Raw genomic sequence first — 458,721 nt, forward strand, 5'->3', positions numbered from 1 at the left:
CCGCAGGCCTGATTCGAGCTGGAGGAACGCTAGTGACCATCGCGGGGCCGACCGAGGCGCGGCCCATCGATGGCTTGTCGATCGATTTCGTTGTCGAGTCCGATCGTGCGCAATTGAGTGAGATCGTCCAGCGGGTGCGGGACGGCCGGCTCCGGACGAACATTGGAACCGTTTCGACCCTTGACGACGCCATCGCCGCGTTCAATCGGCCCGAGCGACGCAAGGGGAAGTCAATCGTCCGCGTTCGCCCGTGAGGATGCGGGGCAGAGAACGATTCCGCGTGGATCTTGCGAAGTACGGATCGTCGCCTTCGACGCGTTCCCGAGGTTGAATTGATGTTGCGAGAGGTGGTTCGCGAACGGACACGGTGTTTCGGCTTCGGGGGGCCAGGCAATGAACCCCGCGCGCCGCTAAGCCCACGCACCGAGATGACGGTCAGGTCGTGAGCGGCGCGTCCCTGATCTTGACTGATCGCGGCCTGGCGCTCGCCGAGCCCAAGGCCGCCGGCGCGCGAGGGGGCACCAAGGTCCTCGCCGCGTCGAGCCTCGGCGGCTGCCTCGTGTTCGTCAACGGCGCCGTCGTCGCGGTCGCGCTCGCGGCGATTGGCCGGGATATGCGCCTGTCGCCGCTTGGACTGCAGTGGGTATTGAACGCCGAGCTCTTGCCGCTGGCGGCAATGACGTTGGTCGCTGGCGCGCTGGGCGATCGGTTTGGGCAAAAGCGGATGTTCCTTGGGGGGATCGCCTTTTACGGCTTTGGCACGACCACGATTAGTTTCGCGCAGGATCTTGCGCCGCTCATTGGTGGCCGCTTCTTGCAAGGCCTGGGCGAAGCATTGATCGTGCCCAATGGGCTTTCCGTGCTTGGGCGGGCCTTTCCCGCCGACGAGAAAGCCCGTGCAATCGGCATCTGGTCAGCCGCCGCAGCAGTTGCGAGTGGCGTCGTCCCCGCGATCGCGGGCGCGATCATTGATCACGGATCCTGGCGGACGAGCTTTCTGATGCTCCTGCCCATCGTCGCGAGCGCGCTGGCACTCGGCATCGCGTGGATACCCAAGGACTCCCCGAACAGCCAGGTCCGGATCGACGTCAATGGCGCGATTCTTTCGACACTGGGGCTCGGCTCGTTGGGCGCGGGGTTGACCAGCCTGACGAACGGTTCCGGTCCAACCCTTTGTGTGCTCGTCACTCTGATCGCCGGTCTGGGCGGCTTGGTCGGTCTTGTCGTGACGCAACGCCGATTAGGCAACAACGCAATGCTGCCTCCGTCGCTGTTCGCTTCGCGTTCGGTTGCCGGCGCAAACCTGTACACCGCGCTCCTCTACGGTCCGTTCACAGTCCTGCTAACGTTGATTCCGTTCGTGATGATCCAGGGCGCGCACCTGTCAACGCTGATGGCGGGCCTGGCCTTCATTCCCTTGCAAGTGCTGATTACGGTCGTCTCGCCGCTCGCCGGTATGCTCTGCCGCAGGTTCGGCCGACGCATGCCATTGTTCGCCGGCAGCGCCGTCGTCGCCTTGAGCTGCATCATGGCGCTCCGTATCGGTCCGAATGCGACCTATTGGCCGGATATCTTCCCCAGCATCCTGTTGCTGGCGCTAGGCATGAGCCTGGCGATCGCGCCGTTAACGACCCTCGTCCTCACCTCCGTCGAGCCCGATCGAGTCGGAACCGTGTCCGGCGTCAACAGCGCGGTCTCACGCGTGGGGTCGCTCTTCGCCATCGCGCTGCTCGGCGGAGTGCTGCAGCAAGGCGGTCCTCAGCTGTTCTCGGGATTCCACATGGCCATGGTTGCCGCTGCGGTCACCTGCGTTCTCGCCGCGCTCGCGGTGTTCATCATCGAGCCGGGGCCGCACGTCGACTTCGTTCCTCGCGACTGACCCGTTCGGTGCCGGCAATCAGCCGGCCCGCAAGGTCGATGGGAAAGAACGAGTACCAAAGGAGAAAGCCCATGAAGATCCGGACCATTGTCGCTGCCACCTGCGTCGCATTCGCGATCGCCGGCCCCATCCGTGCCCATGATCACGAAGCGGAGACCGTCGCAAAGAAACTCGAGGCGGCCATTCCCAATGTTCCTGGCAAGTCGCTGGTCGCCCTCGAGGTCGATTACGCGCCGGGCGCGGCATCGCCGCCCCATACCCATGCGAAGTCGGCTTTCATCTACGCGTACGTCATCTCGGGCGCAATCGAATCGAAGGTGAATGACGGTGAGAAGCGCATCTATCGGGCGGGCGAGGGGTGGTCTGAACCGCCGGGCGCGATCCATTCAATCAGCCGCAACGCGAGCAGGACAAAGCCGGCAAAGCTGCTCGCGGTCTTCATCCTCGACACCAACGACAGCCCGCTGACGATACCCGTCAAATAACACGTTCACTGAGCCTGGCACGAAACCACGGTCATGATATCGGCGGACAGTTGTCCTCGGCCGGTATCCGCTCTGTCACTGAAAGCGGAGAATATGCTTCACGGAATTGACAACGACGTTGTCGAAAATGCATTTGCCCGAGACGTCGTCGTCGGCTTATCCGCCGATGTGAAGACGCTGCCGAGCCGTTGGCTGTACGACGAGCGTGGCTCTGAACTTTTCGAAGAGATAACAAGGCAGGATGAGTATTATCTGACGCGAGCTGAAACGTCGATCCTGCGAGAGCGGCGGCGTGACATCGCCGACTTTGTGGAGCCTGGCACGATTCTCGTCGAGTACGGGGCGGGAGCCGGCGTTAAAACGGAGCTGTTGCTCGCGGGCCTGCGTGTCCCGCGAGGCTATGTGCCGATCGATGTCGCCGGTGCCTTCCTTGCAGAAACGTCCAGCAGGATCGCTTCGCGCTTCCCATCGCTCTGCGTCCGCCCGATCGAGCGCAATTTCCTGGACACATTTGAGCTTCCGTTTATTGGCTCTGGTGGCGGCCGGACGGGATTCTTTCCTGGCTCGACGATGGGAAATTTGAGCGCGAGCGAGGGGAAAACCTTGCTCATGCAGATGAGCCGGCACCTCGGCGACGACGGGCGTGCCATCATCGGTGTCGATCTCGAGAAAAACCTGGATACGCTTCTGCGCGCATACGACGACGGCGCGGGCGTGACCGCCGCTTTCAACCTCAACCTACTCAAGCGGATCAACGTCGAACTGGGCGGCAACTTCCGCCTGGAGAAGTTCAAGCATGCGGCGCGCTGGAACGAGATTGAGAAAGCGGTGGAGATGCATCTGGTGAGTTTGTGCGATCAGAGCGCAACCCTCTGTGGGCGAACGTTCAATTTCATAACGTCCGAAACCGTCCATACCGAGAGTTCTCGAAAATATACCGCGGAGAGTTTCGAGCAGCTTGCCAGATCCGGCGGATGGAAGGTCGCCGAGCTTTGGCAAGATGAGGACGGGCTCTTCGGCCTATTTGGACTCATTCGGTGCTGAACGGCGGATGATGCGGACCATAAAGTCCGTCGAAACCGGATAGAGTTGCGGCGTAAAGGAAAGCGGTATGGAGCAGTCCCCCAAGATTGGCGACAGGATCACAGACAAATCAAGATCACCCGATGACAGCACTCTCCGTGACTGGATCGGGCCAAAAGCATTCGGGCATTGGGCTGAGTTGCGGAAATGGATCGAGGCACACTACCCCGGTGTCTTCGAGCCGGAGTGGCTGTTTCGTGGCAAGAAGCGCGGCTGGTCACTGCGTTATAAGAAGTCCAGGGCTTTCTGCACGCTCCTGCCGGAATACAGGCTATTCTCAGTCGAGGTGGTCCTGGGGACGGCAGAGCGAGAGAAATTTGAGGCGCGACGCTACGGGTGGCGCACTGAGCTGGTCAAGCTCTACGATGAAGCCCGAGCATATCCCGACGGAAAATGGCTGAAAGTTGCTATCTCATCTGCAGTCGATCGGCATGACGTGACGGAGCTTCTGAGTCTGAAGCGTCCTCCTCCTCGATCGCGAGATTGAGGTGCGCGCCGCGCCTCGGCGGCTGAACAACATCGAATTGGAGACGTTGGTCTCGCCCGCCGCCAGGCGAGGCGCTTTTGCTACCTGTTCACGGACGGTATCGGCGCGTTTTCCGAGACGCAATAATCACCAGTCGCGGCTTGCCGACCGAACGCATTCGGAGGAATCTTTCCCGGTGCGCCCGCGCCTTGGGTCGTCTTCGTATCGTGGAGATTCCTCGGAGATCGCCGATATGGCCGGATAGAGTTCAGACCGAACCAGCCGGCGTAACGGCAGGAAAGTCCTTCGCGGGATCAGCCACATTGTTGAAGAAGTTCGTCAGAGAGTACATGGCCACCAGCGCGACGATCTCGATGACGTTTGCGTCCGTGTAACCGGCATCGCGGACAGCTTTCAGATCGACGTCACTAACCTTGCCCCGGGTCTCGATGACTTTGCGCGCAAACTGGACGGCGGCATCCCGCTTCGGGTCGCTGGCATGGCCTTTGCGAGCGAGAGTGATCTCATTAGCGGGCAGCTTGGCCATATGATGGGCGGTAAAGCTGTGGACCGTCAGGCAGTAGTCGCAACTATTCACCTCGGAGACCGCAAGGCCAATGCTGTCGCGTGTCTTCACATCTAGCGTCTTGCTCAAGGAGCCGAGCAGGGCGGCCCATGAGTTGAAAGCGATCGGGCTTGCCGCAAAGGTCGCCATCATATTTGGAGTGAACCCGATGTTCTTGGCGAACATATCCAGGGTCGGTTTCGAATCGGCCGGCACTTGTTCCGGCATTAGCGCTGCAATTCTTGGCATCATGAGCTTTCGTAAGTCGCTGGGGTCACAAATAGTCAAACGAGGTCCAACACATCTGCCACCGGACGGCGCGGCTTCTGCGGCCAGTTTCCCGGACGCATGGCTCCCACGGACAGCAACATGACCGGGACTTCGTCGCCGGCCAATCCAAACTCGCGGTGCACCGCTTCAGCGTCGAAGCCGATCATTGGGGTCGAGCCGAGGCCGAGCGAGCGAGCCGCATAGATCATCGCCGCCGCGCCGAAGGTGCCGGTGCGAACGGCCTCGTCGCGCTGGCGCTGCGGGTATTCCATATACAGATCGCGTGCCGGGAGTTCCCATTCCGGCACCATCTTTTCCGGCATGATGCCCGCTTCCACGAGCGGTGCCAGGCGCGCTGGTAGGACGCTGGAATCGGCCAATTGGCCGCAGACGATGAAAGTCACTGCCGCTTCAGTGATCGCAGGCTGATTCCAGGCGATCGGACGTAGCCGGGCCTTTGCTTCCGGCGAGCGCACGGCGATGAAGCGCCAGTTCTGCAGGTGGAACGAGGTTGGCGCGGTCGTGCCGATTCTCACCAGCTCGCGGATGAGGTCGTCGCTCATAGTGGCGGCGGGGTCGTAGTACTTCGCAGCGCTACGGCTCAGGATGCATTCGATGACGGCATTAGTCAGGGCAATTTCGCTAATCATGGCGATTCCTACGTGTGAACGGGCGGATTGAGATATGCGAGTGGGCGAAGGCGAACGATCGTCTTCCCGCTAACGCGCAGAGTCGGATTGAAAGCGGCCACTGCGTCGTCGAGGGTCGAGATGGTACCGATGTTCGTCTGCAGTCGTCCGTCCCGCACCCGCTGGACGATCTCACCCAGCTGGGCGCGATCGGACTCAACAACGAAGTCAATCGCCAAGCCGTTGGCGGGTCGCGCCTCGGACGGCCCGACGATGGACACCAGTGCTCCTCGAGGTCTAATCAGACGCGCTGACCGCCGCCCGATGTCGCCGCCGATGACATCGAATACCAGGTCGACGCCCCCGACGTCTTCCAGCGAGTCGTTGTCGAGGTCGACGAACTCATTCGCGCCGAAGTCGAGCGCTTTGCGACGATCAGCGGCCCTTCCGGTGCCGATGACGTGGGCCCCGGCCTCACGTGCGAGCTGGGTCACCATCGACCCGACTGCGCCGGCCGCGCCGTGCGCAAGCACGCTCTGCCCTGCTTGAAGGTGGCCGTGCACGAACAGTCCCTGCCACGCGGTCAGGCCCGAGATCGGCAGACTGGCGCCCACTGTGAAGTCGACGTCTCCCGGTAGCGGCGCAAGGTTGCGCGCCTCGACAGCGACATACTCCGCCAAGGTGCCGTCACGATGCCAGTCCGTGAGGCCAAACACCCGCTGTCCCACCGACAGCCCTGTGGTGCCATAGCCGAGAGCGGTAACGACCCCAGCCAGCTCGTGCCCGGGGATCGACGGCGTTCGGTCGCGATCGAGGCGATCGGTCCAGGTCGAAGGCCACGCCAGCTCTGTCCCGACAAATCCGGACGCATGAACTTGAACGACCACATCGTTTATCGCTGGCTGCGGCTCCGGCCGCTCCACGAGAGTCATACCAGCCGTTCCCGCGGCCTGGTCCACTAGGACGATTGCCTTCATCGTCCACCTCCTTCTGCGAGGCAGGTCGTTAACTTCCCAATTCCTTTGGCGCAAAAATAAAATCGCGCAGCTCGACGGTCCAATCACCTGTGGCTATGGAATCGATGCCATCACGCCGGCGTGCGAAAAATGGAGCGGGGCAAGCGCGGGGCGCCGATAGGCGGCACGGAAGACGCTCAATCCGGTGTGATATTCGGGATCGGGAGTTGAGCCAGATCATCCTCATAGCGGGCCTGGGTGCTCGCGTCGCGCTCGAAACCAGTGGTGTCCGTGCGTGTGTGAATATCCGCGCCAATGCCGAGAATTTCGCCAACGGGGCAGAGGTTCGCTGCCTCAAGCAAGAATGCGCGTTGCTGCACGTCAAGTTCACCCTCCAGTGCGAGAGTGCGTTCAAAAGAATCCCGTTTGCCCTGGGCCCCGTGGCGGAAACTGACGCCCACTTCTACCCGATCCAACGGAAGTTTTCGCTGATTGGCGTGATAGCGGACGGTCATGGCAGTGCATGCAGCGAGAGATGCGCCGAGAAGGTCGTAGGGGTTTGGGCCGGGGGATACGTGGCCGTTTCCATCCGGGCCGCCAATGGGAAATTGAGATGCGTCGACACGACCAACCATTGCACCGTGAGTCGTCGGATCGCTCGCGACGAAAACTTCCCGGCGCTTGGATGCGTTGCCTCGTTGCGTCATAGAGTGTTCCTGTTTCCGTTGTGATGAGCAGGTCATGTGAAGCGACGCCGCCTAGTGCCCGCCCTTCAGCCCTGATCGTGGAGTTTGTCGCCGCCATCGACGGTGGCATGGGAACTCTTGCGAAATGTCGCATCGCGCGTTACGGCTGGCGGAAAATGGACGCCGCGATCATTCGGGTAAAGCTATCGTATCGATTACCGGCGGGAATGCTCTGCAAGCCGCGTATCGAAACGGCCCGGTGAGCACCGGAATCGCCGTCAGCGCCGTGAGCAGCCAATAACGAATGTCTATCGACTCCATGGCGAGACGTGATTTCCGTTGCTCGGCATTCAAAGGTCAATCTGCAAAGGGTCGTCGTTGGTAAGTGCTGCAGTACTGCGATCGTCGAGACGGCGCCGGCGTCACTCGAAGCCCGAGATCGACATCGGGACGACGAGGCGATCGCTGCGACATATCGGGACTGACCAAGAGTTGCTCTGCGAGCCGTTCAGTTTGAGAGCAGCATTTCAAGATCTCCGGAGAGATAGACGTGAGCATTGAAGACAGAGCGGAGTATCCGGCCCAGGCGCTTCGGTTCGATCGCGGCTCGCTTTGTCGCTATCCGCAATGTGGCGGCGCATCGGTCGCCCTGCTGTTCGCGCTGGCGCTCGCTGGCTGCGGCGAGAAGGCGCAGTCGCAAGCGGCCGCGCCTCTGCCGCCGTCGGTGACAGTCGCGCAACCCGTCAAGCGTACGGTTACCGACTGGGACGAGTTCACGGGCCGTTTCGACGCGATCGAGGAGGTTCAAGTCCGCGCCCGTGTCGGCGGGTTCGTCAATAGCGTCGAATTCAAGGACGGTGCGATCGTTCGTGCCGGTGACCTGCTCTACATCATCGATCCGCGTCCGTTCGAGGCGATCGTATCGCAGGCCCAAGGCCAACTCGACGACGCACGGGCCAAGGCAGAGCTCGCCAGACGTGAACTCGACCGTGGGCTGAACCTGGTCCAGACCAGCGCAGTCTCGGTACAGGTCGTCGATCAGCGTCGTCAGGCCTTGCAGGCCGCTCATGCGGCCGAGACGCAGGCCGAGGGTGCGCTGAAGGCGGCGCAGCTTAACGTAGAATTCACTCACGTGCTGGCGCCGATCACTGGCCGCGTCAGCCGTCATCTGGTGACGCCGGGTAACCTCGTGCAGGGGGCCGACAGCGGTGCGACGCTGCTCACGTCGATCGTGTCGCTCGATCCGATCTACATTTACTTCGACGTGGACGAGGCGACCTATCTGCGCAACAGCAAGCTGTGGTTCGAAGGCAGGAGGCCAAGTTCGCGCGACACAGCAAACCCCGTGCAAGTGACGCTGACCGGCGAGATGAAGCCCTCACATGAGGGAAGAATGGACTTCCTCGACAATCGACTGGACGTCTCGACCGCGACATTGCGCAGCCGTGCGATCGTCCCGAACAAGGATCTCTCGGTCTTGCCGGGGCAATTTGGCCGCGTCAGGCTCATTGGCTCGTTGCCCTACGAGGCGCTGCTGATCCCGGATACGGCAATCGCCACCGATCAGTCACGCAAGATCGTCTTCGTGGTCAAGGAAGACAACGTTGTGGAGGCAAGACCGGTCGTGCTCGGGCCGCTCGATGAAGGGCTGCGCGTGATTCGCGAAGGCCTCAAGGCGGAAGATCACGTCATCGTCGATGGGCTGCAGCGTGCTCGCATCGGCGCCAAGGTGACACCGAAAATGACGCAGGCGCCAGCGGGTGCCAAACCATGAATCTCGGAAGGCTTTCCATCAACCAGCCCATTTTGGCGATGGTGCTGTCGATCGTGCTCGTGATTGTCGGCGCGATCGCCTACCAGACGCTGCCCGTCTCGGAATATCCGCAAGCGGTGCCGCCGACCGTTACCGTCACCACGCAATATCCCGGCGCGTCAGCGCAGACCGTGTCCGACACGGTGGCGGCCCCGATCGAGCAGGAGATCAATGGCGTTGAGGACATGCTGTATCTCTACAGCCAGGCGACCTCGAACGGCCAGCTCACCATCACCGTCACATTCAAGCTTGGCACCGATCTCGACAAGGCCCAGGTGCTGGTTCAGAACCGCGTCGCGATTGCGCAGCCGCGGCTACCCGAGGAGGTCCAGCGCAACGGCGTCGTAACCCGCAAGAACTCGCCCGACATCTTGATGGCCGTATTCGTGCTGTCGCCCGACGACTCGTTCGATCAGCTCTATATCTCCAACTATACGCTGTTGCAGGTGCGCGATCAGCTGTTGCGGCTCGACGGCGTTGGTGACATCCAGATGTTCGGCGCACGCGACTACTCGATGCGATTGTGGCTCGATCCCGATCGAATCGCCAATGTCGGTCTGACCTCGAACGAGGTGCTTGCGGCGATCCGCGCCCAGAACCTGCAGATCACCGGTGGACAGCTCGCGGAGCCGCCGATCGCCGATCGCGCGCTCCAGCCGAATCTTACCTTCACCGGGCGTCTCAAGGACATCGGTCAATTTGAGGACATCGTGGTGAAGGCGGGTTCCGACGGCCGTACCATGCGGCTGCGCGACGTCGCCCGCGTCGAGCTCGGCGCACTGTCCTACGCCACCAGCAGCCGCATATTGCGCAAGTCGGCCGTCGCAATGGTGGTGACACAACGGCCCGGGTCCAATGCGCTCGCCACGGCGAGGGCGATCTCCAGCACCATGGCGCAATTGAAGGAAAGTTTTCCGAAGGGGCTCGACTACAATATCGGCTACAATCCCACCGAATTCATCGCACAGTCCGTCCATGAACTGATCAAGACGGTCTACGAGGCGATGCTGCTCGTGGTCATCGTGGTGCTGGTGTTCTTGCAGGGATGGCGGCCCGCGATCATCCCCATTATCGCGATCCCGGTGTCGTTGGTCGGCACCTTCGCTGTGATGGCTGTGCTCGGGTTTTCCATCAACAATCTGACGCTGTTTGGTCTTGTGCTCGCGGTGGGCATCGTGGTCGACGACGCCATCGTGGTTGTCGAGAATGTCGAGAGACATCTCCATCACGGTCTGAGCCGGCGCGATGCCGCGATCAGGACCATGGAGGAAGTGGGCGGCGCTTTGGTCTCGATCGCACTCGTACTCTGTGCAGTGTTCGTTCCGACCGCCTTCTTGGGTGGCATCTCCGGACAGTTTTTCCAGCAGTTCGCCGTCACCATCGCGGTTGCGACCGCGATCTCCTGTTTCTGCTCGCTGACGTTGTCGCCGGCGCTGGCCTCGCAGATCCTGGTACCGCATGAGGGACGACGGCCGCCGGCGCGCTGGAATCTTGTGGGGCGCGGCTGGGAAGTCTTTACGGGCTTGTTCAATCGCGTGTTCGACCGGCTGGCCAACAGCTATGCTGGCGTGGCCGACTTCGTGATACGGCACTCTGTAACGATGATCCTGATCTACGTCGCGCTGATCGGTAGTGCGGGCTGGCTGATCGTGACGACGCCGCAGGGTTTCATTCCCGCACAGGATCGCGGCTATCTCATCGTCTCGGTGCAATTGCCAGGCGCCGCGTCGCTGGTGCGGACCGCTGCCGTGGTGCGCGAAATCGAGCGGATTGCGCTGGATACGCCGGGGATCATCCGTGTCGGTGCGTTCAGCGGCTTCTCCGGCGCGACGCGCACGCAGGCCGGCAACGCCGCGGCACTATTCCCGGTGTTCGACGAGCCGGAGGCGCGGCAGAAGAAGGGATTGTCCGCGGACGCAATCACGGCCGACCTGCGCAAGCGGCTGTCGGCGGTTCAGGGCGCCTTCATCATCGTCATCCCACCACCTGCGGTGCCTGGCATTGGCACCGGCGGCGGCTTTGCTATCCGCATCCAGGATCGACAAGGGCGTGGTCCCGAGCTGCTCGCGGCCGCGACCGATGAGCTCGTCGGCGCTGCGCGAAAGTCGCCGAATCTCACCTCCGTGTTCTCGCCCTTCACGGCGAATACGCCGCAGTTGTTCGTCGATATCGATCGGATCAAGGCGCAGAAGCTCGGCGTTCCCATCGCCAACATCACCGACACGATCGAGACCTACTTCGGCTCGACCTACGTCAACGACTTCAACCTGTTCGGCCGCACCTATCACGTCACGGCGCAGGCCGATCTTCCGTTCCGCAAGGAGACTTCCGACCTCGCGCGTCTGCGCACCCGGAATGCAGCCGGCGACATGGTGATGCTCGGAAGCGTCGTCGACTTTAAGGACATCTCGGGACCCGATCGTGTTGCGCGATACAATCTCTACTCGGCCTCCGAGGTGCAAGGTGAACCGGCGCCCGGCGTGAGCTCGGCGACAGCGCTCAGCACAATCAAGGAGCTCGCAGCCCAGACACTGCCAAGCGGCTTCTCGTTCGAATGGACCGATTTGTCCTATCAGCAGGTCACCGGGGGCAACGCCGGTCTCTACGTGTTTCCGATCTGCGTGCTGTTCGTCTATCTGGTGCTGGCCGCGCAATATGGCAGCTGGACGCTCCCCTTCGCGGTGATCCTGATCGTTCCGATGTGCCTGTTCGCGGCTACCATCGGCGTGCGGATCATGGGCCAGGATGTCAACATCCTGACCCAGATCGGCTTCGTCGTGCTGGTGGGCTTGGCTGCCAAGAACGCGATCCTGATCGTCGAGTTCGCGCGTGACATCGAGCTTGAGGGCAGGTCGCGGCTGGACGCCGTTATCGAGGCCTGTCGATTGCGCCTGCGGCCGATCCTGATGACTTCGTTCGCCTTCATCCTTGGAGTGCTTCCGCTGGTGGTGTCGACCGGCTCGGGCTCGGAGATGCGCCAGGCCGTCGGCGTTGCTGTGTTCTTCGGCATGCTGGGCGTCACTCTGTTCGGCTTGATTTTCACCCCGCTCTTCTATGTGGTCGTGCGCAACCTCGCGGAGGGCAAGAACGAAGGCAAACCGGTTCAATCTGACATGGCTACGGCTGCGGCTGCGGCGAAGTGAATCGAATTCAATTGCGATGCGTGGTGAAGCGAGGATACTCCCGTGCCCGTCCTGTGAAGCAGGGGCAAGAATCATGATGTGCAGGCGGCTCGCGCCGCGGTGGCGGTGAATCGGGGAGTCGATTGCCGGTTACGGGTGTTGGCGGGGATCGCAGCCTCTGCGGCAAAGCCGTACGTCAGCGGCGCGTTGCTGATCGCGATCCGGGACGGAGCGCGCCGCGCCAGATACTCGAATTTGCACGAGAATGATCGCTTGCGCCATCAAGCAAAGCCTTGGCTCGCCGCTCGTGATCGTCGGCGAGTGCTTTGAGTTGGGCCGCAATCACTCGGTCCGTCATGGCTTTAATGGAGCAAAGCAAGGCCCGGGCAGTCCTCAAATGTTCCTTGCCTCGCCGTGAGTTCTGAAGCGTCATGACGCCCTCGTGCGGTTGTCGGATGGTTGATCGAAAGCGATGTGCAACCAGCTCATGTTGTTGTGGGTCACCCCCGCCGATGCGCCGTGAGACGATCGGCGCACCTCGGACGTCTCGGCCGGCGATCGTTCAAACGGAATGCGGACTTCTGCTGGTGTCGAGGGCGGAGGGCGACCGGTTGCAGATTGAGTTCGGATCAGTTGAAAGAAAAGTCACCACTCGCCATGGAGTTGATAGCCGACCGTTATTGGAACCGCTGGGCCGCGGGGGGGGCGTGGTGAGAGAGCGGATCGCGTTCCCAGAGGAGTTCGATCGAGCTGAGCTCCCGGCCCATTGCGGAATGGCTTCAATCCTCAATCGCGCGATCTCCGCGATCATGGTTTCAGAGTGAATTTCACGGCAATTCGGCTCACTGTCGTGGCGGGGAGGATCCGCAGAGCCGTGTCTTGCTTGGCTGGAGAACGGCTGGCATTTCCCAGACAATCGAGTACGATTTCACGGGCTTGGCGAGAGGCCGCTCGCGCGACGCATGACGGGCTTGGCCAGCCGATTTCAAGCCGACGCCCGACGCCTGAGTCTGACAGATGGTGCAGCAGTCGCTGAACGTCACGTACCCGGAGGGTCGCTCCCAGGCGTTATGGGAGGATGGCGATCGCGTGTTCAGCCGCGGCTGGCGGTTGGACGAGAATGGCAACCGGCTCGCGGTATTGCTTGTCACATCTGCGGCGGGCCGCCCGTCCCGGTCAAAACCCGATTCTCTTACGCACGAATACGATCTGAAAGATGAGCTCGACGGGGCTTGGGCGGTGCGTCCGCTCGCTCTCATGCGCGAAGCGGGTCAGATCGTGCTGGTGCTCGAGGATCCGGGCGGCGAGCCGCTTGACCGTTTGCTCGATGGTCCGATGGAGATAGGACGCTTCCTGCGCCTGGCTATCGCTTCTGCCTCGGCCTTAGGCAAGCTTCATGAGCGCGGGCTCATTCACAAAGACATCAAGCCAGCTAATATCATGGTGGACTGCGCAGATGGACACGTGCGGCTCACCGGCTTTGGAATCGCATCGCGCCTCTCGCGCGAGCGGCAGGCGCCGGAGCCGCCCGAGACCATCGGCGGTACACTCGCCTACATGGCGCCAGAACAAACCGGGCGGATGAACCGCTCGATCGACGCCCGCAGCGATCTCTATTCCTTCGGCGTCACGCTGTATCGGATGCTTACGGGCGTGCTGCCTTTCACGGCGACAGATCCGATGGAGTTGGTGCACTGCCATATCGCGAGACGACCGGCATCGCCGAGCGAACGATTGAGAAGCCTCCCGACCTCGGTGTCCGCGATTGTCCTGAAGCTTCTCACCAAGACCGCTGAGGAGCGTTACCAGACGGCAGCAGGCGCCGAGAGCGATCTACGGCGTTGCCTTGCTGAATGGGAGACCCGGGGCGATATCCACGAATTTCCGCCCGGGGAACATGACACTCCCGACCGACTTCTGATCCCCGAGAAACTGTATGGTCGAACAGCCGAGATCGAGACCCTGCGTGCCTCATTCGACCGCATTGCTGCCGGAGGCAGGCCGGAGCTGGTGCTCGTTTCGGGATACTCCGGCATCGGAAAGTCCGCGGTTGTCCATGAATTTCATAAACGACTTGTTCTGCCCCGCGGTCTTTTTGCGTCGGGCAAGTTCGATCAGTACAAACGGGACATTCCGTACGCTACCCTTGCTCAAGCCTTTCAGAGCCTGATCCGCCCTCTCTTGAGCAAGACCGAAGTGGAGCTGCGGCAATGGCGGGAGGCGTTGCTCGCGGCGCTCGAGCCGAACGCTCGGCTCATTGTTGATCTTGTTCCGGAATTGAAGCACATCATCGGCGAACAGCCACCGGTGCCGGAGTTGCCGCCGCTGGATGCGCAGGGCCGCTTTCAACTGGTGCTCTGGCGATTTGTCGGGGTGTTTGCGCGTCCCGAACATCCGCTCGTCCTGTTCCTCGATGATCTCCAATGGATCGATGCGGCAACGCTCGATTTTCTTGAGTATTTGTCGATCCGGTCGGATGAGCGAAACCTGCTGTTAATCGGCGCTTACCGCGACAACGAGGTCGATCCCATTCACCCGCTGATGCGCAAGATTGACACGATGCGCAAGGCTGGAGCGATATTGCATGATATCGTGCTGATCCCTTTGAACTGCGAAGAGCTGGCGCAAATAATTGCGGGCTCAATTAACAGCGAGCCAGAGAGAATTATGCCGCTGGCGCAGCTGATCCACGAGAAGACGGCCGGCAATCCATTTTTCGCTATTCAGTTCGCTTCCGCGCTCGCCGATGAAGCATTGCTTATTTTCGATTACGACGAGGTGCAGTGGACCTGGGACCTGAGTCGCATACGCTCCAAAGGTTATACCGACAACGTCGTGGTCCTTATGGTCGGGAAGCTGAACCGTCTGTCCGCCGAAACGAGAAGCACATTGCGGAGGCTCGCCTGCCTGGGCAACGACGTGGACTTCAGCACGTTACAGGTCCTGTACCGGAACTCCGAGGAGGAGATGCATGGCCAGCTTTGGGAGGCGGTGCGAGCAGGGCTGATCTTTCGGTCGCAAGTTTCTTACAAATTTCTCCACGACCGCGTCCAGGAGGCGGCCTACTCCTTGATCCCCGAGGATCTGCGTGCCGAAGCCCATTTACGAATAGGAATGCTGCTCGCGGCCCAAAGCACGCCAGAAAAGCTGGAAGAGACGATCTTCGAAATTGCCAATCAGCTCAACCGCGGTTCGCATCTCATCAGCTCAGTTGAAGAGCTTGAGCGGGTCGCCGAGTTAAATCTCATTGCAGGTAGACGGGCCAAGACTTCGACAGCGTATGCCTCGGCGCTGAACTATCTGGTCTGCGGCGCGGCCCTGCTGCCGGGGGACCCCTGGGAGCGCCGGCACGACTTAATCTTCGAACTACAGTTGCATCGGGCCGAATGTGAATTCCTCACCGGCGCATTGGCAGAAGCCGAGCAGCGCCTGGCAGAGCTGTCGGCCCGTGCCGCAACGACGATCGAACGAGCCCGCGTCACGTGCCTGCAGGTGGACCTTTACACGACCCTGGATCGGGGCAGCCGCGCGATCGCAGTCGGTCTCGACTATCTCCGCCATCTGGGCATCGACTGGTCGCCGCACCCGACGCAAGACGAGGCTCGACACGAGTATGAACGGATCTGGTCCCAACTCGGCTCCCGCGCGATAGAAAGCCTCATTGATCTGCCTTTGATGAGTAATCCCGCATCGCTCGCGACCCTCGATGTTCTGACGAAGCTCGGGCCGCCCGCGCACTACACGGATGCGAACGTGCGTTCGATGGTCATCTGTCGAGCAGTCAATCTCAGCCTCGAGGGCGGAAATTGTGACGGCTCGTGCTATGCCTTTACGGTGCTTGGCAGGATTGCTGGACCGGAGTTCGGTGACTACGAGGCGGGAATTGAATTCGGCCGTCTCGGCTATGAGCTGGTCGAACGGCGCGGGCTAAAACGCTTCCAGGCCAGGACCTATTTGAACTATGGCTATTTACTCATGTTCTGGACGATACATGTCCAGGAAGGTCGTGATCTGCTGCGGCGCGCGTTTGAGACCGCAAACCAGATCGGTGACCTCACTTTTGCGGCGTACTACTACACCCACTTGAACACATATCTTATCGCGGCCGGCGATCCGCTCGATAACGTGCAAGTCGAGGTCGAGCATGGTCTCGCGTTCGCGCGCAGCATGCGGTTCGGCTTTGCGATTGACTCTATCGCAGGCCAGCTTGGGCTGGTTCGGACACTCCGCGGCTTGACGCCGATTTTCGGTCGCTTTGACGATGGGCAGTTTGACGAAAGCCTGCTGGAATCCCGCTTCCGCGGAAACCCGGATCTGGCATTGGCCGAGGGCTCGTATTGGACCCGCAAGCTTCAGGCGCGATTTTTTGCCGGGGACTATGCGGGTGCCCTCGAGGCCTCATCGAGGGCGCAACAGTTGCAGCCGACATCGGCGTCTTTCTTCGAATGCGCGGAATATCACTTTTATAGTGCGCTCTCCAGAGCGGCATCCTGCGAGTCAGCGACGGCTGGCCAAAGGCAGGAGCACGTCAGGGCATTGGCCGCGCACCACCGACAGCTTGAGGTCTGGGCGGCGGCGTGCCCCGACAGCTTCGAGAACCGCGCCGCCCTTGTCGGCGCGGAAGTCGCCCGCATCGAAGGCCGAACGCTTGATGCCGAGCATCTTTACGAGCGCGCGATCCACGCGGCACACGTGCACGGCCTGGTCCACAACGAGGCGCTGGCCAACGAGATCGCTGCACGCTTTTACGCCACACGTGGGTTCGGGAAGATTGCGCGTGCGTATCTGCAGGACGCGCGGGTCGCATACATCCGCTGGGGGGCCGCTGGCAAGGTGCGCCAACTCGACGAGTTGTATCCGCACCTCAGGGAGGAGAAGCCGACCGTCGGCCCTACAAGCACGATCGGAGCGTCCGTCGAGCAATTAGACCTCGCCACGGTTATCGATGTCTCGCAAGCCGTGTCGGGCGAGATCATCCTCGAGAGATTGATCGACAAGCTGATGCGCACGGCCATTGAGCACGCGGGTGCTGGGCGGGGTCTGTTGATCCTTCCGGTGGGCGATGGGTATCGGATTGAGGCGGAAGCCACGACCGGCAATAATATGGTGACCGTCGGTCAGCGACCAGCAAGTGTAACCGCTGCAGACCTGCCGGAGTCCATCCTCCACTATGTGATCCGGACCAAAGAGAGCGTTCTTATCCACGATGCGTCCGCGGCCGCTGATCCGTTTTCTGCCGAAGAGTACATCAAGCAGCATCACGTCCGTTCCATTCTCTGCCTGCCGTTGCTCAAGCAAGGCAGGCTGGCCGGTGTGCTCTACCTCGAAAACAATCTGACGACCCACGTCTTCACACCTGATCGCCTCACAGTATTGAATGTGCTTGCGTCGCAGGCGGCGATCTCGCTTGAAAATTCACGGCTCTATCGCGAAATCGAAGATCGCGAGGGCAAGATTCGACGTCTGGTCGACGCCAACATCATCGGGATCATCATTGCCGATCGCGAAGGTCGAATTCTAGAGGCGAATGATGCGTTTCTGCGCATCCTGGGATATGACCGTGAGGATATAGTCTCGGGACGCGTACGCTGGACGGAGTTGTCCGCGCCCGAATGGCGCGAGCGCGACGTATTGACTCTGGCTGCACTCAACTCGACCGGAGCAGTTCAGCCTTTCGAGAAAGAGTATATCCGGAAGGACGGCAGCCGCGTTCCTGTGCTTATCGGCGCTGCCTTGTTCAAGGAAGGAGGCGACGAGGGCCTCGCATTCGTGCTCGATTTGACGGAGCGCAAACGCATCGAGGAAGCGCTTAGCCAAGCACAGAGACTCAGTCGCACCGGCAATTGGATCTACGACGCGACCACTATGCGCTACCTCTATTGGTCGGATGAGAGCTACCGGATCTGGGGGTTCGATCCGCAGCAGGGCCTTCCAAGTCGGCAGAGTATGTGGGAGCGCATTCACCCGGATGATCGCGATAAGGTGTGGACAACGGTTCAGGGCGCCGTGGACCAAAAGAGAGATATGATTGCTGAGTTCAGACTCCTCCTGCCTGATGGAACAACCAAATGGGTCGAGGGAACCAGCTACCACGTGTTCTCGCCCGGAGGTGCACTGGCTGAGGTCATCACCACGACCGTTGATGTGACGGAACGAAGACGGGCGCATGACGAACGTGAAAAGCTGCGTCAGCTCGAGCTGGATTTCGCCCATTCAAATCGCGTGAGCATGATGGGGGAATTGGCGGCCTCGCTTTCCCACGAAATTCTGCATCCGATCGCTACCGCTCGTAACAACGCCCGCGCGGGAATACGCTTTCTGGAGATGAAGCCGCCAAATCTGGATGAGATCAGGGAAGCGCTCTCTTGCGTCGTGAGGGACGCCGACCGTGCCAAGGATATCGTCGGACGGATGCGCGATCACATCAAGAAGGCACCGCTGCGAAAGGAGCGCTTCGATCTCAATTCGGCCGTCAATGAGGTGATTGTGCTGGCGCAGAGCGTCATTCACAGGAACAGCATTTCGGTCCACACCCAACTCGCCGATGGACTTCCTCTGGTCATGGGGGACTGCGTTCAGTTGCAGCAGGTTTTGCTGAACTTGATTCTGAACGCGGCGGAAGCGATGGGCTTGGTCGAGGAAGGGCCGAGAGAGCTATCGGTCAGTACCGAGGGCGATCAGACCGGCACCGTTGTAGCCGTGCGGGATTCGGGGCGGGGCATTGATCCCGAGCATCTGGATCTGGTCTTCGACGCCTTCTACACCACGAAGTCTGGTGGGATAGGGATGGGCTTGTCGATATGCCGTTCCATCATTCAAGCGCATGGAGGGAAGTTGTGGGTAGAAGCTAACGAACCTCGCGGCGCTTCATTTCAGTTTACGCTGCCGGCGGACAACGGCTCATGAATTCTCTTCAGTCGGCGTAGCCGGCCGTAGAGCCGAACGCACACATTGCTCGAGAATGCCGTCGTCTACTGGCTTGCTGAGGTAGCAAACGACCCCGTCCTTCAGAGCCCGATCCCTGACGGCCGCATCGGGATAGGCGGTAACGAGGATTGTTGGGATTGCATATCCTGCATCGACCAAATGCCTGTGCAACTCGACTCCGGTCATTCCGGGCATGTTAACGTCAGTGACCAGACAGGCGGTTTCAGGCAGAGCATGCGATGCCAGGAATTCGGCCGCCGACGCAAACGCTTCGACGGTATAGCCCAGCAACATTACCAGTTTTTGCATTGACTCACGATGGGGCTGATCGTCGTCGACGATGGATATCAGTGTACGGTGCAACATTGCGCTACCAGGCATCTCCGCCGGTCGGCGAAGCAGCGCCTCGCGCTGCAAGCAACCTAGTGTCACGGACATTCCTCAATAAGGCAATGTCGGCGTTCCTAAGCGATGGTTTAGGCGCCCGGCGGTCCGCTCAGGTAGAATATTCTGTTCATCTCGATAGACCGCGCGTAGGGTATGCGGGAACAGGCTGAAATGCGCTTCCCCAAACGCAGGATGCCGGGAATGGGCGAGGCAAACCCCAGTGTCTTGGTTATCGATGATGATGCCGAGTTTCGCGACTCGGTCGCGCGGCTGTTGCGGACAGTCGGCTTACATACTCGACAATTCTCGTCCGTTCCCGATTTTCTCACGGCCGACCCGCCGGATGGTCCTACTTGCCTGGTGCTCGACGTAAGAATGCCGGGACGAAGCGGTCTCGACCTCCAGAGCGAACTTGTCGCCGCAAACAGGCAAGTGCCGATTATCTTTATCACAGCGTACGCCGATGTGCCGATGACTGTGCAGGCAATGAAGGGCGGTGCGATAGAATTCCTTACGAAGCCATTCCGTGATCAGGACCTGCTCGACGCCATCGATGCCGGACTCACTCGCGATCGCACTCGACGCGAGCGGGAAAAGCTCGTAGTCGCGCTCAGGCGGCGTCTCGACACACTCAGCCCTCGCGAGAGTGAGGTCATGCTCCATGTCGTGGCAGGCCGCCTGAACAAGCAGATTGCCAACGATATCGGCATTGCCGAGTCCACGGTAAAAGTGCATCGCACCAACCTGATGCGGAAGATGAAAGCGCGTTCGGTTCCGGAACTCACCCGGATGGCGGATCGACTCGACATAAGACTAGAGCAGTCCCGGAATCCCCGGGCTTGAAGACGAGCTATCGGAGTTTCTATCCGAGCGGCGCCACCGCCTGTCATATCCCCCGCATGTTGCTGCGTCGCTAATCTCCTTCTTTGGAGCTCCTAACCGCTCCATGGATTCCAGGGCGCACGGCTTGCACCGTTGCCCCTAAGCGATGGCTTAGCATGGCCAGCGAAAAAGCGAGCCTCATCATACCTCCGCGCAATCGACCGCAGCTTCGCAAACCATCAACATTCGGCCGTCGAACAGACACCGAGGTCGTGTTCTCGCTCTCAACGACCGCGAGCGCCCCGATCCGGTCGGGGTGACGCGAGGCTCATCGGTAAAGACAGCCGCACCTTGACGGAGAACATAACACCCCATGGAGCTTCATCAGGTTCGCTACTTCCTCGCCGTCGCGTCGACGCTCAACTTCACCCGGGCGGCCGAACAATGCAACGTCACGCAGCCCGCTTTGACCAAGGGAGTGCAGAAGCTCGAGCAAGAGCTTGGCGGCCAATTGATCTACCGCGAACGCCAACTTACTCAGCTCACGGATCTCGGAAAGGAAGTCCTTCCGATGCTGGAACGCACATTGGTGTCGGCCGAGGCAGTGCGTCGCAGGGCCCACGAGTTCCAGAGCAAGGAAATCGCGCAGCTGAAGATCGGCCTTGCCCCATCCATCTCGGCCTCGCTCGTCCTCGATCCGATCGCGGAGATCATAAAGGTCGTCCCGGGACTTCACGTCGAGCTGCGAGAAGATGCGACGCAGAAGCTCATCGACCTTTTGCTTGAGGGCGAGATCAACGCCGCAATGGTCGGCGACGTGCAGGACGTGCCCGCCCGCATCGACGACTGGTCGCTGTTCAAGGAGCGTTACGTCGCGGTTCTCTCGCCGGCACACCAGCTCGCAAATCGCACCTCGATCGGCATCGATGACCTCCGCGAGACAACCTTGCTGGAACGCGTCGGATGCGACATCACCCCGAAGATCCAACGGTCGTATTTTCCCGATCAACCATTCCGTCTCGGCCATTGCAGCGGTCATGATTTACACTTGCAACAGATGGCCGCCGCCGGCTTTGGCGTGATACTCGCGCCGGAACACATGCCACGCCTCCCGACGCTCAAGGCCATCCCGCTCGAAGGCGACCTGGTCTTGCGAGAGGTGCGGTTACTGGCCGTGCAGGGACGCTGCTACTCACCTGCGCTGGACGCCTTCGTCAAGTGCGCTCGCCTTCACGACTGGTCGCTCGATCTTCGAGCGTCTGGTCGAGCCCGGGAAGGCGGCGGAGTCCGTGCGGCTATTGGTAACCCACGTCCAAGTAGCCCTGGGGCGCTTCAGAAGAGCCGAAGCGCGACGGCGCGGCAGGTGACAACGGGCGCGGCGGAGTGGCAAGGGCCGGCGTGATGCGTGACCGTTTTCGTTTGGAAAAGCGTGAGAGCAGGTCTTGTGGAGCGCTGAGAGCCGAAGCGTCCGGCCATAACGATCATCTATCGACTCGATGGCAAGAGGTGATTTCCCTCGTCGGCATTGGAACGTCACTCTCCAAAGACATGGTCCGATCAATCTTCGGGTCAGGCGTCGCGTCCGCAGCTGTTGTTGATTGAGCGATCCAAATGGTACGAAAGAAAAGGTTCTGATGTTTGACGAAGCCTACGATTTTGTCATTGTTGGCGCGGGCGCAGCCGGCTGCGTTGTCGCGAGTTATCTCGCCGTGCACACCGATGCATCGATCGCGCTGATCGAAGCGGGTGACAAGGATCGCGATCCGTTCATCCACATTCCAGCAGGCTTCGCCAAAATTCTCGCTCACGACCGGCATGTCTGGAAGTACGAGACGGTCCCCCAGCACGGGACCAGGCGAGCGTATCGCTCAGCCAAGGTGCTCGGCGGCGGCTCCTCGATCAATGCGATGTGCTACGTTCGTGGTCAGACTCGCGATTTCGCTGCGTGGCAGGATGCCGTCGGCGAGACCGGTAAATGGTCGTATGAAGATCTGCTTCCTGTCTTTGTGGCGCAGGAGAGCAACGATACGTTTCACGACGCATATCATGGCATAGATGGCGGCCTGGCGGTCCAGTTGCCCAAAGGCATCAATAAGCTGAACCAGTATTGCCTCAAGGCATTCCAGGAGTACGGGATTCCCTATAATCCCGATTATAACGGCAAGACCCAGATCGGCGTCTCGCCGGTGCAGTCGACGGTCGGCGATCAGCGCCGTTGCAGCGCGGTCGATGCTTATCTGCGCCCGCATCTCGACTCGGGGCGCGTAACACTTCTCACCGGCAGGACCGTCGCTCGCATCCTCGTCGAGAACGGGCGGTCCGTCGGCGTTGAGTTCTTGGACAAGAGCCTGAAGAGCATCAGGGCCAAAGAGGTCATTCTGTCGGCTGGCGCCGTCCATAGCCCGACAATCCTCATGCACTCGGGCATCGGGCCCGCCAAACAACTGAGCCAGTACGGCATCGCCGTGAATGTCGATTCTCCGGAGGTGGGCGAAAATCTCCAGGATCACCCGATGGTACCGGTCCGCGTCTATGTGCAGGGTGATCTCGGATATCAGGCGGCCTCGCAGGGCCTCGGCAGCGTGAAAGCGGGGTTGCGCTATCTGGTCACGAAGGACGGCCCGGCGTCGGGTAATGGAATCGAGACGGTGACGCACTGGAATCCGTCCGATTTCGCCGCAGAACCTACCATCCAATGTTATCACGCCCCGATCGTTTTGAACGAGCAACTCGGTCCGGCGGGCGATCGTTCGGGCATTACCTTCGAACTCGTGGTGCTTCAGCCCAAGAGCCGCGGCTGGGTGCGGTTGGCCGACGGTGATCCGGCATCAATGCCACTGATCCATCCAAACTTCCTTGGTGAGGAGGAGGACCTGAAAGCTGCGGTGGAATCGGTGCGCGCGATTCGCCAGGTCCTGGCCCAGGAGTCGTTGGCCACGGTCGTTGAGGAAGAAATGGATCCCGGCCCGGGTATCGACTCGGACGCCGAAATCGGTGACTGGGTGAAGCGGGTCGTGACGACGATGTGGCACCCGGTTGGGACTTGCCGGATGGGCCGGGATGCGCGAGCGGTTGTTGACGCGAGGCTAAGGGTTCGCGGCGTCGATGGCCTTCGCGTCATCGATGCCTCGATCATGCCGAACATCACCAGCGGCAATACTAACGCTCCGACCCAGGCGCTCGCGCGCCACGCCGCGAGGATGCTGGTGGAGGATCTCCAACGCACCTGAAGGAAAACCTGGCGGTAGAGAGGCTGGTTTCCGCCTTCCTTACGTCGTGAGCGATCAAGCTCCTCGGGATCGACATCATTCTGGTCGATACCCTGTCGTTGCCGCAGGTCGCGCTCGCCTCACGTCGTCGGGCGGATCGTCAGGCCAGCTTCATCGTGTAGCTGGCGGCAAGCGTAGCCATCCATGAGAACATGCATGGCGGCAACGATCGTATCTTATGTCCGGATATCCGCTTTGCTCTCCTTGGCCGTTCGCCGATAGTCGCTTGGGTCCTGATTGTACGCTCTCCGAAAAGCTCGCGCAAAACTCGAGCGGCTTTCGTAACCCGCGTTAAGAGCAACGATGTCGATCGGCATCGAGGTCGTCTTCAAATCGATCGCAGCCTGGCGCATCCTCAAGTCTCGCAAGATGGCCATCGGGGTCTGCCCAAAGATGTCAGAGAAGCGCGTCATGAAGGCCGAACGACTCAGTCCTGCGCAGTGCGCCAGGCTTTGGACGGAATGGGCGGCTCCCGGCCGTGCCACCATATCCGCAAATGCACGAGTGATTTGCCTGTCGGCAAGGATCGAGAACCGTTCGGTCCACCGCTGGGATGACTTGACCGAACGCCGCACCAACGAGACGACGATCTGCTTGAGCAGAGACGCCGTCATGGCTCCGACGCCGACCTCCTGCTGCAGGAGTTCGTCCATGGCCTCGCGAAGCTTGAGATCAATCCTGTCCGCCGGCTCGAATTGCTCGATCACCGGTTCGCGCAGTTCTCCGAACAGCCTCACTGATTGACCAAAGGATGCGTTAAAAAAGCCGCACACCTGGACGATTTCAGGTTGCCCGTCCGGCACTGCGACGCGGAGAATGCCGTCGCGACGCGTCCAGCAGTCTCTCGAAATAAGCCTCTGCGGACCGCTTTCGCCATCAACCTCGATCGTGAGCGGAGTGTTGGGCGGCACAATGATGAGCAGATGAGGACTTAGCGGTATCGCGGGTTTGCCGTTGATTGATATGCGTCCCATGCCGCTTAGGTTGTAGTGGATTCCGGGCACGTCGATCGTTCCGAATTCAACGCGATGGCCGGGCGGCACCAAAATCTCGGTCAGCGCGATGACATCGATGTCGAGCGCTTTCATCAAGCTGTTGAGGTCTGTTGTAGACAATTTGACAGCGGCGCCTGTCCGTCGCGCACCGCTCTGCTCGACGAGATTCTGCTTTGGCGTCGCTTTCGAGTTGGGCATGATCGTAGCGGTTCTTAAGTGCCAGTTACCGGCATCGATAGTGCCATTCTCTTGGGATCACGGGGCGTAATCATGCGACTTGTACGACGGAACCCTGTCCCTTGATACTAGATTACGGTGCGCTCATAGTCCTTACGCTTCGTGTCTTTTGCCCGGCCACGTGCGAGGGCATGTTGGGATTAAGACGACGATTTCAACGAATTCGAATCAATTGGCAGGCTACGCACACGCTTCCCGGTCGCGGCGAAGATCGCATTGGTGACAGCGGCACTGACAATCGCCGTCGGGGCTTCACCAACGCCACCCGGAGGTTCCGCGCTCTTGATCAGGTGTGTCTCCACCACCGGTACCTCGTCGATACGCATCGGTAGATAGGTGTCGAAATTGCTCTGTTCCACCCGTCCATCCCTGAAGGTGATCGATCCGTGGAGCGCCGCGGTCAGGCCGAAAAGCGTTCCACCTTGGACTTGGGCTTCAATCGTATCCGGATTGACGTGCATGCCGCAGTCGATCGCACAGACAATCCGCTTTACCTTGACCGAGCCATCGGCCGCCACTTCGACCTCGGCGACCTGTGACGTGTAACTTCCGTATGCGAATTGTACCGAAATTCCTCGGCCATGCCGCGCGGGAAGCGGCGATCCCCAGCCGGCTTTTTCCGCCGCGAGCGATAGAACAGCGAGCGCTCGCGGATTGTGGCCAAGCAATCCCTTGCGGTAGGCGACGGGATCCTGCTTCGCGGCATGAGCGAGTTCATCCACGAAGCTTTCGACCACGAAAACGTTGTGAGTCGGTCCGACGCCGCGCCACCAGGAAGTCCGGACGCCAGGGGGCTCGACCCGGACAAAATCGACGTGAATATTGGGCAGCGCATAGGGCGGTTCGGCGGCGCCTTCCACGGCGTCGGGATCCAATCCGTTCTTGACGTAAGGGGGATAGTAGCGCGCCATGACTGAGGAGCCGGCGATCCGGTGTGTCCAGGCAACGGGCCTGCCGGCCGCGTCAAGACCGGCCGACAGCCGATCGAGATAGCAGGGCCGGTACATATCGTGCTGGATGTCTTCCTCGCGGCTCCAGATCACCTTCACCGGGCCGTCAACGTGCTTGGCGATCTTGACGGCGAGAATCGTGCCGTCGGCTTCAAGCCTTCGGCCGAAGCCACCGCCGATCAGATGATTGTGAATTTTGACAGCGTCTCTTGGCAGGCCGGTGAGCTCGGCCACCTGCGACTGTGTGATCGTAGGCGCCTGCGTCCCGACCCAGATGTCGCAACGGTCCTTCTGCAGATGGACCGTGCAGTTCATCGGCTCCATCGCCGCATGGGCCAGGAAAGGCACCTGATAGATGGCGTCAACCCGTTGCGCCGCCGCCGCAAGAGCCTTCCCCGCATCGCCAACGTTACGGGCAACCGCGCCCGGCTGTCTGGATGCTTCCTCCAACTGCTTGACGATATCGGCGTTGTTGACCTTGCCGTGTGGCCCGTCGTCCCATGTGATGGCGGCAGCCTCGAGCCCCTTCTTCGCCGCACCCATGTGATCCGCCACGACGGCGACAGCTTCACCGATATTGACCACTTGCCGGACGCCCTTCACCGCCAGCGCGGCTTTCTCGTCCACCGCTTTCGCGTTGCCACCGAGCACCGGCGAAATGGCAATTGCTGCAATCGTCATGCCCGGCAGTCGCGTATCGATGCCGTAGAGCGCGCGCCCATCGACCTTTATCGATGAATCCACACGTTTGACGCGCTTGCCGATCAAGGTGAAATCCTTCGGATCCTTCAATTTGACGTCGGCGGCAGCCGGCACAGGCAACTTCGCCGCAGCGATCGCAAGTTCGCCGTAGCTCAGATGTTTCGAACCTGAGGCGTCGAAGACGGTTCCGTCCTTGGCGCGGCAAGTCGCCGGATCGACATTCCAGCGTCTTGCGGCTGCGGCAATCAGCAGATGGCGACCTACCGCCCCGGCCTGACGCAGCGGCGTCCAGAAGGCCCGGACAGAGGCGGAGCCACCGGTATTTTGAATGCCTATGATCGAGTTGGCGTAAAGCGCATGATTTGGCGGAGCGTGCTGGACCTGAATCTGGTCGAGCCTCACTTCCAGCTCTTCGGCGAGAAGCATCGAGAGCGATGTGTAAACTCCCTGTCCCATCTCGACCATCGGCATAACTAGTGTCACCGATCCGATCGGATCGATGCGAATAAATCCATTCGGTGCGAAAGCCCCGGCTACCTCGTTTTCGACAACCTGCGAAGGAGTTGCTGCGAAGACGGCTTCCGTGCTCGCGCCCGTCAGCGCAAAGCCAAGCAGCAGACCTCCGCCCCGAAGGAAGGTGCGCCGCGACACCGCTGCGTCATCTGTGATCTGCTCAGTCTGAATAATCCCACCCATGATCTCAGACTCCCGCAGCACGCTTGATCGCAGCGCGGATGCGCTGATAGGTGCCGCATCGGCAGACGTTGCCCGACATGGCCACGTCGATATCGTCGTCCGTTGGCTTCGGCATGTCCGTTAAGAGCGCAGCCGCCGACATGATCTGGCCGGATTGGCAGTAGCCGCACTGCACGACCTCCAACTCGAGCCAGGCATTTTGCAAGGCCGCTCCTTGCGGTGTGCTGCCAATCGCCTCGATCGTGGTGATCGCACTATCGCCGACGCTGTCGACCGGCGTCTGGCAGGATCGGACCGGTTGACCGCCGATATGCACGGTGCAGGCACCGCACAGTGCCTGGCCGCAGCCGAACTTGGTTCCGGTCATGCCGAGTACGTCGCGCAGCACCCACAGCAGCGCAACGTCGCCATCGACATCAACCTCATAGGGGGTACCGTTGATCTTCAACGTGAAAGCCATGGGTGCCTCCTAAGCCCGTTGGACGTGAGGGATGAGTTGACGAGCACCCACGCGCTGGGAGTCTTCGAAAGGATCAAGTCACCCGATTCAGCCCACTCCGGCTGATGCAACCGGCGGTGGGCGCTACTCGATGAAATTCGTAGCGACCGCCATTGATCGCAGCGCGAGACGAAATCTTCCAATAGCTGTCATTCATGGTTTCCATAGTGATGGGGAATAAGATCGAGAGCATGCCGCAGCGATCCCGGCAATGACGTCTCAGCGGCTACATCCCGCTTCAGTGAAGCTCATCAGCGGCGCGAGCGTCATGAACGGAATTTCGCAGCCGCCACGAACGGGTGATGAAGCGGAAGTGAGCAGGCGTCGATGATCTTTGATTTGTACTGTCCCGCCGGAGCGACGCAGATTGTTGGGCGAGAGTTGAGTCCAACAACAGAGCGATGATGTCAGACATCTTGAAGAAGATCGAAACCTATAAGCGCGAGGAGATCGCGGTTTCCAAGCGTGTTCACCCCCTCGCGAGCCTCGAGGCGCGCGCCAGGAATGCGGCGCCACCCCGCGGTTTTGTCCGCGCGATCAAGGAAAAGCACGGCGGCGGCGACTATGCGCTGATTGCCGAGATCAAGAAGGCGTCGCCATCGAAGGGCCTCATCCGCGCCGATTTCGATCCACCCGCCTTGGCGAAGGCCTATGAGTCCGGTGGCGCGGCCTGCCTCTCGGTGCTGACCGATACGGCGTCGTTCCAGGGGCATCTCGATTTCATGGCCGCGGCGCGTGCGGTGACCAATCTGCCGGTGTTGCGCAAGGATTTCATGTTCGACACATATCAGGTTGTCGAATCCCGCGCTCACGGCGCCGACTGCATTCTGATCATCATGGCGGCGCTCGATGACGCCGCCGCCAAGGATATCGAGGACGCCGCGATCGCGCTTCAGATGGATGTGCTGATCGAGATCCACGACCGCGCCGAACTCGACCGCGCGCTGAAACTCCGTTCGCTGATGGTCGGCGTCAACAACCGCAATCTCCGTACCTTCGAGACTACGCTTACGACCAGCGAGGAACTTGCGCCGCTGATCCCGAAGGAGCGGCTGATGGTTGGGGAAAGCGGGATTTTCACATCGGATGATCTGGCCAGGCTCGAGCGTGTGGGAATGTCGACCTTCCTTGTCGGCGAAAGCCTGATGCGTCAGCCCGACGTGGCGACGGCAACCCGCACGCTGCTGGCAAGGGACAAGCCAGCGACCGCGGCGGGAATACCTTCCATCCGAGCCGCACCGTCCGCTCGATGAGCGAGATGCCCGCAGTGCCGGAGCTAGAACGATCCAGTGTGGATCTCTTGAGCGATCCCAGGAAGCGCGTTCCTGCGCGGCTGAAGGAGGTCGTCGGCAGGCGCGAGATCAAGTTCTTGCCAAGGACGCGCGGCCCTCGTGGCCCCGCGCATCCCTGATGCGCCGCCGGCATTCGAATCCTGCCAGCTCAAGCCAACAACAGCTTGTCCGGCGTCAGCGGCAGGTCGCGGATGCGCTTGCCGGTGGCGTTGAACGCGGCGTTCGCGATCGCCGCAGCAACGCCGGCGATGCCGATTTCGCCGATGCCGCGCGCGCCCATCGGAGTGCGAGGATCGGGAATATCGGTCCACAACACGTCAATGTCGGGCACGTCGAGATGGGCCGGGATATGGTAGTCCGCGATGGACGCGCTGATGATCCGCCCGCTGCGCTCATCGAGCAGGGTCTCCTCCGTCAGCGCCATGCCGAGTCCCATGATCATGCCGCCGCGAAACTGGCTGGCCGCCGTCTTCGGATTGAGGATGCGACCGCAATCGAACGACCCGACGAGACGGTCGACGCGCACTTCCCCCGTCACCTCGCTGACGCGCAATTCGCAGAAGATCGCGGACCGGCTGTGCATCGAGAATTTCAGCACCTCCAGGGGCGCCGAGCTTTCGCCGACGACGCTGATTTCGTTGCGCGCCGCCCGCTTGAGGATCGATGCGAAGCTTTCATGTCGCAACGGATCGCCGATCTTGCGCAAACCTCCGTCGGCGAACTCGATCTCGTTTGCCCGCAGGCCGGCCAGCGGCGTGTCGTTGCCGGCCAGGCGCAGCAGTTCGCCGGCGAGCTTCATGCTCGCCGCATTGATCGCCGCACCAAGCGATGCGGTTTGCGACGAACCGCCAGCAAAGCTGCCGAACGGCAGGCTGGTGTCGCCGATACGAACGGTGACGCTGTCAAGCGGCAGGCCGAGGCGATCGGCGGCGTGCTGCCGCTGCACGGTTGCCGTGCCCATGCCCATCTCGTGCGCAGCACTCGCCACGGTCGCGCGTCCATCGCCGTCGATCGTGATGCGGGCCGACATGCCCGGCATCCGCGCGTAGGGAAACGAGCCCGACGCGCATCCCATGCCAACCAGCCACTCGCCTGTTCTGCGCGAACGCGGCTTTGGCGGACGCCGCTCCCAGCCGAAGCGTTTTGCGCCGAGATCGTAGGCCAGCATCAGATCACTCTGCGAATGCGGCGCACCGCTGACCGGATCGGAGTCGCCGATATTGCGGCGCCTCAGCTCGATCGGGTCGATCTGCAGTTCATGCGCCAGCTCGTCCATCGCACTTTCGACCGCGAAAGTTCCTGGCGCCTCGCCCGGCGCGCGCATGAACGTGTTGGCGAGCACGTCGAGGTCGATGGCATGCTGCACGATGTCGAAGCTTCCAGCCGCGTAGAGCGACCGGCTGGTGAGCGTGAACGCCTCGTCGGTCACACCGTGCGCGGGCTTGACCGAATAGCCGTGATGAAGAAGCGCCAGCAGCCGGCCGTCGCGGTCGGCCGCGAGCGCCACGCGCTGCTCGGTCTGCGAACGGCCGCCGACAAGACGCTGCATGCTGGCCCGCGACAGCACCAGCCGGACCGGCCGCTGCGCGAGTTTGGCCGCCGCGGCGCCGAGGATTTGATGATCCCACAGTCCCTTGCCGCCAAAGCCGCCGCCGACGAAAGGCGAACTGACGAAGACCTGCGTCTCTTTGATGCCGAACACCTTTGCCAGCGAACCGGCCGTGCCGTTCAACATCTGCGTGGCGTCATGCACGATCAGCCGGTCACCGTCCCAGCGGATGGTTGTAGCATGGGGTTCGATGGGGCTGTGACTGTGCCAGGGCGTGCGATAGACGGCGTCTGTAACAGCGGCTGCCGTCCTGAATGCGGTTTCCGCATCGCCCTTCTTCAGCCGGTTACGCTCGATCATCAGCGAGTCCGGCGTGCGGGCATTCGCCTTGCCGGCCTTGAAGTCCGTCCGCGCGGCGACCGGCGCGTAGCGGACGACGACCAGCGACGCGGCGAAGTTCGCCTGTTCCTGCGTCTCCGCGAGCACGACGGCCACCGTCTGGCCGTTCCAGCGGATCTCCGCGTCCTGCATCACCGGCAGGATGTTGTTGCCGGCGGCTTTCAGATTTGTCAGGCCGATCGGCGGCGGCAGCGCCAATTTCGGGGCGTTGCGGTGGGTCATCACCAGCGCGACGCCGTCCGCCGCCTCGGCGGCAGCGACATCGAGTTCGGCAATGCGCCCGCGCGCAATCGTGGAGTGGACGAAAGCCGCATAGAGCAGCCCTTCCATGGGAACTTCCGCCGCGAAGCGTGCGGCGCCCTTCACCTTGTCGGGGCCGTCGATGCGGGACTGCTGCGTTCCGAGGTTGACTCGCTTGTCGATCAGCGGATCTGGCGTGCCGCCCGGCAACCAGCTGCCGGGAACGTAGCCCATCGCGGCGCGGACGCCGCCGACGATCGCATTCTGCAGCTTGCTCATGCGTCCTCTCCCGTGAGTTGGGCGAGCACGGCCACGATGGTCCGCTTCGCGAGTTCGACCTTGAAGGCATTGCCGTCAAGTGTGGTGGCCGCCGCCAGTTCGGCATCGGCCGATGCACGAAAGCGCTCCGGCGTCGGCGTCTCACCCAGCAGCATCTTCTCGGCCTGCCGCGCGCGCCATGGCTTGGCGGCCACGCCGCCGAGCGCGATCCGGACATCCCGGATCTTTCTGTCGACCACATTTAGACCGGCTGCGACGGATATCAGCGCGAATGCGTAGCTCGAACGATCGCGGACCTTGCGATAGGTCGAGCGCGCGGCCGTCGGGTCTGGCGGGAGCTCGATTGCGGTGATCAGTTCGCCGGGATGCAGGACGGTCTCGATCTGCGGCGTCTCGCCCGGCAAGCGGTGGAAATCAGTCAGAGGCACGCTGCGCTCGCCTCCGTGGCCGGCGAGACGAACCGTCGCATCGAGCGCCGCAAGCGCGACGCACATGTCCGACGGATGGGTCGCGACACAGTGCGGCGATGCGCCGAGGATCGCGTGATAGCGGTTGAAGCCGCCGATGGCGTCGCAGCCGGCATGCTGCTCGCGCTTGTTACAGTGCGAGCCCGCCGCGTCGTAGAAATAGGCGCACCGCGTGCGCTGAAGGATGTTGCCCCCGACCGTCGCCATGTTGCGGATCTGCGCCGAGGCTCCGGCCAGCAGCGCACGCGACAGCATCGGATAGCGCGCACGCACGGCGGGATGCGCCGCCAGCGTGCTGTTGCGCACCGCCGCGCCGATCTTGAGACCTCCGCCCGGCAGATCGATGATCTCGGCCGGCAGGCGCGAGACATCGACCAGCGCCTGCGGCGCCTCGATATTCTGTCGCATCAGATCGACAAGATTGGTGCCGCCACCGAGGTAGCGGACCGGCCCCGCGGCCGCGGCGGACAGGGCCGAAGCCTGATCGGCGACGCGCTGATAGGCGAAGGTTCTCATGCCGCATCTCCTTCCATCAGCTTCTCGATGGCATCGATGATCCCGTTGTGAGCGCCGCAGCGGCACAGATTGCCGCTCATGCGCTCGCGGATCTCGTGGCGCCGTGCGCCTGTTGGGCCTTCGGTGAGGTCGGCCGTGACGTAGCTGGGATCGCCACGACGCAATTCCTCGATCATGGCGATCGCCGAGCAGATTTGGCCCGGCGTGCAATAACCGCACTGGAAGCCGTCGTGCTCGATGAAGGCCTGCTGCAGCGGATGCAACTGGCCGTCTTCAGGGGCGATGCCCTCAATGGTGCGCACCTCGCGGCCATCGGCCTGAACGGCCAGCGTCAGACACGACAGGACCCGATCGCCGTCGATGATGACGGTGCACGCCCCGCAGCCGCCCTGGTTGCAGCCCAGCTTCGTCCCGGTCAGGCCGAGACGCTCCCGCAGCAGATCGAGCAGGGACATCCTGGGGTCGTCGGGCGGAGGATGTGCGATTCCGTTGACGAGGATAGCCATGGACGCCTCCATCTCTGGGCCGAACTCTCCTCAAGCTCTGCCAGCCTCATCAGAATAGTACGAATTTCGTACTATTCAAGTTTCGTTGTCGGCAATCTTTTCGGTCAGACGGATCAGTTCGTCCTGCTCAGACATCTCCAGCGCCCGAAGCATCGTCCGGCAAGCCTCCCGGTACCCTTGGATGTGGTCGTCAACCACCTGGCGCCCCTTTTCGTTCGCGCTCAGGGCGACCGCGCGGCGATTGTCCTCGGGACGGCGACGCTCGATCAGGTCTTTCTTCACCAGCCGATCGACGGCCGAGGACATCGTTGTCATCGCAACATTGAGATAGCGCGCGACATCGCCCATGCCGCAACCAGGATGTTCGGCGATGAACACCAGGGTTTGGGCATCGAGTGCGTTGAGCGCGTTGTCGGCCGCCGCGACCGCCTCGGCGACCTTGAACCGGCGCGTGAAACGTTCGAACGCGCGCGTCAGTTGCTCGACTTGTTCTCGGGTCGGTTCAGGCATGGCTGCAGCAAAACATGTTCGGCAGTTCGGGGCCAGAGATCGATGCAGGAAACGAGCGTTTGTTGCTGCAGGGAAGCAGCCTCAAGGTGTGCTGTCGGCTCGGGTACCACTCCCGCCGCTAGCGCTTTCCGCTCGGCCGATAACGCACGTGATCGATCAACACCCGCAGCTTCGGCGGAAGATTCCGCCGGTCCGGAAAGTAGAGGAAAAAGCCGCGGAAAGACGGACAATATTCCTCCAGCACGGGTACCAATTCTCCTCGCTCGATATAGGGGCGAAACGTTTCTTCCATGCCGAAGGTCAGGCCGCCTCCCGCGCAGGCGGTCCGCACCATGACCCACATGTCATTGGTCGTGATCCTCGGCTCCACCGCGACGTCGAACTCGCGCCCGGCCTCGGCAAATTCCCAACGGTAAGGGGCCATTTGCGGCGCCGGCCGCCAGCCGATGCAGCAATGCTGCGAGAGTTCGCGCGGATGTGAGGGGACGCCAAACCGCTCCAGATAGGCCGGAGCAGCCACGACCAGCTGGCGTTGATCGCCTGAGACCGGCACCGCGATCATGTCCTGCTCGATCACCTCGCCGAGCCGAACCCCTGCGTCGTAGCCCTCGGCCACGATGTCGAATTCCTCATCGGTCACGGTGACGTCGACCTGCACGCCGGGATGAGCCTGCGTGAAATCGGCGAGCAAGGGACCGCAAATGAATCGCTCGGCGATCGACGACACGGCCAGGCGCAGCTGCCCCGTCGGCTGCGCGTCACGGTCGCGGGCGCCATTGATCGCCTGTTCGACTTCGGCGACCGCCGGCGCCACGCGCTCGTGCAAGCGCATGCCGGCTTCGGTGAGACTGACACTGCGCGTCGTTCGATGGACCAGAGCTACGCCCAACTGGTCTTCCATGCGGCGGACGGCCTGGCTCACGGCGGACCGCGTCACCCCTAACCGCTCGGCGGCGCCCCGGAAGCTCCTCGCTTCGGCGACCGCGATGAAAACGGCGACAAGGTTCAGGTCAGTGGTCATTGGTTAGCTATGCTTACCACTTCGGTCATCATTGGCCAACTTGTCTCACCTTTGGCCGCCGGCTACCTCCCAGCCAACGATGGAGGCTCTGATGACAGCACTGGATCAATACCGCCTGCTTGGCCGCTCCGGTTTGCGCATATCTCCCCTTGCGCTGGGCACGATGACCTTCGGGACCGAGTGGGGATGGGGCGCCGATGCCGGCGCCGCACGGCGGATCTTCGATCTGTATGTCGACCGCGGCGGCAATTTCATCGACACGGCGGTGAACTATACCAACGGCGCGTCCGAGCGCCTGGTTGGCCAGTTCGCCCGGGACAAGCGCGATCGTCTCGTGCTCGCAACCAAATTCACCATGGCGCGCGATCCCGGCGATCCCAATTCGGGCGGCAACCACCGGCTCAACATGGTGCGCTCCGTGGAGCAGAGCCTGCGACAGCTCGAGACCGACCGTATCGACCTGCTTTACCTCCACGGCTGGGATGCGACGACGCAGCCGGATGAAGTGATGCGCGGACTGGACGATCTCGTGCGCACCGGGAAAGCGCAGTATGTCGGCATTTGCAACACACCGGCCTGGCGCATTTCACAGCTGCAGACGATGGCAGATCTGCGCGGCTGGTCGCCCTTCGTTGCCCTGCAGATCGAATATAATCTGGTCGAGCGAACGGTCGAGCACGAACTCATGCCGCTGGCAGCCGCCCTCGGCCTCGGCGTGCTGCCCTGGTCGCCCCTCGGCGGCGGCGTGCTCACCGGCAAGTACACGCGGGCCGATCTCAGGGATTCTCAGGAGCGGGCCGTCGGAATGACACGCGCCTCGGTCATCGCTTCGTCCGGCCATCTCAACGAGCGATCGCTGGACGCCGCCGACATGGTGCGCACCATCGCCGCGGAGCTCGGCGCGACGCCTTCGCAGGTGGCCATCGCATGGACGCTGGCGAATCCTGCAGTCACCTCGCCGGTGATCGGAGCCCGCACGCTGGATCAGGCGGAAGACAATTTCGGCGCGGTCGGGATATCGCTTTCTCCTGAGCAGATGGCGCGCCTCGACCATGCGACCGCGCCAGATCCCATCTTTCCGGAGCGTTTCTTGCGCCGCCCGATGGTCGAGCAACTCATCTTTGGCGGCGCCACTGTCGCCCGGCGCGGATAGATCAAGGAACGACATGTCGGTGGTGTTCGGCCGACCGCGATTGCATCACTTCGGGGCAGGACGACATTTTGCACCAGAAAGGGAGACACAATGCCAGCCATGGTCAATCGCGCACTTGCGTGGTGCGTCTACGCGATCATCTTCACGGCCTCCAGCCTGACGACGGCAGCACCCTGCGGACAGGCCAATTCGCTGCAGGACGACAACAAGCGGATCGTCACCGATGCGTTCGATCGGTGGGCGGCCGGAGGAACCACCTTCTTCAATGACCTGCTGCACCAAGACGTGGTCTGGCGCATCAAAGGATCCGGCCCAAGCGCCGGCGATTTCCGAGGCCGCGATGTGTTCCTGGATCGAGCGGTCCGCCCGTTCGCGAACCGATTGTCGACACCGGTCCGCCCTACAGCCGTGAGGATTTTTGCCGATGGCGACCATGTCATCGCACATTGGGAAGGCGGCGGCGTGGCGCGCGATGGCAAGCCTTACGCGAACAGCTATGCGTGGATCATGCTCATGCAGGACGGCAAGGCGGCGGAGGTGACGGCCTATCTCGACCTCGCCCCCTATGACGACATCCTGCGGCGCGTTCCTTTGCCGGCGCAATAGCGCCGGCTGCGCGCAGACTCAGTTGGCGTTGCGGCCGCTACATTCATGCAGAAGTCGCCGCATGACTGGACGCGCCCGGGATCGATGACCTACGCATGCGCGAGCCCCGGCGCGCGCGCCCGACACCCCCGCGTAAGTCATTGATCTTCCACACCCCGCCTACTGTGCATGGGGTTGTTTTCACCATTATTGTTATCCACCCTCCGAACCCCCCAGCCTTCTCCACCTTGAACCCACTTCCCGCACGATCCGACCTAGCATTGCCCCGCCATCCGGCGGGGGCCAGGTGATCCCAGGACGATGTTCGACAAAACCTACCGGCAGCGCCTCGAAGCCGATCTTGCGCAATGGGAGGCCGATGGCGTGATCGCGCCGGCGGCGGCCGCCTCCATCCGCACTGCGCTGCCGCCGCTGCCGGCCGGCATCAACATCGCAATCGTCGTCGCCATCGTCGGCGGCCTCTTGATCGCGGCGGCGTTTCTTGCCTTCGTCGCGGCGCACTGGACCGAGATCGCGCGGCTCTTGCGGTTTGCGATCCTGCTCGCCGGCATGGTCGTCGCCGGCGGCCTCGGGGCATGGTTCGCGGCGAGGGGCCGTCTCGTTCTGGCCGATCTCTGCGCCAGCATCGGCGCCGTCGTCTTTGGCGCGGGCATCGCGCTGGTCGGCCAGATGTATCATCTCGGCGAGGACTTTGCCGGCGGCATGCTGCTGTGGTCGATCGGCGCGTTCGCCGGCGCGCTGCTGACCGGCTCGCGCGGCGCGCTTGCGGTCGGCCTCGTCGCGGCCTCGATCTGGACCTGCATGCGGACGACCGACACGCCGGATGCCCTGCATCTGCCGTTCGTGGCGGTCTGGCTCATCGCCGCCGCGACGGCCTTCGCATGGAATTCGCGCGTTGCGGCGCATCTTGTCGCGATCGCGCTGCTGCCGTGGTGGATCGCGACCTCGCTGCGCTTCGAGTTCGACGGCGCCCAGCAGTCCTTCCTGCTCGCGAATGGCGCGGCCCTGGTGTTCGGTGCGGGGCTCGCGCTCGCCGCCGCGCCCTCGCCGCGGGCGCTCCGCCTCGGCAGCGTGCTGTCGGTCTACGGGGCGCTTGCGCTGGCCGGCGTCGCCTGCCTCGAGGTGACCACGGTCGACGACATCGTCCGCGTCCGCACCAACACGGTGGCGGCACAACCGCTCTGGGCCATCCTGTGCGGGATTGCGGGGGTGATCCTGTCTCTGGCATCCGCGGCGATCACAAGGCGGGCCGGTGAAGTCCTCGCAAGCTGCGCGATCGGGCTCGTGCTGCTCGCCGCGCCGCTCTGGCCGGCTGCCGAGGCCGGCGAGCCCTGGCTCGCCTATGCCGCGCTGCTCTGCGCCATGCTGTGCCTCGTCGTCTCTGGCATGCTCGACGATGTGCGCCCGCGCATCGTCGCCGGCTGGCTCGGCATCGCCGGCGTGGTCGCGGGCATCACCTGGGCCGTGAAGGGCTCGCTGCTGCACCGCTCGGCCTTCCTCGCGGCGGCCGGCCTCGTCGCCGTCGCCTTTGCCACCGCGCTCAACCGCATGCTGCCGAGGGCCGCGCGATGATCGAGCTCGCCGTTTCCGTCACGAAGCTCTGGCAGCGCATTCCGAAAACCGTGCTGTTCGGCATCGCAGTCCTGCTTCAATGCGCGCTGCTGGTCCTGATGGTCGCCGATCGCATGCAGATCCTGCGCGAAGGCCGAGAGGTGACCCTGCAGACTCAGCCGGTCGATCCGCGCGATCTCCTGCGCGGCGACTATGTCGTGCTCCGCTACGACATCTCGCAACTGCCGGCCGGCGCGCTCGCCGGCAAGCCCGCGGACGCGCGCCATCCCGATGTCTTCGTCAAGCTCGCGCCCAGTGCCAATGGCGTTTACGAGGCGGTCTCGGTGCATGCCGGGCCCGTCGCCGTCACGGCGCCCCAGGTGCTGATCCGCGGCCGCGTCGGCAATTACGGTGGGTCCTGCGGCGAGGACCGGCGCAGCTTCTGCGACAAGCTGCCGATCAAATATGGCCTCGAAAGCTATTTCGTGCCCGAAGGCGAGGGCAGGAAGCTCGAGGACGCGCGCAACCAGCAGAGGCTGCGGATCGTCGCCGCGGTGCTGCCCTCGGGCCGCGCCGCCATCAAGCGCCTGTTGCTCGACGGCGAGCCCGTCTATGAGGAGCCGTTGTACTAGGCGGCGCTCTTCCCGGGTGCGGCCTTCAACGCCCGCCGCAGCACCTCCCACACACGTGCATCGTTCATATGCGCCACGTTGAATCGCATGAAGCTTGGCGCCGTCTGGGCCACGCTGAAGACGTTGCCGGGCGCGAGCACCACATCGTCTTCGAGTGCAGCACGCGCGACGGCCGAGGCATCCTGTCCGCCCGTGAGGCGGCACCACAGGAAGAAGCCGCCGCGCGGCATCAGCCAGGGCTCGATGCCCAGCGCCTGAAGTTTTCGCGCGACGTCGCGGCGCGTGCGCGTGAGCTTCTGCCGGAGCTCGTCCATGTGCTTGCGATAGCTGCCGCCGGCCAGCACCTTGGCGATGATCTCGGATGCGACCGGGCTCGGCCCGCCGAAATTGGTTGCGACCTGGAGGTCGACGAGATGCTCGATCCAGTCGGCTCGCCCTGCGATGTAGCCGCAGCGCACCGAGGCCGACAGCGTCTTGGAGAAGCTGCCGGTGCGGATCACTCGATTGAGCCCGTCCAGCGCGGCAAGGCGCGGCGAGCGCTCCGGCTCGAAGTCGCCGAAGATGTCGTCCTCGATGATGGTGAGGTCGTGCGCGGCGGCCGCGGTCAGCAGCCGGTGCGCGGTCTGCAGCGACAGCGTCGCGCCGGTCGGGTTGTGCAGGGCCGAATTGGTGATGTAGAGCCGCGGCCGCTCGCTGCCGAGGACCTGCTCGAAGCGCGCCACGTCCGGCCCCGTGGGCGTGTAGGGCACGCTGACGATCCTGGCCTGATGCGCCCGCAGCAACGCACGGAAATTGAAGTAGCAGGGATCGTCGACCAGCACCGTGTCGCCAGGACGGAGCAGGAAGCGGCAGATCAAATCGGTCGCTTGCGTGCCCGATCCCGTCAGCATGAGCTGGTCGACCGACGCCTCGATCGCATCGTCGGCAAGGCGCGCGAGCAGCAGCCGGCGCGGCGCCATCGCGCCGCGCGTGCTGCCGTAATTGGTGAGCACATCGGCCTCGATGCGAGCCAGCGCGCGGGTGGCGCGTCGGAGCGCGGCTTCCGGCATCCACTCCGGAGGCAGCCAGCCGCAGCCAGGCTTCGGCACGGCAGCATCGGCGTCGAGCGACTGCCGCGAGACCCAGAACGGATCGACTGCCCGGTCGCGGCGCGGCTCGACCTCGGCCAGCGCAAGCGGCGGCATGATCGTCGGCGCAACGTAGAAGCCCGAGCCGCGACGGGCGCGGATCAGCCCTTCCGCAGCCAGGCGGTCATAGGCCTCGACGATGGTGGACGGCGAAACCCCCATCGTCGCCGCAAGGCTTCGGATCGACGGCAGGCGGTCGCCGCTGTTGAGCGCACGTGCGGCAACCTTGGCGCGGATCGCGCTCATCACGTCCACGGTCCGCGTTCCGCCCCGTCCCTTGATTTGCGTCTCGCCGTCCAAGCTGTATTGCCTTCCATACCCATACAGTTTTGTTGGATTGTACGGGATTGTCGCTGGTCTTGCCATCGCCGAACGGCGAGGATCGCCGTTAGAGCATGATCCGGAAAAGTGTGCAGCGGTTTTCCGAAAAGATCATGCTCGAACAACGACCTAAAGCGCGATGACGATTCATCCTGATCTCGTCGCGCTTTAGACAAGCGGAACGGACATGCAATCTGCGGGCAGCGGCTGGGGCAACGGGCTTCTCGGCGTCATCATCTTCAGCGGCTCGCTTCCGGCGACGCGCGTGGCGGTCGGCGGCTTCTCCGCGCTGTTCCTGACGTCCGCGCGCGCGGTGATCGCGGCGCTGATCGGCGTCGCCGTGCTCGGCCTGCTGCGGCAGGCGCGGCCGCAGCGCGGGGATCTCGCCTCGCTCACCATCGTGTCGCTGGGCGTCGTGGTCGGCTTCCCCTTGCTGACCGCGCTCGCGCTTCAGCACATCACCTCGGCCCGCTCGATCGTCTTCATCGGCCTGTTGCCGCTGTCGACCGCGATCTTTGCCGTGCTGCGCGGCGGCGAGCGGCCGAAGCCCTTGTTCTGGTTTTTCGCCGTCCTCGGCAGCGCCACGGTGGCGGGCTTCGCCCTGTCGAATGGCGGCGCGGCCTCGCTTGCCGGCGATCTCCTGATGTTGGCCGCGATCGTTCTGTGCGGGCTCGGCTATGCCGAAGGCGCCGCGCTGTCGCGCCGCCTCGGCGGCTGGCAGGTGATCTCCTGGGCGCTGTTGCTCGCGCTGCCGCTGATGGTGCCGGTCGCGGTCTGGACTTTGCCGTCGACGTGGAGCGGCATCGGAGCTCCAGCCTGGATCGGGCTCGCCTACGTCTCCGTGTTCAGCATGTTCGTCGGTTTCATCTTCTGGTACCGCGGGCTTGCGATCGGCGGCATCGCGCGTGTCGGCCAGTTGCAGCAGCTCCAGCCGTTCTTCGGTCTCGCGCTCGCCGGCTTCCTGCTGCACGAGCCCGTGGCCTGGAGCATGATCGCGGCGACCGCGCTCGTGGTCGTCTGCGTGTTCTTCGCGCGACGGTTTGCGTGAGCTCGATGCAGCGCAATCCCTGACCAGGCATTCGGGACCACCCGTGTTGATCTAGATCAACGTCTGTTCCAGCGCGCGGTGTCTCACTGGATGAGGGGATTTATCTCCTCGATACATCACGTGCGCCCACCTCGCGCTGACTGTTACATGTTTGCATGGTCGGTCTCCTCCTGGGTTTCGCTGGTGGGACAGCGATCGGTATCCTCGCCTCGACTGACAGAAATCCGCCCATCATTGTCCGAGTGTCCATAGTCAATTGAACTCTCGGGATCAGAGCAGCTTTGGGAGTAGCATCATGAACATTAGTCGTCGAAACCTCTTGTCTGCCGGTTTGGGAAGCGCGATCTCGGCGCTTTCACTCTCGGTCGGCCGAGCGGACTACGACGGTCCTTTGTTGAGCGCGATCGAAGGCGGCGAGGACTTCTGGCTTGCCACCGACGCTTACGTCTTTGGCTATCCCCTCGTGACAATGGAGATGACGCGGCGGGTCATGACCAATATGGCTTCCGTCGAGGGCACGCGCGGGCCCATGGGACAGTTCATCAAGCTGCGCTCCTATCCCGACGCAAGCTTCAGGGATGTGACGGCTCCGAATGCGGATACGCTCTACACCTCGGCGTGGGTCGACGTGGGAGACGAGCCTTGGGTCGTCGCCATTCCCGATATGAAGGACCGCTATTTCCTGTTCCCGATGCTTGATGGCTGGACAAATGTATTCCAGGTCCCGGGCAAGCGCACGACAGGCACCAAGGCGCAGACCTACGCGATCACCGGGCCTGGTTGGAAAGGCACACTGCCCGTTGGCGTGAAGGAATATAAATCGCCCACCAGTATCGTGTGGATACTGGGTCGCATTTACTGCACCGGCACACCCGAGGACTATGCAGCGGTGCATGCCGCTCAGGACGAGTGCAAGCTCTTCCCCCTTAGCGCATACGGGAAATCCTACACGCCTCCACCCGGCAAGGTCGATCCGTCGACCGATATGAAGACCGCGGTGCGCGAGCAGGTCAACCGCATGGACGCCGCTGCCTATTTCAGCCTTCTGGCTGAACTGATGAAACGGAATCCGCCCGCGGCCGCCGACGCCGCCGAGGTCGCCAAATTCGCGAAGATCGGCCTCGTTCCGGGCAAGGATTTTGATGCCAGCAAGCTCGACGTTGCGTTTGCGAAGCGCATCCCGCAGGTCGCGTTCGACCGCATCATGATCCAGTTCAAGGTCAACAAGGCCATCAGGAACACCAACGGCTGGGCATTCGACACGCAGACCGGCGTTTACGGCACTGATTATCTCAACCGCGCCCTGGTCACAGCCATCGGACTCGGTGCCAACCGCATTCAGGATGCCTGCTACCCGACGTCGCGGAAGGACGCGGATGGCAGGGATTACGAAGGCAGCAACAAATATGTGATGCGCTTCCCGAAGGGGCAGCTGCCTCCTGTCGGCGGCTTCTGGTCGCTGACGATGTACGACGATAAGTACTTCTTCGTCGACAATCCGATCAACCGATATTCGATCAGTGCCCGTCAGAAGCTCAAGCCCAATCCGGACGGTACGATCGACCTCTATATCCAGAAGGACTCGCCGGGAGCGGACAAGGAGTCGAATTGGCTGCCCGCACCCGCCGGCAAGTTCGTTCTGATGCTGCGCATGTATTGGCCGAACGAGAAGGCGCCTTCGATCATCAACGGCACATGGTCTCCGCCCCCCGTCAGGAGGGTTGCGAGCAGCTGATCCGCAAGGGCACCAGCCACCCGAGGGCCGCAGTGGAAGCAGCTCAGATTTGGCAGGACCAGAGGAGGTCAGGATGAAGGTTGCGCTGTTGTCGGCGGCACTCCTCGGGGGCCCATTGGCAGTGCCCGTTTCTGATCGCGTTCCCCATTTGAACGTGGAGTCCCTGTGCAAGGCGACAGTGGCTGATGACAAGGCGAACGGAATCGTTCTGGGGCAGAGTCTCGAAAAATGCATGAGCGATGAAACGGATGCCCAGCAGCAGCTTGTCGCCCTCTGGACGGCAAATGCCGGTGCTGTCAGGGATCGCTGCGAAGCCGAAGTCACGTCAGTCGCCTACGCTCAAAGCTACGTTGATCTTCTCTCTTGTATTCAGGCTGCCGGCGTGACGAACCCGCCGCCCTCGGCACCTCTCAAGGGCGCGAGCAAGAATCGAAACGCGAAATAGATTGGTCAGAAACTGGAGCGAAGGAGGACGTCATGCGACACGGAACTCATCTTTGGTTGGCCGGCGCCGTTATTCTCTGCGCATCCACGAGCTCGGTGAAGTGGTCGCCGGAGGACGGTCTTTCATTGTCGGTTCAGAGCGCAGAGGCTCGCGTCGGGCGACCGGCGACCCCGGCGAGTGTCGCTGGCGTCGCCCGGCGAACCACGCGCCGTGCCGTCGTCGGTGGAGCGGCCGTCGGTGCAGCAGCCGCAGGAGCCGCCGTAGCGGCGCCGACCTGCGCCCGGGTGCTGGTCAACGGCGCCTGGGTCTGTCGCTAGCGGCACCGGCTTTCCCTGGACGTGACCGCGGCGACCACGCTCGTGGTCGTCGCGTGGCGGTACGCGTGAGGCCGCCCCCTCACGCGCTCCCCATCACGGTCCTCGTCAGCGTGCTCCTTGCAAATTTCTTCAGCGGCATCGGCTTGCCGAACAGAAAGCCCTGCACGAGATCGAAGCCGAGCTCGTTCGCGGCGACGAGATCGGCGCGGCTCTCGACGCCCTGGGCGATCGCGCGCGCGCCGTAGCCTTGCGCCAGCTCGACGATGTGACGGCACACCGTGCGCTTCAGCCGGTCACCGCCGCTGCCGGTGACGAACTGCCGATCGGCCTTCAGCTTGACGAAGGGGATCTTGTCCAGGCCCATCAGCGACGGCCAATTCGCGCCGAGATTGTCGATCGACAGGCCGATATTGTGCAGGCCGACCTCGCGCGCGACCTCGGTCAGAAGATCGAGTTCGCCGATGGCCTCCTCACTGTCGATCTCGACCGTCAGTCCGCCGAAGGCCGGATGCGTCGGCACGCGGCGGCAGAGATCGCGCACCGCGTGCGGCTCCTTCAGATAGGACGCAGGCAGGTTGATCGAGAGATCGACCGGGCTCTGCTGCTCCAGCAGGTAGTGCCAGTCCTGCATGGCGCGATCGATCACGAATTCCGAGAGGTCGCGCAGATGCGGATCGTGCTCCTCGGGAATGAAATAGGCCGGCGGCACCACGCCCCAGGTCGGATGGCGCATGCGCACCAGCGCCTCGGCGCCGCTGCGGACCAGCGTGCGCGCGTCGATCTTGGGCTGGTACCAGAGCTCCAGCCAGCCGGCATGCAGGGCTTCGCCGACATGCACGGCCGGGCTCGGCGCCGGCTCGTCCGGCAGCAGCATCGCGACACGCTCGCGCAGCGTCTCCGCGGCGAAGGGCGTGGTCAGCGGCGGCAGCATCGCAAGGCCATATTCCTCGCCGACCTGCCGCACGGCCCTGACGATGATCGACTCCCGGGCGCCGACCGCCAGAACTTTTCCGGCGAAGCCCTCGCGCACCAATATCTCCAGGAATCGCCCCGGCTCGATGCCGTCGGTGGCAACGCCGAGCAGGATCAGGTCCGGCAATTCCGAGGTGAGCACGCTCTGCAGCTCGTCCGCGCTGGCGCATTCGCTGGTGACGAAGCCAAGATCCTCGAGCACCTCGCTGAGGAAGGCGCGCAAGTGACGCTTGCTGTCGGCCACGCAGGCGCGCGGCGTCACCTTTCGCCGTCCGAAGGTCACAGGCCTTCGTCCGACGAGTTCAACAATCCCATCGTTCATCAACACCACTCCCGTTCCGTGACGTTTTCTTAAACGCTGAGCGTGGGTTCAAATAAGGAGAGCTTCACGTCGTTGTTGAATTATTTGAGTAACGTTAAGCCCTGCAATTCGAGCTAATTTGTCAGTAGTTTCCTCGAAAACTCGTCGCATACTCCGGCACCGCACGCGCAACGACAGCCGGCGCATGCGGAAATTCCGCGCGTGCGATCGACGGCTGCTCGGCTTGTCGGCGGACGGGCTGGAGCGATGCAGCGGAGCGGTTCTGCAGTGTGATGATGGGGCTGTCGGGGAGTTAATTTCCGACGGCTTTTTCGTGTTGCGCGATGCCGACCGCCTTGCGGGGGCGCTCGCTGCGAGAGCGAGCGTGCTCGCGAGCACGTCATCATCGTGACTGTCCGCCGGCTCGATCTCATCCCGGCCTTGTTGCGGTCGCTTCTCGCCGCAGGAGAGGGGCGACGGCTAGGATCGAGAAACCTGTTTCGCGCGATGCGCGCATGGGCCTCTTTCGCTCGCGGCGGTGCTGCGACACTGCGTCCGCGCCCGACGACGCGAATGTGAAGCAGATCACATGTGCATTGCGGCGGCTGCGCTATTGCTCCGCACAGCCGGTGGTGGGCTGTCGAGGATTACAGCGATGACGACGCGGCGAGTGATGCATTGGTGGTTCAGATTCGTGCTGTCGGGGCGATTTCTCGATCGCTTCCTGTGCCTGCCGCGCGCGCATTAGCGCATGATCCGCTCGCGCGCCGGGAAGGGCTTTCATCGACGGGCCTATTTGCCTCGCGCATAACGCGCTCTCAGGTCTGCCCGATCAATTTGCGAAACGCGGCCGCGCCGTCCTGCATCGCGTCGCGTCCCTTCCAGGCGAGCTGGGCCAGCTTGCCGCCGAGCGTGTCGTGGTTGCGCAGCCGGCGCGATCCTAGGATGTGGCCGACATTGGCGGGGAAGCGGCTGACCTCGGCGGACACCAGCGCCTGGATCGCGTCCATCAATTGCTGGAGGCGAATACCCCATTCGCAATGCTCGATGCCGTCGATGCGGACCTTGAGCGCATATTCGGTGTCGTAGATCTCGGCGAGCAGGTCGCGCGCGACCAGGACGCGGTTGAGCCGGAGCGCGATCCGAAGCGCGAGGCGCTTGTCGTCGAGCCGGTCGAGCACCATGGGAACGACGCAGGCATAGGGCGCGGCGGCGACGTCTGCGGTGCTCTTGCTCGCGGCGGGGTTGGTGGCGAGGCGCACCAATTGCCAGGGCGTCTTCAGGCGCCTCGCCACCAGCGCAAGCGCGAAGGGCAGCGCCTCGGGATGGGCCTTCTTGAGCGCATCGAGTTGCGCGGTGATCTGGGCGACCTGGCCGTCGTCGAATTTGGCGATCTTCTCGGGCAGTTTTTCGTTGAACTTCGGCAGCGCATCGCCGGCGCGCAGCACTTGCTGCATCTTCCGCACGTCGTCGAAGGCGCTGCGCGATGCCGTGTACTGCGCAAGCTTGCCGCGCGCGAGCTCGGCGCTCTCGGACGAGGCGAGGGTGTTCTCGAGGACCTTGACGACCTTGATCTGGAAGGCCGACGCGATCTTTTGCACTTCCTTCGGGTTGTTGGCGGCGACCTGGTCGTTGATCGCCTTGATGTAGTCGCGCGCCATGGTCGGCAGCAGGTCGCGGCAGATCCATTCCCAGATCGGGGTGAGGGTGTTGCGCGAGATCCGCCCCATATTGGCATGCTCGGGCGCGCCGTCGATCAGCAGCAGTTCGAGTGGCGCGAAGAAATAGCGTGAGGGGCTGGTTGCGCGGGCGTGAGTCGATCCGTCCTTGCGAAACTCGGCGCGCAGGCGGGCTTGGACGTCGGCCGAGCCTGGCATGTCGATGCCGCACAGTTCGAGCCGCTCCAGCTCACTGAGCAGACAGCTGCGCGACAGCGGCGTCAGCCTCTGCAGGAATTTCGACAGCCGATCGATCTCGTCCATGGCACGCAATCTTCCGCAGCGTTTCCCGCAGGCCCAAGAGACCCATGCGTGGAGGCATTTGCGCGCTCTCAACTCCTTTAGAGAAGCAAGTCGCCGTTAATTAATCCGTAAAATCCGGGGGGGGGGCGGCCGTGGACGCGGGCGGCGGTTAAGCAATTTCGCGCCATCCACGCAGGGATTGAGCGGGAATCTCAACCCTTGCATGGTCGAGGACAGCTTCGCGCAGGCACAAATTGTGCCGATGCCGTGGATTTAGCGCAAAGCTGCCGAAATCACCGTAGTCTTACGGAGCAAAAAGTTAACTACAGACCCCGCCCGGTTCCGGTAAACGAGTGACATGGCGTCACAGAATGATACGGCCACCGATTCGCGGCCGTCGGAATGGTACGAAAGCAGCGTTGCTCCAGTTGAAGAGCTCGATTTCGTCCGCCTGAATGCCGTCCGTGCCAAAGCTGCAGACGAAATGGCCGCCGCCATTGCCCGCGAGCTGAATGGCCCCCTGACTGCGCTCCTGCTCTACATGGGCGAGATCAAGCATCACAGCGATCAGCTCGCGCCCGTCACCGGCGACCGGGCCTATTTGCAGCGCGTGGTGGAGAATGCGCTGGCGCAGACCGAGCGCGTCTGCGGCCTCGTCAAGCAGCTGGCCGGTTCTCACAAGAACGGCCTGCCGAGCCCATCCGGGGCCGAGGACATTGAGGCCCGGACCGTTCGCATGCCGCCGCCGCAGCGCGTGCCGAGCGCCGAACTGCTCGGCCTGTCCGGTCAGAAGCGGCTGACCAAGCGCGAGCGCGAGGTGCTGAGGCTGATCAGTGAAGGTTATTCGAACAAGCAGGGCGCGCTTCGGATGCAGATCAGCCCGCGCACGTTCGAAAGCCACCGCGCCGAGGCGATGCGCAAGCTCGGTGCGCGCAACACCGCGGACCTCGTCCGCGCGGCGCTGCTGCATTCGATCGAGTGAGATTGATGATTGCATTGCGCCCGGCCGGCAGTGTGGCCCCGGGCGACAGCCGATGGACTCAGAAATAGTCTTCGGCGAACGGACGCGCCCGCGATGTGGGCCGCAGCGGCCTGATCTCTTCTTTCGGCGCGTTCGGGATGATCGTGATGATCCAGCGCGTCGGCATGCTCGATTCCTGCTCCAGCACCGAACGCACGAAGCCGGTCACCGTCGATTCGCCAGACTTGACCGTCGCCATCCGGCCGTTGAACTGAGCGATACGGAAGCGACGGACCTCTTTCTGGTCCGCGGTCTCGTAGGTGAACATGGAAACCCTCCTGGTTTCCGGCGACTATCGCCACCTATGATTAGCCATCTGTGAAAATCCCAAACCGTAGAAGTACGGCGGATATACACGCGCGGGTAGATGGAGCGTTTTGCGCGGGAAGGAAGCGCGAAGACGAGATCCCGGCCTTGTGATCCGGTCTTGCAATCCGGTCTTGCAATCTAGCCTTGCGGCTCCTGCGATCGCGCCGCGGCGTAGGCGGCCTCCATCAGGTCCAGGAGTTCGCAGAGTTCGGTTCCGCGAAGCGTCTCGGCCGACGTCTCCAGCCGCAGCGCCAGCGCCGCCAGCCTGGCATAGCCGAAAGTGCCGGCCGCGCTCTTCAGCGAATGTGCCTCGCGCGCCATCCTGGCGGCGTGCGGCTCGCGCGAAAGCGCGCGGAACAGTTGCAGGCGCGCGCAGGTCTCGCTCCAGAACACGGCGCGCACCTCGCCGGCCCCGTCCTCGCCGATCTCCCGCACCAGTGCCGCGTAAGCCCTCGGGTCGCGCGCGGGCGCGCAATCGAGCACGTGCTGCGCCGGTGCGACGGTGACTTCAAACATGGCCTCGCCTGCCTTGATCAGGATGCCGCGCGCGGGATCGATGCGAGGCAGCCCGTGTCTATGGCATCGGGCTTTCAGTTCTGCGAGCAGGACGGTTCGTGTTTGCGCATGGGCATTCGCCGCCGGTTTACCATGGCTGCCGGTCAGCGCGGGCCGAGCAGCCGGTCGTACTGCGCCTTCACGGCCGCGTAGCATTCGCAGGCGGTCTGGCGCAGGCCGTCCAGGTTCACGAGCTGGATGTGTCCGCGGCTGTAGTTGATGAAGTTGGCCTGCTGCAGGGTGTTGGCGACCAGCGACACGCTGTTGCGCCGCGCCCCGATCATCTGCGCCATGGCCTCCTGGGTCAGCAGCAGGCGGGAGTCGCCCGAGAGGTCATGGGTGTGCAGCAGGCAACGCGACAGCCGCGCCTCGACGGGATGGGCAGCGTTGCAGCCCGCGGTCTGCTGGACCTGCGCGTAGACCGCGAGGCCGTGGCGCGTGAGCAAGGTGCGCAGGCTGCCGCTCTGCTCGGCGGCGCCGCGCAGCCGGTCGAGATCCATGACGGAGGCGACCCCGGGGACCAGCACGATGGCGGTGTTCAGCGCGCATGCATCGCCCATGGTCGAGAGCGTCCCGAGCAGGCTGTCGCGACCGATCATCGCGACCTGGACATGCTCGCCCTTGGTGAGCTTCACCACCAGCGAGATGACGCCGCGGTGGGGAAAGTAGGCGCGCTGGAGCGTCTCGCCGGCTTCCACCAGCACCGCGTCATGGGGCAAATCGACCGTGCGCAGGTACGGGCGGATCAGGTCATAGTCGTCTGGCAACAGCGTGGACAGGAAACCGTTGGCTGGGCGTACCATCGTTTCCAAGACTGTCTCCCGTCTTTTTGCACCAGCGGGTCGCGGCAAGTGCAATCGCTCCCTGCGCGAGTAGGTTCCATCATGTTCACGCCGGGATATATTGGCAATTGGGACAATATGTCCGGGTGCGGCGTGTCGTGTGCACGTCGGTGAGCAGTCCGCCTGCCCCGAAGCTTCCTGTCAGCCATGACGCCGTCACGGTCCAGCACCGCAAGCCCGGCTATTTGTCCGTGGACAAGTCGATCGTGGGCGAATTCGATCCGTCCCTCGAAGCAGATCAGTTACGGCAGCCTCCTCCCCCAAGACAGCTGCCCTGACCATTCCGCGAGGCTCCACGCTGGGCGCAGCTGATCGAAATCCTGAGACGTCGAGCACTGGCGGAAATTGGTTGGGCGGACGGCCGCTGACGGGACATACAGATCAATCGCGCCTTTGTTCGTCCTCCCTCGCCATGAAGTTGCGTGTAAACAAATTATATTGTAAAGGTTGTATCATTGCCTGTATAGCGGTTCGTGGAGGGCGTGCAGGAATAAGCGGCAAGAGTGCCCTTTAGGAGCCGGAAGCATTGCATCCGTGCTCCGATCGGACGCGGTCGACCTGCGCATTCTCGTGCATCGGACAAGTGACGACAGCCATCCAACCTTGCTCCCAAGCAAGGCGTCACATGGCCGCGGCGCTTGCGTCCATCGCCTTCGTTTCTCAGGCGCCGCCAACGATGTTGGCGACCATGCATTTCGACCGAAACCAGAGGAGAAGGGCGTGCTTCACGGCTCGATGATTGAATTGTCGAAACGGGACGCTCGAGCGGGAAGGGAGGATCTGCGCCATATCCTCGTTGTCGACGACGACCCGATGGTGTGCATGGCCATCGAGATCTATCTCCAGCGCAACAATTTCCGGGTGACGATCGCCGAGGGAAGTGAAGCCGGATTGCGGGCCCTCGAACATTAACAGTTCGACCTGATGATCATCGATATCTTCATGCCGCATATGCGCAGCTTCGAATTAGTCCGGATCCTCCGCGAGCGCGCGCCCGCCACTCCGCTGATCGCGATGTCGGGCTACGCTTTTGCAGATCTGAATTCGCCCGCGCCCGATTTGCTCCGGATGGCGCTGGAGCTCGGCGCCGTACGCTGCCTGCGCAAGCCGTTCACGCCGCTCGCATTGCTCGCCGCCATCAACGATTGCCTGGCGGCGCATCGTCCCGATGCCGAGATGCTTTCGTCGGCGCGGCTGGGTTAGCGCGGCACGGGCCGCAGCAGCGACGAAGTAACCGTTCATTTACCCAAGACGCGAACTTTGCGGATCTCGCAAAGCGCGACGCGAGGGTCGCCGAATAGCCCGCGATTGCGGGCGGCTCCATCCCACTCCACGCAGGCCGAGGCTATCGCCCTTTGCGCGCAGCACTTTCTCGCGCGCACCGCCGGGCCGTTATCGGCGCATCTGCCTCGTCCTTTCCGGTCGCGGCGCGGCGCCGGTTTTGACGAAAAGCGCATCGTATGCAGCCGAACGGCAAACTTGTCTTCAATATCCGTAGTAGCACGGAGGATGAAATTAACGGGACCGTGAAAGGGGATGTCTAACGATCCAAGAGAGGGCTTCCGTGGATTCCAGGCGAGGCTCTGGCGCGAGTCCATTTCAGTAAGGCGTAGCTCATGGATGATCTGTTGCGGGAGTTTTTGACGGAGACCAGCGAGAGCCTGGACACCGTCGACAATCAGCTGGTGAAGTTCGAGCAGGAGCCGAACAACGCCAAGATCCTGGATAACATCTTCCGCCTCGTCCACACCATCAAGGGTACCTGCGGCTTCCTCGGCCTGCCGCGACTGGAGGCGCTGGCGCATGCCGGCGAGACCTTGATGGGCAAATTCCGTGACGGCATGCCGGTGACCGGGCAGGCGGTGACGGTGATCCTGTCCTCGATCGACCGCATCAAGGAGATCCTCGCAGGCCTCGAGGCCACCGAAGCCGAGCCCGAGGGCAACGACCGCGATCTCATCGACAAGCTGGAAGCGATGGTCGAGCAGGGCATGGCGGCAATGTCAGCGTCGGCTTCGCCGATCGCGTCAGGCTCGGCGCAGCCGATGGCGGCTGGAAGTGCCGCCGCTCCCGTTGCCGAAGCCCCGCCGCTGGTGCCGGAGGCCCCGGCTACCGCGCCCGCCAAGGAGATGACCACGGGCACGCTGATCGAGCAGACGCTGGAGCGTCCCTTGCGTCCGGGCGAGGTCTCGCTCGACGAGCTCGAGCGCGCCTTCCGCGAGACCGCGATCGAAGCGCCGGCCCCGGCCCCCGTTGCCAAAGCCGAGCCCGCGCCTGAAGCTCCGGCCGCCAAGGAGGCTGCCAAGGAGGCTGCAAAACCCGCCAAGGAAAAGGCCGCGCCGAAGAAGTCGATGGCCGACGAGAATGCCGGCGAAGGTGCCAGCATCGCCAACCAGTCGATCCGCGTCAACGTGGACACGCTGGAGCATTTGATGACCATGGTCTCCGAGCTGGTGCTGACCCGCAACCAGCTGCTGGAGATCTCCCGCCGCAACGAGGACACCGAGTTCAAGGTGCCGCTGCAGCGCCTGTCCAACGTCACCGCCGAGCTGCAGGAGGGCGTCATGAAGACGCGCATGCAGCCGATCGGCAATGCCTGGCAGAAGCTGCCCCGCATCGTCCGCGACCTCTCTAGCGAACTCGGCAAGCAGATCGAGCTGGAGATGCACGGCGCCGACACCGAGCTCGACCGCCAGGTGCTCGACCTGATCAAGGACCCGCTCACCCACATGGTGCGCAACTCCGCCGATCATGGCCTCGAGACCCCCGCCGAGCGTCTCGCCTCCGGCAAGGGCGAGCAGGGCACCATTCGCCTGTCCGCCTATCACGAGGGCGGCCACATCATCATCTGCATCGCCGACAACGGAAGGGGCCTCAACACCGAGAAGATCAAGGCCAAGGCGATCTCGTCAGGCCTCGTCACCGAGGCCGAGCTCGAGAAGATGAGCGAGGCCCAGATCCACAAGTTCATCTTCGCGCCCGGCTTCTCGACCGCGGCCGCCATCACCTCGGTCTCGGGCCGCGGCGTCGGCATGGACGTGGTCCGCACCAATATCGACCAGATCGGCGGCACCATCGACATCAAGAGCGTGGCTGGCGAGGGAAGCTCCGTCACCATCAAGATCCCGCTGACCCTGGCCATCGTCTCGGCCCTGATCGTGGAAGCTGCCGGCGACCGCTTCGCCATCCCGCAGCTCTCGGTGGTCGAGCTGGTGCGCGCCCGCGCCAACTCCGAGCACCGCATCGAGCGCATCAAGGACACCGCGGTCCTCCGCCTGCGCAACAAGCTGCTGCCGCTGATCCACCTCAAGAAGCTGCTCAAGATCGACGACGGCGCCGCATCCGATCCCGAGAACGGCTTCATCGTGGTGACCCAGGTCGGCAGCCAGACCTTTGGCATCGTCGTCGACGGCGTGTTCCACACCGAAGAAATCGTGGTCAAGCCGATGTCGACCAAGCTGCGTCACATCGACATGTTCTCCGGCAACACCATCCTGGGCGATGGCGCGGTGATCATGATCATCGACCCCAACGGCATCGCCAAGGCGCTCGGCGCCGCCGGCTCCTCGGCCCATGACATGGGCGACGAGAACGGCGCGCATCACATCGGATCGGGCGAGCAGACCACTTCGCTTCTCGTCTTCCGCGCCGGCTCGTCGCAGCCCAAGGCGGTCCCGCTCGGGCTCGTCACCCGCCTGGAAGAGCTGCCCGCCGACAAGATCGAGTTCTCCAACGGCCGCTACATGGTGCAGTACCGCGAGCAGCTGATGCCGCTCGTCGCCATGGAGGGCGTCACCATTGCCAGCCAGGGCGCCCAGCCGATCCTGGTGTTCGCCGATGACGGCCGCTCCATGGGGCTCGTCGTCGACGAGATCATCGACATCGTCGAGGAACGGCTCAACATCGAGGTCGGCGGCTCCAGCCAGGGCATTCTGGGCTCGGCCGTGATCAAGGGTCAGGCCACCGAGGTGATCGACGTCGGCCACTTCCTGCCGATGGCGTTCGCCGACTGGTTCACCCGCAAGGAGATGAAGCCGTCGCTGCACTCGCAGTCGGTGCTGCTGGTCGACGACTCAGCGTTCTTCCGCAACATGCTGGCGCCGGTGCTGAAGGCGGCCGGCTACCGCGTCCGCACCGCGCCGACCGCGCAGGAGGGCCTGGCTGCGCTGCGCGCGCAGAGCTTCGACGTGGTGCTGACCGACATCGAGATGCCCGACATGAACGGGTTCGAGTTCGCGGAAGTGATCCGCTCGGACAACAATCTGGGCGCGATGCCGATCATCGGCCTGTCCGCCCTGGTGTCGCCGGCGGCGATCGAGCGCGGCCGTCAGGCCGGCTTCCACGACTATGTCGCCAAGTTCGACCGTCCCGGTCTGATCGCGGCGCTGAAGGAGCAGACCGCGGGCGCCGCCGGCGCCTCCGAGCTGAGCCGGGCAGCGGCGTAAGCAGGACAGGGATCAGGAGACACCGAGATGACCAACAAGACCCAATCAGCCGAAGGCGCCATGGTCGAATACGTCACCGCGATGATCGGCGGCCAGCTGTTCGGGCTGCCGATCTCCCGCGTGCAGGACGTGTTCATGCCCGAGCGCGTCACCCGCGTGCCGCTGTCCTCGCGCGAGATCGCGGGCGTGCTGAATCTGCGCGGCCGCATCGTCACCGTGGTCGACATGCGCGCCCGCCTCGGCCTGCCCAGGGCCGAGGACGGCAAGGTGCCGATGGCGGTCGGCGTCGACCTGCGCGGTGAATCCTATGGCCTGCTCATCGACCAGATCGGCGAGGTGCTGCGCCTGCCCGAGGCCGGCATGGAGGAGAACCCCGTCAACCTCGATCCCCGCATGGCCAAGCTCGCCGGCGGCGTCCACCGTCTCGACGGCCAGCTCATGGTCGTCCTCGACGTCGATCGCGTCCTCGAGCTCGAAACCAAAGTGCAGATGGCTGCGTGAGCCAACGAAAAACATCGAAGCCGGAGAACCAAAATGAAAACGTGTTTGGTGGTCGATGATTCCAGCGTCGTGCGCAAGATCGCGCGCCGGATCCTTGAAGGCCTCGAGTTCGAGGTCACCGAGGCCGAGGACGGCTCGAAGGCGCTCGAGATCTGCCAGCGCAAGCTGCCCGATGCGGTGCTGCTCGACTGGAACATGCCCGTGATGGACGGCTTCGAGTTCATGGGCCACATGCGCCGCCTGCCCGGCGGCGACCAGCCCAAGGTCGTGTTCTGCACCACCGAGAACAACGTGGCTCATATCGCCCAGGCGCTCAGCGGCGGCGCCAATGAGTACATCATGAAGCCCTTTGACAAGGACATCATCGCCGACAAATTCGCTGAGGTTGGTTTGATCCCGGTCGGACAAGCCATGGTCTGAGTGTGTCTGGCCGAAGTGTTTTGGCCAGAGTGTTCCAGTAAAGCTTCCAAGAGGCCATCCGTGACCCCGACCGAGTATGAGTATCTGCGCAAGTTCCTGAAGGACAATTCCGGGCTCGACCTGTCCGCCGACAAGCAATATCTGATCGAAAGCCGCCTGCTGCCGCTCGCCCGCAAGGCAGGGCTCGCGGGCATCGCCGAGCTCGTGCAGAAGCTGCAAGGCGGCGCGCGCACGCTGATCACCGACGTGGTCGAAGCCATGACCACCAACGAGACCTTCTTCTTCCGCGACAAGGTTCCGTTCGATCATTTCCGCGACACCATCATGCCCGAGGTCATCAAGGCACGCGCCGCGCGTCGCAGCGTGCGCATCTGGTGCGCCGCCGGCTCGACCGGGCAGGAGCCCTATTCGCTGGCGATGTGCCTGAAGGAGATGGGCGCGGCTCTCACCGGCTGGCGCGTCGAGATCATCGCCACCGACCTGTCGCAGGAGGTGCTGGAGAAGGCCAAGGCCGGCATTTACAGCCAGTTCGAGGTGCAGCGTGGCCTGCCGATCCAGATGCTGGTCAAATATTTCAAGCAGACCGGCGAGACCTGGCAGATCAATCCCGAATTGCGCGCGATGATCCAGCACCGGCAGCTCAATCTGCTGCACGACTTCGCCCAGCTCGGCACCTTCGACGTCATCTTCTGCCGCAACGTGCTGATCTATTTCGACCAGGATACCAAGATCAGCATCTTCAACCGCCTGGCGCGCCAGATCGAGCCCGATGGCTTCCTGGTGCTGGGTGCAGCCGAAACCGTGGTCGGACTGACCGACACGTTCAGGCCAATCCCGGAGCGGCGCGGCCTCTACAAGCCGAACGACCCGCGTGCCGCGGCCGCCAAGCCGGTTCTCGCCGGCGCGTCGCCGCGCGTCGCGATCATGGCAGGACGCTAGACATGGCCGAGGATGGCAAGGGCGCGGAACGCGTGACGTTCAGTCGTGGCTATGACGTCTGCATCATGGCCATCGACGGCACCTGGCGCCGCGACTGCAAGCTCAACGCGATTTCCGACACCGACGCCATCCTCACGGTGGAAGGCTCGATCCAGGGGTTGAACCTGAAGGAGTTCTTCCTGCTGCTGTCGTCCACGGGCCTTGCCTATCGCCGCTGCGAGCTGGTGCGCGTCAACGGCGCCGAGATGGACATCCAGTTCCTGCGCGGCAAGAACAGGAAGAAGCGCGGCGCGGCCGGAGGGCACGACGCCGCGGCCTGACCGGCGGCGTGGTTGCCGCCACGTTGCTTTACATTTGTTGAAACATCCGGACGAATTTGCCCCAGCAGCTTTACGCCGCCTAAGCGCGAACCGTGCAATCATTGCTGGTCTCAATCTCAGGATACGGCAATGCCCAGAAGCTCTCTCTCCCCCATCCCGTCGAACCTGCCAGACGCCGCCGAGCGGCGCGCGCTTCAGCTTCTGGTGGTCGACGACGACGCCACGCAGCGCAGCCTGATCACGGTCGCCGCCAAGCAGGCCGGCCACGAAGTCACGGTGGCGCCGTCCGTGGCCGAAGCGATCGAGAAGCTCCGCGCCGCGCGCTTCGACTGCGTGACGCTCGATCTCGTGCTGGAGGATGGCGACGGCATCGACGTGCTGCGCGAGATGGCGAAAGCGAAGTTTGCCGGCGCGGTGATCGTCATCAGCGGCATGGACGGAAGGCGCCGCAGCGCCGCCCGCAGCTTCGCACGTTCGGTCGGGATCGAGCTCCAGAGCCTGCCGAAGCCGCTGGATCTCGCCGCCCTGCGCATCAGCCTCGCCAATCTCGGCAAGACCGCGATGGGCCTGCCGGCGATCCATACCTGGGGTGGTGTCGCCACCGATGCGATCGTGGAGCGGCACCGCGCCTGAAGGCGCGCAGCTGCCATGCGGTCGGACTTAGCCCGCCGCCCGGGCCGATCGCGACCTACGCCGCGCTGCTGGATTCCGAGAGGTAGTGCAGGGCCTGGCGAAGGTCCGCCCGGCAGGCGTTGAGAGCCGCGTTCGCGCTGGCATAACGGGGCGTGACGTCGTCGAGGATGAAGACGTCCGAGGAACCTTCGGGATCACCGGTGTGTTCTTGATCCATGGCTGCGGCGATCCGGCGCATACTGGTCTCGATCTGTGTGATCAGCAAGCGAAGGTCTGCCGCAATCAACTCGCGGCTCTCGACTGCGGGCATTGCGACCAGAGGCGGCGTATCGGCGAAATTTAACATGGATATTCTCCGTTCCCCGCAATTAGGCGCGTTGCCGCTACTTGTGCGTTAAGTCCATGTCCCGTACAAATACGGGTGGGCCGAATCCGCGCCGGGCGCCATAACGTTTGGTGCGGACGCGAGTCCGTAATGCCAACTGGATGTGGCACATGGCCGAGCAAAGCTCTCGTGGTGAAATCTTCGTAGTCGACGACGACCCCGCCGTTCGCGACACCCTGTCGATGGTGCTGAAGGCGGCGGGCTATGAGGTGATCTGTTTTGCGGACGGCGCAGCGTTGCTCTCCATCGCGCGAAACCGCACACCGGCTGCGATCCTGCTCGACGTGAACATTCCTGGAAAGTCAGGCCTCGACATTCTCAAGGAGTTGCACGGCGAGGACTATCCGGCGCCGATCTTCATGATCTCCGGGCAGGGCGACATCGCGATGGCGGTGGGCGCCATCAAGAGCGGAGCGCTCGACTTCATCGAGAAGCCGTTTCGCGGCAGCGAGATCGTCGGCCGGCTCGACGAGGCGATCGGCGCCTATGCACGCAGGCAGGCGGAGAATGCATCGCCGAAATTCGGCTCGCTGCATTTCCCCGGACGCGAGCCGTTGACGCGCAGGGAGCGCGAGGTGCTCGAGCAGTTCGCCTCCGGTGCATCCAACAAGGAAGCAGGCCGCACGCTCGGCATCAGCCCGCGCACCATCGAGGACCACCGCGCCAACATCATGAAGAAGCTCGGCGCGCGCAACGCCGCCGACCTGATCCGCATCGTGATGACCGCGGCCCAGCGCGCGTCGTAGAAGCTTCTTGGAGCCCGGGTGAGCGAAGCGACACCCGGGAACGCTGGCGCAGAGTTCCGGATGTCGCTGTGCTCATCTGGCCTACGGCGCTTCAGACGCTCAGCGCCTTGCGGATGATCCGCGCCAGATCCGATTTCCGATAGGGCTTGGCCAGCAGCATCACGCCGGAATCCAGCCGGCCGTGATGGATGATCGCGTTTTCGGTATAGCCTGACGTGTAGACCACCTTGAGGTCGGGCCGCGTCTTCATCAACTCGTCGGCGAGCTGACGTCCGTTCATCTTGCCGGGCATGATGACGTCGGTGAACAGGAGGTCAAACGGCTTGCCGGTGGCGACGATCGCGAGCGCCTCCGCGGCGTTCGCAGCCTGCAAGGTGACGTATCCCAGCGCATGCAGCTGTGCCAGCACGTAGTCACGCACCAGCCGGTCGTCCTCGACCACCAGGATGGTCTCGTGTCCGCCCTCGATCGCCGCCGCCGTCACGCCCTCGCCGGCCGCCGTCGGCGTCTTGCCGGGCGGCAGGTACATCTTGATCGTGGTGCCGTGGCCTTCCTCGCTGTAGATCTTGATGTGGCCTGCGGACTGCTTGATGAAGCCGTAGACCATCGAGAGCCCGAGTCCGGTGCCCTTGCCGGGCCCCTTCGAGGTGAAGAAGGGGTCGAACACCCTGGGCAGCATGCTCGCCGGAATTCCGGAGCCGGTGTCGCTCACTGCGATCATCACGTAATGCCCGGGACGGACGTCGTTGACGCTGGCATAGACCTCGTCGAGATAGGCGCCGCCCGTCTCCACGATCAGCTTGCCGCCGCCGGGCATGGCGTCGCGGGCGTTGAGTGCGAGGTTGAGGATCGCGGTGGTGAGCTGGTTGGGATCGACCATCGCGACGCAGTTCTCGTCCTCGAACACGGATTCGATCTGGATCTGCTCGCCCAGCGTCGGTCGCAGCAGTTTCGCGGTGTCGACGATCAGCGAGTTGATGTCGATCTCTCGCGGCTGGAGCGGCTGCTTGCGCGCAAAGGCGAGCAGATGCTGCGTCAGCTCGGCGCCGCGCCCCGCGGCCTCGTCGATCATCTTGGTGATCGCCGCAAGCTGCGGTTCCTTCTCGACCGCCTCGGCGAGGATTTCGATCGTTCCGGTGATGACGGTGAGGATGTTGTTGAAATCGTGCGCCACGCCGCCGGTGAGCTGGCCGACCGCCTCCATCTTCTCGGCATGGCGGATGCGCTCCTCGGCCGCGATCTTGTCGGTGAGGTCGCGGTAGAAGACGTTGAACAGCAGGCCCTCGCGGCGCTTGAGCGCGGTCACGCTCAGCTCGGCCTTGAATTCCTTGCCGTCGCGGCGGCAGCACATCAGCTCGCGGCGGCGGTTCAGCGTCCGGCCGTCGTCGTCTTCGAGGAAACGTTTCAGGCCTGCCCTGACCCTGTCACGTTCACTCTCGGCGACGATCAGGTCGATCGTGCTCTTGCCGAGCACCTCGTCGCGGCGCCAGCCGAAGAGCTGTTCGGCCTGCGAGTTCCAGCCCAGGATGCTGCTGGTCTCGTCGGTCTGCACGAAGGCGTCGAGCGAGGTCTCGACGATGTTGCGGGCGAGCCGTTCGCTCTCGCGAAGCGATTCCTGAGCGCGCCGCGCCTCGGTCATGTCGCGCCCGATGAAGAAGAAGCGCTTCGCCGGCTCGGACCAATTGCCGAGCCAGGACAGCCAGACCTCGTGCCCGTTCTTGTGAAAGCAGCGGGTGTCCGCCAGCTTGACGCGCTCGCCCCGGCGCATCGCACGCATCTCGACGCGGGACTGCTCCAGATGATCGGGGTGAATGAAATCGGCGCCGCTGCGGCCGACCATCTCCTCCGGGCCATAGCCCAGAATGGTCTGGCTGCTCGGGCTGATCTGCGCGATATGGCCTCGCGCATCCATCACCATGATCAGGTCCTGCGAGGCGTCGAAGATCTGTCGCCGCTCCTCGAGCTGCTGCTGCAGCGCCCGCTCGGCCCGCCGCGCCTCGGTGAGGCTGCGCGCGCTTCCGGAGGCACCGACGATCTCCCCCGACGGCCCCTTGATCGGCGACAGGCTCAGGGAGATCTCGACCGCCGCGCCGTCCTTGCGCAGGCGCACCGTCTCGAAACGCTCGATCGGCTCGCCCCGGGCGATCCGTCGCCGATAGTCCTTGCCCTGCTCGCGGCGATCGGGCGGAACGATGATCGCCGTGGATTTCCCGATCGCCTCCTCGGCCGAGTAGCCATAGAGGCGTTCGGCGGCCGGATTCCAGCCCGTGATGACGGCATCGAGCGTCTGCATCACGATCGCATCGTCGGACGATTCGACCGCGGCGCTGAACAAGCCCTCGCGCGCTGCGTGGTGGCTTCGGGCGACCTCGGTCCGGCGATGATCCTCGATTTCGCGTTCGAGCGCGGCCGTTTTCGCCCGAGTCTCCTCGACCATCTGGGCAAACGCCCGCGCCAGCACCCCCGTCTCGCCGCTGGCATCCACGGGAATGTCCACGGAACGTCCGCTGCCGATCGCCTCGACCGCACGGGTCAGGCGCCCGATCGGACGCGTCAACGAGCGCGCCAGAAGCACCGCAAGCGAGGCCGCCGCGAGCACGGCCAGGATGCCGACCAGCAGGGAGGTCTTCTGGATCGCCGCCGGTACGCGGCCGAACACGGGCGGGGGGACCGTCTCGATGATGGCGATCCACTCCTTGCCGACGAGCAGCGCCGGCGCGATTGCCGCGCCGCTCGGCCGGCCCGATCCATCCGTCGTCAGATGCGTGAATCCCTCCAGCGAGCCGATCCGTGCCGCGAAGAACGGAAATTCGTGGCGCCAGTCGGTGGGATGGCCGCGCAATGAACCGAATTCGCGCGCGCGATCGGGATGGACCAAATAGTCGCCGCGCGAACTCACGACATAGATATCTCCTCCCGCGCCCGGGGTCGAACGGACGCGGTCGAGGGCCGGACGCATGTCGATATTGGCGATGATGATGCCGAACGGCCTGCCGTCCGGCGTGAACAGAGGCGTCGCGACGCGCAACGTCGGAACGTGGAGATCCGCAGTCCCACCGTAACGGGTGGCGAGATCGATGCCGGACACATAAATCTCGCCACCCGAAAGCCGGATCGTCTCCTGAAAATAGGCTCGTTCGCTCTTGCGCTCCAGTTCGTCATTGGGAACGATCCGCGCCTTTCCATTCGGGCCGGAGCGATCGACGCGGACCAGCTCGCGGTGGTCGTCGTCGAGACCGATGATGCGGAATTGTCCGTAGCTGGGCTTGGCGTCGATCTCGGCGGCGAGCCGCGCCGCGATGCGCTCGCGCCAGGTTTGCTCGGAAACGCCGTCGGCAGCGTCGATGCCGCCGCCGATACGGGCACGGATCAGGCCGTTGATGGCTGCAGCCGAGCGGTAGCCGAGCAGATCGCCGCGCGCTCCGGCAACGTAGGATTCGAGATGGGTTGCCAGCAGGCGAGACTGGGCCTCGATCCGTTCCAGGACGCGCGGAATGACGGCCTGGGTGATATTGCGATAGCCCAACCATCCGACTGCGGCCACGGTCACCGCCACCAGCAGGATCATTGCGATGGCAAGCCGCGTTGCGAGCGTCATGTGGAAATTCGCACCGCTTCCCGAATGGCCACGTTTGTTCCGGCCCGCAACGGATTGGAGCTCCTTGTCATCGGCGGCCGGTGCTGACATCGGGTGCCTCCGGCCGGGCCGCCTTCAGGCAGCCATCGACCGCGGCGAGCAAGGCACCGGGGCGAAACGGCTTTTGCAGACTTGCCACCGCCCCGAGCTTGGTTGCCATCTTCAGGAAATCCGGTTCCGCATAGGCATCCGGCGTGACCGAGCGGCCGGAAATGACGATGATCGGAATGGCCGGGGCCAACGCCCGGATGTGGCGCATCGTCTCCAGCCCGTCCATGCCGGGCATGAAGATGTCGAGAAACAGCAGGTCGAACCGGCTGGTCTCGAACAGGGCAAGTCCCTTGCGGCCATCGCCGGCGACCGTGACGTGATGACCGGCCCTTTCCAGCAGCAGCCGGATCGTGATCTGCACGGCCGGGTCGTCATCCACGATCAGGATGTTGGCCACGTCTGAAATCCTCCGAGGCCGGATGGGAATGTCCCAGCGACCCCAAATCAAGCCATCAAAAGTGAAATTGTTGCGCGGATTCTGCCCGGCCCGCAAGCACTTCGCGAGCCCCCCGTTCCGTCTTTGCCAAACGGTCGCCGCCGGCCCCCTATGCATGGTCACGTGCAGAAGGCGAGCCAGCCTCGGGGTTCCCGCTCAATCGGTCAGATATTCCGGATAGCGGCCGCGGATCTTGTCGAGCTCGCTGAGCGTGCCTGACAGGTGCTTGCGCAGGTGCTGTTGCGCAGCATCGGGGTCTTTGGCCTCGATCGCGCGCGCGATCAGCTTGTGGTGGCGCACGATGTTCTGGGCCTTGCCGGGCGAGGGCAGGTGGAGGCGGCGCAAACGATCGCTGTGCCCGCTGCGGCTGCGCACCAGCGCCCACAGATCCTGCTTGCCGGCGGCCGTGTAGAGCTGGGCGTGAAAATCGTTGTCGCCGGCCATGAAGGCCTCGAAGTCGCCGGCCTTGGCGAATTGCTGTTGCAAGGCGATGGCGTGATCCAGGCGAACGATCAGGGATGGGTCGGGACTGGTTGCGAGCAGGCGGACGATCTCCAGTTCCAGCGCCTGGCGCAGGAAATGCGCCTGCTGCGCGCGATCGACGTCGATCCGGCTGACCACGGTTGCATGCTGGGGGAACACGTCGACCAGGCCTTCTTCCTCCAGCCGCATCAGCGCATCGCGGACCGGTGTGGAGCTGACGCCGAACTGGCCGGCGAGTTCGGCGCGCGACAGCGGGGCGCCGGGCGGCAATTCCAGGGCGATGATCGCGTTGCGCAGCCGCTCGAACACCTGTGGCGCGGCCTGACGGCCGCGATCGAGCCGGGCAGCTTGCCGTGGCGCCGCACGCGGCGCGGGGTGGGATATTTCCATGACGAGTCCCGCGAGCTTGCCTTTGATGCACTAATATATTAGTGCATCAGCAGCGTCAACGCAGATCGACGATGACCGGAGGAAACCCACAACAATGATCACGCATCTTCGCAGCAGGCTCGCGGCCGCCGTCCTGATCGCCGCAGCCACCCTGTCGGCATCCGCCGCGCACGCCCAGCAGAAATCCGAGATCGCGCTGTCGCGCCAGCCCGGCATCTTCTACATGCCGAGCCATATCATGGAGAAGCTGAAGCTGATCGAGAAGCACGCCGCTTCCCTCGGCGCCTCCGGTGTCACCACCAAATGGATCACCTTTTCCGGCGGCGGGGCGCAGACCGACGCGCTGCTCGCAGGCGGCGTCGACATCCTCAACACCGGCACCGGCAACCTCCTTCTGCTGTGGGACCGCACGCGCGGCGGCGTGAAGGGCATCGTCGCCACCTCGGCGCAGCCGATGACGCTGATCAGCCGCGACGCCAACATCAAGTCGATCAAGGATTTCGGTCCCGGCGACAAGATCGCGGTGCCCACCGTAAAAGTCTCGACCCAGGCGATCGTGCTTCAGATCGCGGCCGCCGAGGCTTTCGGAGCCGACCAATGGTCGAAGCTCGACGCCAACACGGTGCAGCTCGGCCATCCCGACGCCTATGCCGCGCTGTCCAACCCGAAGCACGAGGTGCACAGCCACTTCTCGATCCCGCCCTTCACTTTCCTGGAGCTGAAGAACGTGCCGGGCGCGCATGTCGTGCTGTCGTCGCCGGACGTGATGGGCGGCCCGCTCAGCCAGGCCCAGTTTTTCACCACGACGAAGTTCGCCGACGCCAATCCCAAAATCGTCCAGGCCGTGCGCGACGCGACCAAGGAAGCGCAGGACCTGATCCGCAGCGACACCAGGCAGGCGGTCGAGATCTACAAGGAGATCACTGGCGACAAGACTTCGGTCGAGGAGTTGCTCGATCTTCTCAAGGAGCCCGGCATGATGGAGTGGAACCTCGAACCGCAGGGCACCATGAAGTTCGCCGCCCATCTCCACAAGACCGGCACGCTCAAGAACCTGCCCAAGGCCTGGACGGACTATTATCTCCCCGTCGCGCACGACCTGAAGGGCAACTGATGGCGCTGCTCGACGTCAGCTCCGTGACGCTGCGCTACAAGACCTCGAGCGCAGTCGTCACCGCGACCGAAAAAGTGAGCTTCACCGTCGACCGGTCCGACCGCTTCGTGCTGCTCGGTCCCTCCGGCTGCGGCAAGTCGACCTTGCTCAAGGCCGTCGGCGGCTACATGAGCCCGAGCGACGGCCGCATGACCATCAACGGCCGCGAGATCCACGGTCCCGGCGCCGACCGCATGATGATCTTCCAGGAATTCGACCAGCTCCTGCCCTGGAAGAGCGTGCTCGCCAACGTCATGTTCCCGCTGCTCACGGCGAGAAAGTTGTCGCGCAAGGACGCCGAGGCGAAGGCGCGGGCCTATATCGAGAAGGTCGGCCTCACGCGCGTGGTCGATGCCTATCCGCACACGCTCTCCGGCGGCATGAAGCAGCGCGTCGCGATCGCGCGCGGCATGGCGATGGAGCCGGACATCCTGCTGATGGACGAGCCGTTCGCGGCGCTCGACGCGCTGACGCGCCGGACCTGCCAGGACGAGCTGCTCCAGCTCTGGAGCGAGACCAAGTTCACCGTGTTGTTCGTGACGCATTCGATCGCGGAAGCGATCCGCATCGGCAACCGCATCCTGCTGCTGTCGCCGCACCCCGGCCGGGTCAAGGCCGAGGTGATCGACGTCGACAAGGTTTCGAACGAAGACGGCAGCGCCGGACGGCTCGAGAAGGAGATCCACGATCTCCTGTTCGCCTCCGAAGAAACCGCGCACTGAGGGAGCCTGTCATGGGCGAGGCCAAAATATTGCTGCGTGAGGCGCCGGTTGCCAGCACGGGAGGTGCGGGCGAGGTCGAGCGCAAGCTAGGTGTGCTCGAGCTGCTGTGGAACGACGGCTTCGTCCGCAAGGCCGTCATCATCCTGTTCCTGGCTGCCGTGTGGGAGGCCTACGGCGTCGCCCTCGACAATCCCCTGTTGTTTCCGACCCTGCACGACACCTTCGTGACGCTGTTCGAGCGCGTCAGGGACGGTACGATTCCGATGCGCGCGTGGGCCTCGCTGAAGGTGCTGTTCATGGGCTATTCGGCCGGCATCGTGCTGGCCGCGATCTTCACCGTGCTCGCAATCTCCACCCGCATCGGCACCGACTTCCTGGAGACGGTGACGGCGATGTTCAACCCGTTGCCGGCGATCGCGCTGCTGCCGCTCGCCCTGATCTGGTTCGGCCTCGGCAATGGCAGCCTCGTCTTCGTGCTGATCCATTCGGTGCTGTGGCCGGTCGCCCTCAACACCCATTCCGGCTTCAAGAGCGTGTCCAACACGCTGCGCATGGTCGGCCGCAATTACGGCCTGCGCGGGTTGCCCTACGTCGCAAAGATCCTGATCCCGGCCGCCTTCGGCTCGATCCTCACCGGGCTGAAGATCGGCTGGGCCTTCGCCTGGCGCACGCTGATTGCGGCCGAGCTGGTGTTCGGCGTGTCGTCGGGACAGGGCGGGCTCGGCTGGTTCATCTTCGAGAACCGCAATCTGCTCGACATACCCGCCGTGTTCGCAGGCCTCTTGACCGTGATCATCATCGGGCTCTTTGTCGAGAACCTGATCTTCCGCGCCATCGAGCGGAACACCGTCCAGAAATGGGGCACCCAATCATGATCAACAAGAAGAAAACGCCCGACCAGCTCCGCAGCGCGCGCTGGTTCGCACCCGACGATCTCCGCTCGTTCGGCCACCGCTCCCGCGCCATGCAGATGGGCTATGCCCCGGAAGAGTGGAAGGACCGGCCCTGTATCGCGATCCTCAACACCTGGTCGGAGGCGCAGCCCTGCCACATGCACTTCAAGTCGCGCGTCGACGACGTCAAGCGCGGTATCCTGATGGCCGGCGGCCTGCCGGTTGAATTGCCGGCGCTGTCGCTGTCGGAATCGTTGCTCAAGCCGACCACCATGCTGTACCGCAATCTGCTGGCGATGGACGCCGAGGAGCTCTTGCGCAGCCATCCCGTCGATGGCGTGGTGCTGATGGGAGGCTGCGACAAGACCACGCCCGCGCTGCTGCTCGGCGCGACCTCGATGAACATCCCGGCGATCTATTTGCCGGCGGGTCCCATGCTGCGCGGCAACTGGAAGGGCAAGACGCTCGGCTCGGGCTCGGACGGCTGGAAGTATTGGGATGAACGCCGTGCCGGAAAGATCTCCGACAAGGACTGGCTCGATATCGAGGCCGGCATCGCCCGCAGCTACGGCACCTGCATGACCATGGGCACCGCCTCGACCATGACCGCGATCGCGGAAGCGATCGGCATGACGCTGCCCGGCGCCTCCTCGATTCCGGCGGCCGACGCCAACCACATCCGTATGGCCTCGGAATGCGGCCGCCGCATCGTCGAAATGGTGTGGGAGGATCTGACGCCGAAGACGATCCAGACCCGGAAGGCCTTCGAGAATGCCATTGCGGTGGCAATGGCGATGGGCTGCTCGACCAATGCAATCATCCATCTGATTGCGCAGGCCCGCCGCGCCGGCCAGGACATCGGGCTCGACGATTTCGAGATTGCGAGCCGCAAGGTCCCCGTGATCGCCAACGTCCGTCCCAGCGGCGATGCCTATCTGATGGAGGATTTCTTCTACGCCGGCGGCCTGCCGGCGCTGATGGGCGAGATCAGGCAACATCTGCATCTCGACTGCGTCACCGTCACCGGCAAGACGCTGGGCGAGAACATCGATGGCGCCGAGGTCCACAACGCCGACGTGATCCGCTCGGTCGACAATCCGATCTACAAGGAGGGCGCGCTCGCCGTGCTCAAGGGCAATCTCGCGCCCGACGGCTGCGTCATCAAGCCCTCCGCCTGCGCGCCGCGCTTCCTCAAGCACACCGGCCCGGCACTGGTGTTCGACGATTATCCCTCGATGAAGAAGGCGGTCGACGATCCCAACCTCGACGTCACCGAGGATCATATCCTGATCCTGCGCAATGCGGGGCCGCAGGGTGGGCCGGGCATGCCGGAATGGGGCATGCTGCCGATCCCCACAAAACTCGTGAAGCAGGGCGTGCGCGACATGGTGCGCATCTCGGATGCTCGCATGAGCGGCACCAGCTACGGCGCCTGCATCCTGCACGTCTCGCCCGAATCCTATATCGGCGGCCCGCTGGCGCTGGTGCAGAATGGCGACCGCATCACACTCGACGTCGCCGCGCGCACCATCAATCTCGATGTGCCCGAGGCCGAGCTCGCCAGGCGCCGCGCCGCCTGGAAGCAGCCCGAGCGCCGCTTCGAGCGCGGCTATGGCTGGATGTTCACCAAGCATATCAAGCAGGCCAATGACGGCTGCGACTTCGACTTCCTCGAGACCGATTTCGGCGCGCCGATCGGCGAGCCGTCGATTTACTAGCTGTCGTTCCGGGGCGCGCGCAGCGCGAACCCGGAACCCATTTCACCGCGTTGCGTGCGGCCCAATGGATTCTCTGGTGCGCAATTGCGCACCATAGCTCGCCGCTGCACGGCGCCCCGGAATGACGAAAGAGAGAGCATGCCATGCCCAAACTGTCCGAAGCCACCCGCAACAAGCTCAAATCCGTCTCCACCGCCACGGTCGCGACCGCCTTATTCAAGCGCGGCCTGCGCATCCAGATGATCCAGGATGTGCACCCCGTCGGCGCGGACCAGCCGACCATGGTCGGCGAGGCCTTCACGCTGCGCTACATGCCGGCGCGCGAGGACCTCAACACCATCGAGGTGTTCAAGGACCGCTCGCATCCGCAGCGCAAGGCGGTCGAGGACTGTCCGCCGGGCGCGGTGCTGATGATGGACAGCCGCAAGGATGCGCGCGCGGCCTCCGCCGGTGCGATCCTGATCACGCGGCTGATGAAGCGCGGCGTTGCCGGCGTCGTCACCGACGGCGGCTTTCGCGATTCCGCCGAGATCGCCAGGCTCGGCATTCCCGCCTACCATCATCGCCCCTCGGCGCCGACCAACCTCACGCTGCACCAGGCGATCGAGATCAACGTTCCGATCGGCTGCGGCGATGCGCCAGTGTTCCCCGGCGACGTCATCCTCGGCGATGCCGACGGCGTCATCGTGATTCCCGCGCATCTGGCCGATGAGATTGCCAACGAAACATTCGAGATGACCGCGTTCGAGGACTTCGTCACCGAGGAAGTCGGCAACGGCCGCGGCATTTTTGGTCTCTACCCGGCTACAGATCCGCAGACGCTGACCGATTTCGCGGAATGGCGAAAGAAGAACGGCCGGTAAGGCCGAGACGACATCACATCAAGAAACAGGCCGGCCGTATCACGCGCCGGCCTTTTGGCAAGCAGGGAGGACTCCAATGAATCTTACGCGACGCGACCTCGTGGCCGGCGCTGGCGCTGTTGCGGCCTCGGCGCTTCTCGCCCGTGCCGCCGGCGCCCAGTCGTTCCCGTTTACACCGAACCAGCGTTATCCCGATCCCGCGGTCCAGATCCTCGATCCCAGCTTCACAAAGTATCGGCTCTATTCCTCGACGGTCGAACAGGTTGCAACCGGAATGCGCTGGGCTGAAGGCCCGGCCTATTTCCCGGAAGGCGGCTACCTGCTGTTCTCCGACATTCCCAACAACCGGATCATGAAGTTCGACGAGAAGACCGGACAGACCAGCGTGTTCCGCACCCATGCCAATTATGCCAATGGCAATGCGCGCGACCGACAGGGCCGCCTCGTTACCTGCGAGCACTCCGTTACCCGCCGCATCACCCGCACCGAGAAGGACGGCAAGATCACCGTGCTTGCCGACAAGTTCGAGGGCAAGCGGCTGAACGCGCCGAACGACATCGTGGTGAAGTCGGATGACAGCATCTGGTTCACCGATCCCTTGTTCGGCATCAACGGCGAATGGGAAGGCAAGAAGGAGAAGGCCGAGCAGGCCACCACCAACGTCTACCGCATCGCCAAGGACGGCAAGATCAGCGCCGTCCTCACCGATCTCGTCAACCCGAACGGCCTTGCCTTCTCGCCGGACGAGAAGAAGCTCTACATCGTCGAGTGGAAGGGCACGCCCAATCGCAGCATCTGGAGCTACAATGTCGGCGACGACGGTGCCTTGAGCGGCAAGACCAAGCTGATCGACGCCGCCGATCAGGGGTCGCTCGACGGTTTCCGCGTCGACCGCGACGGCAATCTCTGGTGCGGCTGGGGCTCCAACGGCGCGCTGCAATCCGAGCCCACCGATATCGGCGGCCGCAAGGTGTTTCAGCTCAAGGCCAGGCCGGAAGACCTCGACGGCGTGATGGTGTTCAATGCGGACGGCAAGCCGCTCGCCTTCATCAGGCTGCCGGAGCGCTGCGCCAATCTCTGCTTCGGCGGTCCCAAGAACAACCGCCTCTACATGGCCAGCAGCCACTCGGTGTATGCGCTGTATGTCGAAGCGCACGGGGCGGTGTAAGGTAGCTGCCGTAGGGTGGGCAAAGCGAAGCGTGCCCACGCACTCGTAAAAATCGGAAAAGATGGTGGGCACGGCGCTACGCGCCTTTGCCCACCCTACAAGGGCTGTGGGTGTGGGTTACACCCCGACCTCCGCCATCCCCGCCGCCCACAGCGCGAACGCGTAGACGATCGCGACTTCATCGAGCCGGTCGAACCGCCCCGAGGCGCCGCCATGGCCGGCGCCCATGTTGGTGCGCAGGAGCACCGGGCCGCCGCCGCGCATGGTGGCGCGCAGGCGCGCGATCCATTTGGCGGGCTCCCAGTAGGTGACCCGCGGATCAGTCAGGCCGCCCATCGCGAGGATCGCCGGATAGTCCTTTGCCGCGACATTGTCGTAAGGCGAATAGGACAGGATGGTGCGGAAATCCTTCTCGCTTTCGATCGGGTTTCCCCATTCCGGCCATTCCGGCGGCGTCAGCGGCAGCGTGTCATCGAGCATGGTGTTGAGCACGTCGACGAACGGCACCTCGGCGACGATGCCGGCGAACAATTCGCCGGCGCGGTTGGCCACCGCGCCCATCAGCATGCCGCCGGCCGAGCCGCCATGGCCGACGATGCGCTTTGCGCTGGTGTATTTCGTGTCGATCAACGCACGGGCGCTGGCTGAGAAATCGTCGAACGAATTCGTCTTCTTCTCGCGCTTGCCGTCGAGATACCAGCCCCAACCCTTGTCGGCGCCGCCACGGATATGGGCGATGGCATAGACGAAGCCGCGATCGACCAGCGACAGGCGGTTGGCGCTGAACGAGGCCGGCATCGCCATGCCATAGGAGCCGTAGCCGTAGAGCAGTAGTGGCGCGGTGCCGTCGAGCTTCAGTCCGCGGCGATGAAGGATCGACACCGGCACCTCGGCGCCGTCATCCGCCTTCGCCATGATGCGCGTGGTGACGTAGTCGGCCGCATCGTGGCCGGACGGGATTTCCTGGCGCTTGCGCAGGACGCGCGTGCGCTTGACCATGTCGTAATCGTAGACTTCCGACGGCGTCGTCATCGACGAATAGGCAAAGCGCAGATTCGTCGTCTCGAACTCGTAGGAGCCCATCGTATCCAGCGAATAGGCGGCCTCGTCGAAGGCGATCGCGTGCTCCTCCCTGGAGGTGAGATCGCGGATCACGATCGACGGCAGCGCATTGGCGCGCTCCAGCCGCACCAGATGGCCGGCATAGAGATCGAGATCGATGATGTAGATGCCTGGACGATACGGGATCAGGTCGCGCCAGTTGCTGCGCTCGGGCTGGCTCAGCGGCGCGGTGACGATCTTGAAGTCGATGGCGTCATCGGCATTGGTGAGGATGAACAGCTCGTCGCCGCGGTCGGCCAGCGAATATTGCACGCCTTCCTCGCGCGCAGCGACCAGGCGCGGCGGCGCCTCAGGATTTGCGAGATCGATCAATCGTTGCTCGGACGTCTCATGATCGCCGCCGGCGATCACGCAGAAGCGGCCGCTGGTGCTCTCGTGCAGATGGGTGAACCAGCCGGAATCCTGCTCCTCATAAACCAGCGTGTCGTCGGCCTGCCCAGTGCCGAGCCTGTGCCGCCACACCTGCATGGGCCGGTGATTGTCGTCGAGCTTCACATAGAAGAAGCTCTTGCAGTCGGCACTCCAGACAATGCCGCCGTCGGTCTCCTCGACGAGATCGTCGAGGTCCTTGCCGCTCGCCCAGTCGCGCACGCGGATGGAGAAATACTCGGAGCCCTTGGTGTCGGCGCTCCACGCCTGTAGCTTGTGATCGTACGAATGCCGGCTGCCGCCGAACTTGAAATATTTGTGGTCCTTGGCGAGCGCGTCGCCGTCGAGCACGATCTGGCCCTCGCCGCCGTCGCGCGGCATGCGGCCGAACAACTCGTGCTGCCCGCCTTCGCGAAACCTGCGGAAATAGGCGAAGGGACCGTCCGGCGACGGCACGCTGGAATCGTCCTCCTTGATCCGCCCGCGCATCTCCCGCACCAGCGTCTTCTGCAGGCCGGCGGTGTGGCCGAGCAGGCTGTCGGTGTAGACGTTCTCCTCATCCAGATATTTACGGATATCAGGATCGAGCACCGCGGGATCGCGCAGGACCTCCTGCCATTTCTCGTCCTTCAGCCAGGCATAATCGTCGGTCACGGCGATGCCGTGCCGCGTGAAGGAATGCGGCCGGCGCGGGGCGACGGGGGGCTGGGAAGGCGTTTTGGCTTGTGTCACTCGGTCCTCGTTCAGGTGCGGCGGTGTTCCTTCGCCTCTCCCCGCAAGCGGGGCGAGGGAGAAGATACACCGCCTTATATCGTCGCGATTCCGCGAATTGCCAGCGCCGCTGCGCCACCTCACCGGGTTGTTGCCTCGCCGCTTGTGTGCTTTAGGCTCCTATCCCCGCCGCCGGTCCAGCCTGATGCTGTTCAATTCCTACCCGTTCATCCTGCTGTTCCTGCCGATCGTGCTGGCGGGCTATTTCTGGCTGGGGCGACGCAGCAATCTGACGCCGGTGATCTGGCTGGCGCTGGCCTCGCTCGCCTTCTACGCCATTGGCAATTGGCAATTCCTGCCCCTGCTGCTGATCTCGATCGCGTTCAACTTCGGGATCGGCCATCTCCTCATCGTGGCGGAGCTCAAGCCGCTGCAGCGAAAGGCGGCGCTCGCTTTCGGCGTCATCGGCGATCTCGTCGTGCTCGGCATCTTCAAATATGCCGGCTTCGTCACCGAGAACATCAACGCGCTGGCCGGCACGCATCATGCAGTTCACATCCTGCTGCCGGTCGGCATCTCGTTCTATACCTTCACCCAGATCGCGTTTCTGGTCGACGCGCATCGCGGGCAGGTCGCTGCCTATGCGCTGCCGCATTACGCGCTGTTTGTGACTTACTTTCCCCATCTGATCGCCGGGCCCATCCTGCATCACAAGGACATGATCCCGCAATTCGAGCGGGAGAAGGCCAAGCATCCGGACCCGCATCTGATCCTGTGCGGAACCATCATCTTCGCGATCGGCCTGTTCAAGAAGACCTGCATTGCCGACGGCATCCAGCCGCTGGTCGCGCTCGCCTTCGAAGCGCGCTCGCCGAGCTTCGACCAGGCCTGGCTGGGTGCGCTCGCCTACACGTTCCAGCTCTATTTCGACTTCTCCGGCTATTCCGACATGGCGATCGGCATATCGCTGATGTTCGGCATCTTCCTGCCCGTCAACTTCAACTCGCCCTACAAGGCCACCAGCATCGTCGAGTTCTGGCGCCGCTGGCACATGACGCTGTCGCAGTTCCTGCGCGACTATCTCTACATCCCGCTCGGCGGCAACAGGCGCGGCCGCGTGCTGCGCTACGTCAATCTCTTGGTCACGATGCTGCTCGGCGGACTCTGGCACGGCGCGGCCTGGACGTTCGTGGTTTGGGGCGCGCTGCACGGCGTCTATCTCTGCGTCAATCACGCCTTCAACGCACTGGTGCCGGCCATGCCGCCGATGTTTTCGCGCCCCGCACGCGTGTTGGGCTGTGTGCTGACCTTCCTCGCCGTCGTCATCGCCTGGGTGTTCTTCCGTGCCGACAGCGTTGCGTGGGCGCTGCGGGTGCTCCACGCCATGGCTGATCCCTCGATCATCGTGTTCGGCCGCGAGGAGATTGCGGCGCTGGTGCTGGTCTTGATCTACGCCGCGTTGGTGTGGCTGGCACCGAACACACAAGCCATCATGGGATACGATCACGCCGGCCGCAGGGTCGGCGAGAACTTGCGGGCAGGGCGCATGCGGCCGCTGTTTCTCTATGGCGCATCGCTGGTGCTTGCGTTCGGCATTCTGGGGATCCAGAGCCATAGCGAATTCATCTATTTCCGGTTCTGATGCAGGGCATTCCCACCAGCCTGAGGCGCCTTCTCCTCGCGAGCCTCGCATGCGTGCTGGGCGCCGCTTCGCTCACCTATGTCGTCGATCCCCTGCAACTGTTTCGCGCGTCGCGCCTCGTTGCGGCCTTCTATTCCGACGACACACGCGTGCAGAATGCCGGGCTGATCCGCAGCCAGACGTTCGACACCGCCTTCATGGGCACCTCGCTCGCTATCCATTTCCGCCAGAGCGACATCGACCGCGCGCTCGGGGTGCATTCGCTCAAGCTGGCGATGACCGGCTCCAATTCGCGCCAGCAGTCCTTCGTGCTGGAGCAGGCCATCGCGCGCGGCGCGAAGCGGGTGATCTGGGCGATGGACGATTTCATCTTCATCGATGCCGCGGGCATCGAGGCCGATCCCTATCTGTCCGTCGATCTCTACCGCAGGACCGCCAAGGGCATCGCGTCCTATCTGTTCAGCGCGGCGATGGCGAAGGAATCGCTGTTTGCATTGCTGCGATCGGTCCCGCCGCTGCAAGAGCCGCTGACCCGGGCGGCGCCCTATCTGCCCCTCAAGTTCGCGCTTCCTGATGTCGACGACATCTACGCGCTGCCCAGGGATTTCGACGTCGCGAGCGGCTACAACGCCAGGCGGACGCTGGCCGCGTTCACTTACATCACCGCGCCCACGCGCAGCCGCTTCCTCGGCGAGGACTACGGCTATGACGTCATGGTCAGGCATTTCGAGCGCGATGCCGTCGGGCTGATCGCGCGCTATCCGGACGTGACCTTCGACATCTACTTCCCGCCCTATTCGATCCTGCAGTTCGTCGCGATGCGCGATGCATCGCCCGCGACGCTGAAGACCGTCACCGATCTCACCGCGCGCATTGCGGAGCGGCTATCGCAGCTTCCCAATGTGCGCCTGCACGACTTCCGCGCGATCAAGGCGGTGACGCACGACCTCGACAATTACAGCGACGTCATCCACCATTCGCCGGTGGTGGACGCGAAGGTGTTGGCGTGGCTGGCGAGCGGGGAATACAGGGTCGATCCCAGCAAGCCGACCGCGGCGCTGGATGAACTGAAGATGCAAGTCGAGGCGTATCGCGTCGAGCGCTGATCTTTCCCTCTCCCCCTGTGGGAGAGGGTGGCTCGTGTCCAGACCGGATAGATAGGTAACACAATAGACCGGATGGATAGGTGACAGTTCTCTGTCGGCTGGGAGGAACAGCCGATGCCTTGGCGAGAGAGCTGCGCAATGGACCAACGGATTAAGTTCATCGCGGATCAGCGAAGCGGATTGTGGACGATGACGGAGCTTTGCGACCGCTACGAGATCAGTCGCAAGACCGGTTACAAATGGTTGGAACGCTACCGGCTGGAGGGGCCTGGGGGGCTTGCGGAACGCTCCCACGCCGCGCGGGTGCATGGGCGCGCGACACCACGGCACATCGTGGATGCGATCGTGGGGCTGCGGCTTGAGCGGCCGAGCTGGGGACCGCGCAAGATCGTGAGCAGGCTCGAGGCTCGGCAAGGGGACGTCGATTGGCCGTCGGCCTCGACGGCAGGCGAGATTCTTAAACGGGCGGGATTGGTCAGCAGTCGCCGGGTGCGGCGACGAGCGCCGCCGCGCATGGGGCAGCTGACGGTACCTCGGCATGCCAACCATGTATGGGCTCTCGATCACAAGGGCTGGATTCGACTGGGCGACGGCTCTCGGGTTGAACCCTTCACAGTGACCGACGGCTTCAGCCGCTATTTGATTAGTTTGGCGGCGACGGGCAGCACGCAATATGGCGAATGCCAACCACTGCTGGAGCGGGCGTTTCGCGAGTACGGCTTGCCGCAGATCATCCGCTCCGACAACGGCTCGCCATTCGCCTCGACCGGAACCACCGGCCTGACGGCGCTGTCGGTATGGTGGATCAAGCTTGGTATCCGTCATGAACGGATTGATCCTGGCCACCCGCAGCAGAACGGCCGGCACGAGCGCTTTCACCTCACGCTTCTGGAAGCCATGCGGCCACCGCCGCCAACCCGGGCGGCGCAGGCTCGTCGGTTCTCGGCATTTGCACGCGACTACAATGAAGAGCGGCCGCACGAAGCGCTTGGCCAGCGCCCGCCTGCCAGCTGCTATCAGCCTTCGCCCCGTGAGATGCCAAGGCGGCTTCCCAAGCCTGATTATCCATCCGAAGCCGCGGTTCGCCAGGTTCGCTCCAACGGCGAGATCAAATGGCGTGGCGACCTCATCCACATCTGCAGCGCTCTCGGCGGTGAAGCAGTCGCTGTCGAGGAAACCGAGGACGGAGCCTGGCAAGTGCGCTTCTTCGACGTGCCGATCGGCATCATCGACCAGCAAACACGCAAGCTGCGGCGCTGCGCTAGCGCAGCGCCGCAGCTGATCAAATCATGAACGACTGTCACCTATCCATCCGGTCTATTGTGTTACCCATCCATCCGCTGGACATCGGAGCGAGGCGTTCGCAGGGACGACAGCTCCGCCTTACACCGCCACCTCTTCGCCGAGATAGGCGACGGCCGCTTCCAGGCCGCCCTTGCCGTGCGGGATCTTCAGCGCGTTGAGCCCGATCTCGATCACGCCCAGCGTGCCGAGCAGCATCGGCGCATTCACATGACCCATATGGGCGATGCGGAAGGCTTGGCCCGAGAGGTCGCCGATGCCGGTGCCGAGCACGACGCCGCATTTCTCCTTGCAATAGCGTTGCAGCACGGCCGGGTCGTGGCCGTTGCTCATGGTCACCGTGGTCACGGTGTTGGAGCGCTCGCTGGCTTCGGCGACGTTGAAGCCGAGCACCTGGCCCTCCGACCAGGCGCCGACTGCACGGCGCGCGGCCTCGCCGAGCAGGCTGTGGCGGCGGAAGGCGTTCTCCAGCCCTTCCTCGTGCAGGAGATCGATGGCCTGGCGCAGCGCGAACAACAGATGCACCGGCGCGGTGCCGGCATATTTGCGGTAGTGCTCGGTGCCCTCGCGCTCGCTCCAGCTCCAATAGGGCGTCGCCATGTTGGCGGACTTGTGTACCTCGAGCGCACGCGCGTTGGCGGACACGAAGCTGAGGCCGGGCGGCGTCATCAGGCCCTTCTGCGAGCCGGACATCGCAACGTCGATGCCCCATTTGTCCATCTCGAACGGCATGCAGCCGAGCGAGGCGACGGTGTCGACCATGTACAGCGCAGGATGCCCGCTCGCCTTGATCGCCTTGCCGATCGCCTCGATGTCGTTCTGCACGCCGGAGGCGGTGTCGACCTGGACCACCACGACGGCCTTGATCGCGTGCTCCTTGTCGCGGCGCAGGCGCTCCTCGACCTCCTGCGGTCGCACCGCGCGGCGCCAGTCGCCCTTCAGCACCTCGACCTCGGCGCCCATCAGCGCCGCGGCCTGGCCCCAACCGAGTGCGAAGCGGCCGCTCTCCAGCACCAGCACCTTGTCGCCGCGCGACAGCACGTTGCTCAGCGCGGCTTCCCAGGCGCCATGACCGTTGGCGATGTAGATGTATGACTTGCCCTTGGTCGCAAACAGCTTCGAGATGTCGCTGAGCAGGCCCTCGGTCAGATCGGTCATCTGCTTGGAGTAGATGTCGATCGCCGGACGGTGCATCGCCCGCAGCACCTCGTCGGGCATCGTGGTGGGCCCGGGGATGGCCAGAAATTCCCGGCCCGCGCGAACGGTCATTGCTGTTGGTCCTTGTTGCTGGTGGACAGGCTGGTGGATCGCTGAATCACACTTTTACGCGCCGCCAGGACTGGAGAAAAGCACGCAAAATGCAGGTCTGGCGTGGGTTTTTGGTTTGAGCATGGTCTTGGCGGAAAAAAGGGCCACGCTTTATCGCTTCGTCTCGCGGCAGCCGGCGGCTTCGGCCTCTTCGACCGAACAGAACCAGCGGGTGCCCTTGCTGATCTTCATCTTGATCTGGGTGTACCAGCGACTGGTCGGCTGGTGGTAAATGCATTCGCCTGACGTGTTGACATTGCCCTTGATGGTGCAGTCCGGCGACGGCGCGACCGGTCCCGAGGCCGAGGCGAGCAGCACCGCATGCGCCCCGTCCGGCGGCTTGGTGGCGCCCAGGATGGGGGTTTTCTTGTTGCGCACGCGCCAGTCCCATGGCGCGATGAACGCACCCTGCCACATCCCGGCCTTGGCCTCCCGTGCGGCGGCCTCGTCAGCCGCGTAGTCATGGGACATGCGGGTATAGGCCAGCGCCCAGCCGCTGCGCACCAGCCACTTCTGGATGTCCTCGCCGCCGACCTCGCAGCGCGCCACGGTGCGGCCGCGCCGGTCGATCGACCTCGTATGGCAAACCCAGGTCTTGCCCTCGGTGAATTTGGCGAGTTCGTCGCGTGCCGCGACGCCGCAGGTCCAGCGCTCGGTCTTGGTGTTGAGGCAGAGCTGGTCGACTGCTGGCGCGTCGATTCCGCCGAGCCGGATCCGCGTGTTCCCGATCACCACGGCATCGCCGGCGCGCACCTTTGCCATGCCGGTGATGTCGGCGGCCTCAGCCAGCGAGGGCAGGGCGAGGAGAGACAGTGCAATCAGGACTTTTCGCAACATGCCGGTCCGGGTGTTCAGGACGATTTGGATAGATCGCGCAATTGTGGTCGGCTTTTGGTCGCCCGGCCAGCTTATGCCTAACGATTGGGCTTTCAACTTCCTGTCATCCGGGGCGAGTGGCAAATAGGGGCGATGAGTCTCATTCGCTACTCGCCATTCACCATTCGCCTTCGCGCCACCGCCAGCCCCATCAGCACGAACGCCGACGTCACCTCGGGACCGCCGACCAGGATTCGTGTCGGCGTCTTCATCTTGTTCCACTCATAGGCGCGGAACGGGCCGCGCCGGCCGCCTTCGCCGATGGCGCCGACGATCACGTTCAGCGCCGGCGCGAAGGCGCGGGGGTCGGCGCCGAGATGGCCGAGTGCGATCAGCGCCAGCGCCGCGTCGAACACGTTCATCTCGGCGGCCATCAGCTCGCCCTTGACGTAGGACAGCACGCGGTGGCGGATGAAATCGAAATCGCCGGCGGGATCGATCGCGGCCTGCGCCGCGAGCGGCAGCGACAGGAAGGTCGCATAGCAGCGCCCGAAATAGGCGCTGTAGAGCTCCGGCAGATAGTAGATGTGCGAGCGCGGATTTGCGAAGGCGCCGCTGGCGGCGAGGCGTTTCTGGAAGCCGAGAATGCGATGCACGGTGGCAAGCCGCGCAGGCGTCTCCAAGACTTTCCAGCGCGCCAAATTGCGAAAGCTGACCTCGAGAATGTCGAGATTGAGCGTCGGATCGAGATCGTTGCCGTAGGGTCGCTCGCCCGCGAGATTGTCGATCCAGGTCGCGACCCCGCCCTCGTAGTCGATATTGTCGTTGAGCGGCACGGTCACGCGCGGTTCGTTGACGCCGGCGCGGACCTGGTAGCCGGCGTAGAAATCCAGCAGCGGCTGGTCGATGATCGGATCGGTGCAGCCGGCCTGTATCGCCGCGGAGATCGAGCAGGCCGTGGTGTCGCAATCGGGCACGTAGATGCCAAAGCCGAGATCCTGCTTGATCTGGGCGAAGAAGCGCGAGAAGCGGGGATGCGGCGCCGGCGCGAGCGCGGTGATGACATTGAACCGCGCGCCGTCGATGCCCTCGACCTCCTCGCGGCTGATGTTGACGCAGAAGTCCACCATGCCGGCGATCGCGCGCTCCGCCGCAATCTTGTCGGCGGAAGAGGCGAGCCCGGTCTCGACATAGCTCAGCAGCGCCTCGATGAAGAACGCGTCGTAATAGGCCGAGCGGTGGCGGATCTGCACCGGCTCCCACATCGGCTCGGCGATGCCGTTCCAGGGCGGATTGACCACGGCGGCTGCCTTCGAGCGCGCGATGAAGACGCGGGCGAGGTTGAACAGCAGCGACGAGTTCTTGTAGCCGCGCGCGTTCAGCCCCGTGAGCGCCATGATCAGCTCGCGTCCGCGGAAATCGGGGTCGCCAATCAGATTGAAGGCGGCGTAGGTCGGCAGGAAACCGTTCTTGCGGTAGGAGCCGAGCAGATGCTGCGCGCAATCGCGGATCACGCCGTCGATCTGCGATTGTTGCGGCGCTGCGCCGACGAACATGGCCGGCGGTGGCTTCGGATGGTCGAGCGCGATGCTGTCGACGAGGTCGGCCACGGGCTGGCCGACCGCCGCCCAGTCGGGCTCGGCCTCGTCGCGGGCGCGGGCGAGCGCTTTCCGCAGCGCCGCCAGCCTGGCTTCGTCGCGCAGCTCGGGCAGCCCGGCTCGCCGCAACAGCACCCGCAACGCGGGATTGCCGAGCGCGGTCTTGTAGAACTTGGCCAGATGCGGATCGCCGCCGGCGGGGCCCGACAAGACGGGATCGCAGACGTCGTAGAGCGAGGGACCGTCCTTCCGCGCCGTCAGCGCCCGGCAGGCGGCGCCGGCAAAATAATGAAAGCTCATGAATACCTGGTCGCGGGGACTTTGGCGGGGTCTTTCGCAGGAGGGCTTGGCCGGGGGCCGGCCGGCGCGCTCACATCACGCGCCGCCCCCTGCAAGTCCTTGAAAAAGCTACCCGGATTCGCAGGAAAAACAAATGTGATCGCCGTCACGGAAAAACGCGGCATGAGGGCTGCATGGTGAGGTTCCGGAAGGCCCCGGAGAACCAAAAAACTTAGGAAATCAATCTGGAGGATTAACTAATATCTTCAGTGACTTAGCTCAAATTTTGAGCAATCTATTGCCGGGGCACCTATATCCGGTTAAGGGTTTGTTTGGTGCGGCGCCGCAAATTGCGCGCAATTCGGGGGCACTTCCCCGGCCAATCCCTCAAACCTAAAGACGCTATCGCGCTACTCAAACAGTGTGCGCGCGCTTGGCTGGTCTTTGGCACTGACAGGAATGAAGCGAGATGAATGTAAGGCAGCTCGACATTTCCCGACGCACGATCGCCCTTGCCGCGGCCCTCATCGGCACGGTCTCGCTGGTGATCGGCGCCCATGCTGCTCTCAACATGCGCGCGATCGATGCCGCCAAGGCTGTCACGACCGACCAGGTCACCGGCTCGATCGGCCAGTCCTCGCGCCTGGCGCTCATCATCGGCAATGGACATTACCCCGACGCCAACGCGCCGCTGACGCAGTCGATCAATGACGCGCGCGCGCTGTCCTCGTCCCTGCGCAAGAACGGCTTTGACGTCGACATGGTGGAAGACGCGACCAAGGACGACATGGTTCGCGCCGTCAGCCGTCTGAAGTCCCGGATCAAGCGCGACACCGTCGTCATGCTGTTCTTCGGCGGCTATGGCGTGCAGGCCGGCCGCGAGAGCTACATGCTGCCGGTCGATGCCGTGATCTGGAAGGAAAGCGACGTCCGCCGCCAGGGCGTCTCCATCGACGGCGTGCTCGACATGATGAAGGAGCAGGGCGCCAAGGCCAAGCTCGTCGTGGTCGACGCCTCCCGCCGCAATCCCTTCGAGCGCCGCTTCCGCTCCTACAGCCACGGCCTCGCGCCGATCAGCGCGCCCGACAATGCGCTGATCCTGTCCTCCGCCTCGCCCGGCAAGGTCGTCGACGACGGCAAGGGCGAGCACAGCGTGCTGGTCAGCGAGTTCCTCAACAATCTCAGTGCGCAGGGCAGCGCCGAAAGCGTCTTCAACAAGACCCGTCTCGCCATCTCGCGCGCCAGCGAAGGCGACCAGGTGCCCACCATCTCCTCGTCATTGCTCGAGGACGTCCGTTTCGGCGAAGCCGGCGGCTAGTTTTTCGCGGCGTGCCCGGCGCACGCCCGCACCCACATCGTCATTGCGAGCCAACGGGTCCGCGCGAAGCGCGGCCCGATGACAGGCTCCGCGAAGCAATCCAGAGTCTTTCCGCGGAAAGACTCTGGATTGCTTCGTTGCTTCGCTCCTCGCAATGACGGCAGTGAAAACCTACTTCGCCGCCTCCGCGGCCATCACCGGGCGTACCGGATCGCCCTCGCGCAGCAGCGCCCCGGCACGGGCAACCACGACATCGCCCTCGTTGAGTCCGTCGCGGACCTCGATATTGCCGCCCGACATCAATCCGAGCTCGACGCGCTTGGTCTCGACGCGATTGCGACGGATCACCTGCACGACGGTGCCGGCCGAGGAATATTGCACGGCGGTGAGCGGCACCGCGACGTTGCAGCTCTGCCCGGTCTTGATCAGGGCGCGCCCGCTCGCGTTGAGCAACAGGCGCTTCTGCGAGGAGATGCCGATATAGACCATGCCCTGCTGGATGTTCTGCTCGACGGTCGGCCCGATGCGGCGAATCTTGCCGTCGATGTCGCCGGAGCCGGCGATACGCACGGTCGCCTGCTGGTTGACCGCGAGCTTGCGCATGTCGGTGGTCGCGACCAGACCGACCAGGTCGTATTCGCTGCGGGCCACGATCGTGAACAGGGCCTCGCCCTTGGCCGAGGCGAAATTGCCGATCTGTGCGGTCGAGGTGGCGATCACGCCCGCCACGGGCGCCGTGACCTGAAGCGTGCCGCCTTCCGGCAGCGCCAGCCGCGCCAGCACCTGGCCGGCGGTGGTGGTCTGGCCGGCTTCCGCCAGCACCTCCGTCACCTTCAGGCCGGGCCGCTCGGGCCGCACTGAGCTTTCCTCGCGCGCGATGATCGAGCCAGTCGCCTCGACAATGTCGGAGAAGCAGGATTTCGCGACCTTCAGCACGGTGACCGCCGGGCCCTTGGGGGCATCGTCCTCGGCGGCTGCGGCCGGATATTGGCCGAGAGCGAACACGCCGGCGATGGCTGCGGGAAACAGGCTTCGGGCAACGGCACGGGGCAAATGACGCATCGAAAATTCCACGGGGTTCAAGCCCTTCAATCGATAGCAGATGGCAACGGGCCGGACTACGGCAGCGTTGCGCCATGGCGGGATGCCGCGCCGGCGCGAACCGTTGCGGCAAGTCCTTGATTAGTCGTGGGATTGGAGATCAGGTTCGCTATCAACCGGTCGGCCGCCCCGGCGGCGACAGGCAACGCGCCGGCGGTCAGTTGCGGCGATCGCCGGCCGGCTTGCCGGTGGAACGGTCGAGCAGATGCAGTCCCGTACAGGCCGGACAGGACACGGAAACATGCGTGCGATCGGCCGGCTCGTCGCCCAGCCGATGCTGCACGTTCATGCCGGTTCGGGGGCATTTGAAAACGATCTGACGGTCCATGGCCGATGATATGGCTTCAGGCCGGCCTTTCGAAATTGCGGATCATTACGTAGGCCGGCCGCCGGTCCCTCACGGCAGGCTCAGGAACTCGACCCAGTTCGGCTTCTTGCCGGTCGGATAGGATTTCAGCTTGGCGAGTGCGCCACTGCTCTGGTCGATCGCATAGACCGTCATGCCGTCGGAGAGCTCACCGACCGCGGCGAGGTAGCGCCCCGAGGGATCGATGTTGAGGCCGCGGGGCTGCTTCTCGGTCGGCACGCTGCCGATCGTGGTCAGCTTGCCGCTGACCGCATCGACCTTGTAAGCGATGAGCGTGTTCGAGGTGCGTTCCGAGGCGTAGAGGAAGCGTCCGTCCGGGGTGATGTGGATGTCGGCGGCCCAGGGTTTGCCGGTAAAGCCCTCCGGCAGCGCGGTGGTGCGCTGGATCTCGGTCCAGGCGCCGCTCCTGGTCTCATAGCCGAACGCCGCGACGTCGCCGTTCAACTCATGGACGAGATAGACGAACTTGCCGTTGGGGTTGAACACGAAGTGCCGCGGCCCTGATTTTTCCGGCACCTTGATCGCCGCCGGATCGCCCGGCGTCAGCGCGCCGGCCGCGGCGTCGAACGCGAAGCTTAGCACCTGGTCGGAGCCGAGATTGGTCGCGAATACGAAGCGGTTGTCGGGAGAGGGCAGGAAGGCATGCGCGTTCAAGCCGGTCGGGATCACTTGCTTCGGCTCGCCGGCGACGCCCTTTGCAGGCAGCGGATTGAGCGCGACCTTGTTGCCGCCATAGGAGGCGCTGAACAGGAACTTGCCGCTGCGATCGACGGCGATATTGGCCATGCTGTCGGCGAGCGGTCCGTTGCCGATATGGCTGAGCTGGCCGGTCCGCGGATCGATCGCAAAACTCACCGCGAGATATGGCTGCGAGCGGATGCCGGCGATCAGCACGCGCTTGTCGGGCGTGATCGCGAGTGGCGTCGAGGGGCCGGGCTTTTCGACGCCGGTGAAGGCGGCCGTCTGCACCGGTGTCATCTCGCCGCTCTCGGCCATCTTGAACACGCTGATGTCGTTGCTGTCGGCGTTGCCGACATAAGCGAAAGTTTCGGCCATGCCGGCGCGGACTCCAGGAATGAGGGCGAGAAGGGTGAGGGCGGTGGCGATCGCCGCGCGCGGTGCGATACGTCGGATCGGTCTCGACATGGTCTCCTCCCCGGAGCCGGAGCGATGTTGTTGTTTTGCCGTCGAGGATAGCGGCAGCCGCACCGCTGCACCAAATTCCAGTTGGGATTGATCGATGCCGAAATTGTATCAGTCGCCAGGAGCGCTACCGCGCCGCCGCCGCCGCCGCCGTCACGTTGCGGGAGGGCAGATGCGGGCCGGCCGGATAATTGGGCGGCCCGAGCACGGTCCATACGGAGACCGCAAGCAGCCCGCAGGTCAGGATGGTCCAGGCGATCAGTCGCGTCCGCATCAGGGCCTCGTCCGCCGGTCGAAACTCGATGTCCCGACCGACCGATCGTGCACTGCAAACCACGGCGATCCTATGACCTCGTTCACACGAACCAATCTCGTGCTCGCGCATTGACGCGTCATGCCCCGCGAAAACGACCTCGAAGGCAAGCCCGACATGGGCGGCAAGCACGGCGGTCAGAAAGGCCAGCCCAAGCCGCCGCCGCGCCCGCGCGAGGGCGAGCGCGATGCCGACGTCGTGGCAAAGCGCCACACCGGTCAAACCGATCGCGCCGCGCCGCCGACCAAACAGAAGTAGCACTGCATTCGCATGGGAACGGCAGCCTCGTCTTGCCGTTACCCTGATCCCGCGGGCGGATGGAATCGAAACGGAGGCTGGCACGTGTTTTGGATTTATTGGAACACCGCCTGGTCGCTCATCATCAGCGGCATCATGTTCGCCACCATCGTCAGCCATCCCGACGCCGAGATCGCCGAAGTGCGTGCGGCAAAACGCCTGATGTGAATTCTTGCAGCGCGAGAAAGCGCGACGCGATCGGGATGATCGTCATCGCGCTTTTGGCTGTCGAGCATCGGCTCTGATTGAATCAGAACCGATGCTCATTTTACGCGTTTTCTTTGCGCGAACCGGAATCCACGTCGCTCGAAAACTTTTTCGCAATCAGTAGTCCCAGAAGACCGGCACCCAGCGGAAGTGATCGCCGTCGACCGCCACCCGGCCGACGGACGGGAACGGCATGTGCGTGGCGACGAGAAGCTCTTCGCTCGCGGCCAGCTCGCGCAGGAGACGGACGCGAACGCGCGCGGCCTCTTCGGGGTCATGCTCGAAGCCGTTGTGCCAGTCGGGATGATCGAACCCGACCGTGAACACGGCATCGCCGGCGAATGTCAGCCGCTCGCCGCCCGATGCCAGGCGGACCACGCTGTGCCCGGGGGTGTGGCCACCGGTGCGGGTGACCACCACGCCCGGCGCCACCTCATACTCGTCCTCGAAGGTGCGCAACTGGTTGTGGTACTCTTTGGCGAACCGCTTGGCGGTCGCCCGCAGCGCGTCCGGAAATCCCGGCGGCATCGAGACGTGGGAGAAATCGGGGTCCTCCCAGAACTTGACCTCGGCGGCGGCGACGTGGATCCGCAAGTCCGGGCGCAGCCCTTCCTTCACCTCGTCGACGAGCAGCCCGCCAATGTGATCCATGTGCATGTGGGTCAGCACCACGTCCGTCACCGAGCCGAGATCGATGCCGGCGGCTTCCAGTCGCTTGCTCAACTGCCCGGCCCGCGGCAGATGCAGGTCCGGGTCGGATCCCAGTCCGGCATCGACGAGGATGGTCTGCCCTCCGCTCCGCACCACGACCACGTTCAGCGCCCAATCGAAAGCATCCGGCGGCAGGAACATGTCCTTCAGCCACGCCGCGCGGACGGCCGGGTCGGCATTGTGGGCCAGCATCGCGCCCGGCAGCGTCAGCACGCCGTCGCTGATCACCATCACGTCGATCTCGCCGATCTTCAGCGCATAGCGCGACGGGACCAGCTCTTCGGGGCGCGGTCTGCTCGTATGTGTGGGTTTGTGCAAGTTCATCTTCGTCTTCTCCTGGGTGTTGCGGATCGCCTGATTCATCTTGATGCTCCTCTCTTGGTATTGCCGACGGAATTTTCAGAGACTGGTGGCGTGCGCCGGGTCGGCCGAGGCAAGCGCTCGATCTTCCGGGAGATCGGTCCGGCTGGAGCTGATCTCCAGCTTCGTCGTCCCGGCGGCATTCGTTCCCATCGCTCTCCATGCACTGTTTGGGCATGGTGATGGTCTACCGGATCGGCTTTGCCGCTGCGCCAGAGCGATTGCCGTCGCTGTAGAGCAATTGCTGCCATTGCATGCGCTTGCGCACGCGACGGGGACCGCGACGCCGGCGATCCGTGGCGCGTCGATCCGGCGCGACTGCGTCGCGCGCATCTGAGCGTATCGGTGCAGCCCGATCTTGACCGTGACCAGCACGGGCACGGCAAACACGAAGAGCAAGGCAACGGCGTTGAACGCGGCGTCGAAGGCGATCACCGTCGACTGGCGGATGAGGACCCCGTCGAGCAGGCTCGTGGCAACGCGGCCGGCCAGCGCGTCCATTCCCCTCGCACTGAGCATTGCGGCCGTCGAGGTCAGCCGCTCGCCGACTGCAGGAACGCCGGCGGTGAGGTTGGCGCCGAGCACCGTCAAATTGCCGGCCGTGTGGTGCTCGATCAGGGTTTCGAGGCCGGCGACGCCGATGAGGCCGCCGAGTTGCCTGCTGGTATTGAAGAGGCCGATGCCGAAGGCGCGGTTGCGTTCGCCCAGGTTGCCGAAGGCGATCAGGGTGATCGACAGAAACAGGAAGCCGAGTCCGAGGCCGCGCAGGAGGATGGCGGCCATCATGTCATGTGCACCGCTTTCGCTGGTCGAGCCCGACAACATCCACATCGCAACCGCGATCATCAGGATGCCAAAGGGCACCGTGGCGACGGGAGGAACGCGGCGGACCTGCATGAGGAAGGCCGCCACCAGCAGCGTGACGACGAAGCATGCGCCGCTCGGCAGCAGGAGCAGACCGGCGTCGGTCGGCCTGAACCCCAGGACCGACACGGCGAAAAACGGGATCAGGAACGCGCTGCCGAACAATGCGGCACCCGCGACGAAGCTGACGACGAAGGCGAAGCAGAAATCCTCGCTCTCGAACAAGGAGAAGTCGAGCAGTCCCCCGCCGCTGGCCAGCACCTGCCGGCCGAGAAACGCCAGCAGCGCGGCTGCTCCGATCACCGTGAGCCAGAGGATGCGGGACTCCTCGAACCAATCCCATCGACGGCCCTGGTTCAGGACGTAGGTGAAGCAGAAGAGCGCGATGACGATCAGCACGATGCCGATCCAGTCAATCGGGCGGCGCTGGTGCATGATGGACTTCGGGCCGTCTGCGATCAGCAGCAGGCCGGCAGCCCCCAGCGCCAGCGGAACGACGCTGAAGAAGATCCACACCCAGGACCGGCTGTCGATCAGCCAGCCTTGCAGGGCCGGAGCGATCGTCGCGGGCGCGACGACCGATCCCATCGCAAACAAGGCCTGAAGGATCGGCTGGCGGGATTGCGGATAGGCGTCAAAGATCGTCGCCTGGCCCGCGACGAGCAGGACGCCGCCAGCGAGGCCCTGGATCATGCGGAGCGCGATTAGCAGTTCGAGCCGCACAGTCACGATCGTCAAGCCGCACGCGATGCCCATCACCAGGGTTGAGCCGATGATCAGGCGGCGGGGATCGACGCGGTGCACCAGCAAGGGCGCCGTCATGAACCCGATCAGCTTCAAAGCCATGTAACCGACGTCGAGCCAGGCGAACTCGTCGGGCGTGACATGGACATCGCCGATGATGTAGCCGCGCCCGAGCGACAGAACCGTGCTGGCAATCGCCTCCGTCAGCGTGGCCAGCACGATGCCTGCAACGAACAGGGCTCCCGCCGCGGATCCTTCGCGGGGCGGCGCGGCGACGACGACCGCTGTCATGACCCGCTCCCCTGATCGACGTCGACGCGGGCCGACAGGCCCGGGACCAGGCGGCCCGGCAGCTCATTGTTGATGAAGCGGATCTTCACGGGCACGCGTTGAACGACCCGAACGAAATTGCCTGTCGCATTGTCCGACGGGAGCATGCTGAAGGCGGATCCGCTGCCTGGCGCAAAGCTGTCCACCACGCCGTCGAGCGCCGTGTGCCTGTAACCGTCGACGACGATGCGCACGCGCTGACCCGGCCGGATATGCTCGACCTGGGTCTCCTTGAAATTCGCGACGACCCACACATCCCTGACCGGAACGATGTCCAGCAGGGAGGTGCCCGGCGCGACCAGTCGGCCGATGCGGACCTGACGGTTGCCGATGACACCGTCGACCGGCGCGCGGACGACGGTATTGTCGAGATCGATTTGAGCGAGGTCGCGTGCCGCCTGTGCCTGCGCCACCGCAGCGACGGCGGCTTCGCGCTGGCTGGCGAGGACGGCGATGCGCTGCCGCTGGGCTTCGATCGTCGCCTCCGCTGCGGAGACGGCCGCCTCGGCTTTGGACAGCGCCGCGTCGCTTTCGTCGACCTGGGCCTGGCTGACTGCATTGGTGCGGATCAGCTCGCGGCGACGGTCGGACGCCTTGCGGGCGAGATTCTTCTCGGCCACGCTGGCAAGCCCTTGAGCTTCGGCCTGCCGGATCAGGGCATGCTGAAGCTGGATCTCCGCATCGACATTGGTCAAGCGCGCCTGTGCGGCTTCGACATTGGCGACGGCCTGGGCGAGCCGCGCGCGGTGGTCCCGATCGTCGATCCGGAACAACACGTCACCCGCCCGGACGGCCTGGTTGTCCTGAATCTCCACCGCGGTGACGTAACCGGCGACCTTGGGCGCGAGCGAGGTCACGTCGCCGCGAATATAGGCGTTGTCGGTCGACGTCTCGCCGGACCGGGCATAGGTCCAGCCCGCGGCCACCACCGCGACGGCGGCGAGGCACAGCGACACGCCGATCGCCCGCTTGTTCAGATGCACCACGATACCCTCCCGCGTCGGCTATAATCACTGATGCCTATGTTCGCGCTCCCTACTGTGCGGTCCAGCCGCGGTCCCGGTGATCCAGTTCGCCGCGGCCGGCCCGTTTCGCGTGCTGGGCCTAGAGGAAGCCGGTCACGTCGGTCACGCGCTCCGGATCGGCCGAGGCGAGCGCGACGGCGCGCTCGGCTCTGGGCGGATAGATCCAGACGGTGTTGATCTCCTGCTTGGTCTTCTTGGCGACGTCGCCCACCATCGTCACCTCGCGCTCCCAGCCGCGGGTGAACAGCGCGCCGGCGCCGCCAAGGTCGAGGCAGGTGACGTAGCCCTTCTGGTGGTAAGGCCTGGTGGCAAGGCCGAGCAGCTCGGCCGCGGCATTGTTGCCGGCGAAGGCGCCCATCCGCGTGGCGTGCTGGCACGACATCAGCGCGTAATTGCCCTCGTCGTCGCAGGCCGCACGTGCCGCATCGCCGGCCGCGAAGACGCCCGGAACGCCGGATACCTGCAAGCAGCGGTCGACCAGCAACCGGCCGAAACTGTCGCGCTCGGCGGGAATCTGCGCCGTCAGGGGCGCGGCGCGCATGCCCGCCGCCCAGATCACGGTCTCGGTCTCGATGTGCTCGCCGGTAGACAGGGTAACGCCGGAATTGTCGAGCGAGGCGACACCGGCACCGAGGCGCGTTTCCACACCGAGCTTGTCGAGGGCGACTGTGATGATGGGACGGGGACCTGCGCCCATGTCCGGCGCGATTTCCCTGTTGCGGTCGACGATGATGACGCGCGTCTTCGCGTTCGCGCCGAGGATGTCGCGAAGCCGCGCCGGCATTTCCGTGGCCGCCTCGATGCCAGTGAAGCCGCCGCCGGCGACGACGACCGTGTCGCGCCCGTTGGTGGCCGGCCGGTTGGCGAGGCCATGCAGGTGCTTGTCGAGCTTGATCGCGTCATCGAGTGAATCGACGCTGAAGCCGTGCTCGGCAAGGCCCGGAATGTTCGGGCGGAACAGCCGGCTGCCGGTGGTCACGACGAGGCGATCGTAAGAGAGCATCTTCTTCGTGCCGTTCACTGTCGCGATCTTCACCATGCAGGATTTGGTGTCGACCGTCTCGGCGCTGCCTTGCACATAGGTGACGTCGATGGCCTCGAGCACGTCGCGCAGGGGCGCCGTCAGGGTCTCGGGCTTCGGCTCATAGAGCCGAGGGCGAACCACGAGCGTCGGCTCGGGGGCAACCAGCGTGATCTCGAGCTGATCTGGCGAAACGCCCTGGATCTCGCGCAGGCGGGCTGCGGAAAGGGCGGCGTACATGCCGGCGAAGCCGGCGCCGATGATGACTAGTCGCATGAGTTTTTCTCCTTGATCTGCGTTTCGAAAGTCCGTGCGCGAGCCGCCGCTACCCCGCCCAGGGCAGCGTCCGGAGACGGCACGAAGAGGTGGAAGTGAATCGCCGGTGTTACGGCGCTATGCAGCGCGACGGCTGCGCGTTCGCCGGCCAGCCTTGGCGAAAGACGACCGACTGAGCTCGTGGGCTCCAATCCCGATAGGGAAGGCCGGAGCCCTCCCGGGTCATGGCGGACACCAGCGGGGAGATCGGGTGCATGGCGTGCGCCGGAATCTCCACCTCCTCGCCTGTTGCCGACGTAAAGCGAACGGCCAGCGAGAGTCCGTACAGGGTTGCGGTTGCAAGGCCGCGGCGGCGCGACGCGATCACCCGCCGGCTGATGAAATTTTTCCAGGTCGTTTGTTTCCAGGTCATCTTCGGTCTCCGTCGACTGGACTGAGCATGGTGATGATCTACCGGATCGGATCTGCCGCTGCGCCAGAGCGATTGCCGTGGTTGCAGCGCGATTGCTGCTAACGCCGGCGCCTGCGCCAATCGCTCGGCTCTTGCCGGTCGGCGTCCTGAAAGGCCGCGAACGTCGCTCGTGAGCAGCAGCCGAGCGCGGCTGCGATCGAGATGATTGAATCGCTGGTGTCGTGCAGCATCCGCATCGACCGCTCGTGCCGGTGCCGGTGCAGCCGCGCATGCGGCGAAGTCTGGCTGGGTCTGCGAAAGCTCACGCCGGACCAGCTCATGGACGCGTCCCCGCAACCGGGCGAGCTCGCTGCGCCTCGAGCGGTCGACGTCAGCGTGTGTGACGTCTGCGCCAGTCGCTCGGCGTCTCGCCGGTCAATTTCCTGAAGGCGGCTGCGAACGCCGTCTGCGAGGAATAGCCGAGCGCGGCCGCGATCGTGACGACCGTGTCATCGCTGCCGCGCAGCATCTTCATGGCCTGCTCCAGCCTGTGCTGGCGCAGCCAGGCGTGCGGGGACAGGCCGGTGCTTTCCTTGAAGGCGCGGCAGAAGTGGAAGCGCGACAAACCTGCATCGGACGCCAGCGCATCGAGCGAGACGTCGGCATCGCTGTCCGAGCGCAACCGTTCGATCGCGCGGAGCAGGATTTTTGGCGACAGCCCGCCCATGGTCGGGTGAAACGCAGTTGGCGAACCCGTATGCGCGGCCAGAACGCGCGTGGCCAGAAGATCCGTCAGCTGATGCCGGAACAAATCATCCAGCGTGCTATGGCCCTCCAGCGCGTCTGCCGCGCTCAGGAGCAGCCGCGACGTGACGGGGTCGGGATGCGCCGTTCGCTCCAGCAGTTCGGCCGCGCCCGAGGTCCCGGCTTCGTCGGCCACGCGCTTGAGCGTCGCATCGGGAAGATAGAGCTGAACCACGTCGACGGGTTTCGGAATGTCCCACCTGGAGCTCGATCCCTCCGGGATGATGATCAGGACCCCGGGACGAAACGTGCCGATCGCAACCGATCGTCCCGAGCGCCGCTCCATGCGCTGCATCACGCCGTTATAGGCCATGACCACATGGTGGTTCATGGGCTCGACCACGTCGTGCAGCGGATCATGTCTCCAGTGCGCGATGCCGGCACCGGTCGAGTCCAGCGCCATGCGAAATGGTTCGGTCCTGAGCACCCGCGCCATCTCCGCACCGGCGGTGCGCTTATCGGAATGCGAGCTGTCCTCCGGCGGGGTATCAGGCGGGGGCGGCAGGCTCTGCTGCGAGGGATCGCGCATGCGAGCGGTATTCCCTGTCATTGTGGCTACTCCTGATCGCGTCGAGCTCCAGATCAGTCGTCCGTATTTGTACGGTCGCGCGCGTTCTATGCGCTGCGGCGCGTGGCGTATTGCCTGAAGCAGCCATGGTTTGTCCGATCCTGCTCCAAGCCGGCGCACGATTTCGTAAACGCACGGTGGGCGGGAGGGAGAAGAACGCTCTATGACAAAGGTCGGAATGAAGCGGCAGCAATGCGCCCCGCTAGGCCGCCGCTGCCTGCGCCGACAACAGCTGCTTCAGTTTCGCCGCAGGCACGGCCGGGCTGAACAGCCAGCCCTGCATCTGGCTGCATCCGAGCTGGCGCAGCACCTCGCGCTGGGCCTCCGTCTCGACGCCTTCGGCCGTCGTCGCCATGTGGCGGGCGGCGGCCATGTGCACCACGGCCTGCACGATCGGAGAGGAATCCTCGGACTGACCGATGTCGTTGATGAAGCTGCGGTCGATCTTGATCTTGTCGAACGGGAAGCGGTGCAGATAGCTCAGCGAGGAATAGCCGGTGCCGAAATCGTCGAGCGCGATGCGCACGCCGAGCTCGCGCAGCTGCTGCAGGATCGTCAGCGCCTCCTCGTCGTCGCGGATCAGCACGGTTTCGGTGATCTCGAGCTCGAGCCTTCCCGGCGCAAGGCCGGACTCGGCGAGCGCGGCGGCGACCTTGAGCGCCAGCGTCCGCGAGCGGAACTGCACCGGCGAGACGTTCACCGCGACGTGGATCTGGCCGGGCCAGCTCGCAGCCTCGGTGCAGGCCTGCTTCAGCACCCACTCGCCGATTTCGCCGATCAGGCCGATGTCTTCGGCGACCGGGATGAAATCCGCGGGCGAGACCATGCCGCGCTCCGGGTGGCGCCAGCGCAGCAGCGCCTCGCAGCCGGTGACGACATTGGCCGCGAGGTCGACCAGCGGCTGGTAATGCACCTCGAACTCGCCGCGCGCGAGCGCCTGGCGCAGATCGAGCTCGAGCTGCCGCCGCTGCCGCGCCTTGGCGTCGTATTCGGGTGAGAAGATGCGGAAGGTGCGGCGGCCTTCCGACTTCGCCGCGTACATCGCAAGATCGGCGCGCTTGAGCAGATCGTCGCTCTTGTCGCCATGGTCGGGCGCGATCGCGATGCCGATGCTGGCATCGGTCGGAATTTCCTGACCCTTGCAGTTCACGGGCGTGCGGAGCGCCGCAAGGATGGTTTCCGCCAGTGCCGTCAGCTCGGCCGGATCGTTGGTGCCGGCCTTGATGACGGCAAATTCGTCGCCGCCGAGCCGCGCGACGAGGTCGTTGCCGCTGACGCAGGCGCGCAGGCGGTTTGCGACCTGGCGCAGCAGCTCGTCGCCGACCTCGTGTCCGAGTTGATCGTTGACGCCCTTGAACTCGTCGACGTCGATATAGAGGATCGCGAACGGCTTGCCCTGGCCGAGCTCGGCGACGCGGCGCTCCAGATGGCCGCGCATCAGCACGCGGTTGGGCAGGTCGGTCAGCGCGTCGTAATGTGCCATATGGGCGATGCGCTCGTCGGCGCGGATGCGCTCGGTGACGTCGTCATGGGTGGCGAGCCAGCCGCCTGCGGCGGCGGGCTGGTTCTTGATCTCGATCAGCCGGCCGTCGGCGGTCTCGACGATTGCAGTCTGGGTGTTTCCGGCATTGCGCAGGATGTCGTCGCAATAGGACGAGACGTCACCGTGGAACGAGCCGGTGTCGTGGCGATGCTGGATCACGTCGCGGAAATGGGCGCCGGGCTTCACCACCTCGCTCGACAGGGCGTACATCTCGACGTAGCGCCGGTTGCAGACGATCAGCCGTTCGTCCTGATCGAACATCAGGAGGCCCTGTGTCATGGTGTTCATGGCGGTGTCGAGCCGCTGCTTCTCCTGCGCGAGCCGGTGCGTGACCTGGCGGAAGATCAGGTAGAGGGTGAGCACGAGCAGGCCGATCGACAGCACGGCGACGATGACGAAGAACTTGGTTTGCGTGCGCCAGGTGGCGAGCGTCGCATCCAGCGATTTGGTCGCGACCACCACCAGCGGCTCGCCGGTGAGGAGGCGCGAGGCGACGATGCGGTCCTTGCCGTCGATCGGGCTCGCGAGCTTCGTGGTGACGAAGGTGCGCTCGAACACCGCCATCTGCTCCGGCGAGCCCTTGCGGTAGTTTTGCCCGATCATCGCCGCGACATGCGGAATGCGCGCGAGCAGCTGACCGTTCTGGTGATGCATCGCGATCGAGGAGTCCTCGCCGAGCCCGGTCGAGGCGAAGAAGGATTCGAGTTGGTCAGGGGTAATCGCGCGCGAAACCAGCCCGAGGAATTCGCCGCGTGGGCCGGAGACGCGCCGTGCGAACACGATGGCCGGACCGCCGCCGAACCGGCCCGGCACGACCTCGACCTCTTCCTGCGAAGCCGGATCGTTCTTGAGGCGATTGAAATAGCCGCGGTCGGCGACCGAGATGTCGGCGACCGGCCAGCGCCGCGACGAGTTGATCAGGATGCCGTTCGCATCGAACACGTTGGCGCCGGCGACGTCGGACCAGCCGCTGGCCTTTGCGCGCAGCATCTCGTGCATGGCGAGCGTGCCCATCTCGCTGCGGAAGACGTCGGCGGATTCGATGCCATAGCGTTCGAGCTCGGCGATGATGCTCTTCTGAAGCACCGCAAAGTCCTCGAACTCGCGGTCGAAATGCCGGGCCAGCAGCCGGACGGAGCTTTCCAGGCTGTCGCGGCCGCTCTCGATCGCATTCTGCCGGAAGCGGTCAACGGTGAGCGCGGTGCCGATCGCGGTGGCGGCCATCAGCACGAAGCCGCCGACGATCAGCCATGTCAGCGGCGCCCCGCGCCAGCGGCGCAGCAACGCGCGCATCCGCGCGGTCCATCGTATCGACGTGCCCATCCAGCCCTCCCGTGGGACACAAGATGCCGCAAAACCGACAAGACCCCGTTACCAGCGAAGGTTAGGAAAATATGAATCGAAACGGCATCAGGGGGTTGTTGCCGGATTCAGCGGCGGATTTCCCACTTCAGGGCTTTTGCATTCGCATTTGCGAACATCGCGGGCACATCGAAGGTGCCGGTCTGGAGGTCATAGCGGCAGCGCCAGCCGGCGAGGCCCTTCACGGCGACGGTCCTGGGATGCTTGTCCATCTCGCCCGACAGCGAGATCACGAGGTAACGGTTGTCGGGCCATGTCACGCCGAGGTCGCGATATGCATCTTCCGTGCCTTTCACGAGATTGGCCGAGATGTGGTCGTCGAGCTTCAGCTTCCGCGTCTCGGGACGGCTGCGGAAATAGGCCCAGGCGAGATCGCTGAGCGAATGCTTCGTCGCGCTCACGAAGGCGCCCTTCTCGATATGGTAAAGAAACAGGTCCTGCGAGCCGGAGCCGGTCTTCTGCATCCGCACCAGCCATTGCGAGTCATTGGTCAAACGGAAGCCGGCCGGATATCCCTGCTCGGGCTTCAACTCGGTCATCTCGCCGCCATGCCGCGCCCAGACCTGCCACTTGATGTCGGAGTCCTCGCCTTCCTTTCGGTACTGCTCGAGCCGGGTGGCCTTGTCGGGCGAGATGATGGCGAGATCGGCATCCTCGATGAGGACGAAGCCCGGCGGCGGACCGCCTGCGGCCGGGGACGGGGAAGCGGCGGCCATCAGGGCAAGCGCGAACCATGGTGCAGGGCGGCAAAATGCGTTCACGGGAAGCCTCGACGAATCGCCGCGATGCGGTCTCGTCCCGTTTGACGCCGAGGGCTGCGGGCCGGTTCATCCCCGGACCTGCAAGGCCGCCGCATCATCCCAATGATCGTCTTGCTGCCGCAGCCAAATCGGCGCAATTTGCCGGCCTCGGTTGATTTGCGAGCCGAGGTTCTGACTAAGGTTTTTTTCCTATGATCACTGCGTCCAAGGCCTTCATTGTACTCTGTCTGCTCGCCTTGGTCGGCACCGTGCTGGTGATCGGCCCCGCCGAGCTGCGCCGTCTGCTGCCGTCGGAGACCAAGCCCGAGCTTGCCGCCAGGCCGGAGGTCAAGACCGAACCCAAGGTCGAGCCCAAAGCGGAAGCCAGGGCCGAAACCAAGCCCGAAAGCAAGCTCGAGTCCAAGCTTGAGTCCAAGACGGAAGAGCAAAAGCTTGCTGCCAGCGCGCCGCCGGCTCCAGCGGCATCGCCGGCACCCGAGCCGAAGGCGGGCGCACTGGTCGAGACGCAGAAGCAGGTCGCGGCGCTGGCTGATCTGGCACCGGTCAAGCCGCCGCCGGCAGCGACCGATGCGGGTCCGCGTTTCGACGTCGCGCGCGTCGACGATCATGGTGAGGCGGCGGTGATCGCCGGCCAAGCCACGCCGGGCGCGAAGGTCGAACTGCTGCGGGACGGCAAGCCGCTTGATTCCGTCGTGGCCGATGCGTCGGGCCAGTTCGTGATGACCCCGCCGCGGCTTCCGGCCGGGTCCTATGAGCTGACCTTGCGGTCGCAGTCGACGGACGGAACCGTCACGCAATCCAACCGCTCCATGCCCGTGACCATTGCCGAGGCCGCACCGCCGCCGGCGCGCCCGGCACCGGCCGCGCGTCAGGAAGCAAAGCAAGACACGAAGCAGGCCGAGAAGACCGACGACAAGTCGGATCTCGTGGCCGCCTTGCCCTCGGCATCGCCGCGCCTCGCCTCGGCACCCGACAGGTCTGCGGCGCGGCCCAATTTGACCGGCGCGCCGAAGCCCAGGTCCATGGCGCGGGCGCCTGCGCAAACGACCGTTGCATCGGCTTCGCCGGCGGACGCGCTCAGCGGTGCGCCTGCGGAAGCGAGTGGCAGCCGCGTGATCTCTCGCGGCGACAGCCTGTGGGCGCTCAGCCGGCGCGCCTATGGCGACGGCGCCCGCTACGCCGTGATCTTCAAGGCCAACCGCGACAAGATCCAGAACCCCAATCTGATCTATCCCGGCCAGACCTTCGTGATGCCGCAAAAGGCGGAGTGAGGACCGGAAGCAGCGAGGCAACGTCGCCCGCGACGCTTTGCCCTGTGTCTCCACGGAACATTCGGTTCCGCCGCGCGTCATTGTGATGCGGCGCAGTGCGCGCTTGGCGCCGGGAGGAGGCCGAGGTGACCAGGTCAGCTTTCGTGTCGGGACGCATGGGACTGGCGTTGGCGGGCGCTGCTCTCCTGACTGTGGCAGTGCTGTTGCCGAGCAGGGCCGAGGCGCAATTCGGAATCCGCGGCGGCCCCGTCGGGGTCGCGCGTTTCGCCGTCGGTCACGTGCTCGGCCTGTCGCGCCTCCGTCATTCCCGCATGGCGGTGCGAGGGAGCCGCTACCGTTCGGCCGCGCTGAGATCGCAGGATCCCCGCGGCGCCGAGCGCGACCAGCGGGCCAACCCTTATGTCATACGTGCGGCGTTGACGGCGCAGGCTGCGCTGTCGGGCTGGCATGGCGGCCGGCGCCCGCAAGGCTGGTGGCGCCATCCGGACGGCAGCTATGGCTGGGTCGGCCCGGTGTTCTGGCCGTTCGCGCATGACGATCTCACCAATGCGATCATCCTCGGCGACAGCACCAGCCTCTCTCTCTATGGCTATGGCGACATCTATGCCGCGATCTTCGCGCCCTATGCCGCCACCGAGCTCGCCGCCTACACCGGGCCGCAAGGCCGGCGGGCGCGGAAAGTCCCGTCCGCAGAAACTCTTTGCGACGCCAGCGACACCGGCGGCTTGCCTGTCGAACGCATCGCCAGCACCGTGCAGCCGAACGAATTGCAGCGCACCGCGCTCGACGATCTCGCATCCGCCTGGAATGCTGCGCGCGACACCATCCGCGCCGCTTGTCCGGCGCAGGTCCCGGCCGCAGCCTCCGAGCGTCTCGGCCTGATGCGCGAGCGGCTCGAGGCCATGATCAAGGCAACGGACGAGGTCGCGCAGCCGCTTTCGAAGTTTGTCGGTCTTCTCAGTGACGACCAGAAAGCCAGGCTCAATGCGCTCGCCAATGAGCGCCGCGCCGCCCTTGCCGCGGTCCAGCGCAAGGACGCGCCGAAGGACGCGCAGGCGGCCGCCGCCTGCAAGCCGGACTACGATCCCCGCTACGACGAAAAGGCGCAGCGCCAATATGAGCAGCTGTTGCAGCAGCAATGGCCCGCGGACGACATCGCCACGACGCTCAAGCTCGATGAGGTTGCGCGCGCCCGCTTCGAGGTGCTCCAGGATACAACGCTGCGCACCATGGAGACGCTGAGCGCCTGCCCGACGGAAGCCGCCGCGACACCACAGGCCCGCCTCGCCGCGGCGAAGGCACGGCTAGAAACGATGCTGCAAGCCGTCGGCGGCATCAGCGATGCGTTCGCCGATTTCGAGGCGGATTTGAGCGACGAGCAGAAGGCGGCGTTCGAGGCGATCGGGCCGAAGCGAGGCGCGTGAGACTGCGGCCGAAACGCGCCTTGCCTGAAAACACGCCTCGCATGAACAAGGTTAGCCGATCTCCCGCCTGACCTTTGCCGCCGCGTCGCACATGGCCTTCAGCTTCCCGAACGCGGTCGCGCGCGGCATGTACTTCATGCCGCAATCGGGCGCCGGGATCAGGCGCTCGGGCGACACATGCTTGAGCCCGTTGCGAATGCGGTCGGCGACGGTATCGACGCTTTCGATCGCGGGGTCGGCGAGGTCGAGCACGCCGAGCATGATCTTCTTCGACGACAGATCCTTGAGCACGCCGAGGTCGAGCTTCGGCTGCGCCGCCTCGATCGAGATCTGGTCGGCGGTGGTGTCGTCAAGCTCGGCCAGGAAGGAATAGCCGGCCGGCTTGTTCGAGCCGGGCACGACGGCCGCATAGCCAAAGCACAGATGCACCACGGTCGGCACCGTGATCCCTTGCAGCGCGCGATTGATCGCCTTGACGGCATAGCGCTTGGCGAGCTCCGGATTGTTGCGCACCCAGGGCTCGTCGAGCTGGATCACGTCGGCGCCGGCCTTCTGCAGATCGAGCGCCTCGGCATTGACGGCCTCGGCGAGAGCCATCGCGAGCTCTTCCTCGTCCTTGTAGAACTCGTTCTTGGCCTGCTGGCTCATCGTGAATGGGCCGGGAAGGGTGATCTTCGCCGCGCGCTCCGTGTTCTTGCGCAGGAACTGCATGTCATGCAGCTCGACCGGGCCCTTGCGCCTCACGGGACCGACGACGCGCGGCACCGGCGTCTGCGTGTTGCCGGTGCGCGCCACGATCATCGCCGGACTGTCCCCGTCGATGCCGTCGAGCGCGGTGGCAAAGCGATTGGAGTAGCTCTCGCGGCGGATCTCGCCGTCGGTCACGATGTCGATGCCGGCGCGCTCCATGTCGCGGATCGCGACGATGGTGGCATCGTCCTGGGCTTCCTCCAGATGCTCCGCCGGCAACCGCCACATGTCGTGCAGGCGCGTGCGCGGCACCACCTTCGACAGCATGGCGCGATTCACCAGCCATTCCGGCTGCGGATAGCTGCCGACCACGGTGGTCGGCAGGATGTGCGGTGGCATGGGCATGGGGTGCTCCTTCTTATTGTCGTTGAGCGCGAAGGGTCAGGCCGCGCGCGTTGCCGCGGCCGATCCCTCGTCCTTGACGGGATTGCGCAGGATGCCGATGCCGGAGATCTCGATTTCGACGACATCGCCGCCCTTCATCCACAGCGGCGGCGTGCGATAGGCGCCGACACCGCCGGTCGTGCCTGTCACGATCACGTCGCCGGGCACGAGCTCGGTGAAGGTCGAGCAATAGGCGATCAGGGCCGGCACGTCGAAGACGAGATCGGAGATCGGCGCCTTCTGCACCTCGACGCCGTTGAGTCGGGTGATCAGCGTCTGCCTGCTGACATCGGTCAGCTCGTCGGTCGTGACCATCCACGGGCCGAAGCCGCCGGTGCCGGCAAAATTCTTGCCCGGCGCGAATTGCGAGGTGTGGCGCTGCCAGTCGCGGATGCTGCCGTCATTGTAGCAGGCATAGCCGGCGACATGGCCGAGCGCAACTTCGCGCGAGATGCGGCGGCCGGCCTTGCCGATGATGACGGCCATCTCGCCCTCATAGTCGAAACGCTCGGATTCCAGCGGCCGGATCATCGGCTGGCCATGGCCGACCTGGCTGTTGGCGAAGCGGGTGAAGATCATCGGATGCGCCGGCGTCGGGTGACCGCTTTCGGCGAGATGCGTGGCGTAGTTGACGCCGATGCAGAATATCTTGTCGGGATCGGGGACCGTCGGCAGCAGGGCGACGTCCTGGAGCGCGTAGTCCGGCTTCTCGCCGGCGAGTTTCTTCAACTCGTCGAGCGAGCTTTTCGCAAGCAGCGCCTTCAGCGTCGGATACGCCTTCAGGCGCCTGCCGGCGTCGATGACACCCTTGTCGGTGACGAGGCCATAGCTCGCCTGGGCGGCGATCGTGAAGCTTGCGACTTTCATCGGTCAGACACTCTCTTCGATGGAGGAAACATAGTCGTCGATCGGAAGCGCGATCTCGCCCTGCCGGATCGGAACGCATGGCGGTGGGAAGTCCTGGCGGAAGCGGGCGCCGGCCGCACCGGCGCGGTCGAGAAAGCGGTCCAGATGCGCCATCGCGCCGGTCGGCAGATCGTGCAGCACCATCAGCGTCCAGGGCTGCCGGCTGCACTGGTCGAGCGCGCGCTCGGTCCAGCCGTCGGGGTCGTCCCAGTCGCGCGGAATGGAATTCCAGAGCACGCAGCTGTGTCTGTTGCGGGTGAGATAATCGACGACCGACGGCTTGAGCAGCCGCTTGTCCAGATTGCCGCCGCCACCGAACGGGCGGAACCAGCGCTGCGGATGCGCGAGATCGCCGATCGCATCCTGCGTGCGGCCGATCTCGGTCTCAGCGGTGCCGCGTCCGGATTGCTCGCCGAGCGGAATGCTGTGCGTAAAGGTGTGGTTGCCGATCCAATGTCCCTCCCGGTGCGCACGCGCCGCAAGGTCGCGCCGTTTCGAGTCGGCAAGCTTCTCGCCGATGACGAAGAAGGTGGTCTTGATCCCGCGCTTGCCGAGACTATCGAGCACGCGCGGCGTCACGTCGGGATCGGGACCGTTGTCGAATGTCAGCGTCAGATCGTACACGCCAATACCTCAGGTCGCCGGCTGCATCGCGCCCGTCGCGACGTCGTCATTGGCCTGGCCGCCGCGGGTGCCGGTCTGCCAGATCGCGGCCTTGCGCTCGATCCACCGGATCACGGCGTTGAAGCCGATCGCGAGGAACAGCACGAGCAGCACGCCTGCAAAGACGTGGGCGCTGTCGAGGATCGTGCGGTAGCGCGAGATCAGATAGCCGATGCCGGCCGAGGAGATCAGCATCTCCGAGACGACGACGCCGACGATCACCAGCGCGCCGCCGACACGCAGGCCGGACAGCACCGTGGGGATCGCCGCAGGGATGATGACGCGGACCAGCCGCTGGCTCAGCGTCGCGCCCATGCTGCGGGCCGCGAGCAGGAGTTGCGGGTCGATGGTCTGGATGCCGGCGGCGGTCGCGAGCATCGTCGGCAAGAAGCCGTAGATCGAGGCGAACGCGATCTTGGATTCCGAGCCGATGCCGAGCCACACCGTGAACACGGGATAGAGGATCACCAGTGGCACCGCGTAGAGGCTCGACACCATCGGCATGATCAGCACGCGCGGGCCGGGCAGGCTGCCGACGATGGCGCCGAGCAGGATGCCGCCGCCGCAGGCGAACGCCATGGAGACAACGACCTCGTAGAGCGTGACCGCAAGCGCATGGCCGTATTCACCCGCGTCGGTCCACCCGGCCATCAGCGTGGACGATAGCGAGGGCAGGAACAGCTCGGCAATCAGACCGGTGCGCGGCAGCAGCTCCCACAACGCGATCAAGCCGATCACGATCAGATATCGCAGCGTCTTTGCACTTATTCTGGCACTCATCCTGGCGCTCATCGTTCGTCTCACGCCGATTTGCGGATATGCCGCCAGATGCGGTCGCGCAGGCTGCCGAAGGTATCGCCGCTGAGCATCTCGTAGGTCCGCGGCCGCGGCAGCTGGACCTGAAGATGGTCCACGATGCGCCCGGGCCGCGCAGACATCACGATCACCTCGTCGGCGAGATAGACGGCTTCGGTGAGGCTGTGCGTGACGAAGACGACCGTCTTGCCGGTCGCTGCCCAGATGCGCAGCAGCTCGTCGCCCATGGTCATGCGCGTCTGCTCGTCGAGCGCCGCGAACGGCTCGTCCATCAGCAGCACCGGCGGATCCTGCACCAGCCCGCGCGCGATCGAGACCCGCTGCTTCATGCCACCCGAGAGTTCATGCGGATGGCGCTTGCCGAAACCGTCGAGCCCGACCAGCTTGAGCGCATCCTGCGCCTTGGCGCGGCGCTCGGCCTTGGGTACGCCGCGCAGCGCCAACGGAAACTCGACATTGTCCTCCGCCGTCAACCAGGGAAACAGGCTCGCCTCCTGGAACACCACGCCGACCCGGTCGGGGTCGGGCTGCAGGATCGGCGCCCCGCTGATGGTAATGGTGCCCGCAGTCTGCTGGCGCAGGCCCGCCATCATCATCAGAAGGGTCGACTTGCCGCAGCCGCTGGGGCCGACCAGCACGACGAAGCGGCCGGGCTTGATCTCCAGCGAGACGTCCTCCAGCGCGACGACGTCCTGCGACCGGGTCTTGAACACCTGGCCGACGTTCTTGACCTCGATCGCGCCGGCGCGCGCGGCGGGCTTCAAAGGGGTCACGTTCGCCAATGGCTGCATCGCGTTTCCACCCATCTGACAAGTTCGTTGAAGGTCATGGCGATCGCGGCGACCATCACGACGCCGGCGAGGAGCTGCTTCATCTGGAAATTTTCGCCCCAGGTCGCGATCTGGTGCCCGATGCCGTCGCGCGAGGCGTACATCTCGGCGAGGATCACGCCGGTGAGGTTGAAGATCATGGAGATCCGCAGCGCTTCGAGCAGCACCGGCAGCATGCTTGGCAGGTAGACCCGGAACGCGGTCTGCATCGGCGTGGCGCCATAGGAGCGCGCCACCGTCAGATGCTCGACCTTGACCGACTCCACCGCCGTCGTGGTCGACATGATCACGATGAATATCGTTGAGAAGAAGCCGAAGCCGACCTTCTGGGCGAAGCCGACGCCGAACACCAGGATGAACATCGGCAGGAAGATCGATTTCGGGATGCTGAAGGCGAAGAACAGCAGCGGCTTGGCGACATCGGCAAAGTAACGGTTCTCCGCGACCAGGAAGCCGATCAACGCGCCGAAGGGCACGGCCAGCGCGAACGCCGTCAGCACCTCGGTCGCGGTGACCATCAGGTCCTTCTGCACGGCCGCGCGCTGAAGCAGGTCGCCGAGCGTCACGAAGGTGTCGGACGCCGACGGCAGCAGGCGCGCATTGACGATGCCGGTGCGCGACAGCACCTCCCACAGCGCCAGGACCGCGACGATGATCGCGATCCGCGCAAGGTTGATGGCGAGCGTGCTCTGCATCGCGACTACTTGGTCGGGACGGGCTTGAACTTGGTCGAGATCACGTCCTCCACCGGCACGATGTCCTTGAGCCCGCCGAGCTTGGCGAGGTCGAGCGACAGCTGCACGGCGGCGCTCACATTGGCCGCCCCCATGTCGCCGCTGGTCTCGAGCTTCATGATCGTGTTGTCGTATTCCAGGCCGGCGATCTCCGGCGGCATTTCGTAGAGCTCGGCGATCAGCTTGACGGTGACGTCGCGGTTGGCGCGCATGAACGCGACCGCGCCGTAGAGGGCGTTGACGGCCTTCTGCACCAGCTGAGGCTTGGCCTCGGCGAATTTGTCGAGCACGATCCAGCCTGCGGTGAGGTTGGGCGGAACCGCGGTCGCGTAGTCGAGGATGGTCTTGGCTTCGCCGGATTTCGAGATCTGGAAGCTCAGCGGCGAATAGACCACGGCGGCCTCGACATTGCCGGCCAAAAGGTTCGGCACAAGGCCGCCGCCGCCGACGGGGACACGCGTGAAGTCGATCTTCTTGTCCTGGATGGTCCACAGCGCAAGCAGGTCCGAGCCCGAGCCGGCCGCGGTGATCGCCACCTTCTTGCCGTTGAGGTCCTTGACGTCGAGCGTGGACTTGGTCGGCACCATCAACTGCCAGCCGAAATTGCCCATTGCGGCGTTGGCGACGATGCGCGACATCACGCCCTTCTTGCGTCCGGCGGACACCAGCGACGGCGGGTCGAGGATGATGTCGGCCGCGCCTGCTGCCATGCCCTCGAAGGTCTCCGCGCCGCTGCGATAGATGGTCAGCTCGGCCTTGATGCCTTCCTTCTCGAACAGCTTTTGGCGCACCGCGGTCTCGGCGATCGTCGTCGGCCAGTAGGTCTTCGTGGGCAGGCCGACGCGGATGGTGTCGGCGGCGCTCGCAGGTCCCGTCAGAATCGCGGCGGCAACGAGCGACATGAACGCATGACGGCGATTGATCTTCATTCTGTTTCCTCCCGGTCTCTTTTTGTTTGTGTGCCGGATTTTTCCGGATCGTCAGGTCGTGCGGCTCACCTCCGCAATGCGCGAGGCGGCGAGCTCGACGAATTCCTTGGTCGTGCCGAAATGCTCTGACAAGGCGCGAACTGCCGCATCCGCATCGCGCTTCATCACGGCAGCGACGATCGCCTCGTGCTCGGCCTCGACGTCGCGCGGCTTGACGCCGGGCTCGCGACGGATCGAGAGACGGCGATATCGCTCGCTTTGCTCGTGCAACACGTCGCGGAAGCCGAGCAGCCATGGCGAGCCGCAGGCATTGACCAGCGCACGATGGAAGATGCGGTGACGGATCACCCATTCCTCGTAATGCACGGTCGGATCATCGGGGTAGTGATAGGGGACGGCTTTCAGCGCCGCCCAGGTCGACTTCACCGAGGCGAGCCAGGCATCATCGCCGCGCTCGATCGAACGTCGCAGCGCGAGCCCCTCGATGTCGATCCGGGTCTGGGTCACGTCGGCGAGATCGGCGAGCGACACCGGGCTGACGCGGAAGCCGCGCTGGTCCGACGCCTGCACGAGACCGTCGGCGACGAGCCGCGACAGCGCCTCGCGGACGGCGGCAAGGCTCACCGAAAACTGCTTGGCGAGGCCGGCGATGTGCAGCTTCTGGCCCGGCATCAGCCGCGCCGCCAGGATGTCGGCGCGCAGCCGCTCATGCAGCGCCGAGGTCAGGCTGCGCGGACCATCGCCGGGGTTTCCGGACATATCGAACTGAAGCGGACCCATCGCGGGATGATTGCAAGACGGCACCCCGGGGTCAATAGATAATCGAAAATCGATTTTCCTGGGTCGCTACACGTCACGGTCGTGCTGGAGGCGCCGGTCCTCGCTACAGGGCTTGGCCGCCTGCGTAGCCAAGAGACGGTGCTAGCTGCACGCCCAGTCGAACTTCATATCCCTGAAGTCGAGCTGCGCGTTGCCGCCGCCGAAATTGTAGCCGCCGAAATATTCCTCGAACTCGATATAGAACGGGCTCATCTCCGGCTCGAGCTGCATCGGCCGCATCGTGCCGCCGAGATGGTTGGGGGCGTGGTCCTTGACCCACTCATGCAGGCGGAAATTGTCGCCGTTCGTCACCCCGCCGACGAAATAGTAATAGGGCTGGTAGCCGGTCGGCGGGTTCTTGCGGGTGTCCTTGTCCTGCGGGCCCTTGCCGGCATTGGGATCAATCGCGCGGGGCGTCAGGGCGATCGCGCGCGTCTCGCGGAGATCGGCGCGCGGCGGAGCGGCGAACATCTTCCTGGCGTAGGGCGCGGCAGCCTCGTGGAAGGCGCTGGCGCCGCCGACATCGAGCCAGCGCGGCCGCTCGGCGGTCGCAAGCGCCAGCGGCGCGGGCGGCGTGGCGAACGCGCCCTCATATTCGGCCCTGGACAGCAGCAGCGACGCATATTCGTAGTCGAGAATGTCGGTCATGCGCGACAGGCGCGGATGCGCGGGGCGCGCCAGCACGGCCTCGCGGATTTCAGGGTCGTCGGGCGCGCCGCCGTCATTGTGATCGGGTGCGGTGGCAAAGAACGACACCGCGACGATGTCCGGGCCATGCACGCGATAATCCTCCGGCAGCAGAAGCGTGAACCCGTGCATCAGCGGATAGCCGCTGACCGGATCGAGCGGCCATTGTTCGCTCGCGATGCCCGGCGGCAGCCCATAGACCCAGCCTTGGTCGCGCGCGCGGTCGACGGGACGATCCAGCATCTGCAAATCATAGGCACGCGAAGGCAAGGCAAACGCCACGGGTCGTCTCCATCCGAGTTCGAGCCTCGCCGTTGAGGCGATGGTTGGTCGCGGGGAGACGGGATGTGGTTCGGGTGGGGAGGTAGGGATGCGAGGGTTTTGCCCGACGTGTCAACGACGCAAGCGCTCGCGGGGGTCCTGCGTAACCCATTGATCCCGCACGCACCGTCTACTGTGCATGGGGTTGTTTTCGCACTTTTTGTTTGGGTTAACCTCGCCGCCTTGCCGCGGAGGCGTCGACCACGTTGTCCACCTCCTCGCGCCAGGACAGGATCTCCATCGCAAGCACGGGGTGATTGAAGCCCTTGAGCTGGAGATCGTCGAGGGCGCGGGCCTCGACCCACGGCTCGACCATGCCGTAGACGCGGCGGCTGACCACGACCTGGCCGGCCTTGGCCTCGCCGCAGAGGCGGGAGGCGAGGTTGGTGACGCTGCCGATCGCGGCATATTCCAGCCGCTGCTCGAAGCCGACCTGGCCGAGCGTGGCATAGCCGAGCGCGATGCCGATGCCGAAGCCGAGGCTGTGGCCGCGATTGCGCCAGCGCTCGGTCAGCGGGCCGATGGTGTCGCGCATCTCCATCGCCATCTTCACGGCGCGCTTGGTGTGGTCCTCGAACTGGATCGGCGCGTTGAACAGCACCATCACGCCGTCGCCGGCATATTTGTCGAGTGTGCCCTCGTATTTGAAGATCAGCTTGCCGAGCGCGGCGTGATATTCGCGCAGCACATTCATCGCCTCTTCCGGCTCGGTTGCTTCCGTGAACGCAGTGAAGCCGCGCAAATCGCAGAACACCACGGTCACCTCGCGGCGCTGGCTGGTGAGCAGCCCTTCGGGGCTGTCGGAGGAGGCGATCAGCTGCGCCACCTGCGGTGCCAGGAAACGCTCGAGCTTGCGAATGCGCTCGATCTCGCCGAGCTGGGTCTTGACCCGCGCCTCCAGCGACTTGTTCCAGTCCTTGAGCTGCTCGGTCTGCTGCTTGAGCTTGTCGGCCTGGGCGCGCACGGTCTCGTTCGCGGCCGCCAGCTCGCGGCCCTTGTGATCGACCTCGGTGAACAGCCGCGCATTGCGCATCGCCAGCACCGCCTGGTTGGCGAAGGTGCGCATCAGGCCGATGATGCTGGGGGCGAACGCGCCGCTGGCACGGCGCAACACCACCAGCGAGCCCAGCGTGCCCTGCTGATCGACCAGCGGCACCACCAGCACCGAGTGGAAACCGGCATTGATCGCGACGTCGCGCAGCGGCTGCTCGGCGGCTTCGTCGAGATCGGCCAGCGCGATCGGCGCGCCGCTGACCGCGGCATCGCTGAGGATGTTCGCCCCTTCCTCGATGGTGACATGCGCACCCTCGGCCGATCTGTCGATGCCGCCCGCCTCGACCAGGTTGAAGCGGCGCTCTGTGGCGTCGTAGCCGTAGATCAGCACGGCATCGGCATGGGTGATCTCGATGGCGCGGGCCGCGATCGTCGGCAGCACGGCGTTGAGATCGAGCGAGGAGGCGACCGCACGGCCGACCTCTTCCAGCACCTTGAGCTCGTGGTTCGACTGCGCGAGATCGCGGGTGCGCTCGTCGACCTTGGTCTCCAGGTTCGAATAGGTCTCCTGGATCTGATCGGCCATGCGGTTGAACTGGCCGGCGAGGTCCTCCAGCTCGTCCGAGGTGTGCACGTCGATGCGGTGGCTGAAATCGCCCTCGCCGAGCTTGTGGGCGCCGTCGCGCAGCGCCGTGATCGGGATGATCATGCGGCGGGCGAGCAGGGTGCCGGCGAGGATCGCGACCATCAGGCCCATGCCGATGAGCAGCGCGATGCGCACCAGCTGGTCGCGGATCGGCATCAGGGCCTGGGTGGTCGGCTGCTCGAACAGCACGCTCCAGCCGAGCTTCGGCACCGTGCTCGCGGCGCTCATCACCGAATGGCCGTTGAAGTCGGTGCCCGACGTGGCGGGCTCGCCGCCGGGCGCGATCGCGGCCGCGACCTGCGGCAGCTTCGACAGGTCCTTGCCGACGTCGGGCCCTCTCGAGGACGTCGCCAGCACGCGGCCGCGCGGATCGACCACATAGGCAAAGGCCGCCTTGCCGACCTGGGCATCCGACAGCAGCTCCGAGAGGAAGCTGAGATCGATCTCGGCGACCGTGACGCCGGCGTTGAAGCCGGAATGCGCCACCGAGATCGACATGTACGGCGTCCGGTCCGCGAACCAGGCCGGCGCGTAGCTGACGCCGCGGGCGACTGTCTCGGTGAAGCGCATGTCGCGGGAGAGGTCGGCATTGCTGCCGGTCGTGGTCGACTGCCGCGAGACGCGCAGCACCTCGCGGCCCTCGCCGTTGAGCTGGAACAGCTGGTTGACGACGGAGACCTGGTGCAGCAGCGACGCATAGTCGGCGCGGCGCTTCTCGAGCGTGTCCTGGCTCGCCCGGGTCACCCAGCTGATCTGGCGCTCGAGCTCCGAGATCGACTGCTCGATCCGCCGGGCGGCGCCTTGCGCCCGGTCCTCCAGCCCATCGGTCAGCTGCGTCCGGGTGGCGCGATAGGAGATCCAGGTCTCCATCGCGCCGTTGACAGCGAGCACGAACACGACGAGGCCGACGAGGGAGACGACGTATTTGGCGAACAGGCCCTCGCGCAGAAACCGTGTCTTGTCGTTCGCTCCTGCCATCCCGATCCTCTCGCGCCGCCACTGACGCTGCGCGCTACGGGCCGTACGGCCCTTTCGAGCCTTCTACCACAGTTTGGGCCGGGGGATTGTCAAGGGGCGGGCCGGGCCAGCGTTGTGGTTACCCGCCGTGGGCGCCGGGGCGGCCGAAAAAAGAGCAGGCGGAGAAGCGGCGAATTTGGTTCGCCGATCACCGATTGAAGAGCTGCCGCAGCACGTCGTTCATTGGCTGACTGTCTTGCTGCGTCACCGATGCGTCGTCCTGAGCCGGGGGCGCCGGGGAGGCCTGTGGGGCCGGCGTGGATGGTGTTGCCGGCAGGCTGCGGCTGCGGCCGGTGCCAGCACCGGCGCCTGGCCCCGCGCCGCTTGACAGGCCCTGCTGGAGCAGATTGCCGATGGCCTCGCCCAACGGGCCGCCGAGCAAATTGTTCTGTCCCGGCTGTTGACCTTGCGGATTGGCATTGCCCGCCGCGTTGCCGCCCGGTGCGGTGCCACCGAGACCGAGGTTGCCCAGGATATTGCCGAGCCCGGCGCCGTCAGGACCGAACAGGCCCTTGCCCATCTCGCGCAGCTTGGCATAGGCGGCATCCGGATTGTCCAGCATGCCCGCCATATCGGGATAGATCCGCGGTTGCGACCAAGTGCCCTGGATCATCACGGGAATGCCGAAACCGACCGGATCGGAGGTGCGGCCCTGGCCTTCCGTCGTCATCACGAGCTTCGGCTCGACACGAAAGCCCATCATCTTGGTGTCGAGGGCGATGGTGCCGGCGCCGGTGACCCGCACCAGCGGCCCGATCAGATTGAGATCGGTCGTCACCGCCTGACCCTTGTCGATGCGGAAGGAGGCCGAGAGCTGCGACAGGTCCGTGCTCTGCTCCTGGCTCGCGTTCTGGTTTTCCTGCCAGCCCGACAGCGTGCTCGTGGTCAGCGAGCGGATCATCTGCGCGACATTGATGCCGCGGATCGCGCCGTCCTGGAAATTGACGAAGGCCGTGCCCTGCATGTTCGCCATCAGCGCGCGCTGGCTGGTGCCGGCGCTGCGCAAGGCGAGCTTGGCCTGCAGCTTGCCGTCGATATGGTCGAACTGGGCGAGACCCTGGAGCAGCGGCAGTGCCCGCACGCCGACGAGGTCGGAATGCATGGCAAAGCTCGGCGCGCCGGTGGTCGCGTCCAGGATCACCTCGCCCGAGACCTGGCCGCCATAGGCGCCGAGATTGGCCGTGCCGGCCTTCAGCACGCCTCCGGCGAGCTTGGCATCGAGCGCGAGTGGCGCGATGCGCGCATCGCCGATCACGGCCTCGTTCGCCGAGATCCTCACCTGCGCGTCGACATAATTGAGCCCGGACACGTCGATCGGCGCATTGCTCCAGGGCTGGCCGGCCGTACCCTGCGGCGATTTCGCCAGCGGAATCGCGAGCCGCTGGAAGTCGAGATCGACCTTGACCAGAGGCTTGCTTGCGATGTCGACCGACGCCCAGCCGTTGAACGTTCCGTCGCCGAGCCTGCCGTTCACGCCGTTGATCATCACGACATCGCCGTTCATCCGCATCTCGGCATGCCCTGCGAGCTGGGACTTCAGCACGCTGGGCATGTCGATGGCGAAATCGACCGGAATCGCCTGCCGCTCGCCCGGCGCCGCCGGTGTGGTCGCCTTGACGTCGAACTTGGTCGGGTGCTCGCCGACGCGCGCAGTGCCGGTGATGTCGAGCTTGCGGTCGCGGCCGACGAGGGCATCGGCATTGATGGCGCTGATGCGGCCCTCGACGCGATCGCGCACCCGCGCGAAGGCAACCTCGCCGTCGATGATCCTGATCTGGCCGATGGTCGCGCCGCCCGTGTCGAGCGTGAGCGGCCTGGACGAGCTGCCGGCATTCGGCAGGCGCTCACGCAGCAGCGGCTGGTAGAGCACGGGATGGGTGACGACGAGCTCGCTGATGTTGGGGCGGCCCGACCACACGCTGGAGAGCGACATGTCCGCCTGCACGCTGTCGATCGTCAGGCGCGTGATGCCGTTGCGGTCCTTCGGGTCCTGCAGCGTGAGGTCGTTCAGGGTGACGTTCAGCGTCGGCCACAGGCTGATCTTGGTGGTGCCGTCGATCGACAGGCGATAGCCGGTCGCGCTCTCCACCCGCGCGGCAATCGTCGCGGTCAGAAAGCCGGAGGGGATCCCGACCACCAGCAGGATTGCGATCACGACGATGACGACGGCCAGTGCCGCGCCGACGAACTTCAGTGCTCTCATCTCGACTTCCCAACGACGGACAATGGGCGGCGAACCGGCAGATCACCCGTCTGTTGCACATGAGTTTATCCCGGGACGGGAAGCGGCTCCAAGGGCGCAAAAATAGTTGGGGGGTGCTGCAAAGTTATGTGACTTATGACACACTTCTCCGGCGTGGTTTTACGCGATCCTGACGTTGATGGTTCCAAGCGATTTGCCAAGGACATTTACGCCCAAATTGACGAGGACATTGAAATGAGCAAGCAGGCCGAATTTGCGGTCATCCTGAAGATGAACGCGATGTTCGCGGATCTCGGCGCGGACGAGCTCCAGCGGTTGTCCAATCTCTGCCACACCCAGCATCTGGCCAATGGCGAGCTGCTGTTCCAGAAAGGCGATCCCGGCAACGCGCTGTTCGGCGTGCGCCGTGGCCAGGTCCGGATCGAGACCGGCGCCTCCGACGGCAGCCGGCTGACGCTGAATTTCATGGGTCCGGGCGACCTGTTCGGCGAGGTTGCGGTCCTGGACGGCCAGAGCCGCACCGCGGATGCGACCGCGGGCGAGACCAGCGAGTTGTTCGTGCTGCGGCGCGAGGATTTCCTCGGCTTCCTCGAGCGCGAGCCGAAAGTCGCGATCAAGATCATCGCGCTGCTGTGCCAGCGCATCCGCTGGCAGAGCGAGCGCATGGAAGAGTCCATGCTGCAGCCGCTGCCGGTGCGGCTGGCGCGGCGGCTCTGCGCACTCGCCGCCGATTTCGGCTCCGAGGTGCACATCTCGCAGGAGCAGCTCGGCGTCTTCGTCGGCGCCGCCCGCGAAAGCGTCAACCGCCAGCTTCAGGCCTGGCGCAAGGAGGCGATTCTGGATCTCCAGCGCGGCCGCATTCTCTTGCGGAACATGACCAAGCTGACGGCGATCGCGCGGAACGAGTAGGAAGGCGGTTAGGCCGCTTCCGGCACGTGGTGCAAGGGCAGCAGCTCTGATCGCAAACACGACGCGACGGCGTGGTTTCGTCCGTCGGGCGTTGGCATCCTACTCCGCCGCGGGGCGCGCGACGTTCGTCGGCGCCGGTGCGGCGTCCGCCGGAGTCGCGCCCGCCGCTGCGTGATGACCGCCAAGTTCGGAATCTTCGCTGTGCACGATCAGCCGCTTGGCGAACCGCCAGATCAGGGCGCCAAAATCGTCCATCACCATGAACATCGCGGGCACGAACACCAGCGACAGGATGGTCGAGAAGATCAGGCCGCCGATCACCGCGAGGGCCATCGGCGAGCGGAATTCGCCGCCGGCGCCAACCGCGAGCGCGCTCGGCATCATGCCCGCGGCCATCGCGATCGTGGTCATCACGATCGGGCGGGCGCGTTTCATGCCGGCGTCGATCATCGCTTCCTCGCGCGGCTTGCCGGCCTTGATGGCCTCGATGGCGAACTCCACCAGCATGATCGCGTTCTTGGTGACGATGCCCATCAGCATCAGGATGCCGATCCACACCGGCGTCGTGAGCTGCTTGCCGGTGACGAGCAGGGCGGCGATCGCGCCGCCGATCGAGAGCGGCAGCGAGAACAGGATGGTGATGGGCTGGAGGAAGGTGCCGAACAACAGCACCAGCACGGCGTAGACCATCATCAGGCCCGCCGTGATCGCGGTGGCGAAGCCGTCGGACAGCTCGTTGAGGCTTTCGGCGTCGCCGGAGGGCGAGACCTTCACGCCCTTCGGCCGGCTCTTCATCACCGGCAAGTCGTAGATCTTCTTGGTCGCGTCGCCGAGCGCGGCAGAACCGACGAGGTCTGCCGCGACGGTCGCCTGCCGTTCGCGATCGTAGCGGTTGATGCTGGTCGGACCCTGGTCGAGCTTGACGTCGGCGATGACCGAGAGCGGCACGCCGCCCTTCTCGCCGCGCTCGCCGAGCGGCACGCGCAACTGCTCGAGGGTCTTGAGGTTGCCGCGTGCGGCATCCTCGAGCTGCACGCGGATCGGCACCAGGCGGTCGCCGACGTCGAACTTGGCGAGCGCGGGGCCGACGTCGCCGATGGTGGCGACGCGGATGGTCTGCGACAGGCTTTCGGTCGAGACCCCGAGCCGTGCGGCGAGATCGGCGCGCGGCTGGACGCGCAGCTCGGGCCGCTCCAGCGTGGTTTCCGAGATCACGTTGGAGATGGTTGGAATCCGCTTCATCTGCGTCGCGAGCTCGCTCGCGAAATTGTTGACGATGTTGGCGTCGACGCCGGTCACCACCAGCGAGATCGCGCGCAGGCCGTTCTCGTCGAGGAACCAGAAGCGGATATCGGGAATGTTCTCCAGTTCCTGGCTGATCGAGGATTCTAGCTCGCGCTGGGTGATGTCGCGGTCGTCCTTGGGCGTGTAGTTGATGATCAGAGATGCGCGCCGGACTTCCTGGGTGCCCGGTGGAACGCGCCCGCCGTCGACGAAGATGCTCTTCACCTCGGGCCGTTTGCGCAGGCGCGCGACGATGTCCTCGGTGACCTTTTCGGTGTAGGCGAGCTGAGTGCCAGGCGGCAGCTCGAGGGCGAGCAGCGAGCGGGCGCTGTCCTGTGCCGGCAGGAAGCCCTGCGGCAGCAGCGTGATGCTCCAGATCGAGGCGGCGAAGACGCCGAGGCCGATCAGCACCGTGATGAAATGATGCTTCACCGACCAGGCCACGATGCCATGGTAGGCCCGCAACACGCGGCCGGGCGGCGGCTCCTCATGCGCATGGTGTTTGAGGAAGTAGGCGGCCAGCACCGGCGTGACGAATCGCGCCGCGAGCAGCGAGAAGAACACCTGCACCGAAACGGTGATGCCGAACTGCTTGAAGAACTGTCCGGCGATGCCCGACATGAAGCTCGCGGGCGCGAAGATCGCGATGATCGTTAGCGAGATCGCGATCACCGCGAGGCCGATCTCGTCGGCGGCTTCGAGGGCGGCGCGATAGGGCGACTTGCCCATGTTCATGTGCCGTACGATGTTCTCGATCTCGACGATGGCGTCGTCGACGAGGATGCCCGTCGACAGCGTGATGGCGAGGAAGCTGACGAGATTCAGCGAGAAGCCGAGCAGGTCCATCGCCCAGAATGCCGGGAAGATCGACAGCGGCAGCGAGATCGCGGCGATGATGGTGGCGCGCAGGTCACGCAGGAACAATAGCACGATGACGACGGCGAGGATGGCGCCTTCGAACAGGGTCGAGATCGCGGCGTGGTAATTGCCGTTGGTGTATTCGACCGAGGTGTCGATCACCTTCAGGTCGACGTCGGGATAGGCGGCCTTGAGCGCGTCGATGCGCTTCTGCACGGCCTCGGCCACTTTCACGTCGCTGGCGCCCTTGGAGCGCTTGATGCCGAGCGCGACGATGGGCTCGCCGTTGAAGCGGGCGAAGGTGCGGCGGTCGGCGATGGTGTCGGTGACGGTGCCGAGATCGTCGAGTCGGACCTCGCCGCCGCCGAACAGCGGGATCATCGTGCCTGCGAGGTCGCCCAGCGTCTTGGCGCCCGCGAGCGTGCGGATCGCCTGGTCGTTCTTGCCGATCTCGGCGCGGCCGCCGGCGACGTCGACATTGGTGCCGCGCAGGCTCTGGCTGACATTGACGGCGGTCAGGCCCATGGCCTGCAAACGGTCCGGGTCGAGCGAGACCAGGATCTCGCGCTCGACACCGCCGATGCGCTCGACCTGGGCGACGCCGCGGACGCCTTGCAGCGCGCGCTTGACCACGTCGTCGACGAAATAGGAGAGCTGCTCCGGCGTCTTGCCGGGCGAGATCGCGGCATAGGTGACGATCGGCAGGCCGATCACGTCGACGCGCTGGATCAGCGGCTCGGTGACATTCTGCGGCAGGTTGGAGCGCACGCGCGTCACCGCGTCCTTGACGTCGTTGAGGGCGCGGTCGGTGTTGGTCTCCAGCGCGAACTGGATCGTGGTGACCGAGACGCCGTCGGTGATCGAGGAGGTGATGTGCCGCACGCCCTCGACGCCGGAGACCGCGTCTTCGACCGTCTTGGTGACCTGCGATTCGAGTTCGGCGGGCGCCGCGCCGAATTGCGAGACCACGACCGAGATCACGGGAATGTCGGCCGACGGCAGCCGCGTCACGGCGAGCTTGGTGAAGGAGACCCAGCCGAGAACCAGCAGGATGATCGAGAAGACGACCGACGGCAGTGGATTACGGATCGACCATGCCGAGATATTGAGAGCCATCAGCGTACCCGCGTGCGATCGAGTTCATCGGCGAACATGGTTTTGATCTGGTCGCCGTCATGGAGCGAAGAGCCGGCATCGGCGACGACGATCTCGCCGACCTCGAGCCCTTCCAGGATTTCCGTGGCACTGTCGGACGACAGTCCGACCCGCACCTTGCGCGTCTCGACGATATTGCCTTTGACGACCTGCACGGTGAGATGGTCGATCGCCGTCTTCGGGATCGAGACGCCGCAGCTGCGCTTGGCGTCGATCGAGGCGCGGGCGAACACGCCGACTTTCAGCGAGGGATTGTTGGTGACGCTGATGCGGACCCGTCCGAGCTGGGTCGTGCGGTCGATTTCGGGCGCGACCAGCCGGACCCGGCCGATCAGATCTGGTGCGTCGTCGCGGCTGATGCGCACGGTCGCGCCGGAGCTCAGTTTGGTCATGTGCACCGCAGGAACCTGCGCGTCGAGCTCGATCTCGTTGTTGACGGCGATGCGGAACATCGGACCGGCCTGCGGCGAGGCAGGCGCGCCGACGATGGTGCGAACCTCGGTGATCAGCCCCGGAGCGGGCGCCTTCAACGAAATCGGGCCTTGCGGGCCGGGGCGTTGCGGCTGGCCCGGGATTTGCGGCGGCGCGGTCAGGCGCGCCAGTTCCTGGTTGTCGGTGACGACGGTGCCCTCGGTGACGAAGAGGTCGGTGACCCTGGATCCCTCCTGGTCGGCGATGACCACCGCTTCGCGGCGCGGCACGAAGAAGCCGGTGACCCGCACGAGGTCGGAGAAGCAGGCATTGGTCGACTTCGTCACGATGACGAGCGCCTCGCCCGGCGTTTCCTTCTTCTCGGGGCGATGCCGATGCTCGAACAGGTAATAGCCTACGCCGAGTGCAACGACGAACACCACGGTTCCGGCAGGCTTGAGATATTCGGTGAAATTCATCGCCGGATCATCCTGGCCTGGCTCACGGCCATCCGCGCGAGGCCCCTCGAGAGCGTTTGTCTGAAATAAAGCGGCGTCCCGCAAGGCCGCGGGACGCGCTTTGGAAGCGAGACCTTACACCGCATCACGACTCGTCACTGCAGAGGATTGCGTCGTGCTTACTTCGATGCGGTGGTCTTGTTTTCCATGTTGACGACCTGCACGCGGCGGTTGGCCTCGGCCAGCGGCTGGCTCGGGTTCTTCAGCTTGCTCTTGCCGTAGCCGACGGTGACGAGATCGGTCGCCGAGATGCTGTACTTCTCGACGAGGTAGCGCTTGATCGAATCCGCGCGGCGCTCGGACAGGTCCTGGTTGTAGGCTTCGCCGCCGGCAGCGTCGGTGTGACCGGCGACCACGAAGGTCGAGCCCTTCAGGTCCGGGCTGGTCAGCGCGCGGCCGAGCGCCTGCACGGATGGCATCGACTTGGCGCTGATATTGGCGGAGTTGTAGTCGAACGTGATCTCAAGATCGATGTTCGGCTTGTCCTTGGCCGCCAAGGCGATTTCCTCGCGCTCGGTCGACGAAAGCGAGCGCGTCGAGCGGCCGCGCACCGACTGGATCAGCTTGGTCTCGGTCGCGCTCGGCGCCGGATCGGCCGGCGGGGCGATCGAGAGACCGCGGGTCAGGGGCTTCTTCGCGGGCGGGGCGAGCGCGCGGAGGATCTCGTCCTCGGTGACGTTCTTGCTGTTGCTTTCTTCGCCTGCAAAGGCGGACGGGGCCGGCAGCGACAGAGCGGCGCTGATGGTGATGATGGACAGGATCGCGGTCAGTCCCCTTGCAGCCAATCTCATAGCCAGTCCCTCTCCTGCGCAGCCAGCTCTATGTTCCAAAATTCCTGCAAGCGGCCCTCGAGAAAGCCCGCTTGCAGCATCCGCCCATTAGTCTTCCCTGGGCTGTTCAAGGTTCGAGGCACCGCTGCCTCGACCGAAAAAATATCAACGTACTCCGTAGCTTGCGAATTCCTGAACGATGTTCGGATCCATCGCCTTGGCATTGGCAATGTCCAGCGCCCCCTCCTGGGCGGAACCGTTGCGCTGCTTGGCGAGGCCGCGTCCGTAGAGCGAGGAGGTCAGGCGCGGATTGATCTTCAAGGCCGCGTCGAAATCGGCGATGGCGTTCTTGACCGCGCCCGATTTCAGATTGACGAGCCCGCGGCTGTCCAGCGCATCGACGAAGTTCGGCCGCAGCCGCAGCGCCTCGTTGCAATCCTTGAGCGCGGCCTGGAGATCGCCGACCACGGTGCGGGTCCAGCACCGGTTGTTCAGCGCCTCGACGTCCTTCGAATTGATCCGGAGCGTATCGTCGAAATCCTTGATGGCGAGGTTGTAGGCGCCCTTGCTGGCATAGACCTGGCCGCGCCGGTACAGCGCGTTCACGTCATCAGGATTGGCGGCGATCTTGGCCGTCAGGCCCTTGATCGTGGGGTCGTCAGCCAGCACGGCGGGGTTCGGGCCGCTGTCCGCGCTCGGCGCCGGATCAGCCGGCTTCGCGGGGGGCGGCGGAGGCGGCAGGGCAGCCTCGACCTGCGGCTTCGGCGAGGGGGCCGGTGCGGGTGGCGGCGGCGAAGGAGGAGGTGCAGGCGCCGCAGCCGTGTCGGCCGGCTTCGGCGGCGGAGGCGGTGCCTGCGGGGCGGGTGGTGCCGGCGGCGGGGTGTTGGCAACCACGGCCGGCGCGGCGGGCGGCGGCGGCGGCGGTGTTGACGGACGCGATCCGCCGGCCCCCGGGATGAACGAGAAATCTTCGGCCAATGAAGAGGATATCCAAGGCACCTGCTCGCCGCGCGAGGCGCGGGTGACGCCCATCTTGGTGCGGTTCAGCGTCTCCTCGGCCATCAGGTCGGGAACGCGGATTTCCTTCAACAATTCCTGGACGAACAGGCTGTGCTCGCCGCCGGCGTCCGAGACCACCGAGGCCAGCGCCGCCGAATACATCACCAGGGTGCCGTTCGGCGCGATGACCGGCGTGAGGCCGGCGGAGAAGCTGCGGAACCGGCGCTCGAACGGGTTGCGCCTGGAGGCGTCGATCAACGCGATCTTGACGCCGGCGCCGCGGGTGTTGAGCTCGCCGAGCACGGTCTCCAGGCTGAAACCGTCGCGGCGCACGTCGGATTCGGTCCAGATCTGCGCATCGATCGGCAGCATATAGCTCTGACGGGCGGACTGGATGCCGAAACCGCTGAAGAACACCAGCGCCACCGCACCCGGCTTGATCTTGCCGTAGAGCTTGTCGAAGGCGCGGCGCATGCCGTCGCCGGTCAGGTTCTCGCCGATCTCGACGGAAAAGCCGTCGCGCTTGAGCTCGTCGGCGACGTCGCGTGCATCGTTGATCGGTTCCTTCAGCGGGGCGTCCGCATCCGGATATTTGGCGTTGCCGATGACCAGCGCAAAGCGGTCGCCAGCCGCAAGCGATGGAGCAGTCGGAACAAGCGAGATGAGCAAGGGCAGCAGAAAAAGGAAGCGAATTTTCATAATCAGCGCGGTCCAGCCAAAAAGGCGCCGTTCCCAGCTTGCGCCGCGGCGACCTTAACTTACGCTCCATTCATTATCAAACCGGGGACGGGGGGCGTCAACCGCTTGGAGATTCGACTTTATCGCGACGACCGACCGCGCGGCAGGGGCACGTTGCGATTGGACTGAAGAGGCTATCATGGTTGTGCTCGATGCGACCTGCTCGATCCTGTCGGTGGGATGTTAGGGCCGCCGGGGCGCGGAAAATGTGATTGGTCTCACATTGCAGGACTGCGCTCGTCGCAACCTCCGGTGTTTGACCTTTGCGCCGGACAATGGCTTGGTGCGCCGGCTCGTCCCCGCAGGTCCACTCAGAAAAAAGCAAAGCAAAGAGCAGAGTTATGGGAAACGTCTACGAGATCTACGCGCTGCGCTATGCGACAATGTCGCCGCGCACCCCCCACATGAACTTCCTCCTGCCCGACCCGCATGATAGCGCGGCGCAGGATCTCGATTATTTCGTCTGGCTGATCCGAGGGCACGGCCGCGACATTTTGGTCGACACCGGCTTCAACGCCGAGGAAGCGAGCGCGCGGGCGCGCAAGCTGACGCTCAATCCGGTCGATGCGCTGGAGCGCTTCGGCGTCGCCGCGTCCGCGATTCGCGACGTCATCGTGACGCATCTGCATTACGACCATGCCGGAAATCTGGATCGCTTCCCGCAAGCGCGCTTTCATCTCCAGGAGCGCGAGATGGCCTATGCGACCGGCCGCTGCATGTGCAACGGCCTGTTGCGCCATCCGTTCTCGGTCGAGCACGTCACGCTGATGGTGCGCCACGTCTACGGCGAGCGCGTCACCTTTTATTCCGGCGATGGCGAGGTCGCACCCGGCGTCACCGTGCATCGCGTCGGCGGCCATTCCGACGGCTTGCAGGTTGTCAGGGTCGAGACCGCGCGCGGGCCCGTGGTGCTGGCCTCCGATGCCGCGCATTACTACGCCAATCTCCAGCGCAAGAGCCCGTTCCCGATCGTCTACAATGTCGGCGACATGGCGCAGGGTTGGGACACGATCGAGCGCCTCGCCGGTCACCCGGACCGGTTCATTCCCGGGCATGATCCGATCGTGACGGAGATCTATCCGCGCGCCAGCGACAAGGTCGACGCCTGGGCGCTGCATCTGCCGCCGTCGCGATCGTTTGCAAAGTGACGGGCGGCGAGCGTGATGTCAGCGGGTGCCGGCAGGATCCGCACAAGCAACGATATCGCGGGGAGATTTTCGACCCGCTATCTCCGGCGGAGAGAATACCGCCAGGTATGCTCCGTCCCCGGCGAGCTTGTATGTGGCGACCTCGCGATAGCCGACGGCGGTCAATTCGCAGCGCAAGAGCTTGATTGGCGTGCCATGCTTCGACGTCGGAAGCTCAAGGTCGACAATTCCGACCCGCGCACCTTGCTTCAAGGCGGGCGCGAGATTGTAGAGGAAGGCATAGGGTTGGGCTATCTCATGATACATGTGCACAAGGATTGCGGCATCCAGCGAGGAAGCGGGTAGACGCGGGTCATGTGGTTCGCCGAGCGCGAATTGCACGTTCGTCAACTTCAGACGTTCTGTTCGCTTGGCGAGCGCGATGAGGTAATCCCGCGTGACATCCTGGGCAACGACAGAGCCGGCGGGTCCGACGAGGCGGGAGAGCCTGACCGTGTGGTAGCCACTGCCTGCACCAATGTCGCCGACTGTCATGCCTGGTTTCAGTTCTAGAGCACGTGCGATTTGACCGGCCTCATTGAGGGCGTCGCGGTGCTCTTCGGCGGCGCGGCGTGGGCTGACAATCCGTGCGACAGGGCGCTGCGGTGAGGGAAATTCGCTTGCAGCGACTCCGGGTGGAGCCAGATAATTTATGTCGGTGGCGTATGCGCGAGTTGCGGCAAATGCCACAAGTAGCGTCGCTGCATGAGCCAGTGCCGTCACGGGCCTGCCAAGCTTTCTCAGCCGGTCTAGGCGCAGTCGTCCAGGTTCTGTGAGCTTCAGATGTGGGCTCACCACCACGTCAACGAGGTTCGATGCAGCGGGCAACTCCATCCGTGCGCCTCGCGCTTACGCCTACCACTAATACGCCTGCTTGGCGTCGGCCTCTTCGCTGGTCTGAATCAGGTCGAGGCTCTGCTCGATCTTGCCGAGCAGGGCCGAGAGTTGCTTGCGCTCCTGCGCGGAGAGACAGGCGAGGATCTCGTCCTCCCGCCGCAACAATTGCGGAAACAGCTCCTCATAGAGCGCGCGGCCCTTCTTCGTCAGCTGCAGGCGGAATTCGCGGCGGTCGGCTTCGTTCTCGACCCGCTCGATCAGTTCCTCGTTGAGCAGCGCGGTCACGGCGCGGCTGATGGTCGATTTGTGCGTGCGGGTGCATTGAGAGATGAATTGCGCGCTGCAGGCATCGTTGCGGAAGCCGAGCGTGGCGATCACGCGCCATGCCGGAATGTCGAGGCCATGCCGTTCCTGATATTCGACCGCGAGCGCGGAACTCACCTCCGCCGCGAGCCGGTTGAGGCGGAACGGCACGAATCTGAACAGGTCGAGCCGGGGTTTTGGCCGCGACGAGGCCTCGTCGGCTTGCCGCGTCTTCAGCGCGATGTCGCTGGATGTCCTCGCCAAGGAGAGCGCTCCGAATTCCAGTTGACGGCCGGCCGGCTCCGGTCCAAAATAGTTGCACGTGAGACTATCTAGCAGATCAGTCCGCTCCTGACCAGAGCCGAGGTTAGTATATGGCCCAGGCCAAATCCCAGTTTGGCTATCGACGCCACCCCGATCAGGATCGTCCCGGCCCGGACCCGGCCGCGCATCCGGTCGTGGTCGTCGGTGCGGGCCCGGTCGGGCTGTCGCTGGCGATCGACCTGGCTCAGCGCGGCCAGCGCGTCGTGCTGCTGGACGATGCCGACCGCATTGGCGAGGGCTCGCGCGCGATCTGCTTCTCGAAGCGGTCGCTGGAGTATTGGGACCGGCTCGGTGTCGGCGACCGCATGGTCGAGAAGGGTGTGGTCTGGAGCGTCGGCCGCATTTTCCACGGCGAGTCGCAGCTCTATCAGTTCAACCTGCTGCCGGAGGACGGCCACAAGCGGCCGGCCTTCATCAATCTCCAGCAATACTACGCCGAAGCCTATCTGGTCGACCGCATCCAGGATCTGCCTGCGATCGATCTGCGCTGGCGCAACAAGGTGACGGCGCTCGAGCAGCGCAACGATGCGGTGGCGCTCACGATCGAGACACCCGAAGGCGCCTATCGCCTGCACGCGCAATATGTCATTGCCTGCGACGGCGCGCGGTCCTCGCTGCGGCAGATGGTCGGCGCCGAGTTCGCCGGACAGGTGTTCGAGGACCAGTTCCTGATTGCCGACGTCAAGATGACGGCGGAATTCCCGACCGAGCGCTGGTTCTGGTTCGATCCGCCATTCCATGCGGGCCGCTCGGCGCTTCTGCACCGGCAGCCCGACGATGTCTGGCGCATCGATCTCCAGCTCAATCGCTACGCCGACCCCGTCGTCGAGAAGAAGCCGGAAAACGTGCGGCCGCGAATCGCGCGCATGCTCGGCCACGACAAATTCGAGTTCGAGTGGATCTCGCTCTACAAATTCCAGTGCCGGCGGATGGACCGCTTCATCCATGGCCGCGTGATTTTTGCGGGCGATTCCGCCCACCAGGTCTCGCCGTTCGGCGCGCGCGGCGCGAACTCGGGACTCGAGGACGCCGAAAACCTCTCCTGGAAGCTCGACCGCGTGCTGCGCGGTGCTTCGCTCCCGAGCCTGCTGGAGAGCTACCATGCCGAGCGCAGCCTGGCGGCGGACGAGAACATCCGCGAATCCACCCGCTCGACCGATTTCATGGCCCCGAACTCGCATCAGGAGGCGCGGCTGCGCAAGGCCGTGCTGTCGCTGGCCAAGGAGACCGAGTTCGGCAAGCGCATGGTCAATGGCGGCCGGCTCTCGGTGCCGTGCAGCTATGACTCGCCGTTGTCCTCGCTCGATGCGGATACGTGGCGCGGTGGACCATCGCCGGGCTGTTCCATGCTCGACGCGCCCGCCGCGACGCCGGCCGGCGAGCGGATCTACCTGACCGATGCCTTCCGCAAGGGTGGAACGGACTTCACCCTGCTGTCGTTCGGTGATGATGCGGCCATCGACGCGCCCGATGGTGTCAAGGCAATCCACATCGGCGGCGGGAGAGGGCTTGCCGATCCCTCGGGCCTGGTCGCAAAGCGCTACGGCGCCGAACCGGGCGCCGCCTATCTGCTCCGGCCCGATGGTTATGTCGCGGCGCGCTTCCGCCGTCCGACGCGAGCGACGATCGCGGCAGCGCTGGCGCGCGCCGAAGGCTTGTATTGAGGTTTCGCATGCCGCTTTCGACCAGCTCCAACTTTGCACGGCCCGACGACGCCTTCCGCGCCGTCGTCGAGGCGCATCGCGGCCTTACCGAAGAGCAGAGCGCCGACTTCGACGCGGCGCTGGTGCTGATCCTCGCCAACCATATCGGCAACATCGCGGTGCTGCGCGAGGCCATAGATCTCGCCAAGCGGCGCATGGTCGACGGCCAGCAGCAACAGCAACAACAATAACCCCGTGACTAAAAGGACGAATTGATGGCGAAGAACTTCGCATCCACCGGCGATCTCTCCGAGAAGAAGATCACCTTCTCCGAGATCGGCACCGATCTTTATGCCTTCACCGCGGAAGGCGATCCGAACACCGCGATTATCGTCGGCGATGACGGCTGTCTCGTGTTCGACGCGCAGGCGACGCCCGCGATGGCGAACAAGGTGATCGAGCGCGTGCGCACCGTCACCGACAAGCCGATCAAATATGTCGTGCTGTCGCACTACCACGCGGTGCGCGTGCTCGGCGCTTCCGCCTACAAGGCGCAAGGCATCGTCGCCTCGCAGGAGACCCATCGCCTGATCGCGGAGCGTGGGCAGCAGGATTGGGATTCCGAATACGGCCGCTTCCCGCGCCTGTTCCAGGATGCGCAGAGCATTCCCGGCCTGACCTGGCCGACGCTGACCTTCGAAGGCGAGATGTCCATCTATCTCGGCAAGCGCGAGGTGCGCCTGATGCAGCTTGGCGCCGGCCACACCTCCGGCGACATCGTCGCCTGGGTGCCCGATGCCGAAGTGATGTTCTCCGGCGACCTCATCGAATATCACTCGGCCTGCTATTGCGGCGATGCTCACTTGCGCGAATGGCCGCTGACGCTGAACGAGATCCGCAACTTCAATCCGAAGGCCATCGCGCCGGGCCGGGGCGATGCGCTGAACGGCGTCAGCACGGTGCGCGAGGCCATCGCGATGACGCGCGACTTCGTCACATCACTGTATGGCGCAGCCGAAATATCGGTCGCCAAGGGGCACACGCTGAAGGAATCGATGGCCGCGACCCGCGAGGTCATGGACCCGAAATTCCACAGCTTCGCCATCTACGAGCACTGCCTGCCGTTCAACGTCTCCCGCGCCTACGATGAAGCGTCGGGGATCGACGACCCCGTGATCTGGACCGACAAGCGCGATCAGGAGATGTGGGCCGCGCTACAAGGAGGAGGATAGTCATGAACATCAATACCTCGCCTGATCAGATCGTTCGCAGTTCCGCCCAGGTGACGCCGGGCTACATGTCCGGCTTCGGCAACAGCTTTGAGACCGAGGCGCTGCCGGGCGCGCTGCCGATCGGGCGCAACTCGCCGCAGCGTTGCGCCTATGGCCTCTATGCCGAGCAGCTCTCCGGCTCGCCCTTCACCGCGCCGCGCGGCAGCAATGAGCGCTCCTGGCTCTATCGCATCCGCCCCTCGGTGAGGCATTCCGGGCGATTCGAGAAGGTCGACGCCGGCCTCTGGCGCTCGGCGCCGTGCCATGAATACGACCTGCCGATCGCGCAGCTGCGCTGGGACCCGACGCCGCTTCCGAAAGGGGACGTGACCTTCGTCCAGGGCGTGCAGACCATGACGACTGCCGGTGACGTCAATACGCAGGCCGGCATGGCCGCACATGTCTACCTCATCACCAAGTCGATGGTGGACCAGCATTTTTACAATGCCGACGGCGAGCTGATGTTCGTGCTCCAGCAGGGAAGCTTGCGCCTCGTCACCGAGTTCGGCCGCATCGACGCCGAGCCCGGCGAGATCGTGGTGATCCCGCGCGGCGTCAAGTTCCGCGTCGAGATTCCGAACGGGCCGGCGCGCGGCTATCTCTGCGAGAATTACGGCGGTGCCTTCACGCTGCCGGAGCGCGGGCCGATCGGCGCCAACTGCCTCGCCAACGCACGCGACTTCCTGACGCCGGTGGCAAGCTACGAGGACAAGGACACGCCGACCGAGCTGTTCGTGAAATGGGGCGGATCGCTGTTCAAGACGACACTGCCGCATTCGCCGATCGACGTGGTCGCCTGGCACGGCAATTACGCGCCCTACAAATACGATCTGCGCACATTCTCTCCCGTCGGGGCGATCGGCTTCGACCATCCCGATCCCTCGATCTTCACGGTGCTGACCTCGCCCTCGGAGACCGCAGGCACCGCGAATATCGACTTCGTGATCTTCCCCGAGCGCTGGATGGTTGCCGACAACACCTTCCGTCCGCCCTGGTATCACATGAACATCATGAGCGAGTTCATGGGGTTGATCTACGGCGTCTACGACGCCAAGCCGCAAGGTTTCGTTCCCGGCGGCATCTCCTTGCACAATTGCATGCTGCCGCACGGCCCGGATCGCGATGCCTTCGAGCACGCCAGCAACGGCGAGCTAAAGCCGGTGAAGCTGACGGGCACCATGGCCTTCATGTTCGAGACCCGCTACCCGCAACGCGTCACCGCGCATGCCGCAAACGCATCGACATTGCAGGGCGATTACGCTGATTGCTGGAATGGCCTGGAGAAGCGGTTCGATCCGAATAAGCCTTAGCCTTCTCTGTCGTCATTCCGGGGCGCCGCGGAGCGGCGAGCCCGGAATCCATACTCAAGATCGTGGTTATGGATTCCGGGCCTGCGCCTCACGGCGCATCCCGGAATGACGGAGGAGAGAGTTTGCCCGACTGCAAACAGGATTTACAAAGTGCCCCACCCCAACGACCCCAGCCTCCGCTCCTTCATTGAGGTCGATGCCGCATCCGACTTCCCGATCCAGAACCTGCCCTATGGCGTGTTCTCGACCGCGGCCAACCCGACGCCGCGCGTCGGCGTCGCCATCGGAAATTATGTGCTCGACATCTGGGAGCTCGAACAGGATTGCCGGCTTGACGTCGGTCCGCTCGGCGTGTTCTCCGCGCCCTCGCTCAATCCCTTCATGGCGCTGGGACCAAAGGTGTGGACCAAGACGCGGGCGCGGATCAGCGAGCTTTTGCGCCACGATCATCCCGAATTGCGCGACAACGAGGAGCTGCGCAAGCGGGCCGTCGTGCCGCTGCGCGAGGCAAGGCTGCATCTGCCCTTCACCGTCTCCGGCTACACCGACTTTTATTCCTCGAAAGAGCACGCCACCAATGTCGGCGTGATGTTCCGCGGCAAGGACAATGCGCTGCAGCCGAACTGGCTGCATATGCCGATCGCCTATAACGGTCGCGCCTCCACCGTCGTGGTCTCCGGCACGAAGGTGAAGCGGCCGCGTGGGCAGCTCAAGCCGCCCAACGTCGAGCTGCCGAGCTTTGCACCCTGCAAGCGGCTCGATTTCGAGCTGGAGATGGGCGTCGTGGTCGGCCAGCCAGCCCCGATGGGCGGCATGCTGAGCGAGAGCCAAGCCGAGGAAATGATCTTTGGCTTTGTGCTGCTCAACGACTGGAGCGCGCGCGACATCCAGCAATGGGAGTACGTGCCGCTCGGACCGTTCCTCGCCAAGGCATTTGCGACGTCGATCAGCCCGTGGGTCGTGACGCGCGAGGCGCTGGAGCCGTTCCGCCTGAAGGGGCCGGAGCAGCAGCCGGTGCCGCTCGATTATCTCAAGCAGGCGAAGCCGCAGAACTACGACATCGCGCTCGACGTCTCCTTGCGTGGTGCCGGCGCCAACGCGCCGGCCAGCATCAGCCGGACCAATTTCAAGTACATGTATTGGTCGTCGGTGCAGCAATTGATGCACCACGCCTCTTCAGGCTGTGCCATGAACGTCGGCGATCTCCTGGGGTCCGGCACCATTTCCGGCCCGGAAAAGGACCAGCGCGGCAGTCTGCTCGAGATCAGCTGGAACGGCACCGAGCCGGTCGAGCTGCCCGGCGGCGCCAAGCGCTCGTTCCTGGAAGACGGCGACAGCCTCATCATGCGTGGTTGGTGCCAGGGCAATGGCTATCGCGTCGGATTTGGTGAGGTCGAGGGGACGATTCTGGCGGCGGAGTAGCTGGAGAGGTGGCGCGACGCTTTATCCGCATTGTCCGTCATTGCGAGCGTAGCGAAGCAATCCAGAATCTTTCCCCAGCGGCAGTCTGGATTGCTTCGTCGCAAGGGCTCCTCGCAATGACGTGGAGAGAGCCTACCGCCTCTCCGGCGGCACGTCCCGTATCCGCGCGCAATGCGCCGCGACGTCGTCAACGCCGTACTTCAGATGCACCCGTTTGTCCGAGGGCGTCTGCTTGCTGGCGCACACACCCGGCCGCCATTCCTGCGTGGGGCGGATCGGGCGCGGCGCAAAGCCGCCGCCGCAGTTCGGACAGACGTTGAAGAGCTTCGTCTCGACGCAGTCGGCGCAGAACGTGCACTCATAGGAGCAGATCCGCGCCTCGGTCGCGTGCGGCGGCAGGTCGCGGTCGCAATATTCGCAGTTCGGTCGAAGCTGGAGGGCCATGGCTGAATCTCCGCAAGCTGACTTCGATCATCGCAGATCGCGCGCGCTGCGCGAATGACGTAGTTCCCTCGATTTCAGCCGGGGCTTGATTTCGTTGAGCGCCGGGCGGCGATGCAGTTGACGCGAAGCGAGGATTCAACGCCCCGCCCACTCCTTCGTTACCGCCCCGATCTCCGCCGCCTCCGGCTCGCGCACCGCGGACGGTGTGCGCGAGAAGCGCGGCGCCGGGGCGGGCTGCTTCACGCCGTGGCGCTCGACGAAGACGTTGCGGGCGACCATGTGCGGATGCCTGGTCGCTTCAGACATGGTCAGCACCGGCGCGAAGCAGATGTCGGTGCCTTCCATGAGCTTGCACCAATCCTCGCGGGTCTTGCCCTTGAAGACGGTCTTGAGCTTCTCCTTCAGCGCCGGCCAGGCCTTGGGATTCATCTGCGCGTCGAAATCCGCGTCGGTCAGGCCCGCATGCTCGCGCAGCAGCGCGTAGAATTGCGGCTCGATCGAGCCGATCGAGACGAAGTGCCCGCAGGCACATTCATAGACGCCGTAGAAATGGGCGCCGCCGTCGAGGAAGTTCTGGTCGCGCCCCTCCGTCCAGCGGCCGAGCGTGGTCATGTCGAAGAAGAACGACATCAGCGATGCCGCGCCGTCGCACATCGCTGCGTCGACCACCTGGCCCTTGCCGGACTTTTGCGCTTCCAGCAGCGCGGCGAGCACGCCGACGACGAGATAGAGTGCGCCGCCGCCGAAGTCGCCGACCAGGTTGAGCGGTGGCACCGGCGCCTCCTTCGTGCCGATCGCGGCGAGCGCGCCGGTGATGGAGATGTAGTTGATGTCGTGCCCGGCGGCATTGGCGAGCGGGCCTTCCTGGCCCCAGCCGGTCATGCGGCCATAGACCAGCTTCGGATTACGAGCGAGCACGATTTCGGGTCCGAGCCCGAGCCGCTCCATGACGCCGGGCCGGAAGCCTTCGACCAGCGCATCGGCGCTGGCGAGCAGGTCGAGCACTTGTGCGATCGCGGCCTTGTCCTTGAGGTCGAGCTCGATCACCTTGCGGCCGCGGCCCGCCACCGACTTCATGCTCTTCTTGGCGCCGACGCGATCGAGCGTGACGACGTCGGCGCCCATGTCGGCCAGCATCATGCAGGCGAACGGACCCGGGCCGATGCCGGCGAATTCGACGATGCGGAAGCCCGACAGCGGGCCGGAGGTGCGGACGGAGGAGGTGGGAGCTGATTTATCGAGCACGTTGTTGTTTCCTCGGGTCGCGGGCAAATGCCGTTGGTCCGGCAGCCGCCTCTGACGTGCCTCTGCGGGCGAGTTAATTGGCTGATTAACTTTTCTCGCCTTCACGGCAGCGAGGCAAGCGGTTTTCATGCCGCACGGCCAAAAATAAAACGGCGCGCACCGAAGTGCGCGCCGCGGAAAATTTGCGTCGAGACGCTATCAACTCGCAGCAGCAACCGCGCGCTGCGCCATCACCTTGACGAGATTGGCGCGGTATTCGGCCGTCCCGTGGATATCGGCCAGCAATCCGTTCGCCGAAATGCTGACGCTGTCGATCGCCGAGGGCGACCAGTTCGCCTTCAGCGCGGCTTCGATCGCGGGTACGCGCATGACGCCGCTCTGCGAGGCACCGGTGGCGGCCACCCGAACCTCGCCCGATTTGGTCTGTGCGACGAACACGCCGGTCAGCGCGAAACGCGAGGCCGGGTGCCGCATCTTTTCGTAGCCAGCCTTCGCCGGCACCGGGAACGACACGGCGGTGATGATCTCGCCGTCTTCGAGCGCCGTCGTGAACAGACCCTGGAAGAAGTTCTCCGCCGCAATCGACCGCTTGTTGGTCTTCACGGTTGCGCCGAGTGCGAGCAGTGCGGCGGGGAAGTCCGCCGCGGGATCGTTGTTGGCGATCGAGCCGCCGATCGTGCCGCGATAGCGCACCGCGGGATCGCCGAGCACCGAGGTGAGATAGGCGATCGCGGGAATCGCCTTCTTCACATCGGCATTCTGCATGATGTCGTAATAGGTCGTGGCGGCCTTGATGGTCAGCGTATCGCCTGACAGTTCGACGCCCTGCAGCTCCTTGATCTTGCCGAGATCGATGACGTCCGATGGACTGGCGAGCCGCTGCTTCATGACCGGCAGCAGCGTCTGGCCGCCGGCAAGAAACTTCGCCTCGCTGCTCTTGCCGAACAGGCTGACGGCTTCGTCGACCGAGGAAGCGCGATGATAGGTGGTCTGGTACATCTTGGTTGCTCCCTCTCAAGCCGCGTGGATCGTGCGCCACACCCTGTCGGGGGTTGCGGGCATTTCCAGATTGTTCTTGCCGATCGCATCCGTGATCGCGTTGATCACGGCTGCCGACGCGCCGATCGCGCCGGCCTCGCCACAACCCTTGATGCCGAGCGGATTGCCCGGGCAGAGCGTCGTTGTGTGGGAGAGGTTGAACGACGGCACGTCATCGGCGCGCGGCATGGCGTAATCCATGAACGAGGCCGTGACCGGCTGGCCGTTGGCATCGTAGATCGCGTGTTCGAGCAGCGCCTGTCCGATGCCCTGCACGAGCCCGCCGTGGACCTGGCCCTCGACGATCATCGGGTTGATCAGCCGGCCGAAATCGTCGGCCGCGACGAAGTTGACGAAGCTGGTCTTGCCGGTGCCGGGATCGACCTCGAGCTCGCAGATATAGGCGCCCGCGGGGAAGGTGAAGTTGGTCGGGTCGTAGAAGGCGCTTTCCTTCAGGCCCGGCTCCATCCCCTCTGGCAGGTTGTGCGCGGTGTAGGCTGCGAGCGCGACCATCGGGAAGGCGATCGCCTTGTCGGTGCCCGTCACCTTGAACTCGCCGTTCTCGATGACGATGTCGGCCTCCGAGGCCTCCAGCGCATGGGCGGCGATCTTCTTGGCCTTGGATTCCATCTTCTCCATGGCCTTCAGGATCGCGGTGAGACCGACGGCCGCGGAGCGCGAGCCGTAGGTGCCCATGCCGAACTGCACCTTGTCGGTGTCGCCATGGACGATCGAGACCTGGCTGATGGGAACGCCGAGGCGATCGGCAACGAGCTGGCAGAAGGTGGTCTCGTGACCCTGGCCGTGGCTGTGCGAGCCCGTCAGGATCTCGATGGTGCCGACCGGATTGACGCGCACCTCGGCCGATTCCCACAGTCCGACGCCGGCGCCCAGGCTGCCGACCGCCTTGGACGGCGCGATGCCGCAGGCCTCGATGTAGCAGGAGACGCCGATGCCGCGCAGCTTGCCGTCGGCTTTCGCTTTGGCCTTGCGCCCGGCAAAGCCGGCATAGTCGATCGCCTTCATCGCCGCGTCGAGCGAGGCGTTAAAGTCACCGGTGTCATAGGCCATGATCACAGGCGTCTGGTGCGGGAACTGGGTGATGAAGTTGGCCCGGCGCAGCTCGGCCGGATCGACCTTGAGCTGCCGCGCCGCCGTCTCCATCAGACGTTCGACCAGGTAGCTCGCCTCGGGGCGGCCGGCGCCGCGATAGGCGTCGACGGGTGTGGTGTTGGTGTAGACCCCGATCACCTCGGCGTGGATCGCCGGGATGTTGTACTGGCCCGACAGCAGCGTCGCGTAGAGATAGGTCGGGACCGACGACGAGAACAGCGACATGTAGGCGCCGAAATTGGCGTAGGTCTTCACCTTGAAGCCGGTGATCTTGTTGTTGGCGTCGAATGCCATCTCCGCATGGGTCACATGGTCGCGGCCATGGGCATCGGTGAGGAAGGCCTCGGTGCGGTCGCCGGTCCATTTCACGGGACGGCCGATCTTCTTCGACGCCCACAGCGCCACCATCTCTTCCGGATAGATGAAGATCTTGGAGCCGAAGCCGCCGCCGACGTCGGGCGCGATCACGCGCAGCTTGTGCTCGGGGGCAATGTTGTAGAATGCCGACAGCACGAGGCGGGCGACGTGCGGGTTCTGCGACGTCGTGTAGAGCGTGAAGTGCTCCTCCGCGGCATCGTAATCGGCGATCGCCGCGCGCGGCTCCATCGCGTTGGGGGCAAGTCGGTTGTTGGTGACGTCGAGCTTGACGACATTGGCGGCCTTGGCGAAGGCGGCATCGGCGGCGGCCTCGTCGCCGATCACCCAGTCATAGACCTGGTTGCCGGGGGCTTCGGGGTGGAGCTGCGGCGCGCCGGCCTTGATCGCGGCCTGCATGTCAGCGACGGCGGGTAGCTCCTCGTAGTCGATGACGACGGCTTCCGCCGCATCGCGCGCCAGGTTCTTGCTGTCGGCGATCACCACCGCGACGGCCTGACCGACGAAACGCACCGTGTCCGGCGCCATCGCCGGCCATGCGCCCATCTTCATCGGGCTGCCGTCCTTGGAGGTGATGGCCCAGCCGCAGATGAGGTTGCCGACCTTGTCGTCCACGAGCTCTTGGCCCGTGAGCACCGCGACCACGCCCGGCATCTTCAGCGCGGCGGACGAGTCGATCTTCTTCACCTTGGCATGCGCGTGCGGGCTGCGGATGAAATGGGCATGGGTCATGCCCTGCAATTTGATGTCGTCGACGTAGCGGCCCTTGCCGGTAATGAAACGCTTGTCTTCCTTGCGCACGACGCGTGCGCCGATGCCTTCAACACCCATGTCTGGTCCTCCCGACCGGAAATTTGTTGATCCGCGCTTTCCATCGAAAGCGGCGGTGGTTCTTCTTGTTTGCGACGGCCGCTTACTCGGCCGCCTGCGCAACCTTCATGCGCCCGGCCGCATCGAGCACGGCCTTGACGATGTTGTGGTAGCCGGTGCAGCGGCAGATATTGCCCTCGAGCTCGTGGCGGACGGTGGTCTCGTCGAGCTGGCCGCCATGACGCTGCACGATGTCGATCGCCGACATGATCATGCCCGGCGTGCAATAGCCGCATTGCAGGCCGTGATTGTCGCGGAAGGCGGCTTGCATCGGGTGCAGCTCGTCGCCCTTGGCGATGCCTTCGATCGTGGTGACGCTCGCGCCGTCGGCCTGTCCCGCCAGCATGGTGCAGGATTTCACGGCGCGGCCGTCCAAATGCACGACGCAGGCCCCGCACTGGCTGGTGTCGCAGCCGACATGGGTTCCGGTGAGGTTGAGGTGATCGCGCAGCAGCTGGACCAGCAGCGTGCGGTCCTCGACGTCGACAGCAACGGCCTTGCCGTTGACCGTCAGTTTGACTGTAGACACGTGAAGTCCTCCCGGGATTGATTTTGATTGCTTCTAATTAGAGACCAGCGACCCGGAACTTTGCAACTGGGATTTTGGTCGCCCTGGTCATGGAAAAGTCATTGATCCCGACCGGCCCCGCGTGATTTGCGCGGGCGGCCCAACGGCCTGCGCGTAGCCGGGGCGGCGTGGGATCCCAGCAATGCGTCCTGGTCGGCCTTTGGCCGAGGGGCCGGGGAATGTGCAGGCATGCCAAATTTACCGCCCTTTATCGATTCTGCCTTAGTTTTGCGCATCCGGGTCGGGAGGCGGGGCGCCTCCGGATCGCGGCTGAATGAAAATGGGGGTTGGAATGTCCGGGCGTATCGCGTCGCCGTCGAAGCCTACACTTTTTCCGACCCTCAGGTTCCGTACCAAGATCATTCTGGGTTTCGCCGCAGTGCTGGTGATCTCCGCCGGCAGCATGGCCTTCTCCTATTTCGGCTTTGAGCGGGTTGCGTCCGGGGTCGGGGCTTACCGCACCAGCGTGTCCGAGGCCGATCTTGCCCGCAACATCGATCGCGAGCTGCTCGCCTATCGTTCCGCCGCGCGCTACTTCGTCGTGACCGGCAAGGAGGACGACGCCAAGGCGGCGCTGGAGGCCGAAGCCAGCCTGAAGAACGCGATCGACCAGGCCATGAAGAGCGCCAAGACGCCGGCGCGGCAGGAGGCCCTCGACAGGCTCGCCAAGGAGTTTTCCAAGTTCTCCGCGACCTTTGCCAAGATCCTGCAAGCCAAGCGCGACAGCGCGCTGCTGGTCCAGAACCAGCTCCAGCGCAACGCCAATCTCCTGAAATACAAGCTCGACGACATCGGCAACAACGCCTCCGATGCCGAAGCGCAGGCGATCGAGTTCGGCACCAAGCAGGTCAATGCCCAGTTCCAGACCGCAAGCTCCGCCGCGAGCAATTTCATCCTCAATTCCGACCAGGCGGTAGCCAGCAGTGCGCTGGCGCGGCTGAAATTCGTCGAGAACTCGCTCGGTTCGGTCTATTCCATGGACGAGAAGATCGTCGCCGGGCTGAAGGACGCCAGGGCGCTGCTGGCAGCCTATCGGGAAGCACTCGAGAAGCTGATCGCCAACGCCAAGTTGGTCGATGACCTCGTGACCGAGATGAGCGGCTCGGCCGGTGCGATCCTTCAGGGTGCCACCGCCATGAAGTCGGACCTCGTCGCCGAACAGCAGCGGCTGGATGCGGAGTCGGAGGCGACCATCGGCCAGACCGAGCACCTGGTGCTGATCCTCGCCGTCGGCGGCACGCTGCTCGGTGCGGTGCTCGCCTTCCTGCTCGGGACCGGCATGTCGCGTCCGATGATCGCGATGTGCAAGGCGATGCGTGAGCTGGCCTCGGGCAATTTCGACGTGGTGCTGCCGGGGCTCGGCCGCAAGGACGAGATCGGCGAGATGGCCGGCGCGGTCGAGGAGTTCAAGGTCCAGGCCGTGGCCAAGGCCGAGCGCGATGCCGCCGCGAGCGAAGTCCAGAACCGGGAGCAGGCGGCGAGCCGCCGCGCCGAGCTGATTCGTTTTGCCGACGATTTCGAGGGCGCGGTCGGCGCCATCGTCTCCAACGTCTCGGCTTCCGCCGTGCAGCTGGAATCGGCGGCCTCCACGCTGACCCGCACCGCCGAGACCACGCAGAGCCTGTCGAGCCAGGTCGCCGGCGTCTCCGAGCAGGCCTCCTCCAACATGCAGTCGGTTGCGACCGCGACCGAGGAGCTCTCGGCCTCGGTCGAGGAGATCGGCCGTCAGGTGCGCGATTCCAGCCGCATCGCCGAGGCCGCCGTGGTGCAGGCCAGGCAGACCGACGGCCGCATCGGCAAGCTGTCGCATGCGGCGCAGCAGATCGGCGAGGTGGTCAAGCTGATCACGGCGATTGCCGAGCAGACCAACCTTCTGGCGCTGAACGCCACCATCGAGGCGGCGCGCGCCGGTGAGGCCGGCCGCGGCTTTGCGGTGGTTGCGAGCGAGGTGAAGTCGCTGGCGAGCCAGACGGCGAAGGCGACGGACGAGATCTCCTCGCACATCACCGGCATGCAGGGCGCCACGGCCGAATCGGTCGCCGCGATCAAGGAGATCGGCGCGACCATCGGCCAGATCTCGTCGATCTCGACCTCGATCGCGAGCGCGGTCGAGCAGCAGGGTGCGGCGACGCAGGAGATCGCCCGCAGCGTCCAGACCGTCGCTCAGGGCACCCAGACCGCAGCCAGCGATATCGGCGAGGTCAACCGCGGCGCTGCCGAGACCGGCTCGGCCTCGGAAGAGGTGCTGCATTCGGCCAAGACGCTGTCGAGCGAAAGCACCCGCCTGCGCGCCGAGCTCGACCGCTTCATGGCGAACATCAGGGCGGCGTAAGGCACCGCTGTCTCACCAATGTCGTCCTGGCGAAAGCCAGGCCCCATTACCCCAGGGCGGACTGCGACGCGATGCTGGAATCTCCGAGTCTTCGCCAAACCACTCCCTGTGATTATGGATCCTGGATTAGCGCTCGCTTGTCCAGGACGACAGCTGGAGATTTGGCGCGGCAATGAATTTGCAACAGCGCGCGTAAACGCGCCTTAACAATCACCCACATCACCCCACCGCCAGTTGCGCTGCCACAAATTTACCACAGCTTATTCTTTGCCCCGTAACGTGCCGTAGAGTCGGGAAGCGGGCTGCTTCCGGGCTGCGCCTGGTTTTCCGCGAATGGAATGGGGTGGGGGAATGTCGGTCAAGTCGAAGTCGAGCCAATCTGGTCTGCTCAATCTGCGTTTTCGCGCAAAAATCATTCTCGGCTTCGTGGCAGTGCTCGCCATCCTCGCCGTCAGCATGGCCTTCGCCTATTTTGGCTTCGAGCGGATCGCAGGCGCCGTGGCCTCCTATCGGTCCAGCGTGTCGGAAGCCGATCTGGCACGGACGGTCGATCGCGAGCTGGTTGCCTATCAGGGATTGGCGCGGGCCTATACGTTGACGGGCGCGGCCGAGGACGAGACCGCAGCCAAGGCGGCCGAAGAGAATCTGAGGAGCGCGATCGGCAAGTCGATGGCCGCGACCACCGGGGCCGGCCGCCGCGAGCAGGTCGGCAAGCTCGAAGCCGAATTCCAGCGCTTCACGAAGGTGTTCAGCGAGATCATCGCGCTGACGCGCGAGAACAACAAGATCGCGGCCGATGAGCTCAACAGCGTCGGCAACAAGATCCGCTTCAAGTTCGACGATCTCGCGGACACCGCCGCGCTCGCGGGCCTTGCATCGGTCCAGACCACGTCCAAGGACATCACCTCGCAATATCTCGCGGTCTCCACCTCCGTCAGCGCCTTCGTCGCCAAGCCGGAGCCGAAGACCGCCGACGGCGTGATCGCCCGCATCAAATTCCTGGAGACCCTGCTGGTCTCGATCTACGCCAACGACCAGAAGATCACCGACCGGGTCACCGAGATCGGCAATCTGCTGAAGCAGTACCGCACGTCTTTCGCGAAGCTGACCGAAAACGTGAAGGTCATCGTCAAATCGAACGGCGAGATGACCAAGACGGCTGCATCGATCCTCAAGCTCTCGGCCGAGCTGCGCTCGGACCTGACCGCCGACCAGCAGCGGATCGAGGCGAGCGCCAATTCGACGATCGTGGAGACCGAGCAATTGATGCTGATGATGGCGCTCGGCGGTCTTGCCGTCGGCGCCGTGCTGGCCTGGATGCTCGGCAACGGCATCTCGCGTCCGATGATCGCGATGTGCAAGGCGATGCGTGAGCTGGCCTCGGGCAATTTCGACGTGGTGCTGCCGGGGCTCGGCCGCAAGGACGAGATCGGCGAGATGGCCGGCGCGGTCGAGGAGTTCAAGGTCCAGGCCGTGGCCAAGGCCGAGCGCGATGCCGCCGCGAGCGAAGTCCAGAACCGGGAGCAGGCGGCGAGCCGCCGCGCCGAGCTGATTCGTTTTGCCGACGATTTCGAGGGCGCGGTCGGCGCCATCGTCTCCAACGTCTCGGCTTCCGCCGTGCAGCTGGAATCGGCGGCCTCCACGCTGACCCGCACCGCCGAGACCACGCAGAGCCTGTCGAGCCAGGTCGCCGGCGTCTCCGAGCAGGCCTCCTCCAACATGCAGTCGGTTGCGACCGCGACCGAGGAGCTCTCGGCCTCGGTCGAGGAGATCGGCCGTCAGGTGCGCGATTCCAGCCGCATCGCCGAGGCCGCCGTGGTGCAGGCCAGGGAGACCGACGGCCGCATCGGCAAGCTGTCGCATGCGGCACAGCAGATCGGCGAGGTGGTCAAGCTGATCACCGCGATTGCCGAGCAGACCAACCTTCTGGCGCTCAATGCCACCATCGAGGCGGCGCGCGCCGGTGAGGCCGGCCGCGGCTTTGCGGTGGTTGCGAGCGAGGTGAAGTCGCTGGCGAGCCAGACGGCGAAGGCGACGGACGAGATTTCCTCGCACATCACCGGCATGCAGGGCGCCACGGCCGAATCGGTCGCCGCGATCAAGGAGATCGGCGCGACGATCGGCCAGATCTCGTCGATCTCGACCTCGATCGCGAGCGCGGTCGAGCAGCAGGGCGCGGCGACGCAGGAGATCGCCCGCAGCGTCCAGACCGTCGCTCAGGGCACCCAGACCGCAGCCAGCGATATCGGCGAGGTCAACCGCGGCGCTGCCGAGACCGGCTCGGCCTCGGAGGAGGTGCTGCATTCGGCCAAGACGCTGTCGAGCGAAAGCACCCGCCTGCGCGCCGAGCTCGACCGCTTCATGGCGAACATCAGGGCGGCGTAAGGCCGACGCGATCGCCTCATATTCCGCTGTCGTCCCGGCGAAGGCCGGGACCCATAACCACAGGGAGCGGTTATGGAGCGAGCTGTCAATTCCGAGTTTTCGCCAAACCAATCCCAGTGGTGATGGGGGCTGGATCAGCGCTCGCTCCGCTCGCTTGTCCAGGCCGACAGCCGGAAGTTGGGGTGCTGTCCGAAATTTTACTCCTTCCCGAACGCCCGCTTCAGCTCCAGCTTCGCGCGCTCCAGTCGCGCGCGCTGGGTCTTCGGCAGCGTCTTGCCGGCGCGGTTGATGTAGAAGGTCAGCATCGACAGCGCCGAGCGATACGCGCCGGTCTTGCGACGCGCGCTGTGCTCGGCCGAGCGCTTCAGCGAGGCCGCGATCTTCTTCGCGCTGGTCAGCTTGAACACACCGCGCTTGAGATCGAGCGCGTCGCTTTTCTCGGTGACACGTTGCGACCATCGCTTCGGCGCGGCGCGGCGACCTGTTCCCTTACGCGCCGTGCTCGTCTTGCGGCGCGTGGTGTGGTGCGTGCCCGTCTTTCGCGAATGTGTCCTCTTTCTGACCTGAGCCATGCGTCAACTCCTTGCGGCTCCGTCGGAAACGGATGCTCCTGGCCGCTGTTCCTATGGGAACCGGGCCACATCGCAAACGTTGTCGCAGGTGGCAGGCGGAATGCCGCACCCCCTTGATCGGATCGACCCCGTCCACGTGATGTGAAGCGGGGCCGCTTCCATTGATCAGACGCAACAACGCGATGGATTTGCAGCAAAGCCGAGCGCTGAATGATGGACCTGCGATCCCGGCCGCGGCGGCCGATCGCATCGTCGAGACCAGCATTCCCTCGCGCCTCGACGCATTGCCGTGGAGCGGCTTCCATACGCGCGTCGTGCTCGCGCTCGGCATCACCTGGATTCTCGACGGACTCGAGGTGACGCTTGCCGGCGCGCTCTCGGGCGCGTTGAAGCACAGCGCGTCGCTGCATTTCTCCAATCTCGACCTCGGCATTGCCAATTCCGCCTATCTCGCCGGCGCGGTGCTTGGTGCGCTCGGCTTCGGTTGGCTTACCGACCGCATCGGCCGGAAGAAATTGTTCTTCATCACGCTTGCGCTCTATCTGTCGGCGACGGCCGCGACGGCTCTGTCATGGGACGTCGCGAGCTACGCGCTGTTTCGTTTCCTCACCGGCGCCGGCATCGGCGGCGAATATACCGCGATCAATTCGACCATCCAGGAGCTGGTGCCGGCGCGCTATCGCGGCTGGACGGATCTCGTCATCAATGGCAGCTTCTGGATCGGCGCCGCGATGGGCGCGGTGGCGGCGATCGTGCTGCTCGATCCTGCCGTGATCGGTCCCGACCTCGGTTGGCGTCTCGCCTATCTGATCGGTGCAACACTCGGCCTCGTCGTGCTCCTGATGCGGATGTGGATTCCGGAGAGTCCACGCTGGCTGATGATCCATGGTCGTCCCGACGAGGCCCACGCCATCGTCGACGGGATCGAGCGCTCGGTGATCGGACACGGCCAGGATACGAGCGCCGGGCGCTTCACGAAGATCCGCCTGAGGATGCGCGATCACACGCCGATTGCCGAGGTCGTCCACACGCTGTTCTCGGTCTACCGCCAGCGTGCGCTGGTCGGTCTCGTGCTGATGAGCGCGCAGGCGTTCTTCTACAACGCCATCTTCTTCACCTTCGCGCTGGTGCTGACCGATTTTTACGGCATCAGCGCCGATAACGTCGGCTGGTACCTGCTGCCCTTCGCTGCTGGCAACTTCCTCGGTCCGCTGCTGCTGGGCCGCCTGTTCGATACGCTCGGCCGCCGCATCATGATCATGTTCACCTATGGCGTATCGGGCGTGCTGCTGGCGCTGTCGGGCTATCTGTTCTCGATCGGCGCACTGAGCGCGCAAGGGCAGACCATTGCCTGGATGGTGATCTTCTTCTTCGCCTCGCCGGCCGCGAGCGCGGCCTATCTCACGGTGAGCGAGACGTTTCCCCTGGAGGTTCGCGCGCTGGCGATCGCGGTGTTCTATGCGGTCGGCACCGGCATCGGCGGCGTGATCGGGCCGGCGCTGTTCGGCGCGCTGATCGACACGGGATCGCGCACCAGCGTGTTCGCCGGCTACCTGCTGGGGTCAGCCCTGATGATCGCGGCAGCGATCGTGGCGTGGCGCTATGCCATCGCGGCGGAGCGCAAATCGCTCGAACAAATCGCGCGGCCGCTTGCCTATATGGAGTAGACTGATGAAATCGGAACTTGCGGACATGGCATTGGACGAGAAGCGCACCATGTTGGACGACGACGCGCCTGATGCGGTGCCGGTGCCGCATGCGCTGGTGCCGCATCTCGATGAGACTGCCATCCTGCTCGACATCGACGGCACGCTGCTCGACCTGATGCCGACGCCGCGCGAGGTGTGGGTGCCGCCGGGGCTGTCGGAAACGCTGAGGCATCTGACCGAGCGGACCTCCGGCGCGCTGGCGCTGGTCAGCGGCCGCTCGCTCAACGACATCGATCTGATCTTCGCTCCCGACGTGTTTCGCGCCGTCGCCGGCCATGGCGCCGAGATGCGGCTGTCGGTGGACAATGAAGCCGATGCCGTGCACGCGCCGCCGCTCGACAAGGAACTGAAGCGCCGCCTCGCGGCGATCGCCAAGCTCAGCCCCGGCATCCTGCTCGAGGACAAGGGCTACTCGCTGGCACTGCATTACCGCCTCGCGCCGCACGCGGAGAAAGCGATCTACGAATCCGTGTCCTTCATCCGCGCGGAGCTGCCCAATGCACCGATCGAGGTGCTGCCCGGCAAATTCGTCTGCGAGATCAAGCATTCCGGTTTCACCAAGGCGACCGGGGTACGTGAGTTGATGACGCACGAGCCATTCAAGGGGCGGCGTCCGATCTTCATCGGCGATGACGTGACCGATGAAACCGTGTTCGCGATCATGCCCGACATGAACGGGCTCGCCTTCTCGGTCGGCCGCCGCGCGATGGGCGTGAATGGTCATTTCGACGCGCCGAGCGATGTGCGTGCGTTCCTTGCGCGCCTGCTCGATCCGAGTTGAACGAAGCGAATCGCCACTTCGCAGACACAATGCGAGCCACGGGGTGTCATCGCGCACCGCAATGCATGCTGGGCAACACGCCGCGCCAAGCCGGACTTTGCAATGGAATGAGCGGGTTCCCCCGAGGGAAACCAGTTCCAACGCGCGTGCCCGATTTTGGTTTCAATTCGTTGAAACGATGATCAGGAACCATATTGATGAACGGCAGTTAAACGGGTTGGAATGAAACAGGAGGGGACGACCTGTGAACTTAGTCGTCGTTTCGAATCGCGTCGCCCGCGGCAAGCCAAATGAACCCATGACGGGCGGCCTTGCGGCAGCCTTGCTGCCGGTAGTGGAACATTCGGGTGCGATCTGGGTGGGTTCCTCGGGGCGCGTACGTGATGGGAATCAGAAGGAACCGTTTGCTGAGATCGAAGCCCTGGGAACCGGCGCGATCGCCACGCTGGACCTGCCGGCGGCGCATTACGGCGGCTATTACGAAGGCTTCGCCAATTCGGCGCTGTGGCCGGCGCTGCATTCGCGCAGCGATCTGATCCGCGTCTCGCGCGAGGACTATGTCAGCTATCGCGAGGTCAACGCCTTCATGGCGCGCGCCTTGATGCGCTTTCGCAAGGCCAAGACCGCGTTCTGGGTGCAGGATTATCATTTCCTCGCGCTCGGCGCGGAGCTGCGCAAGCTCGGCGTCGACGATCCCATCGGTTTCTTCCTGCATACGCCATGGCCCGTCGCCGCGGTGATGCAAGGCGTGCCGAATCATCGCGAGCTGATCACGGCGATGCTGGCCTACGACCTGCTCGGCTTTCAGACCAACGAGGACTGCCAGAACTTCCTCGGCTATGTCGGCGGCGAGCTCGGCCTCGCCGTCGAGGACGGTGTTGCGATCTCCCAGCATGGCCGGACCCGCTGCGAGGTGTTTCCGATCGGCATCGACGCGGAGAAGTTCGCGGCCTATGCCGCGAAGTCGGCCTCGCATCCCGACGTGTCGCGGCTGCGGCGCAGCCTCAACGGCGAGCGCCTCGCGATCGGCGTCGATCGCCTCGACTATTCGAAGGGCCTCGTCAACCGCATCAGCGCGTTCGACCGGCTCTGGACCGAGCAGCCGCAGTTCGCGCGAAGCATCTCGCTGCTTCAGATCGCGAACCCCTCGCGCGGCGGCATCGAGGCCTATGGCAATCTCCAGAACGAGGTCGCGCGCCTCGTCACCGACGTCAACGGCCGCCATGGTGAGGTCGACTGGACGCCGATCCGCTACCTCAACAAGGGTTTCAGCCAGGCCGTGCTCGCCGGTCTCTATCGGACCGCGCAGATCGGCGTGGTGACGCCGCTGCATGACGGCATGAACCTCGTCGCCAAGGAATATGTCGCCGCGCAGAACCCGGCCGATCCCGGCGTGCTGGTGCTGTCGAAATTCGCAGGCGCGGCCAATGAGCTCGACACCGCCTTGCTGGTCAATCCGCACGACATCGACGGCATGGCGCGCGCGATCGCGGTCGCCGCCGCCATGCCGCTCACCGAGCGCAAGATGCGCTGGGACGCCATGATGAAGAAGCTCCGCGGCCACACCATCCAGCAATGGTCCGCTGACTTCGTGGCCGAGCTGGAAAAGTCCCGCACCGAGAAGGCCGCGGTCGCTCCGCTCGCAACCCAGCCGCCGCAGGCCCTGCGCTGGTTGAAGTCGGCGATCTCGGGCGTGCGGTTGATCTGAGATTTTTCTCAGGTTCTATGCACTCGTCATGGCCGGGCTCGACCCGGCCATCCGCGTCTTGCCACGGGCATGACGGCAAACGGCGATCGAGCGAGCCTCAATAGCAATACGACACGCCGTCCAGGATCGCGCATTGCCGCTTGTTCGGTGCGTTCGGATCGTCCAGCGGCACCACCCCCTTGCCCTGGCCGACGAATACGCCGGGCCCGACATGCACCGAGCTCTTGTTGCCGATGATCACGCTCTGATGCGGCGCCGCGCTTGAGCGCGTGCCGTCCGGCCAGATGATGGCATTGCCCGACAGCACCCCGCGCCGGCCGTCGTCGCAGCTGACGTCGACGCCCTGCCGGGTGCAGACCTGGGCCTGGGCGGGGGCCGCGAGCGCGATACAAAGGGCCCAAATCAGGCCCGGTGCGGCGATGGTCTTGTGGATGGTCATGGCGTCCCCGGTCCTGTTTAGCGGTCTCTCGTGAATCGTCGCACCCAACCCGCTTCGGGTTCAGCCTGCGGGCGGTTCCCGGGCGCTTGTCAGCGCCAGATATTCTCTTTCAAATACAATATCTTACGGAAAAATCATCCGATTTTTCCGCGGTCTCTTGCAAAATCAGCGGCGCCCCTTCAAGAGAAGGCGCTCCGGAGAGATGGCCGAGTGGCTTAAGGCGCACGCTTGGAAAGCGTGTGTGCGGGAAACCGTACCGTGGGTTCGAATCCCACTCTCTCCGCCATTTCTACACCACAGCCCTTCGCAGCATCCGATTGTTCGAATCTACCGCGACGCAGCGGGGTCAGACAGCCCCGTCGATCATCACTTCGATCAAAGTCGGCGCGCGCCTTCCGAGGAGGGGCGCGCGCTGTCATGACCGCCTCAGTAAAAGCCTGGATGCGGTGATCGCGCGGCCGAGGATCAGCGCGTGGACATCGTGGGTGTCTTCGTAGGTGTTTACCGGCTCGAGATGGATTCTTTGGCAGGCATGTCTATCAACCCGCGACCGTTGACGGAGAGCGACGCACACGCGGCAGGGTAGGCGACGTCAGTTCATCGTCGATGAACTCCATGCGGTCCTTGCCCCAGAACATCTCTTCGTCGACGAAGAAGGTCGGAACGCCGAACACGCCACGTTCGAGACCGTGATCGGTTTCGGCGATGAGCGCGTCGCGGATCTCGTCACTTTCGACCAACTTCTCGAACTCGGCCGGATCCACACCGAGCTCGGCGGCGATCGGCTTTAGTCCGGCGAGTTCGCCGACCGATGCGTCGTTGCGCTCCCAATAGTCGGCGAAGATCTTCTCCATGTATTCCCACTCCTTGCCGAAGTGGCGCATCGCGAGCGCACCGCGCAGGGCAGGGCTGGTCTTCATCGGGAACTTCTTCGGCATCTGGAACGGAAGGTCGTACTTCTTGGCCCATCGCATCAGATCGATCTTCCGCGAACGGAGCTTGACTTTGGGTTCGTCCATCAGAACGTAATTCTGCTTCCGGAAGACGTAACCCAGGTTGAAGGGATGCGGCACGACGGTCGCATCATGCTTCTTCGCGACCGGCTTGATCAGATGTAGGGCGAAATAGCTGTTGGTGCTGCCCAGATCCCAATAGAACTCGATGGTCTTTCCCACGACGTACCTCCGTTTGCTTATTGCTGCGAACCGCCGTCCGACGGCCGGCCGTATTGCTTGTTTCCGAAGAGGTTGTCCCAGGCGGCGCCCGCGGGCGGCTTCCTGTTCTTTTCGAATCTTTCCTTCAGAACAGCGAGGCCACGCTGAACGGCTGGACGCTCGCGGACCGCGCTGTACCAGCGCTGTATCGACGGATAGTCGTCCAGGTTCTGGCCCTGGAACTTGTGCGACCGTAGCCATGGATAGGTCGCCATATCCGCAATGGAATACTCGCCGGCGATGTACTCGTTCTCGGAAAGACGCTTTTCCAACACCCGGTAAAGGCGTCCCGCCTCCGACGTGAACCGGTCGATCGCGTAGGGGATCTTCTCCTTGGAATATTCCCGGAAGTGATGAGCCTGTCCGAGCGCCGGCGCCATGCTGGCCGCCTGGAAGGCAAGCCACTGGATCACCTGGTATCGCGCGCCCATCTCTTCCGGTATGAAGCGGAAGCCGCTCTTCTCCGCGAGATACATCATGATCGCGACGGACTCGAAAAGCGGAAAGAGCCTTCCGCCAGGCCCCTCTGAGTCGACGATGGCCGGAATTTTGTTGTTCGGGCTGACCCGAAGGAAATCTTCGCCGAACTGTTCGCCCTTGCCGATGTGTACGGCTTCGACTTCGTAGGGCAGCCCGAGCTCCTCGAGCAGAATAGAGATCTTGTAGCCGTTCGGGGTCGGCCAGAAGTACAGCTTGATCAACGAAGCCTCCCGCGTTCGTTCTTGCGGGAGAAGTTAGGCGGCATGAAATATGTCGTCCAAGACTATGAAAGTCATGATTCAGTCGTCTAACGACTTATCGAGCGCCAGCGTTCAAGTCGTGAGGCGTCTCAATCGAGTTGCCGTCCGTATTGGACCGGATCGTCGCCCCAAAATATTCGTAGGCCTCGATAACAAGCTTACGGGAGCGCCAAGCGATGACGAGCGGTATCTTGCCCATGCTGTCCGGCCTGAAGGTCATCGACATCACTCAGTTCGTGGCGGGACCGACCGCATCGCGAGTCCTCGCCGAATTGGGGGCCGACGTCGTGAAGGTGGAATTGGCGCCCTATGGTGATCGATCACGCGTGCAAGGCGTCAAGGCCAAAGGCGCGCCCGAGAACGCAGCGCCCCACAGCACATACTTCTTCCAGCATAATCATTCGAAGCGCGGTATCGCGCTGGACTTCAAGAACGAGCGCGCCCGGGAAATCCTCAGGGGCATGATAGCGAAGGCGGATGTCCTCGTCGAAAACTTCAGCCCCGGCGTGATGGCTCGTGCCGGAATGTCGTACGACGATCTGAAGAGGCTCAATCCCCGCCTGGTGATGTGCTCGATCTCGTTCGCCGGTCAAACCGGCGATCTCAGCGAAAAGCCCGGCTACGATTACATCGGTCAGGCCTACGCCGGCGTGACCGGCATGATCGGAGAGGCCGACGGCAGTCCCGCGATGGTAACGATGGCCATCGGAGACGTCTCGACCGGCGTATCCGCCGCCTTGGCGATCGTGACCGCTCTGTTCCACCGGGAACGCACCGGCGAGGGGCATCTCGTCGAGAGCACCTTGCTCGACACCTATTTCCACATGCACGAGGCGAGCATCCCTCGCGTCTCCAAGCTCGGAAAGAAGTACGTCCAAAAGCGCACCGGGTCTCAACATCCAGACGGCGGTCCGACCGGCATATTCAAGTGTGGCGATGGGCATTACATCACGCTGATGTCGCTGTCCCATCAGTGGCCGCAGTTGGTGCAGGCACTTGATATGCCCGAACTGCTCAACGATCCGCGGTTCGCGAGCGCGAGTTCCAGGCGCAACAACAACGATCAGCTCAAGGAAATTCTCGAGGGATGGTTGGCTTCGGTCGGCTCCCGCGATGAGTGCTTGAAGCGGCTCGAAAGGCATCGAATCCCGGTGGCGCCGGTTCTGGACCTCAATGAGGTGATCGAGCTCGACCATTTGAAGCAGCGGAACACGGTGCGCACCGCGATCGATCCGATGCTGGGCGAGTTCAAGGTGCCGGGGATGCCGGTTCGCTTCTCGGGGTGGCATGGCCCGTCCCACCTCTCGGCGGCACGGCTTGGGGAGCACAACGCCGACGTTCTGCGCGAATACGGTCTGACGGAGGAAGAGATCGCGGACCTTCACCAGAAGAAGGTCTTCGTACGGGACCGTGCGCTCGGCTAACGCGGTTTGCGGACACGCCCTTTCTTTCCAGTTCCGTCAGCCGGCTCCGCGCCGGCGCCCTGGGGCGAGGCCTTCGCTTTCAGACGCGACGCCTGCTGAAACAGGTTCCGGGACAGAAACGACCGGTCGTCCCACCGCTTGGCGAGCCACACTGCGGTCTCGGCTTTCGGCTCCCGCAGCGGGACGAACTTCAAGCCGTCCAGCGAAAGCCGCTTGAGGGATTCCGGAAGGATCGAGACGCCCATGCCGGCGGCGACCAGCCCCATCATCGTGGGCGTCGCATTCGCCGCCTGGGCTACGTTCGGTGCGAAGCCGGAGTCCCTGCATAGATCGACGATCTTCTGGTGCAGACCGCTGCCGATTGAGCTGGCATAGAGCACCATCGGCTCTCCCGCGAGGTCGCCAACGGACAGATCGCCCTGCGTGGCCGCCAATGGATGGTCCTTCCGCATGACAACCATCAGCCTCTCGCGCGAAATTTCCACCGACTGTATCGACTCCGGCTTGGGCTGTAGCGGCCGGACGAAACCGAGGTCGAGGCGTCCGTCGAGTATCGCGTCGACCTGCTGATACGTCGGCATCTCTTCGAGAAGCAGATCGACGTCGGGATGCTCGGCGCGGAAGTCGAAGACGAGCTTCTGAAACCCTTCCACGAACGGAGCGGAGCCGAAGAACCCGACCCTCACTTCGCCTACCTGTCCCCGGTGGATCCGCTCGGCGCGCACCGCCGCAGCGTCCACCCGTTCGAGCACTTCCGCGGCTTCCTTCAGGAAATTCTTTCCCGCACTGGTCAGTTCGACGCGCCTGTTCGAGCGTTCGAAGAGCCGCGCGCCGATCTCGCGTTCGAGCGAAAGTATCTGCTGACTCAACGGGGGCTGCGAAATGCCGAGTCGGTCGGCGGCCTTGCCGAAGTGCAGTTCCTCGGCGACCGCCACGAAATATCGCAAATGCCGCAGTTCGATATTCATACCGACAGAGTATCAGACGAATCGGTCGTGATACATATCGAACGTGACCTATTGCGTATTGGACGCCGGTGGCCCCCGTCGCGAAAGTAAAAGGAGGGAGTTTCGATCCAAGGATGAACCGTGATTTCGGAAAAGACGACGTATTCAGTCGCGTCCGGTGCTGGCGGTAAGCCGCCGATCCTTCGCGGCGTGCGCGTTCTCGATCTCAGTCGCTTTCTGTCCGGTCCGCAGGCGACGCTGTTTCTCGCCGGTATGGGCGCGGAAGTCATCAAGATCGACGAACCGCGGGGCGGCGACCCAACCTTCACCGCGCCTCCCTTCTTTGGCCCGCGCGGCGTCGCCTTCGACCGTAGGACGTCGGAAGACCTAGGTATCGCGTATCTGAAGCGGACGCGCGGCAAGAAGTCGATCAGCCTCGACCTGAAGAAGCCCGAGGGGCACAAGGTGCTGCTCAAGCTCGTCCGCGAAGCCGACGTGCTGGTCGAAAATTTCAAAGTCGGTGTCACTACCAGGTTGAAGATCGACTACGACACACTACGCGCCGTCAATCCGAAGCTGATCTACTGCTCGATCACGGGCTACGGCGCGACCGGGCCCGAACGGCACCGCAAAGCCTTCGATCTGATGGTGCAGGCCGCGACGGGAATGATGAGCATCACCGGAAATCCCGCCGGTGAACCGAGCAAGACCGGCGCGTCGCTTTCCGACGGGATTGCGGGAACGTTCGCGATGGCGGGAATCCTGGCTGCACTCTACCAACGACATGAAACTGGCCTGGGTCAATTCATCGACGTCTCGATGGCGGATTGCCTGCTTTCGCTCATCTTCGACGAGCCATTCGAATGCTATGGCGAGTTGGGACTCGACCACCGCCAAGGCAACCGGATCGCCAGGTTTTCTCCGTTCAACACTTATCGAGCGCTCGACGGAGCGGTCGCGATAGGCGCCGGAACGACCGCGGACTGGACGAAGCTTCTCGAGATCATGGGATGCCAGGATCTCCTGAGCTCGGTCGAGTTCATGAACCCCGGTTGGCGCATCGAAAACAACGAAAAGGTGGACGAAGTGGTGGGGCGTTGGGCGGCAAACATGCCCATCGACGAGATCATCGGCCGGTTGGACGCGGCGGACATTACCTGCGGGCCGATCCGGACGATCGACGACGTCGTCTCCTGGGATCAATTGCGAGTGCGCGACATGCTGCAGCCCGTGCGCAATCCGCATCTACCGAGCGCAGCCGGGCCCCTCGCTGCGGGCTTTCCACTGAAGTTCAGCGAGGCGGAGGCGGTTCACGATCCGCGCGTGCCGATGCCGCGCGAACACAACGCCGAAATCTACGAAGGTCTCCTCAAGCTTTCGAAGCAGGAGGTCGCAGATCTTGGCAAGGGCGGGATTGTCTAGCTCCAACTCGAAGACGACCCAAGAACATAAGAGCAAAGGCTTAGGAGGAGCCACATGATCATCTCGGGACTTGGCAAGGCGGGGTTGCGTAGCATGGCGAATAAGGGCGCTTGTACACTCATGTCGCTGTGCCTCCTCGCATGCCCCGTCGCAGCGCAAACCTATCCAAGCCGTTCTATTACCATGATCGTTCCCTATGCTGCAGGGGGCCCGACGGATACCGTGGCTCGCGTCGTCGCCGACGCGATGGGACGCGATCTGGGACAGCGCGTGATCGTCGAAAACGCAGCTGGGGCAGGCGGTACCATCGGGTCCTTGCGGGCCGCCAAAGCCGAGCCGAACGGCTACACGCTGATCCTCAATCACATAGGAATGGCGACGGCGCCGATCCTCTACCCCGGATCGGTAGATCCCCTTACGTCGTTCGAATACATCGGGCTTGTCGCGGACGTGCCGATGACCATCGTGGCTCGACGGTCATTTCAACCGAACACGCTGAAGGAATTGATCGATTACACCGCCAAGCAGGGAAACAAGATCACTTACGCGAATGCGGGAGCTGGAACGGCGTCACATATCTGCGGAGTTCTGTTCGCTTCCGAGACCGGGGCGCAGCCCGTCACCGTTCCCTATAAGGGCACTGGACCCGCAATGATTGATCTGCTCGGCGAGCAAGTGGATTTCATGTGCGATCAGACGACCAATACGACGAACCAGATAAAATCCCGCGAGATCAAGGCGTATGCCGTCACGACGGCGCAGAGAATACCAGCGCTGGTCGACATCCCTTCCGTAAAGGAGGCGGGACTTGGAAATCTGGAGCTGTCGATTTGGCACGGAATATACGCTCCGAAGGGCACCGCTGCAGAGGTAGCAGCAAGGCTAACGTCTGCGCTTCAATCGGCCCTGAAGGATGAAGTCGTCCTCGAACGCTTCAATCAACTCAGCGCTCTTCCGGTGTCGAATGATCAGGCGAGCGCGGCTGCATTGAAGGCAAAACTCACATCAGAAATCACTCGGTGGAAGAAGGTCCTTGCCGCGGAGATCGCAAAGTAGTTGCGGCCGGCTCATTTGCGGCCGACGCTCCTTGGCACCGTGTCGAACGCCAGCCCTTCAGCTATATCCGAAGCCTGTCGGGTCGCGACCGACTTGAGTCGTCATCTTTCGATGAGGTCCTTTCATCGGGGGAACGGTCGGCGTTGATGAAAAGCGCGGGAAAGTGGGAGAGCGATCGTCATGGGGACTAAGTTGCGCGGCGCGGACATCGTTGCACAGTCATTGGAACGATTGGGGTGCAGCAGGATCTTTACGTTGTCCGGCAACCACATCATGCCCATCTTTGATGCTGTCCTTGAGACGAAGATTCAGTTGACCCACGTGAGGCACGAAGCCGCCGCTGTGCATATGGCCGACGGGTGGGGCCGGGTCACCGGCGAGCCAGGCGTGGCGATGGTGACCGGCGGGCCGGGCCATGTAAATGCGCTCGGAGCATTGTTCGCGGCCCAAGCTGCGGAATCGCCAGTAGTGCTCCTTTCCGGTCACGCGGCGACTTGGGAACTGGGGCGAGGCGGCTTCCAGGAAATTAAACAGGCGGACATGGCGAAGCCGGTGACCAAGGCGTCATGGACCGCAACGTCGACCGCTGCGCTCGGAAAGGATATCGGCGAAGCGTTTCGATTGGCCCGGGAAGGGCGCCCCGGACCCGTAAATGTCAGCTTACCGTCGGACCTACTCGATGAAACAGTCGGTCCGGACGAAGTTGTTTGGCCAGAAGTCCCCGGTTCGATTGACGGAGGAGATATCGAAGCGGCGGTCGCGGATAAGATACTCTCCGCGATCGCGTCGTCGGAGCGGCCGATCATCTTTGCGCCGCCCGCGCTCTCGAGCGTAGATGGGCGCGCGCTTCTCAAGGAACTGGAAGTTGCGACCAATGCACCTGCCGTCATCCTGGAAAGTCCACGCGGGACTGCTGATGCAACTTTAGGTGCGTTCGCGGATCTCGTCCAATCGGTGGATCTCGTCGTGCTTTTGGGGAAAGCGTTGGACTTTACCACCCGCTGGGCTGCAGCGCCGCACTACAGATCGGACGTCCGACTTGTCGTCGTCGATCCAGATCCGGCCATGGTTGGACGCGCAATGAATGAGGTCGGTTCTCGCGTTCTGGTAGGGTGCGTGGCTGACACGAAGGTTGCCGCTCGGACGCTGATCGCGCGCGCTTCGAGTTTGGCCCTGCGAAGCTCAGATTGGCTTAAACGGGCCCGTTCAGCGCTGGACGACAGGCCCGCGGAATGGACCTCCGTCTCCTCGTCAACAGAGGGGCGACTTCATCCAGTTGAAATGTTGCGCGTGCTAAGGCCCTATATAGATGGCGACAAGGACGCCGTACTGGTCTCCGACGGCGGCGAGATCGGGCAATGGGCCCAGAGTATCCTCCCATGCAGGCGCCGAATGGTGAACGGCGTATCGGGCGCAATCGGAAGCTCACTCTCGTTGGCAATCGCCGCCCGCTATGCCGAGCCGAAAGCGCCGATCTTTACGGTAATTGGCGACGGTAGCCTAGGATTCCATCTGGCCGAGTTCGAGACAGCAATTCGATGCCGTCTGCCGTTCGTAGCAGTTGTCGGAAACGACGGCTGTTGGAATGCGGAAAGCCAGATTCAATTGAGATCGTACGGTCCAAACCGTATGCACAACATGGATCTCACTCCCGCGCGCTATGACCTCGTTGTCGAAGCGCTTGGCGGCCACGGAGAGTTCGTCGACCGGGCGGCTGATTTTCCCGGAGCCCTCGATCGCGCGCTAGCGAGCGGAAAGCCGGCTTTGATCAATGTTATGATCGAAAGCATCGCGGCTCCGACTATCAAACTAACTGAGCATTTTCACACGGGCGTCGCTTGGGAACAGGCCAAGAATGGGCTTGTGTCGAAGGCGAAACCCATTTCCGGGCCGTAGCTCGAACGGTGGGTCTTAGTCAAGAAAAGTCAAAAATCCTTTGTCGTTCAATGGGGATTGACTGACACTCTCTCCGCCATTGTGCCTCACCCCACCAATAGCGGCGCCGTTGGCGACGAGCCACGCGGCTGCACGCGGCGCTTGGTCATCCCCTCCTGACCTTTGCCCATCCTACCCTGGAAACCGACAACACCGTCGCTTTCTCGGCAGACCTCCGCTCCGACGCCACCGCATTCGCTGGAGCGGAATGCCGATACCAGCCATTGTCCGCCGAAGATCCATCGCGGACGCCGCACGAGCGTTCAGCACCGACCTGACGGGACGCCGACACGAGCCGGATTACACTCCGGCGGCTTGTCCAACGAGCTACCAAACCATCTACTCGTCAACGAGCCATCATTGTCGATCCAGGGGATCGGAGGCAATTGCGGCAGGTAGGATGCATACGGCATGACTTTCGCAAGCGTCACTCTGCCCGGAAACCGTGTGAGGAACGCCTTGTTCATTCCGCCGTCCAGTCCGCTGTATATCGGGGCAGCCGGCAAATTGTCTTCAAGCAATCGCGCGTATTCGAGCTCGTCGGCGCGTTTCTTCTCCAGCGCCCGCCGCGCGATTTCCGGATTGACGACGAAGGGAGGACATTTTTCGGCAGGGTTGAACACGAGAGGGGACGGCGAATTCGGGGGAGGTTGCGCATCGAAGACATAGCGGCGGTCGCACACATCCACCCGCGGTTCGAGCCGCGTCGTCTCGAAATGATCGTTGCCGATCTTGAGCATTTTCCAGAAGGGCAGGTTGGGGCTATTTCGATGCCGCGCCAGATTTGCCGGCGTGAGGCGGAACGGATAGGCCTGGACCTGGAACGACGGCCGGCCGCCGAGGAATGAGTCGCGCGCCAACGAATAGATTTCGCTTATCTGTTCGTCGGTCATGGCATAGCAACCGCTCGACCAGCAGTCGCCGTGGATCATGAGGAAGCTGCCGTGGCGCTTGTTCGCCCTGTCGAACGTGTTGGGGTAGCCGAGGTTGATCGAAAGATAGAAGTTGGAGTTGGGATTCATCAACTCAGGTGTAATTGTATAGAACCCTTCCGGAGCCTGCCGGTCGCCCTCGTACAATTTCGGCCCGAGATCGCCCGACCACCGACAGATTGGATAAGTCTTGAGGATCTGGAAACGGCCGCTCGTGTCCTGTTTCCAGACCTCGAGCTCGGCCTCCTCCTTGAAAAGACGCATAACGATCGGCGAATATTTTGGCATCTTCTTCTGTTCGAGCAGCGAGAGCAGCTCGGGCGGTAGCTCCTGTGTTGCCTTGGCCGGCAACGGCTTGCTGCCTTCGCCAAGGCAGGCGACCGGCATCAAGGCAGCCGCAAAGGCGGCTACCAGCACAAGCGCACGCCGGGCCCTCGCGCGGATCACTGCTGCACCTCCAGCCCTTCCGCCCGCGCGCCGTTAACTCTCGAACCCAACAAACACCGTCGCTTCCTCGACCGACTTCCGCTCCGACACCACCGCATTCGCCGGAAAAGTCTCGTCCGGCCAGCCCAGCGCGATGCTTTTCATGATGACCTGATCGTCGGCGATCCCTGCGTGCTCGCGCACCACGGGGGATTGCATGATGCCCTGGCTGTTGATCACGGCGCCGAGCCCGCGCGACCACGCGGCGTTGACCAGGGCGGTCGCCACGGCGCCGCAATCGAAGGGCGTATCGTCGCTGCCATCTAGCACGCGGTCATAGGTGATGATCACGCAGACGGGCGCGTCGAACTGGCGGAAGCCGCGCAGCACCCAGTCCTGGCGTTTGTCCATGTTGTCGCGCTCGATTCCCATTGCGGAGAATAATTGCTTGGCGACGCCGACCTGCCTGTCGCGGTGCTTGCCTGCAAAGGCCTGGCCCGTGCGGAACTCGCGCGACTGCGGGACGCCCGCCACCATCCGTTCGGTGTTGCCGGCGCGGATCCGATCCAGCGGTTCGCCGGTGATGACATAGAAATTCCAGGGCTGGGTGTTCATCGACGACGGAGCGCGCATCGCCAACCCGATGATTTCCGCAATCAGCTCCTTGGGTACCGGATCGGGTTTGTAACCGCGGATGCTCCGGCGACCGAGGATGACGTCATCAAACTGCATCTGTGTGGAATTCCCCTGACAAGTTCTGAAACAGTTGGGATTTTCGCGGTTTCGGCGCCCTCGCGCAAGCGGCGGGGTGTCCTCAACGGTCCAGCCACGCGGAACATGATCGCATCAATATTGCGCACTGACACTCTCTCCGCCAGCCTCACCCCGCCAACTTCCACCCATCCCCCGCCCGCTTCAGCGTGGGATCGCTCACCCGCACGTGCTCGGCGAGGAAATCGATGAACGCGCGGACGCGCGCGGGCAGGGGCGCGGTGTGGCCGACATAGACGGCGTGGATGTCTTCGCGGTCGCCGGGATTGTAGCCTTGCAGCACCGGCACGAGGCGTCCGGATTCGATGTCGGGGCCGATATGGAAGAGGGCGAGGCGGGCGAGGCCGACGCCGCCGAGGCAGAGGCGGCGAGCGGCTTCGCCGTCGCTGGCGCGCGCGACCGGCGGCGGCATGGCCTCCTCGGTGCGGTCGCCGCGCTTGAACGGCCAGCCGCCGCGGATGCGCGGAAAGGTCCAGCCGATGCCGCGATGCGCGGTGAGATCCGCCGGCGTCCTCGGCGCGCCGCAACGGGCGAGATAGTCGGGCGCGCCGACCACGACCATGCGGCTGGTGCCGAGCTTTCGTGCGACCAGACGCGACGCACGCAATGGTCCGACCCGGATCGCGACGTCGGCGCGTTCCTGCATCAGGTCGATCGTCGTGTCCGTCAGCATGAGATCGAGCGTGACGTCGGGATGCTCTTCCAGAAAGCGCGGGATCAGCGGCATCAGATGCAGCATGCCGAAGGGAATGTTGCTGTTCACTGTCAGGCGGCCGCGCGGCGTCGCGCCGGAGGCCGCCTCGCGTTCGGCCTCCTCCATCTCTGCGAGGATCCGCACGGCCCGCTGGTAGAAGGCCTGGCCTTCCTCGGTCAGGGTCAACTTGCGCGTGGTGCGGGTGACGAGGCGGCAGCCAAGCCGTGCCTCCAGCCGGGACATCAGTTTGCTCACGCCCGACGGCGTCAGGCGCAGTTTACGCGCGGCCTGGGTGAAGCCGCCGAGATCGACGACGCGGACGAAGACCTCCATCTCGGCTGAACGGTTGGTGTCGAAACGGGCCATGTTGAATTCACGTCATGAATGATTGGATTGCGGACATCCTAATGGTTTTGCGCGGGCACTTCTATCTGCGTGGCTCGTCCCATCCATCGGAGCCACGCATGCCTCTCGCCGTCCTCGCGCTCACCGCCGGTGCCTTCGGCATCGGCACCACCGAATTCATCATCATGGGCCTCCTGCTCCAGGTCGCCGCCGACATGCATGTCTCGGTGCCGGTCGCCGGCCTGCTCATCTCCGGCTATGCGCTCGGCGTATTTGTCGGCGCGCCAATCCTGACGCTGGCGACGCGGCGGATGCCGCGCAAAACCGTGCTGCTGGCGCTGATGGCGATCTTCACATTGGGTAATGCCGCCTGCGCGCTGGCACCGAACTACGAATTGCTGATGGCGGCACGCGTCCTGACCTCGCTCGCCCACGGCACTTTCTTCGGCGTCGGGTCGGTGGTGGCCACGGGCCTCGTTCCCGAGGACAAGCAGGCCTCCGCGATTGCCACCATGTTCATCGGCCTCACGGTCGCGACGCTTTTGGGCGTGCCCTTCGGCGCCTGGTTCGGCCTGATGCTGGGCTGGCGCGCGGCGTTCTGGGCCGTGACGGTCATCGGCGTGATCGCCTTTGCCGTGGTCGCGGCCCTCGTTCCCGGCCATGTCGGCAACGGGGACAAGCCGGTCTCGCTTGCCGAGGAAGTCGCGGTGCTCGGTCGCCCGCAGGTGCTGCTCGGCCTTGCCATGACCGTGTTCGGCTTCGCCGGCCTGTTCGTCGTCTTCACCTACATCCAGCCGATCCTGACGCGCTTCACCGGCTTTTCGGACGGTGCGGTCTCGCCGATTCTGCTGGTGTTCGGCGCAGGTCTCGCGATCGGCAACGTCGCCGGCGGCAAGCTTGCCGACCGTGGTCTCGCCGGCGCGCTGATCGGAACGCTCGCCGCGCTCGCCATTGTGCTGCTTGGGCTTGCCGCCGTGCTGTCGGTCAAGATCGCGGCGATCGTGCTGATCCTGCTACTGGGCATCGCTGCCTTTGCGACCGTCGCCCCGCTCCAGCTTCGCGTGCTGGAAGCGGCCGGTCCCAGTGGCCGCACGCTGGCCTCCAGCCTCAACATCGCCGCGTTCAATCTCGGCAATGCTCTCGGTGCCTGGGCCGGCGGCGTCACCATCGATCGCGGGCTCGGCCTCTCGGCGCTGCCTCTGGTCGCAGCCGGCATCACCGCCGTCGGTCTCGTGTTGGCGCTGTGGAGCCTGCGGCTCGACCGAGCGCAGGCGGCGGTCGCGGTCTGTCCCGCGGAATAAGGCAGGCGGCGCGATCGCGGACAATTCGCCGCGTCGCGCCATCGCGCCATGCAGAAAACGCACCTGTACACCTCCTTTCGCCATCCGTAACCTCCGCGGCGCAATTTTCAGGAGGTGCGACGTGGCGAAGAAGACGACCAAGAAAACCAAGAAGACTGGTTCGAAGAAGCTGGCCAAGACATCTGCCAAGACATCTGCCAAGAAAGCTGCAAAGACCTCCAGCAAGACCAGCGCAAGCCGCAAGGCCGTCGTTGCGAAGAAGGTCAAGAAGGCCGCACCACTCAAGCCGGCTTCTACGCGCCGTCCCAAGGGACCGGCCTGGCAATGGTCGGCGGTGGAGACCGCGGCCGCGATCCGCTCCGGCGCCATCTCCGCCGTCGAGACGGTGGAGGCGCATCTCGACCGGATGCGCGCCGTCAATCCGAAGCTGAACGCGGTCGTCGTCGACCTCTCGGAGGAAGCGCTGAAAGCCGCGCACGCGGCCGACAGGCAGCGCGCGAAGGGCGGCGAGCTCGGTCTCCTGCATGGCGTGCCCGTCACCATCAAGGAAAATGTCGACTACGAGGGCCGGCCGAACTTCAATGGCGTTCCCGACAACAAGAACCTGATTGCGCCGTCGGATTCCCCCGTGGTGCGCAATCTGAAAAAGGCCGGCGCGATCGTCATCGGGCTCACCAATACGCCGGAATTTTCCTTCCGCGGCTTCACCGACAATCCGCTGCACGGGCTGACGCTGAACCCGTGGGATCCCAACATCACCTGCGGCGGCTCCTCCGGCGGCGCCGGCTCGGCGGTGGCGGCGGGCATCGGCACCATCGCCCATGGCAACGACATCGGAGGTTCGCTGCGCTGGCCGGCGCATTGCAACGGCGTTGCCACCATCAAGCCCACGCAGGGCCGCATCCCTGCCTTCAACGCCAGCGCGACCGCGGAGCGGCCGATGCTGGCGCATTTGATGTCGGCGCAGGGGCCGCTTGCCCGCCATGTCGCCGACGTCCGTCTTGCGCTGGAGGCGATGAGCCAGCGCGATCCGCGCGATCCCTGGTGGGTCCCCGCGCCGCTGACCGGACTGAGGCCGAAGGGGCCGATCAAGGTTGCCCTGGCCAGGATCCCCGAGGACATGGACGTCGATCCGTCCGTTACGGCGGCGCTGCGTCAGGCAGCGGATCATCTGGAGCGGTCCGGCTACCGCGTCAGCGAGGTCGATGTGCCCGACATCAACGGCGTCTGGCAGACCTGGTGCGACATCATCACCAACGAGACCGTGGTGATGCAGGAGGCCGGCATGCTGAAGGTCGCCTCCGAGGACTTCCATAAGGCCTGGGGCGGCATGAAGACCAAGGCCAATGTGCTCGATCTCAAGGCGTGGATGCAGGCGACCGCCGCGCGCAATGGCCACATCCGCGCCTGGCAATTGTTCTTCGAGGAGTATCCGGTGGTGCTGGCGCCGACCACGGTGAAGCCGACGCCAGGCCCGCGCGACGATACGGTCAGTCCCGAGCGCGTGCGCGAGATCTTCTGGGGCGAGATCCGCTTCATCTCCGCAATCAACGTGCTGGGCCTCCCCGGCGCGGTGGTGCCGGTGACGCTGCATGAGGGCAAGCCGATCGGCGTGCAGCTCATTGCCGGACGCTATCGCGAGGATCTCGCGCTCGATGCGGCGGCCGCGATCGAGAAACGCGCCGGCGTGCTCACCCATCGCCTTTGGCAGACCTTGGCCTGAACCCGTTCCAGCTACCGCCTCAGGGCTTCGCGCATTCCGCGCGAAGCTCGCAGGGGGCGGTCAGCTCGCCCGATGCGAGGCCGCAATCGCCCTTTGGCAGCGCGGAGCCTGCGCAACCGTTCACCGCGGCGTGAAAACGGGCGTCCCTGCGTTGTCGAGGGGGCGTCGCCGGCGCTATCAGCCTCCCGATCCCGTAGGGCAGGGAAGCTGCACCAAGTTCCACAATCAGCGTGCGGCTCGCATCAGTTCACGAGAGTCCCTCAATCCTTGACTCCTTGATTTAAGTCAAATCCGATCTCGAGCAGGCGGAGAGCTTTCTGCCGGGTGCCGATCCGTGAGCGGCATCGCCCTATCATGAGCGCGGCACCCCAAGTAATGGAGGAAAGCCATGCTTCGATGCCTTCTCGCTGCTTTGGCGGCGATGGTTCTGATCACCGTCAGTCTCATTCCCGATGATGCATACGCCCGCCGTGGCGGCGGCGGCTTTCATGGTGGTGGTGGTGTACGCGCCGGAGGTTTCCATGGCGGTGGCGCCCGCGTCGCCCATGTCCGTGGCGGGGGATACCGGGTTGCAGGGGGGCGCTACGGCGTCGCCGGCCGTGGTTATGGCTATCGCCCGATAGCGGGGCGCCCTGTGGCGCGGGCAGCAGCCTATCGCGGCGCTTACAGGGGCGCAGCCTATGGTCTAGGTGCCGCAGCGGTAGGAGCCGCCGCAGCCGGCGCCTATGGCTACTACGGTGGCTACAACAGCTGCACTTATGACACATACGGCAACTACGTTTGCCCCGGACAATATCCGTACGGGTATCGATATTGAAGCTGGCGGGACGGTAGCGGCCAGCTCCGCTGCCGTCCGTCAGGCTGCCGAAGCTTCCTCGACTCAATCCCGCCGCGACTTGCTTGTTCAGATTTCCTCTGGCGACGCGCCGCATTGGTTCGTTGACGAGATCAAGATTCCCTGGACCGAAAGCATCAAGGTGGCGCACCATCGGCAGTCGTCTTGTCAAGTTGTGGCATCACATCGATCGAGCGAGCAGCATGAGATTTCCGGCAGGGGTCCTCGCGGGATTGCTCTTACTCACTGGCACGGGGGCGAGCCATGCCGTCGTTCGCATTGCCAATGATCGAGGCGGACCGATCGCCTATTACATCGAGAGATACGAGAAATTGCGCGCCGAGCGTCAATCGGTCGTCATCGATGGCCTTTGCGCCTCCGCCTGCACGATCGTTCTTGCAACGATTGCATCGGACGACATCTGCGTCACTTCAAAGGCAAGACTTGCCTTTCACGCTGCGTGGGACTTCGGCAGGAATGGGCGCACATTCACCGACCGCGGGGCGACCCGGATGCTGTATTCGATGTATCCCTCGCCAATTCAGCAATGGCTCGATCGTCGAGGAGGACTAACTCCCCGCACGGTTTTTCTTCAAGGCAAAGAGCTGCATGGGATGTATCGGGAGTGCGAACTCGATCCACGGCCGTCCGCCACGCGATGAGTGCCGTGAACGGCAAGCTGCAGCGAGCAACGTCTTCATTAATGCAATTTAACCCGGATTTCGGCCAATTCGCCAACAAGCGTTAGGGTTACTTCCTCGATCTCTAAGCGAATTATTGTCCGCTTTACCACCCGCCTCTAACACCGGGGCGGCGGACAACGCACATGCCTCATACAGGCCAATAAGTGCGGCCCGCTCCACGCGGAGGTGGCACGATGCGCAACGAGACGATCGCTATTCACGCCGGCTACGAACCCGAAGCGACCACGCACGCGGTTGCCGTGCCGATCTACCAGACCGCCGCCTACGCCTTTGACAGTGCCGATCATGGTGCGGCCCTCTTCAATCTGGAGGCTGAGGGCTTTCGTTACAGCCGCATCGCCAATCCGACCAGCGCGGTGCTTGAGAAGCGCATCGCGCAGCTCGAAGGCGGCGTCGGCGCACTCGCGGTCGCGACCGGGCAGGCGGCCCTGCACTTCGCCTTCGTCAACGTCGCCGATCACGGCGGCAACATTGTTTCCGTGCCGCAGCTCTACGGCACCACGCACACGCTGCTCTCCCACATCCTGCCGCGCCAGGGCATCACCGGCCGCTTCGCCGAGAGCGACAAGCCCGAGGCGATCGAAAAGCTGATCGACCAGGACACCCGCGCCGTGTTCGCCGAGACCATCGGCAACCCCGCCGGCAATGTCTGCGACATCGAGGCGCTGGCGAAGATCGCGCATGCGCATGGCGTGCCGCTGATCGTGGACAACACCGTGGCCACCCCGATCCTGCTCAAGCCGTTCGACTACGGCGCCGACATCGCCGTCCATTCGCTGACCAAGTTCCTGGGCGGACACGGCACCACCCTCGGCGGCGCCATCGTCGATTCCGGAAATTTTCCCTGGGCCAGGTACCCCGATCGCTTCCCGGCCTACAACAAGCCGGACGCCTCCTATCACGGCCTCGTCTATGCCGAGCGCTTCGGCCGCACCGCCTACATCGAGCGCGCGCGCAGCGTCTATCAGCGCACCATGGGCTCGGTGCTGTCGCCGTTCAATGCCTTCCTGCTGCTCCAGGGCATCGAGACCGTGGCGCTGCGCATGGAGCGCCATGTCGAGAACGCCCGCAAGGTCGCCGAATTCCTGCGCGGCGATCCCCGCGTCGCCTGGGTCAATTACACCGGCTTCCCGGACAGCCCTTATTATCCGCTGGTCCTGAAATATCTCGATGGCAACGCGTCCTCGCTGTTCACCTTCGGCATCAAGGGCGGCATGGAAGCCGGCAAGAATTTCTACGATGCGCTGAAGCTGATCACGCGCCTCGTCAACATCGGCGACGCCAAGTCGCTCGCCTGTCATCCGGCCTCGACCACTCACCGGCAGATGTCGGCAGAGCAGCAGCGCACGGCCGGCGTGCTGCCGGAGACCATTCGCCTGTCGATCGGCATCGAGCATTCCTCGGATATCATCGAGGACATCGACCAGGCGTTGGAAAAGGCCTGTCCATCGTCGCGTCTGCAGGCCGCGGAGTAGGCACGGGCATCGATGACGATCTCGATCGACAGGGATCAAGTCATTGCGAGCCCGGCGCTGGTGCCGGCTCCAGGCGATCTCGTGCGCGATCATGGCAGCGAAGCGCTGACCATCGGATTAATCAACAACATGCCGGATCCGGCGCTGAAGGCGACCGAGCGGCAGTTCATGAAGCTGCTGCAGGCGGCCGCGGGCTCGCGCCGCATCCGCTTCCACTGCTTCTCGCTGCCATCAGTGAAGCGCTCGCCGGAAGCCAGATGGCATGTCGAGAGTGAATATTCGGAGCTGACCGAGCTCAGCCGCCACAGATTCGACGGGCTGATCGTGACCGGCGCCGAGCCGGTCGCGCCCGAGCTCGATCAGGAGCCATACTGGCGCGACCTGACCGAACTGATCGACTGGGCCAAGGCCAATACCCGCTCGACGATCTGGTCGTGCCTCGCCGCGCATGCGGCGGTGCTGCATCTCGACCGGATCGAACGACGACGGCTGCCGGCCAAGTGCCACGGCATCTTCGATTGCGAAGCCGTGACGCACGATCCCCTGACACGTGCCGCGCCCGCGCCGCTCAAGGTCTCGCATTCGCGCCTGAACGAGATCGTCGAGAAAGACCTCGTTCAAGCCGGGTACCAGGTGCTGACACGCTCGCAACAGGCCGGCGTCGATGTCTTCGCCCGCCAATATGCCAGCCGCTTCGTGTTCTTCCAGGGGCACCCGGAATATGACGCATTGTCGCTCCAGCGCGAATATCTGCGCGACATCGGCCGCTATCTCGCGCGCGAGCGCGAGACCTATCCGAAACTGCCCGTGAGTTATTTTGACGCAGCGACGGAAGAGAAGCTCGTCCGCTTCGAGAAGCAGGCGCGGCACCAGCGTCATCCGGCGCTCACCAATGAACTGCCCGCGTTGAATTTGCGCGCAGATATGGCCGCCGGCAGCGCGGCGGCGGCTTTATTCCGCAATTGGCTGCAATATCTCGGCGCGGATGCCGACGCGCGGGTCCCTGCGCGCTAGCCGGCGCTTGTTGGTTCCGCGTTAGGATTACCCAAGCGTTAGGCTTGCCTCGACCAGCGCACGAATGTTTCAGTACAGACATACGGAATCAGGAAACGCAACTTGTTGTCGGCACTCCAGGGACGCGTGAGCAATCGGCTGGCCCGGCATTTTCGTGCCGCGCCGCACCGCATGCCTGCGCGCGTGCCGATGGTGAGCTTCACGTTCGACGATGCGCCCGACAGCGCCGCAGGCGAGGGCGCCGCGCTCCTGGAGAATCATGGCGGCCGCGGTACGTTCTACCTCTCCGGCAGCCTGATCGATCGGCCGTCCGATCATTGGCATGGCCTGTCGAATGGCGCGATCGTGCGGCTGCACCGGGCCGGTCACGAGATTGCCTGCCACACCTTCTCGCACCACTGCGCGGTCGATCTTGATGAGGCGGCCATGGCCGACGAGATCGAGCGGAACCGCAATTATTTCCACAGCATCGATTCCTCGATCACGCTGCAGAATTTCGCCTATCCGTATGGCCTCGCCTCGGTGTGGCGCAAGCCGCAGCTTGCAAGGGCATACCGCTCTGCGCGCGGCATTCTGCCCGGCGTCAATCGCGACCTCATCGATCTCCAGTTCCTGCGCGCGTCGCCGTTGATCGATTGCGAGATCGATGCGGCAGGCATCGATCGCTATTTCGACGAGGCGGTCGAAAGCGGTGGATGGCTGATCTTCTACGGCCATGACGTCGCCGACAGGCCGAGCCCCTATGGCTGCACGCCGCACCTGATGGATCATGCGTTGAAGGCGGCCGAGCAGCGCGGCATGCCGATCGTGACGGTCGCAGACGCGCTGCGACGGATCGGGGCGTAAGAGGTCCTCTTTCCTTCTCCCCTTGTGTGGAAACAACCCCTCACCCGTCTCGCCGCTATGCGGCGAGCCACCTTCTCCCGCAAGGGAGAGGGTAAGAGCAGGGCTTTGTCCCCCAAACGGTCTTGCCACGCCCGCCCTGCCATGCGACTGGCGTTGTGACGAATTCCACGGCCTGTTCCCAACCCCCATGTCCTCTCCCTCCACCGTTCCACTGCCGGCGCCGGCCAACGGCCGGGACGCGCTGTCGGTGTTGCATTCGGTGTTCGGCCTGCCGGGGTTCCGCGGCAGGCAGGGTGAGATCATCCCGCACGTGACGGACGGCGGCAATTGCCTGGTGCTGATGCCGACCGGCGGCGGCAAGTCGCTATGTTATCAACTCCCCTCATTGCTGCGCGAAGGCTGCGGTATCGTGGTCTCGCCGCTGATCGCGCTGATGCGCGACCAGGTTGCGGGCCTGATCGAAGCCGGCGTCAACGCCGCCGCTCTGAACTCGTCGCTGACCCTGCAGGAGGCGTCGGAGGTGGAGCGCCGCCTGATCGCGGGCGATCTCGACCTGCTCTATGTCGCGCCGGAACGACTGGTGACGCCGCGCTGCCTGTCCATGCTGGCGCAGGCGAAGGTGGCGCTGTTCGCGATCGACGAGGCGCATTGCGTCTCGCAATGGGGCCATGATTTCCGCCCCGAATATGTCGGCCTCTCCATCATCGCCGAGCGCTTTCCCGACGTGCCGCGCATCGCGCTCACCGCGACCGCCGACGAGCTGACGCGCAAGGAGATCGTCGAGCGGCTTCAGCTGACAGGCGCGCCGCAATTCGTCTCCAGCTTCGACCGGCCCAACATCCGCTACGAGATCGTCGACAAGCGCAATGCGGTGTCGCAGCTCAAGGAGTTCATCCGCGAGCGCCACATGGGCGATGCCGGCGTGGTCTATTGCCTGTCGCGTAACCGTGTCGAGGAGGTCGCTGCCGCGCTCGACGAGGCCGGTATCGCCGCCCTGCCCTATCACGCCGGGCTCGACAGCAGCGTGCGCTCGCGAAACCAGGACCGCTTCCTCAACGAGGACGGCATCGTCATCGTCGCGACCATCGCGTTCGGCATGGGCATCGACAAGCCCGACGTGCGCTTCGTCGCCCATCTCGACCTGCCCAAGAGCATCGAGGCCTATTACCAGGAAACGGGACGCGCCGGCCGCGACGGCAAGCCCTCCGCTGCCTGGATGGCTTACGGTCTCTCGGACATCGTGCAGCAGCGCCGCATGATTGACGAATCGACTGCCTCCGACGATTTCAAGCGGGTCTCGATCGGCAAGCTCGATGCGCTGGTCGGCCTCGCCGAGACGCCGCAGTGCCGGCGCCGTCGGCTGCTCGCCTATTTCGGCGAGATCGTGATGGGCGAGAGCTGCGGCAATTGCGACAATTGCCTGACGCCGCCGAAGATGCGCGACGGCAAGGTCTTGGCGCAGAAGCTGCTCTCCTGCGTCTACCGCACCGGGCAACGCTTCGGCGCCATGCACCTGATAGACGTGCTGATCGGACGCCTGACCGAGAAGGTCACGCAGTTCGGCCACGGCAAGCTGTCGGTGTTCGGCATCGGCCGCGAGCTCAACGAAAAGCAGTGGCGCACCGTGCTGCGGCAATTGGTGGCGATGGGGCACCTGCAAAGCGACAGCGAAGCGTTCGGGGCGCTGAAGCTGACGGACTCTTCGCGCGGCGTGCTGCGCGGCGAGACCGAGGTGTGGCTGCGCGAGGAGGCGCCCAGCACCCGCCTCCGTTCGAGCCGGACCAAATCGCGCCGCGGCGACCTCGCGCCCGCGGCGAGCGCGCTGCAAGGCGACGTCGATCCCGAACTGCGCGCGCGACTGAGGTCGTGGCGTTCAGACGTCGCGCGCGAGCGCGGCGTGCCCGCCTATGTCGTGCTGCACGATGCAACGATCGACGGCATTGTCAGGGCCTGGCCGACGACGCTCGACGAGCTCCGCAACGTGCCCGGCATCGGCGACAAGAAGCTCGAGCATTACGGCGACGAGCTGCTGCAGATGATCAGGACGCGGTAGGGCGCCCGATCTCTCGACGTCGTCATCCCGGACAAGCGCAGCGCAGATCCGGGATCCATAGCCACCGGCCGATGTGGTTGCGGCAGGCTGGTCACCACGAGTCTTCGCCCAACGCGATCCTGTGGTTATGGATCCTCAGATGCGCAATTGCGCATCATAGCTCGCGACTTCGTCGCGCCCCGAGACGACGGTGGAGAGGCGGCGAGGACCGACCGACCTCACCCGTTCCTGAACGCATATGCATATCCGTTCAGCGCGGGCGCGCCGCCGAGATGGGCGTAGAGGATCTTCGCCCCCTTCTCGAAATAGCCCTTTTTCGCAAGGTCGATCAGGCCCTGCATCGACTTGCCTTCGTAGACCGGGTCGGTGATCATGCCTTCGAGACGCGCGGTGAGGCGGATCGCTTCCTTGGTCTCTTCCGACGGCACGCCATAGGCGGGATAGGCGTAGTCCTCGATCAGCACGACGTCATCAGCGACCAGATCCTTGCCGAGCTCGACGAGCTTGGCGGTGTTCTGCGCGATCTCGAGCACCTGTGCCTTGGTCTGCGCGGACGTGAAGGAGGCGTCGATGCCGATCACCTTTCGCGCGCGGCCGTCGGCGGCAAAGCCGACCAGCATGCCGGCATGGGTCGAGCCGGTGACGGTGCAGACCACGATGTAGTCGAACTTGAAGCCGAGCTCCTTCTCCTGCTTGCGCACTTCCTCGGCGAAACCGACATAGCCGAGGCCGCCGAATTTGTGCACGGAGGCGCCGGCGGGAATCGCGTAGGGCTTGCCGCCCGCTGCCTTCACTTCCTCGATCGCCTGCTCCCAGCTCTTGCGGATGCCGATGTCGAAACCGTCGTCGACCAGACGCACGTCGGCGCCCATGATGCGCGACAGCATGATGTTGCCGACGCGGTCGTAGACCGCGTCCTCATGCGGCACCCAGGCTTCCTGCACCAGACGGCACTTCATGCCGAGCTTGGCCGCGACCGCCGCGATCATGCGGGTGTGGTTGGACTGCACGCCGCCGATCGACACCAGCGTGTCGGCGTTGGAGGCGATCGCATCGGGAATGATGTATTCGAGCTTGCGCAGCTTGTTGCCGCCATAGGCAAGGCCCGAATTGCAGTCCTCACGCTTGGCATAGACTTCGACCTGGCCGCCGAGATGTTTCGACAACCGCTCCAGCTTCTCGATCGGCGTCGGGCCGAAGGTGAGCGGATAGCGCGCGAATTTTTCCAGCATCATGGATGATCCCGATTGGCGTTGATGTCCGGGAAGGGACTAGCAGCGCCATGGGAAAATGTGCTCTCGAATATCGCACCCATTTTGCAGGCATTCTTGCAGGTTTTGTATCCTGATATATGATTTATTCCGAGTATGTCGCAGTTTGCGAAAGTTTCTTCCGTGGCCGCTCGGCTCGACCGTATTGACCTCAAGATACTGAGATTGCTGCAAAATAGCGGCCGGCTCAGCAATGCAGAGCTGGCCGAAACCGTGGCGATCAGCCCCGCCACCTGCCATCGCCGCACCCAGCGCCTGTTTGAGGACGGCTTCATCGCCGCTGTGCGCGCCATGGTGGCGCCGAAGAAGGTTGGGAAGGGCACGCTGGTCATGGTCGGCGTCGTGCTCGACCGCTCGACGCCGGAGAGCTTTGCGACCTTCGAGCAGGCCATCGCCAAGCTGAAATTCGTGCTCGACTGCCATCTCGTGGCCGGCGATTTCGACTATTTCCTGAAAATCCGCGTCGGCGACATGGAGGATTTCAACCGCATCCACGGCGAGCAGCTGATCGCGCTGCCCGGCGTGCGCCAGACCCGCACCTTCTTCGTCATGAAGGAAGTCGTCGACAACGCACCCCTCGAATTCTGAGCAGGCCTGTCACACCAACTTCACTTGCCCGGCGCACGCCTGCAGGCGAGCCTCGCCTCTTCTCAACGAGGAGATCCCGCCGTGCGCCTTCCCATTCTCGATCCAAAAGAGCTGACTGACGAGCAGAAGCCGCTCTATGACGACATGCGAGCCGGCATCAAGGACCACTTCAAGGGTTTCGTGAACATGCGCGACGACGGTGCGCTGCTCGGTCCCTGGAATCCCTGGATCCGCGAGCCACGCTTCGGCAAGCCGGTGTGGGAGCTGGTCAAGGCGATCGCCTCGAACCCGCTGCTGCCGGCGCCCGTGCGCGAGGTCGCGATCCTCGTCACCGGCTCGCATTTCCGTTCCGGCTACGAGCTCTATGCCCATGTGCTCGTTGCCGAGCAGCGTGGCCTGCCCGACGAAAAGCTCGCGACCATCGTCGCAGGACAGCGGCCGGTCGATCTTACGAAGCAGGAGGCCGTCGCCTATGACGTGGCATCCGCGCTGGTCAGTGGCGGCGTGCTGCCGGAGCTGACCTGGCGGGCGGCGGTGAAGGAGTTCGGCGAGCATGGCGCGGCCGAGCTGTCCTATCTCGTCGGCATCTATTGCATGGTCTCGGTCACGCTCAATACGTTCGACGTGCCGGTGCCGGAGTAAAGCGTGCCTCGATCACTCCGCCGCCTTGCTTGCGGGCGGCGGAGGCGCGAAGGCGATGCAGCGATTGCGCCCGTCGGCCTTGGCCTGGTAGAGCGCATGATCGGCCGCGCCCATCAGTGCGTCGATGCCTGACATGCTGATCGTCGCCTCCGCGATGCCGATGCTGACGGTTACGCCGAACTGAATCTCGGCGGCGATGATCTGCGCGCCCAGCAAGCGCTTGCGGATGCGTTCGGCGACGGTCCTTGCGCGGGACAGGCTGGTCTCCGGCAGGAGAACAGCGAACTCCTCGCCGCCGAGGCGGCCGACGATGTCCGACTTGCGCTTGCCGTCCAGGCATGCGGCGGCAACCGCTTTGATCGCGGCGTCGCCGACCGCATGGCCGTAGCGATCGTTGACCGATTTGAAGTGATCGATGTCCAGCATCAGCACCGACACGGAGCGATAATAGCGCTGAAAGCGGCTCCATTCCGCCTCGAGGCTGTCGAGGAAGTGGCGGCGGTTGTAGAGGCCGGTGAGCGGATCGGTGGTGGCGAGCGTCTCCAGCATCGCGGCTTTTTGCGTCAGATCGGTGATGTCGACATAGGTCAACATGCGGCCGCCGTTGGACATCGTGGTGCAATGGGCCCGGATGCGCCTTCCGTCCGGCGTCTGCAGGTCGCGCACATGATCGCCTGCCTTGACTTCCGCGACGCGCCGCGCCGGAAATTTCGTCAGCTCGTCCGTCGGAAGATTCGGCGCGCTGGCGCGATGCAGGCGTCGCACCAGCGACGAATAGGCCGGCCGGCTCGCGGCCTCGTCTTCGCTGACCTCCCAGAAGCGCCGCATCCGCCGGTTCATGAAGGAGGCGTGCAGATCGGAGTCGAGAAGCAGGACCCCATCCTGAACATTCTCCAGCGCATCCCGCAGCAGCTTGAGCTCGTCGGAGGCGCGCACGATGTCGGTGACGGGCGTGTAGGTCAGCATGCGGCCGCCGTCGGGCAAGGGCGTGACCTGGACGCGCACGACGTCGCCATTGGTCCGGCGCAGATCGATCGGCGTCGGGTCGCCGGCTTCGATCACGCGGACGCGTTCCGCTACCAGGGCCTCGAGGTCGGGGTCCGGCACCTCATAGGCGCCGATGTCGCGGCCGTGGTGCAGCAGCGTCAGAATCGATGGATGGCTGTCGGCAACTTCGTCGGGCAGGCGCCACATCCGTCGAAACGACCGGTTGATCAGGCGCGCCCTGAGACCGGAGTCGAGCAGCACGATGCCGGTCGGCACATGATCGAGCGCCGCGCGCAGCGCCAACATCTGCCCGCGCATCAGCGCTTCGGACGAGCGGTCGCGTTCCTCGCCGGCCGCACGTTCGACGCTGCCTGGCTGCTCGAAGGCGACACCGGCCTGGCGGTCCGACCGCCAGACCACGCGACACGTCAGGATCTCGCGCCCCGCGAGCCTGAGTTGGAAACGTTCGGGTACGCCGAGGCCGCTTTCCATCTCGAGCGTCGCGGCCTCTTCGGTCAGCCGGCGCACGACGCAATCGATCGACGACTGTCCGAAATTGAAGAATATCTTCCCAGCAAGGAACGTCCGTTCCGATACCAAGCGGGACATTCGCAGCCTCCAAGGCGAGCACGACGCGAAAAGCTGGGGGTAGTTTCGCGCAAGGTTCCTTGCGGCGGTGTAACGCAATCGATGTTCTGGAATGAGGATTAACGATCGGTTGACGGCCGATGCGGAATGCCGCTCCGGCCAGTCACGATCAGTCCTCGCGCCTTACCAAAAATCATTGTGAATTCAGTCAGTTGCGCACGGCATAGAGCGGCGTGCGCAAGGTCAGCTGGTAGGCCGGCTTCGGCATCCAGGCGATCTGCGCGGTGATGCCGAACAGGCGGTTGTCGTTGTCATCCATGCGGTCGAGGTCGAGCCGCAGGATCGGCTGGGTGAAGGACTCCGCCAGTGTCCGGCCCCCGAAATGCGCGCCGCCAAACGACTGCACGCCGAGGCGGCCGGTGAACTTCCAGTTGCTCGGCCATTGGTAATAGCCCCCGGCGTAGAGGATCCTGTTCGGCCGGACGCTGGCGAAGGGGCTGGCGATGGTGGCGGTGGTGTATTGCAGGCCGGCGAGCCAGCCCCGCGTCTCGTCCTCGTCGAGCGCGTAGTCGAATTCCACGATGTTGTTGAAGGAATTCGTCATGCCCTGCTCGTTCGGCACCGACTGCGTCAGGGTCGATTGCAGTGTGATGGTCGGGATCCTGCCGCCGTTTTGCTGATGGAGATCGGCCTGCACGCCGATATTCCAGCTCGTGATGTCGAATGCCGACCAACCGCCGCCGATATTCGTCGCCGAGCCCGACACGCCGCCATAGAGCGAGACGCGGTCGCTGACGTCGACGGTCATCGGCAGGTCGACGGCGACGGCCCTCGCGGCCGGCAAGCCGTTGGGAAGTGCCGCGCCTCGTCGTATTGCCAAGGCCTGGAAGGCCGCTGACAGTGAGGTGTTGCCGAAACCGATTCCGAGCGTGCCGGCGGGGATCGTCGCGTAGGTCGTACGCAGGTCGAGATAGATGTTGGGGACGGCAGGTTTTGCGGGCGCGTCCTCCTCGTCGTCAACCGCGAAGGCGGCGCCTGCCGACATCGCCAGGCCGAGCAATCCCATCGCGACAGCGCGCGAAGCCCGGCGATGTGATTGGCTGCGGTGTGACACGTGACGATCCGACGCGTGACGCTTTGATGGCGAAACCATCGTTAGATGGAACGTGATCACGCGTGTGGTCAAGCGCTATCGGCAAGCGATGGACGGCGCGGATGTGTGCGGTTACCCTGCCGTGATCGCACCGACACACGCGGCGGCCGGAGTGCAGCCGGACAATGGAAGGACGACAGCCATGAATACGTCACGCCGCATCCTGCTCACGGGCCTTGCGGGGCTTGCTGTTGCTCCGACCGCCGTCGCCGCCGCGGGACCCTCGGCCGAGCCTGCCGACGTGACGGTCGCGGAAGAACGCTTCGCGCGCACGATCGCAGCTGCCCATGCGCCCGACGTCACCTGCGTGCGGCAGGCGGAACGTTATGCGGACGCGCATTGGCTGGAATATGTCGGGGCGGCGCGTGCCGTGCTCGGCGCGAGGGCGTGACGCCTCTCTTACCGTTTCGCACGAGGGGAGCGGGTCAGGTGATGCCTCACTTCTCCACCGCACGCCTGACCTGCTCGCCGATTTGCGACAGCACGAGTTGCGCCTGCGGCAGGATCGCGCCCATGGCGTGGAAATTGTGGACCATGCCGTCGTGGCAGACATGTTCAACGGCGACGCCGGCGGCAAGCAGCTTGCGGGCATAGGCATTGCCTTCGTCGCGCATCGGGTCGAACTCGGCGGTGTGGATGATCGCGGTCGGCAGGCCCGTGAGGCGCGTCGCGCGCAGCGGCGAGATGCGTGGATCTGCGGCATCCAGGCCGCCCGGCAGATAGTCGGCGAGATCGGCCTCGATCGTGGCGCGATCGATCAGATGGCCCTCGGCGAATTCCTCGCGGGAGGGCGAGGTCTCCTCGAAATCCAGCACCGGGCAGATCAGGCATTGCGCGACGATGGCGAGGCCGGCGGACTGCGCTGCCTCCTGGCACACGATCGCAGCCAGCGTGGCGCCGGCAGAATCGCCGCCGACCACGAGACGTTCGGCATCGATGCCGAGCGCTACGGCTTCGCGCGCCACCCATTCAGTGGCGGACACGGCATCATCCACGGCGGCGGGAAATTTGTGCTCGGGCGCGAGGCGGTAGTCGATCGAGGCGAGGCGGCAGCCGGTCGCATGCGCCAGCGCGGCAGCGATGCGGTCGTGCGTCGCAATGCTGCCTGCAACGAAGCCGCCGCCGTGAAAGAACACGAAGCCGGGCGCGCGCTCGCCGGCGGAAGCGGGCGAATAGAGGCGATAGGCCAGCTCTCCTCCGGGGCCGGGCAGCGTGCCGTCGAACGCCGTCACGCCCGGCGCATCGGCGCGCGCGAACTGCATCAGCTTCGCCAGCGACTGCCGCCGCGCTTCCACGCTGGGCCGGCTCCGCGCCTGCGGCACGGCCGCCATCATGGTCAACAAGCGCTTTGCGAGCGGATCGAGCGGCATGCTGCTTCTTCTCCCTGGCGGGAAGGTAACTCACCATCTTCCCGCAGCAAATCGTTTAGAAATTGCGACCAATAGTGGCGCGACAATACGGCATCAGCCAAGGGGAGGCCGGCCATGGCCGAGATCACGAAGCCCATCGAATATTCGCCGAGCTGGACCTTTTTCGAGGGCAAATGGCACGACGGCAATGTGCCGATCATGGGCCCGCGTACGCATGCGGCCTGGCTCGGTTCGGTCGTGTTCGACGGCGCGCGCGCGTTCGAGGGTGTGGCACCCGACCTCGACCGTCACGTCGCCCGTGCCAATCAATCTGCGGTCAATTTTGGCCTGAAGCCGGTGGTCGACACAGACACTTGGCTCACGCTCGCACGCGAGGGCATTGCGCGCTTTGCCGCCAATGCCGAGCTCTATGTCCGACCGATGTATTGGGCGCAGAACGGCTCGGGCGGCGGCGTGCTGTTCGACCCCGAGACCACCAATTGGTGCCTGTGCATCTACGAGGCGCCGATGCCAAAGCCCGTCGGCAACGCCATCACGCTGTCGCCATTCCGCAGGCCGACGGCCGAATGCGCGCCGGTCGAGGCCAAGGCCGCCTGCCTCTATCCGAACAATTCGCGCGCGCTGGCGGAAGCCGCCTCGCGCGGCTTCCAGAATGCGCTGATGCTCGACATGCTCGGCAATGTCGCGGAATTCGGCAATTCCAACGTATTCATGGCCAAGGACGGCGTGGTCTATACGCCGGTGCCGAACGGCACGTTCCTCAACGGCATCACGCGCCAGCGCGTTATCAGCCTGCTTCGTGCTGATGGCGTCAGCGTGGTCGAGAAGACGCTGCGCTATCCCGATTTCCTTGCTGCCGACGAGATCTTCTCAACCGGCAATTTCGCCAAGGTCGCGCCCGTCATCCGCATCGACGAGCGCGAACTGAAGCCCGGGCCGCTCTACACCCGCGCGCGCAGGCTTTACTGGGACTTCGCGCATGCGGTGAAGCTGGCGGCTTGATCTCGCTGCGCTCGCAATGACAAATTTGTGGAGCGCGTAGCGCCCGCTCACGAGTCGCGGCGCCTAAACCGGCTGAACTGAAACGCCTGGGTCGAATCCCACGGCGTGTGATGCGTCTCGCGCCGCGTCTCGACCAGCTCGAATTCCGTCCCGAGCTCCATCTGAAGGCTCGCGCCGTCGTGGCGCTGAACCGGCAAGCCGCTACACTTCTCCGGACCATCGGGCGCGAACGTCGCGATGATGACGTGACCGCCGGATGCCACCGCCGATCTCAAGCGTTCGATGTAAGCGGCTCTGTCGCGAGGATCGGTCAGGAAGTGAAACGCCGCGCGATCGTGCCAAAGATCGTATGTCCTGGCCGGGCGCCATGTCGTGGCGTCAGCAACGATCCAGTCGACCACCGAGGCAGCCGCGCCGAGCCGCTTCCTCGCAACGTCGAGCGCGTTGGCAGAGAGATCCAGCACGGCGACATCGCGATGTCCGTCCTGCAACAGCGCATCGACCAGATGCGAGGCGCCGCCGCCGACATCGATGATGGCGGCCCGGTGGTCCAGATTGGCGGCTCGGATCATCGCGAGCGAGGTCGCTGGGCTGGCTTGATACCAGCTGACCTCGGTCTCGCGCTTGGTGCCGTAGACGTTGTCCCAATGCGCGCTTCGATCGGACATGACGCATCTTCCGGCTCGCGGAGAGCCGGCTCAAACGAAAGACCTACTCGTCCTTCTTCGACATCCGCTCGAGCCGTTCCTGCATTTCCTTCATTTGCTGGCGCAGCTCGTCGATGTTGCTGTCCTTCGGTGCCTCGGCGGCGGCGCTCGCATCGGGCTCCGGCTCCGGGCCGGAGGCGGGCCGCCCCGAAGGCGCAAACGGCTTGAACATCGAGAAGGTCTGCTGGAACAGCTCCATGTTGCGGCGGACCTGCTCCTCGAGTGGCGCAAAAGGCGTGCCGGACAGGGTGTTGGCGATCTGCTTGCGGAACTTCTCCTGCTCCTGGGTCAGGGTCGCGATCGACTGTTCCAGATATTTCGGCACCACCATCTGCATGCTGTCGCCGTAGAAGCGGATCAGCTGGCGCAGGAAGGTGGTCGGCAGCAGGTTCTGGCCGGCCTTGTTCTCCTGCTCGAAGATGATCTGGGCGAGGACGGAGCGGGTGATGTCGTCGCCGGTCTTGGCGTCGTACACCAGGAAATCCTCCCCGTCCTTGACCATGGCGGCGAGGTCCTCGAGCGTCACATAGGTGCTCGTTCCGGTGTTATAGAGCCGGCGGTTCGCGTATTTCTTGATCGTGGTGGGTTGGTCTGATTTCGCCATGGGCTCTCACTTGCAAGCGCGGAGAACGGGAACCCGGCGGCCAATGCCGCAGGGCGGGAAGAGTACGCAACGCAACAAAATAAGCATTTTCAAAGGGGTCACGCTACCGTTTTGTGCGGCACGGTTAATCGCAGAGCAAAATCTTGCTTGCGAAAGCGCCAAGAACGCTATTTTGAATGCGCTGCGGCATGGATTCGGTCAGCGGCCGATTGACATGCCTCAACGACGTTAACAGGATGACTGACGAGACTGACGGGCCGTTGTCCAAGAGCCTGCCCGCCCCTTGCTTCAGAACCTCAAGCCCCAGGAGATGCCCATGTCAGACGATGTCGTCATCGTCAGCGCCGCCCGCACCCCGGTCGGAAGCTTCAACGGAGCCTTCGCAACCCTTCCTGCCCATGACCTCGGCGCCGTCGCCATCAAGGCCGCGCTGGAGCGCGGTGGCATCGAGCCCGGACGGGTCTCGGAAGTCATCATGGGCCAGATCCTGACCGCGGCCCAGGGACAGAATCCGGCCCGCCAGGCCTCGATCCTTGCCGGCATTCCGGTGGAGAGCCCGGCCTGGGGCGTCAACCAGCTTTGCGGCTCGGGCCTGCGCACGGTCGCGCTCGGCTACCAGGCGCTACTCAACGGCGATTCCGAGATCGTGGTCGCCGGCGGCCAGGAGTCCATGAGCATGGCCCCGCACGCCCAGCATCTGCGCGGCGGCGTCAAGATGGGCGGCCTCGAACTGGTCGACACCATGATCAAGGACGGCCTGTGGGACGCTTTCAATGGCTACCACATGGGTAACACCGCGGAGAACGTCGCGCGTCAGTGGCAGATCACCCGCGCCCAGCAGGACGAGTTCGCGGTCGCCTCGCAGCAGAAGGCCGAGGCCGCGCAGAAGGCCGGCAAGTTCAACGACGAGATCGTCCCTGTCACCATCAAGACCCGCAAGGGCGACGTCGTCGTCAGCGCCGACGAGTATCCGCGTCATGGCGCCACACTCGACGCGATGGCCAAGCTCAAGCCTGCCTTCGAGAAGGAAGGCACGGTCACCGCGGGCTCTGCGTCCGGCATCAATGACGGCGCCGCCGCCGTGGTGCTCATGACCGCGAAGCAGGCCGCCAAGGAAGGCAAGAAGCCGCTTGCGCGCATCGTGTCCTGGGCGCAGGCCGGCGTCGATCCGAAGATCATGGGCTCGGGCCCGATCCCGGCTTCGCGTGCGGCGCTGAAGAAGGCCGGCTGGAGCGTCGGCGATCTCGACCTGATCGAGGCCAACGAAGCTTTCGCGGCACAGGCCTGCGCGGTCAACAAGGACCTCGGCTGGGATACGACCAAGGTCAATGTCAACGGCGGCGCGATCGCGATCGGTCATCCTGTCGGTGCGTCCGGCGCGCGCGTGCTGGTGACGCTGCTGCACGAGATGCAGAAGCGCGATTCGAAGAAGGGCCTTGCCACGCTGTGCATCGGCGGCGGCATGGGTATCGCGATGTGTCTGGCGCGGGACTGAGAAAAAACTGACACGTAGCTGACGCATGATTTGCGCGTGCGCTGCACACGCGACCGGGTGCGTTGCACGCGACTAAAAAGGCGGCGGTTGCAAATCAAATATTCTTCGCAACTGCGCACGCCTCGACTAAAGAGAAACGCCCGGCTTAATGCCGGGCGTTTTGTTCTTGATGTCCGTCAAACGTCCCGCATAATCCGCAGTTAAAAAACGATCGCGTCAGAAACGTCCGAAGAGTCCAAGGGAAGGAATACGATATGGCACGTGTTGCATTGGTCACGGGTGGTACGCGGGGCATCGGTGCTGCGATCAGCAAGGCGCTGAAGGCGGCAGGCTACACGGTTGCGGCGAGCTATGCCGGCAACGATGCTGCGGCGGAGAAATTCAAGGCCGAGACCGGCATTGCGGTCTACAAATGGGACGTCAGCAGTTTCGACGCCTGCGCCGAAGGCGTGAAGAAGGTCGAGGCCGATCTCGGTCCGGTCGAGGTGCTCGTCAATAATGCCGGCATCACGCGCGACACCGCCTTCCACAAGATGACGCTCGAGCAGTGGAACGCCGTCATCAACACCAATCTCGGCTCGCTGTTCAACATGACGCGCCAGGTGATCGAGGGCATGCGCTCGCGCAAGTTCGGCCGCATCATCTCGATCTCGTCGATCAACGGCCAGAAGGGGCAGTTCGGTCAGGTCAACTATTCCGCGGCGAAGGCCGGCGACATCGGCTTCACCAAGGCGCTGGCGCTCGAGAACGCCAAGGGCGGCATCACCGTGAATGCGATCTGTCCCGGCTACATCAACACCGAAATGGTGCAGGCGGTGCCGAAGGACGTCCTGGAAAAGAACGTGATTCCGCAAATTCCGGTCAGCCGGCTCGGCGAGCCCGAGGAGATCGCGCGGGCGGTCGTGTTCCTGGCGGCCGACGAGGCCGGCTTCATCACCGGATCGACCATGACCATCAATGGCGGCCAATATCAGGCCTGATCGGACCTGCGGGCTTTTGAGCCAAAAGCCTGTAGCCCCAGGCGCGACAAGGCGGTAGTGAAGACGAAAATGCCCGGCCTCGTGCCGGGCATCAACGTCCTCAGAGTCCTTTGATCGATGACTCCCCGCACCGCCACGCTGATCGGATTGACCGCGATTTTGATGTGGTCGCTGCTGTCGGTGATGACGGTGGCGACCGGAAGGATCCCGGCGTTCCAGCTCGCCGCAATGACCTTTGCGATCGGCGGTCTCGTCGGCCTGCTCACCTGGATCGGTCGTGGCGAGGCGGCAAGGAGCTTGCGTCAGCCGCCCATCGTCTGGGCCGTCGGCGTCGGCGGCCTGTTCGGCTATCACGCGCTCTATTTCCTCGCCCTGCGCTTCGCGCCACCGGCTGAAGCCGGCCTGTTGAATTATCTCTGGCCGCTCCTGATCGTGCTGTTCTCGTCCTTCCTGCCGGGCGAGCGGCTTGCCATGCATCACATCATCGGCGCCGTGCTCGGACTCGTCGGCACCGTGCTGCTGTTCGCCGGCAATACCAGCGGCTTTGCGCCGGGGGCGGTGCCGGGACTGGCCGCAGCCTTCATCGCGGCCTTCGTCTGGGCAATCTATTCAGTGTCGTCGCGGCGATTGAAGGCCGTGCCGACCGATGCGGTCGCCGGCTTCTGCCTCGCCACATCGGTGCTCGCGGCGCTGATGCACGCTGCGCTCGAGACCACCGTCTGGCCGGAGACCGCGTTGCAATGGCTCTCGGTGGTCGCACTCGGCATCGGTCCCGTCGGTGCTGCCTTCTATGCCTGGGACATCGGCATGAAGCGCGGCGACATCCGCGTGCTCGGCGCCGCCTCCTACGCGACGCCGCTGCTCTCGACCGGTTTCCTCATCGCCGCGGGCTTTGCACAAGCCAGCGCCAACATCGCACTCGCCGCGATCCTGATCGCCGGCGGCGGCCTCATCGCGGCGAGGGACATGGTGCTGCGGAAACGGTAAGGGCGGCACTAAAGCGCTGGCTGCCAGCCTGGTGGCCGATACATCGCCTCCGGAATCTGTCCGAGCTCGGAGCGCTGCAAGCGCCGCGGTGTCAGGCCATAGAACTCCTGGAAGCTGAGGATCAGCGGCCGCCATTTGTCGGGATCGATGCGGTTGGGCGCTCCACTCATCATGATGTCGGGGTGTGCGTGCACGCGGGTGATGCGGACTTCGATCGCGGCGAGATGGCCGCGCCAGACGGGGTCGTCCTGCGCCATCTCGTGCACATACGCGACCTTCGCTTCCATCTGCACCGGGCATTCGGCGGCGCGCGGCGCGTTGACCGTGTCGCTCCCCAGCGCGGTCAAGCCGCTGAGGCCGAACTTGTCCTTCTCGTGCCGGTAGCCGCGATGGAGTTTTCCGGACGGCACTGGGTTCGACCCAGTGGTGCGCGCGAGGCGGTCGACGGCGGCAACGAGAGCCGCCGACGGCAGATTGAGCACGCATTCGCCAGTGCGAATCATGTTCTCGGTGGTCTTGGAATGGCGTGCGAGCCCGAGCATGCAGCGCCATCCCACCCACCATGCCGAAGACATCGGCGCGAGATTGTGAGAGCCGTCGTCATTGGTCGATCCGATCAGGACGACGGGTGTCCCGAAATACAAAATGGCCGGGTCGATCTGGACGGCGGCGGGACCGAGTGTTCCGTGCATCGTGCGCTCCTCTTCAACGGAAGCGCTGTCCTAAGGCGTACCGCGGATCGAACCCACCCGATTCCGGATCGCGGATTTTAAGGTTCCCAGTCCTGTGGTGCGAGCTCGAAGCCTGCGAACTCGAACGCCGGAGCTACCGTGCAGCCGACCAGGGTCCACTCGCCCGTCGTCTCGGCGGATTGCCAGGCCTGCGCCGGCACGATCGCCTGCGGCCGATCGCCGTTCACAAGATCGGCGCCGAGGCGCACCACGTGCTGCGTGCAGCCCTCATGCGCGATACGAAGCGTCAACGGGCTGCCGGCGTAGTAGTGCCAGGTTTCGACCGCATCGACGCGATGCCAGTGCGAGCGCTCGCCGCGCGCAAGCAGGAAGTAGATTGAAGTCGACCGCGAGCGTCCCTTGGCGTCCGTGGTCTGGTCGCGAAACGTCTCGCGATAGTGGCCGCCTTCGGGATGCGGGCGGAGTTCGAGGCGTGCGATGATCTCGGCTGCGGTCGGCATCGATCCCCGTCAGGACTTGTTCTCTAGGATTTGTTCTTGCGCTCGCGCAGCTCGCCGAACACGGCGGCGGCATCCGCGCCTTTCATGTGTAACCTGGCCGCGACCGAGGGGTCATCGGCGCGCAGGAACACGTTCGCTCGCTTTTCGTCACCAAGCAGTGAGGGAATGGTCGGCTTGTTCTCGGCCCGCAGCCTGGCTACTTCCGCGGCGCGCGCCTGCAGCGCCGCGTTGTCTGGCTCGACGGTGAGCGCGAACTTGACGTTGGACGCCGTATATTCGTGGCCGCAATAGAGCTTGAAGTCGTCGGGCAGGGCGCGCAGCTTCAACAGCGAGTCCCACATCATCGGATAGGTGCCCTCGAACACGCGGCCGCAGCCGATGGAGAACAGCGTGTCGGCCGCGAACACCGTCTTCTCATTGTCGAACACGTAGGAGATGTGGTCGAGCGTGTGCCCGGGCGTCTCCACGACGCGCGCCAGCAGATTGCCGATCTTGACCACGTTGGCATTGGCAACACGCAAATCGACGTTGGCGATCTCGGTGGTCTTGTTATGCGGCGCGACGACGCGGCAATTGAATTTCTGCTTGAGTTCGGCGACCCCGCCGACATGATCGTCATGATGATGGGTGATCAGGATGTCGGTGAGCTGCCAGCCTTCGCGCTCCAGCGCCTTGAGGATGGGGCCGGCCTCCGGCGCGTCGATCGACGCCGTTGCCTTGGTTTCCACATCGTGGATCAGATAACCGAAATTGTCGCTTAAACAGGTGAAAGTACGAATTTCGGCGGCCATGACATCTCCATCGCGCTCAGCCCCGCCAGACAAATATGGCGTTAGCCTTGCGCAGGCAATGCAATATTCCGCGCGCGGCGGCGGCCTTGCGCATGTTACATTGCCGTCATGACCATCGACGTCGTCGACCTCCGCGAGTTCTATTCCCGCCGCCTCGGGATCGTGGCGCGGCAAATGATCAACCGCGGCATCAGGGAGCGCTGGCCGCGCGCCGAGGGCCACCGGGTGCTGGGCATCGGCTACCCCACGCCCTATCTCGGGTTGTTCCGCGAGGATGCCGAGCGCTGCATCGCGTTTATGCCGGCGGCCCAGGGCGTCCTGAAATGGCCGACGGGGCGGCCGGCACTGGCCTCGCTGGTCGACGAATTCTCGCTGCCGCTTCCTGACGCCGCGGTCGACCGCATTCTCCTGGTCCATGCGCTGGAGATGTCGGACGATCCGGCCGCGCTGCTGCGGGAGGTCTGGCGCGTGCTGTCGCCATCCGGTCGCGTCATTGCGGTGATCCCGAACAGGCGTGGGGTCTGGACCCGCACCGACAGCACGCCGTTCGGCCATGGCCGGCCCTATTCGCGCTCGCAGATTACCGAGCTCCTGCGGCAGACCTGGTTCACGCCGACCGCCTGGGGCGAGGCGCTGTTCATGCCGCCCTATGCCGGCGGCTGGGTGTTGAAATCGGCGCAGATGTGGGAGCGTGCCGGCGCGGCGCTGTCGCTGCCTTTTGCGGGCGTGCACATCGTCGAAGCCACCAAGCAGGTCTACCGCGCGATCCCGGCCAAGCGCGAGCGGGCACGGCTGATTCCCTCGCTGACAAAGCCGGTGCTGGTGCCGTCCTCGACGACGGCGACGCGCAGCTGAAAACAAATCGTCCCGGCGAGGCCGGGACGATGCAGTTCAGAAAATCAGACGACGCCTACTCCCCCGGCGCGAGATCATCGCTCGAGGCGGCCGGTGCGGCCTCGCGCTCGGGACGCGGGCCATGCGGCCGGCGACGTCGTCGCGGGTAGCGCTCGCCGCCACCGCCGCCCTCGAAGGGGCCCTGGGCGCCATTCGCGGCAGCATTCACCTGCGGCTGCGCGCCGGTGATGAAGGAGGGCAGGCGATCGACGCTGCCGGCATCGGCGATGACGGGCTGCGGCTGGTTCTGAGGTTGCGGCTGATATTGCGGCTGCGGACGATGGTCGCGCTCGCGCTGCTCGCGCGGCTGCTGCTGGTCGCGCTGATAGGGCTGCTGGCTGTCGCGCTGCTGGTGGTCACGCTGCTGGTCGCGCTGGCCGTCGCGGTCGCGCATGAAGGGCTGCTGCTGCGGCTGCGGCACGAAGCCCGGCTCCTGCCCGAAATTCGAGAAATTCTCGCCGTCGTCCTCGCTGTCGTCGCCGCTGCTGGTGCTGACGGGCTCGTCGCCGCGCGGCTGCTGGTTCTGACGGAATTGCTCCTGGGCGGCCGCGATCAGACGGAAATAATGCTCGGCATGCTGGTAGTAATTCTCGGCTGCAACGGGGTCTCCGGAGGAGCGCGCGTCGCGCGCGAGCTGGAGATATTTTTCGGCGATGTGCGAAGCCGTGCCGCGGATCTTGATGTCGGGTCCGTTGGACTCGTAGACCCGGGTCATCGGGTTCTGGCCGCGCCGGTTGTTGTTGTTGTTATTGTTGTTGCGGTTGCGCATCCGCTGCTTGTTCTGACCGTTTCTCATGTCCTGCCTTTAATTCCAGCCCTAAAGGTTGCACGCATTACTGATTGCTCGGAGTGACCTGATGACAGCGGTTCACAGCTCTCGCGCACACCACGCGCAAGAACGGCCTGAACCCTGCCGATGTTCGTCGACCGTCGCGTTCAACAAAGACGCGTTCCCCACCCGCCAGCATCCATTGCCAGCGAACCCATTCATATTGCCTGCCGAAACAAGCCCAGCTTTCTTGCGTAAGTCTTCAAGCGCAATATCAGGCTTTCGTTCACGTTGCGGTCGGAGAGCAGCGCAGCTCCACTGGCCATCGCGCTCAACAGGACCTGCGGCTTGGAACCTTTAATCAGTAAAGCTCTCGCCCGAGAGCCCGGCTTTCGCCCGTAGGTCTACGGGGCCGGCACCGATGTGTTGACCGGAACGTAGTCGTTCCCAAGGGATATTCCAAGAGCTTTTTTGCAAGCCAATCCGGCTTTTATGGGGGCCTCTTTCGGGCCGAGACGGCCCGGAGAATGCCCGCCAGGTCGGCCTTGGGTGGCCTGTCCACCGATAACGCGGCAGCCGTCATCAAGGTTTCAATATTTCGGGCTTGGCCCTGTCCGGCCTCGACGATCAGCGCGCCGCCGGGGGCGAGACATGCGCCCGCCTGCGGGATCAGGGCGCGATAGGCGTCGTATCCGTCGTTCCCGCCGTCGAGCGCCAGATGTGGGTCGTGCTCGCGCACCTCCAGGCTCAGCTTCGGGATTTCGGCCGAGGGAATATAGGGCGGGTTCGATACAATGAGGTCGAACGGGCCCGAGAGCGCCGCCGCATAGGAGCAGGCGACGAAGGCGGCGCGGTCGGCGAGGCCGAGGCTCGTGGCATTGTCCCTGGCGGTGGCGAGCGCGGTCAGGCTGAGGTCGGTACCCACGCCGAAAGCGTCGGGAATTTCATGCAGCAGCGCGAGCAGGATCGCGCCGGATCCGGTGCCAATGTCGGCGATTCGTGGCGGGTGAGATATCGGCTGCTCGCGAAAGATCTCGAGCGCGAGCTCGACGACGGTCTCGGTATCGGGACGCGGCACAAGCGTCGCCTCGGACAGTCGGAATGGCAGGCCCCAGAATTCCCGCATACCGAGAATGCGGGCGACCGGCTCATGCGCGAGCCGGCGCTGCGCATAGGCTTCGAGCCGCGCAGCTTCTTCGGGCGTGAGTTGTCGCGCCGCCTGCGTCACCATGTCGGTCAGATCAAGCCTCAGCGCAGCCCCGACCAGCAGGCGCGCATCGAGACCGGGCTCCTCGATGCCGGCCGACTGCAGCTGCGCCGCAAGAGCGCGCCGCGCGCTTTCGATGCTGTGTCCGGAATCGAAATTTGTCGCCAAAGGAGCCATCCTGCCTGGCACCGTGGATAGATCGAGCGGCTTGCTTGCGTCAACGGAAAGGAGCGCGTTTGATCGCGGCGCAGCGAGGAGGGCGCCATGGCGGCTTATGACGATCAGAATGTCTTCGCGAAGATCCTGCGCGGCGAGATACCCTGTTTCGAAGTGCTCAGGGACGACCGCAGTTTTGCCTTCCTCGACATCATGCCCCGATCCCCCGGACACACGCTGGTCATACCGCGGGCGCCGGCGCGCGGCATTCTCGACATCGCCGATGACGATCTTGCCGCAGTCGCGCGAACCGCCAAGCGGATCGCGATTGCCGCCAAGAAGGCCTTCGGCGCGGACGGCATCATCCTCCAGCAGTTCAGCGAGCCCGCGAGCGGGCAGGTAGTGTTTCACCTGCACATGCATGTCATGCCGGTCCGGGCCGGTGTCGAGCTCTTGCCGGCGCAGACGCGGAAGGAAGACATGGCCGTGCTCGCCGATCACGCCAAGCGGATGATCGCGGCGCTAGGTCGAACTACACGCCGAGATAGCGCTGGAGCAGCTCCGGCTGGGCCTTGAGTTCCTGCGCCGGACCCTCATGCACGATGTGGCCGTTGTTGATGATGTAGATCCGCGTCGCCAGCGCCAGCGTCGCCGCGAGGTTCTGTTCGACCAGCACGATGGTCTGGCCGGCGGCCGCGAGCTCGCGGCAGGCCTTGACAAGATCGTGGACGATGACGGGCGCGAGCCCCTCGAACGGCTCGTCCAGCAGCACGATCTTGGGATCGCGCACCAGGGCCCGTGCGATCGCCAGCATCTGCTGCTCGCCGCCGGAGAGCTCGGTGCCGCGGTTGCTGCGCCGCTCCTTCAGCCGCGGGAACATCTCGTAGATGCGGCCAAGCGGCCAGCGTTTCGGCGCGGTGATCCCGGCGAGAACGATGTTCTCCTCCACCGACAGGCTGCCGAAGATGCGGCGCTCCTCGTGCACGAGCTGCATGCCCGCCTGCGCGATCTTGTGGCTCCTCCGCCCGGCGATGTCGATGCCGTCAAACTTCACGCTGCCGCTGCGCGGCGTCACGACGCCCATCAGGCTCTTCAGCGTGGTGCTCTTGCCGGCGCCGTTGCGGCCGAGCAGCGCCACCACCTCGTGGCGTTCGACGCGCATGGCGACGTCGAACAGGATGTGGGAATCGCCGTAATAGCTGTTCAGGCCGTCGACCTCGATCAGGCTCATGCGGCGATCTCCCCATGCACGCCGCCGAGATAGGCCTCCTGCACGGCGGCGTTGGTCCTGATTTCCTCCGGCGTGCCGTCGAGCAACACCTTGCCCTCCTGAAGCACCGTCACACGCTCGACCAGCTCGAACAACGAATCCATGTCGTGGTCGATGATGATCATGGTGCGGCCGCGCGCGATCGATTTGAGCAGCTTGACGGTCTCGACGCGCTCGCGCGGGCTCATGCCGGCCAGCGGCTCGTCGAGCAGCAGCAGGCGCGGCGAGGTCGCGAGCGCGAGCCCGATCTCAAGCCTGCGCTTCTCGCCATAAGCGAGCTCGGAGACCGGTGTGTCGGCGCGGCGCGTCAGGTTGACCAGAGCGAGCGTATGCTCAACCTGCTCGGTGAGGCCTTTCACGCTCGATAGCTTGCGAAACAGGTCGAGCCGGAACTTTCCGCGCAACTCGGCGAGCGCCGCGATCGTCAGGTTCTGCCGCACCGTGAGGCCGGTGAAGAGCTGGTTGACCTGGTAGCTCTTGGTGAGCCCGAGTTGGCAGACCTCGGTGACCTTCAATCCCGTGATGTCGCGCCCCTCGAACACGATCTGGCCGGAAGTCGGGGCGATCTCGCAGGTCAGCATCTTGAAGAAGGTCGATTTGCCGGCGCCGTTGGGGCCGATGATGCCGCGCAGCTCCCCCTGATCGACGCTGAAGTCGATGTCGCTGTTGGCGGCGAGCCCGCCATAGCGCTTGGTGAGGCCGGTGGCTTTCAGGATCGGGCCGGAATAGGCGGGGTGGTCGACCTCCTTGGCGTGCATCGGCGCAGGCGCGGGTTGCTTTGTAGCCTCGGCGTCTCCGGCCTCCTGCTCCGTTTCCGCATCCGTCCGCCGACGCTTGCCGGAGACGAGGCGATAGAGATCTGCAAGACCGCCGATGATGCCGCCGCGCAGGAAGCAGACCAGCAGCACGAACACGACGCCGAGCACGAGCTTCCAGGCCGCGCCCAAGCCGAGCGCGGCTTGCAGAAAGTCCTGCAGGAACAGCCAGACCGCTGCGCCGACCAGCGGTCCGAACAAGGTGCCTCTGCCGCCGATGGCGGTCTGCATCACGAGCTGACCGGAGGTGTCGAAGGTAAAGGCGTCGGGCGGCATGAAGGCCTGGAGCACGCCGAGCAGACCGCCGGCGAAGCCCGCATAGGCCGCGGCGATCACGAAGGCGGTCAGCTTGTAGCCGTGGATGTTGTGGCCCACCGCGGTGGCGCGCAGCGGATTGTCCCGGATCGCGCTGAAAATGGCGCCGACCGGCGAGCGCACGATCCTGAGCGCGATCACGATTCCGATGAAGTAGCACAGCGCGATGAACTGATAGAGCGACCAGCCATTGGTGAAGTGCATGGTGGTGAAGCCGAGATTGAAGCTCGGCGTCGGTACGCCCGGCAAGCCGTTCTCGCCGCCGGTGAAATCCGAGAGCGGATTGAACTCGACGAAGAAGAACACCTGCGCGATCGCCACGGTGATCATGGCGAAGTAGATGCCGGTTCGGCGCAGCGCGATCAGGCCGACGAGGTAGCCGGTCGCGGCCGCCGCGATCATGCCGATGATCAGCGCGCCCAGCACGTTGCCGAAGCCCGCACGGGTCAAAAGGTAGGCGGCGACGAAGCCGCCGGTGCCGTAGAACGCGGATTGGCCGAACGACAACAGGCCCGTGAAACCGAACAGGATGTCGAAGCCGAGTCCGAACAGGCCCCAGACCAGAATCCGGTTCACGGTGTTCGGCGCGAAGCCGAGATGCGGCAGCACGAAGGGGGCTGCGATCAAGCCGATCGCGGTCAGGGTCTCGATCAGGAACGGGCGTTGCTTGAGCATCGGGAAATCGCTTACTCGCGGCCCTGTGCGCCGAGCAGGCCATGCGGTCGCACCACGAGCACGAGCGTCATTGCCGCAAACAGCATCACATAGGCGTAGCCGGGGTTGAACATGGAGGTGACGCTGATGATCTCGCCGGCGATCAGGCCGCCGAGGATCGCGCCGGGGAACGAGCCGACGCCACCGATCACTACCACCACGAAAGTCTGGACCAGGATGTCGTCGCCGATGCCCGGGGTCAGCGACACCACCGGCGCGTTGACGATGCCGGCGAAGCCCGCGGCCATCGCGCCGATGCCGAACACCACCATGAAGACGCGGTAGACGTTGATGCCGAGCGAATCGACCATCACGGAATCCTCGATGCCGGCGCGCACGATCATGCCGAGCCGGGTCCGGTAGAGGATGATGAACAGCGCGCCGAGCGCGACCGCGACGATGCCGACTACGGCAAGACGGTAGGTCGGATAGAACATGAAGCCGAGATTGGTGATGCCCTGGAACAGCGCCGGCGGCGGTACCAGCTGCGACTGGCTCGAGAAGATCAGGCGAATGAGCTCGACGAAACAGATGCCGAGACCGAAGGTCACGAGCAGCTGATCCTCGTGCGGGCGGTGATAGAAATGGCGAATGATGACGCGTTCCATGACGACGCCGAGCAGCATCACGAACAGCGAACCCGCGATCACGGCGAGAACGAACGATTCCGTGTACTGGTAGGCGACGAAGCCGGCATAGCCGCCGATCATGAACATCGCACCATGCGCGAGATTGAGCACGCCGAGCGTGCCGTAGATGATGGTCAGGCCGGAGCTGATCAGCGCGAGCAGGGCGCCGAGCGCGAGCCCGTTGAAAAGCTGCGAAACGAGGTTGGGCCAACTAATCATGCAAGGGATCGCCGTTGTGACGCGCGAGGGGCGCGTCAAAAAATGATGACGCCGCAGGGCGGGACGCGAGCTGCGGCGTCACGGGGTTAGCGCAGGGTCAGCTGTAGTCGCCGGGACGGCATCCGAATGCGTCCGGTTTCTGCATCAGGCCTTCACCCGGGACGATCTCGACGACGTCGTACCAGTCTTCCTTGTTCTTCATGTCCTTTTGCTGCTTGCCCTTGACGATGATCACCGGGCGGACACACTGGTGATCTTCGGGGCGGTAATGCACGTCGCCGACCAGGGAGGGGATCGTCTCGCCCTTCTCATAGGCCTTGATCACGTCGGGCGGGTTGAAGCTGCCGGCCTGCTCGCACATGCGGGCCCAGTGCGCGAAGCTGACATAGGCGTTCTCCGCGCCCCATTCCGGCTTGTAGCCGTACTTCTTCTCGAAGGCCTCGTTGAACATCTTGGCGAGCGGGAACTTGTCCTCGATCGTCCACCAATAATCGGTGGCGGCGTAGACGCCCTGCATCAGGCCGCCGGTCTCGCGTGCGATGAACGGCACCTGATAGGGCACGACCAGCTTCATTCGGTCGAGAACGCCGAACTGCTTGGCCTGCTGGGTCGAGAGCACCGCGTCGTGGCCCCAGTTGACGTTGATGAGCACGTCGGCGCCGGAATTGGCGACGTTGAGCAGATATGACGAGTAGTCGGGTGCGCCGAGCGGGGCGACCTGATTGGTCACGGTGGTCCAGCCGGCGGTCGCCAGGAAGTCCTGCATCGACTTGGTGACGGTGTGGCCATACGTGTAGTCGGGCGTGAGGTAGGCGGCCTTCTTGTTCTTGCCGAACTCCTTGACCATCACGGGGCCGATCGCGGCTGCAGCCGTCTGACCGAAGAAGTTCTGACGGAAGCCGTAACGGACGCAGTCCTTGCCGGTGGTGTCGTTCGAGCCGGAGATGCCGCAGACGAACAGCACGTGCTCGCGCTGGGCGAGCTTGTTGAGCGCGACGGCGACGGCGCTCGACGTGCCGCCGGTGATCATGATCGCCTTGTTCTCGCTGATGAAACGCTGCTGTGCCTGCACAGCCTCGTTGGGCTTGGCCGCGGAATCCGCGACGCCAAACTTCAGTTCCTTGCCGAGCACGCCCTTGCTGGTCTTTGGCGAGATCTTCTTGATCAGATCGTGGCCGCTGTTGATGTGCTCGATCGCGAGCTGATAGCCCTTGAGTTCGTCCTCGCCCTGCACGGCATAGGTGCCGGTGCGCGGCACCGAGATTCCGATGAAGGCGGTGGACCCCGACACGCCCGCAGGATAGGAGCCGATCGGCTTGTCCTCGGCGCAGGCCGGCATCGCGGGCAGCATCGAGCCGCCGATGAGCCCCGCCGTGGTCTGGAGCAGGCTGCGGCGTGACAGGCCGCGCCGGATGAGATCGTCAGTCATTGTCGTTTCCTCCGAACTTCGTTCTTGTTTGCAGGCAAAGCACGACCTGTCCGGCTGCGGCCGGCCTTGAGGCCTGCGCGCGCCGGGCACGTCACATCGCGTGTAGCTCTGGACGCAAGCATTGCTTGTAAGCGTCTTCTGTCAATTTCGCCTTTGGTCGAACGACGAAAATTATCGCGTGAAAACATATCGGAGAACGATATATATTAGTCTTTGTGAGTACGAGGCTGACAGGCTCGGCGGGAGAAATGGCGCGGCAGACGAGAGTGGCAGGTGCCCGGAAGCGACAGTCCTGGCCGCAGGAGGCGGAGCGGCAGGAGGCGGCGCGGCCCGCGGGCGAAGCCGGCGATCAGCGCGTTGCGGCGCAGTCCGGCGATGCCCCGCGCATTCCCGAACCGCGGGGCAGGCCCGCCGGCCGGCGCGGACCCGTCGTCGGCTCCGTTCAGGCCAAGCGCGTCCCCGGCCCGATGAAGCGGCTGAGCGTGCGTGCCCAGAACGTCCTCAAGGAGCTCACGGTCGAGCTCACCGGGGAGCTCCCGCCGAAAGGTGATTGGTCGCCATCGCGCGAGCTGCTGCTCGCGCTGACTGCCGAGCGCCTTGCGACCGCGCGGAACTGCGGTCCGCACACCCTGCACGAGATCGTCGAGTGGGCGCAGGGCTGCGGTGTGACCATCAAGCCGGTGATCCCGCCGGGCGGCTCGCTCTCGCAGATGTGGGGCGAGCTGATCGCCAATGCTTCGGCAGGTGCGCTGACCAGCGCCGAGGTCGTCGGCGCGCTCCAGCGCTCGATCAGACGGAAGAGCGCCCGCATCCCGGTCCCGTTTCAGGTCATCCTGGTGAAGATCCTGCTCTCCACCTTCGATTAGCCTCCGATATTTGTGCATCGGCAGCGCCGGCCGGTTGGTCCGACTGTAGCCGCTTGCTACTTTAGGCCACGTCTCCCGCGGCACCGGGCGGCATGGTCGAGGTGGGGATGGTCCAGGCAAAGAAGGCGCAGCGGTCCAAAGCGGTGACGTCGGTCAGGCGCACCGCCAGCGCGATGCGTGATTCCGATTACGCAGCGCTGGCGCAGTTTCGCTATCAGATCCGGAGCTTTCTCGCATTCAGCGAGGCGGCGGCGGCGGAACAGGGATTGACGCCGACGCAGCACCAGGCGCTGCTCGGCATCAAGGGCTTCGTCCGCCCGGGCCCCGCGACCGTCGGTGATGTGGCGCGGTTCCTGCTGATCCGCCATCACTCCGCCGTCGAGCTGATCGATCGCTTGGCCAAGCTCGGGCTCGTCAGTCGCGTAGCCGATCCGGAAGACGCCAGGCGCGTCCATCTCAAGCTGACGAGGAAAGGCGAGCAGAAGCTTCAGGCGCTCTCGCGGAAAAACCTCGAGGAGCTGCGTCGCGCTGCAAGCCCGGCGCTGAGCCGTTTGTTGAAATCGTTCGGAGAATCCAGCGAGACTTGAGCGCCGCCGCCCGTTATGCCGCCGCGCCCTGTGCGGCGAGCTGTGCGGCCTGGTGCTCGGTGGTCAGCGCGTCGATCAATTCGCCGAGCGCTTCGCCTGCGATCACCTGCGGCAGCTTGTAGAGCGTCAAATTGATGCGATGGTCGGTGACGCGCCCTTGCGGGAAATTGTAGGTGCGGATGCGCTCAGAGCGGTCGCCGGAGCCGACCTTCTCCTTGCGCTCGGCCGAGCGGGCGGCATCGACGCGCTGGCGCTCGGCGTCGTAGATGCGCGAGCGCAGGATGTTCATGGCGGAGGCACGGTTCTTGTGCTGCGACCGGCTGTCCTGCATCATCACCACGATGCCGGTCGGGATGTGGGTGATGCGGATCGCCGACTCGGTCTTGTTGACGTGCTGGCCACCCGCGCCTTGCGCGCGCATCGTCTCGATCCGCAGATCGTCGTTCTTGATCTCGACGTCGACGTCCTCGACCTCGGGCAGCACGGCCACCGTCGCCGCCGAGGTGTGGATGCGTCCCTGCGTCTCGGTGTCGGGCACGCGCTGCACGCGGTGCACGCCGGATTCGAACTTCAGCTTCGAGAACGCGCCGCGGCCCTGCACCTCGGCGATGATTTCCTTGTAGCCGCCGACGGTGCCTTCGCTGGCCGAGATCACCTCGACCTTCCAGCCCTGAAGGCTCGCAAAGCGCTCATACATCCGGAACAGGTCGCCGGCGAACAGCGATGCCTCGTCGCCGCCGGTGCCGGCGCGGATTTCCAGCATCACGTTGCGGTCGTCCATGGCGTCCTTGGGCAGCAGCGCGACGCGGATCTTCTGGACCAGGTCCTCGATCCTGGGCGTGAGCTCGTCGCGCTCGGCTTCCGCCATGCCGCGCATCTCGGCATCGGTCGCGGCATCGGCGATCAGCGCCTCGGTGTCGGCAAGTTCCTTGACCGCGGAACGATAAGTCTTCACCGCCTCGATCAACGGCGTGATCTCGGCGAGCTCGCGCGTGATCTGCACGTAGCGCTCGGAGGCGAGCTGGCCGAGCGATTCGGCCTCCAGCGAGGCGTGGTGCGCGAGCAGGACGTCCAGTTTGGCTTCGGGGAGTGACGACATTGGTTCAGTCTCAAATGGCAGAGGGGGGCGAGGCGGCAGGGAGCGGCGGCAAGCCCGCTACAACGCCAGGCCTTCGGCCTCGGCAAATTCCGTCAGCTTCTGCCGGATCGAGACGCTGCCGGCGGGCGCGTCCAGCAACGGCGCGAGCATTGCCTCGGCCTTCTTGGCGTCGAGGTCGATCACCATCGCCTTGACCGGTCCGAGCGCGGTGGCCGAGAGCGACAGCGAGCGATAGCCAAGCGCGATCAGCGCCAGCGCGCCGATCGGCTTGGAGGCCATCTCGCCGCACAGCGACAGCGATTTCTTCGCCGCATCGGACTTGCGCGCGATGTCGCGCAGCGCGCGCAGGATCGGCGCCGACATGGTGTCGAAGCGCTCGGAGACTTTCGCGTTGCCGCGATCGACCGCGAACAGGAACTGGAACAGATCGTTGGAGCCGACCGAGATGAAGTCCACCTTCCTCAGCAGCTCGTCGAGCTGATAGAGCAGCGCCGGCACCTCGACCATGGTGCCGATGTCGATTCTTTCAGGCAGCGTGTGGCCGTGCTGGCGCAGATAAGTCAGCTCGCGCTCGACCAGCGCCTTCGCGGAGTCGAATTCGGCAACCTCGGAGATCATCGGGAACATGATGCGCAGGGCGCGGCCGCCGCCGGCGCGCAGCAGCGCGCGGATCTGGCCGCGCAGCAGGCCGGGACGATCGAGCCCGAGCCGGATCGCACGCCAGCCGAGCGCGGGATTTTCCTCGATCACGGCTTCCATATAGGGCAGCGCCTTGTCGCCGCCGATGTCGAGCGTGCGGAAGGTGACCGGCTTGCTGCCGGCGGCGTCCAGCACGGTGCGATAGAGCGCGAGCTGGTCGCTGGTGCGCGGCAGGCTCTGGCCGACCATGAATTGCAGCTCGGTGCGGAACAGGCCGATGCCGGCGCTGCCGGTGTCCTCGATGTGCGGCAGGTCGATGGCAAGACCTGCGTTGATCATCAGCTCGACCTTCTGGCCGTCCCGGGTGACGCAGGGGCGGTCGCGCAGCGCCAGATACTGCGCCTGCCGGCGGGCGCGGAAGCGCACGCGCTCGGCGAAGGCCGCCTCGATTTCCTGCGAGGGCCGCACATAGATCGAGCCCGAGGTGCCATCGACGATGATGGCATCGCCGGGATCGGCGATGCCGGGCGCGTTCGGCACTTCGCCCACCGCGGGAATGCCGAGCGCGCGTGCCACGATCGAGACGTGGGAGTTGGCGGTGCCTTCCTCCAGTACGATGCCGCGCAGGCGCTTGCGGTCGTAGTCGAGCAGGGCCGCCGGCCCCATGGCGCGGGCGATGACGATGGCGTTGTCGGGCAGCTGTTCGCGCGAGGGCGCGTGGTCCTGGCCGACCAGCTGCCGCATCAGGCGGTAGCCGAGGTCTTCGAGGTCGTGCAATCGGTCGCGCAAATAGGGATCGGTCGAGCGCAGCATGCGTGCACGGGTGTCGGACTGCACGCGCTCGACCGCGGCTTCCGCCGTGAGGCCGGTGGCGACCGCCTCGTGCAGCTTGTGCGACCAGCCCTGGTCGTTGGCGAACATGCGGTAGGCTTCCAGCACCTCGCGGTGTTCGCCGCCTTCGGCGACGTCGCCGCGCTCCAGCATGCGGTCGAGATCGGCGCGCAGCTTGGCGAGCGCGGTGTCGAGCCGCTTGATCTCCTTCGGCAGGTCCTCGGCGATGTAGTCCTTGATGACCACGCGCGGCTCGTGCAGCACGACATGGCCGAGCGCGATGCCTTCCGACAGGATGGCGCCGACCTTCTGCGCGGAATGGCGCGCGGCCGGCTCCTGGCCCGGCTGGGCCAGCGCGGAGAGTTCGCCGGACGCGATCAGCTCCGCCAGCACCATGGCGGTGGTCTGGAGCGCCTCGAGTTCCTCCTCGACATAGTTGCGCTTGGCGCGGTTCTGCACCACCAGCACGCCGAGCGTGTTGCCGGCGCGCAGGATCGGCACGCCGAGGAAGGAGTGGTAGATTTCTTCGCCAGTCTCGGGACGGAACGAGAAGGCCGGGTGGCTCTGCGCGTCGCTCAGATTGAGCGGCGTCGCCTCGCTGGCGACGAGGCCGACCAGGCCCTCATGGGCGCTGAGCACGGTGTGGTGCACCGCCTCGCGGTTCAGACCCTCGGTGGCGTAGAGCTCCAGCGTGTTGTCGATGCGCAGCACATAGACCGAGCACACCTCCGCCACCATGTTGGCGGCGATCAGCACCACGATCTTGTCCAGCCGCTCCTGGGCCGAGACCTGCTCCGCCATGGTTTCGCGGAGCCGTCTCAATAAGACGCGGGGACCTCCCGACGCGCTCCGCATGAACCGTCAATCTCCTCCATCTGCCGGGCCCGAAAGGGCCGTCGGCGGCTCGCCCAGAATTCCAGAAAAACAACAAGCGTGCTCGTCCGGCCTCGGCCCAAACCCAAATCTTCCTCAGATTTGACCCTTGTGCCGAATCGGCACCGCCTCAACTGGGGCACAGTTTATGGCAGCCCACCCTGTCCGCCCTATAGCGAATTGGGGCTTGTTTTGCCAAGCAAAACGCCTGCCAAACGCGAAAGTGTGGACACCTTCGCGTTTGCTGCGACCGCTAAGAGAATATTCCTCTAGGTCTGATCGAGGCCGTAGAGCGTGTGCAGGGTGCGCACTGCAAGCTCGGTATAGGCGGTGTCGATCAAAACCGAGAATTTGATCTCGGAGGTTGTAATGGCCCGGATGTTGATATTCCGTCCGGCGAGGGCCGAGAACGCCTGGGCGGCGACGCCGGCATGGCTGCGCATGCCGCTGCCGATCACCGAGATCTTGGCGACGTCGGTGGCGGTATCGAGCCGGGCATAGCCGATCTTGGCCTTGGCGGCGGTAATCGTGTCCTTGGCGCGGGTGTAGTCGGCGGCCGGCACCGTGAAGGTGAGGTCGGTGGTCTTGCCGTCTTCGGACACGTTCTGAACGATCATGTCGACGTTGATGTTGGCCTCCGCCAGCGGGCCGAAGATCGAGGCCGCCACGCCCGGCTTGTCCTCGATCTGGCGCACCGAGATCTGGGCCTCGTCCTTGGAGAAGGCGATACCGGTGACGACGTGGCTTTCCATGATCTCCTCCTCGCTGCAGATCAGCGTGCCGGGCGGCTGGTTGGCATGCGGGTCGATATCCTCGGGCTTGTCGAAGCTCGAGCGGACGAAGATCGGCATGTTGTGGACCATGCCGAGTTCCACCGAACGGACCTGGAGCACTTTTGCGCCCTGGGAAGCCAGTTCCAGCATGTCTTCGAATGCGATCTTGTCGAGCCGCTTGGCCTTCGGCACGATTCGCGGATCGGTGGTGTAGACACCGTCGACATCGGTGTAGATATCGCAGCGGTCGGCCTTGACGGCGGCGGCGACGGCCACGGCCGAGGTGTCGGAGCCGCCACGGCCGAGCGTGGTGATGCGGTTTGTCTCGGGATTGATGCCCTGGAAGCCGGCGATGACCGCGACCTCCTTGCGTTCCTGGAAGCGCTTGATGATCTCGCTACCGTCGATGTCCTCGATCCGGGCCGAGGCATGGGCGTCGCTGGTCTTGATCGGGATCTGCCAGCCCTGCCAGGAGCGGGCCTGAATGCCCATGCCCTGCAGCACGATGGCAAGCAGGCCTGACGTCACCTGCTCGCCGGATGCGACGACGGCGTCGTATTCGCGCGCATCGTGCATGGGCGAGGCCTCGGTGCACCAGGCGACCAGCTCGTTGGTCTTGCCGGACATCGCAGAGACGACCACGGCCACTTCATGGCCGGCGTCGACCTCACGCTTCACATGGCGCGCGACGTTGCGGATACGTTCGATGTTGGCGACGGACGTGCCGCCGAATTTCATCACGAGGCGGCTCATGACGACGCGTGCATTCCCTCATAAGGATCAGTATGGTGACCGCACCGGACGGGTGCCTCGCGGATACCGACCGCGCGTATACAGAGCGGCGGGGCCGGGGGCAAGCGGGTTCCTGCGGGGGCAGGGCGCGGGGTAGTAGGTTAACCGAGGTCATGGCGCGTTATATCGACGAGATCCTGCAACCGGGCGAGCGGGTGCTGTATTCGACCAATGCGCACTGGATCTTCCATTTGCCGGCCATCCTGGCCTGGATCGTGGCCCTGGCCCTGCTCGTCCTGTCATGGCAGACCACAGTCAATGGGCTCATGATGCTGTGTCTCATCGGCGCAGGGCTGGTGGCTTTGGCAGCCCTGTTCTGGACCGTGAAGGGCTGGTTCCATCGCTTCACCACCGAGACCGACGTCACCAACCTCCGGGTTGTGCACAAGACCGGGTTCATCAAGCGCCGCACCTTCGAGATGGCGTTGGATAAGGTCGAGAGCGTCGATGTCGACCAGACCATTCTTGGACGTATTCTCAACTACGGCGACGTGACGATTCGCGGCGTCGGCGAGGGGATCGAGACGATCCGGACCATCGCCTCGCCGCTCGCCTTCCGTAGTTCGATCACCACGCGGTAGGACCGCGCGTAACCATGAGCATGCAGCAAAACACTTCCGCCACCGCCCAGCCGGGCTCGACCGTCGACGCCGCCGAGATCGTGAAATTCTCGAAACTCTCGGCGGAGTGGTGGGATCCCAAGGGCAAGATGGCGCCGCTGCACCGGATCAATCCGCTGCGGCTCGGCTACATCCGCGACGCCGCCTGCCGCAAGTTCGAGCGCAATGTGCGCAGCCTCAACTGCCTCGCCGGCCTGCGCGTGCTCGACATCGGCTGCGGGGCGGGTCTCTTGTGCGAGCCGCTGTCGCGGCTGGGCGCACAGGTCATCGGCGTCGATCCCTCAGTCAGCAACATCGCCGCCGCAAAGCTTCATGCCGGCAAGAGCCATCTGTCGATCGACTACCGCTGCACCACGGTGGAGGAGATCGATCCGCGCGAGCGCTTCGACATCGTGCTGGCGATGGAGGTGGTCGAGCACGTCACCGACGTCGGCGTCTTCCTGAAGCGCTGCGCATCGATGTTGAAGCCGAACGGCCTGATGGTGGTGTCGACGCTGAACCGGAACTGGAAGAGCTTTGCGCTCGCCATCGTCGGCGCCGAATACGTGCTGCGCTGGCTGCCGCGCGGCACCCACGAATGGAACAAGTTCGTCACCCCCGACGAGCTCGCAAAATACCTGCTCGACAACCGCCTCGTCGTCACCGAGCAGAGCGGCGTCGTCTACTCACCCTTCGCCGACAAATGGACCCTCTCCTCCGACATGGACGTGAACTACATGGTGGTCGCGGAAGGAATGGTGTGAGGGGCCGTGAGTCAGACGCGAGCAGCTGCCTCTCGGACAGTGTCGTCCCTGCGAAAGCAGGGACCCATAACCACGGGCCGCTGTAATTAGCCAAGACAGGCGTTCCGAGCATGTACTACGTCTACATCCTCGCCAGCCGCCATCACGGAACGCTCTATATCGGGATAACTAACTCGCTCCAGAAACGCCTGGAAGAGCACCGCGCCGGCAAAGGTTCGGAGTTCGTCAAGCGCTATGGCGTGCACAGGCTCGTCTACACCGAGGCCTATGAGCGAGCCGAAGAAGCGATTGCTCGCGAAAAGCAGCTCAAGCGCTGGAAGCGCGACTGGAAGATCGAGCTGATCGAACGCGACAATCCGGAGTGGCGCGATCTGAGCGACTTGCTTGTTTGATGGGGGGATCGCGCCAATTCCGCGCTGTCGTCCCTGCGAACGCAGGGACCCATACCGCGGAATTCATCGGTGGTGGCGCAGTGATAGACGCGCGGGCTGCTAATCTTCGCGAAACTGCTCCCTGGGGTTATGGGTCCCTGCGTTCGCAGGGACGACAGCGAGATTGTTGCGAGAGCATCACACCCATGACATCCACGTGATTGACCTGCCTCGCTGCTGGCGGCAGGTTGGCTGCACTTTTCTCCTGCCCTAGCCCCGCACCCCATGCTCACCGTCGCCAGCCTCTGGATTCCCTTCACCGTCGTTGCTGCGCTGGGCCAGGTCGCGCGCAATGCGATGCAGCGGTCGCTGACCAAGCCGCTGGGGACCTGGGGCGCGACCAATATCCGCTTCCTGTTCGGCTTTCCGTTCTCGCTGCTGTTTCTGGGTGTGGTGCTGGTCGCGACCGGCGATCATCTCGGCATGCCACCGGCCGTGTTCTGGCCATGGCTCCTGCTCGGGGCACTCAGCCAGATCGTCGCCACCGGGCTGATGCTGCTCGCGATGAACGATCGCTCCTTCGTGGTGACGACGGCCTACCTCAAGACCGAGGCGATCCAGACAGCGATCTTCGGCTTCGTCTTTCTCGGCGATCACCTGACCTGGCTGAAAGTGCTCGCGATCGTGATCGCCACTGTCGGCGTCGTCATTACCGCGCTGCGGCCGGGCGGCGAGAAGAGCTTTGCCGAGCTGAAGCCGACCATCACCGGCCTCGTCGCGGCTGCGGCGTTCGCGCTTTCCGCGGTCGGCTTTCGCGGCGCCATCATCAATGTGCCGGGCGTATCGTTCGTAACCGCCGCATCGTTCACGCTGGTGCTCGGCCTGTTCGTGCAGACGCTGGTGCTGACGATCTATCTGCTTTGGCGCGCGCCGGACGTGTTGCGGGGCATCCTCGGACTATGGCGGCCGTCGATGCTGGCGGGCTTCACGGGCGCCTTCGCCTCGCAATTCTGGTTCCTGGCGTTCGCGCTGACGGCCGCCGCCAATGTCCGCACGCTCGCCCTGATCGAGGTGCTGTTCGCGCAAGCCGTGGCATACTATTCGTTCAAGCAGCCGATCGCGCCGCGCGAGCTTGCAGGCATCGCGCTGATCGTCGTCGGGGTAGCTGTGCTGGTGGGAGCTTAGCCGTCGTTCGCCGGAACGACGGCAACCGTCAATTCCGGTCTTCCGGCAACGTCGGCAGCGGCGAGACCTCGATGCCCTCGTCGATCAGCGACTTGGCTTCGTCGGGCGAGGCCTCGCCATAGATCGGCCGGTGCTCCTTGTCGCCGTAATGCATGGCGCGGGCTTCATTGGCGAAGCGTTCACCGACATTGTCGGCGTTCTTGACGATATGGTCGCGCAATTCCTTCAGCTTGGTGCGCAGCTCGCGCTCCTGCGCCATCAGCAGCGAGGTCGGTCCTGATGGTGCAGCCTCCGGCGCAGGCGTGGCGTTCGCGGTGGGCTCCGGCGGCGGCGCAGCGCGTCCGCGCCCCTTCTTGCCGACGATGCGCGGAGCCATGATCGCCTTGTCGACCTTGGCCGAGCCGCAGATCGGGCAGGTCACGAGCTTGCGCTTGACCTGCGAATCATAGGCCGACGAGCTCTGAAACCAGCTCTCGAATTCGTGGTTCCGGTCGCAGTGCAGCGCGTAGCGGATCATGCCGATCCTCGCACCAGATGCAAATGGTCCGGCCCGGCCTTGGCATCGGCGACGCCGAAGCGACGGCCGTGCTGGAGCGATGGGATCGCCCGGCGCGCGGTCTCGACCTTGGCAGGATCGATCGTGGCCATGATGATACCGGGCTCGACGTCGCCCTCGGCGAGAATTTCGCCCCAGGGATCGATGATCAGGGAGTGACCATAGGTCTCGCGCTTGTTTTCGTGGGTGCCCGCTTGTGCGGCGGCGAAGATGAAGCAGCCGGTCTCGATTGCGCGCGAACGCAGCAGCACATGCCAATGCGCTTCGCCGGTCTTGCGGGTGAAGGCCGAGGGTACGGTGATGAAGGACGCCCCGCTTTCGGCGAGCGCGCGGTAGAGCGCGGGAAACCGCACGTCGTAGCAGATCGTCAGCCCGACGCGGCCCCAGGGCAGGTCGGAGATCACGGCCGTCTCGCCCGGCTGGTAATTGGCGGATTCGCGATAGCTCTCGCCGTCCGGCAGCTCGATGTCGAACATGTGGATCTTGTCGTAGCTCGCGAGCACGTTGCCCTCGGGCCCGATCAGAAAGGAGCGGTTGACCGCTTTCTCGGGCGAGAAGCGCAGCGCCAGCGAGCCGACATGGAGGTGGATCTTCAGTTCCGCCGCCAGCGCGCGATAGGCTTTGAGTGAGGTGTCGTCCTCCTCGCTCTGCAGATGCTCGAACAGCGCCTTGCGGTTCAGCTGCATCATGTTGCTGACCTCGGGCGTCTGCACGTAGTCGGCGCCGTTCGCCGCCGCCTGCCGGATCAGCTTGGTGGCCTGCGCCAGGCTCGGCTCCGGCATCAGGCCGGTGCGCATCTGCACCATGGCCGCGGTGAATGTGCGGTTCTCGCTCATGAGACGGCCTTGATGCTGTCGAGCATGCCGTCGAGCTTGCCTTCGCGGTCGAGCGCATAGAGCTCGTCGCAGCCGCCGACATGGGTTCCGCCGATCCAGATCTGCGGGAAGGTCGAGCCCTGGCCGGCGCGGTCGTACATGTCCTGCCGCCAGGCCGGATTCTTGGCGATATCGAACTCCGTGAAGGCCGCCTTCTTGCGGGTCAGCAGGGACCTTGCGGCGGAACAATAGCCACAGCCCGGCCTAGTGTAGATCTCGACGGCAGCAGTCATGGCGTCCAGCGCTTTCATCTCATGAATTCATTGAATTATATGGGACGGGGGCCGCTCTCGACAACCCGGGCAAAGACCAGCACGTCGACCTGGGCCGCCTTTGCGCGCAGCAGGGCCCGCGCACAGGTGTCCAGCGTCGCCCCCGATGTCAGGACGTCGTCGACCAGGACGATACGGCGGCCCTGAATCTCGGCCTGGCGGTCGGGGGATACCTGGAACGCGCCCTGCACGTTGGTGGCGCGCCGGGCCCTGGACAGGCCGATCTGCTGCTCGGTGGCGCGCACCCGGCGCAGCAGGTCGCCGCGCACCTTCACGCCGCTTTGCCGCGCGATGATCTGGGCCAATGCCCCGGACTGGTTGTAGCGGCGTCGCCAGGCCCGCCGCCAATGCAGGGGAACCGGGATCAGCATGTCGGCGCCGGAGAGCAACTCGCCGCCTGCGCGGGCCATCCAGCGGCCCATGGCCGGCGCCAGATCGGTCCGGTCCTGGTATTTCAGGGCATGCACCAGCGTGCGCGCGACGTCGTCATAGCGCACCGCCGCGCGGGCCCGCTGGTAGGCCGGCGGGCTCGCGATCGCCTCCATCGACAGCATGTCGGGACCGGGGTCGTAGACGAAGGGAATGCCGAGCCGCGGGCAATAGGGCCGCTCGATGAACGACAGCCGCGCCCAGCAGGACGCGCAAACGCCCTCGCCATCGACCGGCTCGCGGCAGGAGACGCACTGCGTTGGCAGCGCGATGTCGAGGGCGAGCCGTACCGCACGCGACAGCACGTGGCGGCCGGCCGACCACGCCGCCCGCAAGGGTGCGGCGATGGAGCGGGCGGGGACGGTTTCGGCTTCCATGACGGGAGGCTAGCGTTCTGCGACAATCCACTCAAGCCGCACTCTCGTGCCCCGGATGCAGCGCAAGAGCGCTGCGGCGCGTCCGGGACACGAGAGAGGAGATTGCAATAGCGAGCACGATCAGCGTAACCAGCGCCATGGCCCAAATTCCGCAAACCCCGCCCGCCCTGTTCGATCGCGCCTTGCTGCACGCACGGCAGCGGCGTGCGGAGGTGCAGGGGGCCGCGACGTTCCTGCTCGATCGTGTCGGCGAGGACATGTCGGACCGGCTGGCGGCAGTGATGCGGGAATTTCACGCGCCGGCTGATCTCTGGACACCCGGTGAGGGGCTTGCTGCGTTGCGTACGCGGCTCCCGTCGATCGAACGGATCGCGCCCGACGCGGCGGGTGCGGAAAAACTGCCCTTCGCACCCGATAGCCTCGATCTCGTCGTCTCGGCGCTGGCGCTGCAATTCGTCAACGATCTGCCGGGCGTGCTCGCGCAAATCCGCCGCGCGCTGAGGCCTGATGGCCTGCTGCTCGCCGCGATGATCGGCGGCGACAGCCTGACCGAGCTGCGCCAGGCCTTTGCCGCGGCTGAGGCCGAATGCGAGGGTGGCGTTTCGCCGCGCGTCGCACCGTTCGCCGATCTCAGGGACATCGGCGCGCTGTTGCAGCGGGCGGGCTTCGCGCTGCCGGTCACCGATGTCGATCGTGTCGTGGTGCGCTATGGCAATGCCTTCGCGCTGATGCAGGATCTCCGCCGCATGGGCGCTGCCAATGTGCTGATCGAGCGCCGGCGTGCGCCGACGCGTCGCGCGACCCTGTTGCGCATGGCCGAGATCTACACCGAACGCTTTGCCGATGCCGACGGCCGCATCCGCGCCACCTTCGACATCATCTGGCTGTCCGGCTGGGCGCCGCATGCGAGCCAGCAGCAGCCGCTCAAGCCGGGGTCGGCGAAAGCGAGCCTGGCCGAGGCGGTGAAGAAGGCGGGGGAGAGTTAATTCGAGATTCCGGGTTCGCGCTCTTGCGCGCCCCGGAATGACGATGCAAGGGCATCGTCACATCAGCAGATCGATCAGATGCGGGATCAGCGGAATGTCCGCGGGCGGCATCGGATAGTCGCGCAGCTTGTTGGCGCGGACCCAGGCCAAGGCCTGGCCTTCGCGTGGCGTGACCTGCCCTTCCCAGCGCCGGCAGATGTAGAGCGGCATCAACAGATGGAAGGTCTCGTAGCCGTAGCTCGCAAATGTCAGCGGCGCGAGGCACGGCTCGGCGACGGTAATACCGAGCTCCTCGTGAAGCTCGCGGATCAGGCTCTGTTCGGGCCGCTCGCCCGGCTCGAGCTTGCCGCCGGGGAATTCCCAGAGCCCCGCCAGGGCCTTGCCTTCGGGGCGCTGCGCGATCAGGACGCGCTTGTCGGCGTCGACCAGCGCGCAGGCAACCACCAAGGTCAGTTTGAGATCGGCCATCGGCGTCCGCTCAAGACCTGTAATCCCCGTTGATCGCGACATATTCCTTGGTGAGGTCGCAGGTCATGACGCGGTCGCGGCCCTTGCCGAGACCGAGCGAGACCAGAATCGCGATCTCCGGCGCCTTCATCGCTTCCGACACCTGGGCTTCGTCGTAGGACGGATCGCGCGCGCCGCTCCTGGCGACGCGGATGCCGTTGAAGGAGATCGACAGCTTGTCGCGGTCGGCCGGCTCGCCGGCCTTGCCGACCGCCATCACCACGCGGCCCCAATTGGCGTCCTCGCCGGCGATCGCGGTCTTCACCAGCGGCGAATTCGCGATCGACATCGCGATCTTGCGCGCGGAGGCCTTGGTCTTGGCGCCCTCGACGGTGATCTCGACCAGCTTGCGCGCGCCTTCGCCGTCGCGGGCCACCTGCTCGGCGAGATTGGCGAGCACCTGGTTGAACGCCTTGACGAAGGCCTTCAGGCGCGGGTCGCTGGCGCGGCTGATCCTGGGCGCGCCGTGCTCGGCCGCAGCCCCCGTCGCGAAGGCCAGCAGCGTGTCGGAGGTCGAGGTGTCGCCGTCGATCGTCACGGCGTTGAACGTGTCCTCGACGCCGCTCTTGAGCAGGGCCTGCAGCGCGGCGGGCGCGATCGGCGCGTCGGTGAAGATGAAGGACAGCATCGTAGCCATATCGGGCGCGATCATGCCGGCACCCTTGGCCATGCCGTTGATGGTGACCTTGGCCTTGCCGAGCTTGACGGTGGCGGTCGCGACCTTCGGGAAGGTGTCGGTGGTCATGATTGCCTTGGCCGCGGTCAGATAATCGCCGGGCTCGGCGGTTTCGGCGAGACGGCCGAGCACGCCGTCGAACTTGGTTGCGTCCAGCGGCTCGCCGATCACGCCGGTCGAGGCCAGGAAGATCTCGCTTTCGCTGCAGCCGACCGCCTTGGCTGCAATCTTCGCGGTCAGCGCCGTCGATGCCCGGCCGGTCTTGCCGGTGAAGGCGTTGGCGTTGCCGGAATTGACGACGAGCGCGCGGGCCTTGCCGCCCTTCAGCTTGGCACGGCACCATTCGACCGGTGCCGAGGGGCATTTCGACCGCGTGAACACGCCGGCGACCGCGGTGCCCTTGTCCATCACCGCCAGCAGCACGTCGGTGCGGTTCTTGTAGCGAATGCCGGCCTCGGCCGTCGCCAGGCGGATGCCCGCGATCACGGGCATGTCGGGAACGGTTTTCGGGGCGAGCGGGGAGACGGAGGAGGACATCGCGGGGGGCGCCTTGGTGGGGTCTGGATATGCAGATGGCCGGGGGATGCCCGGCCATTGCGACGTTAGATACTATTGGCGTCCGTGAAGTGACAGCGAATTCTTACTTCTTCGCCGGCGGCGCCATCTTGCTGTCGGAAGGCTTGGCCGCGTCGGCCGGCTTGGCGTCCGCCGCCGGCTGGTCCAGCCGCTCGACCTTGGCCTCGGCGCGCAGCTTGGCGACGTAGTCGGCCTGGGCCTTGCGGGTCACGTATTGCTCGATCTGGGCCTTGACCTGCTCGAAGTCCGGCGCCTTGCGGTTGCGCTTTTCCTCGACCTTGATGATGTGCCAGCCGAACTGCGACTTCACGGGATCGGAGATCTTGCCCGGCTCCAGCGAGAAGGCCACGGCCGAGAATTCCGGCACCATCTGTTCCTTGGTGAAGAAGCCGAGGTCGCCGCCGTCGGCCGAGCCCGGATCCTTGGACTTCTTCTTGGCGAGTTCGGCGAAATCGGCACCCTTGTCGAGCTCGGCCTTCACCGCCTTGGCCTCGTCCTCGGTCTCGACCAGGATGTGGCGGGCGCGCACCTCCTGCTCGCCGGTGATCTGCTTGGAGGCCTCCTCATAGACCTTCTTCATGGCGTCGGGGGTGGTGGCGGCCTTGCCCTCGTTCGCGAGCAGGCTGTCCATCAGGAGGCGATTGCGGGCGAACGCCAGGCGCTTCTTGAACTCCTCGCTGTCGGCGATCTTCTTGTCCTCGGCGGCCTTGCCGACGATCTTCATGTCGATCAGGAACGACAGGACGTTCTCGTCCTTGGTCGCCGGGTCCATCTGGGCGAGGCTCGGTCCGAGCTCCTCCTCGGCCATGGTGACGTCGCTTTTCTTGATTTCCGCGCCATTGACCTTCGCCAGCACCGGATCGTCGGCGGCCCGCAGCGGCCCGGCGAACGCCAGGGACAGCGCCAAGGCGAGGCAGCCAGCCAGGGCGGACGCATGGCGGAAACGCTGGCCGGTGGTTACCGGGAACGAGGTGGTCATGGAAAATCCTTATGTTGAAGCCGGGGGCTGCTCAAGCGGGCGGACACTCGCCCAATCAAGGGGGCTTGGCAACGCGAAAAGTCTGTCAAAATGATGAATTAGCCGCAATGCGGCCGCCGTTGACAAGGCTAGGGGCCGGCCATATCTCTGCCCGGTCGCGTCCATGGCGATGGCGTTTATTTTGCTGCGTTTTTGGCCGTTGAACCCAGACTTGCTCAATTCCCACCCATATGGCGGACGACCCCCGCGGGCCGAGGGCGCCATCGGCGTCACGGTGAGTTGAATAAGCAGGCGGGTGACAACTTCTTGGCTGCAACGCGGTTAAATCGCGAACACAGGAATTAGGCATGATCGGCGCGCTCGCCCGCAAGTTTTTCGGCTCCGCCAACGACCGGCGGGTGAAGGGATATCAGTCCCGCGTCAACGCGATCAACGCGCTGGAGGCAGAGGTCTCGAAGCTCTCCGACGAGGCGCTCAAGGCCCGCACGGCGGAATTCAAGGAGCAGCTCGCCGAGGGCAAGACGCTCGACGACCTCCTGGTGCCCGCCTTTGCCACGGTGCGAGAGGCCGCCAAGCGCACGCTCGGCCAGCGCCATTTCGACGTCCAGCTGATCGGCGGCATTGTGCTGCACGAGGGCGACATCGCCGAGATGAAGACCGGCGAAGGCAAGACGCTGGTGGCAACGCTGGCGGTCTACCTCAATGCGCTCGCCGGCAAGGGCGTCCACGTCGTCACCGTCAACGACTACCTCGCCCGCCGCGACTCCGGCTGGATGGGCCAGATCTACAGTTTCCTCGGCCTGACCACCGGCGTGATCGTGCATGGCCTCGACGACGCAGAGCGCAAGGCGGCCTATGCCTGCGACATCACCTATGGCACCAACAACGAATACGGCTTCGACTATCTGCGCGACAACATGAAGTACCGGCTCGAGGACATGGTCCAGCGGCCGCACTTCTATGCCATCGTCGACGAAGTCGACTCCATCCTGATCGACGAAGCGCGCACGCCGCTGATCATCTCCGGCCCGCTCGACGACCGCTCCGACTTCTACAACACCATCGACGGCTTCCTGCCCAAGCTCGACAAGACCGACTACGAGGTCGACGAGAAGCAGCGCACGGTGACGCTGACCGAAGGCGGCATGGAGAAGATCGAGACCCTGCTCCGCGATGCCGGCCAGCTCAAGGGCGAGTCGCTCTACGACGTCGAGAACGTCTCGGTCGTGCACCACATCAATCAGGCGCTGCGCGCCCACACGCTGTTTACGCGCGACAAGGACTACATCGTCCGCGACAACGAGGTCGTCATCATCGACGAGTTCACCGGCCGCATGATGGCCGGCCGGCGCTATTCCGAAGGCCTGCACCAGGCGCTGGAGGCCAAGGAGCACGTTCAGGTCCAGCCCGAGAACCAGACGCTGGCCTCGATCACCTTCCAGAACTATTTCCGCATGTACGAAAAGCTCGCCGGCATGACCGGCACGGCGCTGACGGAAGCGGACGAACTGTTCGACATCTACAAGCTCGAGGTCGTGGAAATCCCGACCAATCTGTCGGTCGCCCGTCTGGACGAGGACGATGAGGTCTACCGCACCCAGAACGAGAAGTACGCCGCGATCCTCGCCGAGATCGAGCGCGCCAATGCGCGGCTGCAGCCGGTGCTGGTCGGCACGGCCTCGATCGAAAAATCGGAAGTGATCGCCGAATATCTCAAGAAGCACGGCTATCGGCAGATCGATTTCGGCAACGAGAATTCGATGCAGAAGCTGTACGCCGCCGCCCGCGCCGGCAAGCCGGCAAAACTGTTCGCGGTGCTGAACGCACGCTTCCACGAGCAGGAAGCCTATATCGTCGCCGAAGCCGGCGTCCCCGGCGCGATCACGATCGCGACCAACATGGCCGGCCGCGGCACCGACATCAAGCTCGGCGGCTCGCTGGAGATGCGCATCCAGCAGGAGACCGCAGGCATCGAGGACGAGGCCGAGAAGGCCAAGAGGATCGAGCAGATCAAGGCCGACATCGCCCATTTCCGCGACATCGTGCTGAAGGCCGAGGAGACCGTCGAGGTCGAGCCGGCGAAGGGCTCCAAGCCCGCCAAGACCGTGAAGAAGCCCGGCGGACTCTACATCATCGGCTCCGAGCGGCATGAATCCCGCCGCATCGACAACCAGCTGCGCGGCCGGTCCGGCCGTCAGGGCGACCCCGGCCGCTCGAAATTCTTCCTGTCGCTCGAAGACGATTTGATGCGCATCTTCGGCTCGGACCGTCTCGACAGCATGCTCCAGCGTCTCGGCCTGCAAGAGGGCGAGGCCATCATCCATCCCTGGATCAACAAGGCGCTCGAGAAGGCACAGCAGAAGGTCGAGGCGCGCAACTTCGACATCCGCAAGAACCTCTTGAAGTTCGACAACGTCCAGAACGACCAGCGCAAGGTGATCTTCGACCAGCGCGTCGACCTGATGAAGGACGAGAGCGTCGCCGAGACCGTCACCGACATGCGCCACGCCTTCATCGACGATCTCGTCGCCAAGCACGTGCCCGAGCATGCCTATGCCGAGCAGTGGGACGTCGCCGGGCTGAAGGACGAATTGAAGCGCGTGCTCGATCTCGACCTGCCGGTCGACGAGTGGGCCAAGGAAGAAGGCATCGCCGACGAGGAGCTGCTGTCGCGCATCGAGACCAAGGCCGACGAGCACATGGCGGCCAAGGTGGCGCAATGGGGCCCCGACGTGATGCGTTACGTCGAGAAGACCATCCTGCTCCAGACCCTCGACCATCTCTGGCGCGAGCACCTGATCATGCTCGACCATCTGCGCCAGGTCATCGGCCTGCGCGGTTACGGCCAGCGCGATCCGCTGCAGGAGTACAAGACCGAGGCCTTCAATCTCTTCCAGGAGATGAGCGCTCACTTACGCGAGGCCGTCACGGCGCAGCTGATGCGCGTCGAGATAGTCCCGCCGGAGCAGGAGGCTCCTGTTCTGCCGGCGATGGAAGCGCACAAGTTCGACCCGAATACCGGCGAGGACGAAATGGCCATCGCCAAGGTCTCGCTCGGCGCCCAGGCCACTGATGCAGCGTTGCGCGATCCCAAGAACCCGGCCAGCTGGGGCAAGATCGGCCGCAACGAGGACTGCCCGTGCGGCTCGGGCAAGAAGTACAAGCACTGCCACGGGCGGTACGCTTAGCCAGCGCTTCCAACGAGTTAGCTAATTCGACTGTCCAAAACCCCGTCGTCTTTGTCTAACACTTGAAAGCGTCTAACACTTGAAAGCATATCGTCTCGTGTGGTGCTTGCCGAAGTTCAGGGGCACCACGAATCGACGGCGCTCGCGATCGTGAGGGTGGCAACGTTTACTCCTTCAGAGACGAAAAAGACCGCAAGAACTTCCGCCTCGTCGTGCGAGGGAAAGTCGGGCGCGCGGGACGCGATCCTCAGGTCGGTCGCAGCCAACAGATTAAATAAACATTTAACAGTCCAGTGCAGCGGCGCTCGGTGGACTGCCGTTCGTCATCGCCGATGGATCAAGGATCGTCACGCTCATCGATCGGCTAAAATGCGGCATTGAGAGCAGCCGGGATTGAGCGAACTGGCTTCGGCGAGGAATATACCGTCAACAGCCTTCGCCACTTCCATGCCGTGAAGACCAGCACGGCTCGCAGCTGGGCCTTCGGTCAAAGCGCGGGATCGTGTCTCGGAAAACCCGCCGGGTCGACCATCCAATCTTTTGCTGCTCCTTGTGATCTGGATCACCGCGACAAAGCTCAATTCGTGTTCTGATTGAGATGCAAACACGCGGCCCTCCAAAATGGAGCCAGGACAATGTCTAAACGTGCGCTTCCAACCGCCTTTTGTGTTCTTGCCTTCAGTTTCTACGCCTGCGGTTCTGCCCCTGCGAGCCAGGTGGCCGGATGGTGGGGCGGAACGTGGTCGTGCAACATCGACGGCCGGCCGGCCCGGATGAAATGGGCCGCCGTTGATGACACTCAGACAAGCTGCGACGGCAGCACTTGCACCAGCAGCTCGGGAGCACGCTGGTCGGGCAGCTTCTCAGATAATGGCTCGCGATGGGTGAAGTTGACAAATCCACGCAGCGGAACGCAGGGCGGCCTGTATTTCAACCATGCCGATGGCAATAGATGGTATTTGCCCAAACCGGTCAGCAGCAAGTCCGTGGGCTGGACGACATGGAACGGCCAACGCTATCGCCTCGCGTGCTGGCGATGATGCAATCAACGCTGCATGGCGAGGTAGGTTGAAGAAGCCGTTGCTTCGTACAGCATCTATCGGCCAGAGCGAGCCATTGGTGGACGACGCCAAAGCTGGCGTGACCTGCGCGAGGGCATTCCGAGAGTTTTCCTCGCCATGCATTGAACGGCAGACGAGCGTGTCCGCTTCGATAAGCGCCACGCTCCAATTCACGAAGCCTAATTCGAACTGTCGATCAAGCTCTCCAAGAGCCGCTTGAGCTCGCTGGTCGGTTTGTCGCCATAGCTCTCCAGGATGTGCTCCTCCTGGTCCACCGCGAGCGAGTTGAGCTTCCTGCTCAGCACCTTGCCGCGGTCGGAGATGAACATCAGCACCTTGCGGCGGTCATTGGGATCCTGCACGCGGTAGACCAGCGTGTCGGAGACCATGCGGTCGATCATCTTGGTCAGCGTCGGATGGTTGAGCAGCACGGCGTCCGCAAGCTCGCCCATCGAATGGCCGTTGCCATCCGACAGCACCTTCAGGATGCGCCATTGCTCGACCGGCACGCCCTCCTTGCTCAACCTCAGCTCGAGCTGCCGGTTGATCTCGCGGTTGGCTTGCGCGAGCAGGTAGGCCAGGTGTTCGGTGATCGGGGTGTTTGCTTTCGAGGGTTTTGCCACGGCTAAGACTTCGTCTTGACCCAAATGAGTGAATGTCTTGCAATCGATGCTGCATCTATATGCACTTCAATTGTTGAACATTCAATATTTTCAAAATAGGATCATTGCCCAACAAAAGGGCGGAAGCCGCGCCCGCCTGATCAATGTGCTTTCAAGTCTGGTGTCAGACAGGAGTTGGCGTGCACGCGACGGTGAACTTCCCGGCTCACGGCGGCCCGGCGTTGCCGCCGTCCATGCTGTTCAGGAATCTGCCGTCATCGGCGGCTGATGGCGTCTTGTCGTCCAGGGATAGCGCCGTCTTCAGGCGGCGCGGCACGAACAAGCTTCGGATCGGCTGCTTCATCTGCTGCACCGGCTCGCCAGGCGTCTGGGGCCCCTGTGCAACCAACAGTGCCAAGCTCGCCGTCGCCGAGATCAACAAGCGCGGCGGCATCCTCGGGCGCGAGCTTGAGCTTTCCATTTACGACGCCGGCGGGCCGCTGGATGAGGTCTTGCCCCGCGCCGAGCAGGCCATCGCGTTCGACGAGCTCGATCTCATCGTGGGCCTGCACACCAGCGCGGTTCGCGTTGGCCTCCGCGACGTCACGACGCGTCATCGCATTCCCTACATCTACACGCCCGTCTACGAGGGTGGCGAGCGCACGCCCGGCGTGATGGCGATCGGCGAGACGCCGCGCTGGCAGAGCCGGCCGTCGATCCACTGGCTCGCCGACGTCAAGAAGGCGCAGCGCTGGTATCTGATCGGCAGCGATTACGTCTGGCCCTGGCAGTCGCACCGCGCCGTGAAGAACTACATCAAGGAGACCGGCGGCCACGTCGTCGGCGAGGAGTTCGTTCCGCTCGGCGAGGACAATCACGAGCCGCATCTGGCGCGCATCCGCGCCGCGAGGCCGGATGTGGTGCTGATCTCGCTGATCGGCACCGACAGCATCACCTTCAACCGTGCCTTCGGCGAATGCGGTCTCGGCGCCACGACGCTGCGGCTTGCCGGGGCCATGGACGAGACCGTGCTGCTCGGCATCGGCGCCGACAACAGCGAGAACATGTACTGCGCGTCCGGCTATTTCTCCTGGATTGGCTCGCGCGCCAACGACGATTTCCAGATCCGCTATCGCGCGATGTTCGGGCCGAACGCTCCGCCGATCGGCTCGGTTGGCCAGTCCAGCTATGAAGGCCTGCGCTTCCTCGAAGCTGTCGTGAACAAGGCCGGCTCATTGTCGGTCGCGCCGATGCTCGCGGCGGGCCGCAACATCGTTTATGGCGGCGCCCGCGGCCCGGTCGTCGTTCGCAACGGTCACGCCCGGATGCCGATGTACCTCGTCGAGGCCGATGGTCTCGACTTCAGGCTGATCAAGCCGGTCTGACCCTGGCGCGGCAATCGGTGCAGGCACCGCTTCAAAATAATACTTGAAAAGGAAAATATTTCCGCTTTGAATGTTTCGGCCGGGCGACGCGCGCTCCTCGCGCGAAACGCGGCCGCACGCCCAAGGACTGATCCAAGAAAACTTCAGGAGAGCGCCGTGACAGTTGTCCTTCCCACGCCAGCCCAGCTTCGCAGTGTCGCCGAGCAATGCGGCCTTTCGCTCACCGATGACGACGTCGCCTCGTTCCGCGGCCTGATGCAGGGATCGATCGAGGCCTACAATCTCGTTGCCGCGATGCCGGACGAGCTACCGGAGGTGAAATATCCGCGCACGCCGGGCTATCGGCCCTCGGCCGAAGAGAACCCGCGCAACGCCTGGTATCGCAAGTCGACGGTGAAGGGCGCCGCCAGCGGCAAGCTCAAGGGCAAAACCGTCGCGCTGAAGGACAACATCATGCTGGCCGGCGTGCCCATGACCAACGGCTCGTCGACGCTGGAAGGTTATGTGCCCGATTTCGACGCCACCATCGTCACGCGCATGCTGGATGCCGGCGCCGAAATCACCGGCAAGGTGCATTGCGAGCATTTCTGCCTGTCCGGCGGCAGTCACACCGGCTCCTATGGGCCGGTTCATAATCCGCACAAGATGGGCTACTCGGCCGGCGGCTCGTCGTCGGGCTCGGGCGTCGTGGTCGCGCTCGGCGAGGTCGACATGGCGATCGGCGGCGATCAGGGCGGCTCGATCCGCATGCCGTCCTCGTTCTGCGGAATCTACGGTATGAAGCCGACCTGGGGCCTCGTGCCCTATACCGGCATCATGCCGATCGAGATCTATGTCGACCATACCGGCCCGATGACCGCGACGGTCGCCGACAACGCGCTGCTGCTGGAAGTGCTCGCCGGCGACGACGGCTACGATCCGCGTATCAAGGCGCCGAAGGTCGAGGAATACACCAAGGCGCTCGGCCAGGGCGTCAAGGGGATGAAGATCGGCATCGTCAAGGAAGGCTTCGAGCAGCCGACCGCGGAGGCCGCGGTGAATGAAAGCGTGCGCGAGGCGGCAAAGCGCTTCAAGGATCTCGGTGCCAGCGTCGAGACGGTGTCGATCCCGATGCACCTGCTGGGCGGCGCGATCTGGACCCCGATCGGCACCGAGGGCCTGACCCAGACCATGATGTTCGGCGACGGCTACGGCCTCAGCCGCGGTGACCTCTATTCGACCTCGCTGATGGATTTCCATCGCGGCTGGCGCCGGCAGGCCGATTCGCTGTCGGAGACCACGAAATTGTTCATGATGCTCGGCACCTACATCAACAACAATTTCGGTCCGCGCTTCTACGGCAAGGCGCTCAACATTTCCCGCCGGCTGACCGCGGCCTACGACAAGGCGTTCGGCGACTACGATCTGCTGCTGATGCCGACCACGCCGATGAAGGCGACCAAGCTGCCGGAGCCCAATGCCAGCCGCGAGGAATACGTTGCCCGCGCGCTCGAGATGATCTCCAACACCGCGCCGTTCGACATCACCCACCATCCCGCGATGTCGCTGCCCTGCGGCATGGTCGATGGGCTGCCCGTCGGCCTGATGCTCGTCGGCCGCATGTTCGAGGAATCCACCATCTATCGCGCCGCACATGCCTTTGAGCAGATCGGCGACTGGAAGAAGATGTGAGAGGTTGTTGATGCAGGCCGGAAGCGCAACGCATGGCTAACGCGTTCGTCGCGGCGTTCGAGATCCTGAGCTTCGGCGCGATCATCGTCCTGATCGTGCTGGGGCTCGGCATCATCGCCAGCATGATGGGCATATTCAACTTCGCGCAGGGCGAGTTCGTCCTGCTCGGGGCCTACATCACCTATCTCGCCTATGCCAAGGGACTGCCGATCTGGGCGGGCATGGCTGCGGCGCCTTTCGTGGTCGGCGCACTCGGCTTCGTGCTGGAGGCACTGATCATCCGCCGCTTCTACGCCGCGCCGATCGTTGCCATGCTCGGCACCTATGCGCTCGGACTCATCATACGCGAGGCCGTGCGCGGCCTGATCGGCGGCTTCTATCTCACGGTACCCGAGCCGATCGGCGGCTCGATCGACATCGGGACCATCCACATCTCGGCGTGGCGCTTCACCATCATCGTCATCACGCTGCTGGTGATGGGTGGCTGCTATCTCCTGCTGTCGCGCACGAGCTTTGGTCTGCGCATGCGCGCCACGCTGGAGAATCCGTCGCTGGCGCGCGCCTCGGGCATTTCAACGCCCCTGATGTACGGCGCCACCTTCGCATTCGGCTCCGCACTCGCCGGTCTGGCCGGAGCGCTGATCGTGCCGGTGTTCAGCCTCTACGCCGATCTCGGCCTGCGCTTCCTGATCCAGGGCTTCGTCGCGGTCATGGTCGGCGGTGTCGGCTCTTTCATCGGCCCGGTCGCCGGCGCCGGCGTCATCGGCACGCTCAGCGCGGCGCTGCCCTGGGTGATGGCCCCCGTCGTCGCCGACGTGCTCGTCTTCGTCCTTGCCATTGTCTTCATCAAATTCCGCCCGCAGGGCCTCATCGCTGGAAAAGGGGTATAGTCCATGTTCGATCGCACGCAGTTGTCGCGGCGCCGTTTCCTCTCCAATTTCGCCTTCGCCTCCGGTGCGGTCGCAACCGGCGTCGGCAGCTGGGTGATTCCGGCGCCCTGGGCCAATGCGGCCGAAGGCCCGATCAAGGTCGGCATCGCCACCGACCTCACCGGCCCGATTGCCTATGCCGGAAATGCCGACGCCAACGTCGCCAAGATGGTGATCAAGGAGATCAACGCCGCGGGCGGCCTGCTCGGCCGTCCGCTCGAGCTCTACATCGAGGACACCGCCTCGAACGAATCCGTCGCCGTCGGCAACGTGCGCAAGCTGATCCAGCGCGACAAGGTCGACATGGTGCTGGGCGGCATCACGTCCTCGATGCGCAACGCGATCAAGGACCCGATCGTGGCGCGCGGCAAGACGCTCTACATCTATCCGCAGCTCTACGAGGGCAAGGAGTGCACGCCCTACCTGTTCTGCACCGGCCCGACCCCGGCACAGCAGTGCGACGAGTTCATCCCCTGGCTGATCAAGAACGGCGGCAAGAAGTTCGCGCTGCCCAGCGCCAACTATGTCTGGCCGCACACGCTCAATGTCTATGCCCGCAAGGTGATCGAGGCGAATGGCGGCGAGGTGGTGTTCGAGGAATACTATCCGCTCGACCAGGTCGACTTCTCCGCGACCGTCAACCGCATCGTCTCCAACAAGGTCGATGTCGTCTTCAACACCGTCATTCCGCCCGGCGTCGGCCCGTTCTTCAAGCAGCTCTATGAAGCGGGCTTCCTCAAGAGCGGCGGGCGTCTGGCTTGCGTCTACTATGACGAGAACACGCTCAACATCAATCAGGCCGCCGAGATCGAGGGGCTCGCGAGCTGCCTCGACTATTTCAAGGTTCTGACCAAGGAAAATCCCTTCGACGCGAAAATCCAGGCGGCCTACGAGAAGGATTTCCCGGGCAACTTCCTGTTCGCCGCCGGCAGCGCCGCCACCGGCACTTATCGCGGCCTCAAGCTGTGGGAGGCCGCCGTCAAGGAGGCCGGCAAGATCGACCGTGAGTCCGTCGCCGCTGCGCTCGACCACGCCAAGATCGCCGAAGGTCCCGGAGGACCTGCCGAGATGGTGCCGGGCAAGCGGCACTGCAAGATGAAGATGTACACGGCGGTCGCCAAGGGCGGGAACTACGAGATCGTCGCGCGCAGCAGCGGGCTCGTCGATCCCAAGGAATGCTAGAGTGGAATGCTAAGGTGGAATGCTAAGGTGGAATGCTGAAGCCGATGAGCGTGGTAAGACAGGCCGTGGTCGCCGACGCCGGCGACGAAGCGGGCGGCGCAATGGCTGAAGGCGCTGCGGCGGGACAAGCTGCGGCGGGACGAAAAGTCCTGCCGATCGTCGAGGTCGTCGTGCTCCTCGCGGCGCTGCTGGCGCCGCTGGTGCTGCAGGACTATCTCACCGTGTTCGCAACGCGCGTGATCATCCTGGCGCTGTTCGCGCTGTCGTTCGACCTCGTCTGGGGCTATGCCGGCATCATGAGCTTCGGCCAGGCCCTGTTCTTCGGCTCGGCCGGCTATGGCGTCGGGCTGCTTGCGCGCGATCTCGACGTCACCAACATCTTCCTGGTGCTGCCGGCGGGCACGCTGATCGGCCTGACCTTCGCGCTGCTGCTCGGCGGCTTCCTGCTGCTGGGGCGGCATCCCTCCAGCGTGATCTTCGTCTCGCTGGGCACGCTGACCGGCTCCTACGCCGCCGACCGCCTGGCACGTGGCTGGTATTATCTCGGCGGCCAGAACGGCATCCCCTCGATCGCGCCGATGTCGCTTGGGTCATACGAGTTCACGGAGGGGCCGTCCTTCTATTATCTCGTGCTCGGCATCCTCGTCGTGGTCTACCTGCTCTGCCGTTTCCTGGTGCGCTCGCAATTCGGCCTTGCGCTCGCGGGCCTGCGCGAGAACGAGCAACGCATCGCCTTTTTCGGCTACAAGGCCCAGCACCTCAAAGCCATCATCTTCGCCATCGGCGGCGCCATCGCCGGCCTAGCCGGCAGCCTTTACGCTTTCCACGAAGGCTTCGTCTGGCCCAACATGGTCGGCGTCGTGGTCTCGACCCAGGTGGTGCTCTACGTGCTGTTCGGCGGCTCCGGCACGCTGATCGGCGCCGTCATCGGCACCGTCATCGTCGAAGGCGTCAGCTTCTGGCTGTCGGACAATTACCGCGAGATCTGGCCGATCATTCTGGGATTGCTGCTGCTGCTCGTGATCCTGTTCCGGCCGCTCGGCCTGATCAGTTTTGTCCTCGGCGAGCGCGAACGCGTCGGCAGCTTCGGTGCCAGGTCCAGGGAGACACGCGATGCTCCTTGAGGCCGCGGGTATCAAGAAGGTCTTCGGCAAGCTCACTGCGCTCGATGGCGCGGCGCTCACCGTCGGCGAGAACGAGTTTCACGGGCTGATCGGTCCGAACGGCTCCGGCAAGAGCACGCTGATGAAATGCATCGCCGGCGCCGAGGTGCCGACGCAGGGCAAGGTGAGCTTCGTCAACACCGACATCACCGGATTCACGCCGACCGAGCGCGCCCGGACCGGCATGAGCCTGAAATTCCAGATCACGTCCGTGCTGCCGTCGCTGACGCTCTACGACAACATCCTGCTCGCGCTGCAGGCGCAATGCTCGCTGTTCGATCTCGTCTTCTCGCGCACGCGCGGCGCGCTGCACGATCAGGTCATGACCATGCTGAGGCAATTCCGCCTCGCCGACCGCGCCTTCGACGCGGCCGCCGCGCTGTCGCACGGCCAGCAGCAATGGCTGGAGATCGCGATGGCGCTGGCCGGCAAGCCGAAACTGTTGCTGCTGGACGAGCCGACCGGCGGCATGAGCCTCGAGGAGCGCCGCGTCACCGGCGAGCTGCTCCAGCCGATCAAGCAGCATTGCTCGCTCGTCATCGTCGAGCACGACCTCGATTTCATCCGCGACATCTGCGATCGCCTCACCGTGCTCGACCAGGGCAAGGTGCTGGCCTCGGGCACCGTGTCCGAGATCCAGGCCAACAAGTCCGTCCAGGAGATTTATCTGCGCCGTGCCTGAGCAAGAGTTTCTCGACATTCGGCATCTCGACGCCGGCTATGGCCGCAGCCAGGTGCTGTTCGACGTCAGCCTCGGCATTCCCTGGCGCGGCGGCGTCGCCGTGCTCGGCCGCAACGGCGCCGGCAAGACCACGTTGATGAAGACCATCGTCGGCGAGCTGCCGGCCTGGAAGGGCCAGGTCGCCTTCGACGGCCGCGACATCAGCCGCCGCGCCACCCAGGAGCGCGTGCGCGCCGGCATCGGCTACGTGCCGCAGGAGCATTCGGTGTTCGCGCGCCTGTCGGTGCGCGACAATCTCGCGGTCGGCTCGCTCGCGCGCAAGGATGCCTCCGCGGTCGATCGCGTGCTGACCATCTTCCCGAAGCTCGGCCAGCGCCTCGACCAGCCCGCCGGCACGCTCTCCGGCGGCGAGCGCAAGATGCTGGCCATCGGCCGCGCCATGCTGGGCGATCCCAAGCTGCTGCTGCTGGATGAGCCGACCGAAGGCGTCTGGATCGGCGTGATCGAGGAGATCACCGAGCGCCTGATCGAGCTTGCCAAGACCATCGCCGTCATCATCGTCGAGCAGCATCTCGATTTGGCGCTCCGCGTCGCCGACTACGCCTACGTCCTCGACCGCGGCAGGGTCGCGCTGCAAGGCGAAGCGGGCCAGGTGAGGGGCAATCCGGAGCTGATGCGGTACCTGGCGCCGTAGGAAGTCAGTCGCCTCTTGCTTGTGACTGAGGGCAGCGCTCTCAACCCACCTCAACTGTCATGCCCCGCGACGGCGGGGCATCCAGCAGGCCGCGGCTTCGCGGTTCAATCACTCCTCCGGAATACTGGATCGCCCGCCTTCGCGGGCGATGACGGCGGAGAGTGGAGCGTGGGCGAAAGTCTAGCGCGCGCCTACTTCATCGCCCCAAACCGGCTGTCGAACGAATTCGACTGCATCACCGGCGCGGCTCCCATGATCTGCGTCGCTTCACCTGCACCGTCCGACGGTTTCAGCGCCGGGCGCGTTGCGGCGAGGCGGGTGTCGGGCTGCGGCTTCGGCGGCTCGACGGGCTTGGCGGCCGCAACGGTCGGCTTCGGGGCCTCCTTCGCAGCGTCTTTTGACTTGTCATGGCCCGGCACGAAGCGGGTCACTGCAGCCTTGAGCCGCGACGCTGCCGTGGGTGGCGCCGTGGTCGTCTGGGCCGGCGCCACGGACGCCGTGGCCTGCGGCGGGGGAGGCGCGGTCGTAGCTGTGGTATCGGCGGCGCCCAGGCCCATCTTGCGGCCGAGGTTGGAGAAGAAGCCGCCGGATTTCTCGGCAGGCTGAGCCGCGGCGACGCGCGTGCCGGCCGCGGGCGCGCTGACCGCGACGACCGGCTCTTCCTGCGGTGACGGCGCGGACGCCACGGAATCGAGGTTCGGCTTGGGCGGATTGACGTGGCCGGGGATCGTGCCCGGCGCCTTCGCCATCGCCAGCATCTGCAGCGTGGTGCCTTCGGCGCCTTCCGACAGGCCGGTCGAGCCTTCCGGAATCTTGGCGGCGAACACCTTGTTCATGCCGCCGTCGATGCCGGTGTTCATCCGCGCCATCGGCGTGCCCTTGGCCACGAGCCTGGCATATTCGGTCTCGTCCTTGGCCTGCTTCTGGCGCACCGCGCTGGCGATCTCCTCGGGGATCACATAGGCCGGGCACTTTGCCGAGGCGTCGAACACCGGGTCGCGCTTGGCGTCGGCCGGCTTGGCGGCGTCGAAGACGTACTTCTTCTCGCAGAAATCGACCTTCGGCTCCTGCCGCGTCACCTCGAAATGATCATAGCCTTCCTTGATCATCTTCCAGAACGGCATGTTCGGGTTGTTCCGGTGCTTGGCCATGTTCACCGGCGTCATCTTGAACGGATAGGCTTGGAGCTGGAACGCCTTCTGGCCGCCGAAGAAGGATTCGCGCCCGAGCGAATAGATCTCCGCGATCTGCTCGTCGGTCATGGCGTAGCAGCCGCGCGACGAACAATCGCCATGCACCATCAGCTGCGAGCCGGTGCGCCCAAGCGCCTTGTCGAACGCGTTCGGGTAACCCGTGTTGAAGGAGAGGTAATAGGCCGATTGCGGATTCATCTGGCCCGGATTGATCGAGTAGAATCCTTCCGGCGCCTGACGGTCGCCTTCGCGCACCTTGGGGCCGAGATCGCCCGACCAGCGGCAGATCGGATAGGTCTTGAGCAGCGCGAACTGGCCCGAGCGGGTCTGCTTCCAGACCTCGAGCTCGGCCTCCTGCTTGAACAGGCGAACCAGGATCGGCGATTGCAGATCCATGTCCTTCTCGGTCATCGCGGCAAGCAGCTTCGGCGGCACCGGCTGGTTGGCCTTGGCGTTGGTCGCGAGCGAGACCTGGTCGCTATTGCAGCCGGCCAAAAGACCGCCGGCCATCATCAGCGCAACCGAAGCCAAAAGCGCGCGAGCAAGCGAACGAGAAATCAAGATGGACCCCACACCGTGCCGGGCAGAAAGCGCGAACCCCAATTCTTGTGGAGCATGATCCGACCGGCGAACCGGACCCGTCGTGACGGGCTTTCTCGCATCACGCTCCAGCGCTTATGCCCTGAAGCCATTGATTAAAATTCTAACCTCTGGGTCATGTGGTCGCAACCCGAGCGGGGATCACGAGCCCGTTGGCCCATCGGCATGGTCAACGAAGACTAAATGGACGCGACTTTGGGCCTTACTTGGGCCTTCCGGCCCATCAGGGACTCAGATCGCCGATTTGGGCAAAAAAAGGGTTAATGCGGGGTTACCGGGGTGGTCCCGCGTGCCCGGACGCGGGTGCCGCGCGTCAGCGGTGCGACGCAGAGCAGGGGCCCAGGCTTGGGGAGGGTCCCGGGTCTGCGCCGCAGCGTTTCACGCCGCAGCGCGTCCGGGACACGGAAACCAGCCGAATCAGCCCAGTTTGCGGCCGATATCGAGGAATTTCTGCCGGCGCTGCTTGCGGATGGCGTCGCCGTCGAGGCCCCGGAGCTCGTCAAAGGCCTTGGCGATGGCATCGCCGGTGGTGGCGATCATGGCGGCGGGGTCGCGATGGGCGCCGCCGACCGGCTCCTTGAGGATCTGATCGATCACCCCGAACCGGAGCATGTCCTGGGCCGTGATCTTCATGTTGTTGGCGGCTTCCTGCGCCTTGGTGCCGTCGCGCCAGAGGATGGAGGAGGCGGCCTCCGGCGAGATCACGCTGTAGATCGCGTGCTCCAGCATCAACACCTTGTTGGCGGTGGTGATGGCGATGGCGCCGCCCGACATGCCCTCCCCGGTGATGATGGCGACGTTCGGCACGGTCAGCGCGAGGCACGCATCCGTCGAGCGCGCGATCGCCTCGGCCTGGCCCCGCTCCTCGGCGCCGATGCCGGGATAGGCGCCGGCGGAATCGGCGAGTGACAGCACCGGCAGGCCGAACCGCTCCGCCATCTCCATCAGCCGCACGCATTTGCGATAGCCTTCGGGCCGCGCCATGCCGAAATTGTGCCGGATGCGGCTCTCGGTGGAATCGCCCTTTTCCTGGCCCATCACGCAGATCGGCTCGCCGCGGAAGCGGCCGAAGCCGGCGACCAGCGCCTCGTCCTCGCCGAACTTGCGATCGCCGGCCAGCGGGGTGAATTCGGTGATCAGGCCCTTGATGAAGTCGTTGAAATGCGGCCGCTGCGGATGCCGCGCCACCAGCGTCTTCTGCCACGGCGTCAGGTTCAGATAGAGATCGGCCAGCGCCTGCGCCGCCTTGTCCTCGATCCGCCCTATCTCATCAGTGATGTCGGTGCCGGAGGCTGCAAGCGTGCGCAACTCGTCGACCTTGGAGTCGAGCTCGGCGACGGGCTTTTCGAAGTCGAGATAGCTGCGCATCTGGTCTTGCATCAACTCAATATAGAGGGACGGGGCTCGAGAGCGAAGCGAGGTTGGGGCCGCGAAGATAAGTGTAGCGTCTTCAATGGTTTGGCTTGTGCGCTCCCGGCAGCTGGCCAAATCAATCATGAGGCCACGGCTCTTTCTGCGGAGATGTGGCCGAAGTCAAGGCGGTTTCGCCGGGTGCTCGTAGCTTGTCGCCCGGATGAGCGAAGCGAAATCCGGGGCGGGTCGTGCCTTTGGCGCCGATCCCGGATGTCGCTTCGCTCATCCGGGCTACGGGAGATTCACTTCTCCGCCAGCGGGTGCAGGTCGCGCACCAGGCTCTTCAGCCGCTCCTCGACGACGTGGGTGTAGATCTGGGTGGTCGAGATGTCGGTGTGGCCGAGCAGGGTCTGCACGATGCGCAAGTCCGCGCCGTTGTGCAGCAGGTGGCTGGCAAAGGCGTGGCGCAGCACATGCGGGGAGACCAGGCGGGCCTGAAGCCCGGAGGCGACCGCGAGCTCCTTCAGGTCGCGGGCAAAATGCTGCCGCGTCAGATGCCCGCTCTCGCCGAACGAGGGAAACAGCCATTTCGACGCCGCCACGCTGTTCTTCTTGTCGGCCTTTGCAGCCTCCGTCGCGGCGAGATAGTCGGCCATCGCCTGCCGCGAGGCATCGTTGAGCGGCACCAAGCGTTCCTTGTTGCCCTTGCCGCGTACCACGATCATGCGGGCATCGCGCTTGGCCGCCGAGCGTGGCAACGCCACCAGCTCGGAGACGCGCAAGCCGGTGGCGTAGAGCACCTCGAGCAGGCAATAGAGCCGCAAGGCGCGGAGCCGCTTCGACGGCGATGCATCCTCCGCCTCGCTCAACTCCTTGGCGCGGCGGAGCATGCGGTCGACATCGGCGATCGACAGGACCTTCGGCAGGCCGCGGCCGCGCTTGGGCCCGGACAGGATCGCCGCGGGATCGTCGGTCCTGATCCGCTCGTTCAGGAGAAAGCGATAGAGGTGCCGCATCGCCGACAGGCGGCGGGCGACGCTGGTCGATTTGAAGCCGCGCGCATCGAGATCGGCGAGATAGTCGCGGAGCGTCTGGGTCTCCGCATCCGCAAAATTGTGGCCGACCCGGCCCAGAAATTCCGAGAAATCGGTGAGGTCGCGGCGGTAGGCGTCGAGTGTGTTGGGCCCGGCACCTTGTTCCGCCGCGAGCATGTCGAGGAACAGACCGGTGAGCTTGGTGTCGGAGGGCTTGGTGGGCATGCCCTGGAGCCTAGCGCCTATTTCTTGAGAAACTTGTCAGGCGGGATCGTCACCGTCATTTCCCGCGGCTTTGGAGTGACGAAGTTCGCCAGCGCGAAGAGCACGCCATAGACGATGCCGGCGATCACGGCGACGACCGTCAGGAAGCGGAACAGGCTCGGCATCGGGAAAGGTCTCGGGGCGTGGCAAATTAACCAATGAAATCATCCAACATGTTCGCCGTTTCGTGGCAAGAGTCCTCTGGCGAGGGCCCCGTTGGGGTCGTATAGGTGGCCAAAGCATGCCGCCCAGGCGGCAGATCGAGCGAGATCCAGTCGAGCGAGACATGTCCGACGCCGCGTTGCCGCTATCCGGTTCGCCTGAGGCCGACATCCTGTCGGCGCTCGGGGCGCGCTCGGTCGTGCTCGTCGGCATGATGGGGGTGGGTAAATCCACCATCGGCCGCCGCATGGCGGCGCGGCTCAAGCTGCCCTTCGTCGATGCCGACACCGAGATCGAGGCGGCGGCCGGCATGACCATACCGGAAATCTTCGAGCGCCATGGCGAGCCGCATTTCCGCGACGGCGAGGCCCGCGTGATCGCGCGGCTGCTGGACGGCGGCCCGATCGTGCTCGCGACCGGCGGCGGCGCCTTCATGCGCGAGGAGACCCGCGCGCGCATCGCCGCGAAAGCGGTCTCGCTCTGGCTCAAGGCGGACCACGACGTCATCATGCGCCGGGTGCGGCGCCGTGCCGATCGCCCGCTGCTCCAGACCGCCGATCCCGAGGGGACCGTGACGCGCCTGCTCACCGAGCGCGAGCCGGTCTATCGCCATGCCGACCTCACCATCGCCTCGCGCGACGTGCCGCACGACAAGATCGTCGAGGAATGCATCGAGACGCTGCACGCCCATCTCTGCGGCGAACCACCTGTCGACGTTGCGAGTGCCGTACGATGACTGCGCCGTTGAAACATTCGGATCCCGTGAACGTGGACGTCGCCCTTGGCGACCGCGCCTATGACATCGTCATCGGCCGCGGCGTGCTGGCCTCGCTCGGCGAGCGCGTCGCACGCCTCCGTCCGGGCGTGCGCACGGCCATCGTGACGGACCGCACCGTTGCAAAGCACTGGCTCGGGCCCACCGAGGCATCGCTTGCCGCTGCCGGCATTCCGACGTCGCGCATCGTGGTCGAGGAGGGCGAGATCTCCAAGACCTATGCCGGCCTGGAGAAGGTCAGCGAGGCCCTGATCGCCGCCAAGATCGAGCGCAACGATCTCGTCATCGCGCTCGGCGGCGGCGTGGTCGGCGACCTCGCCGGCTTTGCGGCAGCAATCCTGCGCCGCGGCGTCGATTTCGTGCAGGTGCCGACCTCGCTGCTGGCGCAGGTCGATTCCTCCGTCGGCGGCAAGACCGGCATCAATTCGCCGCAGGGCAAGAACCTGCTCGGCGCCTTCCACCAGCCGGTGCTGGTGATCGCCGACACCGCCGTGCTCGACACGCTGTCGCCGCGGCAATTCCGCGCCGGCTATGCCGAGGTCGCCAAATATGGCGTGCTCGGCGACGAGGCCTTCTTCGCCTGGCTGGAGAAGAACCATGCCGACATCTTCAAGGGTGGCGCGGCGCGCGAGCACGCGATCGCGACCTCCTGCCGCGCCAAGGCCGGTGTCGTCTCGCGCGACGAGCGCGAGACCGGCGAGCGCGCGCTGCTCAATCTCGGTCACACCTTCGGCCATGCGCTGGAAGCGGCGACCGGCTTCTCCGACCGCCTCTTCCATGGCGAGGGCGTCGCGATCGGCATGACCCTGGCGGCGCAGTTCTCGGCGAAGCTCGGCATGATCGGCGAGCTTGAGGCGGCCCGCGTCGAGCGACATCTGGTCGAGGCCGGCCTGCCGACGCGCTTGCAGGACATCGCGGGCTTTGCGCAGGAAGGCCTTGCCGATGCCGACGCGCTGATGGCGCTGATGGCGCAGGACAAGAAGGTCAAGCGCGGCAAGCTCACCTTCATCCTGCTGGAAGCGGTGGGACGCGCCGTCATCGCCAAGGACGTCGAGCCGGCTTTGGTGCGCGATTTCCTGCAGGCGAAATTATCGCAGTGATGGCAGGACCGTCTGGATCGGCTGGCTCCGAAGCGGCGCGGCAGCTCGAGGTGGTCGCGAGGCAAACATGAGCTCGATCTCGATCAATCTGCTGCTTGCGGTCCTCCTGCTCGCCGCCAATGCATTTTACGTGGCAGCCGAATTTGCGCTCGTGAAGAGCCGCGGCTTTCGCGTCAAGGCCATGGTCGAGCAGAACCGCTTCGGCGCGCGCCTGCTGCAGACCATGATGGGAAACATCGAATCCTATCTCGCCTGCTGCCAGCTCGGCATCACCATGGCGTCCCTCGGTCTCGGCTGGATCGGCGAGCCGACCGTGTCCGCGCTGCTGAGCCCGATCCTGCGCCCGCTCGGATTGTCGGAGGCCACGCTGCACTTCACCTCCTTCGTGGCGGGCTTTCTGGTCTTCTCCTCGCTGCACATCGTCATCGGCGAACAGGTGCCGAAGACGCTCGCGATCAGGGAGCCGATGCCGGTGTCGCAGTGGATCGCGTATCCGCTTCATGCCTCCTATCTGGTGTTCTACCCGCTGAGCTGGTGTCTCAACGCGGCGTCCGGCGCGATCCTGCGTCTGATCGGCGTCCAGGAGTTTTCGCAGCACGAGATCCTGACGGATTCCGAGATCGAAGGGCTGGTCGAGGAATCGGCCGTGCACGGCAAGATCGAAAGCGGTGAGGCCGAGTACATTCACAACGTCTTCCGCCTCGGCGAGCTGACGGTGTCCGACGTGATGGTTCACCGCACCGCCATGGTGATGATCAATGCAGACCTGCCGCCGGAGGAGCTGGTGCGCGAGGTGCTGGCCACCGAATACACGCGCATTCCGCTGTGGCGCGACAAGTCGGAGAACATCATCGGCATTCTTCACGCCAAGGATCTGTTGCGGGCCATCCGCGCCTCGGAAGGCGATACCTCGCGCATCGACGTCACCACCATCATGCTGCCGCCCTGGTTCGTGCCGGAGATGCGGCCGATATCCCAGCAGCTCAAGGCGTTCCGCCGCCGCAAGACCCATTTCGCGCTCGTCGTCGACGAGTATGGCGAGGTCGAAGGCCTTGTGACGCTGGAAGACATTTTGGAGGAGATCGTCGGCGACATCTCCGACGAGCATGACGTGGTGGTCGCCGGCGTCCGTCGCCAGCCCGACGGCTCCGTCGTGGTCGACGGCTCGGTGCCGATCCGCGATCTCAACCGCGCGCTCGACTGGCACCTGCCCGACGAGGAGGCGACCACGGTTGCGGGCCTCGTCATTCACGAGGCGCGTTCGATCCCCGATCGCGGCCAGAGTTTCACCTTTCACGGCTTCCGCTTCCGCGTCCTCCGCCGCGAGCGCAACCGCATCACCGCGCTCCGTATTTCACCGGTGGCGCGCGAGGCGGAGCTGGAAGAGGTGAAGCCGAGAAGGGCCGGAACGTCGTTTTGACGCACGGTAGACCGTCATCGTCCGCGAGGGCGGACGATCCAGCCCCCCGCGGCGGTCCGGTTCTGGCCGCGCCGTCTCGGAGCACTGCATGCTCCGCCCCGTGCGCAATTGCGCACGACTAGCTCCCGCCTTCCCCCGGGGCCTGCGCATGGATCGCCAGCGCATGCACGCCGCCGGAGAGTTCCGCGGCCAGTGCCGAATTTATCATGCGATGGCGGTCGACCCGGGTCTTCCCTTTGAAGGCCGCAGATACGATATAAACACGGAAGTGCGTCTCGCCGCTCGGCCGATGCCCGGCGTGGCCCTCATGCAAATGTGACTCGTCGACCACCTGCAGGCTTTCCGGCGTGAAAGCTTCCTGCAACTTGTTGCTGATAGTGTCTCGCATAGCCATGTGTGCCATTAAGGTGCGCGATCGCACCCCGTCAATACCCGGGAGTCCTAGGCAATCGCGACCGGGTGCTCAGCTAATTGCAATGTCAAGACTTGAAGGTTTTTGCATTGCGTAGTCAAAGTCAGCCATGCCGATCGATTCATCAAAGTTCTTCGACTCCATCCGCGTGAAGCCGCGGGGCAAGCAGCCGGAAGTGAAGCCGCGCGACACCGTGGTGGCTTGCGAGTGGGCCGGCTGCCAGAACAAGGGCGCGCATCGTGCACCCAAGGGTCGCGAGAACCAGCGCGAGTACTGGCACTTCTGCCTGGACCACGTGCGCGAGTACAACCAGAACTACAATTTCTTCTCCGGCATGAATGCCGACGCCGTCGCGCGCTACCAGAAGGACGCGCTCACGGGCCATCGTCCGACCTGGAAGATGGGCGCCAATGGCGGCAAGAAGGGCTCGGAAGCCGAGATCGACATGGCGTCCGATCCGTTCAGCATGTTCAGCGAGATCAACGGCCGCGCCAGCTGGCGCAAGGGACCGGAGGCCGAGCCCAAGGCCGAGACGCGCAAGGTGATGAACGCCGAGCGCAAGGCGCTCCTGGTCATGGGCCTCGGCCCCAGCGCCACGCTCGCCGACGTCAAGACCAAGTACAAGGCGCTGGTGAAGCAGCACCACCCCGACGCCAATGGTGGCGACCGCTCCACCGAAGATCGTCTGATCGAGATCATCAAGGCGTATAATTATCTGAAGACGGTGGTGCGGGAGGCGTAAGGTCTTCGCACTCCACGCATAAGCACTTTGGCGCTACACCCTAGGTGTCGTCCCGGCCTAGTGCGCAATTGCGCACGGGGGCCGGGACCCATAACCCCAGGGTGCAGCTTGGCGAAGACTCGCAGTGAAGGAGTCTTCCCGCGGTATTCACACCGCCTCTCACCGAAAGATCACGCGGTATGGGTCCCGGCCTTCGCCGGGACGACGACGGAGTGATTGGCTCCGCCATCGCGCCTCGCCCATCCGCGCGACTTCATCACGCCTCCGGCATCGCCCCCACATAGGATGAACTCGGCCGGATCAAGCGCCCCGTCCGCTGCTGCTCGCGCGCATGCGCCGTCCAGCCAGCGGCGCGCGCCACGGCGAAGATCGGCGTGAACGCCTGCCTTGGGATCGCGAGCGCGTCGAGCAGGATCGCGGTGAAGAACTCCACATTGGTCTCCAGCGGCCGGTCCGGGTTCTTCTTCTGCAACGCTGAGCGGATATAGGCCTCGACCTCGCCGGCAAATGGCAGATCGGTGCCGTTGGACGCCAGTGCCTCGACCGCGGTCTTCAGCACGTCGGCGCGCGGGTCGCGCACGCGATAGACGCGGTGACCGAAGCCCATCATCCGCTCGCCGCGTGCCAGCGCTGCATCGATCCAGGGCTGGATGCGCTCGCGCGAGCCGATCGCGTCGAGCATTTCCAGCACCGGCTCCGGCGCCCCGCCATGCAGCGGGCCCGTGAGTGCGCAGTAACCGGCGGTGACGGCGGCAAACAGGTCGGCCTGCGTCGAAGCCACCACGCGTGCGGTGAAAGTCGATGCGTTCATGCCGTGGTCGCTGGCGGTGACGAGATAGGCGTCGAGCGCGGTGACCTCGCGCGCTGCAGGCGTGCGCCCGTGCAGCATGCTCAGCGTGTCGGCGGCGTGGCTGGCGCTCGGATCGGGCGCAACGGGCTCCAGACCCTTGGCACGACGGACCAGCGCGCCTGCGATCACCGGAAACGCGCCGACGATGGTGGCCTCGTGTTCGAGGCCGTGCTCGGCGCGAAGCCCCGCGACCGCCGCGCGAAACCCGTCGACGATGCCCATGCCCTTCATCGACGGCAACAGCTCCGGCAATCGCGCAAAGGCGCGCTCGCGCGCGGTACCCAGGCTCGCCCGCACATTGGCTTCGCTCAAGCTGGTCTCGCTGGCGCCGTTCCAGAGCCGGGCAGTGACGCCCTCGAAGCTCGATTTGGCCGCGAGGCTGCCAACATGCTCGCCGGCGATGATCAGTTCGCCGCGCACGCCATCGACATGGCTCAGCACGGTCTCGGCCGCGGGAACGCCGTCCAGCCCGATCTGGCTTTTGGTGAGGTGGATGTTCATGGCCCAATCTCCTTTGCACTGCACCCAGCGAAAGGTCGGGCCTCTCGACAGATTGATCAATCTTGATTACATAAATCAATATGAATAATTCCAGCGAGCTTTACCTCTCCGCCCGGGAAGCCGCGGCCGAGCTCGCGATCTCGCCGGCCACGCTCTACGCCTATGTCAGCCGCGGCCTGATCCGCTCCGAGCCGACCCCGGATTCGCGCAAAAACCGCTACCGCGCAGAAGACGTCCGGGCCCTCAAGGAACGGCGGGTGCCGTCGCCGGAGCCGCGGGGCCTGCGCAGCTTCGACGCTGATCTGCCGGTGATGGATACGGAGATCTCCACCATCACCGAAGAGGGCGCGATCTATCGCGGCGTCAATTGCGTCGACCTCGCCGAGAACGACACGCTGGAGCACACAGCAACGCTGTTATGGGACGTCTCCGGCGTCGATCCGTTCGCGCCCGGCAATCTGCCGCTATTGTCCGAGGAAATGCGCACGATCGGGCAGGCCGCGCGCCGGGCCGCGCCGATCGACCGCGCCGTCGCGGTGCTCGCGCTGGCCGCGAGCGCCGATCCCCGTGCTTTCACCCGCGCGCCCGACGGCCGCGCGCTGGTCGGCGCGCGCATCGTCCGCCTGCTGGTCGCGACCATGCTCAATGCCGAGCCGTCGGCCGAGCCGCTGCATCAGCAGGTTGCCAGGGTTTGGGCCGCGGACAACAAGCATGCGCCCGATCTGGTCCGCCGCGCGCTGGTGCTGCTCGCGGACCATGAGCTGAACGCGTCGACCTTCACCGCGCGCTGCGCCGCCTCGACCGGCCTCAATCTCTACGACTCCGTGATCGCCGGCCTTGCGGCGCTGAAAGGGCCCAAGCATGGCGGCGCCGGCGTGCTGGCCTCCCAGCTCGTGAAGACGCTGATCGATCGCGACGTCGAGCCGATGGTGCGCGAGCGCGTCGCGCTCGGCGAGCGTTTTGCCGGCTTCGGCCATGGCGTCTACAAGCGCGGCGATCCCCGTGCGCAATCGCTGCTCAACGCCCTGTCGCGCGCCGGCGCACCGCGAAAGTTCACGCGCGAAGTGCCGGAACGGATCGCGGAGGCAACCGGCGAGTTCGTCAACATCGACTATGCCCTCGCCGTGCTCGTGCACGCCTTGCGGCTGCCCGCCGGCAGCGAGCTCGCGCTGTTCGCGATGGCCCGCAGCGTCGGCTGGATTGCCCATGCCAGCGAGCAATTGCAGTTCGGCAAGCTGATCAGGCCGCGCGCACGGTATGTGGGCCCGGCGCCGGGGAGGCGGGCGGGGGGCGCGACTTAGAACTTCTGTTAGCGCGCCGCTCTCCGCTGTCGTCCCTGCGAACGACGCCTGTTTCTCAGCCCCGCGGCGTCGCCGCCGCGCCAGCGCCGCCGTTCCGCCGCCGGCGATGGATCCACAGCGCCACCCCGACCACGATCGCGACGGCCACCACCGTCAAAATCCAGATGTGCTTGAACGGATGCCCATGGTCCGGCAAGCCGAAATACTCGTGAAACGCCGACACCGCCAGCACGCCCGGCAGCACATGCGCCGGTGCCCAGGCCAGGATCGCCGGGATGTTCACAGCGTAGAATTTCGCCGGCGCCATCCCGAGTGCGCCGGCGGTCACAGGCACGAAGGCGCGGACCGGCGGCACGAAGCGGGCGAAGAAAACGGCCCAGGTGCCGAAGCGGTTGAAGAAGTTCTCGCTCTGCGCGACCACGCGCGGATAATTGGTCAGCGGCCAGGTGTCGAGGATCTCGCGCTGCCGCCGGTGCCCGATCCAATAGGCCGATCCGTCGCCGAGCACCGCCCCGAGCACAGCGGCCAGCAGCACCCAAGGCAGCTTCAGCTCGCCGCCCGGGACCAGCGCGCTCAACGCCAGGATGATGGTCGAGCCGGGGATCACCGACCCCAACACCGGAACCGCCTCGAGCAGCGCGGCCAGGAACAGGGTGAGATAGGCCAGCCACGGATGGGCCGAGACGAAGGCGATGAGGGGATCGAGGAAGGACGTCACGTCGTCTCTGTGGGGGCTGGAGTCGTGGAATTTAGACCCTACCTAGTTAAGCACACGCGGCAAACGTGCCATTCGCAGGCAGAGGCGTTACCCCGCCCGAATTCGGGCGTGATTCGCAAGGCAGCCCTCCAAAAACTGCGTTCCTTGCCTATCTAAATGAAAAGACAACGGAACTTTGATTGGCGGCCGGGCTTCTGCCGGCTCGTTGTCTCTGATAGGTTGATTTTCAGCACCCAGCCGCAGCCAACGTGCGAATAACCGGTTTCGGGACCGCCCGGGACCTCGGAGGATTGATGACGACCGCCGCCATGTCCAAAGTTGAGGAAGTTTCCGGTCTGCCCGACATGAAGGTGTCGGTGCGTCAGGTGTTCGGGATCGACAGCGATCTCGAAGTGCCGGCCTATTCCGAAGTCGATCCTCATGTGCCCGAAGTGGATTCCGACTACCGCTTCGACCGCGCCACCACGCTCGCCATTCTCGCCGGCTTTGCGCGCAACCGCCGCGTGATGGTGACCGGCTATCACGGCACCGGCAAATCCACCCATATCGAGCAGGTTGCGGCGCGCTTGAACTGGCCTTGCGTGCGCGTCAACCTCGACAGCCACATCAGCCGTATCGACCTCGTCGGCAAGGACTCCATCGTGGTCCGCGACGGCAAGCAGGTCACCGAATTCCGCGACGGTATCCTGCCCTGGGCGCTGCAGAACAACGTCGCGCTGGTGTTCGACGAATACGACGCCGGCCGTCCGGACGTGATGTTCGTGATCCAGCGCGTGCTGGAGGTCTCGGGACGCCTGACGCTCTTGGACCAGAACAAGGTGATCAAGCCGCACCCGGCGTTCCGCCTGTTCTCGACGGCCAACACCGTCGGTCTCGGCGACACGTCGGGCCTCTATCACGGCACCCAGCAGATCAACCAGGGCCAGATGGACCGCTGGTCGATCGTCACCACGCTGAACTATCTCAGCCACGACGAGGAAGTGGAGATCGTGCTGGCCAAGGCCAAGCACTATCGCACCCAGGAAGGCCGCGACATCGTCAACAAGATGGTGCGCCTCGCCGATCTTACCCGCAACGCCTTCGCCAACGGCGATCTGTCGACGGTGATGAGCCCGCGCACGGTGATCACCTGGGCGGAGAACTCCGACATCTTCGGCGACATCGGCTTCGCTTTCCGTGTCACCTTCCTCAACAAATGCGACGAGCTCGAGCGTCCCCTGGTCGCCGAGTTCTATCAGCGCTGCTTCAACGCGGAGCTGCCGGAATCGGCGGTGAACGTGGCGCTGAGCTAAAGGTCTCGCGTGGGCGTCCCGGCCTGGTGCGCAATTGCGCACGGGAGCCGGGACCCATACCGCGGGATGTTTCGATCGAATCGACGCCGATAGTTTTTCTGACCCGACGACGGCCGGTGGTTATGGGTCCCGGCTTTCGCCGGGACGACGGATCAAGGTGATATGACCACCTCCAACTCCAAATTCCGCAACAGCAAGGAAGCGCCGACCGAGCCGTTCAAGCGCTCGGTGGCCTCCTGTCTCAAGGCGATCGCGAAGGCGCCCGAGCTCGACGTCTCCTTCGCCGCCGAGCGCCCGGGTCTTGCGCCTGGCAAGGCGCGGCTGCCGGAGCCGGCGCGCAAGATGACCAAGCGTGACGCCGCCGTCGTGCGCGGCCATGCCGATTCCATCGCGCTCAAGCTCGCCTGCCACGATCCCAAGGTTCATCGCAAGCTGATGCCCGGCAATCCGCAGGCGCGCGGGGTGTTCGAGGCGGTGGAGCAGGCGCGGGTCGAGGCGATCGGCGCGCGTCGCATGGCGGGCGTTGCGAAGAATCTCACCGCGATGCTCGACGACCATTTCCATCGCGGCAAGTTCGACGAGATCACCGACCGCGCCGATGCGCCGCTCGCCGATGCCCTGGCCATGCTGGTGCGCGAGCGCCTGACCGGCATGGCGCCGCCGGCGGCCGCCAAGAAGATGGTCGATCTCTGGCGGCCCATCCTCGAGGACAAGATCGGCAGGCGGCTCGACCGGCTCGACGGCGTGGTCGAGGACCAGACCCGGTTCGGCGACGCCGTGCACGACCTGCTCTCGGCGCTCGAGCTCGGCGACGAGCGCAATGCCGACACCGAGGACAATGACGACAACGACGAGAACCAGGACGGCGACAACGACCAGTCCGGTGCCGAAGGCTCGCCCGATTCCGACGCCGCGCAGGAAATGAGCGCCGACCAGGCCCAGGCGACATCGGAGGAGATGAGCGAGAGCGCGATGGAAAGCGCGCAGGCCTCAACCTCCGACACCTTCGACGACGGCGAGCTCGGCGACGACGAGACGCCGGGCGAGGCGACGCGTCCGAACTCGCACGGCAAGAACGAGCCGCGCGGTCCGGAATACCACGCCTTCGCGCCGAAATTCGACGAGGTCATCGCCGCCGAGGATCTCTGCGACCATGACGAGCTGGAGCGCCTGCGCGCCTATCTCGACAAGCAGCTCGCGCATCTGCAGGGCATCGTCGCCCGTCTCGCCAACCGCCTGCAGCGCCGCCTGATGGCGCAGCAGAACCGCGCCTGGGAGTTCGATCTCGAAGAGGGCATCCTCGACCCCGCGCGGCTGTCGCGCGTCGTCACCGATCCCTATCATCCGCTGTCCTTCATGCACGAGAAGGAGGCGACGTTCCGCGACACCGTGGTGACGCTGCTGCTCGACAATTCCGGCTCGATGCGCGGGCGCCCGATCACGGTCGCCGCGACCTGCGCCGACATCCTCGCGCGCACGCTGGAGCGTTGCGGCGTCAAGGTCGAGATCCTGGGCTTCACCACGCGCGCCTGGAAGGGCGGGCAATCGCGCGAGGCGTGGCTTGCCGCCGGCAAGCCGGCCAATCCCGGCCGCCTCAACGATCTCCGCCACATCATCTACAAGTCCGCCGACGCTCCCTGGCGCCGTGCGCGCAAGAACCTTGGCCTGATGATGCGCGAGGGTCTCCTGAAGGAGAACATCGACGGCGAGGCGCTGGACTGGGCGCACAAGCGCCTGCTCGGCCGGCCCGAGCAGCGCAAGATCCTGATGATGATCTCGGACGGTGCGCCGGTCGATGATTCCACGCTATCGGTCAATCCCGGCAACTATCTCGAGCGGCACCTGCGCCACATCATCGAGGAGATCGAGACCCGCTCGCCGGTCGAGCTGATCGCGATCGGCATCGGCCACGACGTGACGCGCTACTACCGCCGCGCGGTGACGATCGTGGACGCGGAAGAACTCGGCGGCGCCATCACCGAGAAGCTCGCCGAGCTGTTCAGCGAGACCAACACCGCGCCAACCCAGCCGGCCGGTCGCCCGCGACGCAAATTGCATTCGTGAGCACGCATCCATCCCGCCGCAGCTTTCTTGGCCACGCGGCGGCGGGATTCTCCACCCTCGCGATGCCGCGATTGGCGCAGGCTCAGGCGCAGCTTCAGCCGGCCGTCGAGCCGCCGCCGCGAATCCTTCAGCTCGAGCACGCCGTCTCGGCGCCCGTCAGCGTCGAGGTCAACGCCCGCAGCATTGCCAATTTCGAGCCGCGCGACCGTTCGCGCACGCGCTTCGGCTCGCTGGATTTCCGCAGCGGCCTGGTGCTGACCTCGCCCTATCGCGGCTTCGGCGGCCTGTCCGGCCTCCGCTTCCTCGACACCAAGGGCGAGCGCTTCCTCGCCATCTCCGACCAGGGCGGCTGGTTCACCGGCACCATCCGCTATTCCGGCCGCGAGATGGTCGGGCTCGCGGACGTCGAGGCCGCGCCGCTCCTGGGCGCGGACGGGCGGCCGATCACGGAGAAGCGGCTCTGGTACGACACCGAGTCGCTCGCCCGCGACGGCAGCCTCGTCTATGTCGGGCTCGAGCGCGTCAACCAGATCCTGCGCTATGATTTCGCCAAGGGCGGCACAAGCGCCCGCGGCGAGCTGATCGCCGTCCCGCCCGGCTTGCGCAAGCTGCCCTACAACAAGGGGCTGGAGGCGATGGTCGTCGTGCCCAAAGGGCAAAGTCAGGCCCAGGCGCTGGCGGGCACGCTGATCGCCTTCTCCGAGCGCGGGCTCGATTCCGGCGGCAACCTCGTCGCCTTCCTGATCGGCGGCCCGACGCCGGGCCAGTTCAGCGTGCGCCGCTCCGAAAACTACGACATCAGCGACGCCGTGCTGCTGCCCTCGGGCGATCTCCTCATCCTCGAACGCAAATTCTCCTGGTTCACCGGCGTCAACATCCGCATCCGCGCCATCCCGCTGAAGTCGATCGCACCGGGCGCCGTCGTCGACGGCCTCACTCTGTTCGCCGCCGATCTCGGCCACGAGATCGACAACATGGAGGGCATCGACGCCCACGTCACGGCCGACGGCGAGACCGTGCTGACCCTGATCTCCGACGACAATTTCTCGATGCTGCAGCGGACGCTGCTGCTGCAGTTCGCGCTGGTGGAGTAGGCACGGCGCGGTCCTCCTCGCCGTCGTCCTGGCGAAAGCCAGGACCCATTACCCCAGGGAGGAGTTTGGCGACGGCAAGTCGTTCGGGATGAGCACCTCCGCGATCGATAGACCTCGCGGTATGGGTCCTGGCTTTCGCCAGGACGACAGTGGAGGTTGTCGCGCCGCCTCCGCCAAACCAACCGCCGCAATGCATGGCCCCACGGGCCGCCATACCCGGGGCGCGCCTAGCAATCCGCGTTTCCCTCACTACACTCCCTTCATCGCCCTCCATTTCCCGGAACTCCCCGCATGTCCGTCCTGTTTTCCCCGATCAAGCTGCGCGGCCTGACGTTGAAGAACCGCCTCGTGGTGTCGCCGATGTGCCAATATTCGGCCGATGACGGCGTCGCCACCGACTGGCATTTCACCCACATCAACAATCTCGGCCTGTCGGGCGCGGCGATGTTCTGCATCGAGGCGACGCATGTCGAGGCGATCGGCCGCATCACGCCGGGCTGCCTCGGGCTTTACAGCGATGCCTGCGAGGCAGCGCTGAAGCCGATCCTGCATTCGGTGCGCAAGCATTCCTCCACCGCGATCGCGATGCAGCTCGCCCATGCCGGCCGCAAAGCCTCGAGCGCGCGGCCCTGGGATGGCGGCCAGCTGATTCCGGAAGGGCAGGGCGGCTGGCAGACGGTCGGCCCGTCGGCCGTGCCGCACAAGGAGGGCGAGGCTGCGCCGCTCGCGCTCGATGCCGCGGGCCTGAAGCGCATCCGCGACGCCTTCGTCGACAGCACGAAGCGCGCTGCGCGGCTCGGCATCGACGCCATCGAGGTCCATGGCGCGCACGGCTATCTCCTGCACCAGTTCCTCTCGCCGATCTCGAACCGCCGCACCGACGAATACGGTGGCTCTCTCGAAAACCGCATGCGCTTCCCGCTCGAAGTGTTCGACGCCGTGCGCGCAGCCTTCCCGGCTGACAAGCCCGTGGGCATGCGGGTGTCGTCGACCGACTGGGTCGAGGGCGGCTGGGATCTGGCGCAGACGATAGAATTCGCCAGAGCGCTGAAGACGCGCGGCGTCGACTGGATCGATGCCTCCTCCGGCGGCGTCTCGCCGCATCAGAAGATCCCGCTCGGTCCCGGCTATCAGGTGCAGTTCGCGGACGCCATCAAGCGCGAGACCGGATTGCCCACCATCGCCGTCGGCCTGATCACGCAAGGCAAGCAGGCCGAGGAGATCGTCGCATCCGGCAAGGCCGACATGGTCGCGCTCGCGCGCGGCATGCTCTACGACCCGCGCTGGGCCTGGCACGCCGCGGCCGAGCTCGGCGGCGAGGTCGAGGCCCCGCCGCAATATTGGCGCTCGCAGCCCTCGACGCAAAAGGCGCTGTTCGGCAAGACCACGTTCGGGGCGCGGTGAGGGACGTGTGCGGTTGAGGTGCGATGACTGCGCCAAATAAACGGTGTCGTGCCGGCCTCATGCGCAATTGCGCACCAGGCCGGGACGACACTGTGTTCGTGGCGCGCGCGCATTGCGCCCCATCCCGCTCACGCATCCGTAAAACTCCTCGCCTTCCGCCCTTCGCAAAACTGGCCTAACCTCCGTCTTCTCAAGGCGTCACGGAGGCCGGCGATGCGTTTTGGTGTTCGCAAGACTGCCCATGTGTTCGAGCGCGTGGGCCTGGCGATGGCGGGGGCGGCGTGCGGGCTGTTCGTCGGCGCCTATGTCGGCTCGGCGATCGCCCCGCTGACGACGCAAGGCTTTCTGCTGGCGATGATGGTGCTCGGCGCCGTCGGCTTCTATCTCGGCATCGACACGCCGCAGCTGCCCTTCGATGACGCGCACAGCCAGATCGACGCCGCGGAATTCCTGAGCTCGGCCGGCACGCTGTTCGCCACGCTCACCGCGCTCGCCTCCGTCGCCGTCATCGTGCTCCGCCTCGACCCGCACATCGCCTGGACCTGGCTCGCCTTGCTCGGCTGGATCGCCGGCGTCGCGATGCAGATCGTCGCGGGCGCGAAGGCGCGGATGCGGAAGTGATGAGAGGGGAGAGCGACACCTCAACCTCCGCTGTCGTCCCGGCCTAGCGCGCAATTGCGCACGGGGGCCGGGACCCATAACCCCAGGGAGTAGTTTGGCGAAGACTCGTTGCTCGGTACCTCTACCTCTCGCCACTGCAAAATCACGCGGTATGGGTCCCGGCGTCCGCCGGGACGACAGCGCAATGTGTAGCGACGAGCGTCCCCTTAAAACACCACGCCCACGCGCGTGCCGCGCTTCCAGGCGATGCGGCAGCGCTTCCTGGTGTTGACGTGCAGCAGCTCGAACCGATCGGGGATGCTCACCTGGCCGCCGAGATCGACGCAGGCCCCGCCCGGCGAATAATCGATCAGCGTGCAGTTGATGACGGGCGCGCGCGGGTCCGTGATGATCTTGGCCTGGCGCGACACCAGCCCTGCGGGCTTCACGCGGGCATATCGGCGCGGGTGTTGCGGCACGTCTCCTCCAACTCCGCTGGTTTCGCGGTGGGTTTGGAGGCGATGATGGAACGCGGATGATGCGATCCCGCTAAGGCGCGGCGGTGAATTTTAATGAAAAGTATCGGCGAATGCGGAAAGCGGCGGTAGTGGGGTGCGGCAGTGGTGCCTCGACTTTCGCCGGCGTCTTGGCCTGAGGCGATCATCTCGAAGCACGAGGCGTGCGTTCAGACCTCGCCCGTTCAGACTTCGCCAAGCGTCATGCGCTCCGCCTCGCTGCCGGTGCCCGCATGCGGCGGCACCGGCATCGGCACGGTCACGTAATCCTTCGGCATGTTCACCGGACGATAGTTGGGCTCCACCGCCATCCGCTTCAACACGCTCTCATGCACATGCGCGCCGTCGGGGATCGGGCGCGGCTCGCCATCGGGAATGTAGAAGCCGAGAGTGACTTTCCGCTCCGGCCATTCCCGGTACTTCGCACGCTTCGGCAAGAATTCCAGCACGCGCCAGGCCGCCGTCATGGAATCGTGCAGCATGCCCGTCTTGCCGGTGTAGGCCGGCTCGACATATTGGAACGGCGAGTTCTTGCGCTGGATGCCCCAGGCGAGCTGCTTCACGGTCGCCGGGTTGAAGTTCAGCCCCGCCTTCTCCGCTTCCGCGATCATCCAGAGCAGCGGATATTTGGATTCCCCGCTCTCCACCTCCGCATAGCCGCCACCGACGTCGCTGTGCACGCCGGCGAACCACACCTGCAGGATGTCCTGCGGCACCTTCTTCTCGTCGGGGACATAGCGGTTGCTCCAGAACTCCTGAGGCTCTTCGTATTTGTTCAGGCGGAACATGCGGCGTCGTTCGTCGATCGCGATCGCCTGCCGGAAGATCTTGACGCTGGGGTTGCGCCGCGTGAAGGCGAGCTCCTCCAGGCTGAACAGGAAGAAGAGATTGTCGCGCCGCGGCACGATCACGCTCGCCACCGTGTCCCACACGCCGACGAAGTGGATGGTCGGCCAGCGCGTCGAGGTGATGCGCGCGAACTGCGCGGCGAGGTCGTATTCGTCCTTCGGCAGCGGCCCCTGGTCGTCGAATGCGACGTCCTTCAAATCCTCGATCTCGTTGCCGCGCCCGGTGCCGGAATATTGCTTGTAGGCGACGAGGCCCGAGCCCGCGAGATTCGCCTGCTCCGGCGAGATCAGGCCGATCTTGTGGATCAGCCCCGCCAGCACGCGAACCGTGTAGGCCCCGCGCGAGAAGCCGAACAGGTAGATCTTGTCGCCGGGCGCGTAGTGCTCGACCAGGAAGCAATAGGCCGAGAGCACGTTGTCATCGAGCCCATAGCCGGTGGCGAGCCCCAGCACCAGATTGATATTGGCCTTGAGCCGGTGCCACGTCGTCGGCTCTGTCACCGTGCCGACCCCGGGATCGTAGAACACCATCTGTCGCGGCGACGTCCTGTCGGTCTTGCGCAGGCAGCGATACAGCTTCAGGACGTTGGAGATGTTTTCCGAGATCTCGTTGCCGGTGCCGTCACAGCAGATGACGAGGTGCTTGGGGTCGGGCTTGGGCTCGGGCTTGCGCTCGGTGGTGTGGGCCGGCTCCATGGGGTGCGCCTCCGGGTGATGCTACCGGGACGAGTATAGCGGAACCCGATGGCAGCGAGGAGACGAAGTCCTCCCTGGGCGGCATGGTGCCTCATTTGCGCATCAGCTGTTGACATTAACCAGCTGTTAACCATGCCGTCGCCTAATGGAAGCAATTGGGGGTCAACATGTCGGCCCATGTGACGCGACCGGAATTCGTGCCTGTTTCGGCCGGTCGGCCTTTCATTCGCTGAACGGCTGGCTGTCAGCGTCACGGCTGTCCTACGGAGCAAAGCCATGTTCGGGAAGGACGATTTAGTGGACAATCTCAGCCGCGATCTCGATCGCGCACGTCTCAGACGCGATGCACTCGCATCCGAAGCCACGACGCTGGCGGCGCAGATCGCCGAAATCGAAGCCCGCCTTGCGGAGGAGAAGCGCAGGCGGGAGCGCGACCGGGTCCTGAACGAAATCGAAGCGATCAAGGCGCGAATCAAGCAAGCCGCCGGCGCGTTTGCACCCGTCGTCGATGGTCTCTCCAAGGCGGTCGAGCAGGCCTCGGCCGTCGTGCCCGAGGCGCGCGAGCTCAACAGTTTCCTGGTGTCGGTGGCGACCGAGGTCGATACCGTGCTCGGTCCCCTGTTGCGCGAGCTGGATCAGCGCGCGGATGCGGTGCGGGTCGGACACGCCATGCTGGACCTTCCGAGCCCGGCCGTCGAGCCGCCGATCGAGCCGCCAAAAGAGGCCAACGATCGCATGCTCCGCTTCCCCGCATGGCTGTCTCGCGACAAGGAGACGGAGAAAAAGGAAGCTGCGGAGACCCCGCGCAGCTCGGCGGCGTGAATCATCGGCGCGCGGCGCAGCTTAAAAGCTTGTCCTAAGTTTCCACAGTGTCATGGCCGGGCTTGACCCGGCCATCCACGTCTTGCCCGCGGTACAACGAACGTGGATGCCCGGGACAAGCCCGGGCATGACGCCTTGTTGTTGCTCTCGAGTCCCGCTCAGCTCGCCGCGCGGCGCAGGAAGGCCGGGATATCGAGCAGGTCTTCGTCGGCGATATTGCGCGGAATGGAGCGGCCGTAGGCATCGAGCGGCCGGTCGGCCACAGGCCGCGCATAGATCGGCCTTGCCTCTTGCGCCGCGGGCTGACCGGCTTCGGCGTGGATCGGCGGGCTTTCCGCTTGCGGAAGCGGTGCACTGCGCTCGATGCGATCGGCGATGCGGCGGCCGTCGTTGCGTAAGCGGCCGGCGAGCTGCGTGAGGGCGGTTTCCACCGGTTGCGCCTGGAGCGCCGGGTCGACATTGTCGATTCCCGTCGCCACCACCGAGACGCGGACGATGCCTTCGAGGCTTTCGTCGAACGACGCGCCGACGATGATGTTGGCATCGGGGTCGGCCTCGTCGCGAATGCGGGTCGCGGCTTCGTCGACCTCGTACAGCATGAGATCCCTGCCGCCGGTGATGGAGATGATGAGGCCGCTGGCGCGCTTGATCGAGGGGTTCTCGATCAGCGGATTGGAGATAGCGGCGACGGCGGCCGCGAGCACGCGCTTCTCGCCGGACGCCTCGCCCCGTCCCATCATCGCCTTGCCCTTCTCCTTCATGACGGAGAGGACGTCGGCAAAATCGAGATTGATCAGGCCTTCCTTGACGATGAGGTCGCTGATGCAGGCGACGCCCGAATAGAGCACCTGGTCGGCCAGGGCAAAGGCGTCGGCGAACGTGGTCTGCGCGCTGGCGACCCGGAACAGGTTCTGGTTCGGGATGATCAGGAGGGTGTCGACCGTCTTCAGCAGCTCCTCGATGCCGGCTTCGGCAAAGCGCATGCGGCGCGTGCCCTCGAAGTAGAACGGCTTGGTGACAACGCCGATGGTGAGGATGCCGAGCTCGCGCGCGCACCTCGCGACGACGGGGGCCGCCCCGGTGCCGGTGCCGCCGCCCATGCCGGCCGTCACGAACACCATGTGCGCGCCGGTCAGTTGATCGCGGATCGTGTCGATCGCCTCTTCGGCCGCCGCGCGTCCGAGTTCGGGCTGCGAGCCGGCGCCGAGGCCCGCGGTCACCTTGGTGCCGAGCTGGATCAGGCGCGTCGCCCTCGACATCGCCAGCGCCTGCGCGTCGGTGTTGGCGACGACGAACTCGACGCCATGCAGCCCGGCCGTGATCATGTTGTTGACCGCGTTGCCGCCGGCGCCACCGACGCCGAACACGACGATGCGGGCCTTCATTTCGTGGATGTCGAGATTGCCAGCCATGATTCCCTCGCGATTGCTCCGGCAAGCCGGGGATGGAAAGGTTAAAGTCGCTATCTGCGGGCCGCGCGGTCTGATTGAATGATCGCGGCGGCCAGATGTCCCAATCGACTCGCGGCTTGTCCTGCGAGGCCGCCGCCAGGGTGGCGAGCGCTGCGCAGAGCCGTCACTTCGTCTTCCAGTCGTGTCGCCCATGCGTTGGCGGCCGTCGCCTCGGCAGCCGCCTGCGTCAGCTCGACGGCGAGCCGATCGGCGCGCTCGCGCTCGCGCTCGAACACCACCCTGTAGGCGGTTGCGACGTCCTCGAGCCGCGCGATCTCCGCCTTGAAGACCTCGGTCTTGACCGCCTCGATCCTGGCCACGGAGGCATCGACGGGATCTGCCCGGCGGGCGCGCCGCGGCCGGGGCGTGTAGCGGAGTGTGGAGAGATCGACGCTCACCACGGCCTTGCCGCCGTCCGACCGCGAGCGCGGCAAGCGGCGGCGCCGCGCCAGCGCCCGCGCGGCCTCGCGCGAGACATTGAGGCGGCTACTCAGATCGGCATACGTCAACAACTCAACGCACATCGGCGCTTCTCCTGGAGCGAACCGGGAAGGCATTTCGAGCTAATGATGGCTGGACGATTGCCGAAGGCTATGCTGCGTTTGGTTAATGGACCGTTAACGGGGGAGGGGGGTTGTTTACGGGTGAGGTTACCGAAGAGGGCAAGTTTCTTCGGCTAGGGTTCTGTCTTGTTGCTCGTGCTTCACCGTCGAAATGAAGCGAGGTCGCTCCAGAAGTGTGGCGAGACCTCGCGCTTGCTTCAGCGTTCATCGTTGCTACGCATCAGTTCCTGTAGGTTGCAATTCCTCGATCGATATTTGATCAAGCTCATCAGAATTTGACGAAGCCAAAATTGCAGCCACCTCAATTTCGGGCAGCATCTCAACAGAGCGCAGCTTCCGATCTATCGCGCGTTTCCGAATCGATACCCCATCGATCGTATTGGAAGCCTCTTGAAGCTTCTTTTGAACTCTGTCGAGAACCGTGCCGTACTTGTCGAATTCCGTCTTTACGGCGCCAAGAATCTGCCAGACTTCGCTAGATCGCTTCTGAATTGCGAGAGTTCTGAATCCCATGCGCAAGCTATTCAGAAGAGCAAGTAATGTTGTTGGCCCAGTTACAAGTATTCGGTTCTCGCGCTGAAGATAGTCTGCAAGGCCCGGCCTTCTAATGACTTCGGCGTATAGGCCTTCGGTAGGCAAGAACAGCACTCCAAAATCGGTACTGAATGGAGGATGGATATACTTGGTTGAGATGTCATTCGCCGCTTGCCGAATACGTGTTTCCAAGGCCTTTCCAGCAATTTCAACCGCGTCCACGTCGCCGCGCTCCGAAGCGTCGATCAGCCGTTCGTAATCCTCGGTCGGAAACTTTGCGTCGATCGGCAACCACAGTGGGCCGCCTTCACCTCCCGGGAGTTTGATCGAGAATTCGACTCTTTGATTGCTCCCTGGTCTTACCTCGACGTTCTTTTCGTACTGATCGGGCGCCATCGCCTGCTCAAGGAGGCCTGCCAATGTGACTTCCCCCCAAGTGCCCCTGGTCCGTACATTCGTCATCATGCGCTTAAGGTCGCCGACCCCTGTCGCCAACGTCTGCATCTCCCCCAGGCCTCGGAAAACCTGTTCAAGCTGATCACTAACCAGTTTGAAACTGCTATTGAGTCGTTGCTCCAATGTATCGTGCAGCTTCTCATCGACGGTTGCGCGCATCTGTTCGAGCTTCGTCGCGTTGTCATTGCGAATAATCTCAAGGCGGGCCTCTACCGTGGTACGAACTCCTTCTTGAGCTTTCTCCAATCGCTCAGTGAGCAACGAGAGAGTGTTGTTCACATTGCCAAGCCGCTCGCTCTGAAGTTCGCTTGATTGAGTAAGCGAGTCATTCACACTAGTACCTAGCCGATGGAAGCTATTGCTGAGTTCGTCTTTCAGGACGCGGGCCGTCTCCGCATGCCCCGTCAAGTTTTGCTCTAGCTTTTGCTCGATCATGCCTCGAAGACTGTCTCGATTTGTGACTGCCTCAGATCTCATTTTCTCGACATCAGAGTCGAGTTTGGATGCGATGCTGTCAGCTCGCGCCTCAATTGATAGAATTCCGCTGTCTAGGCGGGTCGAAAACTCTTTGATCTGTTCGTTGATACCTTGTCCAAGGCTGCCGAAACCGACGATGATTGCTTCTTGAAACTTGGCTATCAGATTGCCGAGCTCCTGCCTAACGCCCCGTGATTGATCCTCAGTTGCCCGACGAAGAACTTCGGTTTCTTCGCGAAGCAATCTGGCTAGCGTGGTCAGCGAAAGCTCTTGAGCCAATCGGCGATGGGAAAGGTAGGTCAAGAGCGAGAATACGGCAGCGATCAGGCAAATTGCGCATGATGCTGACAATAGCGAAAGATTTAAATCCATAAGCCCCCCAAAAGAAAAAACTAGCGCGCGATTTCTATCCAGCTCTCCTTGCCACGTTTTCCAACGCAGATGCGTCCGACGATGCTCTTGGTTGAAACGTCGTAAAGGGCGCCGACTTGATAGACGCGGAGACCCAGCATCGCTCTTGATTCAGAAGATGTGGCTAGGTGTTGATTGTTCGGCGATACAATTGCTGCTTCCACCCGATACTTTCCGCCGTTCTTGGCTGACGTGAGTTGGTTAGCAATTTCGGGCCACCTTTCGACTCCATCTGAACCTCGGCGGACGCCATTGAGCATCTCGATTAGAGGTTGGAGTCGATAGGGCGCGTGCGGTGTCATGAACTCGAAGTGGATCGCGAGCCCGGTTAGCTCGCATGTGCGAATATCGTCGGGGTGGGCCGCACGGCCGCTCCACACGCACGTCCGGCGCTCGGAGGGTGCGCAAAACATCCCCTTCGATGATCGTTGGGCAATCTGCTCCAAGAGCCGAAGACCAGATAGGCTGCTACTCACGATGTGGCGTTTCAGCGCCCGCTTGCCGGTTAACGAGCACGTCTCGAGGCCGATGGGCAGGACCATCTTGCCGGTTATCTCGCATTTCTCGAGAATTCCGGCTCTAACACGATGGCCGGTTATCTCGCACTCTTCTGCCTCGTCTGGCGCTATGGGGCGTCGTGTCTCATGACAAAAGATGAACTCCCGCTTGTGCCCCGTCCTTCCCGAAGCTGACGATTGCATTCCTTCGTCGGACCTGTACTCCTTCCCGGAAATCTCGCTGAGAACTAGTTCGTCAGTCAGGAATTCAGACTTGGTGAAGAAGCATGTTCGAAAATGCTCGGCTTCGGCCTTCTTTCCGCTCATTGCTGAAGTCTTGAGGAATTCGACCGAGACCAGCTTTCCAGTTATAGCCGATACATCGGCCTCCTCCCGAAGAATGCGCTTGGCGCTATGTGCGCACAGGATCGTGAACTCCGGAAGAGCCAGGCGCCCACTTGTTTCTGATTTTGCAAGCAGGTGGCGGAGCACGTAGGCGCCGGTCACATCGCATCTAGCCAAACACTGGTTGGGGACGGTCTTTCCAGACTTGGAGCATAAGCTCAATTCGGGGGCGCGAATGAGCGCTTTGTCGTGTGGTCGAACGACAAGAAGACTCTCGTATTCATCTTCCGAGTTAAGGGTGTATCGTACTTTTACTCCGATCTCCCTGTGCACTCTTCCGTCTAGTCCGACGAGCGTCAGTTCCAGGCGAGGAGTGAACTCGTCTTCCAGCTTCTTGCGCTTGCGCGTATCGGACGCGCGCATGGTCTCATGTTCCCGACGCTCCAGGTAGAAGCGCGAGAATTCAGAAATGCCGTCATCCGACAGCGCGGCCCTTTGAAGTCTGTCGACGTCGATGCCAAGAGATTGAGGCTTGTCGAATGCCCTTGGAATTGGATTGACGGCGCTCTTGTTGCGCTCGGTCCGATGATCTTGATTTTCGCAATGGACGCCCACAAGACGTTCGTAGCTATCGTGAGCTACGGTAGCTCGAACGCGCAAGAGAGCTGACCCGTCGAACAATCGGATGGCATCCGTCAGTTCTGACGACGTGAAGTGTCCTCCGAATTGTGTAACCCAGGTCTGGGCAGTTTCTCGGGATGCGCGCGTCGGATCCTGGTCGAGGTCGTCTACCTCATGCAATCCGCTCGCAACGATGCGACCTACAAGACGCTGAAAGGCTGGGGCCCCCGGTGCGTATAGCGTGGTTCGCTTAGCTGGGTCGGCCGGGTCTGCGAATCTGATGTATTCGCGTCCGCCATTCTCTTCAGCGCGAAGAAATCCATTGGGCTCCTCAGTCAGTTGAACTTTGAGGAATTTGAGCGCCGCCAACGCGAACTCGCGAGGAGTCATCGACCGTTTAATGTTGGGGAGTGTTGGCGTGCGCGGACCGTCATATTCGGCCTCGTCCATACCTCCGAGCAGGGAGTTAATATTTGCCTCCTCGCGTTCGAGCTCTAGCTTGGCGTCCTCAATGCTCTTTTCGGCAAGTTTGGTGGCTCTTTCGACGTCCTTTCCTGCCAACGCAGCCAGCACGAGATCTAGAACTCTGTCCTCAAAGCCGGATCCGCCATCCTCATCTCCGTCACCGACATCCGCACCTTGCAGAAGCGCCTCTACGTCGCCGACGGCGTGTGATGCCATCTGAAGTTTTTCCATCAGTCTACCGACGATGTAATCTTCAAAAGTTCCTCGGAGAGTCACGTTGTAGATGCTTACAAAAGCATGACTCGAAGCGAGGCGTTGTACGCGCCCGATTCTCTGTTCGACGATCATTGGATTCCAGGGCAAGTCGTAGTTGACGAGCACGTTTGCGATCTGAAGGTTGACGCCTTCGGAACCCGCTTCCGTCGAAACAATCACTCTGTAGCGCGGGGGCGTTTCACGGAAGAGCTTAATCGTCTCCTGATTCCGCTCTCCCGAGTCGCCATTGATTATGCCGACCTTCAGTCCGTGACCTTCCAGGAAGTTCTGGATTGTTGTTTGCGTTTCTCGTCGGATGGTGAATACGACAAGTCTCCAACCGTCAGGATTTTCCTTCTTTAGCTTTTGTATGAGCTTGTTGAGACCGAGGAGCTTTGCCGTTAGCGGCATCTCCGCCACAATATCTTTGACTGTCGCCGCAAGGTCGGCCGGAACGGTCCCATTCCGCGCCATATTGTCCAACTGTGCCGATAGCGCCTCGGGACTACTCGTTAACGCCTGTAGTATCGAGATTTGAGTAAGCCGGTTGAGCTTCTGAATTGGCTTGGCGATCGCTTTGATGAGCTGAAGCTCTGCCGCGGTAGGATTTACTTCGTGTCGCAAAACCTTTCTTTCGGGGAAGTAGAGCTTGGCATCACCCCGACGTACGCGAGACATGTAGCCGTAGACGATCGATCGAAATTCGTCCTTTGCCTCTTCCTTTAGCTGACGTGCTCCGTCCCGAGGATCCGCAACAAATTTCCGGATAAACATGCCTTCGCTGCCGAAGGGGTTGTCATGCCCACGAGCGACAGTCAGCAGGTCAACCAGCGAGTACAGGTCCCACAACCGATTTTGAATGGGCGTGGCAGTCAGCATCAGGACGTAGGGAAATCGTCGTTCCTCTAGCGCCGTGCGAAAGCGTTTCGCAACCTGTGGGGTGTTGGGGACACCGTAAAGATTTCTGAGCTTGTGCGCTTCGTCTAAGACCAGCATCTGGAAGCGGTCTTCTGGAAGCTTTTCGAGATACAATCGAGCCGAATTGTACGTCGTGATTACCGCGCCGACTTCATCTGGTTCGGCGGCAAGTAAGTCCCTCCCGAATGCCACAATGGCTGGAATGTTGAACTTCGCCTCTAGTTCTTCCTTCCATTGCTGGGCGAGAATCTTTGGACAAACGATTAGGACCTTGGACAGTCGGGATCGGATGACAAGTTCGCTAATGATCAGGCCTGCGCTGATCGTCTTTCCGAGACCAACATCGTCCGCGAGCAGAGTCACTGGAAGACGACGACAGAATGTAATGAGGTTGGTTACTTGATGATGGTAGGGAGTAAGACGATCGCTCCACCTCGGCGCAGACTTAAAGTCTTCCGCGCGATCAATAACAATTGGGTCGGTCAGGTCCCATTCGAGACCTGCTCGGTAAAGTCTATATTCTTCGGGCTCTTTGCTCCGGCTAAGAATCTTCGACTTAAATTCCGTGGCGACGTCCATCCCCCAACCCAATCTGAGACGTGCTCAACCGCAAGATGCTTGGTTCTACCCTTGCGGGCAAGTGCACTTTCGTCGGTGTGTTGGTGCGTCGCAAAAGCAAAAACGGCCGGATCTTCCGATCCGGCCGCTACTCAAACTCTACTGGCTAAGCCTACGCCACGCGACGCAACCTAGCCCCCGCCCAATTCTTGAAAACTTAGCTGGCCTTCTTCGCCGGCGCGGTCGTCGGGCCGACCTTCTTCTGGATGGCGCGCTTCAGCTCGAGGGCGCGCGGCGACAGGGCGTCGGCGTTGGCCTTGAGCAGGAAGGCATCGAGGCCACCATTGTGGTCGACGCTCTTCACCGCGTTGGTGGAGACGCGCAGGCGCACGTTGCGCTCCAGGGCTTCCGACTGGAACGTCACGTTGACGAGGTTCGGCAGGAAGCGGCGCTTGGTCTTGATGTTGGAGTGGCTGACCTTGTGGCCGACGAGGGGGCCCTTGGCCGTCAGTTCGCAGCGGCGAGACATGGCAAAATCCTTATCTTAGACCCCAACGAGTTGCGGCCGCCATTCGGGGCGCCACGGGGGCAAATTCTCTGTCCTTGCAGGGAGCGGGCGGACGTATAGGGGGGAAGGGGCGGGTAGTCAAGGTTTTGGGGCGGGGTTTCATGCCTCGCACGATGCCCAGCCTTCGGTGTCATCGCCCGGCTTGACCGGGCGATCCAGTACGCCGTGGCGGCGCGGCCGGAGTCGAGGGGCCGCGGCGTACTGGATGCCCCGCCTTCGCGGGGCATGACAGTGGAATATGTGGAGAGTGGGATACCTCCCCAATCACCAAAACGGCAATGATCGGAACGCCTTACGATCACATAAAGGGCGCAATCGCACCGGAAGAATCCGGTGGAGTTCCGAGGGCCGCGTGCCCGGACGCATTGCCTGCCGCTGATTTCGGCTTAAGTAACTGCCATTGGCGCCCCGATTGGAAAGCTTCGTGCCCACCACGTCCCTTCTCTCGCCCCGGCGGCGCTCTGCCGGCCGGCTGGCCTTCGCCGCCTTTTGCGGGCTGGCCCTGGCGTGGGCGGCCGATCCCGTGGCGGCGCAAGGCAAGCTCGAGGCGCAATATGAGGCGACGCTGGCGGGCATTCCTGTCGGCAAAGGCGCCTGGAACATCGACATCCAGGACGACGTGTTCGCGGCCGCGGCCTCCGGCGGCACCACGGGGCTCTTGAAATCCTTCACGGGCGGGTCCGGCACCGGCGCCAGCCAGGGGCGCATCGTCAACGGCGCGCTGGTGGCGACCGGCTACCAAGCCTCCACCACCACCCAGAAGAAGACCGAAAATATCCACATCACGCTCGACAAGGGCAATGTGAAGGAATTCGCGATCCTGCCGGAGCCGCCGGTCGATCCCGATCGCATCGTCGTCACCGAGGCGCATCGCCGCGGCGTCTGGGACCCCATGACCGCCTCGCTGCTGCGCGTACCCGGCACCGGCGACCCCGTCTCGCCCGACGCCTGCCGCAACTCCGCGCCGGTGTTCGACGGCCGCATGCGCTACGAGCTTAAGCTCGATTTCAAGCGCATGGAGAGCGTGAAGGCGGAGAGGGGGTACAAGGGCCCGGTCGTGGTCTGCTCGATTTATTTCGTGCCCGTCGCCGGCTACATCCCCGATCGGCCCGTGATCAAATACCTCGCCGCCCAGCGCAACATGGAGATCGCGTTCGCGCCGATCGCGGGCACGCGCATCCTGGTCCCGTTCTGGCTGAAAGTGCCGACGCCGCTCGGCCCGGCCATGCTGGAAGCCACCAGCTTCATCACATCAGCCCAGCCCCCGCGCGTCGCCAAGACGCAATAGGGCTTTTTCACCCTCCCCTGGAGGGGAGGGTCGATCGCGCGCAGCGCGAGCGGGGTGGGGTGATCCCTCCCCACGGGGACTGCCCGAGCGGAGAGACCCCGTCGCCCATGTCGCTGCGCTCCCTGTGCGCCGACCCTCCCCCTCCAGGGGAGGGTGAGAGAGACCGTGCAAAATCAATGACTTCCCTACTGTGCATGGGGTTGTTTTGGCACTTTTTGTCGTGGCGGGTCTTTTGCCGGGGAATCCATTTGACTCCTCCCCGATTCTGATTCGACTCGGCGCCATCCCCAATTTTAAGGAAGGCGTCATCAAATCGTCGCTTGTACGGCAGCGCCGAACTCCATCTAGTGCACAACCAATGAGAGTCCCGCGAGATGTTGCGTGAACGGAACGGGACTCACAGGGGAGTCAGCGATTCGGCCGCGATTCGTTCTAGAGTCGTTCCGAAGCTTAAAGCGAACGGGAAAAGCGTCGCAAAGTGAGACAGTTGCGCGAGGTTTGGGGAGGGCGGCCACGCTCTCCGCTGTCATGCCCCGGCTTGACCGGGGCATCCAGTACGCTGCGGCTTCTCGGTTCAATCACTGCTGTCTCTGGAATACGGGATCGCCCGGTCAAGCCGGGCGATGACGGCGGAGTGCTCGGCGACAGCCACGCGTTCGGACACATGGCCGACACCCAGCCCCCGGCCCGCCCCAAAACAGCACTGACATTCGCCCAAATCGCCACTACCTAATCCCCAGACATGGCCTTCTCCTCCTCCCCCTTCGCTTCCGAGCGCGCGCCCGGCGCTGGCGTCACTGCGGTGCTCGGGCCGACCAACACCGGCAAGACCCATCTCGCCATCGAACGGATGCTCGCGCATCCCTCGGGCATGATCGGGCTGCCGCTGCGCCTGCTCGCGCGCGAGGTCTACAACAAGATCGCCGATCGCGCGGGCGCAGAGAGCGTCGCGCTCGTCACCGGCGAGGAGAAGATCAAGCCGAAGAACCCGCGCTATTGGGTTTCGACCGTCGAGGCGATGCCGCGCGACCTCGACGTCTCCTTCCTCGCCGTCGACGAGGTCCAGATCGCCTCCGATCTCGAACGCGGCCACGTCTTCACCGACCGCATCCTCAACCGCCGCGGCCGCGACGAGACGCTGCTGCTGGGCGCCGCCACGATGCGCCCGATCATCGAGCGGCTGCTGCCCGGCGTGTCCATGATCACGCGGCCGCGGCTGTCGCAGCTGGAATTCGCCGGCGACCGCAAGATCACGCGCCAGCCGCGCCGCACCGCCATCGTCGCGTTCTCGGCGGATGAAGTTTACGCCATCGCCGAGTTGATCCGCCGCCAGCATGGCGGCGCTGCTGTTGTTTTGGGCTCGCTGTCGCCGCGCACACGCAACGCGCAGGTGGCGATGTTCCAGAACGGCGACGTCGATTATCTCGTCGCCACCGACGCCGTCGGCATGGGCCTCAATCTCGACGTCGACCACGTCGCCTTCGCCTCCGACCGCAAGTTCGACGGCTACCAGTTCCGCCGCCTCACGCCGGCCGAATTCGCGCAGATCGCCGGCCGCGCCGGCCGCGCCACGCGCAACGGCACCTTCGGCACCACCGGCCGCTGCGCGCCGTTCGAGCCCGAGCTGGTCAACGCGCTGCAGAACCACACCTTCGATCCGGTGAAGGTGCTGCAATGGCGCAATTCGAAGCTGGATTTCGCCTCGCTCGGCGCGCTCCAGGTGTCGCTGAACCTCGCCCCCGGCCACGAGGCGCTGACGCGCGCGCCTGTTGCCGAGGACATGCGCGTGCTCGACCACGCCGCCCGCGACGTCGAGGTGCGCGATATCGCGCATGGCAAGACGGCGGTGGAGCGGCTCTGGGAGGCCTGCCAGGTCCCTGATTACCGAAAGCTGTCGCCGGCCGCCCATGCCGAGCTGGTGACGACGCTCTACGGCTTCCTGATGCGGAAGGGATGCATTCCCGATTCCTGGTTCGAGGCCCAGATTACCCAGGCCGACCGCATCGACGGCGACATCGACACGCTGTCGGCCCGGATCGCACAGATTCGCACCTGGACCTTCGTCGCCAACCGCCCGGACTGGCTGAAAGACCCCGAACGCTGGCAGGGGATCGCGCGGGAGGTCGAAAATAAATTATCGGATGCGCTCCATGAACGCTTGACTGAGCGTTTCGTTGATCGCCGGACCAGTGTATTGATGCGCCGCCTGCGGGAGAACACGAGCTTGAATACTGAAATCGGCAAGACCGGCGAAGTCATCGTCGAAGGCCATGTCATCGGCCGCCTCGACGGCTTCACCTTTGCACCGGATGCGGCGGAAGCCGGCTCGGATGCGAAAGCCTTGCAGGCTGCAGCGCAAGCGGTGCTCGCCGGCGAGATCAATGCGCGCGCCGAGAAGCTCGGCAATGCGCCGGACGAGCAGTTCGTGCTGACCTCGGAAGGCACCATCCGCTGGACCGGCGATGCCGTGGCGCGGCTGTCTGCCGCAGAAGAGGCGCTGCATCCGCGCATCCGCATCATCTCGGACGAGCGATTGACGGGCGCGCCGCGTGACAAGGTGCAGGCCCGGCTCGAGCTCTGGCTCAAAACGCATATCGAGAAGCTGCTCGGGCCGATGTTCGAGCTGTCCAAGGCCGAGGATGTCACCGGCATCGCCCGCGGCATCGCCTATCAGCTGGTCGAGGCGCTCGGCGTGCTCGAGCGTCCGAAGATCGCCAACGAGCTGAAGGATCTCGACCAGCCCTCGCGCGCGGTGTTGCGCAAATACGGCGTCCGCTTCGGCGCCTATCACATTTACTTCCCCGGCCTGCTCAAGCCTGCCGCGCGTGCGTTGGCGGCGCTGCTCTGGGCGCTGAAGCAGGACAATGTCGATCTGTCCTCGCTCTCGGGCGCGCAGCATCTGGCATCCTCGGGCCGCACCTCGTTCCCGGTCGACAAGGCTCTGCCGCGTGATGCCTATCGCGTGCTCGGCTACAAGCAGGCCGGCGAGCGCGCCGTGCGCGTCGACATCCTGGAGCGCCTTGCCGATCTGATCCGCCCCGCGCTGGCCTGGCGCGAGAATTCGCCCGGCGAAAAGCCCGCCGGCGCGTTCGACGGCCGCAGTTTCGTGGTGACGCAGGCGATGACCTCGCTCACGGGCTCGGCCGGCGAAGACTTCGCCTCCGTGCTGCGCGCGCTCGGCTATCGCATGGACAAGCGTCCGCCGCTGCCGCCGAAGCCTGTCGTGGCCGAGCCCGTCGCAACTGAGCAAGTCGTGACCGAGACGATCGCGGCCGAGACGCCGCCGGTTGAAGGCAGCGCGGAGACGTCGACCGAAACCGCGGCCGAGGCCGTTGCCGGCCTGCCGGAGGAGGCATCCGCGGAGGCCGCCGCCGAAGCGGTCACCGTCGAAGATGCTCCCGGCCTGGAGCAGCAGGACGAGTCAGCGCAGGCCGAGCCGGCGCTGGACGCTTCGCCCGAGGCTCCCGTCACGCCCGAAGACGCGCCCGGCATCGCGCCGCCCGCCGAGGAGACCGCTGCATCGCCGGAGGCTGCCGGCCTCGAAGCCGCTGCCGCCGAGACCGTGGCAACGGAAGCCGCCGCATCGCCCGACGCTGCCGCGCCCGAAGCTGCGGCCGCGCCCGCAGAGCCCGAGCTGGTCGAGGTCTGGCGTCCCGGCGGCCGTCACGAGGACCGCAAGCCGCGTCACGAGCGCCATCGCCACCAGCGTCACCACCGGCCGCGTCCGCAGGCCGGGGCAGAAGCCGGCGCTGCGGCGAGCGCGGCGCCCGGCGAAGCCACCGACGGCGCAAGGCCGGGCGAGCGTCATCGTCACGGCGGTCATCGCAGGGATTCCGGCAAGGACTTCCGCAAAGGGCGCGAAGGCGGTGAGGGCGGCGAGCGCCGCGACGACCGCAATCGCAGCTTCCAGGGCAAGGACCGCGACAAGGATCGCGATCGCAACCGCGACAACAAGGGCAAGTTCGGCGGCGAGCGCGACAAGGGGCGCGAGCATCGCGGCCGTGACCGCGACAAGGGCCGCGATCGCCAGGGCGGCCCGTCGCTGCGTCCCTACGCCTCGAGCGCGAACCCGCGCGAGCGCGATCGTCCCGCCGATCCGAACTCGCCCTTCGCCAAGCTCGCCGCGCTGAAGGAGCAGCTCTCCGGTCGGAAGGAGTGATCCGACGACCGAGCGGCAGCGCATCGACAAATGGCTGTGGCACGCGCGGGTGGTGAAGGCGCGCACCTCGGCCGCCGAGTTGGTCGTTACCGGCCATGTCCGTGTCAATGGTGTGCGCGAGACCTCGCCGGGGCATGCGATCAAGGTCGGCGACGTCCTCACCATCGCGCTCGATCGCACCGTGCGCGTGCTGAAGGTCATCGGCTTCAACGAACGCCGCGGCGATGCAGCCTCGGCCCGTGTGCTCTATGAGGAGCTCGGCGAGCGCAATTAGTTGCGCTTTGTATTCATTTCTTGGCCGATCATACGCACACAAGTGTCATGTTCGGGCCTTGCCGACCTTGCGGCGCCGAGCCATCCGCGCTACGCAAGCCGCGACTTCTAAAAGAGCTTTTCGGAGCGTTGGATGACTTACGTCGTCACTGAAAACTGCATCAAGTGCAAGTACACCGACTGCGTCGAGGTCTGCCCGGTCGACTGCTTCTATGAGGGTGACAACATGCTCGTCATCCACCCCGACGAGTGCATCGACTGCGGCGTGTGCGAGCCGGAATGCCCCGCCGACGCCATCAAGCCGGATACGGAACCGGGCCTCGAAAAGTGGCTCCAGGTCAACGCCGACTACGCCAAGAGCTGGCCGAACATCACCCAGAAGAAAGAATCACCTGCCGACGCCAAGGAATTCGACGGCATGGACGGCAAGTTCGAGAAATATTTTTCTCCAAACCCCGGCTCCGGAGACTAATTCAGGTCCAAACTTAACCCTAATAGTGGCGCTTCAGCCGAAAACCAGCCCTCAAGACCCCTAAATCATTGATTTTTGCGGGAAATGTGCTATATTGGGCACATTAAGCCGAACCCCGTCAGCCTGTTGGCCCCTCTGGGTTCCCGTGAAACCAAATGTCGAACAGGGGCGTGGCAGTTTCCGCGCGCAGGCTGTGTCACAGAAAACGCGTAAAAAGAGTACTTCAGCGAGGGCTTCCCATAAGGAGGCCAAAAAAGTCGCCGCGGCCAGCCGTAGCGCATCCAAGGGTCGGACCGCGACGAAGGCGCCGGCTGCAAAGTCCTCGAAGAACAAAAGAAGCGCAATGCCTAACAAGTCTGCCAAACCGGCCGCGAAAGCGACCGTTGCCAAACCTGCTGCTGCCAAGGCTTCCCCTGCGAAGACTCACGCTGCCAAGCCCGCCCCGAAGGCTCCCGTTGCTGCTGCGCCTGCCAAGGCTCCCGTCGCTGCCAAGCCGGTCGTCAAGCCCGCTGCTGCGCCGAAGGTCGAGGAAAAGAAGGTCGTGACCCAGCGTCAGGGCTTCAAGGCCAACGAATTCGTCGTTTATCCCGCTCACGGCGTCGGCCAGATCCTGGCCATCGAGGAGCAGGAGATCGCCGGTGCCAAGCTCGAGCTGTTCGTCATCAACTTCATCAAGGACAAGATGACGCTGCGCGTTCCGACCGCCAAGGTCGCCAATGTCGGCATGCGCAAGCTGTCCGATCCGGCGCTGGTGAAGAAGGCGCTGGAGACGCTCAAGGGCCGCGCCCGCGTCAAGCGCACCATGTGGTCGCGCCGCGCCCAGGAATACGAAGCGAAGATCAATTCGGGTGACATCGTCGCGATCGCGGAAGTCGTGCGCGACCTCTACCGCTCGGAGTCGCAGCCGGAGCAGTCCTACTCCGAACGCCAGCTCTATGAAGCGGCGCTCGACCGCCTCTCCCGCGAGATCGCGGTGGTGCAGCACTCGACCGAGACCGAAGCGGTCAAGGAGATCGAGGCCCAACTCGCCAAGAGCCCGCGCCGCAACGCCAAGGCGGAAGCCGCCGAGGGCGACACGGATGCCGAGGGCGATGCCGACGACAGCGATGGCGACGACACCACCGTCGCCGACGAGGCCGCGTAAGCGTCTCGCGCGTCGATCGCAACAGTTCAAAAGCCCGGCCGTTCGGCCGGGCTTTTTTGTTTGAGTGGAGATCTTGCCAAGCTGTCGTCCTGGCGAAAGCCAGGACCCATAACCACAGGGTTGAGTTGCTGCGACGGCACGGAGTTACAGTCTTCGCCCAGCTGCGCCCTGTGGTTATGGGTCCTACCAGGACGACGAGCGCGTGAACCGTGACCCCAACAAGCTCAGTGTCGTCCCGGGCTCGCGCGTTGAGCGCCCCCGGACGACAGTCACTTCACCGGTCGCTTCTCGAGCTTCCGTGCCAGCGTGCGCCGGTGCATCCCGAGCCTTCGTGCCGCTTCAGAGATGTTGAAATCAGTCTCGATCAAGGTCTGGTGGATGCGCTCCCATTCCAGGGTCTTGATCGAGGTCGGCCTCGTGTCGAGCGCGACCTCGGCGTTGCCCTCGGCCCTGTTGAAGGCGGCTTCGATATCGTCGGTGTTCGACGGCTTTGCCAGATAGTGGCAGGCGCCCAGCTTGATGGCCTCGACGGCGGTGGAGATGCTGGCAAAGCCGGTGAGCACCACGATCAGCATGTCGGGATCATGCGTGTGCAGGAGCTCGACGCAGGCGAGCCCCGAGGCGCCGCCGAGCTTGAGGTCGACCACGGCATGGCCGAAGGAGCGATCCTCCAGCACGTGCCGCACCTCCTCGATCGAGGCAGCCAGCACGACCTCGTAGCCGCGGCGCTCGAACGAGCGCTTGAGCGTGCGGGCGAAGCCGGCATCGTCCTCGACGACGATGAGCGAGCGGTCAGGCGTCAAAATTCCCTCCGATCGCCAGCGTTGCGAGCGGCAGCGTGAGGCGGACGGTGGCGCCGCGCTTCCTGTGGTTCTCGGCGGTCACGCCGCCCCCCAGCTTGCGCACCACGTTCACCACCAGGAACAGGCCTAGCCCGCCGCCGGTTCGGCCCTTGCTCGACTGATAGGGCTTTCCGAGCTGCGCCAGCATTTCCGGCGCGAAGCCCGGGCCGCGGTCGCTGATCGCTAGCACGAGATTGTCGCCCTCGCGCTCGGCGACCAGCTCGACCCAGTCGCGCGAGACCTCGTAGGCGTTGTCGAGCACGTTGAAGATCACCTGCTTCAGCGCGATGTCGGAGACGATCGCGACGTCCTCGCCGAAGGTGTTGACGAAGTAGAGCGTGCGCGCCGAGCGCGCGTCGCACCACTCCTCCACCAGCGCGGTGACGAAGGCCGTCACCGTCGTCGGCGAGGAGCCTTCGCCGCGCGCTTCGCCCGCCGATACCAGGATGCCCGTCACGATCGACTTGCAGCGCTGCAGCGAGGTTTCCATTTCCGCGAGGTCTTCGGCAAGCTCCTGATCGGCGGCGAGATCGGGCATGCGGCGCCAGTCGCTGAGGATCACCGACAGCGAGGCCAGCGGCGTGCCGAGCTCATGTGCTGCGCCGGAGGCGAGCAGGCCCATGCGCACGATGTGGTCCTGCTCGGCCGCATGCTGGCGCAGCGCCGCCAGGTGCGCGTCGCGCTCGCGCAAATTCCTGTTGATGCGGGTGACGAACACCACGAGCAGCACGGCGTTGAGGACGAAGCCCAGGAGCATGCCGGCGACGGTGAGCGTATAGGTCTCGCTCAACGGGTTCGGCGGCAGCTCGAGCGGGCGATACGCCAGGGTCAGCCAGACAAAACTCGCGCAGGTCAGCGCGACCAGTGACCAGGTCGAGCGCGCGTCGAGCAGCACGGCCCCGAGCGTCACCTGAAGCAGGAACAGCGAGGTGAAGGGGTTGGTGGCGCCGCCGGAGAGGTAGAGCTGCGCGGTCAGCGCGGCGACGTCGAGCATCAAGGCGACCAGGAGCTCGTTGTTTGTGATCGCGGCGCGATGGCGCACCCAGATCAGGCTGGAGACGTTGAGCAGCACCAGCGCGCCGATCACCGCGCCCATCCGCTCCAGCGGCAGGGGAATGCCGAGGCCAAAATGCACGCCGCCGATGGTCACGATCTGGCCGACCACCGCCGTCCAGCGCAGCTGGATCAGCAGCGCCATGTTCTTGCGGTTGGTCTCGTCGTCGGTCGGAGCCGTGCCGAGCAGCCCACCGCGCGCGTCGGCCTGCGATTGCAGCGTGACGGCGAACGCGTCACGCGCAAGCGTTTGGGAAAGTCCCTTCCCGTCGTCAGGTCGGCTCGACGATCGTTCCAGCATCTGATCCCGTCCTGCGGGCAGCAGCATCCGCGCCGCCGGCCGGTTCGTGGACGAAGCGCTTGCGGCGGAACAGCCCGCCGCCGAATGTGACGAAAAGTTTACCGGCCAGCATGAAGGCCAGGGCGAACCACGTCAGCGCGTAGATCAGGTGGTTATTGGGAAAGCGGATCACGGTCAATCCGCCGATCGGACCGCCGGCAATTTGTGATCCGGCATCGGCATCCACGAAGAAGGGCGCGGCCTCGTGGAGACCGCGTGCCGCCGCGATCGCGGCGACATCCCGTGAGTACCAGCGGTTGTGCTGCGGCACGTTGGTCCGGAGGAATCCGCCATTGGGCTCGCTGATGCGAAGGAGGCCGGTGATCTCCACCTTGCCGTCCGGATTGCCGCCTCGGCGCGTCGATGCGTCGCGCCGCTCCGACGGCACGAAGCCGCGATTGACCAGGATCTGCGTGCCGTCGTCGCGCTGAAGCGGCGTCAGCACCCAATAGCCCGGGCCTTCCTCGGTGACGGCCTGCACCAGCGTCTCGCGATCGTGCAGGAAGTGGCCGGCGACGCTGACATGCCGGTATTCGTCGTTCGCGGTCGAGACCGCAGGCCACGCCTCGGGCGAGGGGATCGGCACTGCCGGCGCATGAACGCGCTGCTCGACGCGGTCGATCAGCGCCAGCTTCCAGGCGCGGCGCTCGATCTGCCAGACGCCGAGGGCGATCAAGAGGACGAAGGCCGTGAGCGAGAGGACCGTGAGCCACAAGGGCGGCGTCCGCGCGGCTTTGCCGCGTGTTTCGCCTGCCTTGCCTGTCCCGGTCCTGATCTCGCTCACTTCATCCCGCTCATCTGGTGCATCGGCATCATGTTGGTGTTGAGGTGGTTCATCACCCACAGCGAGCCGGACAGCGCGATCACCACCATGACGATGGTGAAGATCAGCGCCATCATGCTCCAGCCGTTCTCGGACGTCGTGTTCATGTGCAGGAAGTATATCATGTGCACGACGATCTGCGCGACCGCGAAGGCCATGATGACGAGCGCGGTGATCTGCTTGCTCGGCAGCGTCCCGCTCATCACCAGCCAGAACGGGATCGCGGTCAGCACGACCGAGAGTACGAAACCCAGCACATAGGTCGAGAACGTGCCGTGAGCGTGGCTGTCGCCGTGGTGATGGTCGTCCGCATGGGCGGCATGAGTATCGGTGTTCATCGCAGAACTCCCAGGAGATAGACGAAGGTGAAGACGCCGATCCAGACCACGTCGAGGAAGTGCCAGAACATCGACAGGCACATCAAACGGCGGCGGTTGGCCTCGATCAGGCCGAACTTCTGGACCTGCACCATCAGGGTCACCAGCCAGATCAGGCCGCAGGAGACGTGCAGGCCGTGGGTGCCGACCAGGGTGAAGAACGCCGACAGGAAGGCGCTGCGCTGGGGCGTGGCACCTTCATGGATCATGTGGGCGAACTCAGTGAGCTCGATGCCGATGAAGGCGAGGCCGAACAGGCCGGTGATCGCCAGCCACATCTGCGTCTGCGCGACCTTGTTCTGCTGCATCGTGAGCATCGCAAAGCCGTAGGTGATCGACGACAGCAGCAGCATCGAGGTGTTCACCGCGACCAGGTTCAGGTCGAACAGGTCCTTTGGCGCGGGGCCGGCGGCGTAGTTGCCGCCGAGCACGCCGAAGGTGGCGAACAGGATCGCGAAGATGAGGCAGTCGCTCATCAGGTAGATCCAGAAGCCGAGCGAGGTGCTGTAGCCTTCCGGATGCGGATGCTCGTCGGCGAGGTAGAACATCGGCTCGCCGGTTTGCGCGGGATTGACGGAAACAGTCATTTACTTGGCTCCGGCGAGCAGCTTGGTGCGCGCGTCCTCGGTCCGGATGACGTCTTCAGCCGGAATGTCGAAGTCGCGGTGATAGTTGAAGGTGTGGCCGATACCGACGACGAGCATCGCGATGAAGCTCACGGCGGCCAGCCACCAGATGTACCAGATCAGGCCGAATCCCATCGCGGTGGCGAGGCCGGCGAGGATGACGCCGGTGCCGGTGCTGCTGGGCATGTGGATCGGCCTGAACCCGGTGAGCGGCCGCTGGTAGCCGCGCTTCTTCATGTCCCACCACGCGTCATTGTCGTGGACGACGGGGGTGAAGGCGAAGTTGTAGTCCGGCGGCGGCGAGGAGGTCGCCCATTCCAGCGTGCGTCCATCCCAGGGATCGCCGGTGACGTCCTTGAGCTGCTCGCGCTTGAGGAGGCTGACCGCGAACTGCATCAGCATCGAGAGGATGCCGATGAAGACGAAGACGGCTCCGATCGCGGCGATGACGAACCAGATCTGCAAGGACGGATCGTCAAACACGCGCAGGCGACGGGTCACGCCCATCAGGCCGAGCACGTAGAGCGGCATGAAGGCGAGGTAGAAGCCGGTGACCCAGAACCAGAACGACATCTTGCCCCAGAACGGATCCAGCTTGAAGCCGAACGCCTTCGGGAACCAGTAGTTGATGCCGGCGAAGGCGCCGAACACCACGCCGCCGATGATCACGTTGTGGAAGTGTGCGATCAGGAACAGGCTGTTGTGCAGCACGAAGTCGGCCGGCGGCACCGCGAGCAGCACGCCGGTCATGCCGCCGACCACGAAGGTCAGCATGAAGGCGATGGTCCACATCATCGGCAGTTCGTAGCGGATGCGGCCGCGATACATCGTGAACAGCCAGTTGAACATCTTCGCGCCCGTTGGGATCGAGATGATCATCGTGGTGATGCCGAAGAACGAGTTGACGCTGGCGCCCGAACCCATCGTGAAGAAGTGATGCAGCCAGACCAGGTAGGACAGGATGGTGATCACCACGGTGGCGTAGACCATCGAGGTATAGCCGAACAGCCGCTTGCCGGAGAAAGTCGAGGTGACCTCCGAGAAGATGCCGAAGGCCGGAAGAACCAGGATGTAGACTTCAGGGTGGCCCCAGATCCAGATCAGGTTCACGTACATCATCGGGCTGCCGCCGAAATCGTTCGTGAAGAAGTTGGTGCCGACATAGCGGTCGAGCGACAGCAGCGCGAGCACGACGGTCAGGACGGGGAACGAGGCGACGATCAGGATGTTGGTGCAGAGCGAGGTCCAGGTGAACACCGGCATCTTCATCATGGTCATGCCGGGGCACCGCAGCTTGACGATGGTGCAGATCAGGTTGATGCCGGACAAGGTCGTGCCGACGCCGGCGACCTGTAGCGCCCATATGTAATAATCGACGCCGACGTCGGGACTGTAGCCGATGTTCGACAGCGGCGGATAAGCCAGCCAGCCGGTGCGCGCAAACTCGCCGATGAAGAGCGAAGCCATCACCAGCACTGCGCCGCCGACCGTCATCCAGAAGCTGAAATTGTTCAGGAACGGGAACGAGACGTCGCGGGCGCCGATCTGGAGCGGCACGACGTAGTTCATCAGGCCCGTGACCAGCGGCATCGCCACGAAGAAGATCATGATCACGCCGTGCGCGGTGAAGACCTGGTCGTAGTGATGGGCGTTGAGATAGCCTTCGGAGCCGTTGAAGGCGAGCATCTGCTGGCCGCGCATCATCAGCGCGTCGGCGAAGCCGCGCAGCAGCATCACGATGCCGAGGATCATGTACATGATGCCGATGCGCTTGTGGTCCACGGTGGTGAACCATTCGCGCCAGAGATAGCCCCAGAGGCGGAAATAGGTGAGGCCGCCGAGCAGTGCGGCGCCACCCAGCGCCACCACCGCGAAGGTGCCGACGACGATCGGCTCGTGCAGCGGCAGCGATTCGAAGCCGAGCCGGCCGAAGATGAGCTTGAGAAGATCAGGAGACATGCGGGATCTCTTTAGGAATTTGATTTCGGACGCTGTCCGAGGAAGAAGGACGAGGACTTCAGCGGCGTGAACGACGGCCGCTTGAGCCCGGCGCCGAGCAGCGGCGCGGTGTCGGTGGGAGCCGCGATGGATGCGGTGGTCTTGCCCTGCGGCGCATCCGGCGTGCAGGTGCCGGCGACGAAGCTCGGCTCCGGTCCAAGCACGGTGCCGCGGCGGGCGTACTTGTCGTAGGCCAGCGGCAGCGTGTTGTTCAGGCCCTGATGGCCGGCGCCGCCCTTGGCGTCGATTGCCATCATCTCGCTCTGGCACATCTTGCCGGTCTCGACGCACATGTTGAGGATCAGGCGGTAGAGATCGGCATCGACGGTGCCCCAGCGGCGCACCGGCTCGTTCTGGCTGGGCTTTTCGAGCTGGAGATATTCGGCGCGGCCAAGCGAGCCGCCGGCGGATTTGGCGCCGGCGATCCAGGCGTCAAAGCCCTTCTCGTCGAGGCCCTGGAACTTGAAGTGCATGCCGGAGAAGCCGGCGCCGCTGTAGTTCGCCGAGAAGCCCTTATAGGTGCCGGCGTGGTTGACGACGGCGTGAAGCTTGGTCTCCATGCCCGGCATCGCATAGATCTGGCCGGCGAGCGCGGGGATGTAGAACGAGTTCATCACCGAGGACGCCGTGATGCGGAACGTGATCGGGCGGTCGACCGGTGCTGCGAGCTCATTGACGGTGGCGATGCCGTAGTCCGGATAGATGAAGAGCCACTTCCAGTCGAGGGCGACGACGTCGACCTCGAGCGGAGCCCCGGACTGGTCCATGGCGCGCTCGGCGTGGATGCGGCCGAGCTTGCGGTAGGGATCGAGCAGATGGGTGCCCATCCAGGTCAGCGCGCCCAGGCAGACGATGATCAGCAGCGGCGCCGACCAGATCACCAGCTCGAGCTTGGTCGAGTGATCCCAATCCGGCTCGTAGCGGGCCTCGCTGTTGGACTGGCGATACCGCCAGGCGAACAGCACCGTCAGCGCCATCACGGGAACGACGATCAGGAGCATCAGGACGGTGGAGATGATGACGAGGTCGCGCTGTTGCGCTGCGATATCACCGGCTGGCGCCAGCACGACGTAGTCGCAACCGCTGAGTGCGGCAGCCAGAGGTAGTAGCGCCAGGATCTTGAGACGAGACACGGGCCGAGCCTTATGGGAAGAGTTTCCTTTGCGGGGCCAACGGGTAGCTGCGACGCAGCAATCAGGACATTGGACAATTTGTCCAATGTTGCAGTGCGGGATGTTGGGTCAGACAGAGGCAGATTGCCTGGCGTCCGCCGGGCGGTCGGCTTTGGTTTTCAGGACGTTAAGGGCGCACGAATGGCGACGGCACAGACCCCCGCAATGGCAGATCTCCACACGGGCGAGCACGGCCACGACCAGGCCAGTCCCGGCGAGATCGCCATCGGCGTCATCATCGGCCGCACCTCGGAATTCTTCGACTTCTTCGTCTTCGCGATCGCCTCGGTGATCGTGTTCCCGCGCCTGGTGTTCCCGTTCGCGAGCGAACTGACCGGCACGCTCTATTCCTTCATGGTCTTCGCGCTGGCCTTCATGGCCCGTCCGATCGGCACTGTGATTTTCATGACGGTCGACCGTGCCTACGGCAAGACGGCCAAGCTGATCTCGGCGCTGTTCCTGCTCGGCACCGCCACCGTCGCGCTGGCGTTCCTGCCCGGCTATCACGAGATCGGCGTCGCGGCGATCTGGCTGCTGGCGCTGGCTCGCATCGCGCAGGGTCTGGCCTGGGGCGGTGCCTGGGACGGCATGGCTTCGCTGCTGGCACTGAACGCGCCGCCCTCCAAACGCGGCTGGTACGCGATGGTGCCGCAGCTCGGCGCGCCGCTTGGGCTGATCGTGGCCAGCGCGCTGTTCGCCTATTTCGCCGGCAATCTCTCGGCCGACGATTTCTTCGACTGGGGCTGGCGCTACCCGTTCTTCGTCGCCTTCGCCATCAACGTCGTGGCGCTGTTCGCGCGCCTTCGCATGGTGACGACGGAAGAATACGCCTCGCTGTTCGAGACCCGCGAATTGCAGCCCGCGCGCATCTCCGAGACGGTCGCGCGCGAAGGCCAGAACATCATGCTCGGCGCGTTCGCGCCGCTGGCGAGCTTCGCCCTGTTCCACATGGTCACGGTGTTCCCGCTGTCCTGGGTGTTCCTGTTCACCCGCGAAAGCCCGGTGCGCTTCCTGATCATCGAGATCGTCGCCGCCGTGTTCGGGGTGGTTGCGATCGTGGTCTCCGGCATCATTGCCGACCGCGTCGGGCGCAAATCGCTGCTGATGGGATCGGCGATCGCGATCGCGATCTACAGCGGCTTCGCCCCGCAGCTGCTCGACGCCGGTGCGTTCGGCGAGACCATCTACATGGTGATCGGCTTCATCCTGCTCGGCCTGTCCTTCGGACAGTCCTCCGGCGCGATCGCCTCTAACTTCAAGCAGGCGTATCGTTACACGGCCTCGGCGCTGACCTCGGACATGGCCTGGCTGTTCGGCGCCGGCTTCGCGCCACTCGTCGCGTTGCTGCTGGCGACCAATCTCGGCGTCATCGCCTCGGGTGCGTATCTGCTGTCGGGCGCGTTCTGGACCCTGCTCGCGCTCTGGCTCAGCGGCCACCGCGAGGCCGGCGATATGGATGCGGGCTCCGGCGCTTAAGCTGGAGTAGCTGCCACACGACGGGTGTCGTCCCGGCGAAAGCCGGGACCCATAGCCCCAGGGAGAGGTTGTGGGTTGAGCTGGCAACCACGAGTCTTTGCCAAACTCTGTCCTGTGGTTATGGGTCCCGGATCTGCGCTTCGCTTGTCCGGGACGACAGCGGAGTTTGTGGCTCAATAACGCGCATCAATCCGCCACGATCTTCACGCGGTCGCGCACCTTCACCTGCGCGTTGCGATCGAGGCCGTTCAGCACGCGGAAACGCTCGGCGGGATGATCGACGCCGGCCATGCGGTGGGAGAGCGATTCCACGGTGTCGCCGGGCTGCACGGTGATGACCTTGATACGCAGCGGGCGGGCGGCCTGGATCTCCTCGAGCGTCAGGCGGCGGAACGAGTTGACGGTCTCGCGCGCGTTGCGCTCGCTCTCGGTCGATTTCTGCCGTGCCGCAAAGATGAAGCGGTAGACGTCGCTGCCGAAGCGCAGTGCATAGACCTTGAACTGCCACTGATCGCCCTTCGCGGTGGCGGACGCCGCCGGGAAACCGCTGATGGAAAGATCCTCGGTCGAGGCCTTCTCGACGCCTTCCATCCAGCCCGAGTTCAGGTAATCGCCGAGCGACTGTTCGGCCGGCACCCGAACCACGTCGAAACGCATCGCCTGCGAGCCGCCGTCGCGCACGCCGATCACGGCCTGCGCGGTGTTGTCGAGCGTGAAATTCTCCGGCGCCTGGAAGGTGAAGCCGAGCTTGGGATGCAGGAATCGGCGGCCGCGCACGAAACCTTCGCTGGGATCCTCGCCATAGACGAGGTTGTCGATCGCGGCGAGATAGCTCTCGCGGTCGCGCTCGGCGCCTTCAGGGGCCGCATATTGCCGTGCGATGGTCTGCGCGTTCTGCACGCGCTCCGGGGTTGCCGGATGAGATGAGGTAAAATCCTGCGCGCGCGGATCGAGCGAGCTCTTGCCGGCCTTGAGTTCGGCATTGCGCTCCATCGCCGAGAGGAAGCGGGCCGCGCCATAAGGGTCGAAATGTGCCTTGGCGGCGATGCCGACGCCGATGCCGTCGGCCTCGAACTCCTGCTTGCGCGAGAAGGTCGCCATGGTGAGCTTGGTCTTGGCCAGCGCGAGCGCGGTGAGATCGGGATCGTTGCTCATGTCAGTGACGACACGGGTGACGATCGCGGCCTGGCGGGCCTGGTCCTCGCGCATCGCCGCGTGCTTGGACAGCACATGCGCCATCTCGTGGCTGAGCACCGAGGACAATTCCGACGTATCGCTCGCAAGCGCAAGAAGCCCGCGCGTGACATAGAGCTGGCCGTTCGGCAAGGCGAACGCGTTCACCGCGCCGGAATTGAGGATGGTGACCTTGTAGCCCTGGTCGGGCCGGTCGGACGCCGCAACCAGCCGGTCGACGGTCTTGCTGACGAGCGCCTCGAGCTTGGGATCGTCATAGGTCCCGCCATAGCTCGCCAGGATGCGCTCATGCTCCTTCTCGGTGGCGGGCGTTTGCGCCACCGCGGGCTTCGGCTTGGGCATCGCCACGGCCGGTGGGGGCGCGGCGGTCTGAAACCGGGCCATGTCGCCGCAACCGGCCAGCGCCGTGCCCAGGACAAGGCATAGCGCGGCCGGCGCAGCCCGCAGGCGGCGGCCATCACCTCGTTCGTGCCGTTCTAGCACCCCATTCACGTCGCTTAACCCGTGCCTGGCCCGTTTAGGGCCTTACCCCTGTCGGCTCGTTTGCGTCCAGCAACTCAACCTGTCCTGCGAGGCGCAGATCGATCCGCGGCCCCGTATTCCCCTCGATCCAGCCCCGGACTCGAATACGCTTATTTTCCAAGGACTTGATGGGTATTCCGGCGCTTTCAAACGCCGGCAATGTGCGCTTTGAAATAGTCACCGCAAAGCCGCGTGTCCAGTTTCGTCCGAAGTTGAGGTAGGTCATTGCCCCAGCTTGCCGGACCGACAGGACTTTGCCCTCGACCACTACAAAGCGCCCGATCCCCGCCAAAATATCGTCCGGACTTTCCGGGTTTTTTATGGCCGACGGGTCAGCCCAGCTGCCCTTTTTTTGGCGCCGCGCCTTGGCCTCCGACGCCATCAGGGCGGCTGCGCAGTCCTTGTCGGTGATTTCGGCGGAGACGAGCGCGTCGCCCTGGGCGAGTAATGTCTCCTGTACTGAAATGTCGCCTTCGCCGACGAACAGGATTGCGCCTTGCCGACCGTAGCGGTCCGGCGTGTCGTCGGTGCCGCGGAGTACGACCTCACGGCCGACGAGCAGCGCGGTCAGCGCTTGCTTCGTCGTCGCCGTCGGCTCGACGCCGGCGAGGCGGATCTCGCGTCCGTCATCGAGACGCAGACTGCGCGCATCGACGACGGCGGAGACGCGGCCGTCGCCCTGGGAATCGAACTGGCATGGCGCTGCGAACGCGGCGTTCGACGCGATCAGAACGAATACGACGATGAGATGAAGAAGTCGCGTCACGTGACCCGGAGAGGTTGTGTTTCGTGCTCACCTTAACTCATGCGTGGCTGGGCGCGAAGAGGCTTCCTCACACTGCGTCATTGCGAGCCCAGCGAAGCAATCCGGACTATTTACGCGGAGAGAGACTTTGGATTGCTTGGTCGCAGGAGCTCCTCGCAATGACGATGCGGAGACATCTTGCGTCTTCTCGCCATTCCGCTTTGCGGAAATCGCGCAACGAACGTGCGATCTGCATCGCGCCTCGCGCTTGCTGCGCTCTTGCGCATGCGGCATGATTGCGGCAACAGCAATAACCAAGCCGCCATCAGAGCACGGCGCGATAAGGGAGGTCTTTTTGATGAAGAATATTCTGTCGGGCATTTTTGCTGCGTCGCTTGCTCTCAGTGCGAGCGCCGTGCAGGCCCAGGACAAGCCGCCGCTGAAGATCGGTGGCATCCTCGACATGTCGAGCCTGTATGCCGACATCACCGGCCCCGGCAGCGAGACCGCGGCCAAGATGGCGGTAGAGGATTTTGGCGGCGAGGTGCTGGGCCGCAAGATCCAGGTGCTGGCCGCCGACCATCTCAACAAGGCCGACCTCTCCGCCAACATCGCGCGCGACATGCTCGACAATCAGGGCGTCGAGATGATCTACGACGTCGCGGCCTCTGCGACCGCACTCGCCGCCGGCGAGATCGCCAAGGCGCGCAACAAGATCATCATGTTCAACGGTCCGGGCTCGATCCGCCTCACGAACGAGGCCTGCGGTCCCTACACCATCCACTACGTGTTCGACACCTACGGCCAAGCCAACGTGACCGGCCTTGCAGCCGTGAAGTCGGGCCTCGATAGCTGGTTCTTCCTCACCGCCGACTATGCCTTCGGCCAGGATCTGGAGAAAGACACCAGCGCCGTCGTCACGAAGACCGGCGGCAAGGTGCTCGGCAGCGTGCGTCATCCGCTCAACACCTCGGACTTCTCATCCTTCCTGCTTCAGGCCCAGGCCTCCAAGGCCAAGGTGATCGGGCTGGCCAACGCCGGCGGCGACACTGTCAACGCCATCAAGCAGGCGGCCGAATTCGGCATCACCAAGGGCGGGCAGAAGGTCTCGCCGCTGCTCGCCTTCGTCTCGGACATCGACTCGATCGGGCTGGAGACCGCGCAGGGCCTGCTGCTTGCCGAAGCGTTCTACTGGGACCTGAATGACGACACCCGCGCCTTCTCCAAGCGCTTCATGGAGCGCACCAAGCGGGTGCCGACCTCGGCGCAGGCCGGGGTCTATTCGTCCGTGACGCACTACCTGAAGGCGGTGAAGGCGGCCGGCACGACCGATGCGGCGGCCGTCATCAAGGTGATGAAGGAGACGCCGATCAACGACTTCTTCGCCAAGAACGGCAAGATCCGCGAGGATGGCCGCATGATCCACGACATGTACCTGTTCGAGGTCAAGAAGCCGTCGGAGTCCAAGGGCCGCTGGGACGATTACAAGCTGCTCGCCACGGTGCCCGGCAGCGAGGCGTTCCAGTCGCTGGAGCAGTCGCGCTGCCCCCTGGTGAAGAAGTGACGGGGTGACGCAAGTCACGACGTCATCCCGGGGCGCGAAGCGAACTATGGTGCGCAATTGCGCACCTGAGGATCTCGAGGTTCTGGGGTCGACGCGTTGCATCGCCCCGGAACGACGGAGGAAGATAGCGACAAGAAGGAACGCCCCCATGAACGACATGGTCCTGCAAAAGCTCGAAGGCGGGCTGCTCACCATCACGATGAACCGCCCGGAGCGGAAGAACGCGCTCAACCCGGACATGGTGCGCGGGCTGGTCGAGGCGGCGCGGCGCGCGGCTGACGATCCGGAGGTGCGTGCGGTGCTGTTCAAGGGCGCCGGCGGCTCGTTCTGCGTCGGCGGCGACGTCAAGTCGATGGCGGAGGGCCGCGCGCCGTTGCCGTTCGAGCAGAAGCTTGCAAACCTGCGCCGCGGCATGGAGGTCTCGCGCATCCTGCACCAGATGCCGAAACCCGTGGTGGCGCAGCTCGATGGCGCGGCGGCCGGCGCGGGCCTGTCGATGGCGCTGTCCTGCGACCTGCGCATCGCCAGCGAATCCTGCAAGATCACAACGGCGTTCGCAAAAGTCGGTTTTTCCGGCGATTACGGCGGCACCTATTTCCTCACGCAGCTGCTCGGCAGCGCGCGGGCGCGCGAGCTCTATCTGATGTCGCCGGTACTCACGGCCAGGGAAGCGCACGCGATCGGCATGGTGACCAGGGTCGTGCCCGACGCCGAGATCGACGCCGCCGCGCACGAGCTCGCGATGTCGCTGGCGCAGGGCCCGTCGATCGCGCTCGGCTTCATCAAGCGCAACATCAACAATGCCGAGCATCTGGCGCTGGAGGATTGCTTCGACGGCGAGGCGATCCATCACACCCGCTGCGGCGACACCGAGGACCACAAGGAGGCCGCCAAGGCCTTTGTCGAAAAGCGCAAGCCGACCTTCAAGGGCGCATGACCATGGCGCCCTATGTGCGGCTGCGGCAGATCTGTCTGGTCGCGCCGCAGCTCGAGCCCGTCATCTCCGACATCGCCGAGATCATGGGCCTTTCGGTCTGCTACCGCGACGGCAATGTCGCCAAATACGGCCTGGAGAATGCGCTGCTCCCGGTCGACACGATCCTGCTGGAGGTCGTCGCGCCGTTCAAGGACGGCACCACGGCCGGCCGCTTCATCGACAAGACCGGCGGCCGCGGCGGCTATATGGCGATCTTCTGCTGCAACGACCCTGACGAGCGCGGCCGCAACGCCAATGCGCTCGGCGTGCGCACCGCCAACGTCATCGACCATGCGCCCTATCACGGCGTGCAGCTTCATCCCCGCGACTGCCGCGCCGCCTTCATCGAGTTCAACCACACCGACGGTAGCGACGACGTTCTCGGCGCCTATCCGCCGGCGGGACCGGATTGGCAGAACTTCATCCGGAACGATGTCACGCAAGCGCTGACCGCAGTGGAGATGCAGAGCCCGGATCCGCAAGGGCTCGCGGAGCACTGGGGCAAGATCATCGGCGTTGCCGCGACTGGCGATGCCGAACTGAAGCTGCCCAACGCGACCTTCCGTTTCGTGAAGGGCGCCAGCGAGATCATGAGCGCGCTGGAGTTTCGGGTGACCGATGCCGCGAGTGTGCTGCATGCCGCGAAGGCGAGGGGGCTTGCGGTGGCGGGGAACGAGTTCTTGCTGAGCGGGGTGACGTTCCGGCTTGTGGCTTAAGCTGTTGCCACAACCACCGCTGTCGTCCCGGACAAGCGAAGCGCAGATCCGGGACCCATAACCACAGGAAGTGGTTTTGCGAAGACTCGGAGTGACCTGCTCGCACCATAACCGCGCCTTGTGGTTATGGGTCCCCGCGTTCGCGGGGACGACAGCGGAGTTCATGAAAGCGTCAGAGTGATGCGGCGAAACGCTGCCGCGATCACCGTCCCCTGAAATTCGCCACGCGCCGTTCTTCCGTGGCCTTGACGCCTTCCTTGAAATCTTCCGTTGCGCGCAGACGTGTCTGCTCGGCAAGCTCGTGATTGGTCGCGGCCATGACGCGGTCGGCGAGGCCGGCGCGCATCGTGGCGCGGGTCGAGAGCAGGCCGAGCGGCGAGCATTCGGCGATCTCGCCGGCAAGCTTCATGGCGGCCGCCTTGACCTGGTCCTGTGGCACCAGCTCGTTGGCGAGGCCCCACTTCACGGCTTCCTCGCCGGTGACGCGGCGGCTGGTGTAGAACATTAGCTCGGCGTTGTTCTTGCCGATCAGCTCGGGCAGCGTCACGGTCAGGCCGAAGCCGGGATGGAAGCCGAGCTTGGTGAAATTGGCGGAGAAGCGCGCCTCGGGGCAGGTGACGCGGAAGTCGGCCGAGACCGCGAGGCCCAGTCCGCCGCCGATGGCCGCGCCCTGCACGGCCGCGACGATGGGCTTCTTGGCGCGGAAGATGCGCACGGCCTGGATATAGAGATGGTTGATCGGGCCAAGATTGTCGGCCGGGTCGCCCTTCTTCTCGGCCTCGCGCGCCTCCTGCGCCTGCCGCGCCGGGTCGCCGAAATTGGCGCCGGCGCAGAACGCCTTGCCCTGCGCTGACAGGACCGAGGCGCGGATCTCGATGTCGCGGTCGAACTCGTCGAGTGCATCCGCGATCTGGTTGATCAACGAGATGTCGAAGAAGTTGAGCGGCGGGCGGCGGATCTCGATGCTGCCGACATGCCCGACCTTCTCGACGCCGATATCTTTATAGGTGCTCATGATGATCCTCGAATGATTAGCGCAAGCCCAAACCGCGGGCGATGATGCCGCGCAGCACCTCGGTGGTGCCGCCCTGGATGGTGAGTTTCGGCGCGGTCTTGATGGCGAAGTCGAGCTGCCGCTCCAGCGTCTCGCGGTTGGTCGCGGTCTCCTCGACGAAGGCGGCGAGATCGCGCACGCGATGCGGCAGCTGCTGCTCCCAGACCGTGCCGATGTCCTTGACGATGGAGGCTTCGACCACGGGTTCCTTACCGGCCTGCAGCATGCCGGCGACCGAGACCGACATGCGCCGCATGGTGTGGAGCTGCGCGACGAGGCGTCCTATGCCTTCGGCGCTGCGCGTGTCGGGATTGGGGCCGACCGCGCGGACCAGCTCGGTCAGCACGTAATAGGTTTCGAGAAAGCGTTCGGGACCCGAGCGCTCGTAGGCGAGCTCGCTCGTCGCCTGCTTCCAGGCGCCGTCGACCTCGCCGAGCACGTGATCGTCAGGCACGAAGAAGTCGGTGAACACGACCTCGTTGAACTCGTACTGGCCGGTGATCTGGCCGATCGGGTTCACCTTGATGCCCGGCTGCTTCATCTTGACCAGGAACTGGGTCAGGCCGTGCCGGCGGTTTTCCTTGGTCGGCGGCGAAGTCCGGAAGATCGCGATCATGTAGTCGGCGATGTGGGCCGACGAGGTCCAGATCTTGGTGCCGTTGATGAGATAGCCGCCGTCTGTCTTGGTCGCGCGCGTCTTCGCCGCGAACAGGTCGGAGCCGGAGTTCGGCTCGCTCATGCCGATGGCAAAGCAGATCTCGCCGCGGCAGATGCGCGGCAGGATGTCCATCTTGATATGCTCGGGCGCGTATTTCAGCAGCACCGGTCCGCTCTGGCGGTCGGCGACGAAGAAGCGCCGCGTCGGTGCGTTGGCGACGCGCATCTCTTCGGTCACCACGTAGCGCTCGAGGAAGGAGCGCTCCTGGCCGCCATATTTCTTTGGCCAGGTCATCCCCAGCCAGCCCTTGGCGCCGACCCGGCGGGAAAACTCCGGCGCGTCGGCGTCTTCGCGGTTGGGCTTGTGCGGATCGAAGGTGCCGGCGGCGATTTCCTCGGCGAGGAAGGCGCGCACTTCCTTGCGCAGCTGCTCGCACTTCTCGGGCAGGCGGATCGGATCGAAACGGAGGGCAGCGGTCATTGTGTCTCTCTCCCGGATCAGCGCGACGCCACGAGCGGCCACAATTCATCGGCACCGCGGTTTGCGACGAGCTTGCCGAGCTCGACCGCCCAATGGCTTTCCGAGCCGAAATCGTCGCGCCAGGCCAGCGCCCGCAGCGAATAGCGGTGCAGGATGTGCTCCATGGTGAAGCCGATCGCGCCGTGAACCTGATGCGCGATGGCGCCGCCCTTTTCAGCAGCTTCTGCGCAGCGGATCTTTGCGGAGGCGGCTTCGAGATAGACCTCATCGTCAAATGCCTTGGCATTCGCGATGGCGTCGGCTGCGGACGTCGCCGCGGCAAGCGCTGCGGCGGATTCGCCGGCAAGGCGCGCGAGATTGTGCTGCACGGCCTGGAATTTCGAGATCTTCTTCTCGAAGGCGACGCGCTCGTTGGAGTAGCGCACGGAGATGTCGAGCATGGATTCGAGCGCGCCCGCGATCTGAAGGCTGCGCGCGACGCCGCCCATCAGCATCAAATTGGTCTGGTCAAAGCCCTTCGCCGGCTTGATCGTGACGGGCTGGACCTTGTCGAGCGTGACGGTGTCGCTGTGGTCGTAGCCGACATTGAGCCCGGTCTCGATCCGTGCGTTGGCCGCATCGACCAGCGCGATGGAAACCCCATCCTTGCCGTGCGCCAGCACCGCAAAATGCTTCGCCGCCTTGGCAAAGGGCACGCCGCGCGCGCGGCCGGAGACCGCGCCGTCGGCATCGAGCGTGATGCGATCCTTCGGGGACGCAGGCAGCACGGTCATCTCGCCTTCGGGCGATGTGATCTTCGCCTGCGCCAGCAACCAGCCCGCCAGCATAGTCTCTGCCAGGGGAACCGCGACCGCAAAACGGCCGGCGGCGTTCAGCAGGGCAAAACCGTCGGCAAGACTGGCGCCGGAGCCGCCGAGATCGTCAGGCACCCAGGAGAGCGGCAGGCCGGCTTCGCTCAGCGCCTGCCACAGCGGCGCCTGCCACGAATCTTTCCTGTCGTTGTTGATGGTCTGCGGATCGGCGAGATCGGCGAAGATTTTCTCCGCGGTCTCGACGACGATGTTGTCACTCTCCGCCACAGCGTTCCCCGTGTTTTGCCATTGGCGCGTCCTGCTCGGTGGACGGACGCGCGATCTCTTCTTGCGCCCGATGATCGGAAAAAGCCATGGCCCTGACAAGCGTTGATCGCAGGTCAACCTGCGGCGCGGACATGGGCGCGAGGGCCTGTCGAGGCTAATTCCGCTAAGCGGAGTTTGCTCGATTTGCAGGGCGCGGCAAACTCGCTAAACAGGGCCAATGAGCTGAGGCTTGCATCAGAGACAGGGGAAGGAAAACAACATGGCCAACGACAGTCTGTGCGCAATCGTGACGGGATCGGCTTCCGGCCTCGGTGCTGCGACCGCGGAAATTCTCGCGCGGAACGGGGCCCGGCTCGTCATCAACTATTCCTCGAGCCAGAAGGAGGCCGAGGCGACGGCAGAGCTCTGCCGCAAGGCCGGCGCCGCGGAAGTCCTGGTCGCGCAAGGCGACGTCTCGAAGGATGACGATTGCCGCAAGATCGTCGCGGCGGCGGCGCCCTGGGGCCGGCTCGATATTCTCGTCAACAATGCCGGCATCACCAAGCATGTGGCACACGCGGATCTCGATGGGTTGTCGGCGGAAGATTTCCAGCGGGTCTATGGCGTCAACACCATCGGCCCGTTCCAGATGGTGCGCGCGGCGCGCAGCTTGCTCGAAGCCGGCGCCAAGGCTTCGGAGCGGCCGTCCGCCGTGGTCAACGTGTCCTCGGTCGCCGGCATCAGCGGCGTCGGCTCGTCGATCGCCTATGCCGCAAGCAAGGGCGCGCTCAACACCATGACCCTGTCACTGTCGCGCGCGCTCGCGCCGCTGATCCGCGTCAACACGGTGTGTCCCGGTTACATCGATACGCCCTGGTTCACCAAGGGCCGCGGCGAGGCCGGCGCCAAGCAGGTCCGCGACAGCGTGGTGGCAAAGGTGCCGCTCAAGGTCGCATCATCCGCGGAAGACATCGCCCAGCTCGTCTGCTTCCTCGCGATGCCGGCCTCCAACAACATGACCGGTGAGGTCGTGCGCATGGATGCGGGCATGCATTTGATTACGTGAGATCGCGCGGCAAATTCACGTGTCGTCCCGGCGCAGGCCGGGACGACACCGAGTTTTTTGGCAGGCGCTTCGCAGCGCTTGAGAGCTACCCCTTGATCACGCCGCTCGCCACCAGGCGGTGCCAGATGAACAGCACCACCACCGCGCCGATGGTGGCCATGATGAAGCCGGCGCCCTGGTCGGGGCTGTAATGGCCGACGGCCTGGCCGACGAAGGTCGCCAGAAACGCGCCGGCGATGCCGAGGATGGTGGTGAGGATGAAGCCGCTCGGATTGTTGGGCCCCGGCGCGAGCCAGCGCGCGATGAGGCCGGCAATGAAGCCGACGACGATGATCCACAACAGGCCGCCCATGCTCATGACAGTGCTCCCCTCCCTTTGACGACGATCAGATGCGATCCGAGAGCTCGTTCTCGGTCGGCAGCCGTCCGTCCGGCGTCAGGTGGTCGATCACCTGCGGCAGATACTGGCTGAGGCCGGACAGCAGATCCTGGCGCGACAGGCCGCTCTGGGCCGACAGGCTCTCGATCTGGTCGGCGCCGAGCGCGTTGGCGAGATCGCCCGGTGCAATCTGCTTGTTCTCGCCCTTGCCGACCCAGGAATTTGCGGCATCGCCCTGGCCGCCCTGCTGGAGCTGGTTGAGGAGATCGCCGAGCCCGCCGCTGAGCACGGTGCCGGCCGCGCCGCCCGCAAGCAGGCCGCCGAGGCCGCCCTTGAGCAGATCGCTGAGACCGCCGCTCCCGCCGGGTCCACCGGGAAGAGCGCTGCTCCCCGTATTCACAGGCGTTGGAGGCGGCAGCGGCGACCGCTGCTGCGGCGCCTGCGCTGCGCCGGGCTGGCCTGCCGTCAAATGCTTGAATGCCTTCCACCCAAGCAGGGCAATGATCGCCATCGTCATCGGCGACATGCCGCCGGAGGATTGCTCGGAGCTGGGCGTGCTGGGGCCGCGCGGGCCGTTCTGCATGCCGTTGAGGACGTCGAGTAGACCCATGGTGCTCTCCTTTGGCGTCTCGTTCGGCGAGCTTTCGCCGCTGACAACCCCCCGGGGCGAAAACATATGAGTCTCTCATGACGGTTACAAGGCGAATGCATCGCAACCGATGGGCAGGCGGCGCTGCCTCTGCTATCGAAGGCCGGTCATTCAAGGAGCGATGTCAGTGGTTGCGGATCGACCGATCGTGGTGGCCGGCGCCGGCGCCATCGGCTGTTTCGTCGGCGGCATGCTGGCCGCCTCGGGCCGCCGCGTCGCGCTGCTCGTGCGGCCGCGGGTGAAGACCGAGATCGAGCGGTTCGGCCTGCGGCTGACCGATTTCGGCGGCTCCGAGACGAAGCTCGACGCCGGCCAGCTCGCGTTGTCGGAAGATCCTTCGATCTTCCACAGCGCCGGCATCGTGCTGGTGACGGTGAAGAGCGCCGACACCGCGGATGTCGCGGACCAGATCGCGCAGCACGCGCCGCGGGATGCCGTTATCGTGTCCCTGCAAAATGGGATCGGCAATGTCGCGGTGCTGCGCGAGCGCCTCGATGGCCGGCGCCTGCTTGCGGGGATGGTACCCTTCAACGTGATCGCGATGGGCGAGGGCCGCTTCCACCGCTCGACCTCCGGCGACATCCATATTGGTGAGGACGAGGCAAGCACGGCGCTCGCGCTGTCGGTGCGGGGTCTCACGATCCGCGCGAGCCGTGACATCACCGGCGTGCAATGGGGCAAGCTGATCATCAATCTGAACAATGCGCTCAGCGCGCTGTCCGGCATGCCGCTCGCCGCGCAACTGGCGAACCGCGACTGGCGGAGGCTGTTCGCGGACCAGATGGCGGAGGGGCTGGCCGCGCTGAAGGCCGCCGGTATCGCGCCGGTCTCGGCAACGCCGATTCCCATGGGATGGACGCCAGCCTTGCTGAGGCTGCCGGACGTGATCTTCAACGCAATCCTTGGACGCACGATGAAGATCGATCCGGAGGCTCGCTCCTCGATGTGGCAGGATCTGAAGCAGGGCCGCAGGACCGAGATCGACTATCTCCAGGGTGCGGTGATCGCGCTTGCCGAGCAAAACAACGTGCCTGTGCCGCTGATGCGCCGCATTGTTGCGCTGATCAAGGAAGCCGAGGTCGCGGGCAACGGGCCGCCCGGTCTGACGCCGCAGCAAATTCGCGGGTAGCGCTCGAACTCGATGGAGATGCGCAATGAAGCATTGTTTGACGGCCGGGCTCGCGCTGGCTGCGCTCTGCGCCGCATCGACTCTCGCTTACGCCAGACCGCCGACGGTGATGAACTCACCCGGCTATGACAGGCGATTGCAGGAGAGCCGGTCGCAGCTGGGCACCGCGACAGCGCCAGCGACTGCGCCGGTGGTCAAGCCGAAGCGGAGCAAGAAAAAGCACGCGTACTGAAGCCAACCTCGGCGCAACGGCCTCCGGGGTCGTCCCGGCGAAGGCCGGGACCCATAACCACCCAATTGGATTTGGCGAAGACCCGTGATGATCCATCTCGTGCCACAACTCCTCCCTGGGGTAATGGGTCCCGGCCTTCGCCGGGACGACTGCGGAGTGTGTGGCGACAGCGGGACAAAAACAGAGCAGCTCAGCCCTTCTTCGCCGGCTTGCTCGGCGTCGGGTTGAACAGCTTCTTCAGATCGTTCAGGCTTTCCGACAGGCGCGGCCATTCGCAGGAGAAGGCGCCCTTGGTGCAGGGCGCGCCCTTTCGCTGGCCGACAGTCTGCTGCACTTTCGGCCGCTCGACCGGGATCGGCACGCGTTCGACGTCGGTCCGTAGCGCAACCTGCTGGAGCTGCAGGAGCTGTCGTGCCTGTTGTTCCTGCTGCTCGCGCTGCTGCCGCGCGGTGGCTTGCGCGGCTTCGTTGCTGCGGCGCTCTCTGGCGAGGTAGGCCGTGTAGGCTTCGTCGATCTTCTTCTGTTCCTCCGGCGTCGGATTCGGCCCGGCAATGTCGAAGCTGCGATCCTGGAGGAAGTCGTAATAGGAATAGCCGCCGCCCGGTTTGCGGCGTCCGGCGAACTTGGCGTTGCAATCGGCAAGCGCCGCCGTCTTCTCGGCCTTCGTCGGCAATTTCTCGGCCGCGTCGGCGCAGGACTCGAAGTCGAGAGGCGCGCGCTTCCACCATTGCGCCTGGGCATGCGTCAACGTCAGCAGAAAAAATCCTGCTGTGGCCACGAGGAGCGGCGCCGCACGACGCGATGCAACTACGACCGACATTCTACGAGAGCATTCCTTGCAAGACTCAACCCGCCCTGAGTCGAGTCTGATTTTTGCCTCTTTATAGCCGACTTGTCACCCATGGAACCCGGGAATTTCATGGCTGGGTTGCTGACATTTTTTGCTTGACGTGGCGCGTGAGGCACAGCCGCGCGGCTGGTTATGCGCTTAGACTTTTATCGATTTGAATTCGAGGGGGTCTTTCATGCGCGCGCTGGCCGGTCTCGTCGCAATTGCGCTGTTGCTGATTGGCGGCCGCGCCTTCGCGGCGGACGAAGTAGCACCCAACGGCAAGCCGGTGAGGGCGATTGCCGACGCACGGCTCTCGGTCGGCGGCCAGGGAATTCTGCCGCTGTACCTCTCCAGCGACTGGTCGCTTCCCCTGCCGGCGATCTCGCGCGCGGTCATCGTGCTGCACGGACGGCTGCGCAATGCCGACGAGTACTATTTCTCGGCCCACACCGCACAGGTGGCCGCGGGCGACGACGGCAAGCGCGCACTCATGATCGTGCCGCAGTTCCTGGCGGACATCGACGTCGAGGCGCATAAGCTGCCGGCCGACATGCTGCGCTGGTCGCTGGAGGGTTGGGAGGGCGGCGAGGCCGCGCTTGGGCCCAATCCGGTCTCTTCGTTCGAGGCGCTCGATGCGATCCTGGCAAAGCTCTCCGACCGGCGCATCTTCCCGAACCTGAAGCAGGTCGTGGTCGCCGGCCATTCCGGCGGCGGCCAGGTGGCGCAACGCTATGCCATTGCCGGAAAGGGCGAGATGGCGCTGTCGCGTCAGCACATCGATGTCCGCTATGTCGTCGCCAATCCTTCGTCCTACGCCTATTTCAGTGCCAATCGGCCCGTGCCTGCCATCGCCAGATCCTGTCCGGGCTACAACAATTGGAAATACGGCATGGACGAGCGGCCGCCCTACCTTGCGAATGCCACGCCGGCCGCGCTCGAGCAGCGCTATGTCGAGCGCGAGGTGGTTTATCTGCTCGGCACGCTCGACACCAACCCGAAGCATTCCGCGCTCGACAAGAGCTGCATGGCCGAGGCGCAAGGCGCGACCCGCTACGCCCGCGGCCACGCTTATGCGGACGCGATGGCCAAGCGCGACCACGGCGCGCCCAATCACAGGGTCTGGGACGTCGCGGGCGTCGGCCATGACGGCGACAAGATGCTGACCTCCGCATGCGGGTTAGCTGCGCTGTTCGATAGTCCGGGCTGCGGCGCGGAGCGGTGATGGCCCGCATCTTGAAGGCATTGCGTCTTGAAGGTCCGGCCTTGCCTGTTACACTTCGTCCCGCGCCGTGCCTCATCGTGAGGCGACGCCAAGAACACGAAGTGGAAACGCCTGATGCTGCTGCCCCTGTCCGACGTGCCGCGCTGGTACGCTGAACGCAAACCGCACGGCACGATCGCCGTCCGTCACGGGCAGGCCACGCTGACATGGGACGAACTCGAGCGTGGCGCCAATCGCCGTGCGCGGGCCTTCATGGCCAGGGGCGTCAAGCCCGGCGACTTCGTCGCGATCGGTTTGCCCAACGGCAACGCGTTCTTCGAGACTTCCTTTGCGGTGTGGAAGTGCGGGGCGACGCCGACCTCGCTGTCATGGCGGCTGCCGCGCGGCGAAGCCGCCGCCGTGCTCGACATCCTCAAGCCGGCGCTGGTGGTTGGCGGTGAGGCCGACTGGAACGCGCCGAACCGCCTCCCGGCGGACTTTGTGCCGGAGGGATTCTCGGACGAGCCGCTCAATCCGCCGGTGGCGCGCTACTGGAAGGCCATGACCTCAGGCGGCTCGACCGGGCGTCCCAAGGTGATCCTCGATCACCATCCGGCGGTGACCGACACCATCGCGCCGCCGCCGCTCAACATCCCCTTCGGCGTCTCGCTGCTCAATCCCGGTCCGCTCTACCACAATGCGCCGTTCATCGTGTCGCATTACGCGCTGTTCACGGGCGGCCAGCTCACCGGCCTCGTCAAATTCGATGCCGAGGAGACGCTGCGGCAGATCGAACGCCAGCGCGTGCAATGGGTCAATTTCGTGCCGACCATGATGCACCGGATCTGGGCGCTGCCGGAAAGCGCGCGCAATGCCTACGATTTGTCTAGCCTTCAGACCGTCTTCCATATGGCGGCTCCGATGCCGCCCTGGCTGAAGGAGAACTGGATCGCCTGGCTCGGGCCCGAGCGAATCTGGGAGCTCTATGGCGGCACCGAACGCCAGGGCTCCTGCATCGTATCAGGCACCGAATGGCTGACGCATAAAGGCTCGGTCGGCAAGATCGGCGAGATGGCGAAGCTTCGCATCATCGGCGAGGACGGCAACGACGTCGCGCCGGGCGAGACCGGCGAGATCTACTTCCTCAACAATGACGGCAAGGACGCGACCTACCACTATCTCGGCGCCGAACCGAAACGCCGCGCCGATGGCTGGGAATCGCTCGGCGATATCGGCCGGCTCGATGCCGAAGGCTATCTCTATCTCGGCGACCGCCTCGCCGACATGGTCCTGCGCGGCGGCGCCAACATCTATCCGGCCGAGGTCGAGGCTGCGGTGTCCGAGGCTCCCGGCGTGCGCTCCTGTGTCGTGGTGGGATTGCCCGATCCTGAACTGGGCCAGCGCGTTCATGCCATCATCGAGCCGGAGCCTGGCGCCAATGCCCAGGCCATCGCCGACGGCATGGCGGACTTCCTCAAGGACAGGCTCAGCCGCTACAAGCATCCGGAGAGCTTCGAGATCGTCGGCGCCCCGCCGCGCGATGATTCCGGTAAAGTCCGCCGTACCCTGTTGCGCGACGAGCGCGCGGTGTGGATGAAGGAGGGGCGCGCCTTCCGGATTTTGCCTTCGAAGGCGCCGGCGCACGCCGAATAAGAAAAGTCACGGAAGGATCTTGAAAGCATGACGATCACCATTGCAGCCAACAGCGTGCCGAAGCCGGCGGCCGACCTCATCGAGGGCTTTCGCGGTGCGCCGACCTCGGTCATCTCGGACAATCTCGCCCGCCTGCCGGGCGCGGTCGGGCTGAAGCCTTATCATCGCGGCGGCAAGCTGGTGGGGACGGCCTTCACGGTGCGCACCCGTCCCGGCGACAACCTCGCCATCCACCGCGCCCTCGATCTGGTCGGCCCCGGCGACGTCATCGTGGTCGACGGCGGCGGCGACGAGACCCGCGCGCTGATCGGCGAGATCATGAAGAACATCGCGCAATGGCGCAAAGCCGAAGGCTATGTCATCGACGGGGCGATCCGCGATGTCGCGGCGTTCGCCGCGGACGACTTCCCCTGCTATGCCCGCGCGGTGATCCACCGCGGCCCCTACAAGAACGGTCCCGGCGAGATCAACGTGCCGGTGACGATCGGCGGCAGCGTGATCTCGCCCGGTGACATCGTCGTCGGTGACGAGGACGGCGTGGTGTCGTTTCCCAGCGCGGGCGCCGCGGCGCTGCTGGAGGCGGTACGCGTCCAGGTCGCGCGTGAGGAGGAGACACTGAAGGCGATCCGCGAGGGCCGTTACCAGGGCGCTTACGGCAAGTCCTGATCAGAGAACAGCGAAGGGAAAATGACGTGAGCCAAAAGGAAGAATTCCACAATATCGACAATCCCGACGACGGCCTCTTCCGCGAGCTCGCGGCGGGCGTGACCACGCGCATCTTTTCCGGCGAGCAGGCGATGCTGTCGGTGGTGACGCTGGCCCCGCATGCGCAGGGCACGCTGCACCATCATCCCGAGGAGCAATGGGGCGTGCTGCTCGACGGTTCGGCCATCCGCGTCCAGGGCGACGAGGAAATCCCGGTGAAGAAGGGCGATTTCTGGCGCACGCCCGGCAACGTGCCGCACACCATGCGCGCCGGCCCCGACGGCGCCCGCGTGCTGGACATCTTCAGTCCGCCTCGGCCAGAATACAAGAAAGCGGGGTCGGGGTTCGGCACGACCTGAAGCGCTCAAAAGCAAAAAAGCGAAGCGCGAAAATCAAAGGGAGGGGACCATGACGATCACACGACGCACGCTCCTGGCCGCACCGGCCATTCTCGCAATGTCGCCGGCAGCAGCGCAGGCTTCGAAGATCACGCTGGTGGTGCCGTTTCCGCCGGGCGGATCGACCGATGCCATGGCGCGGCTGCTCCAGAGCAATCTGCAGACCAAGCTCAATCGCATCGTCCTGGTCGAGAACAAGTCGGGCGCCGCCGGTGCGCTCGGTGCGGCGCAAGTCGCCAAGAGCCCGGCGGACGGCTCGACCTTCCTGGTGACGTTCGATTCCCATGCCGTGATTCCGACCATCCTCGACAAGCCGCCGGTCGACGTCGAGCGCGAGCTGATGCCGGTCCTGCTGATCGGCACCGCGCCTTACGTGATCGCCGCGGGCGCCGGGCGCCCTTACAAGAGTTTTGCGGACGTGGTCGCCGCCTGCAAGGCGACTCCCGGCGCGGTGAAATATGCCTCCGTCGGCATCGGCACGCTCGGCCATCTCGCCATGACCGTGCTCGGCAGCAAGGCCGGCGTCGAGATCATGCATGTGCCCTATCGCGGCGGCGGGCCGGCCATGAACGACGTGCTCGGCGGCCATGTCGATCTCATCGCGGGATCGGCGGCGCTGGTCGCCGCCCAGCTCGGCACCAACATGCTGCGGCCGATCCTGCAGCTCGGCCGCGAGCGGTTGCCGGCGCTACCGGAGACGCAGACCGCGATCGAGGCGGGCTTTCCGGATTTCGAGACGCTGGCATGGTGGGGCATCTTCGCACCCGCAGGCACGCCTCCGGACGTGGTCGCGGCCATGGCGACGGCATCCAAGGAGATCCTGAGCGAGCCCGCGACCGCGGCCCAGCTCAAGGAGACCCAGCAGATGACCTTGCGGCTCGAGGACGGCGCCGCCTTCAAGACCTTCTTCGACAAGCAGGTCGCCTATTGGGGCAAGGTGGTGAAGGACAACAATATCACGGCGTGAGAGGCCCGGAATTGCCATCCCAGGTCTAGTGCCAGCTCCGGCGCACTCACGCGGCCTTGAGGGTCAGAGCATCTTGCCGACGATCTTGGTCATGTCTGCCGCCGAAAAGGCGCGCAGCGTTTCGGTGCGGACATTGCCGAGCGCGCTGAGACTGAGGCTGAGCGACATCGCGGCAGCCTCATCTGGAGCCTCGAGAACGGTCACAACGTCATATCGTCCCTGCGTCCAGACGATCTCTTTCACGGTCACGCCGAACGTTTTGGCCATCTCCTTGAAGGCCTCGGCCCGCTTGGGTGAGTCCTTGACGTTGCGGATTCCCTGATCAGTGAAATTCCCGAGCACGACATAGGTCGCCATGGTCGTCCTCCCTGGTTTGGATCCCGAGACACTCTCGCATGAGGAAACCGCGCCGAGATTGCCACGGCAGCTGAGACGGCGCTACCTGCGCTTTGGTGAACGTCAGCGGCCGTGACTTACTCGGTCAGATCAGGACAACGGCCGCGCGAAACTGAGCTCGTGGCCGTCGGGGTCGGTGAGATGGAAGTAGCGCTCACCCCATTCGGCATCGCGTGGCGTGGTCGACGGTTGCCATCCGGCGGCGCGTGCCTGCGCGTAGGTCCCATCGACATCAGCCACGTAGAAGATGACGCGGCCCCACCAGGACCAGCGCTTGTCTTCCGGCTGTGCGGTCAGGTTGAGATAGCCGGTGCCGGCGCGAAAGCTCGTGAATGCGGCGGCTTCGCCGCCATACAAGAGCTCGAACCCCAGTGACCGGTAGAACCGCACGGCGCGCGCCATGTCATGTGTGCCGAGCGTGATGGCGCTGATGCTTTCGATCATGTGAGCTGCTCCGCCGAGAGGGGCCAGGACACGATTGTATAGCCGCCCCGTTCAGGTTGACGATGGTCTGGCCCGCCTGGCGGGCTGGCGAACCGTATTTTGCTCTGCTATGAGGGGGTCAAACCCGTACGCACGGGTTCCGCGGTCCCGTAGCTCAGCCGGATAGAGCGGCGGTTTCCTAAACCGTAGGTCGGATGTTCGAGTCATCCCGGGATCGCCAGCCTTTCCGGAGTAAGAAGCCCAATAAATACCAGCATTTCATTCGCGTGCGCGCTTCGTTCTGACACCTATTTTGAGCCGTGGGGGCCCATTCCGTATGCTCCGTTGAGTGCGTGGAATTACAAGGGGTTACCTGGAGCAACCTCAGCTCCGTGCAACACGGATGCAACACGAGACTCGCCAGCAGGTTCATCGTTTGTGTCTCTCGCGATTGCGCTGTATGGCACCAGCAGAGGCAGCTGGTCGGCGGATCGGACACCGTGAAGCCGGCCTTCGGTGAGAAGGTAGGATCGCGCGCTTTGGCGCGGTCAAGCGCGTCGACCAGTACCCGCGAGCACGCAGATCCATTGGCCGCCTTGACTGCGCTCCCCATGGAAGAGGTGAACTGGCGGGCGTTGTCTCGATTCAGAATGAGGAGCGTGCCGACCTGCGCGTGAAGCGGATCATCGCTCTCCAGCGGCGGGGGCCATCGAACTTGCGGTTTGGAAACAATAGCCGGCTGCCGCATCCAGGAAGACGATCAGCGTTTTGCCACGCGTATGCCTCACCACCCTTTGCGCGCTTCTGGTTGATGGCATAGAGCACCAGGGCCTGGGCGTCAGCATCTTTTCCGCCATTGTGACGAGGCACCATGATGTGCTCTGTCAGGAATAAGGTTGGCTCGATGCTCTGTATCGCACTGGAAGCGGCCCAGGGCTACTAAGAGAGGGACGGAGGATGACGGCAACAAAGCTATTCAAAAGAGCCGCGCCGTTATTGGAGATGATCGAAGCGGCAATACCCGAGGCTGCGAGCAACGAATATCGATTTGTGTCTGACGAATGGTTTGTCGACTGGTTGAAAACGTCCGACTTTTCCGCGGAGCAATTCAACTACATCATAACATCGGAGTTGGTCGAGAAGGCTCACCTCGCATCCTTAACTGCCATCATCAGAGCCAAGCGGTGGGCTGACGCAGTTTGCGTCATGTATGAACGAAAGAACTTCCCCGGATGGGCCGCGGCCGTCCGCGGCCTCTTGGAGAGCGCTGGTGATACCGTCGACGGCTTGCTGCAGGTGCCACACACCCTCGCGCTCCATCATCGACTGATCTCGCTTTGCTTGGCGGGCAAACAGAGCGAACTTGTTCTGGCGGGTGAACTTGAGGCAGCGTTGGATCATTTTGTACACGCAAAATGGCGAAGGGGCGGAGATCCGGGGGTCAAAGCCAAGGACAGCGTTGCCTACGTCCGAACGCTTGCGTCAGTGATCCCAAACGTCGAGGCGCTGTATCACAAGCTATGTGGGGTTTGCCACCCATCGAGCGCGTCGATTGACTACTTCAATGTGCCTACCGACGGCGGCTTCAAAGTATCATTGGACCAAGACGGTTCAGCCATAGCGAAGTTGTGTGAAGAACATCCCGACGCACTACAGGATATACTTATGATGCATTGTAACCCGCCTCTCATGGTCCTCAAGGTGTTGCATGTTTTCAAGGTCCATCCGACGATCAAAGCCCTGCGGCCATTTGCTCTCGAGAACATTAAGAGCGGGAACGAAATTCAGCGGCTGCTCAAGCAAAACTGAGGCAAGGCTAAAAGGTGTCCAACACCCTCTAGGGTACGCAGCGTGTGTGAGCGGTTTTCAGCAGGGTACCTATGAATGATGGTTCGGACGTTTACCTCGCCAAGAACTTATTCTCGTCCATGAGCGGCTGACGCTCCGCATCCGCAATGTTCAAGGATAGACAGCATCGATGTCGCGCCGCAGCGGATGAGAGTGGTCTTGCACTCGCGAATCCGAGACGCGACTGCAGGCACCACAGCTCGCTCGGTCGATGCCTGACCAAAGGCATAGACTCGCCGTCTGTTTTGCGCTCAACTGCAACTTTGACGAGCGCTTATTAGATTTCGCGAAGGAGCCATGGAGTTTACTCGCAACGAGCCGGACGCCGTATCGCTGATGACGACGGCGCGTAGCTTCGGCAACTACGATCTGCCGGGGGCTCTAGCCGATCTTATCGACAACAGCATCAAGGCTCAGGCGCGCAACATCTGGATAGCCTGCCTGTACAACGTTGGCGATCCCAAGGTAACGGTTCTTGATGACGGCTACGGCATGACCCAGAGGGAGCTCCATGCCGCAATGAAGCCGGCAAGTACTAATCCTCTCGCTGAGCGATCACCGGATGACCTTGGTCGATTCGGCTGGGGGCTGAAATCCGCATCGTTCTCGCAATGCAAACGGCTGACTGTCATCACCAGCAAGAATGGGGTGATGTCTGGAGCTGAGTGGGACCTCGACAACGTTCGCGACTGGTCGATGGGTGTCCTTTCAGCCAATGAGTTGAAAGAGGTCGCGCCCCCTGAGCTTCGTCAGCATGCCGGGACGGAAATACGCTGGTCAGACTGCGACAGACTTTCGGACGACGGCACAATCAAGGAAGAGGACTTCAACGACCGAACTGTGCATGCAAGAGACAAGATTGCGCTCATCTATCATCGGTATCTGACCGGCGACGTGCCCAAGCGAAAAACTCTCAAGATCTTCTTCAATGGCCAGGAAATTGAGGGCTTCGATCCATTCTACGAGAAGCACGATGCGACGCAGGAGCTTGAGCGGGAGGTGCTGAAGGTCGGCGATGGCACGATTATAATTCAGCCCTATGTGCTCCCTCACTACTCCAAGATCACGCTTTCCGCATACGAGCGACTCGCGGGCGAAGAAGGGTTTCTACGAAACCAAGGCTTTTACGTCTACAGGAACTATAGGCTGATCATCAGCGGTGAATGGTTCCGACTGGCCAAGTTCGGAGAGCTGTCCCAGTTGATCCGCATCAAGGTGGATATCCCGAACTCGCTTGACGCAATCTGGAAGATCACGATCGACAAGACTGATGTCCAGCTGCCAGCGGTCCTGAGGTATCGCCTGAAGCAGATCGTTGACGGTTTGAAGAAGCGGTCTGCACGCGTCTACCGCTCGAAGGGTGGAAACATAGATGGCCCCAACGCCGAGGCCACCGTCTGGTCTCGTCACGCAAAGAGTGGTGAGATTCACTACTCCATCAACCGCGAACACCCCCTCATTGCAGCACTCTTGGCGATTGACGACGAGAGTACGAAAGGTGCAGCCGTCGCGGTGCTTGACGTGATCGAGCAGAGCTTCCCCGTAATCTCGTTCGGTGACGACGCCGCCAAACGCATGCAGGAAATCCATCAGACCGTTACCGATCCTCATGAGTTCCGGAGACAGGTCGAGGCGGCCATTCCCCTGATGCTGCATGAGGTGGGCGGGGATTTCTCACTTCTGGCCAAAATGATGAAGACGGCCGAACCTTTCTCGAGAAATTGGAAGGCAGTGGCGGAAATACTGAAGGAGAAGGGGTGGACCGATGCGGAATCTTGACAGCGAGCTGGCCTACTTTCGCATCGAGATCGGGCGCAGATTCGTCAAAGAAGTGAATGAATCGCTGCCAATACCCGAAGGGGCCATCCGGACTGCCGTCGAGCAGGGCCCATTCAAGCTCTCTCAGGAGGAGCAGGGAGAGGTCGTTCGGAGCTTGGAAAGCCTCTTCACTCACACGCAAAGGAAAGGCTCGGCGGTTACCAGTGACTACAAGCCTTGGCTCGCGGGCCGCCGTTCGACAATAGATTTCTACTACTGGAATCGGCTTCAGAGATTTTACTTGGAGGGCGGCTCGTTGGCTCCCCAAGTGGTCGCAACACTGGATGCTGTAACCGATGAAGTCCTAGATTATCTCGGCGATCCATCCGATGCAGGCAGCTGGTCGCGTCGTGGCATGGTGATCGGCCACGTTCAATCAGGAAAGACCACGAACTATTCGGCGTTGATCTGCAAGGCTGCAGATGCCGGATATAAGGTTATTATACTGCTGGCAGGCATCACGAATTCCTTGCGATCGCAAACGCAGGAGCGGCTCGATGAGACGTTCATTGGAAGAAAATCGATTTTCCACGCGACTGCGCAGGAAGCTTTGCCGATCATCAACTACGCGGGCACGAAGAGATTCCCTGCATACGGAACTTCGCGCGATCGCGATTTCACAAGGGATGCGGCTGGGGTGTTCTTCAATCTCGCTGCTCATAACGAGCCAATCATCTTTATCACGAAGAAGAACAAGGCTCCCTTGGAGAGCCTGCAGAAATGGCTACGGGAGCAGAGTCACGGGCAGAAGATCGACTTTCCGCTGCTCCTTATCGACGACGAGGCTGACAATGCTTCGATCAATACCCAAAAGGACCCGAAGGCGACTACCGCAATTAATGGAGCAATTCGGCAGATATTAAATCTGTTTTCGCGGTCATCGTACGTCGGCTACACGGCAACGCCATTTGCGAACATTTTCATTGATCCGGACAGCGATCAGCAGATGCTGTCTGATGATCTGTTTCCGCGCAACTTCATCAAGGAGCTCGATCCGCCGTCAGCATATGTGGGGGCCGCAAGGGTCTTTGCGGAGTCCGGTGATCTGAGAAAGACGCATGTGGTTCAGGTCGATGAGAGAGACTTTGACGCCATCCTGCCGCTCTCGCACAAGCGCGACATCCAGATTAATCAGCTTCCGTCGTCGCTGTATGTTGCCATCAGGATGTTTGTGCTTGCCCGGGCAATCCGCATCCTCCGTGGTGACGGCAAGAAGCATTGCTCGATGATGATAAACGTAAGTCGGTTTAACGACGTGCAGGAAAAGGTGTTGGGGCTCGTCTACGACTATCTGCAGAGGCTGAAGAACTCCGTCACGGTGAATGGGGGCCTTAAGCCGGGTCAGATCAGCGATGCTAACATCAAGGAATTGAAGGTCGACTTCGAGCGGGAATACGCATCCTGCGGGTTCACTTTCGAGGAGGTCCTGCGGACTGCAACCGAATCCATCTCGACGATGAAGCCAATTACCGTAAACATGAAGGGCGGTAAGCTCGACTACCAGCAAAACAGGGCAAACGGCCTACATGTCATTGCAATCGGCGGACTGGCCCTGTCGCGCGGGCTCACGCTGGAAGGCCTCGTGATTTCTTACATTCTGCGAAATACGGCCACGTCGGACACCCTCATGCAGATGGCACGGTGGTTTGGTTATCGACCCAACTATGAAGACCTGTGCCGAGTCTATCTTCCTAAGGAATCGCTTGACCACTATGTAGAGATACATGAGGCAATTGAAGAGCTGCGTTCGGAGGTTCGGAGGATGCAGCTTGCAGGTCTGACGCCAAGGGAGTTTGGCCTGCGCGTTCGCGAAAGTCCGACGGCCATTCGCATTACTGCTGCGAACAAGATGCGCAGTGCTTCCGCGCTGACCCTCGCGCAGGACTACTCGATCCGACATATCGAGGGCCATTCGCTGGTGAATGACAACGATGTGAATCTGAGGAATCTCGACGCCGTTAAGACGCTGGTTGCCAAGATCGGGTCGGCGGGCTGCAGGTCAGATCACCGGGACAGAGCGCTTTTCTGGTCCGGGGTTGATGGCAATGAGATCGTTGCCTTGCTGAAGGCGTTTCGATTCTCGGAAGCGCACCCCGACCTCGGTCGCATATCGCAGGATGCAAGCCTGGTGCAGGACTACATTTCCGATCGGTTGAAAGCGGACCTGAAGACGTGGGATGTCTGCATTCCGCATCCTGCGGGTGGTACTGGTCAGCAGGTGATCGATGGCCACTCGTTCCAACTCCGGGAAAGAGAATCAGGCGACATCAATGGAGGAGCCTATCGAGTGACGGGTTCGAAGCATCGAGTTGCCGATCCTAACGATGCACAGCTCGGCCTGTCGAAGGAGCAGGTAGAGGCCGCGCTGGCGGAAAAGGACAAGGAGGGCGGCCTGAGGGGTGATCGTGCGTTCTGCGCCCAGCGGACGCAGCCCATGCTTCTGATCCATATATTCAAGAACAACGGGCAGCAAAAGCTCAAGATCGAGGATCCTATTGTTTCGCTGAGCTTTTGCCTTCCTCCGACCAAGGTTGCAGCCAAGAGCAGACTCTATCAAGTCAACAAGGTCTATCAGAAGCAGATGCTGGATCTCTTCGCCGACCAAGAGGACGATGACGAGGCAATTTTGGAGGCGACGGTAGATGCCTGATCAGTGGAGTGAAATACCGGCGAGTTCGCATCCAGGTCTTAACAATGTTCGCCGTGTGGAGGTGCGCTATCCACTCGATTTTCGACGAGGCAAGGATTTCCACGGGCGCTATATATTTGTTCTGGAGGGAGCCTGCGAGAAGGCACAAATGCCGACTCCGCCGAAGCTTGCTGGTATCGACGTAGCTACATTCTTCGACGAGGCCGAAAACTGCCGGCTGACATTGACCCTCCTGGATTCGGAGTCTCTGGAGATATTCCGAGCCCTGTGTCACGACCTTCTTTCTGCGACCGCGAAACTGCCGCGAGGGGACAATGGGACCGGGTTGCTCGTTGTGCTCGCACGGCTCTACGAGTGGCAGAAACTTCTGAAGCGCAGGTATGAGAAGGTACTATCAACTCAGGAAATGATCGGCCTGTTCGGCGAGCTACTGTTTCTGAGAGACTGCCTTATGCCAGTGATGGGTCTTGAGGCGCCGAGTTCATGGAGAGGTGCATTCAGAGAAGAACAGGACTTTGTGATCGGCAACTGGATCATCGAGGTAAAGACGCAACTTAGCACTGCCGATCAACGAATCTTCGTCAGTTCCGAGGCGCAGCTCGACACGTCGTCGGGGAATATACTGCTTTGCCATCAGATTCTCGGAGCGTCCATGACGGGCAGTCCAAGCTCCCGGAGCCTGAATCAAATCGTGGACGAAATAGCTGCACTCCTTGGCCCCGCCGAGTCACCGCCCGGGTTGGAATTCCAGCTTGGATTACTGAAGGCAGATTACACCAGACGCTCCGAATATGACGAGAGGCACTGGGTGCTCGCATCGCGCAGGCTCTTCTCGGTGGAGGACGGATTTCCGAGGATCACGCCAGCAACTCTCGCGCAGGGGATTGAACGGGTTTCCTACCAAATAAGAGTGGAGGAATGCCTGCCCTTCGAGACAGACCTGGATAAGGCCATGGAGCAGGTAGTTGGTAAACGAATCTGATATTGCGACCGCGTACAAGGAATTTTGGGAAGACGTCTTTCTGGAAGCGGACTCCTCAGCGAGTCCCCAGCCGGAGGCGTTCTTCAATCTCTATTCGCGTCTTGCAACCCTTACAGGCGAGTGCACCGACCTGACCTACTCGCCGGCAAAGAAGGAGGGACGGGGCGGTTATCAGGTGGATGGGTACGCGCTCGAGACTGAGACGGGCGAGCTCTATCTTGCAGTCTGCGATCTCAGAAGCAGCACCGAAGTCGAGTCGTTGAATGCCGGCCAAATCGAGGTTCTAATACAGCGGGTGAGGTCCTTTCTCGAGCGGGCGATCAAGCCGGAGTTCATTCAGGAGCTTGAGGAGACCAGTCCCGCATTCGAGGCGGCCTATCCTGTCTACTCGAACTACCGAGCGATCAGGCGCATTCGCATCGTCATCTTTTCCAATGCGCGGCTGGCTACCCGACGACCTCCTGAGGCAACGGGGGAGATCATCGGACATCCGGCCGTGTTCAGTGTGCTTGATCTCGCTCGGTACGATGGAATCAAGAAGTCCAAGGGGCAGATCGAGCCGATTGAAATAGACCTCGCCGAACTCAACGGTTCACCGCTTCCCTGCCTCAAGGCGCACACCGATGCCGGCGACTATTCTGCGTTCTTGGTCGCGATGCCCGGGCCGCTGCTGGCGAAAATATACAGCCTTTATGGGCCACGTCTGCTTGAACAGAATGTGCGAACATTTCTTCAGGCAAAGACGAAGGTCAATCGCGGAATCATTGAAACCATTGTCTCTAACCCGAGGAGATTTTTTGCCTACAACAACGGCATTACGGCTACCGCTTCCAGTCTTGAAACAAATAGGCTGGATGATGGCTCGCTCGCAATTCAATCAATAAGAAACTTGCAGATCGTCAACGGCGGGCAGACGACGGCATCGATACTTTACGCAAAGGATAGATCGGGCGCGGATCTTCAGGATATCTGGGTGCCGATGAAGCTTTCGGTTGTGGCGCCCGAGTACTTAGAGGAAATGGTACCGAAGATTTCCCGATACGCGAACACGCAGAACAAGATCAACGAGGCTGATTTCTTCTCCAGTCATCCGTTCCACTTAAAGCTCGAACAGATATCAAGACGACTTATGGCCCCGCCGAAGCCAGGCTTCCTTTCTGGTTCAAAGTGGTTCTACGAACGTGCGCGCGGGCAGTACAATGACCAGCTTGCCTACGGAACGCCTGCTGCGCGAACCAAGTTCGAGCATGAGTATCCAAAGGATCAAAGGATCGACAAGACCGAATTGGGCAAGTTCGAGTTGACGTTCCAGTGTCAGCCGAACGTCGTCAGCTTGGGCGAGCAGAAATGCTTCATCGAATTCGCCGAACATATCGGAAAGAAATGGGAGGAAAACGAGGCGTCGTTCGATGACGAGTGGTTCAAGAGAGCCGCGGCAAGAGCCCTCGTGTTTCGCTGGACGGATCGGATGGTCGCGACCTCGGATTGGTACAGGTCGGACCGGGGCTTCAAGGCGCAGATCGTCACATATTCGATAGCCTGGCTCGTCTCCTACCTCGCGCGCGTTCGCAAGTCGGAGATCTCGCTTGAAATGATCTGGAACACCCAGACCATATCGGAAGAGCTCGGTCAGGGTCTGCTTGAAGTCGCCCGGCAGGTAGCAAGAAAGATCAAGGACACGCCTCCCAACGTCAAGAATATAGGCGAATACTGCAAGCAGGAGGCATGCTGGAGTGCTATTCAGAGCGCTCACTTCATCGTTCCCCAACAGCTTGGCCCGGAAGTCAGACGTGTTGGAGGATCGAATGGTGCTGAGACGGCCGCCATTCTCGAGACGCGCGCCTCGCGGATCTCGGCGGCTAATGTCGAGCGTGATGATCTGATTCTAAGTCTTCGTCAGCTGATGGATGGGAGCGCGAGAGATCGCGACGATCTGATTGGAGAGCTCGCTAGGCTATCCGGATACGAGCGTACCGGCTCCCGCGTCAGGGAGGAGATGACGAACGTCATTCGCACCGCCGTTCGCCGTGGTATCCTGAAGAGCAATGGCGAACAGATCACGATCGGGGCACGCACTATCTCCGACTACGACCGGGAGTTTCTGAAGGACCAGTTCCTGGCCTCGATGCAGGGAAGAAGCTGGACGGAGAGGTCGGAAAGCATCCGCATGTTTGCTCGGTGGCTGGGCTTTCGTCGAACCGGGCCCTATATCGAGGACGCCGCCAAGTCACTGATCAACGGTCTAATCCGGGAGGACAGGTTGGAGAGCGACGGTTCGGAAATTCGGCGCCGAGGTTGATCGTAGTCTAAGTCGCCTTCTTAACGACATTGGCTACAACCTCGGCAATCTGCAGGGCTAAGTAGGGAGGCACTGCATTGCCGACCTGAACGTACTGTTGCGTTCGATTGCCCGTGAAATAGTAGTTATCCGGAAATGTCTGAAGTCGCGCAGCCTCCCTCACCGTAAGGCTGCGGCACTGGAGCGGATCCGGATGAATAAAGTAGTGACCGTCCTTTGCGATGTGACTTGTGATAGTGCTCGACGGCCGATCGTCGAGCTGAACCCTGAAGCGGTCCGAGAATTTTCCAGTCTTCCAGTTGCGGTGTGATGGCGAGAGGCTCGCTGGGAAATCTGACGCTTTCGGTGATCGGCCACGAACCGCGCCAAAAATCGCAGAGAAGAGATACCGCGTGAGATCCGCGGGCATATGCGTGCGCGTCTCACTGTTGGGGGCGGCTTCTATTTTTGAGTCGAGTAGCCACCTTCTCAATCTTGGGGCAGCTGTACTCCCGATTGATGGCGGTTCGGAGGCGACTCGATGAAGTTTAGAAGCTGTATCTCGAAATCGCGCCTGAATCTTCTTAGCGCGATCAGCAATGTCCGTCAGGTCATGGTTTGAGTCCGACAGCTTCACAATTCTGGAAAGCGACGAGGAGACTTCACTGACCCATCGATCATGGCTGTCATTTTTGCTGAGACCGCTGCGTAATCTCGGCATACCAGAAAGTACGCTGCGCACGATCTGCGGATCTGGCGGAGACTTGGACGTGTGGTCATCTGCGGTCAGATCGATAGCGTCCTGCACTTCGATATCTGCTCGGACTCCGATCACTATTACGCGGTGACGGGCCTGAGGGACTCCGAACTCTTCGGCGCGGACTACGAACGATCGGTGATGACTAGGGACTGCAAGCGTCATTCGGCCCTCGGCGGTCGATGACAGCGCAAAGAGCCGATAGCTGTTTTTGCGTCCTCCGGCATCCCGCAGGTCTGAAAGGACGAGGTCGAAGATCTCCTTGCCATCGACGGATGATGAGATCATCCCCTTGACGTTTTCCATTACGAATACAGCCGGCTGAAGCTGGTGGATGACCTCTATGTATTCTCGATAGAGAAAGTGTCTCAGGTCGTTGCGAGCCTTGTATCCCTTGATTCCTCGGTTCCGGGCGCGCCCAACGAGCGAATACGCTTGGCATGGAGGCCCGCCGATCAGAACTGACCTTGTCGACGCGGTTTTCCGAAGTTCAGTCAGCCGCGGCCTCAACACGGCTTTTGCTGTTGATGTACCAAGTTCGAGCCGAAGAGCCTCGTGGCATGCGGCTTCCCATTCCTTCGGATAGAGGTGCCCCCAGTCGGGCGACGAGGTCGCGCCGTTGATGAACGAATAATACTCCTTTGGAAACTTTTGACCAAACTGCCGCAGGAAGCTGCGCAGACGGAGGGTCTCAAAAGCCGAGGGCTCCTTCTCGACCGAAAGCGCAATTGCAAATGGGTGCTGGCCACGGCTGTCGCAGAACGCCGAAAATCCCTCTCCTAAGCCACCGGGACCGGCAAATAGATCGACAACCGGAAACGCTGGTTTCATCAAGGTGCGATCTCAGTTCTTCGATCTGGTGTTACGACGGCGAGGGATTGCCTTGGGGATCTGAAGGTGCCGCTTTTGGGAGGCGATCGCCTGCTGAAGCAGGCGCGGTAGCCCAGATTTGCCTTGCGCATCGGCCTTCACGCTACATTCCCAGACAACCAAGGTCCTCCAGCCCGCCTCGTCGAGTTGCCCGAGCGCTTCCATGTCCCGCCGAATGTTATTCTGAAATTTGGCCTGCCAAAAGGGCGCATTGGTCTTGGGCGTTGTCGCAAAACGGCAACCTGGATGCCTATGCCAGAAGCAGCCGTGAACCAGTATCGCCAGCCTGTGTCGCGGCAGCACGATATCAGGTTTGCCTGGCAAGTCGCGACGGTGAATCCTAAAGCGGAATCCTAATGTATGAAGCATCCTCCTGACAGCCCGCTCCGGCGCAGTATTCTTGCCTTTGATCGATGCCATCATGCGACTGCGTGTCGCCGGCGCGATCTTTTCAACCATCGACCTTCTCTGATCTGCTCTTTGCAACTCCGCCGACTGTTAACTGGTTCGTGGCATTTCGTACAGGTCCTAGACATTCAGGCCTGACCGGCCAGTTTCCGATAGACCGTCGTTTGGCCTCCATCTCTCACACGTATTCGCAGGGACGCGGGTGCGGCATTCAGCCCCTCATCACGATCGCTTCGGCGCGATCTTTGGCCTCCTCGACGTTCATCCTGGCTTCGAATAGGTAGCCGTAGATATCGAAGGTTTGAATGATCGATGCGTGGCCCATCATCGCTTGAATACGCTTAGGTGAAAAATCGGCCTCGATCCAGAGCGCGGCGCAAAAGTGCCGCAAGGCATGCATGCCGAATTTCGCAACAAGCTTGCTGCCTTGCTTACCTTTGTCGTTGACGACCTTCTGCTTGGTGACCCCAGCTTCGATCTGTGCCAAGCGAAGGAACCGATTCATCAGGTTGGCGTGATTTTGCACCGTCCCTCGAGATGTCGCGAACACTAGACCGAGATCGCTCCTTGGACACCTTAGCTTCCATTCTTTAAGAGCCTTCTCGGTGGTGGCGTTCATGACGATGTCGCGTGTCCCGGCGTCAGACTTCGGCTGAGCGACGATTCCCCACCGGTCGGCGCGCTTGGTGATCGTGATCAAGCCCTTCTTGAAGTCGACGTCGGCCCAGCATAGGGCGCGCAGCTCGGATCCTCGCAGACCACAGAAAATCAGCACGAAGAGCATGGCCAAGTAGTCGGCCCACTTCTCCGCCGTGGTTTCGATGAGGGCCTTCACCTCCTCCACCGAGGGCATCGGTGGGCGCTTCTTCTTCTTTTTGTGCTTGTACGGCGTCAAGGAGACGACGTTCTTGATGACCCATCCTTTCGTCTGGGCGTACGATCGCCGACGATCTGTTGGGCAACCCGTCGCACAGTGGCGACGGGCTTGTCCCGCGCGTCGACTATTGGTTTCACGGGCACGTCCACGCGCCGACCGATTACCGGATCGGCACGACCCGCGTGGTCTGCAACCCGCATGGTTACGCCGACGAGGTGCCCGGATTCGATCCGCGCCTGATTTTCGATATCGAGTCGTGATCGTCGCAAGAGGAGCGAGTCTGGAGACAATGCCGAACGACGAGCCCGAGAAGGTCACGGAGACCGACTTCGATCTAGAGGAGCTGGATGAACCCGTGGCCGGCGACGACAGCTACCTGAAGAGCAGTGCGCGTTTGGCCATCGCGGCTGCGGCCTTCGAGGGGGCGGTGTCGCCATCTGTTCGCCGAAAGATTGTGGCTCGAAAGAACCCGACCGCGGTTGTCATCAGAGTGCCGACGCCGGCATGGATCGGGCCAATCGGAGCCTATTGGTCGAAACACTTCGGCGCTGCGTGGAAGCAAGTTCTGAGAGATGGTTCCGATAACCGTCGCCATAGTGCGGACAAGGGATCGGACGAGGTCGCGCTCGAACTGACTGAGCGCTCCGTCGTGGGTATCGCCGCCGATGCAAGAATTCTTCCTGCTACCCTCGTTGCCGCGGCCGACTTTCGGATCAACATCGCGCTGCCGTCCGGCGAGCTCATGGCTGAGGCAGTCGCACGCTATCACGGCAAGCCGCACGATTGCGACTTCTCGAAGATCTCAGTCCTCGGATTGGATTTTCCGGACATTCTTGCGAGCTTTCGTGCCAACTCGTCTCCCCGCGAAATCCGGAGACGCCTCGCCGCGATATCGGCCAAGACGAGCCTCGACAATGTGTCTCAATCGCTGCCGGATCTCAAGACGGCCGTCGAGTACGGAGAGGCGAGGCGATGGGCGCTGAACCTAGCGCAGGATATCGAGGATTTTCGCGCTGGTAGGATCCCGTGGTCAGCTATCGATCGCGGCGCCGTCGTCTACTCAAAAGATCCGGGGCTCGGTAAGTCGCTTTGGGCCAGGATGGTCGCGGCGTCGTGCGGCATAAAAATCGTCGAATCCAACGTAGCGGACTGGGCATCGTCTGGATCTGGTTATCTTTCGGACGTGATTCGTGCCGAAAGGCAAGTCTTCGCCGCCGCACGTGCTCTGGCATTGCAGTCGCAAGCGCCCTGTCTGCTCTTTCTGGATGAAATCGACGCGATCCCGAATCGAGACAAGATGTCGGATCGGAATAGAGACTTTTGGACGGTCGTTCTGGGAGACGTACTTTCCAATTTAGACAATGGTCTTGCCGTGGACGGCGACGGTTGGGATGAAGGGGAGAACAAGCGCGGACGGATCATAGTGATCGGCGCTACCAACCGCATTGCCGACCTGGATCCCGCACTGATGCGTCCTGGTCGGCTCGAAAGGGCCATCGAAATTAAGCGCCCCAACTACGATGGAACACTCAATATTCTTCGCTATCACGTGGCAGGAGACATCCCCGACGGCGATCTCGGCGAAATCGCCGTACTGATCGAGAACGCCACCGGTGCGGAAATCATGCAGTGTGTACGCGAGGCCCGCCGTCTCGCACGGCGGCGAAAGGGAACCTTGTCGTCGGCAGACTTGCGCGCAGCCGCGCTTCCTAGGAGCGATCTGGATCCGGAGACGCTCTGGCGCATCTGTATCCATGAAGCGGGACACGCGATCGGTACCCTGGCATCGAAAAGCGGTGCTGTGAAGCGATGCGTCGTTCGCGAGAATGGCGGTGGGCTGGGAGAGACGTTGATCGAGAACGTCGACCTAGTTCTGCCGACGAAAGACGACATAGAGAACCGCGCAGTCGCAGTTCTGTGCGGTCGGGCCGCAGAGGAAGCAGTATTCACGAAGGCTTCCTCGAATGCAGGTGGCGACTTGAAGAGCGACTTGGCGATCGCCACTCGCTTGGTGAGCAGTCTATATACGTCCGTGGGCTTGGGGGGATCGCTCGCCTACTTGGCCGATTCGAATGAGGTGGTCGAACTGCTTCGGAACGACCGCCTACTCAGGCTCAAGGTCGAAAAGCACCTCGCGGTCCTCCATCGACGAGCGCGCAACTTGATGCGGCGACATCGAGAGGCCGTGACGGCAGTCGCGGAGTCGGCGTCGTCTTCGGAACGGACTACGCCGGCATCCGCTTCGTAGAAAGCGCGCTGCTCGACGCCCGACGGGTCAAGGACAGGTTGGTCGACGTCGAAATCAAGAACTACGGGTCCAAGAAGGACATGCTCGACGACGTCAAGAAGTCGACGAAGGGGACGCGCGCTTCCAAGGTGATCGTCGTCTCTCCGGAGACCCCGTGGCGTCCGGAATGGGTCGTCGAGGCCGAGCGGGCCAGTCGCGTCCGCAAAGGCGAAGTGCGCTTGATCTTCGTCGGAGATCCCGCGCATGCCGAGGAGTGGTCGAGAGATCGTACGGTGCTTCAGCGGGTGCTTCCCCAGATCAAGATCGTCAAATTGCGACCTTGGGCTAGATCCTACCTCGGCAGCCGCCTCGAATCGCTGCAACTTTCCGGCGATCTCGTCGATCGAATCTTCCGGGCCACGGGAGGGTGGTCCGAGATCGCAGGCCCGCTACTCTCGCGGATCGCCGAAGACGGCCGGCGCGCGCCGGACCTGGTCGAGCGCGAGAAGGAGACGGTCTTGTCGTCGACGGATCTCCTTGATCGGCTCGGCATTCCCCGTCAGCTGATTGGCTTCTACCGCGACCTGGCCGCATATGCCGACGGCTCGACCATCACGACCACGGACTTTCAGAGCCTCTGCACGTTCGACGGCCGCAACATCTCGCCGCGAGTGGTGGGAATCTACAGCGACCTGCTTGGCATCATCTCCTTTCCTCCAGATCAATCGGGTCAGGGGATCCGCAAGGTCGATCTCAACCCCCTGGTTCATGCCGCACTGCTTCGGCCGGAGTGATTAGATGGATCGCCTCCACGTCTGGTGGGACCTCCCTGGCCCTGCCAGTGTCATCGGCAAGATCGTGCAGTCGGTGGAAAACCGCGAAAGGGTGCTTTGTCTGGCGGCGCCGGACCCGCGCCCATCCGGGCTCACAGGTGCGATCGGACGCAAGCTCAGGGGCGAGCTCTCGTTGGAATGCGCCACGCTCGACGTGTCGCGCGAAGACCAGACGCAACCCATTCCCCATCTTCTGGCAGGAGCCCTCGGGATCTCCGCCGTCGAGATCGGCTCGGTCGGCGAGTTCGCGTCCCATCCGAGCCTCGCCGACCAGGTCCTCGTCGTTGACGGCATTGGGCGCGACAGCTTGCGGCGTTGGGGCCTGTTCCTGCGACAACTGCACCTGTCGCGTTCCGAAGAGATCGTAGTCGGCCCCATCCTGATCGTTCTGCTGCCGGCCGGGCTGACCCGCGAAGAGACCACGGTGCTCCGCGGTTCTGCGCGATCGCTGACGACGCAAGGCGCCGTCGGCCGCTACGACGCGATCAGTTACGCCGCGCAGATCGGTACCCGACCATCGGCCGATCTGGCATCCCGCGTCGGACATGCGACGACGATCGAAGTTGCCGCCTGGTCGCGCGAAGTCTTGGAGCGCATGCTGGCGTGGGAGGTTTCGGATCAGATCGATCCGCTCCCGCTGCTGGAACGCGCTGCCGTCGCGTCGGAAGTCCGCTTTCCGTGCTGGGAGAACGGCTTGGTCGACTACTGGGAGGACGAACCGGCCGCTCACGCGATCGGCGCCATCAAATACGGGATGCACGAGCACCTCCGCCGAAGGATGTGGAGCGCTCAGGCCGGCGTCCTTCTCCCGTTCGCATATCGAATCCTGCGATCCCTGATCGGGCGACACAAGGAGTACCTCGCGAAATTGGTGTCGCCCGAAAAGCCATGGATGAAGAAGTACGGATCGCGTGAAGTTGCCGTCACCGACTATCGGAAGCTCGAATTCTACGATCTGCAACAGCTTGCCGACGGCGTCATGTCGCCGGAAGAGAGGGAGCTCAGACGCGTCGCCCAATTCATGCGCAACAAGGTCGCCCATCCCGATCTACTCAATCCCGATCAGATATCGAAGATCTCCGATTACTACGAAGCTCACCGCGATCTGATCGAAGGGGACGTTCCGGGCTGGAATTGGCCTCGATGCGGCCAGACCATGATTTTGACCGTAGGCCCCTCGGGAGGAGGAAAGTCGACGTGGTCGTCCGAACAGGGTGTCGAAATCGTCTCTTCCGACGAGATCAGGCGGGAGATCAGCGCGGACGGCGAAACGCCCGGCAGTCAGGCAGGCATCTTTCATCGCGTTCGGATCGCCAGCTCCAAGATCATGGAGGATGGACGGGATGTCATCGTCGACGCCATGCACATCGAGGCGGAGCATCGTCTTCGGCAGATCTCGATCGCCCCTGCGGACATGGGCATCAAGTATGTGATCATCGACCGTCCTCTGTCGGAAAAACTGAGGGACGCCGGCTGGCGATCGGGGCGCGGGATCATCGAGAAGTACCACGAGCTATTCCCCGATAAAGTCGCGGCTGCGCTGAACGGAGACGATCGCCCGGGCGTCGATGTCCTGGATCTGCGCACCCAAGGGGCGGTCGACCCTGCCGCTACGTAGGGCGGCGGGCGGCCACGGTTTACGGATGGCGCAGCGCCCGTGCCAGATCGAGGAAACCTGAGATGTGCGACCTTTACAGGACGCCGCGTTGGGACCGACCTTGTCCGGTTGCGGTGGGCGTCATCGGCGATGTCGTAAATTTCGCCCCCACCCGACTCGACTCCACTGTTCCTGATATGTTCTAATCATGCGATGACCGACCGACCCGCCAGCTGGCGCTTCCCCACCAGGCAGCAGATGGAAAAGCTCGTCTCCTCTCCCGCAATGGTACGAGAAACCTCGCCCACGCGGGCCGTAGGACCGGCAGACGACCTGCCGCCCGAATACTGGCAGGCTGTTTTGGAGGACCCCCGTATCGCTGCGAGCCCGACTCGCTGCGCCTCCGGACGAACGCTGCGGCTGAGCCGGATTCCTGAGCATATTCTGAGGGTCGGCTGCCGCCGCTGCGGCCGAACCGTCGAGATCCAGAAGGTCGATGCCGTTCGGCTCTACGGCCCTGACGCGGTCTGGAGGGACGTCGGGCAGCGGCTGCTGGACAACACGTGTTCGCAGCGGACCGGGCGACATGAGGAAGACGGCTGCTGGCCGTCGTTCGAGGGCGCCTAGCCCGGCGGGACGGCCATGGCCCCCAAGCACCACCCGACCCCGTTGTCCGGAGGCGACCGCAAGGCTCTCGCCAAGGAACTCGGCCGGGCTCGGGCAATGACGTCGATCCTCGCTGCGCAGTCGGCCGAAGCCCGCGCGAAGGGCGAGACCTTGATCCGGGCGGCCGACAAGCTGCTGTGCGAATCCTGGAACGAGCGGATGTGGGCCAATGGCGAGCCGATCGACCCCTCGCCAACGATCGACCAGGCCCTGAATGGGGGATACCCCTGGATCGAGATCGAATGCTCGCGCTGCAGGACCAAGCGGGACGTCGACATGGCCGCGCTGCGCCATCCGCCGACCACTTTCGTGCACGACCTAGCGAGCCGTCTCCGCTGCAGCAAGTGTGCTAAGGCCGGGCGGCGGCCGCCGGCCACGCTGCTGCAGCTGGCGCAGCGGGCCCGCCATCCGGATCCGGAGACCTGACCAACGTGTGCAATTTGTACTCGATCACCACCAACCAGGCCGCCATCGGCGCGCTGTTCCGGGTGGTCAACCGTTACGTCGGCAATCTCGCGCCGATGCCGGGCGTCTTTCCCGACTATAGGGCACCGATCGTCCGGACAGGCGCCGACGGACGCGAGCTCGCCACCGCGCGCTGGGGAATGCCGTCGTCGTCGAAGGCGCTGATGGACGCGACGAAGAAGCGCGCCGAGAAGCTGCAAGCCAAAGGCAAGACGGTAGACTTCAAGGAATTGCTCCGGATGGAGCCGGATTCCGGAATAACCAACATCCGCAACGTGAAGAGTAGACACTGGACCCGATGGCTGGGCGTCGAGAACCGTTGCGTCGTCCCGTTCAACTCATTCAGCGAGTTCAACAAGACCGAGGGCGGCGACATCTGGTTCGCGCTCGACGAGACCCGCCCGCTGGCCTGCTTCGCCGGCATCTGGACCAACTGGACTTCGGTCAGGAAGGTGAAAGAGGGCGAGACCACCAACGATCTCTATGCGTTCCTGACGACGGAGCCGAACGCGGAAGTAGGCGCCATCCACCCGAAGGCGATGCCGGTGATCCTGACCACGCCGGAAGAGGTCGAGATCTGGATGACGGCGTCTCCGGATGAGGCCCTGAAGCTGCAGCGACCGCTTCCGAACGGCGCCCTCCGGATCGTCGCCCGCGGCGTGAAGGAAGACGCGGCTCGGTCTGCGTGCCGCTAATCTGACTTCAAGCATAAATGCCTTCGGGCTTAGCTAGGCCTCCGGCTTGATAGTTCCTCAGAGCGAGCGCCTCCCGACCGAAACACATGGACATCGATGTCCGCAAAGCGCACGGTGCCCGAAAATCGAAATCACAGAGTATTCGTGAAAGCTGATCTGCATAGGGCCGAGGAGGATCGTCTTGGTGCCCTCCGGCGGTATGGCATTCTCGACTCGCTGCGAGAGGCAGATTTCGACGAAATCGTGAAGGTCGCCTCCGCCATCTGCGGCACGCCAATCTCCGTCATCAATTTGATCGACCATGGCCGCCAATGGTTCAAGGCGGAGGTCGGGTTGGGTGTCCGGGAAACGCCGCTGGACAGCTCAATCTGTGCGCATGCGATTTTGCAGCCCGGCCTATTCATCGTACCCGACACCACCCTGGATTCGCGTTTCGCTGATAATCCGCTGGTCACGGGTGACCCGCATTTGCGGTTTTATGCCGGTGCGCTCTTGGAGACGCCTGATGGCTTTCCGCTCGGTACCGTTTGCGTGCTCGATTACAAGCCACGCGAGCTTGACGATACTCAGAAGTCTTTCTTGCGATTGATGGCCAATCAAGTGATGAAGTTGCTTGAACTACGCCGGATCAGCGAGGCCGAACACGCCGCCAGAGTCGAGGCCGAAGACCTGGTCAAGGAAAAAGAGACGTTGATGCGCGAAGGCGATCACCGGCTCATGAATTCATTGCAACTTGTCCAATCGATTTTGGCGCTCCAGAGCCGCAGAGCGACCAACGAAGAAACAAAGAATCAGCTTGATATGGCCAGCAATCGCGTGCTCGCCATCGCAACCGTCCACAAGCAGCTGCACCTGACCGGGAGCCATGAAGAGATCGAAATCGATACCTTCATGTGTAGACTCTGCGCAAGCCTCAAGCACACGGCACCGGCTCAGATCACTGCGATCAATGTTGACGCGGAGAACGCCAGTGTCCGATCGGACGTGGCGAGCGGGTTAGGTCTTTTGGTGGCGGAGTTGGCCACGAATAGTTTCAAATATGCTTATAACCCGGGTCAGACCGGCTCTGTCGATGTAAGTTTCAGGACCACCGCGAGCGGATGGATATTGAAAGTGTCTGATCAAGGGCAAGGATTGCCGGCCGGATTTGACGTCGATCAGAGTAAGGGATTCGGCATGCAGGTCGTAAAAGCATTCGTGCGAAGACTAGATGCAGCAATGACAGTATCGTCTCGGCCAGGATGTACCGCGTTCGAGATTGTCCGCGGGTCCAATTGATGGCCAGTCTCGGGCTCGGAAGCCATCCGCTCGTCGGCCGATGCTGGCGGTAAATCTTACGTCAGCCAACCAGCCTGCGAGTGCGCGCCCTAGTCGGATCCTCTGCTCATCACCTCATTCGACCGGCTCCGGAACAGGCTGGACAGGTTCGATCCGCTTGCGGATTCCCGGCGAAGCCCTACGATCATCGCGCGGCAGCCCAAAGCCCTTCACCAGGCCGAAGATCGCCGGGATCACGATCAGCGTCAGCAGCGTGGAAGAAATCATTCCCCCGATCATCGGCACCGCGATTCGCTGCATGATCTCGGAGCCTGTCCCCGTACTCCACATGATCGGTAGCAGGCCCGCCATGATCGCGACGACTGTCATCATCTTGGGCCGTACGCGCTCCACCGCGCCCTCCATGATGGCGTCATAAAGGTCGCCGCGGGTCAGGGCCCGCCCCTCGGCGGCACGCCTAGCCGCGGTCTGCGCCAGCGCCTGATTGAGATAGATCAGCATGACGACGCCGGTCTCTGCGGCGACGCCGGCGAGCGCGATGAAGCCAACGGCGACCGCCACCGAAAGGTTGAAGCTCAACCACCACATCAGCCAGAGCCCGCCGACGAGCGCGAACGGCAGCGACAACATCACGATCATCGTCTCCGCGATCGATCGGAAGTTCAGGTACAGCAGCAGGAAGATGATCAGCAGCGTCACGGGCACGACGAGCTTCAGCCGCGCAGTTGCGCGCTCCAGGTATTCGTACTGGCCGCTCCACATGACGTAGTACCCGGCCGGGAATTGGATGCTGGCCTGCACGGCGGCTTTGGCGTCGGCGACATAGCCGCCGAGGTCGCGGTCACGGATGTCGACGTAGATGTAGGTCGCGAGCTGCCCATTCTCGGTCCGGATCGAGGTCGGCCCGCGCGCCGGCGCGACCTTGGCAACCTCGCCGAGCGGTACCGCGCCGCCCGCGGGCATCGGCACCAGCACGTCGTTGGCGATGGCTTGCGGGTTGTCGCGCAGATCGCGCGGATAGCGCATGTTGACGGTGAAGCGCTGCCGCCCTTCCACGGTCGTGGTCACGGTCTGGCCGCCGAGCGCAGTCGCGATCGTGTCCTGAACGTCCTGGACCATGATGCCGTAGCGCGCCAGCGCGGCACGGTCGGGGGTGACTTCCAGATAGTAGCCGCCGATGCCACGCTCGGCGTAGGCCGATGAGGTGCCCGGCACGGCCTTGAGGACCTGCTCGATCTGCTTGGCGAGCTTATCGATCTCGACCAGGTCGGTTCCGATCACCTTGACGCCGATCGGCGTTCGTATGCCCGTGGACAGCATGTCGATGCGGGCTTTGATCGGCATGGTCCAGGCGTTGGAGACCCCAGGAAACTGCAGTGCCTTGTCCATTTCGGCGATCAGCCCATCGATGGTCATGCCGGGCCGCCACTCCTCCTTGGGCTTGAGGTTGACGATGGTCTCGAACATCTCCGAGGGCGCCGGGTCGGTCGCCGTCGCGGCGCGCCCCGCCTTGCCATAGACCGAGGACACCTCCGGAAACGAGCGGATGATCCGATCCTGGGTCTGCATCAGTTCGCCGGCCTTTGTGACCGAGATGCCCGGCAGCGTGGTCGGCATGTAGAGCAGCGTGCCTTCGTCGAGGTTCGGCATGAACTCGGTACCGAGTTGCCGCGCCGGCCAGATGCTCACGGCCAGAATGGCGAGCGCGAGCACGACCACCAGCGTCTTGGCGCGCATGACGCCCTTGATCACCGGGCGGTAGATCCAGATCAGGACGCGGTTGATCGGATTCCTGTGCTCCGGAACGATCCGCCCGCCCACGAAAATCACCATCAGAGCCGGCACCAACGTTACCGACAGGAGCGCGGCGGCCGCCATCGAGAACGTCTTCGTGAACGCCAGCGGGCTGAACAGCCGCCCCTCCTGCGATTCCAGCGTGAAGATCGGCATGAACGACACCGTGATGATCAGCAGGCTGAAGAAAAGTGCAGGCCCCACCTCCGAGGCGGCGGTGATCAGGACGTCGATCCTGGGCTTTCCCGGCTCGGCGCGTTCGAGGTGCTTGTGGGCGTTCTCGATCATGACGATGGCCGCATCGACCATGGCGCCGATCGCGATCGCGATGCCGCCGAGGCTCATGATGTTGGAGCCGAGGCCCAGCAGCTTCATGGCGCCGAACGCCATCAAGACGCCGACCGGCAGCATCAGGATGGCGACAAGCGCGCTGCGAACATGCAGCAGGAAGACGATGCAGACCAGCGCGACGACGACGCTCTCCTCGAACAGCGTGTGTTTGAGGGTGTCGATGGCCGCGTAGATCAGGTTGGAGCGGTCGTAGACGGGCACGATCTCGACCGACTTCGGCAGGCTGGAGGCGATCTCCTTGAAGCGCTTCTTGACGTTCTGGATCACCTCCAGGGCGTTGAGGCCGAAGCGCTGCAGCACGATGCCGCTGGCGACCTCGCCCTCGCCGTTCAGTTCCGTGATGCCACGCCGCTCGTCGGGGCCGAGTTCGACCCGCGCGACGTCCCGCAGCAGCACCGGCGTGCCGCCGGACGTCTTCAGCACGATGTCGCCGAGGTCATTGATCGACCTGATGTAGCCCTTGCCTCGAATGACGTACTCGAACTCGGACAGCTCGACGGTCCGGCCGCCGACGTCGGCGTTGCTGGCGCGGATCGCGTCACGCATCTTCTGCATGGTGATACCGCTGTCGCGCATCCGCTGCGGATCGAGGATCACGTTGTACTGCTTGACGAAGCCGCCGACGCTCGCAACCTCGGCGACACCCTCGGCCTTCGCCAGTGCGAACTTCAGATTCCAGTCCTGGATGGTGCGGGTATCGGCGAGGTTCAGTTCCTTCGATATGACTGCGTACTGGTAGACCCAGCCGACGCCGGTCGCGTCGGGGCCGATCGTGGGGCTCACGCCGGCAGGCAGGCGCGCGCTGGCGCCGTTGAGGAATTCCAGCACGCGCGAGCGCGCCCAATAGATGTCGGTGCCGTCCTCGAAGATGACGTAGACGAAGGAGACGCCGAAGAAAGAGAAGCCGCGCACGACCTTTGATTTCGGCACGGTCAGCATCGCCGTCGTCAACGGATAGGTGACCTGGTCCTCGATCACCTGCGGGGCTTGGCCGGGGTACTCCGTGTAGACGATGACCTGGGTGTCCGAGAGATCCGGGATGGCATCGAGCGGCAGATGCAGCAGCGCGTACAGCCCCGCCGCGGCGGCGAAGCCGGTCCCGAACAGGACCAGCAGCAGGTTGCGAGCCGACCAGGCGATGAGACGCGCGATCATTGCTGCGCCCCCTCGGCAAAGCCCTTCAAGGCGGCCTTCAGGTTGCTTTCAGCATCGATCAGGAAGTTCGCGGAGACCACCACGGCGTCGCCCTCTGCGAGACCTTGACGGACCTCCACGAAGCCGCCTCCCCGGTGGCCGAGCTTGACCTCGCGGGGCTCCAGCCGACCCTGCCCCTTGTCGACGAAAACGGCCTGCCGGGCGCCGGTGTCCATCACGGCGCTCTCGGGTACCGTGAGGACCGCCTCGCCGCTGCCCGTGTCGATGTCGGCGTCGACGTACATGTCGTGCCGCAGGATCAGGTCCGGATTCTGCAGTTCGATGCGGACGCGAGCGGTCCGGGTCTCCTTGTTGATCTCCGGGTAGATGACCTGGACCTTCCCCGTAAAGTCCCGTCCGGGAAAGCTCCGCGCCTTGACCGTGACCGGCTGGCCCTTGGCGATCATGCCGAGGTCGCGTTCGGCGACGTCGATCAGGGCCCACACCATCGAATGGTCCGCGATCCGGAAGAGGACCCCGCCAGGCTCGACGCGCATGCCCTCGATGGCGTTGCGCTCCAGCACGATGCCGTCGCGCGGCGAAGTCCATCCGATCGACGTCGGCACGGTCCGGCTCTTCTCGATGGCCGAGATCGCAGCATCGGGCACGTCCAGGTTCATCAGGCGCTGGCGCGATCCACGGCCATACTGAACGTCACCGCTGGTCGTCTTCGAGGTGATGGTGGTGAGGTACTCGGCGGCAGCAGAGGAGACGGATGGGCTGTAGACCTCCATCAGCGGCTGCCCCTTGATCACGTGAGATCCGGTCGTGACGTCGGCCACCTTCAGGATGAAGCTTTCCGCCCGCATGGCGACGACGGAGATCCGCCGCTCGTCGAGCGCGATCGTGCCCGGCGCTCTGACGACGGTCCGGATCACGCGCATCGCTGCGGGCTCCGACTTGACGCCGGTCCGCTGGATTTTTCCGGGGGATAGTTTGACCGTGCCGTCGTCGCTATCCTCGCCCTCATAGACCGGGATGTAGTCCATCCCCATGGAGTCCTTCTTCGGCGTCGGCGAGGTGTCAGGCAGGCCCATGGGATTGCGGTAGTATTTGATCTTGCGCTCTCCGGAGGCGCCGGCCGCCGTTGTCGCCGGCGGCGGGGTTTCCGCCTGGTTATCGTCGAAGCTGATATCGGCGCCTGCGGGCACCGCGCGGAAATCCCGGCCATCCCTGGTCTTGCTCGGCACCAGCGAGTACGACGGCTTGCCGTCCGGATCCTGGTAGTAGATCGGGGCGCCGCTCTCCTCGGCCGCAGCGGGGCCGATCATGGCGGCGGTTCGCGCCGTCGGCCGCTGCGGGCCGGCAACGACGAATGCGATGCCCGCCGCCGCGATCAACGCGGCGGCCAGGCTTGCTGCGACGGAGCTCGTCACTTCTGCGCCGTGATGACGAGCTTGTTCTCGACGGCGCCGGTCTCTCCCTGGACCTTGGCTCCGAGCGAAAGCTGCCACCGCCCGGCCATGCCGAAGGTCGCCTTGAAACGGTACGTGCCCGGCTCCGTCCCCGGCATGGCCGTGACCTTGGTCGCCATCTCCTGCATGCCGTCCGGAGCCATGTCCAAACGGCTGGCGAAGATCACCGCATCCGGCACCGGTTTGCCGGTCTTGGTGTTCACGAGCCGGACGGTGATGACCTTGTCGGGCCCGGCCTGCACCGATTGGTCGACGAGCTCGAACTTGTAGTCCTTGATGTCGGCCAATGCGGCCGTGCTTGCGCCGCCGATGGCCGCAGCGATCAACGCGGCCTGCACGGCGCGCGCGAAGGTAGACGTCTTCATGTTGGATCCTCGATGTCCTGAATTCGCCGCCGAGGCGGCGCGCGTCATCCGCGCGCGAGGCGCACGGAAGCGATCGGCGTCAAGCGCCGTTCAGGCCAGGGTTCGAGGGGGTTGGTCGGGAGGTGGACGGACCAAACCGTCGCCGACCGCGTCGTCCGCCACCCAGTGGGTGGTCCGGATCGCGTGTCGCAGCGGCAATGCGACGGCCTCGGAGGGTCCCGCCTGGGCCGTCTTCAGGACGCACATCGCAACCAGCGGGCAATCCTGACAGTCCTTGCTCTTCTGCTCATCGGGGCAACAGGGCATGTCGGCCGACATCGACATGTCGCTCATGCCGTCCGCATGGAGTTGCGCAGCGGCGGCCGGCGCCGCCAAGGGCGCCAACGCCAAGCCGGCGGTCACCATGACCGCGAACCCAACTCTGAGCAGTCCCCGCAGATTCATGGCGCAACCATCCCACGGGCAGGGTCGCTTTGGAAGTCAGCCCCCTTCACATGTTCGCCACCCGGGATCCGCGGCGACATAGCTGAGCCGATCGTTTTGGCCTTGCCAGTGAGGAATCGATGCCCTGGATGGCCCCGGTACCGCATTTTGGCTCCAGGGCGCTCCTGGCCGGTCCAGACCGGGCAGCCGCAGCGCCCCGCCGCGGCAGCCCTGGTGCTTTGTCATTCAGCGGGCCTCGTCGCTGGCGCCTGGCCTGCACGGGCCCACATCAGCGCCAGCGGCCCCATCGAGATCCCGACCGCAAGGACCACGAACACCAGCAGCCATCCTGCCGGACTTTGTGGGCCGCCGGCAGAATCGAGAGCGACCCCGGTCCCCCATGCGCCGGCGGCCGACAGTCCGAAACCGACGGTGGAGTGAAGCGCGAGCGACGCGCCCCGGTGCTCGCGCGTGGCGGCCGCCGACATTCCGGATGTCAACGCGCCGGAATCGGCCGGGACGGTAAGACCATAGGCGAGCAGCAGAATGGCGAGCGCCCATGCAGGCGCGCTCACGTTCAAGCCGATGACCACCGCCACCGCGGCCGAGGCGATCATCGCGACCGTGATGGCCCGATGGCGGCCGAACTTGATGGCGGCTTCGTTGCCGAGAATGCTGGCGGGCATGGAAACGATCGCGAAGACGAAGCTCACAAGCACGGGGGACAGCCAGCCGTGTGCGCTCTGGTGCGCGATGACGTAGGTCCAGAACCCGACGAGGCAGGTCCGGATGCCATAGAGTTCGAAGCAGTGGGCGCCGTAGCCGAGGATGTAGCCGAGCGCCTCGCGGTTCGCGAACACCGGCGAGCCGAATGCAGAAGTTGGCGCCATACACCCTAAGGCGATGCCCGTCATTCTGACGACCCCAGAAGAGGTCGAGATTTGGATGACAGCGCCGGCCGACGAGGCGCTGCTGCAGCGTCCGCTTGGACGGGACGCTCCGGATCGTTGCCCGCGGCGTCAAGGAAGATCCTGCGCCGGGTGCTTAAGCTCGCCAGTTCACGCGGGCATAGAGGTAGTGCGCCAGTGCCCTCCCGTACAGCGGCACCCAACCAAAGAAGTCGAACGGGCTCGCGTCCGCCGCGTAGGTCTAGTTCCTGAGGGTCAGCGATTCATCGAATAGCTGAGTCGGCGGCCCGCCATGGACTGACGCGAACTGATCGAGCGGAACTGCCACCGAGACCGTCAGGAAGCTCGGGTCGACGACTTCTATCGTCAAGACGCGGCCGGACCGAAGATCGCTGACAAAGCGAGGGGTGGCGGGGCCTGCGGCGACGCACGCGTTTGCAAGACACCAGCTGTATGAAAGGTGGAGCGGCTCGTTCTGGTCCACCGTCAAGGTGATACCGGATCGCAGATACATTCCGGGCGGCAGCAGCATCTGAATGCGGCCCTCCGCCGCCCCCGCGTCGATGAGATCGAACCGGATCATTTCCTGCCCGGTATCCATCACGCCGACGTTCGTTGTGCGACATACTTTTTCCGCAGGGGACACTTCGAAGCACAGCTTACGCCAGCCACTCAATCGAATGTCCCGGATATCCCGCTTTCCCAGCGGCTTGACGCCCGAGTTGATAGACAGGTCGGGTTTGGTGTCCGGCGCCTGTTCAGCCGAGGTCGCAGTAAACTGCATGCAAGCGACCAAGATCGTGCACACCCGCGTCGCAACGACCATGAATGAACGCAGCGTCGATCTCTTGCCCACTCTCATGGATGGGCCTCCAGAAAGCGGCTCACGATGGGCGACCAGATCGGAATGGCCTTCGGGTCATCTATCAGGAAGTGGCCCTCATTCCCGAACGGCGGCACCAAGTGATATTCGCCTTGTCCGCCCGCGGCATTGTAAGCTTCGAGCAACTTTCCCGAGAGCGCCGGACCAAAATAAGTATCGTTCTCGGTGTATATTGAAAGCGTGGGCACGCGCGCAGAACTGCCGAATTCACGCGCCGCTTCGATCAGCTTTTCGGGATTGCAATTGTTGTTGGGCTTCCCGTCCACGCGGCCGCCCCGGCCGGCCTCGAAGGTAATGACGGCTCGCACACCAGTCGGGTTCAGGCTCGATAATGCTAGGGAGCCCCAGCCGCCGCCTGATTGACCGACTACGATCGTTCCGGACGCAATCGCAAGTTTTTGGCCGACCACGTAGTCGATTACCCACTGGTTGAGCCTGGCGATTGCGATGCCGGCCGTTCGAAAGCTCGCGTCCGTGCATTTACCGACCGCGCCGAAATAGGTGCTGAATACGCCCTGGTCCGGCAGATCGATAGCCGAACTGCCGAAGCCCGGCCGGATCGGCACGACAACCAGATGACCGCGCCTGGCGAACCAGAAGGCGGCGTCGCGGAATTCAACCATCGGATAGAAGCTGCGCTCCCTCGGGTCCAACGTTTCGCCGTGGTTCATGACGACGAGAGGGAGCGGCGCATCGACGAGCGGTCTCACCACATAGGCGAGGACCGGGATCGGAAGCGGCAGAACAAGAAGGCGCTCATCCAGGCGCGGTTCCTGGGCATGGCAGGCATCCGGAGAGAGCATCGCCAGGCAGGCGAATAGAGCCGCAATGCTGTTCATGATTTTCATCACGGGATGCATCTCCAGAGGACGTCCGTCCCATACATTCTACTTTTTCAACCGCATCTCTATGACGTCGATCGCAAGCAGATCGGTGTAGCGACGCTCCATGGTTTCGACGTAGTCGTCGGCAAAGTGCGGGCCGCTTTCCTGGGACATCGCCTGCCAGGCGGCTTGCTTCTCGGCGCGGCACGACAATATCGCCAGGCGTGAGACCACTTGAGCAGCTTCATCGGTTTTGGCGAATCGGGTCGCCGTAGCGTCGGCACACGCACGCCATTTTTTGATGGCGGCTTTAGAGTCTTCTTCAGCCGTCGCGGCAAAGGAGACAAAACACACGGCAGCAGCCAGCATCAGTCTGTACATCGGGTTACTCCTCAGGTTGGCAAAGCATCAATTGCAGTGTCACTCGCTGTTCTGGTCGCATTTACTTCTCGGGCTTAAAAACCGCTCTCCAGTCCCGCTTCATGTCGACGACCGTCCACCCTCTTGCCCGGCCTTCATCTAGCGCCTGGTCCAGCTTGCCGACCTTCGATGCCCGGTCGTAGGCGTACTCCCGTTCGGCGTCGGTGTGATGGACGATCCCGGCAAAGCGGGCACCCGCGCCGGCCGTCGTCCACTGCAGCATCTGCAGGTCGCCGTCGGAGTTGCCGAAGGCGAAGATCGGCCGCCGCCCGATGAAACGGTTGATGCCGACGGGCTTGCCTGGCCCTTCATCCACGAACTCGATCTTGGGCATCTTGAGAAGGATCGGCTTGCCACTAGGGTCCGTCCGGAACGTCACGACTCCGGACGAGCCAACCACCTGTTCGGGCGGAATGCCGTAGACCCTTTCCGTCCATGGCCGCATGAACTCGACGCCGCCGGCGGACACGATGAAGGTCTTGAAGCCTTTGCTCCGGAGAAGCGCGAGCAGTTCCAGCATCGGCTGGTAGGTCAGTTCGGTGTAGGGACGTTTGAAGCGCGGATGCCGCGCGGTCGCGAGCCAGTCCACGACCGACTTGGAGAAATCGTCGGTGGTCATGCCGCTGTGCGCGACGCCGATGATCTGCATCAGGCCCTTTTCGCCCGAGCCGGCCAGCGCCTTCATATCCCCGTCGAGCACCGCCTTGAACGGCTGCGTCGTCTTCCATTCCGGATGCTGCGGAGCCATCGCCTTGACCCGGTCGAGGGCGAAGAAGCCCTGGAAATAGAACGGCTGCTCGGTCCACAGCGTGCCGTCGTTGTCGAACACGGCCACGCGCTCGGGCGCCGGCACGAAGTCCGGCCCGCCCTCGGCGGTGACGCGCGCGACGAAATCGGTGACCGACTTCTTGACCTCGCCGTCGTTCCAGGACGGCAGCGGATCGGTTTGCGCCCAGGCGACGCCGGCAACGAGGCAAAGAATTCCCCCGACCAGAAGGCTTGAGACGCTCTTACAGCTCATTGTGCCACCTTCGTCGCCCGAGCTCGATTATCTGATCGACCAACGTCCTTCTCGAGGAAGAAATTGAGGAACGTCCGGATGACCGCGATGATCGCGATGCGGCCGAGCGATTCCCACGTCGTGGAGATTGCCGTCTCGATGATGTCGGCCGCGAGCTGGAACGTCAGGCCGCCGACCAGAAGGCGGGCGAAGCGCAGCCAGACGTCGTGGCCATCAAGTCCTTCCGCTCGCAAGACCAGAAGGCGCACTGCCTGGAAGAAGGCTTCAACCGCAGCAAACAGCACGACAAGAAGCGCCATCCCTTCGATCAGGATGACGGCGTGTTCGGAGAGAAAAACGAGCCACTCTTTCACCGGCGCCCCCGATCAGGAGGTGGTTTCATGAGCACCACCTCCATCACCCATTGATCACAAGCAGTCGGAAATCAGTTCTTCCGGCCGCCCTCCTGCAGCGCCGCCAACGCCTTCTCCACGCTGAGCGAGCCCGAAACCTGACTGGGCGGGTAGTCCTTGAAGGTGGAGAGGAAGTGACCCATGATCATCGTGGCGGGCATCATGACCCACAATTTCTTGCCCCACCATTCGCCGTAGGACGTCGACTCGGTCTGGTATCGCTCCCACGGATCGACCCGCAGGTTCGTCACGATCGGAACGTTGGTCGAATCCTCCTTGCCGGAGAACAGGTTTCCGACGACCGTCTTGAAGGTGATCTTCCATTCGTTGTAGCGCACCGCCATCAGATCGGCGTTGTCGCTGAAGTAGAAGAATTCCCGGCGCGGACTCTCGGTGACCTTGCCTTCGAAGAACGGCATGAAGTTGTAGCCGTCGAGATGGTTCTTGAAGGTCTTCTCGCCCGCCTTGTAGCCGGTGAGCAGCTTGTTCTTCAGATCCGGATCGCCGCCGGCCGCCGCGACGAGCGTCGGCAACCAGTCCTCGGCCGACATGACCTCGTTGACGATCGTGCCCGGCTTGATGACCCCAGGCCACCTGACGAGCATCGGCACCCGGAAGCCGCCCTCGTACACGGTGCCTTTTTCGCCGCGGAACGGATGATTGCCACCGTCCGGCCAACTGAAGATTTCAGCACCGTTGTCGCTGGTGAACATGATGATCGTGTCGTCGGCGATGCCGAGGTCGTCCAGCTTGGTGAGCAGTTCGCCCACGACCCAGTCCAGCTCCGCCATCGCATCGGCGAACAGGCCGAAGCCGGTCTTGCCGTCCCACTTTTTGGACAGATGCGTGAAGGAGTGGCAGCGCGTGGAGTTGTGCCACAGGAAGAACGGCTTGTTGGCCTTCACGGAGCGATCGATGAAGTCGCAAGAGCGCCTCACCAGATCCGCGTCGATGTCCTCCATGCTCACCTTCGCGGCCGGGTCCAGGCCGGGATGTGGCGGCAGGGGGCCGGCGTCGGTGATCTTCTGTTTGCCGACGCGGCCCCAGCGCGGATCCTCGGTCGGATCGTCGACGTCGGTGGAGACGCTGCTGATGATGTTGCGCGGCCCGAATCGCGCGCGGAATTTCTCGTCCTTCGGATACTGCGGGTCGTACGGCTCCTCCATCGCGTTGAGGTGGTAGAGGATCCCGTGGAATTCGTCGAAACCGTGGACCGTGGGCAGGTATTCGTTGCGGTCGCCCAGATGATTCTTGCCGATCTGCGAGGTCGCGTAGCCGAGGGGCTTGAGGAATTCCGCGATCGTCGGATCGGAATCCTGCAGACCCTGTTTCGCGGCGGGCAGGCCGACCTTCAGGAGCCCGGTGCGGAACGGGGTCTGTCCCGTGATGAACGCAGCGCGACCCGCGGTGCAGGATTGCTGCCCGTAGTAGTCGGTGAACAGCGCGCCCTCGCGCGCGATGCGGTCGAGGTTAGGCGTGCTGCCGCCCATCATGCCGCGGTGGTAGGCGCTGATGTTCCAGATGCCGACGTCATCGGCCATGATCATGATGATGTTCGGCTTGCTGCTTTTGGCCATTCGACTACCTCTCACTTTTGCGTCTCACTCGACGCACTGGTTTCGATGTTAGCGCCTCACGAAATCATCATTCCTCAGCCGAACGGGCCGATGTCGAACACCATGCTCACGATCGCGGCGACGCCGACGAGCAGAAGGATCACGGCGGTCATCAGCGTCAGCGAGACCGGGAAACTGCTTTCTGCGTGGATCAGCCCGTCCGACGCCATGGCCTTCCGCTCCTCCCGCAGCTGGACCATGAACTGCAGGTGATAGATCAGGCCGCCGATCAGCATCAGAATGCCCAGCGCGACCAGCGTCAGCCCGAAATTCTTCGCCGGCGCGCCGTGCGTGATGATGTTCTGGTCACGCAGCTTTCCGAAGACCTGGAAGATCGTGAAGCCGAACGAGATCAGCGAGAGCGACGTGCGGATCACCGACATGAGGGTGCGGTCGGCGCTCATCCGCGTGCGCTGGAACGACATCCCGGTGCGGCGCGACGACAACTCGACCGATATCTGGTCGGAGGCGGACTTGGACGTTACGCTTTCCATGATCGAGCGCCTCCGGACGACATCTATGCGCCCTCTTTCCGCCCAAGCCACCATGAGGCGACCCGTTCGACGATCCATCTGAAGACGAAATACGGAATGACCGCGAGCAGAAGGGCCATCATCAGCGCCTCCACGGGGTAGAAGCGGTCGAGCGCCTTGAACTGGTAGATCACGTCCATGCTGATGCCGAGCAGCATCACGCGGGCGATGGAGGCGAGACCTTCGCGAAGCCGGCCGGCGGGTGCGCTCCTGTCCCACCACGCCGACCAGAAGAAGGATTTGTGGCCGAGCCGGGTGTCCCGGATCCCGTCCGGGACAGCCGCGATCAGCGCCATCGTCGGCTGCAGGTAGAAGCGGAACGACATTGGCCCGTGGACACGCTCGAAGATGTCCGCCCAGAACCGGCGATGGATCTCGACCGACCATCCATACCGATAGGCTCCGAGGGCAAGCAGCACCGCCGCCAGCGCGAGGGCCAGCCAGCTCAGGATCCGCGAGAAATCGATTGGCTGCGCCACCGTCATCGGCTGCTCCGCTTGACGCAGCGGAATCCGAGGTGGCTGGTCGAGGTATCGATGGGTTCGGCGTGGCGGGCCGCAGGGCGATAGCGGCGGCAGTAGTTGGGCGCGCACAGATGCGAGCCGCCCTTGATGACCTTGCGCGGGATCCGGATTGCCGGCTGATTCGGGTCGAGGCTCGCTTCCTCACGACCGCCGCGCGGATTCTCCGGAATGCAGCAGGCCTTCGGCGCATCGGCTTCGTGTTTTTGCGAATACCAGTCCGACGTCCACTCCCAGACGTTCCCGATCATGTCGTGCACGCCGTGCCCGTTCGGCGGAAACGCCGTGACGGGCGAAGTGCGCTCATAGCCGTCTTCGTTCAGGTTCTGCCGTGGGAATTCGCCCTGCCAGGTGTTGGCCAGGTGGACACCGCCAGGCGTGAACTCCGCGCCCCAGGCGAACTCGGCGCCCTCGAGGCCGCCCCGCGCGGCGAACTCCCATTCCGCTTCGGTCGGCAGATCCTTGCCCGCCCATCGCGCGTAGGCCAGCGCGTCGGCGTGCGACACGTGGACGACCGGATGGTCGTCGAGGTCCTTGATGTTGCTCTTCGGTCCGTACGGACGGCGCCAGTTGGCCCCCTTCAGGAAGCTCCACCACTGGCTCCAGTCGTGCAAATTCGTGACGCGCTTAGGCGGCGAGAACACCAGCGAGCCCGCGAAGATCATGCCGGGCAGCGCGCCTGGGTAATCCTTGGGGTCCGGTACGATCTGCGCGGTGGTGACATGCCCCGTCGCGTTGACGAATTCCTTGAACTGGCGATTGGTAACGGGCGTGCGGTCGATCCAGAATCCGTCGACGGTCACCCGATGGCTGGGGGCCTCCTCCGGATAATGATGGTCCGAGCCCATGCGGAAGGTGCCGCCGGCGAGCCAGAGCATGCCGGCGAATTCTCTCGGAGGATGATCGGTCAACCGGATCGTCATCGCACCGTCCCTGGCCGCTACTGAGGCGCCGAAAGCGCCGGAACGCTTGGGACTACAAGGCAGAGGGCGAGAGCGATGGACTCGGCGAAAATCGTGGAAGCGTGACGCGTCGGGATCTTCGGCATTCGGTCCTCCGTCGTGATCGACGTATGTTTTTTCTTTGTGTACGACCGAAACCGTCCGCCAACGCTTTTGCGTCGTCGTCGTCGCGCCGTCGATGAGATGACTTCAGATTTCTGGTCAATCTTCGCAGCGAAGTCAGTCAAACCGGCGCATTGATCGGCGCACTCGGATCGATCGCGGTCGAGCGCGCCCGATTACGGCATTCTGCCTGCCTACATCATCACCTTCTCTCTGCGGCAAGCCGCTTGCGAAGGAACACGCTGACGTTGAATGTCTGCTTGGCGAGAGGCTAGGACGATTAGCATAGGTTGGCAATAGTCTCGGAAGATGCGCGTGGCCAGGCAGGACCTACCTGAGGGCTTGTCTCCGGATCAGGCGACCCTCGAAATAACGACGTGGTGAAATCCATCGGTCATTTACCCCGAGTGCCGGCTCGACTGAACCTGCGCCAACAAACCACGGTCCGAACCCGCGGCCGGCGATCAAGGGAGCAGGGGTGCCTCCATAGTGCCAAGATGCTCGGCCGCGGCACGCACCCGGCCAGCGTGCTTTCGCCGCCGGTCCGCGAACTCCGCTGCGTCGACCGGCAAACGCAGCTTGTAGCCAGCCGCCTTCAAGCGGGCGCAGACCCGAGGCACTGCCCCAGCGGTGGTGTCGTCGGATTTCGGCTCGAGGCCGATCAGTCCATTCAGATCGTCTATGAGGCGCAATCCTTCGCTTCGGAGCAGGATCGCCAGCGCTCGGCTCTCGCGGTCGTCGATCAGCAGTTCGAAAATCAGTGCGAGGTCCATCATGGCTCCGAGCGTTGCAGGCCAGCCCGACCCCACGCCGACGGATCGGAAGTAGATTAGCGAAGGATGGGAAGCGTGGCTCTGCAGGACGGTCGCGCACCAATCCCCTCCTCTGTAGAGCACGCGTCTGATCTCCTCCGGAGAGTCGAGGTCGGCATAACGCTCCAGCAGTCCGAGAGCCGAGGGCGGCTGACCCGCAGCCGTCGTAAGTTTGAGAATTCCGGCATCGCGGCGGGAAATGCCTTCTTGCACCTGGAGCAGGTATGTGACGGCCATCGTCAGGACCGAAAGGCCCGAAAGGCCGGCCAGGACTAGGACCCAGCGGGCCGGACCGTGGGCCTCGATGCCGCTCAGTCCCACCGTGCACAACGCGCTTCCGACGATGAACAGTGCCTCCTGGAAATCGGCTGGCGGCGCGAACCAATCGCCCAGCGCATGCGCGATGAGGCCGAAGCCCAGCCACAGAAGGACCATCCAGATCAGGAAGGAGCCCATGAGGATCGCCGGCGCAAAGCTGGTGGAGACCCCGTTCTTGCCGCGGCGGGCCCACTTCCAAATCGGAAGTGTGACGACGAGCAGGCGACGCGCCACGCGCAGCGCGCCCCGGCTTTCTCCCGGCACGACCACGGTATCGAATACGTCTCGAAGGGCAAAGACGACAAGGACAATGCCCGCGGCGATCTCGATCGCGTGTACGATCATCGGCCCCCAACCGCAAAGTATTCCGGTCGTTCCAACGAGTGCGTTCGGTCTGCAGCAGTTGAAACGGACCGGGACCCCTCAATCCGGTCCAGACCATCGAAAAGGCCGTGAATCGCTCGAAATGCTGGTACCTCGTCGAGCTTTTGTGTGCGAGATACGCATGCCCGCTCGACCCAAAACCTCCGGACGCGATGCTATCGATCCTGCCAGATTTGGAGGCCATGGCCGAGGCGCTGAGCCGATCGGCCGACTACCGGGTGCTGCGCCGCCTGGCGCCGCGTCTCCCCTCGTCCCCGGCGGCCGGACAGGAGACCAGGGTCGGCATACTGCTGGACACCGAGACCACCGGACTTGATCACGCCAGGGACGAGATCATTGAGCTCGGGATGGTCAAATTCGACTACACGCCCGACGGCCGCATCGCCGTCGTCCGGGACACGTTTTCCGCCTTCAACGAGCCATCCGCCCCGATTCCGCCTGAGGTGACGGCGCTCACGGGCATCACCGACGAGATGGTGGCCGGCCATAGGATCGACGAGGCCGCGGTGAACGCCTTCGTGGACGGCGCGGTGATCTCCATCGCGCACAACGCGGGCTTCGATCGCAAATTCGCGGAGCGGTACTGGCCGGTCTTCGAAGGCATGGCCTGGGGCTGCAGCGCGACGGAGGTCGATTGGCGAAAGCACGGTTTCGCAGGCGCGCAACTCGCCTACCTTCTGAACGGCGCCGGATATTTCCACCAGGCCCACCGGGCCGTCGACGATTGCCATGCCCTACTCGAAATCTTGGACTTCGTCCTGCCCACGACTGGCGCGCCGGCGCTCGCGCTCCTGCTGGAGACGGCCCGGAAGCCGACGGTGCGCGTCTGGGCCGAGCAGTCGCCGTTCGAGCTCAAGGATTCGTTGAAGAAGCGCGGATACCGATGGAATGATGGCAGCGACGGTCGGCCGAAGTCCTGGCACGTCGACGTCTGCGAGACCGCGCTCGACGACGAGCTCACGTTCCTGCGAACCGAGATCTACCTGCGGGAAGTCGAGCCCCGGCTGCAGACGCTGACGGCCTTCAACCGCTTCTCCTCGAGAGTCTGATCGCTTGGGACCCAGGTCCGAAGTGAACCTCGGTCCTCAACGTCCGAGGCGCTTCTCGACCTTCTTGCGAGAGTTGCCGACTTTCTTCACGGTCTTCTTCACCGCAGCGGCCGAGCGGCCGGTCTTCTTGGCTTCGTAAGCGACTTCGTACTTCTGCCCGCCGGCAACACGGGCCCGGTCCTGCTTGCGTCCCCGCGTGGTCTTCTTCGCTGCCTTTGCCATGGTCGGCTCCTTCATTGAATGATGTCGGAGCAACGTTACTAGGATTCACTAGTTCCGGAACGATTCCGCATGTGTCACCTTGAATCACGTTTGTTGCGTGGAGTTCTGTCCGTGGCGTTCGCGCGTAAGAAGCCGGGTATCGGCGTCAAGGCACCGTTCCCGAATTTCGTGGAGCCGGCCCTGGCATCCTCGATCGATAGGGTGCCGTCCGGATCCCGATGGATTCACGAAATCAAGTTCGACGGCTATCGGGTGCAGGTTCATCTGCACAATCAGGCGGTCAAGGTCTTCACTCGGCGGGGCCACGACTGGACCAACCGCTTCAAGAAGGTTGCTCAGGACGCTTGGCACATCAAGTGCGGCTCGGCGATCTTGGATGGCGAGATCGTCGTGCCGGCGGCCGACGGCACTACCGACTTCTCGGTCCTGCAGAACGAGCTCAAGGGCAGTTCGAAGCGCATCGTCCTGGTCGCCTTCGATCTCCTCTACATGAATGGTCGCGACCTGCGGAAGCTGCCGCTCCTCCAGCGGAAAGCGGAGCTCAAGAAGATCATCTCGGGCACCGACGTTCAGTTCAGCGAGAGCTTCGAGATCGAGGGCCCGGATATATTCGCGCACGCCTGCAAGGTCGGCTTGGAGGGCGTGGTCTCCAAGGTGCGCGACAGCGTGTACGCCAGCGGCCGCGGCAACAGCTGGGTGAAGAAGACCTGCGCGCAGCGGGAGACGCTGACGATCGCAGGCTTCGCCTTGGATGGCACCAAGTGGGATGGCCTTTACGTCGGCCGGCGCAAGGGCGGCGATCTCGTCTACGCCGGCAAGGTCGACCACGGCTTCGACAAGACCTCGACCGCGGAGCTCCGGAGACGGCTCGAGCCTCTCGTCCGCAAGACGCAGCCCTACGCCAAGCGAATCGCCCACAAAGGCGTCTGGGTCGAGCCAAAGCTGCTCGCTGAGATCGAGTACCGCGCAAAGTCGGCGGAAGGGAGGGTCCGGCACCCGTTCTTCAAAGGACTGCGCGAGGACCTCTGAAGGTCATATCTATCCGTGCTCCTGAACTAGTCGCTCGGCACAGGCGAGAGATCGTCTGCACGCAACGAGCCTGAAAGCTTTGCCAGGTCCGCCTTCTTCCGCTCGGCCCACTGCGAAACATTCTTGGGCCTGTACGACTCGTCGCTCTGCCATCGCTCAAGGACTGAACCGTCGATTGTCTCGTTGATGGGATTTTCGACGGCCGTACTCGAATCGATCGGATTAGCCCCGATGGGCCGCTGATATTCTCTTTGGAGATACCGGTAGAAACCCCCGAGAAAGCTTCCGTAGGAATCGATGACGGGCGACCGGATCTTGGGAGAGAATTGGTCGACATCACTGCGAAACGAAAGCCCTTGGGCGGCGGCCCGCTTCATCATCCAGGCGAACGGCCTCTGGGACAACAGATCGTTGGAATAGCCGCCGCCCACGTTGGCGTGCGCGCCAACGAACCAGCGCTGCTCCGCCTCCGCAAGCGATCGGGGAGGCCTCGGTTGATCCGCTTTCGGATCCTTAGGAACACTCCTGGTCCATAGAGTAGGTGCGAAATCGGGGCGGTGCTCGTCGATCGCCAGCGCATGCGCCGCTGCGATATTCGGGGTGCGAAGGCTGGTGTTGAGAAACGAGTGGCTTTTCTTGAAGCGGCTGATGCCCATGGGAACGCCGAGGGATCCGACGGTGTCGAACACCCCCAGGAATTTGATGTTCACGAAACGCGAGTACCGGACCAGCCATTCCTCCTCCAAGGTGGGGTTCTTCGGAGGGTGGTTCAGAAGGCGTTCGATCGAGGGCACCGTCAATCCAAGGCGGTAGCGATCGTAAAGCTGCTTGATCGACAGTGGCCCGCCTGGCTTCAGCACGCCGCAGCGGGAGACGAAGCCGGACAGACTGCGGGCCGTGTAGGATCCCCGGGAAAAACCGAAGATGAAGATGTCGTCGCCGTCGTTGTAATTCTCGACCAGCCATTGATAGGTTTCGAGGAGTATGTCGTCGATGCCAACGCCGAACATCCCGCCGCGCACTTTGCTGCCGACCTGTGTTCCAAGGCCGGCGTTGTAGTAGATCGACTGCCGGACCTGGTCCGCCCCAACGGGAGCGGCAAGTGCGCGGAGCCGCCAGACGTTCGTGTTGTCGTTGGTCGTATTCCAGGTGCCATCGAGGAAGAGTGCTATCCGCTTCTTAGGCTGTTCGCCTGCCAATTCGCCGGTCATTCTCAATCCTTTTGGTGAGTAATGGCGGCGATGTTACCTGTAGTTGTGATGATTGGCGAGCGCGGTGCGCTCCCGGCGCTGGCTCCTCAACAGAAAGACACCGGAGCTACCGATCTTGCCGATCCTGGACTTCATGCCCCTCATCTAGCGGCAAGCTTCCTGACGGGCGGCCGGGTCTCCTGTCGCCGCGGCCGGCCAGACCCCTCTCGGAGGGATCCACACGCCGGCGACGGCCCTGAGACGCCTCGAAATAGCCTGACGTTGACGCCCTGCCGGGCCGACCCGGTGGTACACGGCGGTGGTCGCAAACCTTCGCCGGCCCTTCTAGGATTGCCTTGTTTTACGGGCGTTTTGTGGTATCTGCGGCCGTCGGTTGGGAATCCCTCCCTCTCCGCCACAATAAAACGGCTTCGAGAAAGCCCCGTAAAATCAGGTCTTACTGCACGCCAGAAGCGTCTGGTGTAGCCCCCGACGCCCCTTTTCTCGCACAGCCGGCGACAACTGGCAATGTGCGGTAGTCCTATCGTGGAGCGACAGCGGAACCGGCGCCATGAATGGCGCGCCTTCGCGTGATCGTCGGCATGTTCGACCGCGGCATCGACCACGGTCGTGCCGGAGGGATGGGCGATGGTGATCGGGCCTTCGCCGGCGTGGGCCATCGGGTTCGCCAGCGTGCCCTTGATGCGCACCGCGATAGCAAGGAAGTGGCGCCGGTGATCGGGACAGCGCGATGCGGCTGGCCGATCGAGATCATCCGGATGCCAAGCGACATCTCCGAAGGCTCCAGATGCCGGCCCGACAACGACGTCATTTGGCGCGGTGGGGACGAACGTCTGGCGGCGACTCGCCATCGAGGCTGATAAAATTGGCAGATCGAACACTTTTTGTGGTCGAGAACCTAGCCGCCGAGCGAACGCCAACGCGAGCAAATCCGGCTATCTGGCACCTCAACCGCGCTCGAATTGTCGGGGCCCAGCGACCTGGTGGGCGCCGACTGTAGTTGCCGTGGCGGTAAGTTTTTCCATCGCGCCGCCTCCCGTTCCCCGTTCGGCGACACTGAGTTTCAAAGTGGCTGGCTAGTGTCCCGACAGATGGAACGGCATCTTCCTCTCGTAATGCGGAAGTGATCCGCAGCAATCCTCGAAAGGAACACACAATGTCATACGATCGCCTCACCGCCGAAAACGCCGCCGTCCTCTTCGTCGATCATCAGACCGGACTCGCAAACGGCGTGCAGACCCAGAGCCCTCCTGAGTTCATCAACAACGTGAAGGCCCTCGTGACGATCGCGCAGATCTACAAGCTGCCTGCGGTCATTACGACGAGCGCAGCTGACGGGCCGAACGGACCGGTCATGCCGGTCGTGGCCGAAGGCCTGCCGAAAGCGACGGTTGTGCATCGCCCCGGCCAGATCAACGCTTTCGACAATCCCGATTTCGCCGCCGCCGTGAAGAAGACCGGCCGCAAGAAGCTGCTGATCGCCGGCATTTCGACGGAAGTCTGCGTCGCCTTCGCAGCGCTGTCCGCACGCAAGGAGGGCTACGACGTGTATGCGGTGCTGGATGCGTCGGGGACCTGGAGCAAGCTGGTCGAAGAGGCCGCCATTGCGCGTATGGTTCAGGCCGGCGTCGTGCCGATCACCTGGGTGGCCGTGGGCGCCGAACTGCTCGGCACCTGGCAGTCGGCCACTGGTGAAGCCCATGCGAAGCTGATGGGCGACCACCTGCCATTCTCCGCCAACAACATGGCTGGATATCTCTCGGCCAAGGGACAGAAGTGACCTCACACGATGGGACGGCCGGAGGGTCGCCTGTCCGGTCGAGTTGAAGTTGAAGATGCGCCCGCCGCCTGAAGTGGCCGGCGCATTTTTCGTTAGCGCGAGCGCTGCCATCCTATGGGGATCGGCCTTCGTTGAACGGCCGTCTAAGCCTTGTCTGGACGGTCCGTGGACGCGCCAGAGCGCGTGTTGCCGCGCTCGAACTTCTCAATGAGACATTCAATGAGCACGCGGACCTTTCGCGCAAGGTGCTGCCCCGGCGGACGGACAACGAATATGCCGACTGATGGCAGCGAATATTTTGGCATGATCGGCATGAGCCGGCGCGAGGCGACATAACTCTCGGCGATGACGTCCGGCAACGCCGCGATGCCGATATGCGCTGCGGTCGCTTCAGCGATGGCAATGACGCTGTCGGCCTTGAACCGTCCTTGCGGATGGATGGGGATTGTCTTCTTCTCGTTCTCGAACCTCCAGCTTTCCGTGCCGATCATGATCGCCTGGTGCTCGAGAACCTGTTCGGGCGTCTCGGGGGCGCCGTGCTCCTTGACGTAATCGGGGCTCGCGAACAGGCCGACCGAGAACGAGCCGATGCGGCGTGCGACGAGGTTTGAATCAGGAAGGTACCCGACGCGGATTCCGCAATCGAACCCCTCGCCAACGAGATCGACGTAGCGATCGCTGTAGCGAGTGTGAATCTGGAGGGGCGGATGGCGCGCGGCGAGTTCAGCGAGCGCTGGCGCGAAATAGGTCGGGCCGAACGAGGAAGGCACTGCCACGCGAAGCAGGCCGCGCAGATCACCGTCGGGCGACATTTCTTCCCGGGCGGTATCGATCTCCGCACAGACCCGCGCCGCATGATCGCGGAACGTGACGCCGGCCTCCGTGAGGGCTGCACCGCGTGTGGTCCGCGCCAAAAGCTGCGTGCCAAGATCCGCTTCCAGCCGGAACAGCCGCCGGCTGACGATGGATTTGGCGACCCCGAGGCGGCGCGCGGCCGCCGAGACGCCGCCTGAGTCAGCCACCTCGACGAAGGTCCGTAAGTCTTCAAGTTCCATATTTCGAGCCCATCGTTCCCGTTTTAGCGACACACCTTACCATGCGGAATGGCTATCGTGCCGAAACAGCAACGATACATTGACGGTCATAGCGGTTCGCTGCCGGACCGAACTGAGGTCAGTTCGCGGCAACGGTGCGAACCGGACACTTAACGAGAAGGAATAAAACCATGAAACCGATCAAAATTGGAAATGGCAGCAGGCGGGGCGATTGGAATCGCGGCTTTGCGGTCGAAATTCTCTATCCGGGACAAACCCTCAAGGCTGGTGACAGCGGTATCGGCGCCATCGGCCGCATCGACCGGGCGCGCGTCGCGGCCGGCCATGTCGTCCCCATGCATCCGCACCGCGACGACGAAATCCTGACCTATGTCCGCGCCGGATCCATGCTTCACCGCGACAGCGTGCAGAACGAGGAAAAGGTCACCAAAACGCGACTGATGATGATGAACGCCGGTCATACATTCCAGCATGAAGAGGAGATTCTTGGGCCCGATGCCACCGAGGCTCTGCAGATCTTTCTGCGGCCCCGCGCGACCGAGCTCGAGCCGAAGGTCCAGTTTCACGATTTCGGCGAAGCGTTCAGTCGCGACGCATGGCGCCTGCTTGCCGCTCCCGAGGGAGCGCCACTGGAGGTGCGCGCGCAGGCCTGGGTGCAGGACGTCCGCTTGTCGGCAGGCGTAAGCCTTCCGCTTCCGGCGCTTCAAGCGACGGGCGCCGTTCGGTTGCTCTACGTCTTCGCGGGTGAGGCACGCATCGGAGATCTGACGCTCCGTGCCGGTGAAAGCGCCTATCTCCAGGAAGCCGGAGGGACGGTCGCGGCGGTATCGGAAGCCGACGTCGTCTTGTTCACGACGGATCCGGGCGCGGCCACGTTCAAAGGCGGCATGTTCAGCGGCAACCTCCTGGCCGCGTGAAGAGTACCTTCGCCCCGGTGGTGGCACGTTGCCATGTGGCCGCGTCAGAACCGTAAGCGGGGCGGTTAGTGGCTGGCGCGCGAGGCGGGGACGACGGCTGCAACTGCCCTCCCTGCAAGCGCCCCGCAAAACAGCGTTTGCGCCTGCCGGGCGTACGCCGCCGCACGCCTGGCATGTAGCGTCCTGACGTTTCTTTCGTATCGCGCATCAATGAAGTGTCGAGATCGGGCGTTCTGCCGAGACGTCAGCCGCATCATAGTGCAGCTCGAAAGCGCGTCGACGCAACGCGCTCAAGTGAAACGCTACTAGACTTACGGAATGGAGAAAACGATGTCACAGCCTCGGAACGTCTCGGATCAGGCGGTTGGAATTGGCGGAATGGCCGTCCTCGTCTTCCTTTTTGCAGTTCTGCTTCTCGCGATCGTAACGGCCATGGCAGGTTGGACGTCGGCGGGGGATGCGCAGATGTCCATCCACGGCTGGATCGCCTTGGGTCTCGGCACCTTTTTCTCGCTCGCGATAGGGTGCGGCCTGATGGCTCTCATGTTCTACAGCAGCCGGAGCGGCTACGATGAGGCGGTCCTCGTTCGCATCAAGGAGCCGAACGGCGCTGACAACCGGCAAAAATGAATTTGAGATTTCAGGCGCCTTCGATATGGGCCTGGAAGCGTTTGGCGACGTGGTGTGCGGCGGCTTGAGAAATAGGCTCCGCCCCACGGGCGCATGACACCATCCACCAAGCGAAGACATCGCGGTGCTGAAGACTTCACGAGTGTGCCGCGGTCTTGCATGCGGGCAGCGCCAGCCTTGGCGCAGATCTGCTCTTCACCTGCCGTGACTAGAAATATGCGCCGGAGCTGACGGCATCGCGTTTGCGAACGAAAGCATCATCGCTCGGCGCCCATCAGAAATCTCATCAAAGCGTACCCTGAGGACACTCCGCGAGGCGGCTCGCCGCACGTCAGATGAAGATTTTTTGAAGATTTTTATCAGCGCCGAGCAGAGCGCCAGCAAATCCTTCACGCCTGAAATCGCTGAACGATTCGCGGCTTTTTGGGCCGTTGGCCAGATTCCTCATTAGGGAACCAATTTCTCTAAATGCAAATTGTATTGCATAATGAAGAATACGTTGTATAGAGCGTAAAACCTCAGGAAACGCCGCAACGCCCCTCGGAGCACCGCTCCGGGGGGACCATGCAGGGAGACAGGGATGAAAAACGCCGAGACGACACGGGTGGATGTGACCGGTGCGATCGACGCCGCGCCTCTGGGACGGTTTCAGATCGCGATCTTTGCGCTCTGTGCTGCGGTAGCGGTGATCGACGGGTTCGATACGCAGGCGATTGCGTTCGTGGCGCCTGCGATCATCGAAGAATGGAAGATGAGTCCTGCGGTATTCGGAACCGTCTTCGGCGTCGGTCTTGCGGGGCTGGCCGCAGGCGCATTCGTGTTAGGCCCTCTCGCCGACCGCTTCGGGCGCCGCTTGATGCTGATCGCCTGCGCCCTGATCTTCGGGATATTTGCGCTGCTCACGGCCTGGTGCGAAACCTTCAATCAGCTGCTCGTGCTGCGCTTCCTGACCGGGATCGGTCTAGGCGGCGCGATGCCCGGCATCATCGCCCTGACGTCGGAATACGCTCCCTCCCGCGCGCGCGCGACGAGCATTACGATCATGTTTTGCGGCTTTCCGCTGGGGGCTTTCGTCGGCGGCTTCCTCGCCGCCTATCTGATCCCCGCGTATGGATGGCGCTCCGTCTTCCTTGTTGGCGGCTGCGTGCCGCTGGCTTTCACGATGGTGTTGTGGCTCACCGTCCCTGAATCGATCCGCTTCCTGGCGAGATCGGGCAAACGCGGGCCGGAGCTCGCCCGGCTCTTGAACCGGATCGTCCCAGGTGCCCCTTATCGCGCCGATCAGGACTTCGTCCTGCAGGAAGAGAAGCTCTCCAGCTTCCCCGTCAGCCATCTCTTCACCGAAGGACGTGCCGCGCTGACGTTCCTCGTGTGGATCGCGTTCTTCGCCAATCTCATGGTGATGTACTTCCTCTTCAATTGGATGCCGACGTTGTTCAAGCAGGAGGGGCTTCCGCTCGCCACGGCCATCAAATCAACCGCCATCATGAACCTGGGCGGCGTCGTGGGCGCGATCGTCCTGGGTCGGCTGATCGACCGGGCTGGAGCGCTGCGCACGCTGTCCTTGGCTTATCTTGGGGCCGCGGTGTTTCTCGCGCTGATTGCCGCCATCGATCGCTCGAACGCGATGCTGCTGCTGCCGGCGGTCTTCATGGCCGGGTTCGGTATCGCCGGAGCGCAGATCGGCATGAATGCGTTGACCGCGGAAGTCTATCCCACGTCGGTTCGCTCGACCGGTGTTGGTTGGGCGCTGGGCGTGGGACGCGTCGGTGCGATCATCGGCCCGATCGTCGGCGGCGCGCTCCTGGCGCTCGCGTGGCCGCCCAGCCTGATCTTTTGGTTGACGATCGTGCCGATGCTCGTCGCCGCGCTGGCCGTCTTCAGTCTCGGATTCTGTTCCGTGGGCCGTCACACGGCGGCGCGCGCGCCGATCTGAGCCGCGTCGTTCGCAATCGATTTCGTTCCAACCTTTGCAAGGAAGTCCATCATGACCTCTGTTCCGGAGCAGCACAGCTTCCCGCTCAACGCCTGGTACGTGGCGGCCTGGGATCACGAAGTGAACCGCAATATGCTTGCCCGCACGATCGGCGGGAAACGCCTCGTCCTGTATCGGACGCAGGACGACAAGCCGGTCGCGCTGGAGGATGCCTGCTGGCATCGGCTGGCGCCGCTTTCGCTCGGCCGCCTTGAGGGCGACACCGTCACCTGCCCGTACCACGGCCTGAAGTTCAATTCCGCCGGGCGATGCGTCCATATGCCTTCGCAGGACACCATCAACCCTGCAGCGACGGTGCGTACCTATCCTTTGGTGCAGAAGCACCGTTTCGTATGGATCTGGCTTGGCGATCCGGCGCTGGCGGATTCCTCCAGCATCCCTGACCTGCACTGGAACCAGCATCCGGGTTGGACGGCCGATGGCGAGACGCTGCATCTCGCCTGCAACTACCGTCTCGTCGTCGACAACCTGATGGACCTGACCCACGAGACCTTCATCCACACCACCAGCATTGGCAACCGGGCGGTCGCGGAAACGCCGTTTGAGACCACACACGACGAGGCCGGCGTCACGGTGACGCGCTGGATGCTCGATATCGAGCCGCCGCCGTTCCTGAAGCGGCAGTACGGACGGGAGGGCAACGTCGACCGCTGGCAGATCATCCGCTTCACGCCCCCCAGCACCATCGTCATCGACGTCGGCGTCGCACAGGCGGGTTCGGGGGCACCGAACGGCGATCGCTCCAAAGGCTTTACGGGATACGTGATCAACACGATCACGCCGGAGACAGAAGGATCCTGTCACTATTTCTGGACCTACGCGCGCGACTTCGCGCCGGGCGACCAGCGCTGGACTACCGAACTGCGTACCGGGTTGCGACGGGTTTTCCAGGAGGACCAGCTCGTGCTCGAGGCGCAGGAGCGCGAGATGAAGGCCCGTCCCGAAAAACGCTTCTACGAGCTCAACATCGACTCCGGTTCGATGTGGGCGCGAAAGGCGATCGACCGCTTGCTCGCGGCGGAGACCCGTATCGCGCCTCAGGCCGCCGCCGGCACCACCGCGACAGGCAGTCGTCCGGCGGATCACACTGCGGCCGTGAGCGCGCCATGACCTATCACGACGAATGGGAGGAGGCCCGGCTCGCTTCGATCGGTGATCTGACAAGCGATGTCCGTTTGTTCGAGATCGCACCAGCACAAGGCGCCAGGTCGTATGAGCCCGGTAGCCATATCAACGTGGTCGTGATCGTGGGCGGCGAGCAACAGACGCGGTCGTACTCCCTGATCGGGGACCCCGGTGCCGACGTCTACCGCATCGCGGTTAAGCGGCTGCCGGATGGCCGCGGCGGCTCCGCATACATGTGGTCGCTCAAACTGAATGCCCGTCTGACCATCGCCCGCCCGAGAAATCGCTTCGAGCTTTCGACCGGAGACGGCGAATACCTGCTGATGGCGGGCGGTATCGGCATCACGCCGATCTACGGAATGGCGCTCAGCCTGTGGAAGCGGCGCGCGAACTTTCGCTTGGTCTATGCCGCCCGTTCCCATGCCGACATGGCGTTCGCCGAGCAGTTGAAGGACCGCCTCGGCGATCGCCTGGAGCTCTGTCCGGAGGATCGTGGCGGCCGCATCGATCTCGGCAACCAGATCGGCAGGCTCTCGAAGAGCGGCGAGCTCTACGTCTGCGGCCCGGTCGGAATGCTGGAAGCGGTCAAGCGCTGCTGGAGAGATCAAGAACGCCCGCCCGGAGGATTGCGGTTCGAGACCTTCGGCACCGCCGGTCACCATCCGTCGGAAAGCTTCGTCGTGGCGGTTCGCAATCTGGGGCGTGAGTTCGTCGTTCCCAGGAACCGCTCCTTATTGGAGGCGATCGAGGCGGAGGGGATCCCGATGATCTCGAATTGCAGACGCGGCGAATGCGGCGTCTGCGCCGTCACGATCGTCGACGCGGATCACGGCATCGACCACCGCGACGTGTTTCTTTCGGACGAGCAGAAGGCTGCCAACCAGAAGATGTGCACCTGCGTATCCCGCGCGGTGGGAGGACGCCTGGTCATCGAGACAGGCGACCGCTGACCGAACAGGAACGGTGACCCGCCGAACGGATGCAGCGCGGCTGCCAAGGGAGTAAACGATGCAACGAATGACGACGGACGCCGTTGCCGAGGCCGACAGGCCGGCAAGATTGTACGCAGCGCCGCTCCTGTTCATCGGCGGAGAATGGCGAAGGGGTGGAGCATCCTCTTCGAGCCCGGTGATCAATCCGGCAACGGGCGAGACCCTGGATCACTTGTCGCACGCGTCGGCGAGCGATCTCGACGACGCGCTGAAGGCATCAAGCCACGCCTTCGAACTGTGGAGCCGGACGAAACCGGGCCGCCGCGCCGAGATCGTCACCGAAGCCGCCCGCCTGATGCGCGACCGCGCCGAGGCGATGGCACCACTGCTTACGCTTGAGCAGGGCAAGCCGCTGCCGCAAGCGAAGGCCGAGATCCTCGCGGCTGCGGATATGGTCCAATGGTACGGCGAGCAGGCCCGGCGGATCTACGGCCGGTTGGTTCCTTCGTCGCTGGAAGGCGGCGAGCTGTCGGTTAGACACGAGCCCGTCGGGCCATGCGCGTTGTTCTCACCCTGGAATATGCCGGTGCTGCTCGCCAGCCGAAAGATCGGCGGCGCGCTGGCGGCCGGATGCTCCGCGATCCTGAAGCCCGCAGAAGAGACGCCGGCCGCAATCGCCGAGGTCGTCCGCTGCTTTATCGACGCCGGACTTCCGAACGGCGCGCTCAACCTGGTCTATGGCATTCCGAGGGACATCTCCAAGCATCTGCTCTCGTCCTCTGTCATGCGTAAGGTCTCGCTGACGGGATCTGTCGGGGCGGGCCGGGAGATCGCGCAGCTCGCGTCCACGAATTTCGTGCGGACGACACTCGAACTTGGAGGCTATGCGCCCGTCCTCATTCTTCCTGACGCAGATATTGAACGCGCGGTGCAGATGTTGGTTGCGGCAAAGTTCCGCAACGCCGGCCAGCTCTGTCTGGCACCGACGCGCTTCCTGGTCCACGAGACCGTCTACGAACGCTTCACGACGTCGTTCGCCGAAGCCGCCCAAAAGCTCGTTATCGGCAACGGGATGGAAGCGGTTGACATGGGGCCGCTCGCGAATGCCCGCCGCCGGGATGCGATCGTGTCCCTTGTCGACGACGCGGTCGGTCGCGGCGCCCGGGCCCTTGCCGGAGGAGCGAGCCTCAACCGACCGGGCTATTTCTTCCAGCCGACCATACTCATCGACGTTCCTGACGCGGCGCGGATCCGCATGGAAGAACCCTTTGGCCCGGTGGCCATCGTCGACCGCTTTTCGGATTTGGACGCCGCCATCGAATCCGCGAATGCCACCGATTTCGGCCTTGCCGGCTACGCATTCACGAACTCCGCGTCCGCGCAGAAGAAGATCATCGAAGGCCTGAAGCTCGGGGTGCTCGCGTTCAACAATGTCGCCGTGTCTGTGGCCGAAGCGCCGTTCGGTGGCGTCAAGGACAGTGGCTACGGGCGCGAGAGCGGCGAGGAAGGGCTTTCCGAATACCTCACCGTCAAGACCGTCCACCTGGCATGACCGGAGAAATGACATGAGCCTCGATCTGGATTTGAAAGGCCACCGCTTCGCCGTGACGGGCGCGGCTTCAGGTATCGGGCGGGCCACCACCATAAAGCTCGTTCAATCGGGAGCCGAGGTGATCGCACTCGATCTGCAGCCGCCCAAGGATGCGGTCGGCGAATTCATTCGCATCGATCTGGCGGATCCGAACTCCATCACCGCCGCTGTAGCCGGTTTGCCGCCCGATCTGTCGGGCCTTCTCAACGTCGCCGGCGTTCCCGGCACGGTCGCGCCGGACGTCCTGGCGCGCGTGAACTATCTGGGTTTGCGCATGCTGACCGAAGCCGTGATCCCAAATATCCGAAGTGGGGGAGCCATCGTCAACGTGGCTTCGACCGCCGGCGAGAACTGGCGCGACAATGTCGGCGCCCATCTGGAGCTCGCCGCAACAGCCTCGTTCGCCGATGGGCTCGATTGGGTCGCCGTGCATCCCTGGCCGCGTGAGCGGGCATATGCCTGGTTCAAGGAGGCACTCATCGTCTGGACGACGGCGAAATCCGCCGCGATCCGGGCCAAGCACGGCATCCGCATCAACTGCGTGAGTCCGGGTCCCGTGGATACGCCGATCCTGGAGCAGTTTCGCATCAGCCTCGGCGAGGAGCGCGTATCGGATGCGCTGCGACGGGGCGGCGGCGCCGCCCGTCCCGAGGACATTGCCGATCCAATCATTTTTCTGGCGAGCGCCGCCGCGCGCTGGATCGTCGGGTCCAATCTGGTGATCGACGGAGGCGCGTCCGCATCGCGCCTGGATGAGATCTCTCTGACGGCCTAGCGCGGCCGCAACACGACGTCGGTTCGCGTTGTCGCGAGCTCCCCTTGAGTGAAACTGCACAAGACGAAAGGTTTCTCATGAAAGTCCTCATTGTTGGCGGAGGCATTGGCGGCCTTACGCTTGCGCTCGCTTTGCACCGTGCGGGCATCGCAACCAAGGTCTTCGAGTCCGCGGCCGAAATCAGGCCGCTCGGCGTCGGCGTCAACCTGCTTCCGCATTCGACCAAAATCCTGGCTTCCCTCGGAATCCTCGACGCACTCGCTGATGTGGCGGTGACGACCAAGGAATCGGTTTTCTTCAACAGGTTCGGGCAGCGTATTTTCTCCGAACCCATGGGCAGGTTCGCCGGCTATCAGGAACCGCAGCTATCGATCCATCGCGGCGATTTGCAGATGGCTCTGCTGCATGCGCTCAAGGCCCGGATCGGCGCCGAGAACGTCGTGACAAATGCGCGCGGCGTCGGTTTCGATCAAGACGAGCATGGCGTTACGGTCCACTTCGTCGATGCGAGCGGGCAAGCGAGAGCGGACGAGCGTGGGGACGTCGTGGTCAGCGCGGAAGGAATACATTCTGCGATCCGCAAGCGGTTCTTTCCGGACGAGGGCCCGCCGCGCTATTCCGGTGTGAACATGTGGCGGGGCGTCAGCGTCTGGTCGCCGATCCTGACCGGCGCGAGCCTGATCCGCGCCGGATGGCTGACCAACGGCAAGATGGTGATCTACCCCATTCGCGACAACGTCGACGGCAAAGGGCGTCAGCTCGTCAATTGGGTGGCCGAACTGGAAACGCCTATCCATGCCGAGCGGGACTGGAACAGAAAGGCAAGCGTTGACGACTTCATCGGCGCGTTCAAGGATTGGAAATTCGACTGGCTGGACGTTCCAGCCCTGATCCGCGGTGCGGATTCCGTGCTCGAATTTCCGATGGTCGACCAGGATCCCCTACCCTGGTGGACGCAAGGGCGGGTGACCCTGATGGGCGATGCCGCGCATCCGATGTACCCAAGGGGTTCCAACGGCGCCGGCCAGGCGATCCTCGATGCGGCCTCGCTGGCGCATCATCTGACGGTTGCGAGCGATCCGCTTTCGGCCCTGAAGGCCTATCAGGCCGAGCGTCTGCCGAAAACGACCGAAGTCGTTCTCGCCAACCGCAGCAATCCGCCGGACGCGATCAACCGCGAGATTTGGCAGCGCACGGGCGACAAGCCGTTCGCTCAGATCGAGGACGTCATCAGCCTCGAAGAGCTGACGGCGCTGTCGGACGGCTACAAGAAAATCGCCGGCTACGACAAGACCTCGCTCGCGACGTGAGCGGGCGAGCGATGCGACGGCAGCGGCCACTCGGACGCGCTGAGACAACGGAAGTCACCACAGCAAACAGGTGTAACATGACTCAAGCAGTACAGAAGACGCCGGAACGCGAGGCGTTCTATCGCAAGATCGACGGCCAAAATCTCTCCGCATTATGGAACGTGCTCGGCGATCTGGTCACGCCACAACCCAAGAGCGCCTGCCGTGCCCATATCTGGCAGTTCGACGCCATCCGGTCGTACATGATGGAGGCGGGACAACTGATCACCGCCAAGGAAGCCGAGCGGCGGGTATTAATTCTTGAGAACCCCGGCTTGAGGGGCGAGTCGAAAGTGACGACGTCGCTCTATGCCGGCGTTCAACTCGTCACGCCAGGCGACGTGGCGCCGGCGCACCGGCATACCCAATCGGCCTTGCGGTTCATCCTCGAAGGCAAAGGCGCCTACACGACGGTTGCCGGCGAACGAACCAACATGGAGCCCGGTGACTTCGTGATCACGCCGTCCATGGCATGGCACGACCACGGCAACGAGACTTCGGAGCCGATGTTCTGGCTCGACGGCCTGGACATCCCGCTGGTTCAGTTTCTGGATGCATCGTTCGCCGAAAGCGCGAACGACGAGCAGCAGGCCGTCTCGCGCCCGTCCGGCGACAGCTATGCGCGCTACGGGAAAAATCTTCTGCCCGTCGACCACCGGACGTCTTCCAGGACGTCCCCGGTATTCAATTATCCATACGCCTACACCCGCGAAGCGCTCGAAGCGGCCAAGCGGACGGAGGAATGGGATCCATGTCACGGTCTGAAGCTGCGCTACACCAATCCGGTCTCGGGAGACTTCGCGATGCCGACCATCGGGACGTTCATGCAATTGCTGCCCAAGGGATTCCGCACCGCGCGCTATCGTTCGACCGACGCGACGGTGATGGTTCCGATCGAGGGACGCGGCCGATCGCGGATCGGCGACCAGACGTTCGAATGGGGGCCGCGCGACATCTTCGTGATCCCCAGCTGGGCGTGGGTGACCCATGAAGCGGACCAGGAAGCCGTGCTGTTCAGCTTCTCCGACCGCCCGGTCCAGCAAAAGCTCGATCTGTTCCGTGAACACCGCGACGCGGCTTGAGGAAACGCCATGACAAGCTACGTATTCGAACCGGCCGCGATCCCGACGGTCGCGGTCGCGGGCCAGACCGCGCGTTTTCCGGTTCGGCGGATCTTCTGCGTCGGCCGCAACTACGCCGCTCACGCGCGTGAGATGGGCAAGGATCCCGAACGCGAGCCGCCGTTCTTTTTCACCAAGCCGGCCGATACTGTCGTGGACGACGGCGCGACCGTGCCGTATCCGCCCGAAACGGAGAGTTTCCACTATGAGATTGAACTGGTTGTCGCGATCGGGCGCGATGGATTCAACATCAGCCGCGACGATGCGCTCGACCTCGTGTTCGGATATGCCGTGGGCATCGACCTGACGCGACGCGACCTCCAGCTCGAAGCGCGGGACAAGGGGCGGCCCTGGGACTGGGGCAAGGCATTCGACCATTCGGCGCCGATCGCGCCTCTGCACCCGGTCGAGAGGGCGGGCCACCCCGCGCAAGGGCGCATCTGGCTGACGGTCAACGAAGTGGTGAAACAGGATGCGGATCTGGCCGAGCTGATCTGGCCTGTCGCGGACATCATCGCGACCATCTCGCAGTCGATGCAGCTTAAGGCGGGTGATCTGATCATGACGGGAACGCCAGCAGGCGTGGGGGCGATCGACATCGGCGATACCGTCAAGGGCGGCATCGACGGGCTCGGCACCATCCAAATCAGGATCGGAGAAAACGGACCGAAGTCACTGGATGCGAAGGCGGCCAGGTAGAAGCGTCTCTACCGGGCGCCGGTCGACAATTTGGTGTGGGGCACTGCGTCACGGCAGGCGCCGATCAAGCGGTCGATGGCGCCGGTCTTCGGGTCCAGAACTCCAGGGTCTACGGTCGCCAATGTGATCGCCGCTTCGATCTCTCCCTGCCAGTTCAGAATCGGAGCGGAGATGCCGTTCAGCCCCGGCACGAAGCGACCATCCACAAACGCATATCCAGCGGCACGCGTGCGCTCGACAAGACGGTCGATATCGCTCGGCCGCGAAGGATCGAGATCGGGCCACGTCAGGCGGAGGCGGCGCGCTTCCTCGATTTCAATCTTGAGTCTTTCGGCCACGAGAGCACGCGGGCTGAAGGCCAGAAAGACGCGGCCCGTCGCCGATGTGAGAAGCGGAAACGTCGAACCGAGGCCCATCGATGTGAGGATAAAGCTTGCGGTGCGCTGCCAGCGAACGGCTGTCGGGCCGTACGTTCCCCAAATGGCGACGACCGCGGAGGCGCCCGTGACCTCGGCCAGGCCCGGCAGCGCATTTGCGGCGCGCTCGACGAAATCAAGCCGGCCGATCGCAGCGAGTCCCACCTCGATCGCGGCCTTGCTCAGCCCGTAGCGACCAGATCGCTCGGCCTGATCAACGAACTCCGCGGCGACGAAGCTTGCAAGATAGCGATGCGCCTTCGAAGACGGCATCTGTGCACGCTGCGCAATCTCCGTGAGCGCCGCCGGGCCGCCAAACTCCGCCATCACTTTAAGCAGTCGCAACGCAGCATCGACGGATTGAATACCGCCCTTGGTACGACTGCTGTTCGACTTGCCCCGCTTTGGCGACTTGGAAGTTGCCATCGCACCTCGTTTCTCGCCGTGAACCGTGCCTGCGCGCATAATTGATAAATACCAAGGGTGTAGATGTTTCATCTTAGCCCAGCCGTTTGATGGGACCAACCCCCATGATGCAAGCGGTGGCGGCAGTGCACAGCAAGCCATTCGCGTTGTTCGAGTCGTCGGCCGAGCCGACCATCACTGGCGTGGCTGGGGACGGCTTCGGCGAGCGGCGCCATCGCACTTGCCGGGTTCAAGGCTGTGCGACGTGCAATTTTAAAACGGTCGGCGCGCTTGATCGTCTGACCCGCACGAGACGTTTTCCCTGCCGGCGTCACGGACGACTGTCCAGCGGGCCCATCGCGCGAACTCTGGTCTTAATTCAAAAGTCGATTTTCACGAAGGCGCGACACCGCCAGGTCAACGAAGGCTCTCACCTTTGCAGGCGCGTGGCGCCCCTCCGGATGGAGCACGTGGATCGGCAGTGGGGCCTCCTCATGATCGCCTAGCACGATCTGAAGCTTGCCCTCGAGCAAAGCAGGGCCAATCTGATAGTGAAGAACCCTCGTGAGACCGGCACCGGCAATCGCGGTCGCTATGACCGCTTCGTTGGTGTTGCATTGGAGCCGTGGCTGAATCGTCACCCGCTGATCGCCGCTGAAGCGCCATTCCGGCGACGCCCAAGCACTGGTCGAGGCGACGATGCGGTGATCCCTCAGATCGGCCGGGGTCGTCGGCACACCGAAACGCTCGAAATAGGCTGGCGAGCCGCACACGACGCGCCGGATCGAGCCGACCTTGGTGGCGGAAAAACCTGAATCAGGCAGGTGCCCGATTCGAATGGCGACGTCGATACCCTCCTCAATGATGTTCACTGGGCGATCCACGAACAGTGTCCTGCCGCTCATCGTGGGATAGGCATCAAGATATTCGCTCATGATCGGGAGCACGTACATCTGCCCGAACAGGGCCGAGGCGGTGATCGCCAGCATTCCGGACGGCGTGGCGTAGGAGCCTGCAGCGGATGCTTCGGCCTCGACAATGTCGAGCAGAATTCGACGGCAATCGTCGAAGTATCGACCTCCCGCCTCGGTGAGCTTTACCGAACGGGTGGTGCGAACAAACAGGCGCGCCCCGATCGTTTCCTCAAGCGCAGCAACAGCGCGCGTCACCGCCGGCGCGCTCATATGCAGCTGGCGGGCGCTCTCAGCGAAGCTCTCCGTCTCTGCGACCTTCACAAAGATTCGCATTGCCTGCCAGCGATCCATTCCGTTGTCCCTGCCGTTTCTCCTAGGATCATTCCTGCGACAGGCTCTGGATTTGCACAAGGATCTTGTGTCGGAAAATCGTTGAAATCGCCGTCGGCCGAAGCGGTTTGGAAATATAGCAGCGCCGCCGACTCAAGAGCGAGACAGACAAAGGTGCAGCGCCCCTCAAGGGGGCGTCGAAGGGTCGTTAGGGGGCTCCTTCTGCCTGGATGCACCCGGGCGGCGGCGGACGAGATCCTCGATCGCGGAACAGGTTTCCTGCGAGATACCTGCCTTCAGCGCCCGTTCACGTTGCTTCTCCTGGTCGGGCTCATCGGATGCAGCAGCCAGCGCTAACACGATGGATGTCTGGACATCGAAGCTCCACCCTCGCCGCGCCGCATCAATCTCAGCACCCGTCAATCCAACCCTTTTTGCATCGATGTCCTGGCGCTCTAACAGCGCCAGGTCAGGGTTCTTGGCCGTGAGAGCCAGTTCTATCGACAACTGAACCCGCTCGTCCAGCTTGAATGCAGCCATTATCAGACCCTCGTTCGGGTGGTCCGGCTAGAAGCCGAAATGACTGAGGCCCGGGTGATCATCCGGCCTGCGGCCGAGCGGCCAGCGAAACTTGCGCTCCGATTCCGCGATTGGATGTTCGTTGATGCTGGCGTGCCGCGCGCGCATCAACCCATCCTCGGCGAACTCCCAGTTTTCATTCCCGTAAGCCCGAAACCACTGGCCGCTATCGTCATGGTATTCGTAAGCGTATCGGACGGCGATACGATTTCCGGCGAAAGCCCAGAGCTCCTTGATCAGGCGATAATCCAGCTCCTTATTCCATTTGCGGGTCAGAAACGCCTGGACCTCATCGCGGCCGTTGACGAACTCGGCACGGTTGCGCCAACGGGTATCGACGGTATAGGCCAAGGTGACCTTGGCGGGATCGCGGCTATTCCAGCCATCTTCGGCCAGGCGAACCTTCTCGATAGCGGTCTGTTCGTTGAACGGGGGGAGTGGGGGACGGGACATCTCAATTCTCCTGGGTCATGTTCAAACTCTGATGCAAAAGCGGTTGCTTCCGCCTTCGGTAACAATGATCCCCGTCGAGGCACATCTGAATGCCGAAAACGGGGAAGATATTATTGCTCAGGACGTATCAATCATCCTGTCCTCGGATCGCGTTTTCATCACAGGGCCAACTGGATACGATCGTCACCCTCCCCGTCGTCTTGTTCTGCCGGCACGGCCGAACAAATCAAAACTTCGTCGTCACCGACGGCGGCGGAAGGCTCCCTGAAGTAGGTGACGGAACCTGCGATAAGCTTCGTCTTGCAGGTGCCGCAGGTCCCGGCCCGACAACTGAACTCGGGCGAAAGTCCGCGGGCTTCCGCAAGATCGAGCAGAGACCCCGACTCTGGAGTCCAGCGCGCTTCCTTCAGCGAATCCATGAAGGCGACCGGCACCGGCTTGGAAGAGGGTGGGCGGCGCACGGGCGCCGCGGCATTGGCGTCGACCGTCCTCTTCAAGGAGGATGGTCCAAATGCCTCAGCATGGATCCTGTCGTCTGCGACGTTATAGCCTCTTAGCCCGTCGTAAAGCGCTTGCGTGAACAACGGGGGGCCGCACAGGTAGAAATCATAATCGTTGAACTGCAGATACCGGGTGAGAAGGGCCATGTCGATGCGGCCCGAGGCGTCGTAATCGACGCCCTGCCCGGCACCCGACGTGTCGCTGAGTACGCGAACAAGTTTCACCGCGCCTTGCGCGGCCTCCACGAGCTCGGCCAACTCGCCATCGAAGGCCCGCTCATGTTTCAAGCGGGCGGCGAGAAAGAAAATAGTCGGTCGGACGCGCTGCTTGCGAACGCCCTCGTAGACGATATGCCGCAGCATTGCCAAGAGGGGTGTGATCCCGACGCCTGCGGCCAACAGAACCGCCGGTCGTCTGGCGCGCGCATCGATCGTGAACGCGCCAGCCGGGGCACGCGCTTCGATCGTGTCGCCGACGCGGATGGTGTCGTGCAGGTGCTGCGATACGACGCCATCACGCTTGACGCTGATACGGTACATTCCATCCGAAGGAGCGACCGACAGCGTATAGGTCCTCAGGAGAGGCTTTTCTGCTCCTCGCGGCACGACACGAATGGGCAGGTGCTGGCCCGCCTTGTGCGGCAGCAGCCCCGCACCGTCGTCCGCTTGCAGGTGGAAGGAGCGGATGGCAGCGCTCTCCTCGACGATCCGGGTGACCTTAAGAGGGCGCCAGCGCGTCGCGAGCTCGGCCGCACGCAGACGGTCGGCAGCCTGAGCCCAATCGCCGGTCATCAACGAGCTTGGAGACCAGCCGTCTTCGCGAAAACTCCAGCGGATTGCAAGCGCACCGCGCCGTCGCACGATCCTACGGGCGCGGAATGTCCATAGCCTCTCGGCGCCCTGGAACGCCGCGATTTCAGGCGAATCCAGCAGCACCTCGGCATCCCCGGTCATCTGCACCATATCGCCGGTGACGAAATCCACGAACAGAAGCCCCGCTTTGCCGTTCAGCAGGATATTGCCGAGCGTCGCGAAGAAGAGGTTGCCGTCGAAATCGGGAATGGTGAGCATTCCGTCCGCGCCGACGCGCACGAAGCCCGCTTTGCCACCGCGGTGCGAAACATCGACTTGCCGGCGGTCCTGGCGATCAACGTAGGAGGTAACGAATAACGTATCCGCGGCTTCGATCATCGCGCGAACAGCCGCATCCGGTTCGGACATTTGTTCGATCGTACCGGTGAATGCATGACCGGGATGACGATCAAAAGAGAAATCGCGGAGCTGGATGTAGCGGGGACAATTGCCGAAGCTCTGGTCGACCTCCACCCTGAATCCGCTGCTCGTGGTTTTGAGAACGCCGTTCATGCGGTTTCGACGCCGGGTGTGCATCTCGATCCCGAGAAGGCCGACGGGAAGCCCGTCGGTCATGCCTGCGCTTGCTGGATCGGAAGACGCGGGCCACGCCGCGATGTCCAAATCCGTCGGCGTCGGCGAGGACATGAAGCCCGGCCTTCCCTCGACGAAGGTGGCCCAGGCATTCCCCTGGTGATCGACGCTTCCCAGAACAACGAAGGGAAGCTTTCCGTAGAACTCACGGTGCTGGTCGGGCATATGGTCGCGGACGACGCGTTTCCCCACGACTTCCATGCGTTCTGCGACACCGACCTTTTGCTGGATAAACTTCTCACCTTCATGCCAAGTCGGCAGCTTCGTCAGTGTCGCGCTCATTCCTGCTTCCTCCGTGGCTGAGAGGAGCCGGGCGCGCCTGAGGCGCGCCCGGATGCGGCAATCAAACCGCAAGACCCACCGGCGTGTGAACGAACGGAACGAAGCCCGGCAGGGCCTCGATCCTGCGAAGGAACGCATTCACGGACCGGTAATCTGACAGATCGACGTTACCTTCCGGTGCCCGCGCCACATAGCTGTAGATCGCGACATCCGCGATCGTCGGATGGTCCCCGACCAGCCACTCTCGACTTGCAAGCTCAGTTTCGAGCTTCGCCAGGAGAGCATGAGCGCGCGCGATGACCTCGTCAGGGCTGTACTTCGCGCCGAACACCGTGATGAGCCGGGCCGCGGCGGGCCCGTAAGCCACCTCTCCGGCCGCCACCGACAGCCAGCGCTGAACGGCCGCCGTGCCACGTGGATCTTCCGGCAACCAGTCGGTCCGCCCCGAGGTGAGCGCGACATAGACGAGAATGGCGTTCGAGTCAGAAATGACGACGCCGTTATCGTCCAGAACTGGGACCTGGCCGAACGGATTGAGTTTCAGAAATTCGGACTTCTTGTGTGCACCCGACTTCAAGTCAACTTCGATCAGTTCGTGTGGCAGTCCAAGCAGCGAGAGAAACAGGCGAGCCCGATGCGAATGGCCTGACAAAGGATGATGATAGAGCTTCATGTTCGTATTCCCAAATCCACAGCCGGGTTCATTCCCGGCGACGCATAGACATTGACGCAGCGTGCCTTTCAGGAGAACGGCCGGTCTCGACACTTCATTGTTGCTGCCGGCGTAATGATCTGTGGGCGTATCGCGCGCAGAAGGCTCCTTTGAACCCAGGCGCCGGCATCCAAGTGTGAAAACTAATGGAAACAACGCGATATCCGGACAGTCGATGCAGCAACGACCGTTACGATGCCGCCAGGCCGCATTTTCGCAGCATGGCCTTGGCAAGGCCGAATGGGGTCGGCGTAAACGGACCGGGCGGGCTGCGGGCCATCAGCGCGATCAGGAACAGGGCCACGACCCCTGCCCAAAAGCAGAGCCAGAAACTATCGATATAGGCCAGCACGTTCGCCTCGCGCTGCACCCGCGCGGCGAGCGATCCCGTGGCGCGCGCCATGGCGGCCGCCGCACCGCGGGGGGCAAAGCCCTCCGCCAGATCCTGCAGCCTGTGTATGACGTCGGCGTCGCCGACCTGGACATACTGTCCAAGATAGTTGGAATGGATCTGCTCGCGAACCCGCAGCCAGGTGCCCATCAGCGCGACGCCGATCTCGGCGCCGCCAAGCCGGATGACCTGAATATAGGCCGAGAACGCGGTGGCGCGCGACGTATCGGCATTTGACAATGTGAAAATGATGATCGGCAGCAGCGTGAACGCTTGCCCGACGGACAGGAGGAGCACGATGCCGGCGAAGTCCTCCCGCGTCCAGACATGGGTTAGCTGTGTGCCCCAGAGGTTGGCAGTCACGAACGTCGCAAACCCGAACAACATCACGATGCGCGCATCGACGTGCCGGAGCAGTGTGATCGAGACCGGCACCAGCACGAACATCGGCAGCGCGCCATAGGACAGAAGCAGCACGCCCGATTGCTCGGGCCGCATGAGCGCGATCGTGCCGAGGAAGTTCGGCACCAGCGACGCGTTTGACAGGCTGGTCAGCGTGAAAAGGAGAATAATGACGAGCGAGAGCCCGACGTTGCGCGAGAACAGAACGTTGAAATGCGCCCACGGTTGGCGGACAAGGGCCTCGTTGATGAGAAAGCCGAGAAACAGTGTGGCGCCGCCGATCAGAAAAGCCATCACCGCGCCGGATTCCAGCCAGTCGAGCCGGTTGCCCTGGTCAAGGCCGGCATAGATCATCGAGACGCCAGCGCCGAGCAACAGCATGCCGCCCCAGTCGGCTTGACGCAGTAGGTCGCGATTGACGGGCTCGTTCGGCGTGCCGAGATAAACCATCAGGCCCATCAGCGGCGCAAGGATGACGCCTTGCCAATAAATCCACTGCCAGCCGAGATGCTCGACGTAAAAGCCAACAAGCGAGGTCGAGGTGTCGAGCGAGAAGCCGAGACGGATCGCATAGATCGAAATGGCCGGCAGCCACCACTGGATCGGCAAATTGCGGAAGATGATCATCAGCGTTGCTGGCACGAAGGTGCCGAGCAGCAGGCCGTGGGCGATGCCGAGCGCGATCAGGGTCGGGAAGTCGTGCACGAAAGGGATAATCACCGAGATCACGGCATAGACGAGACTCGGGATCCCAAGCACGCGTCGCAGACCGAACACGGTGGCAAGCCACGCCACCGCGGGCGCGACGAAGATCTGCGAACCGATGCTGGCAGTCGAGAGCCAGGCGCCCTCGTCGAAGCTGAGCGAAAAGGCGCCGCGCAGGTCAGGCAGACCGACTGAAATCAGGCGGCTGTCGAAATTCGAGAGAAATGCTCCAAACAGCACGGCGCCGACCGCGAACAGCGGCCGCCGCGCGATGCCGCCCTGCGAGACGGGGCCGTGGCGGGCGTCGTCACTTTGCGCCATCGGCTGCGGCCTCGCCGGTGTTGATGCGGGTTACGACGGACATGCCGGGCAGCAGACGGTCGAGCAATGGTTGATTGGCGTCGAACTTGATGCGCACGGGAATGCGCTGCACCACCTTGGTAAAATTGCCGGTGGCGTTATCGGGCGGGAGCAACGCAAACTGCGACCCGCTGGCCGGCGCGACGCGCTCGACGCGGCCGCGCAACTTCTCATTCGGGAAGCTGTCGACTGCGATCTCGACCGGCTGGCCGGGCCGTACGCGCGTGAGCTGGGTCTCCTTGTAGTTGGCGATGACGTAGACGTCGGGCAACGGAACGACGCTGATCAGATTGGTCCCGATATTGACGTAGTCGCCCGGTTGCACCTGGCGCTCGCCGGTGACGCCATCGAAGGGCGCAATGATACTGGCATAGCCAAGCTTCAGGCGCGCAGCCGATAGCGCCGCCTTGGCGCCCTCAAGATCCGCGGCGCGCTGCTTCTTGGTGCCCTGCAGCACCTCGAGCTGATGACGTTGGGCCGCGATGACTGCACGGCTGGCGCGAACATTGGCCTGGGCCTTGGCGTAGGCGGCGGTTGCCTGTTCCAGCCGCTGCCGCGTGCCGGATTCAGTCTGGGAGAGCGATTGCTGACGCTCCCGTTCCTGCCGCGCCTCGGTGTCTTGCGCTTCGGCGGACAGACGCGCGGCTTCGGCTTGCGCGATCGTTGCGTATTGCAGTTCGACCTGGTTGTCGAGATTGTCGAGCGCAGCCTGCGCGCCGACGACGCCGGCTTGGGCCTGCGCCACCTGAACCTCGTAATCGGAAGGATCGATCTGCACCAGGAGATCGCCAGCCCTGACGCGCTGGAAGTCCTTCACCGCGACGGTCAGCACTTCGCCGGCGACACGGCTGCTGAGCTTGGTTGATTCCGCACGGATATAGGCGTCATTCGTGGTCTGGATCGTGGCACCACCGACCCAGGCATTCCAGCGGGTGGTCGCAATCACGATGAAACCGAACGCGACCACGACGGAAAGCAGCGGGATCGCCAGACGACCGAAGACGCCGCCGGCGGCGGCCTGCCGTTTGGAACCCGTCGCCATTGGCGCCTGGCCTGGGGGTGGCGGGCTGGCTGTTACCTGCTCTGTCACGTCAAATATCTCACTTATTCCTCGAACCGGCGCCCCGTGCCATCGGCCAACCGCGATTGCTGGTGAGGCACGGCGTCAATCCGCCTCGCCGCTACGAGGTGATTGACCTCCAATCGCTGCCTTCTTTCTCAGTGCGAAGTCACTTTTCCTTGGTTGAAGAAACGGTCCATCCGGAAGAGTCGCAAAGAAATGCATGCGCCAGTGCTGCAATCCTGCGGGTTGACGACGGTCGATGTGTCTTTCTGCTGCCAGCTTCTCCGCTGGATATGGAACGGCCTGCAGCAGTCGGGAGGCGAACGCTGCTCGCCTCCCGAACCACCTAACTCAACGCTTCGCCACTTTCCGATCGAGGAAGCTGCGGATGAGCGGTGCCATCTGGTCGAGCTTGTCCTCGAGCGCAAAGTGACCGGTATCGAGGATGTGCATCTCAGCTGCCGGAAGGTCGCGGAGATAGGGATGTGCGCCGACCTCGGGGAAGATCTTGTCGTTCTTGCCCCACACAATCAGCGTCGGCGGCTTGCGGTCGCGGAAGAAGGCCTGGAATTTGGGATAGAGCGGCACGTTCGTCCCGTAGTCGCGGAACAAGTCGAGCTGGATCTCCTTATTGCCCGGCCGGTCGAGCAAAGCTTGATCGATCACCCAGTTATCAGGGCTGATGCGCGTCAGATCCTTGACGCCGTCAGTGTACTGAAACTTGGTCGTCTCAAGCGTAACCAGTCCCGACAGCGCGTCACGGTTCTTTTGCGAATTGTCGGCCCAATAGGCCTTGATCGGCTTCCAGAAGTCGGTCAGGCCCTCTTCATACGCGTTGCCGTTCTGCACGATCAGGCCGGTGACGCGCTCTGGATGCTTGAGCGCGAGCCGGTAGCCGACCGGCGCACCGTAATCCATGACGTACATCGCGTACTTCTTGGCGCCGAGCTGGTCCACCAGGCTGTCGACGATGTCGGCATAGTGGCCGAACGTATAGGCGAACTTGGCGTGATCGGGCGCATCGCTCTGGCCGAAACCGGGATAGTCCGGCGCGATGACGCGATAGCGATCGGCAAGGGTCGGGATCAGGTTACGGAACATGTGCGATGACGTGGGAAACCCGTGCAGCAGCAAAACCACCGGGCCGTCGGCGGGGCCGGCTTCACGGTAGAAGACCTTCACGCCATCGACCGTTGCACTGCGATAGTGAACCGTGACCGGCGCCGTGACGGCCGATGCGGCCGAAGCGATGTTTGGCGCCGCGGGGACTGCCGCGATGCCAATTGCACCTGCGAGCAGCAAAGAGGCGATAAGTTTCTTCATCTTGAGTTCTCCTGTGAGACGATTGGGAGGGCATTGCCCTTCGCGCTGACCAATGATCTCTTCGGTTGAGTTCGTTAATCGGCGAAATGTGGAAGGGATTATTGCGTCTGGCGTAATGGACATCCGACGCACGGCCATGAGCCCGGTCGGGGGGGAAACCTCAGTCGGGCGGCGCCCTGGCGGCGCCTTCGTTGCTAGGCCGGGCATCAGGCAGATCGCAGATAGCCCCGGCTTTCAGTCCAAGATCATCAAGAATCCGCATCTGGACAGAGGCGGCCGTTGCGTTAATCAAATCGGCGCCGAGCGACGCTCCCACCACACTGCGCGTCGGCCGGCACCACTTCGGCATGGCGACAAGCTGAACCAACGCCGACGGCACGTCTTCGATTTCTGAGGATGCGGCGGGTTGATGCCGAGCGAATAAATCGGGGAGACGGCCATACGGCTCGTCCTCCGCCGCGCCATAGGCAGCCATGCGCTCGACGCTCTCGCGACTGGTGGCTTGCTTGCGCGCGGCGGGACACGTCGCCCTTTGCACCAGAACGACTTCCACCCCAAGTGGCGCGAGCTCGGCATGCAGGCTGTCAGAGAGCGCTTCAATTGCGAACTGGGTGCTACCGTAGATTCCGAGAAAGGGAATCGTCACGCGCCCGAAGATCGACCCGATATTGACGATCAATCCATCACCTTGCCGGCGCATTTCCGGAAGCACGGCGCGTGTCACCCGCAGCAGGCCGACCACGTTGATATCGAAAACGGCCTTCGCCTGTGCTGACGTAAACGCCTCGGTGACGCCCGTCGGAAAAATATGCACGTTGTTCACGAGGACGTCGATACGGCCCGCCTTCTTGAGCACCATGTCAACAGCACGGTCGACCGACCAGTCCTCGGTCACGTCGAGCGGAACCACATCGATCCCCCGCGACCACAGCGCATTGGCTTGTTCGCGGTTCTTGAAGTTCGGATCGCGCATGCTCGCAAAGATGCGATGCCCGGCAAAGGCGAGAGCCTCAGCGATGACCCGACCCGCGCCTGTGCTGGTGCCCGTGATGAGAATAGCCCGTGCCATCGGCTCCACTATTGAGCTTTCACAGCATTATCGAGCGAAAGAGCCACGCCTTCTTGAAGGCTCGTGCTTCATTTGGCTTTCGATGTCGTCCGCAACGACATGTCGGGGGATTCGGGGCGGCAGCCCGCTGCGATGCTTTGAAATCGCCACGCAGCGGTGTCGGTTACCCTTCCGGGCTCCAACAGGCGGCGCACGGGCTCGATGGGCCCGTGCTTTCGGTCACGCAAAGGAACGCGCCGGCATCTCCACAACAGTCGTTACGTCAGCATCAATCGTCTCGGCGTCAGCGAACAACGCCGTCGTGTCGAAACCACCGAGAACGGCCTGCAAGGGGTTTTCCAGAAACCGCTGCACCAATTTGGACGCGAGCGGAGGCTGCATCCGGCGAAGATAGCGGGCTGCAATACTGGCTTCCAAAGCGGTCGCGCCCAACGTCCGGGCAAGCTCCGCAGCCTCGCGAAAGCGGGCGGACGCTCCGGCGGGATCCGCGTCTGCGAGCAATTCAGCCTGGTGTCTGAGCACTTCGGGCAACAGCCATACGTAGGTTTTCCCGCTTCGGATTCGGCTGGCGAGCTTGTCCAGCAAAACGCCTGCGCGCTCGGTCTGTCCGCATGCGATACAGCCTTTCGCCAATTGCAGAAGATACCAGAAGTTTCGGCTAGGTGTTTGCCACCCTTCCTCGTGCAAGGTCAGCGCCAGGCGTTCCAGCGCCGCCGCAGACGGCTCGCGGTACACCGCCAAGATTGCGCTCAACGCGTCGGTCCAATCCCTGAACCGGGCGTTGGTACCGCATCGGCGATAGAGCTCGTCGACATAGGCCTGTGCCGTGGCCCACTCCTCGCGCTCGATCGCGATGACGCACGCGCTTTCGGAAATCGCGAGGAAGAACGTCGGGATATGCTCACCGGCTTCCAGGACCGCCGCCGTCGCGGTTCGGGCGGCGTGCTCTGCATCGGTCGTCAACCATTCGGTGAGCGCGAGCAGGCGCAGCGCACATGAGCGTTGGTTGAAGGTATAACGTTGGACGTCCGCCACCGCCACCGACGGTGGATAGTGCCTGACGACGTGCTGAAGAATGCGTTGAGCGTGGACAATCTCGCCAAGCGTCAGGAAAGGGCGTCCCTGCAGAACCTTTCCCACGAGAAAATCGGTGCCTCTATTTCGCGAGCGAGCGAGATGATGGAAACATGTCGCCGCTGCAAGGGCATCGCGAGGCTGACCGGCGAGAAAGAAGGTGATGACGAGACCTTGCAGGGCCTGTAGCTCCCTCGTCACGTCACCAATCGACTGCGCCAGGGCGTGGGCCTCGCGATACAAAGAGATTTGAGCTTCGATATCGCCCTGGGAGAGAAGTTGAGCCGCGCCAAGCCCGAGCATCAGCGTGAGGCGGGCCGGCGGCTCGGTTTCCCGCTCGAGGGCACGACGGATCCATCCGCGAAGTTCGAAACAAAGACCGAGGTGCATCAGCGGCGGAATCGCCACGAGCACGAGATCGTATGCAAGCTGACGATCCTCGGCCTCCAACGTTCGGGCGAGCGCGGCGCGCAGGTCGTCGAGCACGTCGCGCGCCGCAGCGCTTGCTCGGAGATCCTGACCGCTCGAGACGAGGCCGAAGAACTCGCGGCACTGTCCGACCACCCATCCGGTATGGGCGGTGGTGGACACCTTTTCCTGGCCGGTCTCGCGCAGACGCGCATAGGCAAACGCCCTCACCGTCTCGAGTAGCCTGTAGCCGGGGCCCTTGCAACTTCCGTTGAAAACGACGAGGGATTTGTCGACCAAGGTGGCGAGGTGAGCCATCACCTCTGCTTTGCTAATCATCCGGCAACGCGCAACTTCGGTCGCGGCTTCCGCCGAAAAGCTGCCGCAGAACACGGCCAGGCGGGTGAAAATCGCTCGCTCGGTCTCGGTCAGCAGGTCGTAGCTCCAGCTGACCGTTCCTTCGAGCGTTTGATGGCGCGGCAGCGCTGTTCGCTGGCCGTTGGTCAGCAGCAAAAAGCGATCGTCAAGGCGAGCGGCGACGCCGATGACACCAAATGCGGGCACCCGGCTCGCGGCAAGCTGGATAGCAAGCGCGATTCCATCAAGGCGGCGGCAGATCTCTGCGGCAAAGTGCGCAAGTTCGTCGGTCAGTCTAAATTGACTGTGCGCGGCCTGGGCGCGGTCGACCAGCAGTTGAATCGCCGAAAACTCCAGCGCGTTTCTCACATCGATAGCGGCGCCTTCAGCGGGGTAGGCAAGACTGCCAAGCCGAAACACGACCTCGCCTTCGGCACGCAGGGGCTCCCTGCTCGTGGCGATAATCTTGCTTCCGGCCGCGCGGCGCAAGATCTGCTCGGAGAAGTCGGCGACTGCTTCGACAACATGCTCACAATTGTCGAAGACGAGCAGCCGCTTCTTGTTTGACAGCTGGCTCAAGACGAACTCGGCGACATCGACGTTGAAGCGCTCTAGGCCAAGCGCGGCGGCAATGCGGGCAGGTACCAACGCCGGATCCTGGATGGGAGCGAAATCTACAAAGGTGACGCCGTCCTCGATTTCGTTGCGCCGCGAGGCGGCTGAAATCGCGACCGTCGTTTTGCCGATTCCGCCCGTCCCGGAGATCGTCACCAGGCGATGGACCTCCAGCAGGCTGTTGATCGAATTGATATCGTGAAGGCGTCCGAATACGGGCTTGAGAAGCGAGGGAAGTCGGCCGCTCAAGGCTCCCTCGATCGGCGTCAAAGCCAGCTGATCCGGCGTGCAGGGCCGGGCCGAGGCCTCGATGGCAATGTCAGGCGAGAAGAAGTACCCGCGCCCAAGGCTATTGACGACAAATTCGTCCCCCTCAGGCGTCAGGCCGAGGTGTCTGCGCAAATTCGCGACCGTGACCCGCAGGTTGACGTCATCGATATGCTTGCGCTGCCACACTCGCTCGGCGAGTTCGGCCTTTGACACGATTTGCCCCGGCCGTTCAATGAGGGCGATCAGGAGTTCGAGGGGCTTGTCGCCGACCGGCACATTCTTGCCGTCGCGCTTGAGAAGCTTCCGCCCGGGAAACAGAACGAACGGTCCGAATGTAATCCATTCGACCTGTGTGAGCGAATGATTGGCGTCCGCGGCCATAATGTCTCCTCGGACGTCTACGTACCGATCGTGGTAACCGTACTCAAAGCCGTCGTTGGAACCATGATCGCTCAAAACGGAGTGGAGGTCTAGTCGCCCTACCGTCGCGGTCCTGCGCGTCGCCCGCGCGATCCGATAGCGCTACATTTTTAGCCAAAGTACCGACCTAATCCTGCCATTTTGTCGCAGTTCGGAAAGGGGGGCGGATCCGCTAGAGCTGAAGTGGGGAATGCCTCTTCGAACTTGACCTGCCTGTTTCGCGCTCTGCGCAGCGGGTCACCCGCTCAAGAGAGACCGCGCAGCCATCCGCTGGCTCACTTTTCGGGGCGTGTCGTTTCGAACAAGAACCAGAATCTGCGCTCGGTCTCGTCTATCCAGTTTTCCAGCAGGCTGGCGGTGGCTACGTCGCCGTGCTCATCGCAAAGAATATGGGTTTGGCGCATCGAAACGAGCAGTTGCTTGTTGTCTTCCCGCAATTCCGCCAGCATGCCATCGGGCGTCACGAAATCCGCATCGTTATCCGCAAGGCGCTGCAAGCGGGACGCGTGGCCGATCGAACGCAACGTCGTGCCGCCGATTTTGCGGCCGCGCTCCGCGATCGCGTCCGTCATAGCGAAAATCTGGTCAGCCTGTTCGTCGAGGAGCAGATGGTAGTCCCGGAAATGTCGACCGGACATGTGCCAATGGAAATTCTTGGTCTTGAGATAAAGGGCAAACACGTCGGCAAGCAGCGTTGTCAACGCAGCGGCGATATCCTTTACGGCATTGGCGCCGAGGTCGGACGGCGTATCGAGGCCCGCGTGCTTGCGGTCTTTGGCGGTGCTATCAGACATAATTCCAGTCCCCGAAAGGTCGAGCGCGATTTGGTCCCGCGCCCTGCATGGAGGTGATGTAAGACGCTATCTGCCGCAACTTCAATGACTCACGCGGCAACAACGGCGCGCAGCGACATCAAAATACAATTAAGGAGCCAATCTCCAATACCGCTGAGGTCGCGTCGACCGATCATGCGAACGTGTGGCCGGACCTGTCATCGAGAGTCCGCGCCCGCGAGTGCTCACGGAGAGAAGATGACGGATTACGTAACCACGACCGACGGCACCGAACTGTTCTACAAGGATTGGGGACCTCGCAATGCTCAACCCATCGTGTTTCACCACGGATGGCCGCTGAGCTCCGACGAATGGGATCCGCAGCTCATGTACTTTCTGTCTCAGGGCTTCCGCGTGGTCGCCCATGACAGGCGCGGGCACGGCCGCTCGTCGCAAACCGAGCTCGGGACTGACATGGACACGTATGCGGCCGATGTCACCACCCTCGTAGAACGCCTCGATCTCTCGGGCGCCGTGCATATCGGTCATTCGACCGGAGGCGGTGAGGCAACACGCTATGTCGCTCGCGCGAAACCGGGTCGTGTGGCGAAGGCCGTGCTGGTCGGCGCCATCCCGCCGGTCATGCTGAAGTCGGACAAGAACCCGGGCGGGCTGCCGATCGAGGTTTTCGACGGATATCGTCAGGCACTTGCCGCCAATCGCGCCCAGCTCTACCTCGATGTCGCAAAAGGTCCGTTCTACGGCTTCAACCGGCCAGGCGCGCCGGTCCACGAGGGAACCATCCGGAATTGGTGGCGGCAGGGCATGATGGGCGCCATCAAGCCGCACTATGATTGCATCAAGGTCTGGTCCGAGACCGACTTCACGGACGACCTGAAGCGGATCGGCGTGCCGGTGCTGGTGATGCACGGCGACGATGACCAGGTCGTCCCCATCCATGATTCCGCCCTGTTGACCGTCAAGCTGCTCAAGCAGGGCGAACTCAAAGTCTACAAGGGCTATCCGCACGGCATGCTGGCGACGAACGCCGATGAACTCAATGCAGATATCCTCGCTTTCATCCGCAAATAGGGCCCGCACGCATCGAACAGCGTCAGGAGCGATCGCATGAACGCCAACGCGCGCCCCATCACCGGCCCCGGGCCGCACGTTGTGCGGGCGCTCGGGGAGACGCCGATTTTCTCGCCCGGCGACACCGTCAGGGTGCTCAACCGTTCGCCGATCGGGCACTATCGCGTTCCGATCTATCTGCGCGGACGCGTAGGCGTCGTGGAGCGGGTGCTCGAACCCTCTCAGCTCGACAACGAACGCGAGGGCTTCGGGCTGAACGCCGGCGACAAGCGCCACTATTACCGGGTGGCCTTCGCGCTCGGGGAGCTGTGGCCCGGCTATGTGGGTCCGTCACATGACAATTTGCGCATTGAAGTCTTCGAGACATGGCTGGAGAGGATCTGACATGGCAACGCAACCCGGCAATGCGGGTGATGAAGGGGATCACGCCCACCACCATGATCACGACCACGATCATGATCATCCGCACGCGCCGATCGCGCAAGAAGTCGAACCGGGCTATTTCGAATTGATGGAGACCGCGATGCGGGAACTCCTGGTGGAGTGCAAGCTTATCGGCCCGGACGAAATCAGGCGACAAATCGAAGTGCTCGATTCCAGAACGCCGGCGCTCGGCGCCAAGGTCGTCGCCCGCGCATGGGTCGATCCCACGTTTCGCGAAAAGCTCCTCGAAAACGGCCGAAAGACGTGCGAAGAATTCGGGATCAGCTTCTACGATGATACACAGCTCATTGTGCTTGAGAACACCGACACGGTGCACAATCTCATCGTTTGCACCCTGTGCTCATGTTATCCGCGACCTGTGCTCGGCCTCCCGCCGGATTGGTACAAGGCTCGGAATTATCGAGCGCGAGCGGTGATCGAGCCGCGCAAGGTGCTGGCGGAATTTGGTACCACCATCCCCGATGGTGTCGAGGTCCGCGTCAGCGATTCGACTGCAACGGTACGCTTTCTGGTGCTTCCGATGCGCCCTGCCGGTACGGATGACTATGATGAAGAAGAGCTTGCGAGCTTGGTGACCCGGGATGCCATGATCGGCGTTATTCCGGTTCGCGTCAGTCAGGAGGCCGCGGCATGAGTCAGGCTGAAAACCTCGTCAATCGACTGCCCAACGACATTGGCGGTCTCACCGCCGGTCACATCGAGATGACCGATCACGAGCTGTTGCCGTGGGAGAAGCGCTGTCACGCGCTCGCGGACGTGCTGGACTTCCACAAGATCATCAACACCGAAGAGAAGAGGCGCGGGGTCGAGGCGCTCGGCACCGAGATGGTCGGCAAGCTAAGCTATTATGAGCGCTGGATTGTCGCTTTCGCCAATATTCTCTTTCAGAAGGGAATCCTGGCGCCCGAGCACCTCGCCGTAAAAATGGATGAGGTGCAAAAGCGCTGGCGGGACGAAGCGGCGAGAGCCTCGCGCGCGGGGTTGTAGCAGCGATCACTTGGAGGAGGTCTCATGAGCACTGACAAAAACGAAGCCACCGAAGCGGATTACGACACGATCTTGCGTGCCAACGCGGAGCGGGTCTTCAGCGAACGCGACCCCGCGGCAAGGCGCCGCGCGCTCGATCAACTGTGGTTGCCGGATGGCATCCTTTATGAAGACGGCCATGCCGTGACCGGCCTTGATGCGATCTCGGACACGGTCGGTGCCCTGCTGGATACACTTCCACCAGGAATGACCTTTGCGGCCGTCGGTCCTGCCGTTGGCCATCACGGCCTGGGACGGCTGCGCTGGCAGGCTAAGGACGGCAGTGGCAATCCTACACCGATCTGGGGAACGGACGTTGGCATCTTCCGGGATGGCAAGATTGCGCAGCTCTATGTCTTGCTGGATCCGGCTCAATGACATGACAAGCGACATCGAGAGACGTCTTCGCGCCTTGGAAGACGAGGCGGAGATCCACCGGATGGCCGCCCGTTTCAGCGACGCCGTCAATGCCCGCGACCTCGCCGCGTTCGCGGGCCTTTGGGCAAGTGCGGGAGCGATCTGGACGATCGGACCGCCTCTTGCGTCGCAGGCCGAGGGACGCGAAGCGATCGTTGCGATGCTCGGTCGTCTCAACCAGATCGAACGCTATTTCATGCAGATGACACATTCGGGGGTCGTCACTCTCGCCGGAGATCGTGCAACCGCGCGATTTATCATCCGCGAACACGGCCGCGGCGACGGCACCTATTACGACAATCTCGGCATCTATAATGATGAGTTGATCCGGGAGGCGGACGGCTGGCGCTTCGCCAAACGTAGCTACGCATACCGATTTCTCAACCAAAAGCCTTTCGACGACGATGCGTTCGACGCGTCCAAATAGGTGACGCCTCCCGCATCACTGCCTGACTAACGGCCAATCCCCGTGGCGGCGTTTACCCAACCAAGCCACAACGAATGAAGGATCACGCTTTAGCAGCGCGGCCGGCGGGGGCGTTATGGCTTGGCCGGCAGCTTTAACGCGCTTTAACGCCGTTTAGCTTGGCTAAGGCTGGGGATTGCGAGCACTCTTTGCGCGCGGACAGGTATCGACCGCGGGTGGATCGCCCCTTTCCCAAATAGTCGCGCTCACGCGCTGCTTCGTTATAGCCAGCATGACATGCCAACGAGCTTGGACCACCCAGAGACGATCGTCGCCATTCCTATTGGACGACGACCGTGCGCGCTCAGCGGGCCGTCCTTGCGGCGTGAGCGGGCGCAGAGGGACGGCCCGACCGGCCGAAATTCGACACTCAGCCACGCAACGAGCCAATCGTCCATGAGCGTCTCTCGCGCGGGCGCGGCCGTGCTTACGCTTGCGCGTGAAACGGACCATGGCGTGGCCCCGCCGCCCAAGCCCTGCAACGCGAACCAGAGCCCCGGCGACTTGGTTTCTCCGTTGTCGACCCTGGCGCACCAAGAGCTGATCAATGCCCTCCTCGGCGAGGCGTTGGCACTTCTCGATCAAGACCGGGCATCCGCACGTCGTTGCATCGAAGGCGCGCGATCGCTCATCCGCGCACCCGATCACGAGGACCGTCCGAGGAACTGCCTCTTGGCTGAGTGGCAGGTTCGGCGCGCCAAGGAGTTCATCCGCAACAATCTCGCAACCTGTTTGCGCATGGAGCTGGTCGCCAGGCATGTCCAATTGAGCGCCAGCTACTTCTCGCGTGCCTTCAAAGCGACAGCGGGCGTTTCCTATTCGGACTTTCTTGTCAACGCCCGAATCGATCTTGCCAAACAGCTGCTCCTTACGACGGACATCCCGATTTCCGAGGTGGCGCTTGCCTGCGGGCTCGCTGATCAATCGCACTTGACGAGATTGTTCGGGCGGATCGTCGGTCTGCCGCCGAACACGTGGCGGCGACAGGTCCTGGGAGCGGGATCGTAGATGTATCAACCAAACAGTCGATCAGAATCGAAGGGAGGATGCGATCGCCCAAGATCGCGAACGATCGAGCGGCTTTTAGATTGAGGATCGCCTAACGCGCCACGGAGGTCAGGGATTGAGCAGACGTGCCCGGCTTACCCCATCGGCGTAGAAGGCGTGCCCTCAGCGGACGTAACCAAGACGACAGACCAAAATCCACACAGACCAAAATCCACCTCGAAGAAAGGACCTGAAATATGCATAAGAAAGTCTTCACGCCTGCCAACGCGGCCATGCTGCTGATCGATCATCAGATCGGCACGATGTCGTGGACCCACTCGCACGATATCAACCTCGTCAAGGCAAATGCGATCAAGCTCGCCAAGATCGCGGTCGGATCGAATATTCCGGTGCTGCTCACCGTCAGCATGGAAGATCACGTTCAAGGGCCGCTGATCCCTGAGCTGAAGGAGATCTTGCCCGAAGCCTATGAGAAGCGGGTCAAGCGGCCGGGAATCGTCAATGCGATGCACCACCAGGGCTTCAATGACGCCGTGAAGGCGCTCGGTCGCAAGAAGCTCATCGTCGCCGGTATCACCACCGAGATCTGCGTCCTGTTTCCGGTCCTGCAGATGCTCGACGAAGGCTACGAGGTGCAAGTCTCGGCGGATGCGTCGGCCTCGTACACCAAGTATGGCGACGACATCGCGTTGCGCCGCATGGAACAGGCCGGCGCCATCATCAGCACGCACGACCAGCTGATTTCGGAGCTGGCGGTTGATTGGACCACTCCGATTGGCCAGAAACTCTCCGGTATCCTCAACTACCATTAATCGGCATTGCCGCTCTGTTGAAAGAGTTCGCGGTCGCGCGCCGCCTGTTCGCAGCGCGCTACTGCCGAAACCTCCGCGGGCCGGCTCGCTGCGTCAGCGACGAATTGCATGACATCACGACCGGAATTGAACCCAACGATGCCGTCAATCTGTCTTCACGGGGGACGAATGATATGAACCAGACTTTTGCTAGGGGGCAGCCCATCGTATTGAGCCTGCTTCGCTTCACCACGGGCCTGCTGCTGCTGCAGTATGGCATCGCCAAGATCTTCAAATTTCCCGTTGTGCCTTACTTTGCCAATATCCCGCCCCTCATCACCGTAGCGGGCGCGATCGAGCTGATTGGCGGCACGCTGCTGCTGCTTGGCCTTTTTTCGCGCCCGGTCGCGTTCATCCTGTCAGGCCAGATGGCGTTCGCTTACTTTCTGGGTCACATGTTCAAGGGCGCGGATCCGGTTTTCCTGCCGCTGCTGAATGGCGGCACGCCCGCGATCCTGTTTTGCTTCACCTGTCTCTACCTGGCGACCTCGGGCGGGGGCCCGATCAGCCTCGATGCAATGCTGAACAAGAACATCCATGGGAGGGCCGTATGAAAATGCTCGATTGGAACGCTTACCGCGTTCAACTCCTTGCCGGCGTCGGCGAAATGGGCAAGCTCAGCCCGGACACGGTCAAGGGGTATGTCACCCTCAGCGGGGCCGGCACGAAGACGGGTCACCTGGATGCCAAGACCCGAGAGTTGATTGCGCTCGCCGTGTCGATTACGTTGCGATGCGATGGCTGCATTACCGTTCACTCTGCCCAGGCAAAAAAACTGGGTGCGACAACGGAAGAGATCGCCGAGGCACTCGGCGTTGCTGTCGCGATCAATGCGGGCGCAGCCTTGGTCTATTCAACGCGCGCGCTCGACGCTCTTTCGGCGCTCGAAGCGACCTGACGTCGTTCGGGCCGACAGGTGCCTTGCGACGGTAGCCCAACGGCATGGCGGCTGTCGACGCAAGCCAGCTTCATCCGCGGCGGCCGAGCCGTTAGCTGCCCATCGCGAATGATGGTTTCGAAGCGCGTAGCCCTGAGAGGCTAGAGGAAAGTACCAAGTCATGTTCGGATTGACGGCGCTCGAGCTGGCGCGAATCCAGTTCGGGTTCACCATCTCCTTCCACATCATCTTTCCGGCCATCACGATCGGCCTGGCGAGCTATCTCGCCGTGCTGGAGGGCCTCTGGTTATGGAAGAAAAACCCGGTCTATCGGGACCTCTATCACTTCTGGTCGGGTATCTTCGCCGTCAATTTCGCGATGGGTGTCGTCTCCGGGCTGGTCATGGCCTATCAGTTCGGGACCAACTGGAGTTATTTCTCCGCGTTCGCGGGAAGCATCACGGGTCCTCTCCTGACCTATGAGGTGCTCACCGCTTTCTTCCTCGAGGCTGGCTTCCTTGGCGTGATGCTGTTCGGCTGGAACAAAGTGGGGCCGGGCTTGCATCTCTTCGCCACGATCATGGTTGCGATCGGCACGTTGATCTCGGCTACCTGGATTCTTGCCTCCAACAGTTGGATGCAAACGCCGCAAGGGTTCGAAATCATCGACGGGCGCGTCGTGCCGACGGATTGGTTGAAGGTTATCTTCAATCCCTCGTTTCCCTACCGGCTCGCGCACATGACGCTTGCCGCCTATCTGTCGACCGCCCTGTTCGTTGGGGCGGGCGGCGCATGGCACCTCCTCAAGGGACGCAACACGCCTGCGGTTCGCACAATGTTTTCCATGGCGCTGTGGATGGTGCTGCTGGCGGCGCCGCTCCAGATCGAGCTCGGCGATTTGCACGGCCTCAACACACTGAAGCACCAGCCGGCGAAGATTGCCGCGATCGAAGGCCATTGGGAGAACGTGCCGGGCGAGAGTGTGCCGCTGATCGTGTTCGGCTTGCCCGACATGAAGGCGGAAGTCACGCGCTACGCTATCGAGGTGCCGTATCTCGGCAGCTTGATTCTCACGCACGACATCAACGGGCAAATCCCGGGGCTCAAGGAATTCCCGCCGCAGGATCGACCGAACTCCGCCGTCGTGTTCTGGAGCTTCAGGGTCATGGTTGGACTCGGCCTTCTCATGCTCGTCCTGGGTTTCTGCGGGCTTTTGGCACGGCGCGGGCAGCGATTGTACCAATCAAAGGCCCTGCAACGGTTCGCCGTGATCATGGGTCCCTCCGGACTGATAGCAATCCTCGCCGGATGGTTCACCACGGAGATCGGCCGTCAGCCCTGGGTGGTCTATGGTGTGATGCGGACCGAGCATGCCGTGTCGAACCATAGTGCGCTGGCGCTTTCGACGACGCTGATCATCTTCATCGTGATGTATGTCGCGGTGTTCGGCATCGGTGTCTCCTATATGCTGAAGTTGGTGAGTCGGGGGCCGCAGGCCTACGATCATGCCGCAGGTGAGAACCTCAAGGACCCCGGGCAGAGCCAACGCCCTGCACGGCCATTATCCGCGCCGCCCGACAACATCGATCCAACACCAAATCTGGGAGGGCGTTGAGCCATGGGTATCGACCTTCCACTTATTTGGGCTGTGATCATCGGCTTCGCGCTGATGATGTATGTGATCATGGACGGATTCGATCTTGGTATCGGCGTCCTGTTTCCATTCGTGCGCGACCGGGGCGACCGCGACACCATGGTCAACACCGTAGCGCCGGTTTGGGACGGCAACGAGACGTGGCTGGTGCTTGGGGGCGCTGCGCTGCTGGCCGCGTTTCCGCTTGCCTATTCGGTCGTATTGAGCGCGCTCTATCTGCCCTTGGTGTTGATGCTCGCGGGCCTGATCTGGCGCGGCGTTGCCTTCGAGTTCCGCTTCAAGGCCGACGAGGCACATCGACCCTTTTGGGACAAGGCGTTCGCCTGGGGATCGTACATAGCGACCTTTTTCCAAGGCGTGGCTCTGGGAGCCTTCATCAATGGTTTCGCCGTTGTCGGCGGCGCTTATGGTGGCGGTAGCTTGGACTGGTTGCACCCGTTCAGCGTATTCACCGGCCTCGGTCTCCTGGTCGCGTATGCCTTGCTTGGCAGCACATGGCTCATCATGAAAACAGATGGAAACCTGCAACGGCGCATGATCCAAATCGCTCGGCTTGTGACCCTTGCGCTGTTCGGTGTGATCGGCATCGTTAGCTTGTGGACGCCATTGAAGCATCCCGCGATCGCGGCGCGATGGTTCAGCTTGCCCAACATCCTGTTCTTCGCTCCGGTGCCACTGTTGGTGCTGGCGGTCACGGTACTGTTGCTCAAGGTGTTGCGTCCCGGCGGTCATGCGGCACCGTTCCTGCTGGCGCTCTTCCTGCTGTTCCTGGGTTATAGTGGCCTGGCAATCAGCCTGTGGCCGCATTTGATTCCTCCGTCGATCACCATCTGGGACGCAGCCGGCCCGCCGCAAGCATTGGGCTTCACACTCGTAGGCGCGCTGTTCATCATTCCTTTCATCCTCGCCTACACGGCGTGGGCCTATTATGTGTTCCGAGGCAAGGTGAATGCGGGCGAAGGCTATCATTGATGTCGTCCTCCCGCAGCCAGCAGAGCTGGAAGAGTCGGCTTGGCTGGCTGGTGTTGATCTGGACCGCGAGCGTCCTGACGCTTGGTGCCGTCGCACTGATGTTCAGGGGCCTGATGAATGCTGCAGGACTGACGTCCTGATCGGCGCATGGTCATTAGGCCGCTATTTGAAGCGCTTTTACGACAGCTGGATTGGCCTCCAGTTGCGCGATGCGTTGAATGCCAAGACAGGGCCGCGTGCACTCCGCGTGGAGTTATACGGCTCAGGCGCGAAACACAGACCGATTACAAGTCAATGCAGCAGGGCCAACGTAGGATGATCAAGAGGGAAGATCATGATATCCGTTTTAAACAACCGCAATAACGGGCTCGCTGACGATGCTGCGACGAAGCTGTTGCGCGGCTCATCCGCCAATGCCAACGGAGAGCCCGCGAGTGCAAATGCGGCTGCCGACGAAGCTGGCAAAACAGCCGCAAGTTCCGGACAAGGCTCGGCCGTACAGGTGACCATTTCCGCGGACGCAGCGACGCGTTTGCAAGCCCTCAACGCGCAACCGGACAATGTGGCCACGGCGCTGGCGAACCAGCTTCAGCAAAACAGCGACGCGCTCAGTACCTTGGACGCAGCGCGCAAGAACACGGCCGCGGACCGCAAGAAGGAGGCCGAACACAAGCTGCAACAGGCCATCAAGGCTCTTCAACTATTGCAGATCCTCGGCGGCGATCCCGCATCCCAGGCCAGGCAAGCCAAGAATATCGGCAAAAAGATCACGGATGCTGCGGGTGAATACAACACTGCCCTGAAGGACGAGGCAGGCGGCAGCGCCCCCAGTCCTTCCCGCGCAAACGACCCCGCTGCCAAGGCCGCAGATGCGGCCACCGCGACATCCGTCGCGGCAACGGAGGCACGGCCGATCGCCGAGGATCCAGTTGCAGCCGCGGCGACAACCGACAGCAGGCAAGCTTCGATCGGTTCGGACACCACCCGGCAGCAGGCCATCGACGCCTACCAAAGTCCCGCCGACCGCGCCATGGCCAAGGCAACCGCCTACAAACTTGGTCAGCACGATCGGGATGTGCTGGCCTTGTTCAAGGGCGCCGCCAACCAAGTCAAGCACGTGCTGGATGACGCTGCGCAACGGGCGAAAGCCAAGAACGCGGCCGACCCTCGCGACCGGCAAATTGGAAGCGAACTGGACAAGGCGGTCGGCGATCTCGCCGAGACGATCGAGATCAAGCAGTCGGGCGGCGACGTCTCCGCACTGCTCGGGCAGGACAGTCATTCAGCACCGGCTCCCGTGGACATTCTGGCCTGATGCGGTGGCGAGCCAAGTGGGGTTTTTGCGTGTGGCGCCTCAGCTCAAACAGGATGCGGCGCCTTCGTGTGCGGGAGTTCGGGCCCCAAGGCGCGAGCGTCGGTCGGGATTGTGCCGGGTGAAGCGCTTTTGTTTCGTCATCCGGTCGCGGATGTCAACCAAGGCAAGCAGGAGCAGACAATGATCAGATGTGTTCGGATATGGACTGGCGATGACGGCAACTCTCTGTTCGAAGAGGGCGTGATCGACCTTCCCAACGGTGAGCGCGGGGATATCCTGAGCAGGACGGTCCCAGCGTCCAGCATTTCGTTTCGCGAGACCAGGTCAGGCGGCGCGTTCGCTCCGCACGATGCCCCGACGAGGCAGCTCGTCATCACCCTTGGCGGCACACTCCGGTTCGAGACCGCCAGTGCGGCCTCCTTCATCATCCGGCCGGGGGATATCTTGCTCGCCGAGGACACGACAGGAACGGGCCATAGCTGGAAGCTCATGGATGATCAGCCATGGCGCCGCTGCTACGTCATTGTCGGGCCGGACACTGCAATCCCATTCGTCAAGTCTTCGTAATCGTGATCGGAGACGCCCGCCAGCGGCAGCGTCTTGACTGGAGGAGAGTTAAATGACCAAGACCCCAGATACAGACCGTCCCGACGTGGTGCTGATCGGCGCCGGCATCATGAGCGCCACGCTGGGGACTGTTCTGAAAGAACTCGAGCCCTCACTCGTGATCCGCATGTTCGAGACATTGCATGATTGCGGCCTGGAAAGCTCCGATGGCTGGAACAATGCTGGCACAGGCCACGCCGCGAACTGCGAGCTGAACTACACTCCGCAGCGCGCCGACGGCAGCATCGACATCAGCAAGGCTCTCGAGGTCAACACCGAGTTCGATATCTCGCGCCAGCTCTGGTCATTTCTCGTGGAGAAGGGCGCGATCCCCGATCCGAGGGCGTTCATTCACCCGTGCCCACACATGAGCTTCGTCTGGGGTGACGCCAATGTCGCGTTTCTCCGCGCGCGCTTCAAGGAGATGTCCGCGCATCACTGCTATCACGGAATGGAGTATTCCGAGGATCACGCCCAGATTGCCGCGTGGGCTCCTCTCATCATGGAAGGCCGTGACCCGAGCCAGCAGGTTGCGGCGACCCGTATCGTCACCGGCACGGATGTCGACTACGGCGCGCTGACGCGTCTGCTCGTCAAGCATCTCGCAAGCCAGCCTGACTTTACGACCCGCTACAATCGCAAAGTGGTCGCGCTGGATCGCTCGGAGGACGGCCGCTGGCTCGTTTCAGCCCAGGACACATATGACGGCGGAATCGAGACGGTGTCGGCGAAATTCGTTTTCATCGGGGCCGGCGGCGGCTCGCTGCCGCTGCTGCAGAAATCCGGGATACCGGAAGGAAAGGGCTATGGCGGTTTTCCCGTCAGTGGGATCTGGCTCCGCTGCGATGTCGATGCGATCAGCCAGAGGCATGGCGCCAAGGTGTACGGCAAGGCCGCCACGGGCTCGCCACCGATGTCGGTACCTCACCTCGATACGCGCATCATCGGCGAGAAGCAGTCGCTCCTGTTCGGACCTTATGCCGGATTCTCGAGCAAATTTCTGAAATATGGATCGCTCACGGATCTGTTCACGTCACTGAGCGGCGACAACATCATTCCACTGCTCGATGTGGCGCGCGACAATGTGCAATTGTCCGAATATCTCATCGGCCAAGTGATGCAGAGCGCGGACCATCAATTTGCGACGCTGCAGCAATTCTTCCCGAAGGCCGTCAAGCAGGACTGGACGAAAGCCGTCGCCGGCCAGCGTGTGCAGACCATCAAGCCGCATATGAGCGGCGGCTGGTTCAAGCATGAGGAAGGCTTGCTCGAGTTCGGAACCGAGGTTGTCGCTGCTGCGGACAAGTCGCTCGTCGCCTTGCTCGGCGCATCGCCGGGCGCCTCCACCGCAGCATTCATCGCCCTGGAAGTCTTGCAGCGCTGCTTCGATGGCGAACTGACCGAAAGCGGCTGGCTGCCTCGCTTGCGAAACATCATCCCAACCTTCGGCATCGATCTCACCCGCGACGCCGAGGCCTGCCGGAAGACTCGGGCAGCGACGGCAGGATCGCTGAAAATCGAAAACGTCTGAAACGCCGCGTCGCCCGCTCCCGATACCAACCGGTCCCATGAAGGAAAATCCGCTCATGACCGAATCCGCAAACCAGGCCCCGCCAAAAATGACCGACATCCCGATCGGATTACCGGCAGCCGGCACCCGCCAGGAATTCGACTCGATGGGCCACCTGGATGTGCCGGCCTCGGTCTACTACGGTGCGCAGACGGCGCGGTCGCTGATTCATTTCTCGATCGGCGATGACCGCATGCCGAAGGCTGTCTATCATGCCTACGGCATCGTCAAGAAGGCTTGCGCGCTGGTCAACGAAGCTGCCGGGCGCCTGCCGTCCTGGAAGGCGGTAGCGATCGTTCACGCCGCGGACGAGGCGATTGCGGGCAAGCTCGATGCGCATTTTCCACTCTACGTCTGGCAGACCGGATCGGGCACCCAGTCGAACATGAACGTCAATGAAGTGATTTCGAATCGCGCCATCCAGCTTCTGGGTGGCACGCTCGGAACGCAGCAGCCGGTCGGCCCGAACGACGACGTCAATATGGGCCAAAGCTCGAACGATACGTTTCCGACTGCGATGCATGTCGCCGCCATCGACGTGATCGGGAAGCGGTTGCTGCCCGAGCTCGATGCGCTCGCCACCGTTATCGAGATCAAGGCAAAGGGATGGATGGAGGTCGTCAAGGCCGGACGTACCCATCTGGAGGATGCGACGCCGCTGACGGTCGGCCAGGAATGGTCGGGATATGCAGCTCAGATTCGTGCCTGCATGGCGGCCATCGCGGCGTCTCGCGCAGGCCTCTACGAGCTCGCCGTGGGCGGTACCGCCGTCGGTACCGGCCTGAACGCACCGAAGGGCTTCAGTGTCGCGGTGGCGGCGAAGATCGCCGAGCTCACCGGCGAACCCTTCGTCACCGCGCCCAACAAGTTCATGGCGCAGGGCTCGCTCGATGCGATGGTCCGCGCTCATGCCGCGTTACGCGGGCTGGCGGTGGCGTTGATGAAGATCGCCAACGACATGCGCTGGCTGGCGTCGGGGCCACGCTGCGGGCTCGGTGAACTGAAACTCCCGCAGAACGAGCCGGGCTCGTCCATCATGCCGGGCAAGGTCAACCCAACCCAGTGCGAAGCCATCGTCATGATAGCCATCCAGGTCCTGGGCAACGATGCGGGCGTGGCGTTTGCCGGATCCCAGGGGAATTTCGAGCTGAACGCGATGCGACCCATCATCATCAACTCATTCCTGCACTCGGCGACGATCCTGGCGGATGGCTGCGCCAAGTTTCGCAGCTTCTCGGTCGAAGGTACCGAATTGAATGAGGAGAAGATCGCAAGCTACGTGGCCAACAGCCTGATGCTGGTGACGGCACTGTCGCCCGTGATCGGGTACCAAAAAGCCGCTCGCATCGCCGAAAAAGCCGATGCGGACGGACTGACCTTGCGTGCAGCCGCGCTCGCGTCGGGAGACGTGGACGAAAAGACCTTCGACGATGTCGTAAATCCGCGCGCGATGGTCGGCGAAGGCGTCGGCGGCGCTTAGGGCAGCCCCCATGCACGTTTGGCGCTTAGATCGCGGTGGATCCCGTCGCGGTCGACACAAATCGTAGCGGAACTTGCAAGTGAGCCGCCGAGCGGAGCGCCGAAATTGGATGGACATCCAACAAAATCAATGAATAGTGCTGGCATCGCCTTTGACAGAGGACAGTTGCTTGCAGAAATTGGAGAAACGGGCGCGGGGCCGTCCGGTTGGCTCGTCCGATCAGGAGGTCAAGAGGCAAGAGTTCGTGGTCGCGGTTATGAAGGCGATCGCCGAGCACGGTTACAAGGACGTCACAGTTGCCACGATCTGCGAGGCCGCCGGATTTTCGCGCGGGCTGATTGGCCACTACTTTTCCAGCAAGGACGCGCTGCTGCTGCATGCGGTCGGCGAAGTCGCCAAGGATTTCGAGCAGGCGACCCGGGCTGCGGCGGAAGCAGCCGGCGCGGATCCGCTCGATCGCCTGCACGCCATTGTCAGCGCCAGCTTTCGCGTCCCCGTGTTCACCCCCGAACGGGTTCTCGTCTGGGTCGCGCTCGCCAGCACGTCGCACTGGTCGCCCGATCTGGCCGATATCTACCGCAAGCTCAATCGTCCCTATCGTCGCGGCCTGGCGCATCTGATGCAGCGCGCCGCGGACGCGCGGGGTGTGAACATCAACTCGGATCGCCTTGCCATCACGCTGATGCAGCTCACCGAAGGACTCTGGTCCGGCTGGGCCGCCGACCCGAAAACCATCTCGGCCGCGGAGGGCGAGGCGGCTTGTCACGAACTGCTCGACGCGTTCTTTCTGCCGCGAAAGCCCTAGCCGGCCTCGGCGACGGATCGCCGTTTCTTCATTCCGCGCAAATCGATCACGCCGGCCAGGCTTCTCGGATCGATTCCGGTCGCAAAAATCCGGGCCTTGTTGATCTTCTGTGTCGCAGTGACGGGCATGCGATCCATGAACAACATCCACCCCGGAGCCTTGTAGTAGGCCAGCTGCTCCTTGCAGTAGGTGACGATGTCCTTTGCGAGCCGCAGGTCGGCGGTGGGGCCCGGGCGTGGAACGACGCAGGCAAAGATTTCCTCGCCCGACCTATCGTCGGGAACGGCCAGGATCGCGATCTGGGACACTGCTGGATGCCGGCACAGCACGGTTTCCACCTCGGTGGCGGCTATGTTCTCGCCCGACCTCCGGATCATGTTCTTGCGGCGGTCGATGAAATAGATCACGCCGCTTTCGTCCCGACGGACGATATCGCCGGAATGCCACCAGCCGCCGCGCCAGCCTTCTTCAGTCGCGGCGTCGTCGCCCAGATAGCCGGCGAAGAAGCCTCGCCGCGGATCGTCGCCGGCCAGCCGGACGACGAGTTCACCCTCCGCCCCAGAGGGCACATCGCGCTGCTGCTCGTCGACAACTCTGGCCTCCAGCGGCGGAACCGCGCGTCCGATCGCGCGCATGCCGATCGCGCGCGGCTCATGGTCGTTAGCCGTCCAACGCCCGACCTCGGTCATGCCCCAGACCTCGAGATGCGGGATGCCGAAGCGTTCTTCGAACGCGCGGTGGATAGCCGGCTCCAGTCCGGCGCCGAAACCAAAGCGAACGCGATGCGCGCGTTCTTCATCCGATTTGTCAAGCGCGACGAGGGCCTGCGGCACTGCGCCGATGTAATGCACGATGGTTGCTCTGCTGCTCGACACCTCGCTCCACCAGCGCTTTGCCGAAAAATGCTCGGGGCGGATGAGGCAGCCTTGCGACAGCAGCATCGGCATCAGCGCGACGACACCGGCATGGACGTGAAAAACCGGCATCGGGTTGAGCAGGCGATCCTTCCCCGGCTCGATCGAGAAGCGGCCGCCGCTAAGTGCCAGCGTGAAGAACCATTCGCCGGCGGAAAGCCAGTAGTCATTCGTCACCAGGCAGCCCTTCGGGCGGCCGGTGGTGCCGGAGGTATAAAACAGACCGGCTTCGGTGCCGCGGTCGGGCGATCCGGATGATGCCGGGCACGGCGGCGCCGGCAGGAACTCCGGCGAGTCGTCCGCCGCGAAAACGACGAACTGGCCTGCGAGCTCATCTGCCACCGCCTTCAGCCGCGCGACGTGATGGCGCAGCGCGATGGCGAGGACGACGCCACTATGCTGCATTTGGTATAGCAACTCGGCGTGCCGATGATCGGGATTGACCGGCACAATGCTGGCGCCGACCGCATTAAGCGCGAGCAGGTGTACAAAGTAGTCGGGTCGGTTCTCGACCAGCAGGGCGACGCGATGTCCGCGGCCATAGCCGGCCTGCGCGTACCGCGCTGCGAACGTTGCGACCCGCCCTTGGACTTCACGATAGGTCCATTCGATTCCCTCGGGCGCATAGGACGTGCCCGCGGGAACGCAGATGAAAGCGTTTTGCGGTGCGCCGGCCGCGCTCTCCTGAAACGCCTCGAAAACCGTTTCTGCCACCTGTCGCCTCTCCCGCGTTGATTGCTCGCCGGTCCTGTTCCGCCTGCGTCGTGCATCAGCCGCTGACGACCCTAAAGCCCCGCCTCAAGAAGGCAAATATATTTTTGTTGAACGTTCGACAAATTATGCGAAGATGCGTTCGGAAGGTCAAAAACAATAAGAGCAGGGAGATGCAGATGTCTTGGGGAGGGACGGGGGCGGCGATCGTAGCCCTCCTAATCGTTGGATCGAGCACGGCTCGAGCCAGTGAAAACACGCCGGTCAAGATCGGCGTTCTCGGCGACCAGTCGTCAGTCTATTCCGCCGCCGGCGGACGCGGCAGCGTCGAGGCGGCCAGGCTTGCGGCCGAGGATGCCGGACTGGTGCTTGGCAAGGACGTCGAGATCGTCTCCGCGGATTTCCAGCTCAAGGTCGACGTTGGCGTAGCGATTGCCAGGAAATGGTATGATGAGGAGAATGTCGACGCGATCATCGATGTGCCGTTCTCGGGTCTCGCACTCGCGATCGCCGACATGACCAGGACCAAGAAGAAGCTGGCGTTGTTCAATGCTGCCGCCAGCTCCGAATTGACCGGCGCAAAGTGTTCGACCTACGTCGCGCAATGGACCTACGACACTTACTCGCTCGGACACGGACCGACCAGCGGGCTCGTGAGCCGCGGTGACAGTTCCTGGTTCTTCCTGACCAACGACACCGTGTTCGGCGCGAGCCTCGAAGGTGACGCGGCGGCGGCGGTCAAGGCCGGCGGCGGCACTGTGATCGGCTCCGTGCGCACGCCCACCGGCGCGACCGACTTCTCGTCATTCCTGCTGCAGGCGCAGAGCTCCAAGGCCAAGGTGATCGGCGTCGTCGAGGCTGGTGCGGATCTCGCGACTGTTCTCAAGCAGGGCGAGGAGTTCGGCATCAAGGCGCAGGGCCAGAAGTTTGCGGCGTTGATGGCTACGATCGACGCCATTCACGGCGTCGGCTTGAAGGATTCGCAAGGAATTATTGTCGCCGAGGCCTTCTATTGGGACCAGAACGACGAGACGCGCGCCTTTGCCAAACGTTTCTACGAGCGGATGAAGGCCATGCCGACGCAGGTGCAGGCCGGCGCCTACAGCGTCGTCAATCACTACCTGAAAGCGATCAAAGCGGTCGGCTCGAAAGATCCCGACAAGGTGATGGCCAAGATGCGAGAGATGCCGATCAACGATTTCATGTCGCATGACGCAAAACTTCGCGCCGACGGCCGCGTGCTGCGCGAGCTCTATCTGTTCGAGGTCAAGTCGCCGAAGGAGTCCAAGGCGCCGTGGGACTATTACAAGCAAATCGCGGTGATCCCGGCGGACAAGGCGGTGCGTCCGCTGGACCAGGGTGGTTGCCCCCTGGTCAATCAATGATGGCGGGGCGCGCGTGAGGGTACTGAAAGACGATAGCGAGCTCGATCTCTTCCGCAGGAGCGTTCGTCGTTTCCTGGTGGAAGAAGTCGTGCCGCATGTCGACGCGTGGCGGACGCGGGGCCGCATCGATCGCGATCTCTGGCGCAAGGCCGGCGCGTTCGGGTTGCTCTGCGTCAGCGCGCCGGAGGAATACGGCGGCGGCGGCGGCAATTTCTGGCACGAGGCCGTCCTGATCGAGGAACTGGCTCGGATCGCCTTTCCTGACTTCAGCATTCCCTTGCAGAACGTGATCCTGGCGCCGTATTTCGTCCGCTATGCCACGGAGGAGCAGAAGCAGCGCTGGCTGCCACGGATGGCGACCGGCGATCTGGTTGCGGCGCTGGCCATGAGCGAGCCCGGTGCGGGTTCCGACGTCCGGGCGATCCGGACCCATGCGCGCCGCGACGGCAACGACTATGTCGTCAACGGCCAGAAGACCTTTATCACGCACGGACACACCGCCGACCTGATCTGCCTGGCCGTCAAGACCGACACCAGCAAAGGTAACGGCGTGCGCGGCTTCAGCCTTCTGGTGATCGAGACCGAAAAGACCGGGGGATTCCGCCGCGGCCGCCGGCTCGACAAGGTCGGCCTCAAGGCCCAGGACACGTCAGAGCTGTTCTTCGAAGATGCCCGTGTGCCAGTCGAGAACCTACTCGGCGGCGTAGAGGGCCGCGGCTTCTATCAGTTGATGGAGCAATTGGCGAAGGAACGGATCAACATTGCCATGCAGGCATTGGCGCTGAGCGAGGCGGCGCTAACGGAAACGGTCGCCTACGTCAAAGGGCGCGAGGTTTTCGGCAAGCGCCTGATCGAGTTCCAGAACACGCGGATGGTGCTGGCCGAAGCCAAGACCGCCGTGTCGGTCACCCGCATCTTCGTTGAAACCTGCATCGAGCGCCTGATTGCCGGCACGCTGGATCCGGAGACCGCCGCGATGGCGAAATGGTGGGCGACCGACAAGCAGTGCGAGATCATCGACGATTGCATGCAGTTGCACGGCGGCTACGGCTACATGCTCGATTATCCGATCTCGCGGATGTGGAGCGACGGCCGCATCCAGAAGATCTGGGGCGGCTCGAACGAGGTCATGAAAGAACTCATTGCTCGCGCGCTCTGACGATGGGCGCCGACGACAGATAACCTCAGCCCTGCCAATCAACGAACAGCCATTTTGTGGAGATGACGATGAATCCTTATGCCAGATATGATTGCCTGAAAGTCGAGGTGGTCGATAAGATTGCGACCGTAACGTTGAACCGGCCGCAGGCGCGCAACGCCATCAATCAGAAGCTGATTCGCGAACTGCGGACTATATGGGACGATCTGGCCGACGATCACGCCGTCAGTGTCGTCGTGCTGACCGGTGCAGGCGAGTTCTTCAGCGTCGGCGGCGACGTCAAGGCGATGTCGGAGCGTCCGGGCGGCGACGTGCTCGAAGAGGGCGAGGTCCACGACCCCATGATCAGCCGGCGCGGCGTGACCCGGCAGTTGGAGCTCGACAAGCCGATCATCGCCGCCATCAATGGCGACGCGATCGGTCTAGCGGCGACACATGCGCTGCTTTGCGACATCACGGTGATGGCCGAGGATGCCCGCATCGGCGACACCCATGTCTCCCGTGTCGGCCTCGTTGCAGGCGATGGTGGCACCGTGATCTGGCCGCTGCTGGTCGGGATCAACAAGGCCAAAGAATTCCTGATCCGTGGCACTCTGCTGAAAGGCCATGAAGCCGAGCGGATCGGCCTCATCAATCACGTCGTCCCGCGTGGGGAGGTGTTGACCAAGGCGCGCGAGATTGCGGTCGAGCTCGCCAACGGTCCGACTTGGGCGATCCGGTGGACCAAACTGTCGATCAACCAGATCGTCAAGGACCGCGTCAACATGCTGTTGGAAGCTTCGATGGCGCTGGAGCAGGTGACTTTTGAAACAGCGGACCATAAGGAAGCAACCACGTCCTTCAAGGAAAAGCGCAAGCCGAAGTTCGGGCGGGGCTGACCCGGCCTGCGACTTATAGTTCGAGGATTCCATGCACAATCGCGTAACTGAAATGTTCGGGATCGAAGTCGCCATTTTCGGCTTCACGCATAAGCCGGAAGTCGCGATCGAGGTGACCAATGCGGGCGGCATGGGCGCGCTCGCGGCGAGCTATTATCAGCCGGACGAGCTCGAGCGGATTCTCACCGACATGGATGAGAAGACAAGCGGGCGCCCGTACTGCATCGACGTGCTCTTTGCCAACAAGGTTGGACAGGTCGTGCCGATGTCGGAGCGTCTCTCGGCGCTGCCGAAAGAGCACCTCGATTTCGTCGAGAATGTCATGGACGAGGCGGGTATTCCACCGTTGCCGCCCGAGGTCGAGGCCGAGATGCTTCGCGAGAAGCCGCCAGGGCACGGCCACACCGAGGAGGGCGTTCTCGAAGTCCTCGAAGTCGTCGTCAGGCATCCGCAGGCGAAATTTGTCCTGAGCGCGATGGGCGCTCCGCCGCCTTACGTGGTCGAGAGGCTGCACCGCAAAGGGATCATGGTTGGAGCGATGGCGGGGAGTGCCGAGCATGCGATTAAGCACGTCCAATCCGGCGTCGACCTCATCGTGGCTCAGGGAAGTGAGGCTGGCGGACATACCGGCACCATCTCCTCCATGGTGTTGTGGCCGGAAGTCGTGGACTCCGTTGCGCCTATCCCTGTGCTGGCCGCCGGCGGCGTGGGGAGCGGTCGTCATGTTGCGGCCGCGTTTGCCCTCGGGGCCGAGGGCGTCTGGTGCGGGACGATCTGGTTGGGATCTTCCGAGAGCGAACTCTCTCCGGAAATGCGCAAAAGGTTCATCTCAGCGCGGTCGCAGGACGCGATCCAGCGCAAATACGATACCGGAAAGCCCCTGCGCGGCTTGCGGAGCAAATGGACGGATGCATGGGATGCTCCTGGCGCGCCGCAACCGCTGCCGCTCGCCGCTCAAAAGCTTCTTGTCGCGCCCGCCCTCAAACGGCTCGAGCTTGCCAACGCGGTCGATTACCTCGGTTACATGTCGGGACAAATCGTCGGAAGGATCAAGGAAGAGAGGCCGACCCGGCGAATCATGGAAGAGATGAAGTCAGAATATCTCGCGGTCCTGAAGTCGTTGGCATCGAGAGCGTAGCTGTAAGCCTTTCAGATGATGCCAAAAGGCGCCCCACCTCAAGCCTATCAGAGCCTCGCGCAATCGTATCGCACTCCACCGCAGGATTGACCGCCGTCAACCCGGCGATCAATCCTGGCCAAGTAGCCTACGGACGCGGGCAACTTTTCGACCGTCTGATGCTCGCGTTCGCGGCGGTGTTTTCGCCTCTTCCATCGCCCGCATCTTGATCGCGTTGGTCGACTTTCATCGGTTGTTTCGACGGCAATACGTTTGCGGATTCCATTGCGAGTTGCGCCGCCTCCCGAGCTCGCCATGGACGCGATCCCTCCTCGTTTCGATCGCTACCCGCCTGCAGTCAAATTCCGCGCGCTATCCGCGACGCCGCGCCCGCCGGTCCAGTCAACTATTGCGCGTCCCCAGTCCTTTACCTCGCGGTAGTTTACGACGTGATCGGCGCCCAGTTCGCGTGCGCGCTCCAGCTTTTCGCCGGAGGAGGAGGTAACGATCGCCATTGCACCCATCGCCTTGGCAATCTGCCACCCCCAAATCGATACGCCGCCGGTGCCGAGCAGCAGCACTGTGTCACCCGCCTTTAGGCCGCCATCCGCGACTAGCGCTCGCCATGCTGTCAAACCGGCGGTGGTGATTGTCGCTGCCTCGACGGCGTCGTAACCGCGAGGAGCGTGAGTGAAGGCGGTAGCGGGAGCGACGGCGAACTCGGTGGCGTAGCCATCAATGCCGTCGCCTGGCGGACGTGCGAAGTTTCCGATGGTCGGAGCGCCGTCCTGCCAGTCGGGGAAGAAACAGGAGACGACTTCGTCCCCAACCGAGAACTGCGTCACATCATCGCCGACCGCCTCCACAGTCCCGCCCGCGTCCGCCAGCGCAATCCGCCCAGCGTCCGCCGTTAGCCGGCCGGTCACCACGCCGAGGTCGTGGAAATTCAGCGAGCTGCCATGGAGGGCGACGCGGATCATGCCGGAGCCAGGTTGGCCCGGGTCCGCACGCTGGGTCCACGCCAGGGTCTCCAGGGTCGCCGGGGAACCGACGGTCATTGCCTTCATTTTGTGCTCCTTCGTTCAAATCGCAGCGTCGAACCGCGAGGAGTGGCCTGTCGAGTGCTTCGCCTGGAGTTCGACCGCGCAGGTTCGCTAGTGGTGCGCCTCTCAGCTGAAGTCGGTGGACTCGCTCAGCGTTCGCCATCGCGCAAGTTCGTCCAGTCGTGCACGGTCAAACGCCTCGATGGCGGCGATGGCGTCCCTGCCGAGCGGCAGGCGGAGCGGCGGCCTCTCAATTCCGGCGATCTGCAGGATGGCAGCGGCACCCCTGCGCGGGTCGCCAGGCTGCTTGCCGTGGTAGGTGCGTTGCATGCGGGCTGCGGCGCCCACCACGGCGTCGTATTCGGAGCGTCCCTCCTCGATCGTCGTCGAAGCGCCGGCGAAGTCGGTGCGAAACCCGCCTGGCTCGACGATCGTCACGCGCACACCGATAAGCGCCATCTCCTTGGCGAGCACCTCGGAGAAACCCTCCACCGCCCACTTGGCGGCAGAATAGGGCGCGCGGCCCGGCGCGCCCAGACGGCCGCCGACAGACGAGAACTGGATGATGTGGCCGCTGCCCTGTCGCCGCATGATCGGGATGGCGGCTTTAGTCACGATGATCGTGCCGAAGAGGTTGGTCTCGATCTGTCGGCGGAAAGATGTGATGGTGGTGTCCTCGATCGAGCCGATATCGCCGTAGCCCGCGTTGTTGACGAGGACGTCTAGCCGGCCAAACCGCTGCACCGCAGCGGTGACCGCCGCCTGCGCCTCCCCCTCATTGGTGACGTCGAGCGGAAGCGTGAGGAGTTCGCCGCTACGCCCGTCGCCGATCCCTTCGAGAGCCGCAGCGTCGCGCGCCGTGGCAGCGAGGTTGTCACCTACATCGAGGATCGCCTCGGACAGAGCTCGTCCAAAGCCGCGCGACGTTCCTGTCACAAGCCAGGTCTTCTTGGTCATTCCAGTCTCCATGGCGGCCCGCCCGCATTGAGGTAGTCTGACGATGAGGCCGTGTCCTAACTCCGCCCATAAGAGTTGATGCCGAACCATATACGGTGGAAGGCACGAGGAAGAAGCCGCCGAAGCTGAGACGCACTGTTCCAGGAGGTGGAACGGAAGAGAGCGAGCTGAACTTTTTGCTCTCCGTACGCTCGACTGTGACGCTCGCTGCCAGACAAGTTGCGGTGCGCCAACGTCTGTGACCAGCGGGGCGAACTGGTGCAGATGTATGGCGAGGCAGAGGAATAAACCGAGGGCTGCGAGGCGCTTCTTCTTGCCGTTCTGGCTTTCTTCGGTGCGCTCGGCCAAGCCGGCGCCATGATCCGTTCGGCATGTCAGAACTTCGCGCTTTGTTCGCCCCCGAAGCCGCTAAGATGCACCGAAGCTTTAGAACTTCACGTGGTCGAGGGTGGATGGCGGTCATAGTTACCGGGAGTTTCGCGAGCCGTCAGCTCAGCCCTATCGGGAGCAGTATCCCGATTTCACGATCACCTGGCATGAAGCCGGCGACGGACGCGACATGGACTGGAAGCGGCATGCCTCCTACCAGTACAACTGCATGTTCAGCGCTGCCGAAAAAGTAGCAGCGGCTCGGATCACGGCCACGCTACTCGTTGGAGCTGCTACTCCTCAACCGCCTCGAGATCGGCCGAGATCGCGTGTTCGTGGCTAGGGGGAGAGAGGCGCACTCTCTCCGCAACGTCGACCGGTCGCAGGCAGGTAACAAGGATGCTCGTAAGCGTTGCCGGCTCAGACTACAAATTTGATGATCGCTCCGTCCTCTCGCTGCTACAAGCAACACATCTGCAACACGGCACGACTAACCTATTGATATAATTACCTATGAAACGGTTTCCTAAACCGTAGGTCGGATGTTCGAGTCATCCCGGGATCGCCATTTTGAATTTGCCGCATGCTACCGCCCAAGCTCCGAAGCGCTCATCGCGGTGCGATCAAGGCGGATGCTGCAAGTATCACGGTTGACCGGCCGATCAGAGCGGTGATAGCGTGACAGCACGTGATGCTCGTCACGGATGCCATTCCGAGCCAAAAAAACTTGGTAATGGTATTGCCGGGCCAAAAAATCCCGGTGTTGTGAGACATGTCGATGTCTGCATTGCACCGAGATTCTCGTTTGAACGGCCCGATGAACTCCCTGCTTTCAGATTCTGGCTTTGTCTCGTCACCTGTCAACCTTGTTGCGAGGAACGATGACGCTCAAGCTGTCGATTGTCGTAGGCAATCCCAAACCGAAGTCGCGAACGCTTAAAGTCGCCGAGACATTGGCCGAGAAGCTGCTCGGCCCTGCATTGCAAGATCCGGCGGTGATCGATCTTGCGGATTATCGCGACGAGATCCTGGCCTGGCCCAGCGAAAAGATGGACGCATTGAATGCGCGTGTCGCTGCCAGCGACATCGTCATTTCGCCTCCCCGACCTACAAGGCGACCTATTCAGGTCTCCTGAAGGTGTTTCTCGACCGTTATCCCGCAAATGGCCTGTCCGGGGTGACAGCCATACCGCTTCTGACCGGCGCGGATCAAACCCATGCGCTGGGACCGACGGTGAATCTTGCCCCGCTCCTGGTCGAGCTTGGTGCGGTCGTGCCGGGACGAGGCTTTTACTTCGTCATCAGCCAGATGGATCGTCTCGATGAGATCGTCCAGGCCGAGGCCGATCGCTACATTTCCGCCTTTCAGCGTATGGGACGGATTGCCGCTGCTTTGCCCGCTGGGGCGGGAGGCTTGGCATGACCGACAACAACAATACGCGCTCGCTGCAACGACGGGATTTAACGGAACACGCTGTGCTGAATTCCCGGGCATTTCGCGACGCGCTCGGGCTCTACGCATCGGGCATCACGGTCATTGCTGGCCATGATGGCGACGAGCCGCTGGGCTTCACATGCCAGTCGTTCTACAGCGTCTCCATGGATCCTCCGCTGATCTCCTTCAGCGTCATGGCGACATCGTCGACCTATCCGCGCATCCGCTCGACCGGGAAGTTCTCGGTCAATGTCCTGTCGCGTGCGCAGCAGTCGGTCTCGAACCAGTTTGCGCAGAAGGGCACGGACAAATGGTCCGGCATCGCCTGGAGCATGTCGGGCGGCCGAAATCCCGTCATCGAGGGAACGCTGACCTGGCTGGATTGCGACATCGCTGCCGAGCATCGGGCGGGAGACCACATCATCGTCATCGGGCAGGTCCTGGCCATTGGTGCGTGTGACGATCACGCCGACGAGCCGCTGGTCTATTTCAGGGGCGGCTACAGACATCTGAACACCCCGCTGGGATCGACGGGATGAGAGTGATCTGACCGTCAGGCCTTCGGCTTGGCTCCGACCTGGACATCGAGGTCGCGTGCAAAATCCCCGTACACCCAGTCCGTCAGGAGCTCGACGGATTCGAGGAGCGCGGCGCGCTGCGCCTCGCTCAGCGGCTTGAGTAGATGCGCTTCGAGCTTCTGTCCGATCCGCGTTGCAAGACGCCGCCGCTCGCGGCCGGTCGCCGTGGTCCGCAAGTGAAACACGCGCGCGTCGGTGGCGCTGTTTTCGCGGTCGACGAGGCCTTCCCGCAGCAATCCGTTCAGCAGCCGCGAGGCCAGGCTGCGCTCGAACCGCGTCTCCTCGGTCAGGTCGCTGAAGGTGATGCCGGGATTGTCGTCGATGAGGCGGAGGATGCGCAGCTCGCGCACCTCGAGCCCGCAGCTCGCCGTGTAGACCTCGTTCGCCATCCTGATCGCCCCGGTGCTGAGCACGTCGAGGCGGTAGGTGAGATAGCGCTCGGCGCCGGCCTTGGGTTTGGACAACACACGTCTCCCTTGGAGAATGTTTTAGATTGAGATGGTTGCAATATGAGAATATTGGTGGTTAGCTATTTATAGGCGGGGGCCCGGGTGCGGCAATCCCCCGCGCTTCTATCGACACGCGGGGTAACAATGGCGGTCCTCGACGATTTCCGGCAAGACGCCGCTTCCATGATCGAGTGGCGGCGCGACTTCCACCGTCATCCGGAAATCGCCTTCGAAGAGCACCGTACCTCCGCGCGTATCGCCGAGCTCCTGTCCGGATGGGGCTTGTCGGTCCGGTCCGGGGTGGGCGGCACGGGCGTGGTTGCGACACTCGAGGGTTCGCAGAGCGGGGCGCGCGCGATCGGCTTCCGGGCCGAGATGGACGCGTTGCCGATGGCGGAGAAGACCAATCTGCCGCACCGCTCGCTTCGCGACGGCATCTTCCATGGCTGCGGGCACGACGGCCACGCCGCGACCTTGCTTGGCGCGGCGAGCTACCTGGCGAGACGCCGCGATCTCGCCGGCACAGTGCACTTCATCTTCCAGCCGGCCGAGGAAACCCTGAAGGGAAGCCTCGCCATGCTCGGCGACGGTCTGCTGTCGGCGGCGCCGATGGACGAGGTCTATGCCCTGCACAACATGCCTCAGCGCAGGCCCGGCTCGGTCGGCGTGCGGTCGGGCTCCATCCTGTCGGGCGCCGATGGCCTGAGGATCGTGGTTCGCGGGGTTGGCGCGCATGGCGCCCAGCCGCACAACGGAATCGATCCGATCATGATCGCGGCGGAGATGATCGGCCTGTTGCAGACGACGATCAGCCGCTCGCTCGATCCGCTCGAAGCGGGCGTCGTCACCATCGGCACGATCCAGGGCGGCACCGCGGCCAACATCATTCCCGACGAGGTCGTGCTGACCGGCACGATCCGCTCGATGAGCACGACCGGCCGCGCGCTGCTCAAGCGGCGCGTCTCCGAGCTTTGCACCGGTCTTGCGGCCGCGTTCGGCGCCAGCATCGCGTGCGAGATCTCCGACGGCTGTCCGCCGACGGTCAACCACCCGGATCAGGTTGCCGTGGTCGAGGCCGCGGCGCGGCGCGTGGTCGGCGATGGTTTGCTGGATCGGAATTGCGCACCGCTGATGTCGTCGGAGGATTTCTCGTTCCTGCTCGAGCAACGGCCGGGCGCGTTCTTCTTCGTCGGGCAGGACGGTCAAGGCTGCCACCACCCCTCCTATGACTTCGACGAGGACGTCATGGCGATCGGTGCCGCCATGTTCGTCGAGATCGCGCGAGAGCGGGGCGGCTGGCGCCCATTCTAGATCAGATCAACCAAGCGGCTTTGCAATCCTGCAGGAGGACCGAACGATGTCAGACCAGCCTCTCACCGCCGACCAGATCGTATCCGCTCCTCTACTGGGCTCGAGCATGAGCCGGCGTCATGGCATTGTCGCCGTCACGATCGGGAATACGATCGAATATTACGACTTCACGGTCTACACCTTCTTCGCAGTCATGATCGGCCGCCAGTTCTTCCCGGTCGACAATCCCTGGGGCAACCTTCTCCTCTCCGTGGCGACGTTCGGCGTCGGCTTCCTCACCCGGCCGCTGGGAGCGATCTTCATCGGTGCGCTCGCGGATCGCGCGGGCCGCCGGGCCGCGCTGAACCTGAGCATCGTGCTGATGGCGCTCGGCACCGCCTTGATCGCGCTGACGCCGGGCTACGCCACGCTTGGTCTTGCCGCGCCGATTCTGCTCGTGGTCGGTCGCCTGCTGCAGGGCTTCGCCGCGGGCGGCGAGATCGGATCGGCAGCAAGCTACATGATCGAGGTCGCGCCGCCGGCCGAGCGCGGCTATTTCGGCAGCTGGACCAATGCGGGCCAGGGCCTCGCGCTCATTCTGGCCGGCGTGGTTGCCATGATTCTCACGACCGTGCTGCCGCAGGCAGCTCTCGAGAGCTGGGGGTGGCGCGTTGCATTCCTGGTCGGCCTCGTGATCGTTCCGGTCGGCGTCTACGTGCGCCGCCACATCCCGGAAACGATCGACGGTGCGTCAGTCCACGGCAGTGCCGGTGCCGTTCTGAAGGAGCTGTTCGGCTCCCACCTCCGCACGGTGACGCTTGGTGTCTTGACCATCGTGGGCGGGACCGTCTCCTATTTCGTGTCGACTTACATGACCAGCTACGCGATCGCGACGCTGCATCTGCCGGCGAGCGCCGCCCTGGTGGTGCCCTTCGTCGCCGGTGTCAGCGTCGTCATCCCGACCCTGTTCGGCGGCTGGCTCTCGGACCGGATCGGCCGCAAGCCCGTGCTGATCTGGCCGCGGGTCGTGCTGATCCTCGCAGCCTATCCGGCCTTCATGTATCTGACCGCGCAGCCGAGCGCGCTCTCGCTTGCCCTGATGACCGCCGTGATCATGGGTCTGCACTCGCTCAGCGGCGGATTGATGCTGGTGCTGGTGCCGGAGCTTCTGCCGCGGGCCGTGCGCACGACGGGTTTTGCCATGATCTACGCGGTTGGCGTCTGCGTGTTCGGCGGGTCGACCCAGGTGGTCCTGACCTGGCTGATCCAGGCGACGGGAAATCCGCTCTCGCCCGCATACTACCTCATGCTTGCCAATGCGATCTCGGTGGTCGCCATGCTCATGCTCGAGGAGAGCAAGGGACGCGCGCTCGACTAAGACCGATCGGCACTCGCACGCACCAGGAGTTTTCGTCATGACAAAAGCAAGAAACGCAATGCGTGAAGACAACGGCTTCAAGCTCGGCGTGTTCGCCTATAGTTACGAGGGCGGTAACGCGATCACGACAGTGCCCGAGCGCTGGTCCTGCCGCTGGCCGGAGATCCGCGATGTGATTCAGCTCGCCGATCGCAGCGGCCTCGATTTCCTGTTGCCGCCGGCCCGGTGGCGCGGCATTCCGGGCGCCATCAACAACCGCCTGTGGTCGTTCGAGACCCTCACCCTCGCAGCCGCCACGGCCGCAATCACCGACCGGATCGGCGTGTTCTCGACGGTGCATACCCCGATCATTCACCCGATCGTCGCGGCCAAGGCGATGGCGACCATCGATCACGTCAGCGGCGGGCGTGCCGGCATCAACATCGTGTGCGGCTGGAATAAGGCCGACTTCCTGATGTTCGGCATCCCGGAACTGCCGCATGATGAGCGCTACGTGCAGGGCCAGGAATGGTTCGACATCTGGTCGCGCTTGCTCGCCGGAGCGCCCGAGCCGTTCGACTATGACGGCAAGCATTTCCCCGAACTCGAGGGCATCACCGGGATGCCGGGCTCGCTGCAATCGCCGGGCCCGATCGTGTTCTCGGCTGCCTATTCGCCGGCGGGACGGGATTTCGCGATCAGGACGTCGGACTATCTTCTGACCGTCGCCGAAAGCGCGGAGACCGGCCGCGCCGAAATTGCCGATCTCACCAAGCGCTCAGCCAAGGCCGGGCGCGAGACGCCTCCCGGCTGTATCGCGGTTGCCTATGTGGTGTGCCGTGAAACGCGCGAGGAAGCCGAAGCCTTCCACCAATATTACGCCGTCGACAACGCCGACCATGCGGGTGTCGACTACTACATCGCGACCCGGAAAGGGCAGGCTGCACTTCCCGAGGCGTTGTACAACGAATTGCGGGCAAGGATGGCGGCCGGCAATGGCGGCTACCCGCTGATCGGAAGCCCCGAGGACGTGGCCAACGGGATCAAGGACCTCGATCGAGCCGGCTTCGCCGGCGTTGCGCTGATCTTTCTTAATTTCGGCGATGAGCTCGGCTTTTTCGTCGAAAGGGTGCTCCCTCTGCTGGAAAGAGCCGGGGTGCGATCGGCCGCATGATATCCGATGCTCTAGGAGTGGCTGAAATACCAAGCGTCACAGGCAAATCGCAGACCAGGGAGCCTCATCGCGACCGATTTGCTTGAACTCCGGCAAAATTGCTAGCAAAAGCGACCGGGCTGGACGCGCACCTTCGAGCCCGGTTCTTGTTTGCCCAAATCCGGAGACCATGATGCCTTTCGACCTGATCCTGCGCGGCGGCCGTGTGGTCGACCCGTCCCAGAAGCTCGACGCCGTGACCGACGTCGCCTTTGCGGGCGGCAAGGTCGCCGCGATCGGCAGCGGGCTCAAGGCGGATCCGGGCACGGATGTGCGCGACGTGTCGCGTTACATCGTGACGCCGGGGCTGATCGATCTCCACACCCATGTCTATTGGGGCGGCACCTCGCTCGGCATCGATGCCGAGGAATTCTGCCGCCTCTCCGGCGTCACCACGGCGGTCGACACCGGTAGCGCCGGTCCCGGCAATTTCGCGGGCTTCCGCAAGCACGTGATCGAGCCGAGCCAGGTTCGCATTCTCGCCTATCTGCACGTCTCGCATGCCGGCATCTTCGGTTTCTCGCACCGGATCATGGTTGGCGAGAGTGAAGAGCTGCGGCTGATGAATCCGGTCGACGCGGCCAAGGTGGCCGATGCCAACCGCGATCTCATCGTCGGCATCAAGGTGCGCGTCGGCCTGCATTCCTCGGGCACGTCGGGGACGGTACCGCTCGACATCGCGCTCGAGGTCGCGAACGAGGTCGGCATGCCCCTGATGGCGCATATCGATCATCCGCCGCCGAGCTACGAGGACGTGCTGGCCCGCCTGCGTCCGGGCGACGTGCTGACCCACGCGTTCCGCCCCTTCCCGAACACGCCGGCGACCGCGCAGGGCACAGTGAAAAAGGCGGTGCTGGACGCGCGAGAGCGCGGCGTGCTGTTCGATATCGGCCACGGCAAAGGCTCGTTCGCGTTCAAGACCGCGCGCGCGATGCTCGCCAACGGCTTCTATCCGGACACCATCTCGTCCGACATCCATCAGCTCTGCATCGACGGCCCCGCCTTCGACCAGGTGACGACCATGTCGAAGTTCCTGTGCATGGGCATGGAGCTGTCGGACGTGATCGCGGCTTCGACCGTGAACGCGGCGATGGCGCTGCGGCGTCCTGAGCTCGGCAGCCTCAAGCCCGGCAGCGCCGGCGACGCCACGCTGATCTCGGTGAAGCGAGGCCAATTCGACTACGAGGACGTCGTCGGCGAGCACCTGATCGGCGACCGCAAGATCGTCTCCGAAGGTGTCGTCCTCGGCGGCCGCTGGTGGCATCCGAACTGAGCGGCGCCCACGGATGGTGAGCGCCGCCATGGGGCCACCCGTCAGTCGCGTCCCGCTTCCATGATCGCCCTGGCGAGCCGCGCCGGATCGGAGAAGCACAGCTCATGGCTTCCCGCCACCTGCACTAGGCGGAACAGGCCGAGCTTCTCCGACAGACGCGGATGCCAGCCATAGCTGTGCGGCAGCGCGATGTCTTCGGTGCAGTTGACGTAGGATTTCGCCAGCGGCATCTCGGCCGGGTTGGCCTTGAGCGTGATCTTGTCGGTGAAGGTCGCCAGCGGATGCGGATTGAGGACGTCGTAGGCCTTCTGCGCCGTCTCCAGATCCGCGTCGTTGATGAAGGCCTCGCGCCAGACCGGGAAGGGCAAGACCACCGAGCCGTCGCCGCGCTCGGCCGCGATCGCGTCGAACAGCCCGACATAGTGCGGCGGCACCATGTCGTTGAGGCATTCGCCGTTGTTGGGCACGAAGGCATTCCAGTAGACCAGGCGGCGGATGCGCTCCGGGGCGATGTCGGCAACGCCCGTGATGATCATGCCACCATAGGAATGGCCGAGCAGGATGACGTCCTTCAGATTGTTCTCGGAGAGGTAGTCGGCGATCGACTGGATCGCCTCCTTCAATCCGGTCGTCTTGGCATCGCCCGGACGGTTGCCCTTGATGGTGGGGGTATGGACCTGATGGCCGGCCGCGCGGATGGGGGCGGCGACAGGCTCGAACTCTGTGCCGGTGTGCCAGGCGCCGTGGACGAGAACGTAGGTCGACATGTTGTGGCTCCTCCCGAGGGTGTGGTTAGATCGGCACATGATGGCCTTGGCTGGGCAGCGTGGCCGCGCGGCAAATCTGGACCGGTCACGAATTCGTTGCTTGGCTGTGAGCGAACCGGATTGGTCTCGGAGTGAACCGATGCAGCAGATCGAGCGCGCCGTTCCGTCACGGCAATCGGCCTGGAATACGGTGGGCGTCCGGCCGGCGGAGCAATTCGCCTATTATCGCGAGGCGATCTGCCAGGCCTTCATGAATCTGACGCCGGAGCCGGCGGTCGCAGCCGGCTTTCCTGCCAGCGTTGAGCACGTCCGTCTCGGCGATGCCGCGATCAACCGCGTCAGCTTCCCCGAACACGTCGTGCGCCGCTCCGCGGCCGACATCGCGGCATCCGACCGCAGCTGCTTCTACCTCAATTTGAAGCTGGCCGGCCGCTGTCGCATCCTGCAGGGACATCGCGAGATCAGCCTTGCGCCCGGACAGGTCGGCATCTTCGACAGTGACCGGCAGTTCGCGCTTCTTCACGACCGGGGTCCGCAATTGCGGGTCGCCTCGTTCTGGGTGCCGGCAGAGGCCCTGCGCGAACGACTGCCGACGTCATTCGACGTCGCGGCGGCGCGCGTCTCCGACGATCCCTTCGTCGGCCATCTCGTCGTCGAGACGGCGCGCACGCTCAGCGACGGCGCGCTGCGCATGACCGAGGATGAGGGCGTGCTGCTGTTCCGGGCCTTGATCGAACTGGTCGCGGTGAGCCTGTCGCGGCGTAGCCGGACAGGCGCTGCGGAGTCGGAGAGCCTTGCCGATGCCACCATGGCGGCGTTGAAGCGGGCCATTCACCGGCGGCTCCGCGAGCCCGGCCTTGCCGTTGCCGATGTCGCCAACGCCGTCGGCATCAGCGAGCGTTACGTGCATAAGCTGCTCGCGCGATCGGGCTCCAGCTTTACCGATTACGTCATCGACCATCGGCTCGACGGCGCGGCCAGAGATCTCGGAGATCCCGTGATGGCGGATCGTGCGATCGGCGCCATCGCGTTCGACTGGGGCTTCTCGGACCTTTCCCACTTCTCGCGGCGGTTCAAGCAGCGCTTCGGCTGTCGGCCGCGCGACTGGCGCGGGCGGTAAGAGGGTCACCGTCGTCCCGGCGAAGGCCGGGACCCATACCGCGTGATCTATCAATTGCGAAAGGCAGAAGTACCGAACCGCGCTAGTCCTCGCCAAACGTCTCCGGTGGTTATGGGTCCCGGCCTTCGCCGGGACGACAGCGAAGCTAAAGCGACCTCGTTCATAAAGATCTGGCGATCAGCAGCTTCATGATCTCGTTGGTCCCGCCATAGATCTTCTGGATGCGGGAATCGATGAAAATGCGCGAGATCGGATATTCCTGCATATAGCCGTAGCCGCCGAACAGCTGGAGGCATTCGTCGGCGGTCTCGACCTGCTTCTCCGAGCACCAGTATTTCGCCATCGACGCCGTGACGGTGTCGAGATCCCCGGCGATCAGCCGCTCGATGCACCAGTCGACGAAGACCCGCGCGATCATGGCCTCGGTCTTGCGCTCGGCGAGGGTGAAGGCAGTGTTCTGGAAATCCATCAGCGGCTTGCCGAAGGCTTTGCGCTCCTTGGTGTAGTCGGTGGTGAGCTTCACCGCGCGCTCCATCGAGGCGACGGCGCCGACCGCGAGCGCGAGGCGCTCCTGTGGCAATTGCTGCATCAGCTGGACAAAGCCCTGGCCTTCCTCCTTGCCGAGCAGGTTCTCCGGGGGCACCGCGACATTGTCGAAGAACAATTCGGACGTGTCGGAGGCATGCAGGCCGATCTTGTCGAGGTTGCGCCCGCGTCGATAGCCGTCGGCGCCCGCGGTCTCGACCGCGATGAGCGAGATGCCCTTGGCACCGGCATCGCCGGTGCGCGCGACCACGATGACGAGGTCGGCGGCCTGGCCGTTGGTGATGAACGTCTTCTGGCCGTTGATGACGTAGGAATTGCCCTGCTTCTTCGCGGTGGTCTTCACGGCCTGCAAATCCGAGCCGGTGCCGGGCTCGGTCATGGCGATGGCGCCGACCATCTCGCCCGAGGCCATCTTCGGCAGCCAGCGCTTCTTCTGCTCCTCCGAGCCGTAGTTGAGGATGTAGTGGGCAACGATGGCGCTGTGCACGGAGACGCCCGTCGTCAGTTCCGGCACCGTGCTTTCGAGATCGTCCAGCACGGCGGCGTCATAGGCGAAGGTCGCGCCCAGCCCGCCATACTCCTCCGGCACGCTCGCCAGCAGTGCGCCCATCTCGCCGAGCCCGCGCCAGGCGAAGCGGTCGACCATTTTCTGCTCGCGCCATTTTTCGGCATGCGGCGCCAGGTCCTTGGCAAGATACTTGCGGAACTGGTCGCGGAAGATTTCGAGCTCTTCGGTCATCCAGGAGGAGCGGTAGGACATCGTTACCTCGGTTGGGGCGGCGTTCCGGCTTGGTAGGCCAGTCGGGCGCGGCAATTATTGTGTTTTCAGGCTGCGCCCGTGACGCTACCAAGGCGGCCGGAACGCGTCTGCCAGGGTGTCTGATTTTGGCTGCCAAAACTCAAGAGCTCAAGCTCGACATCGCGCGCATCGGCATCGTCTCGGCCATCCTGACGCAGCCGGACCATGCGCGCGCCTGCTACGTGCTGGCGCATGGCGCCGGGGCCGATATGCGACATTCCTTCATGGAGAAGACCGCAGAAGGCCTCGCGAGCCGCGGCATCGCGACGTTCCGCTTCAATTTCCCGTACATGGAGAAGAAGCTGGGGCGTCCCGACCAGCCGGCGGTGGCTCATGCCGCCATCCGCGCGGCGGTCGAGGAGGCGGCGCGGCTGTGCCCGGGCTTAAAGCTCGTCGCCGGCGGAAAGTCGTTTGGCGGACGCATGACCTCGCAGGCGCAGTCGAAGGCTCCACTGCCCGGTGTCAAAGGGCTCGCCTTTCTCGGCTTTCCCCTCCATGCCGACAAGAAGCCGTCGGCCGAGCGGGCCGAGCATCTCGCCGGCATCGCGATCCCCATGCTGTTCCTGCAAGGCACGCGCGACGGGCTGGCCGATCTCGGCCATCTCAGGCCCGTGATCGAAACGCTCGGCGCGAAGGCGACGCTGCATGAAGTCGCAGGCGGCGACCACTCCTTCGCGGTGCTGAAGAAGTCCGGCCGCAGCAATGACGAGGCGCTCACAGAGGTGCTCGACGCCCTGGCGGCGTGGATCGACGCGCTCACCTGAAGGTCAGGCCGAATAGAGCCCCTTGTCGCGCGCCTTCTGAATTGCCAGCGCGGCGATCAGGTCGAGCGTCGGCGTCGCCAGGCCGGCCGTGCGCGCGAAGGCGGCGGGCGCCTTCACCAGCACGTCGATCTCCATGGCACGTCCGAGCTCGTAGTCCTGGAGCAGCGACGGCTTGTGGTTGGGGGCAGGACCGCTCCGCGTCACGCGCTTGACCTCGGGGATGAAGTGCTGCGCGATGTCGTTGGCCTCGTTCAGCATGCGCGGAATGACGTCGGCGAAGGCCGGGTCGTCGCGCACGCCGCGCGCGGTCTGGCCGGTGAGCAGGCACAGCACCGACAGCGACATGTTGGTCAGCAGCTTTGACCAGATCGCCTCGCGGATCTCGGCCACCGGTGGCGATTCCAGCCGGGCATCGTTGAAGACGCCGCGGAGTTTCGTGATACGGTCGCAATTGCGGTCGTCGCATTCGCCGATCAGAAGCCGGTTGCGATCAGGCGTCAGGTTCTGCACCACGCCGGGCGCGATGACCTCGTTGGAGGAGAAGACGACGCCGCCGATGATGCGCTCCTTCGGGATGCAGGCGCGCAGCCGTCCGCCGGGGTCGAGGAAGGAAATGTCCGGCGGCGTCGGGTGCCGCGGCGGCAGGCCGATCCCGTACCACCAGGGAATGCCGTTCTGTGCGAACACGATCGCGGTGTCGTCCTGGAGCAGGGGCTTGATGCTGGAGACCAGTCCGGTCAGCGCGGTCGCCTTCAGCGTCGAGATCACCACGTCCTGCGGGCCGAGCTGGGCCGGATCGCCCGACGCGTTCACCTTGACGCTGACCTCGGAATCGCTGACGCGCAGCTTGAGGCCATTGGCCCGGACGGCCTCGAGATGGGCCCCCCGCATCACGCAACTGACCTCGTGGCCGGCGCGTGCCAGCCGTACCGCAATGTGGCTGCCGACGGCGCCCGCGCCGAAAATGCAGATGCGCATGTAATGTCCCGTCCTGATCCCTTGCCGCCCGCTACCAGCATGACACAAGCCGCCATGCGATGGGCGCGGCCGCCCCACGCCGGAAAGATATGGATCAGCATGCGCGGGCTCGGCCATAGTGCGCAGCAAACAACCGACCGGAGGATCGCCGATGACCGCCACCCCCGTCCTTTGGACCCTCGATCCGCGCGGCGTTGCGACCGTCACCCTGAACCGGCCCGAGGTCAACAACGCCTATGACGGCGACCTGATTGCGGGCGTGCTCGCCGCCATGGACGATCTGGCCAAGAAGCCTAACTTGCGTGTCGTCGTGCTCAGGGGCAACGGCAAGCATTTCCAGGCCGGCGCCGACCTGAAATGGATCAACGGCGTGCGCCCGCAATCGGCTGAGGCGAACGAAGCGGCCTCGCGGGCGACCTTTGAGGCCGTGCAGCGGCTCAACACGTTGCCGATCCCGACCGTCGCGCTGGTGCAGGGTGGCTGCTTCGGTGGCGGTACCGGGGTGATTGCGGCCTGCGATGTCGTGATTGCCGCCGACAATGCGCTGTTCTCGATCACCGAGGTGCGCTGGGGCCTGACCGCGGCCATCATCATCCCGCAGCTCTGCGACGCCATCGGTGTACGGCAAGTCCGCCGCTACGCGCTCACCGGCGAGCGCTTCGGCGCCGAGGATGCCCGCCGCATCGGCCTCGTCCACGAGGTGGTGCCGCTCGCCGAACTGGAGGCGGCAGGCAGCAAGGTGGTCGAGCAGCTGCTCGCCAACGGGCCGGAGGCGATGGCCGAGACCAAGCGGCTCGCGCTGGAAAGCTCGTTCGGCGGCATGGCGGTGGACGATGCCGCCTACAAGCGGCTCGTGCAGCTGCATTCGCTCAAGCGCCAGAGCGCGGAAGCGGCGGAGGGACTGGCCTCGTTCGCCGAGAAGCGGGCGGCGAATTGGGGTGGCGGCAAGGGCTGAGCGTCAGCGTTCAGCAGCCGCGGCAGATGTTGCTGATGCTGCGATAGACCGCGTCGTCGTCCTGCCGCATCTGCCGCAGCGTTTCGAGCGTGTTGCTCTCGGCGGTCGCCGGTGCAGGCTTGCGCTTGGCCGCGAGTTCGTCCTCCTGGCGCTTGTAGCAGGCTTCCCGCTCAGGCTTGGCCTGGATGAAGCGGCAGTTCTGCTCGACCGCTGCGGCGGGAGTGACGGAGACCGCGAGGGCGATGAGGGCGGGCAAGGCGAATTTCAAGAACGTCGAATCCATGCCGGCACTTCTGTCAGGTCCGTGGTTCCCCGGCAACCGTCTTTGGCGAACGTGTAGCCCGGATGAGCGAAGCGACATCCGGGACTTCCGCAAAAGGTCCCGCATATCGCTTCGCTCATGCGGGCTACGGCCCCGCACGGGGGCGCTGCTTACAGCGACGACGCGAGTGACGCTTTCAGCAAAGTGAGGAGCGCCTGCACCGCGGCCGCATTGCGGCGCCGTTCGGGGATTGCGGCCTTCACCCACAATTCCGGAATCGGAAACTCGCGCAGCACCGGCTTCAGCGTGCCGTCACGCAACCCATCGGCCACGAGATAGTGCGAGATCAGCGCGATGCCGTTACCGGCCACGGCGCTGCGCGCCAGCACGTGGCCCTCGTTGGAGGAGAGCAGGGGGCTGACCTGGATGCTGATGCGGCCGCGGGGGCCGTCGAAGATCCATTCGGGGCCGGTCGGCATGAAGCTGAGGCAGCGATGCTCGACGAGGTCGCGCGGATGTCTTGGCGCGCCGTGCTTCTTCAAATAGGCAGGCGAAGCGCAGAGCAGCCGCTTGAGCGGACAGAGCGGCTCGTCGACGACACCGCCGAACGAATGCGGGAAGGCGCCGATGGCGATGTCGAAGCCTTCGGCAACAGGATCGACCGGGCGGTCGATCAACACGATCTCGAGCTTCAGCCGCGGGTTCTGGGTCTGGAAGGCGCTGAACGCGTCAGCGAGCCGCGCCACGGTCAGCGAGGTCGGCGCCTTGATGCGCAGATGATCGACGAGATCGTGGCCCTTCTCGCCCATCCGCGAGAGCAGATCGGTGGCGTCGGCCACGACGCCGCGAGCACGATGGACGTAGCGCTGGCCAGCTTCAGTCAAGCGCAATTGCCGGGTCGAGCGGTGAAACAGCGGCGTGCCGATCCGCGCCTCCAGTTGCGTGACCCGCTTGGCGACCACCGAGGTCGAAACATCGAGTTTTCGCGCGGCGGCGGAAAATCCGGCCGCATCGGCGGTGGCGAGGAAGGCCTGCAGGTTCACCAGAATGTCCATGTCGACCTTTCTCGATTCGCGAAAGCTGATCGCGTATTTTGGTAGATTGTAGCCCCGCGTGCGCTAATTCATAGTCGGCACCAAGCAAGAGATTTCGGGAGCGGACGCGCCATGCGGGCCACAATGATCGAAGAACCGGCACGCCAGGTGCCGCTCTACGGCGAGTATGAAGTCGTCGTGCTTGGCGGTGGACCTGCCGGCATTGTCGCTGCGGCTTCCGCCGCGCGCGCGGGGCGGAAGACGCTCCTGATCGAACGCTACGGCTTTCTCGGCGGCATGGGCACCGCGGCTGGCGTCACCAATTTCTGCGGCCTGCACGGCAATGTCCATGGTGAGCACCGGCGGCTGGTGCGGGGCATGGCGTCGGACCTGCTGGCCCGGATCGATCATCTGAACGGCCTCAACACGCCGCATCTGATTCTCGGGAAGGTCTTCGCCCAGGCCTATGACACTGCGGCCTACAAAATCGCGGCGGATGAGCTGCTTGCGCGCCACAAGGTGCACATCCTCTTCCACGCGCTCGGCGCCGGCGTGGTGATGGGCGACAACAGGCGCATCGACGCGCTGATGGTCGAGACCAAGGCTGGCCGGCAGGCGGTGCGATCCGAGATCTTCATCGACTGCTCGGGCGACGGCGATCTCGCCGTGTGGGCCGGCGCGCCGTTCGAAATCGGTGACGCGCACGGCCATCCGCTGTACCCCTCGATGATGCTCCGTCTCAACGGCATCGATCCCGTGAAGGCCGGCGAGGCCTGGCGGACCATTCCGCAATTGATGGAAAAGGCCATCGCCGCCGGCACGCACGCATTCCCGCGCAAGAGCGCGATCGTGCGGCCGCAAAAGTCCGGAATCGAATGGCGGGTGAACTTCACGCAGGTCGCGCGCGAGGACGGCCATGCCATCAACGGTGTCGAGCCCGACGATCTCACCCGCGGCGAGATCGAGGGCCGCAGGCAGGCGCTCGCCGCATACGAGTTCCTGCGCAGCACCGTGCCGGGCTTCGAAAAGTCCTACATCGTCGATTTGCCGCCGCAGCTCGGCATCCGCGAGACCCGGCGCATCAAGGGCGGCTATCAGCTCAGCGGCGAGGACGTGCTCGGCTGCGCCTCGTTCGAGGACTCCATCGGTGTCAATGGCTGGCCGATCGAGGCCCATGTACCCGGCGATGTCGTGTTCACCTTCCCGCCGATCCCGGAATCGCGCGGCTATAACGAGCTGCCCTACCGGATGCTGGTACCCGAAAACGTCGACAATCTCCTGGTCGCCGGCCGCTGCGCCTCGATGACCCATGAAGGCCAGTCGGCAGCAAGGGTGTCCGGTGCCTGTTTCGTGATGGGCGAGGCCGCCGGTTCCGCCGCCGCGCTGGCGCTGTCCGGAAACCGGATCCCGCGTGACATCCCCGTTGAAAAATTGCAGGAAACGTTGAAACAACAGGGCGCCTTCATCGGGCGGGACCAACCCGTCCCCGAGGGCCTGTAACGGACTGCTGAGCGAACGGAAGGAAACGGGATGATCGGAATTGCGCGGCTCGCAGCCGCCGGCCTTTTGGCGATCATGGCGATGGGCACAGCCCGGGCCGAGGACGCGCTCAAGGCCAAGATCGGTGTGCTCCGCCTGTCATCCTCCGCGCCCGTCTTCATCGCGCAGGACAAGGGCTATTTTCGCGAAGCCGGCCTCGAGGTCGAGCTGAAATTCTTCGATGCGGCGCAGCCGATCGCGGTCGCCACAACCTCGGGCGACGTCGATTTCGGCATCACCGCCTTCACTGCCGGTCTGTACAATCTTGCCGGCAAGGGCGTGCTGAAGGTGATCGGCGGCATGAGCCGCGAGAAGGCCGGCTATCCCCTGATCGGCTATTTCGCCAGCAACAATGCCTATGCGGCCGGCCTGAAGACGCCGAAGGATCTCGCGGGCAAGCGCGTGGCGATGACGCAGGTCGGATCGAGCTTTCATTACTCGCTCGGCCTGCTCGCCGACAAATACGGCTTCAAGCTCTCCGAGGTGAAGATCGTGCCGCTGCAATCGCTGTCGAACGCGGCGGCCGCGCTGAAGGGCGAGACCGTCGATGCCGCTTTGCTGCCGATCTCCACCGCGCGCAAGCTGATGGATGATGGTGGCGCCAAGTTCCTGGGATGGGTCGGCGGCGAGACCCCCTGGCAGCTGGGTGCGGTGTTTGCCTCGCCGAAGACACTGACCAACAAGGTGCTGGTCACGAAACTGCTCGGCGCCTTGGCCAGGGCAGATCGCGAATATCACGACGTCATCCTCGCAGCGATGAAGGACGGCGTCGCCCCGATCAACGACAAGACCAAGCCGCTGCTGGAGATCATCGCGAAGTACACCAATTTGCCGGTCGAGCAGGTTGTCGGCAACTGCGCCTATATCGATCCCGACGGCAAGCTCGACGTCAAGAATGTCGACAACCAGATCAAATGGCTTCAGGAGCAGGGTTTTGCCGACAAGGGTTTCGATGCCGACGCGATCATCGCGAAGGAATTTGTGAAGCCAGATTGATGCTGCGCTCACCCCTCTCATCCCGTCATCGTGAGTTGCTCGCGAAGCGAGCCTCGAAGGATGTATGGCCCGGACGCGGCGGGGCTCTCACGCGGCTGCCACAATCTCAGTGTCGTCCCGGCGCAGGCCGGGACCCATACGCCGAGTGGGAGTTGAGGCGTAAAGTGCACATTGCCGGTCATAGCCAGATTCAATTCGGTGGTTATGGGTCCCGGTCTGCGCCGGGACGACGGCGGTATGCAAGGCATCATCCATGGACCTGATCGCCAACCACATCACCCATCGCTTCGGCGATCTCGCTGTGCTCGACGACGTCTCGTTCACGGTCGGCGCCGGCGAGGTGGTGGCGATCGTGGGGCCCTCGGGTTGCGGCAAGAGCACGCTGCTGTCGATCCTGGGCGGCCTGTTGCAACCGACCTCCGGCGCGCCTGAGCTGCGCGGAACGCCGCCGGTGGACAGTCTCAATCCGCTGACCTTCGTGTTCCAGGATTTTGCACTCCTGCCGTGGGCCACCGTGGAAGAGAACGTCGAATTCCCGCTGCTGCACACCCGGCTTTCAGCCACGCAGCGGCGCGCGCTGGTGGACGATGCCCTGCGCCGCACCGGGCTGGTCGATTTTCGCAAGACCTATCCAAAGCAGCTTTCCGGCGGCATGCGCCAGCGCGTCGGCATTTCGCGCGCGCTGGCGGTCAAGCCCGCCATCCTCCTGATGGACGAGCCGCTCTCGGCGCTGGATTCGCAGACCCGCGAACTGCTGATGGAGGATTTCGTCCGCCTGCTCGCCGATGGCGGCATGGGCGCTGTCTATGTCACGCACAATCTCGAGGAAGCGGCGCGGCTCGCTGACCGGATCGTGGTGCTGTCGCGACGGCCGGGCCGCATCCGCGAGGTCGTGAGCGTGCCGATGACGCGCACCGAGCGTGGCGATGCCGCGGCGCGCGAGAAGCTGCTGGCGCTCCAGAACCAGATCTGGTCGCTGATCCGCAACGAGGCGATCGATGCCGAACGCGAGGTCCAGCATGCTTGATCGCGCGGCGGCAGAGACGGCCGAGAAGGATGCCACGACGCGCCGCGTCCGCTTTCGCGGCGCCGGCTTCGTGCCGGCGTCGAGCCGCTTCGGCGGCTGGATCGCGCTCGCCCTCGTCCTCGCGATCTGGCAGGCTGCGGGCAGCGCGGGCCTCGTCAATCCGTTGTTCCTGCCGGCACCGTCGGCGATCGCGCGCGCGATCTATCAGCTCGCGATCTCGGGCGCGCTCTGGCAGCATCTGTCGGCCTCGCTGCTGCGTATCGGCGTCGGCTGGGTGCTGGGGACCGCGGCCGGCGTCGCCGTTGGCTTTGCCATCGGCCTGTCCAGGCTCGCGCGCAGCGTCGGCATCACCTTTATCTCGGCGCTCTTCCCAATCCCGAAGATCGCGCTGCTGCCGCTTCTGATCCTCTGGCTCGGCATCGGCGAAGAGCCGAAGATTGCGACCATCGCGCTCGGCGTGTTCTTCTCGACCGCGATCTCGGTCTATAGCGGCGTCGATGCGGTACCGCGCAACCTGATCCGCATGGCGCAGAGCTTCAACGTTCCCTTCGCCATCATCGTGCGCAAGGTGATCTGGCCGGGCGCGCTGCCAGCGATCCTCGCCGGCTTCCGCATCACGGCTTCCGTCGCGCTCTTGCTCGTCGTCAGCGCCGAGATGATCGGCGCCCAATACGGCATCGGCGCCTTCGTGCTCCAGGCCGGCAATCTGATGCAGACCGATCAGCTGCTCGCGGGCGTGGTGATCCTCTCGGTGTTCGGGCTGGCGGTGGGAAAGGTGATCGGCTGGCTGGAGACGCGGCTGTTGCACTGGCGGTGAGTTGTCGTCCCGGCGAAGGCCGGGACCCATACCGCGTGATCTATCGAGGAAAATCGCTGCTTCTACCGATGAAGAAATAACTCCGAATCTTCGTCAAACTACTCCCTGGGAGTATGGGTCCCGGCCTTCGCCGGGACGACACCGAATGTGGAGCGGGGAGTGCGGCTCACGCGTTGCCGCGATCCTCGCGAAACAGATCCAGCTTCTGCTGCACCGGCCGGTCCGAGAAGCTGAACAGCACCGCGTCGTCGTCCGCTTCGTGCGTCACCCAGTGCCAGCTCGGCACGACGAAGAGATCGCGCGGGCCCCATTCGAAGACGGTATCGCCGATGCGGCTGCGGCCGCGGCCCTCGATCGGGCAGAACACGGTCGCATCGGTCGAGCGATAGCGCGCGGAGTTGAACCCCTTCGGCAGCAGCTGGATGAAGGTGCCGATGGTCGGCATGGCGAAATCGCCGGTCTCGGGATTGCTGAACTTCAGCTTCAGGCCGTGGCACGCATCCCACTCCTGGCTCGCGCGCGCCTTCTCCAAGGCTTCGCGGGTGTAGGCATAGGGATAGCTGAAGATCGGCGAGGTCTTCGACGATCGCTTCACATCGACCGGCAGCAGATTATGACCGTAGCGGGCAAAGCTGTCGCCGGCGGGCCTCGTGATCTTCTGCTGGTCCTCCTTGGAGCCTTCCGCAAAGGAGCAGTCGAAGAACTGCACCAGCGGGATGTCGAGGCCGTCGAGCCAGAACATCGGCTCGCTGGTCTCGTTGGAATGATCGTGCCAGGTCATCGACGGCGTGATGATGAAATCGCCGGGCTCCATCGCGGTGCGCTCGCCGTCCACCGCGGTGTGGGCACCCCTGCCTTCGAGCACGAAGCGCAGTGCCGACTGGCTGTGCCGATGCGCAGGCGCGACGTCGCCGGGCACCACCATCTGCACGCCGGCATAGAGCGAGGTCGTGATCTTGGACTGGCCGCGCAGGCCCGGGTTCTCCAGCACCAGCACGCGCCGCTCCGCTTCCTTCGCGGTGATCAGCTTGCCGGCTTCCGTCATGTAGTCGCGGATCACGTCGAATTTCCAGAGATGCGGCCTACAGGCGCTTTTCGGCTCCGGCGTGATCAGGTCGCTCATCACCGTCCACAGCGCGGTGAGGTTCTCGCCGTCGATCTTTTTGTAGAAGGCCTCGCGTTCCGGCGTCTTGGTCACGGCTTCCATGGTTGCTGCTCCCGTTCGTTTTGTTGATTGACAGTATACTGACGATCTAGGTAGCGTCAACGTGACGGGAAACGTCATTCCGGGACCGATGCGACAGCATCGACCTATGGTGCGCAATTGCGCACCTGAAAATTTCGAGGTTCCGGGTTCTCGCTTCGCGAGCCCCGGAACGACAAAGCAAAATCAGAGGGAGGTCTTCATGAAGCTGCACGGCTATTTCCGCTCCAGCGCCGCCTATCGCGTGCGGATCGCGCTAAACCTCAAGGGCCTCGGCGCCGAGCATCTGCCGCATCATCTGCGCAAGGGCGAGCAATGTGCGCCCGCCTATCTCGCCATCAACCCGCAAGGCCTGGTGCCGACGCTGGAGGACGATGCGGGCGCAGTGCTGACCCAATCGGTCGCTATCATCGAATGGCTCGACGAAACCCACCCCGATCAGCCGCTGCTGCCGAAGGATCCGCTGCGGCGTGCCAAGGTGCGCGCCTTTGCGCTGGCGATCGCCTGCGACACCCATCCGGTGCAGAACCTGAAGGTGCTGGCGCGGCTGCGCGAGCTCGGCCTTGCCGAAGAGAAGGTCCAGGACTGGGCGGCGTGGGTCAACCGCGAGGGGCTGTCGGCCTGCGAGGCCCTGATCAGGAACGAGGCAGGCCCGTTCTGCTTCGGCGCCGCGCCGACGCTGGCCGATCTCTGCCTGGTGCCGCAGCTCGCCAATGCGCGCCGCTTCGGCGTCGACGTCTCGGCCTATCCGCGCCTGCTGCAGGCAGAAGCCGCCGCCAAGGCGCTTGCAGCCTTTGCCGATGCCGCGCCGGAGAAGCAGCCCGATGCCGAGTAAGCCGCTGCCTCCGATCACGATGGACGCGGTCTATGCCGCGCCGGGCTATCTGTTCCGGCGCATGCAGCAGATCGCGGTCTCGATCTTCATGGAGGAGTGCAAGTCGTTCGATCTGACGCCGGTGCAATATGCGGCGCTGATCGCGATCCACACCCATCCCGGCATCGACGCGACGCGGCTCTCGGCGGTGATCGCCTTCGACCGCTCCACGCTCGGCAGCGTGATCGAACGGCTCCAGGCCAAGGACTATATCGAGCGCAAGCCGGCGCGCGAGGACAAGCGGATCAAGCTGCTCCATCTGACCAAATCCGGCGCCGCGATCCTGCGCGAGATCATCCCGGCCGTGGAGCGCGCCCAGGCGCGCATGCTGGAGCCACTCAAGCCGGCGGACCGCAAGGCGCTGCTGGGGCTTCTGGTGCAGCTCGTCGACCTCAACAACGAGGCCTCACGCGTGCCGCTGCGCGCCGAGGATGCGCTAGAGCATCTGGGCAAGGGCGGGTGAGGGGAGTCTCACGCCTCGCGCCTCATTCTCCGCCGTCGTCCCGGACAAGCGCAGCGCAGATCCGGGACCCATACGCCGCAGCTGTGGTTGTGGTGTGAGATGGTCATTGCCGATCTTCGCCAAACCTCTTCCTGTGGTTATGGGTCCCGGCCTTCGCCGCGACGACAGCGAATGTGTGGCAGCGCTCTTCCCTCACATCCGCAGCAATGCCTGCCGGTCGATCTTCCCCGTGCCGGTCTTCGGCAGTTCGTCGATGAAGATCATCTCGCGGGGATATTTGTACGGCAGCAGCTTGCCCTTGACGTAATCCTGCAGCCGCCGCGTCGCCTCATTCTGGTCGGCAGCGCGGTTGTTCATCACCACCACCGCCTTCAGCGTCATCCGTCGGTCCGGCAGCTCCGCGGCGAACACGGCGCATTCGCGGATGTCGGGGTGATCGGCGAGGCACAACTCGACTTCGAGGGGGTAGACCCACTGGCCGGAAATCTTGATGAGATCATCGGCGCGGCCACGGAAGAAATGAAAACCGTCGGCATCGCGGACGAAGCGGTCGCCGGTGTAGATCCAGCCGCCGTCGCGGATCGTCTCGGCGGATTTGTCCGGCCGGTTCCAGTACAGCGGCGTGTTGGAATCGCCGCGCACCCACAAGATGCCTTCCTCGCCGTCGGCGACGTCGCGGCCGTCCTTGTCGCGCAACGCGACCTCATAGCCGGGTACGCGCAGGCCGGCGGCGCCGAGCTTCTTCTGCTTCGGGCGGTTGGAGAGGTAGATGTGCAGCACCTCGGTCGAGCCGAGGCCCTCGACGATTTCGAGGCCGGTGAGCGCCTTCCAGCCGTTGAAGACGTCGGCCGAGAGCACCTCGGCTGCGGAGAGCGACATGCGCAGTGACGAGAAATTCGTTCTCTCCGCGCCCTCGGCCTTCGTCAGCGCGGTGTAGAGCGTCGGCAGGCCGAAGAAGACCGTCGGCTTGTACTGCTCGATCGTCGCGAAGATCGATGCGGGCTTCGGCTGGCCCGGCAGCAGCAATGTTGCGGCGCCTGCCGAGAACGGGAAGGTGACGGAGTTGCCGAAACCGTAGGCGAAGAAGATCTTCGGCACCGAGAAACAGATGTCGTCAGGCGTCAGCTTCAATACGCTTTGTGCGAAGGCAGCCTCGCTATAGGCCATGTCGTGCTGCAGGTGCACGATGCCCTTGGGCCGGCCGGTGGAGCCGGAGGAGTACATCCAGAACGCCATCTCGTCGCGATGCGTCGGGGCTGCCGCCAGCTCCGTCGAAAACTGCGCAAGCCAGCCGTCCGCCGCGACCGCGTTCGGCGCGGCGTGGTCGCGCACCTCGCCGTTGACGACGATCAGCGTGCGCAGACCGGTCGCCTCGCAGGCCTCCGCATTGAAGCGCGCGCAGAATTCGGACTCGGCCACCGCAACGGCAGCGCCGGAATCGGCGAGATAGAATTGCAGGAGGTCCGGCGGCGTCAGCGTGTTGATCAGGAGCGGCACGAAGCCGGCGCGCACGGCGCCGAAGAACGCGGCCGGATAGGCCGGCGTGTCGTCGAGGAACAACAGCACGCGGTCGCCGCGCTCGAGGCCAAGCGAGGCGAAGCCATTGCCCCAGCGGCAAGCCTCCGCGCAGAGCTCGGCATAGGTCCGCGTGCCCGCCGGACCGATCAGCGCGAGCGTGCCGCCGCGGCCCTTGCCGAGATTGTCGAACAGCACGCGGCTGGCGTTATAGGTTTGCGGAACGGCAAAGCCGATCTCGCGCGCGCCCGGGCTGTCCGCGGGCACCTGGTCGCGAATGGCGTTGTTCATGCCGCGTCTCCACCGTTCTTGGCGGTCTCGTAGCGCGCCATGAAGGCCGGGGACATCGCCCGCAGCCGGGAATCGTCGATGCGGCCGGACCGGGTGATGTAGCTATAGGCGAAATCCAGCACCGGAAGCTGCATGTGCTCGGCGAAGTGCTCGTACCAGAACGCACTGGTGCGTGCCGCGTTGACGAGCTTCTGCACCACCGGCTTTCGCGCGGCCTGATAGCGATGCAGCGCGGTCGTCAGATGCGCGTCGGATTCCAGCGCCTTGACCAGCGCGATGGCGTCCTCGATCGCAAGGCGCGTGCCAGAGCCGATCGAGAAATGCGCCGAGTGCAGGGCATCGCCCAGCAGCACCATGTTCTTGAACGACCAGTGCTCGTTCCAGACCCAGGGGAAGTTGCGCCAGACCGACTTGTTGGAGACCAGGCAATGTCCGCCGAGGGTGTCCGCAAAGACCTCCTCGCAGACGCCCTTGGACTGCTCGACGTCCTTGTAGGCGAAGCCGTAGGCCTGCCATGTCGCGTGGTCGCATTCGACCAGGAACGTGCTCATGGCCGGCGAGTAGCGGTAGTGATGGGCGTTGAAGGCGCCGCGATCGGTCTTCACGAAGGTCTGCGATAGCGTGTCGAAGCGCTTGGACGTGCCGTACCAGACGAACTTGTTGGAGGAGTAGGACAGCGAGGTGCCGAAATCACCTTCATAAGCCCGCCGCACCAGCGAATTCAGCCCGTCGGCGGCGACGATCAGATCGTGGCCGTTGAGCTGGTCGATTGCGTGGACCGGGGTATCGAAGCGCGGGGTGACGCCGGCCTCGAACGCACGCTGCTGCAGGAACTTGAGGAGCTCGAGCCGTCCGATCGAGGAGAAGCCGACCCCATCGATCGCGACGCTGTCGCCGCCGAGGTTCAGCGTGATGTTCTCCCAGCTCTCCATATGCGGCGCGATCGCGTCGACCGTTTCGGGGTCGTCGGCACGCAGGAACTCCAGGGCCTGGTCTGAGAACACGACGCCAAAGCCCCAAGTCGCGTCGGCCGGGTTCTGTTCGAACAGGTCGACCTGATCCTCGGGGTGACGCTTCTTCCAGAGATAGGCAAAGTAGAGCCCACCGGGCCCCCCGCCAATCACGGCGATCCGCAACGTCTGCCTCCCTAATTGACAGTATACTTACTATCTAGGGGTAGACTAGTGTGCTCCGGCGTCCGGCGCCAGCAGAATTATCGGCAAGGCGCGGACACGCCAAAGCTCACCTTCGGACACACGTTTTGCGCGTCCAAAACGTCAGGTCCGAATCATAGCCAAACCGTGCCGGCTTGGCTATCCGCGCGTCAGACGCAGCGCTTCACGTAGACCCGTTCACCAGGACCCTGGTGCAGCGCACGGCTGGAACCGGCTTGCGGACCACGACGGCCGCGTTCGGCCCGGCACAGCCGGCGCGATAGACGCCGCGCGCGCATACCACCGCATTGGCGTCGGTGGCCTCGAAGGTCATGGTGGCAGCGAAGGCAAGCAGCGCAGAAGCGACGAGCAGCAATGAACGCATGTGGTCTTCCAGGGCTTGTCGTGATCAAAAAGAGATTCTTGCAAAAGGTTTGCCGTCGCGGACGTGCGGGAATTCATTCCGGCACGCCGTCAATCATTGTTGCGCATTTGGGCGCGTGATCGCGTGCCGCCTCATCGCGCCGCGAACGGGGCCAGCACTTCCTTGCACGCCGGCGACAGCGAGGCGGCATTGCTGGAGATACATTGAACGATGCGGCCGCCGCCCGGCGCGACGCCGGCGCAGAGCGAGCGGACGTCAGCGCCGCAGGCCGATCTCACGATGAACAGCTCTTCGCGCGGACGCAGCGGGCGTAGCACGATCACGGCTGGCGCAGCCGCCGCGGAAGCTGCTGTCGCCGGAGCCGCACCCGCGGGTGCCGCCGTTGCGGCAGCGCCGCCGCCGGCCGCGGCGCTCACGGCCTTCTCGCACGCGGGCGAGACCTTGGCCTTGTTCTTCTCCAGGCATTCGAGCGCGGGAGCGCCGCCCGGCGGCACGCTGGCGCACACCTTGGGATAGTCGGCGCGGCACGCGCTCTTGACCGCCGCGACCTGCGCGCTACTCGGCTGCTTGGCGGCCGCAGCGGCCTTCGGCGCCGCTGCGGCAGCGGGCTTGGCAGCGGGAGCGGCATCAGCCTTCGGTGCGGCTGGCGCCGTCTCCGCCTTGGGCGCGGCGTCGCTCTTCGGCGCGGCGGGCGCAGCTTCGGTCTTCGCCGGTTCGACGGCGCGGACCGCGGTCTGGCATCCCGCCGACAGGCTGGACATGTTCTTCGCCAGGCATTGAACCGCTTCCACGCCGCCGGGCGTCACGCTCGAGCAATGCGCCATGAAATCCGAGCGGCATGCGGAACGGATGGCGCTCTTCTGGGCCTCGGTCGGCGCTTGCGCGACCGCCCCTGTTGCAGCTGCGAAGAGCGCGGCCGCCAGCAACGCCGCGCGCGTTGACGCATATTTCAACGTGTTGAACATCTGAGTGATTTCCTGCCCTGTCGGCATCGCCGACGATTCCTAAAATATGATGCAATCGCAATGGTGGCGAGTGAGGCCTCGCAAGCAGCATCATTCGCCGCTTTGACCTCACCCGCAAGTCAATTGTGTCGGCGCAATTGCGACGTAATTGACGTCGTCAGAGCTTGACCATGCGCTTGCCGCGGTTCTCGCCCGCGAGCAATCCGATCAGCGCCTTCGGTGTATTCTCGAGGCCATGGATGATGTCCTCCTGCACCTTCAGTCTGCCGGATGCGACCCAGCCCTGGAGGTCGGCGAGCGCGCGCTGGCTCTCCTTCATGTAGTCCATCACGATGAAGCCCTGCATGACGAGTCGTTTCACCACGATCAGGCCTGGCACGCCGCGCGGACCATGCGCCGAGGGCGCGCCGTCATATTGCGAGATCGCGCCGCAGCAGGCGATGCGGCCGTAATTGTTCATTTGCGGCAGGCAGGCTTCCAGAATGTCGCCGCCGACATTGTCGAAATAGACGTCGATGCCTTTCGGGGCCGCTGCCCGCAATGCCTTGAACACCGCGCCATCCTTGTAGTCGACCGCGGCATCGAAGCCGAGCTCGGAGGTCAACCAGTTGCACTTGTCGCTGCCGCCGGCGATGCCGACCACACGGCATCCCCTAATCTTGGCGATCTGGCCGACGATCGAGCCGACCGAGCCCGCGGCTGCGGAGACCACGACCGTCTCGCCCTCCTTGGGCTTGCCGATCTCGAGGAGGCCGAAATAGGCGGTGAGGCCGGCGATGCCGAACACGCTGAGCAGATGCGTCATCGGCTCGAGCTTCGGCATCTTGGTGAGATGCTTTGCCGGTACGGCGGCGAATTCCTGCCAGCCGGTGTCGCCGAACACGATGTCGCCAGGCGCGAGGCCCGGCGCCCTCGAGCTGACGACCTCGGCGATGGCGCCGCCGGCCATCACGCTGTTGGCTTCGACGGCGGAGCGATAGGTCGCGCCGTGCATCCAGGCGCGGTTGGCGGCGTCGAGCGAGATGTATCGCACGCGCAGCAAGGCCTCGCCGTCCTTCGGCTCCGGCGGTGCGCTCTCCACCATCTTGAAATGCTCGGGGCCGAGCTTGCCGCTGGGCTTCTCCACCAGAAGAATCTGGCGATTGATGTTGCCGCTCATGGCGTTCCCCTCTTGGCTGTTTGACGATTATTGATGCAGCTGCCGCAAAGAAGGCATGCAAGCCGCATGTGTTGTGCGCTGCGTGAAGGCTAGATCGCCACGTTGCAATTCACAACGGGAACATCCGGCCAACGCCAACACACGCAAAGCGTGTTGCGTCGCTGTGATATCTGCGACATCATGAAGCGCCGGTGTGCGTTGGGGGTTAGCGATGTCCAACAGGTTCACGCAATACATTCTGGCCGCGATGGTGCTGGGCATCGTCATGGGCTCGGCGATCTACAACTTCCTGCCCGACACGCGCGCCGAATGGGCCTCCTCCATCAACCTGATCGCCATGATGTTCCTGCGCCTGATCAAGATGATCATCGCGCCGCTGGTGTTCGCGACCCTGGTCGGCGGCATCGCGCATATGGGCTCGGGCTCGCGGCTCGGCCGCATCTTCGCCAAGACCATGGGCTGGTTCGTCAGCGCCTCCTTCGTCTCGTTGCTGCTCGGCCTCGTGATGGTCAACCTGCTCCAGCCCGGTGCGAATTTCCCCGGTACGTTGCCTGAACAGGGCCAGTCCACGGGGTTGCCGGTCTCGGCGTTCTCGATCGAGAAATTCCTCACCCATCTGATTCCGACCTCGATTGCGGACGCGATGGCGCAGAATGAGATCCTGCAGATCGTGATCTTCGCGGTGTTTTTCTCCGTGGCGATGGGCTCAATGCCTGAACGCTCGAAGCCGATCCTGGCGATGATCGACGACGTCGCCCATATCATGCTCAAGGTGACGAGTTACGTGATGCTGTTCGCGCCGCTCGCGGTGTGGGCTGCCATCACGGCCACCGTCGCCAAGAACGGCCTCGGCGTGCTGTGGAAGCTCGTCGTCTTCATGGGCGGCTTCTATCTCGCGCTCGCCATCCTGTGGGTCATCCTGATCGTCGTGGGCTTCATCGTGATTGGCCCGCGTTACAGCCATCTGCTGCGGCTGATCCGCGAACCCCTGATGATCGCGTTCTCCACCGCGAGTTCGGAGGCGGCCTACCCGAAGACGCTGGAGGGGCTGACCAAGTTCGGCGCCTCGTCGCGAATCTCGAGCTTCGTGCTGCCGCTCGGCTACTCCTTCAACCTCGACGGCACGATGATGTACTGCACGTTCGCCAGCATCTTCATCGCACAGACCTATCACATCGAGATGTCGCTCGCGACGCAGCTCGCGATGCTCGCGACCTTGATGATCACCTCGAAGGGCGTTGCCGGCGTGCCGCGCGCGTCGCTCGTGGTGATCGCCTCGACGCTGTCGCAGTTCGGCATCCCCGAGGCGGGCCTCTTGATGATCATGGGCATCGACACCTTCCTCGACATGGGACGCAGCGCCACCAACGTGATCGGCAACTCGCTCGCGACCGCCGTTGTCGCGAAGTGGGAGGGCGAGCTCGGACCTGAGCACGAACTCGGACCCGGCGATGCCGTGCCTGACGACATGGTGCCGGGCGAAGTGCCGGCGATGGCCGGCCATGGCTAGGAGCAAACCATGGGCCAGATCCCGGCGAGGCCACTGAGCTCATTCTGCCTTTGGCTCGCGGCATGCTTGCTGGCGCCCTCATTGTTCGTGAGCGCGGGGTTCGCCCAGACCGCCAGCGAGGGGCTCAGTCCGACGCTGTCGGCCATCAAGAGGACGCATACCGTGCGGCTCGGCTATCGCGAGAGCTCACCGCCATTCTCGTTCCTCGACCAGTCGGGCCGCCCGATCGGCTACAGCCTCGAACTGTGCGCGGCGATCGTCGAGGAGATCGGCGTCGAGGTCGACGATGCCAATCTGAGGATCGACTACGTCAAGGTGACGTCCGACGACCGCATCGAGGCCGTGCTCCAGAACAAGATCGATCTCGAATGCGGCTCGACAACGGCCAACGCCGAGCGCGGCAAGCGTGTCGCGTTCTCGCCGCTGATGTTCGTCGCCGGGACCAAGCTGATGGTACCGAAGGCCTCGAACGTCAGGGCGGTCACCGATCTCAAGGGCAAGACCGTGGTGGTGACCAAGGGCACCACCAACGAGCAAGCGATGCATACGGCCGACAAAAAGTTCTCGCTCGGCCTCAACATCGTCACCTCGCCCGACCACGAGCAGTCTTACCAGATGCTCGCCGACGGCAAGGCCGATGCGTTCGCGACCGACGACATCCTGCTCTCCGGCCTGATCGCGCGCCACAAGGCGCAGGACAAGTTCCGCGTCACCGGCGACTATCTGTCCTACGATCCCTACGGCATCATGTTCCGGAAGGGCGAGCCGCAGCTCTCGGCCGTGGTCGAGCGTGCCTTCCGCAAGCTCGGCTCCAACCGCGACCTTGTCCCCCTCTACAACAAATGGTTCACCGCAAGGCTCCCCACCGGCGAGCGGCTCAACGTGCCGATCTCGCTGCAGCTGGAGGAAGCCTTCAAGGCGATGGACGATTCCGCCAGCGCGAACAATTAGGCCTTGTGTTGTGGTGATCGCGCCGCCATCGCGGTGAGCCACCCTCTCCCGCAGGGGAGAGCGTACAGCGAGTCTGCGGCGCTAGTTTTTCCCAAACACCCGGTCCAGCGCGGCGTCATATGTCGCCTGCACCAGCTCCGGATGCTGCTTCGCCAGCGCTTCCATCATCACGCCGGAATTGATCTCCAGCACGCGCCAGGCGCCGTCCACACGGACCACGTCGATCGACGCAAAGGCGATGCCGATGGCGTTCGCGGCGTCGCTGGCGAGCTTCACGCAAGCCCCGCGAACCTCGCCCCCCTCCAGCAGCACCGGCTTGGCGCCGGCATCGAGATTGTGCCGCCAATCCGTGCCGCGCTGCTTGCTGTAGGCGACGAGGGGCACATCATCGAGCAACACCACGCGAACCTCATCCTCGATCGCGACATAGGGCGAGATCACGAGCCCGGCGCTCATCGAGAACACCTCGGCGGCCGCATGATCGAGTTCCTCGCCACTCGTCACCTTGAAGACGGCGCGGCCCGACGTCCCCTCGTTCGGCTTCACGACCACGCCCTGCGGGGTCTGCGCGAGTAGCGCCAGCATCCTCTGGTGCCAGTCGGCGCCGGCGACGTGCATGCCCAGCTTCGGATTGAGGAAGAGGTGATGGGCAATGCAGGGCACGCCTTCGAGCGTCAGGGCCTCAGCCGTGGCCGATTTATCGCTGGCGAGGCGGTGCGCGATGGCGCTGTTGAGGCCGATGTCGTAGCCGAAGGCGAAGCGACGCATCTCGCCCCGGCGCATCGAGATCAGCCAGCCGCCGGCGCGGACATCGACCGAGATGCCGTGCTCCGCGCAATAGCGCCTGATCGCCTGGACGAAGATCCGCTCGCCGCCTGCCATGTGGTTCAGTTGTTTCCTGTCGCCAAAAGCCGCAAAAATGCGGGAAATGGCGCCAAACCGGGGTGAAGATCAGAACTATTCTTAATGAAATTCTCGCGAGCGCGACGGAAATTAAGTGCTGCCATCGAGGCCTCCGGGGAAAAGAAATTGCCCGCCGCGCGCGCTGGACAGCAAATTCGTTAATGACGCGGCTGATTTCAGCCCAAATGCAGGTTTGATCAGCATCAATTGCATCCGAAACGAGGTTGATTATTGGTCTCAATGGCGTAGATCACACACGCGAAATCCTCCGCCATGGCAAATGGTGCCCGCCCCGCTGTCAGGGGCCGGGCAACGCTTTTGCCCGAAAACCGCAAATATTCGGAATATCGAAAATCATGAGCGCGTTTTATCGAGAGAAGGTTCTTTCCGTCCACCACTGGACCGACACGCTGTTCAGCTTCCGCGCCACGCGCGACACCGGCTTCCGGTTCCAGAACGGCCAGTTCGCCATGATCGGCCTTGAGATCGACGGCCGCCCGCTGCTCCGCGCCTACAGCATGGCGAGCGCCAATCACGAGGAACAGCTCGAGTTCTTCTCGATCAAGGTGCAGGATGGTCCGCTGACCTCGCGCCTGCAGAAGATCAAGGAAGGCGACATCATCCTGGTCGGCCGCAAGGCGACCGGCACGCTGATCACCGACAACCTCATCCCCGGCAAGCGGCTGATGCTGCTCTCGACCGGCACCGGCCTTGCGCCGTTCGCGAGCCTGATCAAGGACCCCGAGGTCTACGACCAGTTCGAGTCGATCGTGCTGGTGCATGGCTGCCGCCAGGTCTCCGAGCTCGCCTATGGCGAGAAGCTGGTCGCTTCCTTGCGTGAGGACGAGCTGTTCGGAGAGCTGCTCGCGGACAAGCTCATCTACTATCCGACCGTGACCCGCGAGCCGTTCAAGAACCGCGGCCGCATCACCGACCTCATCAACTCCGAGCAGATCTTCAACGACATCGGCCAGGGCCCGCTCGACATCGCGACCGACCGCATCATGATGTGCGGCAGCCCGGCGATGCTCGAAGAGCTGAAGCAGATGTTCGAAGGCCGCGACTTCGTCGAGGGAAGCGGCAACAAGCCCGGTCATTTCGTGATCGAGAAGGCGTTCGTCGAGCGCTAAGCGCCGCTCGTCAGCCCTCCGGGATGTGGTCCTGGCGAAAGCCGGGACTTAATGTTCATCGAAACAAGTTTGGTGAAGGCAGTCGCGGGGGCTGACCGCGCAACTTTGGTTTCCGGCGAGCTCAGAACATACCGTTTGGATGGGCTGAATGCTCGGGGATGATCTGCAGCACATCCCAATGCTCAACGATCCGCCCCTGATCGTCGAGCCGGAAAATATCGATTCCCGCGTAATCGTGGTCTCCGGGCCAGTGCTGGGAGCAATGAAGAACGACATACTCGTTCTCTGCCACGACCCGCTTTATCTCGACTCGTTTGCCCGGCCATTCGCGAGCCATGCGCTCGAAATAGTCAATGAAGCCCTTCTTTCCGGTTTCCACATGCGGATTGTGCTGGATGTACTCGTCCCCAGCGAAGCGCGCGATGGCCTCGGCGGGCCGGCATGCGTTGAACATCAATTCGTAGAAGGCGATCACATTCGCCTTGTTGCGTTCCAGATCATGCACGACACGCTCCCTTGCGAGGTTACGGGCAACAGGCGCTGAATTCAGCCAGGGATGCGAGCAATCACCTTGATCTCGAAGCCGAACCCCGCGAGCCAATTCACGCCGATCGCCGTCCAGTTCGGATAAGGCTCTTCTGGAAAGACCTCGTTCTTGACGGTCATGATCGTAGCGAACTGATTTTCGGGATCGGTGTGAAAGCTCGTCACGTCGACGATATCGTCAAACTCGCATCCACCTGCTTTCAGGGTCGCCTTGAGATTCGCAAATGCCAGACGGACCTGAGCCTCAAAATCCGGCTCGGGCGAGCCATCGCTGCGACTGCCGACCTGGCCGGAGACGAACAGGAGATCACCCGATCTGATCGCTGCGGAATAGGCGTGCGACTTGTAGAGGTCGTGCCGGCCGGCCGGGAAAACAGCATCACGCTGGGTCATTAGAACTCTCTCCTGTTGTGGCTGCCTTGAAGCGGCGCCGACGCGTTGAAGGCTGATGTTCGAAGGCCGCGAGTTCGTCGTGGGAAGCGGCAACAAGCCCACTTATTTGGTGATCGAGATGGCGCTCGTCGAGCGCTGATTTGGCGCTGGTTTGTTCTCTCGCCGTCGTCCTGGCTTTCGCCGGGACGACGGCGGTGGGGTCAAGCGCCTCGCCCGGGACACCGCTCTTCATCCGGATCCTTCTCGATCCCGATCCTCCTCGACGTTTTATTGCACCGCAAAATCCCACTATCAGGCTGATTGATTTCTCTCGGCCGAATTCGCTAGCCTGAAACAAGGGCCGCGTCATATCCGTATGACGGGCACGGGCGTATCGTGCGCCTGATGCTGGCGAGAGGATCAGAATCGTGGCCGAGGACAGTAAAACGCGGGAAGTTCCGAAACGCCTGCCGCTGGCGGAAGAAGGGATCATGGAAACCCTGCTGCTTCCGTTCTCGCCGCGCTTCATCGTGCTGACGATCTGCGCGGTCGTCACCGCGCTCCTCATCGGCATTGGCCTTGCGGATCGCAAGATCTTCGACATCATGCTGATCCCGATCCTGATCTTCGGCGCGCTGACGCTGCTCGGCGTCCGCGATCTCCTGCAGAAGAGCCATGCGGTCCTGCGCAACTATCCGATCTCGGCGCATATCCGCTTCTTGCTCGAGGAGATACGGCCGGAGATGCGGCAGTATTTCTTCGAGAGCGAGAAGGACGGCATGCCGTTCTCGCGCGACACCCGCTCGTTGGTCTATCAGCGCGCCAAGATGGAGCTCGACAAGCGGCCGTTCGGCACCCAGGAGGACGTCTATCGCGAGGGCTACGAGTGGATGCATCACTCGGTCTCGCCGACGGCGCATGCCAAGGAAAAATTCCGCGTCCTCATCGGCGGGCCGGATTGCGCAAAACCCTATTCGGCCTCCGTGTTCAATGTCTCCGCGATGAGCTTTGGCGCGCTCAGCCCCAACGCTGTGCGGGCGCTCAATGCCGGCGCGAAGAAGGGCGGCTTCGCCCACGACACCGGCGAGGGCGGCGTCAGCCCCTATCACCGCGAGATGGGCGGCGACATCATCTGGGAGATCGGCTCCGGCTATTTCGGCTGCCGCCATCTCGATGGCACTTTCGATCCGGAGGCGTTTGCGCGCGTCGCCGGCGAAGAGCAGATCAAGATGGTCGAGCTCAAGGTCAGCCAGGGCGCCAAGCCCGGCCATGGCGGCGTGCTGCCAGCCGCGAAGGTCTCCGAGGAGATCTCCAAGATCCGCGGCGTGGCGATAGGCGAGGATTGCATCTCGCCGGCATCGCACCGCGCCTTCTCCACGCCAACAGGCATGATGCAGTTCATCGCTGAGATGCGCCGCCTGTCCGGCGGCAAGCCGGCCGGCTTCAAGCTGTGCATCGGTCATCCCTGGGAATTCCTCGCGATCTGCAAGGCGATGATGGAGACCGGCATCTATCCCGACTTCATCGTCGTCGACGGCAATGAGGGCGGCACCGGCGCGGCGCCGCTGGAATTCATGGACCATCTCGGCATGCCAATGCGCGAGGGCGTCAATTTCGTCCACAACGCCCTGGTCGGCATCAACGCGCGCGACCGCATCAAGATCGGCGCATCCGGCAAGATCGCAACCGCCTTCGACATGGCGCGCGCGATGGCGATCGGCGCCGATTGGTGCAATTCGGCGCGCGGCTTCATGTTCTCGCTCGGCTGCATCCAGTCGCTGAGTTGTCACACCGACCGCTGCCCCACCGGGGTTGCGACGCAGGACCCGACGCGTGCGCGCGCGCTCTACGTGCCGCTCAAGATCGATCGCGTGCACAATTATCACCATGCGACGCTGCATTCGCTGACCGAGCTGATCGCCGCCGCCGGCCTCGAACATCCGCAGCAGCTGCGCCCGATCCATTTCACCCAGCGCACCTCGACCACGGACGTGAGGTCCTTCGCGCAGCTCTATCCGGCCCTGCGCCCGGGCGAGCTGCTCGAAGGCACCGAGGATCCGCGGTTTCGCGACGCCTGGCGCATGGCGCGCCCCGAGACGTTCCAGCCCGTGCTGTAAGCGCGTTCACGCCGGGCCGTGGCGACGGCGGCGGCAAAGTGGCTTCACCGCGAGCGGAGTTGGTACTAAAGGTTTGGTTCAACTTTGGGTGTATGCTGTGCCCATGGACGAACGGCGCGAAAAGGCCAGACATCGCGTGCTGAAGGGCGGAACGATCGAGTTCGGCGGCGGCGCGATCGACTGCACCATCCGCAACTTGTCCGACACCGGCGCCGCCCTCGACGTCACCAGCCCCGTCGGCATCCCCGATCGTTTCACCCTGCTCGTCCAGGCCGACGGAAAACATCTCGCCTGCACCGTGGTCTGGCGCAAGGAAAAGCGGATCGGCGTGAAGTTCGGGCGAGGCTTTCAACGAGTCTGAGCGCGCGCGCCAAGGGTCACGCTGCCGCCTGCTCGCCCCGCCGGCTCGCCAGGATCTTGTCGATCCGCCGTCCGTCGAGATCGACCACCTCGATGTGCCAGCCGGCGAAATCGAAGGCGTCGCCGACATTGGGCAGCACGGTGAACTGTTGCAGCACGAGGCCCGCCACCGTGTTGTAGCGGTGCGGCGGCAGCTCGATGCCCAGCAACTCGCCGAACTCGTCGACCGGCATCCAGCCGGAGATCAGGAGCGAGTCGTCATCGCGCCTGATATAGGCCGGCTCGGGCGGGCCTTCCTCGGAATGAAAGGCGCCGACGATCGATTCGAGAATGTCGGTGGCGGTTACCATGCCTTCGAAGGCGCCGTATTCGTCGTAGACCAGGCCGACGTGAACCGGCGCAGCCTTCAGGATCGCCAGCACGTCGCGGGCGTCTGCCGACGCCGGAATGCCGGGGGCCTCGCGCACCAGCGCGCGCAGATCCGGCGTGCGCTCGTGCATATGGGCGACCAGCAGGTCCTTGGCCTGGAGCACGCCGATCGGCTTGTCGCGGTCGCCGTCCGAGGCGGGGAAGCGCGAATGCGGGCTCTTCGCGATGATCTCGCGAATGGTCTGTGCATCGTCGTTCAGGTCGATCTCGTCGACCTCGGTGCGCGGCGTCATGACCGCGCCGACCGGCCGGTCGCCGAGCCGCATCACGCCGGCGATCATCTCCTTCTCGCCGGGCTCGAGCACGCCTGCGCTCTCGGCCTCTCTGACGAGGTGATGGATCTCGTCCTCCGACACTTTTTCCTCGGTACTCCCGCCGCGGCCGAGCAGCGTGAGGATCAGCCTGCCGGAGAGGTCGAGCAGGAAGACGAGCGGCAGCGAGATCCGCGCCAGCAGGTGCATGGCGGGTGCGACCCTGACCGCGATGCTCTCGGGGTCGCGCAGCGCCACCTGTTTCGGCACCAGTTCGCCGACGATCAGGGTGGCGTAGGTGATGAGCGTGACGACGAGGCCGACGCCGACGATGTCGGCAATGCCGTTGGACAGTCCGAGTTCGAGCAGCCATTGCGTCAGCCGCTGCCCGAGCGTCGCGCCCGAGAATGCGCCGGAAAGCACGCCGACCAGCGTGATGCCGATCTGCACCGTCGACAGGAACTTGCCGGGATCGGCCGCCAGCGTCAGTGCCCGCTCGGCGCCGCGGACGCCCTTGGCCGCGAGCAGGGACAGCCGCGCCGGGCGGGACGACACCACGGCCAGCTCCGACATGGACAAGAGGCCATTGATGACGATCAGGACGACGACGATGACGAGTTCGACCGAGAGCATTGATGTTCCGGGGGTAAGCGCGTGTGCCGGACGGCGGCACCAGTCTCGATATAGGTATTCCAGTGAGAAAATGCCGGTCATTGTGTCGCGTTCCGCGCCGTGAAGGAAGCTGACGGCGGGTGAGGTCCGGCGAAACCCGCGACGAGATGGCACGCCCGCGGAACTACGGGCTGTTGCTTAACGGGCTCTTAGTGGCCGCCAATTAGGTTTCCGACATTTGGAGAGTCTATTCGGGGGCCAGGATGCGGATCGGAAAGCTTTTCACGCTGTCGATGCTGACGGTGACGGTATTTGCAGTCATCCTCGGCGCCGAGGTGCTGATACCCCAGACGCGCATCTTCACGAACCGTTCCGACGCCATCAAGACGGTCGCGGCCTTCGGCGCCACGCTGATGGCGAGCCAGCACGTCGCCAGCCTGCGCGCCCCCTATATCGGGCCGATCTTTCAGGAAGGCGCAGCGACGCAGGCGCAGCTTGAAGCTGCCGCGAAGGCGACGAAAGCTGCCGAGGCCGGCTTTGACGCTGCACGGCGTGCCATCATGGTGCTGGATGACGGCGCAGCGATCAGCGAAAATCTCGAGCGCGCCGCACGGCGGCTGAAGGAGATCACCACGGCGGCCGATCGCGCAATGGGCCTCGCTCAGGCCGCGCGCGACAGCGCCGCGACCAAGGGCTTCCTGCCCGGTATTGCCGAGGTTCTCGCCAATATCGAGCCTGTCATGAACCGGCTCGAGGCGAAGGTGATCAATGCCGATTCCTCGCTTGCGGCGCTGCTGAGCCTGGCGCGGACGGCGCAGGATCTGCGCGTTTCGGCCGGCAGCCGGGCCGCCACGCTGTCCCCGGCGCTGTCCACACGCCGCCCGCTCTCGGCGGCCGAATTGTCGTTGATGGACCGCATGCAGGGCCGCGTGGAGGCTGACCGCGAGCGGATCGAGGCTGGCATCGACCAGCTCGGAAATCCCTCCCGCATCGCGACCGCGCTGAAGGCGGCAAATGAATCCTATTTCGGAGCAGCGGCTGTTGCCGTGGAAAGGGAAATTCCCGCAGCCCGGAGTGACGGCAAGTACAGCACCACTGCCGACGACCTCGCGAAGGTCATCGTGCCGGCGATCCAGATGTTCTACGGCGTGCGCGATGCCGCGCTGGCGGAGGCGGCCGAGCGCGCCTCGGCTGCGCGCGATGGCGCCCTGGCGATGCTTGCGCTCGCGGCCGTGGCGGTGCTGGCACTGCTCGGCACGCTCGCCGGGGTCACCATGATGCTGCGCAACCGCGTGGTGACGCCGCTCGGCCGGATCGCCGATGTGATCGGAACGCTCGCCGCCGGACAGCACGAGGTCGAGATTCCGGCGACGGGCCGCAACGACGAGATCGGCCAGGTCGCGGGCTCGCTCCGGCACTTCAAGGATTCACTCGTCGCCAAGAAGGCCGCCGACGAGTCCGCCGCGGTCGAAGCCGACGCCAAGCTCCGTCGCAGCCAGCGCATGGACCAGATCGCGCGCGAGTTCGAGGCCATGATCGGCGATGTGATCAACACCGTGTCGTCGGCTTCGTCGGAGCTGGAAGCATCGGCGGGAACGCTGACGAGCACGGCCGACCAATCGGAAAAGGTCACGGCGACCGTTGCGGCCGCCTCCGAACAGGCCTCGACCAACGTGCAGACCGTTGCCGCCGCGGCGGAGGAGATGGCCTCGTCGGTCGACGAGATCAGCCGGCAGGTCCAGGATTCCGCGCGCATCGCCGGTGAGGCGGTGCAGCAGGCAAGCCGCACCAACGACCATGTCGGCGAGCTTGCCAAGGCGGCGGGCCGAATTGGCGACGTCGTCGAGCTCATCAGCCAGATCGCGGGCCAGACCAATCTTCTGGCGCTCAATGCCACCATCGAGGCGGCGCGCGCCGGCGAGGCGGGTCGCGGCTTCGCCGTCGTCGCCTCCGAGGTCAAGGCGCTCGCCGAGCAGACCGCCAAGGCCACCGGCGAGATCAGCCAGCAGATATCGGGAATCCAGACCGCGACCGAGGACTCCGTCGGCGCCATCAAGTCGATCAGCGACACCATCTCCCGCATGTCGGAGATTGCTTCCGCGATCGCCGCGGCGGTCGAGGAGCAGGGCGCGGCGACGCGCGAGATCTCCCGCAACGTGCAGCAGGCGGCCCGCGGCACCCAGCAGGTCTCCGCCAGCATCGTCGACGTGCAGCGCGGCGCCAGCCAGACCGGATCGGCCTCCGCCAACGTGTTGACGTCGGCGAGGTCGCTGTCCGGCGAAAGCAGCCGGCTCAAGGTCGAGGTCGGAAAATTCCTCGACGCGATCCGCGCGGCGTAGGCATCAGGCGCTTTCGCCCGGGTTTTCCAGGCTGAACGTTTCGGACTGTTCGTCATAGGCGAACAGCTCGGCGTAGCGTCCCCATGACACCACCGTCTTCAGCGTCTCGTCCGCATAGTCTTCGGACATGTAGTCCTCGAGCTCGTTGCGGAAACGTGCGGCCGGCGCCGTGTGCGAGGGACGTTCGTCGAGCACACGGCGGATCAGGCCCATCACGGGCACGAAGGTGAGGAGATGCTCGGCGAATAGTCGTTTGCGTGCGTCGGTCTCCAGGTGGGCGAAACGCTTTCCGGCCTCGGTGAGCATCAGGTCGCCTTCGCTGAGATGAGCGAAGCGCAAGAGCTGGAGCGACTCGCCGAGGTGCAGGATCTCGTCGGCCTCGAGCTGGAGCTGGCTTGCGAGCACTGGCAGGTCGGCATGTCCGTGATAGGGCCCACCCGCCAGCGTCTCGATCAGGCCGGACAATACGTTGGACGAGACGTGATGCAGTGCCAGGCCGACGCCGGAGCCCGGGATCCCCTCGACAGCGGGTGTCTTCGGCTCGGCGCGTTGGGTCATGCGGGCGTAAAGGCTGTCCACGAGCTGGCGAAAATGCGGATCGAGCCGGTTGCGCGGATGCGCCATCTCGACCTTGATCTCGGCGGCGACCCGGCCTGGATTGGATGAGAACACCAGAATGCGGTCGCACATCAGGACCGCTTCCTCGATATTGTGGGTCACCATCAGGACCGACTTGATCGGTAGCCGGCCCTCGATCCAGAGGTCGATGAGATCGGTACGCAACGTCTCGGCGGTGAGCACGTCCAGTGCCGAGAATGGCTCGTCCATCAGCAGCAGATCCGGATGCACGACAAGCGCGCGGGCAAAGCCGACCCGCTGGCGCATGCCGCCCGACAGCTCCTTCGGGAAGGCCGACTCGAATCCGTCGAGGCCGATCAGGTCGATCGCAGCCAGCGCGCGCTTGCGGCGCTCGGCGGCTTCCACGCCCAATGCCTCGAGGCCGAGCTCGACGTTTTGCAGCACCGTCAGCCAGGGAAACAACGCAAACGACTGGAACACCATCGCCACGCCGTTCGGCGGTCCGGTGATGGCTTCGCCCCGGCAGGTTGCCTGCCCAGCGGAAGGGCTGACCAGGCCGGCGATGATCCGCAGCAGCGTGGATTTGCCCGACCCGGAGCGGCCGAGCAGGCCAACGATCTCGCCGGAGCGGATCGCGAGGTCGACCTTGTCGAGCACGAGGAGCTCCTCGCCCGAGCCCTTCGGAAACGACCGGCAGACACCGCGGATATCAATGAGCCGGGATGGTTGGTCGATCATGCTCGCCCCCTTTTAGCCAAGCCGCAAGCGGCGTTCGCCGAAGGCGTAGAGCGGCCGCCATACCAAGCGATTGAACAACGTCACCAGAATGCACATCGTGGCGATTCCGAGAACGACGCGCGGGAAGTCGCCGGCCTCCGTCGCGCCGGCGATATAGGCGCCAAGCCCGGTGGCCTTCAGATGCGTGTCACCCCAGCTCGCGACCTCTGCGACGATCGACGCATTCCAGGACCCCCCGGAAGCGGTGATCGCGCCCGTGACGTAATACGGGAAGATGCCGGGCAACATCACCTTGAACCACCATCGCCATCCGCCGAGATGGAAGCTGCTCGCGGCCTCGCGCAGGTCTGTCGGAAACGCGCTGGCACCAGCGATGACATTGAACAGGATGTACCATTGCGTGCCCAGGATCATCAGCGGACTGAGCCAGATGTCCGCGACGAGCTTGAAGTGCACGATGGCGACGACGAAGACGGGAAAGGCGAGATTGGCGGGGAAAGCCGCGAGGAATTGCGCCAGCGGTTGAATCCGCTCGGCCAGCTTCGGCCGCAGTCCGATCCAGACGCCGACCGGCACCCAGATCAGCGTGGCGAGGGCGATCAGCACGACGACGCGGAGCAGCGTCACTAGGCCGTCGCCGACGACGGCCAGGACATCGGACAGGCCGAGACTTGCCGAGAGATAGCGGTAGGTCAGCCAGGCGGCGTAGGCGGTACCGGCGATGATCAAGCCGATCCAGATCGCGTCGACGAGGCGCGACGGGCGGCCCTTGCTGCCTCTCGCGGGCAACAGCCGCGGCAGCGGCACCCTCAGGTTCGAGATCATGCGGCTCGTCGCCGCGAAGGGCCGGGTCAGAGCGCGCAGCGCCCGGGTCCGGCGGAACAGGTCCAGCATCCAGGACGCCGGCGCCTCGCCCGATGCGGTCTGCTCGAAACGGAATTTGTCCGCCCACGCGACGATCGGACGAAACAGCAACTGGTCGTAGACGATGATGACGCAAAGCATCGTCAGGATCGCATAGAAGATTGCGGGCATATCCTGTTGCTGGATGGCCATGGCGACGTAAGAGCCGACACCCGGCAGCGTCACGGTGGTGTTGCCGACGGTGATTGCTTCCGATGCCACCACGAAGAACCAGCCGCCCGACATCGATATCATCGCATTCCAGATCAGTCCGGGCATCGCGAAGGGAACGTCGAGCCGCCAGAACCGCTGCCATCCGGATAGATGAAAGCTCAGCGTGGCTTCCTCCAGATCCTTCGGCACGTTGCGGATCGACTGATACATGCTGAACGTCATGTTCCAGGCCTGGCTGGTGAAGATCGCGAACACCGAAGCGAGCTCGGCGCCGAGAACCTGGCCCGGGAAGAGGTTCATGAAGAAGACGATCGTGAAGGTGAGAAAGCCCAGGATTGGGACCGACTGCAGGATGTCCAGCAGCGGGACCATGACCATCTCGGCGCGCCGGCTCTTGGCGGCAATCGCGGCGTAGATGAAAGTGAAGACCGTAGAGCACACGATCGCAAGCAGCATGCGCAACGTGGTGCGCAATGCATAGAGCGGCAGGTTCGAAGGGTCGAGCGAGACCGGCATGCGTTCGAGCTCGGACAGCGACATCGCAGTCTGCTCGCCGCCATAGACGATCAGCACCATGGCTCCGATCACCAGGATCAGGACCGCGGCATCCCAAACATTGGGGAGCAGCGTCCGGCCGATTGCGGCCGTGCGCATATGCATTGGCTTCATGCAGCCGACCTCGGGCTAGAACTCTGCGTGCAGGCGGCCGGAAAAGATCGAGACCGGTCCACGGTCGGCGTTATAGGCTGGGTTCGTGATCAATTGATAGTCGGCCGTGAGGGTGACACCTTTGATCACCGAATAGGCGTAGTAGGCTTCGAGGATACGCTCGTTGTTGTAGTTGAGCCGCCCGTCGCCGATCAGGAGGCCGACACCGCCTGCGGCGAGGAAATCGCGATGCGCGGCCGAGAGGCCGTTGATGGCGCCGCCGATGCCGACCGTGTCGTCCGGACGACCCCAGCGGCTGCCCTTGATCGACAGGCCGGCCGAAACGCTGCGGTCGATGTCGGTGAAGGACAGGATCTGGTTCTGGCCATCGTTCCAGCTCGCGCGGGCGAACAACCCGACATCGGTGACGATCTGCTGTTCGAGATTGACGTAGAAGCCGTATTTGGACCGTTGGCGCTGGTTCGCGATCGTGATGTCATTGATGTCGAGCGCGGGGTTCGCGGCCGCCAGCGCCAGGACCTCGCGATAGTTCGCGGTATTGCCTTCGTTGGCGAAGACGCCGACGCGCAGCTTGCCGGGCTGCTCGAAGATCGAATGGCGCTCCTCGAACTCGACGACGGCACCGCCCGTCTTGTAGACCAGCGTATCGCTGTTGGGCGCATCGGGGACCTGGAACAGTCCGGCGCGCACCGCCCAATCCTTGCGGTTGAACTCGACGACCGCGCCGCGGGTGTAACCCGGAAGGTCCGCAGGGAAGTCGTATGCGGCCGAGGCCCACATCGCCCAGTTCATGAAGTCGGCGCGCGGGTCTTTTGCGTATGAGTTGCCGTCGAAGAAATCGCCGATCGCAAAACGGCCGACGATCACCGTGACACGGTCGATGTCGCGCTTGCCGGCGAGCTGGTTCGGAGCGTCGGGCACTTCCTCCTGCCCGCCGCCGAGGCCAAAAGTCTGCTTGAAGTAGTAGCGTTGCGCGCGGATCTTCGGGAACGGCGCGCCGGCCTTCTGCGCCTCGCCATTGGAGAAGCCGGCCAGCCCGAGCGTGCCGTTGAGGCCGAAGCCCTGGGCCAGTTCGGGATTGAAATAGAACTCGCCGCCGTCCCATAAACGTGCGCCGAAGAACGCAGTCGTGGTCCACGTTGCCTGAAACTGGCCGCTGCCGGGCAGGCTTAGCGGGCTTGCATAGGGCGAGTGGATCGGCCCGTAGCCTTGCGGCAGCACGGTCGTCTGCGCGTGGACGTTCCAGTCGCCGGACTCGGGCAGCTTGGTCTTGCCGCTGATGGGCGGCATCCACGGCGTATCGCCAAAGTTGTAGTTGAGGCCGAGCTTGAACAGGTGGACGCGCGGCTCGACATCCACATTGCCGAGGCCAAATCCACCGAGGTCGTAGGTTCGCCGCGACAGCGCGACATAATCGTACTCGGCCTTCGCGGTCCAATTCCCGCTGACGGCGAATTCCAGGCCAAGTCCCGCCGTCCACCCGGTCTGGTACTTTCCGACCGGAAACAGCTCGGAGACTCCGTCGGCATCATTGACGTTGATATGCGTGTGGCCCCAGGCGAAACCGCCGGTGACGAAGGGCATGAAGCGGTCGAAGGCATAACCGATGCGGCCGCGCACGGTGCCGACGTAATCGAGCGTGGTGTTGAAGGGCGTGGGTGACCGTTCATGCGCGACGATGTCGCGCGCGCCGGTGAACGTGGAGTCCGCTTCGATCCCGAGCACGACGCGGTTTGCGAGCTGATGATTATAGCCGAGCTGATAGCCGCCGCTGAATCCCGTGGCGCTGGGCGGCAGGATCACGCCTTGCAGCGGCAGCGAATTGGTGCCGGGGCCGAAGCCTGCATCGCCATAGCCGAAATGGCCGCCGACATAGAAGCCGGTCCAGTCGTAGACCGCCCTCAGGGCCGGCGCCTTCAGCGGCAGATCGGCCGCGCGGCCGGCCGCGGGAAGAGCCAGCACGCCCGTGGCAATCGCCGCGGCCGTTCGCAAGCACCGGTGTCTGTGACCTCTCAACGTCAAACGCACGCCCCCAACAATGCGAACGCATCCCACCGGCCGCAACCGGCATCCCTGCCGATTCGCGGCGGCCCTGTCATCAGGTCTTGGTTGGCCCGCGATCCGGCGAGACGGTCCCGATCCAGCGCGATTTGGTCCCAAGCCCTTAAGGCTGCTACGAGAGTTATTGCGATTAATTCGCAATAGCAACTGACGCGCTTTGCCTCCGAGGATCGTTCGCACCACTGTGTGACGGGACTGCAACAAACCTGCAGGCCCCCAAACGGATGACCCCGCCCGGGGGGACAGCCGGGCGGGGTCGGGGGCACGACACGGGGTGGATGAGGCGCCCGTGTCGGACGCAGGATCCACGTGGAGATCGGCCTCAAGTACTCAAATCAGTAGCAGGTACGAACGCGGCCGACATACTGGCCGAAGGCGTTGTACTGGGCGACCCAGCCGCAGCGGCGATAGCCGTGGTAATAGGGATCGTTGGTCGCGGCGATCGCGGAGCCGACGACAGCGGCGGTGGCGATGCCGGCGCCGACACCGTAGACCCAGCCGGGCGGCTTGGCTTCGGCCGAGGAGGTGGTGGACACGATGCTGCCGGTGATGGCGAGGGCAGCGAGAGCGACGGCGGCAATCTTGGTCTTGATCGACATGTGAAACTCCATCCGGGTTGAGGCGGTCCGTTGTGGCCCGCGTGCCCAATTGGACGGAGGCTCTTCGCGTCCGGTTCGAAAGCGCCAAATCCGCTCCCGGAAGGAAGAATTTTCCCGTGCAATTCCAGTGAGATATCGGCTAGCCGAGGGGGCCTTTGGCGAGCCTGTTCACGTCGAAGTTATCGACTTCGGCCAGCAGCTCGCAGAAGGCCTGCGCGCCCTGATCGATCAGCTGCGCGCCTTTCTCCGCCACGGCCAATGTCGCGTTGCCGACGGCACCGCTGGCGTTGAGATCCTGCGCCTGCCAGGCGAACGGCGCGGGCCGCTGCGTCGACAGCCAGCGATATTGCTGCTCCAGCGCGATGCTGCTCGCGGCAAAATCCGCGATCGCATCCTTGCGCACCTGGTCCGGATAGCGCGCTAGCATGATCGAGGTCTCGATCGCGCCGCCATGAATGCCGTGACGCACCTCGTCGGCCGGGAACATTGCGTCGGCGCCCGACAGGCGCGACCACGACGTCGTCACCACGAACAGTTTTTGATAGGCGCGCAGATCCTGCGCCACCAGCATCATGGCCGCGCTGTTGCCACCATGGCTGGTGATGATGACGAGCTTCTTGACGCCGTGCCGCGCGACGTCCTCGCCGATCGCCGTCCATTTCTCCAGCGCAACTCCAGTCGGCAGCGTCTGCGTGCCCGGATAGTCGATATGCTCGGTGGAAATCCCGACTTGTTCAACGGGCAGGAAACTCGCCGGAACACTCTCGGGCAGCAGCTCGCGAACGCGCGCCAGATAGGCCTCCGCGATCAGCACGTCGGTTGTCACGGGCAGATGCGGACCGTGCTGCTCGGTCGCCGCCAGCGGCAGCACCGCGATCCAGCGCGATCGGTCCACGGAAGCGGAATCGCCCCAGCGGATGTCGGTCCAGTCGCGGGACGGCACCATTGAATTTTCTTTGGAGGTTTCTTTGCCCGAATTTGTCACGTAATTTGGGTCCTTGAGGGGATGCGGGCCTAGCCGGCTCGCGTCCCCGAATGTCATGCGGTTCTATCGCGTCGGACTGGCATGAGCCAGATGCGATTGAGCTGGAAGCGAGCGACGGAGTGCCATCATGACCCCCTTTCATCTGCGGCGTGCGTTCATTGCGGGCCTGATGGCCGCTGCCGTCTCTCTTGCGCCGGCGCGGGCCGAGACGCTCGACAAGGTCACTTTCGGCACCAATTGGGTCGCCGAGGCCGAGCATGGCGGCTTCTTCCAGGCCGTCGCCGACGGCACCTACAAGAAATACGGTCTCGACGTCAGCATCATCCCCGGCGGTCCCAACGAGAACAACCGGATGCTGCTGATCGCCGGCAAGATCGATTTCTTCATGGCCGCGAACACGCTGATGTCGTTCGATGCGGTCGCGAACAATGTGCCCGTCGTGACCATCGCCGCGATCTTCCAGAAGGATCCGCAGGTGATGCTGACCCATCCCGACGCCAAGGTCGCCAAGATCGAGGATCTCAAGCCACTGACGCTGTTCGTCTCCAAGGAGGGCATGACCAGCTACTTCCAATGGCTGAAATCCGAATACGGCTTCAGCGAGAAGAACGTCCGTCCCTATAATTTCAATCCGCAGCCCTTCATCGCCAACCCCAAGAGCGCCATGCAGGGCTACGTGACGTCAGAGCCTTTCGCGGTCGAGAAGGCGGCGGGATTCAAGCCCAACGTGCTGCTGCTCGCCGATTACGGCTTCAACACCTATTCGACGCTGATCGAGACCCGCCGCGACATCGTCGAGAAGAAGCCTGATCTCGTCCAGCGCTTCGTCGATGCCTCCATGATCGGCTGGTACAACTACATCTATCGCGACAATTCCGCTGGCAACGCCATGATCAAGAAGCTCAACCCCGAGATGACCGACGATCTGCTCGCTTATTCCGTCGCCAAGATGAAGGAGCACGGCATCGTCGATTCCGGCGACAGCCTGAAGAACGGCATCGGCGCCATGAGCGACGAGCGCTACGCCTCATTCTTCAACAAGATGGTCAAGGCCGGCGTCGTGAAGGCCGATCTCGACTTCCGCAAATCCTATACGCTGCGCTTCGTCAACAAGGGCGTCGGCGTCGAGCTGCGCCCGAACAAGCCGTAACGCAGGGTCGATGTCGTCGGTGAAAACCTCGTCCGCCGTCGAGTCCAGCCTGACGGCGCTCGCCGTCAGCCTGCGCGACGTGACGAAAGTGTATGACAACGGCGTCATGGCGCTCGGCCCGCTCGACCTCGCGGTGCGCAAGGGCGAATTCATCTCGCTGCTGGGCCCGTCCGGTTGCGGCAAGTCGACCGCGCTGCGGCTGATCGCGGGGCTCAGCACGCCTTCGTCCGGAATCGTGCGGGTGGCGCGCCCCGAGGGTGTTCCGCAGCCGGGCCACGGCATCGGCTTCGTGTTCCAGGAGCCGACCCTGATGCCCTGGACCAGCGTGCGCGAGAACGTGCGGCTGCCGCTCAAGCTTGGCGGCGTCGCGAAAGTGGAAGGGCGCGCGCGTACCGATGAGGCGCTGGCCAGTGTCGGCCTTGCCGATTTCGCCGACGCCTATCCGCGCGAGCTGTCCGGCGGCATGAAGATGCGGGTGTCGCTGGCCCGCGCGCTCGTCACCGATCCCGATATCCTGCTGATGGACGAGCCATTCGCGGCGCTCGACGAGATCACGCGCTTCCGCCTCAACAACGATCTGCTCGCGCTATGGCGCAGCCTTGGCAAGACCGTCATCTTCGTCACCCATTCGGTGTTCGAATCCGTCTATTTGTCGCAGCGCGTGGTGGTGATGACGGCGCGGCCCGGCCGCATCCAGGCCGACCTCCGCATCGAGACGGTCGAGCCGCGCGGAGAGGAGTTTCGCACCTCGGCCGCCTATTCCGATTATTGCCGAAGAGTGTCGGCCGCGCTGGCGCCGTCCTATTCGGGGCAGTCGACGCTATGAACGCGCAAGCCGCCGTCCCCGCAAGACCGCAAGGCGCGCAACGTGCGATGCGCTTCGTGCTTCCCGTCATCGTGTTCGTGGCCGGCCTCCTGGCCTGGGAGCTGGTGGTCCGCATCAAGGACATCCCGCCTTACGTGCTGCCGGCGCCCTCCGTCATCTTTCTGACATTGATCAAGGACTGGGCGGTGCTGTCACAATCGCTGGCCACCACGCTGTTGACCACACTGGAAGGTTTCGTTGCCGCCAGCATCGGCGGTGTTGCGCTGGCGCTCCTGTTCAACCAGTCGAAATGGGTGGAATATTCGCTGTTCCCCTATGCCGTCGTGCTCCAGGTGACGCCTGTGATCGCGATTGCACCGCTGCTGCTGATCTATCTGGAGCAGCAGACCGCGGTCGTCGCCTGCGCCTTCATCGTCGCCTTCTTCCCGGTGCTCTCCAACACCACGCTCGGGCTCAATTCGGTCGACCGCAACCTCGCCGGCCTGTTCCAGCTCTATGGCGCCTCGCCGCCGCAGACCCTGCGCTTCCTGAAGCTGCCCGCGGCGCTGCCCTACATCCTCGGGGGCCTGCGCATCGCCGGCGGCCTGTCGCTGATCGGCGCGGTCGTGGCCGAGATTGCGGCGGGAACGGCGGGCGCCGGCTCCGGGCTTGCCTATCGGATCGCCGAATCCGGCTACCGATTGAACATACCCCGCATGTTCGCGGCGCTGCTTTTGTTGTCGCTCGCCGGGATTGTCATCTATGGGGTGCTGGCGCTAGTTTCCCACCTCGTTTTACGGCGCTGGCATGAGAGCGCGCTTGGAAAGGAAAGCTGATGTCTACCGGTTCGATTTCGTCCGAAAAGATCGATCTTCTGATTTATGGACCGGTCCGGCCGATCCTCGACAACGGGTTTTCCGATCATTTCGTCGTGCACAAGGCCGAGACGCGCGGTGACCTCGAGCGGCTGACGCCTGCGATCCGCGAGAAGATCCGCGGCGTCGCCGTGACCTATCACACCGTGCGCGCCGACAAGGAATCGCTGTCGCAGCTGCCCAAGCTGGAGATGGTGGCGAGCTTCGGCGTCGGCTACGATCACATCGACGCCAAATACGCGGCCGAGCACAACGTCATCGTCACCAATACGCCCGACGTGCTGACCGAGGAAGTCGCCGACGTCGCCATGGGCCTGTTGATCTCGACCTTGCGCGAATTCATCAAGGCCGACCGTTACGTCCGCTCCGGGCTCTGGCAGACTCAGAACTACCCGCTCAGCGTCGGCTCGTTGCGCGACCGCAAGGTCGGCATCGTCGGCATGGGCCGGATCGGCCAGGCCATCGCGCGCCGGCTCGATGCCTCGCTGGTGCCGGTGGTCTATCACTCGCGCAATCCGTCCAAGGACGTCTCCTATAAGCATTATCCCGATCTGATCGAGATGGCGAAAGCGGTGGACACGCTGATGGTGATCGTGCCCGGCGGCGCCACCACGAACAAGATGATCAATGCCGAGGTGCTCAAGGCGCTCGGCCCGCGCGGCGTGCTGATCAACGTCGCGCGCGGCTCGGTGGTGGACGAGCCGGCGCTGGTGCAGGCGCTCAAATCAGGCACCATCCTCGCCGCCGGCCTCGACGTGTTCGCGGCCGAGCCGAACGTGCCCGACGAGCTCAAGACCATGCAGAACGTCGTGCTGCTGCCGCATATCGGCTCGGCCTCGGTGGTGACCCGCAACGCGATGGACCAGCTCGTGGTCGACAATCTCAAGTCATGGTTTGCCGGCAAGGCGCCGCTGACGCCGGTTGCGGAAACACCGTTCAGGGGGCGCTGATGAGAGCTCTTCGGGGCGTTGCATTCGCTGTCGCGGCCTGCCTGGCCGCGATCGGCATCGCGCATGCGCAGGATGCGACGACCCTGAAGAAATCCATGCCCGGACAGTGGGAGCTCTCGACCACCGAGCGCAGCAAGACCTGCGTCGTCACGCTCAAGGGCGACGCCGCAGGCCAGGGCTTCAAGCTGGAGCTCGAGCCCGCCTGCAAGACCGCGCTGCCCTTCACCAAGGACATCGTCGCCTGGAGCGTCAGGGGCCTCGACATCGTCCGCCTGCAGGATGCGACCGGTGAAGCCGTGATCGACTTCACCGAGGTCGAGGCCGGCATCTTCGAGGGCCTGCGCCAGGGCGAGGGCGTCTACATCCTGCAGGATCTCGCCGCCGCCCGTTCGATGGCCAAGTCGATGGACCAGATGATCGGCGATTGGTCGATGGTACGCGGCAATGGCCAGCCGGTGTGCGGGCTGACGCTGACCAACACCGAGGCGGGGCCCGACAATTTCCAGGTCTTCCTCAAGCCGAGATGCGACGCGTCGATCGCCCAGTTCAACCCGACGCAATGGCGGCTCGAGCGCGGCCAGATCATCCTGATGTCGAAATCAGGGGATGCTTGGCAGTTCGAGGCCGACGACAACGCGCAATGGCGGCGCGTCCCCGACACCGCCGATCCCTTGATCATGCTGCGCCAGTAGGCGCCCACCGCCGCCGGTTGGCGGCAAGCGAATGTGGAACCTGCCGTCAGGGCACCCCGTTGACGAAAGAGGCGATTCCGTTGGGAGATCCGGCATGGCGAAGCGTGTCCTCGCGATCGGCATCGAGCCCGGCCATGCGGATTATGGCGCATTCCCGCAGTTCACCCCCGAACATGTCCGCAGCTACATCGACGCCCAGCTCCTGCGCCTGCGCGGCCTCGGTTTCGAGGTCACGAGCTGCCTGATCGATCTCGATGCGACGGCCGAGCCCGCCGTCACGGCGGCGCTGCGCGACGAACGCTTCGACTGCATCGTGATCGGCGCCGGCCTGCGCGAGCCGAAGGAGCGGCTGCTGCTGTTCGAGAAGGTGCTCAACCTCGTCCATCGCCTCGCGCCTGACGCCGCGATCAGCTTCAACACCACGCCGGCCGACACCGCCGAAGCGGTGCAGCGCTGGGTCGAGCCGTGAGCTGACGGCGCTTGCCTGTCGAGATTGCAGGCCGCGGCCGGATTCCCTGATTTCTCGGTTTCAGCCAGGTTTGAACTTTTCTTGCGTCCGGGTGACCAAGGCATAATGGTCAGACCGAATCGGGCTTTTGATATGAGAATCGTCGCCCTTGCCTTCGCCTGCTTTCTCGCCGTCGCGATGCCCGCCCATGCGGATGACACCCGCACCTTCAATGCGATGGTGGCGTTGGCCAATCGCGGAGATGCCGAGGCGCAATATCATGTTGGCATGATGCACAATAACGGCATCGGCACATCGCAGGATCGCAGCGAGGCATTCGCGTGGTTTCAGAAATCGGCCGCGGCCAACGATCCGTTGGGAGCCTACAAGCTCGGCTGCTATTATGACGGGCAAGGCGCGGGCGTGGTCGCAATCGATGCGGATCAAGCGTTGAAATACAAGCTCGTTTCCGCCAAAGCAGGTTATGCGCGTGCCCAGCACGATGTCGCTCTCATGTATGACCGGCAAGGGAATTCAGAAGAAGCGCTGAAATGGTGGAAGATGGCAGGCGAGCAGGGGCTTCCTGCCGCCCTCTTCAGCCTGTCCCGTGCGTATTCCGCCGGAAAGGGAACGCCGAGGGATTTGTCCCTGTCGTATGCGTATTTCAAGCTCTCGAAAGTGGCGCCGGCCAAGAATGTCAACGAGATGGCCAGCATGTTGTCCAAGCCGGAACGCGAGAATGCGGAAAGGCTGGTCGCTGCGTGGAAGCCCCAACCGACCGCTCTGACGCTCAAGGCATTCGCCGGCATCACAGCCGCAGAAGACCACTTGAAAGCCGCCAAGACCCCGGTGTTCTGATTGGGCCTGAAGCTGACGCGAGCGGCCGCGCTCTAGCTCTTCGCCGCGGCTTCCGGCATGATCTGGAGCAGCGGCTCCGGCTGAATCGAGATCTGCCCGGCGAAGGGCCGGTCGTGCGCCGCGATCAGCAGGACGGAGGTGGCGACGCCGGTGGCGAACAGGCCCATCGCGATCGCCGATCCCAGCCGGTTGTCGCAATGAACGAGGCCGATCACCAGCAGTGCACAGGCCGCCTGGAGATACAGGCACCACCATTTGACAGGGTTCACTGCGGCGAGGCTGACGATGATCCGCTGCCGCCGCGCGTCCAGCGCTTGCTCCAGCGCGGCGATGAGCTCGCGCTGCACCGTCGCCGGACCCGCACCTTGAGGCGTCATCGCGACGACGAATTGCAGGGCTTCGGCAAGCGCAGGCGGCGTGGTCCTCAGGGACACCTCTCGATGCGCCATCATCGGCCATTCCACCTTGACGGCCTGCCCGACATAGTCGCGCACAAGGGCGCGCAGTTTTGTCTCTTGCTCAGGCGGCAGGCCGGCGGCCAGCAGCACGGCGCTCCGCAGTGAGCTGGCCTCGCGGCTTACCGCGCTACTGGCGCGATCGCTGTCGCCCCAGACCTGCGCTGCGGTGAAGGCGACGAACAGGCCGAAGATGATGCCGAGCACGGGCAGCATGCCCGGCGAGATCGCTTTGACCGATTTTGCGCGCTCCCCTGTCGCGACAAGCGCGATGCCTGCGAAGATCGCCGCGGCCAGAAGATAGGTGAATCCGAAGATCACCAGCGCCATCAAGGGTACCGGCAGATTGTGTAGCCAGTCGCTCATCGTTTCCCTATCATCTGATTAGAGGCTCTAGATCAACCTCATCCCGCGCAGGCTGGCGTGGCCGCTCTTGCCGACGATGATGTGGTCGTGCACGGCAATGCCGAGCGGTTTTGCGATGTCGATGATCGCTTTCGTCATCTGGATATCGGCCTGCGAAGGCGAGGGATCGCCAGAGGGATGGTTGTGCACCAGGATCAGCGCGGTCGCCGACAGCTCCAGCGCACGCTTGATGACTTCACGTGGATAGACCGGGGTATGGTCGACCGTGCCGGTCTGCTGCACCTCGTCGGCGATGAGCTGGTTGCGCTTGTCGAGGAAGAGCAGGCGAAACTGCTCCTTGTCGGCGAAGGCCATGCTGGTGCGGCAATAGGCGATCACCTCGCTCCATGACGACAGCGCGTTGCGGCTGTTGACCTCGCCCTTGGCGACGCGGTGCGCCGCGGCGGCAATCAGCTTGAGCTGGTTGACCGCGGCCTCGCCGATGCCGTCGACCTCGCGCAGGCGCGCGACCGGCGCATGCACGACCTCGGCGAACGAGCCGAACGTCTTGATCAGCGTCTTCGCCAGCGGCTTGGTGTCGCGCCGCGGCAGCGCCGCAAATAGCGCCATCTCCAGCAGCTCGTAGTCGCTGAGCGCATCCGCACCCGCGCTGTAGAAGCGCTCGCGCAGCCGCTCGCGATGGCCGTGATAATGCGGCGCGTCCTCAGGCTTGCTCTTGTCGTGGTCTGGCTTGGCGGGCATCGGCCGCCAGCATTGCCGGGGAACCGTGTTTTTGCAACCGTCAATTGCAGCGGCAAAATGGGGGCATGCCCGCCTCGGCCCGCGCGATGATCACGCGATCGGCTTCTCGCCGTGCCGTTCCGACAGCGTGAAGATCTCGACGCCGGTCGCCGTGACGCCCACCGAGTGCTCGAACTGCGCCGACAGCGAGCGGTCGCGGGTCACCGCTGTCCAGCCGTCGGACAGGATCTTCACATGCGGCTTGCCGAGATTGATCATCGGCTCGATGGTGAAGAACATGCCGGGCTTGAGCTGCACGCCCTCGCCGGGGCGGCCGATATGGATGATGTTCGGCTCGTCGTGGAACATGCGCCCGAGGCCGTGGCCGCAGAAATCGCGCACCACGCTCATGCCCTGCGGCTCGACGAAGCTCTGGATGGCGTGGCCGATGTCGCCGGTGGTGGCGCCGGGCTTCACGGCGGCGATGCCGCGCATCATCGCTTCATAGGTGACTTCGATCAGCCGCTCGGCCTTCCGCGCGATCGGGCCGACCGCATACATCCGGCTGGAATCGCCATACCAGCCGTCGACGATGAAGGTGACGTCGATGTTGACGATGTCGGCTTCCTTCAGCGGGCGGTCGCCGGGCATGCCGTGGCAGACCACATGGTTGAGCGAGGTGCAGGTCGAGTAGCGATAGCCGCGATACATCAGCGTCGCCGGATAGGCGCCGTTGCTGAAGGCGAAGTCGCGGACGAATTCGTCGATGCGCGAGGTCGGCACGCCCGGCTCGACAAGGTCGGTGAGCTCGTCGAGGCACTTTGCCACCAGCGCGCCGGCCTTGCGCATGCCGGCGAAGGCGGCCGGTCCATGCAGCTTGATCTGTCCGGTCTTGCGCAGGGAGGTATCGGTGGCTTCGACGTAGCTCATGCGGGAACTGTCTTCCGGGCTCGGTCTGATTTGCGATGTCGGCGGAAAAGCTTGATTTCAGGCCCTAATTTAATGATTGCGGGCCTTCATGCAAGCCAAGCCTGCCCCCCAACCTGCCTCAGGCGTGCACCTTGCGCCCGAAAGCGGCCTAATTCGGGACTTCTACGGTGGTTTCCACCGGCAGGGCGCCGCCCCGGATCCGGATTTCGCGGACCGGGTAGGGAACCCGGATGCCCTCGCGCTTGAAGGCGTCCCACAGCGCCAGCATGACGTCGCTCTTGACGGTGTCCATGCCGTCGGGGTCGGCGAGCCAGAGGGTCAGCGAGAACTTCATGCCGGCCTCCGCAAACTCGGTCAAAATGCAGTTCGGCGGCTTGGCTTTCTGCGCGCGGGGATGGGCGGCGGCGGTCTCGGCGGCGAGCTTGCAAACCAGCTTCGGGTCGGCGTCGTAATTGGTGCCGAAGGCGATCTTCACCAGCGTGTTCTTGTCGGTATAGGTCCAGTTGACGACCTTCTGCGTCACCAGATCCTCGTTCGGCACCAGAAACTCGCGCCCGTCGCCGGCGGCGACGGAAATATAGCGCGTCTTCATCGCGCTGATGCGCCCGGTATTGTCGCCGATGGTGACGAGGTCGCCGGGCTTCACCGATTTGTCGGCGAGCAGGATGATGCCCGAGATGAAGTTGGCGACGATCTTCTGCAGGCCGATACCGATGCCGACGCCGACCGCGCCGGAGAACACCGCGAGCGCGGAGAGGTCGATCCCGACCGCGCCGAGCGCGATCACGATCGCCACAGCCAGCAGCCCGATGCGGATGATCTTCACCAGCAGCACCTGCACCGACGGCGTCAGATCGGTGGTTGCATTGATCCGGCTCTCGGCGAAATTGCTCGCGATGTTGGTCAGCCAGAGCGCGATCAGCAGCAGCGCGCCGGCCTTGATCGCCAACAGCGGTGTCAGCCTGAGGCCGCCGAGCACGATGGCGAAGGAATCCAGCAACTCGACCGTCGTATCCAGCTGGCCGATGATGGAGAGCGCCGCGACGAACCAGGCCGTGATTGACACCAGCTTGACGATGAAGGCATTCCGCAGGACCGACGTCACCAGCCGGATCACGAGCCAGGCCAGCCCCATCTTGGCGGCAACCATCAGGAGATAGCTGCGGCTCGGCCAGGTCGCATGATACATCACCACGCGCTCGATGATCACGAGCAGCGTGAACACCGCCGTCGAGGCGCTGGAGACCATCACCCGGGCGGAGTGCCGGAGCGGCAGCGGCCAGCGCATGGCGAGCGACGTCATGTCAACGCGGCTGCGAATCGCGACCTCGGCGGCATAGGCGATGCCGGCCGCAGCCAGGATGAGGCCAAATTGCAGGTAGAACCAGGGTGAGGAGACTTCCGCCCCGACGCTGCGTGCGGTGGTCTGCACGAACTCCATGAAGTCCTTGAGGTCCATGTCCATCGGTCTCGTTGGGAAGCGGGCGGGAGCAATTGATTCGAGGGGGCCGCAGAATCCCACAAAGGGCGCGGCCGGGCCATCGATACACCGCGAAGTGAAGCGCGTTAAGGCCGCAAAATGCGGGCAGATTGCCGCGAGCGGGAGAAAATCGGTTGGCGCAGGAGAGTGCCGACGATAAGGATGGATATTCCAGCGATTTGAACCCGGAAGGTGGATGGCCTCCCTCGACTCCGTCAGTCTCGCCATATTGCTCGGCGCCGTCCTCGTCATGGCCGGCATCCTCTCCAGCCTGCTGGCGTTGCGCTTCGGCGCGCCGCTGCTGCTCGTCTTCCTTGCGATCGGCATGCTCGCGGGCGATTCCGGTCCCGGCCAGCTCCAATTCGATGACGTCCGCACCACCTATCTGGTCGGATCGGTCGCCCTCGCCCTGATCCTGTTCGACGGCGGCCTCAGGACGCGCTTTGCCAGCATCCGCACCGTGCTCGCGCCCTCCGTGGTGCTCGCGACGATCGGCGTGCTCCTGACCGCGCTGATCACGGCGCCGTTCGCGAAATATGCGCTGGACCTCAACTGGTCGGAATCCCTGCTGGTCGGCGCCGTGGTCGCCTCAACCGATGCCGCCGCCGTGTTCCTGCTGGTGCACACCCAGGGCCTGCGCCTGCGCCCACGCGTCGGTGCGACGCTGGAGGCGGAGTCCGGCACCAACGATCCCTTCGCGATCTTCCTCACCCTGATGCTGGTCGAATACATCTCGCTGGGATCAAGCTCGGCCAGCCATGTCGTGATGGAGTTCATCCAGGAGGCGGTGCTGGGCGCCGTCGTCGGCGTGATCGGCGGGCGTCTCGTCGTCATCGCGCTCAACCAAGTGGCGCTGCCGCAGGGCCTGCATGCGCCGTTCGTGACCACGGCTGCGCTGGTGATCTTCGGCGGCTCGCAGATCATGCACGCCTCCGGATTCCTCGCGGTCTATCTTGCCGGCATCATCATCGGCAACCGGCCGACGCGGGCGCATAATTCGGTGGTGGCCTTCCTGGACGCGGCGACCTGGCTGGCGCAGATCGTGATGTTCGTGCTGCTCGGCCTCCTGGTCTCGCCGACCCGGCTCGGCGCCAGCATTCTTCCGGCAGTCGCCGTCGCCTTCGTGCTGATGCTGGTCGCGCGGCCGCTCGCCGTGTTCCTGTGCCTGGCGCCGTTCCGCTTCAACTGGCGCGAAAAGGTGTTCATCGCCTGGACCGGCCTGCGCGGCGCGGTCGCGATCTTCCTGGCGTCGATCCCGATGCTGGTCGGCCTGTCCAAGGCCTATCTCTATTTCGACGTCGCCTTCGTCGTCGTCATCATCTCGCTGCTACTGCAGGGCTGGACGCTGGCGCCCGCCGCGCGCAAGCTGCACGTGGCGCTGCCACGGGCGGAGCGCGGCCCGCGCCGCGTCGAGCTCGACCTGCCCGGCCAGCTCGAGCAGCAGCTGGTCGGCTATCCGGTGCGGCCGAAGAGCCTGTATTTTCGCCGCGGCCTGATCCCGTCCTGGTCCAAGCCGACGCTGGTGATCCGCAACGAGAACATCCTGACGCCGACGGAGGCCGATCCGATCGCGCCCGGCGATTACATCTACCTGCTGGCACCGCCGGAGAAGGCCGAGGCGCTCGACCGTTTCTTCGTCGACATGCAGCCGAGCTCGGCGCCGGATCCGCATCTGCTCGGCGACTTCATGGTCTCCGGCGAGCACACGCTCGCCGAGCTCGCCGAGATCTACGGCGTGAAGGTCGGCGAGGACGACGGCAAGCTGACCATGGCCGATTATTTCGACGTCCATCTCGATCACGCGCCGAAGGAGGGCGCCGAGTTGCCGCTGGACCAGATCGTGCTGGTCGCACGCAGCATCTCCGGCGGCCGCGTCAACGTGGTCGGCCTGCGCCTGCCGGAAGAAGACGAAACGCCCGCGCCGCTGACCCGCACGCAGGCCTTGCGGCGCAAGCTCGCCGATGTGTGGGCGTCGGTGGCGGGGGTTTAGGCGCTCCGTCATTCCGGGGCGTGCGCCCGGAACAATGGAAATGCGGAACCCGCCACCAAATCGCCGCAACCGCCGAAGATTTGCGCGGCTTCGTGACCGCTGCACCCGGAACGCTCCGCGACGCCGCTCGTTCTTCGCGTGACGATCAAACTGACAGGGAGCAGTCCATGCGAAAATTCATGTTTCCGGCCATCGTCGCAATTGGCTTGGGAGTCAGCTTGGCGTCGGCGGCGCCGGCCATGGCCTACGACACCGGCGATCAGATCTCGATGCAGGCCGCGCTCGATGTCGCAACCGACATCGGCGTCATGACGATTTCGCACACCGAGTTCGCCGGCGACGAATGGCAGATCGAAGGCCGCGACCGCACCGGCCGCTGGATCGAGGTCGATGTCGACGCCCGAACCGGCGAGGTCCGCAATGTCGATCGCGGCTGGTAGGCGCCATACACGCTCGCTGTCATTGCCCGCGAAAGCGGGCAATCCAGTATTCCATCGACGGTGCGTGGACACGGAAGCCGCGGCGCACTGGATGCCCCGGTCAAAGCCGGGGCATGACCGCGGTGGTTGAAGCGGGGGCGACGCGAGTCTAACCAGCCTCCTCACTTCGTCCTTCACGTCAGGACCTTCACCCCGCCAAACGACGTCACCCGGCCCTGCTTCAGCATCACGATCTGCGTCGCGAGCTGGCGCAGCTCGGCGACGTCGTGGCTGACATAGACCATCGGAACGTTGGCCTCGTCGCGCAGCCGGATCAGATAGGGCAGGATCTCGAGCTTGCGGCCCTCGTCGAGCGCGCCGAGCGGCTCGTCGAGCAGCAGGAGGCGCGGCCTCGACAGCAGCGCGCGGCCGAGCGCGACGCGCTGGCGTTCGCCGCCCGAGAGTTTTCCGGGTCGGCGATCCTGCAGGGCGCTGATGTCGAGCAGGTCGATGATGCGCTTGTGCTGGGCGTGATCCGGCGCAAGGCCATTCATCCGCCTGCCGTAATCCAGGTTCTGCGCGACGCTCAGATGCGGAAACAGCCGCGCATCCTGGAACACATAGCCGATGCGACGGCGCCAGGTCGGCACGTGGAGGCCGGCGGCCGTGTCGTCGACGGTCTCGCCGTCGATCACGATGGTGCCACGGTCGGGCCGCAACAGCCCTGCGATCATGTTGACCAACGAGCTCTTGCCGGCGCCCGAGGCGCCGAACAGGCCGATGACGCGGCCCTCGCTGCTGAAGGACGCGGAGAGCGAAAATTCGCCGAGCTTCTTTTCGACATCGACGCGCAGCATGGTCAATTCCCGTGCAGCCGCGCGGTGGCACGGCGGGCGAACCATTCTGCCGCGATCAGCGCGCCGATCGCGAGTACGACCGAGACGATGACGAGCCGCCCGGCGGCGGCATCGCCATCGGGCGTCTGGATCAGCGAATAGATCGCGGACGAGATCGTCTGGGTCTCGCCGGGGATGTTGGAGACGAAGGTGATGGTGGCGCCGAACTCGCCGATTGCCTTGGCAAAGCCGAGCACCATGCCGGCGAGCACGCCGGGCAGCGCCAGCGGCAGCGTCACCGTGAAGAACACTTTCCATGGCGCCGCGCCGAGCGTCTCGGCGGCCTGCTCGAGCCGACGGTCGATCGCCTCGATCGACAGCCGCATCGGGCGGACGAGAAGCGGAAACGCCATCACGCCGCAGGCGAGCGCAGCTCCGGTCCAGCGGAACGAGAAGACGATGCCGAGATAGTCGGCGAGAAATCCGCCGACGAGGCCTTTTCGGCCGAAGGTCAGAAGCAGCAGATAGCCGGTGACGACAGGTGGCAACACCAGCGGCAGATGCACCACGGCGTCGAGAAACGACTTGCCCCAGAAATCACGCCGCGCGAGCAGCCAGGCCAGCGCAATGCCGAACGGCGTCGCCACCAGCGTTGCGATGACGGCGACCCTGAGCGAGAGCAGGATCGCCGTCCATTCGGCGGGAGAGATGTCGAGCATCAAGCGACGAGGGTCAGGTGCTGGGGCTCACCAGGAATTTGAAGCCGTACTTTTCAAGAATGGTCTTGGCGGCCGTCGAGCGCAGGAAGGCGAGATAGTCGCTGGTCTCGGCCTTCGCGGTGGTGGTCGCGGCGACCGGATAGATGATCGCGGGATGCGAATCCGCGGGGAAGGTGCCGACGACCTTGACGCCCGGTTCGACCTTGGCGTCGGTCGCATAGACGATGCCGAGCGCGGCCTCGCCGCGGGCGACCAGCGTCAGCGCCGCGCGCACGCTCTCGGCCATGGCGAATTTCGGCTCGGCCGCCTGCCACGCGCCCAGCTTTTCCAGCGCGGCCTTCGCATACTTGCCGACCGGCACCGCCTTGACGTCCCCGGTCGCGACCCTGCCGTTGCCGGCGAGCTTGGCGAGGTCGAAGCCTTGCGCGATGCTGACGTTGTCGATCTTGGAATCCTTCGGCGCGATCAGCACGATGCTGTTGCCGAGCAGGTTGACCCTGGAAGGCTCGTTGATGGTCTTCTTGGAAACCGCGTAGTCCATCCAGTCGGTGTCGGCGGAGACGAACACGTCGGCGGGCGCGCCTTGCTCGATCTGCTTGGCCAGGGCCGAGCTCGCGGCGTAGCTCGCGGTGATCTTGACGCCGGTCTTGGCGGTGTAGGCGGCGTCGACCTCGTCGAGCGCGTTCTTCATCGAGGCGGCGGCGAACACGGTGATGGTTTTGTCTTGCGCGCTGGCAGGCGAGAGGCTCGCCCCGGCGAGGATGACGAAGGCGGTGAAAAGTCCGGCAATACGAATCATGGATGCGCTCCGTGCGAAATCGCGCGCGCAGGCGGCACGCGCAAGTCTGGCGTAGGGTCAAGTCAGGTCGCGACGGGCGGAAGCGCTGTTCCACGTGGCCTTGCGACGGCTTACGGCCGGCACGGCTATCGCAGCTGCGAAGATAGCAGGCTGGAGCCTCAGGTCAAAGGCGACCGTTTGGCCCTATTCGGCCAGCAGGATCGCAATCGAGAGCGAATTTTCCTTGGCACCGCTGACCTGGACCACGACGGGCTGTCCCGACAGCTCGTATTTGATGGTCTTGCGGATGCCGTCGCAGTCGGTCGCGCCGCTGAAGGCCACGGGTTTCAGGAAATGCCCGTCCTGCACCACGTCGACCCAGGCCCCTGCGGACAGGCTGATCGTGTAAAGCCCGGCCTTCGGCGCCTTGATGCTGGTGAAGCCGGCGAAGGTGCCATCCTTGGGCGCCCGCTCCGGCGGCGCCGGCAGCCTGGCTTCACCCGGGACGACCAGCCCCAGCGTGATGGCGGATGACGGTAGCGCCGTCTGTTCGCTTCCCGATGCGAGCTTGGCGCGCTCCGGCGCGGTGAGCGCGGCGCGCTCGCGCTCGATCGGCCATTTGAACTTGTCGCAGCCTGAAGGCTCCTCGGCGGCCAGAGCGGAGGTCGCACCGAGCGAGAGTGCAGTGAGAATGGCGAGAATGCGCATGTCGAATCTCATCGTTGGCCACGCGAACGGCGCGAGGCTTGCGGTCAGGCTCGTTGAAGACAAGGGATGCACATCCCGGAATGCCGCGGGCTTACGGCACGGCGGCAGATGGATATTAGCGCAGTCGCGTGGTGCGAACCAACCACCTAGTTGTCATCCCGGGGCGCGCGCAGCGCGAGCCCGGGATCCATAGCCACGGGGAGGAATTTGGCGAAGATTCGGAGTTACCACTTCGCCTACCAACCACTCCCTGTGGTTATGGGTCCCGGGCTCGCTTCGCGCCCCGGGACGACAGCGGTGGGAGAGGCGCCACGCACGCTACGGCTTCGCGTCCACGGCATGCAGCACGGCCTTGCAGGCCGCAGGCATCTGCGCCAGCGTCATCGGCGGCTTTGGTTTCGGCGGCTCCGGCGGCGGCTTCGGGTGCAGCACGGCGTCCGAGAACCAATAGGCGAGATCGGACGGCTTGCAGCCTTCGTCCTCGGATTGCGACGGCTGGCCTTCGCATTCCCCGGCGCCCGCCGGGCAATGCATGCGGATGTGGAAGTGATAGTCGTGGCCCCACCAGGGGCGGATCTTCGAGAGCCAGGCGCGATCGCCCTTGGCCTCGCGGCACAGCGCCTTCTTGATCGCGGCATTGACGAAGATGCGCTGCACCGCCGGCTCCCGCGCCGCGTCGCGCAGCACCAGCACATGGCCCGGCGTGAACACTTTCGGATCGACGTCGAGCCGGTCCGGGCGCACCATCATCACCGCCGACATCTCCTCGCGCTCGTCGCGCGAGAGCCGGCGGTCCGGCATCGGCGTCAGCCAGATGTCGGCATCGAGACCGATCTGATGACTGGCATGGCCCGACAGAGCCGGTCCGCCGCGCGGCTGCGCGATGTCGCCGACCAGGATGCCGGGCCAGCCGGCGTCCTTGTGTACCTTGGCCGCGAGCCGCTTGATCAGCGCGATCATGTCGGGATGGCCGTAGTTGCGATTGCGCGACAGCCGCATCACCTGCCAATTGTCGCCGTTCACCGGCATCTGCGCGGCGCCGCCGATGCAGCCCTTGCTGTAGGAGCCGACGACATGCGCCGGCCCTTTCGACGGCAGCAGCTTTCGCGCGAAAAGCTCCTTGGCGCCGAGGCTGGGATCGTTGGGATTGGCGAGCGGCGGCAGCGGCTTCGGCGTCACGCTGCCCTTGTCCTGGGCCAGCGCGGCGCCGGCGGCCAGGAGTGTCACGAAAAGCAGGAGAGGGGCGAGGCGGCAGGGACACATGCTGATTCGTTATAACCCAACACCGCGTCAGGGTTAAGAATGAGGCTGCCATGACGGCCCCGGGCTTTTGCTCATTCCCAAAGTCGTGCGCGGCGGCCATCGTTTAACGGCGCGATAACCCTGTTCCGGATTGGCTAAAATTCGTGCGTTGAGGCAGGGGCAACCGCGGGCGACATGCCATCGCGCGCGATGCGCGGAAATGATTCAGTCGCGCGCGCAATTTTGCGGCAGATCGCTCGCTGATTGTGGCGCTGGCTCAGTTCGGCGGCGCTTGCCGCCCCCGCCGCGCCTCGCAAACGGGCAGCAAGTGGCCACCTCGCACGGGTCGCGACCGGACAAGATTACTTTTCTTTCAGACACTTGCTCCAATGCTTGCGGCCACTGGACGCGACTGGGACGAGTGAATTTGAGTTTGGGGTCTCGAAAGACAGGACAGCGAAACCGCAACCTGCTTGCCCGACAGCCGCGCAAGCCGCGCTTTGCGCGCGCGCCTCATCCGCCCATCGCGCGCGATGAACTTTCGCGCAGCCGCGCCGAGGCGGAAGCCGCGATTGCCGAAGCGCGCAAATCCCATGAGCGGCTGCGCCAGGCCATCGACATCCTGCCGCAGGGCATCGTGTTTCTCGATGCCGACGGCCGCTACGTGCTCTGGAACAAGAAATACGCCGAGATTTACAGCAAGACCGCCGACCTGTTCGAGCAGGGCGCACGCCTCGAGGACACGCTGCGCATCGGCGTCGCCCGCGGCGATTATCCCGAAGCGATCGGCCACGAGGACGAATGGATCGCCGAACGGCTGCAAAAGCTCTATCGGCCCGGTGCCCGCCACGAGCAGAAGCTGGCCGACGGCCGCGTCATCCTGATCGACGAGCGGCTCACCGACGACGGCGGCGTCGTCGGCCTGCGCGTCGACATCACCGAGCTCAAGCAGCGCGAGGCCTCGTTCCGGCTGCTGTTCGACGGCAATCCGGTGCCCATGATCGTCTGCGCGCTGGACGACGAGCGCATCCTCGGCGTCAACGATGCCGCAATTGCGCATTACGGCTATGGCCGAGCCGAGTTCGAGAAGCTGAAGATCCGCTCCCTGCAGGCCTTCGACAGCGAGCCGCCCTGGACCGCCGATCCCACCGGCGAGGAGCAGGCCGGGCGCACCTGGAAGCACGTCAAGGCCGACGGCGCGCTGATCGACCTTGCGATCTATTCGCGCGAACTGACCTATGCCGAACGGCCCGCGGTGCTGCTCGCGCTGATGGACATCACCGAGCGCAAGCGCGCCGAGGCGCGGCTTGCCTTCATGGCCCAGCATGACGCCCTGACCGGCCTGCCGAACCGTACTCTGCTGCGCCAGCAGATGGACGAGATGCTGCTGCATACGCGGCGCAGCACCGACAAGGTCGCGCTGCTGATCCTCGGGCTCGACAGCTTCAAGTCGGTCAACGACACGCTGGGACACGCGGTCGGCGACAAGCTGCTGCGCGGCGTCGCCAAGCGGCTGCGCTCGACCTTGCGCGAGGAAGACGCGCTGGCGCGGCTCAATTCCGACGAGTTCGCGGTTCTGCAGAGCGGCCTGACGCGTCCCGAGGACGCGGTGATGCTGGCCAAGCGGCTGCTCGAGGCCATCGCAGATCCCTATCTGCTCGACGGCCATTCCGTGGTGATCGGCGCCTCGATCGGCATCGCCATGGCGCCGGGCGACGGCGATGAGTCCGAAAAACTGCTCAAGGGCGCCGACATGGCGCTGTCGCGCGCCAAGCTGGACGCGCGCGGCAGCTTCGCCTTCTTCGAGGCCGCGCTGGATGCGAAAGCGCAGAGCCGCCGCAAGATCGAGGTCGAGCTGCGCGACGCCATCCAGAACGACGTGTTGCGCCCCTACTACCAGCCGCTGATCGACCTCCAGAGCGGCCGGATCACCGGCTTCGAGGCGCTGGTGCGCTGGCCGCATGTCGAGCGCGGCATGGTCTCGCCGGCCGAGTTCATTCCTGTGGCCGAGGACACGGGCCTCATCAACCCGCTCGGCGGCTTGATGCTGCGCCGGGCGTGCCAGGATGCCGCGACCTGGCCGGACGACGTCCGCGTCGCCGTCAACCTCTCGCCGCTCCAGTTCCGCAGCGGCAATCTGCTCTCGATGGTGACGGACGCACTGAGACATTCCGGTCTGCCGCCGCGCCGGCTCGAGCTCGAGATCACCGAGACGCTGCTGCTCGAGAAGAGCGCCCAGGTGCTGGCGACGCTGCATGCGCTGCGCGCGCTCGGCGTGCGCATCTCGATGGACGATTTCGGCACCGGCTATTCCAGCCTCAGCTATTTGCGCAGCTTTCCCTTCGACAAGATCAAGATCGACCAGTCCTTCGTGCGCGATCTCGGCGCCAACCGCGAGGCCCAGGCGATCATCCGCTCCATCGTCAGCCTCGGCAAAGGCTTAGGCGTCACCATCACCGCCGAAGGCGTCGAGACCGAAGCCGAGCTCAGCTGCCTGCGCGCCGAAGGCTGCGACGAGGGCCAGGGCTTCCTGTTCAGCAAGGCCCGGCCGAATGCGGAGATCGTCAGTCTCCTCGCTGCGCAGCGCGGCATCGACGGCGAGGACGCGGCACTGGTGGCGTGACCGCCGCGTTCGTTCAGCGCCGTCTCCTCGCTCGCCATGAATTCCTGCTGTAAGGGACGCACCGCTCTCTCGGTTGACCTCTCCCGCTTGCGGGAGAGGTCGCGCCGGAGGCGCGGGTGAGGGCTCTCTCCTCTTGGGGGTTCTCGGTTGTAGAGACATCCTCTCCCCAACCCTCCCCGCAAGCGGGGGAGGGAGCGCACCGTCATTGCGGATGTCGTTCATCAGCTCTCCGCCAGAATCGCCTTCCCCACGTCCTCATAATGCGTGTCGCGCGCCTGGATCTGCTGCGCGATGGCATGCATGTCGCGAAACCGCCGCTCGAACGGATGGCTGCGGAACACCGCGGTCGCGCCGGCCATGTGATAGGCGGCGTCGACCACCTTCGCCGATTGATGGATGGTCCAGGTGGCCGCCAGGCGAACCGCGCCGCGATGCGCCGCGCTGAATTCGCCGGTGATGGAGAGATCGCCCCACATCGCATGCGCGGTTGCATAGAGATAGGCGCGCGCGGCGCGAAGGTCACCCTCGGTGCGGCCGATCAGCCCCTGGACCGCCCCGTTGTCACGCATCGCGCTGGCGGCGAGCGACTGGTGCTTTTCACGCGCCAGGGCGATGGCGGCATCTAGCGTGGCGCGGGCGACGCCGAGCGAGACCGCGGCAAAGCCGAGGCTGAAGGTCGAGCCGGTGCCGATCCTGTAGAGCGGCCCGGTTTCGCGCAGCGCCGACGGCACGTCGCGAAATGCCGTGAAGCGCTCGGGGACGAAGAGATCGTACACCTCGTACGAATCCGTGCCGGTGCCGGCGAGCCCGATCGCCTGCCAGACGTCGTGCAACGTTGCGCTCGCGACCGGAAACAGGATGGTACGCAGCTCCGGCGATCTGTCGGCATTCTTCCGCGGCGTGCCGTTTCCATCGACGATACGCACATGCGCGCCCAGCCAGCTCGCCTGCCGCGAGCCTGAGGCAAAATCCCAGCGCGCCGTGACGCGATAGCCGCCCTCCACGGCGCGCGCCTCATGCGCAACCGCGCCCCAGGCAAGAATGCCGGGCGGCGTGTTGAAGATCTCCTGCGCGGTATCGTGGTCGAGCGACGCCGCGATCATCGCACAGACGCTGCACTGGCCGAGGCACCAGGCGGTGGAGGCATCCGCCTTCGCGATCTCCTCCAGCATCTGCATGAAGACTTCAATGGGGGCTTCGGCGCCGCCGAGGCTCTGCGGGAGGAGGGCGCGATAGAGCCCATTCCTGATCAGCGCATCGACGACAGCAGGCGTCAGCCGCCGCGTCCGCTCAATCTCGTCCGCTTCGCCCGCGATCAGCGGCGCGATCGCCCGGGCCAGTTCGACCAGACCAACCTTGGGAGTTGCGTTCATGCGCGCGTCCTCGCCCATTCTGCCGTGAGCGGTTAAGAAGCGTGATGGTCGTCTATATGGCCGGGAAGATCAAGCGCACGCCACTCGGCCCGCCGACCTCAATCCAAATCTCGCAATCTCGGTACTAAGGCGCGGACCGGCCTGGTTCATCGAACACTCGCTCCATGATGATCGTGCGTTCGTCACCGTGATAGCTGTCGCGCACGGCGTTGAAACCGAGTCGCGCGTAGAAGGCTTCGGCGGTGACCGAAGAAGGAACGGTCAGCGCGGGAAAGCTTCGCCCGCGCGCCGTGCGCTCGATCTCGGCCATCAGCAGTTTGCCGATGCCCCGGGCCTGAACATCGGGAGCTACGAACACCGTACGGACCACGCTTCCGTCGAGGCTTGCCGTTCCAACGACGCGGCTGCCCATGGTGGCGACGAAAACGGTGCGTTTCCCGATCAGCTCCCGCACGGCGTCCGGACTGAAGCTGCGTTCGACCCGTTCGATGATCTCGTCCGTATAGTCTTTCGCGTTCGTCTCGCGCAGTGCACGCAAAATGACCGCACTTATTTCGTCGGCGTCATTCTCAAGCGCGGATCGGATCGTGTAATCCATGGTCGTTCCACTCGCTTGGAGCCGCGTAGTCCAACGCAGTGGACAGTAGCAGGGCACGTTCGGCGAGATCAAATCCAGAAGGCTCGATCATCTGCGGTCCCTCGCTCATTCTGTCGTGAGCAGTGAGAGACGCGATGGTGGTCTATCCCCCGATCGAGAGCAACACGAAATGCCGCTCGGCGCAGTCTCAGACCCGCACACGCCACAATGTGAACGCGAGCAGGAGATAGGCGGCACAGGTCCACAGCGATTGCCAGTTGGCTGGGCCTTCGTTGATTGCCACGTAAACGGCGGCCATGGAGAAAACACCGGCAAATATCGATTCCGCCAGCGGGTGGATGGTCTTGCCGGTGGGATTGAGCAGCGCCGTTGCTGCAAAGGGAACGGCCGCCATGGTGAGGGGCGCAAAAGGAAAATCGATGAATCGCGGATCGAACACGAGGCCGATCGCGGTCGCCGTGCCGATCACGACGATTGCGATCCAGACCAGCCCGTGCACGGTCGTCAGCGGAGAGTCTGTCCGGTAGCCCTCAGGCCCCAGCAATTCCAGGAAACCGGGCGAGGGACGCCCCGACATCAGGGCGATCGCGCCGAACACCGGCGAAGCCGTTGCCGCCGCCAGGAGTGAGCCCCACAACAGCCAAAGGCCCACGCCGTAACTTTCCTCGACCAGCCTTTGGGCCGTCACGCCAAGCAGGAGCCCGGCCGTGGTTGCGGATAGTCCGACGGCCAGCCACGCGGCCAGTCCGGCAGCGTCGGGCCTGCGCCGCCAGGTGAGCCACGCCGCGCCGAACACCAGCATTGCCAGCGCCAGCCCGCAGCCCATCTGCAATCTCCACCACGGGAAATTGCTGATCGGGATGCCGGCCGGATATTTCAGGGTGCGCTGAACCGAGTCGAACAGGCCCCAGGATCCACCGACGGTGCCCTCGATTTCACGCTTCCACGATTCATCATAGGCTTCGAACACATTGACGCGAAATTGCTCGCGCCGTGCAAGGTCGAGGATCTCCGAGACAACCCGGGCCTGGTTGACGTGGGACGGAAGCGCCGCCTCGCGCATCCGCCCCGCGCTGGGCCAGCCGATCTCCCCGATCAGGATTTCCTTGCCCGGGAAGGCCGCCGCCACCCGGCGGCGAATCTCGCCGACGTGGGCGGCGGCAAGCTCCGCGCGGACCGGCTCGTTCTCCCAGTAGGGCAGGATGTGGATCGTGACGAAATCGACGGCGTCACGAAGTTCGCTGTTGCTCAGCCAGAACTCCCAGACATCGGCATAGGTGACCGGAACAGAGGTCTGTGACTTGACCGCGCGAAGCGTGGCGATGAGGTCTGTGACCGTGATGTCCTTCCGCAGCAGGGTCTCGTTGCCGACCACGAGCGCGATGATGGTGTTTGGATATTCCCGGGCGAGGCGGATCGCGGTCGCTATCTGCAGCCGGTTCTTCGCCTGGTCCTTGTCGAGAAAGATACCCTGGATGACCTTCAGCCCCGCCTCGGCCGCAAGGCCGGGGATCTGGTCGAGGCCGAGATCGGTGGCATAGGTCCGGATGCAATCGGACACTTTCGCGAGCTGCGCGAGGTCTTCCGCGATCTGTTCTCGCGTCACCTGCGTCGTCGACAACAGCGACGTCTGATGGCTGCGGAACGGGGCGTACGAAATGCATTGCAGCTTGTCGTTGGGATCGATCGGCGCGCGCACCAGATGGACAGGCGTGCCCAGCCAGATCCATACCGAGGCGATGACGCTCAGGGATATCAGGAGAAGCACAAGCGGCGTGCGCATTGGGACTTGCCTGGTCCCGGGTTGCATCGCCGGCCCGGACGGATTGACGGCCCCTCTTGTCTGCCCACCATGCATTATTCCGGTCACTTTCCGCTTGCTGCAATCGGACGCAGGCGTTGCCCAGACGTCAACGCCTGCCGGCCATGTGCCGGCGATTTGATGACGAGCAGGACAACAAGCTAAGGCATGTTCCGGAGAAGCGCGAAGCGGTCTTCCGAAAAGATCGTGCGAAATCGAAAACCAGGAACGCGATGTTGCCTCGATTTCATCGCGCTTTGGAAAGATCCATCGGTCGCACCCCGGGGCGATCCCAACACCGATTTCGTCGCGACGATTGGGGCTTTGCCTCGTATTGCGATCCGCTGCGATGGTCCGGCTTGCCCCGTCACGCGGCGGCGCGGCCGAGATCGAGCGTTTGCCGGCGCCTCGTCGGAAAACTCAGCGCCACCGCGACCGCCGCAAGACCGATCGCGAAGGAGCCGGCGTGCAGCCATGTGTAGCGCTGGAAATTGTCGAACACGAGCCCGCCGGCCCAGGGCCCGAGCGCCATGCCGAGGCTGGCGAAGGCCGACACCGCGCCGAACACGGTGCCCATGATGCGCGCGCCGAAGAATTCGCGGACCAGCACCGCGTAGAGCGGCATCACCCCGCCATAGGCGAGGCCGAACACCGCCGAGAGCGCGTAGAATTCGCCGAGCTGCGCCACCGCGAGATAGGTCGCGATGCACATCGCCTGCACGAGGAGCCCGCCGACCAGCACCGGCTTTGCACTGAACCGATCGGCCAGCGCGCCCAACAGCAGGCGGCCGCCGAGGCCGGAGATGCCGGCGACGCTGTAGACCGTCACCGCGGTGAGCGGGGCGATGCCGCAGACCATCGCATAGGACACCATGTGGAAGATCGGGCCGGAATGCGCGGCGCAGCAGGCGAAGTGGGCCGCGGCGAGCGCGATGAATTGCGGTGTGCGCAGCGCCTGCGCCGCGGTCAGCTCGACCTCCGGCGCGGCGTCCGCAGTCGCAGAGCCGGAAGCTTGCGGCGCCGGACGCACCAGGAAGCAGGCGGGGATCAGCAGCGCCCAGGCGGCGATGCCGATCACCAGCATCGCGGTGCGCCAGTCATAGGCCGTGATCAGCCAGCTCGCGGTCGGCGCGATCGTCACCGGCGAGACGCCCATGCCGGCGGAGACCAGCGCCACCGCAAGGCTGCGGTTCTTCTCGATCCACGCGCTCGCGAGCGCCATCATCGGCGCATAGAAGCTGCCGGCGGCAACGCCGATCAGCACACCGAAGCAAAGCTGGAACTGCCACAAGGTTGCCGCCTGGCTCGCGGTGACGAGACCAAGCCCCAGCAGCACGCTTCCCGAGAGCACCACGATGCGGGTGCCGAACCGGTCCGACAGCGCGCCCCAGAGAAACGCGGCCACGCCCATGCAGAGGAAGTCCAGCGTCGCCGCCGCAGACACGCCGGCGCGCGACCAGCCCATCGCGTCCGAGATCGGCTGCAGGAACACCGCCAGCGACAGCATCGTGCCGAACCCGACACAGGTCATCAGCGCACCCGCGGCGACAACGACCCAGCCATAATCGAAGCGTGACGGCTTGCTCATGCGTTTCCTCGCGCTTTTGGTTTTGTTGGTGATGCGCGTTGCGGATGGTGGCCTATCTGCCGGGAGAGGGCAAGGCTGGGTGATACACGCGTAGGATCCTGCGGGCTATTCAATCACTTCGTCGGCGCGGGCGACGACGGTTGCAGGCAAATCGAGACCCAGGGCCTTGGCGATGCGGAGATTGATCCTGAGGTCGAACTTGGTCGGTCGTTCGAAAGGCAGGTCGCCTGGCTTTGCGCCCCGCAGAACGCGATCCACCTGTGCAATCAAGCGCCGCGCTGCGTCTGCAAAGTCGGGGCCAAATGACATCAAGGCGCCATTGGCGACCCAGTCTGGTGAAGCAAAGATCGCAGGTTTCTTGCTCAGATTCACCAGCCTGACGACTTCGGCCGCGTGGGCGCTGAGCACGACGTCCGGAACGAAAACAAGTCCGTCAAATCGGGCGAGCTTGTCCGGGCTCATGATCTCGCCGATATTGGCGGGATCATCGATGTTGATTGCTTCAACCTCGAAGCCGAGCTTGCGGCCGCTCTCCAGCACAGGCGTGAGACTCTGCGCACCGCTCGTCACCTTTGTCGTGACAGTCCCGAGGCGGGCGGCCTGGGGCAGGATCTCCCGCATGAGCTCGACCCGCTTCACGGTGGTCTCTTCCGAAAAAACCGCGATGCCGGTCACGTTGCGGCCGGGACGGGCGAGGCTGTCGGCCAGTCCGGACGCGACCGGGTCAACGGCAGCAAGGGTCACGATCGGAATTGTTCGCGTTGCCTTGTAGGCCGCGAGAGCGGCAGGTGTGCTGATTGCGATGATCACGTCCACCCGGCCATCCCGGACGATCTCCTGCGCGAGTGCTGGCAGCGCGTCCGCATCTCCCGCCGCGTGACGAAACTCGAGTCTTATCCGCCCTTCGACGTAACCAAGCTCGGCAAGCAGCCTTCTGGTTGCAGCGATCTGAGTGGGAATTTCGACGGGTCCCAGGTGGACGACGCGCGGTGTTGCGGGGGACGGCTGGGCGCGTGCGATGAATGGCCAGCCGATTGCTCCGGTTACCAGCCCGATGAATGCGCGCCGTCTCATCTGACCTCGCTCGAAACTGCCGTGCGATGGCCGGATCATAGCACGTTTCAAATGCTCGCGAGCCAAAATGGTCGCACGCAACGATCGCGGGCCAGACACGGAGCAAGTCATGCGGATCGCGCGTTGGGATCAGAGATCGGCAGTAGGCACTCGGTCGGCAGCTCGCAGGATGCCGGCGTCGCTTCACCGCGACTTGCTAGGGGAGATGCCTGATGGGGCTTAGGACGTGCCTTGTGCCGCAGTTTCGTTGCCGCCGCCGCGTTCCCCTACCATTTGCCCCGTCCACCCGTAAGCCGAGATCAGGCCGATGTAAGCCTGGAAATCCGCGCCGGTCATATTCAGGGTGCGGCTGCACTGTTGGAGGGCTTCTTCATGTTGATGGAGATGCAAATGTGCGACGCAGAGAAGCCGTGCTGTGATGGTATCCCGCAAGACGGCCAGATTCGCGAGGTTGCCGTCGAACCGATCCGACCATATGTCGCGGGCGGTCTGGAGGTCGGTGAGAGATACGTTGATCCGCACCCGGTCTCCGTCGCGTCTCACTGCACCCCGCACGGCCCAGCGGATGCGGAGATCCGTCCCGAGCTGCTGCAAATCGATCGTCTTCTTGTAGGTCAAGGCGGTGTCGCGTCCAACAACGAGCGTTGTGGGCGTTCGCGCGAGATCGGTCGTCAAATCTGTCGAGATCGAATCGGCAAAGGCGTCCTGCGCTGGATCGTCGTTGAGGCTGGCGAAGGGCAACACGACGAGAGAGAGACGAGGCGCGATCTCGGGCCTGACCGCCTGATGTCCTTGGATATTTTGAGCTTCCCGTTTTGCGTCGGTACGGACCATCTTCCAGACATTCCAGTATCCGACAAGGCCGCCGGCAATTGCGCCGATGGCGGCGACCGACGCCAGCACGCTGCCGACGAGCGTCAAACGGCCTCTGATGTCCTCCAGCCGGCCGGCGGATCGCCGTTCGTCAACAGCGATTGCAGAGGCAACTGGGACCGTAACCGCTGCCGCCGTTTCTGGTCCCCGATCCTCATCGTGCAAAGCGCCCACGAAACGAAAGCCCTTTCGTGGAAATGTCTTGATGAGACGTTGTTGCTGACCGGAATCACCGATCGCGCGTCGGACGGCGTTCAGCCGGGTGGTCAGCGCCGCATCGGATACGATCCGGCCATTCCAAATCGCGTTGACGAGATCGTCCTTGCTGACGACGCGCTCCCTGCTGCGGATCAAATATTCGAGCAGATCCAGAACTTGGGGTGCAGTGGGCACGACATCCGGGCCGCGCCGCAACTCGCGCCGCTCGGTGTCCAACGCACAGTCCTCGAAGAAATAGCGCATGGCACCATTCCCCACGCCTGCCCTCTATCCTCCGAGGGCGCGGGACCAGTTACCCCGTGGACGATAAACCTTCGGTAGCAAAAATGTAAGCCGCGAATATTAGTCCACCCGGTCAGGGGGTGGCAGCGCCGCACCTGTTCAGAAGGCCCGCTTCGCAGAGACCCTTCCGAACTTCCCGAACTGCTCCGACGAAACGGAAGCCCTTGAACGGAAGCCCTTGCGCGGGATCGTCTTGATCAGGCGCTGCGCTTCCCCGCAATCTCCGACTGCCGTGCGAACGCCGTTCATGCGGGTCGTAAGCGCGGCATCCGATACGATGCGCCCCTTCCAGATGGCGTTCATGAGGTCGTCCTTACTGACGACACGCTCCCTGTTGCTGATCAAATAGCCGAGAATGTCGAAGACCTGCGGCGCAACGGAAACAGCATCAGCCCGCGATGCAACTCGCGCCGATCCGTGTCGAGCACGTAATCATCGAAGAGATAGCGCAAATTGCCGCACTCCTGTACCAACGCTCCCTCGAATGAAGCCGTCTCTGCACCTGCCGGGCCGTAAAGTAAGGCGCCGGTCAGGAAAATGTAAGCCGCACGTCAAGCGTGCCCGGCGAAGTCCTGACATCCTGCCATCGCTGAAGGTATCGCCAAGGGATATCGACAAGGGATATCGCCGATGAGCACCATCCACGGCGTTGCGCCGGCGCGACGGACTGCCACACCCGCGCAGCGAGCTACCGGTCTTTTCCTGTGGGTCTGGAGTGCATGGCAGAAGCGCCGCAGTCGGCGGAGAGCCCAAGCCGCTCTCTCTGCCCTCAGCGATCGGGAGCTGATGGATCTCGGCACGACGCGTGCCGAGATTGACTACATTGCCTTGCAGCAAGGCAGTGCAAGGCCCCATCGTTCGACACGCGGGCACGTCGGCAATGCGCTTGCGATCTTGTTGCTCGTCAACTCTCTTGGCTTGATTTCCGCGGATCGCGCCAATGCTCAATGCACTGGCAAAGATGTCCTGCGGAGGCATCTGGCAGTCAAGCCAGTTCCACCGGCCGCCGGATCGGCGATACCAGTGGGCCACGCCGCAGAAGTTTCAGTGTGGAAGACGATCCAACTCGGCACGTTCAAGGATACTTTCGCGCTTGGCAACGCGATGAGTGCAATGGGGTGCGGCGTCGGAAACGCCGCCGCTGAAATACTGGCTCGACCGGCCTTTACCTTGAGTCCCAAGAGGGCGGAGCTTGAGCTTGTCGCTTTGTCGGTCGCCGAGCTCGGCCTTCAAGGCGCGACAGCGTCGTTGCGGGAAATCTATGCGCGTGCACAAGAGCTCGGCTTTGCTCTCGCGCCCCCCGAAACCGCGCCCCAGCTGAGACTTCAGTATTTGGACCAGCCCATCGGTGAGTTTCTTATCATCGCGATGCAACCTGTCCGGACGTGGTCGGGGGAATCCGTCGTCCTGACGGTGGCCAATGGCGGTGCAGGCCTCGTCCTGATCGGCCAGGACGGCCGTGAGGATACGCAGATATCTGCGATATCTCGCTTCGTGTTCGTGCGACCCGATACATCCATAGCTCCAGAGGCCGCAGCGATGCTCAGGTAGCATGCTGCGATCTCATGGTCTGGGCTCGGTCAGGGAGACAGGTGATGATCACACGTCGCGACCTAATGATCGCGTCGGCGGCCTGTGGGGCGATTTCCGCCTCGTGCCGCGTGTCGCGCGCGCTGGCAAAGCCACTTTCAAAAACCGTGCACATACTGACGGGCTTCACGCCGGGATTCCAGGACGCCTTGGCGCGGCTCGTGGCCGGGCAGATGAGCAGCTATGCGGAAACCATCGTGGTCGAGAGCCGGCCGGGCGCAGGCGGTCGCATCGCGGTGGAGGCGGCGAAGAGTGCCGACGCCGACGGCTCGGCTATGCTGTTCGCGCCGCTCGGCTTCATGATGTTCTTTCCGCACGTCTACAAGACGCTGAGATACCAGCCGCGCGATTTCACGCCGGTGTCGACCGTCGCCTCGACCCCGACATTGCTGACGGTCGGTCCGATGGTGCCGGCCGAAATCAAGACGCTGGCGGATTTTGTGGCCTGGTGTCGCGCCAATCCGAAGCTCGCGACCTTTGGCACGCCGGGTGCAGGCACCACGCTGCATTTTCTCGGGACGATGCTGGGTCGCGGCGCGGGCTTCGATTTTCTTCACGTGCCCTATCAAGGCGGCGGCGCTATTCAGGATCTGGCCAAGGGCGTGATTGCGGCGGCTGTCATGCCGATCGGCAGCTCGCTCGGACTTGTCCAATCTGGAGATCTTCGCGCACTGGCGACCACCGGGCCGCGTCGCTGCCCGTTCGTTCCGGCGGTGCCGACGGTGCGGGAAGCCGGATATCCGTCGCTCGAGGACCTCACATGGTTTGCGTTCTTCGTTCCGGCGAGGACGCCGACGCAGATCGTCGAGAAGCTCAATGCCGCGATCCAGGCGGCCTTGCGGACCGACGAGGTCAGGGCCGGCATGGCAAAGCTGGCCGTCGAGCCCGACGTGATCGCCATGGAAGACTTCGCCCGGCTGATCGCATCCGAATCCGACCGGTGGAAGACGATTGTGCAGGCAACCGGGTTCGTCCCGACCGATTGAGCGCGGCATTGACAGGAGGCAACACATGAACCAGCCAGCATCCGTGCATGATCTCGTGCAGTCGCATCGCATCACCGCGGTGATCTATACGGCGGCGAAGCTCAATCTCGCCGAAGCCCTCCGCGATGAGGCGAAGTCGGTGGCCGAACTCGCCCGGCTCGTGTCCGCCGACGAAAATGCGTTGCGCAGGCTGCTCGTCGGCCTGACGACGATTGGCCTGTGCAGGCAGGCAGACCGGGACCGGTTTGCCATGACCGATCTCGGCCGGCAGCTCGACGAGACCGCCGAGCCCTCTTTCAAGGACTGGGTTCTCTTTGAGGCCGAGATACTCGCGCAATCCTGGAACGGACTGGTCGAGTCCGTTCGCTCGGGCAAGACCGCGGGCGAGTTGCGCGGCGGTGGCGACGATCGCTATGCCGCGATGAGCAATCAGCCGGAATTCATCCGCCGGTTCAATGCCGCGATGGTCAGCCTCACGCGGAGCATCGTTCCAAAGATCGTCGTGGCCCACGACCTCGCCACGGCGCGCGTTGTCATGGATCTCGGCGGCGGCACCGGCGAATTGATCGGTAGCGTGGTCAAGCACAATCCGCATCTTCAGGGCATCGCCTTCGACCTCGCGCGCTGCGAGGCAGGAGCGCATGCGCATTTCGATCGGCTTGGCATCGCAGACCGCTGTCGGTTCGTCGCCGGCAGCTTCTTCGAGAAGGTCCCGAGCGGCGCCGACACGATCCTGATGAAAAGCATCCTGCACAATTGGAAAGACGATCGTTGCGAGGTCATTCTGCGTAACTGCCGGGACGCGCTGCCGGCCAGCGGAACGTTAATCGTGATCGAGCGGATCATGCCGGAGCTTGCGACCACCGGGACCCAGGACCGCTCCTGCGTTATGAGCGACCTCAATATGCTGACGGGGCCGGGCGGCCGCGAGCGGACGGAAGCCGAGTATCGCAGACTTGGCGTCCTGGCCGGCTTCGCCTTCGTCGGGACCAGCGGTATCGGCTCGTTCAGCCTGGTCGAATTCCGAAAGGTTGGACATTGACTGCCGGGCGGCGGTCCTTGCGCCTGCCGGTCACGTCAGCTGCAAGGATGCCATCCTGCCAGTGTTTTGCCCGACGTGTCAAGTCTAATTCGGAAAAACAAAAAACATAATGCCGGCAAGGCTCTGGCTACTGTGCATGGGGTTGTTTTCGCACTTTTTGTTCTAGGCGCGGCTCGCGAGGCCGGCGACGTTGCCTCAGCTGTCCACCTTCAGCGCGGCGATGAAGGCCTCCTGCGGGATGTCGACCTTGCCGAACTGCCGCATCTTCTTCTTGCCTTCCTTCTGCTTCTCCAGAAGCTTTCGCTTACGCGTGATGTCGCCGCCGTAGCACTTTGCGGTGACGTCCTTGCGCAGCGCGCGCACCGTTTCGCGGGCGATCACCTTGCCGCCGATCGCCGCCTGGATCGGGATCTGGAACATGTGCGGCGGGATCAGCTCTTTCATCTTCTCGACCATGGCGCGGCCGCGCCCTTCCGCGCGGGTGCGATGGACCAGCATCGAAAGCGCATCGACCGGCTCGGCATTGACCAGGATCTGCATCTTGACGAGGTCGGCCGCCTTGTAGTCGGTGAGGTGATAGTCGAACGAGGCGTAGCCCTTGGAGACCGACTTCAGGCGGTCGTAGAAGTCGAACACCACCTCGTTGAGTGGCAGATCGTATTTCACCATCGCGCGGGAGCCGACGTAGGTGAGCTCCTTCTGCGAGCCGCGGCGGTCCTGGCATAGTTTCAGAACGCTGCCGAGATATTCGTCCGGCGTGAGGATCGTCGCCTCGATCCAGGGCTCGTCGATCTCGGCGATCTTGACCACGTCGGGCATGTCGACGGGATTGTGGATCTCGAGCTCGGTGCCGTCGGTGAGCTTCATCTTGTAGATGACGCTCGGCGCGGTCGCGATCAGGTTCAGATCGAACTCGCGCGACAGCCGCTCCTGGATGATCTCGAGGTGAAGCAGGCCGAGGAAGCCGCAGCGGAAGCCGAAGCCGAGCGCGGCGGAGGTTTCCATCTCGAAGGAGAAGCTGGCGTCGTTCAGCCGCAGCTTGCCCATCGCGGCGCGCAGCGTCTCGAAATCGTCGGCATCGACCGGAAACAGGCCGCAGAACACCACGGGGATCGCCGGCTTGAAGCCCGGCAGCATGTCGGCGACCGGCTTCCTGTCGTCGGTGATGGTGTCGCCGACGCGGGTGTCGGCGACTTCCTTGATCGCGGCGGTGATGAAGCCGATCTCGCCGGGGCCGAGCTCGTCGACCTGCTGCATCTTCGGCGTGAAGAAGCCGACGCGCTCGACGTCATAGGCCGCGCCCGTGCCCATCATGCGCACGCGGCTGCCCTTCTTCATGACGCCGTCGACGACGCGAATGAGGACGACGACGCCGAGATAGACGTCGTACCAGCTGTCGACCAGCAACGCTTTCAGCGTCGCCTCGCGATCGCCCTTCGGCGGCGGCAGGCGGGTGACGATGGCTTCCAGCACGTCGGGCACGCCAAGGCCGGTCTTGGCCGAGATCATCACGGCGTCCGAGGCGTCGATGCCGATGACGTCCTCGATCTGCTGTTTGATCTTCTCGGGCTCGGCCGCGGGAAGGTCGACCTTGTTCAGGACCGGGACGATCTCGTGATTGTTGTCGAGCGCCTGATAGACGTTGGCGAGCGTCTGCGCTTCCACGCCCTGGCTGGCGTCGACCACCAGCAGGGAACCTTCGCACGCCGCCAGCGACCGCGAGACCTCGTAGGCGAAGTCGACGTGGCCGGGCGTGTCCATCAGGTTGAAGATGTAGTCCTTGCCGTCCTTGGCGCGGTACGAAAGACGCACCGTCTGCGCCTTGATGGTGATGCCGCGCTCGCGCTCGATGTCCATGGAATCGAGCACCTGCTCCTTGCCCGCCATCTCGCGGTCGGAGAGGCCGCCGGTCATCTGGATCAGGCGGTCGGCCAGCGTCGATTTGCCATGGTCGATATGGGCGACGATGGAGAAATTGCGGATGTTGGAAATGGGCACGGTCGTCATGGGCGCGGGATACCACTCACATCCCCGTGCGGCAACCATATTGCTGTATTTTCAGGGTCTTTGTTCACGCCAAGCTGATTCCACGGCGGGCCAAAACGCGCTAGGCAACGGCCATGTCGACGACTTCGATCCCCTCTGCCAGAACGCGCGCGAAGACCCGCCTGAGCTATGACCGCTTCCGGGCCTGGCTGGTCGCCTGCGCGACCCGCCCCGAGGCGGGATTGTGGCTGGTGATCCAGTTCGCCATCCTGCACGCGGTGCTCTGGACCTTCATCCTGATCAATCTGAAGGCGGCGCAGGACGTTCACATGGACGTCGCAGAAGCCTATGGCTGGGGCCAGAAATTCCTGTGGGGCTACGGCAAGCACCCGCCGTTGTCGGGCTGGGTTGCCGGGCTCTGGTTCAAGCTGTTCCCGGCGGCGGACTGGGCGACCTATGCGCTCGCGATGACGACGGTGGGCGCCGGCATGGTGATTTGCTGGCTGGTTGCCTTGCGCGTGGTGGACGCGCGGCGTGCCTTCCTGGTCGTGGTGATGATCGCGCTCTACCCGATCTTCAATTTCAAGGGGTTCAAGTACAATCCGGATCTGCTCCAGCTCGTCACCCTGCCGCTGCTGGTGCTCGCTTATCTCAACGCGTTCGCCAAGCGGAGCTGGCAATCCGGCGTCCTGCTTGGCCTCGCCGGCGCGCTGGCGCTGATGACCAAATATTGGGTGCTGACCATGATCGGCGCCATCGGCCTTGCCGCGCTGATCCATCCCGAGCGGCTGCGTTTCCTGTCCTCGCCGGCGCCATGGGTCGCGATCGCGACGATGATGGCGGCGATGGTCCCGCACATCGTCTGGCTGGCGGATGCGCATTTCGTGCCGCTGACCTATGCCGGCGACACCTACAGCCTGCAGGACGCGCGCCTGATGCACCAGCTCGTCGCCGGCTATGTCCTGCACAATGCCGCGCTGCTGGCATTGCCGGTGGCGCTCGCCGCGCTCGCTATGGCGCTGGTGCCGCCATGGGGCGCGCTGCTGCTGCGCGCGCCGCTGCGCATCGTCACGCGGGCCTGGGCGCGCGGGCCCAACCCGGGCGTCAATTTTTCGCAGGCGCTCAATGTCTGGATCATCCAGATCATCGTTGCGTTCGGCCCACCGCTCGGCGCACTGGTTTTCAGCGTCTACATGAAGACCGATTGGGGCATCTCGCTGTTCTTCCTGGTGCCCCTGGCGCTGGTCGCAATCCCCGCCTTGCGGGTCCAGGGCGCCGTGCTGTTCAACATCGCCATGATCTGGCTCGTGATCAGCGCGGCGACGCTCGCCGCAGCGCCCTGGATCGCCGCGCGCGAGATGGCGGCCAATACCGGCAACACCGCGACCTATGGCGGGCGCTCGGAGCTGGCGCGCGAGCTGACGCAGGCCTGGCACGCGCGCTTTGCCTCGCGCTGGGCGGTCGTTGCCGGCACGATGGAATCGATCCAGCCGATGGTGTTCTACAGCCCGGATCATCCCGCCGCGTTCATGCCGCTCGAGCCCTGGAATTCCGGGCTGACCTCCCTCGAGGACGCCAAGGCACACGGCTTCATCGGCGTGTTCGATCCGACCGACGGCCGCCTGCCCGCCTTCGAGAAATGGGTGTCGGAGATCGCGCCGAATGCCGAGCGCATCGTGATGACCACGCGCCGCTTCACCCACGGCAAAGCCGGTCCGGCGATGACCTGGAACATCTACATCGCACCGCCGGCGAAATAGCCGAGCTGCCGTAGGGTGGGCAAAGCGCAGCGTGCCCACCACGTCAATTGTGATTGTCGAAAGAGAGTGTGGGCACGGCGCGTCGCGCCTTTGGCTACCCTACGGCGCCGAGCGTGTGGCTCAGACCCCTTCCTCGTTGAACTTGCTTTCAACGAGTTCGGTGATCGCCGCGAGCGCCGCTTCGGCTTCCTCGCCGGTCGCGGCCACCGTGATCGTCGTGCCGGGACCGGCAGCGAGCATCATCAGGCCCATGATCGAAGTGCCGCCGACGGTCTCGCCGCCGCGCGTCACCCACACCTGCGCGTTGAAGCGCTCGACCGCCTGGACGAATTTCGCCGAGGCGCGGGCGTGCAGGCCGCGCTTGTTGATGATCAGAAGCTCCTTGGATATCGCGCCCGCGGGCACGCCAGTCCCCGCTTGTGGCGCGTCGCCGCTCATTTGCCGGCGAGCACGCGGCTGGCGATGGTGACGTATTTGCGGCCGGCTTCCTGCGCCATCGCGATCGCGTCGGGCAGCGGGCGCTCCTCGCGCACCTTCGCGAGCTTCACGAGCATGGGCAGGTTGATGCCCGCGAGCACTTCGACCTTGGGCCGGCTCATGCAGGATATTGCGAGGTTCGACGGCGTGCCGCCGAACATGTCGGTGAGGATCGCAACGCCGTCGCCGGAATCGACGCGGTTAACCGCCTCGATGATGTCGCTTCGGCAGAGATCGGAATCATCCTCGGCGCCGATCGTGATCGCTTCGATTTGCTTTTGTGGGCCCATGACATGCTCAAGCGCTGCCTTGAATTCGTCGGCAAGGCGCCCGTGGGTCACAAGTACTAGACCAATCATCGGAAAACTCCTCGCGGGCGCTTTTGGTGCACCGCACGAACGCGCCACTTTGACCATCCAGCGCCCCCGCGCAAGGGGGGATGTTGCGTATCTCCCTGAATCTAGACGGATGGATAAGGGGAGCTGCGCCGGTCTATTCGGTCGCGATAGTGGGGTTCATATGGTTACCATTTCCCTTCAAACAATCGCCTGAGGGCTTAGCAGAAGGTTAACTCTTGGTAGTGGTCAAGGCCGCGACAACCAGCGGGAGGGGCGAATAGCCGCGGCTGATCGGAATTCGCGGTAATTCGACACCTAAAATGCTTGTTTTTAGGGCTTCGGTCGGCGGCAGCCGTTCCGCGTCCGTTGCGTCCAGATCGACCACGAGGCCTACGGTCGCATGCTCCACGAAGTCGCAGCGTCGGATTCCCAAGCCCCGGATCTCGATCAGGCCAGCCAGGCGAGGGGCGGGCCGCACCTCAATTTCATTGCCGACTGTCGCCAGATGGACACGGTCATCGCCGACCAGAACGGCTCTTTCGACCACGCCTGATCGCCCCGCCATGATCAAATCGAAGGCAAGGCGCGACTTGCCCGAGCCCGAGGGTCCGCGGATCAGCACGGCTGACGTCCCGATCTTGACGGCGGAGGCGTGCACGCTTGGGCCGCCTTCGTTCGAGCTGCCTTCATTCAAGCTGGCTTCATCCAAGCGGCCTTCGCTCATAGCGCCGGCAGTCTCACCACGAAGCGTGCGCCCGCGACCGTCGGCACGCCCTCGTCGTCCGGCGGGCCTGCGCGGTTCTCGGCCCAGATGCGTCCGCCATGGGCGTCGACGATCTGCTTGGAGATCGAAAGACCAAGGCCGGAGTTCTGGCCAAAGCCCTGATGCGGACGGTCGGTGTAGAAGCGCTCGAAGATGCGCTCCAGCGCGTCGTCGCGGATGCCGGGACCGTCGTCGTCGACCACGATCTCGATCTCGCCGCGCACGCGGCGGCAGACGAGGCGCACCTTGCTGCCACGCTCCGAGAACGATTGCGCGTTGGAGAGCAGGTTTGAGACGACCTGTCCGAGCCGTGAATCGTGGCCGGTCACGGCGAAATTGTCGGACGGGCTGCGGCCCTCGAAGCGGGTCTCGACCGCGACGTCGTGGCCGAGCTTGGTCTCGTTGGCGACAGACGCCAGCGTCGTCAGCAGACGGCGCAGGTCGACCGGAAGCGCATCCTGGCGCTGCAGCTCGGCATCGAGGCGGCTGGCGTCCGAGATGTCGGAGATGAGACGGTCGAGCCGCTTGACGTCGTGCTCGATCACCTCGAGCAGGCGCGCGCGGCTGGTCTCGTTGCGCGCCAGCGGCAGCGTCTCGACCGCCGAGCGCAGCGAGGTCAGCGGATTCTTCAGCTCATGGGCGACGTCGGCGGCGAACATCTCGATCGCCTCGATGCGGCTGTAGAGTGCGCTGGTCATGTCGCGCAGTGCACCCGAGAGATGGCCGATCTCGTCGCGCCGGCGGGTGAAATCAGGGATCTCGATGCGGGCCTTGATGCGGCGGCGGACGCGTTCGGCGCTGTCGGCGAGCCGGCGCACGGGACCTGCGATCGTGCTCGCAAGCAGCAGCGACAGCATGATCATGACCGCGGCCGCAACGCCGCCGACCTTCAGGATGGCGAGACGCTCGGCGGTGACCATCTGGTCGATGTCGTCGCCTTGTGTCGACAACATCAAGGCGCCGTGGATGGCGCGTGAGCGCAGCACGGGGACCGCGACCGAGACGATCACCTCGCCGCGCGAATTGACCCGCACCATCGAGCGCTTCTGGCCCTGCAGCGCGTCGCCCACCTCCGCATAGCCATTGCCGTTCTCGGGGCCGAGCTCGCGGTAGAGCGGCAGGTCGCCGCGGTTCAGCCAGGTGCGCACCGCGACCATGCCGCGCTCGACGATGCCGGGCTTCTCGGCCGGCGGCGGCAAATTGTAGCGCAGCACGTTCTCGAGGTTACGGCTGTCGACCAGCAGGCTGCCGTTCGGATCGTAGATTCGGGCGCGCGTCTTGGTCGGCGAGATCAGCGTGCGCAGCACCGGCGCCACGCGTTCCGGATTGATCGGGAAATCCAGCGGCGAATATTCGTCTGAGCCGCCATAGGTTTCGCCCGGCTTGAGGTCGAGCAGGCGGTCGGGGTCGATGGTGATCGCGTTGGTCTGCACGGTCGCAGACGCTGCGATCGCGCCGGCGATGATCTCGGCCTGCACCAGAAGGCTCTGCGCGCGCGCGTCGATCAGGCCGGCGCGGAATTGCGACAGGTAGAGGATGCTGGCGACCAGCGCGACGAGGCCGGCGAGGTTGAGCGAGACGATGCGGCGGGTCAGGCTCGAGAAGGACAGCGCGAAGAAGAACTGCCCGGCGCGCTTCAGCCAGTTCAGCGGCCGGAAGCCCTGCGGCTTGTCTTCGGCAATGTGCTCCTGAACGCCGTCGGATGCGACATCCCCGGCGCTCTGGTTGTGGTCAGGCTGCGTTCGGTCAAGCAATGCTTACGCCCGCGTTAGGACGGCTCGTTGAGAAGGTCCCCGCATCCTAGAGGGATCCCGGTCCCGAGGAAATCAGAACCGGTGATGCTCTCGTCTTTCGTGAAGCTGTGTGAGCCTCAGGCTTCCTTGAAACGGTAGCCGACGCCGTAGAGCGTCTCGATCATCTCGAACTCGTTGTCGACCACCTTGAACTTCTTGCGCAGCCGCTTGATGTGGCTGTCGATGGTGCGGTCGTCAACATAGACCTGATCGTCGTAGGCGGCGTCCATCAGCGCATTGCGGCTCTTCACCACGCCGGGCCGGGTCGCGAGCGCCTGCAGGATCAGGAATTCGGTGACGGTCAGCGTCACGGGCTCATTCTTCCAGGTGCAGGTATGCCGTTCCGGATCCATGCGCAAAAGGCCGCGGTCGAGCGCCTTGGCATCGTTCTCCTTCGGCGCGACGGTCGGGTCCTTCGGCGCGGAGCGGCGCAGCACCGCCTTGACGCGCTCGACCAGAAGGCGCTGCGAGAACGGTTTACGGATGAAGTCGTCGGCGCCCATCTTGAGGCCGAACAGTTCGTCGATCTCTTCGTCCTTGGAGGTCAGGAAGATCACCGGCAGGTCGGATTTCTGCCTGAGACGGCGCAGCGTCTCCATGCCGTCCATGCGCGGCATCTTGATGTCGAGGATGGCGAGATCGGGTTGGGTGGTGCGGAAGCCGTCCAGCGCGGAGGCGCCGTCGGTGTAAGTCATGATGCGGTAGCCTTCGGCTTCCAGCGCGATCGAGACGGATGTGAGAATGTTGCGGTCGTCGTCGACCAAAGCGATTGTGGGCATGAGCCTCTGCTTTCTGCTTTCCGTTTGGGTCGTGGCTTGAAACGGCGAGCAATTCAGTGATGCGCCGCATACATGGGTGCCGAACTGGCTTTCAAACTTGGTTACCGAGCAATGCAAGCTGGGCTGAAGTGTGACCAAGTTCCACGAAACACGGCAGATTCGCCGCATCTCGACCCATAACCTGGCCCCCGTTTACCCGAAAAAAGGCCCCCCTTGCAACCACCTGACCCGAGAAAGCCGATGCAACCGACCACCGATTTCGACCCCGGAACACTCGCCAAATCGCTGCTGCGACGGTCGCGGCAGGGGGCCCTGGCCACCCTGATGGCCGGCAGCGGCGATCCCTATTGTTCCCTGGTCAATCTGGCGAGCCATCCCGACGGCTCGCCGATCCTGCTGATCTCGCGCCTTGCCGTGCACACCAGGAACATCCTGGCGGACAGCCGGGTCTCCCTGATGCTGGACGAGCGCGCCGCCGGCGACCCCTTGGAAGGCGCCCGGATCATGCTGTCCGGCCGGGCGGAGCAGGCCGACGCCGACAAGGACCTGCTCCGGCGGCGGTATCTCAATGCCCATCCCTCCGCAGAAGACTTTGTTTCGTTTAAGGATTTCGCCTTCTTCCGGATCCGGCCCACCGGGACCCATCTGGTTGCGGGTTTCGGCCGGATCGTCGATCTCAAGCCCGAGCAGTTTCTCACGGACCTCGCCGGGGCCGAGGACCTGCTGGCGGCGGAAGAGGGCGCCGTGGCGCACATGAATGCCGACCATCGCGACGCCATGAACCTCTATGCGACGCAGCTCCTTGGCGCAGCCGCGGGCGATTGGCGCTGCACCGGCTGCGATCCGGAAGGCCTCGACATGCAGCTGGATCAGTCCGCGCTGCGGCTGGACTTTCCGGAGCGGGTGATGGACGGCACCTCACTGCGCAAGATGCTGGTCCGGTTCGCTGGTGAGGCGCGCAAGAAGATGGACCAGGGCGCAACACTTTGAACGCCGCCGCCCATCGCTGCGACCCAAGATCGTAATCGGTCTGGCGGCGGCAGCGAGAGTGTTCATGGCAAGATGGAATCGGCTGGCGCTGGTCGCAGGTCTCGCGCTCGCGGCGAGCACATTCCTGCCCGCGGCCGCTCTCGCCCAGAACGGCAATCTTGCGGCGCAGAGCGCCAGGATCAACGAGCTCAGCAAAGCCGGCAAATATTCGGAAGCCCTGCCGCTCGCACAGGCGATGGTTGCAAGCCTCGAGAAGAGCGATAATGGCCGCGATCTCGCCGGTGCGCTCAACAATCTCGGTCAGATCCATGCCGGCCAGGGCCGCGACGATCTGGCCGAGCCGCTCTACAAGCGCGCGATCGCATTGCTGGAAAAGTCGCTGGGCCTCGACACGCCCCTGGTGGCGGCCGAGCTGACAAATCTCGCGGCGCTGTATCAGCGGCAGGGCCGCTTCGCCGAGGCCGAGCCGCTGTTCAGGCGCGCGCTTGCGGTTCGTGAAAAGAGCCTGTCGCGTGAGCATCCGGACGTCGGCCAGGCCCTCAACAATCTGGCCACGCTCTACGTCAAGCAGGAGCACTTTGCCGAGGCCGAGCCGCTGTTCCGGCGGGCGCTCGCGATCTATCAGAAGGCCGCCGGGCCCGAACATCCCGCGGTCGCGACCGTGCTGAACAACATCGGTCAGGTCGATCGCGACCTCAAGCGCGACGCCGATGCCGAGGCGCCGATCAAGCGCTCGCTCGCGATCCGCGAGAAGGTGTTGGGGCCGGAGCATCCCGACGTCGCCCGCTCGCTGAACAATCTTGCCGGTCTCTATCAGCACCAGCAGCGCTATGCCGAGGCCGAGCCGCTGTATCGCCGCGCGCTGGCGATCCGCGAGCGCGCATTCGGACCCGATCACCCCGACGTCGCGATCTCGACCAGCAATTTCGCCTCCTTCCTCCAGGTGTCGGGGCGGACGGCCGAGGCCTTGCCGCTCGCGGACAGGACGCTCGCCAACAATCGTGCGCAGTTGCGCGTGGTGCTGCCGATCCTGTTTTCCGCGCGACAGCAGCATCTCCTGGCGGACGACAAGGCGCTGGACGAGGCGCTGGCGGCGATCCAGCGCGGCACGCAATCCTCCGCCGCCTCCGCCGTGAACAAGCTCGCGGTGCGGCTGGCCGCCGGCAGCGACCGGCTTGCCGAGCTCGTGCGCAAGGATCAGGATCTCGCCGCCGAGTCCGAAGCGCTCGACAAGGCGATCATTGCTGCGGTCTCGAAACCATCTGCCCAGCGCGACGCGAACGCTGAGCAGCGCAGCCGCGCGCGGATCGCGGGAATCGCGAACCAGCGCAGCGGATTGCAGAAGACCCTCGCCGTCGAATTTCCCGACTATGCCTCGCTCTCCAACCCACTGCCGCTGGCGGTCAAGGACATTCAGGCCTTGTTGTCGGCCGACGAGGCGATGGTGGTCTATTCCGTCGTCGACAAGCAGAGTTACGTCATCGCGATCACGCGCGAGGGCGTCGACTGGAGGGAGATCCCGCTCGGCGCGGATGCGGTGACGCAGAAGGTCACTTCCTTCCGCAAGGGGCTCGATGTCGGCAAGGCGCGCGATGCGTCCGGCAAAGCCGGATTGTTCGACCTCGGGCTCGCCAACGACCTCTATGTCGCGCTGCTCGGCCCGGTCGAGGCGCTGACGAAGGACAAGCGCAATTTGCTGGTGGTGCCGTCGGCGGCGCTGACCGCATTGCCGTTTCATCTGCTGGTCACAGAGAAGCCGCAGGCTGCGATCCCCGACAAGCTCGAAGGCTATCGCAGCGCCGCCTGGCTGTTGCGGCGTCAGGCCGTGTCGGTGTTGCCGTCGGTGATCAGCCTGAAATCGCTGCGCGCCTTCGCGCGGAGGGATCACAGCGTCAAGCCGATGACGGGTTTCGGCGATCCCGTGTTCAACCCGGCGCTGGAAGGGCCGGCCGAGCGTCGTGCTGCGAACGGCAAGGTCGCGGCGCGCAGCATCGCCACCGCCGCCTACACCGATTTCTGGCGCGGCGCCGGCGTCGATCGCGCCCGGCTGGCGCAGGCGCTGCCGCAGTTGCCGGATACTGCGGACGAGCTGAACGCGGTGGCGAGGGATGTCGGCGCCGCCGAGGCCGACATCCATCTCGGCCGCGATGCCAGTGAAACGACGCTCAAGCGTGCAGCGCTTGCTCAATACGGCATCATCTACTTTGCCACGCACGGCCTCGTCGCCGGCGACATCAAGGGACTGGGCGAACCTTCGCTTGCGCTCTCCATTCCCGATCAGCCATCGGACCTCGACGACGGCCTTCTCACCGCGAGCGAAGTCGCCCAGCTCAAGCTCAATGCGGATTGGGTGGTGCTGTCGGCCTGCAACACCATCGCGGGCGACAAGCCCGGCGCTGAGGCCCTGTCGGGCCTGGCGCGCTCGTTCTTCTATGCCGGCGCCCGCGCGCTCCTGGTCTCGCACTGGGCGGTGGATTCGGAAGCGGCCACGCGCCTGACCACGACGACGTTCGAGCTGCTCAAGAACCAACCGAAGATCGGTCGCGCCGAAGCCTTGCGCCGCGCGATGCTGACTTATCTCGACGACGCCTCGTCACCGCGCAATGCATATCCCGCGATGTGGGCGCCGTTCGCGCTTATCGGCGAAGGTGAGGTAAGATAAGAAGCGCGTCCGGCATTGTGCGTCGCAATAACCGGGAGTAACGCTCAAACATGCATTTGGTTGCGCGATCATTCGTGCTTTTTCGATGTGGCCGCTCAGGGCTGACATGCGCGACGTTTGGCGCGGTCTTTGAATAAACCAAATCCTACGGGATCAGCTTGGCAACGCCAGCGTTCATCAGTATTAGGTCGTTCCAGCTGAGGCCGGAACGGCGCATTAATCACGGTGACCGCGACGGCGCCAAACTTGATCGCGCTGAGTGTCGCGGGTTCTAGGAGGATTTTTTCGTGCAAGAGACGGGCGTGCGCAACGGTGCCTTCGGCGCCGACAAATTTGGCTTAAAGAAGCTCAAGCAGGTTCACTGGAACCTCGGTGCGCCGCAACTCTATCAATACTCGCTCTCGTCGGGTGAGGCGGTGCTGTCCGCCGACGGCGCACTCTGCGCCGACACCGGCGAGTTCACCGGCCGCAGCCCGAAGGACAAGTTCACGGTGCGTGACGCCACCACCG

Annotated in this window: 408 protein-coding genes, 2 tRNA genes and 7 pseudogenes (2 of these 417 only partly in view); 209 read left to right on the top strand and 208 right to left on the bottom strand. The window is 63.9% G+C overall.

The annotated features are described in order from the left end of the window. The 5 genes from HAP40_RS02190 to HAP40_RS02210 all read left to right on the top strand — a co-directional run. Positions 1-254, top strand: partial view of an NADP-dependent oxidoreductase gene (locus HAP40_RS02190; protein ID WP_166811191.1) — the final stretch only. The gene continues 664 nt to the left of window position 1, outside the view; only the last 254 of its 918 coding nucleotides appear in the window; its start codon lies beyond the left edge, outside the window; its stop codon occupies positions 252-254. Between the two features lie 188 nt (positions 255-442). After that, entirely contained in the window at positions 443-1,879 is a 1,437-nt protein-coding gene (locus HAP40_RS02195) for an MFS transporter (protein ID WP_166811189.1), read from the top strand. A gap of 71 nt (positions 1,880-1,950) precedes the next feature. Then, positions 1,951-2,364 (top strand): cupin domain-containing protein, encoded by a 414-nt coding sequence (locus tag HAP40_RS02200; RefSeq protein WP_166811187.1) that lies wholly within the window; start codon positions 1,951-1,953, stop codon positions 2,362-2,364. A gap of 93 nt (positions 2,365-2,457) precedes the next feature. Beyond that, positions 2,458-3,408: an L-histidine N(alpha)-methyltransferase gene (gene egtD, locus HAP40_RS02205; protein ID WP_166811185.1), complete on the top strand. Its 951-nt coding sequence runs from the start codon at positions 2,458-2,460 to the stop codon at positions 3,406-3,408. Between the two features lie 67 nt (positions 3,409-3,475). Next, the gene (locus tag HAP40_RS02210) at positions 3,476-3,934 is read left to right on the top strand and encodes a DUF3788 domain-containing protein (RefSeq protein ID WP_166811183.1); all 459 of its coding nucleotides are present in this window, start codon (positions 3,476-3,478) and stop codon (positions 3,932-3,934) included. Between the two features lie 247 nt (positions 3,935-4,181). Here HAP40_RS02210 and HAP40_RS02215 read toward each other — a convergent pair whose 3' ends face one another. The 4 genes from HAP40_RS02215 to HAP40_RS02230 form a co-directional block, all read right to left on the bottom strand. Continuing rightward, on the bottom strand, positions 4,182-4,727 hold the full coding sequence (locus tag HAP40_RS02215; RefSeq protein WP_166819184.1) for a carboxymuconolactone decarboxylase family protein: 546 nt from the start codon (positions 4,725-4,727) through the stop codon (positions 4,182-4,184). Positions 4,728-4,762: 35 nt separating this feature from the next. Next, entirely contained in the window at positions 4,763-5,398 is a 636-nt protein-coding gene (locus tag HAP40_RS02220) for a nitroreductase family protein (RefSeq protein WP_166811181.1), read from the bottom strand. 8 nt (positions 5,399-5,406) lie between these two features. Next, positions 5,407-6,354 (bottom strand): NADP-dependent oxidoreductase, encoded by a 948-nt coding sequence (locus HAP40_RS02225; RefSeq protein ID WP_166811179.1) that lies wholly within the window; start codon positions 6,352-6,354, stop codon positions 5,407-5,409. Between the two features lie 176 nt (positions 6,355-6,530). Beyond that, complete coding sequence (locus tag HAP40_RS02230; RefSeq protein WP_166811177.1) at positions 6,531-7,040, bottom strand: OsmC family protein; 510 nt, start codon at positions 7,038-7,040, stop codon at positions 6,531-6,533. 628 nt (positions 7,041-7,668) lie between these two features. Between HAP40_RS02230 and HAP40_RS02235 the strand changes: the two genes are divergently transcribed. The 3 genes from HAP40_RS02235 to HAP40_RS02245 all read left to right on the top strand — a co-directional run bounded on the left by HAP40_RS02235 (position 7,669) and on the right by HAP40_RS02245 (position 18,860). Further along, positions 7,669-8,793: an efflux RND transporter periplasmic adaptor subunit gene (locus tag HAP40_RS02235; protein WP_166819183.1), complete on the top strand. Its 1,125-nt coding sequence runs from the start codon at positions 7,669-7,671 to the stop codon at positions 8,791-8,793. Next, on the top strand, positions 8,790-11,975 hold the full coding sequence (locus tag HAP40_RS02240) for an efflux RND transporter permease subunit (RefSeq protein ID WP_166811175.1): 3,186 nt from the start codon (positions 8,790-8,792) through the stop codon (positions 11,973-11,975). The genes HAP40_RS02235 and HAP40_RS02240 overlap by 4 nt, the downstream gene beginning before the upstream one ends. 996 nt (positions 11,976-12,971) lie before the next feature. Beyond that, a complete protein-coding gene (locus HAP40_RS02245) occupies positions 12,972-18,860 on the top strand; it encodes an AAA family ATPase (protein WP_166811173.1) in 5,889 nt (1,962 codons plus the stop codon). Here HAP40_RS02245 and HAP40_RS02250 read toward each other — a convergent pair. Continuing rightward, positions 18,855-19,247 (bottom strand): response regulator transcription factor, encoded by a 393-nt coding sequence (locus HAP40_RS02250; protein ID WP_166811171.1) that lies wholly within the window; start codon positions 19,245-19,247, stop codon positions 18,855-18,857. The two genes, HAP40_RS02245 and HAP40_RS02250, sit on opposite strands and share 6 nt — an antisense overlap. A 222-nt stretch (positions 19,248-19,469) precedes the next feature. On the opposite strand from HAP40_RS02250, the gene HAP40_RS02255 reads away from it, so the two are divergent. From HAP40_RS02255 to HAP40_RS02265, 3 genes are all read left to right on the top strand, one after another. Continuing rightward, a complete protein-coding gene (locus HAP40_RS02255) occupies positions 19,470-20,111 on the top strand; it encodes a response regulator transcription factor (RefSeq protein ID WP_166811169.1) in 642 nt (213 codons plus the stop codon). Between the two features lie 352 nt (positions 20,112-20,463). Next, positions 20,464-21,492, top strand: a complete 1,029-nt coding sequence (locus HAP40_RS02260; RefSeq protein ID WP_166811167.1) for a LysR family transcriptional regulator — start codon at positions 20,464-20,466, stop codon at positions 21,490-21,492. Between the two features lie 232 nt (positions 21,493-21,724). After that, positions 21,725-23,320: a GMC family oxidoreductase gene (locus HAP40_RS02265; protein ID WP_166811166.1), complete on the top strand. Its 1,596-nt coding sequence runs from the start codon at positions 21,725-21,727 to the stop codon at positions 23,318-23,320. Positions 23,321-23,535: 215 nt separating this feature from the next. On the opposite strand, the gene HAP40_RS02270 is transcribed toward HAP40_RS02265, so the two are convergent. The 3 genes from HAP40_RS02270 to HAP40_RS02280 all read right to left on the bottom strand — a co-directional run bounded on the left by HAP40_RS02270 (position 23,536) and on the right by HAP40_RS02280 (position 27,399). Next, positions 23,536-24,552, bottom strand: a complete 1,017-nt coding sequence (locus HAP40_RS02270) for an AraC family transcriptional regulator (protein ID WP_166811164.1) — start codon at positions 24,550-24,552, stop codon at positions 23,536-23,538. Between the two features lie 179 nt (positions 24,553-24,731). Beyond that, a complete protein-coding gene (locus HAP40_RS02275) occupies positions 24,732-26,939 on the bottom strand; it encodes a xanthine dehydrogenase family protein molybdopterin-binding subunit (protein ID WP_166811162.1) in 2,208 nt (735 codons plus the stop codon). Positions 26,940-26,943: 4 nt separating this feature from the next. Continuing rightward, positions 26,944-27,399, bottom strand: a complete 456-nt coding sequence (locus tag HAP40_RS02280) for a (2Fe-2S)-binding protein (protein WP_166811160.1) — start codon at positions 27,397-27,399, stop codon at positions 26,944-26,946. A gap of 443 nt (positions 27,400-27,842) precedes the next feature. On the opposite strand from HAP40_RS02280, the gene trpC reads away from it, so the two are divergent. Next, positions 27,843-28,691, top strand: a complete 849-nt coding sequence (trpC, locus tag HAP40_RS02285; protein ID WP_166811158.1) for an indole-3-glycerol phosphate synthase TrpC — start codon at positions 27,843-27,845, stop codon at positions 28,689-28,691. 187 nt (positions 28,692-28,878) lie between these two features. On the opposite strand, the gene HAP40_RS02290 is transcribed toward trpC, so the two are convergent. The 5 genes from HAP40_RS02290 to HAP40_RS02310 form a co-directional block, all read right to left on the bottom strand. After that, positions 28,879-31,152, bottom strand: coding sequence for a xanthine dehydrogenase family protein molybdopterin-binding subunit (locus tag HAP40_RS02290; protein WP_208024905.1), 2,274 nt, complete (start codon positions 31,150-31,152; stop codon positions 28,879-28,881). 41 nt (positions 31,153-31,193) lie between these two features. Beyond that, positions 31,194-32,180, bottom strand: coding sequence for an FAD binding domain-containing protein (locus HAP40_RS02295; RefSeq protein WP_166811154.1), 987 nt, complete (start codon positions 32,178-32,180; stop codon positions 31,194-31,196). Then, on the bottom strand, positions 32,177-32,686 hold the full coding sequence (locus HAP40_RS02300) for a (2Fe-2S)-binding protein (protein WP_166811152.1): 510 nt from the start codon (positions 32,684-32,686) through the stop codon (positions 32,177-32,179). Before HAP40_RS02300 ends, HAP40_RS02295 begins: the two co-directional genes overlap by 4 nt. Positions 32,687-32,761: 75 nt before the next feature. After that, entirely contained in the window at positions 32,762-33,196 is a 435-nt protein-coding gene (locus HAP40_RS02305; protein ID WP_166811149.1) for a MarR family winged helix-turn-helix transcriptional regulator, read from the bottom strand. A 118-nt stretch (positions 33,197-33,314) separates the two neighbouring features. Beyond that, positions 33,315-34,217, bottom strand: coding sequence for a LysR family transcriptional regulator (locus HAP40_RS02310; RefSeq protein ID WP_166811147.1), 903 nt, complete (start codon positions 34,215-34,217; stop codon positions 33,315-33,317). 91 nt (positions 34,218-34,308) lie between these two features. On the opposite strand from HAP40_RS02310, the gene HAP40_RS02315 reads away from it, so the two are divergent. The 4 genes from HAP40_RS02315 (at position 34,309) to HAP40_RS02330 (ending at position 38,159) form a co-directional block, all read left to right on the top strand. Further along, positions 34,309-35,370, top strand: coding sequence for an aldo/keto reductase (locus tag HAP40_RS02315; RefSeq protein ID WP_166811145.1), 1,062 nt, complete (start codon positions 34,309-34,311; stop codon positions 35,368-35,370). Positions 35,371-35,460: 90 nt separating this feature from the next. After that, a complete protein-coding gene (locus HAP40_RS02320) occupies positions 35,461-35,976 on the top strand; it encodes a nuclear transport factor 2 family protein (RefSeq protein WP_166811143.1) in 516 nt (171 codons plus the stop codon). Between the two features lie 300 nt (positions 35,977-36,276). After that, positions 36,277-37,548, top strand: coding sequence for a DUF2157 domain-containing protein (locus HAP40_RS02325; protein WP_166811141.1), 1,272 nt, complete (start codon positions 36,277-36,279; stop codon positions 37,546-37,548). Then, positions 37,545-38,159: a GDYXXLXY domain-containing protein gene (locus tag HAP40_RS02330; protein ID WP_166811139.1), complete on the top strand. Its 615-nt coding sequence runs from the start codon at positions 37,545-37,547 to the stop codon at positions 38,157-38,159. Before HAP40_RS02325 ends, HAP40_RS02330 begins: the two co-directional genes overlap by 4 nt. Here the strand turns inward: HAP40_RS02330 and HAP40_RS02335 are convergent. Then, a complete protein-coding gene (locus HAP40_RS02335; protein ID WP_246741385.1) occupies positions 38,156-39,532 on the bottom strand; it encodes a PLP-dependent aminotransferase family protein in 1,377 nt (458 codons plus the stop codon). The genes HAP40_RS02330 and HAP40_RS02335 overlap by 4 nt on opposite strands. Before the next feature lie 262 nt (positions 39,533-39,794). Between HAP40_RS02335 and HAP40_RS02340 the strand changes: the two genes are divergently transcribed. The 3 genes from HAP40_RS02340 (at position 39,795) to HAP40_RS02350 (ending at position 42,835) form a co-directional block, all read left to right on the top strand. Next, on the top strand, positions 39,795-40,655 hold the full coding sequence (locus HAP40_RS02340; protein WP_166811135.1) for a DMT family transporter: 861 nt from the start codon (positions 39,795-39,797) through the stop codon (positions 40,653-40,655). A gap of 295 nt (positions 40,656-40,950) precedes the next feature. Continuing rightward, a complete protein-coding gene (locus tag HAP40_RS02345; protein WP_166811133.1) occupies positions 40,951-42,390 on the top strand; it encodes a DUF1254 domain-containing protein in 1,440 nt (479 codons plus the stop codon). Between the two features lie 73 nt (positions 42,391-42,463). Further along, positions 42,464-42,835 (top strand): hypothetical protein, encoded by a 372-nt coding sequence (locus HAP40_RS02350; protein ID WP_166811131.1) that lies wholly within the window; start codon positions 42,464-42,466, stop codon positions 42,833-42,835. A 396-nt stretch (positions 42,836-43,231) separates the two neighbouring features. Here the strand turns inward: HAP40_RS02350 and HAP40_RS02355 are convergent, their stop codons facing one another. Both HAP40_RS02355 and HAP40_RS02360 read right to left on the bottom strand, forming a co-directional pair. Beyond that, positions 43,232-44,446 carry an EAL domain-containing response regulator gene (locus HAP40_RS02355; RefSeq protein ID WP_166811130.1) on the bottom strand — a complete coding sequence of 405 codons (1,215 nt, stop codon included), beginning with the start codon at positions 44,444-44,446 and terminating at the stop codon, positions 43,232-43,234. Between the two features lie 797 nt (positions 44,447-45,243). Continuing rightward, a complete protein-coding gene (locus tag HAP40_RS02360) occupies positions 45,244-46,407 on the bottom strand; it encodes a hypothetical protein (protein ID WP_166811128.1) in 1,164 nt (387 codons plus the stop codon). Between the two features lie 337 nt (positions 46,408-46,744). Between HAP40_RS02360 and HAP40_RS02365 the strand changes: the two genes are divergently transcribed. Next, positions 46,745-47,368 (top strand): helix-turn-helix domain-containing protein, encoded by a 624-nt coding sequence (locus HAP40_RS02365; RefSeq protein ID WP_166811126.1) that lies wholly within the window; start codon positions 46,745-46,747, stop codon positions 47,366-47,368. 58 nt (positions 47,369-47,426) lie between these two features. On the opposite strand, the gene HAP40_RS02370 is transcribed toward HAP40_RS02365, so the two are convergent. The 3 genes from HAP40_RS02370 to HAP40_RS02380 form a co-directional block, all read right to left on the bottom strand. Further along, entirely contained in the window at positions 47,427-47,675 is a 249-nt protein-coding gene (locus HAP40_RS02370) for a hypothetical protein (RefSeq protein WP_166811124.1), read from the bottom strand. A gap of 179 nt (positions 47,676-47,854) precedes the next feature. After that, positions 47,855-48,232: an Hpt domain-containing protein gene (locus tag HAP40_RS02375; protein ID WP_166811122.1), complete on the bottom strand. Its 378-nt coding sequence runs from the start codon at positions 48,230-48,232 to the stop codon at positions 47,855-47,857. A 143-nt stretch (positions 48,233-48,375) separates the two neighbouring features. After that, positions 48,376-49,074, bottom strand: coding sequence for a Crp/Fnr family transcriptional regulator (locus tag HAP40_RS02380; protein WP_208024834.1), 699 nt, complete (start codon positions 49,072-49,074; stop codon positions 48,376-48,378). 819 nt (positions 49,075-49,893) lie between these two features. Between HAP40_RS02380 and HAP40_RS02385 the strand changes: the two are divergent. The 7 genes and pseudogenes from HAP40_RS02385 to HAP40_RS02415 all read left to right on the top strand — a co-directional run bounded on the left by HAP40_RS02385 (position 49,894) and on the right by HAP40_RS02415 (position 56,371). Then, a pseudogene (locus tag HAP40_RS02385) lies at positions 49,894-50,316 on the top strand (response regulator). Positions 50,317-50,729: 413 nt separating this feature from the next. After that, a complete protein-coding gene (locus tag HAP40_RS02390; RefSeq protein WP_166811118.1) occupies positions 50,730-53,558 on the top strand; it encodes a hybrid sensor histidine kinase/response regulator in 2,829 nt (942 codons plus the stop codon). Positions 53,559-53,585: 27 nt separating this feature from the next. After that, positions 53,586-54,059 carry a chemotaxis protein CheW gene (locus HAP40_RS02395; RefSeq protein ID WP_166811116.1) on the top strand — a complete coding sequence of 158 codons (474 nt, stop codon included), beginning with the start codon at positions 53,586-53,588 and terminating at the stop codon, positions 54,057-54,059. A gap of 33 nt (positions 54,060-54,092) precedes the next feature. After that, the gene (locus HAP40_RS02400; RefSeq protein ID WP_027577509.1) at positions 54,093-54,479 is read left to right on the top strand and encodes a response regulator; all 387 of its coding nucleotides are present in this window, start codon (positions 54,093-54,095) and stop codon (positions 54,477-54,479) included. Between the two features lie 60 nt (positions 54,480-54,539). Next, the gene (locus HAP40_RS02405) at positions 54,540-55,418 is read left to right on the top strand and encodes a CheR family methyltransferase (protein ID WP_166811115.1); all 879 of its coding nucleotides are present in this window, start codon (positions 54,540-54,542) and stop codon (positions 55,416-55,418) included. Between the two features lie 2 nt (positions 55,419-55,420). Beyond that, complete coding sequence (locus HAP40_RS02410; protein ID WP_011083221.1) at positions 55,421-55,738, top strand: hypothetical protein; 318 nt, start codon at positions 55,421-55,423, stop codon at positions 55,736-55,738. Positions 55,739-55,867: 129 nt separating this feature from the next. Beyond that, the gene (locus tag HAP40_RS02415; RefSeq protein ID WP_166811114.1) at positions 55,868-56,371 is read left to right on the top strand and encodes a response regulator; all 504 of its coding nucleotides are present in this window, start codon (positions 55,868-55,870) and stop codon (positions 56,369-56,371) included. Between the two features lie 55 nt (positions 56,372-56,426). On the opposite strand, the gene HAP40_RS02420 is transcribed toward HAP40_RS02415, so the two are convergent. After that, positions 56,427-56,717: a hypothetical protein gene (locus HAP40_RS02420; RefSeq protein ID WP_166811112.1), complete on the bottom strand. Its 291-nt coding sequence runs from the start codon at positions 56,715-56,717 to the stop codon at positions 56,427-56,429. A 149-nt stretch (positions 56,718-56,866) separates the two neighbouring features. On the opposite strand from HAP40_RS02420, the gene HAP40_RS02425 reads away from it, so the two are divergent. Then, positions 56,867-57,502, top strand: a complete 636-nt coding sequence (locus HAP40_RS02425; protein ID WP_166811110.1) for a response regulator transcription factor — start codon at positions 56,867-56,869, stop codon at positions 57,500-57,502. 91 nt (positions 57,503-57,593) lie between these two features. Here the strand turns inward: HAP40_RS02425 and HAP40_RS02430 are convergent, their stop codons facing one another. From HAP40_RS02430 to HAP40_RS02440, 3 genes are all read right to left on the bottom strand, one after another. Continuing rightward, positions 57,594-61,190, bottom strand: a complete 3,597-nt coding sequence (locus HAP40_RS02430; RefSeq protein ID WP_166811108.1) for a PAS domain S-box protein — start codon at positions 61,188-61,190, stop codon at positions 57,594-57,596. Continuing rightward, positions 61,168-61,587 (bottom strand): response regulator, encoded by a 420-nt coding sequence (locus HAP40_RS02435; RefSeq protein WP_166819182.1) that lies wholly within the window; start codon positions 61,585-61,587, stop codon positions 61,168-61,170. The genes HAP40_RS02430 and HAP40_RS02435 overlap by 23 nt, the downstream gene beginning before the upstream one ends. A 195-nt stretch (positions 61,588-61,782) precedes the next feature. After that, the gene (locus tag HAP40_RS02440) at positions 61,783-62,499 is read right to left on the bottom strand and encodes a GntR family transcriptional regulator (RefSeq protein ID WP_166811106.1); all 717 of its coding nucleotides are present in this window, start codon (positions 62,497-62,499) and stop codon (positions 61,783-61,785) included. Positions 62,500-62,593: 94 nt separating this feature from the next. On the opposite strand from HAP40_RS02440, the gene HAP40_RS02445 reads away from it, so the two are divergent. The 6 genes from HAP40_RS02445 (at position 62,594) to HAP40_RS02470 (ending at position 69,016) form a co-directional block, all read left to right on the top strand. Further along, positions 62,594-63,613 (top strand): ABC transporter substrate-binding protein, encoded by a 1,020-nt coding sequence (locus tag HAP40_RS02445; RefSeq protein WP_166811104.1) that lies wholly within the window; start codon positions 62,594-62,596, stop codon positions 63,611-63,613. Next, positions 63,613-64,374, top strand: a complete 762-nt coding sequence (locus HAP40_RS02450; RefSeq protein ID WP_166811102.1) for an ABC transporter ATP-binding protein — start codon at positions 63,613-63,615, stop codon at positions 64,372-64,374. Before HAP40_RS02445 ends, HAP40_RS02450 begins: the two co-directional genes overlap by 1 nt. A gap of 11 nt (positions 64,375-64,385) precedes the next feature. Beyond that, the gene (locus HAP40_RS02455) at positions 64,386-65,249 is read left to right on the top strand and encodes an ABC transporter permease (RefSeq protein ID WP_166811100.1); all 864 of its coding nucleotides are present in this window, start codon (positions 64,386-64,388) and stop codon (positions 65,247-65,249) included. After that, positions 65,246-66,985 carry an L-arabinonate dehydratase gene (gene araD / locus HAP40_RS02460; protein ID WP_166811098.1) on the top strand — a complete coding sequence of 580 codons (1,740 nt, stop codon included), beginning with the start codon at positions 65,246-65,248 and terminating at the stop codon, positions 66,983-66,985. Before HAP40_RS02455 ends, araD begins: the two co-directional genes overlap by 4 nt. Positions 66,986-67,128: 143 nt before the next feature. Continuing rightward, a complete protein-coding gene (locus tag HAP40_RS02465) occupies positions 67,129-67,848 on the top strand; it encodes a ribonuclease activity regulator RraA (RefSeq protein ID WP_166811096.1) in 720 nt (239 codons plus the stop codon). A gap of 76 nt (positions 67,849-67,924) precedes the next feature. Then, positions 67,925-69,016, top strand: a complete 1,092-nt coding sequence (locus tag HAP40_RS02470) for an SMP-30/gluconolactonase/LRE family protein (protein WP_166811094.1) — start codon at positions 67,925-67,927, stop codon at positions 69,014-69,016. A gap of 117 nt (positions 69,017-69,133) precedes the next feature. On the opposite strand, the gene HAP40_RS02475 is transcribed toward HAP40_RS02470, so the two are convergent. After that, positions 69,134-71,239 carry a S9 family peptidase gene (locus HAP40_RS02475; RefSeq protein ID WP_166811092.1) on the bottom strand — a complete coding sequence of 702 codons (2,106 nt, stop codon included), beginning with the start codon at positions 71,237-71,239 and terminating at the stop codon, positions 69,134-69,136. Between the two features lie 184 nt (positions 71,240-71,423). On the opposite strand from HAP40_RS02475, the gene HAP40_RS02480 reads away from it, so the two are divergent. The 3 genes from HAP40_RS02480 to HAP40_RS02490 all read left to right on the top strand — a co-directional run bounded on the left by HAP40_RS02480 (position 71,424) and on the right by HAP40_RS02490 (position 75,259). Then, positions 71,424-72,860 carry an MBOAT family O-acyltransferase gene (locus HAP40_RS02480; protein ID WP_166811090.1) on the top strand — a complete coding sequence of 479 codons (1,437 nt, stop codon included), beginning with the start codon at positions 71,424-71,426 and terminating at the stop codon, positions 72,858-72,860. Continuing rightward, the gene (locus HAP40_RS02485; protein ID WP_166811088.1) at positions 72,860-73,966 is read left to right on the top strand and encodes a hypothetical protein; all 1,107 of its coding nucleotides are present in this window, start codon (positions 72,860-72,862) and stop codon (positions 73,964-73,966) included. Before HAP40_RS02480 ends, HAP40_RS02485 begins: the two co-directional genes overlap by 1 nt. 138 nt (positions 73,967-74,104) lie before the next feature. Then, entirely contained in the window at positions 74,105-75,259 is a 1,155-nt protein-coding gene (locus HAP40_RS02490; RefSeq protein WP_166811086.1) for an integrase core domain-containing protein, read from the top strand. 90 nt (positions 75,260-75,349) lie between these two features. Here HAP40_RS02490 and HAP40_RS02495 read toward each other — a convergent pair whose 3' ends face one another. The 3 genes from HAP40_RS02495 to HAP40_RS02505 all read right to left on the bottom strand — a co-directional run bounded on the left by HAP40_RS02495 (position 75,350) and on the right by HAP40_RS02505 (position 79,290). Continuing rightward, positions 75,350-76,537 (bottom strand): pyridoxal-phosphate-dependent aminotransferase family protein, encoded by a 1,188-nt coding sequence (locus HAP40_RS02495; RefSeq protein ID WP_166811084.1) that lies wholly within the window; start codon positions 76,535-76,537, stop codon positions 75,350-75,352. Positions 76,538-76,687: 150 nt separating this feature from the next. Further along, positions 76,688-77,413 carry a thermonuclease family protein gene (locus tag HAP40_RS02500; RefSeq protein WP_166811082.1) on the bottom strand — a complete coding sequence of 242 codons (726 nt, stop codon included), beginning with the start codon at positions 77,411-77,413 and terminating at the stop codon, positions 76,688-76,690. Between the two features lie 146 nt (positions 77,414-77,559). Beyond that, positions 77,560-79,290, bottom strand: a complete 1,731-nt coding sequence (locus HAP40_RS02505) for a hypothetical protein (protein ID WP_166811081.1) — start codon at positions 79,288-79,290, stop codon at positions 77,560-77,562. Between the two features lie 448 nt (positions 79,291-79,738). On the opposite strand from HAP40_RS02505, the gene HAP40_RS02510 reads away from it, so the two are divergent. Further along, complete coding sequence (locus HAP40_RS02510) at positions 79,739-80,587, top strand: caspase family protein (RefSeq protein ID WP_166811079.1); 849 nt, start codon at positions 79,739-79,741, stop codon at positions 80,585-80,587. Between the two features lie 171 nt (positions 80,588-80,758). Here the strand turns inward: HAP40_RS02510 and HAP40_RS02515 are convergent, their stop codons facing one another. From HAP40_RS02515 to HAP40_RS02530, 4 genes are all read right to left on the bottom strand, one after another. Next, positions 80,759-81,649 carry an efflux RND transporter periplasmic adaptor subunit gene (locus HAP40_RS02515; RefSeq protein ID WP_166811078.1) on the bottom strand — a complete coding sequence of 297 codons (891 nt, stop codon included), beginning with the start codon at positions 81,647-81,649 and terminating at the stop codon, positions 80,759-80,761. Positions 81,650-81,845: 196 nt separating this feature from the next. Continuing rightward, positions 81,846-81,977 (bottom strand): hypothetical protein, encoded by a 132-nt coding sequence (locus HAP40_RS02520; protein ID WP_256380449.1) that lies wholly within the window; start codon positions 81,975-81,977, stop codon positions 81,846-81,848. A 108-nt stretch (positions 81,978-82,085) separates the two neighbouring features. Further along, complete coding sequence (locus tag HAP40_RS02525) at positions 82,086-83,201, bottom strand: lactonase family protein (RefSeq protein WP_166811076.1); 1,116 nt, start codon at positions 83,199-83,201, stop codon at positions 82,086-82,088. Between the two features lie 124 nt (positions 83,202-83,325). After that, positions 83,326-83,472: a hypothetical protein gene (locus HAP40_RS02530; protein ID WP_208024833.1), complete on the bottom strand. Its 147-nt coding sequence runs from the start codon at positions 83,470-83,472 to the stop codon at positions 83,326-83,328. A 120-nt stretch (positions 83,473-83,592) separates the two neighbouring features. Between HAP40_RS02530 and HAP40_RS02535 the strand changes: the two genes are divergently transcribed. Both HAP40_RS02535 and HAP40_RS02540 read left to right on the top strand, forming a co-directional pair. Further along, positions 83,593-83,769 carry a hypothetical protein gene (locus HAP40_RS02535; RefSeq protein ID WP_166810868.1) on the top strand — a complete coding sequence of 59 codons (177 nt, stop codon included), beginning with the start codon at positions 83,593-83,595 and terminating at the stop codon, positions 83,767-83,769. 84 nt (positions 83,770-83,853) lie between these two features. Then, positions 83,854-83,976 carry a hypothetical protein gene (locus HAP40_RS02540; protein WP_008565198.1) on the top strand — a complete coding sequence of 41 codons (123 nt, stop codon included), beginning with the start codon at positions 83,854-83,856 and terminating at the stop codon, positions 83,974-83,976. Between the two features lie 156 nt (positions 83,977-84,132). Here HAP40_RS02540 and HAP40_RS02545 read toward each other — a convergent pair whose 3' ends face one another. From HAP40_RS02545 to HAP40_RS02585, 9 genes are all read right to left on the bottom strand, one after another. Further along, positions 84,133-85,089: an MBL fold metallo-hydrolase gene (locus HAP40_RS02545; RefSeq protein WP_166811074.1), complete on the bottom strand. Its 957-nt coding sequence runs from the start codon at positions 85,087-85,089 to the stop codon at positions 84,133-84,135. A gap of 36 nt (positions 85,090-85,125) precedes the next feature. Then, positions 85,126-86,985 carry a DHA2 family efflux MFS transporter permease subunit gene (locus HAP40_RS02550; protein WP_166811072.1) on the bottom strand — a complete coding sequence of 620 codons (1,860 nt, stop codon included), beginning with the start codon at positions 86,983-86,985 and terminating at the stop codon, positions 85,126-85,128. After that, complete coding sequence (locus HAP40_RS02555; protein ID WP_166811070.1) at positions 86,982-88,010, bottom strand: HlyD family secretion protein; 1,029 nt, start codon at positions 88,008-88,010, stop codon at positions 86,982-86,984. The genes HAP40_RS02550 and HAP40_RS02555 overlap by 4 nt, the downstream gene beginning before the upstream one ends. 118 nt (positions 88,011-88,128) lie before the next feature. After that, positions 88,129-89,346 carry an NAD(P)/FAD-dependent oxidoreductase gene (locus HAP40_RS02560; RefSeq protein ID WP_166811069.1) on the bottom strand — a complete coding sequence of 406 codons (1,218 nt, stop codon included), beginning with the start codon at positions 89,344-89,346 and terminating at the stop codon, positions 88,129-88,131. A 109-nt stretch (positions 89,347-89,455) separates the two neighbouring features. Beyond that, the gene (locus HAP40_RS02565; RefSeq protein WP_166811067.1) at positions 89,456-89,758 is read right to left on the bottom strand and encodes a hypothetical protein; all 303 of its coding nucleotides are present in this window, start codon (positions 89,756-89,758) and stop codon (positions 89,456-89,458) included. Between the two features lie 98 nt (positions 89,759-89,856). Then, positions 89,857-90,078, bottom strand: a complete 222-nt coding sequence (locus HAP40_RS02570) for a helix-turn-helix domain-containing protein (RefSeq protein WP_166811065.1) — start codon at positions 90,076-90,078, stop codon at positions 89,857-89,859. Between the two features lie 50 nt (positions 90,079-90,128). Next, on the bottom strand, positions 90,129-91,091 hold the full coding sequence (locus HAP40_RS02575; protein WP_414645366.1) for a helix-turn-helix transcriptional regulator: 963 nt from the start codon (positions 91,089-91,091) through the stop codon (positions 90,129-90,131). 220 nt (positions 91,092-91,311) lie between these two features. After that, a complete protein-coding gene (locus tag HAP40_RS02580) occupies positions 91,312-93,975 on the bottom strand; it encodes a bifunctional diguanylate cyclase/phosphodiesterase (protein WP_166811063.1) in 2,664 nt (887 codons plus the stop codon). Positions 93,976-94,082: 107 nt separating this feature from the next. Then, positions 94,083-94,775, bottom strand: coding sequence for a hypothetical protein (locus HAP40_RS02585; protein ID WP_166811061.1), 693 nt, complete (start codon positions 94,773-94,775; stop codon positions 94,083-94,085). Between the two features lie 191 nt (positions 94,776-94,966). Here HAP40_RS02585 and HAP40_RS02590 point away from each other — a divergent pair, with 191 nt between their 5' ends. Further along, the gene (locus tag HAP40_RS02590) at positions 94,967-96,046 is read left to right on the top strand and encodes a LysM peptidoglycan-binding domain-containing protein (RefSeq protein WP_166811059.1); all 1,080 of its coding nucleotides are present in this window, start codon (positions 94,967-94,969) and stop codon (positions 96,044-96,046) included. Between the two features lie 155 nt (positions 96,047-96,201). Continuing rightward, entirely contained in the window at positions 96,202-97,470 is a 1,269-nt protein-coding gene (locus tag HAP40_RS02595; RefSeq protein ID WP_166819180.1) for a Spy/CpxP family protein refolding chaperone, read from the top strand. Between the two features lie 51 nt (positions 97,471-97,521). Here the strand turns inward: HAP40_RS02595 and HAP40_RS02600 are convergent, their stop codons facing one another. From HAP40_RS02600 to HAP40_RS02650, 11 genes are all read right to left on the bottom strand, one after another. Then, positions 97,522-98,565 (bottom strand): uroporphyrinogen decarboxylase family protein, encoded by a 1,044-nt coding sequence (locus HAP40_RS02600; protein ID WP_208024832.1) that lies wholly within the window; start codon positions 98,563-98,565, stop codon positions 97,522-97,524. A 36-nt stretch (positions 98,566-98,601) separates the two neighbouring features. After that, entirely contained in the window at positions 98,602-99,471 is an 870-nt protein-coding gene (locus HAP40_RS02605; protein WP_166811057.1) for a fumarylacetoacetate hydrolase family protein, read from the bottom strand. Between the two features lie 3 nt (positions 99,472-99,474). Beyond that, positions 99,475-100,134, bottom strand: coding sequence for a polysaccharide deacetylase family protein (locus HAP40_RS02610; RefSeq protein ID WP_166811055.1), 660 nt, complete (start codon positions 100,132-100,134; stop codon positions 99,475-99,477). Positions 100,135-100,143: 9 nt separating this feature from the next. Further along, positions 100,144-100,965 (bottom strand): ABC transporter permease, encoded by an 822-nt coding sequence (locus tag HAP40_RS02615; RefSeq protein ID WP_166811053.1) that lies wholly within the window; start codon positions 100,963-100,965, stop codon positions 100,144-100,146. 8 nt (positions 100,966-100,973) lie between these two features. Next, complete coding sequence (locus tag HAP40_RS02620) at positions 100,974-101,780, bottom strand: ABC transporter ATP-binding protein (RefSeq protein WP_246741192.1); 807 nt, start codon at positions 101,778-101,780, stop codon at positions 100,974-100,976. Continuing rightward, positions 101,759-102,514, bottom strand: coding sequence for an ABC transporter permease (locus HAP40_RS02625; protein WP_166811050.1), 756 nt, complete (start codon positions 102,512-102,514; stop codon positions 101,759-101,761). The genes HAP40_RS02620 and HAP40_RS02625 overlap by 22 nt, the downstream gene beginning before the upstream one ends. Positions 102,515-102,519: 5 nt before the next feature. Further along, positions 102,520-103,482, bottom strand: coding sequence for an ABC transporter substrate-binding protein (locus tag HAP40_RS02630; protein ID WP_166811048.1), 963 nt, complete (start codon positions 103,480-103,482; stop codon positions 102,520-102,522). Positions 103,483-103,533: 51 nt separating this feature from the next. Further along, the gene (locus HAP40_RS02635) at positions 103,534-104,241 is read right to left on the bottom strand and encodes a GntR family transcriptional regulator (RefSeq protein ID WP_246558248.1); all 708 of its coding nucleotides are present in this window, start codon (positions 104,239-104,241) and stop codon (positions 103,534-103,536) included. Positions 104,242-104,403: 162 nt separating this feature from the next. Next, positions 104,404-105,270, bottom strand: a complete 867-nt coding sequence (locus HAP40_RS02640; RefSeq protein ID WP_166811044.1) for a hypothetical protein — start codon at positions 105,268-105,270, stop codon at positions 104,404-104,406. A 208-nt stretch (positions 105,271-105,478) separates the two neighbouring features. Beyond that, positions 105,479-107,926, bottom strand: coding sequence for an adenylate/guanylate cyclase domain-containing protein (locus HAP40_RS02645; protein WP_166811042.1), 2,448 nt, complete (start codon positions 107,924-107,926; stop codon positions 105,479-105,481). A 187-nt stretch (positions 107,927-108,113) separates the two neighbouring features. Continuing rightward, on the bottom strand, positions 108,114-110,168 hold the full coding sequence (locus tag HAP40_RS02650; RefSeq protein ID WP_166811040.1) for an AsmA family protein: 2,055 nt from the start codon (positions 110,166-110,168) through the stop codon (positions 108,114-108,116). A gap of 234 nt (positions 110,169-110,402) precedes the next feature. Between HAP40_RS02650 and HAP40_RS02655 the strand changes: the two genes are divergently transcribed. Beyond that, a complete protein-coding gene (locus HAP40_RS02655; RefSeq protein ID WP_166811038.1) occupies positions 110,403-111,077 on the top strand; it encodes a Crp/Fnr family transcriptional regulator in 675 nt (224 codons plus the stop codon). Positions 111,078-111,176: 99 nt separating this feature from the next. On the opposite strand, the gene HAP40_RS02660 is transcribed toward HAP40_RS02655, so the two are convergent. From HAP40_RS02660 to HAP40_RS02675, 4 genes are all read right to left on the bottom strand, one after another. Beyond that, entirely contained in the window at positions 111,177-114,335 is a 3,159-nt protein-coding gene (locus HAP40_RS02660) for an efflux RND transporter permease subunit (RefSeq protein ID WP_166811036.1), read from the bottom strand. Beyond that, a complete protein-coding gene (locus tag HAP40_RS02665; RefSeq protein ID WP_166811034.1) occupies positions 114,335-115,264 on the bottom strand; it encodes an efflux RND transporter periplasmic adaptor subunit in 930 nt (309 codons plus the stop codon). Before HAP40_RS02665 ends, HAP40_RS02660 begins: the two co-directional genes overlap by 1 nt. A gap of 158 nt (positions 115,265-115,422) precedes the next feature. Then, on the bottom strand, positions 115,423-116,094 hold the full coding sequence (locus HAP40_RS02670; protein ID WP_166811032.1) for an OmpA family protein: 672 nt from the start codon (positions 116,092-116,094) through the stop codon (positions 115,423-115,425). Positions 116,095-116,238: 144 nt separating this feature from the next. Further along, positions 116,239-117,771, bottom strand: a complete 1,533-nt coding sequence (locus HAP40_RS02675; protein ID WP_166811030.1) for a caspase family protein — start codon at positions 117,769-117,771, stop codon at positions 116,239-116,241. Positions 117,772-118,151: 380 nt separating this feature from the next. On the opposite strand from HAP40_RS02675, the gene HAP40_RS02680 reads away from it, so the two are divergent. Next, a complete protein-coding gene (locus HAP40_RS02680) occupies positions 118,152-118,958 on the top strand; it encodes an N-acyl homoserine lactonase family protein (RefSeq protein WP_166811028.1) in 807 nt (268 codons plus the stop codon). 18 nt (positions 118,959-118,976) lie between these two features. Here HAP40_RS02680 and HAP40_RS02685 read toward each other — a convergent pair whose 3' ends face one another. Together HAP40_RS02685 and HAP40_RS02690 are read right to left on the bottom strand one after the other, a co-directional pair. After that, the gene (locus HAP40_RS02685) at positions 118,977-119,720 is read right to left on the bottom strand and encodes a class I SAM-dependent methyltransferase (RefSeq protein WP_166819178.1); all 744 of its coding nucleotides are present in this window, start codon (positions 119,718-119,720) and stop codon (positions 118,977-118,979) included. 138 nt (positions 119,721-119,858) lie between these two features. Next, positions 119,859-120,401: a MarR family winged helix-turn-helix transcriptional regulator gene (locus HAP40_RS02690; RefSeq protein ID WP_166811027.1), complete on the bottom strand. Its 543-nt coding sequence runs from the start codon at positions 120,399-120,401 to the stop codon at positions 119,859-119,861. Between the two features lie 110 nt (positions 120,402-120,511). On the opposite strand from HAP40_RS02690, the gene HAP40_RS02695 reads away from it, so the two are divergent. The 5 genes from HAP40_RS02695 (at position 120,512) to fahA (ending at position 126,107) form a co-directional block, all read left to right on the top strand. Continuing rightward, positions 120,512-122,125: an FAD-dependent oxidoreductase gene (locus HAP40_RS02695; protein WP_166811025.1), complete on the top strand. Its 1,614-nt coding sequence runs from the start codon at positions 120,512-120,514 to the stop codon at positions 122,123-122,125. Positions 122,126-122,133: 8 nt separating this feature from the next. Next, the gene (locus HAP40_RS02700; protein WP_166811023.1) at positions 122,134-122,355 is read left to right on the top strand and encodes a DUF2783 domain-containing protein; all 222 of its coding nucleotides are present in this window, start codon (positions 122,134-122,136) and stop codon (positions 122,353-122,355) included. Positions 122,356-122,379: 24 nt separating this feature from the next. Continuing rightward, a complete protein-coding gene (locus tag HAP40_RS02705; RefSeq protein ID WP_166811021.1) occupies positions 122,380-123,336 on the top strand; it encodes an MBL fold metallo-hydrolase in 957 nt (318 codons plus the stop codon). A gap of 2 nt (positions 123,337-123,338) precedes the next feature. Beyond that, complete coding sequence (gene hmgA, locus HAP40_RS02710) at positions 123,339-124,685, top strand: homogentisate 1,2-dioxygenase (RefSeq protein ID WP_166811019.1); 1,347 nt, start codon at positions 123,339-123,341, stop codon at positions 124,683-124,685. Between the two features lie 150 nt (positions 124,686-124,835). Further along, entirely contained in the window at positions 124,836-126,107 is a 1,272-nt protein-coding gene (gene fahA, locus HAP40_RS02715; protein ID WP_166811017.1) for a fumarylacetoacetase, read from the top strand. Positions 126,108-126,239: 132 nt separating this feature from the next. On the opposite strand, the gene HAP40_RS02720 is transcribed toward fahA, so the two are convergent. The 5 genes from HAP40_RS02720 to HAP40_RS02740 form a co-directional block, all read right to left on the bottom strand. Continuing rightward, on the bottom strand, positions 126,240-126,551 hold the full coding sequence (locus HAP40_RS02720; protein ID WP_166811015.1) for a DUF1272 domain-containing protein: 312 nt from the start codon (positions 126,549-126,551) through the stop codon (positions 126,240-126,242). 135 nt (positions 126,552-126,686) lie between these two features. Continuing rightward, the gene (locus tag HAP40_RS02725) at positions 126,687-127,796 is read right to left on the bottom strand and encodes a CaiB/BaiF CoA transferase family protein (protein ID WP_166811013.1); all 1,110 of its coding nucleotides are present in this window, start codon (positions 127,794-127,796) and stop codon (positions 126,687-126,689) included. 198 nt (positions 127,797-127,994) lie between these two features. After that, positions 127,995-128,795 carry an FAD binding domain-containing protein gene (locus tag HAP40_RS02730; RefSeq protein WP_166811011.1) on the bottom strand — a complete coding sequence of 267 codons (801 nt, stop codon included), beginning with the start codon at positions 128,793-128,795 and terminating at the stop codon, positions 127,995-127,997. 15 nt (positions 128,796-128,810) lie between these two features. Next, positions 128,811-131,153, bottom strand: coding sequence for a xanthine dehydrogenase family protein molybdopterin-binding subunit (locus HAP40_RS02735; RefSeq protein ID WP_166811009.1), 2,343 nt, complete (start codon positions 131,151-131,153; stop codon positions 128,811-128,813). An 82-nt stretch (positions 131,154-131,235) separates the two neighbouring features. Beyond that, the gene (locus HAP40_RS02740) at positions 131,236-131,721 is read right to left on the bottom strand and encodes a (2Fe-2S)-binding protein (protein ID WP_166811007.1); all 486 of its coding nucleotides are present in this window, start codon (positions 131,719-131,721) and stop codon (positions 131,236-131,238) included. Between the two features lie 331 nt (positions 131,722-132,052). On the opposite strand from HAP40_RS02740, the gene HAP40_RS02745 reads away from it, so the two are divergent. Continuing rightward, positions 132,053-134,092, top strand: coding sequence for a methyl-accepting chemotaxis protein (locus HAP40_RS02745; protein ID WP_166811005.1), 2,040 nt, complete (start codon positions 132,053-132,055; stop codon positions 134,090-134,092). A gap of 351 nt (positions 134,093-134,443) precedes the next feature. After that, entirely contained in the window at positions 134,444-136,477 is a 2,034-nt protein-coding gene (locus tag HAP40_RS02750; RefSeq protein ID WP_166811004.1) for a methyl-accepting chemotaxis protein, read from the top strand. Positions 136,478-136,674: 197 nt separating this feature from the next. Here HAP40_RS02750 and HAP40_RS02755 read toward each other — a convergent pair whose 3' ends face one another. Next, positions 136,675-137,049: a DUF3175 domain-containing protein gene (locus HAP40_RS02755; protein ID WP_166811002.1), complete on the bottom strand. Its 375-nt coding sequence runs from the start codon at positions 137,047-137,049 to the stop codon at positions 136,675-136,677. Between the two features lie 182 nt (positions 137,050-137,231). Here HAP40_RS02755 and HAP40_RS02760 point away from each other — a divergent pair, with 182 nt between their 5' ends. From HAP40_RS02760 to HAP40_RS02770, 3 genes are all read left to right on the top strand, one after another. Then, positions 137,232-138,716 (top strand): MFS transporter, encoded by a 1,485-nt coding sequence (locus tag HAP40_RS02760; protein WP_166811001.1) that lies wholly within the window; start codon positions 137,232-137,234, stop codon positions 138,714-138,716. 4 nt (positions 138,717-138,720) lie between these two features. Continuing rightward, on the top strand, positions 138,721-139,539 hold the full coding sequence (gene otsB / locus HAP40_RS02765) for a trehalose-phosphatase (RefSeq protein WP_166810999.1): 819 nt from the start codon (positions 138,721-138,723) through the stop codon (positions 139,537-139,539). Between the two features lie 244 nt (positions 139,540-139,783). Beyond that, positions 139,784-141,247 carry a trehalose-6-phosphate synthase gene (locus HAP40_RS02770; RefSeq protein ID WP_166810998.1) on the top strand — a complete coding sequence of 488 codons (1,464 nt, stop codon included), beginning with the start codon at positions 139,784-139,786 and terminating at the stop codon, positions 141,245-141,247. A 97-nt stretch (positions 141,248-141,344) separates the two neighbouring features. On the opposite strand, the gene HAP40_RS02775 is transcribed toward HAP40_RS02770, so the two are convergent. Beyond that, on the bottom strand, positions 141,345-141,686 hold the full coding sequence (locus HAP40_RS02775) for a hypothetical protein (RefSeq protein ID WP_166810997.1): 342 nt from the start codon (positions 141,684-141,686) through the stop codon (positions 141,345-141,347). 196 nt (positions 141,687-141,882) lie between these two features. Between HAP40_RS02775 and HAP40_RS02780 the strand changes: the two genes are divergently transcribed. Beyond that, positions 141,883-141,972 (top strand) — tRNA-Ser (locus tag HAP40_RS02780). Positions 141,973-142,225: 253 nt separating this feature from the next. Here HAP40_RS02780 and HAP40_RS02785 read toward each other — a convergent pair. Together HAP40_RS02785 and HAP40_RS02790 are read right to left on the bottom strand one after the other, a co-directional pair. Further along, positions 142,226-142,861, bottom strand: coding sequence for a 2-hydroxychromene-2-carboxylate isomerase (locus tag HAP40_RS02785; protein ID WP_166810995.1), 636 nt, complete (start codon positions 142,859-142,861; stop codon positions 142,226-142,228). Between the two features lie 17 nt (positions 142,862-142,878). After that, a complete protein-coding gene (locus HAP40_RS02790; RefSeq protein ID WP_166810994.1) occupies positions 142,879-143,601 on the bottom strand; it encodes a glutathione S-transferase family protein in 723 nt (240 codons plus the stop codon). A 215-nt stretch (positions 143,602-143,816) separates the two neighbouring features. On the opposite strand from HAP40_RS02790, the gene HAP40_RS02795 reads away from it, so the two are divergent. After that, positions 143,817-145,064, top strand: coding sequence for a CoA transferase (locus HAP40_RS02795; RefSeq protein ID WP_334270903.1), 1,248 nt, complete (start codon positions 143,817-143,819; stop codon positions 145,062-145,064). Here HAP40_RS02795 and HAP40_RS02800 read toward each other — a convergent pair. After that, positions 145,061-146,032 (bottom strand): LysR substrate-binding domain-containing protein, encoded by a 972-nt coding sequence (locus HAP40_RS02800; RefSeq protein WP_208024831.1) that lies wholly within the window; start codon positions 146,030-146,032, stop codon positions 145,061-145,063. The genes HAP40_RS02795 and HAP40_RS02800 overlap by 4 nt on opposite strands. Positions 146,033-146,152: 120 nt before the next feature. On the opposite strand from HAP40_RS02800, the gene HAP40_RS02805 reads away from it, so the two are divergent. The 3 genes from HAP40_RS02805 (at position 146,153) to HAP40_RS02815 (ending at position 150,385) form a co-directional block, all read left to right on the top strand. Beyond that, entirely contained in the window at positions 146,153-147,433 is a 1,281-nt protein-coding gene (locus tag HAP40_RS02805; protein WP_166810991.1) for a CaiB/BaiF CoA transferase family protein, read from the top strand. A gap of 54 nt (positions 147,434-147,487) precedes the next feature. Next, complete coding sequence (locus tag HAP40_RS02810) at positions 147,488-148,489, top strand: tripartite tricarboxylate transporter substrate-binding protein (RefSeq protein ID WP_246741191.1); 1,002 nt, start codon at positions 147,488-147,490, stop codon at positions 148,487-148,489. Positions 148,490-148,669: 180 nt separating this feature from the next. Then, positions 148,670-150,385, top strand: coding sequence for a thiamine pyrophosphate-binding protein (locus HAP40_RS02815; protein ID WP_166810990.1), 1,716 nt, complete (start codon positions 148,670-148,672; stop codon positions 150,383-150,385). Between the two features lie 302 nt (positions 150,386-150,687). On the opposite strand, the gene HAP40_RS02820 is transcribed toward HAP40_RS02815, so the two are convergent. From HAP40_RS02820 to HAP40_RS02830, 3 genes are all read right to left on the bottom strand, one after another. Then, a complete protein-coding gene (locus HAP40_RS02820) occupies positions 150,688-151,803 on the bottom strand; it encodes a L,D-transpeptidase family protein (protein WP_166810989.1) in 1,116 nt (371 codons plus the stop codon). 33 nt (positions 151,804-151,836) lie between these two features. Next, positions 151,837-152,514, bottom strand: a complete 678-nt coding sequence (locus HAP40_RS02825; protein ID WP_166810987.1) for a nitroreductase — start codon at positions 152,512-152,514, stop codon at positions 151,837-151,839. 148 nt (positions 152,515-152,662) lie between these two features. Then, positions 152,663-153,613, bottom strand: a complete 951-nt coding sequence (locus HAP40_RS02830; protein WP_166810985.1) for a LysR family transcriptional regulator — start codon at positions 153,611-153,613, stop codon at positions 152,663-152,665. Positions 153,614-153,711: 98 nt separating this feature from the next. On the opposite strand from HAP40_RS02830, the gene HAP40_RS02835 reads away from it, so the two are divergent. Further along, entirely contained in the window at positions 153,712-154,893 is a 1,182-nt protein-coding gene (locus tag HAP40_RS02835) for an MFS transporter (RefSeq protein ID WP_166810983.1), read from the top strand. A 121-nt stretch (positions 154,894-155,014) separates the two neighbouring features. Further along, positions 155,015-156,616 (top strand): amidase family protein, encoded by a 1,602-nt coding sequence (locus HAP40_RS02840; protein WP_414645367.1) that lies wholly within the window; start codon positions 155,015-155,017, stop codon positions 156,614-156,616. A gap of 352 nt (positions 156,617-156,968) precedes the next feature. Here the strand turns inward: HAP40_RS02840 and HAP40_RS02845 are convergent, their stop codons facing one another. Then, complete coding sequence (locus HAP40_RS02845; protein WP_166810981.1) at positions 156,969-157,163, bottom strand: hypothetical protein; 195 nt, start codon at positions 157,161-157,163, stop codon at positions 156,969-156,971. Between the two features lie 491 nt (positions 157,164-157,654). On the opposite strand from HAP40_RS02845, the gene HAP40_RS02850 reads away from it, so the two are divergent. The 5 genes from HAP40_RS02850 to recQ all read left to right on the top strand — a co-directional run bounded on the left by HAP40_RS02850 (position 157,655) and on the right by recQ (position 163,543). Then, positions 157,655-158,113, top strand: a complete 459-nt coding sequence (locus tag HAP40_RS02850) for a hypothetical protein (protein ID WP_166810979.1) — start codon at positions 157,655-157,657, stop codon at positions 158,111-158,113. 215 nt (positions 158,114-158,328) lie between these two features. After that, positions 158,329-159,630, top strand: coding sequence for an O-acetylhomoserine aminocarboxypropyltransferase/cysteine synthase family protein (locus HAP40_RS02855; protein ID WP_166810977.1), 1,302 nt, complete (start codon positions 158,329-158,331; stop codon positions 159,628-159,630). A gap of 12 nt (positions 159,631-159,642) precedes the next feature. Continuing rightward, the gene (gene metA / locus HAP40_RS02860) at positions 159,643-160,644 is read left to right on the top strand and encodes a homoserine O-succinyltransferase MetA (RefSeq protein WP_166810975.1); all 1,002 of its coding nucleotides are present in this window, start codon (positions 159,643-159,645) and stop codon (positions 160,642-160,644) included. Positions 160,645-160,746: 102 nt separating this feature from the next. Continuing rightward, positions 160,747-161,490, top strand: a complete 744-nt coding sequence (locus HAP40_RS02865) for a polysaccharide deacetylase family protein (protein WP_166810973.1) — start codon at positions 160,747-160,749, stop codon at positions 161,488-161,490. Positions 161,491-161,677: 187 nt separating this feature from the next. Beyond that, on the top strand, positions 161,678-163,543 hold the full coding sequence (gene recQ / locus HAP40_RS02870) for a DNA helicase RecQ (RefSeq protein ID WP_166810971.1): 1,866 nt from the start codon (positions 161,678-161,680) through the stop codon (positions 163,541-163,543). A gap of 218 nt (positions 163,544-163,761) precedes the next feature. On the opposite strand, the gene HAP40_RS02875 is transcribed toward recQ, so the two are convergent. Beyond that, positions 163,762-164,775, bottom strand: coding sequence for a 1-aminocyclopropane-1-carboxylate deaminase (locus HAP40_RS02875; protein WP_166819174.1), 1,014 nt, complete (start codon positions 164,773-164,775; stop codon positions 163,762-163,764). Positions 164,776-164,937: 162 nt separating this feature from the next. Between HAP40_RS02875 and HAP40_RS02880 the strand changes: the two genes are divergently transcribed. Together HAP40_RS02880 and HAP40_RS02885 are read left to right on the top strand one after the other, a co-directional pair. Then, a complete protein-coding gene (locus HAP40_RS02880; protein WP_166810969.1) occupies positions 164,938-165,402 on the top strand; it encodes an Lrp/AsnC family transcriptional regulator in 465 nt (154 codons plus the stop codon). An 81-nt stretch (positions 165,403-165,483) separates the two neighbouring features. Beyond that, positions 165,484-166,044, top strand: a complete 561-nt coding sequence (locus HAP40_RS02885) for a carboxymuconolactone decarboxylase family protein (protein ID WP_166810967.1) — start codon at positions 165,484-165,486, stop codon at positions 166,042-166,044. Positions 166,045-166,056: 12 nt separating this feature from the next. Here the strand turns inward: HAP40_RS02885 and HAP40_RS02890 are convergent, their stop codons facing one another. Further along, positions 166,057-167,640, bottom strand: a complete 1,584-nt coding sequence (locus HAP40_RS02890) for a sensor domain-containing diguanylate cyclase (RefSeq protein ID WP_166810965.1) — start codon at positions 167,638-167,640, stop codon at positions 166,057-166,059. A 187-nt stretch (positions 167,641-167,827) separates the two neighbouring features. After that, positions 167,828-168,685: a hypothetical protein gene (locus HAP40_RS02895; protein ID WP_166810963.1), complete on the bottom strand. Its 858-nt coding sequence runs from the start codon at positions 168,683-168,685 to the stop codon at positions 167,828-167,830. 229 nt (positions 168,686-168,914) lie between these two features. Here HAP40_RS02895 and HAP40_RS02900 point away from each other — a divergent pair, with 229 nt between their 5' ends. Next, the gene (locus HAP40_RS02900; protein ID WP_166810961.1) at positions 168,915-169,163 is read left to right on the top strand and encodes a hypothetical protein; all 249 of its coding nucleotides are present in this window, start codon (positions 168,915-168,917) and stop codon (positions 169,161-169,163) included. Positions 169,164-169,209: 46 nt separating this feature from the next. On the opposite strand, the gene HAP40_RS02905 is transcribed toward HAP40_RS02900, so the two are convergent. Then, the gene (locus tag HAP40_RS02905) at positions 169,210-170,142 is read right to left on the bottom strand and encodes an alpha/beta hydrolase (protein ID WP_166810959.1); all 933 of its coding nucleotides are present in this window, start codon (positions 170,140-170,142) and stop codon (positions 169,210-169,212) included. Positions 170,143-170,256: 114 nt separating this feature from the next. On the opposite strand from HAP40_RS02905, the gene HAP40_RS02910 reads away from it, so the two are divergent. Further along, positions 170,257-171,144, top strand: coding sequence for a branched-chain amino acid aminotransferase (locus HAP40_RS02910; protein WP_166810957.1), 888 nt, complete (start codon positions 170,257-170,259; stop codon positions 171,142-171,144). A gap of 47 nt (positions 171,145-171,191) precedes the next feature. Here the strand turns inward: HAP40_RS02910 and HAP40_RS02915 are convergent, their stop codons facing one another. Together HAP40_RS02915 and phaR are read right to left on the bottom strand one after the other, a co-directional pair. Further along, positions 171,192-171,812, bottom strand: coding sequence for a class I SAM-dependent methyltransferase (locus tag HAP40_RS02915; protein WP_166810955.1), 621 nt, complete (start codon positions 171,810-171,812; stop codon positions 171,192-171,194). Positions 171,813-171,855: 43 nt separating this feature from the next. Then, the gene (gene phaR, locus HAP40_RS02920; protein WP_166810953.1) at positions 171,856-172,455 is read right to left on the bottom strand and encodes a polyhydroxyalkanoate synthesis repressor PhaR; all 600 of its coding nucleotides are present in this window, start codon (positions 172,453-172,455) and stop codon (positions 171,856-171,858) included. 316 nt (positions 172,456-172,771) lie between these two features. On the opposite strand from phaR, the gene HAP40_RS02925 reads away from it, so the two are divergent. The 3 genes from HAP40_RS02925 (at position 172,772) to HAP40_RS02935 (ending at position 175,917) form a co-directional block, all read left to right on the top strand. Continuing rightward, positions 172,772-173,950 (top strand): acetyl-CoA C-acetyltransferase, encoded by a 1,179-nt coding sequence (locus tag HAP40_RS02925; RefSeq protein ID WP_166810951.1) that lies wholly within the window; start codon positions 172,772-172,774, stop codon positions 173,948-173,950. Between the two features lie 254 nt (positions 173,951-174,204). Next, the gene (phbB, locus tag HAP40_RS02930; protein WP_166810949.1) at positions 174,205-174,930 is read left to right on the top strand and encodes an acetoacetyl-CoA reductase; all 726 of its coding nucleotides are present in this window, start codon (positions 174,205-174,207) and stop codon (positions 174,928-174,930) included. Between the two features lie 117 nt (positions 174,931-175,047). Next, positions 175,048-175,917 (top strand): DMT family transporter, encoded by an 870-nt coding sequence (locus HAP40_RS02935; protein ID WP_166810947.1) that lies wholly within the window; start codon positions 175,048-175,050, stop codon positions 175,915-175,917. Positions 175,918-175,925: 8 nt separating this feature from the next. On the opposite strand, the gene HAP40_RS02940 is transcribed toward HAP40_RS02935, so the two are convergent. The 3 genes from HAP40_RS02940 to gloB all read right to left on the bottom strand — a co-directional run bounded on the left by HAP40_RS02940 (position 175,926) and on the right by gloB (position 177,900). Further along, complete coding sequence (locus tag HAP40_RS02940) at positions 175,926-176,609, bottom strand: flavin reductase family protein (protein ID WP_166810945.1); 684 nt, start codon at positions 176,607-176,609, stop codon at positions 175,926-175,928. A 77-nt stretch (positions 176,610-176,686) separates the two neighbouring features. Next, positions 176,687-177,109 carry a cupin domain-containing protein gene (locus HAP40_RS02945; RefSeq protein WP_166810943.1) on the bottom strand — a complete coding sequence of 141 codons (423 nt, stop codon included), beginning with the start codon at positions 177,107-177,109 and terminating at the stop codon, positions 176,687-176,689. Positions 177,110-177,132: 23 nt separating this feature from the next. After that, positions 177,133-177,900 (bottom strand): hydroxyacylglutathione hydrolase, encoded by a 768-nt coding sequence (gene gloB, locus HAP40_RS02950; RefSeq protein WP_166810941.1) that lies wholly within the window; start codon positions 177,898-177,900, stop codon positions 177,133-177,135. Positions 177,901-178,008: 108 nt separating this feature from the next. Between gloB and HAP40_RS02955 the strand changes: the two genes are divergently transcribed. Next, on the top strand, positions 178,009-178,755 hold the full coding sequence (locus HAP40_RS02955; protein ID WP_166810939.1) for a methyltransferase domain-containing protein: 747 nt from the start codon (positions 178,009-178,011) through the stop codon (positions 178,753-178,755). A 55-nt stretch (positions 178,756-178,810) separates the two neighbouring features. On the opposite strand, the gene HAP40_RS02960 is transcribed toward HAP40_RS02955, so the two are convergent. Together HAP40_RS02960 and prmC are read right to left on the bottom strand one after the other, a co-directional pair. Then, positions 178,811-179,590: a DUF4167 domain-containing protein gene (locus HAP40_RS02960; protein ID WP_166810937.1), complete on the bottom strand. Its 780-nt coding sequence runs from the start codon at positions 179,588-179,590 to the stop codon at positions 178,811-178,813. A 463-nt stretch (positions 179,591-180,053) separates the two neighbouring features. Then, positions 180,054-180,947, bottom strand: coding sequence for a peptide chain release factor N(5)-glutamine methyltransferase (prmC, locus tag HAP40_RS02965; protein ID WP_166810935.1), 894 nt, complete (start codon positions 180,945-180,947; stop codon positions 180,054-180,056). Between the two features lie 87 nt (positions 180,948-181,034). Here prmC and HAP40_RS02970 point away from each other — a divergent pair, with 87 nt between their 5' ends. After that, positions 181,035-181,502, top strand: coding sequence for an HIT family protein (locus tag HAP40_RS02970; protein ID WP_166810933.1), 468 nt, complete (start codon positions 181,035-181,037; stop codon positions 181,500-181,502). On the opposite strand, the gene HAP40_RS02975 is transcribed toward HAP40_RS02970, so the two are convergent. The 4 genes from HAP40_RS02975 to HAP40_RS02990 all read right to left on the bottom strand — a co-directional run bounded on the left by HAP40_RS02975 (position 181,459) and on the right by HAP40_RS02990 (position 186,317). Then, positions 181,459-182,157 carry an ABC transporter ATP-binding protein gene (locus HAP40_RS02975; RefSeq protein WP_166810931.1) on the bottom strand — a complete coding sequence of 233 codons (699 nt, stop codon included), beginning with the start codon at positions 182,155-182,157 and terminating at the stop codon, positions 181,459-181,461. The two genes, HAP40_RS02970 and HAP40_RS02975, sit on opposite strands and share 44 nt — an antisense overlap. Then, on the bottom strand, positions 182,154-184,001 hold the full coding sequence (locus tag HAP40_RS02980) for an ABC transporter permease subunit (protein ID WP_166810929.1): 1,848 nt from the start codon (positions 183,999-184,001) through the stop codon (positions 182,154-182,156). Before HAP40_RS02980 ends, HAP40_RS02975 begins: the two co-directional genes overlap by 4 nt. Before the next feature lie 11 nt (positions 184,002-184,012). After that, on the bottom strand, positions 184,013-184,888 hold the full coding sequence (locus tag HAP40_RS02985; RefSeq protein WP_166810927.1) for a branched-chain amino acid ABC transporter permease: 876 nt from the start codon (positions 184,886-184,888) through the stop codon (positions 184,013-184,015). 97 nt (positions 184,889-184,985) lie between these two features. After that, the gene (locus tag HAP40_RS02990) at positions 184,986-186,317 is read right to left on the bottom strand and encodes a substrate-binding protein (RefSeq protein WP_166810925.1); all 1,332 of its coding nucleotides are present in this window, start codon (positions 186,315-186,317) and stop codon (positions 184,986-184,988) included. Between the two features lie 266 nt (positions 186,318-186,583). Between HAP40_RS02990 and HAP40_RS02995 the strand changes: the two genes are divergently transcribed. Together HAP40_RS02995 and HAP40_RS03000 are read left to right on the top strand one after the other, a co-directional pair. Continuing rightward, on the top strand, positions 186,584-187,183 hold the full coding sequence (locus HAP40_RS02995; protein ID WP_246741189.1) for a hypothetical protein: 600 nt from the start codon (positions 186,584-186,586) through the stop codon (positions 187,181-187,183). Positions 187,184-187,290: 107 nt separating this feature from the next. Continuing rightward, positions 187,291-187,770 carry a MarR family winged helix-turn-helix transcriptional regulator gene (locus HAP40_RS03000; protein ID WP_166810923.1) on the top strand — a complete coding sequence of 160 codons (480 nt, stop codon included), beginning with the start codon at positions 187,291-187,293 and terminating at the stop codon, positions 187,768-187,770. A gap of 13 nt (positions 187,771-187,783) precedes the next feature. Here HAP40_RS03000 and prfA read toward each other — a convergent pair whose 3' ends face one another. From prfA to HAP40_RS03015, 3 genes are all read right to left on the bottom strand, one after another. Then, the gene (gene prfA / locus HAP40_RS03005) at positions 187,784-188,869 is read right to left on the bottom strand and encodes a peptide chain release factor 1 (protein ID WP_166810921.1); all 1,086 of its coding nucleotides are present in this window, start codon (positions 188,867-188,869) and stop codon (positions 187,784-187,786) included. 57 nt (positions 188,870-188,926) lie between these two features. After that, on the bottom strand, positions 188,927-191,194 hold the full coding sequence (gene ptsP / locus HAP40_RS03010) for a phosphoenolpyruvate--protein phosphotransferase (RefSeq protein ID WP_166810919.1): 2,268 nt from the start codon (positions 191,192-191,194) through the stop codon (positions 188,927-188,929). Positions 191,195-191,481: 287 nt separating this feature from the next. Beyond that, positions 191,482-192,738, bottom strand: coding sequence for an aspartate kinase (locus HAP40_RS03015; RefSeq protein WP_166810917.1), 1,257 nt, complete (start codon positions 192,736-192,738; stop codon positions 191,482-191,484). A gap of 152 nt (positions 192,739-192,890) precedes the next feature. Here HAP40_RS03015 and HAP40_RS03020 point away from each other — a divergent pair, with 152 nt between their 5' ends. The 4 genes from HAP40_RS03020 to HAP40_RS03035 all read left to right on the top strand — a co-directional run bounded on the left by HAP40_RS03020 (position 192,891) and on the right by HAP40_RS03035 (position 195,696). Continuing rightward, entirely contained in the window at positions 192,891-193,358 is a 468-nt protein-coding gene (locus tag HAP40_RS03020) for a PH domain-containing protein (protein WP_166810915.1), read from the top strand. A 14-nt stretch (positions 193,359-193,372) separates the two neighbouring features. After that, positions 193,373-194,140, top strand: coding sequence for a bifunctional 2-polyprenyl-6-hydroxyphenol methylase/3-demethylubiquinol 3-O-methyltransferase UbiG (gene ubiG / locus HAP40_RS03025; protein ID WP_166810913.1), 768 nt, complete (start codon positions 193,373-193,375; stop codon positions 194,138-194,140). A 110-nt stretch (positions 194,141-194,250) separates the two neighbouring features. Further along, entirely contained in the window at positions 194,251-194,532 is a 282-nt protein-coding gene (locus tag HAP40_RS03030) for a GIY-YIG nuclease family protein (protein ID WP_166810911.1), read from the top strand. Positions 194,533-194,796: 264 nt separating this feature from the next. Beyond that, positions 194,797-195,696 (top strand): EamA family transporter, encoded by a 900-nt coding sequence (locus HAP40_RS03035; protein ID WP_166810909.1) that lies wholly within the window; start codon positions 194,797-194,799, stop codon positions 195,694-195,696. Between the two features lie 28 nt (positions 195,697-195,724). Here the strand turns inward: HAP40_RS03035 and HAP40_RS03040 are convergent, their stop codons facing one another. Genes HAP40_RS03040 through HAP40_RS03055 form a run of 4 tightly spaced genes read right to left on the bottom strand, consistent with a single transcriptional unit; the run spans position 195,725 to position 198,205 of the window. Further along, positions 195,725-196,213 carry a DUF1178 family protein gene (locus tag HAP40_RS03040; RefSeq protein ID WP_166810907.1) on the bottom strand — a complete coding sequence of 163 codons (489 nt, stop codon included), beginning with the start codon at positions 196,211-196,213 and terminating at the stop codon, positions 195,725-195,727. Beyond that, positions 196,210-197,088, bottom strand: a complete 879-nt coding sequence (locus HAP40_RS03045) for a carbon-nitrogen hydrolase family protein (protein WP_166819171.1) — start codon at positions 197,086-197,088, stop codon at positions 196,210-196,212. Before HAP40_RS03045 ends, HAP40_RS03040 begins: the two co-directional genes overlap by 4 nt. After that, positions 197,085-197,360, bottom strand: coding sequence for a glutaredoxin 3 (gene grxC / locus HAP40_RS03050; protein ID WP_166819172.1), 276 nt, complete (start codon positions 197,358-197,360; stop codon positions 197,085-197,087). Before grxC ends, HAP40_RS03045 begins: the two co-directional genes overlap by 4 nt. 35 nt (positions 197,361-197,395) lie before the next feature. Continuing rightward, positions 197,396-198,205, bottom strand: a complete 810-nt coding sequence (locus HAP40_RS03055) for a ComF family protein (protein ID WP_166819170.1) — start codon at positions 198,203-198,205, stop codon at positions 197,396-197,398. Positions 198,206-198,342: 137 nt separating this feature from the next. On the opposite strand from HAP40_RS03055, the gene HAP40_RS03060 reads away from it, so the two are divergent. Next, complete coding sequence (locus HAP40_RS03060; protein WP_166819169.1) at positions 198,343-199,191, top strand: methyltransferase domain-containing protein; 849 nt, start codon at positions 198,343-198,345, stop codon at positions 199,189-199,191. A gap of 57 nt (positions 199,192-199,248) precedes the next feature. Here HAP40_RS03060 and HAP40_RS03065 read toward each other — a convergent pair whose 3' ends face one another. The 3 genes from HAP40_RS03065 to HAP40_RS03075 all read right to left on the bottom strand — a co-directional run bounded on the left by HAP40_RS03065 (position 199,249) and on the right by HAP40_RS03075 (position 201,929). Next, complete coding sequence (locus tag HAP40_RS03065) at positions 199,249-199,659, bottom strand: (deoxy)nucleoside triphosphate pyrophosphohydrolase (RefSeq protein ID WP_166819168.1); 411 nt, start codon at positions 199,657-199,659, stop codon at positions 199,249-199,251. A 10-nt stretch (positions 199,660-199,669) separates the two neighbouring features. After that, a complete protein-coding gene (gene argJ, locus HAP40_RS03070) occupies positions 199,670-200,911 on the bottom strand; it encodes a bifunctional glutamate N-acetyltransferase/amino-acid acetyltransferase ArgJ (RefSeq protein ID WP_166819167.1) in 1,242 nt (413 codons plus the stop codon). 103 nt (positions 200,912-201,014) lie between these two features. Beyond that, complete coding sequence (locus tag HAP40_RS03075; RefSeq protein WP_166819166.1) at positions 201,015-201,929, bottom strand: peptidylprolyl isomerase; 915 nt, start codon at positions 201,927-201,929, stop codon at positions 201,015-201,017. A gap of 347 nt (positions 201,930-202,276) precedes the next feature. On the opposite strand from HAP40_RS03075, the gene secA reads away from it, so the two are divergent. Next, positions 202,277-205,117 (top strand): preprotein translocase subunit SecA, encoded by a 2,841-nt coding sequence (gene secA / locus HAP40_RS03080; RefSeq protein WP_166819165.1) that lies wholly within the window; start codon positions 202,277-202,279, stop codon positions 205,115-205,117. A gap of 353 nt (positions 205,118-205,470) precedes the next feature. On the opposite strand, the gene HAP40_RS03085 is transcribed toward secA, so the two are convergent. Beyond that, entirely contained in the window at positions 205,471-205,725 is a 255-nt protein-coding gene (locus HAP40_RS03085) for a hypothetical protein (RefSeq protein WP_166819164.1), read from the bottom strand. 27 nt (positions 205,726-205,752) lie between these two features. Between HAP40_RS03085 and HAP40_RS03090 the strand changes: the two genes are divergently transcribed. After that, a complete protein-coding gene (locus HAP40_RS03090; protein ID WP_166819163.1) occupies positions 205,753-206,157 on the top strand; it encodes a DUF6006 family protein in 405 nt (134 codons plus the stop codon). A gap of 200 nt (positions 206,158-206,357) precedes the next feature. Here HAP40_RS03090 and HAP40_RS03095 read toward each other — a convergent pair whose 3' ends face one another. Beyond that, positions 206,358-206,801: a MarR family winged helix-turn-helix transcriptional regulator gene (locus tag HAP40_RS03095; RefSeq protein WP_166819162.1), complete on the bottom strand. Its 444-nt coding sequence runs from the start codon at positions 206,799-206,801 to the stop codon at positions 206,358-206,360. Positions 206,802-206,980: 179 nt separating this feature from the next. On the opposite strand from HAP40_RS03095, the gene HAP40_RS03100 reads away from it, so the two are divergent. The 7 genes from HAP40_RS03100 to HAP40_RS03130 all read left to right on the top strand — a co-directional run bounded on the left by HAP40_RS03100 (position 206,981) and on the right by HAP40_RS03130 (position 214,486). Further along, on the top strand, positions 206,981-208,165 hold the full coding sequence (locus HAP40_RS03100; protein WP_166819161.1) for a substrate-binding domain-containing protein: 1,185 nt from the start codon (positions 206,981-206,983) through the stop codon (positions 208,163-208,165). 156 nt (positions 208,166-208,321) lie between these two features. Continuing rightward, complete coding sequence (locus tag HAP40_RS03105; RefSeq protein ID WP_166819160.1) at positions 208,322-209,836, top strand: amidase; 1,515 nt, start codon at positions 208,322-208,324, stop codon at positions 209,834-209,836. A gap of 32 nt (positions 209,837-209,868) precedes the next feature. Next, on the top strand, positions 209,869-210,726 hold the full coding sequence (locus HAP40_RS03110; RefSeq protein ID WP_166819159.1) for a branched-chain amino acid ABC transporter permease: 858 nt from the start codon (positions 209,869-209,871) through the stop codon (positions 210,724-210,726). 3 nt (positions 210,727-210,729) lie between these two features. Next, entirely contained in the window at positions 210,730-211,947 is a 1,218-nt protein-coding gene (locus HAP40_RS03115) for a substrate-binding protein (RefSeq protein ID WP_166819158.1), read from the top strand. Positions 211,948-211,979: 32 nt separating this feature from the next. Next, on the top strand, positions 211,980-213,071 hold the full coding sequence (locus HAP40_RS03120; protein ID WP_166819157.1) for a branched-chain amino acid ABC transporter permease: 1,092 nt from the start codon (positions 211,980-211,982) through the stop codon (positions 213,069-213,071). Next, on the top strand, positions 213,061-213,792 hold the full coding sequence (locus HAP40_RS03125) for an ABC transporter ATP-binding protein (protein WP_166819156.1): 732 nt from the start codon (positions 213,061-213,063) through the stop codon (positions 213,790-213,792). Before HAP40_RS03120 ends, HAP40_RS03125 begins: the two co-directional genes overlap by 11 nt. Beyond that, entirely contained in the window at positions 213,785-214,486 is a 702-nt protein-coding gene (locus HAP40_RS03130) for an ABC transporter ATP-binding protein (RefSeq protein ID WP_166819155.1), read from the top strand. The genes HAP40_RS03125 and HAP40_RS03130 overlap by 8 nt, the downstream gene beginning before the upstream one ends. A gap of 191 nt (positions 214,487-214,677) precedes the next feature. Here HAP40_RS03130 and HAP40_RS03135 read toward each other — a convergent pair whose 3' ends face one another. The 4 genes from HAP40_RS03135 to HAP40_RS03150 form a co-directional block, all read right to left on the bottom strand. Then, positions 214,678-216,240: a L,D-transpeptidase family protein gene (locus HAP40_RS03135; RefSeq protein WP_166819154.1), complete on the bottom strand. Its 1,563-nt coding sequence runs from the start codon at positions 216,238-216,240 to the stop codon at positions 214,678-214,680. 456 nt (positions 216,241-216,696) lie between these two features. After that, positions 216,697-217,659, bottom strand: coding sequence for an acetyl-CoA carboxylase carboxyltransferase subunit alpha (locus tag HAP40_RS03140; RefSeq protein WP_166819153.1), 963 nt, complete (start codon positions 217,657-217,659; stop codon positions 216,697-216,699). A gap of 275 nt (positions 217,660-217,934) precedes the next feature. Continuing rightward, entirely contained in the window at positions 217,935-218,891 is a 957-nt protein-coding gene (gene xerD, locus HAP40_RS03145) for a site-specific tyrosine recombinase XerD (protein ID WP_166819152.1), read from the bottom strand. Between the two features lie 17 nt (positions 218,892-218,908). Beyond that, positions 218,909-219,055 carry a histidine kinase gene (locus HAP40_RS03150; RefSeq protein ID WP_166819151.1) on the bottom strand — a complete coding sequence of 49 codons (147 nt, stop codon included), beginning with the start codon at positions 219,053-219,055 and terminating at the stop codon, positions 218,909-218,911. A gap of 161 nt (positions 219,056-219,216) precedes the next feature. Between HAP40_RS03150 and HAP40_RS03155 the strand changes: the two genes are divergently transcribed. The 3 genes from HAP40_RS03155 (at position 219,217) to HAP40_RS03165 (ending at position 222,387) form a co-directional block, all read left to right on the top strand. Continuing rightward, positions 219,217-219,828: a shikimate kinase gene (locus tag HAP40_RS03155; protein WP_166819150.1), complete on the top strand. Its 612-nt coding sequence runs from the start codon at positions 219,217-219,219 to the stop codon at positions 219,826-219,828. Then, complete coding sequence (aroB, locus tag HAP40_RS03160) at positions 219,825-220,967, top strand: 3-dehydroquinate synthase (protein ID WP_166819149.1); 1,143 nt, start codon at positions 219,825-219,827, stop codon at positions 220,965-220,967. The genes HAP40_RS03155 and aroB overlap by 4 nt, the downstream gene beginning before the upstream one ends. 67 nt (positions 220,968-221,034) lie before the next feature. Then, positions 221,035-222,387, top strand: coding sequence for a hemolysin family protein (locus HAP40_RS03165; protein ID WP_166819148.1), 1,353 nt, complete (start codon positions 221,035-221,037; stop codon positions 222,385-222,387). A 118-nt stretch (positions 222,388-222,505) separates the two neighbouring features. Here the strand turns inward: HAP40_RS03165 and HAP40_RS03170 are convergent, their stop codons facing one another. Further along, positions 222,506-222,790 carry a BolA family protein gene (locus HAP40_RS03170; protein WP_208024828.1) on the bottom strand — a complete coding sequence of 95 codons (285 nt, stop codon included), beginning with the start codon at positions 222,788-222,790 and terminating at the stop codon, positions 222,506-222,508. Between the two features lie 118 nt (positions 222,791-222,908). On the opposite strand from HAP40_RS03170, the gene HAP40_RS03175 reads away from it, so the two are divergent. After that, positions 222,909-223,541 (top strand): J domain-containing protein, encoded by a 633-nt coding sequence (locus HAP40_RS03175; protein ID WP_166819146.1) that lies wholly within the window; start codon positions 222,909-222,911, stop codon positions 223,539-223,541. A 256-nt stretch (positions 223,542-223,797) separates the two neighbouring features. Here the strand turns inward: HAP40_RS03175 and HAP40_RS03180 are convergent, their stop codons facing one another. Then, a complete protein-coding gene (locus tag HAP40_RS03180; protein ID WP_166819145.1) occupies positions 223,798-224,892 on the bottom strand; it encodes a citrate synthase/methylcitrate synthase in 1,095 nt (364 codons plus the stop codon). An 80-nt stretch (positions 224,893-224,972) separates the two neighbouring features. On the opposite strand from HAP40_RS03180, the gene HAP40_RS03185 reads away from it, so the two are divergent. After that, positions 224,973-226,193, top strand: a complete 1,221-nt coding sequence (locus HAP40_RS03185; RefSeq protein ID WP_166819144.1) for a citrate synthase family protein — start codon at positions 224,973-224,975, stop codon at positions 226,191-226,193. Positions 226,194-226,248: 55 nt separating this feature from the next. On the opposite strand, the gene HAP40_RS03190 is transcribed toward HAP40_RS03185, so the two are convergent. Beyond that, complete coding sequence (locus HAP40_RS03190; RefSeq protein ID WP_166819143.1) at positions 226,249-226,911, bottom strand: DedA family protein; 663 nt, start codon at positions 226,909-226,911, stop codon at positions 226,249-226,251. Positions 226,912-227,204: 293 nt separating this feature from the next. Between HAP40_RS03190 and cobS the strand changes: the two genes are divergently transcribed. From cobS to HAP40_RS03215, 5 genes are all read left to right on the top strand, one after another. Then, entirely contained in the window at positions 227,205-228,203 is a 999-nt protein-coding gene (cobS, locus tag HAP40_RS03195) for a cobaltochelatase subunit CobS (RefSeq protein WP_028159559.1), read from the top strand. Positions 228,204-228,365: 162 nt separating this feature from the next. After that, entirely contained in the window at positions 228,366-230,267 is a 1,902-nt protein-coding gene (gene cobT, locus HAP40_RS03200; RefSeq protein ID WP_166819142.1) for a cobaltochelatase subunit CobT, read from the top strand. Continuing rightward, on the top strand, positions 230,264-231,361 hold the full coding sequence (locus HAP40_RS03205) for an esterase-like activity of phytase family protein (protein WP_166819141.1): 1,098 nt from the start codon (positions 230,264-230,266) through the stop codon (positions 231,359-231,361). The genes cobT and HAP40_RS03205 overlap by 4 nt, the downstream gene beginning before the upstream one ends. A gap of 291 nt (positions 231,362-231,652) precedes the next feature. Continuing rightward, positions 231,653-232,765 carry an NADH:flavin oxidoreductase/NADH oxidase gene (locus HAP40_RS03210; protein WP_166819140.1) on the top strand — a complete coding sequence of 371 codons (1,113 nt, stop codon included), beginning with the start codon at positions 231,653-231,655 and terminating at the stop codon, positions 232,763-232,765. 213 nt (positions 232,766-232,978) lie between these two features. Continuing rightward, the gene (locus HAP40_RS03215) at positions 232,979-233,386 is read left to right on the top strand and encodes a hypothetical protein (protein WP_166819139.1); all 408 of its coding nucleotides are present in this window, start codon (positions 232,979-232,981) and stop codon (positions 233,384-233,386) included. 206 nt (positions 233,387-233,592) lie between these two features. On the opposite strand, the gene HAP40_RS03220 is transcribed toward HAP40_RS03215, so the two are convergent. Both HAP40_RS03220 and HAP40_RS03225 read right to left on the bottom strand, forming a co-directional pair. Beyond that, positions 233,593-233,844: a PilZ domain-containing protein gene (locus tag HAP40_RS03220; RefSeq protein ID WP_166819138.1), complete on the bottom strand. Its 252-nt coding sequence runs from the start codon at positions 233,842-233,844 to the stop codon at positions 233,593-233,595. Positions 233,845-234,065: 221 nt separating this feature from the next. After that, a complete protein-coding gene (locus HAP40_RS03225) occupies positions 234,066-235,424 on the bottom strand; it encodes a DUF2235 domain-containing protein (protein ID WP_166819137.1) in 1,359 nt (452 codons plus the stop codon). Between the two features lie 276 nt (positions 235,425-235,700). Here HAP40_RS03225 and HAP40_RS03230 point away from each other — a divergent pair, with 276 nt between their 5' ends. After that, on the top strand, positions 235,701-236,246 hold the full coding sequence (locus HAP40_RS03230; protein ID WP_246741188.1) for a hypothetical protein: 546 nt from the start codon (positions 235,701-235,703) through the stop codon (positions 236,244-236,246). 194 nt (positions 236,247-236,440) lie between these two features. On the opposite strand, the pseudogene ftsZ reads toward HAP40_RS03230, so the two are convergent. The 5 genes and pseudogenes from ftsZ to rpmB all read right to left on the bottom strand — a co-directional run. Further along, a pseudogene (gene ftsZ / locus HAP40_RS03235) lies at positions 236,441-237,658 on the bottom strand (cell division protein FtsZ); the annotation flags it as partial. Positions 237,659-237,708: 50 nt separating this feature from the next. Further along, positions 237,709-238,221, bottom strand: coding sequence for a hypothetical protein (locus HAP40_RS03240; protein WP_166819135.1), 513 nt, complete (start codon positions 238,219-238,221; stop codon positions 237,709-237,711). 252 nt (positions 238,222-238,473) lie between these two features. After that, positions 238,474-240,099, bottom strand: a complete 1,626-nt coding sequence (gene rmuC, locus HAP40_RS03245; RefSeq protein ID WP_208024827.1) for a DNA recombination protein RmuC — start codon at positions 240,097-240,099, stop codon at positions 238,474-238,476. A 20-nt stretch (positions 240,100-240,119) separates the two neighbouring features. After that, positions 240,120-243,818, bottom strand: coding sequence for a DEAD/DEAH box helicase (locus HAP40_RS03250; RefSeq protein ID WP_166819134.1), 3,699 nt, complete (start codon positions 243,816-243,818; stop codon positions 240,120-240,122). 196 nt (positions 243,819-244,014) lie between these two features. Continuing rightward, entirely contained in the window at positions 244,015-244,326 is a 312-nt protein-coding gene (rpmB, locus tag HAP40_RS03255) for a 50S ribosomal protein L28 (RefSeq protein WP_166819133.1), read from the bottom strand. 463 nt (positions 244,327-244,789) lie between these two features. Between rpmB and HAP40_RS03260 the strand changes: the two genes are divergently transcribed. From HAP40_RS03260 to HAP40_RS03280, 5 genes are all read left to right on the top strand, one after another. Then, entirely contained in the window at positions 244,790-245,653 is an 864-nt protein-coding gene (locus HAP40_RS03260; RefSeq protein ID WP_208024826.1) for a DUF3108 domain-containing protein, read from the top strand. 742 nt (positions 245,654-246,395) lie between these two features. Beyond that, the gene (locus HAP40_RS03265; protein WP_166819132.1) at positions 246,396-249,812 is read left to right on the top strand and encodes a helicase-related protein; all 3,417 of its coding nucleotides are present in this window, start codon (positions 246,396-246,398) and stop codon (positions 249,810-249,812) included. Between the two features lie 49 nt (positions 249,813-249,861). Next, positions 249,862-250,086, top strand: a complete 225-nt coding sequence (locus HAP40_RS03270) for a S4 domain-containing protein (RefSeq protein ID WP_246741187.1) — start codon at positions 249,862-249,864, stop codon at positions 250,084-250,086. Between the two features lie 132 nt (positions 250,087-250,218). Next, positions 250,219-250,557 carry a ferredoxin FdxA gene (gene fdxA / locus HAP40_RS03275; protein ID WP_025033361.1) on the top strand — a complete coding sequence of 113 codons (339 nt, stop codon included), beginning with the start codon at positions 250,219-250,221 and terminating at the stop codon, positions 250,555-250,557. A 343-nt stretch (positions 250,558-250,900) separates the two neighbouring features. After that, positions 250,901-251,701 carry a CarD family transcriptional regulator gene (locus HAP40_RS03280; protein WP_166819131.1) on the top strand — a complete coding sequence of 267 codons (801 nt, stop codon included), beginning with the start codon at positions 250,901-250,903 and terminating at the stop codon, positions 251,699-251,701. A 269-nt stretch (positions 251,702-251,970) separates the two neighbouring features. Here HAP40_RS03280 and HAP40_RS03285 read toward each other — a convergent pair whose 3' ends face one another. The 7 genes from HAP40_RS03285 to cyoA are packed head-to-tail and all read right to left on the bottom strand — an operon-like array spanning position 251,971 to position 258,893. Beyond that, the gene (locus tag HAP40_RS03285) at positions 251,971-252,504 is read right to left on the bottom strand and encodes a response regulator transcription factor (RefSeq protein ID WP_166819130.1); all 534 of its coding nucleotides are present in this window, start codon (positions 252,502-252,504) and stop codon (positions 251,971-251,973) included. Next, entirely contained in the window at positions 252,494-253,897 is a 1,404-nt protein-coding gene (locus tag HAP40_RS03290; RefSeq protein ID WP_166819129.1) for an ATP-binding protein, read from the bottom strand. The genes HAP40_RS03285 and HAP40_RS03290 overlap by 11 nt, the downstream gene beginning before the upstream one ends. Further along, a complete protein-coding gene (locus tag HAP40_RS03295; RefSeq protein WP_166819128.1) occupies positions 253,869-254,720 on the bottom strand; it encodes an SURF1 family protein in 852 nt (283 codons plus the stop codon). Before HAP40_RS03295 ends, HAP40_RS03290 begins: the two co-directional genes overlap by 29 nt. Further along, complete coding sequence (gene cyoD / locus HAP40_RS03300) at positions 254,717-255,097, bottom strand: cytochrome o ubiquinol oxidase subunit IV (protein ID WP_166819127.1); 381 nt, start codon at positions 255,095-255,097, stop codon at positions 254,717-254,719. Before cyoD ends, HAP40_RS03295 begins: the two co-directional genes overlap by 4 nt. Then, on the bottom strand, positions 255,094-255,723 hold the full coding sequence (cyoC, locus tag HAP40_RS03305; protein ID WP_166819126.1) for a cytochrome o ubiquinol oxidase subunit III: 630 nt from the start codon (positions 255,721-255,723) through the stop codon (positions 255,094-255,096). Before cyoC ends, cyoD begins: the two co-directional genes overlap by 4 nt. Next, entirely contained in the window at positions 255,724-257,721 is a 1,998-nt protein-coding gene (cyoB, locus tag HAP40_RS03310; protein ID WP_166819125.1) for a cytochrome o ubiquinol oxidase subunit I, read from the bottom strand. Between the two features lie 11 nt (positions 257,722-257,732). Beyond that, positions 257,733-258,893 (bottom strand): ubiquinol oxidase subunit II, encoded by a 1,161-nt coding sequence (cyoA, locus tag HAP40_RS03315; RefSeq protein ID WP_166819124.1) that lies wholly within the window; start codon positions 258,891-258,893, stop codon positions 257,733-257,735. A gap of 180 nt (positions 258,894-259,073) precedes the next feature. Here cyoA and HAP40_RS03320 point away from each other — a divergent pair, with 180 nt between their 5' ends. Next, on the top strand, positions 259,074-260,408 hold the full coding sequence (locus HAP40_RS03320; protein ID WP_166819123.1) for an MFS transporter: 1,335 nt from the start codon (positions 259,074-259,076) through the stop codon (positions 260,406-260,408). A 186-nt stretch (positions 260,409-260,594) separates the two neighbouring features. On the opposite strand, the gene HAP40_RS03325 is transcribed toward HAP40_RS03320, so the two are convergent. Together HAP40_RS03325 and HAP40_RS03330 are read right to left on the bottom strand one after the other, a co-directional pair. Beyond that, positions 260,595-261,986 (bottom strand): M48 family metalloprotease, encoded by a 1,392-nt coding sequence (locus HAP40_RS03325; RefSeq protein ID WP_246557407.1) that lies wholly within the window; start codon positions 261,984-261,986, stop codon positions 260,595-260,597. Positions 261,987-262,119: 133 nt separating this feature from the next. Beyond that, on the bottom strand, positions 262,120-262,890 hold the full coding sequence (locus HAP40_RS03330) for a thermonuclease family protein (RefSeq protein ID WP_414645369.1): 771 nt from the start codon (positions 262,888-262,890) through the stop codon (positions 262,120-262,122). 337 nt (positions 262,891-263,227) lie between these two features. Here HAP40_RS03330 and HAP40_RS03335 point away from each other — a divergent pair, with 337 nt between their 5' ends. The 3 genes from HAP40_RS03335 to HAP40_RS03345 all read left to right on the top strand — a co-directional run bounded on the left by HAP40_RS03335 (position 263,228) and on the right by HAP40_RS03345 (position 266,125). After that, on the top strand, positions 263,228-264,433 hold the full coding sequence (locus HAP40_RS03335; protein WP_166819122.1) for an ABC transporter substrate-binding protein: 1,206 nt from the start codon (positions 263,228-263,230) through the stop codon (positions 264,431-264,433). Positions 264,434-264,581: 148 nt separating this feature from the next. Continuing rightward, positions 264,582-265,370, top strand: coding sequence for an enoyl-CoA hydratase (locus tag HAP40_RS03340; RefSeq protein WP_166819121.1), 789 nt, complete (start codon positions 264,582-264,584; stop codon positions 265,368-265,370). Between the two features lie 2 nt (positions 265,371-265,372). Next, positions 265,373-266,125: a hypothetical protein gene (locus HAP40_RS03345; protein WP_166819640.1), complete on the top strand. Its 753-nt coding sequence runs from the start codon at positions 265,373-265,375 to the stop codon at positions 266,123-266,125. Positions 266,126-266,327: 202 nt separating this feature from the next. Here HAP40_RS03345 and HAP40_RS03350 read toward each other — a convergent pair whose 3' ends face one another. The 3 genes from HAP40_RS03350 to HAP40_RS03360 are packed head-to-tail and all read right to left on the bottom strand — an operon-like array spanning position 266,328 to position 269,396. Then, on the bottom strand, positions 266,328-267,140 hold the full coding sequence (locus HAP40_RS03350; protein ID WP_166819120.1) for an enoyl-CoA hydratase/isomerase family protein: 813 nt from the start codon (positions 267,138-267,140) through the stop codon (positions 266,328-266,330). Between the two features lie 16 nt (positions 267,141-267,156). Next, the gene (locus HAP40_RS03355; RefSeq protein WP_166819119.1) at positions 267,157-268,317 is read right to left on the bottom strand and encodes an acyl-CoA dehydrogenase family protein; all 1,161 of its coding nucleotides are present in this window, start codon (positions 268,315-268,317) and stop codon (positions 267,157-267,159) included. A 17-nt stretch (positions 268,318-268,334) separates the two neighbouring features. Next, positions 268,335-269,396, bottom strand: coding sequence for an acyl-CoA dehydrogenase family protein (locus tag HAP40_RS03360; RefSeq protein WP_166819118.1), 1,062 nt, complete (start codon positions 269,394-269,396; stop codon positions 268,335-268,337). A 259-nt stretch (positions 269,397-269,655) separates the two neighbouring features. Here HAP40_RS03360 and HAP40_RS03365 point away from each other — a divergent pair, with 259 nt between their 5' ends. After that, entirely contained in the window at positions 269,656-270,441 is a 786-nt protein-coding gene (locus HAP40_RS03365; protein WP_166819117.1) for an SDR family NAD(P)-dependent oxidoreductase, read from the top strand. Between the two features lie 85 nt (positions 270,442-270,526). Here HAP40_RS03365 and HAP40_RS03370 read toward each other — a convergent pair whose 3' ends face one another. Further along, positions 270,527-270,799, bottom strand: coding sequence for a GlsB/YeaQ/YmgE family stress response membrane protein (locus HAP40_RS03370; RefSeq protein WP_208024825.1), 273 nt, complete (start codon positions 270,797-270,799; stop codon positions 270,527-270,529). Between the two features lie 28 nt (positions 270,800-270,827). Continuing rightward, positions 270,828-271,430, bottom strand: a complete 603-nt coding sequence (locus tag HAP40_RS03375) for a YidB family protein (RefSeq protein ID WP_166819116.1) — start codon at positions 271,428-271,430, stop codon at positions 270,828-270,830. A 166-nt stretch (positions 271,431-271,596) separates the two neighbouring features. Between HAP40_RS03375 and HAP40_RS03380 the strand changes: the two genes are divergently transcribed. Next, entirely contained in the window at positions 271,597-272,598 is a 1,002-nt protein-coding gene (locus HAP40_RS03380; protein WP_166819115.1) for a 2-dehydropantoate 2-reductase, read from the top strand. Positions 272,599-272,623: 25 nt separating this feature from the next. Continuing rightward, positions 272,624-272,830 carry a hypothetical protein gene (locus HAP40_RS03385; RefSeq protein ID WP_166819114.1) on the top strand — a complete coding sequence of 69 codons (207 nt, stop codon included), beginning with the start codon at positions 272,624-272,626 and terminating at the stop codon, positions 272,828-272,830. 190 nt (positions 272,831-273,020) lie between these two features. On the opposite strand, the gene HAP40_RS03390 is transcribed toward HAP40_RS03385, so the two are convergent. Continuing rightward, complete coding sequence (locus tag HAP40_RS03390) at positions 273,021-273,650, bottom strand: hypothetical protein (protein WP_166819113.1); 630 nt, start codon at positions 273,648-273,650, stop codon at positions 273,021-273,023. A gap of 205 nt (positions 273,651-273,855) precedes the next feature. Here HAP40_RS03390 and HAP40_RS03395 point away from each other — a divergent pair, with 205 nt between their 5' ends. The 5 genes from HAP40_RS03395 to HAP40_RS03415 all read left to right on the top strand — a co-directional run bounded on the left by HAP40_RS03395 (position 273,856) and on the right by HAP40_RS03415 (position 278,586). Further along, positions 273,856-274,884 carry an alpha/beta hydrolase gene (locus HAP40_RS03395; protein ID WP_166819112.1) on the top strand — a complete coding sequence of 343 codons (1,029 nt, stop codon included), beginning with the start codon at positions 273,856-273,858 and terminating at the stop codon, positions 274,882-274,884. 114 nt (positions 274,885-274,998) lie between these two features. Next, positions 274,999-276,516 (top strand): AMP-binding protein, encoded by a 1,518-nt coding sequence (locus HAP40_RS03400; protein WP_166819111.1) that lies wholly within the window; start codon positions 274,999-275,001, stop codon positions 276,514-276,516. Between the two features lie 27 nt (positions 276,517-276,543). Further along, positions 276,544-277,182, top strand: a complete 639-nt coding sequence (locus tag HAP40_RS03405) for an RraA family protein (protein WP_166819110.1) — start codon at positions 276,544-276,546, stop codon at positions 277,180-277,182. 26 nt (positions 277,183-277,208) lie between these two features. Then, positions 277,209-277,580, top strand: coding sequence for a dimethylsulfonioproprionate lyase family protein (locus HAP40_RS03410; protein WP_166819109.1), 372 nt, complete (start codon positions 277,209-277,211; stop codon positions 277,578-277,580). Positions 277,581-277,629: 49 nt separating this feature from the next. Next, the gene (locus HAP40_RS03415; protein WP_166819108.1) at positions 277,630-278,586 is read left to right on the top strand and encodes a tripartite tricarboxylate transporter substrate-binding protein; all 957 of its coding nucleotides are present in this window, start codon (positions 277,630-277,632) and stop codon (positions 278,584-278,586) included. A 63-nt stretch (positions 278,587-278,649) separates the two neighbouring features. On the opposite strand, the gene HAP40_RS03420 is transcribed toward HAP40_RS03415, so the two are convergent. Next, entirely contained in the window at positions 278,650-278,943 is a 294-nt protein-coding gene (locus HAP40_RS03420; protein WP_166819107.1) for a GYD domain-containing protein, read from the bottom strand. A gap of 129 nt (positions 278,944-279,072) precedes the next feature. After that, positions 279,073-279,426, bottom strand: a complete 354-nt coding sequence (locus HAP40_RS03425; RefSeq protein WP_166819106.1) for a VOC family protein — start codon at positions 279,424-279,426, stop codon at positions 279,073-279,075. 143 nt (positions 279,427-279,569) lie between these two features. Here HAP40_RS03425 and HAP40_RS03430 point away from each other — a divergent pair. From HAP40_RS03430 to HAP40_RS03455, 6 genes are all read left to right on the top strand, one after another. Next, positions 279,570-279,646, top strand: a tRNA-Arg gene (locus HAP40_RS03430). A 716-nt stretch (positions 279,647-280,362) separates the two neighbouring features. After that, positions 280,363-281,214: a hypothetical protein gene (locus HAP40_RS03435; RefSeq protein ID WP_166819105.1), complete on the top strand. Its 852-nt coding sequence runs from the start codon at positions 280,363-280,365 to the stop codon at positions 281,212-281,214. Positions 281,215-281,550: 336 nt separating this feature from the next. Then, positions 281,551-283,032, top strand: a complete 1,482-nt coding sequence (locus HAP40_RS03440; RefSeq protein WP_166819104.1) for an ATP-binding protein — start codon at positions 281,551-281,553, stop codon at positions 283,030-283,032. Next, positions 283,019-285,721, top strand: coding sequence for a Z1 domain-containing protein (locus HAP40_RS03445; RefSeq protein ID WP_166819103.1), 2,703 nt, complete (start codon positions 283,019-283,021; stop codon positions 285,719-285,721). The genes HAP40_RS03440 and HAP40_RS03445 overlap by 14 nt, the downstream gene beginning before the upstream one ends. Next, the gene (locus HAP40_RS03450) at positions 285,714-286,703 is read left to right on the top strand and encodes a PD-(D/E)XK motif protein (RefSeq protein ID WP_166819102.1); all 990 of its coding nucleotides are present in this window, start codon (positions 285,714-285,716) and stop codon (positions 286,701-286,703) included. Before HAP40_RS03445 ends, HAP40_RS03450 begins: the two co-directional genes overlap by 8 nt. Further along, the gene (locus HAP40_RS03455; RefSeq protein ID WP_166819101.1) at positions 286,687-289,002 is read left to right on the top strand and encodes an AIPR family protein; all 2,316 of its coding nucleotides are present in this window, start codon (positions 286,687-286,689) and stop codon (positions 289,000-289,002) included. Before HAP40_RS03450 ends, HAP40_RS03455 begins: the two co-directional genes overlap by 17 nt. A gap of 7 nt (positions 289,003-289,009) precedes the next feature. On the opposite strand, the gene HAP40_RS03460 is transcribed toward HAP40_RS03455, so the two are convergent. The 3 genes from HAP40_RS03460 to HAP40_RS03470 all read right to left on the bottom strand — a co-directional run bounded on the left by HAP40_RS03460 (position 289,010) and on the right by HAP40_RS03470 (position 291,911). Further along, a complete protein-coding gene (locus HAP40_RS03460; protein WP_166819100.1) occupies positions 289,010-290,569 on the bottom strand; it encodes a DNA cytosine methyltransferase in 1,560 nt (519 codons plus the stop codon). Between the two features lie 12 nt (positions 290,570-290,581). Continuing rightward, on the bottom strand, positions 290,582-291,067 hold the full coding sequence (locus tag HAP40_RS03465; RefSeq protein ID WP_166819099.1) for a very short patch repair endonuclease: 486 nt from the start codon (positions 291,065-291,067) through the stop codon (positions 290,582-290,584). 160 nt (positions 291,068-291,227) lie between these two features. Beyond that, positions 291,228-291,911 (bottom strand): site-specific integrase, encoded by a 684-nt coding sequence (locus tag HAP40_RS03470; protein ID WP_166819098.1) that lies wholly within the window; start codon positions 291,909-291,911, stop codon positions 291,228-291,230. A gap of 59 nt (positions 291,912-291,970) precedes the next feature. On the opposite strand from HAP40_RS03470, the gene HAP40_RS03475 reads away from it, so the two are divergent. The 8 genes from HAP40_RS03475 (at position 291,971) to HAP40_RS03510 (ending at position 299,654) form a co-directional block, all read left to right on the top strand. After that, positions 291,971-292,153, top strand: coding sequence for a hypothetical protein (locus HAP40_RS03475; RefSeq protein ID WP_166819097.1), 183 nt, complete (start codon positions 291,971-291,973; stop codon positions 292,151-292,153). Between the two features lie 29 nt (positions 292,154-292,182). Next, positions 292,183-294,141, top strand: coding sequence for an AAA family ATPase (locus HAP40_RS03480; protein WP_166819096.1), 1,959 nt, complete (start codon positions 292,183-292,185; stop codon positions 294,139-294,141). A 38-nt stretch (positions 294,142-294,179) separates the two neighbouring features. Then, a complete protein-coding gene (locus HAP40_RS03485; RefSeq protein ID WP_166819095.1) occupies positions 294,180-294,914 on the top strand; it encodes a hypothetical protein in 735 nt (244 codons plus the stop codon). A gap of 4 nt (positions 294,915-294,918) precedes the next feature. Then, the gene (locus HAP40_RS03490; protein WP_166819094.1) at positions 294,919-296,571 is read left to right on the top strand and encodes an AAA family ATPase; all 1,653 of its coding nucleotides are present in this window, start codon (positions 294,919-294,921) and stop codon (positions 296,569-296,571) included. 192 nt (positions 296,572-296,763) lie between these two features. Then, positions 296,764-297,177 carry a hypothetical protein gene (locus HAP40_RS03495; protein ID WP_166819093.1) on the top strand — a complete coding sequence of 138 codons (414 nt, stop codon included), beginning with the start codon at positions 296,764-296,766 and terminating at the stop codon, positions 297,175-297,177. A 15-nt stretch (positions 297,178-297,192) separates the two neighbouring features. Further along, complete coding sequence (locus HAP40_RS03500; RefSeq protein WP_166819092.1) at positions 297,193-297,642, top strand: hypothetical protein; 450 nt, start codon at positions 297,193-297,195, stop codon at positions 297,640-297,642. A 5-nt stretch (positions 297,643-297,647) separates the two neighbouring features. After that, a complete protein-coding gene (locus tag HAP40_RS03505; RefSeq protein WP_166819091.1) occupies positions 297,648-298,376 on the top strand; it encodes an SOS response-associated peptidase in 729 nt (242 codons plus the stop codon). 96 nt (positions 298,377-298,472) lie between these two features. After that, the gene (locus tag HAP40_RS03510; protein ID WP_208024824.1) at positions 298,473-299,654 is read left to right on the top strand and encodes a sensor histidine kinase; all 1,182 of its coding nucleotides are present in this window, start codon (positions 298,473-298,475) and stop codon (positions 299,652-299,654) included. 114 nt (positions 299,655-299,768) lie between these two features. Here the strand turns inward: HAP40_RS03510 and HAP40_RS03515 are convergent, their stop codons facing one another. From HAP40_RS03515 to HAP40_RS03535, 5 genes and pseudogenes are all read right to left on the bottom strand, one after another. Beyond that, positions 299,769-302,954: an efflux RND transporter permease subunit gene (locus tag HAP40_RS03515; RefSeq protein ID WP_166819089.1), complete on the bottom strand. Its 3,186-nt coding sequence runs from the start codon at positions 302,952-302,954 to the stop codon at positions 299,769-299,771. Beyond that, positions 302,951-304,369 (bottom strand): efflux RND transporter periplasmic adaptor subunit, encoded by a 1,419-nt coding sequence (locus tag HAP40_RS03520; protein WP_166819088.1) that lies wholly within the window; start codon positions 304,367-304,369, stop codon positions 302,951-302,953. Before HAP40_RS03520 ends, HAP40_RS03515 begins: the two co-directional genes overlap by 4 nt. Continuing rightward, positions 304,366-304,773: a FixH family protein gene (locus HAP40_RS03525; protein ID WP_166819087.1), complete on the bottom strand. Its 408-nt coding sequence runs from the start codon at positions 304,771-304,773 to the stop codon at positions 304,366-304,368. Before HAP40_RS03525 ends, HAP40_RS03520 begins: the two co-directional genes overlap by 4 nt. Before the next feature lie 90 nt (positions 304,774-304,863). Continuing rightward, the gene (locus HAP40_RS03530) at positions 304,864-305,217 is read right to left on the bottom strand and encodes a hypothetical protein (protein WP_166819086.1); all 354 of its coding nucleotides are present in this window, start codon (positions 305,215-305,217) and stop codon (positions 304,864-304,866) included. Between the two features lie 221 nt (positions 305,218-305,438). Beyond that, positions 305,439-306,062, bottom strand: a pseudogene (locus HAP40_RS03535) (MFS transporter); the annotation flags it as partial. Between HAP40_RS03535 and HAP40_RS03540 the strand changes: the two are divergent. Then, positions 306,055-306,244 (top strand): annotated as a pseudogene (locus tag HAP40_RS03540) (SOS response-associated peptidase); the annotation flags it as partial. The pseudogenes HAP40_RS03535 and HAP40_RS03540 sit on opposite strands and share 8 nt — an antisense overlap. Positions 306,245-306,345: 101 nt before the next feature. On the opposite strand, the gene HAP40_RS03545 reads toward HAP40_RS03540, so the two are convergent. From HAP40_RS03545 to HAP40_RS03590, 10 genes are all read right to left on the bottom strand, one after another. Next, complete coding sequence (locus HAP40_RS03545; protein ID WP_166819085.1) at positions 306,346-306,966, bottom strand: invasion associated locus B family protein; 621 nt, start codon at positions 306,964-306,966, stop codon at positions 306,346-306,348. Continuing rightward, positions 306,963-307,835, bottom strand: coding sequence for a dienelactone hydrolase family protein (locus HAP40_RS03550; protein ID WP_246741382.1), 873 nt, complete (start codon positions 307,833-307,835; stop codon positions 306,963-306,965). Before HAP40_RS03550 ends, HAP40_RS03545 begins: the two co-directional genes overlap by 4 nt. A 39-nt stretch (positions 307,836-307,874) precedes the next feature. Further along, positions 307,875-308,192 (bottom strand): hypothetical protein, encoded by a 318-nt coding sequence (locus HAP40_RS03555; RefSeq protein ID WP_166819084.1) that lies wholly within the window; start codon positions 308,190-308,192, stop codon positions 307,875-307,877. A gap of 61 nt (positions 308,193-308,253) precedes the next feature. Then, entirely contained in the window at positions 308,254-309,252 is a 999-nt protein-coding gene (locus HAP40_RS03560) for an HAD family hydrolase (protein WP_166819083.1), read from the bottom strand. Further along, complete coding sequence (locus HAP40_RS03565; protein WP_208024823.1) at positions 309,249-309,605, bottom strand: DUF1622 domain-containing protein; 357 nt, start codon at positions 309,603-309,605, stop codon at positions 309,249-309,251. The genes HAP40_RS03560 and HAP40_RS03565 overlap by 4 nt, the downstream gene beginning before the upstream one ends. Positions 309,606-309,676: 71 nt before the next feature. Next, positions 309,677-311,221 (bottom strand): arylsulfatase, encoded by a 1,545-nt coding sequence (locus tag HAP40_RS03570; protein WP_166819082.1) that lies wholly within the window; start codon positions 311,219-311,221, stop codon positions 309,677-309,679. A 74-nt stretch (positions 311,222-311,295) separates the two neighbouring features. Then, positions 311,296-311,754 carry a YidH family protein gene (locus tag HAP40_RS03575; RefSeq protein ID WP_246741186.1) on the bottom strand — a complete coding sequence of 153 codons (459 nt, stop codon included), beginning with the start codon at positions 311,752-311,754 and terminating at the stop codon, positions 311,296-311,298. A 23-nt stretch (positions 311,755-311,777) separates the two neighbouring features. After that, positions 311,778-312,278: a hypothetical protein gene (locus HAP40_RS03580; RefSeq protein WP_166819081.1), complete on the bottom strand. Its 501-nt coding sequence runs from the start codon at positions 312,276-312,278 to the stop codon at positions 311,778-311,780. After that, positions 312,275-313,192, bottom strand: coding sequence for a formylglycine-generating enzyme family protein (locus tag HAP40_RS03585; protein ID WP_166819080.1), 918 nt, complete (start codon positions 313,190-313,192; stop codon positions 312,275-312,277). Before HAP40_RS03585 ends, HAP40_RS03580 begins: the two co-directional genes overlap by 4 nt. 650 nt (positions 313,193-313,842) lie before the next feature. Continuing rightward, positions 313,843-314,853 carry an ion channel gene (locus HAP40_RS03590; RefSeq protein ID WP_166819079.1) on the bottom strand — a complete coding sequence of 337 codons (1,011 nt, stop codon included), beginning with the start codon at positions 314,851-314,853 and terminating at the stop codon, positions 313,843-313,845. 221 nt (positions 314,854-315,074) lie between these two features. On the opposite strand from HAP40_RS03590, the gene HAP40_RS03595 reads away from it, so the two are divergent. Then, entirely contained in the window at positions 315,075-315,941 is an 867-nt protein-coding gene (locus HAP40_RS03595) for a 3'-5' exonuclease (RefSeq protein WP_166819078.1), read from the top strand. A 36-nt stretch (positions 315,942-315,977) separates the two neighbouring features. On the opposite strand, the gene HAP40_RS03600 is transcribed toward HAP40_RS03595, so the two are convergent. Beyond that, entirely contained in the window at positions 315,978-316,163 is a 186-nt protein-coding gene (locus tag HAP40_RS03600) for a DUF3606 domain-containing protein (protein ID WP_166819077.1), read from the bottom strand. Between the two features lie 111 nt (positions 316,164-316,274). Between HAP40_RS03600 and ligD the strand changes: the two genes are divergently transcribed. Further along, positions 316,275-317,192, top strand: coding sequence for a non-homologous end-joining DNA ligase (gene ligD / locus HAP40_RS03605; RefSeq protein WP_166819076.1), 918 nt, complete (start codon positions 316,275-316,277; stop codon positions 317,190-317,192). A 26-nt stretch (positions 317,193-317,218) separates the two neighbouring features. On the opposite strand, the gene HAP40_RS03610 is transcribed toward ligD, so the two are convergent. Then, positions 317,219-318,403, bottom strand: coding sequence for a DUF2235 domain-containing protein (locus tag HAP40_RS03610; RefSeq protein ID WP_166819075.1), 1,185 nt, complete (start codon positions 318,401-318,403; stop codon positions 317,219-317,221). A 554-nt stretch (positions 318,404-318,957) separates the two neighbouring features. Here HAP40_RS03610 and HAP40_RS03615 point away from each other — a divergent pair. Both HAP40_RS03615 and HAP40_RS03620 read left to right on the top strand, forming a co-directional pair. Beyond that, positions 318,958-319,263, top strand: a complete 306-nt coding sequence (locus tag HAP40_RS03615) for a hypothetical protein (protein ID WP_246741185.1) — start codon at positions 318,958-318,960, stop codon at positions 319,261-319,263. Positions 319,264-319,559: 296 nt separating this feature from the next. Next, positions 319,560-320,183: an isochorismatase family protein gene (locus HAP40_RS03620; protein WP_166819074.1), complete on the top strand. Its 624-nt coding sequence runs from the start codon at positions 319,560-319,562 to the stop codon at positions 320,181-320,183. Between the two features lie 143 nt (positions 320,184-320,326). Here the strand turns inward: HAP40_RS03620 and HAP40_RS03625 are convergent, their stop codons facing one another. Continuing rightward, positions 320,327-321,238, bottom strand: a complete 912-nt coding sequence (locus HAP40_RS03625; RefSeq protein ID WP_166819073.1) for a LysR family transcriptional regulator — start codon at positions 321,236-321,238, stop codon at positions 320,327-320,329. A gap of 134 nt (positions 321,239-321,372) precedes the next feature. Between HAP40_RS03625 and HAP40_RS03630 the strand changes: the two genes are divergently transcribed. The 10 genes from HAP40_RS03630 (at position 321,373) to HAP40_RS03675 (ending at position 332,373) form a co-directional block, all read left to right on the top strand. Further along, complete coding sequence (locus tag HAP40_RS03630; protein WP_334270909.1) at positions 321,373-322,155, top strand: pirin family protein; 783 nt, start codon at positions 321,373-321,375, stop codon at positions 322,153-322,155. Positions 322,156-322,587: 432 nt separating this feature from the next. Further along, positions 322,588-322,785, top strand: coding sequence for a hypothetical protein (locus HAP40_RS03635; protein ID WP_414645417.1), 198 nt, complete (start codon positions 322,588-322,590; stop codon positions 322,783-322,785). 580 nt (positions 322,786-323,365) lie between these two features. Further along, positions 323,366-324,721, top strand: coding sequence for an MFS transporter (locus HAP40_RS03640; protein WP_166819071.1), 1,356 nt, complete (start codon positions 323,366-323,368; stop codon positions 324,719-324,721). A 51-nt stretch (positions 324,722-324,772) separates the two neighbouring features. Continuing rightward, complete coding sequence (locus HAP40_RS03645; protein ID WP_166819070.1) at positions 324,773-325,891, top strand: aromatic ring-hydroxylating oxygenase subunit alpha; 1,119 nt, start codon at positions 324,773-324,775, stop codon at positions 325,889-325,891. Positions 325,892-325,956: 65 nt separating this feature from the next. After that, entirely contained in the window at positions 325,957-326,856 is a 900-nt protein-coding gene (locus tag HAP40_RS03650; RefSeq protein ID WP_246741184.1) for a PDR/VanB family oxidoreductase, read from the top strand. Between the two features lie 67 nt (positions 326,857-326,923). Continuing rightward, a complete protein-coding gene (locus HAP40_RS03655) occupies positions 326,924-328,390 on the top strand; it encodes an NAD-dependent succinate-semialdehyde dehydrogenase (RefSeq protein ID WP_166819068.1) in 1,467 nt (488 codons plus the stop codon). Between the two features lie 13 nt (positions 328,391-328,403). Then, a complete protein-coding gene (locus HAP40_RS03660; protein ID WP_166819067.1) occupies positions 328,404-329,204 on the top strand; it encodes a coniferyl-alcohol dehydrogenase in 801 nt (266 codons plus the stop codon). A 77-nt stretch (positions 329,205-329,281) separates the two neighbouring features. Further along, on the top strand, positions 329,282-330,514 hold the full coding sequence (locus tag HAP40_RS03665; protein ID WP_166819066.1) for a flavin-dependent oxidoreductase: 1,233 nt from the start codon (positions 329,282-329,284) through the stop codon (positions 330,512-330,514). A gap of 77 nt (positions 330,515-330,591) precedes the next feature. Then, positions 330,592-331,635, top strand: a complete 1,044-nt coding sequence (gtdA, locus tag HAP40_RS03670; protein WP_166819634.1) for a gentisate 1,2-dioxygenase — start codon at positions 330,592-330,594, stop codon at positions 331,633-331,635. Between the two features lie 9 nt (positions 331,636-331,644). Next, positions 331,645-332,373 carry a fumarylacetoacetate hydrolase family protein gene (locus HAP40_RS03675; RefSeq protein ID WP_166819065.1) on the top strand — a complete coding sequence of 243 codons (729 nt, stop codon included), beginning with the start codon at positions 331,645-331,647 and terminating at the stop codon, positions 332,371-332,373. A gap of 8 nt (positions 332,374-332,381) precedes the next feature. Here HAP40_RS03675 and HAP40_RS03680 read toward each other — a convergent pair whose 3' ends face one another. The 12 genes from HAP40_RS03680 to HAP40_RS03735 form a co-directional block, all read right to left on the bottom strand. After that, entirely contained in the window at positions 332,382-333,215 is an 834-nt protein-coding gene (locus tag HAP40_RS03680; RefSeq protein ID WP_166819064.1) for an IclR family transcriptional regulator, read from the bottom strand. Positions 333,216-333,568: 353 nt separating this feature from the next. Continuing rightward, on the bottom strand, positions 333,569-334,459 hold the full coding sequence (locus HAP40_RS03685) for a LysR family transcriptional regulator (RefSeq protein ID WP_166819063.1): 891 nt from the start codon (positions 334,457-334,459) through the stop codon (positions 333,569-333,571). Positions 334,460-334,624: 165 nt separating this feature from the next. Next, a complete protein-coding gene (locus tag HAP40_RS03690) occupies positions 334,625-334,978 on the bottom strand; it encodes a hypothetical protein (protein ID WP_166819062.1) in 354 nt (117 codons plus the stop codon). A 27-nt stretch (positions 334,979-335,005) separates the two neighbouring features. Continuing rightward, positions 335,006-335,470, bottom strand: a complete 465-nt coding sequence (locus HAP40_RS03695; protein WP_166819061.1) for a DUF1348 family protein — start codon at positions 335,468-335,470, stop codon at positions 335,006-335,008. Positions 335,471-335,628: 158 nt separating this feature from the next. Then, positions 335,629-337,698 (bottom strand): pyridoxamine 5'-phosphate oxidase family protein, encoded by a 2,070-nt coding sequence (locus HAP40_RS03700; RefSeq protein WP_166819060.1) that lies wholly within the window; start codon positions 337,696-337,698, stop codon positions 335,629-335,631. Positions 337,699-337,759: 61 nt separating this feature from the next. Further along, on the bottom strand, positions 337,760-338,371 hold the full coding sequence (locus tag HAP40_RS03705; RefSeq protein WP_166819059.1) for a glutathione S-transferase family protein: 612 nt from the start codon (positions 338,369-338,371) through the stop codon (positions 337,760-337,762). Between the two features lie 229 nt (positions 338,372-338,600). Next, positions 338,601-340,229 (bottom strand): MFS transporter, encoded by a 1,629-nt coding sequence (locus HAP40_RS03710; RefSeq protein ID WP_166819058.1) that lies wholly within the window; start codon positions 340,227-340,229, stop codon positions 338,601-338,603. Beyond that, on the bottom strand, positions 340,216-341,310 hold the full coding sequence (locus HAP40_RS03715; RefSeq protein WP_166819057.1) for an HlyD family secretion protein: 1,095 nt from the start codon (positions 341,308-341,310) through the stop codon (positions 340,216-340,218). Before HAP40_RS03715 ends, HAP40_RS03710 begins: the two co-directional genes overlap by 14 nt. Positions 341,311-341,682: 372 nt before the next feature. Next, positions 341,683-342,654 carry an alpha/beta fold hydrolase gene (locus HAP40_RS03720; protein ID WP_166819056.1) on the bottom strand — a complete coding sequence of 324 codons (972 nt, stop codon included), beginning with the start codon at positions 342,652-342,654 and terminating at the stop codon, positions 341,683-341,685. 160 nt (positions 342,655-342,814) lie between these two features. Continuing rightward, positions 342,815-343,723: an SDR family NAD(P)-dependent oxidoreductase gene (locus tag HAP40_RS03725; RefSeq protein ID WP_166819055.1), complete on the bottom strand. Its 909-nt coding sequence runs from the start codon at positions 343,721-343,723 to the stop codon at positions 342,815-342,817. 219 nt (positions 343,724-343,942) lie between these two features. After that, a complete protein-coding gene (locus HAP40_RS03730; RefSeq protein ID WP_166819054.1) occupies positions 343,943-346,828 on the bottom strand; it encodes an ATP-binding protein in 2,886 nt (961 codons plus the stop codon). A gap of 314 nt (positions 346,829-347,142) precedes the next feature. Further along, the gene (locus HAP40_RS03735; RefSeq protein ID WP_166819053.1) at positions 347,143-347,661 is read right to left on the bottom strand and encodes a Dps family protein; all 519 of its coding nucleotides are present in this window, start codon (positions 347,659-347,661) and stop codon (positions 347,143-347,145) included. A gap of 237 nt (positions 347,662-347,898) precedes the next feature. Here HAP40_RS03735 and HAP40_RS03740 point away from each other — a divergent pair, with 237 nt between their 5' ends. The 18 genes from HAP40_RS03740 to HAP40_RS03825 all read left to right on the top strand — a co-directional run bounded on the left by HAP40_RS03740 (position 347,899) and on the right by HAP40_RS03825 (position 362,223). Then, entirely contained in the window at positions 347,899-348,732 is an 834-nt protein-coding gene (locus tag HAP40_RS03740) for an alpha/beta fold hydrolase (RefSeq protein WP_208024820.1), read from the top strand. A gap of 36 nt (positions 348,733-348,768) precedes the next feature. Then, positions 348,769-349,116, top strand: a complete 348-nt coding sequence (locus HAP40_RS03745; protein ID WP_166819051.1) for an SH3-like domain-containing protein — start codon at positions 348,769-348,771, stop codon at positions 349,114-349,116. 1 nt (position 349,117) lies between these two features. After that, positions 349,118-349,810 (top strand): nitrile hydratase subunit alpha, encoded by a 693-nt coding sequence (locus HAP40_RS03750; protein WP_166819050.1) that lies wholly within the window; start codon positions 349,118-349,120, stop codon positions 349,808-349,810. Continuing rightward, entirely contained in the window at positions 349,807-350,163 is a 357-nt protein-coding gene (locus tag HAP40_RS03755; protein ID WP_166819049.1) for an SH3-like domain-containing protein, read from the top strand. The genes HAP40_RS03750 and HAP40_RS03755 overlap by 4 nt, the downstream gene beginning before the upstream one ends. Positions 350,164-350,187: 24 nt before the next feature. Continuing rightward, positions 350,188-350,580, top strand: a complete 393-nt coding sequence (locus tag HAP40_RS03760) for a nuclear transport factor 2 family protein (RefSeq protein WP_166819048.1) — start codon at positions 350,188-350,190, stop codon at positions 350,578-350,580. A 1-nt stretch (position 350,581) separates the two neighbouring features. After that, complete coding sequence (locus HAP40_RS03765) at positions 350,582-351,046, top strand: nuclear transport factor 2 family protein (RefSeq protein ID WP_166819047.1); 465 nt, start codon at positions 350,582-350,584, stop codon at positions 351,044-351,046. 435 nt (positions 351,047-351,481) lie between these two features. Then, positions 351,482-352,093 carry a helix-turn-helix domain-containing protein gene (locus HAP40_RS03770; protein ID WP_166819046.1) on the top strand — a complete coding sequence of 204 codons (612 nt, stop codon included), beginning with the start codon at positions 351,482-351,484 and terminating at the stop codon, positions 352,091-352,093. 236 nt (positions 352,094-352,329) lie between these two features. Next, positions 352,330-352,905 (top strand): isochorismatase family protein, encoded by a 576-nt coding sequence (locus tag HAP40_RS03775; RefSeq protein ID WP_166819045.1) that lies wholly within the window; start codon positions 352,330-352,332, stop codon positions 352,903-352,905. 173 nt (positions 352,906-353,078) lie between these two features. Continuing rightward, positions 353,079-353,498, top strand: coding sequence for a DoxX family protein (locus tag HAP40_RS03780; protein WP_166819633.1), 420 nt, complete (start codon positions 353,079-353,081; stop codon positions 353,496-353,498). A 2-nt stretch (positions 353,499-353,500) separates the two neighbouring features. Continuing rightward, the gene (locus HAP40_RS03785; RefSeq protein WP_246741381.1) at positions 353,501-353,842 is read left to right on the top strand and encodes a carboxymuconolactone decarboxylase family protein; all 342 of its coding nucleotides are present in this window, start codon (positions 353,501-353,503) and stop codon (positions 353,840-353,842) included. Positions 353,843-354,002: 160 nt separating this feature from the next. Then, positions 354,003-355,436, top strand: coding sequence for a cytochrome ubiquinol oxidase subunit I (locus tag HAP40_RS03790; protein ID WP_166819043.1), 1,434 nt, complete (start codon positions 354,003-354,005; stop codon positions 355,434-355,436). 3 nt (positions 355,437-355,439) lie between these two features. Continuing rightward, positions 355,440-356,447 (top strand): cytochrome d ubiquinol oxidase subunit II, encoded by a 1,008-nt coding sequence (gene cydB / locus HAP40_RS03795; RefSeq protein WP_166819042.1) that lies wholly within the window; start codon positions 355,440-355,442, stop codon positions 356,445-356,447. Beyond that, positions 356,447-356,587 carry a DUF2474 domain-containing protein gene (locus HAP40_RS03800; RefSeq protein WP_166819041.1) on the top strand — a complete coding sequence of 47 codons (141 nt, stop codon included), beginning with the start codon at positions 356,447-356,449 and terminating at the stop codon, positions 356,585-356,587. Before cydB ends, HAP40_RS03800 begins: the two co-directional genes overlap by 1 nt. 194 nt (positions 356,588-356,781) lie before the next feature. Continuing rightward, positions 356,782-357,762 (top strand): hypothetical protein, encoded by a 981-nt coding sequence (locus HAP40_RS03805; RefSeq protein WP_166819040.1) that lies wholly within the window; start codon positions 356,782-356,784, stop codon positions 357,760-357,762. 111 nt (positions 357,763-357,873) lie between these two features. Then, on the top strand, positions 357,874-358,329 hold the full coding sequence (locus HAP40_RS03810) for a hypothetical protein (RefSeq protein WP_334270912.1): 456 nt from the start codon (positions 357,874-357,876) through the stop codon (positions 358,327-358,329). A 52-nt stretch (positions 358,330-358,381) separates the two neighbouring features. Further along, complete coding sequence (gene mqo / locus HAP40_RS03815) at positions 358,382-359,899, top strand: malate dehydrogenase (quinone) (RefSeq protein ID WP_166819039.1); 1,518 nt, start codon at positions 358,382-358,384, stop codon at positions 359,897-359,899. Positions 359,900-359,954: 55 nt separating this feature from the next. Further along, entirely contained in the window at positions 359,955-361,418 is a 1,464-nt protein-coding gene (gene fumC, locus HAP40_RS03820; RefSeq protein WP_166819038.1) for a class II fumarate hydratase, read from the top strand. Between the two features lie 244 nt (positions 361,419-361,662). Continuing rightward, a complete protein-coding gene (locus HAP40_RS03825) occupies positions 361,663-362,223 on the top strand; it encodes a TetR family transcriptional regulator C-terminal domain-containing protein (protein ID WP_166819037.1) in 561 nt (186 codons plus the stop codon). Here HAP40_RS03825 and HAP40_RS03830 read toward each other — a convergent pair. Beyond that, positions 362,220-363,851 (bottom strand): AMP-binding protein, encoded by a 1,632-nt coding sequence (locus HAP40_RS03830; RefSeq protein WP_166819036.1) that lies wholly within the window; start codon positions 363,849-363,851, stop codon positions 362,220-362,222. The two genes, HAP40_RS03825 and HAP40_RS03830, sit on opposite strands and share 4 nt — an antisense overlap. A 170-nt stretch (positions 363,852-364,021) precedes the next feature. Between HAP40_RS03830 and HAP40_RS03835 the strand changes: the two genes are divergently transcribed. The 4 genes from HAP40_RS03835 to HAP40_RS03850 all read left to right on the top strand — a co-directional run bounded on the left by HAP40_RS03835 (position 364,022) and on the right by HAP40_RS03850 (position 368,408). After that, positions 364,022-365,233 carry an ABC transporter substrate-binding protein gene (locus HAP40_RS03835; protein ID WP_414645370.1) on the top strand — a complete coding sequence of 404 codons (1,212 nt, stop codon included), beginning with the start codon at positions 364,022-364,024 and terminating at the stop codon, positions 365,231-365,233. 13 nt (positions 365,234-365,246) lie between these two features. Further along, complete coding sequence (locus HAP40_RS03840) at positions 365,247-366,392, top strand: acyl-CoA dehydrogenase family protein (protein ID WP_166819034.1); 1,146 nt, start codon at positions 365,247-365,249, stop codon at positions 366,390-366,392. A gap of 68 nt (positions 366,393-366,460) precedes the next feature. Beyond that, positions 366,461-367,270, top strand: coding sequence for an enoyl-CoA hydratase/isomerase family protein (locus HAP40_RS03845; RefSeq protein WP_246741183.1), 810 nt, complete (start codon positions 366,461-366,463; stop codon positions 367,268-367,270). Positions 367,271-367,382: 112 nt separating this feature from the next. Continuing rightward, on the top strand, positions 367,383-368,408 hold the full coding sequence (locus HAP40_RS03850) for an NAD(P)H-dependent flavin oxidoreductase (protein WP_246741182.1): 1,026 nt from the start codon (positions 367,383-367,385) through the stop codon (positions 368,406-368,408). A 323-nt stretch (positions 368,409-368,731) separates the two neighbouring features. Here HAP40_RS03850 and HAP40_RS03855 read toward each other — a convergent pair whose 3' ends face one another. Both HAP40_RS03855 and HAP40_RS03860 read right to left on the bottom strand, forming a co-directional pair. Then, positions 368,732-369,454 carry a zinc-dependent alcohol dehydrogenase family protein gene (locus tag HAP40_RS03855; protein WP_166819031.1) on the bottom strand — a complete coding sequence of 241 codons (723 nt, stop codon included), beginning with the start codon at positions 369,452-369,454 and terminating at the stop codon, positions 368,732-368,734. Between the two features lie 102 nt (positions 369,455-369,556). Then, entirely contained in the window at positions 369,557-370,387 is an 831-nt protein-coding gene (locus tag HAP40_RS03860; protein WP_166819030.1) for an SDR family NAD(P)-dependent oxidoreductase, read from the bottom strand. Between the two features lie 1,250 nt (positions 370,388-371,637). Here HAP40_RS03860 and HAP40_RS03865 point away from each other — a divergent pair. From HAP40_RS03865 to HAP40_RS03875, 3 genes are read left to right on the top strand one after another with little or no spacing between them, the layout of a single operon-like run. Continuing rightward, entirely contained in the window at positions 371,638-371,892 is a 255-nt protein-coding gene (locus HAP40_RS03865) for a hypothetical protein (protein WP_246741181.1), read from the top strand. A gap of 2 nt (positions 371,893-371,894) precedes the next feature. Next, positions 371,895-372,179, top strand: coding sequence for a hypothetical protein (locus HAP40_RS03870; RefSeq protein ID WP_246741180.1), 285 nt, complete (start codon positions 371,895-371,897; stop codon positions 372,177-372,179). Beyond that, positions 372,176-372,730 (top strand): flavin reductase family protein, encoded by a 555-nt coding sequence (locus HAP40_RS03875; protein WP_166819029.1) that lies wholly within the window; start codon positions 372,176-372,178, stop codon positions 372,728-372,730. Before HAP40_RS03870 ends, HAP40_RS03875 begins: the two co-directional genes overlap by 4 nt. A gap of 14 nt (positions 372,731-372,744) precedes the next feature. Here HAP40_RS03875 and HAP40_RS03880 read toward each other — a convergent pair whose 3' ends face one another. Continuing rightward, positions 372,745-373,233, bottom strand: coding sequence for a MarR family winged helix-turn-helix transcriptional regulator (locus tag HAP40_RS03880; RefSeq protein WP_166819028.1), 489 nt, complete (start codon positions 373,231-373,233; stop codon positions 372,745-372,747). A gap of 129 nt (positions 373,234-373,362) precedes the next feature. Here HAP40_RS03880 and HAP40_RS03885 point away from each other — a divergent pair, with 129 nt between their 5' ends. From HAP40_RS03885 to HAP40_RS03900, 4 genes are all read left to right on the top strand, one after another. After that, complete coding sequence (locus HAP40_RS03885) at positions 373,363-374,529, top strand: amidohydrolase (RefSeq protein WP_166819027.1); 1,167 nt, start codon at positions 373,363-373,365, stop codon at positions 374,527-374,529. Positions 374,530-374,575: 46 nt separating this feature from the next. After that, positions 374,576-375,886: an MFS transporter gene (locus tag HAP40_RS03890; RefSeq protein WP_166819026.1), complete on the top strand. Its 1,311-nt coding sequence runs from the start codon at positions 374,576-374,578 to the stop codon at positions 375,884-375,886. 37 nt (positions 375,887-375,923) lie between these two features. Beyond that, positions 375,924-377,039, top strand: a complete 1,116-nt coding sequence (locus HAP40_RS03895; protein WP_166819025.1) for an LLM class flavin-dependent oxidoreductase — start codon at positions 375,924-375,926, stop codon at positions 377,037-377,039. A 172-nt stretch (positions 377,040-377,211) separates the two neighbouring features. Then, on the top strand, positions 377,212-378,351 hold the full coding sequence (locus tag HAP40_RS03900) for an amidohydrolase/deacetylase family metallohydrolase (protein ID WP_166819631.1): 1,140 nt from the start codon (positions 377,212-377,214) through the stop codon (positions 378,349-378,351). A gap of 41 nt (positions 378,352-378,392) precedes the next feature. Here HAP40_RS03900 and HAP40_RS03905 read toward each other — a convergent pair whose 3' ends face one another. Next, on the bottom strand, positions 378,393-379,118 hold the full coding sequence (locus tag HAP40_RS03905; protein WP_166819024.1) for an alpha/beta hydrolase: 726 nt from the start codon (positions 379,116-379,118) through the stop codon (positions 378,393-378,395). Between the two features lie 139 nt (positions 379,119-379,257). Between HAP40_RS03905 and HAP40_RS03910 the strand changes: the two genes are divergently transcribed. Then, the gene (locus tag HAP40_RS03910) at positions 379,258-380,238 is read left to right on the top strand and encodes a helix-turn-helix domain-containing protein (protein WP_166819023.1); all 981 of its coding nucleotides are present in this window, start codon (positions 379,258-379,260) and stop codon (positions 380,236-380,238) included. A 160-nt stretch (positions 380,239-380,398) separates the two neighbouring features. On the opposite strand, the gene HAP40_RS03915 is transcribed toward HAP40_RS03910, so the two are convergent. Continuing rightward, positions 380,399-381,544 (bottom strand): acyl-CoA dehydrogenase family protein, encoded by a 1,146-nt coding sequence (locus tag HAP40_RS03915; RefSeq protein ID WP_166819022.1) that lies wholly within the window; start codon positions 381,542-381,544, stop codon positions 380,399-380,401. Positions 381,545-381,669: 125 nt separating this feature from the next. Here HAP40_RS03915 and HAP40_RS03920 point away from each other — a divergent pair, with 125 nt between their 5' ends. After that, on the top strand, positions 381,670-382,347 hold the full coding sequence (locus HAP40_RS03920; RefSeq protein WP_166819021.1) for an alpha/beta family hydrolase: 678 nt from the start codon (positions 381,670-381,672) through the stop codon (positions 382,345-382,347). 3 nt (positions 382,348-382,350) lie between these two features. Here HAP40_RS03920 and HAP40_RS03925 read toward each other — a convergent pair whose 3' ends face one another. Then, positions 382,351-383,325: a ketopantoate reductase family protein gene (locus tag HAP40_RS03925; protein WP_166819020.1), complete on the bottom strand. Its 975-nt coding sequence runs from the start codon at positions 383,323-383,325 to the stop codon at positions 382,351-382,353. A gap of 151 nt (positions 383,326-383,476) precedes the next feature. Between HAP40_RS03925 and HAP40_RS03930 the strand changes: the two genes are divergently transcribed. After that, positions 383,477-384,280: an enoyl-CoA hydratase-related protein gene (locus HAP40_RS03930; RefSeq protein WP_166819019.1), complete on the top strand. Its 804-nt coding sequence runs from the start codon at positions 383,477-383,479 to the stop codon at positions 384,278-384,280. 10 nt (positions 384,281-384,290) lie between these two features. On the opposite strand, the gene HAP40_RS03935 is transcribed toward HAP40_RS03930, so the two are convergent. Continuing rightward, positions 384,291-384,563 (bottom strand): hypothetical protein, encoded by a 273-nt coding sequence (locus HAP40_RS03935; protein ID WP_208024819.1) that lies wholly within the window; start codon positions 384,561-384,563, stop codon positions 384,291-384,293. A 149-nt stretch (positions 384,564-384,712) separates the two neighbouring features. Next, positions 384,713-385,597: a LysR family transcriptional regulator gene (locus HAP40_RS03940; RefSeq protein WP_166819018.1), complete on the bottom strand. Its 885-nt coding sequence runs from the start codon at positions 385,595-385,597 to the stop codon at positions 384,713-384,715. Positions 385,598-385,708: 111 nt separating this feature from the next. Here HAP40_RS03940 and HAP40_RS03945 point away from each other — a divergent pair, with 111 nt between their 5' ends. From HAP40_RS03945 to HAP40_RS03960, 4 genes are all read left to right on the top strand, one after another. Continuing rightward, complete coding sequence (locus HAP40_RS03945) at positions 385,709-387,076, top strand: FAD-dependent oxidoreductase (RefSeq protein WP_166819017.1); 1,368 nt, start codon at positions 385,709-385,711, stop codon at positions 387,074-387,076. A gap of 30 nt (positions 387,077-387,106) precedes the next feature. Next, positions 387,107-388,111 (top strand): ABC transporter substrate-binding protein, encoded by a 1,005-nt coding sequence (locus HAP40_RS03950; RefSeq protein ID WP_166819016.1) that lies wholly within the window; start codon positions 387,107-387,109, stop codon positions 388,109-388,111. 253 nt (positions 388,112-388,364) lie between these two features. Further along, a complete protein-coding gene (locus HAP40_RS03955) occupies positions 388,365-389,138 on the top strand; it encodes an ABC transporter ATP-binding protein (protein ID WP_166819015.1) in 774 nt (257 codons plus the stop codon). Further along, positions 389,131-389,955, top strand: coding sequence for an ABC transporter permease (locus HAP40_RS03960; RefSeq protein ID WP_166819014.1), 825 nt, complete (start codon positions 389,131-389,133; stop codon positions 389,953-389,955). Before HAP40_RS03955 ends, HAP40_RS03960 begins: the two co-directional genes overlap by 8 nt. 166 nt (positions 389,956-390,121) lie before the next feature. On the opposite strand, the gene gtdA (HAP40_RS03965) is transcribed toward HAP40_RS03960, so the two are convergent. Further along, a complete protein-coding gene (gene gtdA / locus HAP40_RS03965; protein ID WP_166819013.1) occupies positions 390,122-391,162 on the bottom strand; it encodes a gentisate 1,2-dioxygenase in 1,041 nt (346 codons plus the stop codon). 199 nt (positions 391,163-391,361) lie between these two features. On the opposite strand from gtdA (HAP40_RS03965), the gene maiA reads away from it, so the two are divergent. Further along, on the top strand, positions 391,362-391,994 hold the full coding sequence (maiA, locus tag HAP40_RS03970; RefSeq protein ID WP_166819012.1) for a maleylacetoacetate isomerase: 633 nt from the start codon (positions 391,362-391,364) through the stop codon (positions 391,992-391,994). After that, entirely contained in the window at positions 391,984-392,496 is a 513-nt protein-coding gene (locus tag HAP40_RS03975; protein ID WP_166819011.1) for a MarR family winged helix-turn-helix transcriptional regulator, read from the top strand. Before maiA ends, HAP40_RS03975 begins: the two co-directional genes overlap by 11 nt. A 192-nt stretch (positions 392,497-392,688) precedes the next feature. Here HAP40_RS03975 and HAP40_RS03980 read toward each other — a convergent pair whose 3' ends face one another. The 5 genes and pseudogenes from HAP40_RS03980 to HAP40_RS04000 all read right to left on the bottom strand — a co-directional run bounded on the left by HAP40_RS03980 (position 392,689) and on the right by HAP40_RS04000 (position 397,965). Next, positions 392,689-394,302, bottom strand: coding sequence for a benzoate-CoA ligase family protein (locus HAP40_RS03980; RefSeq protein WP_166819010.1), 1,614 nt, complete (start codon positions 394,300-394,302; stop codon positions 392,689-392,691). Continuing rightward, positions 394,299-395,438 (bottom strand): FAD-dependent monooxygenase, encoded by a 1,140-nt coding sequence (locus HAP40_RS03985; protein WP_166819009.1) that lies wholly within the window; start codon positions 395,436-395,438, stop codon positions 394,299-394,301. The genes HAP40_RS03980 and HAP40_RS03985 overlap by 4 nt, the downstream gene beginning before the upstream one ends. A 188-nt stretch (positions 395,439-395,626) precedes the next feature. Beyond that, positions 395,627-395,841, bottom strand: a pseudogene (locus HAP40_RS03990) (hypothetical protein). Between the two features lie 131 nt (positions 395,842-395,972). Then, positions 395,973-396,806, bottom strand: a complete 834-nt coding sequence (locus HAP40_RS03995; RefSeq protein WP_166819007.1) for a cysteine rich repeat-containing protein — start codon at positions 396,804-396,806, stop codon at positions 395,973-395,975. 157 nt (positions 396,807-396,963) lie between these two features. Further along, positions 396,964-397,965: an NADP-dependent oxidoreductase gene (locus tag HAP40_RS04000; RefSeq protein ID WP_166819006.1), complete on the bottom strand. Its 1,002-nt coding sequence runs from the start codon at positions 397,963-397,965 to the stop codon at positions 396,964-396,966. A 211-nt stretch (positions 397,966-398,176) separates the two neighbouring features. Between HAP40_RS04000 and HAP40_RS04005 the strand changes: the two genes are divergently transcribed. Both HAP40_RS04005 and HAP40_RS04010 read left to right on the top strand, forming a co-directional pair. Then, positions 398,177-399,475, top strand: a complete 1,299-nt coding sequence (locus HAP40_RS04005) for a dicarboxylate/amino acid:cation symporter (protein WP_166819005.1) — start codon at positions 398,177-398,179, stop codon at positions 399,473-399,475. Between the two features lie 9 nt (positions 399,476-399,484). Then, the gene (locus HAP40_RS04010) at positions 399,485-400,426 is read left to right on the top strand and encodes an amino acid ABC transporter substrate-binding protein (RefSeq protein ID WP_166819004.1); all 942 of its coding nucleotides are present in this window, start codon (positions 399,485-399,487) and stop codon (positions 400,424-400,426) included. Positions 400,427-400,507: 81 nt separating this feature from the next. Here the strand turns inward: HAP40_RS04010 and HAP40_RS04015 are convergent, their stop codons facing one another. After that, a complete protein-coding gene (locus tag HAP40_RS04015) occupies positions 400,508-401,308 on the bottom strand; it encodes an ATP-grasp domain-containing protein (RefSeq protein ID WP_166819003.1) in 801 nt (266 codons plus the stop codon). A 377-nt stretch (positions 401,309-401,685) separates the two neighbouring features. On the opposite strand from HAP40_RS04015, the gene HAP40_RS04020 reads away from it, so the two are divergent. After that, positions 401,686-402,459, top strand: a complete 774-nt coding sequence (locus tag HAP40_RS04020; RefSeq protein ID WP_166819002.1) for a ferredoxin--NADP reductase — start codon at positions 401,686-401,688, stop codon at positions 402,457-402,459. A gap of 121 nt (positions 402,460-402,580) precedes the next feature. On the opposite strand, the gene HAP40_RS04025 is transcribed toward HAP40_RS04020, so the two are convergent. Both HAP40_RS04025 and HAP40_RS04030 read right to left on the bottom strand, forming a co-directional pair. After that, the gene (locus tag HAP40_RS04025; protein WP_166819001.1) at positions 402,581-402,964 is read right to left on the bottom strand and encodes a nuclear transport factor 2 family protein; all 384 of its coding nucleotides are present in this window, start codon (positions 402,962-402,964) and stop codon (positions 402,581-402,583) included. A gap of 41 nt (positions 402,965-403,005) precedes the next feature. Next, complete coding sequence (locus HAP40_RS04030; protein WP_166819000.1) at positions 403,006-403,398, bottom strand: RidA family protein; 393 nt, start codon at positions 403,396-403,398, stop codon at positions 403,006-403,008. Between the two features lie 470 nt (positions 403,399-403,868). Between HAP40_RS04030 and HAP40_RS04035 the strand changes: the two genes are divergently transcribed. After that, positions 403,869-405,494, top strand: coding sequence for an FMN-binding glutamate synthase family protein (locus HAP40_RS04035; protein ID WP_166819629.1), 1,626 nt, complete (start codon positions 403,869-403,871; stop codon positions 405,492-405,494). A 103-nt stretch (positions 405,495-405,597) separates the two neighbouring features. Beyond that, a complete protein-coding gene (locus HAP40_RS04040; RefSeq protein WP_166818999.1) occupies positions 405,598-405,855 on the top strand; it encodes a PilZ domain-containing protein in 258 nt (85 codons plus the stop codon). A gap of 16 nt (positions 405,856-405,871) precedes the next feature. Here the strand turns inward: HAP40_RS04040 and HAP40_RS04045 are convergent, their stop codons facing one another. Continuing rightward, positions 405,872-407,167 (bottom strand): hemolysin family protein, encoded by a 1,296-nt coding sequence (locus HAP40_RS04045; RefSeq protein WP_166818998.1) that lies wholly within the window; start codon positions 407,165-407,167, stop codon positions 405,872-405,874. 242 nt (positions 407,168-407,409) lie between these two features. Here HAP40_RS04045 and HAP40_RS04050 point away from each other — a divergent pair, with 242 nt between their 5' ends. Continuing rightward, positions 407,410-409,485 (top strand): methyl-accepting chemotaxis protein, encoded by a 2,076-nt coding sequence (locus HAP40_RS04050; RefSeq protein ID WP_166818997.1) that lies wholly within the window; start codon positions 407,410-407,412, stop codon positions 409,483-409,485. Positions 409,486-409,488: 3 nt separating this feature from the next. Here HAP40_RS04050 and HAP40_RS04055 read toward each other — a convergent pair whose 3' ends face one another. The 5 genes from HAP40_RS04055 to HAP40_RS04075 all read right to left on the bottom strand — a co-directional run bounded on the left by HAP40_RS04055 (position 409,489) and on the right by HAP40_RS04075 (position 416,154). After that, the gene (locus HAP40_RS04055; RefSeq protein ID WP_166818996.1) at positions 409,489-410,802 is read right to left on the bottom strand and encodes an AAA-associated domain-containing protein; all 1,314 of its coding nucleotides are present in this window, start codon (positions 410,800-410,802) and stop codon (positions 409,489-409,491) included. A 12-nt stretch (positions 410,803-410,814) separates the two neighbouring features. Beyond that, positions 410,815-412,548, bottom strand: a complete 1,734-nt coding sequence (locus HAP40_RS04060) for an ABC transporter permease (RefSeq protein WP_166818995.1) — start codon at positions 412,546-412,548, stop codon at positions 410,815-410,817. Positions 412,549-412,563: 15 nt separating this feature from the next. Further along, complete coding sequence (locus HAP40_RS04065) at positions 412,564-414,510, bottom strand: carbohydrate porin (protein ID WP_334270913.1); 1,947 nt, start codon at positions 414,508-414,510, stop codon at positions 412,564-412,566. A 434-nt stretch (positions 414,511-414,944) separates the two neighbouring features. Beyond that, complete coding sequence (locus HAP40_RS04070; protein WP_166818993.1) at positions 414,945-415,208, bottom strand: hypothetical protein; 264 nt, start codon at positions 415,206-415,208, stop codon at positions 414,945-414,947. A 139-nt stretch (positions 415,209-415,347) separates the two neighbouring features. After that, a complete protein-coding gene (locus tag HAP40_RS04075) occupies positions 415,348-416,154 on the bottom strand; it encodes a creatininase family protein (RefSeq protein WP_166818992.1) in 807 nt (268 codons plus the stop codon). Between the two features lie 166 nt (positions 416,155-416,320). Between HAP40_RS04075 and HAP40_RS04080 the strand changes: the two genes are divergently transcribed. The 7 genes from HAP40_RS04080 to HAP40_RS04110 all read left to right on the top strand — a co-directional run bounded on the left by HAP40_RS04080 (position 416,321) and on the right by HAP40_RS04110 (position 421,971). Then, positions 416,321-417,343 carry an ABC transporter substrate-binding protein gene (locus HAP40_RS04080; protein ID WP_166818991.1) on the top strand — a complete coding sequence of 341 codons (1,023 nt, stop codon included), beginning with the start codon at positions 416,321-416,323 and terminating at the stop codon, positions 417,341-417,343. Between the two features lie 10 nt (positions 417,344-417,353). Next, complete coding sequence (locus HAP40_RS04085) at positions 417,354-418,169, top strand: ABC transporter ATP-binding protein (protein ID WP_166818990.1); 816 nt, start codon at positions 417,354-417,356, stop codon at positions 418,167-418,169. Beyond that, entirely contained in the window at positions 418,166-418,984 is an 819-nt protein-coding gene (locus HAP40_RS04090; protein WP_166818989.1) for an ABC transporter permease, read from the top strand. The genes HAP40_RS04085 and HAP40_RS04090 overlap by 4 nt, the downstream gene beginning before the upstream one ends. Further along, complete coding sequence (locus HAP40_RS04095) at positions 418,984-419,973, top strand: 2-hydroxyacid dehydrogenase (RefSeq protein WP_166818988.1); 990 nt, start codon at positions 418,984-418,986, stop codon at positions 419,971-419,973. Before HAP40_RS04090 ends, HAP40_RS04095 begins: the two co-directional genes overlap by 1 nt. After that, the gene (locus tag HAP40_RS04100; RefSeq protein WP_166818987.1) at positions 419,973-420,665 is read left to right on the top strand and encodes an AprI/Inh family metalloprotease inhibitor; all 693 of its coding nucleotides are present in this window, start codon (positions 419,973-419,975) and stop codon (positions 420,663-420,665) included. Before HAP40_RS04095 ends, HAP40_RS04100 begins: the two co-directional genes overlap by 1 nt. A gap of 94 nt (positions 420,666-420,759) precedes the next feature. Further along, entirely contained in the window at positions 420,760-421,134 is a 375-nt protein-coding gene (locus HAP40_RS04105; protein ID WP_166818986.1) for a hypothetical protein, read from the top strand. A gap of 132 nt (positions 421,135-421,266) precedes the next feature. Beyond that, complete coding sequence (locus HAP40_RS04110; protein WP_166818985.1) at positions 421,267-421,971, top strand: tetratricopeptide repeat protein; 705 nt, start codon at positions 421,267-421,269, stop codon at positions 421,969-421,971. Between the two features lie 32 nt (positions 421,972-422,003). Here the strand turns inward: HAP40_RS04110 and HAP40_RS04115 are convergent, their stop codons facing one another. From HAP40_RS04115 to HAP40_RS04130, 4 genes are all read right to left on the bottom strand, one after another. After that, positions 422,004-422,792 (bottom strand): DUF4239 domain-containing protein, encoded by a 789-nt coding sequence (locus tag HAP40_RS04115; protein ID WP_166818984.1) that lies wholly within the window; start codon positions 422,790-422,792, stop codon positions 422,004-422,006. A gap of 27 nt (positions 422,793-422,819) precedes the next feature. Further along, entirely contained in the window at positions 422,820-423,533 is a 714-nt protein-coding gene (radC, locus tag HAP40_RS04120) for a RadC family protein (RefSeq protein WP_166818983.1), read from the bottom strand. 90 nt (positions 423,534-423,623) lie between these two features. After that, on the bottom strand, positions 423,624-424,442 hold the full coding sequence (gene map, locus HAP40_RS04125; RefSeq protein ID WP_166818982.1) for a type I methionyl aminopeptidase: 819 nt from the start codon (positions 424,440-424,442) through the stop codon (positions 423,624-423,626). A gap of 148 nt (positions 424,443-424,590) precedes the next feature. Beyond that, entirely contained in the window at positions 424,591-425,907 is a 1,317-nt protein-coding gene (locus HAP40_RS04130) for a mechanosensitive ion channel family protein (RefSeq protein ID WP_166818981.1), read from the bottom strand. 211 nt (positions 425,908-426,118) lie between these two features. On the opposite strand from HAP40_RS04130, the gene HAP40_RS04135 reads away from it, so the two are divergent. After that, positions 426,119-427,912: a potassium/proton antiporter gene (locus HAP40_RS04135; RefSeq protein WP_166818980.1), complete on the top strand. Its 1,794-nt coding sequence runs from the start codon at positions 426,119-426,121 to the stop codon at positions 427,910-427,912. A gap of 167 nt (positions 427,913-428,079) precedes the next feature. Then, positions 428,080-428,352, top strand: a complete 273-nt coding sequence (locus HAP40_RS04140) for a PepSY domain-containing protein (RefSeq protein WP_166818979.1) — start codon at positions 428,080-428,082, stop codon at positions 428,350-428,352. 173 nt (positions 428,353-428,525) lie between these two features. Here HAP40_RS04140 and modC read toward each other — a convergent pair whose 3' ends face one another. The 5 genes from modC to mepA form a co-directional block, all read right to left on the bottom strand. Beyond that, positions 428,526-429,188, bottom strand: a complete 663-nt coding sequence (gene modC, locus HAP40_RS04145) for a molybdenum ABC transporter ATP-binding protein (protein WP_166818978.1) — start codon at positions 429,186-429,188, stop codon at positions 428,526-428,528. A gap of 2 nt (positions 429,189-429,190) precedes the next feature. Continuing rightward, on the bottom strand, positions 429,191-429,886 hold the full coding sequence (modB, locus tag HAP40_RS04150) for a molybdate ABC transporter permease subunit (RefSeq protein ID WP_166818977.1): 696 nt from the start codon (positions 429,884-429,886) through the stop codon (positions 429,191-429,193). A 13-nt stretch (positions 429,887-429,899) separates the two neighbouring features. After that, the gene (gene modA / locus HAP40_RS04155; RefSeq protein WP_166818976.1) at positions 429,900-430,685 is read right to left on the bottom strand and encodes a molybdate ABC transporter substrate-binding protein; all 786 of its coding nucleotides are present in this window, start codon (positions 430,683-430,685) and stop codon (positions 429,900-429,902) included. A gap of 183 nt (positions 430,686-430,868) precedes the next feature. Continuing rightward, positions 430,869-431,372: a hypothetical protein gene (locus HAP40_RS04160; protein WP_166818975.1), complete on the bottom strand. Its 504-nt coding sequence runs from the start codon at positions 431,370-431,372 to the stop codon at positions 430,869-430,871. Between the two features lie 318 nt (positions 431,373-431,690). Next, positions 431,691-432,635 (bottom strand): penicillin-insensitive murein endopeptidase, encoded by a 945-nt coding sequence (mepA, locus tag HAP40_RS04165; protein ID WP_166818974.1) that lies wholly within the window; start codon positions 432,633-432,635, stop codon positions 431,691-431,693. Positions 432,636-433,083: 448 nt separating this feature from the next. On the opposite strand from mepA, the gene HAP40_RS04170 reads away from it, so the two are divergent. After that, positions 433,084-435,237 (top strand): EAL domain-containing protein, encoded by a 2,154-nt coding sequence (locus tag HAP40_RS04170; protein WP_166819628.1) that lies wholly within the window; start codon positions 433,084-433,086, stop codon positions 435,235-435,237. A 221-nt stretch (positions 435,238-435,458) separates the two neighbouring features. On the opposite strand, the gene HAP40_RS04175 is transcribed toward HAP40_RS04170, so the two are convergent. From HAP40_RS04175 to HAP40_RS04205, 7 genes and pseudogenes are all read right to left on the bottom strand, one after another. Next, positions 435,459-436,610: an acyl-CoA dehydrogenase family protein gene (locus tag HAP40_RS04175; protein ID WP_166818973.1), complete on the bottom strand. Its 1,152-nt coding sequence runs from the start codon at positions 436,608-436,610 to the stop codon at positions 435,459-435,461. A gap of 124 nt (positions 436,611-436,734) precedes the next feature. Further along, on the bottom strand, positions 436,735-437,208 hold the full coding sequence (locus HAP40_RS04180) for a GNAT family N-acetyltransferase (RefSeq protein ID WP_166818972.1): 474 nt from the start codon (positions 437,206-437,208) through the stop codon (positions 436,735-436,737). Between the two features lie 187 nt (positions 437,209-437,395). Continuing rightward, positions 437,396-438,991 carry a glycosyl hydrolase family 17 protein gene (locus HAP40_RS04185; protein ID WP_246741177.1) on the bottom strand — a complete coding sequence of 532 codons (1,596 nt, stop codon included), beginning with the start codon at positions 438,989-438,991 and terminating at the stop codon, positions 437,396-437,398. Between the two features lie 385 nt (positions 438,992-439,376). Continuing rightward, a complete protein-coding gene (locus tag HAP40_RS04190) occupies positions 439,377-440,597 on the bottom strand; it encodes an MFS transporter (protein WP_166818971.1) in 1,221 nt (406 codons plus the stop codon). 105 nt (positions 440,598-440,702) lie between these two features. Beyond that, complete coding sequence (locus HAP40_RS04195) at positions 440,703-441,671, bottom strand: ABC transporter substrate-binding protein (protein WP_166818970.1); 969 nt, start codon at positions 441,669-441,671, stop codon at positions 440,703-440,705. A gap of 1,013 nt (positions 441,672-442,684) precedes the next feature. Continuing rightward, a pseudogene (locus tag HAP40_RS37290) lies at positions 442,685-443,006 on the bottom strand (winged helix-turn-helix domain-containing protein); the annotation flags it as partial. Positions 443,007-443,213: 207 nt separating this feature from the next. After that, positions 443,214-443,497: pseudogene (locus HAP40_RS04205) on the bottom strand (winged helix-turn-helix domain-containing protein); the annotation flags it as partial. Positions 443,498-443,675: 178 nt separating this feature from the next. On the opposite strand from HAP40_RS04205, the gene HAP40_RS04210 reads away from it, so the two are divergent. From HAP40_RS04210 to HAP40_RS04220, 3 genes are read left to right on the top strand one after another with little or no spacing between them, the layout of a single operon-like run. Then, entirely contained in the window at positions 443,676-444,596 is a 921-nt protein-coding gene (locus HAP40_RS04210; protein WP_166818968.1) for a DUF1127 domain-containing protein, read from the top strand. A gap of 44 nt (positions 444,597-444,640) precedes the next feature. After that, the gene (locus tag HAP40_RS04215) at positions 444,641-445,621 is read left to right on the top strand and encodes a Bug family tripartite tricarboxylate transporter substrate binding protein (protein WP_166818967.1); all 981 of its coding nucleotides are present in this window, start codon (positions 444,641-444,643) and stop codon (positions 445,619-445,621) included. Between the two features lie 25 nt (positions 445,622-445,646). Next, positions 445,647-446,663, top strand: coding sequence for a methyltransferase (locus HAP40_RS04220; RefSeq protein ID WP_166818966.1), 1,017 nt, complete (start codon positions 445,647-445,649; stop codon positions 446,661-446,663). A gap of 195 nt (positions 446,664-446,858) precedes the next feature. On the opposite strand, the gene lepA is transcribed toward HAP40_RS04220, so the two are convergent. Beyond that, positions 446,859-448,670, bottom strand: coding sequence for a translation elongation factor 4 (gene lepA, locus HAP40_RS04225; RefSeq protein ID WP_166818965.1), 1,812 nt, complete (start codon positions 448,668-448,670; stop codon positions 446,859-446,861). 113 nt (positions 448,671-448,783) lie between these two features. On the opposite strand from lepA, the gene HAP40_RS04230 reads away from it, so the two are divergent. Continuing rightward, positions 448,784-450,409 carry a glycosyltransferase family 39 protein gene (locus HAP40_RS04230; protein ID WP_166818964.1) on the top strand — a complete coding sequence of 542 codons (1,626 nt, stop codon included), beginning with the start codon at positions 448,784-448,786 and terminating at the stop codon, positions 450,407-450,409. A 120-nt stretch (positions 450,410-450,529) separates the two neighbouring features. On the opposite strand, the gene HAP40_RS04235 is transcribed toward HAP40_RS04230, so the two are convergent. The 5 genes from HAP40_RS04235 to HAP40_RS04255 form a co-directional block, all read right to left on the bottom strand. Then, a complete protein-coding gene (locus HAP40_RS04235; RefSeq protein WP_166818963.1) occupies positions 450,530-450,847 on the bottom strand; it encodes an HPr family phosphocarrier protein in 318 nt (105 codons plus the stop codon). Then, positions 450,844-451,245, bottom strand: a complete 402-nt coding sequence (locus HAP40_RS04240; protein ID WP_007597752.1) for a PTS sugar transporter subunit IIA — start codon at positions 451,243-451,245, stop codon at positions 450,844-450,846. The genes HAP40_RS04235 and HAP40_RS04240 overlap by 4 nt, the downstream gene beginning before the upstream one ends. Before the next feature lie 208 nt (positions 451,246-451,453). Then, complete coding sequence (locus HAP40_RS04245; RefSeq protein WP_246741176.1) at positions 451,454-451,933, bottom strand: HPr kinase/phosphorylase; 480 nt, start codon at positions 451,931-451,933, stop codon at positions 451,454-451,456. A gap of 11 nt (positions 451,934-451,944) precedes the next feature. Beyond that, on the bottom strand, positions 451,945-453,741 hold the full coding sequence (locus HAP40_RS04250; protein ID WP_166818961.1) for a sensor histidine kinase: 1,797 nt from the start codon (positions 453,739-453,741) through the stop codon (positions 451,945-451,947). A 116-nt stretch (positions 453,742-453,857) separates the two neighbouring features. Beyond that, a complete protein-coding gene (locus HAP40_RS04255) occupies positions 453,858-454,559 on the bottom strand; it encodes a response regulator transcription factor (protein WP_008542552.1) in 702 nt (233 codons plus the stop codon). Positions 454,560-454,799: 240 nt separating this feature from the next. Here HAP40_RS04255 and HAP40_RS04260 point away from each other — a divergent pair, with 240 nt between their 5' ends. The 3 genes from HAP40_RS04260 to HAP40_RS04270 all read left to right on the top strand — a co-directional run. After that, complete coding sequence (locus tag HAP40_RS04260) at positions 454,800-455,549, top strand: HugZ family protein (RefSeq protein ID WP_166818960.1); 750 nt, start codon at positions 454,800-454,802, stop codon at positions 455,547-455,549. A gap of 64 nt (positions 455,550-455,613) precedes the next feature. Continuing rightward, the gene (locus HAP40_RS04265; protein WP_166818959.1) at positions 455,614-458,211 is read left to right on the top strand and encodes a CHAT domain-containing tetratricopeptide repeat protein; all 2,598 of its coding nucleotides are present in this window, start codon (positions 455,614-455,616) and stop codon (positions 458,209-458,211) included. Positions 458,212-458,498: 287 nt separating this feature from the next. Further along, on the top strand, positions 458,499-458,721 hold the 5' end (the start) of the coding sequence (locus HAP40_RS04270) for a phosphoenolpyruvate carboxykinase (protein WP_166818958.1). 1,394 nt of this gene lie beyond the right edge of the window; the window shows 223 of its 1,617 coding nt (coding positions 1-223); its start codon is at positions 458,499-458,501; its stop codon lies off the right edge, out of view.

It is taken from the genome of Bradyrhizobium sp. 1(2017), from assembly GCF_011602485.2.
Classification (GTDB): domain Bacteria; phylum Pseudomonadota; class Alphaproteobacteria; order Rhizobiales; family Xanthobacteraceae; genus Bradyrhizobium.

Excerpts from the sequence above, each read along its gene's own strand:
- gloB (WP_166810941.1), bottom strand. The coding sequence starts at position 177,900 with ATGGCCGCCGAAATTCGTACTTTCACCTGTTTAAGCGACAATTTCGGT.
- HAP40_RS04195 (WP_166818970.1), bottom strand. The coding sequence starts at position 441,671 with ATGAGACGGCGCGCATTCATCGGGCTGGTAACCGGAGCAATCGGCTGG.
- HAP40_RS03695 (WP_166819061.1), bottom strand. The coding sequence starts at position 335,470 with ATGTCCCGTCCCCCACTCCCCCCGTTCAACGAACAGACCGCTATCGAG.
- HAP40_RS03055 (WP_166819170.1), bottom strand. The coding sequence starts at position 198,205 with ATGGAAGCCGAAACCGTCCCCGCCCGCTCCATCGCCGCACCCTTGCGG.
- HAP40_RS03910 (WP_166819023.1), top strand. The coding sequence starts at position 379,258 with ATGCAGCAGATCGAGCGCGCCGTTCCGTCACGGCAATCGGCCTGGAAT.
- HAP40_RS02590 (WP_166811059.1), top strand. The coding sequence starts at position 94,967 with ATGATCACTGCGTCCAAGGCCTTCATTGTACTCTGTCTGCTCGCCTTG.
- HAP40_RS03425 (WP_166819106.1), bottom strand. The coding sequence starts at position 279,426 with ATGATCGAAAGCATCAGCGCCATCACGCTCGGCACACATGACATGGCG.
- HAP40_RS03465 (WP_166819099.1), bottom strand. The coding sequence starts at position 291,067 with ATGGTTGAAAAGATCGCGCCGGCGACACGCAGTCGCATGATGGCATCG.
- HAP40_RS02940 (WP_166810945.1), bottom strand. The coding sequence starts at position 176,609 with ATGCACGGAACACTCGGTCCCGCCGCCGTCCAGATCGACCCGGCCATT.
- HAP40_RS03680 (WP_166819064.1), bottom strand. The coding sequence starts at position 333,215 with ATGGCAACTTCCAAGTCGCCAAAGCGGGGCAAGTCGAACAGCAGTCGT.
- HAP40_RS04005 (WP_166819005.1), top strand. The coding sequence starts at position 398,177 with ATGTCCAACAGGTTCACGCAATACATTCTGGCCGCGATGGTGCTGGGC.
- HAP40_RS03210 (WP_166819140.1), top strand. The coding sequence starts at position 231,653 with ATGTCCGTCCTGTTTTCCCCGATCAAGCTGCGCGGCCTGACGTTGAAG.
- HAP40_RS02395 (WP_166811116.1), top strand. The coding sequence starts at position 53,586 with ATGACCAACAAGACCCAATCAGCCGAAGGCGCCATGGTCGAATACGTC.
- HAP40_RS03525 (WP_166819087.1), bottom strand. The coding sequence starts at position 304,773 with ATGAAGACGTCTACCTTCGCGCGCGCCGTGCAGGCCGCGTTGATCGCT.
- prmC (WP_166810935.1), bottom strand. The coding sequence starts at position 180,947 with ATGGCTCCTTTGGCGACAAATTTCGATTCCGGACACAGCATCGAAAGC.
- HAP40_RS04255 (WP_008542552.1), bottom strand. The coding sequence starts at position 454,559 with ATGCCCACAATCGCTTTGGTCGACGACGACCGCAACATTCTCACATCC.
- HAP40_RS02705 (WP_166811021.1), top strand. The coding sequence starts at position 122,380 with ATGGCGAAGAACTTCGCATCCACCGGCGATCTCTCCGAGAAGAAGATC.
- HAP40_RS02980 (WP_166810929.1), bottom strand. The coding sequence starts at position 184,001 with ATGCTCAAGCAACGCCCGTTCCTGATCGAGACCCTGACCGCGATCGGC.
- rmuC (WP_208024827.1), bottom strand. The coding sequence starts at position 240,099 with ATGGATTTAAATCTTTCGCTATTGTCAGCATCATGCGCAATTTGCCTG.
- HAP40_RS04045 (WP_166818998.1), bottom strand. The coding sequence starts at position 407,167 with ATGCTCTCGGTCGAACTCGTCATCGTCGTCGTCCTGATCGTCATCAAT.
- HAP40_RS02755 (WP_166811002.1), bottom strand. The coding sequence starts at position 137,049 with ATGGCTCAGGTCAGAAAGAGGACACATTCGCGAAAGACGGGCACGCAC.
- HAP40_RS04260 (WP_166818960.1), top strand. The coding sequence starts at position 454,800 with ATGCAACCGACCACCGATTTCGACCCCGGAACACTCGCCAAATCGCTG.
- hmgA (WP_166811019.1), top strand. The coding sequence starts at position 123,339 with ATGAACATCAATACCTCGCCTGATCAGATCGTTCGCAGTTCCGCCCAG.
- HAP40_RS03355 (WP_166819119.1), bottom strand. The coding sequence starts at position 268,317 with ATGACCGCTGCCCTCCGTTTCGATCCGATCCGCCTGCCCGAGAAGTGC.
- HAP40_RS02480 (WP_166811090.1), top strand. The coding sequence starts at position 71,424 with ATGCTGTTCAATTCCTACCCGTTCATCCTGCTGTTCCTGCCGATCGTG.
- HAP40_RS02615 (WP_166811053.1), bottom strand. The coding sequence starts at position 100,965 with ATGAGCGCCAGGATGAGTGCCAGAATAAGTGCAAAGACGCTGCGATAT.
- HAP40_RS02730 (WP_166811011.1), bottom strand. The coding sequence starts at position 128,795 with ATGTACCAGACCACCTATCATCGCGCTTCCTCGGTCGACGAAGCCGTC.
- HAP40_RS03020 (WP_166810915.1), top strand. The coding sequence starts at position 192,891 with ATGGCGCGTTATATCGACGAGATCCTGCAACCGGGCGAGCGGGTGCTG.
- HAP40_RS02240 (WP_166811175.1), top strand. The coding sequence starts at position 8,790 with ATGAATCTCGGAAGGCTTTCCATCAACCAGCCCATTTTGGCGATGGTG.
- cyoC (WP_166819126.1), bottom strand. The coding sequence starts at position 255,723 with ATGACTGTTTCCGTCAATCCCGCGCAAACCGGCGAGCCGATGTTCTAC.
- HAP40_RS02795 (WP_334270903.1), top strand. The coding sequence starts at position 143,817 with ATGACGAGCGGTATCTTGCCCATGCTGTCCGGCCTGAAGGTCATCGAC.
- cyoD (WP_166819127.1), bottom strand. The coding sequence starts at position 255,097 with ATGAACACCGATACTCATGCCGCCCATGCGGACGACCATCACCACGGC.
- HAP40_RS04220 (WP_166818966.1), top strand. The coding sequence starts at position 445,647 with ATGAACCAGCCAGCATCCGTGCATGATCTCGTGCAGTCGCATCGCATC.
- HAP40_RS04130 (WP_166818981.1), bottom strand. The coding sequence starts at position 425,907 with ATGGACATGGACCTCAAGGACTTCATGGAGTTCGTGCAGACCACCGCA.
- HAP40_RS03710 (WP_166819058.1), bottom strand. The coding sequence starts at position 340,229 with ATGGCGCAAAGTGACGACGCCCGCCACGGCCCCGTCTCGCAGGGCGGC.
- HAP40_RS04140 (WP_166818979.1), top strand. The coding sequence starts at position 428,080 with ATGCGAAAATTCATGTTTCCGGCCATCGTCGCAATTGGCTTGGGAGTC.
- HAP40_RS03940 (WP_166819018.1), bottom strand. The coding sequence starts at position 385,597 with ATGGACATTCTGGTGAACCTGCAGGCCTTCCTCGCCACCGCCGATGCG.
- HAP40_RS02760 (WP_166811001.1), top strand. The coding sequence starts at position 137,232 with ATGGATTTGCAGCAAAGCCGAGCGCTGAATGATGGACCTGCGATCCCG.
- HAP40_RS02505 (WP_166811081.1), bottom strand. The coding sequence starts at position 79,290 with ATGAGCTTTCATTATTTTGCCGGCGCCGCCTGCCGGGCGCTGACGGCG.
- HAP40_RS03040 (WP_166810907.1), bottom strand. The coding sequence starts at position 196,213 with ATGATCCGCTACGCGCTGCACTGCGACCGGAACCACGAATTCGAGAGC.
- HAP40_RS04265 (WP_166818959.1), top strand. The coding sequence starts at position 455,614 with ATGGCAAGATGGAATCGGCTGGCGCTGGTCGCAGGTCTCGCGCTCGCG.
- HAP40_RS03545 (WP_166819085.1), bottom strand. The coding sequence starts at position 306,966 with ATGAGAGTGGGCAAGAGATCGACGCTGCGTTCATTCATGGTCGTTGCG.
- HAP40_RS03215 (WP_166819139.1), top strand. The coding sequence starts at position 232,979 with ATGCGTTTTGGTGTTCGCAAGACTGCCCATGTGTTCGAGCGCGTGGGC.
- HAP40_RS02380 (WP_208024834.1), bottom strand. The coding sequence starts at position 49,074 with ATGGTACGCCCAGCCAACGGTTTCCTGTCCACGCTGTTGCCAGACGAC.
- HAP40_RS03140 (WP_166819153.1), bottom strand. The coding sequence starts at position 217,659 with ATGCAAGACCAGATGCGCAGCTATCTCGACTTCGAAAAGCCCGTCGCC.
- ubiG (WP_166810913.1), top strand. The coding sequence starts at position 193,373 with ATGAGCATGCAGCAAAACACTTCCGCCACCGCCCAGCCGGGCTCGACC.
- rpmB (WP_166819133.1), bottom strand. The coding sequence starts at position 244,326 with ATGTCTCGCCGCTGCGAACTGACGGCCAAGGGCCCCCTCGTCGGCCAC.
- HAP40_RS03610 (WP_166819075.1), bottom strand. The coding sequence starts at position 318,403 with ATGACCGGCGAATTGGCAGGCGAACAGCCTAAGAAGCGGATAGCACTC.
- HAP40_RS04085 (WP_166818990.1), top strand. The coding sequence starts at position 417,354 with ATGTCGTCGGTGAAAACCTCGTCCGCCGTCGAGTCCAGCCTGACGGCG.
- HAP40_RS03075 (WP_166819166.1), bottom strand. The coding sequence starts at position 201,929 with ATGACCACCTCGTTCCCGGTAACCACCGGCCAGCGTTTCCGCCATGCG.
- HAP40_RS04210 (WP_166818968.1), top strand. The coding sequence starts at position 443,676 with ATGAGCACCATCCACGGCGTTGCGCCGGCGCGACGGACTGCCACACCC.
- HAP40_RS02500 (WP_166811082.1), bottom strand. The coding sequence starts at position 77,413 with ATGTTGCGAAAAGTCCTGATTGCACTGTCTCTCCTCGCCCTGCCCTCG.
- HAP40_RS03700 (WP_166819060.1), bottom strand. The coding sequence starts at position 337,698 with ATGAGCGCGACACTGACGAAGCTGCCGACTTGGCATGAAGGTGAGAAG.
- HAP40_RS03800 (WP_166819041.1), top strand. The coding sequence starts at position 356,447 with ATGTCGTCCTCCCGCAGCCAGCAGAGCTGGAAGAGTCGGCTTGGCTGG.
- HAP40_RS02990 (WP_166810925.1), bottom strand. The coding sequence starts at position 186,317 with ATGACTGACGATCTCATCCGGCGCGGCCTGTCACGCCGCAGCCTGCTC.
- HAP40_RS03045 (WP_166819171.1), bottom strand. The coding sequence starts at position 197,088 with ATGAGCGAGAACCGCACATTCACCGCGGCCATGGTGCAGATGCGCACC.
- HAP40_RS03115 (WP_166819158.1), top strand. The coding sequence starts at position 210,730 with ATGTTCGATCGCACGCAGTTGTCGCGGCGCCGTTTCCTCTCCAATTTC.
- HAP40_RS03175 (WP_166819146.1), top strand. The coding sequence starts at position 222,909 with ATGCCGATCGATTCATCAAAGTTCTTCGACTCCATCCGCGTGAAGCCG.
- HAP40_RS03170 (WP_208024828.1), bottom strand. The coding sequence starts at position 222,790 with ATGGCACACATGGCTATGCGAGACACTATCAGCAACAAGTTGCAGGAA.
- lepA (WP_166818965.1), bottom strand. The coding sequence starts at position 448,670 with ATGACGACCGTGCCCATTTCCAACATCCGCAATTTCTCCATCGTCGCC.
- HAP40_RS02895 (WP_166810963.1), bottom strand. The coding sequence starts at position 168,685 with ATGGGATTGCTCGGCCTGGCGATGTCGGCAGGCGCCGCCTTCGCGGTT.
- HAP40_RS03885 (WP_166819027.1), top strand. The coding sequence starts at position 373,363 with ATGGCGGTCCTCGACGATTTCCGGCAAGACGCCGCTTCCATGATCGAG.
- HAP40_RS02605 (WP_166811057.1), bottom strand. The coding sequence starts at position 99,471 with ATGAAAGTCGCAAGCTTCACGATCGCCGCCCAGGCGAGCTATGGCCTC.
- HAP40_RS02855 (WP_166810977.1), top strand. The coding sequence starts at position 158,329 with ATGCGCAACGAGACGATCGCTATTCACGCCGGCTACGAACCCGAAGCG.
- HAP40_RS03900 (WP_166819631.1), top strand. The coding sequence starts at position 377,212 with ATGCCTTTCGACCTGATCCTGCGCGGCGGCCGTGTGGTCGACCCGTCC.
- HAP40_RS03640 (WP_166819071.1), top strand. The coding sequence starts at position 323,366 with ATGAAAAACGCCGAGACGACACGGGTGGATGTGACCGGTGCGATCGAC.
- HAP40_RS03715 (WP_166819057.1), bottom strand. The coding sequence starts at position 341,310 with ATGGCGACGGGTTCCAAACGGCAGGCCGCCGCCGGCGGCGTCTTCGGT.
- HAP40_RS02440 (WP_166811106.1), bottom strand. The coding sequence starts at position 62,499 with ATGGAAATATCCCACCCCGCGCCGCGTGCGGCGCCACGGCAAGCTGCC.
- ptsP (WP_166810919.1), bottom strand. The coding sequence starts at position 191,194 with ATGCGGAGCGCGTCGGGAGGTCCCCGCGTCTTATTGAGACGGCTCCGC.
- HAP40_RS02545 (WP_166811074.1), bottom strand. The coding sequence starts at position 85,089 with ATGAATCAGGCGATCCGCAACACCCAGGAGAAGACGAAGATGAACTTG.
- HAP40_RS02370 (WP_166811124.1), bottom strand. The coding sequence starts at position 47,675 with ATGTTCACCTACGAGACCGCGGACCAGAAAGAGGTCCGTCGCTTCCGT.
- HAP40_RS02775 (WP_166810997.1), bottom strand. The coding sequence starts at position 141,686 with ATGACCATCCACAAGACCATCGCCGCACCGGGCCTGATTTGGGCCCTT.
- HAP40_RS02335 (WP_246741385.1), bottom strand. The coding sequence starts at position 39,532 with ATGAGCGCGATCCGCGCCAAGGTTGCCGCACGTGCGCTCAACAGCGGC.
- HAP40_RS02660 (WP_166811036.1), bottom strand. The coding sequence starts at position 114,335 with ATGGCTCTCAATATCTCGGCATGGTCGATCCGTAATCCACTGCCGTCG.
- gtdA (WP_166819013.1), bottom strand. The coding sequence starts at position 391,162 with ATGGAAGCCGTGACCAAGACGCCGGAACGCGAGGCCTTCTACAAAAAG.
- HAP40_RS02960 (WP_166810937.1), bottom strand. The coding sequence starts at position 179,590 with ATGAGAAACGGTCAGAACAAGCAGCGGATGCGCAACCGCAACAACAAT.
- HAP40_RS02275 (WP_166811162.1), bottom strand. The coding sequence starts at position 26,939 with ATGGGTGGGATTATTCAGACTGAGCAGATCACAGATGACGCAGCGGTG.
- HAP40_RS02665 (WP_166811034.1), bottom strand. The coding sequence starts at position 115,264 with ATGAATTTCACCGAATATCTCAAGCCTGCCGGAACCGTGGTGTTCGTC.
- cobT (WP_166819142.1), top strand. The coding sequence starts at position 228,366 with ATGACCACCTCCAACTCCAAATTCCGCAACAGCAAGGAAGCGCCGACC.
- HAP40_RS02945 (WP_166810943.1), bottom strand. The coding sequence starts at position 177,109 with ATGCCGACCGCAGCCGAGATCATCGCACGCCTCGAACTCCGCCCGCAT.
- fumC (WP_166819038.1), top strand. The coding sequence starts at position 359,955 with ATGACCGAATCCGCAAACCAGGCCCCGCCAAAAATGACCGACATCCCG.
- HAP40_RS04240 (WP_007597752.1), bottom strand. The coding sequence starts at position 451,245 with ATGATTGGTCTAGTACTTGTGACCCACGGGCGCCTTGCCGACGAATTC.
- HAP40_RS02455 (WP_166811100.1), top strand. The coding sequence starts at position 64,386 with ATGGGCGAGGCCAAAATATTGCTGCGTGAGGCGCCGGTTGCCAGCACG.
- HAP40_RS02330 (WP_166811139.1), top strand. The coding sequence starts at position 37,545 with ATGATCGAGCTCGCCGTTTCCGTCACGAAGCTCTGGCAGCGCATTCCG.
- HAP40_RS02600 (WP_208024832.1), bottom strand. The coding sequence starts at position 98,565 with ATGCCCATGCCACCGCACATCCTGCCGACCACCGTGGTCGGCAGCTAT.
- HAP40_RS03755 (WP_166819049.1), top strand. The coding sequence starts at position 349,807 with ATGAGTCAGGCTGAAAACCTCGTCAATCGACTGCCCAACGACATTGGC.
- HAP40_RS03845 (WP_246741183.1), top strand. The coding sequence starts at position 366,461 with ATGAATCCTTATGCCAGATATGATTGCCTGAAAGTCGAGGTGGTCGAT.
- HAP40_RS02305 (WP_166811149.1), bottom strand. The coding sequence starts at position 33,196 with ATGCCTGAACCGACCCGAGAACAAGTCGAGCAACTGACGCGCGCGTTC.
- HAP40_RS03550 (WP_246741382.1), bottom strand. The coding sequence starts at position 307,835 with ATGAAAATCATGAACAGCATTGCGGCTCTATTCGCCTGCCTGGCGATG.
- HAP40_RS03365 (WP_166819117.1), top strand. The coding sequence starts at position 269,656 with ATGGCCAACGACAGTCTGTGCGCAATCGTGACGGGATCGGCTTCCGGC.
- HAP40_RS02415 (WP_166811114.1), top strand. The coding sequence starts at position 55,868 with ATGCCCAGAAGCTCTCTCTCCCCCATCCCGTCGAACCTGCCAGACGCC.
- HAP40_RS02550 (WP_166811072.1), bottom strand. The coding sequence starts at position 86,985 with ATGACAGCGGTCGTCGTCGCCGCGCCGCCCCGCGAAGGATCCGCGGCG.
- HAP40_RS02650 (WP_166811040.1), bottom strand. The coding sequence starts at position 110,168 with ATGAGAGCACTGAAGTTCGTCGGCGCGGCACTGGCCGTCGTCATCGTC.
- HAP40_RS03865 (WP_246741181.1), top strand. The coding sequence starts at position 371,638 with ATGACGCTCAAGCTGTCGATTGTCGTAGGCAATCCCAAACCGAAGTCG.
- HAP40_RS04235 (WP_166818963.1), bottom strand. The coding sequence starts at position 450,847 with ATGAGCGGCGACGCGCCACAAGCGGGGACTGGCGTGCCCGCGGGCGCG.
- HAP40_RS03515 (WP_166819089.1), bottom strand. The coding sequence starts at position 302,954 with ATGATCGCGCGTCTCATCGCCTGGTCGGCTCGCAACCTGCTGCTGGTC.
- HAP40_RS04175 (WP_166818973.1), bottom strand. The coding sequence starts at position 436,610 with ATGAACGCAACTCCCAAGGTTGGTCTGGTCGAACTGGCCCGGGCGATC.
- HAP40_RS03860 (WP_166819030.1), bottom strand. The coding sequence starts at position 370,387 with ATGACCAAGAAGACCTGGCTTGTGACAGGAACGTCGCGCGGCTTTGGA.
- HAP40_RS03265 (WP_166819132.1), top strand. The coding sequence starts at position 246,396 with ATGGCCTTCTCCTCCTCCCCCTTCGCTTCCGAGCGCGCGCCCGGCGCT.
- HAP40_RS02890 (WP_166810965.1), bottom strand. The coding sequence starts at position 167,640 with ATGTCCCGCTTGGTATCGGAACGGACGTTCCTTGCTGGGAAGATATTC.
- HAP40_RS04180 (WP_166818972.1), bottom strand. The coding sequence starts at position 437,208 with ATGGATTACACGATCCGATCCGCGCTTGAGAATGACGCCGACGAAATA.
- HAP40_RS03460 (WP_166819100.1), bottom strand. The coding sequence starts at position 290,569 with ATGAAACCAGCGTTTCCGGTTGTCGATCTATTTGCCGGTCCCGGTGGC.
- HAP40_RS02425 (WP_166811110.1), top strand. The coding sequence starts at position 56,867 with ATGGCCGAGCAAAGCTCTCGTGGTGAAATCTTCGTAGTCGACGACGAC.
- HAP40_RS03030 (WP_166810911.1), top strand. The coding sequence starts at position 194,251 with ATGTACTACGTCTACATCCTCGCCAGCCGCCATCACGGAACGCTCTAT.
- HAP40_RS03555 (WP_166819084.1), bottom strand. The coding sequence starts at position 308,192 with ATGTACAGACTGATGCTGGCTGCTGCCGTGTGTTTTGTCTCCTTTGCC.
- HAP40_RS02580 (WP_166811063.1), bottom strand. The coding sequence starts at position 93,975 with ATGGGCACGTCGATACGATGGACCGCGCGGATGCGCGCGTTGCTGCGC.
- HAP40_RS04075 (WP_166818992.1), bottom strand. The coding sequence starts at position 416,154 with ATGGTGCCGTCCCGCGACTGGACCGACATCCGCTGGGGCGATTCCGCT.
- HAP40_RS02410 (WP_011083221.1), top strand. The coding sequence starts at position 55,421 with ATGGCCGAGGATGGCAAGGGCGCGGAACGCGTGACGTTCAGTCGTGGC.
- HAP40_RS03445 (WP_166819103.1), top strand. The coding sequence starts at position 283,019 with ATGCGGAATCTTGACAGCGAGCTGGCCTACTTTCGCATCGAGATCGGG.
- HAP40_RS02905 (WP_166810959.1), bottom strand. The coding sequence starts at position 170,142 with ATGCCGCTCGATCCGCTCGCAAAGCGCTTGTTGACCATGATGGCGGCC.
- HAP40_RS03905 (WP_166819024.1), bottom strand. The coding sequence starts at position 379,118 with ATGTCGACCTACGTTCTCGTCCACGGCGCCTGGCACACCGGCACAGAG.
- HAP40_RS02735 (WP_166811009.1), bottom strand. The coding sequence starts at position 131,153 with ATGGGTGTTGAAGGCATCGGCGCACGCGTCGTGCGCAAGGAAGACAAG.
- HAP40_RS03490 (WP_166819094.1), top strand. The coding sequence starts at position 294,919 with ATGGATCGCCTCCACGTCTGGTGGGACCTCCCTGGCCCTGCCAGTGTC.
- HAP40_RS03705 (WP_166819059.1), bottom strand. The coding sequence starts at position 338,371 with ATGAAGCTCTATCATCATCCTTTGTCAGGCCATTCGCATCGGGCTCGC.
- HAP40_RS02280 (WP_166811160.1), bottom strand. The coding sequence starts at position 27,399 with ATGGCTTTCACGTTGAAGATCAACGGTACCCCCTATGAGGTTGATGTC.
- HAP40_RS02630 (WP_166811048.1), bottom strand. The coding sequence starts at position 103,482 with ATGAAGATCAATCGCCGTCATGCGTTCATGTCGCTCGTTGCCGCCGCG.
- argJ (WP_166819167.1), bottom strand. The coding sequence starts at position 200,911 with ATGTCCTCCTCCGTCTCCCCGCTCGCCCCGAAAACCGTTCCCGACATG.
- HAP40_RS03675 (WP_166819065.1), top strand. The coding sequence starts at position 331,645 with ATGACAAGCTACGTATTCGAACCGGCCGCGATCCCGACGGTCGCGGTC.
- HAP40_RS03635 (WP_414645417.1), top strand. The coding sequence starts at position 322,588 with ATGGCAGGTTGGACGTCGGCGGGGGATGCGCAGATGTCCATCCACGGC.
- HAP40_RS02800 (WP_208024831.1), bottom strand. The coding sequence starts at position 146,032 with ATGAATATCGAACTGCGGCATTTGCGATATTTCGTGGCGGTCGCCGAG.
- HAP40_RS02835 (WP_166810983.1), top strand. The coding sequence starts at position 153,712 with ATGCCTCTCGCCGTCCTCGCGCTCACCGCCGGTGCCTTCGGCATCGGC.
- HAP40_RS04185 (WP_246741177.1), bottom strand. The coding sequence starts at position 438,991 with ATGCGCACGCCGCTTGTGCTTCTCCTGATATCCCTGAGCGTCATCGCC.
- mepA (WP_166818974.1), bottom strand. The coding sequence starts at position 432,635 with ATGTGTCCCTGCCGCCTCGCCCCTCTCCTGCTTTTCGTGACACTCCTG.
- HAP40_RS02525 (WP_166811076.1), bottom strand. The coding sequence starts at position 83,201 with ATGTCGAGACCGATCCGACGTATCGCACCGCGCGCGGCGATCGCCACC.
- HAP40_RS02400 (WP_027577509.1), top strand. The coding sequence starts at position 54,093 with ATGAAAACGTGTTTGGTGGTCGATGATTCCAGCGTCGTGCGCAAGATC.
- HAP40_RS03945 (WP_166819017.1), top strand. The coding sequence starts at position 385,709 with ATGCGGGCCACAATGATCGAAGAACCGGCACGCCAGGTGCCGCTCTAC.
- HAP40_RS02245 (WP_166811173.1), top strand. The coding sequence starts at position 12,972 with ATGGTGCAGCAGTCGCTGAACGTCACGTACCCGGAGGGTCGCTCCCAG.
- HAP40_RS02325 (WP_166811141.1), top strand. The coding sequence starts at position 36,277 with ATGTTCGACAAAACCTACCGGCAGCGCCTCGAAGCCGATCTTGCGCAA.
- HAP40_RS02825 (WP_166810987.1), bottom strand. The coding sequence starts at position 152,514 with ATGCAGTTTGATGACGTCATCCTCGGTCGCCGGAGCATCCGCGGTTAC.
- HAP40_RS03110 (WP_166819159.1), top strand. The coding sequence starts at position 209,869 with ATGGCTAACGCGTTCGTCGCGGCGTTCGAGATCCTGAGCTTCGGCGCG.
- HAP40_RS02850 (WP_166810979.1), top strand. The coding sequence starts at position 157,655 with ATGAGATTTCCGGCAGGGGTCCTCGCGGGATTGCTCTTACTCACTGGC.
- HAP40_RS02830 (WP_166810985.1), bottom strand. The coding sequence starts at position 153,613 with ATGGCCCGTTTCGACACCAACCGTTCAGCCGAGATGGAGGTCTTCGTC.
- HAP40_RS02595 (WP_166819180.1), top strand. The coding sequence starts at position 96,202 with ATGGGACTGGCGTTGGCGGGCGCTGCTCTCCTGACTGTGGCAGTGCTG.
- HAP40_RS03950 (WP_166819016.1), top strand. The coding sequence starts at position 387,107 with ATGATCGGAATTGCGCGGCTCGCAGCCGCCGGCCTTTTGGCGATCATG.
- HAP40_RS03560 (WP_166819083.1), bottom strand. The coding sequence starts at position 309,252 with ATGAGCTGTAAGAGCGTCTCAAGCCTTCTGGTCGGGGGAATTCTTTGC.
- HAP40_RS03570 (WP_166819082.1), bottom strand. The coding sequence starts at position 311,221 with ATGGCCAAAAGCAGCAAGCCGAACATCATCATGATCATGGCCGATGAC.
- HAP40_RS02200 (WP_166811187.1), top strand. The coding sequence starts at position 1,951 with ATGAAGATCCGGACCATTGTCGCTGCCACCTGCGTCGCATTCGCGATC.
- HAP40_RS02430 (WP_166811108.1), bottom strand. The coding sequence starts at position 61,190 with ATGTCAGCACCGGCCGCCGATGACAAGGAGCTCCAATCCGTTGCGGGC.
- HAP40_RS03060 (WP_166819169.1), top strand. The coding sequence starts at position 198,343 with ATGGCCCAAATTCCGCAAACCCCGCCCGCCCTGTTCGATCGCGCCTTG.
- HAP40_RS03015 (WP_166810917.1), bottom strand. The coding sequence starts at position 192,738 with ATGAGCCGCCTCGTGATGAAATTCGGCGGCACGTCCGTCGCCAACATC.
- HAP40_RS02345 (WP_166811133.1), top strand. The coding sequence starts at position 40,951 with ATGAACATTAGTCGTCGAAACCTCTTGTCTGCCGGTTTGGGAAGCGCG.
- araD (WP_166811098.1), top strand. The coding sequence starts at position 65,246 with ATGATCAACAAGAAGAAAACGCCCGACCAGCTCCGCAGCGCGCGCTGG.
- HAP40_RS02210 (WP_166811183.1), top strand. The coding sequence starts at position 3,476 with ATGGAGCAGTCCCCCAAGATTGGCGACAGGATCACAGACAAATCAAGA.
- HAP40_RS03225 (WP_166819137.1), bottom strand. The coding sequence starts at position 235,424 with ATGGAGCCGGCCCACACCACCGAGCGCAAGCCCGAGCCCAAGCCCGAC.
- HAP40_RS04135 (WP_166818980.1), top strand. The coding sequence starts at position 426,119 with ATGGCCTCCCTCGACTCCGTCAGTCTCGCCATATTGCTCGGCGCCGTC.
- HAP40_RS04090 (WP_166818989.1), top strand. The coding sequence starts at position 418,166 with ATGAACGCGCAAGCCGCCGTCCCCGCAAGACCGCAAGGCGCGCAACGT.
- HAP40_RS02655 (WP_166811038.1), top strand. The coding sequence starts at position 110,403 with ATGAGCAAGCAGGCCGAATTTGCGGTCATCCTGAAGATGAACGCGATG.
- HAP40_RS03890 (WP_166819026.1), top strand. The coding sequence starts at position 374,576 with ATGTCAGACCAGCCTCTCACCGCCGACCAGATCGTATCCGCTCCTCTA.
- HAP40_RS03415 (WP_166819108.1), top strand. The coding sequence starts at position 277,630 with ATGACGATCACACGACGCACGCTCCTGGCCGCACCGGCCATTCTCGCA.
- HAP40_RS02420 (WP_166811112.1), bottom strand. The coding sequence starts at position 56,717 with ATGTTAAATTTCGCCGATACGCCGCCTCTGGTCGCAATGCCCGCAGTC.
- HAP40_RS04100 (WP_166818987.1), top strand. The coding sequence starts at position 419,973 with ATGAGAGCTCTTCGGGGCGTTGCATTCGCTGTCGCGGCCTGCCTGGCC.
- HAP40_RS03185 (WP_166819144.1), top strand. The coding sequence starts at position 224,973 with ATGAATAATTCCAGCGAGCTTTACCTCTCCGCCCGGGAAGCCGCGGCC.
- HAP40_RS02700 (WP_166811023.1), top strand. The coding sequence starts at position 122,134 with ATGCCGCTTTCGACCAGCTCCAACTTTGCACGGCCCGACGACGCCTTC.
- HAP40_RS03750 (WP_166819050.1), top strand. The coding sequence starts at position 349,118 with ATGGCAACGCAACCCGGCAATGCGGGTGATGAAGGGGATCACGCCCAC.
- HAP40_RS03125 (WP_166819156.1), top strand. The coding sequence starts at position 213,061 with ATGCTCCTTGAGGCCGCGGGTATCAAGAAGGTCTTCGGCAAGCTCACT.
- HAP40_RS03780 (WP_166819633.1), top strand. The coding sequence starts at position 353,079 with ATGAACCAGACTTTTGCTAGGGGGCAGCCCATCGTATTGAGCCTGCTT.
- HAP40_RS03420 (WP_166819107.1), bottom strand. The coding sequence starts at position 278,943 with ATGGCGACCTATGTCGTGCTCGGGAATTTCACTGATCAGGGAATCCGC.
- cydB (WP_166819042.1), top strand. The coding sequence starts at position 355,440 with ATGGGTATCGACCTTCCACTTATTTGGGCTGTGATCATCGGCTTCGCG.
- HAP40_RS03660 (WP_166819067.1), top strand. The coding sequence starts at position 328,404 with ATGAGCCTCGATCTGGATTTGAAAGGCCACCGCTTCGCCGTGACGGGC.
- HAP40_RS02320 (WP_166811143.1), top strand. The coding sequence starts at position 35,461 with ATGCCAGCCATGGTCAATCGCGCACTTGCGTGGTGCGTCTACGCGATC.
- HAP40_RS03655 (WP_166819068.1), top strand. The coding sequence starts at position 326,924 with ATGACGACGGACGCCGTTGCCGAGGCCGACAGGCCGGCAAGATTGTAC.
- HAP40_RS02670 (WP_166811032.1), bottom strand. The coding sequence starts at position 116,094 with ATGAGATTGGCTGCAAGGGGACTGACCGCGATCCTGTCCATCATCACC.
- HAP40_RS04070 (WP_166818993.1), bottom strand. The coding sequence starts at position 415,208 with ATGTCGATCAAGACCAAGATTGCCGCCGTCGCTCTCGCTGCCCTCGCC.
- HAP40_RS02495 (WP_166811084.1), bottom strand. The coding sequence starts at position 76,537 with ATGACCGTTCGCGCGGGCCGGGAATTTCTGGCCATCCCCGGGCCCACC.
- HAP40_RS02215 (WP_166819184.1), bottom strand. The coding sequence starts at position 4,727 with ATGCCAAGAATTGCAGCGCTAATGCCGGAACAAGTGCCGGCCGATTCG.
- HAP40_RS02910 (WP_166810957.1), top strand. The coding sequence starts at position 170,257 with ATGGCCGAGATCACGAAGCCCATCGAATATTCGCCGAGCTGGACCTTT.
- HAP40_RS03370 (WP_208024825.1), bottom strand. The coding sequence starts at position 270,799 with ATGAGCATGGGCGGCCTGTTGTGGATCATCGTCGTCGGCTTCATTGCC.
- HAP40_RS03960 (WP_166819014.1), top strand. The coding sequence starts at position 389,131 with ATGCTTGATCGCGCGGCGGCAGAGACGGCCGAGAAGGATGCCACGACG.
- HAP40_RS04105 (WP_166818986.1), top strand. The coding sequence starts at position 420,760 with ATGGCGAAGCGTGTCCTCGCGATCGGCATCGAGCCCGGCCATGCGGAT.
- prfA (WP_166810921.1), bottom strand. The coding sequence starts at position 188,869 with ATGTCGTCACTCCCCGAAGCCAAACTGGACGTCCTGCTCGCGCACCAC.
- HAP40_RS02515 (WP_166811078.1), bottom strand. The coding sequence starts at position 81,649 with ATGCGTCATTTGCCCCGTGCCGTTGCCCGAAGCCTGTTTCCCGCAGCC.
- HAP40_RS02295 (WP_166811154.1), bottom strand. The coding sequence starts at position 32,180 with ATGAGAACCTTCGCCTATCAGCGCGTCGCCGATCAGGCTTCGGCCCTG.
- cyoB (WP_166819125.1), bottom strand. The coding sequence starts at position 257,721 with ATGTCTCCTGATCTTCTCAAGCTCATCTTCGGCCGGCTCGGCTTCGAA.
- HAP40_RS03935 (WP_208024819.1), bottom strand. The coding sequence starts at position 384,563 with ATGGATTCGACGTTCTTGAAATTCGCCTTGCCCGCCCTCATCGCCCTC.
- HAP40_RS03395 (WP_166819112.1), top strand. The coding sequence starts at position 273,856 with ATGCGCGCGCTGGCCGGTCTCGTCGCAATTGCGCTGTTGCTGATTGGC.
- HAP40_RS03585 (WP_166819080.1), bottom strand. The coding sequence starts at position 313,192 with ATGCTCTGGCTCGCCGGCGGCACCTTCCGCATGGGCTCGGACCATCAT.
- HAP40_RS03600 (WP_166819077.1), bottom strand. The coding sequence starts at position 316,163 with ATGGCAAAGGCAGCGAAGAAGACCACGCGGGGACGCAAGCAGGACCGG.
- HAP40_RS03440 (WP_166819104.1), top strand. The coding sequence starts at position 281,551 with ATGGAGTTTACTCGCAACGAGCCGGACGCCGTATCGCTGATGACGACG.
- HAP40_RS04020 (WP_166819002.1), top strand. The coding sequence starts at position 401,686 with ATGAGCGCGTTTTATCGAGAGAAGGTTCTTTCCGTCCACCACTGGACC.
- HAP40_RS04110 (WP_166818985.1), top strand. The coding sequence starts at position 421,267 with ATGAGAATCGTCGCCCTTGCCTTCGCCTGCTTTCTCGCCGTCGCGATG.
- HAP40_RS02445 (WP_166811104.1), top strand. The coding sequence starts at position 62,594 with ATGATCACGCATCTTCGCAGCAGGCTCGCGGCCGCCGTCCTGATCGCC.
- HAP40_RS03375 (WP_166819116.1), bottom strand. The coding sequence starts at position 271,430 with ATGGGTCTACTCGACGTCCTCAACGGCATGCAGAACGGCCCGCGCGGC.
- HAP40_RS02290 (WP_208024905.1), bottom strand. The coding sequence starts at position 31,152 with ATGGGCTACGTTCCCGGCAGCTGGTTGCCGGGCGGCACGCCAGATCCG.
- HAP40_RS03180 (WP_166819145.1), bottom strand. The coding sequence starts at position 224,892 with ATGAACATCCACCTCACCAAAAGCCAGATCGGGCTGGACGGCGTTCCC.
- HAP40_RS02470 (WP_166811094.1), top strand. The coding sequence starts at position 67,925 with ATGAATCTTACGCGACGCGACCTCGTGGCCGGCGCTGGCGCTGTTGCG.
- HAP40_RS03435 (WP_166819105.1), top strand. The coding sequence starts at position 280,363 with ATGACGGCAACAAAGCTATTCAAAAGAGCCGCGCCGTTATTGGAGATG.
- HAP40_RS04190 (WP_166818971.1), bottom strand. The coding sequence starts at position 440,597 with ATGAGCAAGCCGTCACGCTTCGATTATGGCTGGGTCGTTGTCGCCGCG.
- HAP40_RS03290 (WP_166819129.1), bottom strand. The coding sequence starts at position 253,897 with ATGCTGGAACGATCGTCGAGCCGACCTGACGACGGGAAGGGACTTTCC.
- HAP40_RS02570 (WP_166811065.1), bottom strand. The coding sequence starts at position 90,078 with ATGAGCTGGTCCGGCGTGAGCTTTCGCAGACCCAGCCAGACTTCGCCG.
- HAP40_RS03740 (WP_208024820.1), top strand. The coding sequence starts at position 347,899 with ATGACGGATTACGTAACCACGACCGACGGCACCGAACTGTTCTACAAG.
- HAP40_RS03090 (WP_166819163.1), top strand. The coding sequence starts at position 205,753 with ATGTCTAAACGTGCGCTTCCAACCGCCTTTTGTGTTCTTGCCTTCAGT.
- trpC (WP_166811158.1), top strand. The coding sequence starts at position 27,843 with ATGTCAGACATCTTGAAGAAGATCGAAACCTATAAGCGCGAGGAGATC.
- HAP40_RS03350 (WP_166819120.1), bottom strand. The coding sequence starts at position 267,140 with ATGAGCACCTATAAAGATATCGGCGTCGAGAAGGTCGGGCATGTCGGC.
- HAP40_RS03790 (WP_166819043.1), top strand. The coding sequence starts at position 354,003 with ATGTTCGGATTGACGGCGCTCGAGCTGGCGCGAATCCAGTTCGGGTTC.
- HAP40_RS02845 (WP_166810981.1), bottom strand. The coding sequence starts at position 157,163 with ATGGGCGACGCGGGCGCCACCGCCATGGAAACCTCCGGCGCGTACACC.
- HAP40_RS02315 (WP_166811145.1), top strand. The coding sequence starts at position 34,309 with ATGACAGCACTGGATCAATACCGCCTGCTTGGCCGCTCCGGTTTGCGC.
- HAP40_RS03495 (WP_166819093.1), top strand. The coding sequence starts at position 296,764 with ATGACCGACCGACCCGCCAGCTGGCGCTTCCCCACCAGGCAGCAGATG.
- HAP40_RS04055 (WP_166818996.1), bottom strand. The coding sequence starts at position 410,802 with ATGATCGACCAACCATCCCGGCTCATTGATATCCGCGGTGTCTGCCGG.
- HAP40_RS03595 (WP_166819078.1), top strand. The coding sequence starts at position 315,075 with ATGGCCGAGGCGCTGAGCCGATCGGCCGACTACCGGGTGCTGCGCCGC.
- grxC (WP_166819172.1), bottom strand. The coding sequence starts at position 197,360 with ATGACTGCTGCCGTCGAGATCTACACTAGGCCGGGCTGTGGCTATTGT.
- HAP40_RS02270 (WP_166811164.1), bottom strand. The coding sequence starts at position 24,552 with ATGCCCAACTCGAAAGCGACGCCAAAGCAGAATCTCGTCGAGCAGAGC.
- HAP40_RS03510 (WP_208024824.1), top strand. The coding sequence starts at position 298,473 with ATGTCCGCAAAGCGCACGGTGCCCGAAAATCGAAATCACAGAGTATTC.
- HAP40_RS03500 (WP_166819092.1), top strand. The coding sequence starts at position 297,193 with ATGGCCCCCAAGCACCACCCGACCCCGTTGTCCGGAGGCGACCGCAAG.
- radC (WP_166818983.1), bottom strand. The coding sequence starts at position 423,533 with ATGCCCGCCAAGCCAGACCACGACAAGAGCAAGCCTGAGGACGCGCCG.
- HAP40_RS02620 (WP_246741192.1), bottom strand. The coding sequence starts at position 101,780 with ATGCAGCCATTGGCGAACGTGACCCCTTTGAAGCCCGCCGCGCGCGCC.
- modC (WP_166818978.1), bottom strand. The coding sequence starts at position 429,188 with ATGCTGCGCGTCGATGTCGAAAAGAAGCTCGGCGAATTTTCGCTCTCC.
- HAP40_RS03955 (WP_166819015.1), top strand. The coding sequence starts at position 388,365 with ATGGACCTGATCGCCAACCACATCACCCATCGCTTCGGCGATCTCGCT.
- HAP40_RS04010 (WP_166819004.1), top strand. The coding sequence starts at position 399,485 with ATGGGCCAGATCCCGGCGAGGCCACTGAGCTCATTCTGCCTTTGGCTC.
- HAP40_RS02535 (WP_166810868.1), top strand. The coding sequence starts at position 83,593 with ATGCCCCGCGAAAACGACCTCGAAGGCAAGCCCGACATGGGCGGCAAG.
- mqo (WP_166819039.1), top strand. The coding sequence starts at position 358,382 with ATGACCAAGACCCCAGATACAGACCGTCCCGACGTGGTGCTGATCGGC.
- HAP40_RS03250 (WP_166819134.1), bottom strand. The coding sequence starts at position 243,818 with ATGGACGTCGCCACGGAATTTAAGTCGAAGATTCTTAGCCGGAGCAAA.
- HAP40_RS02220 (WP_166811181.1), bottom strand. The coding sequence starts at position 5,398 with ATGATTAGCGAAATTGCCCTGACTAATGCCGTCATCGAATGCATCCTG.
- HAP40_RS03035 (WP_166810909.1), top strand. The coding sequence starts at position 194,797 with ATGCTCACCGTCGCCAGCCTCTGGATTCCCTTCACCGTCGTTGCTGCG.
- aroB (WP_166819149.1), top strand. The coding sequence starts at position 219,825 with ATGACTGCGCCGTTGAAACATTCGGATCCCGTGAACGTGGACGTCGCC.
- HAP40_RS03685 (WP_166819063.1), bottom strand. The coding sequence starts at position 334,459 with ATGGATCGCTGGCAGGCAATGCGAATCTTTGTGAAGGTCGCAGAGACG.
- HAP40_RS03745 (WP_166819051.1), top strand. The coding sequence starts at position 348,769 with ATGAACGCCAACGCGCGCCCCATCACCGGCCCCGGGCCGCACGTTGTG.
- metA (WP_166810975.1), top strand. The coding sequence starts at position 159,643 with ATGACGATCTCGATCGACAGGGATCAAGTCATTGCGAGCCCGGCGCTG.
- HAP40_RS02900 (WP_166810961.1), top strand. The coding sequence starts at position 168,915 with ATGAATACGTCACGCCGCATCCTGCTCACGGGCCTTGCGGGGCTTGCT.
- HAP40_RS04215 (WP_166818967.1), top strand. The coding sequence starts at position 444,641 with ATGATCACACGTCGCGACCTAATGATCGCGTCGGCGGCCTGTGGGGCG.
- HAP40_RS03775 (WP_166819045.1), top strand. The coding sequence starts at position 352,330 with ATGCATAAGAAAGTCTTCACGCCTGCCAACGCGGCCATGCTGCTGATC.
- HAP40_RS04050 (WP_166818997.1), top strand. The coding sequence starts at position 407,410 with ATGCGGATCGGAAAGCTTTTCACGCTGTCGATGCTGACGGTGACGGTA.
- secA (WP_166819165.1), top strand. The coding sequence starts at position 202,277 with ATGATCGGCGCGCTCGCCCGCAAGTTTTTCGGCTCCGCCAACGACCGG.
- HAP40_RS02360 (WP_166811128.1), bottom strand. The coding sequence starts at position 46,407 with ATGGACGAGATCGATCGGCTGTCGAAATTCCTGCAGAGGCTGACGCCG.
- HAP40_RS03875 (WP_166819029.1), top strand. The coding sequence starts at position 372,176 with ATGACCGACAACAACAATACGCGCTCGCTGCAACGACGGGATTTAACG.
- HAP40_RS03980 (WP_166819010.1), bottom strand. The coding sequence starts at position 394,302 with ATGAACAACGCCATTCGCGACCAGGTGCCCGCGGACAGCCCGGGCGCG.
- HAP40_RS02625 (WP_166811050.1), bottom strand. The coding sequence starts at position 102,514 with ATGCAGAGCACGCTCGCCATCAACCTTGCGCGGATCGCGATCATCGTC.
- HAP40_RS03720 (WP_166819056.1), bottom strand. The coding sequence starts at position 342,654 with ATGAAGAAACTTATCGCCTCTTTGCTGCTCGCAGGTGCAATTGGCATC.
- HAP40_RS03785 (WP_246741381.1), top strand. The coding sequence starts at position 353,501 with ATGCTCGATTGGAACGCTTACCGCGTTCAACTCCTTGCCGGCGTCGGC.
- HAP40_RS02720 (WP_166811015.1), bottom strand. The coding sequence starts at position 126,551 with ATGGCCCTCCAGCTTCGACCGAACTGCGAATATTGCGACCGCGACCTG.
- HAP40_RS02350 (WP_166811131.1), top strand. The coding sequence starts at position 42,464 with ATGAAGGTTGCGCTGTTGTCGGCGGCACTCCTCGGGGGCCCATTGGCA.
- HAP40_RS02230 (WP_166811177.1), bottom strand. The coding sequence starts at position 7,040 with ATGACGCAACGAGGCAACGCATCCAAGCGCCGGGAAGTTTTCGTCGCG.
- HAP40_RS03065 (WP_166819168.1), bottom strand. The coding sequence starts at position 199,659 with ATGGCCGATCTCAAACTGACCTTGGTGGTTGCCTGCGCGCTGGTCGAC.
- xerD (WP_166819152.1), bottom strand. The coding sequence starts at position 218,891 with ATGCCCACCAAGCCCTCCGACACCAAGCTCACCGGTCTGTTCCTCGAC.
- HAP40_RS03770 (WP_166819046.1), top strand. The coding sequence starts at position 351,482 with ATGAGCGTCTCTCGCGCGGGCGCGGCCGTGCTTACGCTTGCGCGTGAA.
- gtdA (WP_166819634.1), top strand. The coding sequence starts at position 330,592 with ATGACTCAAGCAGTACAGAAGACGCCGGAACGCGAGGCGTTCTATCGC.
- HAP40_RS03835 (WP_414645370.1), top strand. The coding sequence starts at position 364,022 with ATGCAGATGTCTTGGGGAGGGACGGGGGCGGCGATCGTAGCCCTCCTA.
- HAP40_RS03645 (WP_166819070.1), top strand. The coding sequence starts at position 324,773 with ATGACCTCTGTTCCGGAGCAGCACAGCTTCCCGCTCAACGCCTGGTAC.
- HAP40_RS04115 (WP_166818984.1), bottom strand. The coding sequence starts at position 422,792 with ATGAGCGACTGGCTACACAATCTGCCGGTACCCTTGATGGCGCTGGTG.
- HAP40_RS02390 (WP_166811118.1), top strand. The coding sequence starts at position 50,730 with ATGGATGATCTGTTGCGGGAGTTTTTGACGGAGACCAGCGAGAGCCTG.
- HAP40_RS03230 (WP_246741188.1), top strand. The coding sequence starts at position 235,701 with ATGTTCGGGAAGGACGATTTAGTGGACAATCTCAGCCGCGATCTCGAT.
- HAP40_RS02365 (WP_166811126.1), top strand. The coding sequence starts at position 46,745 with ATGGCGTCACAGAATGATACGGCCACCGATTCGCGGCCGTCGGAATGG.
- HAP40_RS03280 (WP_166819131.1), top strand. The coding sequence starts at position 250,901 with ATGCCTAACAAGTCTGCCAAACCGGCCGCGAAAGCGACCGTTGCCAAA.
- HAP40_RS02815 (WP_166810990.1), top strand. The coding sequence starts at position 148,670 with ATGGGGACTAAGTTGCGCGGCGCGGACATCGTTGCACAGTCATTGGAA.
- HAP40_RS03930 (WP_166819019.1), top strand. The coding sequence starts at position 383,477 with ATGACCGCCACCCCCGTCCTTTGGACCCTCGATCCGCGCGGCGTTGCG.
- HAP40_RS02225 (WP_166811179.1), bottom strand. The coding sequence starts at position 6,354 with ATGAAGGCAATCGTCCTAGTGGACCAGGCCGCGGGAACGGCTGGTATG.
- HAP40_RS02635 (WP_246558248.1), bottom strand. The coding sequence starts at position 104,241 with ATGTCCGGAAACCCCGGCGATGGTCCGCGCAGCCTGACCTCGGCGCTG.
- HAP40_RS03735 (WP_166819053.1), bottom strand. The coding sequence starts at position 347,661 with ATGTCTGATAGCACCGCCAAAGACCGCAAGCACGCGGGCCTCGATACG.
- HAP40_RS02925 (WP_166810951.1), top strand. The coding sequence starts at position 172,772 with ATGTCAGACGATGTCGTCATCGTCAGCGCCGCCCGCACCCCGGTCGGA.
- HAP40_RS02560 (WP_166811069.1), bottom strand. The coding sequence starts at position 89,346 with ATGCGACTAGTCATCATCGGCGCCGGCTTCGCCGGCATGTACGCCGCC.
- HAP40_RS02375 (WP_166811122.1), bottom strand. The coding sequence starts at position 48,232 with ATGTTTGAAGTCACCGTCGCACCGGCGCAGCACGTGCTCGATTGCGCG.
- HAP40_RS03975 (WP_166819011.1), top strand. The coding sequence starts at position 391,984 with ATGCCGAGTAAGCCGCTGCCTCCGATCACGATGGACGCGGTCTATGCC.
- HAP40_RS02975 (WP_166810931.1), bottom strand. The coding sequence starts at position 182,157 with ATGAGCCTGATCGAGGTCGACGGCCTGAACAGCTATTACGGCGATTCC.
- HAP40_RS03000 (WP_166810923.1), top strand. The coding sequence starts at position 187,291 with ATGGTCCAGGCAAAGAAGGCGCAGCGGTCCAAAGCGGTGACGTCGGTC.
- HAP40_RS03730 (WP_166819054.1), bottom strand. The coding sequence starts at position 346,828 with ATGGCCGCGGACGCCAATCATTCGCTCACACAGGTCGAATGGATTACA.
- HAP40_RS02510 (WP_166811079.1), top strand. The coding sequence starts at position 79,739 with ATGAATGTAAGGCAGCTCGACATTTCCCGACGCACGATCGCCCTTGCC.
- HAP40_RS02490 (WP_166811086.1), top strand. The coding sequence starts at position 74,105 with ATGGACCAACGGATTAAGTTCATCGCGGATCAGCGAAGCGGATTGTGG.
- HAP40_RS02465 (WP_166811096.1), top strand. The coding sequence starts at position 67,129 with ATGCCCAAACTGTCCGAAGCCACCCGCAACAAGCTCAAATCCGTCTCC.
- modA (WP_166818976.1), bottom strand. The coding sequence starts at position 430,685 with ATGATTCGTATTGCCGGACTTTTCACCGCCTTCGTCATCCTCGCCGGG.
- HAP40_RS02695 (WP_166811025.1), top strand. The coding sequence starts at position 120,512 with ATGGCCCAGGCCAAATCCCAGTTTGGCTATCGACGCCACCCCGATCAG.
- HAP40_RS04080 (WP_166818991.1), top strand. The coding sequence starts at position 416,321 with ATGACCCCCTTTCATCTGCGGCGTGCGTTCATTGCGGGCCTGATGGCC.
- HAP40_RS03400 (WP_166819111.1), top strand. The coding sequence starts at position 274,999 with ATGCTGCTGCCCCTGTCCGACGTGCCGCGCTGGTACGCTGAACGCAAA.
- maiA (WP_166819012.1), top strand. The coding sequence starts at position 391,362 with ATGAAGCTGCACGGCTATTTCCGCTCCAGCGCCGCCTATCGCGTGCGG.
- HAP40_RS02565 (WP_166811067.1), bottom strand. The coding sequence starts at position 89,758 with ATGACCTGGAAACAAACGACCTGGAAAAATTTCATCAGCCGGCGGGTG.
- HAP40_RS03480 (WP_166819096.1), top strand. The coding sequence starts at position 292,183 with ATGCCGAACGACGAGCCCGAGAAGGTCACGGAGACCGACTTCGATCTA.
- HAP40_RS03120 (WP_166819157.1), top strand. The coding sequence starts at position 211,980 with ATGCTGAAGCCGATGAGCGTGGTAAGACAGGCCGTGGTCGCCGACGCC.
- HAP40_RS02260 (WP_166811167.1), top strand. The coding sequence starts at position 20,464 with ATGGAGCTTCATCAGGTTCGCTACTTCCTCGCCGTCGCGTCGACGCTC.
- HAP40_RS02745 (WP_166811005.1), top strand. The coding sequence starts at position 132,053 with ATGTCCGGGCGTATCGCGTCGCCGTCGAAGCCTACACTTTTTCCGACC.
- HAP40_RS02485 (WP_166811088.1), top strand. The coding sequence starts at position 72,860 with ATGCAGGGCATTCCCACCAGCCTGAGGCGCCTTCTCCTCGCGAGCCTC.
- HAP40_RS03805 (WP_166819040.1), top strand. The coding sequence starts at position 356,782 with ATGATATCCGTTTTAAACAACCGCAATAACGGGCTCGCTGACGATGCT.
- HAP40_RS02750 (WP_166811004.1), top strand. The coding sequence starts at position 134,444 with ATGTCGGTCAAGTCGAAGTCGAGCCAATCTGGTCTGCTCAATCTGCGT.
- HAP40_RS02520 (WP_256380449.1), bottom strand. The coding sequence starts at position 81,977 with ATGAACGTGCAGCATCGGCTGGGCGACGAGCCGGCCGATCGCACGCAT.
- HAP40_RS03385 (WP_166819114.1), top strand. The coding sequence starts at position 272,624 with ATGAAGCATTGTTTGACGGCCGGGCTCGCGCTGGCTGCGCTCTGCGCC.
- HAP40_RS03765 (WP_166819047.1), top strand. The coding sequence starts at position 350,582 with ATGACAAGCGACATCGAGAGACGTCTTCGCGCCTTGGAAGACGAGGCG.
- HAP40_RS03615 (WP_246741185.1), top strand. The coding sequence starts at position 318,958 with ATGGCGCGCCTTCGCGTGATCGTCGGCATGTTCGACCGCGGCATCGAC.
- HAP40_RS03325 (WP_246557407.1), bottom strand. The coding sequence starts at position 261,986 with ATGGCCCGGTTTCAGACCGCCGCGCCCCCACCGGCCGTGGCGATGCCC.
- HAP40_RS03240 (WP_166819135.1), bottom strand. The coding sequence starts at position 238,221 with ATGTGCGTTGAGTTGTTGACGTATGCCGATCTGAGTAGCCGCCTCAAT.
- egtD (WP_166811185.1), top strand. The coding sequence starts at position 2,458 with ATGCTTCACGGAATTGACAACGACGTTGTCGAAAATGCATTTGCCCGA.
- HAP40_RS04040 (WP_166818999.1), top strand. The coding sequence starts at position 405,598 with ATGGACGAACGGCGCGAAAAGGCCAGACATCGCGTGCTGAAGGGCGGA.
- fdxA (WP_025033361.1), top strand. The coding sequence starts at position 250,219 with ATGACTTACGTCGTCACTGAAAACTGCATCAAGTGCAAGTACACCGAC.
- HAP40_RS04030 (WP_166819000.1), bottom strand. The coding sequence starts at position 403,398 with ATGACCCAGCGTGATGCTGTTTTCCCGGCCGGCCGGCACGACCTCTAC.
- HAP40_RS03390 (WP_166819113.1), bottom strand. The coding sequence starts at position 273,650 with ATGTCGGTCGTAGTTGCATCGCGTCGTGCGGCGCCGCTCCTCGTGGCC.
- HAP40_RS02250 (WP_166811171.1), bottom strand. The coding sequence starts at position 19,247 with ATGTTGCACCGTACACTGATATCCATCGTCGACGACGATCAGCCCCAT.
- modB (WP_166818977.1), bottom strand. The coding sequence starts at position 429,886 with ATGCTCGACATCTCTCCCGCCGAATGGACGGCGATCCTGCTCTCGCTC.
- HAP40_RS02530 (WP_208024833.1), bottom strand. The coding sequence starts at position 83,472 with ATGCGGACGCGACTGATCGCCTGGACCATCCTGACCTGCGGGCTGCTT.
- HAP40_RS03575 (WP_246741186.1), bottom strand. The coding sequence starts at position 311,754 with ATGGAAAGCGTAACGTCCAAGTCCGCCTCCGACCAGATATCGGTCGAG.
- cobS (WP_028159559.1), top strand. The coding sequence starts at position 227,205 with ATGACGACCGCCGCCATGTCCAAAGTTGAGGAAGTTTCCGGTCTGCCC.
- HAP40_RS03345 (WP_166819640.1), top strand. The coding sequence starts at position 265,373 with ATGGCGCCCTATGTGCGGCTGCGGCAGATCTGTCTGGTCGCGCCGCAG.
- HAP40_RS02645 (WP_166811042.1), bottom strand. The coding sequence starts at position 107,926 with ATGGCAGGAGCGAACGACAAGACACGGTTTCTGCGCGAGGGCCTGTTC.
- HAP40_RS02575 (WP_414645366.1), bottom strand. The coding sequence starts at position 91,091 with ATGACAGGGAATACCGCTCGCATGCGCGATCCCTCGCAGCAGAGCCTG.
- HAP40_RS02915 (WP_166810955.1), bottom strand. The coding sequence starts at position 171,812 with ATGTCCGATCGAAGCGCGCATTGGGACAACGTCTACGGCACCAAGCGC.
- HAP40_RS03340 (WP_166819121.1), top strand. The coding sequence starts at position 264,582 with ATGAACGACATGGTCCTGCAAAAGCTCGAAGGCGGGCTGCTCACCATC.
- HAP40_RS03915 (WP_166819022.1), bottom strand. The coding sequence starts at position 381,544 with ATGTCCTACCGCTCCTCCTGGATGACCGAAGAGCTCGAAATCTTCCGC.
- HAP40_RS03530 (WP_166819086.1), bottom strand. The coding sequence starts at position 305,217 with ATGAATCTGCGGGGACTGCTCAGAGTTGGGTTCGCGGTCATGGTGACC.
- recQ (WP_166810971.1), top strand. The coding sequence starts at position 161,678 with ATGTCCTCTCCCTCCACCGTTCCACTGCCGGCGCCGGCCAACGGCCGG.
- HAP40_RS04160 (WP_166818975.1), bottom strand. The coding sequence starts at position 431,372 with ATGCGCATTCTCGCCATTCTCACTGCACTCTCGCTCGGTGCGACCTCC.
- HAP40_RS03995 (WP_166819007.1), bottom strand. The coding sequence starts at position 396,806 with ATGTTCAACACGTTGAAATATGCGTCAACGCGCGCGGCGTTGCTGGCG.
- HAP40_RS03690 (WP_166819062.1), bottom strand. The coding sequence starts at position 334,978 with ATGGCTGCATTCAAGCTGGACGAGCGGGTTCAGTTGTCGATAGAACTG.
- phbB (WP_166810949.1), top strand. The coding sequence starts at position 174,205 with ATGGCACGTGTTGCATTGGTCACGGGTGGTACGCGGGGCATCGGTGCT.
- HAP40_RS02985 (WP_166810927.1), bottom strand. The coding sequence starts at position 184,888 with ATGATTAGTTGGCCCAACCTCGTTTCGCAGCTTTTCAACGGGCTCGCG.
- HAP40_RS04230 (WP_166818964.1), top strand. The coding sequence starts at position 448,784 with ATGTCGACGACTTCGATCCCCTCTGCCAGAACGCGCGCGAAGACCCGC.
- HAP40_RS02255 (WP_166811169.1), top strand. The coding sequence starts at position 19,470 with ATGGGCGAGGCAAACCCCAGTGTCTTGGTTATCGATGATGATGCCGAG.
- HAP40_RS02935 (WP_166810947.1), top strand. The coding sequence starts at position 175,048 with ATGACTCCCCGCACCGCCACGCTGATCGGATTGACCGCGATTTTGATG.
- HAP40_RS03450 (WP_166819102.1), top strand. The coding sequence starts at position 285,714 with ATGCCTGATCAGTGGAGTGAAATACCGGCGAGTTCGCATCCAGGTCTT.
- HAP40_RS03150 (WP_166819151.1), bottom strand. The coding sequence starts at position 219,055 with ATGCCGAGCCTGTTCCGCTTCCTGACGGTCGTCGCCGTGATCGCCGGC.
- HAP40_RS02265 (WP_166811166.1), top strand. The coding sequence starts at position 21,725 with ATGTTTGACGAAGCCTACGATTTTGTCATTGTTGGCGCGGGCGCAGCC.
- HAP40_RS03855 (WP_166819031.1), bottom strand. The coding sequence starts at position 369,454 with ATGAAGGCAATGACCGTCGGTTCCCCGGCGACCCTGGAGACCCTGGCG.
- otsB (WP_166810999.1), top strand. The coding sequence starts at position 138,721 with ATGAAATCGGAACTTGCGGACATGGCATTGGACGAGAAGCGCACCATG.
- HAP40_RS03590 (WP_166819079.1), bottom strand. The coding sequence starts at position 314,853 with ATGATCGTACACGCGATCGAGATCGCCGCGGGCATTGTCCTTGTCGTC.
- HAP40_RS02310 (WP_166811147.1), bottom strand. The coding sequence starts at position 34,217 with ATGACCACTGACCTGAACCTTGTCGCCGTTTTCATCGCGGTCGCCGAA.
- HAP40_RS02680 (WP_166811028.1), top strand. The coding sequence starts at position 118,152 with ATGGGAAACGTCTACGAGATCTACGCGCTGCGCTATGCGACAATGTCG.
- phaR (WP_166810953.1), bottom strand. The coding sequence starts at position 172,455 with ATGGCGAAATCAGACCAACCCACCACGATCAAGAAATACGCGAACCGC.
- HAP40_RS02355 (WP_166811130.1), bottom strand. The coding sequence starts at position 44,446 with ATGAACGATGGGATTGTTGAACTCGTCGGACGAAGGCCTGTGACCTTC.
- HAP40_RS02450 (WP_166811102.1), top strand. The coding sequence starts at position 63,613 with ATGGCGCTGCTCGACGTCAGCTCCGTGACGCTGCGCTACAAGACCTCG.
- HAP40_RS02300 (WP_166811152.1), bottom strand. The coding sequence starts at position 32,686 with ATGGCTATCCTCGTCAACGGAATCGCACATCCTCCGCCCGACGACCCC.
- HAP40_RS03665 (WP_166819066.1), top strand. The coding sequence starts at position 329,282 with ATGAAAGTCCTCATTGTTGGCGGAGGCATTGGCGGCCTTACGCTTGCG.
- HAP40_RS04015 (WP_166819003.1), bottom strand. The coding sequence starts at position 401,308 with ATGGCAGGCGGCGAGCGGATCTTCGTCCAGGCGATCAGGCGCTATTGC.
- HAP40_RS02875 (WP_166819174.1), bottom strand. The coding sequence starts at position 164,775 with ATGCTGGAAAAATTCGCGCGCTATCCGCTCACCTTCGGCCCGACGCCG.
- HAP40_RS03580 (WP_166819081.1), bottom strand. The coding sequence starts at position 312,278 with ATGACGGTGGCGCAGCCAATCGATTTCTCGCGGATCCTGAGCTGGCTG.
- HAP40_RS04060 (WP_166818995.1), bottom strand. The coding sequence starts at position 412,548 with ATGAAGCCAATGCATATGCGCACGGCCGCAATCGGCCGGACGCTGCTC.
- HAP40_RS04035 (WP_166819629.1), top strand. The coding sequence starts at position 403,869 with ATGGAAACCCTGCTGCTTCCGTTCTCGCCGCGCTTCATCGTGCTGACG.
- HAP40_RS03725 (WP_166819055.1), bottom strand. The coding sequence starts at position 343,723 with ATGGCACGGGCTATTCTCATCACGGGCACCAGCACAGGCGCGGGTCGG.
- map (WP_166818982.1), bottom strand. The coding sequence starts at position 424,442 with ATGAGCTACGTCGAAGCCACCGATACCTCCCTGCGCAAGACCGGACAG.
- HAP40_RS02675 (WP_166811030.1), bottom strand. The coding sequence starts at position 117,771 with ATGAAAATTCGCTTCCTTTTTCTGCTGCCCTTGCTCATCTCGCTTGTT.
- HAP40_RS02340 (WP_166811135.1), top strand. The coding sequence starts at position 39,795 with ATGCAATCTGCGGGCAGCGGCTGGGGCAACGGGCTTCTCGGCGTCATC.
- HAP40_RS02810 (WP_246741191.1), top strand. The coding sequence starts at position 147,488 with ATGATCATCTCGGGACTTGGCAAGGCGGGGTTGCGTAGCATGGCGAAT.
- HAP40_RS02955 (WP_166810939.1), top strand. The coding sequence starts at position 178,009 with ATGACCATCGACGTCGTCGACCTCCGCGAGTTCTATTCCCGCCGCCTC.
- HAP40_RS04000 (WP_166819006.1), bottom strand. The coding sequence starts at position 397,965 with ATGAGCGGCAACATCAATCGCCAGATTCTTCTGGTGGAGAAGCCCAGC.
- HAP40_RS03165 (WP_166819148.1), top strand. The coding sequence starts at position 221,035 with ATGAGCTCGATCTCGATCAATCTGCTGCTTGCGGTCCTCCTGCTCGCC.
- HAP40_RS03620 (WP_166819074.1), top strand. The coding sequence starts at position 319,560 with ATGTCATACGATCGCCTCACCGCCGAAAACGCCGCCGTCCTCTTCGTC.
- HAP40_RS03760 (WP_166819048.1), top strand. The coding sequence starts at position 350,188 with ATGAGCACTGACAAAAACGAAGCCACCGAAGCGGATTACGACACGATC.
- HAP40_RS02970 (WP_166810933.1), top strand. The coding sequence starts at position 181,035 with ATGGCGGCTTATGACGATCAGAATGTCTTCGCGAAGATCCTGCGCGGC.
- HAP40_RS03335 (WP_166819122.1), top strand. The coding sequence starts at position 263,228 with ATGAAGAATATTCTGTCGGGCATTTTTGCTGCGTCGCTTGCTCTCAGT.
- HAP40_RS03155 (WP_166819150.1), top strand. The coding sequence starts at position 219,217 with ATGTCCGACGCCGCGTTGCCGCTATCCGGTTCGCCTGAGGCCGACATC.
- HAP40_RS03320 (WP_166819123.1), top strand. The coding sequence starts at position 259,074 with ATGGCGACGGCACAGACCCCCGCAATGGCAGATCTCCACACGGGCGAG.
- HAP40_RS03625 (WP_166819073.1), bottom strand. The coding sequence starts at position 321,238 with ATGGAACTTGAAGACTTACGGACCTTCGTCGAGGTGGCTGACTCAGGC.
- HAP40_RS04095 (WP_166818988.1), top strand. The coding sequence starts at position 418,984 with ATGTCTACCGGTTCGATTTCGTCCGAAAAGATCGATCTTCTGATTTAT.
- HAP40_RS03405 (WP_166819110.1), top strand. The coding sequence starts at position 276,544 with ATGACGATCACCATTGCAGCCAACAGCGTGCCGAAGCCGGCGGCCGAC.
- HAP40_RS03895 (WP_166819025.1), top strand. The coding sequence starts at position 375,924 with ATGACAAAAGCAAGAAACGCAATGCGTGAAGACAACGGCTTCAAGCTC.
- HAP40_RS03925 (WP_166819020.1), bottom strand. The coding sequence starts at position 383,325 with ATGCGCATCTGCATTTTCGGCGCGGGCGCCGTCGGCAGCCACATTGCG.